This window comes from Amycolatopsis roodepoortensis (assembly GCF_014873915.1).
Classification (GTDB): domain Bacteria; phylum Actinomycetota; class Actinomycetes; order Mycobacteriales; family Pseudonocardiaceae; genus Amycolatopsis; species Amycolatopsis roodepoortensis.
The window spans coordinates 2,503,439-2,964,811 of the sequence record NZ_JADBEJ010000005.1; the positions used below are offsets into that span (position 1 = coordinate 2,503,439).

The window sequence follows — 461,373 nt, forward strand, 5'->3', positions numbered from 1 at the left end:
GCGCACCTTCTCCAGCAGGACGGCGAATCCCGCCTCGTCCCAGCGCGGGCCGCCATTGTCGGCGACGAGCTTGTCGACCGCGCAGTCCACACAGTCTTCGAGCAACGCCGCCACGGAGCCGTGCGGATTCCGGTTCAGCACGAGTTTCGACGAGTTGCCGAGGTTGCGGGTGATGAACTTCATCGGCGACGGGATGTTCAGCCGCAGCATCCGCCGCGTGCCCGCCCACATCGACTGTTCCTGCTGGCCCGGCGTGTCCAGCAGGCGCACCGCCACGGAACCGCCTTCGTCGACCAGCGCCGGATACGCCTTGACGTCGTGCCCGCGCTGCTTGCTCGCGAACACCTTCGGCAGCTCGCCGAACGCGGGCGTCGTCAGGCCCTCGCGCTCGATGCTGTCGGCGGCCTTGGAGATCGTCGCGCGCACCTGCCCGCTCAGATCCCGTTTGAGCGCCTCGACGTCCTTGCCTTCGGACACCTTCTTGCCGCGGACGTCGACCACGCGGAAGGTCATCTTCAGATGCTCGGGGACCGCCGACAGCTGCCAGGCGTCGTCGGGGATCACCACCCCGCGCAACGCTTCCAGCTCGTCGGCGACGACATGCAGCAGCGGCCCGTCGGCCGGGCCGACCCGCGACAACACGAGCTTCGCGTGATCGGGCGCCGGCACGAAGTTGCGCCGGATCGCCTTGGGCAGCGACTTGATCAGCTGCGTCACCAGCTCTTCGCGCAGGCCGGGCACCTGCCAGTCGAAACCGTCCGCGGTCACCTGGTTCAGCACCGGCAGCGGGATGTGCACGGTGACCCCGTCGGCGTCCGCGCCCGGCTCGAACTGGTACGTGAGCTTGAAGGTCTGGCCGCCGTGGGTCCAGAAGTCCGGGTAGTCGGCCTCGCGTACGCCGCCCGCGGTCTCGTTGATGAGCATCGTCTTCTCGAAGCTCAGCAGGTCGGGCTGGGTGTGACGCGCCTTCTTCCACCAGCTGTCAAAATGCCGCGCGGAGACGACGTCGGCCGGGACGCGCTGGTCGTAGAACTCGAAGAGCGTCTCGTCGTCGACCAGGATGTCGCGGCGGCGAGCCCGGTTCTCCAGGTCCTCGACCTCTTCGAGCAGCGCGCGGTTCTCACGGAAGAAGTGGTGCCTGGTCTCCCAGTCGCCTTCGACGAGCGCGTGCCGGATGAACAGCTCGCGGCTCACCTCCGGGTCGATCCGGCCGTAGTTGACGCGGCGGTCGGCGACGAGCGGGACGCCGTACAGCGTCACCTTCTCCTTCGCCATCACCGCGCCCTGCTTACGCTCCCAGTGCGGCTCGGAGTAGTTCCGCTTCACCACGTGTCCGGCGAGCGGCTCGACCCATTCCGGCTCGATCCGCGCGTTGACCCGGCCCCACAGGCGCGAGGTCTCGACGAGTTCGGCCGACATGACGAACCGCGGCTGCTTCTTGAACAGCGCCGACCCCGGGAACACCGAGAACCGCGCCCCGCGCGCGCCGAGATAGTCGCCCTTGGCGGGATCCTTGAGGCCCACGTGCGACAACAGCCCGGCGATCAGCGACGTGTGCACACGTTGCGGATCGACCGGGCCGGAGGTGTTGAGGGTGATCCCGAGCGGTTTGGCCAGCTGACGCAGCTGACTGAAGATGTCCTGCCATTCGCGGATGCGCAGGTAGTTCAGGTACTCGTTGCGGCACATCCGGCGGAACTGGTTGGTGGACAACGCCTTCTGCTGCTCGGTGACGTACTCCCACAGGTTCAGGTACGCGAGGAAGTCGGACGTCTTGTCCGCGAACCGCGCGTGCTGCTCGTCCGCCGCCTGCTGCTTCTCCGCCGGACGCTCACGCGGGTCCTGAATGGACAGTGCAGCCGCGATGATCATCACTTCGCGGACGCAGCCGTTGCGGGAGGCCTCCAGCACCATCCGCGCCATCCGCGGGTCGACCGGGAGCTGCGCGAGCTTGCGGCCGGTCTCGGTGAGCTTCTTGCCGTCCGACATCTCGAAGGCGCCGAGTTCCTGCAGCAGCTGGACACCGTCGGTCACCTGACGGCGGTCCGGCGGCTCCACGAACGGGAACGCCGCGATGTCGCCGAGGCCGAGCGAGGTCATCTGCAGGATGACCGAGGCGAGGTTGGTCCGCAGGATCTCCGGATCGGTGAACTCGGGCCGCGCGTCGAAGTCGTCCTCGGAGTACAGCCGGATGCAGATACCGTCTGACGTCCGGCCGCAGCGGCCCTTGCGCTGGTTCGCCGACGCCTGCGACACCGGCTCGATCGGCAGCCGCTGCACCTTGGTGCGGTGGCTGTAGCGCGAGATCCGGGCGGTGCCGGGGTCGATGACGTACTTGATACCGGGCACGGTCAGCGACGTCTCGGCGACGTTCGTCGCGAGCACGACGCGGCGCCCGGTATGGCGCTGGAACACGCGGTGCTGGTCCGACGACGAAAGCCGCGCGTACAGCGGCAGGATCTCGGTGTTCCGGAGGTCCTGTTTGGACAGGGCGTCCGCGGCGTCGCGGATCTCCCGCTCACCGGAGAGGAACACCAGGATGTCACCGGGTCCCTCGTGCTGCAGCTCGTCGACCGCGTCGCAGATGGCCTGCGTCTGGTCGCGATCCTGATCGGCGTCCGGGTCGTCGGGGTCGATGATCGGCCGGTAGCGGACCTCGACCGGATACGTCCGGCCGGAGACCTCCACGATCGGCGCGTCGTCGAAATGCTTGGAGAACCGCTCCGGGTCGATCGTCGCCGAGGTGATGATCACCTTGAGATCGGGGCGGCGCGGCAGCAGCTGCTTGACGTAGCCGAGGATGAAGTCGATGTTGAGGCTGCGCTCGTGCGCCTCGTCGATGATGAGCGTGTCGTACTGGCGCAGCATCCGGTCGGTCTGGATCTCGGCGAGCAGGATGCCGTCCGTCATGAGCTTGACCAGGGTGTCCTGGCCCGACTGGTCGGTGAACCGGACCTTGTAGCCGACGGCCTCGCCCAGCTCGGTGTTCAGCTCGGAGGCGATGCGATCGGCGACCGTGCGCGCGGCCAGCCGCCGCGGCTGCGTATGCCCGATCTGGCCCCGGATGCCACGGCCGAGTTCGAGACAGATCTTCGGCAGCTGGGTCGTCTTCCCGGACCCGGTCTCGCCCGCGACGATCACCACCTGGTGGTCGCGGATGGCCTCGGCGATCTCGTCCTTGCGCTGGCTGACGGGCAGCTCTTCGGGGAACGAGATCTTCGGGACGGCGTCACGCCTGCGGGTGACCCGCAGTTCGGCGGCCTCGATGTCGGCCTCGAGCTGGGCGGCGATCGACTCGGCGTTGCGCGCTTTCCGGGCACCGTCGAGCCGGCGCCGGAGGCGGTGCTCGTCGCGCGACATGAGTTCGGGCAGGCGAGCGCGCAGGGCGCCGAGCGGGGAAGGTTGAGAAGCCATGACCGGCACCAGGATAGCCGTGCGTGACGATCCGGGCCTCCGAATATGCCGGAGGCGACATCGCGCTGGTCAGGAGCGGGTGAGCGAGCCCGGGGTGAGGTCGGCCAGGGTCCGGTGCCCGGACAGGCCCATGGTCAGGTCGAGGTCGGCGAGCAGGCTCCGCAGCACGTGCCGGACGCCGTCCTCCCCCGCGTGCGCCAGGCCGTACACCCACGGCCGCCCCACCAGCACGGCCTTGGCCCCGAGCGCGAGCGCCTTGGCGATGTCGGCGCCGGTGCGGATACCGGAGTCGAACAGGATCTCCAGCCGGTCGCCGACCGCGGCCACGATCTCTGGGAGCGCGTCGAGCGACGCGACCGCGCCGTCGACCTGACGGCCGCCGTGGTTGGACACGACGATCCCGTCCATTCCGGCCTCGACGGCGCGGCGCGCGTCGTCGGGGTGCTGGATGCCCTTGAGCACGATCGGCCCGTCCCAGTGCTCACGCAGGAACGGCAACCGGTCCCAGGTGCTGTCGGTGCCGGTGATCATCGAGATCCACCGCAGGATCGCGGTGGGCGGATCCTCCTCCGGCGTCTTCTCCAGCAGGCCGCGGAACACCGGGTCGCTCAGCGGGACACCGAGCCCGACGCCCTTGATGAACGGCAGATACGCGTGGTCGAGGTCGTTCGGGCGCCACGCGAGGGTCCAGGTGTCGAGCGTGACCACGAGCGTGGTGAAGCCCGCGGCCTTCGCCCGCGCCAGGATGCTCGCGCACACCTCGTTGTCGGTCGGCCAGTACAGCTGGAACCAGCGCGGCCCCTCACCGCTGGCCTCGGCGACATCTTCGATGCTGGTGGACGACGCCGTCGACATGACGTACGGCAGGCCGACCGACGCCGCGGCCCGCGCGGCCGCCGGTTCGGCGCCCTCGTGCACGATCGACTGGACTCCGACCGGCGCCAGCAGCACCGGCGCCGGCACCGGCGTCCCCAGCACGGTCGTCGACAGATCGCGTTCGGTGGCGCCGGTGAGCATGCGGGGCACGAGACGCCAGCGGTCGAACGCCTCCCGGTTGGCCCGCGCGGTGGCGCCCGAGCCGGCCGAGCCCGCGACGTACCAGAACGGCCCGGGCTCGAGGATCTCCCGCGCGGACTCCTCCAGCTTCGTGGCGTCGGTGGAGCACGGCGGGAGGGTCCCGCCGAGCCCCTGCAGGTAGATCTCGTTCTGGTAGCCGCCGAACCGTTCGGTCACCCAGGCCTCCTCGTCACGTCGCCCTGGCCGGCTCGTCGCGGCGGGTCGAGCCCCGGACAATACCCGCCGGTAGCAACCAGGTGAGTTTCTCGGAGCGGATGACCGCGACTGGACCGATCACGGCCAGCAGGAGGACGTAGCCCGCGACGAACGGCGCGACCCGCGAGTCCAGCCCGGCCGCGGTCGCCATCGCGGCGAGCACGAGCGAGAACTCGCCGCGGGTGAGCACGGTGAGCCCGATGTTCACCCCGGCCTGGCGATCGAAACCGTTCACTCGCGCGGCCAGCGCGCCCGCGCCGAGGTTCAGCACGATCGTCAGCGCCACCGCGATCAGCACCGGCACGACCACCGAGCCGACCGCGTTCGGATCGATGCTGAGCCCGAAGATGAAGAAGAACAACGCGCCGAACGCGTCCCGCAGCGGGAGCACCAGCTTGTGGATCCGCGGCGCGACCTTCGAGCCGCCGAGCATCATGCCGACCATGAACGCGCCGATGGCGTCGGAGACCCCGACCTCTTCGGCGACGGCGGCACCCATCACCGCGACACCGACGAAGCAGACGGTGAGCAGTTCGTCGTCGGCCGAACCGAACAGCTTCGAGATCACCCGGCCACCCCAGCGGGCGAGCGCGGCCATCACGATCAGGAACGCGAAGGCCTTGCCGAAGTCGGCGAGCGCCGAACCGAAGCTCCCGGCGCCGGACAGCACCGGCTGCAGCAACGCCAGGTACAGCGCGAGGAACAGGTCCTCGATCACGATGATGCCCATGATCAGCCGGGATTCGGGGTTGTTCATCCGGCGGGCTTCGAGCAGGAGTTTGGTGACGATCGCCGACGACGAGATCCCGATGGCACCGGCGATGACCAGCGCTTCCCTGGTGCCCCAGCCCAGCAGGAAGCCGAACGCGAGACCGCCGCCGATGTTGAGGATCAGGTAGATCAGCCCGGACCAGACGAGTTTGCGCCCGCCCTTGGCCAGGTCGTCGAGGGAGAATTCGAGGCCGAGGTAGAACAGGAGGAAGACGAGACCGAGCCCGGCGAGCACACCGAGTTCGGCCGGATCGTCCACAAGGGACAGTCCGGGGGTGTTGGGGCCGAAGACGAAACCGGCCAGCATGAACAGGGGGATGGTCGGCAGCCCGATACGGGCGCCCGCTCTGGCGATGACACCGGCGGCGAGGAACGCCCCGCCGACGGCCAGCAGGGCATGACCGGAACTCATGGAGACCTCCGATGGATGGCTGATGCGGCTTGGGGACCGGGTCAGCGCGGAGGTGCCCGTGCGGGCGCCTGGGGCACCGCACGGGTGATGACGACGGGTTCGCCCTGCTCAGGGGCGTGGCCCGCGTCTGGGAGGTCGACGGTCTCCGCTTCGGCGGGAGCGTCGGCGAGGGGAACGGCCTGCCCGCCGTGGAAGGCGGGCAGCGGATGGGTCGCGAAGACGGCGACGGGATCTTCCTTCGCAGCGCGGCCGTGCCCGTGGGGAACGGTCGGCGTGACGAAGGCGAAGACGAGCAAGATCAGCAGAAAGAAGACGGAACGGTGCCGTGGGGCGGGGGCACGGTTCGTCGTCATCTGCCCACTACTTTACCAGTCCTTTATAGACAAATCGACGGCTCCCGCCACATGGGCAGCATCGGCGGCCCGCCCTCGACCGCGAAAGCCGGCCCGTGATCGCGGAAACCCAGCCGCCGGTACAGTTTCGCGCTCTCCGCGCTGCTCGCCTCCAGGTACGCGGGCACCGGGCCGTTCCGGTCGAGCCCGTACTTCAGCAACCGTGCGCCGATCCCTCGCCGCTGCGCGTTCTTGCGGACGCCGATGAACTGCGCGTGGTGGTACTCGCCGACGGGGGCGTGCTCCGTCATCAGCTCGAACACCATCATGAGCCTGCCGATCTCCTCCCCGGTGAGCCCGGCGAACGCTTCGTCGTCGATGTCCTCGTCGCCACCGGGCGCCCAGACCGCGGCGCCGGACAGGTCGCCGGTGACGTCGACGTGGCCGCCCGCGGCGAGCATCCCCTGTACGACCGCCCGATGGAAGATCGGCAGCGCCACCGCGCGGCGCTCGTCACCGGGAAAGACCCACATACTCACCGGGTCTTCATGGAAGGCCTCGGACAGCACATCGATCACAGTGTCCATTTCGGACTCTTCGGCGGCGCGGATGATCATCGTCCCACCTCCAGCTTGACGGGTTCGTCGTCTTCGAGCGGGCCGCCGATCGCGGCGTAGGTCTCGGGATCCTTGGTCCGCAACACTTCCGCGCGCAGGAAGCCCGCCAGTGCCGCGACGAGCACGAGCCCGGGCAGCCCCCAGCGCAACAGGAAAGTTCCGGCCGGGCCGAGCAGCAGATCGAAGTTCAGCAGGATCAGCGCGAGGACGGCCGACAGCGCGAGCATCGCCGCGCCCGGCGCGATCCAGCGGCGCCAGGCGTTTTCGGCGTCGCGGCGCCGTTTGAAGAAGCCGATCACCGAAAGGGAGACGGCGATCATGATCACCACGACCCCGGTGGACGCCGTCGTGCCGAGCCAGGTGAACAGTTCGGTCACCGGATCGCGGCCCGCGATCGCGAACAGCGACACGACCACCAGCGCGAGCGCGGTCTGCGTGAGTGAACCGGCCACCGGCGCGCCGGTGCGTTTGCTGGTCTTGGCCAGCGAGCGCGGCAGCAGCCCTTCCCTTCCCAGCGCGAAGAAGTACCGCGCGACGGCGTTGTGGAAGCTCAACAGCGCCGCACACTGCCCGGTCACGAACAACGCGTACGCCACATTGGAGAACGTCTCGCCGAGGTGCTCGCCGGCAAGGTTGAACAGCAGGTCCGGGCCCTGCGCGGCCGCGGTGGTGACGATGACGTCCGGCCCGGTCCCCACGGCCAGCGCGAGCGAGGAGACGACGTAGAGCACCGCGGTGAGCCCGATCGCCGCGTACGTCGCGCGCCCCACGGTGCGGCTGGGTTCCCGGGTCTCCTCGCCGTAGGTCGCCGCTCCTTCGAAACCGATGAACGCGGCGGCGGAGAACGCGAACACCGCGCCCACCCCGGTGGTGAACAGGCTCGACGGCTCCAGCGGAACCCAGGAAACGCCGCCACCGGCGGGATTCGCGAACAAGGCGATGTCGATGATCGCGACGACGGCGACTTCGAGGCACAGCGCCACGCCGAGCACCTTGGCGTTGAGGTCGACCCGCAGGACGCCGAGCGCTCCGATGATCAGCACCATCACCAGCGCGCACAGCCACCACGGTGGCGGGGATCCGGTGAGCGTGCCGAGCCAGGTCGACACCGACCAGCCGAACAGACCGTAGATGCTGATCTGGATGGCGTTGTAGGAGATCAGCGTGACGAACGCGATCCCGGCGCCGGTGGATTTGCCGATCCCGTTGGCGACGTAGGGATAGAACGCGCCCGCGTTGGTGATGTAGCGGCTCATCGCGGCGTATCCGACCGCGAACAGGCCCAGGATCGGGGCGAGCAGGAGGAACGACAGCGGCACGCCGATACTGCCGGTGACCGCGTAGTTGGTCGGGACGCCGCCAGCGATGGCGAACAGCGGACCGGCCGCCGCCACCACGAAGAACACGATCTGGGCGGCTCCGAGCCGTCGATGGCCGAGACCGCGCCGCGGTCTTTGCGTACCCATGAACCCGTCCCCCCGGACGTAGGTTTGGCGCTGGAGTTTCTTGATCTTGCGAGAGCCATCCCACCCTAGGGCCGGCCACCTCGGCGAGGTACGTCCGTTCAGGCTAAAAACGGACCTCGGGTCGCAGTGGTCCGCGCGCTACCGCTACTTTGGCCGTCCCGCACTACGACGCCGGGGGGCGTGCCATTCATGCGTCGGCTGACCTTGGTCGATTCCCTGTTCTTCCTCGCCCACGACGAGTTCACCGGAAAACCCGCGCTGCGCCGCACGGGACTCGGCATCGGAATGGCCGGTTCCGCGCTTTGCGATCTCCTCCTCGCCGAGCGGATCACCGTGGAACGCAAACGAATCCGGCCGTTGTCGCGACGGGGCCTCGCCCATCCTCCGCTGGACCGCGTGTTCTCGGAAATCCTCCGCGAACCCGAGCGGCACACCGTCCGGGAATGGGTCGGTCATCTCCGCCACGATCTCGGGGAAACGGTCGCGGAGAACCTGCTCGCCGCGGGTGTGATCGACCGCGAGACCGACCGGATGCTCCTGCGGAAGAATCACCGGTATCCGCCGCGGGATCTGCTGATGTCGACGGCCGCGCGCAGCAAGGTGCGGGCGGCCGTCCTCGGTACCGAACAGCCGGATCCCCATTCCGTCTGTCTCGCGTTGCTGGCCTGGACCATCGGTCTCGACGATTTCTGCGAACCGGAACTCGACCGCGCCGGCCTGCGGACCTGGGCAGCGTCCACGCACCGGGAACTCCCGAAGGCGCTCGCCGAACTGATCTCGGGGGTGGACGCGGTGAGCGCCGCCGTCGTCTACACCGGCGACCGGCGATGACCGGCGGTAGCCTGACGCCATGCCTGCCGATCGTGACCACGACGTAGTCCTGTTCGGCGCCACCGGGTTCACCGGTGGCCTGACGGCGGAATACCTCGCCCGCGTCGCGCCGCCCGGTCTGCGCCTCGCCTTGGCCGGACGGAACACCGGCAAGCTGGAGACGTTGCGGGAAAAGCTTTTCTCGATCAACCCGGAGCTTTCCGAACTGCCGCTGTTGCGGGCCGACGTCTCCGACGCGGACTCGCTGCGGAGGGTCGCCGAGTCCACGAAGGTCGTCGCCACCACGGTGGGTCCGTATGTCCACTTCGGAGAGCCGTTGGTCGCCGCGTGCGCCGAGGCGGGGACCGACTACGCGGACTTGTGCGGCGAGCCCGAGTTCGTCGACAAGATGTACCTCGCCCATCACGCCCGCGCCGTCGAGACCGGTGCGCGGCTCGTGCACGCGTGCGGGTTCGACTCGATCCCGCACGACCTCGGCGCCCTCTTCACGGTTTCCCAGCTGCCACAAGGGGAACCGATCCGGATCGACGGATACGTCCGCGCGGGCGCGGCCCCCTCGGGCGGCACCTTCCTCTCGGCACTGACTGCGTTCTCGCGGCTGCCGTCCAGTTTCCGCGCCGCCCGGGATCGCGCGGCGGCCGAACCGCGACCGGAGGGCCGTCGTGCGCGCGCCCCGCTGGGCACACCGCATCGCAGCCCGGACGGTTTCTGGGCGGTGCCGCTGCCGACCATCGACCCGATGATCGTCGAGCGGTCCGCCGCCGCGCTCCCGGCGTACGGCCCCGACTTCACGTACCGGCATTTCGCCGCGATCAAACGGCTTCCGGTGGTGGCCGCCGGTGCGGCCGGGATGGGTCTCGTCTTCGCCGCCGCCCAGATCCCGCCCGCGCGACGGGCGCTGTCGAAACTGCTGAAGCCCGGCGGCGGCCCGGACGAGCAGCGACGGGCGCGGTCGTGGTTCTCCGTGCGGTTCCACGCGGAAAGCGGCGGCGAACGCGTCGTGACGGAGGTGTCCGGCGGCGACCCAGGGTACGGCGAGACGGCGAAGATGCTCGGCGAGTCCGCGCTGTGCCTGGCGCTGGACGACCTGCCCGCGACGGCCGGGCAGGTCACCACGGCGACCGCGATGGGGCAGGCGCTGATCGACCGGCTGAGCGACGCGGGCCTGCGCTTCGCGACCCTCTCGTGAGTGGACGGTTCTGACCGAAGGGGGTCTGGAGCCGGTGTCGCGAAAGCCACTTTCGGGACACCAGACGTCTCGAAAGTGGCTTTCGCGACCTGATCACCGGGGGCCACTGCCGACGTTGCGAAAGCCACTTTCGCAACGTTGAAGGTTGCGAAAGTGGCTTTCGCAACCCCCGGCCGAGCCCAGCAGCCAGCCGAGCCGCGGTACCGAGTGGGTCCGGTCTCGTGAGTGGTGAGGACGGTTAGAACCGTCCTAGCCACTCACGAGGCCAGCAGGTCCTCCGCGGTCCGTGTGTTGATCACCCGGTCCGGCTCGATCCCCAGCTCGGTGGCCCGCTCGCAGCCGAAGACCAGCCATTCCAGCTGACCCGGCGCGTGCGCGTCGCTGTCGATGGCGAAGTCGCAGCCCAGGTCCACGGCCAGGTTCAGCAGGCGCGTCGGCGGGTCGCGGCGCTCGGGGCGCGAGTTGATCTCGACGGCGACCCCGTTGTCCCGGCACGCGGTGAACACCGCCTCCGCGTCGAACTCCGACTCCGGCCGCTTCCCGCGGCCCCCCATCACCAGCCGCCCGGTGCAGTGGCCGAGCACGCGGACCTGCGGATGCTGCACCGCGGCGATCATCCTCGGCGTCATCTCCTTCGCGGGCATCCGCAGTTTCGAGTGCACGCTCGCGACGACGAAGTCCAGCTGTTCCAGCAGTTCTTCCTCTTGGTCCAGCGTGCCGTCGAGGTGGATGTCGACCTCGATGCCGTGCAGGATCCGGAACGGCGCCATCGTCTCGTTCAGTTCCGCGACGACGTCCATCTGCCGACGCAGCCGTTCCGGTGACAGACCGTTGGCGACGGTGAGCCGCGGCGAGTGATCGGTCAGCACCATCCATTCGTGGCCGAGCGAGCGGGCGGCTTCCGCCATCTCCTCGATCGGGCTTCCCCCGTCGGACCAGTCCGAATGCGTGTGACAGTCGCCGCGCAACGCCGCCCGCATCGGGCCGCCATCGGGCAGCTTCGGCTCGCCGAGCTTCTCGAAGTACGCGGGACGACGGCCGGCGAGGACGTCTTCGACGACGGCCGCGGTCGCCTTGCCGATATTCGGCAACGCGGTCAGCGTGCCCGCCTCGGCGCGTTTGCGCAGGTCGTCGGGCTCGACCTTGGCGATCACCGAAGCCGCCTGCCGGAACGCCCGCACCCGGTAGGTCGGCTCGCCCGCGCGCTCCAGCCGGAACGCGATCTCCCTCAACGCCTGCGCCGGTTCCATGGCTACCTGTCTACCCGGTCAGCGGCGAAGCGGCAGCTCATGAAGAGCCACGTCGCGTAACTCGCCGTCGCGGATCTCGGCGGTCTGGTACGTGCAGAACGGCTGGCGACGCCGGTCGGTCGGCGAGCCGGGGTTCAGCAGCCGCAGCCCGTTCGGGGTGACCGTGTCCCAGGGGATGTGGCTGTGCCCGAACACGAGGACGTCGGTGTCCGGGAACCGCTCGTCGCAGCGACGCTCGCGCCCCTGCTTGCCGCCGGTTTCGTGGATGACCGCCAGCCGGACGCCGCCGAGGTCCGCCCGCGCGATCTCGGGGAGCCGCGCCCGCAGGTCCGCGCCGTCGTTGTTGCCGTAGACCCCGATGAGCCGCTTGCTCCGGGCTTCGAGTTCGTCGAGCAGGGCGACCTCGACCCAGTCACCGGCGTGGATGACGACGTCCGCCGCCTCGACCTCGCGCCACACCTGGGCCGGCAGCTTCCTCGCGCGCTGCGGCAGATGCGTGTCGGCGATGAGCAGCAGGCGCATCATTCGTCTCCGATGGTCTCGAGGATCCGGTCCAGGAAGTCGCCGATGTGGGCGCGCAGCAGCCCGGCCGCACCGTCGGCGTCCCCCTTCTTCGCCGCCGCCAGCACCGCCTTGTGCTCGGCCCATTCCCGGCGCCAGCTGGGGTTCGCTGCCCAGCCGACCACGCTGATCAGCGCCGCGCGGTCCTTGAGGTCGTCCAGGATGGAGACCATCAGCGGATTGCCGCAGCCGCTGTAGAGCGCGCGGTGGAACCGGCGGTTGAGCAGGCTGAGCGCCGCCTGGTCCTTGTCCGAGATCGCCGCCGAGGCCTCCTTCAACGCCTCCGCGGCGTCTTCGAACAGGTCCGGCGAGCGGCGCTCGACCGACCGGCGCACGGCTTCGGGCTCCAGCACCATGCGGACGTCGTAAACGGACTTCGCCAGCTCCGCGTCGACCACGCACACCGACGCGCCCTTGTACGGACTGAAAGTCACCAATCCGGTGTTCGAGAGCACCTTCAGCGCCTCGCGCACGGGCGTCTTCGACACCCCGAGCCGGGCCGCGAGTTCGGCTTCGACCAGCGGCTGACCGGGCTTCAGCTCCCTGGTGAGGATGCCGCGGCGGATCTCTTCGAGCACCACTTCGGTCCGGGAAGCGGGCAGGCTGAAGGTCGAAGACATGGGGCGATCATATATGAGATGCCATACTCGGCTTCATGAGGAACCCTGAGGAATTCCGCAGTCACCGCTGGTTCGGCGGCGACGAACTGCGCGTTTTCAGCCACCGGGCCCGGAGCAGGCAGCTCGGCTACAACCCGGAGGAGCACCTCGGCAAGCCCGTCATCGCGATCCTCAACACCTGGAGCGACATCAATCCCTGCCACATGCATCTGCGCGAGCGGGCGGAACAGGTCAAACGCGGAGTGTGGCAGGCAGGCGGATTCCCCCTGGAGTTCCCGGTCGCGACGCTGTCGGAGACCTTTCAGAAACCGACACCGATGCTCTACCGGAACCTGCTTTCGATGGAGACCGAAGAGATCCTGCGGTCCTACCCCGTCGACGGCGCGGTGCTCATGGGCGGCTGCGACAAGACGACACCGGCGTTGCTGATGGGCGCGGCGAGCGCGGGACTGCCCGCGATCTTCGTCCCCGCCGGCCCGATGCTGCGCGGGCACTGGCGGAACGAAGTGCTCGGCAGCGGCACCGACATGTGGAAGTACTGGGACGACAAGCGGGCCGGGCTGATCGGCGACGACGAACTGTCCGAATTGGAGCGTGGGCTGGCCCGTTCTCCCGGAACCTGTATGACGATGGGCACCGCGTCCACGATGATGTCGGTGGCCGAAGTGCTCGGGCTGACGTTGCCCGGCGCGGCGTCGATCCCCGCCGTCGACTCGGCGCACCACCGGATGGCCGCGGCGAGCGGCGCGCGGGTCGTCGAGATGGTCCGGGAGGACCTCACCATCACGAAGATCCTCGACGAGCGCGCGTACGCCGACGCGATCACCACCGTGCTGGCGCTGGGCGGCTCCACCAACGCCGTCATCCATCTGATCGCGATGGCCGGTCGTGCGCGGATCCCGTTGTCCGTGGACGATTTCGACGCGATCGCGCGCCGGGTCCCCGTGCTGGCGAACATCAGGCCGGGCGGCGACTGGCTGATGGAGGACTTCTATTACGCGGGCGGGCTGCCCGGCCTGCTCTCCCGGCTGACCGACCTGCTGCACACCGATCGGATCACCGTCACCGGCCGGACCCTCGGCGAGACCCTGAAAACCGCGCGGGTGCACAACGACGACGTCATCCGCACGCGTGACAACCCGGTCGCGGCCGAAGGCGGAGTCGCGGTGCTGCGGGGAAATCTCGCGCCGTCGGGAGCGGTGATCAAGCACATCGCCGCCGAACCCCGGCTGCTCGTCCACACTGGACCCGCGGTGGTCTTCGACGACTACAAAGACCTGAAGAACCGCATCAACGACCCCTCGCTCGGCATCACCGAGGACTCGGTCCTCGTACTGCGCGGATCCGGCCCGCTCGGCGGGCCCGGAATGCCCGAATACGGGATGCTGCCGCTGCCGGATCACCTGCTGGCCAAGGGCGTCCGGGACATGGTCCGGGTGTCCGACGCCAGGATGAGCGGGACCAGTTACGGCGCGTGCGTTCTGCACGTCGCGCCGGAATCCCATGTGGGCGGGCCGCTCGCGCTGGTCCGCGACGGTGATCCGATCACTTTGGACGTCCCTTCGCGACGGCTGAGCCTCGACGTCGATGATGCGGAATTGCAACGTCGCCGGGCGGAGTGGACCACGCCCGCTCCGCGGTACGAACGGGGTTACGGCGCGTTGTACGCCGAACACATCACGCAAGCCGATGAGGGCTGTGACTTCGACTTTCTCGCCAGAGTGGGCGAAAATCCGGAACCTGACGCCCAGTGACCACCCGACGGAGTGACCCGCTCACCCAACCGGGCGAGTTGCACGACCACAAAACGCGCCCCGTATCTTGAACCTACGTCCGGAACGTGTGGAAGGCCCGGATGTTCGATCACGACGCCCGGCCTCGCCGGACCGTGGAGGGTGGAGAGTTGCCGCAGGAACCGCGCTGGCCCGAGTCCCACGCTGAGCAGACGGACATTCTCCCGGTCGTCACGCCCGGGTTCGCGGAGTCTGCCACGCCGGAGGCCCCCGCGCCACCGAAGCGCCGTCGCAGCTACCGCAAGGCCGCCTTCATCGGCGGCGGAGTGTTCGGCCTGCTGGTCGTCGCGTACGCCCTCGACGTGCTGGTCTCCCAGGGCAGCGTCCCCCGCGGCGTCACCGTCGCCGGGGTCGACGTCGGCGGGATGGACCGCACGGCGGCCGAGAAGGAGCTCCGCGGCGGTATCGAGCCGCGGCTGACCCGGCCGGTGAAGGTCGTCGCTGGCGACGCCGAGGAGTCGCTGGCGCCGAACAACGCCGGCCTGCGCCTCGACTGGCCCGCCACCCTCGACCAGGCCGGTGACCAGCCGCTGAACCCGTTCACCCGGATCGCGTCGTTCTTCTCGACCACCGAGGTCGGCGTCGTCACCCAGACCGACGACGCCAAGCTCACCGCCGCGCTGGAGAACCTGCGCGACAAGGTCGATCGCGACCCGATCGAGGGCACCGTGCGCTTCGAGGAGGCCAAGCCGGTCGCCGTCGAGCCGAAGACCGGGCGGAAGCTCGACCTCGACGCCGCCAAGAAGACCATCCTGGAGCGCTGGGCCGGTGGCGAGCCGCTCACGCTCGCGGTCACCCAGACCCCGGTCAAGGTCTCGCCGGAGGCCGTCCACGCCGCTCTCGAGCAGGTCGCGAAGCCCGCCGTGGCGTCGCCGATGGTCATCAAGGGCGAGGGCAAGGACGCCGTCGTCAAACCCGCGCAGATCGCGGCCGCGCTGACCTTCGAGCCGGTCGACGGCGGGGTGCTGAACCCGAAGGTGGACAACAACAAGATCATCGAGGCCGCGGGCCCGCAGCTGAAGTCCACCGAGAAGGAGGGCAAGGACGCGCAGATCGTCTTCGAAGGCGGCAAGCCGACCGTGCAGCCCTCCGAGGACGCCAACGTCGTCGACTGGGAGCCGAGCCTCAAGCCGGTGCTCGACGTGCTCAAGCGCGCCGCGCCCCGCGAGCTGCCGGTGACCTACAAGAAGACCCCGGCCAAGGTGACCACCGAGCAGGCGAACCAGCTCGGCATCAAGGAGGTCGTCAGCGAGTTCAAGACCGGCGGGTTCGCGCCGGACTCGGGGACGAACATCCGGGTCGTGGCGCAGAAGGTCAACGGCGCCATCGTGAAACCGGGCGAGACGTTCAGCCTCAACGGGTTCACCGGGCCGCGCGGCACGGCGCAGGGTTACGTCGAGGCCGGTGTCATCAAGGACGGCGCGCCCGGCCGCGAGGTCGGCGGCGGGATCTCGCAGTTCGCGACCACGCTGTACAACGCCTCGTACTTCGCCGGTATGAAGGACACCGAGCACAAGGAACACAGCTACTACATCAGCCGTTACCCCGCCGCGCGCGAGGCGACCGTGTTCCAGAACCACAGTGGCGGCAGCGTAATCGACCTGAAGTTCACCAACGACACGGACACCGGTGTCGCGATCCAGACCATCTGGACGCCGTCGGACATCACGATCCGGCTGTGGGGCACCAAGAAGTACACCGTCGAGTCGATCCCGGGCGGCCGCACCAACCCGTCCGAGCCGCCGACGAAGCCCGGCCCCGCCGAGAACTGCAAGCCCAGCAACGGCGCGCCCGGTTTCACCACGTCGGACACCCGGGTCATCAAGGACGCCGCGACCGGCCGCGAGATCCGGCGGCACACCCGGAACGTGCACTACAACCCGCAGCCGAAGATCACCTGCGGCACGGAATAGCCCTTAGCGCGTGAAGGCCCCCTTCCCTCGGCTGAGCCGAGGGAAGGGGGCCTTCACGCGCTTTGAGGGTTCACCGCACGCGTGCGGGGCGGTACGGTGAGTGACTCACCCGATCGAGCGGGGGTGGTCACCTCGTGGAGTCCAAGGCGACCTTCCGGCAGATCCTCGCGGTCGGCGAACTGCGGGCGATCTGGTTCGCGGAACTCCAGTCGATCCTCGGTGATCAGGTGGCCAGGGTCGCCCTGTCGGTGCTGGTGTTCCAGCGGACCGGTTCGGCGACCTGGCCCGCGCTGACCTACGCGCTCACCTACCTGCCCGACCTGATCGGCGGGCCGCTGCTCGGCGGCCTGGCCGACCGGTTCCCGCGCCGCGCGGTGATGGTCTGCTCCGACGTCGTCCGCGCGCTCCTGGTCGCGGTGCTCGCCGTCCCCGGCATCCCGTTGCCCGTGCTCGCCGCCGTGCTGGTGGTGGTGCAGCTAGCCAACGCGCCGTTCACCGCCGCGCAGGCCGCGGTCCTCCCGTCGGTGCTCACCGGGGATTCCTACGTACTCGGTCAGTCGCTGCTGAAGATGACCAACCAGATCGGCCAGCTCGCCGGTTTCGCGTTGGGCGGCGTGGTGATCGCCGCGATCGGGCCGGGACGCGGGCTGGCGATCGACGCTGCGACATTCGCCGTCTCGGCGATCGTCCTGCGGCTCGGTGTCCGCGCCCGGCCCGCTTCGGGCGCGAGCGGACCGGCGACGTCGACCCTGCGGCGGCTTCGTGCGGGCGCCCGCACGATCTGGCACGACCGACGGCTGCGCGCGCTGGTCGGCCTGGCATGGCTGGCGGGTTTCGTGATCGTGCCGGAAGGGCTCGCCGTGCCCTACGCCGCGGAGATCGGCGGTGGCGCGGTGACGGCGGGGCTGCTGCTCGCGGCGCATCCCGCGGGGATCGTGCTCGGGGTGTTCGTACTGGGCCGTCTGGTGCGGCCGGAAGTCCGGTTGCGCCTGGTCGGCGTGCTGGCGCTCGGCGCGATCGTGCCGCTCGCGGGGTTCTGGTTCCGGCCGTCGCTCCCCTACGCCGCCGGACTGCTGGTGCTGTCCGGGATGTGCGCGGCCTACCAGGTCACCGCGAGCACCACGTTCATGCGGCTGGTACCCGACACCGAACGAGGCCAGGCGTTCGGCCTCGCCGGGTCGGGACTCATCGCCGTGCAGGGAATCGGGCTGATCGCCGGCGGCCTGCTCGTCGGCGTACTCGGTTCACCCGCGACGACGGTCTCGGTCATCGCACTCGCCGGTCTCGTAGTGGCTGTTCCGGCCACCCGGGCTTGGCGCCACGTGGCCCCGCTTCACCCCCTTTGACCGGAACCGGGTACTCACCAGTTCTGCCCGCGCATGGAGCTCACCCCCTCCACTTCCCCGATCCGGTCACGCGTGGTGCACCCACGCCTACCCATACAGCGTAGTGACACCTAGTATCCAACCGATTACGTTCGTCTCCGTGGCGCTAACGAATTGGGCGCTGTGGCGGCTACCCCACCGCGGTTTGATCGGCTTCGTCCTCCTGGTGGACGTCGCGGCGATCGCCGGATCCGCCTGGTCTCTGGTCCGCATCCCGTTCACTCAGGGCGACGCCCTCCCGTTCGCCATCCTGATCGTCAGCGCCGTGGCATACACGGAGTTGTCACGCCCGGTCGAGCGGGTGCGGGAGCGGTTCGCGGGCACGCCGCACATCTCGCTCGACAGCGTCTGGACCTTCGCCGCCGTGCTGCTGGTGCACCCGGCGCTCGCCGCGATGGTCATCGCCGTGTCGTTCTTCTACCGCTGGTTCCGCGGGCAGCCGAACCCGTTGTTCCGGCGGATGTTCTCCACCTCGGCGACCGTGCTCTCGGGTTTCGCGGCCGCCGCCTTCCTCTCCCGGTACGCGGCCCCGTTCGACGTACTCCCCCGCGACGTCGCCTCGTTCGGGTCGATCGTCGCGGCGGGCGGGGTGTTCCTGCTGGTCAACACCGTTCTCATGACCATCGCGGTGTACTACGGCACGCCGCACGAGCGGCTGCGCGACGCGCTGGCGAAGCCCTTCGAATACGCGCTCGAAGCGGCGACGATCGCGCTCGGCGTCATCGTCGCGTGGGCGTTGCGGGACTGGCCCGTGGTGCTGCTGCTGGTCGTCGGGATCACACTGGTGCTGCATCGCGGCGTCCTGCTGCGGCAACTGAAACGGCAGGCGCGCAGCGACGCCAAGACCGGGCTGCTCAACGCCAAGGCGTGGCGCGAAGCGGCGGCCGACGAACTCGACCGCGCGCGGCGCGCGGGGCGGCACACCAGCCTGCTGATGGTCGACGTCGACCGGTTCAAGCTGATCAACGACCGGCACGGGCATCTGGTCGGCGACCGGTACCTGGCGGCGATCGCGGAAACGCTCCGCACCGAGGTGCGCGGCACGGATCTGGTCGGGCGGTTCGGCGGCGAGGAGTTCGTCGTCCTGCTGCCCGGCACGCCCGCCGTCCACGCCCACGCGATCGCGGAACGGATCCGGTCGAGCGTGGCCACGCGTGCCGGTGACCTGCCCGAGCACGTCACCGTGTCGATCGGCCTCGCCGACCGGCCGGGCGTCAGCGATCTGGACGCGGTGATCGCCGTCGCGGACCGGGCGCTCTACGAGGCGAAGAACACCGGGCGGAACCGGACTTCGGGTTACCAGGTGACCGGCTGACCCTCGCGTTTCGTCCTCTGGATGCGGTCCTTGCGCGTGCAAGTACCTGACTATCCACAAGGGACACTTCCCGAGACTGCAGTGCCCGATTCGGGCATTCGATGGGTCGTTCTATTGAGAGGTAAGGCAAAGGTGGCGCAGGTTGGGGCGCGTGGAAATAGGGACGTTGAGTGTCCCTATTTCCACACACCCCTCCTGAACCGGTCGTGACAGGGACGGTCTCGCCGGACTGTGTGGATTTCGGGTCCTCCAACGCACCAAAATCCACACAGTGCGGCTGACCCCCTCCCGAATGTCAGGAACGACCCTTTCATGACATCCGCGCGAGGGGCTACGGAAGGCCGGCGAGGGACTTTTCGAGGGCCTCCTCGGGCAGCGCGTGGTCGGAGATCTCGCCCGCCAGGTACGCGCCGTACGCCGGGAGGTCGAGGTGCGCGTGCCCGCACAGCGCGGTCAGAATCACCTTCTCCTCGCCGGTTTCCTTACACCGCAACGCTTCCTGGATGCACGCGGCGAGCGCGTGAGTCGGCTCGGGCGCGGGGATGATGCCCTCCGCGCGGGCGAACCGCACGCCTGCCGCGAAACAGTCCTCTTGCCCGATGGCTACCGCGTCGATCAGGCCGAGCTCGTAGATATGCGAGATCAGCGGCGACATCCCGTGGTAGCGCAGGCCGCCGGCGTGGATCGGGTCGGGGATGAAGTCGTGACCGAGCGTGTGCATCTTCAGCAACGGCGTCAACCCGGCGGTGTCCCCGAAGTCGTACGCGTACTTCCCGCGGGTGAGCGTCGGGCAGGCGGCCGGTTCGACCGCGCGGATCACCGGGTCCATCCGGCCGGCGAGTTTCTCGCGCAGGAACGGGAAGGCGAGCCCGCCGAAGTTGGATCCGCCGCCGGTGCAGCCGACGAGGACGTCCGGGGTGTCCCCGGCCAGTTCGAACTGTTTGAGCGCCTCTTCGCCGATGATCGTCTGGTGCAGCAGCACGTGGTTGAGCACGCTGCCGAGCGCGTAACGCGTGTTCTCCGCCTGCGCCGCCTGCTCGACCGCCTCGCTGATCGCGATGCCGAGGCTCCCGGTCGAGGCCGGGTCCGCGGCCAGGATCGCGCGGCCGGATTCGGTCAGCTCGGACGGGCTCGGATGCACCGTCGCGCCGAAGGTCTCCATCATCAGCTTGCGATACGGCTTCTGGTCGAACGAAGCGCGGACCTGCCACACCTCGCATTCGAGCCCGAAGGTGGCGCACGCGAACGCGAGCGCGCTTCCCCACTGTCCGGCGCCGGTCTCCGTGGTCAGCCTGGTGACCCCCTCCGCCGCGTTGTAGAACGCCTGCGGGACGGCGGTGTTGGGCTTGTGCGAGCCGACCGGGCTGACGCCTTCGTACTTGTAGTAGATGCGGGCGGGGGTGCCGAGCGCCTTCTCCAGCCGCCTCGCACGGTACAGCGGGGACGGCCGCCAGAGGCGGTAGACGTCGAGGACCTCTTCCGGGATGTCGATGTACCGTTCGGTGCTGACTTCCTGTGCGATGAGCGCCTGCGGGAACAGGGGTGCGAGGTCGTCCGGGCCGACCGGCTCGCGGGTGCCCGGATGCAGTGGCGGCGGTGGCGGCTCCGGCAGATCCGGGACGATGTTGTACCACCGGGCCGGCATGTCCGCTTCGTCGAGGATGTACTTGGTCCGCTCCGCCATTGAGCCTCCTCTGTCCGTTCCTTCAACCTAAAGGGACGGACGGCGTGACACCAGGCGTCACTACTACGGTGGGGGCATGGGGAATTTCGTACTGCTCGACGCACCGTCCAATCTCGGACTGCGCCCGCCCGCCGAAGGTGTGGTCCCCGGCTGCTACAAGGCACCGGGCGCGCTGCGCGACCAGGGTCTGCTCACCCGTTTGGGCGCCAGGGACGGCGGCGTCGTCACCCCGCCGCGCTATCTGCCCGCTTGGTCGCCCGGCGGCGGGGTGCGCAACGCGGACGGGATCGCGACCTACACCGCGGCCCTCGCCGGCCGGCTGGCGAAGATCCGCGCGGACGGCGGCTTCCCGGTGGTGCTCGGCGGCGACTGTTCGATCGCGCTCGCCGCGATGCTGACTCTGCGTCGCGAAGGACGCTTCGGCATCGTCTACTTCGACGGCCACGACGACTTCCGGCATCTCGGCAATTCCGATCACGTCGCCAACGTGGGCGGTGAGGCCCTCGCCGTCGTCACCGGCCGCGGCCAAGCCGAACTGGCCGATGTGGACGGTCTGGGGCCGTACGTCCGTGACGAGGACGTCCTCGTGCTCGGCGTTCGCGCGGAGGAGTCCGCCGAGGCGCGGGACGCGGGGCTGCGCGTCGTGACCAGCCAGGAGATCATGGCGTCCGGCACCGGCGGCGCGCTCGCCGCCGCCCGCGAGATCTTCGCGCCGCTGGACGGTTTCTGGATCCACGTCGACATCGACACGCTCGACCCGGAGTTCGTGTCCGCTGTGGACAGTCCCGATCCCGGCGGGCTCAGCCCGGACAAGCTCGTCGAACTGCTCCGCGGCCTGCTCGCGATCCCCGGCGCCGCCGGGCTGGAGCTGACCATCTTCGATCCCGACCTCGACCCCGACGGCACACAGGCCGCCCTGGTGGCGGACTGCCTCGTGCGCGCACTGGAAGGAACCCGATGACCAAGGTGACCGTCGCCGACGGCTCGTTCGACGCCCCGCTCTGGCTGCCCGAATCCGGCTCCGGCCCGGGACTGGTGCTGATCCAGGAGATCTTCGGTCTCGACGACTACCTCAAGTCGGTCGCCGCCGACCTGGCCGCCCTCGGCTACGTCGTCGCCGTGCCCGAACTGTTCTGGCGGATCTCCCCCGGCTGGTCGGCCACGCACGACGAAGCCGGGGTCTCGGCCTCGATGGCCGTCGCCGGACAGCTCGACCCGGCGCGCGCCGTCACCGACGTGCTCGCGACCCTCGCGACGCTGCGCGAACTGCCCGAGACCGACGGCCGCGCCGGCCTCTTCGGTTTCTGCCTCGGCGGTTCGATGGCGTACGCGGCCGCCGCCGAAGGGGACCCGGATGTCGCGGTCTCGTACTACGGCTCGCGCGTTCCGGAGCAACTCCCGTTGCTGGACGAGATCACCTGCCCGATCCAGTTCCAGTTCGGCGGCGAGGATCCCTACATCCCCGTCGAAGGCGTGCGTCGCCTTGCCGACGCGGTCGCCTCGCACGACGGGGCGGAGATCCACATCCACGAGGGTGCGGGGCACGCGTTCCACAACCACGTGGCGCCGATGTTCCACCAGCCGGAGCCCGCCGCGGCGGCTTGGGCGCTGACGCTGGAGTTCCTGGGGCGGGTCTTTCCGGCGTGAGTGGGCGTTGGGCTCGTGAGTGGTAAGGACGGTTAGGGCCACGGGCGGCGTTTCGCGTGTCGTCCTGTAGTGCGGGGATCCTGTTGGGTGCTGGCTGGGCCGGGGGTTGCGAAAGCCACTTTCGCAACCTTCAGCGTTGCGAAAGTGGCTTTCGCAACGTCGGCCGTGGCCGGGCACGACACCGTCCTGGCGAGCATGTCGCGAAAGCCACTTTCGCGACGTCTGATGTCCCGAAAGTGGCTTTCGCGACACACCCCCGGGGGGCCTGGAGCCAGTAGGTACTCAAGACATCCTTGGTTAGAACACTCACGAGCTCTTCGCTGTGGGCGAAGCACCGGAATATGTCGGTGCCTCCCGGTAGTTTCCCCAGCATGGCCACATTGGTGAGTTTTCACGCCCACCCCGACGACGAGTGCATCGTCGCGGGCGGCGTCATGCGCAAGGCCTTCGAGGAAGGTCACCGTGTCGTGCTCGTCGTCGCGACCAGGGGGGAGGTCGGCGAGGTGCCGGACGGGTTCCTCGACGACGGAGAGGAGTTGTGGCAGCGCCGCGTGCAGGAGACGCACGCTTCCGCCGAGGTCCTGGGGGCCAAGCGGGTGGAGTTCCTGGGGTACACCGATTCCGGCATGATGGGCGAGCCGCGCAACGACGAGCCCGGCACGTTCTGGCAGGCCGACGTCGAGGAGGCCGCGCAGCGCCTGGCCGCGATCCTGCGCGAGGAGCAGGCCGACGTCCTGACCGTTTACGACGACAACGGCGGCTACGGGCATCCGGACCACATTCAGGTGCATCGCGTCGGCATGCGCGCGGCCGAGCTGGCGGGCACGCCGCGGGTCTACGAGGCGACGAGCAACAGTGACGAGATGCGCCGCGGCATGGAGGAGGCGGTGCGCACGGGGCAAATGAAGGCGGAGGATCTCCCCGATTTCGAAGACGGCTCCGAGTTCGGCAAACCGGAAGCGGTCCTGACGGCGAGGGTCGACGTCACCGCGTATCTGCCGGCCAAGCGGGCCGCGATGCGTGCGCACGCCAGCCAGATCAGTGAGGATTCGTTCTTCCTCGCGATGCCGGACGAGGCCTTCGCGCAGGCGTTCGGCGTCGAGTGGTTCATCCGCGCCGGGCAGGGGCCGGGTATCACCGAGACCGATCTGATGGCGGGTCTCTGACGACCGAGCCGGAGCCGGGGAGCCGGGCCGATATGCGAACTCGCGTGATCAGACGGCGTACACGTGAGTTCGCTGTCTGATCACGCGAGATACGCCTTCGGCCTGGCTACGGAATCCGGCGGAGACAGCCGAGCGCGGTCAGGCCGTGGCGGCGGTGACGTCGAGCTCGACGAGCTGCCCGGGATACCCGAGCTGCGCGACGCCGAGCAGGGTGCTCGCGGTGGTGAAGGCCTCGCCGATCTCCGACTCCACGAACCGGTCCCATACGGCCGAGAGCACGTCGGCGTCCGGGGTGACCACGTAGATCACCGTGCGCACGACGTCGGCGGGGGTCGCCTTGGCGAAGGCGAGCGCGGCGGCGGTGTTCGCGACGACCTGGTCGACCTGGGCGAGCACGTCGCCGTCGACGACCTTGCCGTCTTCGGCGAGCGGGCACTGGCCGGCGAGGTGGACGTCCCGCCGTCCTTCGACGATGGTCACGTGGTGGTAGGTGGGCGTGGGGTGCAGACCGGGCGGATGGTGGCGTTGAATGGTCACGGGCCGCATCCTCACCGAGGCGGTCGCGACGGGACAACCGGATTTCACGGGGGAGTCATGCGCAGGACGATCGACTGGACCGGTGACGCGGTCACGATCATCGACCAGACCGTCCTGCCCGCCGAGTATCGCCTGCTCGAACTGCGCACGGTCGGCGAGCTCGTCGACGCCATCCAGCGGCTGGCGGTGCGCGGCGCGCCGGCGCTCGGCGCGGCGGGGGCGCTCGGTGTCGTGCTCGCGACCCGCGCGGGAGGTGACGTCGAGGCCGAGGCGCATCGTGTCGCCCAGGCCCGGCCGACGGCGGTCAACCTGAGCTGGGGTGTCTCCCGCGCCCTCGCGAAGCTCCCGGAGGGGCCGGACGCCGTCCTCGCCGAAGCGCTGGCGATCCTCGACGAGGACGAGCGGATCAACCACGAAGCCTCCCGGCTGGCGGCCGCAGTGGTGCTCGAACACTGTGAGCGGCGGCCGTTGCGGCTGCTCAGTCACTGCAACGCGGGCCACCTCGCCACGGTCGCCTGGGGCAGCGCGCTCGGCGTCGTCTGGCATCTTCAGGCCCGCGGCCTGGTCGAGTCCGTGCTGGTCGACGAGACCAGGCCGCTGCTGCAGGGCGCCCGCCTGACCGCGTGGGAGCTGGCCGAAGCCGGTGTCCCGTACCGGATCCAGCCCGACGGCGCGGCCGCCGCCGCGATGAGCCGCGGCCTCGTCGACTGCGTGCTCGTCGGCGCCGACCGGATCGCCGCCAACGGCGACGTCGCCAACAAGATCGGCACCTACGGCCTGGCGATCGCGGCGAAGCACCACGGGATCCCGTTCGTGGTCGTCGCCCCTTCGTCCACTGTGGACACCGCGATGCCGGACGGCGCCGGGATCGTGATCGAGGAGCGCGATCCCGGCGAGGTCCTGGGTTTCGGTGGCACGAAGGTCGCTCCCGAAGGCGCGGAGGTGTTCAACCCGGCCTTCGACGTGACGCCGTTCGAACTGGTCACCGCGGTCGTCACCGAGCAGGGGGTGCTGCACCCGTGATCAGCTTGGTGAACAAGGCGGCCATTTCCGCGTCGTCGTAGCTCAGCGGAAGCGTGTCGAAGTAGTAGCGGAGAACGCCGGAGCCGGTGCCCACGACCATTCCGAAGTCGATCGTCCGCCCCTTCGCCCGCACGGTCCCGCGATACTCCCGGAACTCCCCCGCCACCTGATCGGGTGCCAGCCGGACGTCGGTCATCGCGCCCGAAAGCCTGCCGAGGTAAGCGAGATGGCACGCCGGGTCCGTAACCGGTGCGGTCAGCCCCGGCCCGGTGAAGGCCGGCCCCGGCCGCGGACAGTTGTCGCCGACACCGGCGAACAGTTCGCGAAGGCCGTCGTTCTCCAGCGGGCGGAACCATTCCGTCCGATCGTGGTAGCGGCGGCCTTGGGTGACCTCGCCGTTCTCGAGCACCACCCGGTAGACGGCCGGGTACCGCACCATCCGGCCGTGGATCACCGCTTCGTTGTCCGCTTCGTAGAAGACGGCGTCGCCGTTCACCGAGATCCTCACCGGCGTGAACCGGAACGTCGGGAACGCGCCCAGCAGGGTGCGCAGGCTGTTCTCGATGTTCGCCCTGCCTTGGACCGGCGCGGCGCTGCCCGATTCCGCGAGTGTCCCGTCCGCGGCGAAAATGGTGCCGTACAGCCGAACGCGGGCCTCCCGCGCTTCGGGCGTGTCCGAGCGCATGGCTCCGAATTCGGTCTGTTTGACGATGAAGGCGCAGGCGGACGGTGACACCGCGCCTTCGACCAGGTCTCCGAGCTGCTTCGGAAGTGCACAGCCTTCGGTCGTCTCAGCCACCGCCGTCCCGCTTCCCATCACCGTCGCACCGAGCAGAACCGCCGCCACACCAACGAATCTCTTGATTTTTCGCACCTGGTCACCTTGGCAAGAGCGACCACGCGAAGTCGATTACCCGGCAGGTAATGCTAGAAGGATTCGACGCAGGACGGCTCGCGGTCGGAGGCGAACGCGGCCGTCGCCCGGGCGACGGCGCCGGCGGTCCGCTCCCTGATCCGGCCCGCCGCGGCCAGCGTGCTGGGCCTGGTGCCACCGAGGAAGATCGCGCCGAGGTCGTCCACGCCCAGTTCGAGATCCGGCGCGTCCTCCACGCGCGTCACCTCGGCGTTCCCGCCGGCGTCGGTGACGAGCCGCCAGTTCCCGGTGTTCCACGGACAGAAGGCGTCACGCACGCCGAGCACGAGATCCACCGGAGCACCGTAGCGCCGGGTGACGAGGCCGCGGTCGACGTCGACGAGCCGGAGCCACAAGGAGTCACCGGCGGACCGGTTCATGGCACGGGGATTGGCGAGCAGATGGACGAGCGGCTCGTCGAGGGCGGCGAACCCCTCCACCGTGAACACCAGGTCGTAGTCGAGCAGGAAGCGATACAACGTCGCGTACGCCTCCGGAGTGGTCGCGACCAGTTCCTGCACCGTCAGAATTCCTCGCGGGCCTTCCTCGTTCCAGTCGTTCTTCAGCCGGTAGATCACGTAGCCGTCCGGGAGCACGGCGAACTTCAGCGCGGTCGCCCCATGGCGGCGGTACTCCGGGTCGTCGAGTACGAACTCCCAGGCCGACTCGGGCCGGTCGAGGGCGCCGACCCGTTGTGGCGCTTCCTTTTCGTAGATCGCCTTGATCAGCGGGATCGCCTGTTTCCGCGCGACTTCGCGTACTCGTTCGGCTTCGAGCTCGACGCCGGGCCGGAACGCGGACTTGGCGCGCACCTTCGTGCGGTGGAACTGCGCCGCGAGACCGTAACCGAATCGGGGGTAGATGACCGCTTCGGACGCCCACAACGCGGCGATCGGTTCGCCGCCGTCTTCGTGCAGGCCGTGCAATTGCGCCCGCATGACCCGGGTGAGCACGCCCCGCCTGCGGTGCCCCGGCGCGACGGCGACCGACGTCACCCCGGCGAACGGCGTCTGTCCGGCCCCCGGAACGGTGATCTTGCGGGTGAGCAGTTCCCCCACCCCGATGAGGTCGTCGCCGTCGAACACACCGTGCGTGCGGTCCGGCTCGAACACCAGCCTTTCGCGGTGTTTCAGGCCTTCCGTCGGATCGGTCAGGAAGGCGCTCGCGAGCAGTTCCGCGAACGCGGGCAGGTCGTCGGTGGTCAGAGTGCGGAGGGTCAAGCCGTCATCGCTCACCCTGTCGTCCTACGCCTGTTCACCGGCGACCGCCACGCATTAACGAGCGGTCATCAGGGCCGCGGCCCGATCACCTCACCCTTCTCCGTCACCTCGATGGCCATCGCGGGGCACGAATCCGCCGCGTCGAGCACCGTCTCGTCCGGCTCCACCTCGCCCGTGACCACCGTCGCCGTGGCACCTTCGAGCACGAAGACCTCCGGCTTCAGCGCGGCGCACATTCCCGAGCCGATGCACGTGTCGCCATCGACGTCGACTTTCCAGCTCATGCTCACCATCCGATCGGCATGGAGCGGGGCCCCCGCACCAGCATCTGCGTCTTCCACACGATATCGCCGTCGAGGCGCAGCCCGGGGAGATCGCGCAGCAATGCCCGCAGAGCCTCCTGCAGTTCCAGCCTCGCCAGCGGAGCGCCGAGGCAGTGGTGCACGCCGTGGCCGAAACCGAGGTGGGGGTTGGATTCCCGGTCGAATTCGAGGGTCTCCGCGGACGTGAACTGGAGCCCGTCCCGGTTCGCGGCGCCGATCGCGACCATCACCGGCTCGCCCTCCTTCACGAGCACGTCACCCACCTGGACGTCTTCGGTGGCGTACCGGGCGAACCCGGCTCCGGCACCCAGCGGGATGAACCGGAGCAGTTCCTCGACCGCGGCCGGGATCAGGTCCAGGTCCGCGCGGAGGCGGGCGAGCTGGTCCGGCTGTTCGAGCAGGGCGTAGACGAAGTTGGGGATCTGGCTGGCGGTGGTCTCGTGCCCGGCGACCAGGATGCCGATGCACAGGTCGACCAGTTCCAGCTCGGTCAGCCGGTCGCGGACGTCGCGCGCCTCGATCAGCGCGGTCATCAGGTCGTCCTGGGGTTCGGCGCGATGCTGCTCGACGAGAACGTGCATGTACGCCCGCAGCTCGTCCTGGTTGGCCATCATCTCTTCGGTGGTCAGCGGGCTGGTCGACAGCGCGGCGTCGCTCCATACGCGGAACTTCGGCCGGTCCTCGACCGGGACGCCGAGCAGCTCGCAGATCACCGCGACCGGGATCGGCAGCGCGTAGTCCTCGACCAGGTCGGCGGGCTGGCCCTTGGCCTTCATGTCCTGGATCAGGCCCGCCGCCAGCTCGGCGACGCGCGGCCGCAGGAGTTCGACGCGGCGCATGGTGAACGCCTTCGCGACCAGCGTGCGCAGCCGGGTGTGATCCGGCGGGTCCATGCTGAGGATCCCGCCGGGCCGCCTGCCCGGCGCCATCCGCGGCTCGTCCCGTTCCGCCGCCATCGCACGGGAGAAGCGGCGGTCGCCCAGAACCAGACGCGCGTCGGCGTACCGGGTGGCGAGCCACGCCGGCTCCCCGTGCGGAAGACGGACGCGGAGCATGCCCTTGGTCGCGCGGGCCGCCGCGTACGCCTCGTTGAGTTCGAGCCCGGCGTCTTCGTTGAAGGGATAGGCGACGAATTCGGTGTCAGTGGTGGTCATTTGTCCGGAAACCCCCCGGCTCGGCGGTTTGTAAGCAACTGCTTACAACGCTAACCATGATCACGCTGAGCGTCAATGCGCCTACCGTGCGACGTCCGGCTAGCCTTTGGCGATGACGGAAGAACCGCAGGTCCGCAAGCGCGACGCGGCCGCGACCAGGGCCGCCCTGCTCGATGCGGCGGCGGCTCTCTTCGCCGAACGCGGTTTCGACCGGACGACCGTCCGCGACATCGCGAAACTCGCCGGAGCCAACCAGGCCTTGCTGTTCCGCTACTTCGGTTCGAAGGACGCGCTGTTCGAGGAGGTCCTGGCGCGCGGCGGACGCGAGCAGATCGCCACCACCCCACCGGACGAACTGCTCGGGACGGCGTTGCGCAGCATGCTGGAGTCCGACACCGGCCGCGACCGCACCCTCGACGCGTACCTCCGCTCGACGGGTCACGACAGCGCCGCCGCCGCGGTCCGGCGGCAGCTCGGCGAGGAGTACGCGAAGGTGCTCGCCACGCTGACCGACGCCGACGACGCGGACCTGCGGGCCGACCTCGTCCTCGCCTGGCTGCTCGGGATCGGCCTGGTCCGCGACATCACCGGCAAGGAACCGCTGGCCAGCGCGGATCCCGACGACGTCTGCCGTCTGGTGCTCGGCGCGGCGCGGACGCTGCTGGAGCGCAGCGGGTAATTCCGTCGCCGTCCACGGCGCGCTGCTCTACGGTCGTGCGGTGATCACGTTCCCGCCCGCCAGCACCGAAGCCGAGTTCGACGCGCTGACCAGGCAAGACCTCCTTCCGGCGGTGGCGTCGCTGGGCTTCGGCGAAGCCGTCCCGTTCACCGAAGGCTCGCTGCCGGTCTACGCCGTCGGCGAAGATCTGGTGCTCAAGCTGTTCCCGCCGGTGCATCTCGGCGAACTCCCGACCGAGCGGACGATGCTCGAAGTCCTGCACGGGAAACTGCCGATCCCGACCCCGGCCGTGCGCGACGCCGGCGAACGGGACGGCTGGGGCTATGTGCTCATGGACCGCCTGCGCGGCGAAACGCTGAAGGACGCGTGGCCGAAACTGTCCACTGAGGACAAACACCGGCTTGCTCCCGAACTCGGCGAAGCGCTGGCCGCCCTGCATTCGCTGCACGACCCCCGCCTCGACGTCCTCGGTCCGCCGGACTGGGCCGCATTCGTCGCCGAGCAGCGCGCGAAAGTCGTCGAACACCACCGCCAGACCGGGCTCGACGAGTCTTGGATCGGCCGGATTCCGGCGTTCCTCGACTCGGTCGACCTGGGCAGCCCGCCCGTCGTCCCGCTGCACACCGAATTCATGCGCGACCATCTCATGGTCGTCCACGACGGCGAACGCCCGCGGCTGACCGGGCTCTTCGATTTCGAACCGGCGATGCGGGGTGCGGCCGAGTACGACTTCGTCGCCGTCGGGCTGTTCGTTTCGGGCGGAGACAAGGACTTCCTGCGACGGTTGCTGGCCGGATACGGCGTCGAGCCGGACGAAGGGTTCTCCCGGCGTTGCCTGGCGTACGCGCTGTTGCACGTCTACTCCAACTTCACCTGGTACTTCAAGGTTCTTCCGGCGCCGGAAGAACCGACGCTGGAGAGCCTCAGCCGCGCTTGGTGGTAGCCCACGTCACCGGCACAGCTTCCGGGCCGCGGATCGAAAGCGGCGGACGCCAGACGATGGCCGAAGCGGGCACCGCGAGATCCAGACCCGGCAAGCCGTCAAGCAGGGTGCGGAACGCGATCTCTCCTTCGAGCCGGGCGAGTGCCGCGCCGAGGCAGAAGTGGAGGCCGTGCCCGAAGCCGAGCTGCGGCGCGTTCCGGCGCCGGATGTCGAACCGCGACGCACCGGGGAAGGCGGCTTCGTCGCGGTTCGCCGCACCCGTGTGCGCCAGCACCGCCTCACCGCGCCGGACCACACCCGCGCTCAGCTCGACGTCCTCCAGCGCGAGCCGGAGCAGCGACGCGTCGGCGGGCCCGTCGAACCGCATGATCTCTTCGACGGCCCCTTCGGTCAGGCTGGGATCCGAACGCAGCGCGGCGAGCTGGTCCGGATGCCCCGCCAGCAGCACGATCCCGGTCGCGATGAGGCTGACCGTGGTCTCGTGCCCGGCGAGCAGGAGCTGGGTGGCCAGATCGATCAATTCGGCCTCGGTGAGCCGATCGCCGTCCTCGTCATGTGCGTGCACGAGGACGCTCAGCAGGTCCTCACCCGGCGTCACCCGCTTGACGGCGACGAGTGCCGCCATGTCGTCCGCCCCGTCACGCCGGGCCTGCGCCACTTCCGCCGGGGTGTACGCCGTCGGCGTGACGATCACGCGTGACCATTGGCGAAACCGTTCCCTGCCTTCGTAAGGGACGCCGAGGATCTCGCACATGACCGCGGTGGGCAGCGGGAAGGCGAACGTCTCCACCAGATCCACCGGCGGACCGTGCTCGATCATCGCCCGCAGCAGCGTGCCCGCGATCTCCTGGATCCGCGGCCGCAGCCCGGCGATCCGGCGGACGGTGAAGGCCTGCGCCGTCAGCTTCCGCAGCCGCGTGTGATCCGGCGGGTCCATGTTGAGGATGCTGTGCTCACCGGTGGAGAAATCGCCGGGTTCGATGAGGCACGGCGCGCCCGGTGCGAGCAGGTTCCGGGAGAACCGCGTGTCCGAGAAGATCAGGCGGACGTCTTCGTACCGGGTCACCAGCCAGCCTTCGCAGCCGCTGGGGAAGACGACCCGGGACATCGGCGGATATTTGGCGTAGATCGCGCCCATGGGGGTCGCGGGGTCGTCCTTCGCCGCGGGATACGTGGCTGTCATGGAGCATGATGATGAGCGGCGGCCGTCGTGGCCGGAAGGATCCGGCCGGTCACCCGCCCGAAGAGCCGAAGATCCTTATCACCGGGTGATAATCCCGCGCAGGAACTCCAGGTAGCCCGGCCGTTCCGGTGCGGGCAGGAGGGTGCCGCCGCTCGCCCGCTGCGCCTGGATCAAGCCGATGAAGGCCGTGTACGCCAGTAGGCCGCGATGCCGGGATTCGGTGTCCGGGAGGCCCATTTCCCGGAAACACCGGACGATGAAGTCGACGCGTCGCGCGGTGACCTCGGCCAGCGGCGGGCCGATCACCGGGTCACCGGCGTGGGCGAGCAGCGCCAGCTCGGCCCGTTCGTCGTCCGTGGATCCGAAGACGAGGGTGAAGAGTTCGCGCAGCCTCCGCTCCGGGTCCGAGATCCCGTCCAGCAGCGTGATCAACGCCTCGGTGTCCTGCTCGGCCCATCGGCGCACGGCGGCTTCGACCAGCGCGCCCCGATTCGCGAAATGCCAGTAGAAGCTGCCTTTCGTCGTCCCGAGTTTCGCCGCGATGGGCTCGACGGCGATCGCGGCGACCCCGCCCTCGCACAACGCTTCGAGCGCCGCGTCGGCCCAATCTTCCGGTGCGAGCTTCCGTTTCACGTCCCGTACGCTACCGTATGGAAAACCATACGGCACCGTACGGAGGCGGCCATGACCTTCGGCTCACCCGCGAACTGGGGCGCGACCCCGGAAGAACGCCGCCGCGCGCAGCCGGCGGACACCCTGCTGGACGGCCCTGTCGCGCGTTTCGACCGCGCCGTCACCGTGCACGCGCCCGCCGCGCTGGCCTACCGCTGGCTCTGCCAGATCTCGGTCGCGCCCTACAGCTATGACCTGCTCGACAACCTGGGGCGCCGCAGCCCGGACAGCCTCACTCCCGGCGCCGACGAACTCGCTCCCGGCGACACGCTGATCGTGTTCGAGCTGACCGAGGTCGACCGTGGGCACAGTCTCACCGGGCGGACCTTCGCCAAGTCCGAGAACCTGTTCGGCCCGGTGGCCGTCACGTACTCGGTCGAGCCGATCGACGAGAGGTCGTGCCGCATGCTGTGCCGCATCGTCGTGACCTCTCGGGGATTCCGGGGGCGCGTCAAGGAGTTCCTGCTCGGCTGGGGTGACCTGGTCATGATGCGGAAACAGCTGCTGACGTTGAAGAAGTACGCGGAACGGGACGCGCGCCTCGGTCACGTCTCGTGAGTGGTAAGGACGGTCGGCCAGGTGCAGGGTGTCGCGAAAGCCACTTTCGCGACGTCTGATGTCCCGAAAGTGGCTTTCGCGACATGCTCGCCGGTCTCCCTGACCTGGCCGCCGACCCCTGGCTCCACCGACGTTGCGAAAGCCACTTTCGCAACGTTGAAGGTTGCGAAAGTGGCTTTCGCAACGCCCATCGCGGCACCTAAGGCAGCGCGCGCCTCAACAGCTCCGCCAAGTGCACGGCCCGCCGCCCGTCGAGCTGCTCGATCTGCGTCCGGCAGCTGAAGCCGTCCGCGACCACCTCGGTGCCCTCGGCCGCGGCACGGATCGCGGGCAGCATGCGGTCTTCGGCGCAGGCGACGGAAACGTCGTAGTGCCCGCGTTCGAAACCGAAGTTCCCCGCCAGTCCACAGCAGCCCGAGTCCATTGTGGAATTGTGGACACCCGCGGCGCGCATCGCGGCCTCGTCGGCGTCGAAGCCGAGCACGGCGTGCTGGTGACAGTGCACCTGGCTGAGCGCTTCGACGTCCAGAGACCGGAATTCGAGCGGCGAGTCCTCGACGAGTTCGGCGAAGGTCCTGGTCCGTTCGGCGAGCAGCTCCGCGACCGGGTCGCCAGGCAGGAGCGCCGGGAGATCACCACGGAACAGCGCCGTGCAACTCGGCTCCAGACCCGCCACCCGATACCCCGCACGCAGGTACGGTTCGAGGACGGAAAGCGTGCGGCGCAACACGTTCTTCGCCACGTCCAGCTGCCCGGTGGACACCCACGTCAGCCCGCAGCAGACGCCGCGATCGGGCAGGACGACGTCGTACCCGGCGGCGGTGAGCACCTCGGCCGCGGCGTCGAGGACGTCCGGCGTGAGGTAGTTGTTGAACGAGTCGGGCCACAGCACCACGCGCCGCGAACCGGTCGCCCAGCGCTTGAGATCCGTACGGCGCCGCGTGAACGGAACCGTGGCGAAGGTCGGCAGCTCCCGTTCCGGCGCGATCCCGCCGAACTTCTTCAGCAGCCCGGAAAACCGGCGCGACATCGTGTTCGCCAGCCGGGGCGCGACCGATGCCGCGCGCAACCACAACGGCAGCCAGCCCATCGAGTAGTGCGACGCCGGACGGAGCCGTCCCTTGTGGTGCTGATGCAGGAATTCCGCCTTGTACGTCGCCATGTCGACGTCGACCGGGCAGTCGGACAGGCATCCCTTGCACGACAGGCAGAGATCCAGCGCCTCGGCGACCTCCTCGGAGCGCCAGCCGCCGGTGATCAGCTCGCCGTTCACCATTTCGGCGAGCAGATGCGCGCGTCCCCGCGTGGAGTGCTTCTCCTCGCGCGTGGCGCGGTAGCTCGGGCACATCACGCCGGCTCCGGTGGTGTTGCGGCATTTCCCGACGCCGACGCAGCGCCGCATCGCCTGCCCGAAACTCCCCCTGTCCTCCGGGTACGCGAGCGCGGTGACGTCTTCGAGGTCCAGCGGCGCGCGCCGGACGCGAAGATCGGCGTCGACCGGCCTGGGGTTCACCAGGATGCCGGGGTTCATCATGCCCGCCGGATCGAAGATCCCCTTGAACCGCGCGAAAAGCGCGAGGATTTCGGGACTGTACATCCGGGACAGCAGCTCCGAACGCGCCTGACCGTCACCGTGTTCCCCGGACAACGAGCCGCCGTGCGCGGCGACCAGGTCCGCCGCCTCTTCGAGGAACGACCGGAACCCGGCGATCCCCTGCGGCGACAGCAGGTCGAAGTCCAGCCGCAGGTGCAGGCAGCCTTCGCCGTAGTGGCCGTAGACGACGCTCTTGCGCCCGTGCTCGCGCATGAGCTGCTTGAACTCCCGCAAGTAGGCGCCCAGACGCTCGGGCGGGACGGCCGCGTCCTCCCAGCCCGGCCAGGCCTCTTCGCCCCCGGCGAGCCGGGTCGCGAGACCGGCGCCCTCCTCCCGGATCCGCCACAGCCGCTTCTGCGCGGCCGCGTCGTCCAGCAGTGTGGATCCGGTCAGCGCGCCGCGGAGCCCGTCGATCAGCCCGCGAGCCTTGTCCGGATCGGCCATCTCGACGAACAGCCACGCACCGCCCGGGGGAAGCCCGTCGGCGCGGCCGGGCTCGAGCAGGGCGACGAGGTCCGCGTCGACGCCCTCGACGGTCAACGGCGACCAGGGCAGGATCTCCGGGACCGCGTCGGCCGCGGCGATGTCGGATTCGAAGCCGAGCACCGCGAGCACCTTGCGTTTCGGCACCTCGGCGAGGGAGACCGTCGCCTCCAGCACGGTGACGCAGGTGCCCTCGCTGCCGACCAGCGCCTTGGCGACGTCGAAACCGTTCTCCGGCAACAGGTGCTCCAGCCCGTAGCCGGACACCCGCCTGCTGAACGACGACAGCTCCGTCCGCAGCAGCGCCAGGTTGTCGTGGACGAGCGCGCGCAGTTCCGTGAAGACCCGGCCTTCGGTGCCGGGCCTGGCCGCCCGCGCGTCCACTTCGGACGGCGACGTCGGCCCGACGGTGAGCCGGGTGCCGTCGTAGAGCAGCACGTCCAGCTCCCGGACGACGTCGACCGTGCGGCCCCAGGCCACCGAATGCGAGCCGCAGGCGTTGTTGCCGATCATCCCGCCGATCGTGCAGCGCGAATGCGTCGACGGATCGGGGCCGAACCGGAGGCCGTGCGGCGCGGCGAGCCGCTGGAGGTCGTCGAGGACGGTGCCCGGGGCGACGCGTGCCGTGCGGGCCCCCGGGTCGAGGGCGAGGACCCCGCCGAAGTGGCGTGACGTGTCGATCACGACGCCCGGCCCGCACGAGTTGCCCGCGACGCTGGTGCCGCCGCCACGGGCGATCACCGGCAGCCCGGCCTCGCGGCAGGCGGCGACGGCCGCGATCACCTCGTCGACGTCCCGCGGCAGCACCACGCCCTTCGGCACGTGCCGGTAGTTGGAGGCGTCGGTCGTGTACAGCGCCAGTGTCGCGGCGTCGGCCAGGATCTCCACGGGGTCCATTCAAGACAACCGCGGACGAGAACGCATCGGTGAACCTCTCCGGACGGGTGTGTCGGAAACCACGTCCGATATGCGATCGTGAGCGCGTGACGGCGAGACGGCACGCCGCTGAAGACCTCGCCGCCGAGCACAGCGCGGTGCTCGGCGGGCTTCTTCGCGAGCGCGAGGAGCTGCTGGCCACCCTCGACCGGGTCGCCGCGCTCAACGGCACCGCGCGACTGATCCGCGAGTCCATCGGCACGCATTCCGGCTTCGTCGCCGAGCTGACCGGGCCGGAACAGGCGGTGATCCGCTGGATGTCGGGCACCCGCACGGACGCGCTGCAGGACCTCGCCGTGCCCATCGGCCAGGGCATCGGCGGGCGGGTGCTCGCGCTGGGCAAGCCGGTGCGGGTCAACGACTACGTCAACTCGCCGAGCATCACCCACCAGTTCGACGCGCAGGTGCGCGGCGAGGGCCTCGCCGCGATGATCGCCGTCCCGATCGTGAGCGGGACGGAGACCGTCGCCATCGCGTACGCCGCCATGCGGGAGCGCCGCGACTTCGGTGACGACGCGGTCCAGTCCCTCGAAGACATCGCCACCGAGGCAGGCCGGGCGCTGAAACTGGCGTCGGTCGCCGAAGCCGACCGGGAGACCGCGCTGTCCTCCGAGCGGCTCCGCATGCAGAGCGCGCTGCACGATTCGGTCGGCGCGCTGCTGTTCTCCATCGGCGTCCAGGTCCGGAACCTGCACGAGGACATCAGCGACAACCCGGCGCTCGAATCACGGCTGCGGCGGCTGGAGGGTGACGTCTCGGCCGCGTCGAGGGCGCTGCGCGAGTCGTTGCTGGCGTTGTCGGAGTCGAGCCCGGAACGCGCGCTGCCGGTGGAGCTGGCCGAGCACTGCCGCTCGTTCCAGGCGCGCTGCGGCGTCCCGGCGCGCTTCGTCCAGCTCGCCCCGGTGCCCCGGCTGGACGCCGAACGCACCGGCCTGCTGGTGGCGGCCGTCCGGGAGGGCCTGCTCAACGTGGAGAAACACGCCGAAGCGCTGTCCGTCGTGGTCAGCCTGCTGCCCAGCGACGACGGCGTGCAGGTGGTCGTCGCCGACGACGGCACCGGGCATCGCTCCGGAGACGAAGAGCCCGAGCCGGGGACCGGGATGGGGCTGCGCGCGCTGGCCGAACGCGCCGCGCGGCTCGGCGGCCGGGTCAGTCTGGTGCGCGACGAGGACGACGGCTGCACGCTGCGCGCCTGGGTGCCGGAACCGTGCCGTCGCCGGTGACGGTGCTCGTCGTGGACGACCATCCGGTGGTCCGCGACGGGGTGAGCCTGCTGCTGCGCTACGACCCGGCGATGACCGTGGTCGGCTCGGCCGAGACCGGCCGGGCCGCGATCCGGCGGGCGGGTGAACTGAAACCGGCGCTGATCCTGCTGGACCTGCGGTTGCCGGACATGCTCGCGCCCGAGGTCATCGCCGAACTCAGGGGTGTCCACCCGGCCGGGCGGATCGTCGTGTTCACCGCGCACGGCGACCATCAGGGCGTCCGGGCCGCGCTGGACTCCGGGGCGCACGGTTGCCTGCTCAAGGACGTCGCCGGGACGGATCTCGTGGCGGCGTTGCGGCAGGTGCTCAAGGGTGAGCGCGTCGTCGATCCGCGGATCTTCCCCGACGACGGCCAGCGGTCCGACGCGCTGGCCCGCAGCGGACTGACGCGGCGCGAGTACGAGGTCCTCCGGCTGGCGGCGCAGGGTCAGACGAATCCGGAGATCGCGGAATCGACCGGCCTGGCGCGGAACACGGTGAAGACCTATCTGCAGTCCGCGCTGCACAAACTCGGCGCCCGGAACCGCGTCGAGGCCATCGGCAAGGCCTCCGAAGCCGGCCTCCTCTGACCCCCGCGACAACGGTCTCCCCAAGGGCGCCCCGCGCCCGACGGAGACTTCACCGTCGCGCGCCCTGCGGGGCGTTTCCGTCAGCGCGCGACCAGCAAACACTGTGTCCGTTTTGTAGCCGTGTGGGTCTCCAGGTGGGGGTAACGCGGCGGAGGGTGCCAACGCAGGATGACCGCCACCGATCGTGACTCGGGTCACACGGATGGAGGAGGCGGCTTGCTGAGTGTCCGTGATCTTCAAGTGCGGTACGGCCGATCGGTGGCCGCACTGCACGGGGTCGACCTCGACGTTTCACCCGATGGAGTGCTGGCCGTCCTCGGCAGCAACGGTGCCGGGAAGTCGACGCTGCTCCGCACCGTGTCGGGCACGCTGCGTATGCACCGCGGCTCGGTTTCCGCCGGCGAGGTGCGCTACGACGGCAAACCACTGACCAAACTGGACCCCGCCCGCATCGTCGGTCTCGGCGTCGTCGGCGTCCCCGAGGGCCGCCAGGTCTTCGCGCGGATGACGGTCGAGGAGAACCTGCGCGCGGGCGGGATCGGCGCCCGCTCCCCCGAACAGCGCGCCGCCGCCCGCAAACGCGTCGACGAGCTCTTCCCGGTCCTGTCCGAACGGGCCAAACAGCGCGCCGGCCTGCTTTCCGGCGGTGAGCAGCAGATGCTCGCGATCGGCCGCGCGCTGATGTCCGGCCCGCGGCTCCTGCTGCTCGACGAACCTTCGCTCGGGCTCGCGCCGAAGATCGTCGAGCGGATCGGCGACATCATCCGCGAGATCCACGAGCAGGGCACCGCCGTGGTGCTGGTCGAGCAGAACGCCGTGATGGCGTTGCGCGTCGCCGATCACGCGATCGTCCTAGAGGTGGGCCGGGTCGCGCTCGCCGGGACGACGGCCGAACTCGCGTCGAGCGAAGAGGTCCAGCGGCTCTACCTCGGCGGTCACGCCGAATCGCAGGCCACCGCCGAGGCCGAAGCCGCCGACGCCCGCAAGCAGCTCGCGGGCCGGAGCCTGTCGAGGTGGGCCGGATGACGCCTCCCGAACTGCACGTCGAGAACGTGACCCTGCGCTTCGGCGGGATCAGGGCGCTCGACGACGTCTCCTTCACCGTCGGCTCCGGTTCGCTGCACGCGCTCATCGGGCCGAACGGCGCCGGGAAGTCCAGCTGTTTCAACGTGATCAGCGGCCTGTACCGGGCGAACACCGGCCACGTCCGGCTCGGCGACGCCGTCCTTTCCGGACTCCCGCCGCACCGGCTGGCGGGCCTAGGCGTCGGCCGGTCGTTCCAGAACGCCGCCCTCTCCCCCGGCTCGACCGTGCTCGACAACGTCATGCTCGGACGGCACGCGCTCACCAAGGGCGGCTTCCTCGCCTGCGGGCTCCGGCTGCCGTGGACGGTCCGCGCCGAACGACGGCATTCCGCGCGGGTGCGGGAGATCTGCGATTTCCTCGGCATCGGCGCGCTGGTGGATCTCCCGGTCGGCGCGCTGCCCTACGGCGCCGTGAAACGCGTCGACCTCGCCCGCGCACTCGCCGTCGAACCGGTCCTGCTCCTGCTCGACGAACCCGCGGCGGGCATGAACGCGACCGAGACCGCCGAACTCGCCGGGACGATCCGCGACGTCCGCGACGAACTCGGCATCTCGATCCTGCTGGTGGAACACGACATGGGACTGGTGATGGGCATCGCGGACCGGGTCACCGTCCTCGACTTCGGCAGGCGGATCGCCGACGGCACCCCGGCCGAGGTCCAGTCGGATCCGGACGTGATCAAGGCATATCTCGGCACGGAGGCCACGGCGTGAACACTTTCCTGCAACTCGTGGTCAACGGACTCGGCAAGGGCGCGGTGTTCGCGTTGCTGGCGCTGGGTTTCGTGATCATCTTCAAGGCCACCGAAGTGGTCAACTTCGCGCACGGCTCGCTCGTGCTCTTCGGCGGCTATCTGGTCGTCGTGACGCGCGAATCGCTCGGCTGGGCGGGCGCCTCACTGGTCGGCATCGTCTCGGCCGGTCTGCTCGCGCTGCTGCTGGAACGGTTCCTGCTGTCCCGTTCGCGGCACGCGGACGCGAACAGCCTGGCGTTGCTGACGATCGGCGTCGACGTGATCATCACCGAGGAGATCGTGCGACGGCTCGGCGTCACGCTGCCGTTCCTCGGCGACGCTTGGGACGCGCAACCGTTCCAGCTCGGCGGGATCACGCTGTTCCGCACGCATCTGGTGGCGCTGGTCGTCGCCGCCGTGCTGATCACCGCGTTCACCTTGGCGTTCAAGTACTCCAACTGGGGCGTCGCGATGCGGGCGCAGGCCGAGAACCGCGAAGCCGCCGCGCTGATGGGCATCCGCAGTTCCCGGGTGACGGCGACGGCGTGGGTGGTCGCCGGCGTGCTCGCCGGGGTCGCGGTGCTCTTCATCGCCACGCAGGACTTCTCCGGCGCGGGACTGTCCCGCGGCACGCACTCCATCGCGCTCGCGGCGTTCCCCGCGGCCATCCTCGGCGGGCTGGACTCGACGGCGGGCGCGGTGGTGGGCGGCCTGGTCGTCGGGCTGGTCGAGGCGCTTTCAGCGCAGTACGTGTCGTTCGACTTCTCCAAGAGCGCGGTCTTCCTGGTGATGCTCGTGGTCCTGGTGGTGCGGCCGTCGGGGTTGTTCGGGACGAGGGAGAGCACACGTGTCTGACACCGCCGTGAAAGCCCCTCCCGCCGCCCCGACGGCGCCGCCCCCGAAACGCGATCGCGGACGTCTGCTCAAGGCGCTGGCCTGGATCGCGCTCCTCGTCGTCCTGCTCGCGATCCCGTTGTACCTCGACGCCGCCTGGCTGAAGGCCGGGCAGTACATGATGATCGGCGGGGTCGGCGCGATCGGGCTGACCATGCTGGTCGGGCAGGCCGGGCAGTTGTCCCTGGCGCACGCGTTCTTCCTGCTGGCGGGGGCGACCGGGTACACCGTCCTTTCCGGACCGGTCGACGACGAGCGCGTGTTCGGGCTCGGCCTCGATCCAGGTCTGTCGTTGGTCGGCGCGGTGGTCATCGCCGCGCTGCTGGGGCTGGCGTTCGCGCCGGTTTCCGGACGGCTGCGCGGGATCTACCTCGGTGTCGCGTCGCTTTCGCTGGTGTTCCTCGGGCTCTACTTCGGACAGTCGGCCGAGACGCTGACCGGCGGGACGTCGACCGGGCGCAGCCCCGAACCGTTCTCGCTGTTCGGTTTCCCGTTCACCAACGACGGCCCCGAAATCGAGCTGATGGGCGTGCCGATCCGGCAGGCGGAACGGCTCTGGTACCTGTTCCTGCTGCTGACCGTGCTCGCGTTCGTGGTCGCCAAGGCGGCGGTGCGCAGCCGGGTCGGCCGGTCGTGGCGCGCGGTGCGGGACAACGAGGCCGCCGCGTCCGTGATGGGCGTCAGCGTCACGCGCGCCAAGGCCGGCGCGTTCGCCGTCTCGTCGGCGTATGCGGGGCTCGCGGGCGCGATGACCGTGCTGTGGTTCGACATCCTCAAACCCGACGAGAGCGAATTCGGCACGTACGGCATCAACATCTCCATCGCCTTCCTGGCCATGGTGATCATCGGGGGACTCGGCTCGGTGCCCGGCGCACTCGTGGGCGCGCTGATCGTCAACGGGCTGCCGCAGGTGCTTTCGCTGTACTCCGCCGATCTCGGCTGGTTCTCCGGAACCGGCGACGGCGCACTGACCCCGATCCTGGTCAGCTCGTTCGTCTACGGCGCCGCGATCATCCTCGTGGTGCTCTTCGAACCGGGCGGGCTCGCCGCGATCGGCCGCCGGATCACGTCAGCAAGGAAACCTCATCTCCCGGAGGAGCAAGACAAATGAAGCGCACATATCCGGCCGTCGCGCTGGCGGCGGTCCTCGCCCTCTCGGCGTGCAGCACGAAGGCGGGCGACTCGGGGTCCTCGGGGGCGGACGGTTCGGGCGTCAAGACCGACAAAGGCGTGACGGCGTCGGAGATCACCCTCGGCGTGATGACCGACAAGACCGGGGTGTTCAAGAACCTCGGGCTCGGTATCACCCAGGGGAACGAGTTGTGGGCCAAGGACTTCAACGCCGCGGGCGGGGCCTGCGGCCGCCAGGTCAAGCTGGAGACCGTCGACCACGGCTACAAGGCGGACACGGCGAAGACGCTGTATCCGCAGATCGAGCCGAAGGTCCTCGGCTTCGTGCAGTTGCTCGGCTCGCCCGTGGTGGCCGCGCTGAAACAGAACATCGCGTCGGACAAGACCGTCGCCGCGCCCGCGTCGTGGTCTTCGGAACTACTCGACAACCAGTACGTGATGATCGTCGGGACGACGTACGACCTGGAGATCATCGACGGGCTGTCGTACTTCCAGGAACAGGGCCTGGTGAAGGACGGCGACACGATCGGGCACGTCTACATCGACGGCGAGTACGGCAAGAACGGCCTGCGCGGCTCGCAGTTCTACGCGAAGAAACACAATCTGACGGTCAAGGAGGTCAAGGTGACTTCCACGGACAACGACCTCACCAACATCGTCACCGGGCTCAAGGGTGACGGCGTCAAGGCCATCGTCCTGACCACCACGCCGGCGCAGACCGGTTCGGCCCTCGCGGCGAACAAGGCGCTCGGGCTGAACGTTCCGGTGCTCGGCAACAACCCCGTGTTCGATCCGGTGCTGCTGAAGAGCCCGGCGGCGAACGCGCTGGACAAGCTGACGATCGTCGCCAGCAGCGTGCCGTTCTCCGCCGACATCCCCAAGGCGAAGGACGTCGCGACGAAGTACAAGGCGGCGTACAAGGAGACCCCGAACGGCGGGATCCCCTACGGCTACGCGGTCGGCGAGGTGTGGGGGACGGTGCTCAAGAAGGCCTGCGAGAACAAGGACCTCACCCGGGACGGCATCGCCGCGGCGCTGAAGCAGACGACGTCGGCGAGCACGGGTGACCTGGTGGCGGCGCTGGACTTCTCGAAGGCGGGCACCCCGGCGACGCGCCAGGTGTACGCGGCGACGCCGGACGCGTCGGCCGAGGGCGGGGTCCGCTACGTCAAGCCGCTGTTCGAGGCTCCTGAGGCGAAGGAGTACGTGGCTCCGCACCAGAAGTGAGTCTCGCTTCGGCGAGCGCGTCCGCTTCGGCCAACGGCGTGGTGCCGTTGGCCGAAGCGGCGTCGAGGATCCTTCGCGTCGTGTTCTCCAGGTTTTCGACGCGGGCGAGCGCCTGTTCGTGCGTGAGGTCTTGGGCTTCCCTGCCGAGCGTGTAGACCACTCCCCCGGCGCTCGCGACGAAGTCCGGGATCCACAGGACTCCCTTCGCGGCGAGATCGGCCGCCACCGTGTCCCCGGTGAGCTGGTTGTTGGCCGGGCCGACGACCAGCGGCGCGTTGACCTCGGTGCCCGGGCCGAACACGCCGCCGACCGCGGCCGGGATCAGGACGTCGGCCTCGATGCCGAGCACCTCGTCCGGTCGGACCAGGGACAAGCCCTGTTCGCGGGCCGCGGCGAGGCGTCGTTCGTCCACATCGGACACGATGACCTCGGCACCCTGCCCGGCGAGGTCCGTGGCCAGGTGGGCACCGACCGAGCCGTATCCGCTGATGACCACTTTGCGGCCTGCCATGCCGTCGTCACCGAAGACGGCCCTCGCACCCGCTCGCAGGGCGGCGAGCACGCCGACGGCGGTCGGACCGCTCGACGAACCGGTCCCACCGTGTTCCTCGGGCAGACAGAAGACGTGAGAGGTCCGCTCACTCAGCACGAGCATGTCGTCCGGACCGGTCCCGACGTCCGGACCGGCGAGATACGCGCCGCCGAGCGACTCGATGAGGTCGGCGTGGTCGAGCAGGATCTCGCGCCGTTGCTCGGCGGTCGGCACGGCGTCGAGGGCGACGACACTCTTGCCGCCCCCGAAGTCCAGGCCCGCGACCGCGCATTTGCGCGTCATCGCCGCGGACAGCCGCAGCACGTCGTCGATAGCGTCGTGGACCCGCGGATAGACCTTGAACCGGCAGCCGCCGACGGCCGGCCCGAGCGTGCTCGAATGCACGGCCACCATCGTGGTCACTCCCGACCGGCGTCCCCTCCGGACGACCAACTCCTGTACGGACATCTCGCTTCCTCCCACGCATTCAGTCGACTAACTACGCTGAAGTTAGGCTGATGCACAGGGTCACAGTCGGTCTGCCGAATGATATTCGGCAGGTATGGCGAAGGAGTGGAAGTGGACGAACTTGATTCGGCGATCATCCGGGAACTCCAGGCGGATGCGCGGCAGTCGAACCGCGACATCGCCCGCAAGGTCGGCGTCGCGCCGTCGACCTGCCTGGAGCGGACCCGGCTGCTGCGGGAGCGCGGCGTCATCCGCGGGTATTACGCCGACATCGACCTGCGCAGCCTCAACCGCGGCGTGCAGGCGATGGTCTCGGCGCAGGTGCGGCCGCTGAGCCGGGAGGTAATCGACTCGTTCCAGCGTTCGGTCGCGGAATTGCCGGAGGTCCTCTCCGTTTTCGTCACGGCAGGCAGCGACGATTTCCTGATCCACGTCGCCGCCCAGGATGTCGATCAGCTCCACGCATTCCTGGTGGATCGATTGGCGAAGCGCAAAGAGATCATCGGATTCCGGAGTTCGATCATTTTCCGGCATCTGCGCAAGACCGAGCTGGAACCCCTTCCGCGTCGAATACCGGGTGACACCCCCTAGGTCGTCACCCCGGAATACCCGACACACCACCCCTAAGTACGCCCGAAATCCGAGACTTCGCATCGTAGGAGACGGAAACTGTCGGGGGTATGGGTTTGACTGTTCACAGCGGAAACGGAAAGGAGGCGCGCCATGGACGTTCGGACAGGCCTGAACCATCGTGAGCGGGCCACCCTGAGAGCCGTGGCCGAGGGCCACGCCGAGATCAGCTGCAGTTGCGAGCCGGACCTGTTCGTCGACGGTCTCGCCTGCTGCGACCAGCACACCGCGCATCGCCTCGCCCACCTCGGCCTGGTGATGCCCGCGCGGGGCGGCCGATGGGGCGAGCGCGTTCCCGCGCTGCTCACCGAGGCCGGGGCGATGGCGCTGGAAGGCGCGTTCCCTCCGCTGGCCGCCGCCTAAAAGCGTTTGCGGGGGCGCGCGGGGAGCGCCACGATCTCGTGATGCGTGTCTTCCTGGAGACCGAGCGGCTCCTGCTGCGGCAGTTCACCGGCGCCGACGTCGACGATCTGTTCGCGCTCTACGACGATCCCGAAGTCATGCGGTACCTCAATGGGGGCGAACCCGCCGACCGGGCGGAGATCGAAAACCAAGACCTTCCCGCTTTTCTCGGTTACTACGAGCGTTTCCCCGGTTACGGGTTCTGGGCGGCGATCGAGAAATCGAGCGGGGATTTCCTGGGGTGGTTTCATTTCCGCCCGCTGCGGGGGCACCACACGGACGACCCCGAGCTGGGTTACCGGCTGAACCGGTCGTCCTGGGGCAAGGGGTACGCGACCGAAGGTTCGCTCGCGCTCCTGGAGAAGGGGTTCACCGAATTGGGGGCCCGGCGGATCTGGGCGGCGACCATGGCGGTGAACCTGGGGTCCCGCCGGGTGATGGAGAAGATCGGGATGCGCCACGTCCGGACCTATCACGAGCACTTCGACAACCCGATCCCCGGCACGGAGGAGGGCGAGGTCGAGTACGCCATCACCCTGGAGGAGTGGCAGACCCGCGCCAACCCGTAACTCGCGTGATCAGAGGCGTCACTCGCGTGATTGAAGGCGTAACTCACGTGATCAGGCGAGTTACGCCTTCAATCACGCGAGTTACGCCTCCAAGCACGTGAGTGACGCGTCTGATCACGAGGTGGGCAGCCAGGTTTCGCCGATCTCTTCGGCCAGGGCCTCCCCGCCGGTGAGGTCGGCGAGCCAGGCGTGGAACGCGGGGCCCTGGTCCGGCGCGAGCCCGACGTCGAAGTGCGCGACGTCCTCGAAGCGGGTCGCGTGCAGGAGGTACGGCGACGAGCGGATGTCGTTTTCCAGGCGTCCGGCCCGGTCGTAGTCGACGACGACCTCCACCAGCCGCAGCCGCCGGTACTCCCGGACGCCGATGACGTCGACGGCCTCCGAAACGGCCTGCCCGTACGCGCGGATCAAGCCGCCGGCCCCGAGCAGGACCCCGCCGAAGTAGCGGGTCACCACCGCGACCGTGTCGGTCAGCTCCCGGCGGCGGAGCACTTCGAGCATCGGGGTACCCGCCGTGCCCGCGGGCTCTCCGTCGTCACTCGACCGTTGGGTGCGGCCGTCGGCGCCCAACACGAAAGCGTGACAGTGGTGCCGGGCCGCCGGTTCGGCCTTCCGACGGCCCGCGATCAGCGAGCGGGCGGCCTCTTCCGAGGTGACCGGCGCGAGCGCGCAGAGGAAGCGCGACCGCCGGATTTCGATCTCGTGGACCCCGGTGCCCGCCACGGTGAGATAACGATCCGCCATCGGCCAACCCTCTCAAACCAGGCACGCCGCTCTGCCGTTCGGGCGATTCGGCGGTCACCCGGGGTCACCGCAACACCGGCGAAACCCACTCTTCCGCGCGACCCAGGTCACACTTTCGGACCAGGTGAGCGATCGTTCACGCAGGTCAACGGGCCGATGCCCCACTCAGTGGACGTCTCATTCCAGTCAGTGGGCAGATGATGTTTGAAGTCAACGCCCGCGTGGCATTTCCCACCCCGACCAAGCGACGTATGTCGATAACAGCGATTTCACACTATCGTCATAAGACCGGCGAACCCGGGAGTAACACGTGTACCCGTCAGCCGCCCACCACAGTGGCCGGACGGCACCCACGTGCACAGCAGTACCGATATGCGCATCGGCCGCCCAGTGCAGTGCGGCTCTACGAGGCCTGCCCCCGTTTCCGCGGGCGGGATCGTTCCCTCTCGACTGACCATCGCGGTCCCGGACCACTCCGTTAACTGGTTCACGTCCGAACCACCCGAACGGAGTGGTACCGGTCGCGCCGACGCCTTGGGAGGCGGCCAGCCGTGACCCACCATGCCAGCTACAAGGGCAGCAAGGCCCCCGAAGGCCTGTACGACCCGGAGTTCGAGCACGACGCCTGCGGTGTCGCGTTCGTCGCCGATCTCTCCGGTAAACGCGATCACGGCATCGTCGCCAAAGCGCTGATCGCGCTGCGGAACCTGGAACATCGCGGGGCCCGCGGCGCCGACCCGGAGACCGGCGACGGCGCCGGGATCCTCATCCAGGTCCCCGACGAGTTCTACCGCGAGGTCGCCGGCTTCGAACTTCCCGCGCCCGGCGCGTACGCCGTCGGCACGGCTTTCCTTCCGCAGGACGAAAACGCCCGCGGCCAGGCGATGACGACCATCGAAAGCATCGCCGCCGAAGAGGGCATGCGCGTCCTCGGCTGGCGCGACCTTCCCGTCCACACGGAACACGTCGGCACCGGCGCGGCCGAGACCATGCCGTACTTCAGCCAGCTGTTCCTGGCGGGCAACGACGCGCTGGAGGGCCTGGCGCTGGAACGCGCCGCCTTCGTCGTGCGCAAACGCGCCGAGCACGCGCTCGTCGAGGACGACGTGTACTTCCCGAGCCTGTCCTCGCGCACGATCGTCTACAAAGGAATGCTCACCGAGCCGCAGGTCGAGAAGTTCTTCGCCGACCTCACCGACGAGCGCGTCACCAGCGCCATCGGCCTGGTGCACTCCCGCTTCTCCACCAACACCTTCCCGTCGTGGCCGCTGGCGCACCCGTACCGGTACGTCGCCCACAACGGCGAGATCAACACCCTGCGCGGCAACCGGAACTGGATGGACGCGCGTGAGGCGCTGCTCGAATCCGACCTGATCCCGGGTGACCTCAAGCGGATCTACCCGATCATCACCCGTGGCGCGAGCGACTCGGCGTCCTTCGACGAGGTGCTGGAGCTGCTCCATCTCGGCGGGCGGCCGCTGCCGCACGCCGTGCTGATGATGATCCCGGAGGCCTGGGAGAACCATCAGGAGATGGACCCCGCGCGCCGCGCGTTCTACGAATTCCACTCGACGCTGATGGAGCCGTGGGACGGCCCCGCGCTGGTCTCCTTCACCGACGGCACCCAGATCGGCGCGGTGCTCGACCGCAACGGCCTGCGCCCCGCCCGGTACTGGGTCACCGAAGACGGCCTCGTCGTCCTCGCCAGCGAGGTCGGCGTGCTGGAGCTGGAGCAGTCCACGATCGTCCGGAAAGGACGGTTGGAGCCCGGCCGGATGTTCCTCGTGGACACGGCCGCCGGCCGGATCGTCGAGGACGAGGAGATCAAGAACGACCTCGCCACCGAGCACCCGTACGACGAATGGGTCGAGGACGGGCTGCTCCCGCTCGACGGGCTTCCCGAGCGGGAGCGCGAGATCCCGCCGCACGCCGCGCTCGTGCGCCGCCAGCAGGCTTTCGGCTACACCGAAGAGGAACTCGACGTCCTGCTCGAACCGATGGCCCGCACCGGCGCGGAGCCGATCGGCTCGATGGGCAACGACTCCCCCATCGCGTCGCTGTCCAGCCGTCCGCGGCTGATCTTCGACTACTTCATCCAGCTCTTCGCCCAGGTGACCAACCCGCCGCTGGACGCGATCCGCGAGGAACTCGTCACCTCGCTGGGCACCCAGCTGGGCGCGGAGCCGAACCTCCTGCAGGCCGACGCCAAGTCGTGCCGCCGGATCGTGCTGCCGTTCCCGGTGCTGGACAACGACGAGTTCGCGAAGCTGGTGCACGTCAACGACGACGGCGATCTGCCCGAGTTCCAGGCGGTCACCGTGCACGGCACCTACGACGTCCACGGTGGCGGCGAGGCGCTCGTGCGGCGGCTCGACGAGATCCGCGCCGAGGTGTCCGCGGCCATCGCCGAGGGCGCGCGGCTGATCGTGCTCTCCGACCGCGGGATCGACGAAGACCACGCGGGGATCCCGTCGCTGCTGCTCACCGGCGCGGTGCACCACCACCTGGTGCGTGAGAAGACCCGCACGCAGGTCGGCCTCATCGTCGAGGCCGGCGACGCGCGCGAGGTACACCACATCGCGTTGCTGATCGGCTACGGCGTCGCGGCGGTGAACCCGTACCTGGCGATGGCGACCGTCGAGGAGATGGCCGATCAGGGCCTGATCCCCGGCGTCACCGCGAAGCAGGCGACCGCGAACCTGATCAAGGCGCTGGGCAAGGGCGTCCGCAAGACGATGTCGAAGATGGGAGTGTCCACAGTGGCCTCCTACACCGGCGCGCAGATCTTCGAGGCGGTCGGGCTCGGCGAAGAGGTCATCCAGAACTGCTTCACCGGCACCACTTCCCGGCTCGGCGGCGTCGGCTTCGACACGCTCGCGCTGGAGGTCGCCGAGCGGCACCGCCGGGCGTTCCCGCGCGACGGGTTCCGCGCGAACCACCGCGAGCTGGAGACCGGTTCGGACTACCAGTGGCGCCGCGAGGGCGAGCCGCATCTGTTCAACCCGCAGACTGTGTTCAAGCTGCAGCACTCCACCCGTGCCGGGAAGTACGAGGTCTTCAAGGAGTACACGAAGGCCGTCGACGACCAGGCGCAGAAGCTGTACACGCTGCGCGGGCTGTTCGACTTCAAGATCGGGCAGCGGCCCGCCGTGCCGATCGAGGAGGTCGAGCCGGTTTCCGAGATCGTCAAGCGGTTCGCCACCGGCGCGATCTCCTACGGCTCGATTTCGGCCGAGATGCACGAAACCCTGGCCATCGCGATGAACCGACTCGGCGGCAAGTCGAACACCGGTGAGGGCGGCGAGGATCCGGAACGGCTCTACGACCCCGAACGCCGCAGCGCGGTCAAGCAGGTCGCGAGCGGCCGGTTCGGCGTCACGAGCGAGTACCTGGTCAACGCCGACGACATCCAGATCAAGATGGCGCAGGGCGCGAAGCCCGGCGAGGGCGGCCAGCTGCCCGGCGCGAAGGTGTACCCGTGGATCGCGAAGACGCGGCACTCCACGGCGGGGGTCGGGCTGATCTCCCCGCCGCCGCACCACGACATCTACTCGATCGAGGATCTGGCACAGCTGATCCACGACCTCAAGAACGCCAACCCGGCCGCGCGGATCCACGTGAAGCTCGTGTCCGAGGTCGGCGTCGGCACGGTCGCGGCCGGTGTGTCCAAGGCGCACGCGGACGTCGTGCTCATCTCCGGGCACGACGGCGGTACGGGCGCTTCGCCGCTGTCGTCGATCAAGCACGCAGGTGGCCCGTGGGAACTCGGGCTCGCCGAGACGCAGCAGACGCTGCTGGCCAACCGGCTGCGTGACCGCATCGTCGTGCAGACCGACGGCCAGCTCAAGACCGGCCGCGACGTCGTCATCGCCGCGCTGCTCGGGGCCGAGGAGTTCGGCTTCGCGACCGCACCGCTGGTGGTGTCCGGCTGCATCATGATGCGGGTCTGTCACCTCGACACCTGCCCGGTCGGCGTCGCGACGCAGAACCCGAAGCTGCGCGAGAAGTTCAGTGGCAAGGCGGAGTACGTGGTGAACTTCTTCGAGTTCATCGCCCAGGAGGTCCGGGAATACCTGGCGGAGCTGGGTTTCCGGTCCATCGCCGAGGCCGTCGGCCACGCGGAGATGCTCGACAAGCGCAAGGCGATCGACCACTGGAAGGCCGCCGGACTCGACCTGTCGCCGATCTTCCACGTGCCCGACATGGCCCCGGCCGGGCTGCGGCACCAGCAGACCGTGCAGGACCACGGGCTGGAGAAGGCGCTCGACAACACGCTGATCCAGCTCGCCGAGGGTGCGCTGTCGTCCGGGGACAAGGTGCGGCTGGAACTGCCGGTCCGCAACGTGAACCGGACCGTCGGCACCATGCTCGGCCACGAGCTCACCAAGCGGTGGGGCGGCGAAGGCCTGCCGGACAACACGATCGACGTGACCTTCACCGGGACCGCCGGTCAGTCGTTCGGCGCGTTCGTGCCCAAGGGCATCACGCTGCGGCTCTACGGAGACGGAAACGACTACGTCGGCAAGGGCCTGTCCGGTGGACGGCTCATCGTGCGGCCGCCGAAGGTGGCGCGGTACAACGCCGAAGAGCACATCATCGCGGGCAACGTGATCGGGTACGGCGCGACCAGCGGCGAGATCTTCATCCGCGGCAAGGTCGGCGAGCGGTTCTGCGTGCGGAACTCGGGCGCGCTGGCCGTCGTCGAAGGTGTCGGCGACCACGGCTGCGAGTACATGACCGGTGGCCGTGTCGTCGTCCTGGGCGGCGTGGGCCGCAACTTCGCGGCCGGTATGTCGGGCGGCGTCGCCTACGTGCTGGACCTGTCGGCGCACCGGATCAACCCGGAGATGGTCGACGTCGACCCGCTGGATTCGTCCGATGTGGACTTCCTGCGCGAGGCGCTCGAAAAGCATTACGACGAAACGGAGTCCGCGGTCGCGCGTGCGCTGCTCGCCGATTGGGACGCCGCCGTCGACCGGTTCGGCAAGGTCATGCCGAAGGACTACAAGCGCGTGCTCGCGGCTCAGGCTGAGGCCGAGCGCGATGGGCGTGACGTGAACGAGGCGATCATGGAGGCCGCACATGGCTGACCCCAAGGGCTTTCTGACCACCACTCGCGAGACGCCCAAGAGCCGTCCCGTCGACCTGCGCCTGATGGACTGGCGCGAGGTGTACGAGGACTTCGCGACGTCGAAGCTGCAGAAGCAGGCCGGCCGCTGCATGGACTGCGGCATCCCGTTCTGCCACCAGGGCTGCCCGCTCGGGAACCTCATCCCGGAGTGGAACACGCTGACCTGGCGTGACGATTGGCGCGACGCGGCCGAGCGGCTGCACGCGACCAACAATTTCCCGGAGTTCACCGGGACCCTCTGCCCGGCGCCGTGCGAGACGGCGTGTGTGCTCGGGATCAACGACGATCCCGTCACCATCAAGCGGGTCGAGATCTCGATCATCGACCGGGCCTTCGAGGAAGGCTGGGTCACGCCGGAGATGCCGGTCGTCAAGACCGGCAAGAAGGTGGCGGTGGTCGGGTCCGGCCCGTCGGGACTCGCCGCGGCGCAGCAGCTCACGCGCGCGGGCCACAGCGTCGTGGTCTTCGAGCGGGCCGACAAGATCGGCGGGCTGCTGCGCTACGGCATCCCCGAATTCAAGATGGAGAAGCACCGCCTCGACCGGCGTCTCGACCAGATGCGGGCCGAGGGCACGGAGTTCCGGACCTCGGTGAACGTCGGCGTCGACCTCACCGTCGAGGAACTGAAGTCGTCCTACGACGCCGTGGTCCTCGCCGGCGGCGCGACCGCGTGGCGCGACCTGCCGATCCCCGGCCGCGAGCACGCCGGTATCCACCAGGCGATGGAGTTCCTGCCGCACGCCAACCGGGTCGCCGCGGGTGAGCTGGACGTGTCGCCGATCAGCGCCGAAGGCCTCGACGTCGTGGTCATCGGCGGCGGCGACACCGGCGCGGACTGCGTCGGGACGTCGCACCGCCAGGGCGCGAAGTCGGTGACGCAGCTGGAGATCATGCCGAAGCCGCCGCTTTCGCGGTCGGACGCGCACCCGTGGCCGACGTACCCGATGATCTACCGCGTCTCGTCCGCGCACGAAGAGGGTGGCGAGCGGCTGTACTCGGTCAACACCCAGGAGTTCCTGGCCGACGCCGACGGGCGCGTGCGCGCGCTGAAGCTGGTCGAGGTGCGCAACGAGGGCGGCAAGTTCGTCCCGGTTCCCGGCACCGAGCGCGAACTGCCCGCGCAGCTGGTCCTGCTCGCGATGGGCTTCGTCGGCCCGGAGCGGGAAGGCCTGTTGGAGTCGCTCGACGTCGAACTGGACCAGCGTGGCAACGTCGCCCGCGACAAGTCCTTCAAGACCAGCGTCGACAACGTGTTCGTGGCCGGCGACATGGGCCGCGGCCAGTCGCTCATCGTGTGGGCGATCGCCGAAGGCCGCTCCGCCGCGGCCGGGGTAGACGCGTTCCTGACCGGGCGGGACGTCCTGCCCGCACCGATCGCGCCGACCGACCGGCCCCTCACCTAGGCATCTCTTAGCGCGTGAAGGCCCCCTTCCCTCGGCTGAGCCGAGGGAAGGGGGCCTTCACGCGCGTTTGCCCGACTAAACGCGGGGAGTGAGCAGAACACTGGTCCTTTCGAGTGAAAGAACCGCCGGAAGAGTGTACTTGCGGGTGATGACGGCGAGCTTTCGGTATCGGTTGTATCAAGGAGTAAGACCTGTGCGGCGGCGGGGACCGTCGGACAGGGTTCCCAAGGAGGGGGTTCCTTGATATGTCCGTCGATCTGACCATGCCCTTGGAATGGAAGACCGCGACCGGCGACGCCGCGAAGATGCTCGAAGAACTACAGCCGAACATCCTCAAAGCCCACGCTCGCGACCATTTTTCCGCACTGTTCCTCCGTTTTTCGGAGGCCCCGGACGCGATGCGGTTCCTCGCGTCGCTCGTCCCGCTGATGAAGTCCGCGAAGACCCACCTCACCGAGGTGGAGCGGTTCAAAACCGAAGGGGTGAAAGGGTCGCCCTACGTCGGCACCGGGCTCACCGCCGCGGGTTACCGGTTCCTGCAAATCGAGGTGCCACAAGACGAATCGTTCCGTCTCGGCATGCGCGCGCAGGAGACCCGCGAGAAGCTGAACGACCCGCCGCGCTCCACGTTCGACAATGGATACCACGATGAGATCCATGCGGTCGTCATCGTCGGCGATGCCGAGGATGCTCCGATGACCGCGCGCCGGAACGAGGTTCTGGCACTGATTCCGTCGACGATTTCCGTCGTCGCCGAGGAAACCGGATTCGGGCGGGTCAACGCCAACGGTGACGGAATCGAGCATTTCGGTTACGTGGACGGCCGGAGCCAGCCGCTCTTCCTGGTCGAGGACCTCCACGCGGAAAGGACGGAATCGGACGGCATCAGCGTCTGGGATCCGGCCGCCCCGCTGAACCAGGTGCTCGTCCCGGATCACGCCGCCCCCGATCCCGGGGTGCATTTCGGCAGTTACTTCGTTTTCCGCAAACTGGAACAGAACGTCCGGCGATTCAAGCAGTCGGAGGAGGCGCTGGCGGATCAATTGGGCCTCGTCGGCGAAGACCGGGAACGGGCGGGCGCGATGATCGTCGGCCGTTTCGAAGACGGCACCCCGCTGACCGCGCAACGGGAAGAGGGTGCGGAAAGTCCGGTACCGAACAACTTCGACTACGGAAGTGACGCCGCCGGCGCCAAATGTCCTTTCCAGGCCCACATCCGGAAGACGAACCCGCGCGGCAGCGGAGGCGCGGAACCGCCGCCACAGGAACGCCTGCACCTGATGGCGCGGCGGGGCGTGCCCTACGGCGAACGCGCCGACGACCCGAACGCCGACCTCCCGCCGTCCGCCCGGCCAAGCGGCGGCGTCGGACTGCTGTTCATGGCGTTCAATTCGGTGCTGGGCAACCAGTTCGAGTTCACCCAGGCGACCTGGTCGAACAACCCCGGATTCCCGATCCCGCCCGTCGGGGTCAAACCGCCGGGACTCGACCCGGTGATCGGCCAGGGCCCGCGGCCGGAATCGGTCTACACCACGGAATGGGCGGGCTCGCAGACGGTGACCGCGGATCCGATCCCGCAGGCGGTGACGCTGAAGGGCGGCGACTACTTCTTCATGCCGTCGCTCGCCTTCCTGCGCGGACTCGGCGGAAAGGACTGATCGGGCGGCGAATATCCGCTGAACGTCACCGGAACGGGCGTAAATCCGATATCGATCCGGAGTCGGCGGGGATAGCCTGCGAAACGGGCCGGTCCTGGGCGTGCCGGCCACCGGGCGGACGCCGGTCACACTGGGGGTGACCGGCGCCCGCCCATTTCCGTTTCACCCCGGCGTCCCGGACCCGCCCCTTTCGCGACGCGTAGTACTTTGTCCGGTGCGGTAAGCGACATCGGGCTTCGGGGAGGGAGCTGGGGATGAATCGGCATGAGCGGCTCACGGCTTTATTGGACATGGTGGGAGAGCGGGAAAAAGTCGACGTCGAGGTTTCGGCTGGCGAACTCGGCGTCTCCCCCGCGACGATCCGCCGGGACCTCGATCACCTGGCGGGCCGCAATCTCGTGGTCCGCACCCGCGGCGGCGCGGTCGCGAGCAACGTCGCCTACGACCTTCCGTTGCGGCACAAGGCCGCGCGCAACGCGCCGGAGCAACAACGGATTTCCGCCGCCGCGGCCAGAATGGTCGACCCCGGCATGGTGGTCGGGCTCAACGGCGGCACCACGAGCACCGAAGTCGGCCGCGCGCTCGCGACCCGGCCGGACATGGGCGAGCCGACCGGCGGCCCGGCGCTCACCGTGGTGACGAACGCGCTCAACATCGCGCACGAACTCGCCGTGCGGCCCAATATCAAGATCGTGGTGACCGGCGGGGTCGCGCGGCAGCAGTCGTTCGACCTGTCCGGGCCGCTGTCACAGCTGTTCCTCGACCAGATCTCGCTGGATCTGGTGTTCCTCGGGGTGGACGCCTTCGACCCGGTGCACGGCGCGCAGGCGCATCACGAGGGCGACGCGAGCACGAACCGGCTGATGGCGGCCCGTGCCCGGCAGGTCGTCGTGCTCGCCGACAGCGGGAAGCTCGGCGGTCACGCCTTCGCGAAGATCTGCGCGACCACCGACGTCGACGTCCTCGTCACCGATGGCCGCGCGGATCCGGAGCGGGTGCACGCCTTCGAGGAGGAAGGCGTGCGGGTGGTCAAGGCTTGAACCCGCCCCGGGCCGAAGGCCCCGCTATCGCGGTGGCAGGACGCCCTGACCGCCATCGGCAGGTGGCTGACCAGGCAGCGTCCTGCCGACGTCGATCGCGGACGCGGGTTCACCATCAGACACTGAGCCGGTCCAACGCCAGCAGCGCGGCGCCGAGCCTGCCCGCCTCGTCGCCGAGCTGCGCGATCCGCAGTTCGGGCATCCGCTGGAACTGCAGGTTCGCCGCCAGCCACGCCCGCACCGGTTCGAGGACGTAGTCGCCCGCGGTGAACAGGCCGCCGCCGAGGACGACGACTTCGGGCGCCAGCAGCGTGACCAGGGTCTTGATGCCGTGGCCGAGCCCTTCGAGGGCGTCGTTGACCACGGAGATCGCGGCCTCGTCACCGTGCCGGGCGGCGTCGACCACCTGCTCGGCGCCGTCCGCTGGCCGTCCGGTGTGCTCGCTGTAGCGGCGGGCGATGGCCGACGCGGAGGAGATCGCCTCGAGACATCCCGTCGCGCCGCAACCGCACGGCAGCCGGTGGCCGACGTCGATATGCCCGATCTCGCCGCCCTGCCCGCCCGCGGCGTACAGCTTCCCGTCGAGCTGGAGCGCGGCCGCGATCCCGGTGCCGACCGGGATGAAGGCGGCGTCGGTGCAGCCCTTGCCCGCGCCGACGCGGAACTCCGCGAGCCCGCCGGCGCGGACGTCGTGCCCGAACGCGAACGGCAGCCCGAGCCTGCTGTCGAGCATTTCGCCGAACGGCACGTTCCGGAAGTCGAGGTTCGCCGAGAACCGGGCCACTCGCTCGACCTCGTCGACGATGCCGGGGATGACCACCCCGACCGCGTCCGGCGTCCCGGTCCCCGCCTGCTTGCCCAGCGTTTCCACGATCCGGGCGACCTGGTCCGCGAGCGCCCCGCCGTCCGCTCCGCGTGCCGTCGGCTCGCGCAGGCTGGCGAGGTCCTTCAGATCCGCGTCGTACAGGGCCGCCTTGATGGACGTGCCGCCGACATCGAGTGCCGCCACCGCTGGTGTCATAGCTGGATTTTGGCATGCGGACCGACGCCGGCGGCAGGGATCCGTCAGCGTCATCGGTCAGCCACGGGGTGTCAGGTATCCCTGGGCGAACGCGGTGGCCACGGCCGCCGCCCGGTCGTTGACGCCGAGCTTCGCGTACACGTGCAACAGGTGTGTCTTCACCGTCGCTTCGCTGATGAACAGCCTCTTCGCCGCCTCGCGGTTCGTCGAGCCCTGGGCGATCAGCCGGAGGACTTCCAGTTCACGCTGGGAAAGCGGCCCAGGGGCAGGCTGCCGCATCTGCCCCATCAACCGGGTCGCGACGGAGGGAGCGAGCATCGCCTTCCCCTGCGCGGCCGCCTCCACCGCGCGGAACAGCTCCTCCCTCGGCGCGTCCTTCAGCAGGTAGCCGGTGGCACCCGCCTGGATCGCGGGCAGCACGTCGCTGTCCGTGTCGTACGTGGTGAGCACGAGAATCCGCGAAGCCACCCCACGTTTCGCCAGCTCTTCGATGGCCGTGACGCCGTCGAGGCGGGGCATCCGCAAATCCATGAGGATCACGTCGGGCCGGAGCTTCACCGCGGCGGTGACGGCCTCCTCGCCATCCCCGGCCTCGCCGAGGACCTCGAAGCGCGGGTCGGCGCTGAACATGCCCCGCAGTCCGTCCCGGACCACCGGATGGTCGTCGACGATCAGCAGTGAGATCACCGCTCGGCTCCGGCCGGGATCGCCGGCACGGACGCCGATATCGCCGTGCCCCCACCCGGCTCCGACTCGACGTCGAGACGGCCGGCGAGGCGCTGCACGCGCTGCCGCATACCGGCCAGCCCGAACCCGCCGTCGGCGGAACCGCCGGCACGCTTGGCGGCGGGCTCGAAGCCCACTCCGTCGTCGCGGACGTCGAGCGTCACCAGATCCTCCATGTACGACAGGGTCAGGCCGACCCGGCCCGCCTTCGCGTGCTTGGCCACGTTGGCCAGGGCTTCCTGCGCGGCCCGCAGCAGCGTCACCTCGACATCGGCGTGCATCGGCCGCGGGTCGCCGGTGGTGGTCAGCACCGCCTCGATGCGATTCACCTCCGACCAGCGTCTGGCCACGTCGCCGATCACGTCCTGGAGCCTGCCCTCGGCGAGCGGCTCCGGCTGCACCGCGTGCACCGTCCGGCGTGCCTCGGTCAGGCTTTCCCTCGCGAGGTTCATCGCGTTCGTCACGTGCCGATGCAGGACCGGACGCTCGTCCAAGGTCTGCTCCGCGGCCTGCAGCTGGGTGAGGATGCCTGCCAGGCCTTGGGCCAAGGTGTCGTGGATGTCCCTGGCGATCCGCTGCCGCTCGTCGAGCACCCCGGCCTCGCGGGCCTGGACCAGCAACTGGGCGTGCAAGCCGGCGTTCTCCTCCAGCGCCGCTTCCAGCCGCGCGTTCGCCTCGTGCAGCTCGGCGAGCGCCCGCTTCTGCTTGAGGTTGCGCTGGTCGGCTTTCTCGGCGATATGGGAGAAGGCACCGGCCAGCACGGTGATGATCACGCTGAGCGCCGCGAACGCCGGCCACATGCCCTCCTCCTGGATGCCGCTCAGCCCACCCAGGTACGCCACCGCAGAGATCACGGACGTGGCCGCGACCCCCACGTATCGCCAGTGGCCTTTCAGATAATGGAAGGCTTGGGGGAAGCCGATGAACGCGAACAGGCCGAACCACGGCGCCATCGCGACCACACAAGCGGTCGACACCATCAGGCCCGCGTAGTACAGGCCCATCAACGGGCCGTTCCCGTGCCATTCCGGGTGGAGCGTGTGGAACCAGACGGACCAGGCCAGGATCCCGGCCGAAAGGGCCAGCACGGCGGGCAGGTGCACCGGCACCCGCCAGATCGTCAGCAGCACCGAGACGAGGACATCGATGGCCAGCAGGACGTACGGAAGGACCTTGAACACCGCCGTCTCGACGCGCTCCCAGCGGTCGAACTCCGCACGCAGCTCCGCTTCGATGCCCACGACTCACTCCCAGCGGAAGTACCGGGCGGCCAGCCCGCCCGCCACGATCGTCCACCCCAGCAGGACGGCCACCTGCAGCGGTTGCACCCAGTGACCGGCGGTGGCGTCCTGCAATGATTGCACGCCGGCGCCGAGCGGGGTGAAGTCGCTGATCGTCCGGAGGACGTCGTTCATCTGCGCGCGCGGCACCCAGAGACCGGCGAAGAACACGATCGGGAAGAACAACAGGGTCCCGATCGCGCCCGCGCTCTTGCCGGTCGGCGCCAGGGAGGCGACGAGCAGGCCGATCGCGAACATCGCGAGCGCTGTCAGCAGATAGGCGATCACGTACGCGAAGAACTGCCGGGGCAGGCCCACGTCGTACATGGCCCTGCCGATGGCCAGCACGACCAGCATCGTCGCCACGGACAGGATCGTGGACATCAGCAGCTGGGCCCCGAGCATGACGTGCGGCCTCACCGGGGTGGTCCGCATCCGCCGCAGCACACCTTTCTCCCGGTAGGTGGCGAGCAGCTGGGACACGCTGTTGAGCGCGAACATGGCGAGCCCCATCGCGACGATGATCGGCAGGTACAGGGTGATCGCCCTGACGCCGCCGAGGTCTTCGCTTGGCTCCCGGATCGCGGGGAACGCGCCGAGGACGACGAGCAGGAGCGGCGGGAACGCGAGCACGAAGAACACGAGCATCGGCTCGCGGAAGAACAGTTTGGTCTCGGCGACGGTGAGCCGGGCGAGGGCGGACATGGTGTTCTCCTCAGGAGTCGATGGTGCGGCCGGTGAGCGCGACGAACGCGTCGTCCAGGGACGTCTGCTCGACCCGCAGCCCTGCCGCGGTGACCTGGTTACGGGCGAGCACGGTGGTGACGGCGAGCAGGACGTTCCCGGTGCCGGTCACGACGAGCTGGTCGCCCGCGCGGTCGACCGAGGTGACCTCGGGCAGCGCGGTCAGCACGGAGTGGTCCAGCGGGGCGGACGGACGGAACCTGATGCGTTGCCTGTCGTCGACGCGGGAGACCAGCCCGGCCGGGGTGTCCAGCGCGACGACGCGGCCGGAATCGATCACCGCGAGCCGATCGCACAGCCGTTCCGCTTCCTCCATGAAGTGGGTGACCAGCAGGATCGTGACGCCGCGGTCGCGGACGCGCTCGATCAGGCCCCACGCGTCACGGCGGGCCTGCGGGTCCAGGCCGGTGGTGAGCTCGTCGAGCACCGCCACCCTCGGGTTGCCGATCAGCGCGAGCGCGATCGACAGCCGTTGCTTCTGCCCGCCGGACAACCGGCGGAACTGGGCGTCCGCCTTGTCGGTCAGGTCGAGGGTGGCGAGAAGTTCCCGCCAGTCGGCCGGATCCCGGTAGAAGGAGCCGTACAGCTCCATCGCCTCCCGGACCTTGAGCTTGTCCGGCAGCTCGCTTTCCTGCAGCTGCGCGCCGAGCAGCTGCCGCAGCTCACCGGATTCGCGGCGCGGGTCGAGCCCGCACACCCGGATGGTCCCGCCGTCCGGGACGCGGAGTCCCTCGACGCATTCGACCGTCGTCGTCTTGCCTGCCCCGTTGGGGCCCAGAATTCCGAAGATCTCGCCCTGCTCGACGGCGAAACCGACCCCGTCCACCGCGGTGTGGTCGCCGTAGCGCTTGACGAGGTCTTCCACCTCGATGATCGCCATACGAAGACCATGCCGCGCGGCGGGGGTCCGCCGAATCAACCACGTGGCCATGATCGCGATGGACCGTGGTGGAGCCGCCATCAACCGATCGGTGGATGCCCGTGACGTCACGAGCCTGCGCCGATCGGGTTCCGTCACATTGACCGGACGCTTCGTGGCGACCTACGCTCGACCGGCCAGACGACGGCACCCGGAACGCGGTGAGAATCCGCGCGGTCGCGCCACTGTGACCCCGAGCCATCGGGGAAGCCAGACCCGGAGCCGTCGTGACAACCCCTGAAGAGGCCGCGCTAGCCCGAGGAGGTCCACCGCCATGTCCGAAGCGGTAGCCGCAGTACCCGTCCCCGTCCGGATCCCCGTCCGCGAGATCCTGCCCTGGGCGGTGCTCGTCATCCTCCTTTCGCTGATCACGCTGTACTTCGTCAGCGCCGAGCAGGGCGCGGTGTCGGTGTTCGCGAACTCGTACGTCCACGAGTTCGTCCACGACGGCCGGCACCTGCTGGCCTTCCCGTGCCACTAGACGGCACGCGCCCCATGATGAGGACCTTGCTGGTCCGCGGCATGCTCGCGGGCCTGGTCGCCGGTGTCCTGGCGACCCTTTTCGCGTATTTCTTCGGTGAGCCTTCGGTCGATGCCGCCATCGGTCTCGAAGGCTCCGCCGCGCATTCGCACAGCGCTCCGGGCGCCCACGAGCACGCTCCGGCGGAAGCGGAGGAAGAGCTCGTCACGCGCGGTGTGCAGAGCACCGTCGGCCTGTTGACCGGCGTCGGCCTATACGGCGTCGCGGTCGGCGGGCTGTTCTCGCTCGCGTTCGCCTTCGTCTACGGGCGCCTCGGCACCCTGCGGCCGCGGGTGACCGCGGCGCTGCTCGCCGGCGGCGCCTTCGTGGTCGTGTTCCTGGTGCCGTTCCTGAAGTACCCGGGGAATCCGCCCGCGGTCGGGCAGGCGGGCACGATCGGGAGCCGGACTTCGCTGTACTTCGGGTTCGTCGCGCTTTCACTGCTGGTCGGCATCCTCGCCGCCGCGTTCGGGCGGAAGCTGGCCGACAAGCTCGGCGCCTGGCGTGGCGGCCTGATCGCCGCGGGCGGGTATGTCGTGCTGATCGGGGTGGCGGCGGCGCTGCTGCCGTCGATCGACGAAGTCCCCGACGGGTTCCCGGGTTCCACGCTGTGGTCCTTCCGGGTCGCTTCGGTCGGGACGCAGGTGGTGCTCTGGACCGCGCTCGGCCTGGCGTTCGGCGCTCTGGCCGAGAAGGCGCTGAAGCACAAGGCGGCAGTTCAGGCCGCTTAGTGAGGGCGGAGCGTCCACATGGGACACTTGATGGCAACCTCATGTCCGATTGATGTCGAGGCAAGGGCAAAGGTGGCGCCGGGTGCGGCGGTCTGGCCGTCGTGACCGGACCGGTCACGCGGGGACCGTGTGGATTTCCGGTCATCCAACGCCCCAAAATCCACACAGTGCCCGTCCTCAATAGCAATTCGCGTCAGGGGACGCCCGGCGGCACGAAAGGCAGGTCGCCGGGGGCGCCGTCCTCGATGAGGCGCAGCAGGCGTGCGGTGTCGACGTGCTCCTCGACGGCGTCGGCGAGCCGGTCCAGCATGCCTTCCCGCAGCGCGCCGAACCCCGGTGCCCCGGCGGCGGGCGACCAGTCCGCCACCTCGCCCAGCCAGGCGCGGCGGAAACCGTCGTTCTCGAAGGCCCCGTGCCACATCGTGCCCCATACCGCGCCCCGCCGGTATCCGTCCAAAAAGGACTCGGCGGGGCCGGTGGCGGCCACGGTGCCGTGGTGGATCTCGTACGCCTCCACGGATTGCCCGCGCCACTCACCCGTCGGGCGGGCCAGTACCTTGTCGGCGCTGAACGAGACGCGGGTCGGCAGCAGGCCGAGCCCAGGAACCGTTCCGGCGCCGGATTCGACGTCGTCCTCGATCTCGGCGGCCAGCATCTGATAGCCGCCGCAGATCCCCAGCACCGGGCGCCCCGCCTCGGCCCGCGCGCGCACGGCGTCCGCCAGACCACGCGCCCGCAGCCACGCCAGGTCGTCCACGGTCGCGCGGGAACCCGGCAGGATCACCACATCGGCGGACCGGACCGTGTCCGGATCGGCGGTCAGCGCGACCGAGACCCCGGGCTCGGCGGCGAGCGCGTCGACGTCGGTCGCGTTGGAGGCACGCGGAAAACGCACGACGGCGACCCGCAGCGACCCGCCCGAAGCGCCCCAGCCCGCGGCGGCGAGCGCGTCCTCCGAGTCGATCCACACCTGGTCGAGCCAGGGCAACACGCCGAAGACCTCGCGGCCGGTGAGCTTTTCCAGCGTCTCCAACCCCGGCCGCAGCAGGCCGACGTCACCGCGGAACTTGTTGACCAGCCAGCCCGAAACCAGCGCCTGGTCTTCGGCGGACAGCAGGGCGAGGGTGCCGAACATCGCGGCCATGACGCCGCCGCGGTCGATGTCGCCGACGACGACCACGGGCAGGCCGAAACGCCGCGCCAGCCCCATGTTGACGTAGTCGCCTTCACGCAGGTTGATCTCGGCCGGGCTGCCCGCGCCCTCGCACAGCACGACGTCGAAACGCTTCCGCAGCGACGAGAACGTGTCGAAGGCGATCTCCGCGAGCCCGGCCCGGCCCGTGGCGTACTCCCCCGCTTCCAGCGTGCCGAAGGGTTTCCCGAGCGCGACGACGTGGCTGCGGCGGTCGCTCCCGGGTTTCAGCAGTACCGGGTTCATCGCGGCTTCGGGTTTGACGCGGGCCGCCCGCGCCTGGAGCCATTGCGCGCGGCCGATCTCGGCGCCGTCCGCGCACACCATCGAGTTGTTCGACATGTTCTGGGACTTGAACGGCGCGACCCGCACGCCCCGGCGCGCGAGCCAGCGGCACAACGCGGCGGTGACCAGGCTCTTGCCCGCGTCCGACGTCGTCCCCGCGACGAGCAGCCCGCTCACCGCGTGACCGCCACCGCGACGGCGAGCGCGGCGAGTCCGACCGCCCTCGACAGCCGGACCGCGCGGCGCACGTCCACCGGTTCCGGCTCACGGCCGTCACCGAGGACGCCACGGCGTTCGGTGCGTCCGCCGTAGCTGTTCGTCCCGCCCAGCCTGATCCCGAGCGCGCCGGCGAAGGCGGCCTCGACCTGGCCCGCGTTGGGGCTCGGATGGTGTTTCCCGTCGCGGCACCAGATCCGGAACGCGGGTTTGGCGAAGCCGCCCGCCAGGGGCGCCGACGCGACCGTGAGCGCCGCGCCGACCCGGGACGGCACCAGATTCGCCAGGTCGTCGGTCCTCGCCGACGCCCAGCCGAAGTTGGCGTACTTCGGGGACCGGTAGCCGACCATCGCGTCGAGCGTGTTGAGCGCGCGGTAACCGAGCAGGCCGGGGATCCCGGCGACCGCACCCCACAGCAACGGCGCGACGACCGCGTCGGAGGTGTTCTCGGCGATGGACTCGGTGGTCGCCCGCGCGAGTTGTTCGGTGTCGAGCCCGGTTGCGTCACGGGCGCACAGATGCGAAAGCCGCTGCCGCGCGGCCGGCAGGTCGCCGTCGTCGAGCAACCGGGCCATGCGGGTGCCCTCCGCCGCGAGCCCCTTGCCGCCCAGAACCACCCAGGTGGACGCCGCGGTGAGCACGAACCGCGCGAACGGGCGCTTGCGGGTCCAGAACTGGGCCGCGACCCCCAATCCGGTGACCGTGCCCGCGCAGACCGCGGTGTACGCCGCGCCCCGCACCTTCGAATCCGCGTAAACCCGCTGTTCGAGGGCTTGCGCGGCGCGGCCGAAACCCGCGACCGGGTGCCTTCTGCGTGGATCTCCGAAGACGGCGTCGGCGACGTAACCGGTCACGAGTCCGGCTGCGGTGGCGGCTTGTCGGAGTGGCACGTGGCGAACCGTAGCGCGTGCACGAGAATGCGGGGTATGACCAAGCTGACGCACCGCCTCGCGAAGGTCCTGGAGACCCTCGCGCGCGCACTTCGCCGCTACTCGCGCGACGACGGCAAGGTGCTGATACTGGGCGGCGTCCGCTCTGGGAAGTCACACCACGCCGAGCGGCTCGCGTCCCGCCACCCGCACCTGACCTACGTCGCGCCCGGGCTGCCGCCGAGCGCCGAAGATCCCGAATGGGCCGCCAGGGTGGCCGCGCACCGCGCGCGGCGCCCTGCCAACTGGAAGACGGTGGAGACCACCGACCTGGCCACGGTGCTGCGCACGGCGACACATCCGTTGCTCATCGACTGTCTCGGCACGTGGATCAGCCGGGTGCTCGACGAGGTCGGCGCCTGGGAGCAGCGCACGGGCTGGGAGCGGCGGCTCGACGACCGCCTGGAGGACTTCCTGGCAGCGTGGGCGCAGGCCGACGTGCCGGTGATCGCGGTCAGCAACGAGGTCGGCAGCGGTGTGGTGCCCGCGACGGTGTCCGGACGCGTGTTCCGTGATGTGCTGGGCGCGCTGAACAACCGGGTGTCCGCGGTGTCCGACCGGACCGTGCTGGTCGTCGCCGGACGGATGCTCGACCTGCCATAGGGAGTCGCCATGCGTATCGCCACCCCGGACGCCGCCGCCGAAGCCGCCGCGCGCGCCAGACTGGACGGCCTCGTCAAACCGCTGGGTTCACTCGGACGGCTCGAAGACCTGGCCGCCTGGCTCAGCGCCGCGCACGGCGTCGTCCCGCCGCGGCCGCTCGACGACGTCCGTGTGGTCGTCTTCGCCGGGGACCACGGGGTTTCCGGGATGTCGGCGTATCCGCGCGAGATCACCGCGGCGATGGTGCGGGTGTTCCTGGCCGGGAAGAGCGGCGTCAGCGTGCTGGCCGGGCTGGCCGGGGCGAAGGTGCGGGTGCTCGACATCGCGGTGGACTGGGACGGCGCGGACGTGCCCGCCGAGGTCACCGCGCACAAGGTCCGGCGGGGTTCGGGTTCGATCGACGTCGAGGACGCGCTCGCCGAGGGCGAGGCGCGGACGGCGTTCGAGCACGGGCTGGCGATCGCGGACGAGGAGATCGACGGCGGTGCGGATCTGCTGATCCCCGGTGACATGGGGATCGGCAACACGACGATCTGCGCGGCCGTGGTCGCCTCGCTGCTCGGCCTCTTCCCGGAGGACGTCGTCGGCACGGGCACCGGGATCGACGAGGACACGCGGGCACGGAAGCTCGCGGTCGTCGAGGCCGCTTTGGTCAGGTCCGGTGCGGTGAAGGACCCCTTCACGTTGCTGACAGAGCTCGGCAGCGCTTGTCTCGCCGCGACGGCGGGCTTTCTCGTGCAGGCCGCGGTCCGCGGGGTTCCGGTGCTGCTCGACGGCGTCTTCTCCGGGGCCGCCGCGCTCGTCGCGCGTGAAATCGCGCCGGGGGCCGAACAGTGGTGGCTGGCCGGGCATCGGTCGACCGAGCCGTCGCAGGCCTTCGCGTTGAAGGCGCTCGGGCTGGAGCCGATCCTCGACCTCGGGCTGCGGCTCGGCGAGGGCAGCGGCGCCGTGCAGGCGGTGCCGACGCTGAGGGCGGCGCGGGCGATCCTCGCGGACATGGGCCTGCTGGCGGATCTGGCTTGATCGCCGACGCGCTGAAGATGGCCGTCGGCACCCTGACCACCGTCCGGGTGCCGGCGCCAGGGGTGATCGACCGGCAGGTGGCGGGCGGCGCGATGGTGCTCGCCCCGCTGGCCGTCGTGCCGCTCGCGGCCGTCGCCTCGCTGATCGTCTTCCTTGGTGAGTCGATCGGCCTGCCCGCGTTCGCGTCGGCGGCGCTCGCGCTGGGCGCGGTGGCCCTGGGCAGCCGCGGGCTCCATCTGGACGGACTCGCCGACACGGCGGACGGGCTCGGTGCTTCGTACGACCGCGCGCGGGCGCTGGAGGTCATGCGCCGAGGGGATTCCGGGCCGACCGGGATCGCGACCCTGGTGCTGGTGCTGCTGGTGCAGGCCGGCGCGCTGGCCGGGGCGATCTCGGCCGGGCACGGGATCGTGGCGGCCGCGGTGGCGGTCGTCGCCGGACGCGGGGTGCTCTCGCTGTGCTGCGCGCGTGGTGTCCCCTCGGCCCGGGGAGAAGGGCTGGGCGCGACCGTCGCCGGTTCGGTCCCGGTGTGGGCGGCGACGGTGGTGTTCGCCGTGCTCGCGGGCGCGGCGGCGCTGGTACTCCCGTGGTGGCAAGGGCTCGCCGCCGTGGCGCTGGGGTATCTGGCCGCGGCGGCGTTGCTGGCGCGGTGTGTTCAGCGGCTGGGCGGGGTCACCGGGGATGTGCTCGGAGGCTGCGTCGAGGTCGCCGTCGCGGGGGTCTTGCTGGCCTTGTCGTTCTGAGGCTTGGGGGCTTCACAGGACTGTGTGGATTTCGGGTCATCCAACGCACTAAAACCCACACAGCGAGGGACGCGGTCCAGCGGAACGAGGCCGTCCGACACCGCGCTCGAACACGACACCTTTGGGCTACCCGCCCCTAATCGCCCTTACCACTCACGATCCCCGCCGCCAGTTTCTCGTCGATTTCCGGCAGCCAGAAGCACAGTTCGAAGGTCTTCATCCCGGCCCAGAGTCCGAGCTTCCGGCCCTGCGAAACCAAAGTGAGCGACGAGAACAGCAGCAGCACCGCGACGACGGCGGCGACGAACGGGTGTTTGCCCGCGAAGATCTCGACGATCGCGGCGATGGCGCCGAACAACAGTGGCGGCGCGCAGTTGCGCACCATGAGCCCGGACGCGCGCAGCCGCGTGACGTCGGCCGCGACCTCCTTGTCGTGCAGTTGCAGCGCGCACAGCAGGAGATGCGGGTTCTCCTTCAGGAAGGGGCGGTCTTTCGCGGCGGGCATCCGGCGGACGAAATCCTGGGCCGCGTCCCGGTTCCGCCTTCGCGGCACGATCCGCTCCAGCGCTTCCCCGAGCGGATAGGCCAGATAGCCCAGCAGGAAGCTCAGCACCACGATCACGACCACCAGCACCACGGTGGGCACGCCACCGACGCTCGCCGCGGTCAGGATGTGGAGTTTCGCCCCGAGGTAGCCGAAGAACGCGACGTACAGCGCGCCGGGGATGGTGTAGGCGAAGAGATCGAAGACGCCGATCACGAAGTTCACCGGTCCATCCAACCATTTCGGGCGCCGGAATGGTCGTGAGCGAGGAAGCCGGTTCCAGTTGAGGGCGGGGTCGCCAGGGCCCGGCTGGTCGTGAGTGGCAAAGACGGTTCCAACCGTCCTTACCGCTCACGAGCCAGTGCTTCGGCCACCTCGTCGGCGTGCGGGACGGTCGCGGCGATGATGCCGTCCAGCACCTTCCGCGTCGCCGTCATCTCGTCGATCGCCGTAGTGATCCGGTCCCGCTCCCGGTACAGCTCGGGCAGCAGATCGACGCAGGCGGGCGCCAGGCCGTCCCCCAGATCGACCATGCACGGCAGCACCTCGGCGATGGTCGCGGTGCCCAGCCCCGCGGACAGCAGGGTGCGGATGTTGCGCACCCGCGCGACATCCGCTTCCGAATATTCGCGGTACCCACTCGGCCTTCGCACCGGGTGCAGAAGGCCCTGTTCCTCGTAGTAGCGGAGCAACCGCTCCCGCACGCCGGTCCGCCGCACCAGTTCGCCGATCCGCATGAGACAACCAATACACGATCAGGAGTTGACTCTCACATCGATGAGAGACTTTAGCCTTGCCCCATGACCGATCAGAACCTCCCGGTGACCGTCGTCGGACTCGGCCCGATGGGCGCCGCGCTCGCCGCCACCCTGCTCGACCGCGGTCACGACGTGACGGTGTGGAACCGTTCCCCCGGCAAGGACGGCCCGTTGGTGGCGAAAGGCGCCCGGCGGGCGGACGACATCGTGGACGCGGTGTCCGCGAGCCGTCTGGTCGTGGTCTGCCTCGCCGACTACGACGCGCTGTACTCCGCGCTCGGCCCCGCTCGGGAAGCGTTGCGAGGCCGCGTATTGGTGAATTTGAATTCCGGCACGCCGAAGGAGGCGAACGAGGCCCTCCGATGGGCCGAACAGCACGGAACGGGCTATCTCGACGGCGCCATCATGGTTCCCCCCGCGATGGTCGGCCACCCCGGCTCGGTCTTCCTCTACAGCGGTTCCGCCGAGGTTTTCGAGGAATACAAGGGAACCTTGGCCGATCTGGGCGATCCGGTCCATCTCGGCGCGGAACCCGGCCTGGCCGTGCTGTACAACACCGCGCTGCTGAGCATGATGTACTCGTCGATGAACGGATTCCTGCACGCCGCCGCGCTCGTCGGCAGTGCCGGGGTCCCGGCGGCCGAGTTCACGAAGCTCGCCGTCGGCTGGTTCCTGCCCTCGGTGATCGGAGAGATCATCAAGGCCGAGGCGCCCACCATCGACGATGGCGTGTACCCCGGTGAGGCCGGTTCGCTGGAAATGAACGTCACGACGCTGAAGCACATCATCGAGACCAGTCAGGAGAAGGGCGTCGACACCGAGATCCCGGTCCGGAACAAGGAACTTCTGGACCGGGCCGTCGCCGCCGGCTTCGGCAAGAGCGGCTATTGCTCGGTGATCGAGCTGTGGAGGTGAGCCAGGAACGCGTCCACCGTCTCCCGGTCCCGCACCGCGATCCGCAGGTACCGCGCGTCCAGTCCCGGGAAGGTGTCGCCACGCCGGACGGCGAATCCGCGCCCCCGCAGCCTCTCCCGGACACCGTCGGCGCCAGGCAGCCGCACGAGCACGAAAGGCCCCCGGGGCTCTCCCAGCACCTCGACACCCATAGCGGTCAGGCCCGACACCAGATACTCCCGATCCGCCTCCGCCGCCACCGCCAGCTTTTCGGCTTCCTCCAGCGCCGCCGGGCGGCAGCACGCCACCACGGCGACGGCGGCGAGCGACGACACCGACCACGGGGGCTGGACCGCGCGCAGACTGTCCACAACGGACTCGTCCGCCAGCACATACCCCGCACGCAGGCCGGCGATCCCCCAGGTCTTCGTCAGGCTGCGGAGCACGACGAAACCGGGTTGTCCCGCAACGCTTTCGGTCTCGCCGGGGACGGCGTCGAGGAAGGCCTCGTCGACGACCACCAACCTGCCGGGGCGCCCGAGCGCGAGCAGATCCGCGGCCGGGTGCAGCACGGACGTCGGGTTCGTGGGGTTCCCGACGAAGACCAGATCGGCTTCTTCCGGAACTTCGCCCAGCTGGAAGCCGTCGTCGGGAGACAACACCACCCGGTGCACGGCGTGGCCGGCTGCGCGCAGAGCGGCTTCCGGTTCGGTGAACTGCGGATGCACGACGACGGCGTGCGACGGCCGCAAAGCCGTGGCCAGCAACGTGAAGGCCTCGGCCGCGCCGGAAGTCACCAGGACTTGGGACTCCGGCAGCGAATGCCGGGAAGCGACCGCGGCCGTGGCGGCGGTGACGTCCGGATAGGCGGCCAGATCGTCGAGGGCCGCCACCAGTTCGGCGCGCAGCCAAGCGGGCGGCGCCGGAAGGCGGACGTTGACCGCCAGATCGACGAGACCTTCGCCGACCTCGCGATCACCGTGGTGCCAGAGGTCGTAGTCAGCCATGGGCGCGCACCGCGGCGGCGAACCGTTCGGCGAGTTCGGGGTAGCCCGCCCAGTGGACGTGCAGGTACGACGCGTGCAGCGACGCCGACGCGAAGCCGTCGGGAGTGCGATCCCAGCCCCAGGCCGGGGTCGCGCCGCTGCCGGGTTCGATGATCGTGCGGTGGAACTCGTGCCCGGTGACGCGTTGGCCCGCGACGGCGAGCACGCTGTCTGCGGGCGCGAAAGCCTTGCGATAGCCGAGTTTCCCGCGTTTCGTCATGGTGGCCGAGGCGTCGAGGACGCCGGTCATCGGTGTCCCGTCGATGTCCTGGCACAGGTACAGCAGCCCGGCGCATTCCGCCACGACGGGCATTCCGTCACCGACGGCCCGCGCCACCGCGGTCCGCAGCGGGACGTTCGCCGACAGTTCCTCGGCGTGCACCTCGGGAAAGCCGCCACCGAAGTAAAGTCCGGCACAGCTTTCGGGAAGTTCCTTGTCCTGCAACGGATCCACATCGACGACGTCGACACCCGCGGCGGCGAGCAGCTCGACGGCCTCGGTGTAGCGGAAGGTGAACGCGGGACCGGCCGCCGCGGCGACCACCGTACGGCGCCCGTCATACGAGAACGGAGGCCGCCAAGCCTCCCCCGAAAGCCTCGAAGCCGATCGCGCGACCTGCACGATCGCGCCGAGGTCCACGCCCTCGCTGATCCACGCGGCCAGCTCCGGCAACAGCCGCGCCGACTCGCTCGCCCGCTCCGCCGCCGGGACCAGGCCGAGGTGACGGCTGGGCGCGTGGATCTCTTCGTTGCGGTACAACGTTCCCAGCAGCGGGACGCCGGTCGCCTCCAGCGCGGTCACGATCTCGTCCGCGTGCCGCTGAGAGCCCAGCTTGTTCAGGATGACCCCGGCCAGCCGGACACGCGTGTCGTACTGCGCGAACCCCAGCACGGTCGCGGCGACACTGCGGGACGCGGCCGAGGCGTCCACGACCAGCACCACGGGCGCGTCCAGCAGCCGCGCGACATGCGCCGTCGACGCGTACCCCTCGGTGCCGAGCGCCCCGTCGAACAGGCCCATCACGCCTTCGATGACCGCGATGTCGGCACCGGCGGAACCGTGCCGCAGCAACGGGATCAGCCGATCCTCACCCTGGAGGAACGGGTCGAGGTTGCGCGGCGGCCGTCCGGTGGCGAGGGAGTGGTAGCTCGGGTCGATGAAGTCGGGCCCGACCTTGTGCCCGGACACCTTCAGCCCCCGCGCGCGCAACGCCGCCATCAGGCCCGCGGCGATCGTGGTCTTGCCGTGCCCGGAACCGGGCGCGGCGATGACCACACGGTTCACCATTCGATGCCTCGCTGGCCCTTTTGCCCGGCGTCCATCGGATGCTTGACCTTCGTCATCTCGGTGACCAGGTCCGCCGCCTCGATCAGCTCCGGCGGCGCGTACCGGCCGGTGATCACCACGTGCTGGTGACCGGGGCGCTCCGTCAGCGTCGAGACGACGTCGTCCACTTCGAGCCAGCCCCATTTGAGCAGGTAGCTGAACTCGTCGAGGACGTAGAAGTCGTGGGTCTCGGCGGCGAGACGGCGTTTGATCTCGGCCCAGCCCTCGCGGGCGTTCTCGGCGTGGTCCTCCTCGGAACCGGACTTGCGCGCCCAGCTCCAGCCTTCGCCCATCTTGTGCCACTCGACCGCGCCGCCCTGCCCGGTGTCGTCGTGCAGCTTGCCGAGGGCACGGAACGCGGCCTCCTCGCCGACGCGCCACTTCGCCGACTTGACGAACTGGAACACGCCGATCGACCAGCCCTGGTTCCACGCGCGCAGCGCCATCCCGAACGCGGCCGTGGACTTGCCCTTCATCTCGCCGGTGTGCACGGCGAGCAGCGGGCGATTGCGACGCTGACGGGTGGTGAGCCCGTCGTTCGGCACCGTCTCCGGTTTGCCCTGTGGCATTACGCCGCCCTTCCCGAAATACGCGTGCGGACGGTCCCCGCGAGGGTGTCGGCGGCGACCTCGGCGACCGGGACGTGTTCCGCGCCAAGGTGTTCCGCCAGTTCGGCGGCGAGCCCGAGCCGCATTTTCCCGCTCTCGCAGTCCATCACGATCGAGGTCACGTTCCCGGCCAGCAGCCCGGCCGCCTGCCGCGCGCGCTGGACGGCGTCGGCGCCGCTGGTCGCGCGGCCGTCGGTGACGACGACGAGCAGCGGGCGCCGCAATGGATCACGGACCGCCTCGATCCGCAGAACCCTTGCCGCTTCGAGAAGTCCTTCGGCCAGCGGCGTGCGGCCGCCGGTCGCGAGACCGTCCAAACGGGACGCCGCGGCGTCGACACTGATCGTCGGCGGGAGCGCTAGTTCGGCGCCGGAGGCGCGGAAGGTCACCAGGCCCACCTTGTCGCGACGCTGGTACGCGTCGAGCAGCAGCGACAGCACGGCGGTCTTGACCTCGCGCATCCGCTGCCGCGCGCCCATCGAGCCGGACGCGTCGACGCAGAACAGCACCAGGTTGCCCTCGCGCCCTTCCCGCCGCGCGAACCGCAGATCCTGGGGCCGCACCACGAGCCCGGCGCCACTACGGCCGCGGGACCGTTGGTGTGGCGCGGCCGCGCGCACGGTCGCGAGCAGATGCGGATGCCCGTCCTTGGTCCCGGCGGACTGGACGCCGATGGTCCGCCCGTTGTCGGTGATCGCCCTCGACCGGCGTCCGGCGGCGCCCTCACCGGTGCCCTTCACCTCGAAACGCCTGGCACGGAAGGCTTCCCCGGCGCCGACCGGCTTCTGGTCACCGCCGCTCTTGCCGCCGCTCGACGGCTCCTGGCTATCGCCCTCCGACGGCGGAGCCTCGCCACCCTCAGGAGGGGCACCGGAACCGGGGCCGTCGTCGTCGGGTCCCGGGCCTTCGGGCTCGGCGTCCTGCAACGCCTGCTCCAGCTGCTCCTCGGAGATCCCGGGCGCGTCGAAGGGATTGCGGCGACGACGGTGCGGCAGCGCGAGCCGGGCCGCGACCCGGACGTCGTCGGTGGTCACCTCGGTGCGCCCGGCCCAGGCGGCGTGCGCGACCGCGGTCCGCGCGGTCACGATATCCGCGCGCATCCCGTCGACCTCGAAGGACGCGCAGACCTCGGCGATCTGCCGCAGCGCGTCGTCCGGCAGTTTGACCGACGGCAGAAGTCGTTGTGCCGCCTCGATGTCCGCGGCGAGTTCGGCGTCGGCGGCGGCGTACTGGCCGGCGAAACCTTCGGGATCCGCCTCGTAGGCGAGCCGACGGCGGACGACCTCGACGCGCAGTTCGGGATCCCGGCTGGACGCGACCTCCACGGTGAGCCCGAAGCGGTCCAGCAGCTGCGGCCGCAGTTCACCTTCCTCGGGGTTCATCGTGCCGATCAAGACGAACCGGGCCGCGTGCGAGACCGAGACACCCTCGCGCTCGACGGTCGCGCGGCCCATGGCGGCGGCGTCGAGCAGCGTGTCGACCAGGTGGTCGTGCAGGAGGTTGACCTCGTCCACGTACAGCAGCCCGCGATGCGCGGCCGCGAGCAGACCGGGCTGGAAGTCGGTGACGCCGTCCGCGAGCGCGCGTTCCAGGTTCAGCGAACCGATCACGCGGTCTTCGGCCGCGCCGACCGGCAGCTCCACGAGCCGCGCGGGACGGCGATGCGCGGGCGAACCTTCGGCATGCGGCCCGTCCGGGCAGGCCGGGTCGGGTTCGACGGGGTCACAGGAGAAACGGCACGCGTCCACGACGTCGACGCCGGGAAGCAGACCGGCCAGCGCGCGCACCATCGTCGACTTCGCCGTGCCCTTCTCCCCGCGCACCAGCACCCCGCCGACGGCGGGCGAGATCGAGGAAAGCACCAGCGCCAGGCGCAGCTCCGGCATCCCCACAACGGCGGTGAACGGGTACGGCTTCACAGCTCTCCTGTCGTCGACGACCTCCGGCCGATCATCGCATAGGAATTCCGTCGTCTAGCGTGACCGAGGTGCGCGAAAAATCACCCCTGACGGTCGTCGGGATCGGGGCCGACGGCTGGCCCGGCCTGTCCTCGCAGGCCAGGGAAGCGGTGCTGAACGCCGACGTGGTGGTGGGCTCGCCGCGGCAGCTCGCGTACCTGCCCGCCGGGATGAAAAGCGAACCCTGGCCGAGCCCGCTGCTGCCCGGCCTGGACGCCTTCCTCGCCGAGCGGGAGGGCCGCGTCTGTGTGCTGGCCAGCGGCGATCCCCTGCTGTCCGGCATCGGCACGACGCTGATCCAGCGCGGCTACGACGTCGAGGTCCTGCCCGCGCTCTCCTCGGTGACGCTCGCTCGCGCGCGGCTCGGCTGGCCGGCGGAAGAGACCGAGGTCGTCACCGTCGTCGGCCGCGCGATCGGCCGGGTGAACCGTGTACTGGCGCCCGGCCGGAAGATCCTCGTCCTCGGCGCGAACGCCGAAGACCTGCTCGACCTGCTCAAAGCCCGCGGCTACGGCAAGAGCCGCGTCACCGCGCTGTCCGACCTCGGCGGCCCGGACGAGCGGGTCGGCCCCGGCACGCTGACCGTGTTCGCCATCGAGGCCGACGGACCCGCGCTGCCGCTGACCGGCCTCCCCGACGACGTCTTCGAGCACGACGGACAGCTCACCAAACGCGACCTTCGCGCGTCCGCGCTGGCCAGGCTCGCGCCGTCACCCGGCGAGCTGCTGTGGGACGTCGGCGGGGGTGCGGGCAGCGTCGGGATCGAGTGGTCCCGCGTGCATCCCCTGAACCGGGCGATCGCGATCGAGCGGTCGCCCGAGCGAGCCGCCAGGATCACCCGGAACGCCGACGCGCTCGGCGTCCCGGAACTCGAAGTGGTGATCGGCGCGGCGCCGGAAGCACTCGAAGGGCTGGCCGAACCGCAAGCCATCTTCATCGGCGGCGGGCTGACCGTGCCCGGTGTTCTCGACGCCTGCCTGGCGACCGGCGCGCGAATCGTGGCGCACGGCGTGACCCTCGAATCCGAACAGGCCCTGGCCCGCGCGTACGGCGAACACGGCGGGGAGCTGATCCGCGTCGCCGTCGAACAGGCCGCGCCCCTGGGCGGATTCACCGGCTGGACCCCGGCGCGAGCCGTGACCCAATGGAGCAAGTCGTGACAGTCCACTTCATCGGCGCGGGTCCGGGCGCGGCCGACCTCATCACCGTCCGGGGCCGTGACCTGCTCGGCCGCTGCGAGACCTGCCTGTACCCCGGGAGCATGACGCCCACGGACCTGCTCGCCTTTTGCCCGGACGACGCGGTGCTCGTCGACACCGCGAACCTCGACCTGCCCGCGATCGTCGAGCGCATGGTCGAGGCTCACGGGAAGGGCCACGAAATCGCGCGGCTCTGCTCCGGCGATCCGTCGATCTACAGCGCGGTCGCCGAGCAGATGCGCCGCCTCGACGCGGCCGGCGTTCCCTACGACGTCACGCCGGGCGTGCCCGCGTTCGCCGCCGCGGCCGCGCTGCTCAACCGCGAACTGACCGTGCCCGAGGTCGGGCAAAGCCTGGTCATCACGCGCGCGCAGGCCCGGTCGACCGCCATGCCACCAGGGGAAACGCTCGAGAACTTCGCGCGCACCGGCACCACCCTCGCGCTGCATCTGGCGATCAACCGCATCGAGCAGGTAGTCGACGAATTGCGGCCGTTCTACCCCGACGACTGCCCGGCGGCGGTGGTCGCGCTGGCGAGCCAGCCCGGTGAGCAGGTGCTGCGCGGCACACTCGGCACCATCGCGGCGCTGTCCCGCGAGGCCGGGATCAGCCGCGCGGCGATGATCTTCGTCGGGAAAGTCCTTGCCGCCGAAGGGTTTCCCGACAGTTTCCTGTACTCGGCCACCCGCGATCGCGCCAACCAACCGGAGTCGCTGTGAAACTGGGTCATCCTAAAAGCGTTCGCTGGGGCCTGCTGGCCGCCGGGACCATCGCCGCCGAGTTCGCGGCGGGCGTCGAAGAGAGCAAACACGGCGTCCTCGAAGCCGTCGCCGCGCGCTCCGGTGACCGGGCGGCCGAGTTCGCGAGCCGGTTCGAGATCCCGAAATGTTACGGCGCCTACGAAGACCTGCTCGCCGATCCCGACGTCGACGCGATCTACATCTCGACACCGCATCCCCTGCACGGCGAATGGGCGATCCGCGCGGCCGAAGCCGGCAAGCACATCCTGTGCGAGAAACCGCTGACGATGTCCGTCGCCGAAGCCGAGAAGGTCATCGACGCCGCCCGCGCCAACGACGTCTTCCTCATGGAGGCGTTCATGTACCGGCTGCATCCGCAGATCCGGCGGCTGGCCGAGCTGATCTCCTGCGGCGCCATCGGCGAGGTCCGCGCCGTGGACGTCACCTTCAGCTACAACTTCGCCGTCCCCCGGCTCACCGACCCCGCGCTGGGCGGCGGCGGGATCTTCGACGTCGGCTGTTACTGCACGTCGCTCGCGCGGCTGGTCTCGCAGGCGGCGACCGGGCAGGACGTCGTCGAGCCCGAAGAGGTGCTCGGGATGGCGAGACTCGACGAGAACGGCGTCGACGAGGTTTCGTTCGGGCTCCTGCGGCTGCCCGGCGGGGTCCTCGCGCAGCTGGCCTGCGGTTTCCAGCTGACGCAGGACGACCACATCCGCGTGTACGGCTCGGAAGGGCAGCTGTACGTGCCGAAACCGGCGTGGATCCACGAAATGCGCAAACCGAAGACCTCGCAGATCATCCTCACGCCCGAAGGCGGCGAGCCCGAGGTGATCGAGGTCGAAGCGACTCAAGGCCTCTTCGCTCGCGAAGCCGACCACGTCGCCACACACCTCGAAGACCGGCAGGCGCCGGAACTCACCTGGGCGGAGACGCTCGCGAACCTGCGCACGCTGGAGCGGTGGCGCGCGGCCGTGACCCGATGAACCTGCTGATCCTGGGCGGCACCGGCGAAGCACGCGAGCTCGCGAAGGAACTCGTGGCGCGTGGCGAGCACGTCGTGTCCTCGCTCGCGGGCCGCGTCGCGCGACCGAAGCTGCCTCACGGCGAGACCCGCGTCGGCGGCTTCGGCGGCCCGGAGGGTCTCGCACGCTGGCTGACCGAGAACGACGTCGACGCGGTGATCGACGCCACCCATCCCTTCGCCGAACGCATCGGCGCCAACGCGGCCATCGCGGCACGGGAAACCGGCACCCCGCTGCTCAGGCTCGCCCGGCCCGGCTGGACCGAACAGCCCGACGACACCTGGCACTGGGCCGACGACCTCGACCACGCCGCGCGGCTGCTCCCAGCGCTCGGCGACCGCGTGTTCCTCACCAGTGGACGGCAAGGGCTCGCCGCCTTCGCCGGGCTGGATCTCTGGTTCCTGATCCGCTGCGTCGACCCGCCCGAGGTGCCGCTCCCCCGGCGTCACGAGATCCTGCTGGACCGCGGGCCGTACACGGTGGAGAACGAACACGCGCTCATGGAGCGGCACGGGATCGAGGTCCTCGTCACCAAGGACAGCGGCGGCGAGATGACCGCGGCGAAGCTCACAGCCGCCCGCGGGCTCGGCCTTCCGGTGGTCGTCGTCCGACGGCCGTCGCGGCCGGAAACGGCCAGCGTGACGACAGTCCAGGACGCCCTAACCTGGTTGAGCGGCACGGCGAAGGGCAGCCCTGCGTAAGCCGTTCGGACCAGACCCGTTAGCGTTGCGCCGATGCGTCTGATCGCTGTCACGCTGGGGTTGCTGTCCGCCTTGTGCGCGTTGGCTTTCCCCTTCCTGCCGGTGGTGCAGGACACAGCGGAGGTCGTCTGGCCAACGGGCGGCGACACCCGCTCCGTCAACGCGCCCTTGACCGGGTACTGGGCACAGGACCTGCGCGTCGACCTGCCGTGCACGACCGTCCGGTCGCTGGACGCGCGTTCGCAGGGCCAGGCGCTGTTGTTCTCCACCGTGCCCGACGGCCGCACCGACCCGCGCGCGGGCAAGGGCGTCGGCCTGCAGCTGCGGATCGACAACGGCGTGCTGCTCGCCTCCAGCCAGGGTCAGCAGATCGTGCAGCAGCCGCTGCCGGAGAACAACTGCGACGTCAAACTGTCGGCCGACGCGAACCAGATGACGCTGACCGTCGCCCAGACCGTGGTGTTCCATGCCGAGGGCGACGTCCGGCCGCGGCTGGTCGGGATCTACTCGTCGATCAACGCGGGCAAGGACCCGATCGCCGGACTGCACGTCTCGGTCGTCCCGGACACCCGCTACCAGACCTCACCGACCGTGTGGAAGTGGATCGTCGGCGTCATCGCGGCGCTGTCGTTCATCGGCTGCCTGATCGCGGTGTGGCGGATGGACTCCGGGTTCGCCCGCCGCGCGCCGCGCTGGGCGCCGGTCGGCTGGTGGCGGCTGACCGCCCGCGACGCGACGGTGATCATCGCGCTCGGCGCGTGGGTGTTCATCGGGCCGGTCACCTCGGACGACGGCTACATCCTCACGATGTCGAGAGTGGCCGAAGAGACCGGCTACCTGACGAACTACCACCGCTGGTTCGGGGTCGCGGAGGCGCCGTTCGGCTGGTTCTACCACGTGTACCAGCTGATGGCGCACGTCAGCACGGTGCCGCCGTGGATCCGGCTCCCGTCGTTCCTGCTCGGCGTGCTGAGCTGGCTGCTGATCAGCCGCGAGGTCATGCCGCGCCTGGGTACGCAGGTCCGCACGAGCCGCGCCGCCGGCTGGGCCGCCGCCGCGGTCTTCCTGGTCTGGTGGATGCCGTTCAACAACGGTGTCCGGCCCGAACCGGTCGCCGCGCTCGGCTCGCTGCTGGCGATCTGCGCCGTGGAGCGCGCGCTGGTGACCCGCCGCCTGCTGCCGTTGTGCCTCGGCCTGACCGCCGCCGGATTCACCCTGGCCGCGACGCCGACCGGGCTGATCGCGGTCGCGCCGTTCCTGGTCGCCGCGCGCCCGCTGTACAAACTGGTCCGCCAGCGCGCCGAGAACGGCTGGCTGCCGGTGCTCGCGCCGGTGCTGGCCGCCGGGCTGCTGGTGCTGGTCGTGGTGTTCGCCGACCAGACCTTCGCCACCGTGCAGGAGGCGACCCGGATCCGCACCCTGGTCGGCCCGAACCTGTCGTGGTTCCAGGAACTCGCGCGCTACCAGCTGCTCTTCGAAAGCCTGCCGGACGGCTCCGTGCCGCGCCGGTTCCCCGTGCTGCTGGTGCTGCTGTGCACCGGGACCTGCCTGGTGGTGCTGCTGCGCCGCGGCCGGATCCCGGGCGCCGCGCTCGGCCCCAGCCGCCGCCTGATCGGCACGGTCGCGCTGTTCTTCCTGCTGCTGGCGCTGACCCCGACCAAGTGGACGCACCACTTCGGCGCGTTCGCCGCGGTCGGTGCGGCCATGGCGGCGTTGACCGCGCTGGCGACCAGTTCGACGGTGCTGAGGTCCAGGCGCAATCGCGCCGCGTTCCTCGCCGGGCTGCTCGTGGTCGGCGCGCTGGCCGCGACCGGGCCCAACTCGTACTGGTTCGTCTCGAAACTCGGCGTGCAGTGGACGGCGGTGGCGCCGTCGATCGGCGGGATCCAGCTGTCGACGATCCTGCTGGTCGCGGCCGCGATCTCCGGGGTGTACGCGTTCGTGGAGAACGTCCGCGCCCACCGGCCCGGCCTGCAGGCGGGACCGCAGGAAGGACGGAGCCGGTCGCTGCGGCTCGGTTCGCTCTCGCTGGTGGTCGTCTGCGGCCTGATGGCGACGGGCGAATTCGTCAGCATGGCGTGGGCGATCCACAACCAGTCGGGGTCCTACAGCCTCGGCGCCGCGAACTTCGGGCATCTGTTCGGCAAGAGCTGCAACCTCTCCGACCACGTGATGGTGGAACGCGACGCCGCGACCAGCATCCTGCGCACCCAGCCCGAACAGCGGACGGTGCCGGTGAAGAAGGAGGAGCCGCCGGCCGGGCAGACCCCGCCGCCGCTGCCCGATCCCGAACAGGACAACGGCCGCGTGCAGACCGGGTTCCACACCCGCGCGATCGACGACAAGGACCCCCTCGCCGAGCCGCCGCACGGGTTCAAACCCGACGAAGTCCCGATGTGGAGCAGCTTCCTCGACCCCGAGACGCGGGCAGGACGGCTGCGCAGCGACTGGTACGCCCTCTCCGAGAAGCCCGCCGACGGCCAGATCGTCGTCGCGACCGCGGGCGCGGCCCGGCGGCCGACGTCGGTCAGCCTCGACTACGGCGTGAACACCAGCGAAGGCGTGAAGGTCGTCCGCAGCCAGTTCGTGCTGCCGCCGGGCGCCGGGACGAACGGCTGGAACGACACCCGGATCAACCTGCGCGACCTCCCCGCCGAGACGACGTCCGTGCGGATCAACATCGTCGACAACGACCTCACCGAGGACGGCTGGATCGCCGCGTCCGCGCCGCGCGTGCCGACGTTCACCACGCTGACCGAGAAGATCGCGGGCAAGCAGGTGTACGTCGACTGGCCGGCGTCGTTCGTCTACCCGTGCGTGCAGCCGGTGACCTCGCACGACGGCATCTCGAAGATGCCCGACTACCGGATCACCCCCGGCACCGTCGCCGACGAGGCGAACTGGGCGTCCAGCACCAACGGTGGCCCGATCGGCTGGCTCGAAGAGGTCGCGGCCGAACCCGAGGTGCCCAGCTACCTGATCGGCCAGCCGAGCCAGTCCTGGGGCCAGCTGCTGCAGGTCGAGCCGTTCACCGAGGGGATCGCACCGACGATCGTCCACGGCGAGAAGGTCGTCCCCGGCTGGTGGTCTCCGGGGCCGGGCCCGCGGCAGCCGAACGGCAAGGACCCGACGCGCTAGGCGTCACTCGCGTGCTTGAACGCGTAACTCACGTGATTGGAGGCGTAACTCGTGAGTTACGCCTCCAATCACGCGAGTGCGGCCTCTGATCACGCGAGTTACGCGTTCAGGCCCGCCAGTGCGGGCGGCAGCGGAGCCTCGTGAAGGACGCCGAGGCGCTGCGTAGCGCGCGTGAGCGCGACGTAGAGCTCAGCGGCACCGCGTGGGCCGTGGGTGAGGATCCGCTCCGGGTCCACGACGAGGACGGCGTCGAACTCGAGCCCCTTCGTCTCCGACGCGGGCACCGTGCCTGGCACCCCGGGCGGACCGATCACGACGCTCGTGCCTTCACGCCCGGCTTCGTCTTTGACGAACTCCTCGATGGCGCCGGCGAGGGATTCCCCGGAGACCTGCCGCGCCCACGGCCGGACCCCGTTGGACCGGACCGACTCCGGCGCCCGGACGTCCGGCGCGAACTCGGCGAGCACCGACGCGGCGACGGCCATGATCTCCGCCGGGGTGCGGTAGTTCACCGTCAGCGACCGGTAGACCCAGCGGCCCGGCACGTACGGCTTCAGCATCGCGTCCCACGATCGCGCCCCGGCCTCGGACCGGCGCTGCGCCAGATCGCCGACGACGGTGAACGACCGGTTGGGACAGCGCCGCATCAGCACCCGCCAGTCCATTTCGGACAGTTCCTGCGCTTCGTCGACCACGACGTGCCGGTACGTCCAGTCCCGGTCGGCGGAGGCGCGTTCGACGAGGCTGCGCGTGTCGTGCTCCACGAACCGGTCGGCGAGTTCGTCGGCGAAGAGCAGGTTCTCCGCCGAGAGCATGACGTCCTCGTCCATCTCCTCACGGTCGAGCTTCATCGTGTCGAGCACACCTTCGGCGTACTCGGCTTCGGCCTTCTTCTCCCGCGCGAGCGCCTTCTCCGCCGCCGCGTCCGCCGTCTTGTCGCGGCCGAGCAGGTCGACGAGTTCGTCGAGCAGCGGCATGTCCGACACCGTCCAGGCTTCCCCTTCGGCCCGCAGCAACGCCTGGCCGGCGCCCGCCGCGCGAAGCCGCTCCGGGGACGAAAGCAGTGAGCCCAGCAGGCTTTCGGGCGTCAGGATCGGCCAGAGTTCGTCGAGCGCGGTGGTGAACGTCTCGCTCTCCGCCAGTTCCTTGAGCAGGTCCTTCCGCAGCCGCTCCCATTCGTCGCGGTCGTCCCGGCTGAGCCAGCCGCGCCCGATCCGCGCGATCGCCCGCTCGGTCAGGACGTAGGTGACGATGTCGGTGAACGTCCCGCGCGCCTCGTTGTGCGGCAGCCCGCTCTTGCGCGCCTCGTCCCTGGCCCATTCCGCGGTCTCGGCGTCGATCCGCACGGTGACGTCGGCGAGGTCGATCAGCACCGGCTCCACCGGCAGCCGCTGGCGATCGGCGACGGCGGCCTTGAGGACGTCCAGCATCTTCAGCGAACCCTTGAGCCGGGTGGCCTCGGGGCCGTCCTCGGCGGTGACGTGCTTGCCGGGGACGAAATCGCCGGTGGTCATGAACACCACGTCGGTCTCGCCCAGCGACGGCAGGACGCGGCCGATGTGGTGCAGGAACGCCGGATTCGGCCCGACCACGAGCACGCCGTGGCGTTCCATCCGCTCGCGCTGGGTGTAGAGCAGGTAGGCGACGCGGTGCAGCGCCACCACGGTCTTCCCGGTGCCCGGACCGCCCTCGATCACCAGCACCCCGGGATGCTCGTGCCGGATGATCTCGTCCTGTTCGGACTGGATCGTCGCGACGATGTCCCGCATCCCCTCGCCGCGCGGCGCGTTGACGGCCGCCAGCAGCGCCGCGTCACCCTCCGCGTCGCCGCCGGGACGGCCGAACACCTCGTCGGTGAAACCGAGCAGCTCACGCCCGTGCGTGTGGAACTGACGGCGACGGCGCATCTTCTCCGGCGTCGCGGCGGTCGCGGTGTAGAAGGGGCGCGCCGCCGGTGCCCGCCAGTCGAGCAGCACCGGTTCGTAGTCGTTCTCCTCGTCGAAGAGCCCGATGCGGCCGATGTACGAGGTCTCCCCCGCGAGACTGTCCAGCCTGCCGAAGCACAGACCGTTGTCGACGACGTCCAGCCGCCTCGACTCCCTGGCCAGCGCGCGCACCTCGACGTCGCGTTCCATGGCCGTCCCGCCGGTCCCGCCCAGCGCCGACTGGAACTCCCCCTTCACCCGCGCGCGTTCGGCGTCCAGCCGCGTGTAGAGCCCGGCGACGTATTCGCGTTCGGACCGGAGCTCTTCTTCATGACACTGAGTTGACACAGACTCCCATTTCGCCAGGTTTCGGCTACGGCGAGTGAGTCTGAGGCATCACCGGGGTCTTGTGGCAAGTCCCCCCATGCGCTATATGTTTATTACGGAGGGAGTTACTCCGTCTCTTTCTCGGCCCCGTCGGGCCATGGTCCACGTAAGTCGGCGGCGTTCCTTTGCCGAGACTCGGGACCCATCGCGTGTCGCGAAAGCCACTTTCGAGACACCTGACGTCCCGAAAGTGGCTTTCGCGACACGCGACGACCGGGCAGCCCCCTCACCCGCACGGCGGCGCGTACTCCAGCCCCGGGAAATACCGCTCCCACTCCTCCCGCGTGATCCTCGGTGTCGCCAGCGCGCAGATCTCCTCGCTCACGCGGTCCGTGTTCGTCTGCCACAGCTGGACGCCGCTGCTCCCGATCGCGAGCGTATGCCCGTCGTCCCGGTACACCAGCGAGTTGACCGTCGCCGCGAACCCGGTGAGCTGCGCCTTCTCCACCGGTTTCCGCGGATCGGCGACGTCCCAGACGCGCACCGTGCGAAACGCCGAAGCCGCCAGCTCCCGGCCGGACGGCCCGAACGCGATATGCCCGACCCCTTCGGGATTGCCGCCCAGTTTCGCCAGCCGCACGGGGTGCGCGCGATCCGCGATGTCCCACAGGTAGACGTTCCGATCGCTGCTGCCCGCGGCCACCGTGCGGCCGTCCGGGCTGACGGCCGCCTTGTACAAAGCCCCGGCGTCGGGCCGCAGGGTCGACGTCAGCCCCGGGCGCCGGGGATCGGTGACGTCCCACAGCGTCACCGCGGACGAATCCGGTCCCTGAGCCGCAACGAGTGTCCGCCCGTCCGGGGTGAACGCGAGCGACCACACGGTGCCGTCCCCGACCGGGAGGACCCGCGGCTCGGCGAACCGCCCGGGATCGCCGACGTCCCAGAGCTGGACCGGCCCGTCGTCGTGGCCGGAGGCGAAGGTCTTCCCGTCGGGGCTGAACGCGAGCGAGTACGTGGGTTTCACCTCGGTCGACGCCAGCAGCCGCGGCGCCGCCGGATCGGCGATGTCCCAGCGCTGGAGCAGGAACCGCCCGGACACCCCGCCACCGTCGTGTGTCGCGAGCGCGAGGCTTCGCCGGTCCGGGCTCAGCGCGACGGCGGTGACGGTGGCCGGGCCGGGGAGTTTCGAGAGCTGTCTCGGCGCACGGAGATCGTCCATCGCCCAGAGCCGCGCGTCGTCCCCCGCGGTGACGAGGATCCGCCCCTGTTCGGTGAACGTGCCGGCGTTCCAGCCCACGCTCGAAGCCAGCGCCAGTTCGCCGACGTCCTGCAGCCGCACGGTGCGGTCGGCGCTGGCGGAGACGATGGTCTTGCCGTCCGGGGAGAACGCGGTCCACCAGATCGCGTTCGTATGCCCCGAAAGGGGTGGCAGTTCCTTCGCCGGACCCGTGACGTCCCAGAGCCGCACGGACTGGTCGTCCCCCGCGGTCACCACCAGCCTGCCGCTCGGGCTGAACCCGGCCGCCCAGACCACGGCCGGGGTGGTCAGCGTCGACAGCGGCCGCGGCGCCGCCGGATCGGCGACGTCCCAGAGCTTCGCGGTGCGGTCCCAGCTGGTGGTGAGCAGCCGCCGCCCGTCCGGGCTCCACGCCGGGGTGAGCTGGAGGTCCTTGTGTCCGGAAAGGACGGAGCGCCGCCGTGGCGCGGACGGCGCCGTGACATCCCAGAGCTCCGCCGTCCAGTTCGTGCTCGTGACCGCGAGCATCGTGCCGTCGGGATTGAACACGGCGCGTTCGAGTTCGGGGGCCGGGATTCCGCCGAGTGGTTTCGGCGCGCCGAGGTCCCCGACGTCGGTGAGCCGGACGGTGCGGTCGACGGACCCCGTGGCGAGCCGGCGGCCGTCCGGGCTGAAATCGAGGGAGAGCAACGTGTTCCGGTGCCCGGTGACGTCCGCCTTCCGCAGCGGCTTCCGCGGATCGGTCAGCTCCCACAGCCGGACCCGGTGATCCCGGGTGGCGGTCGCCAGCGCCCGCCCGTCGCGGCTGAACGCCAGCGGCCCGCGGATCTCCTCCGAACCGGGCAGCGTCGCCAGGAGCGCCGGACGCCGTGTGTCGGCGATCGACCACACCTGCGTCGCCCGGTAGTTGTCCGCGGTGACCATGAGCTGCCCGCTCAGCGCGACGGTGACCTCGCCGGGGTCGAAGACCATCCGGGTGGGGAACGGCGCCGCCATGGCCGCGAGCAGACCGTCATGGGTCTCCTGGATCGGCGCGAGCCGGTACGCGGCGAGGCTGAGCTGCGTCGACAGCGCCGGGTTCGAGTCCCGCAACGCCTTCGCGTCGACGACGGCCTTGCGCGCGAGTGCCACGTTCCGCTGATCGGTGGCGGTCCGCCCGGCATCGACGGCGTATCCGACGGCGACCCCCGCGAGGAGCAGCAAGACGCCGAGGAGCGCGACGAGCCTTCGCAGCCTCCGCGTCCGTTTGCGGCCGACAGCGGTTTCCTCGGCTTCGGCGTCCAGCCCGGCCTGAAGGAACTGCCGCTCGCGTGCGCTCAGCGCGCCGGGCTCCCGTTCCGCCCATTCCGCCGCGCGCCCCAGCCGCGTGCCCCGGTACAGGCTGCCCTTGTCGCGATCCAGCGACTCCCACAGCTCGGTCGCTTCGGCGAGCCGGCGATGCAGCCGGTGCCCTTCGCGGTCCTCCGCCAGCCAGTCGCGCAGCCGGGGCCAGCCGCGGATCAACGCCTCGTGGGCGATCTCGACGCCGTCACGGTCGAGGACCAGCAGACGTGCCTCGGCGAGGCGTTCGAGGACCTCCGTGGTCGCCGGGTCGTCGTCGAGTTCGCGGCGGTTGAGACGGCGCTTCGTGTCTTCGGTGCCTTCGCCGAGCGCGGTCAGCCGAAGGAAGATCTGCCGCACGAGGCGCTGTCTGTCCGGCTCCAGATCCGTGTAGACGGCTTCGGCGGTCTGCGCGATCGCGTTGAGGATCCCGCCGGCCGCCTCGTAGGCCGCGCTGGTCAGCGTGATCCCCTGGCGCCGCCGCCAGGTCTCCAGCAGCGCGTGCGAGACCAGCGGAAGCATCGCGGGCTGGCCGGTGGCGTCGGCGACGAGCGTCGTGACCAGCGCCGCCTCGACCCGGCAGCCCGCGCGGACGGCGGGTTCGACGATCGCGGTCCGGAGCTCGTCGGCGGTCATCGGGCCGACCATCACCTGCGCGTCGGTGAGCGCCTCGACGAGACCGGCGTGGCGGCAGAGGTGACCGTAGAAATCCGCGCGGACACCGAGGACGACCCGCGTCCCGTGCTCGTCGCGGGAGAGCGCGAGCAGCGCGTCGACGAATTTCTCGCGTTCGGCCTGGTCCCGGCAGAGCGTGTAGACCTCCTCGAACTGGTCGACGATCAGCAGCCGGCCCTCGGCGTCGAGGTCCTCTTCGAGCGGGTGCGTCCCTGGTGTGCGGAGGACGACCGGACGTTCGCTCGACGCCGCCAGCCCGGCCCTCAGGACGGACGACTTCCCCGAACCCGAAGCGCCGAAGACGCCGACGAGCCGTCGTTCCGTGAGCTTGCCGGTCAGTTCGGCGACCAGGCGCTCGCGGCCGAAGAACCGGGCGGCGTCGGACGTCTGGAACGCGGCCAGCCCGAGGTACGGCAGTTCGGTTTCGTCGCGTTCGCCCGCGGCCGCGGCGAGCCCGGCGGCGACCGTGCGCCAGCGCTCCTCCCATGCCGGGACGTCGCCGCCGCACGCGGTGACGTACGCGGTCGTCACCGCGAGCCCCGGCAGCTTCCGTCCGCCGGCGGCTTCGGAGAGTGCGGCGGCCGAGTAACCCGCACGGGTCGAAAGCTCGCGGTACGTCGGCCCTCCGGCCTTCTCGCGAAGCAGCCGAAGGTCCGCCGCGAAGCTCACGACGACGTCGTCGCCCGGCCCCAGCGGACGCTCGCGTCTCGGCACCAGGCCCCCCTGATCGTCGAAGCGTTATCGAAGGGACATTGTTCACCGAAAACGGCCCGACACTGTACAAAAGTTCTGCGCTACAACCGATGGCGTGCCGATTCGAACCCAAGCGGTGAGCGTGGTCTTCGCGGGTGTCCCCGAACCGCCCGTGTCGCCCGAGCTCGAGGTGGTCGCCCACACCCCCGACGAACGCGAAGCGGTCTGGCACGCCACGGCCCTTCGCCCGGACGTCCTCGTCCTTCCGGTTCACCCGCCCGCGCTGGACGGGCTCGCCGTGACGCGCGAAGTGGCTTCGCGCGTGCCGGGGACCGCCGTCCTCGTCCTGACCCCACCGGGTGACGGCGAGCTCGTGGTCGCCGCGATGCTCGCGGGCGCGCGCGGCGTCCTGTCCCGGAGCGCGGGTCACGACGACCTGGTCCGGTTCATCCGCGGGGTGGCGGCGGGGGCGGTGGTGTTCGGCGAGCGCGCCGCGGACCGGCTTTACGGCCTGTTGGCCGCGTCGCAGCCGATGCGGGCGTTCCCGCGGCTGACCTCACGCGAGCACGAGGTGCTCGGCCTGCTGGCGGACGGGCTGGAGATCCCGGCCGTCGCGCGGCGGCTCGGGCTCGCGCCCAAGACGGTGCGCAACGTCGTCTCGGCGATCCACGCCAAGGCCGGCACGGACGACCGGGAGGTGCTGCTCGCCCAAGCCCGCAACGCGGGCCTCGGGCATCATTCGTAGGTGCGCGGCGTCCAGACCACGCCGTTTTCGGCGCGCGTCTTCGACGAGCCGATGATCAGCAGGCAGCGCATGTCGACACTGGCCGGATCGAGGGTGCCGAGAGTGACCACGCGGACGTCCTCCTCGGGCCCGCCGACGTCGCGGGCGACGACCACCGGGGTCTCCGGCGCGCGATGCCGGAGCAAGACGTCGCGGGCCTGCGCGAGCTGCGTGGTCCGCGTGCGGGACGCCGGGTTGTACAGCGCGAGCACGAGATCCGCCGCGCCCGCCGCGTCGAGCCGTCGTTCGATGATCTCCCACGGCTTGAGCCGGTCGGACAGCGAAAGCACGCAGTAGTCGTGGCCCAGCGGCGCGCCGACCCTGGACGCGGCCGCCTGCGCGGCCGTCACGCCGGGCACGATCCGCACCCGGGCGCCCGCGCCGTGCCCGGCCGCGACCTGCTCAAGCACCGCCGACGCCATCGCGAACACGCCCGGATCACCCGACGAGACGACGGCGACCTTGGCTCCGTTCGCGGCCAGTTCGAGCGCTTCGACGGCGCGTTCGGCCTCGACACGGTTACCCGACGCGTGCCGCTGCTGGCCCGCGCGCTGCGGCACTCGCGCGACGTACGGGCCGTAGCCGACGACGTGTTCCGCCGCGGCCAGTTCCTCGGTCGCTTCGGGGGTCAGCCAGCCGGGACCGGCCGGACCGAGGCCGACGACCACGACTTCGCCACCGGTGTGCGTTTCCTGCTTCCGGGTGACTTCGGGTTCGTCGGCGAGCCGGGACGCGTAGGCCGGGCTGGGCAGCAGTGCCAGTGAGAAGTACGGCACCGACTCCGGGTCGACGTCGGCGAACGGCTCGACGCGCTGCGCCTGCCAGGTCGCGCGTTCGACGTAGAAGGCCTCGTCCAGCTTCCCGGCTTCGGCCAGCGCCTCGCGGACGTTGCCGAACGTGCGCCCGAGTTTGAGCACCGCCGCGGCCTGTGTGTCGGCAAGGCGCCGCGCGAGTTCCGGCGCGGGCAGCGTGCCGGGCAGGATGGTGAGGACCTCGTCGCGCTGCACCAGCGGGCGGCCGAGCACCGAGGACGCCGCGCTGACCGAGGTCACGCCGGGCACCACGGTCGCCTCGTAGCGGTCGGCGAGCCGTTCGTGCATGTACATGTAGGAGCCGTAGAAGAACGGGTCGCCTTCGCAGAGCACGACCACGTCGCGGCCGGCGTCGAGGTGCTCGGCCAGCCGTTTCGCGCTCAGCTCGTAGAAGTCGGCGATGGCGCCTTCGTAGCCGCCGGGATGGTCGGTGGTCTCGGTGGTGACCGGGTAGACCAGCTTCTCCTCGATCTGGCCGTCCCGCAGGTACGGCTCGGCGACCGAACGCGCGATGCTCCGGCCGTGCCGCGCGCTGTGATAGGCGATGACGTCGGCCTCGCCGATGAGGCGGGCCGCCTTGACCGTCATCAGTTCCGGGTCACCGGGCCCGAGCCCGACACCCCAGAGTTTCCCGAGCCCGCTCATTCGACCTCACTCGCCATCGCGTTGATCGCGGCGACGGCCATCGCGCTGCCGCCGCGGCGTCCGTGCACCACCAGGTACGGGGCGGGTGCCCGCTTCGCGAGCTCCACTTTGGACTCGGCGGCGCCGATGAAGCCCACCGGGACCCCGATGATCGCCGCCGGCGCGCCGACGCCCTCTTCCAGCAGTTCCAGCAGGCGGAACAACGCGGTGGGCGCGTTGCCGATCGCCACCACGGAACCGGGCAGCTTGTCGCGCCACAGCTCCAGCGCGGCCGCGGACCGGGTGGTCCCCATCCGCTCGGCCAGGCCCGGCACCTTCGGGTCGGACAGCGTGCACAGCACCTCGTTGGCGGCAGGCAAACGTTTGCGGGTCACCCCGGAGGCGATCATGTTGGCGTCACACAGGATCGGCGCGCCCGCTTCGAGCGCGGCGCGGCCGGATTCCACCACGTCCAGGCTGTAGCGGAGGTCGTCGACCAGGTCGACCATCCCGCAGGCGTGGATCATCCGCACGGCCAGCACCGCGACGTCGTCGGGGAGGATCGCGAGATCCGCCTCCTCACGGATGGTGGCGAACGAATGCCGGTAGATCTCGGCCCCGTCCCGGATGTAGTCGATCACTGTGTCCCTTTCTCCGCCAACGTTCTCGCCAGCTCGCCGACCGGGACGTACACCCCGTCGACCAGATAACCGTCCTCCGTCGCGAGCACGTCGACGTGCTCGCGCGCGGGTTTGCCGCAGCGCCGTTCACAACCGGCGAAATGGACCCTCGGGGTCCGGCCGACCAGCGCCGCGTCGGCCCGCACGTCGGCGAGCGACTTGGCGCAGCCCGGCTGTCCGACGCAGGCGCTGATCCCGAGCGACGGCGCGTCCGGATCGGTGATCAGCCCGGGATCCGCTTCCAGGGGACCGAGCACCAGGATCGACCGCCACGGGGTGACCACCGCGTTCCCGGCCTTCGCGATCTTGCGCGCCTGAGCCGAGGTGAGCCTGCCGAACACCGGGGCGATCCCGGTCGCGTCCCCGATCGGCCCGATCGGGAGGCCTGGGTTCACTTCGAACCTCCGCGGCTCCGCCGTTTCGCCTGGGATGCGCTCGATCAACGGTGTGGTGTCGGCGAGTTCGCTGATCCGCCAGGCCGTTCCGCGCAGGCGCAGGAACGCTCGCGCGACCGAAAGCAGCGTCTCGACGGCGTGCTCGGCGGTGACCCGCAAGCCGGTGTCCTCCCCGGCGAGCAGCACGGCTCCGTCGCGCCAGCAGACGTCGGCGCCCTCGCCCGCGACGTCACCCCGGCCGCCGTCGAGGGCGAAGAGGAAGCGTCCCGGGAGTTCGGCCAGCTCGGGGACCGCGCACAGGGCGTCGTCGAGCGCCGAGGCGAGTTTTTGGGCGGTATCGCTGAGCGGCGACGCGAGGATGTTGCGGACGCGTTCGTGCGACGGCGAGGGCAGGAGCCCGGCCGCGGTGAGCCTGCCCGCGAGACCCGGCCGGGTGACGCCGCGCAGCTGCACGTTCCCGCGGGAGGTCAGGTGGAGGGCGCCGTCACCGAGGTCGTCCGCGGCGTCCGCGAGCGCCCTGAACTGGTCCGCCGTGATGGCGCCGCCGGGCAGCCGGATCCGGGCGAGCGGGCCGTCGGCGGCGTCGTGCGTGGCGAAAACACCAGGGCACGCGTCGGCTCGGACACGTGCGCTCGTGGACATGCGCTCACTGTAGATGGCCGATTCCGACGAGAGTATGTCTCAGATCATATGTAGTAGATGTGCTACATTCGATCGCAGCACTGAGATGGGGGTGACCAATGAGAGATCCACAGGACGTGATGATCTCCGTCAAAGATCTCCGCATGCGGTACGGGACGAACGACGTCCTCCACGGCGTCGACTTCACCGCGCATCGCGGCGAGGTGATCTGCCTGCTGGGTCCGAACGGCGCGGGCAAGACCACGACGATCGAGATCCTCGAAGGCTTCCGGATGCGTTCGGAGGGCGAGGTCAGCGTGCTGGGCACCGACCCGGCGCACGCGGACGAGAACTGGAGGGCGCGACTGGGGGTCGTCCTCCAGGCCTGGCGCGACCACGCGAAATGGCGGGTGCGCGAGCTGCTGGAGCACCTGGGCGGCTACTACGCGCCGTATTCCACGGACCGCATCAAGCGGCCGTGGGATCCGGACGAGCTGGTCGCCGCGGTCGGCCTGACCGCGCACGCGGACAAGAGGGTCCGGATGCTCTCGGGCGGGCAGCGGCGCCGTCTCGACGTCGCGATCGGCATCGTCGGCCGTCCGGAACTGCTGTTCCTCGACGAGCCGACCGCCGGGCTGGACCCGGAGGCGCGGCGCGAGTTCCACGAGCTCGTGCACCGGCTGACCGATGACGACGACACGACGATCCTGCTGACCACGCACGACCTCGACGAGGCCGAGAAACTGGCCGACCGGATCCTGATCCTGAACCACGGCCGCATCGTCGCCGACGGTTCGGCCGACGCGCTGAGCAGGCAGATCGCCGGCGAGGCCGAGGTGCGCTGGACGCTGGACGGCCAGCGCTTCGTGCACTCCACGACCGAATCGACGAAGTACGTCCACGAACTGTTCAAACAGCACGGGGACGCCATCGGCGATCTGGAGGTCCGGCGGGCCTCACTCGAAGACACGTACATGACCCTGGTCCGCAAGGCCGAATCCCTCGAGGCGGTGGCCGCGCGATGAACACGATTCAGCACAGTGTCCGGCTGGGCGTCCGGCGCGGCTGGCTCGAAGCCCGCCAGATGATGACCAACCGGGAAGACCTCTTCAACACCTTCCTCTTCCCCGCGATCTTCGTGATCGTCATGTTCTTCATGCGCGACTCGAAGCTGCCGGGCACGGAGTTTTCGCTCGGCGCCGCCACCGTGCCGAGCGTGCTGGGCGCGTCGATCGTGTTCAGCGGCATGCTCGGGATGGCGGGCGTCCTCGCCGTCGAACGCGAGGACGGCACATTGCTGCGTGCCAAGGCCACGCCGAACGGCATGATCGGCTACCTCGTCGGCAAGGTCGTCACGGTTTCCTTCAACACGGTCATCGGAATCCTGCTGGTACTGGTCCCCTGCCTGTTCCTGTTCGACGGCATCGCCCCTGGCGGGTGGACGTCCTGGCTCGGCCTGCTGTGGGTGCTGGTGCTCGGTCTGCTGGCCACCATGCCGATCGGCGCGATCTTCGGCTCGCTGACCACGAACGCGCGCAGCATCGGGCTGATCATGCTGCCGACGCTGGGTATCGGCGCGATCTCGGGGATCTTCTACCCGATCACCGCGCTGCCGGAGTGGCTGCAGTACCTCGGGCAGGTGTTCCCGATGTACTGGCTCGGCCTCGGTATGCGGTCGGCGCTGCTGCCGGACTCGACGGTGGTCATCGAGATCGGCCAGTCCTGGCGGCCATGGGAGACCCTCGGCGTGCTGTCGGTGTGGACCGTGATCGGATTGACGCTGGCCCCGGTCGTCCTGCGGCGCATGGCGCGGCGCGAGTCCGGGTCCTCGGTGGCGGCACGACGGGAAAAGGCGATGCAGCGAATTGGCTAGCTCATGAGCGAGGTCGTTTACAACCGGATCGCGATGTTGCGGGCGGAACGGGGCATCTCCCGCCGCGAACTCGCCGATGCGCTGGGTGTGCATTACCAGACCATCGGCTACCTCGAACGCGGCGAGTACAGCCCGAGCCTCTACCTCGCCCTGCGGATCGCGGCGTTCTTCGAGGTGGCGGTGGAGATCATCTTCTCCACCGCCCCTTTCCCGCGGATCGGCGACTCTTCGTCGGACCGGTCGGCGTGAGCCTGCGCGTTTCGCAATTAGCCGACTGATTGCGGCGCTTCGGGTGCCTTGCCCGGGGTGGATCGGCCTTGCCGCTTGGAGCGGACGGCCTCGCCCGCGGCGTTCCTCGTGGCCACCGAGGGATGGGGTTGCGAAAGCCACTTTCGCGACGTTGAGGGTTGCGAAAGTGGCTTTCGCAACCCTCGACGGCGGCAGGTCGAGCGGTCCCGGTGGCCGCCGACATGGCTTTCCGCGCCCCCGACGCACGCATTTAGTCGACTAATTGCGAAGCTTGCTCAGGGTGAAATCACCAAAGCGCCGGATTCACCCTTCAGTGTTGAACGCTCATTTCGCTGGTCGCTTAAAATTACGAACACCTGTTCGATGAAGTTCGGTATTATGGAGGTGTGTCCGAGACCTTTCTTCCCGAGTTGCCGCAGGAGTTGTGGCGTGCCGGCAAGCTGGAGCTTGCCCATGGCGTGCTGCAGTCTTTGCGGGTGATTCGGGTGGCGACCGCTGGTTTGGGACGGTTTCTGGCGGAGGTCGAGTCTCGGGGCGCGAAAGACTTGTTCGGGCATGGCAGTACGGCGAGCTGGCTCGCGGAGATGGCGGGGTTGTCGCGCGGTGAAGCGGGCGCGGTGGTGAAGCGGGCCATCGCGTTGAACCCGACGCGGAACCTGGATGGCACCGAAGCCCCGGCCGTGGCACCCGAGACGGCCGCGGTCGCCGCCGAGGGATTGGTCGGGGATGAACGGATCGACCAGATCCTGGAGATCTTGAAGAGACTCCCTGCCGACACCTCCGCCGAAGATAAGGCGGTCGCGGAGAAGATCCTCGCCGACCTCGCCCCGAACGCCGGTCCGCACCAGCTCGCCAAGGCTGAAGCGAACCTGCTGGGCTGGCTCGACCCTGACGGCAAGGAGCCGAAGGATCCGGAGCCGAAGGAACCACGCCGGGAACTCACGCTGGAGCGCCGCCGGGACGGGTTCTGGAAACTGACCGGCCTGCTGGACGACGAGACGGGTGCCCGGACGGCGGCCGCGCTGGAGGCGTATGCCCAGCCGCGACCGGTCGACGAATTCGGGCAAGCCGACCTGCGGATGAAATGCGAACGCCTGGGCGACGCCTGGGCCGAACTCCTCGACCTCGCCATCGCCTGCCCCGACCAACCCGGCACCAGCGGCTACCGCACCCTCGTCCACGTCACCATCGGACTCGACGAACTCAAATCCGGCCTCGGCACCGCCTGCCTCGACTTCGTCGGAACGATGACCGCCCGCGAAGCCCGACTCGCCGCCTGCGACTGCCTCATGCTGCCGATCGTGCTGAGCGCCGCCGGTGAACCCCTCGACGTGGGTCGGCTACGACGATTCGTCACGCCCGGGCAAAGACGGGCGTTGAACATTCGTGACGGTGGCTGCGCGTTCCCCGGCTGTCACCGGAAACCCAAGAATTGCCACGCCCACCACATTCATCACTGGGCAGATGGCGGACTGACAGATCTCCGGAATCTCGTGCTGTTGTGCGGGTTTCATCACCGGCTGATCCACCACGGCGACTGGGAAGTCCGAATGGCCGCCGACGGGTTACCGGAGTTCATCCCACCCCAATACCGAGATCCGCTCCGACAACCCCGCCGCAACACCCTCCACCACCGCTGAACCCGAGGAGCCCGCCAGCCACCCAGGCGACGGGCCCTTCGGCATGCCCACCGGGGCATCGTCAGCACGTCACCGATAGTCCACAAGGGACACCGACACCACGAACGCATGTGAGGATGTGCCGGTGTCACCCCACACTCGTGACGTCGATCCTGGACACCTCGCCCAGTGGTGCAGGGACCATCTGGGCAGCCCATCGGCCGACGAGCTCTTCAGATCCGGGTTCCTGTCCGCCGTCATCGGGCTGCGGCTGGCCGACGGCCGGGAGGTCGTGGTCAAGATACGTCCGGATTCGCCGAGGGTGGCGGCCTGCGTGGAAGTCCAGCGCCGCCTGTTCCTGGCCGGTTATCCGTGCCCCCGGCCGCTCACCGGCGCCGCGCCGTTGAGCGGCGACGTCGCCACCGCGGAGGCTTACGTGCCCGGCGGTGCCGCGCTCCCCAGCGCGGAGCACGCGGCCACTGCTTTCGCCGAGGCGTTCGCGTGGCTGATCCGGCTGGCTCCGGCGCCCGGCGAGATGCCCGCGCTCGATCCGGCACCCTCGTGGGCGAACTGGGATCACGGCGGGGACGGACTGTGGCCGGGGCCGGAGGATCTCGACGGAGTGCCCGGCGAGGTGTGGATCGATGACGCGGGACGCCGTGCCCGTGACCTGCTGCGCGACGGCGGGTCCGACGCCGTGATCGGCCACTGCGACTGGCTGGCAGGCAATCTGCGCTGGAGCGGCGACACGCTCCTGGTGGTGCACGACTGGGACAGTGTGATCGTGGCGGACGAAGCCGTTCTGGTCGGCTTCGCCGCCGCGCTGTATTCGACCGTCAGCGCGGACGAGTTGGCGACCGTGGAGGACACGCAGCGGTTCCTCGACGCGTATAGCCGTGCTCGCGGCCGGGAGTTCGACGCCGGCGAACTCCGCCGGTCGTGGGCGGCAGGCGTCTGGACCAGGGCCTACGACGCCAAGTTCCAGCACGCGGCCGGGCGACCCGTCACCTCACTGTCGGAGGACGAGGCCCGCGAGCGCCTCCGCCGGGCGGCGGAAGGGCCACGAAAGCGGTAGCCCGCCAACATGAAGACCTCCTCATCCGTCCTTAACGGACGATTCAGGAGCGCGCCACAGGCTGGTCACCGTGACCGCCTACACCTACACGACCCGAGCGACACAGCCCCAGAAACCCCAGGAACCCGAGAAGCGCAACAAGACGTGGCTGATCGCGGCCGCGGCCATCGCGGCGTCGGCCACCGCGCTCGTGCCCGGCGGACCGACCTGGCAAGGCGCACTGGTGCTGGCCGTCTTCGCCGCGGCCGTAGGCGCATGGGTGCTGACCAGCCTGGACGACACGTGGGTCGCGCTCGCGGCGGTGGCCGTCCTTGCCGTGACCGGGATCCTGGCGCCCGCCGATCTGTTCGCCACGCTCGGCGCGGATCTGGTGTGGCTGCTGATCGCGGCGTTCGTGCTGGCGGCCGGGCTGACCGGTTCGGGGCTGGTCGACCGGTTCGTGGCCGTGTTGCCCGCGCGGGCGCGCTCGGTGCGGGGGCTGGCGCATCTGTCGACGGTCGCGTTGGTGGTCTCGTCGCTGGTGGTCCCCTCGACGTCGGGGCGGGCGGCGCTCGCCGTGCCGGTGTTCACCGCCTTGGCGAGTGCGCTCCCGCGGATGGCCAAGGCGCTCTCGGTGCTGTTCCCGACCGTGGTGTTGCTGTCGGCGGTCTCGACGCTCATCGGCGCGGGCGCGCATCTGGTGGCCGACCAGCTCCTGCGTGAAGCGACCGGTGACGGCATCGGCTTCCTGCGCTGGCTGGTGCTGGGCCTGCCGCTCGCGATGGTCTCGTCGCATCTCGCGGCCGAGGTCGTCCTGCGGCTGTTCACCACGCGCGAGGACCGCCGTGCCCGGTTCGACCTGCGCGCACGGTTCCCGCCGCGAGGGCCGTGGACGCGGACCGAGCGGTTCGCGGCCGTGACCACCGGTGTGGTGCTGGTGCTGTGGTGCACCGAATCGTGGCACGGCCTGCCGCCCGCGCTGGTCGGGCTCATCGGCGCGCTGGCGATGTGCGTGCCACCCCATCAGGTCACCACCGGCGCGGTGCTGAAGACCGTGCCGTGGTCGCTGCTGCTGTTCACCGCCGCGACCGCCGCGCTGGGCAGCGCCCTGGTCGGGTCGGGTGCGGCGGCTTGGGTGGCGGACGTGGCCTTGAGTCCCGTCCGCGGCGCGCCGGCGTGGGTGGTGCTGCTCGCCGTGATCGTGGTGAGCACGGCCGCGCATCTGGCGGTGCAGTCCCGTTCGGCGCGGTCTTCGGTGCTGGTGCCGGTGGTGATCCCGCTCGCGGCGGCCACCGGGCTGGCCCCGGCCGCGGCGGTGTTCGCGTCCACCGCGGCGGCGGGGTTCTGCCACACCCTCACCTCGTCCGCCAAACCGGTCGCTCTGTTCTCCGACATCGACGGCGTGCCGACCTATTCGGCTCGCGACCTGCTCCGGCTTTCGGCCGTGCTCGCACCGCTGCACGTGGTCGTCGTCGCCGTCTTCGCCCTGCTCGTCTGGCCGTCCCTCGGCCTGTCACTCGTGCCATAACCCATCAGGAGGAAGTCATGCGGATCGTCGTCGCCCCCAGTGGGTTCAAGGAAAGTCTCGGCGCCGAAGCGGCCGCCGACGCCATCGCCGAGGGGGTGCTCCGGGTCGTCCCGTTCGCGGAGATCGACCGCGTCCCGCTGGTGGACGGCGGGGAGGGTTCGGCCGCCGCGCTCGCCGGGAGCACCGGCGGGAAGGTGGTCGACACCGTCGTCACCGGTCCGGTCGGGCTGCCGGTGCGCTCCCATTTCGCGATTCTGGGCGACGGGTCGACGGCGGTGGTCGAGATGGCGGCGGCCGCGGGCCTGCGCCTGGTGCCCGCCGACCGCCGCGATCCCGGGCGCACCACCAGCCGTGGCGTCGGCGAGCTGATGATCGCCGCGCTCGACTCGGGGTGTTCCTCGGTGCTCGTCGGCTGCGGAGACTCCGGCGTGTCCGACGGCGGGGCCGGAGCGCTCCAGGCGCTGGGCGCACGGGTGCTCGACCGCGCCGGTCAGGAGATCGGCCCAGGCGGGGCGGAGCTGGCGCGGGCCCGGCACATCGACGTCTCGGGGCTCGATCCCAGGCTCGCCGACACCGGGCTCCGGCTGGCGGTCAACCCGCACAACGTGCTGTGCGGCCCGCGCGGCGTGGCCAGGGTGTTCGGCCCGCAGAAGGGCGCCACCCCCGAGCAGGTGGAAAGACTCGCCGCCGCGCTGGACAACTGGGCCGACGTCCTGCGCCGCGACCTGGGCACCGACGTCGCGCTCGTCCCCGGATCGGGTGCTTCCGGCGGTCTCGGCGCGGGACTGTGCGCGGTGCTGGGCGCCCGGCTACTGCCAAGGTTCGAGGTGCTGCTGGACCACATCGACCTCGACGCCCGGCTCGCCGCGGCCGATCTCGTGGTCACCGCCGAGGGCACGATCGACGCCCAGACCCCGCACGGCAAGGTGCCCGCCGAGGTGGCCCGCCGGGCCAAGGCGCACGGGAAGCCGGTGGTCGCCCTCGCCGGCCGGATCGGCATGGACGCCGACACCACCTACGCCGTCGGCATCGACGCCTTCCAGGCCATCCAGCCGGGCCCGGTCGACCTGGACGAGGCGATCCTGCGTGGCGCCGAATTCCTGACCGACGCCGCCGAGCGGATGCTGCGGATAGTCCTGGTCGGCACCCGTCTGTCCACGCCCGTTATGTGAAGATTCCTTCATCTTGTCCTCATCTTCGCCACATCGACAACGAGGAGGGTGAAGCCATGGCCCGCTCGCGCATCGCCCTGCTCGTCGCCGCCGTGGCGCTCCCCCTCGGTGCCGCGGTGGTCACCTGGGCCTGGCCGGAACCGCCCGCGCCAAGGGCACCGATCGAGGTGAAACTGAGAGAGCACCCGGCACCGCCCCCGTCGCCGACCAGCAGCTCGACGCCGGTCGTCGTGCCACCGCCGCCGGTGGTCCCGCCGGGAGACGACCAGGACGACGACGGTGCCGACGACGACTGAACGCAGGACGCGGGCGATCCCCGCGCGAATCCGGATCATGGGCTGGCTCCTGCTGCTCGTCGCCGTGGTGACGGTGGCGACGACGCTGGTCACGTACAACCTGTTGCTGCGTGAGGCCGACAGCGACATCAACGCCGCGCTCGAACAGGAAGCCGCCGAACTCGGCCAGGTGCTGGAAGAAGGCGTGGACCGCGCCACCGGGCAGCCGTTCCCGGACGTGCGGTCCGCGCTGTCGGCGCATCTGCGGCGCCAGTACGTCGACGACGACGAAGTGGTGCTGGCCTGGACGCCGTCCTCCGGTCCGATCCTGCAGGACCGCGAGGAACCGTTCCGCCTGGGCGAGAGCCCAGGGCTGCTGAACCCGATCCTCGCCGACCCGGCGCGCAGCGGCAGCGTCGATACCCCCGCCGGGGAAATGCGCTGGATCCGCGTCGACGCGTCCGGCACCCGAGAGGGTGACCGGGGCTCCTTCGTCGTGGGCTACTTCGTGGATCGCGACCGTGCCGAGATCGCCACCACCGTGCGGACCCTGCTGTTCGTCGGCTTGCTCGGCCTGGTCCTGGCCGGAGCCGCGGCGTGGCTGGTCGCCGGACAGATCCTCGCCCCGGTGCGGCTGGTGCGCCGCGCCGCCGCCGAGATCACCGAACACGACCTGACCCGCCGCATCCCGGTGGACGGCCGTGACGACGTCGCCGCGCTCGCCGAACAGTTCAACGCCATGCTCGACCGGCTCGACCTCGCGTTCGCCACGCAACGGCGCTTCCTCGACGACGCCGGCCACGAGCTGCGGACCCCGATCACCATCGTGCTCGGCCATCTCGAACTGCTCGACGACGATCCCGTCGCGCGGGCCGAAGCGATCCGGCTGTGCGTCGACGAACTCGACCGGATGAACCGCATCGTCGGCGATCTCCTGCTGCTGGCCAAGGCCGAGCAACCCGACTTCGTCACCCTCGCGCCCACCGACGTCACCGAGCTGACCAGCGACCTCTACGCCAAGGTCCGCACCCTCGGCGACCGTCGCTGGCGGCTGGAGGCACTCGGTGAGGGCCAGGTGGCGCTCGACGAGCAACGGACGACCCAGGCCGTGGTGCAGCTGGCCCAGAACGCCGTCCAGCACACCGAAGACGGCGACGAGATCCTGATCGGCTCCGCCGTGACCGAGGACACCGTGTCGTTCTGGGTGGCCGACCACGGCCCCGGTGTGCCACAGGAGGACGCCGAGAAGATCTTCCAGCGGTTCAACCGGGGGCCGTCCGGCGGCCACCGGGGCGGGGCCGGGCTCGGACTGGCGATCGTGCGCGCCATCGCCGAAGCTCAGCACGGGCTGGTGCGCCTGGAGTCGGCACCGGGCCTCGGCGCCCGGTTCACCATCGAAATCCCTGTTCACGCCGTCGAAGGAGGCACGCCGTGGCCCGCATCCTGATCGCCGAGGACGAAGAGCGCATCGCCTCGTTCGTCCGCAAGGGGCTCGTCGCCAACGGTTTCACCACCACCGTGGTCGCCGACGGCGAGCAGGCCCTCCAGTACGCCCTCGGCGACGGCTACGACCTGCTGGTCCTCGACCTCGGCCTGCCGTCCCGCGATGGTCTGTCCGTGCTGCGGACCCTGCGCGAACACCACAACACGACGCCGGTGGTCATCCTCACCGCGCACGATTCGCCCCAGACCACCCTCGCCGGGCTGGAGGGCGGCGCGGACGACTACATGGCGAAACCGTTCCGCTTCGACGAGCTGCTGGCCCGGATCAGGCTTCGGCTGCGCCGCACCGAACTCGTGGCCGAGACCACCGTGCTGCACGCGGGCCCGCTGTCGCTGGACCTGCGCACGCGCCGCGCGGACGTCGACGGCACCGGCGTGGAGCTGACCTCACGCGAGTTCGCCCTCCTGGAGCTGTTCATCCGCCACCAGGGCCAGGTGCTCACCCGCGAGCAGATCCTCTCCCACGTGTGGGGCTACGACTTCGACCCCGGCTCCAACATCGTCGACGTCTACGTCCGCACCCTGCGCCGCAAGATCGGCGCCGGTCACATCCGCACCGCCCGCGGTATGGGGTACGCGTTCGACCCCGGCCGCACATCACCTTGACTCCCGCCGGACCGCACCGGAGAGTGAACCGGAGAAACCACGCGTCGGCAGGTGGAGGAACCCGGTGAGAGTCCGGGGCGGTCCCGCCACTGTCACCCCTCCCGGTGAAGAGGGGAAGCCAGGAACTCCGGCCGGCGCGACCGCACGACCCGGGGCGCGGACACCCCGAGTGAGGAACGCTGTGATCCTGCTTCTGTCCACTTCGGACACCGACCTGCTCAGCGCCCGTTCCAGCGAGGCCGATTACCGGCTGGCGAATCCGGCCCGGCTCGACCTGGCCGAGCTGCCCGCCCTGCTCGAGGGCGCCCCGATCGTCGTCGTCCGGATCCTCGGCTCCGAACGCAGCTGGCAGGAGGGACTCGACACGGTCCGCGCGAGCGGCGCGCACGTGGTCGTCCTCGGGGGTGAACAGACGCCGGACGCGCAGCTCATGAAGCTCTCGACGGTCCCGGCGGGCACGGCGGCGGAGGCGCACGCGTACCTCGCGCAGGGCGGGCCGGAGAACCTCACCCAGCTGCACCGCTTCCTGAGCGACACGCTCCTTCTGACGGGTGACGGCTTCGAGCCGCCCGCCGTGCAACCGCTGTGGGGTGTCCTGGAGCGCGAGCCGAAGTCCACCGAGGGTCCGGTCATCGCGATCCTCTACTACCGGGCGCATCACCTGTCCGGCAACACCGAGTTCGTCCACGCGCTGTCCGACGCCGTCGAGACCGCCGGGGGCCGCGCGCTCCCGATCCACTGCGCGTCCCTGCGCACCCGCGAGCCGGAGATGATGGCCGAGCTGGCCAAGGCAGACGCGCTCCTGGTCACCGTGCTGGCCGCCGGCGGCACGCGGCCGTCCGAGGTCGGCGCGGGCGGCGACGACGAGGCGTGGGACGTCGCCGAGATGGCCGCGCTCGACATCCCGATCCTCCAGGCGCTGTGTCTCACCAGCGACCGCGAGACCTGGTCGGCCAACGACGACGGCCTCTCCCCGCTCGACGCGGGCAACCAGATGGCCGTCCCCGAGTTCGACGGCCGGCTCATCACCGTCCCGTTCTCGTTCAAGGAGATCGACGACGACGGCCTCCCCAAATACGTGCCGGACGCCGAACGCGCGTCCCGCGTCGCGAAGATCGCGCTCGCGCACGCCCGGCTGCGCCACACTCCCCCGCCGGAACGCCGTATCGCGCTGATGCTGTCCGCGTACCCGACGAAGCACTCCCGCGTCGGCAACGCCGTGGGCCTCGACACGCCCGCGTCCGCGATCGAACTGCTGCGCCGCATGCGCGACCAGGGCTACGACCTGGGCGAGAACCCGTTCCCCGGCGTGGAGCCCACCGGTACCGACCAGCCCGACGGGGACGCGCTGATCCACGCGCTCATCGCCGCGGGCGGGCAGGACCCGGAGTGGCTCACCGAGGAACAGCTGTCCGGCAACCCGATCCGTGTGCCCGCCGACAAGTACCGCCAGTGGTTCGCCGAGCTGCCCGCGGAGCTGCGCGAGGGCATGGAGGAACACTGGGGCCCCGCGCCCGGCGAGCTCTACGTCGACAACGGCGACATCGTCCTGGCGTCCCTGCAATCGGGCAACGTCATCCTGATGATCCAGCCGCCGCGCGGCTTCGGCGAGAACCCGGTGGCGATCTACCACAACCCGGACCTCCCGCCGAGCCACCACTACCTGGCCGCGTACCGCTGGCTGGAGGAGGAGTTCGGCGCGCACGCCGTCGTCCACCTCGGCAAACACGGTTCGCTGGAATGGCTTCCCGGCAAGACCGCCGGTCTCTCCGACTCGTGCGCGCCGGACGCCGTCCTCGGCAACCTGCCGCTGATCTACCCGTTCCTGATCAACGACCCGGGTGAGGGCGCGCAGGCGAAACGGCGCGCGCACGCCACGATCGTCGACCACCTGATCCCGCCGATGGCCCGCGCCGAGAGCTACGGCGACATGGCCCGCCTGGAGCAGCTTCTCGACGAGCACGCCAACATCGCCGCGATGGACCCGGCGAAGCTGCCCGCGGTCCGCGCCCAGATCTGGACGCTCATCCAGGCCGCCAAACTGGACCACGACCTCGGTGTCGAGGAACGCCCGCACGACGCGGAGTTCGACGACTTCCTGCTGCACATCGACGGCTGGCTGTGCGAGGTCAAGGACGCCCAGATCCGCGACGGCCTGCACATCCTCGGCGCCGCGCCGGTGGGTGAGGCGCGGATCAACCTCGTGCTCGCCATGCTGCGCGCCCAGCAGATGTGGGGCGGCAAGCAGGGCGCGGTCCCCGGGCTGCGGTCCGCGTTGGGGCTCAAGGAGAACAGCGACGCCCCACTGTCCGAAGTGGACGCCATCGAGCAGACGGCCCGCTCGCTCGTCGAGGCGATGGAGGCCAGGGACTGGTCCCCCGACGCCGTCGCCGAGGTCGTCGCGGAGGTGCCGGAACACCAGGAGGTCGCCCGCGTGCTGACCTTCGCCGCCACCGAGATCGTGCCGCGGCTGGCGGGCACCGGCGCCGAGATCGACGCCGTGCTCCACGCGCTCGACGGCGGCTACATCCCGGCCGGGCCCAGCGGTTCCCCCTTGCGCGGCCTGATCAACGTGCTGCCGACCGGTCGTAACTTCTACACCGTCGACCCGAAGGCCATCCCGAGCCGTCTCGCCTGGGAGACCGGGCAGGCGCTCGCGGACTCGCTTCTCCGCCGCTACAAGGAGGACACGGGTGACTGGCCGCGTTCGGTCGGCCTCTCGGTCTGGGGCACGTCGGCGATGCGCACGTCGGGTGACGACGCGGCGGAAGTCCTCGCCCTGCTGGGTGTCCAGCCGATCTGGGACGAGGCGTCGCGGCGGGTCACCGGTATCGAGGCGATCCCGCTCGCCGAACTCGGCCGCCCCCGGATCGACGTCACCGTGCGGATCAGCGGGTTCTTCCGCGACGCCTTCCCGCACGTGATCACCCTTCTGGACGACGCCGTCCGCCTGGTGGCAAACCTCGACGAGCCGGACGAGCAGAACTTCGTGCGCGCCCACACCCGCGCGGATCTGGCCGCGCACGGCGACGAACGCCGGGCCACCACGAGGATCTTCGGCTCCAAGCCCGGCGCGTACGGCGCGGGGCTGCTGCCGCTGATGGATTCCGGGAACTGGCGCGACGACAAGGATCTCGCGGAGGTCTACGCGGTCTGGGGCGGGTTCGCCTACGGCCGCGACCTCGACGGCAGGCCGGCGCGCGAGGACATGGAGAACTCGTACAAGCGGATCGTGGTCGCGGCCAAGAACACCGACACCCGTGAACACGACATCGCCGACTCCGACGACTATTTCCAGTACCACGGCGGGATGATCGCGACGGTCCGCGCGCTGACTGGCACCGCGCCCGCGTCCTACGTCGGCGACAGCACCACCCCCGACGCGGTCCGCACGCGGACGCTCGGCGAGGAGACCGCGCGCGTCTTCCGCGCCCGCGTGGTCAACCCGCGCTGGCTGGCGGCGATGCGCAAGCACGGTTACAAGGGCGCTTTCGAGCTGGCGGCGACCGTCGACTACCTGTTCGGTTTCGACGCCACCGCGGGCGTGGTCGGCGACTGGATGTACGAGAAGCTCACCGAGTCCTACGTGCTCGACGAGGTCAACCAGGAGTTCCTGCGCCAGGCCAACCCGTGGGCGCTTCGCGGCATCATCGAACGGCTGAACGAGGCGGCCGACCGGGGGCTTTGGGCGGAGCCGGACGCCGATCTTTTGGCTCAGCTGCGCGAGGTCTACTTATCGCTGGAGGGGGATCTCGAATCCTGACATCACCCGCTGGAGCAGCCCCGTGGCACTCCCGGCGGTACCACTGTCATATGCGCAGAACTTAGCGTGACAAGGGCGGTGGGACGTCAATGATCGGGAGGACAGCGATGATCAAGCGTCTGTTGAAGGTCGTGCTTCGCCACGGTTGCTGCTCGGCGTGCACCGGTCTGGGCTGCGGCTGCTGCGACGCCTGCAAGTAGTTTCAGAGGTGGACACCCCGGATATGGGTGTTCGCGCGGCGGACGTCGGCGGCGAGGGCGGGTACCTCGACCACCCGGCGTCCGGCCGTCTCCAACGTCTCGGCGCCGACGCAGTCGACGAACACCGACGGCTCGCGCCAGGCGAAAACGACGCGCGGGATGCCGGCGTCGAGGATGAGCTGGGTGCAGCTTCGCGGATGTGACGTCCGCGAGCTGCACGGCTCCAGTGACGTGTACATCGTCGCCCCCGCCAGCCTCGGATCTCCGGGTGCGAGCTTGGCGAGGGCGGCTTCTTCGGCGTGGTTGGCGGGATCGCCGTCGCCCGAGAAACCGGTGGAGATCACTTCGCCGTCGGCGGCGACGATCACCGCTCCGACGCGGAAGGTGCGCGGCGGGCAGTTCTCGGCGAGCGCGATGGCCTCGCGCAGATGCCGAATGTCCACATCGGACGGTTCGGGAGTCGCGTGGTACTCCAGGACGGCGATGTCGCCCAGCCTCGTGCTTTCGACCAGGGTCAGCCCACGCGGGAAGGCGCCAGGGCCGACGAAGCGCGGCGCGCGCGGATCGCCGACGAAGAACGGCGCGACGGCCAGGTGCAGTTCGTCGACCAGACCCTCGGTGAGAAACTGGGTGTGGATCGCGCCGCCGCCTTCGACCATCAGCCGCCGGACGCCGCGCGCGTAGAGATCCGCCAGCATTTCGCTTAGGCCGGCCAGTTCGACGATGGTCGCCTTCACTCCCGTGACGACGCCGGGCGGCGCGTAGACCAGCTTCTCGGCTTCACCGACGGTGAAGAACTGTGCCGCCGGATCGAGTGACCCGCTCCGCGTGAGGGTGACCTTGACCGGTTGCTCCGGGCGTCCTTCCGCGACCCTTTTCGCGACGAGCTCCGGTGAGCGGACCAGCAACCGCGGATCGTCCGCGCGCACCGTGTTCGCGCCGACGAGGATCGCGTCCGACGCCGCGCGCAGCCCGTCCACCCTGGCCCAGTCCTCGTCGTTGGACAGCACCAGCCGGGTTTCGCTCGCGTCGTCGAGGTAGCCGTCGAGCGAGACCGCGGCGGAGAGCAGGACATGAGGGCGTTCGATCACGACTGTCAGTATGCCCCCGCCGGTCACGGGTCACCGAGGCTGCAGGGTGGGGCTTGTGGCTGGTCCTTCGTTGCCGGAAATCGGCAAGGGGTGGCGGGGCGTCCCGGTGTCGCGTCGGCGTGTCTGTGCCGGATTCGGCGACGGGGTCCGGGGCGTGGGCCGTTGTCAGGTGATCGGGGGCGACACCTGGGCTGTCGCCGGAAATCGGCGACGGTTGCCTACGGGTCCCGGGAACTACCCGAAGCTGCGCGGCCGAGACCGACACCGGTGCTGTTGCCGGAAATCGGCGACGCCGCCTACGGGTCCGGGGAGCGACCCGAAACCACGTGACCAAGACCGACACCGGTGCAGTTGCCGAAATCCGGCGACGGCCGCCCGCCGGTCCCGGGAACATCCCGAAGCCGCGAGGCCGAGACCGACACCTGTGCTGTTGCCGGAAATCGGCGACGCCGCCTACGGGTCCGGGGAGCGACCCGAAACCACGTGACCAAGACCCACACCTGGGCTGTCGCCGGAAATCGGCGACGGCCGCCCGCCGGTCCCGGGAACATCCCGAAGCCGCGAGGCCCAGACCGACACCCGTGCTGTTGCCGAAATCCGGCGACAGCCGCCCACCGGTCCCAGGGAACGACCCGAAGCCGCGCGGCCGAGACCGACACCGGTGCTGTCGCCGAAATCCGGCGACGCCGCCCACCGGTCCCAGGGAACGACCCGAAGCCACGTGACCCAGACCGACACCGGTGCAGTTGCTGGAATTCGACGACAGCCGCCCACCGGTCCCAGGGAACGACCCGAAACCACCTGACCAAGACCGACACCTAGGCAGTCGCCGAAATCCGGCAACAGCCGCCCGCGTATCCCGGGGAACGACCCCAAACCACGCGACCAAGACCGGACACCCGTACTGTTGCCGAAATCCGGCGACAGCCACCCACCAGTCCCAGGGAACCTCCCGAAGCCGCGTGACCGGCGCCTGTGCCATCGCCGAAATCCGGCAACCACCAGCCACGGAGCACCACCGGCAGCGCAACAACGGTCGACACACTGGCGACCATTACCGAAATCCGACAGTGCAGGGGCAGCGTTCAAGAAAACCTGTCTGCGCACTGCCAGGCGCCAAGCACACGGCCGCCATTGCCGAATATCGACGACCAGCTTCGCACAGCCGTCGCTTCGGCCTCCTCACCGACCCGCTGTCAGACCGGCACCGGTACCGTCCGACGGCCGGTCCTCCCGAGTTCGACCTGGCTCGCGAAAACCGCAGACCCCCCGAAAATCGATCGCCACGCGCCAACCCTCGGGCTACCCTGTCGCGGTGATCTTCTGAGACGAACCTGCGCCCTCATCCACCTCCTTCGCAGGGAGTCTCATGTCTTCTTCCTTGACGCTTTCCGACGTCACCTTCACCTGGCCCGACGGCTCCCCGGTGTTCGAGCGCCTTTCGCTCACCATCGGCGCCGGCCGCACCGGCCTGGTCGGCACCAACGGATCCGGCAAGTCCACGCTGCTCAGGCTGCTCGCCGGCGAGCTGCGGGCCACCACGGGTTCCATCACCGCACCGGGTGAGCTCGGCTACCTGCCGCAGAATCTCGTCCTGGACACCGGCCGCCGCGTCGACGACGTCCTCGGTGTCACCGCGATCCGCGCGGCGATCCGGGCCGTCGAGAGCGGTTACGCCACCGAAGAGCATTTCGCCACCATCGGCGACAACTGGGACGTCGAGGAACGCAGCCACGCGATCCTCGACCGGCTCGGCCTGGGCGCCATCCGGCTGGACCAGCGGGCGGGCGAGCTGTCCGGTGGCGAACTCACCCTGCTCGGGCTGGCCGCCCTGTTGCTGCGCCGTCCCGCCGCGCTGCTGCTCGACGAGCCCACGAACAACCTCGACCTGCGGGCCCGTGAGCTCGTGCACCGTGAGGTGGCGGGCTGGGGCGGGATCCTCGTGGTCGTCTCGCACGATCGCGAGCTGCTCGGGCTGGTCGACCGGATCGCCGAGGTCCGCGACCGCGAGGTCACGCTGTACGGCGGGAACCTCGCGGACTACGAACACGCCGTCGAGGTCGCGCAGGAGGCGGCACGGCGGCACCTACGGGCGGCCGAGTCGGACGTCAAACGGCAGAAACGGGAGCTGGTCGAGGCCGGGATCAAACTCGCCCGGCGGGCCCGCTACGGCCAGCAGATGTGGGACCGGAAACGCGAACCCAAGGTGCGGATGCGCAAACGTCAGGAGGACGCGCAGATCGCCGCGGGCAAGTACCGGAACCTCCACGCCGACCGGCTGGAAGACGCCGTTGAGGCGATGAAGGCCGCCGAGGAACTGGTGCGGGAGGACGCCGAGATCCGGGTCGAACTGCCGGAGACGACGGTCCCGCGCGGTACGGACGTGCTCCGGATCGACGCCGTGCCCCGCTTCGGCCCGGCGGTGGACCTGCACGTCATGGGCCCCGAGCGGATCGCGCTCGTCGGCCCGAACGGTTCGGGCAAGACCACCCTGCTCCGCACGATCACCGGCGAGATCCCGCCGGAGTCGGGCGAGGTGGGGTTGTTCGTGCCCGCCAGGCTGCTCCCCCAGCGGCTCGACGTTCTCGACGAGTCGCTGTCCATTGTGGACAACGTGCGGCTGGTCGCGCCGTCGCTCACGGACAACGAGATCCGCGCGAGGCTGGCGCGGTTCCTCTTCCGGGGCAAGGCGGCCGACCGCGAGGTGGCGTCGCTGTCCGGCGGGGAACGATTCCGCGCCACGCTGGCGACGTTGCTGCTGACCGAGCCCACACCCCGGCTATTGCTGCTCGACGAGCCGACGAACAACCTCGACCTGGCGAGCGTGCGACGGCTCACCGAAGCGTTGCTGGCCTACCGGGGAACGCTGATCGTGGCGAGCCACGATCGCCCGTTCCTCGCCGACATCGGCATCACAAGGCAATTAGTCCTCTGAATGCGGTACTTGCGCGTGCAAGTACCGCATTCAGAGGACGAAACGCGGGTGGTCAGGCGTCGAAGTCCACGGTGACGGCATCGGAGACGGGCACCGACTGGCAGGTGAGCACGAAACCGGCGTCGACCTCGGCCTTCTCCAGGGCGAAGTTGCGCCGCATGTCCACCTTGCCGTCGCAGATCTTCGCCCGGCAGGTGCCGCACACCCCGCCCTTGCAGGCGAACGGCAGATCCGGACGGTACTTCTGCGCGCCGTCGAGCAGCGACGAACCACGTGGCAGCGTCATCGTCGTCGACCGGCCGTCGAGCACCAGCGTGACCTCGCTGGACGCACCGACGACGGCCGGATCGACGTGACGCACCGGCTCCGGCGGAGTGTCCACATAGAACAGTTCCTGGTGGACACGCTCGTCGGGAACGTCCAGGGACCGCAGCAGTTCCTGCGCGCCGGTCACCATCTCGAACGGCCCGCACAGCCACCAATGCGCGACGTCCTCGACCGGGATCAGCACGGTGCACAGGCGCCGCAGCTTCTCGACATCGAGCCGTCCGGTGAACAGTTCGGCCTCGCGCGGCTCACGCGACAGGACGTGGACGAGTTCGAGCCGAGCGGGGTAACGGTCCTTGAGGTCCGCGAGGTCGTCGGCGAACATGACCGTGTCCGTGCGGCGGTTGCCGTAGAGCACGGTCACCGTCGCGTCCGAGTCGCTGAGCAGCGAAGACGCGATCGACAGCACCGGCGTGATCCCGGATCCGGCCGCGATCAGCACGTGATGCCCGGCGGCTTCGAGATCGGGGCTGAAGTTGCCGGTCGGCGGCGCGACCTCGATCTCGTCGCCGGGTTTCACGTCGCGCACGAGCCACGACGAGAACAGCCCGCCCGGCACTTCGCGGACGCCGACCCGCGGCGCCGCACCGGCGGGCGCGCAGATCGAGTATGAACGGCGCTCGTCGCGGCCGTCGATCTCCCGGCGAAGCGTCAACGACTGTCCCGGCTTGAACCGGAAGGTGTCCGCGAGGTCTTCGGGCACATCGAAGGTCACCGCGACGGCGTCGTCGCACAACCGCTGGACGTCGGACACCTTGAGGGTGTGGAAACCCGTGCGGCGCAGGGTCGCTGTCACTAGATCTCCTTGACGTGTTCGAACGGCTCGAGGCAGAACCGGCAGCGGCGCAGGGCCTTGCACGCCGTCGCGCTGAACCGGGACTGCTCCTCGGTGTCCGCGGAACCGCAGTGCGGGCAGCGGACCGACGACACCGGCGGGCTCAGCGTGAGCGGGATCGGGCCGGTCCGCCGCGGCGCGGCCCCCGGCGGCGCGATGCCGGCCTCGGCCAGTTTCCGTTTGCCGTCCTCGGTGATCCAGTCGGTGGACCACGCCGGCTGAAGCACCGTGCGGACCTCGACGTCGCCGTACCCCGCGCCGGTCAGCGCGTGCACGAGGTCGTCGCGCATGGTGTCCATCGCCGGACAACCGGTGTATGTCGGGGTGATCGCGACGACCACCCGGCCGTCCTCTTCGGACACTTCACGCAGCACGCCGAGATCGGCGAGGGTGAGCATCGGCAGTTCCGGATCGGTGACCGTGGCCGCCACGGCGTACGCGGTCACCATGTCGCGTCCGGATGTTCCCTGGCGACACTCTGCAGGGTCGCCAGCAGGAAGCCCATCCGCTCGGTGTGCACCCCGTCGCGGCCCATCCGGCCCGAAACCCCGGCGATGGCGCCGATTTCGGGACGCTTCAGCTTCGCGACGGCCAGCACCTGGTCCAGGATCGCGTCGAACTCCGGCCGCAGCGACGGCGACTCCACGAACTCCACCTCGTGCGCTGCGAAAAGCTCGTCCACGTACGGCCAGACCGCGTCGAGGCCTTCCTGCATCCGCAAGTGGGACAGCTCGGTGCCGTCGCCGAGGCGCACGGCCCACTGGGCGGCGTAGTCGCGGTGGTACGCGACCTCCTTGACACCCTTGTCCGCGATGGCCGCCAGCACGGGGTCCACAGAGGACTGCAGACGCTGCAACAAAGCGAGCCGCCAGATCGAGAACACCAGCAGCCGCGCGATCAGATGCCCGAAATGCCCGCCATCGAGTTCGGCGAGGCGGACGTTGCGGTACTCCTGCTCGCCGCGGAAGTAGGCGTACGAGTCCTCGGTGCGGTCGCTGCCGTCGGCCTTGCCCGCGCGGGCCAGCAGCAGCCGGGCCTGCCCGAGCAGGTCGAGCGCGATGTTCGCGATCGCCACCTCGTCCTCGAGTTCGGGCGCGTTCGTGCACCATTCCTGCAGCCGGTGCGAGAAGATCAGCGCGTCGTCGCCGAGCATCAGGCAGTAGGCCGCCAGCCGCGCACCGTCCACACCGGACGGAACCGTGGTGTCCACACCGGACAGCGGATCCTCGAACCCGGTGCCGAAGGCCCAGCGGGAGTCGTTCTCCTCGGTGATCGCCTCATAGGCGTTGTCGAAGCTCATGTCACATGTGGGGAACGTTGTCGGGGATTTCGTAGAACGTCGGGTGCCGGTACACCTTGTCGCCACTGGGCGCGAAGAACGGGTCCTTCTCGTCCGGTGAGGACGCGGTGATGTCCGAAGCCCGCACGACCCAGATCGACACGCCCTCGTTGCGGCGCGTGTACAGATCCCGCGCGTGGTGCAGCGCCATGTCGTCGTCCGCCGCGTGCAGCGAACCCACGTGCACATGGTTCAGCCCGCGCTTGCCCCGGACGAACACCTCGTACAACGGCCAGTCGTGTTTCATGCCGAGGCACCTTTCTTCGCGGCGTGCGCGGCGGCGGCTTCCCGCACCCACGCGCCGTCCTCCTGGGCCCGCCGCCGGTGCGCGATGCGCTGGGCGTTGCAGGGGCCGTTGCCCTTCAACACGTTCTTGAACTCGTCCCAGTCGACGGCGCCGAAGTCGTAGTGCCCGCGTTCGGCGTTCCACTTCAGCTCCGGGTCCGGAAAGGTGACGCCCAGCGCCTCGGCCTGCGGAATGGACATGTCGACAAAGCGCTGGCGCAGTTCGTCGTTGGTGTGCCGTTTGACCTTCCACGCCATCGACTGCGCGGTGTTCGGCGAATCCGCGTCCGGCGGGCCGAACATCATCAGCGACGGCCACCACCAGCGGTTCACCGCCTCCTGCACCATCTCGCGCTGCTTCTCGGTGCCGCGCATCATGGTCATCAGCAGCTCGTAACCCTGCCGCTGGTGGAAGGACTCTTCCTTGCAGATGCGGATCATGGCCCGCGCGTACGGCCCGTACGAGCTGCGGCACAAGGGAACCTGGTTGCAGATCGCCGCGCCGTCCACCAGCCAGCCGATCACGCCGACGTCGGCGAAGGTCAGCGTCGGGTAGTTGAAGATCGACGAGTACTTCTGCTTGCCGTTGATCAGCTTGTCGGTCAGATCCGCGCGGTCGGCGCCGAGCGTGGCGGCCGCGGAGTACAGGTACAGCCCGTGCCCGGCCTCGTCCTGCACCTTGGCGAGCAGGATCGCCTTACGACGCAAGGAAGGCGCGCGGGTGATCCAGTTGCCCTCGGGCTGCATGCCGATGATCTCCGAATGCGCGTGCTGCGCGATCTGGCGGATCATCGTCTTGCGGTAGCCCTCGGGCACCCAGTCGCGCGGCTCGATGCGCTGATCGCGCTCGATGGTGGCCTCGAAATGCCGTTCGAGGTCTTCCTCAGGCAGAGTTGCCGTCATGACTGCTCCTTGGCGACGAGGGTCAGCACGTCGTACTTGGCGACCGAGTCGCCGTCGGCGTTGGTGACGTCGGCGTCCCAGCGGACCTCGCCGTACTCCTGGTCGATCCGCGGGGTGATCTGCTTGGCGGTCAAGGTCACGGTCAGCGAGTCGCCGACCTTGACCGGGGTGAGGAACCGCAGGTTCTCCAGGCCGTAGTTGGCCAGCACCGGGCCGGGCTCCGGCGAGACGAACAGGCCCGCCGCGAAGGACACCACGAGATACCCGTGCGCCACGATCCCGCCGAACAGCGGGTTCGCCGCCGCGGCCTCAGGATCAGTGTGGGCGTAGAAGGTGTCGCCGGTGAACTCGGCGAAGTGGTCGACGTCCTCCTGAGTGACGGTGCGCGGACCGGCGACCACGGAGTCGCCGATCTTCAGCTCCGCCAAGGACTTGCGGAACGGGTGGACGTCGCCTTCGGTACGCGGCGCACCCGCGACCCAGCGGCCGGTGACCGTGCTCAGGGCGGCGGGCGAACCCTGGACCGCCGTGCGCTGCATGTGGTGCAGCACGCCGCGGACGCCGCCCATCTCCTCGCCGCCGCCGGCGCGGCCGGGCCCGCCGTGCACCAGCTGCGGCATCGGCGAACCGTGACCGGTGGACTCCTTGGCGTCTTCGGCGTCGAGCACCAGCAGACGGCCGTGGTACGGCGCGACGCCGAGGACGACCTCGCGCACGAACTCCTTGTCGGCGGAAACGACGGAACCCACGAGGCTGCCGCCGCCGCGCGCGGCGAGCTCGATGACCTGTTCGGCGGAGGTGTACGGCAGCAGCGTCGACACCGGGCCGAACGCCTCGACCTCGTGCGGCTCGGACCGCTCCGGGTCGGCCTTCAGCAGTACGGGTGAGATGAACGCGCCGCGTTCGGCGTCCGCGCCGACGACCTCGACCTGCTCCGGGTCGCCGAAGACGACCGTGCCGACGTCCAGGAGCGCCTTGAGCGACCGCCGGACCTCCTCACGCTGCTCCAGGCTGGCCAGGGCGCCCATGCGGACCCCTTCGGCGGTGGGGTTGCCGACGGTGGTCTTCGCCAGGCGCGCGCTCGCGGCCTCGGCGACGTCGTCCAGCAGGTCGGCGGGGACGAAGGCGCGGCGGATGGCGGTGCACTTCTGGCCGGCCTTGACCGTCATCTCGGTGGTCAGCTGCTTGACGAAGAGGTCGAACTCGGTGGTGCCGGGTTTGGCGTCCGGGCCGAGGATCGACAGGTTCAGGGAGTCGGCCTCGGCGTTGAACCGGACGGAGTTGCGCACGATCGCCGGGTGCGCGCGCAGCTTCTGCGCGGTCGACGCGGAACCGGTGAAGGAGACGAGGTCCTGCGCGGTGACGTGGTCGAGCAGGTCGCCGACGCTGCCCGCGACGAACTGGAGCGTGCCCTCGGGCAGGATGCCGGATTCGATGATGATCTCGACCAGCCGAGCGGTGAGGTACGCGGTCTGGCTGGCGGGCTTGATCAGGCTCGGCACGCCGGCGAGGAACGCGGGCGCGAACTTTTCCAGCGGACCCCAGACGGGGAAGTTGAACGCGTTGATCTGGACGGCGACCCCGCGCAGCGGGACGGCGATGTGCTGGGCGACGAAGGTGCCGCCCTTGCTCAGCGGCTCGACGTTGCCGTCGACGTAGACGGTGTCGTTCGGCAGTTCGCGCTTGCCCTTGCTGGAGTAGGCGAACAGGACGCCGATGCCGCCGTCGATGTCGACCATCGAGTCGGTCTTGGTGGCGCCGGTGCGCGCCGAGAGCGCGTACAGCTCCTCGCGGTGTTCGCGCAGGTGGGAGGCCAGCGCCTTGAGCAGCGCGGCGCGCTGGTGGAAGGTCAGCTCACGCAGCGCGGGGCCGCCGACGCGGCGCCCGTAATCCAGCGCGGCGGCGAAGTCGATGCCCTCGGACGAGACCCGGGCGACCTCTTCGCCGGTCGAGGCGTCGTGCAGCGGTACTCCGTCGTTTTCCGCCGTGTGCCATCCGCCGGAGACGTAGCTGCGCAGCAATGCCATGGGGCGACCCTTCATGGTGGGATTAACAGACCGTCCGTTCAGTAATTCACTGTAGCTCCTGACCGGGGTCTTGCAAACCCCCCGACGGCGGTGGACCCTTGACATCTGCCCGAACGCGCGCCTTTACTTGCGGCACCCTTTAGCAACCGTCCATTCGGTCAGTAACTAGGTGGTAAGGCTTGACTGGCAACGCCGCGCACACGATGTTCGCCGACGACCAGGCGTCGAAGGCGCTGGGCATCGAGCTGGTCGAGGCCGCCGAAGGGCACGCCGTCGCCACCATGCGGATCACCGAAACGATGGTCAACGGCCACGACATCGCCCACGGCGGCTACGTCTTCCTGCTGGCCGACACGACCTTCGCCTGCGCCTGCAACAGCCATGGGCCGGTGACGGTCGCGTCCGGCGCGGAGATCTCGTTCGTCGCGGCGGGCAAACTCGGCGACCACCTCATCGCCACCGCCACCGAGCGGACCCGCTACGGCCGCAACGGCATCTACGACGTCACCGTGCACCGGGAGACCCCCGACGGGCCGGAGGTCGTCGCCGAATTCCGCGGCCGCAGCCGCACCATCCAGAAAGCATCACGATGAGCGCCTTCAGTGACGAAGCCGAGAACCTGACCATCGACGAGCTCCAGGCGCTGCAACTGAAGCGCCTCCAGTGGACGCTGCGGCACGCGTACGACAACGTGCCGTTCTACAAGCGGAAGTTCGACGAGTCAGGCGTTCACCCGGACGACTGCAAGGCACTGGAAGATCTGGCGAAGTTCCCCTTCACCACCAAACAGGATCTGCGTGACAACTACCCGTTCGGCATGTTCGCCGTGCCGGAAGCGCAGGTCAGCCGCATCCACGCGTCCAGCGGGACCACCGGGAAACCGACCGTCGTCGGCTACACGTCCGAAGACATCGACACCTGGGCGACGGTGATGGCGCGCTCGATCCGCGCCGCGGGCGGGCGGCCGGGCGACAAGGTCCACGTCGCCTACGGCTACGGCCTGTTCACCGGCGGCCTCGGCGCGCACTACGGCGCCGAAAAGCTCGGCTGCACGGTGATCCCGGCGTCCGGCGGCATGACCGCGCGGCAGGTGCAGATCATCACCGATTTCAAGCCCGAGATCATCATGGTCACGCCGTCGTACATGCTCACGCTGCTCGACGAGTTCGAGCGGCAGGGCATCGACCCGCAGACCAGCTCGCTCAAGGTCGGCATCTTCGGCGCCGAACCGTGGACCGAGCAGATGCGCGCGGAGATCGAGGAGCGCGTCGGCATCGACGCGGTCGACATCTACGGCCTGTCCGAGGTGATGGGCCCCGGCGTCGCGCAGGAATGCGTCGAGACCAAGGACGGGCTGCACATCTGGGAGGACCACTTCTTCCCCGAGGTGATCGACCCGTTCACCGAGAAGCCCACCGACGCCGAGGGTGAGCTGCTGTTCACCTCGCTCACCAAACAGGCGCTGCCGATCATCCGGTACCGCACGCGCGACCTGACCCGCCTGCTGCCGGGCACCGCGCGGCCGGCGTACCGGCGGATGGAGAAGGTGACCGGGCGCAGCGATGACATGATCATCCTGCGTGGCGTCAACGTCTTCCCCACGCAGATCGAGGAAGTCGTGCTGGTGACCCCCGCGCTCGCGCCGCATTTCCAGCTGATCCGGTCGACGAAGGGCCGGATGGACCACCTGACGGTGCGGGTCGAAGCGCGTCCGGACGCGTCCACCGAGCAGCGCGCCGAGGCCGCCGCCCGGCTGATCGCCGGCGTCAAGGACGGGGTCGGCGTGAGCGTCGGCGTCGAGGTCGTCGACCCGGACACGCTGGAACGCTCGCTGGGCAAGATGCGCCGCGTCCTCGACGAACGGGACCGCGGTTGAGCACCCCCGCCCGCCGGGGACGCCCCGGCTACGACCTCGAGTCGCTGCTACAGGTCGCGGTCAAGCTGTTCAACGAACGCGGCTACGACGGCACCAGCATGGAGGACCTCTCCCGCAAGCTCGGCATCACGAAATCCGCGATCTACCACCACGTGCCGAGCAAGGAGGAGCTGCTGCGGCTCGCCGTCGACCGCGCGCTGAACGGCCTGTTCGCCGTCGCCGCCGAGACGGAATCCTTCGAGGGCAAGGCGATCGAGAAGCTGGAGCATCTGGTGCGGGGCAGTGTCCTCGTGCTGGTCGAGCAGCTGCCGTTCGTGACCCTGCTGCTGCGGGTGCGCGGCAACACCAAGATCGAACGGGCGGCGCTGGCGCGGCGGCGCGAATTCGACCGGCTCGTCACGGAACTGGTGAAACAGGCCGAAACCGAGGGCGACGTGCGGCCCGACATCGATCCCGCGGTCACCGCGCGGCTGCTGTACGGCATGGTGAACTCGCTGATCGAGTGGTACCGGCCGCGCCGTGGTTCGGCGGGGACGGAACTGGCGGACGCGGTGTGCAAGATCGCCTTCGACGGCCTGCGGACCCAGTAGCCCTAGCTCGGCTACTCCCCCGCGGCCTTGGGCGGCCGTCGCGCCTGCCAGATCAGCGCGTCGCGCAACTGCTGGATGAGCTGTTCGTCGTCGGCCTCCGACGGATCGACCCCGAGCGGGATCCAGCGTTCGCCGACCTCGGCGCCGTTCTCGAAGCTGGTGATCACGATCCCCGCGTACGAGACGCATTCGTCCTGGACGCGGACGTCACGATGCTGCAGCCGCACACTGACCCACCGTCCGGTACGGCGAACCGGATCGCGTTCGGCACTGGCCATTCGTCCCTACCCATGACACCCGGTCCCCCCGCCCCGAACGTCGCCGTGCGGGCCTCTGGGGTTACCGGCGGGTTGTTCCGAATGAGTAACGGCAGGCGGTCACGTGAAACGGTTACGCTCGGCCCATGAGCACCGATCCGGAGACCCGGCGGCGCCGCCTCGAACCGGCCGCCCGGCGCGCCGAGATCCTGACCGCGGCCCGGCGGCTGTTCGGCGCGGGCACCTACGCCTCGGTTTCGACCTCGGACATCGCGAAGGCCGCCGGGGTGGCCAGACCGCTGATCAACCACTACTTCGGCGGCAAACGCGAGCTGTACCTGGAAGTCGTCCGGCAGATGATGATCGTCCCGGCGCCGGTGATCGAGAACCTGCCCGACACGAGCGCCGAAGAGCGGCTCGCGATCAGCGTCCAGCACTGGATCGAGGTCGTCGAGCGCAACGAGCAGGCGTGGCTGACCGCGATCGGCTCCGAGGCGGTCGGTCGCGACCCCGAGATCGAGCGGATCATGCTGGAGGCCGACGAGATCGCCGCCGATCGGGTGCTCGCGGCCGCGTTGATGAGCGAGGTCACCGAGGGTCGCGAAGAGCTTCGCGCGATGATCCGTTCGTACGGCGGGATGCTGCGCGCGGCGTCACGCGAATGGCTGATCCGCGGCACGCTGGGCCGGGACGAGCTCCGGGTCTTCCTCACCGACTCGATCCTGCACCTGCTGCGCGTCACCTACCCGGCCGTGCTCGCAACGCGTTCCGCCGGGCGTAAGCCGCCGGCGTCATCCCCTTCCAGCGTTTGAAGGCGTAGATGAAGCTCGACGCTTCGGCGTATCCCAGCCGCAGCGCGACGTCCTCCACGCTGAGCGCGCCGGTGTCGAGCATTTCCTCCGCCAAGGCCTGACGGACCTCGTCGAGCAGCGTGCGGTAGCCGGTCCCGGCTTCGAACAGCCGCCGTCGCAGCGTGCGCGGGCTGAGCGCGAGCTGCCGCGCGACCTCGTCCATCCCGGCGTCGACGCCGCCGAGCCGCACCAGCCGTTCGCGGACCTGCTGCGCGATCCCGGAGCGCGCCCGTTTCCTCGAGACCAGCAGATCGCATTGCGCGGCGCAGACCGCGACCGTCTGATCGTTGGCCTGCGGCAACGGTTTGTCGAGGAAGAGCGGATCCAGGGTGGCGAGATGCGACGGCGCGGAAAACGACGGAGTCAGCCCGAAGGTCCGCGTGTATTCGTCCACTGTGGAGGGACACTCGTGCCGGAACGCCAGGGAACGCAAGGAGATGTCCGGCAGGATGTCACGCATCACGGTGTGGATGGCGCCAAGGTCGCGCAGCACCAGGAAGCGGGCGACGTCGCCCGGCACGCGGCTGTCGTCCATGGCCAGCGCGAGCCGCCCCGCCTCGACGGTCACGTGCGGGATGCAGAAGGTGAAACTCAGGTCGAGATAGCGCAGGGCGAAGCGCATCGCGTCCCCCAGCGTCGGGCTGCTGATGCACGCGAAGCCGAAGATGCCGAACGCGCTGACCCGGTACCGCCTGCTCAGCCGCAGCGCGACGTCGTCCCCGCCGCCGAGCCCGCGGACCAGCGCCCGGACCACCGCGAGCTCCTGCCGCGCGTCGACCTGACCGTCCACGGGGGCGTGCTCGTAGGACTCCAACCCGGTGACGCCGTTCTCGGCGGCGAAGCGGGCCATGAGCACGATGCTCGCCGTGCCGCGCGGGTAGTCCCAGTCCCGGATCACCGGCGGCGGTAGTTCCATGGCCGGGATTATGGATCCCGGCAACGTTCGGCGCATTGAGGACCGTAACTGTCCTTGATCCCGATTAGGGTGAGCGGCATGTCCGACACGTTGAGCAGGCGCGCGCTGAACCGCGCCATGCTGGACCGGCAGCTGCTGCTCCGGCGTTCGAAGATGACCGCGCTCGAAGCGGTCGAACATCTGGCCGGGTTGCAGGCGCAGGCGCCGAACCCGCCGTACTTCGCGCTGTGGACGCGGCTGCACGGGTTCCGCCAGGAAGAGCTGGCGAACCTCCTGCTCGACAAGAGTGTCGTGCGGATCGCGCTCATGCGCGGCACGGTGCACCTGGTCACGCCTTCGGACGCACTCGCGTGGCGCCCCATCGTCCAACCGCTCTACGACCGCTCGGTGCTCGGCAACACCCAGCACGGCCCGGACATCAAGGGCCTCGACCACCAGGAGATCGCCCGCACAGCCCGCAAACTGCTCGGCGAGCGGCCGCTTTCCTCGGCCAGCCTCGGCGCCGAACTCGCGAAGCACTGGGAGGGCGTGGCGCCGTCGTCGCTGGTGCACGTCGCGCGGGCGCTGCTGCCGCTCGTGCAAATCCCGCCGCGCGGCGTGTGGGGCAAGTCCGGGCAGCCGACGTATCAGACCACCGGGGACTGGCTGGGCGCCGAGCCGGACGCCGCGCCGTCGCCGGAAGCGATGTTCCTGCGCTATCTGGCCGCCTTCGGGCCCGCCAGTGTGCAGGACGCGCAGGCGTGGGCCGGCATCACGAAGCTCGGCGAGGTCGCCGAGCGGTTGCGGCCGCGACTGCGAACGTTCCGTGACGAGAACGGACGCGAACTCTTCGACCTGCCCGAAGCCCCGCGCCCCGATCCGGACACCCCCGCGCCCGCCCGGCTGCTGGGCCCGTTCGACCAGACCGTCCTGTCCTACGCCGACCGCACCCGGGTGATCAGCGACGAGTACCGCAAGGTCGTCATCACGCAGAACGGCCTGGTCAAGGGCACGATCCTGGTCAGCGGGTTCGTGAAGGGGTTCTGGGAGATCAAGGCCGCGAAGAAGGCGGCGTCGGTGGTGATCACGCCGTTCGAGCGAATCCCGAAACGGGATCTGGACACTCTGGAGAGTTCCGCGTACCGCCTGCTGGCCTGGGCGCACCCGTCGGCCGAAAGTCACTCGGTGGAGGTCGTGGCCGGAAATCTCGATTGAGTGGCCGGTCGTGTACTTCCACCAGGGCTGACCGCTGGGTAACTTCGATCGGCATGGGCGATACGAGCGTGCTGATCGTAGGGACGGGCTTCGGCGGGGTCGGGACGGCGATCGAGCTCAAACGCGCCGGGTTCGACGACTTCACCATCCTGGAGAGCGCCGACGAACCGGGCGGCGTCTGGCGGGAGAACACCTACCCCGGCGCGGGCTGCGACATCCCGTCGCCGCTGTACTCGTTCTCCTACGAGCCCAATCCCGACTGGCCGAAGCGGTTCTCGCTGCAACCGGACATCCACGATTACCTCAAGCGCGTGGTGCGCCGCTACGGGCTCGAACCGCATATCCGGTTCGGCACCCGCGTCACCGCCGCGGCCTTCGACGAGGAGCGCGGGCTCTGGCGAGTGGAGACCGCGGGCGGCGAGACGTTCGAGGCCACCGTCTTCGTGCCCGCCGTCGGCCAGCTTTCGCGCCCGGTCCAGCCGGACATCCCCGGCCAGGAGACCTTCGAGGGCGCCAGTTTCCACTCCGCGCACTGGGATCACGACGTCGACCTACGCGGCAAGAAGGTCGCCGTGATCGGCACCGGCGCGAGCGCCATCCAATTCGTGCCCGAGCTCCAGCGTCAAGCGGCCGAGCTGACGGTCTTCCAGCGCACCGCGCCCTACATCATGGCGAAACGGGACACGAGTTACCGGCGCTGGCAGCAGCGGCTGTTCCGGCATCTCCCGGCCACCCAGCTGCTCGGCAGGCTGCGGATCTTCCTCCTCGCCGAGTACGCGACCTACGCGATGACCAAACATCCGTTGCTCGCCAAGGTCTTCGAGCTGCGGACGGCCCAGCTGCGTCGCCGTCACATCAAGGACCGTGCGCTGCGCGAGAAACTCACCCCGGACTATCCGCTGGGCTGTAAGCGGATCCTGTTCACCAACGAGTACCTGCCCGCGCTGGCGCAGCACAACGTCGCGGTGGAAACCCGGCATATCAGCGCGATCACGCCGTCCGGCGTACTTACCGAAGACGGCGTCGAACACGAAGCCGACGTCATCGTCTACGGAACGGGCTTCGCGGCGACCGACTTCCTCGGTGAACTCAAGATCGAGGGACTCGGCGGGCGGGCGCTGTCCGACGCGTGGAAGGGCGGGGCGCGGGCGTACCTCGGCATGACCGTGCCGGGTTTCCCGAACCTGTTCTGCGTCTACGGGCCCAACACGAACCTCGGCGCGGGCTCCATCATCTACATGATCGAACGTCAGGCCCGCTACATCCGCCAAGCCGTCGAGCACCTCGCCAAACCCGAAGTGTCCTATATGGACGTCGTACCGGAGGTCGAGCAGGCCTATGACGAGGAGATCCAGCGACGCCTCGGACGCAGTGTCTGGACGTCCTGCGCCAGCTGGTACCGCCAGGAGAACGGCCGGGTGAGCACGAACTGGCCGGGCCTGGTCACCGAGTACGACCGGCGGACGAAGAAGCTCGACCTCGGCGACTACCGGACGGCGGGAGCGCGATGAACTACGACGTGCTGGTGATCGGCTCCGGTTTCGGCGGCAGCGTGACCGCGCTGCGGCTCACCGAGAAGGGGTACCGCGTCGGCGTGCTGGAGACCGGCCGCCGGTTCGCCGACGACGAGTTCGCGAAGACGTCGTGGCGGCTGCGGAAGTACCTGTGGGCGCCGAAACTGGGCTGCTACGGCATCCAGCGGCTCACGCTGCTGAAGAACACGTTCGTGCTGAGCGGCGCGGGTGTCGGCGGCGGGTCGCTCGTGTACGCGAACACGCTCTACGAACCTCCGGACACCTTCTATCAGGACCCGCAGTGGGCGCACATCACCGACTGGAAGGCCGAGCTCGCCCCGCATTACGACCAGGCGAAACGGATGCTGGGCGTGGTGGAGAATCCGCTGGTCACCCCGGCCGACACAGTGCTGCGCGAGGTCGCCGAGGACATGGGCATCGCGGACACCTACCGGCCGACACCGGTCGGCGTCCATTTCGGCAAGCGCGACGTCGACCCGTTCTTCGGCGGCGAGGGCCCGCTGCGCAAGCCGTGCACGCACTGCGGCGAGTGCATGACCGGCTGCCGGGTGGGCGCGAAGAACACGACCGTCAAGAACTACCTGTACCTGGCGGAGAAAGCGGGCGCGGAGGTCCATCCGCTGACCACCGCCGTGTCGGTCCGGCCGATCGACGGCGGCTACGCGGTCGACACCGTCCGAACAGGACGGTGGGTGCGCAAGCGCAAGCGGACCTTCACCGCCTCCGAAGTCGTGTTCGCCGCCGCTTCCCTCGGCACGCAACGGCTTCTGCATTCCTTGAAGGACTCGGGAACGCTGCCGAAGCTGTCGCCACGGTTGGGTTTGCTCGCCAGGACGAACTCCGAGGCCGTGCTCGCCGCGCGGTCCCTCCGCAAGGACACCGACTTCACCCGTGGCGTCGCGATCACGTCGTCGATCCATCCCGACGCCGTCACGCACGTCGAACCGGTGCGCTACGGCAAGGGCAGCAACTTCATGGGCCTGCTGACGACGGTGCTCGTCGACGCCGAGCCGGGCGAACGCCGGTGGGTGCTGGGCGCGCGCGAACTGTGGCGGAACCGGCGGCAGCTGGTGCGGCTGCACAACCCGCGACGGTGGTCGGAGCGGATGGTCGGGCTGCTGGTGATGCAGACGCTGAACAATTCCGTGACCACGTACACGAAACGCGGGCTCTTCGGCCGCCGGATGACCACGAAACAGGGCATCGGCGAACCGAACCCGGAGTGGATCCCGGCCGGGCACGAGGTCACGCGGCGGGTGGCGGACAAGATCGGCGGGCTGGCGCAGGGCGCGTGGACGGATCTGGCGAACATCCCGATCACCGGCCATTTCATCGGCGGCTGCGCGATCGGCGAGAGCGCCGAGACCGGCGTCGTCGATCCGTACCAGCGCGTGCACGGGTACCCCGGGCTGCACATCGCGGACGGTTCGGCGATCTCGGCGAACCTCGGGGTGAACCCGTCGCTGACCATCACCGCGCAGGCGGAACGCGCGATGTCGTTGTGGCCCAACAAGGGCGAGCCCGACCCTCGGCCGCCCCTCGGCTCCCCCTACCGGCGTCTGTCCCCCGTCGCCCCGCTGAAGCCCGTCGTCCCTCCGGACGCCCCGGCCGCCCTGCGCCTCCCCCTCACGCCCCTCTGACCCTTATGCATTTCGTCCTCTGGATGCGGTAGTTCGCCCTGCCAACTACCGCATCCAGAGGACGAAATGCATGGCGTGGAAGGGGCGGGGCACCGTCGCCCGCGCGACGGCGGTGCCCCGCCCCGGTCTACTGGTGCGTCACGGGAGGCCGGCCAGGCCCGCGCTCACCGTGTTCGACCACGCGTAGCCCTGCGAGGCGTCCCAGTTGATCGACCAGGTCATCGCGCCCCGGATCGTCGGGTACGTCGTCGACGGCTTGAACGAACCGCAGTTCGTGCCCTTCGCGAGGCAGTTCAGCGCGTTGACCGTGTTGCCGGGCGCCTGGTAGCCGCCACCGGCCGCCGAACCCGACGCGGGCAGGCCGAGCCCGACCTGGTCGGCCCGCAGGCCGCTCTGCAGCTGGATGCAGGCCAGCGCGGTGAGGAAATCGACCGTGCCCTGCGAGTAGACCTTCTGGTCGCAGCCGAGCATCGTGCCGCTGTTGTAGTACTGCATGTTGACGATCGTCAGGATGTCCTTGACGTTCAGCGCCAGCTTGAAGTACTCCGCCGCCGGGCTCTGCATGTCGATCGTCTGCGGCGCCATGGTGATGATCGAGCCGCCCGCCGCGTGGATGCTGCGCAGCGCCTGCGCCATGTAGGTCGCATTGACGCCGTTTTCGAGGTCGATGTCGACGCCGTCGAAGCCGTAGGTCGCGATGAGGGACTTCATGCTGTTGGAGAAGTTCGTCGCCGCGGCCGCGGAGTCGACGCGGATCGTGCCCTTCTCCCCGCCCACGGACAGGATGACCTTCTGCCCGCGCGCCTGCGCCGTCTTGATGTCGGCCTTGAACTGCGCGTCGGTGTAGCCGCCGAGCTGGCTCGACAGACCGGAGTCGAGGGTGAAGCTGACCGCGCCCGGCGTGGCCGTCGCGTCGGCGAAGGACACCGCGATGATGTTGTACTTCGTCGGGACGTCGGCGAGCTTGAGCGCCTTCGCGCCGTTGTAGAAGTTCTGCCAGTAGCCGGTGATCACGTGTTTCGGCAGGTTCCCGGTCGGCGGGGTGGTCGTCGTGGTCGTCGGCGGGTTGCTGGTCGTGGTGGTCGTCGTCGGCGTGGTGGGGGTCGTCGGCGTCGTGGTGGGCGATCCGCCGGGGCCGTCGAGGTTCACGTCGTCGGCGAAGTACGCGGGCTGGCCGTACCAGCCGTGCAGGTAGATCTCGACGCTCGTGGTGGACGCGCCGGTGGTGAAGCTCAGCGAGAGCTGCGACCAGCTGCCGCCACCCGGGGTCCAGGTGTTCTTGTCACCCATCCCGGTGCCGGTGACACCGAGGTAGGTGTAGCTGCCCTGCACCCACGCCGAAAGCGTGTACGCGGTGTTGGCCTTCACGGCCACGCTCTGCGAGCAGCGGGCGTTGTCCTGCCCCGCCGGGGTGGCGCTGAGCGCGCGGGTGCCCGAATGGACCGGCGTGGTGACCACCGCGTTCGCTCCGGTGCAGGTCCAGCCGCTCGTGGTCCCGAGTTCGAAGCCCGGGTTGGTCAGGATGTTGGCGGCCGAGGCGCTGCCCGAGACCGCGAAAGTCACCCCCAGGCACATGGCCAGCGACGACAGCAGGGCGAGGAACGCGTGTTTCGGCTTCACTTTCACGACTGGCCTCCACGAACGGGTGATGTCGGCCACATCAAAATGGTACAGACCAATACAACTGTCAAGGGTTCGGTTAGGGGAGGCCATACGAAAGTCGGCTCGGCGCGAGCGGCAGAATGCAGGGTCCGAGAGCACCCGAGGGCGGATTCAGGAGCGTGGGAGTGAGCGTGCAGGGCCTGCAGACAGTCGAGCAGAAGATCGCCGAAGAACTCGGTGTGCGCGAAGGGCAGGTCAAGGCGGCCGTCGACCTGCTGGACGGCGGATCGACCGTGCCGTTCATCGCCCGGTACCGCAAAGAGGTCACCGGGATGCTGGACGACACCCAGTTGCGCACCCTCGAAGAACGCCTCCGCTACCTGCGGGAACTCGGCGAGCGCAAGGTCGCGGTGCTGGAGTCGATCCGCAGCCAGGGCAAGCTGGACGAGGCGCTCGAAGCGTCGATCATGGCGGCGGACACCAAGTCCCGCCTCGAAGACATCTACCTGCCGTACAAGCCCAAGCGGCGGACGAAGGCGATGATCGCCCGCGAGGCCGGCCTGGAGCCGCTCGCCGACGGGCTGCTGAGCGACCCGAACACCGACCCGCAGGCCGCCGCCGCGGTGTTCGTCGACGCCGACAAGGGCGTCGCGGACGCGCAGGCCGCGCTCGACGGCGCCCGCGCGATCCTCGTCGAACGCTTCGCCGAGGACGCCGACCTGATCGGGGAACTGCGCGAGAAGATGTGGGCGGAAGGGCGTCTGGCCTCGAAGGTCCGTGACGGCAAGGCCGAGGAGGGCGCGAAGTTCTCCGACTACTTCGACTTCTCCGAGCCCTACACGAAGCTCCCCTCGCACCGCATCCTCGCGATGTTCCGCGGTGAGAAAGAGGAGATCCTCGACCTCACGATGGAGTCCGAAGAACCTTCGGAGGAACCGAAGACCGGGCCGACCGAGTACGAGAACCGCATCGCCCACAAGTTCGGCATCTCGAACGAAGGCCGCCCGGCCGACAAGTGGCTCGGCGACACCGTCCGCTGGGCGTGGCGCACGAAGATCCTGCTGCACCTGGGCATCGACCTGCGGATGCGGCTGCGCCAGTCGGCCGAGGACGACGCCGTCCGCGTGTTCGCCGCGAACCTGCGCGACCTGCTGCTCGCCGCCCCGGCCGGCACGCGCGCCACGATGGGCCTCGACCCGGGCTTCCGCACCGGCGTCAAGGTCGCCGTCGTCGACGCGACCGGCAAGGTCGTCGCCACCCACGTGATCTACCCGCACCAGCCCGCGAACAAATGGGACCAGTCCATCGCCGAACTCGCCGCGCTGTGCGCCCGGCACAAGGTGGACCTGATCTCGATCGGCAACGGCACCGCGTCGCGCGAGACCGACAAGCTGGCGGGCGAACTGATCAAGAAGCACCCGGAACTGAAGCTGACGAAGGCCGTCGTCTCCGAGGCCGGCGCGTCGGTCTACTCGGCGTCGGCGTTCGCTTCGCAGGAGCTGCCGGGCATGGACGTCTCGCTGCGCGGCGCGGTCTCCATCGCGCGCCGGCTGCAGGACCCGCTGGCGGAACTGGTGAAGATCGATCCGAAGTCGATCGGGGTCGGGCAGTACCAGCACGACCTGTCCGAGATCTCGCTGTCGCGTTCACTCGACGCGGTGGTCGAAGACTGTGTGAACGCCGTCGGCGTGGACGTCAACACCGCGTCGGCGCCGCTGCTGACCCGCGTCTCGGGTATCACGACGACCCTGGCGGAGAACATCGTCGCGCACCGCGACGAGAACGGGCCGTTCAAGACGCGCAGCGGGCTCAAGGAGGTCGCGCGGCTCGGTCCCAAGGCCTTCGAGCAGTGCGCGGGCTTCCTCCGGATCCCGGACGGCGACGACCCGCTCGACTCGTCCTCGGTGCACCCGGAGGCGTATCCGGTGGTGCGGCGGATCCTGTCCTCCACCGGTACCGACATCCGTTCGCTGATCGGCAACACGCGGACACTGCAAGCGCTGAAGCCCACGGAGTTCGTCGACGACACCTTCGGTCTCCCGACGGTGACCGACATCCTCGCCGAGCTTGAAAAGCCTGGCCGCGACCCGCGTCCGGCGTTCAAGACCGCGACCTTCGCCGACGGCGTCGAGAAGATCGGCGACCTCAAGCCGGGTATGCGGCTGGAAGGTGTCGTGACGAACGTGGCCGCGTTCGGCGCGTTCATCGACGTCGGCGTGCACCAGGACGGCCTCGCGCACGTCTCGGCGCTGTCGAAGAACTTCGTCAAGGACCCCCGCGAGGTCGTGAAGCCGGGCGACATCGTCAAGGTGAAGGTGCTGGAGGTCGACGTACCGCGCAAGCGGATCTCGCTGACCCTGCGGCTGGACGACGAGCCCGGCAAGCCCGCCCGCGAGCAGGGCGGCGGTCGGGACCGCGGCCAGGGCGGCCAGCGTCAGGGCGGCGGTCAGCGTGGCGGCCAGGGCGGCCGTGGTGGCGGCCGGGACCGCGGCGGCAACTCCGGTGGCGGCGGCGCCATGGCGGACGCGCTCCGGAAGGCCGGCTTCGGCAAGTAAGGTCACTTTGCGCGTGAAGGCCCCCTTCCCTCGGCTGAGCCGAGGGAAGGGGGCCTTCACGGGACTTTACGGATTCATCGCGTAGGCGCCCGAGAGATCGCGGACCAGGGACCACACGTGGTCGAAGCGCGCCGCGTCCACGACCGGCTTCCGAATCGAAGCCAGCGCGAGCGCCTGCTGCGCGTCCGTCGAGGACGCCTTCCCGTGCAGCTCGATCGCGGTGAGGCTGAAGTCCTGCACCAGGATGGCGAAGATCTGGTCGACGACCTCGGTCTCGATCCCGGTGATCTCGGCCTGCTCCAGCACCAGCTGCCCGTAGACGACCAGCGTGAACAGCTCGGTCAGCGCGAGGCCGAAGTCGATGTCCTGCTGCTGCGCCTCGTCCGGAGCCGCGTCGGTGAACAGCTTCACCAGCGCCTCGGCCTGCTCGGTGAACCGCGCGACGTTCGGGATCGCGGACGCCTTGGCGTACGCCTCGCGCCAGTCGTGGAACCGCACCTTGGACAGCCCACGCGCGGGGCCCTGGCGGAACAGGAACTCGTCGTCGGCCGCGTCGGACCGGGTCGGCACCGGCTCGTAGGCCTGCGGCGCGAACAGGTACGCGGGCACGAACTTCGCGATCAGCGCGAGGTTCACCGCCACCGTGCCTTCCAGCTTCGGCAGGCCGTCGATGTCGTTCTTGGACATCGCGAGGTACGTGTCCGCCTCGAATCCCTTGGCCGCCACCACATCCGCGACCAGGCCGATGACCTTCTGCGCCTCGGTGGTCACCTTCATCTTGGTGATCGGGTTGAACAGCAGGTACCGGCGGTCGTCCGCGTTCGCGCTACGGAAGTAGTCCACGGCACGGTCGGAGAACAGCTTCATCGCGACGAGCCGCGCGTACGCCTCGACGAATTCCCGGCGCACGTGCGGGAAATCGGTGACCTTCTTGCCGTAGAGCACCCGGTTGTGCGCGTGCGTGATCGCCTCGTACAGCGAGTGCGTCGACATCCCGATGCCGCCGAAGCACAGGTTGAACTTGCCGATGTTGACCGTGTTCAGCGCCGCGGAGAACGCGTCCGCGCCGACGTGCAGAATGTCCTCTTCGGACACCGGATAGTCGTTCAGCTCGAATTCGGCGACGTACATCTGCGACGGCACGACGTTCTTCACCACGCGGTAGTTCGGGTGTTCCGAGTCCGCGTAGAAGAACACGTACTGGTCCGGGCCTTCGACGCCGTCGATGCGGCCGAACACCGACACCGTCCGCGCGCAGTTGCCGTTGCCGATGTAGTACTTCGACCCGTTCGCGCGGTAGCCGCCCATGCCGTCCGGGGTGAGCACGAGGTCCGACGAGTAGATGTCGGCCCCGTGCTCCTTTTCGGACAGTCCGAACGCGGCGACGCCGCCGGCCGCGAGCGAGTCCGCCGCGCGTTTGCGGGCGGCCTCGTTCGCGCTCTGCCACACCGGGCCCAGGCCGAGGATGGTGACCTGCCACGGGTACCAGTAGTTCAAGCCGTAGAAACCGAGGATTTCCGACAGCGCCGCGACCCGCGCGGTGTCCCAGCGCTTGTCGGGGTTCCCCTCGGCGTTCGCGCCAGGAGTGAGGAACGTCGAGAACAGGCCTTCCTTGCCCGCGAACTCGATGAAGTCCGCGTAGAAGGTCCGGTCGTGGTAGTCCTCGACGAGCTTGCGCTTGCCACGCTGTTCGAACCACTCGATGGTGGCACGCAACAGGCGACGCGTCTCCGGGTCGAACTGCCGTGGGTCGTACCCACCCGGGTTCAGCAACAACGCGGTCGCCTTTTCGCTCATGGTCACTCCTGGTCAGCCGAAGTTACTACCCGGTAACCGTAGCGCCTCGCTTCGCCGTCCGGCCACCGAACTCGATCGAAGTCACCCGTCCACGCTCGTCGCGAAGGAAACGCGCGGTGGGTTTACGGGTATCGGCGGCGGGGGCGATCGCGTCGCCGCCCACGAAAACGGCCTCGAACGGCGGCGGTGAGGGGAAACCCTCGACGTCGGCGACCAGCTGGGCCCAGAGGGCGCCGTCGCGGCCCTCGACCACGAACGCCAGGTCACCGGTCTGGTAGCGGCCCAGGTACTCGGCGATGTCCGGCTGCCGCACCGGCGGCGGGGTCGCGAGCGGCGGCAGCCCGACCAGGTGTTCCAGGCACCAGGTGACGATCTTCGCGCCCAGCGCGGACCCGCCCGCGCTGTTGGTCAGCACCGTGACGGCGAAATCGTGTTCCGGCAGGGTGACGAAGTCCGACAGCTGCAGGTTGCTCACGTTGCCGCCGTGCCGGACCAGCCGGGCGGCGCCATGGGTCGTGTGCAGCCAGCTCAGCCCGACCTCCTCGAACCCCAGCGCGGCTTTGCGTTGCGGCGCGCGCATGAGGTCGCGGGTGGCTTCGCTGATCGGCGGCTCGCCCTCGGCTTCGCCGGTCAGGAAGAACTGGGCCCATTTCAGCTGGTCTCCCGCCGTCGACCACAGCCCGCCGCTCGCGCTGTCCGCACGGGTGAGTCCCACGGTGTGCTCGACCGCCGGTTCGCCGTCGCGCAGCACGTGTCCGACGGCGTGACGGCGCGTGAGCACTTCCCACGGCAGGTAATACGACTCGGTCATGCCGAGCGGTTCGAGCAGGCGGGCGCGGACCACGTCCTCGAAGGGTTCGCCCGCCACCACCTCGACGACTCGTCCGGCCAGCTGGAATCCGGCGTTGCAGTAGGAGAACACCTCACCGGGCGGGAAGTTCTGCGGCAGGTCGCCGAACTTCGCGACCGCGAGGGCCAGCGCGTCGTCACCCCACCCGGTGGTGAAGTCGACGTCGCCGAGGAAACCGGCGGAATGCGTGAGCAGATGACGCAGGGTCACCGTCTTGCGTGCCACCGGATCCGCCAGCGGGAGATCGGGAACGTAGTCGACGACCGGCCTGTCGAGATCGAGCACGCCGTCCTCGACCAGGGCCAGCACGGCGGCCGCGGCGAACGTCTTGCTGGTGGAGCCGATCATGAACAGGGTGCCGGAGTCGACCGGAAGCCCGGTGTCCACACTGGACACACCGGTGGCGAATACCGACTCCTCGCCCCGGTAAGTCACCCCCACCACCGCCCCGGGGACGTTCGCGCGACGCGCCTCCTCGTCGAGCACCCCTTGCAGTTCCTGAACGTTCGGCACCCGTGTCCCCTTTCGTCCGGTCGGGCCAGCGTTTCACCGCGACGCCGCCTCCGGCTCGTCCGAACCGACGAACATCACCGGGCCGGTGCGGGCGATATCACGTAGCCCGGGAGATCACGACCCAGTACACTGGACGACGCGGTCCGCTCAGTTCTGCCTCGGGCCGCGTTTCGTTGTCGAAGACCACGCGCCGCGGCCCCCCGAGGTCTGCGCCGGGCAGGACAACCGTTCCTATCCTTACGGAGATACCAGGGCGCGCTTCGCGCCCACACGCTTATGAGCACACCTACTTTCACCGAACTCGGCCTGCCCAAGACCATCGTCGACGCGCTCGCCGAACAGGGCGTCACCAGCCCGTTCCCGATCCAGGCCGCCACGCTGCCGCATTCGCTGGCGGGCCGCGACGTCCTCGGCCGCGGCCGCACCGGCTCCGGCAAGACGTACGGCTTCGTGCTGCCCGTCCTCGCCCGGCTCGCCGAAGGCCCGACCCGCCGCCGCCCCGGCCGCCCGCGTGCGCTGGTCCTGGCGCCGACGCGCGAGCTGGCGACCCAGATCGAGGCGTCGTTCCTGCCGCTGGCCAAACCGCTCGGCCTCAAGGTCACCACGATCTTCGGCGGCGTCAGCCCCAACCCGCAGATCACCCGGCTGCGTGACGGCGTCGACATCGTCGTCGCGTGCCCCGGCAGGCTCGCCGACCACATGCGTTCCGGCGAGGCGAAGCTCGACCACATCGAGATCACCGTGCTGGACGAGGCCGACCACATGGCCGACCTCGGCTTCCTGCCCGACGTCCGGCGCATCATGGCCGAGACGCCGGAGCGCGGGCAGCGGCTGCTGTTCTCCGCGACCCTCGACGCGGGTGTCGACGTGCTGGTCAAGCGCTTCATGCACGACCCGGTCACGCACAGCGTCGACTCGGCCCAGTCGCCGGTCTCGACCATGAAGCACCACGTGCTGCACCTGGAGGAGACCCACCGGCTGCCGGTGCTGATCGACCTCACCGCCGCGCCGGGCCGCACGCTGGTGTTCACCCGCACTAAGCACCGCGCCAAGCAGCTGACGCGCAAGCTCATGGCCTCCGGCGTGCCGGCGGTCGAACTGCACGGCAACCTCGGCCAGACCGCGCGCACGCGCAACCTGGAGGCGTTCGCCTCCGGCGCGGCGAAGACGCTGGTCGCCACCGACATCGCCGCGCGCGGGATCCACGTCGACGACGTCACGCTGGTCATCCACGCCGACCCGCCGGTCGAGCACAAGGCGTACCTGCACCGCTCCGGCCGGACCGCGCGGGCCGGAGCGTCCGGCACCGTCGTCACGCTGATGACCGACGCGCAGGTCGGCGACGTCCGCGACCTCGCCCGCAAGGCGGGTATCAAGCCGACGACGACGCAGCTCGGCCCCGGCCACCCGCTGCTGTCGGAGCTGGCGCCCGGTGAGCGTTCGTTCACCGCGTCGCCGCGGCGGCCGATCGTGGACACGCGGCCGAAGCGGGTCAGCGCCAGCGGTGAGGCCATCCCGGGCAAGGGTGAGGACGAAGACCGGCCGGCCGGCGGTGGCCGTGGCGCCCGCGGTGGACGTGGCCGAGGCCCGTCCGCCGGTGGACGCGGTGCTTCCGGTGGCGGCCGTGGTTCTTCTCGCGGCGGTCGCGACGCTTCCGGCCGCGCTTCCGACGGACGTTCGCGTCAGCCTCGCGCCGAGGGCGACCGCCGAGGTGCTCCCGCCGGCCAAGGCCGTCGCGCAGGCGAGCCCACTGGACGTCGGGAAGGCGCGCCCAAGGGCGGTGGCCAGGGCCGTCGCGCCGCCGACTCCCAGCCGCGCCGCGGCTCCGGTGCCGCCAAGTCCCAGTCCAGCCGGGCCCAGTCCTCGCGGACCCAGTCCGGCGGTGCTCCGGCCCGTCGCGGCGGTGCCGCCGCGTTCTCCTCCGGGACCCGCGCCGGCTCGCGCCGCTCGCGCTGACGCTCCTCCGCTCCCGTTACGCGAGTTACGCCTCCAAACACGCGAGTTACGCCTTCAATCACGTGAGTTACGCCCTCAAGCACGTGTGATCCGCTGGACGTCACGTGTGATCGGATGGACGACACTCGTGATCCGATGGACGACACGTGAGTCGTCCGCCTGATCACGCGTGTCGTCCGTTCAATCACGCGTGTCGTCCAGCAGATCACATGAGTCGGCCGCCGGATCACACGTGACGGCCGTCGGGACTCACGGGATTGAGGGCGGACACGCGTGATTGGGGGCGTAACTCACGTGACTGGGGGCGTAACTCGCGTGGTTGGGGGCGTGACTCGCGTGATTGGGGGCGTAACTCACGTGATTGGAGGCGGAACTCACGTGATTGGAGGCGGAACTCACGTGATTGAGGGCGTAACTCGCGTGGGTGGGGAAGTGACTCGCGTGGGTGGGAAGTGACTCGCGTGGAGGAGGGCGGGTCAGGCCTGGCGGGCGGCGGCGCGCGCTTCGGCGGCCGCCCGACGCTCCTCGAAGCGCGAAGCCTGCGTGTCGAGGGCCTTCAGGAACTGGTCGAGTTCGTCCCGCGCCTTCTCCCCCACCTCGCCGAGCCCTTCGAGCTCGAAGATCTTCCACTGCCGCAGCAACGGCCAGATCACCTCGTCGTGGTGGATCCGCAGGTCGTAGATGCCCGCCTTCGCGATCAGCGCGGCCTTCCGCACGAAGCTCGGGATCACCGCCCCCGGCATCTGGAACTGGACGACCTCGTCGGTGATGGCGCGCATCATCGCGTCGGGTGAAAGCTCCAGCGACGCCTGCACCAGGTTCCGGTAGAAGAGCATGTGCAGGTTCTCGTCCATCGCGACCCGCGCGAGCAGCTTCTCGCACAGCGGATCCTGCGTGTACTTCCCGGTGTTGCGGTGCGAAATCCGCGTCGCCAGCTCCTGGAAGGACACGTACGCGAAGACGTTCAGCAGCTCCTTGTCGCCACTGTCGTACCCGGCCTGCATGGTCTCCATGCGCATCCGCTCCAGCTCGACCGGGTCCACCGCGCGCGTGACCAGCAGGTAGTCGCGGATGCAGATCCCGTGGCGGCCCTCTTCGGCGGTCCAGCGGTGCACCCACGTGCCCCACGCGCCGTCGCGGCCGAAGGCGCGCTCGATCTCTCGGTGGTAGCTCGGCAGGTTGTCCTCGGTGAGGAGGTTGACCTCCAACGACGTCCGCGCGATCGGCGACACCCGCGACTGCTCGGGATCCCAAGCCTCGCCGCCGAGATCGGCGAAGTTGCGGCCCTCGTCCCAGGGCACGTACTCGTGCGGCATCCATTCCTTGGCGACCGTGAGATGCCGGTTGAGGTTCTCCTCCACCGTCCCCTCGAGCTCGAGCATCAGCCGGGTGGTTTCGGGGACCGCCATGCGTCTCGTCCTTCCAGGGTACGGAAAACGCCTACCTACGACACCGTAACTTACGGTGTCGTAGGTTTGCCACCCACAGAAGATGAACGCTCAGGAGCCCGCCAGCTTCGGCACCAGCTGCTCGATCGCGTACGGGATGCTCAGCACGGTGTTGAACGAGATCGCGGCCCCGACCGGCGGGTTCTCGTAGGTGATGAACAGATCCCGCTTCTTCGCCGACACCTTCAGCCGCTGATACACCGGATCCGCCCGGATCCGAGCCTCCGCGCCAAGATCTGAGTTCAGCCACACCAGGCGATCCGCGTCGAAGAGGTCGAACCGTTCCGACGAGACCTCGACGACGTTGTTCTCCGGTTTGCTCAGCGCCTTGACCGGCTCGAACGGCCGGAAACCCAGCTCGGTCATGAAGATCATCTTCGGGTCGGTCGTGGTGAACGCGGAGAACTTGCCCGCCTCGAAGGTGTCGGCGACGACCATCGTCAGCTTCGCGAACCCGGGGTGCTCGGCCCGCGCCTTCGCGAACCGCCGGTCGATGTCGGCGATCAGGTCTTCGGCCTTCTGCGGGAGCCCCAGCGCGCGGCCGACCATCCGGGTCATCTCCTGCCACGGCGCCGCGTAGTCCTCGTACTTCGGCGGCTGCGCGACCACCGGCGCGAGCTGCGAGAGCTTGTCGTACTGCTCCTTCTTCATCCCGCTGTACTGGGCGAGGATCAGGTCCGGCTTCAGCGCGGCGATCTTCTCGAAGTTGAAGTCGTCCCGTTCGCCGACGACCTCCGGCTGCTTGTCACCCCAGCGAGCCTGGGTCCACGGCCACTTCCCGTACGGACGCTCCTTGAACCAGTCGACGGCGCCGACCGGCCGGATCCCGAGCGCCAGCACGGCGTCGTGGTCGGACAGGCCCAGCGTGACGATCCTCGAAGGCTGCTTCTCGACCGTCGCCGACCCGTATTTGTGCTCGACGGTCACCGGGAAGGTGCCCCGGGACTCCGGCGGCACCAGGCTCTCGTCGGCCGATCGCGAAGAACCACAACCGGCCACCAGCAACGACATCATCAGCGCGGTCAGGGTCGCCTTGACCCGCACCCCAGTAACGGACATGCGGGTAAGGCTAGCCTGACCAAAGTCCTAAAGGGACGCGGTGAGACCACGCGCACGCAGGACCGAACGTTCCAGCGGACGGAACACCACCAGCTCGATACCGACGCCGACGAGCAGGATCAGGAAGATGGCCGACATCACGGCCTCCATGCTGTTGAACGACGAGCCTTCGTGCAGGTACGCACCGAGTCCCTTGCCGAGCGCCGGCGACAGCGCGATCAGCTCGGCCGCCATCAGCGAACGCCACGAGAACGCCCATCCCTGCTTGAGCCCGGCGAGGAATCCGGGCAGCGCGGCGGGCAGCAGGATATGCCGCGCCGACGACAGCCTGCTCGCGCCCATCACCTGGCCCACCCGCGGCAGTATCGGCGGGATCTGGTCGATTCCGGCGACCAGGCCGTTCGCGATCGAAGGAACCGAGCCCAGCAGGACCACGAAGTAGATCGACGCGTCGTTCAGCCCGAACCACAGGATCGCCGCAGGTACCCAGGCCACCGAGGGAAGGCTCTGCAGCCCGGTCAGGAACGGCCCGACCGCGGCCCGGACGACCCGGACCTTCGCCACGAGCAGCCCGAGCGGGGTGCCGATGACCACGCCGATCAGGAAGCCCAGCGCCGCGCGGTGCACCGACGTCCACACGAACTCGAAGATCTCACCGTCGACGGTGATGCCGACGAGTTCGTCCCACACCGCGAGCGGGGCAGGCAGCATGGCTTCCGGCCAGAACGCGGCGGCCCACAACGCCTGCCACAGCGCGACCAGCAACGCCAGGAAGACCACCGGCGGCACGAAGCCGCGCAGGAACCGCTTGCCCCGGCTTTCCCGGCGCTCCCCGGTGGGGGTGTCGAGCGAGTCGAGCCCCGCGCCGACGGCCTCGTCGGCGTCTGCCGCCGCGGTTTCAGGGCGGTCAAGCCGCGGCATGGGTACTGATCACCTCCCGGAGGTGACCGGTGATCTCCAGCGTCAGCTCCTCGGCGTCGGATGCCTGGACGTCGCGCCATTCCCGCACGACCCGGCCCGGCCGCGACGAAAGCAGCACGACCCGCTGGCCGAGCCGGACGGCCTCGCGGACGTCGTGGGTCACGAACAGCACCGACGTGCCGGTGCTGCGGTAGACGCGCAGCAGTTCACCCTGAAGGACGTCGCGGGTGATGGCGTCGAGCGCGGCGAACGGCTCGTCCATCAGCAGCAGCGACTGCTCCGGGTCGCCGCCGACGCGCAGGGTCGCGGCCAGCGCCCTGGCGAGCGCGACGCGCTGCCGCATCCCGCCGGACAGCTCGTGCGGCCGCTTGTCGCCCGCGCCGCCGAGGCGGACGAGTTCGAGCAGTTCGGCCGCCTTCGCCCGGCGCTCGGCCCGGCCGAAACCGGCGAGGCGCAGCGGCAGTTCGACGTTGCGGGCAGCGGTCAGCCACGGCATCAGTGCGGCCTCCTGGAACATGACCGCCGGCCGGGAGGTCTCCAGGGTGATCGAGCCCGACGTCGGCCGGTCGAGACCGGCGACCAGGTTCAGCAGGGTGCTCTTGCCGCAGCCCGAGGCGCCGAGGAGACAGACGAACTCGCCGGGGGCGACCGTCAGGTCCATCCCGTCGAGGGCCACGACGGCGCGGCCGGTCGGCCCGAAAGCCTTCCGCACCCCGTCGAGGCGCACGGCGACACCGGTGGACAGGCCGGGCTCCAAGGTGGTCGTCATCGCTGATCCCCTCCGGTCACTTCGTCAGCCCGGGCGCGTCCACGCCGGGCTTGCCCTGCTCTTTGAGCACGGCGTTGAGCGGGCCGAAATCGGCGAACCCCTTGAGGTCCACCGCGGACTTCACCACGCCCGCGGTCACCGAGTCCTGCGCGAGCTGGCTGAAGGTCGAAGCCACCGGGTCGATGCCGAGTTCGATACCGGAGAACGCGCGATCGAGAACGGCCTCGCTGATCGTGCTGCCCGCGAGCGCCTTGAGCTCGCCATTGACGACCTTCTTCGCCTCGGCGGGGTTGGCCTTCGCCCACTCGATGGCGGCGAGTTCACCCTTGAGGATGGCGGTGACGGTCTCCGGGTGCTGCTGCAGGAACTCGCTGCGGACGATCACGACCGTGGTCGGGAACTTGCCTTCCGGCCACAGCGTCTTCTCGTCCAGCAGGACCTTCGCGCCCGCGTCCAGCACGAGCCGCGAGGACCACGGCTCCGGCAGCCAGCCGCCGTCGAGCTCGCCCTTCTTGAAGGCGTCGAAGGTCTTCGGGTTGTCGAGGTTGGTGATCTTGACGTCGGGCAGCTTCTTTTCGGCGATGAACTTCTTGAGCGCGACGTCCTGGGTGTTCGCCAGCGACGGCGTCGCGATGTTCTTGCCGGTGAGCTGCTCGGGCGCGGTGATCTCGGGCTTCACGACCAGTTGCGCGCCGCCGGTGACCGCGCCGGAGACCAGCTGGATGGCGCCCTTGGACTTGGTGAAGGCGTTGATGGCCGGGCCGGAGCCGATGAACGCGATGTCGAGAGAGTTGCCGAGCAGCGCGTTGACCTCTTCGGGGCCGGCGTTGAAGGTCTGGGTGGTGAGCTTCGTCGAGCCGAGCTCCTTGGCGAAGAAGCCGTTCTTGGCCCCGATCAGCGCGGGCGCGTGCGTCACGTTCGGGAAGTACCCGACGCGCACCTCGGCCGCGGCTCCCTGGCTCTTCTGCTCCACTTCGGTGCCCCGATCGGCACGCGAACACCCCGTGATCCCGCCGGCCAAGGTCAAGGCGGCGAAAGCCGCGGCCAGCAAGCGGGTTCTGTGGTGGGTGCGCACGGAAGGTCGCCTTTCGGAGGGTACGACTCGGCTCGGGTGGTGGCGCGAGAGTCGCATGTCCACCCACATGCCTGCATCGCCATCCGAATGACGGGAAAGATGCTGAGAATCCTTGACACCAGGCGGAACTCCTGGTCCACATTTCAGGACCGGTGTAACGGATCGGGCCGAACGGGCGAATCACGCTTAGTGGTGACGCACCCTCGTACCGTCGCGATGGCGGGCGTGCTGACCGCCGGGATCGGGATGGGCGTCGTCGCGTCGACGCTCAAGATCGCCGACGGCACGCACACCGTGCTCGACACCACCCTGTCCACGACGACGGGGTTCCTCTTCCTCCTCGCCGGCGCCGTCGCGCACGTGCGCCGCGCCTCGAACCCCATCGGCCTGCTCATCGCGCTGGCCGGGCTCGCGTTGTTCACCGAGGACCTGCAATTCGCCGACGAACCGCTGGTCCACACGGCCGGCCTCGCCCTGTCGGCCGCGTCCAGCCCGGTGATCGCGCATCTCGTGCTCGCCTTCCCGCACGGGAGACTCCGGTCGCGCTGGGAACGGGTGCTCGCCCTCTCCGCGTACGCCGTGGTGTTCGGGTCGGCCGTCCTCGGCCTGCTGGTCAACGACGATCCGCAGAACCTCGCTGCCGTCGCCGCCTCGCCGGAGGCCGAACAGCTGGTCAAACGGCTGCTGGAACTGGTCGGCGCGCTGATCGGTGGCGGGGTCGTGGTGGTGCTGCTCTACCGTTGGCTCACCGGGCGGATTCCGCAGCGGCGGCTGCTCTCCCCCGTCCTCGCGATCGCCGTGGCCGGCGCGGTGAGCACCACGATCGGCAGCGCGCTCGGTTCCGGGCACCCGCTCGCCGAACCCCTGCTGGACGTCTACCGGATCTCGTTCTGCCTGTGGCCGCTGACGTTCCTGATCGGGGTGCTGCGGGCGCGGGTCGGCAACGCGGAGATGATCCGGCTCCTGCTGGAACGCGACGGCACCGGGCTGGCCGCGCTCGTGCAGGACGACGAGGTGTGGAAGGACAGCCGGTCGATCGACGCGCTCAACGCGGCCGCCGGGCTGGTGCTGGACAACCAGCGGCTCGCCGCGGAACTGGAGGAGCGCCTCGTCGAGGTCCAGGCCTCCCGCGCCCGCATCGTGGCCGCCGCCGACGACGAACGGCGGCGGGTCGAGCGGGACCTGCACGACGGCGCGCAGCAACGCCTGGTCAGCGTCGTCCTGCTGCTGCGGATGGCGGAGCGCCGGCTCGGGGACGAACTCACCCCCGCCGTCGCGACACTGCTGCGGAGCACCATCGACGAACTGCAGGCCACGGTCACCGAACTGCGTGAACTCGCGCGCGGGCTCCGCCCCGCGATCCTCACCGAGGCGGGTCTGATCCCCGCGGTCCGGTCGCTGCTGGACCGGGTCCCGCTCGCGGTCGACCTCGCGGGCGCGGACGTGCCGCGGCTCAGCGGTGCCGTCGAGGCGACGGCGTATTTCGTCGTCTCGGAGGCGGTCACCAACGCCTTGAAACACGCGCGGGCGGGGGAGGTCCGCGTGTGCATCCGCGTCGAGGACGACGGCCTGCGGGTGGACGTCCACGACGACGGCACCGGCACGGCCGACCTCGGCGGCGGCTCGGGGCTGCACGGCCTCCGTGACCGGGTCCGCGCGCTCGGCGGCGAACTGACCGTCGCGAGCGAGCCCGGTTCGGGCACCACGGTTTCGGCCGTCATCCCCTTGGACGGCTAGGCCAGCCCGCGGATGGCGCGTGACGGCGGCCGCGTCCCCTGGATGGACGCGACCATCTCCAGTACCTGACGGGTGCGCCGCACCTCGTGCACCCGGAACACCTTGGCCCCCTCGGCCACCGCCCAGGCCGTCGCGGCGAGGGTGCCGTCGACCCGTTCCGCGAGCTCGACGCCGAGGGTCTCGCCGACGAAGTCCTTATTGGACAGTGCCATCAGCACCGGCCAGCCGGTGTCGGCCAGTTCTCGCGCGTGCCGCAGCAGCGCCAGGCTGTGCCACGTGTTCTTGCCGAAGTCGTGCGTCGGATCGATCAGCACCCCTTCACGCGGGACGCCGAGCGCGACGACGGCTTCGGCGTGCGCCGTGGTCTCCGCGACGACGTCCGCGACGACGTCCGGATAGCGCACCCGGAACGGGCGGGTCCGCGGGACGGCGTTCCCGGTGTGCGAGCAGACGTAGCCGGTGCCGAACTCGGCGGCGACCTCGGCCAGTTTCGGATCGGCTCCCGCCCAGGTGTCGTTGATCAGGTCCGCGCCCGCCTCCGCCGCGCGCCTGCCCACCTCGTGGCGCCACGTGTCGACGCTGATCACCAGGCCGGGGTGCAGTTCGCGGATCCGTTCGACGAACGGCACCACCCGTCGGATCTCTTCCTCGACGTCGACCTCCGCGCCGGGGCCCGCCTTGACCCCGCCGATGTCGACGATGTCCGCGCCGTCGGCCACCGCCCGGTCGACGGCGGCGAGCGCGTCCGGATCCGAGAAAGTCGCCCCCCTGTCGTAGAAGGAGTCGGGGGTGCGGTTGACGATCGCCATGACCAGGGCGCGGTCCCGGGCGACGCGGCGCCCGCGGAAGGTCAGCTCGTTCACGCACCGATCGTAGGCGAGCGGACGCTCGCCCGGTGAGTACCGCCCATCGGGACCGTCCCGGCGACCGGGAGCGCCCATTCGAGTGGCGTATCTGATATATGACGTAAGAGATCGGATCTCTCTTGACTCGCCGTCGAAGCCGCGGGTAGACGTTGTTCAGCCGGGATGGCGACGGACGGCGGATCGGCATCCCGGCCACTCACTCCCCCGGTTCCCCGGCGCAGGAAGGGCCTCGAATGTCCCCAGATCCTCTTCGCGCGGCACGGCTTTCCCGGCGCACGGTACTGGCGGGAACCGCGGGCGCCGTCGGCGCGCTCGCCCTGCCCGGCGTGGCCGGCGCGGCGCCGGTGGATTGGTCGCGCGCCGTCGTCGACTCGACGATGAAGCGGCACACCCCGGCCACCCTCGGCGGCTGGGGCTACACCCGCGGGCTCTACCTCTACGGCCAGTACCTGGTGTACAAACGCACCGGCGAGAAGTCCTACCTCGATTTCATCCTCGCCTGGTACGACAGATTCGTCACCGAAAGCGGGATTTCCAACAACTTCACCAATCTGGACGCGATGCGCTCCGGGCAGATGTTCCCCTTGCTGTACACCGAAACCGGACAGGCGAAGTACAAGACCGCCGCGGACCAGTTGCGCGCCAGGTTCCCGTCCTATCCCCGGACGTCCGACGGCGGGATGTTCCACGCCACGAGCCGGGTCGGACAGCTTTGGGCGGACGGCGTGTACATGGCGCAGCCGTTCCTCGCCCTGTACGGCAAGACGTTCGGTGATGCCGCCTACTGCTACGAAGAGGCCGCGAAGAACGTCAGTGTCTACTTCGACCGGCTCAAGGAGCCCGCGAAGGGCCTGCTCTACCACGCCTACGACGAAGACGGCTCGGAACCGTGGGCGTCGGGTCCCGGACGGCATTCGAAATTCCACTGGGGCCGCGCGATCGGCTGGCTCGGGATGACGGCGATCGACCTACTCGAAATCCTCCCCCGCGACCATCCGCGACGCCGTCGTCTCGTCGACGTCGTGAAATTCCTCGCCGCGGGGTACGCCCGCTGGCAGGACCGGGCTTCGGGCCGCTGGTTCCAGGTCGTCGACCGGGGCGGCGACAAGGACAACTGGCTGGAGACCTCGGCTTCGGCGATGTACACCTTCCTGCTCTCCCGCGCGGTGGAACGCGGCTACGTCGGCCCCGAGTACCGGCCCGTGGCCGCGAAGGGGTATCGCGGCGTGTTGTCCCAGGTTTCGACCGGACCCGACGGAACGACCGACATCTCGAACATCTCCGAAGGCACGAACGTCGGGGACACGGCGTATTACTACGCGCGTAAACGCAACACCAACGATTTCCACGGTCTCGGCGCGTTCCTCATCATGAATGAGCAACTCGCCCGCTGAGGACGCCGCAACGGCCGAAGGGCGCTTTTCCCGCTTCCGACCTGGGGAAAGCGCCCTTCGGTCGTTTTGCGGGCGGATTCCGGGTATTGACCCGAGGCGCTAACATCGCGTGCTGCGACGCCCACTCCCAGGAGGGACGACCGGATGCGCGAGACGCCGCCCCCGGCTTCTTATACCCGGCTCGAACTCGGTGACACCAGCACGATCCCGGTCGGTGTGACGGTTTCCCCGCACATCTCACTGGTTTCGATGCTCGTCGAGGTCGTCGGCGGGTACGACCGCGGCCTGCCCACCGCCTGGCGTCGTCAGGTGGGTTCGGCGATCCCCGAGCAGGGCTACCGCGCGGCGAGCTCACTCGCCCGCCGCGGCACCTCGGTGCAGCCGGACTTCATCGTCCCGATCAGTCCCGGTGAGGACTCCTCCGCCGCGGCTCAGGCGGAAATGCTGCGGGAGCTGACGGAATCGGACGTCCTGAAAGGCCTGGAAGAGGTCTTCGGCGACCGGGTGCCCGCGCAGTGGCGGCAGGCCGCCGACCATCCGAGACGCTGGGCCGCCTCGCTCGCGGACGCCTTCACCGCGACCAGGCTGGCGACCGAAAACCTCTGGGCCAAGGCCCGTCCCCTGCTCGACCGCGAAATCGAACGGATCGGCGTCGCCTCCGTCCGTGGCGGGACCGACGCGGTGCTCGGTCTGCTGCGGCCGCATTTCCGGTTCAGCAACGGCTGTCTGCTGCTGCCCGACGCCGAGCCGGCGAAGTACGCCGTCCGCGGCCGCAAACTGATCCTGGTCCCGATGCTCGCGGGCAGCCGCTCGGTGGTGTCCAACTTCGACGAAGAGGACGCCGTCTGGATCGGCTACCCGCTGCCGGGGCTCGACGGCCTGCTCGACAGTGGCAAGGCCGAACCGGCCCCCGGCGTCGACGGGCTCGACCTGGTCGTCGGCGCCCACCGCGCGAAACTGTTGCGGCACCTGGGAAAGCCCGCGCGGATGGGCGAGATCGCGAATCTGCTGTCCTGCGCCGCGAGCACGGCGACCTACCACTGCGAACAGCTCGTCTCGGCGGGGTTGATCCAGCGGCACCGCGAGGGCCAGGTGGTGCTCGTTGCCCGGACTCCTCGCGGTGACGCGCTGGTGGATCTGCTGTCCTGACTCAGGTCACCCGGCACGTTGCGAAAGTGGCTTTCGCAACGCAGCTCTCGCCGTCCTCGTGCCGCCGCCCCCCGGGGTGTCGCGAAAGCCAGGCGGATTCATGCGGTGGTCGCAACGTGCTCTGTTTAGGACAGTAGCGTGGTGAGTTTTTCGAGTGGGGTGTGCCAGTCCAGTGTTTTGCGGGGGCGGCTGTTGAGTCGTGCGGCGACTGCGGTGAGGTGTTCTGCGGTGTGCTGGTGCAGGTTGGTCCCTTTGGGGAAGTACTGGCGAAGCAGGCCGTTGGTGTTCTCGTTCGTCCCGCGTTGCCATGGGGAGTGCGGGTCGCAGAAGTAGATGGCCAGGTCGGTGGCGAGGGTGATGTCGGCGTGACGGGCCATCTCGTTGCCCCGGTCCCAGGTCAGTGACCGCCGCAACTGGTGCGGGAGGGTCTGGATCGCGTCGATCATCGCGTCCCGGACCTGGATCGCGTCGTGGCCGTGGGGCAGGTGCAGCAGTATGACGAACCGAGTGGAGCGTTCCACGAGGGTGCCGATCGCGGACTTGTTACCGGCACCGGTGATCAGGTCGCCTTCCCAATGCCCCGGGACTGCCCGGTCCTCGGCTTCGGCCGGCCGTTCGCTGATCTCGACGAGATCAGGGATCCGCGACCGTCGTGCCTGTGCTTGCTTGCGCGGGCGGCGCAGTGCCCGTCCTGTCCGCAAACACGCGGTGAGCTCGCGGCGCAGCGCTCCCCGGCTCTGCACATACAAGGACTGGTAGATCGTCTCGTGTGACACTCGCATCTCCGGCCGGTCGGGGAACTCCATCGCCAGCCTGGCTGTGATCTGCCCCGGAGACCACTCCTGCAGCAACCGCGCCTGCACATGATCCCGCAACTCGCGATTACCGGCCTCGGCCAGCTTCGCGGTCTTCGGCCGCCGGGCCCGATCCCGCGCCGCCGACTCCGCCCGATGCGCTCGATACCCGCCCCGGCCACCATTGTTCGTCACCTCCCGGCTGATCGTCGACGGGGCCCTGCCCAGCTGCCGAGCGATCTCCCGATACGACAGACCCCCGGACAGACCACGAGAAATCTCCTCCCGCTCAGCCACACTCAGATAGCGCTCACCCAACGAGCCAGGTGCGTTCCCGATCACCCCGCCAGCCTGCGCGAACCACCGCCGCCCGGTCTCGTGCGACACATCCACCAAACGGGCGGCAGGCTTAGGCAGACACCCCGCCCGCACCGCATCCCAGAACCGCACCCGCACCACACGCGGCAACACCAACCCACCAGCCACCACAACTCCCAGCTCACGAAGGATGTTGCAACGACCCCATGAATCCGCCCCACTTTCGGGACACCTGACGTCCCGAAAGTGGCTTTCGCGACCCTCCCCAGTCACTAGACCCGCTGCAGCCCCGGCTTCCCCGCTTCGACGACGTACGAACGGTCCGCGGCAAGGACCACCTTCGAGAAGTCGTACTCGCTGGTGTCCGAAACGGTCATGAAGTCCGCCCGCATCTGCGTTTGCGACGCCGTCACCCGGACATAACCGCGCTTTCCCCGGCAGTACTTGATATGCGGGTTGTGCGACAGCCACGTCGACGACGGATCGGTCGCGGTGTCGCTGTTGCTCGTGACCGAGGTCGTCACCAGTTCCGAACCGAACACCGGGTCGCTGTGGTTGAAGTAGTCGCGGCGCAGGTCGGCCGCCCAGTGCCGGTGGACGTCGCCGGTCAGCACGATCGGGTTCGGCACCTTGCGGTCCACGATGCCCTTCGCGATCCGGTCGCGCGAAGCCTCGTAACCCTGCCAGGAATCGGGGCTCTCACAGGTCGCCTTGTTGCCGTCGCCGTCACGAGTGGCGAAGAAGACCTGCTGGCCCAGGAAATCCCACTTCGCCGGATGCGTCTCCAGCGCCTTCAGCAGCCAAGCCTCCTGCGTCGTGCCGAGGATGCTGCGCGACGTCGAGCGCATGTCGGTGCACGACGGGCCCGTCGTACCGGACGGATCGGTCACCTGCGCGTTGCGGTACTGGCGCGTGTCGAGCATGTGGAACCGGGCGAGGTTGCCCCAGCCGAACTGCCGGTACAGGCGGATCGACGCGCCGCTCGGCTTCGCGGTGGACCGGATCGGCATGTTCTCGTAGAACGCCTGGAAACCGGCGGCCTTGCGCTCCGCGGTGGCCGGGCTGGTGGTGCCGTTCCAGTTGTTCATCACCTCGTGGTCGTCGAAGACCACGACCCACGGCGCCATCGCGTGCGCGTTCTGGAGGTCGGCGTCGGTCTTGTGCTGGGCGTGCCGCGCGCGGTACTGGGCGAGCGTCGTCACGTCCTCGGTGAAGGCCAGCCGGCGCGGATTCCGGTCGGCGGCGGCACGGCCGGACTTCCGCTCGTACATGTAGTCGCCGAGGAACAGCACCAGATCCGGGTTGTCGGCGAGCATGCCCTTGTACGAGTGGTACCAGCCTTCCTCCCAGTGCTGGCAGGAGGAGAAGCAGTACTTCAGCTGGTTCACCGCGGCACCGGCGGCGGGCGCCGTCCGCGTCCGGCCGACGGGCGAGATGTAGCCGCTGGTCTTGAACCGGTAGAAGTATTCCCGTCCCGGCTCCAGTCCGACCGGTTCGATGTGGACGCTGTGCCCGGAAGCGCGGGCCGCGGTCACGGTCCCCTTCTGTACGACCGAGGCGAACGCCTGGTCGTTGGCGATCTCCCAGTCCACTGTGTACGAAGCGTCCGGCATACCGCCGAAACCGTCGGGGTTCAGCGGGGCGGGAGCGAGCCGCGTCCACAGCACGACGCTGTCCGGCAACGGATCACCCGACGCGACCCCGAGCTGGAACGGGTCGTGGATGGCGGGCGCCGCCGCCAGCGTTCTCGCGTTCGCCCACGAAGGCACCGTCGACGACAGCGCCGCCGCCGAAACCGCCGCGGCCCCACCGAGGAGTACCGCCCGCCGATTCACCTGGCCCATGAAAATTCAACCTTTCGAAGTGGGGAAAGAACGGGGAGGGATTTCACGCGGCGTAATCGGTGATGCCGCCACTACAGGCTTCGAGCGCCGGATTGGCGGCGGCGTCGGCGACGCAGACCTTGTAATAGACCCACGATCCCTTCGCGACCGGCACGGCCTTGTCGACGTGGGTGCCGTTGCCGCCGGAGGCCCAGACGTAGAACGGGCCGGCGCCGCCCTTCAGCCAGTACGCGACCACGGCGGACTTGCCGTCGGCGTTCCGGTCGTAGACCAGGAAATGCGCGTCCGACGAGCGGAACTGCCCCTCCCCCGCGCAGACGCCGGTGGAGCATTCGGCGCTGCCGGAACCGACCCCGCAGTCGGGTGCGATCCGCTGGTCGGAGCCGGTGTAGACGTAGCTGTCCGAGATGTAGCCGCCGAGCGCGGGGACGTAGTCCCACAACGTCGTGGTCCCCAGCGGACCGGTGACCGAGGTCCCGATCGTCTGGCAGTCGATGGTCACCGTGGCGCCGTTGGCCACCGTGCGCACCGCGGTCGCGGAGGTGCTCGGGGCGCGGCGGACGTTCAGCGGATCACCCGCCGTCTTCACGGTCCCGGTGGCCGCGGCCAGCGCGGGAGTGGCTCCGGCGAGGCCCAAGGCGCCCGCCGTCACCAGCACGAGAAAGAAACCGGCGAGCCGCCGGACACTTGAACGCTTCATGACCGCAGCGTCGACCGGCGTCGTACACATCACGTACAAACGCGGGCCGCTGTCTGCACATGCATGCGAATGGATCTAGCCAACCATGGCGGGACGGCAATATTATCGGCGGATATGGGGCTCCTGCCGTATTGGCGGTTTAGGTGACTATTCTCGGGTTTCGCGTTCTCGGTCCGCTCGAAGTGGCGGTGGACGGGCAGGTGGTGCCGCTCGGCGGGCCCAAACCCCGGCTGCTGCTGGCCGCTCTCCTGCTCCAGCCCAACGTCGTCGTCTCCACCGAACTGCTGATCGAGGTCCTGTGGCCTTCGTCGGCGCCCCGTTCGGCGGCGGCGAACATCCGCACCTACGTCCATTCGCTCCGCAAACGCCTCGCCGACCACGACCCGGAACTCGGGGAGCGCATCGGAAGCCGGGCGTCCGGCTACATCCTCAAGGCCGCCCCCGACGAGATCGACCACATCCGCTTCGGCGAATTGGCCGCCCGCGCGCAGGACGCGCTCGGCCACGGGGAAGCCGAATCCGCCCTCGACCTGCTGGATCAAGCGGAAGCGCTGTGGCGCGGGGAAGTTCTCGAAGGCCTCCCCCACGACCACGGCTGGGGCGCGACCGTCGCCCGGCTGACGGAATTGCGGCTCGCGGTCCAGGAACAGCGGCTGCGCGCGAGGATCGAACTCGGCCGGACCGCCGAGGCCGTCGCCGAGCTGCGTGGCCTGGTCACCGAACACCCCCTGCGCGAAGAGCTCTGGCAGCAGCTGATCGTCGCGCTGCGGGCCGACGGCCGCACGGCCGACGCGATCGAGGCCTACGAAACGGCCGAAAAGGTGCTCGCGGAGGAGCTCGGCACCGAGCCGGGCCCGCGGCTGCGGGAACTGCGGGCCTCACTGGTCCTCACCCCCTCCGCGACCCAGGACGCGGTGGCCGCCGCCCTCACCGTGCCGATGACACCGGTCTGCCAGCTGCCGCTGGACCTGCCGGACTTCACCGGCCGCGACGAGGTGGTCAGCGCACTCGTCGGCCTCTTCCACGAGCGTCGTACCCAGGGAAAGCCCGCGATCGCGGTGCTCTCGGGGGCGCCGGGGATCGGCAAATCCTCCGTCGCGATCCGGGTGGCGCACGCGGTCCGTGACGACTTCCCGGACGGTCAGCTGCACGTCGACCTGGCCGGGACGTCGTCCTCGCCCCGTCCCCCGATGACCGTGCTCGCCGAGTTGCTCCGCGCGCTGGGCGTGCCCGACGCGGGGCTGCCGCGTGATCTCCCCGAGCGCGCGGCATTGCTGCGGTCCCGGCTCGCGACCCTGCGGATGTGCGTCGTCCTCGACGACGCCGGCAGCGCGGCGCAGGTCCGCCCGCTGCTGCCCGGCGCGGGTTCCTGCGCGATGCTGATCACCAGCCGGGTCCGGATGCCGGATCTGGCCGGCGCCACCCCGGTCGACGTCGACCTGCTGCCCGAAGCCGAGGCCGCGACGCTGCTCGAAGGCATCGTCGGCACCGAAAGGGTCGCGGCGGAGCCGGAGTGCGCGACCGCGATCCTGCGCCACTGCGGATATCTGCCGCTGGCGATCCGGGTCGCCGGGGCGAAGCTGACCCACCGGCCGGGCTGGACGTTGCGCGTACTGGCCGACCGGCTGCGCGACGAAAGACGAAGATTGGACGAACTCCGCGTCGGCGATCTCGCCGTGCGGGCCAGTGTCACGCTCAGCTACGACCTCCTGCCGATGTCGGCGGCGACCGCGTTCCGCGGCCTCGGCGGGCTGGGTTCGGTCCAGTTCCCCGGCTGGGTGGTCGCGGCCCTGCTCGGCCGCACGCACGGTGAAGACGTCCTCGACGTGCTGGTGGACGCTCATCTGGTCGAGCTCAGCGGCTCGGACGCCACCGGCGAGCCGCGCTACCGCCTGCACGACCTGTTGCGGTGTTACGCCCTCGAACTCCGGGCGCAGGACGTCCCGCTGAAGGCGCGCGACGCCACGAAACGGGTACTGGAGGGCTATCTCGCGCTCGCGGTCGAAGCCGCGGACCGGATGCCCATCCATTTCTTCGGGCTCTACCGGGACGACACGGCCGTCCAGCCCGCGCTGCCGCCGGGCACCGCGCATCTGATCGAGGATCCGGCCGCGTGGTTCGCCGCCGAGCGGCACACCTGTGTCGCCGCCGTCTCGCTCGCCGCCGATCTGGGCTTCGACTCGCTGGCCTGGCGTCTCGCCGCCGCGCTGGCGCCGTACTTCGACCAGCGCGGTCACCAGGACGACTGGATGCACACGCACGCCGTCGCGCTGGCCGCCGCCCGCCGGTCCGGCGAGGTCCGCGGCGAGGCGATCATCCAGCGCAACCTCGGGCAGATCCAGCTGTACCAGGACAGCTACGCCGAGGCCTTGGTCGCGTTCGAGCAGTCGCAACTGCTGTTCGACAAGATCGGCGACACGCGGGGCGCGGCGATCGCGCTGGCCGGTCTCGGCACCGTGCTGCGGATCAAGGGCGAGGACACCGTCGCGCTGGAGCACTGTCACGCGGCGCTCGACCAGTTCTCGGCGGCCGGTGACCCGCACGGCGAGGCCGTCGCGCGGATCGCGATCGGCGCGGTGTGGCTGGCGCGGCGCCGGTTCGACGACGCGGAACGCTGGTTCACCGAGGCGCTGGAGCAGTCCGCCCGGATCGGCGACCGGCACCGCGAGGCGCACGCGCTGAAACGGCTCGCCATGCTGCGTCAGCACCAGGGCAATCTCGCGGGCGCGCGGGAGCGGGTCGACCGGGCCATCGCGATCTTCAACGAACTCGGTGACGACCACTGCGTCGGCTACGCGAACCAGAATCTCGGCGAGCTGTATCTGCACAGCGGAGACCTGGCCCACGCGCAGCTGCTGCTGGTCAATTCGCTGAGCGTGCACCGGCGCAACGGGGACCGCCGGTCCGAGGCCGAGGTGTCGCAGTTGCTCGGGGAACTGCACGAGGCGCTGAGCCAGCCCGAGCGGTCGCGGACGTATTCCGAGCGCGCACTGGCGTTGTGGCGGGAACTCTCCGCGCGCCCACAGGAATCCGCGCTCGCCTCGCGCCTGCAGGAGGCTGCCGAAGCGTCGTACGACGACTCAGCGAGCGCCTGAGGGTTCACCCAGCGCGATCAGGCGCCGACTCGCTTTTGTATCGATCGTGTACAGGCCCCGGCGAAGCTCCCTTCGTAGCAACCGAGAGTGCTCGAAGGGAGACCGGAATGGTCCGGACCGTTAAGGCCCGCCGGGTGATGGCGGCCGTGCTGGCCGTGGGGGCGGTCACCGCCTTGGCCGCCAGCCCCGCGAACGCGGCGCCCGAAGGCAGCTGGCGCGCCGATCTGTCCACTGTGGACGGTGACGACGTCAACGTCCGCAGCGACGGCGGCGTGCTCAGCCTGGAAAACGCCGCCTGGCACAGAAAACCCGACTCCGTCGGCAGCCAGGGCTACCTGCTGCTCGCCGAGCAGAAGCTCGGGAAGCCGGTCAACCGCGTCACCGCCCAGGTGACCGCCGACGCGCCGAAGGGCACCGAGGTCGAGGTCGACGTCCGGGGCAAGCTCAACTCCCAGGACTGGACGGAGTGGACGCCCACCGAGGGCGGCGCCGCCCAGCTGTCCGCTTCGGTCTCCACGGTCCAGGTCCGCATCGGACTGCGCACGGTGACCGACGGCGTGACCGCGAAGGTCAGCGACGTCACCCTCCAGGGTGAGCTCGGCCCGCAGACCAACGCGATCGGCGCGGCCGCCGCCGCGCTGACGTACAAGGTCTACGGCACCCGCGAAGGCCTCGTCGGCGGCACCACCGCCAACGGCCACGTGATCAAGTCCCGCGACCACTTCGTCGCCCTCCCCTCGGGCCGCGGCCTCGCGCCGAAGAACACCGGCAACTACACCGTCCGCGTCTGCCGCACCGACAACAGCCGGTGCGAGTACGCGCCGGTGTGGGACGTCGGCCCGTGGAACACCAAGGACGACTACTGGAACCCGTCGGCCACCCGCCAGATGTGGAAGAACCTGCCGCAGGGCAAGCCCGAGGCGCAGGCGGCGTACCAGGACGGCTACAACGGCGGCAAGGACGAGTTCGGTCGCCGGGTGGCCAACCCGGCCGGCATCGACCTCGCGGACGGCACCTTCTGGGACGGCCTCAAGATGACCGACAACGGCTGGGTCAACGTCTCCTACCTGTGGACCGGCTCCGGTCCGACCGGCGTCATCAGCACCGCGGGCGACCCGATGAACGTCCGGGCCTCGGCCAGCACCACCGCGGCGATCAAGGGCCTCGCGGCGAACTACGCGAAGGTCAACATCGAGTGCTACGTCGAGGGCGAGACCGTCACCGGCAAGTTCGGCACCAGCAACGTCTGGGACCGGATCGGCCCGGGGCACTACGTCTCCGACACCTACGTGCAGACCGGCTCGGACCTGCCGGTGGCGCCCAAGTGCGCGTGACGCACTCCTGATCGCGAAGGCCCGGCGTACCCCATAACGCCGGGCCTTCGCCCTTTCGTCCGCCCTTTCGCCCACGCGGACGGACCTTGGGCGTTGCCTGCCGCTCAGAGACCGTGCGGTAGCCAAGACCTGAGGGGGTCCGCATGAATCCGCCCGAAACGACCACGCTGCGCGAAAAACTGTCCGGCACGGTGGTCACCGCCGCCGATCCCGGTTACGACGCCGCCCGCGCCGTGTGGAACGGCGACATCGACCGGCGCCCGGCGGTGGTCGCCGAATGCGCCACGCGCGAGGACGTCGTCACCGCGCTGGCCTTCGGCCGCGACAAGGGACTCGAGATCACCGTGCGCGGCGGCGGGCACAGCTTCAGCGGTTCCGCCGTCGCCGACGACGGTCTGGTGATCGACCTCGGCGGGCTGCGCCGGATCACCGTCGATCCGGGCACCCGCACCGCGCTGGTCGGTGGCGGGGCGCTCTGGGCCGACGTCGACGAGGCGACGCAGCGGCACGGGCTCGCGACGGTCGGCGGCACGGTGAGCGACACCGGCGTCGGCGGCCTCACCCTCGGCGGTGGTTTCGGCTGGCTGACCGCGAAACACGGGCTCACTATCGACAATCTGCTCTCGGCGGAGGTCGTGACGGCCGACGGCCGGATCCTGCGGGCTTCCGAGGCGGAGCACCCGGATCTCTTCTGGGCGCTGCGCGGCGGGGGCGGGAACTTCGGCGTGGTCACGGAATTCGAGTTCCGGCTGCACCGCGTCGGCCTCGCCGAAGTCGGGCTCTTCTTCTGGACGCTGGCCGACGCGCCCGAGGCGATGCGTTTCGCGAAGGACGTGATCGCGTCCCTGCCGTCGGGCACCGGTTCCATGCTCGTCGGGCTCAACGCGCCACCCGCGCCCTTCGTCCCGCCGGAGCTTCACCTCGCGCCGGGTCTCGCGCTCGTCGTCGCCGGCTTCGACGGTCCCGAACGGCACGCCCGGCTGGTCGAGCGGATCCGCGGCGGCCTGCCCCCGGCCTTCGAACTCGTCACGCCGATGCCGTACGCGCAGCTGCAGAAGCTGCTCGACCCGACCGCGCCACGGGGAATCCTCGCCTACGAGAAGTCGCTGTACGTCGCCTCGCTGTCCGAAAAGGTCATCGACGTGATCGCCGCGCGCCTGCCGGACAAGGCGTCGCCGACGACCGTGCTGCCGATCGTGCCGCTGCAGGACACGTTCTCGACGGTGCGCGAAGACGCGACCGCGTTCGGCGGGCCGCGGACGCCCGGGTTCGTCGTCGGGATGGCGGCCACGGCCCCGACGCCGGAACTCCTGGCCGCCGACCGCGTCTGGGCACGGACACTGTGGGAGGAACTCCTGCCGCATTCCAACAACTACGGCGGCTATCTGAACTTCATGAACGAATACGACGAAGACCGGGTGCGCACGGCGTTCGGCGCGGAGAAGTACGCACGGCTGGCCGCCATCAAGGCAAGGTACGACCCGGACAACGTGTTCCGGCACAACGCGAACATCCGTCCCGCTGAGTGAGCCCTTTATTCACAACCATGAACGGCCTTCACAATCCCGTCATCGTCATGCGAAACTCCCGTGACGCATTTCCCACTGACGAATGGCGGGCATTGTGAGCGTTTCCCGGCGAACCCTGTTGACCACCGCGGCCGGTGCCGCCGTCGCGGCGACGTCGATCACCCCGGCCGCCGCAGCGGCCGGGGAAACCACCGACAGCCTAAGGACTTTCCGCCGAACGGCCGATTACGCGGTGACGAAATTGCGGGCGGTCGCACCCGGCGTGACGGCCTTTCCGGAGATCACCCGGTTCGAGAAATGGACCTATTCGCAGAACGGCGGGTGGATCGGCGGATTCTGGCCGGGAACCTTGTGGCTCGCCTCCCTCCACAGCGGCGATCCGCAATTCCGCACTCTCGCCATGGCGTCGGCGGAAAAGCTCGCGCCGCGCCAGCACGAGACACGGGACCACGACCTCGGATTCCTGTTCTATCCGTCGTGGGTGACCGGCTGGCGGCTCACCGGCGACGAGAAATGGCGCACCGGCGCGCTCAACGCCGCCGCGTCGCTCATCCAGCGCTACAACGAAAAGGGGAGGTTCATCCGGGCGTGGGGCGCGCTCGGCACGCCGGGCAACGCCGGCCGGGTCATCATCGACACGATGATGAACCTGGATCTGCTGACCTTCGCGAGCAAGCAGACCGGTGACCGGAAGTACCTCGACATCGCCATCTCCCACGCGAAGACCACCGAACGGGTCTTCCTGCGCCCGGACGGCTCGACGCCGCACGTATTCGACTTCGATCCCGAAACGGGCGCCGAAATCGGGCCGAACACCGTGCAGGGTTACAGCCCGACGTCCTGCTGGTCGCGTGGACAGGCCTGGGGGATCTACGGGTTCACCACGATGTACCGGCGTTCCGGCGACCCGCTGTTCCTGCGGACGGCTCAACGCCTGGCCGACTTCGCGCTGCGCGCCCTCACCCCGGACAACGTTCCGGTGTGGGATTACCTCGCCCCGCAGGCGCCTCACGACGTCAAGGATTCCTCGGCCGGTGCGGTGATGGCGTGCGGCCTGCTCGACCTGGCGAAGGCCGCGAACCGGCCGCACTACCGCGAGGCGGCGATCCGGATCCTGACCGCGTTGTGCGACACCTGCCTGACCACGAAGTCGACCCGCGCCGAGGCGATCGTGGCGCGCGGGACGCGCAACCGCCGGGCCGAGGACGGGGTCGAGGTCTCGTTGCCCTACGCCGATTACTACCTGCTGGAGGGTCTTCTGCGGGTGCTGATGCCGAAGGAGATCGACAAGGCGATCGACCTGTCGAGCGTCTGAGCCGGCCTTCGTGGCGTTGCGAAAGCCACTTTCGCAACCTTCAACGTTGTGAAAGTGGCTTTCGCAACCCACCTGGTGGCAGCGCTCAGTGCGCGTGGTGGCCTTCGTGGCCTTCGTGACCACTGTGGTCACCATGACCACCGTGCCCGCCGTGGTGCGCGTGGACCTTCGCGTGCCCCAGCCCGCGCCCGATCATCCACTTGTTCACCGGCACCGTCAGCACGAACGCGACGGCCAGCGCGAACGCCAGCGCGCCCCAGAACAGCAGGCTCGCGAGCCCGGCCTCCATCGCACCGGGCACCACCAGCATGATCCCGTTGTCGACGATCTCCATGACCGCGATCGACACGGTGTCGGCCGCCAGCGCCACCTTGAGCGCGGCGCCGAACGGCAGGCCCGACTTCAGCACGCCGCGCATGGTCAGCGCGTAACCGAAGACGAAGGCGAGCGCCACCGCGAGGATGATCGTCGCCACGTTGCCGAGGCCGAGCGCCGTGCCGATCACCATGCCGAGGACCTCACCGATCGCACAGCCGGTGAGGCAGTGCAGGGTCGCCGACGCCGCCATCGACCAGCTTGCTCCAGGACGTGTCTCGTTCATGCGGGAAACCATACCCCCCACCCGTATAAACGGCGCAGTGATCCCCGTCTCGTGATCGCTCAGCGTCAACCCCGTAGGCCGACCCGGTAATCAGCCCAGGTCGATGAACTCACTTCCGTAACCCTTTGCGCTCATCCGGTTGACCGGGGTAACCGGGGACCCCTAGTTTCGCCGGAGGTCTCCACCGCGCGTAGACCGATCGGCTGGTTCAGGTAGTTCCGTGACTATGGGGTGGAGATGCGAGGGCCGACGAAGACGCTCGTCGTTGCCACTGTGCTCGCTTGGGGCATGGTGTTCGGGCTGACCGGCTGCGGTGGTGGAGAACCCGCGGAGACGGCGGCGAAGCCGATCCGGATCGTGTTCGTGCCGAAGGTCGCGGGCATCCCGTACTTCGAGGCGATGAACACCGGCGGACAGGCCGCGGCCAAACAGCTCGGGGTCGAATGGGCCTCGACCGGTCCGGCCACGGTGGACCCCGCGGCGCAGGTCTCCATCGTGCGCGGCCTCGTCGAACAGCAGGTGGACGTCATCGCGATCGCGCCGAACGATCCGAGGACGATCGCCCCCGCGATCACCGAGGCGCGGGCCAAGGGCGTCCATGTGATCACTTCGGACACCGACGCGCCCGGCACCGATCGCGAGCTCTTCGTCAACCAGGCGACCCCGGAGGGTATCGGCAAGGCGCTCACCGACGCACTGATGAAGAAGATGGGGAACGCGGGCAAGTACGCGATCGTCTCCTGCGGCGAGACCGCCGAGAACCTCAACGCGTGGATCGCCGTCCAGCGGACCTATACGGCTACGGAGTACCCCCATGCGCAGCTCGTCGAGACGGTCTACGCCGGCGAGGACAAGGACAACGCCACCGCCCTGGCCAAGGGGCTGATGGCCAAGTACCCGGACCTCACCGGTCTGGTCGGCGAGTGCACGACGTCCGCGCCCGGGGTCGCCGAGGCGGTGCGGTCGCAGCAGAAGATCGGCCGGGTCTTCACCGTCGGCGTCGGGACGCCGCAGGCGATCAAGCCGTACCTGCTGGACGGTTCCGCGTCGCTGTCGGTGCTGTGGAACGTCGAATCGCTCGGCTACCTCACCGCGTGGGCGGGCAAGCAGATCGCCGAGGGCAAACGGCTCAGCCCGTCGAACAAGGTCAACCTCGAACTCCCCGCGATCAAGTACGAGGAGGACACGAAGACCGTGCTCCTCGGCGACCCGCTGCTCATCACCCGCGAGAACGTGGACCAGTTCAAGTACTGACTCACCGGCCCCGCCGGACGGCACCCGCCGCCGCGCCGCCGCCGAGGATCAGCACCAGCGCGGTCAATCCCCACCGCCGCTTCTCCTTCGTGCGGGCGTGGGAATCGGTCTCCGCCGCCTCCTTCCGTTCCCGGGGCGCGGCCGAACGAGACGGCTTCGGCGCGGGTGCGGGCGGCGGGACCACCTGAGGCGCGGGCGCCGGGCTCGACGACGGCGTCGGCGAAGGACTCGGTGACGAAGACGGACTGGGCGAAGGCGTCGAGGACGGGCTCTGGGACGGCGTCGGAGTCCGAGTGGAGGAAGGCGTCGGACTCGGCGTGGGTGTCGGAGATGGCGTGGGCGTCGGCTTGGGTGGCTCGGGCTTAGGCGGCTCAGGCTTGGGCGGTTCGGGCGCGGTGAGGCAGCCTGCGGCGTCCGAACCCGCCAGCGGCGCACCCGAACGCACCACGGTCACCTGCCCGCTTCGGTCGAGACGGTAGAGAACGCTGCGCCCGCCGATCCGGTTCGCCATGGCGTACAGGGCACCGTCGCGGCCGAGGACGACGGAGCCGTAGACGTCGGCGGGCGGGAAACGCGCGTCTTCGGCTTCGCGGACCTTGCCGGACACCGGATCGATGGTGATCACGGCGCCCTTTCCGCGCCAGGTGGTGGACACGCCATAGAGCAATCCGTTGTGGTAAGCGAAATCGTTGACGTCGTGGGCGAGCGTGATCGGCCGCAGGAACACCGTCCTGACGATCCGCAGGTACCGGTCTCCCGGCGACAGGTCCACTGTGTACAGTGTGCCGTTCCTGAGCAGGTACCAGGAATTCCCGCCGATCGCGCCGGCGGTCACCCCGGCTACGGGGCTCCACACCGGCAGCCGGTTCCCCGCACGGGTGATCGGGCCGAGATCCTGGGTCTTGCCCGCACGGTCGATCGTCACCGCGTGCGCGCCCCTGCCGAGCCCCTCCGCGACACCGAAGACGAAGTTCCGCGTCGCGGAGTAACCGAGCGCGTTGAGCCGGTAGTCCGGCTCGGTCACCCGCGAAGTGGTCCCCGATCCGGCGTCGAGCCAGCGCAGCTTCGACTTCCCGTGCGAGCCGGTCTCCGCCTGCACCACCAGGCAGGATTCGGCGGCGCGCGCGACCATCGGGGTCAGCAGTGCCGACGCGCCCACCAGACCGGCGACGGCCACCGTCGCCGCCGCCCGCGTCAGCCGGTCCACTGTGCTCACCGGCTCAAGAGATCCTCGCCAGCGCGGCGGTGAACGCGTCCGGCGGGATCCGCACCCCGCCGCCGAACGGGTTCTGCAGCTGGTAGATCGCGAACAGCAGCAAGGTGACCGTGCCTGCCAGCGTGGACACGATCACGAGATGCGCGGCCAGCCGGGTACCGCCGAACAGGTTGGGCAGCAGCGCCGAGATCAGGCTGCCGAGAATGAGGGCGAACCACACGACGCCGCCGACCCGGCCGCCCACGACCGCGTTGAGCCGCTCCTGCCGGGCCTCGTAGACCTGCCAGAGCTGCGTGTTCGCCTCGGTCTTGCGTTCACGGAGCCAGTCGTCGTCCGACGGGGCCTTGTCCACCGCCTTGCGCAACATGTCGAGCTGTGTCCAGCCGAGATCGGGGAGGCTCGTCTCGCCCCCGGCCATCAGCGGCCACTCCTTCTTTTCGACCGTGGTGATGTACTCCGCGCTCAGCTTCCGCACCTCGTCCTTGACCTCGGTCCCCAGCGAATCGGCGGCCCAGACGGCGGCGACCAGGCTGTCCGCCTCGTGGTACGAGCCCTCGCGAGCCGCGGTCGCGGAGTCGAAGAGCGAGATCAGGATGAACGCGACCAGGACGGCGTGCAGCCCGCCGACGATGGTGAACACCTGGCCGGCGGCGTCGTTGTTGTCGGGGCGTCCCTCGTCCCAGCCGAACCTGCGGACGAGGTAGCCGACGAAGCCCGCGAGGGCGGCCGCGCCGACGACCCAGGCGATGCCGGTCAGGTAAATACCCATTCGAGTCCTTCCAGGCGGAGACTGCCGAAACTAGTTCACGCTTCCACGAGCGGAAAAGACCGGTTGAATCAATTCATACCAGCGGCGGACGACGCTCGGCCGATCATCACCGGCTCGGCCCAATTTCTCAGCACTCGAAACAATTTCCGCCACGCGCCGGAAAGGCGCGTCACCGGTCGGAGAGCACGGCTTCACGACCGAGTGAGCGGCCACCACGAGAAGTCACCGACCTTGCCGCATTCCGGCATTTCCCGTGGCTCCGGCACCCGAACGGCCGCTCCGGCCACGCGTCCGAGGGGCGGTCCGGCAAACAGGTGAACCTCTCCGTAGACCCGATCGAGTTGTTTGTCCGGGCATTACGCCTTGCTATGTTGACTTTGCACCCGCCCCGCTCGAATGGGTATCCGAGAATTGCGGAAAACAGCGGTTCACCGGGTCGACCGAAAGGGAGTCCGTTGACGACAACCGAGACCCGTACCGGAGCACGTCCCGCCGGCGAAGTGCTGACCTGGAGCCGGAATCTGCTCGACCCGGCACTGCGCGAGGCCGTCGACGGCCTGCCCGAATCGATGCGGCTCATCGCCGGCTACCACTTCGGCTGGTGGGACGAACACGGCCGTCCGTCCACTTCGGACAGCGGGAAGGTCTTGCGGCCGGCGCTCGCGCTGTTGTCGGCACAGGCGGTCGGCGGACACGCCGAGATCGCCGTCCCGGTGGGTGTCGCGGTGGAACTGGTGCACAACTTCTCCCTGCTGCACGACGACGTGATGGACTCCGACACCACCCGGCGGCACCGGCCGACGGCGTGGACCGTTTTCGGCACCGGCGCGGCGATCCTCGCCGGGGACGCCCTGCTGTGCCGGGCCTTCGAGGTGCTGGCCCCGTTCGGGCAGGACGCGCTGCGGGTGCTCAGCACCGCCGTGATCGATCTGCTGGAGGGGCAGAGCGCCGATCTGAAGTTCGAGGAACGCGGTGACGTCGACACCGCCGAATGCGTGCGGATGGCCGAGGGGAAGACCGGCGCGTTGCTCGGGGCGTCGTGCACGCTCGGGGCGCTGGCCGGGGAAGGGAGGCAGGATCAGGTGGACCGGCTGACCGAGTACGGGAGGGCACTCGGGCTGGCGTTCCAGCACATCGACGATCTGCTCGGGATCTGGGGCGATCCGGCGGTGACCGGGAAACCGGTCCACTCGGATCTGTCCAACCGGAAGAAGTCCCTGCCGGTGGTGGCCGCGCTCCACTCGGGGACGGACGCCGGTCGAGAACTGGATGCCTTGTACCGCAAGGAAAACCTCGACGCCGCGGAATTGCCCCACGCGGCGGTACTGGTGGAACGCGCGGGCGGCCGGGCGTGGAGTCAGGAGCAGGCCGACGCGCTCCTGACCGGCGCGCTGCACCATCTCGCCGTCTCGAACCCGGTGCCCCGCCCAGGCGCCGAGCTCGCGGCCCTCGCGAAACTGGTGGTGCGGCGACGGTATTGAAGGCGGGCGCGGTAAGGCAGGGGTGGGCGGGGAAGAGCCCACCCCTGTCCCCTCAGGTCAGCGACCGGGCCGGGTCAGCCCCTGGTCGCCCGCGCCACGGCTGAGGACGACCTCGTCGGTGGCCTTGAGCGCTTCGGCGCCGGCGTTCCCGGCCTGGCCCGCGGTGAGATCGAGCAGGCGGATCGGCGGGCCGAGCTGGACCAGCGTCGGGACGTATTCGGCCTTGTCGACCTTCCAGCGTTCACCGTCCCGCACGAACCGGAACCGCGCGGCCGCGCCCTGTTCGGTCGACCCCCTCGGCTCCGAATGCCGGGCGACGCTGTTGCCGAGGCCGTAGGCGACCCATTTGCCGCCGATCTGTTCGAAGGGCTGCACGACGTGCGCGTGGTGGCCGATGATCAGATCGATCGAGTCGTCGGCGAGCAGTTTCTTAGCCAGCGAGCGCTGTTCGGCGGTCGGATCGTGCTGGTATTCGGTGCCCCAGTGCAGGCTCGCGAGGACGACCTGCGCGCCCGCCTTCCGCGCGGCCTTGGCCTCGGCGATCACGTCTTCGGGGTCGATCTGGTTGACCAGCCAGGGTTTGCCCGCGGGCACCTTGATCCCGTTGAAACCGTAGGAGAAGGAGATCTGCGCGACCTTGACGCCGTTGACGTCGACGATCAGCGGCTTCTTCGCCTCTTCGGCCGAACGCGCCGAACCGGTGTGCTTGATCCCGGCCTCGTCGAGTTTGTCCAGCGTCCTGGTCGCGCCGTCCACACCCTGGTCGATCGTGTGGTTGGACGCCGTCGAACAGGTGTCGTACCCGGTGTCCTTGAGCGCGTCGACGATCTCGGGCGGCGCGCTGAACGAGGGGTAGCCGCTGTACGGCCCGCCCTTCGGCGCGATCGGGGTTTCGAGATGGCAGATGCCGAGGTCGGCCCCGGAGATCAGCGGTTTGATCCCGGCCAGCAGGGGCCGGTAGTCGATCTTGCCGCCGCCGTCCTCCTTCGCCTGGTCGGTCAGCGCGGGGTGGATCAGCACGTCACCGGTCGCGACCACGGTGAACGCCCCGTCCGGCGCCCGGCTCGCCGCCGGCGCCTCGGACGTGGCGGGCCGCGGCTGCTGCTCCGGAGCGCTGCTGCACCCTGCGAGCAGGAGGGCGGCGCCGAGGAGGGCGGTGGTCTGGCGGGCACGAGAGCTGAACATCTATTCCCTCGATCGAGTGAAGGTCTCCCCATCCTGCCTTACGGCCGGTCACTGGACAGCGTCACGCCCGATCGCGGACCATCGCTGCCATGACCGCGTACTCCCGGTTGGGCCTGATCGGTTTCGTCGTCGTCGCGTTCTGGGTCACCGCCGCGTGCGGTTCGTCACCCGACCGGACGACGGCGGACGGCGCCGCCGGGGCGATCGCGAACGCGATGACCGAGGGCGACAATCCCGCGTTACTGGCGCTGACCTGTCCGCGCACGCCGGACAAGCCCGCCGCTCCGGACGAGCTGGTCTCCGGCGAAACGCCGGTCACCGTCGGCAGTGTCGACCAGAAGGGGCAGGCCGCCATGGCGGTCCTGAACGACCAGCGGAACGAGAAACGCGCGTACGGCGCGTTGCTGATCGAAGGCGACGACGGGAACTGGTGCATCTTCGGCTTCCGCAACTGCCCGCGCGACGTGAAGGTGACCACCGCGAACTTCGTGACGGTCTGCCGCTTCTGAGCCAGAGCGACCTCACGTGTTCGCCCTCCAATCACGCGAGATACGTCTCTGATCACGCGAGTTACGCGTTCGAGCACACGCCCCTCAGGCCAGGCAGTCGCCGGGCTCGCCCCGGCGCAGTGCCGGATCCTCCTGCGGAAAGGTCCGCGCCACCCCCGGGCCGCTGGTGCGCGTCTCGAACCGGACGGTCACCCGCCCGTGCCCGGCGCCCTGCACCCATCCGGTTCCGTACGCGTCGTGCACGACGTCGTCCCCGGGCCGCCAGCTCGACGACGACACCGGGGCCGCCGGCGCGGGCGCTCGCTCGACCACGGGGGTCTCGGCGGCCGGAACGGAAAGCGTGAACAGCGGATCCTGATGCGGCACCGAAAGCCCCGAGAACGCGACCCCGGCCAGCCGCACCCCGCCGAACTCGGTCGGATCGATCAGCAGCCGTTCCGCCATCGCGGCGAGCTGGTCGAATTCGTCGGTGGGCGAGGCCATCGTCTCCGAACGCGTCACGGTGCTGAAGTCGGTGTGCCGCAGCTTCACCACCACCGTCCGCGCGACGCGTTCGGCGTTGACGAGGCGCCGGTGCGCGTGCACGGCGAGGTCGCGGACCTCGCGCCGCAGGCTCGCCAGGTCGATCAGGTCCCGGTCGAACGTCGTTTCGGCGCTGACCTGCTTGAGTTCCGCGCGGTCGGACACCGGCCGGTCGTCGACACCGGTGGCCAGCCGCCGCAGGTCCCGTCCGACCACACTGCCCAATGTGGACACCGCGTCGGCGTCGGAGAGCGCGGTCAGCTGGCCGAGTGTCCGGACGCCGATCGCCCGCAGTTTCCCTTCCGCCACCGGGCCGATCCCCCACAGCACCCTGGTCGGCAGCGGCGCGAGGAAGTCGCGTTCGGTGCCCTGGTCGACGACGAGCAGCCCGTCCGGTTTCGCCAGATCGGACGCGACCTTCGCGACCTGCTTTCCCGACGCCGCCCCGATCGACGCCACCAGGCCGATTTCCGACCGGATGTGCTCCCGCAGGCGCGCGCCGAACTCCCGCACCTCGTCCGAGGAGGCGCCGGCCAGTGAAGGCGGTTCCGCGAAGGCCTCGTCGAGGGAGATCCGTTCCAGCACGGGCGCGTACGTGGCGACGAGGTCGAACACCTGGGTGCTCAGCAATTCGTAGAGTTTGAACCGCGGCGGCAGGATCACCCCGTTGGGCGGCAGCAGCCGCCGGGCCTGCGACATCGGCATCGCCGATTTGATCCCGTGTTCGCGTGCCTGGTAACTCGCCCCGGCGACCACGCCACGCGGCCCCGCTCCGCCGACCAGCACCGGACGCCGCGCCAGGGTCGGCCGGGTCAGCTGTTCACAGGAGGCGTAGAACGCGTCCATGTCGAGGTGGATGACCCACCGGTCATGCGCGCCCATCGCCCGGCACCTCGAGAAGACGGTGCAGGGCCTTCGTGTACTCCTCGAACGCGGCCCGGCCACGGGTGGTCAGCTCGACGAGCGTCACCGGCGTGCGGTGCTCGAACGCCTTCGTGATCTCGACGTAGCCGGCGTCCTCGAGTTTGCGCAGATGGGTCGACAGGTTGCCCGGCGTCATGTCCAGCAGTTGCTGCAGCCGCGGGAAAGTGATGCTGTCCCCCGGCCCCAGGCTCGACAGCGCCACGGTGACCCGCAATCGCGCTTGCGCGTGGATCACCGGGTCGAGCTGGGGCAACCCGTCTTCGCTCATCGCGCCCGCACCAGGAACACCAGCGACGCCACCAGGAAGCCACCGCCGCCCGCGAGGCTCAGCACGAGGAAGTTGTACGGGCCTCCGGCCAGCACGCTCGCCGCGCCGCTCGCGATGATCCACACGCCGAGGCCGTACTGCAGCCTGCTCTGCCACAGCATCCCGCCGGCGAGGTACATCAGGCCGGTCAGCATGAGCGAGGTGCCGGACCACAGCAACGGGATCAGCTCGGTGCCGAGGCCGAGGCGGATCAGCGCGGTGTTCACCACCGTCAGCCCGCCGAACGCGATCAACCAGCTCCACCCGTACATCGCCCCGACGAGCCGGGACGGCCCGTGCACCCCCCGGCTCGTCCGGATGCCGTAGATCGCCGCATACACCATCGCACCGGCGAACCCGGCGACGGTGATCGCCCCGGCGGCCCACAGCGGCATCAGCGCGGTCGGCGGGGCGGAGAGGTAGATCAGCCCGAAACCGAACAGCCACACCAGTCCCCAGACGGCGAGCAGCACCGCCGGATTCGGCCCGATCTCGCGGCGGGTCTTCTCCGCCTGCGTGGCGATGAGCGCCAGCGACTCCTCGGGCGTCATCGGCCGCTCGTCGCCGTCCCGTTCATCCTCCACCACCTCGGAAAACTAACACGGGTTCACAGTCTCGCCGTGTCTAGCCGGAACCTCGCCATCACCACGAGCGCGGGGATCACCAGCCACGCCGCGAGCACTCCCACGGCGGTCAGCGTGCCCGCACCGCCGAGCACCGGCGCGCGCCCGATCTCACCGAGCCAGTACGTCGGCATGAGGTGCCCGGCCGTGTTCATCCAGGCGGGCAGGACCTGCAGCGGGATCCACAGCCCGCCGAACATGCCCAGCGGCAGCATCAGCGCGCCGGTCACGGCCTGGACGGTGTCGCCCTTGCCGAACAGGCCGATCATCAGGCCCAGCACCGCGAAGGGCAGCGTCCCGAGCCAGAGGGTGCCGAAGATCGTCAGCCACTGGCCGGTTTCGAGCCGGATGCCGCGGATCATCCCGGCCGCGAAGATCACCAGCAGCACGGGCAACGCGACGAACAAGCCCGCCGACACCTTGACCATCAGGTAGCCCGGCGCCCGCATCGGGGTCAGCCGCAGGGTGCGTTGCCAGCCGTCGGTGCGCTCGGTGGCGACGCGGGTGCCGGTGAACAACGCGGCGGTCATGGCGCCGTACGCGGCCATGTTCACCATGGTCACCGTCGCGGTCGAGACCCCGGGAGCGATGTCGCGCGCGCCGAAGATCCCGCCGAACAACAGGAACATCGCCAAGGGCATGCCGATGGTGAACAACGCGAACTGCGGGCTGCGGACGATGCGCTTGATCTCCAGCGCCAGGTAGTTCAGGTTCATCTCACGGCTCCTTCGGCCTCGTCGGCGGTCAGCGCGATGAAGGCTTCTTCCAGTCCCACAGCGGTGATTTCGATGTCCGCCGCGAGCGGGAACTCGCGCAGCAGGCCGCGGATGGCGGCGTCGGAATCGGCACAGCTCAGTTCCGCGTGCCCGGCGCGCAGCACCGCGCGCGACACCCCGGGCAGCGCGGCGAGCGTGGCCTCGGTGGCTTGCGGGACGACGGCACGCAGCACGCGCCCGGCGACCGCGGCCCGGACCTCACCGACCGGGCCGTCCGCGACCACCCGGCCGTGCCTCATCAGCACGACACGGTCCGCGTAGTCCTCGGCCTCGGCGAGGTAATGCGTCGCGAAGAGGACCGTGCGGCCCGTCTCGGTGTACTCGCGCATCGACGCCCAGAACCGGCGGCGCCCGTCGACGTCCATGGCCGCGGTCGGCTCGTCGAGCACCAGCAGGTCCGGGTCGCCGACCAGCGCGAGCGCGAACCGCACCCGCTGCTGCTCGCCGCCGGAAAGCTTCCCGCAGCGGCGGTTCGCGTATTCGGTGACGCCGGCGCGCTTGAGCACCTCGCCGACCGGCAGCGCGTTCCGGTGCAGGGACGCGAACAGGCCGACGAGTTCGGCGACCGTCGCGTCCCGCAGCAGCGTCCCGTTCTGCGCCATCGCGCCGACCATCCCCCGGTCCATCGCCTCGCTCGCGCCGAGCCCGGCGACGCGGACCTGGCCGGCGTCCGGCCTGCTCAGGCCCAGCAGCATGTCGATGGTGGTCGATTTGCCCGCACCGTTCGGCCCGAGTAGCGCCACCACCTCCCCCGGTGCGGCCCGCACACTGACGTCGTCGACGGCCAGGACGTCGCCGAAGCGCTTGACCAGCCCTTCGAGACTGAACGCGTCCGCCATGACTTTCCCCCTTCGAGCACTCTGAACCACAAAGCTCACCCGCACTTTGTAACACAAAGTCCCCTGTCGCGGAAACCCCCTGAAGCGCGTGAAGGCCCCCTTCCCTCGGCTGAGCCGAGGGAAGGGGGCCTTCACGCGCATTGCTTAGGCGGGCACCCGGGAGGTGGCCGAGTCAGGAACCGAAGCGGGTGCCGGAGGCGGCACCGGGAGCGGCAGCGGCGCGCATTCGACGTCCGCCGTGCGCCCGGGCTTGCGGTCGGGCAGCGCCCCGGTCGCCAGGTAGTCCGCGATCCGGTTGTCGACGCAAGCGTTGCCGCGCGGGGTGATGGCGTGGCTCGTGCCGCCCGGCTGACCGATCAGGCGAGCACCCGGGAACCGGCTACGCACCTCGAGGCTGCCTTCGTACGGCGTCGCCGCGTCGAGGGTCTCGCCGATCATCAGCACACTCGGCACCTTCGAGCCGTCGACCTTCACCGGCTTGGCGGGCTTCGCGGGCCAGTACAGGCAAGGCCCGTTGAACCAGGCGTTCTGCCACGTGAAGTACGGCGCCTTCTCGTACGTGCGCCAGTTGTCGCGCTTCCACTGCTGCCAGCTCGGCGGCCACTTCACGTCGGTGCACTGGACGGCGAGGTAGACGGCGTACCCGTTGTCGTCACCGCGGCCGCCGAAGGCCTCGAACAGCCCCTTCATCGTCTGCCAGTCGCCCTGGTTGACGAACTTCGCGAGCGCGTCGCCGAGCAGCGTCCAGCGCAGCTGGTAGTACGACGCCTGCTGGAAGACGTCGAGGAACTCGTCCGGCCCGATGTAGCCCCCTGCCGGAACCGCTGCCAGCTTCTTCAACTGCTCGTCGAAGACCTGCTTCACCGCGGCCTGGGTCTTGCCGAGGTGGTACACGTTGTCGTGCGACGCGACCCAGCCGAACCAGATGTTGAGGTTGACGTCGAAGGCGACGTCCTGGTTCAGGTTGGCCTGGTACCAGACGTTGCGGGGGTCCACAGTGGAATCGAGGACCATCCGGCGGACGTGCTGCGGGAACAGCGTCCCGTACACCTGACCGAGATAGGTTCCGTAGGAGTACCCGTAGAAGTTCAGCTGCTCCACGCGGAGCGCCTTGCGGATACTTTCCATGTCCTTGACCGTGTCGGTCGTCTTGATGTTCTCCAGCAGCGCGCGGCTGTTCTTCTCCGCGCACGCGTCGGCGTAGGACTTCGAACGTTGCAGCCAGGTCTTCTCCAGCTGCCGCGTGGTCGGCACGTAGTTCGGCCGGTTGTAGTCCATGTAGTCCGGGATGCACGAAAGCGCCGGCTTGCTGGAGCCGACACCGCGCGGGTCGAAACCGACCCAGTCGTAGGCGTCGCCGGCGCGGTTCGGCACACGCGTCCCGCGGGTGGCGAGCAGCAGCCCGGAGCCGCCGGGCCCACCGGGGTTGGTGAGCATGACGCCTTGGTACTGCGCGTCGGGCGTCTTGTGCTTGACGCGGCTGAGCGCGAGCTGGATCTTCTCGCCGCGCGGCCGCGAATAGTCCAGCGGAACGGGCAGGTAACCGCATTCGGCACCCGCGTTGATCAACGTCTGATCGGTACAGGCGCCCCAGGTGATCGTCTCGGCGGGTTGCGTCTCTTCCGCGGCGACGGCGGGCGTGGTCACCGCGACCGACGCGAGCGTGGCGACGGCCAGCGCGGTGATGAGCACACGTCTCAAGGTTTCTCCCTTTCCCTCCAAAGGTGAAAGCCCCGAAACCCTATCCACGTCCATGACCTGCGGAAGCCTTCCGGCGAAGGTCCCTACCAACGGCGGGTCCCGATCGCGGCAAACCGGGCAACCGGTTAATCGGTTGGGCGGCTTCGCCGGGATCGCTAGGCTGTCGATCATGATCTACTTCATCCGCATGCGCACCGCCTGAGACGGCGTGACCGCAGGGCCTCCCGCGATCGGGAGGCCCCCTTTCTGCGCGCCGTCTGACATTCCTTCACGAATTCAGACAGGACATCATGCAGAACAAACACATCGCCATGATCGGCAGCACCGCGCCGAGCCACATCTATCCGTCGCTGGCGATCATCCGTGAGCTGGTCGCTCGCGGTCACCGGGTCAGCTACGCCGTTGGCGAGCCGCTCACCGGGTTGATCGAGCCGACCGGGGCCGAGGTGGTCGCGCATCCGTCGATCCTCCCGCTCGGTGATCAGGCGGCGTGGCCGGAGGATCCGGCGTCGCAGATGCGGGTCTTCCTCGACGAGGGCATCCAGGCGATGCCGGTGCTCACCGATTTCTACGACGACAACCGCCCGGACCTGCTGCTGTACGACATCGGCGGGCTCCCGGCTCCGCTGCTGGCCAGGCGGTACGACGTTCCCGCGGTCCAGCTTTCCCCGACGTATGTCGCCTGGGAAGGCTACGAAGAGGACATGGGCGAGATGCTGACCGCGATCCGGACCTCACCGTCCGGAAAGGACTATTTCGCCACGTTCACCCGCTGGCTGAACGAGAACGGCATCGAGGCCGACGCCTGGGACTGGATCTCCCATCCGCCCCAGGTGCTCGCGCTGCTGCCGAAGGCGATGCAGCCGAACGTCGAACGCGTGCCGTCGTCGGTCCGGTTCGTCGGCCCGGCGCTGGACCCGGAACGTCTCGCCGACCGGAGCTGGACCCCGCCGTCCAGCGGCAGGAAGGTCCTGCTGATGTCGCTCGGCACGGCGTTCACCGACCAGCTCGACCTGTTCCGCGCCTGCGTGGACGGGTTCCGCGACTCAGACTGGCACGTCGTCATCTCGATCGGCCAGACCGATCCGGCCGAGCTCGGGCCGCTGCCCGAGCACATCGAGGTCCATCGGTTCGTGCCGCAACTCGCGGTGCTGGAGGCCGCGTCGACGTTCATCACGCACGCCGGCATGGGCGGCAGCACGGAATCGCTGTGGTACGGCGTGCCGACCGTCGCGATCCCGCTGGCCACCGACGGTTTCGGCAACGCCGCGAAACTGGCGGAACTCGGTGTCGGTGAGCAGCTTCCTGCCGACGAGGTGACGGCCTCGACGCTGCGCGCCGCGGTCGAGCGGGTGGCCGGTTCGCCCGAGGTGGCCGCGCGGCTCGCCGAGGTCCAGGCCGAGACGCGCGGGAACGGCGGCATCGACAAGGCCGCCGACGCCGTGGAGTCCTTCCTGAGCTAGGCCCCTTCGCGTAACTCGCGTGATTGGAGGCAGAACTCGCGTGATTGGAGGCAGAACACCGTGTTACGCCTCCAATCACGCGAGATCGCCTTCTGATCACGCGAGTTACGCGTTTCCGCCCGCCCGGATCTCGTTCAGGTAGTTGTAGATCGTGTAGCGCGTGACGTCGAGTTCTCCGGCGAGGTGGTCCACCGAGTCCTTGATGAGGAAGAACCCCGCCTCGTCCAGTTCGCGGACCACGGCCGCCTTGTGCCGTTTCTTCATCAGGTCCACCGGGATCCCGGCCTTCGCCACGGCGCGCCCGACCAGGAACCGCTGCAGGCTGTCGACATCCGGCGGGAACGTCTCCGGTTCGTGCCCGTCGGCCTTCGGCGCGCCGTCGGACAGCCGGTTGACGCACAGGCAGCCGATCGCGACCCCGTCGGCGTCCCGCAGGAACAGCGTCGAAGACCGGATCGCCCGGCCGTCGGGGCCGTGGGTCTCGTAGTTCGTCAGGTCCTGCGTGGTGCCGCGGCGGACCAGGCCCAGCAGCAGATCCGTCATCGGCCCGCCGACCGTCCGGCCGGTGAGGTCACCCGCGATGGCGACGATCGAGTCCGGCAGCCTGCTCAGGTCGTGCAGCAGGACCTCGTTGCCCGGCCCCAGCATCGCCGCGAGCGCGTGCACCGCCGGGACGAGCGCGGTGAGCAGCTCACTCGACGCCGCTCCGGCCGCGGGAACACTGGAGAACACCGTGACCGGCTTCTTCAGCCGCTCCAACGCCGAACGCACCTGTTCCGCCGCGCTCGCCGGAGTCGACGCGTGCGGCGACAGCCGGACGTGTTCCGGCCGCACGGTCGCGGCGATCCCGGCGTTCGCCAGCGCGGAGCCCACTTGTTCGGCCGCGTGCCCCGGCAGGGTGAAGGCGAGAATGCCCGCCCGCCGGTCGACGGCCGAAACCACTTCCCCGCCGACGGATTTCACGACCTCTTCGAGTTCGCCGACCCGTTCGGCGATCCGGCCGGCGATGGCTCCGACGCCCGCCTCCTCGACCAGCTCCAGCGCGGCCGCGAACGCGCCCGACGTGATCGGGCTCAGGTTGGAGATCGACCACGAGGCCGCGGTCTCGTCGGCCGGATGGATCTCGTCGTCGAACAGTCCCGGATCGCGGGCACCGGTCCAGCCGGACAGGATCGGCTCCATCCGCTCCAGCGCGCGGTCGGACAGCACGGCGAAACCGGTGCCCCAGCCCGCCCGCAGCCATTTCTGCCCGCCGACGACGAGCACGTCCGCGACCTCCCACGGCGCCTCGGTCACCCCGAAGCCCTGGATCCCGTCGACCACGAGCAGCCGGTCTCCCACCGCTTCACGGATCGCCGCCAGATCGGCGCGGTACCCGGTCCGGAAGTCGACCGCGCTGACGCTGACCAGCGACGTCTCCGGCGTCAGCGCCGCCTTGACCGCGTCCGCGGTGACGTTCCCGAGCGGCAGCCGCCGCACGGTCAGCCGCCCCGCCTGTTCGGCGCGCGCCCACGGGTAGGTGTTGGCCGGGAACTCCGCCGCCGACACCAGCGCCTCGCCGCCGGGCGCGTTGAACGCCGCCTGGAACAACCCCAGGCTGGTGTGCGGCAACAGCACCGTGTGGTCGGTGTCGCTGCCCGAAAGCCGCGCCGCGGCGGCCTTGGCCCTGGTCTCCTGCCGCATCAGGTCGTCCACAGTGGACGGACCGGCCTTGGTCGAGGCGTCGAGCAGGCTCGCCGTCGTGTCGAGCACGGCGTGCGACGGCGGGCCGAACCGCGCGAAGTCGAGGTACCCGGCCGGTTCGTCGAACTGCAGCAGGTACCGCGGGGAGATCCGCGTCATGCGAGGACCCTGGCCAGGAACTGCTTGGTCCGCTCGTGCTTCGGGGCACTCAGGATCTCCCCCGGCGGCCCGGTCTCGACGACCATGCCGTCGGCCATGAACACCACCTCGTCCGCGGCCTCGGCCGCGAACCCCATCTCGTGCGTCACCACGACCATCGTCATCCCCTCCGCGGCCAACGTACCCATCACCGCCAGCACCTCGCCCACGAGTTCCGGGTCGAGCGCCGACGTCGGCTCGTCGAACAGCATCAGCTTCGGTTTCATCGCCAGTGACCGGGCGATCGCCACCCGCTGCTGCTGCCCGCCCGACAGCTGCGCCGGGTAGGCGTCGGCGCGGTGCGCGAGGCCGACCCTGTCGAGCAGTTCGAGCGCCTGCTGCCGGGCCTCTTCCATGGGGACACCGAGCACCCGCACCGGCCCTTCGACGACGTTCTGCAGCGCCGTCCGGTGGCCGAACAGGTTGAATCGCTGGAACACCATACCGATGTCACGCCGCTGCCGGGCGACCTCGCGTTCCTTCAGTTCGTACAGTTTGCCGTTGCGGAGCCGGAAGCCGATCGGCTCGCCGTCCACCCAGACCTGACCGGCGTCGATCGTCTCCAGATGGTTGACACAGCGCAGGAAGGTGCTCTTTCCCGCGCCCGACGGGCCGAGCAGGCAGACCACCTGTCCTTTGTGGACTTCGAGGTCGATCCCGCCGAGCACCTCGGTGTGGCCGTAGCTCTTGCGGACGCCGACGGCCTTGAGCAGTGGCTCAGACACGTTCACTCCTCACCAGCGGGGCGGTGCGCAACGCCTTGGCGGCACGCGAGAACGGGCTCCTCGACCGGTCTTCGGCGTCGAAGGCGCGTTCCAGATAGTGCTGACCGACCCCGGCGACGGTCACCACGACCATGTACCAGACGGCGGCGGCCAGCAGGGTCTCCATCACCAGCAGGTTGTTGGACGAGATGTTGTTGGCGGCGTGGATCAGTTCGGTCACGCCGATCACCGACGCCATCGACGTCCCCTTGAGCATGTTGATGAAGTCGTTGCCCGTCGGCGGGATGATCACCCGCATCGCCTGCGGCAGCACCACGCGGCGCAGTGTCGCGCCCGGCGACATCCCGATCGACTTCGCCGCCTCGGTCTGTCCACTGTCGACACTGTTCAGCCCGGCGCGGACGATCTCCGCCATGTACGCGCTTTCGTTCAGCGCCAAGCCGAGCAGCGCCGCGGTGAACGCGGTGATCAGCACGTTGGTCTGCTCGTGCAGCAGGTAACCGCCGAACGGGAGCGGGATCGAGATGAATTCGAAGACCAGCGCCAGGTTGTACCAGATCAGGATCTGCAGCAGCACCGGAAGCCCGCGGAACAGCCAGATGTAACCCGCCGCGAACCAGCGCGCCACCGGATTCGCCGAGCGGCGCATCAGGGCGATCACGATCCCGATGACGATCGCCGAACCCTGCGCGATCACCGCGAGCAGCACGGTGTTCAGCAGGCCGACCGCCATCACCCGGTACCACAGGAACTCCGGGACGGAGTCCCACTGGATCTGCGCGTTCGCGAGCGCGATCCCGAGCAGCACCAGCAGCGCGAGGATGACGACTGCGCTGACCCAGCGGCCCCAGTGCCTCAGCCGGACGATCGGCAGCGGCTCAGCTTCCGCCATTGAGCTTCGCCTCCTTGACCGCGCCCTGCTCGACGCCCCAGGCCTGGAGGATCTTGCCGTAGCCACCGTCGGCGATCAGGGACTGCAGCGCGTTGCGGATCGACTCCGCGAGCGGCTTGTTCTCCTTGTTGACGCCGATCCCGTACGGTCCGCCGTTGATCGGCTCACCGGGGACGACCTCGAAGAACTTGCCCTCGCCCGCGGTCCGCGAGATGTAGACCGCGCTGGGCAGGTCGTTGAGGATGGCGGCGACCCGGCCGGTGCGGAGCTGGTTCTGGTTCTGCGTGTCGGAATCGGTGGCGGTCACGGTCAGCGCGGGCTTGCCGGCCTGCGTGCACTTGCCGTTCTGCTCTTCGGCGAACTTCTGGTGGCTCGTCCCCTGCACGACGGCGACGTTCTTGCCGCACAACGTGTCCGCGCCGGAGATCTGGTCGGGATTGCCCTTGCGGACCATGATCGTGATACCGGAGGAGAAGTAGTCGACGAAGTCGATCTGCGCCTGGCGGGTCTTGGTGTCGTTCATCGCGGCCATCGTGAGATCGACGCGGCCGGACTGGAGGCTGGTGATCAGCGAACCGAACGCCATGTCCTGGTGGTGCACGGTGACGCCCAGCTTCTTGCCGATGGCCTTGGCGAGGTCGACCTCGTAGCCGATCGGGGTCTTGCCGTCGGCGGCGTAGAAGTTGTTGGGCGCGGACTGCAGGTTCGAGGCCAGGTGCAGCATCCCGGCCTGCGCGTACTTCGCGGGCAGGGTGCCCGCGACGGCGGCGTCCTTCTGAACGGACTCGATCAGCGCGGCCGTGTCCGGGATCGCGGCGGGGGCGCCGGGGGCGGCGGACTCCTGGCCGCCGGCCCCGTCGGGCCCGCCTCCGCAGGCCGCGGTGACGAGCGCGGCCAGGCCGGTGAGCACGGCCAGGCGCCAGGTTCGGGTCAGGGTGAGCGGCGTCGACGGCATGACGGACCTCCACGGGGGCTTCAGGTGGTCGCCGACGCTACAACTGGCTGTTGAAGTGGTCAACTGACAGTTGAAATCTTGTCCGGTGGATGTCCGTTTCGTGCGGCTTCCACGACCACCCGCACGTTGCCCACCTGAAGTACATGAAGGGGCCCTTCATGTACTTCGGGAAGGTGTGAAGGTCGAGTTTCCTCGGCTGAGCCGAGGGAAGGGGGCCTTCACGCGCAGCCGTTGTGACTGTTGATGCAGGCGGGGCGCATGTGGCGATCAGCGAGGTTCGCGCGTGAAGGCCCCCTTCACGCGGCTGAGCCGAGGGAAGGGGGCCTTCACGCGAGTTACGTCAGACCGCGATGTAGTTCCCCGAGAGGATGAGCAGGACCTGCAGGGTGATGCCGGTGCCGTAGTAGTCCTTGGCGTTCGGCGTCCAGGTCGTGATCGAGGTCCACAGCTTGTCGAGCCAGGCCTGGCTGCCCGGGTCGTTCATCGCCGCGATGGCGAACGACGCGGTGAAGCAGGGGTGCTGACCCGTCTGCCCCGGGATCTTGGCACCCGACAGCAGGTAGCCGGTGGTGATCTTGGCCGGGTCGCCGCCGGTGTTCTGCTGGATCCAGGTGTTCATCTTCCGCACCTGCCCCTGCGCCGGGCTTCCCGACACGGTGATGCCGTCGACGCCGAGGCGCCACGGGTCACGGCAGGCGTTGTAGCTGTACTTGTCGTCCTTGCCCTCGAGGAAGTCGTACGGGGCGGGCTTCGGCGTGGAGTTCGTGTTGACCACGAAATCCGGGATCAGGCCGGTCTTCGGCGCGTACTGCTGCTGCAGCTGCGTGACCGCCTGCTCCTGCCGGGTCCGGACCTGACCCCAGAACGAGTCCCCGGTGGCCTTCTCGAACGCGCGAAGGTGACCGGGCATCCAGTCCGAGGAACGCGAGCTGTTGATGTACTTGCCGCTGTCGGCCCAGTCCGCCAGCCGCATGAACTTGGTGGTGGGGTGCACCTCGCTGCGCTTGATCGCCTTGATGATCCGCAGCGCCTCGGCCTTGTAGTTCACCGAACCGCCGCTGCCCCAGACCTTGTCGGCGAGAAGCAGGCCGTAGGCGATTTCGAGGTCGCCGTCGGTCGCCGAATCGACACCGTTGACGCTCGTGCAGCTCTCGTTCTGCTCGGCGGCGTGCAGGTCCTTGTCGATCGACGAAGGGTGCGCCTTCACGAACTTCAGGATGCCGTCGAAGACGGTGCGCGCCTGCGAGTCCTTGCCCGCCATCATCGCCGCGATGGTCATCCCGTAGCCCTGGCCCTCGGCCACGAAGGCGTGGTCGGCGTCCGGCGCCTTGACCGCGTACGTGCCCGCCCCGCACTTGGTGGTCAGGAAGTTCTTCTTCCAGTAGTCGTAGTACTTGGCGAGCGCCGCGTCCTGCGCCGACTGGGACACCGACGGACGCAGAACACCCGGCAGGTAAGGGGTTCCTTGAGTGGTCGCCGCGGTGGCGGGGGCGGTCGTGGCGACCAGCCCGGCGGTCAGCGCGGCCGCGGCCAGCACTGTCCGAACGGTCTTTCTCATCGGCTCCTCCGGAAACGTCGTTGATGGCGGCGGCGCGTTTCGAGAGTGACATCAGGGCCGGTCAAAAACAAGAGAGTTAAGAAAGTTTCCTTACTATTACCTCAAAAGACGTCTTCGTGAACGGTGGCCTAGCGTAGGCCGCATGACGATCGACCTGAGCGCGCGCGGCGAGTCCTTCCGGGACTTCTGGACCGAACGGCACCTCGCCACCCTGACCACGGTCCGCCCCGACGGGACCCCGCACGTCGTCGCGGTGGGGGTCACGGTGGACTTCGAGGCCGGGATCGCCAGGGTGATCACGTTCCGTTCGTCCAAGAAGGCCCGCCTGGTCAAGGAAGCGGGCGAACAGGGCATTCCGGTCGCCGCCTGCCAGATCGACGGACCCCGGTGGTCCACTTTGGAGGGACGCGCCGTGCTGCGCGAAGACCCGGAGTCGGTGCGCGACGCCGAAAATCGCTACGCCGCGCGTTACCGGCAGCCCAAGCCGAACCCGGAGCGCGTGGTCGTCGAGATCATCGTGACCCGGGTGCTCGGCAACGCCTAACCCGCCAGCACCAGCCGGGTGTACTCGTCGAGGATGTCGCCGAGGTCGGTGAAACCGCCCGCCGAGGACACCTGCTGATACCCGACCAGCATCGCCAGCCCGAGCGAGGTCACGACCTCGGCGCGGCGCCGGTCGGGGATCAGCTCGGCCACCACCTTCCCGACCGTCTTCACCCGGGCGTCGTCGACGCGTTTCTGCGCCACGCGAACGGTTTCGTCGTTCGCCGCCCAGGCGCGGATGGCCGCCTCCGCGCGATGCCGGAGGCCACGCGTCAGGCTCATCAGCGCGGCGAAATCCGCCTCGGGGCCGCCGGAACCGAAGTCCAGCTCCCGCAGGATCCGCACCTGCCGCTGCGCCCAGAATTCGAGCAGCGCGCCGACGAAACCCGGCCAGCCGCCGAAATGGTGGTAGAAGGATCCGCTGGTGACGCCGAGGCGTTTGCCGAGCGTGCCGACATTGAGCCCGGCGAACCCCGACTCGGCGAGGATGTCCAGCGCCGCGTCGAAGTACTTCTCGCGGCTGACGATCGACGGCATCAGACGGCCCGTTCCCGCCCTTCCCAGTACGGCCGCCGCAGGGTGCGTTTGAGGATCTTGCCGGTCGCGTTGCGCGGCAACGCCTCCACGATCTCGACCGTACGCGGGCATTTGTAGTGCGCCAGGCGTTCCCGGCAGTACTCGATGAGTTCGGTGGCGTCGACCTCCTGCCCGGGCGCGGGCGCGACGACCGCCTTGATCTGCTCACCCCAGCGCTCGTCCGGGATACCGATGACGGCGACCTCGCCGACCGCGGGATGTTCGGCGATGACCCGTTCCACCTCGGGCGAGTAGACGTTCTCGCCGCCGGTGATGATCATGTCCTTGACGCGGTCCTCGATGAAGACGAACCCGCCGTCGTCGACCCTGCCGACGTCGCCGCTGCGGACCCAGCCGTCGACGATCGTTTCGGCGGTCGCCTCGGGTTTGCCCAGATAGCCCGCCATCGCCTGGTCGGTCCGGAACCACAGCTCCCCGGGGGTCCCCGGTTCGGTGTCTTCGAGGGTCGCCGGGTCGACGACGCGCATCCCCACCGCGGGTAGCACCGTGCCCGCCGACGCCAGCCGTTCCGGCCGGGCGGCGTCGCGATGTGCCTCCGGATCGAGCGCCGTCACCACACCCGACAGTTCGGTCATGCCGTAGACCTGCACAAACCTGGTGTCCGGCCAGGCCGCGAGCGACTTCCGCAACAAGGGAAGCGGCATCGGCGAAGCACCGTAACCGAGGTACTTCAACCGCGAGAACGCGGCGACGGCCTGCTCCCCCGCCTGCATGATCCCGGCGACCACGGCGGGCACCAGGAACGCGTGCGTGACCCCTTCGGCCAGCGCGCCCAGCAGCGACTTGCCGTCGGGTTCGCGGGTCATCGTCGTCGGCTTCCCGTAATGGAAACCGATGATGGCGTAACAACTCCCGCCGACGTGGAACAGCGGCATCGCGACCAGATTGCGGTCGCCGTCGCCCATCGGGAACTGCGACCCGGCGTTCCGGCTGTGCGCCAACAGGTTCCGGTGCGTGAGCACGGCGCCCTTGGGGAAACCGGTGGTACCGCTGGTGTAGATGATCAGCGCGCCGTCGTGTTCGTCGACCTCGGGTGACAACCCGGCGGGAGCCGCGCCGACCAGGAAGTCCTCGTACTGGTCGCTTTCCCCTCCGACGACGATCACGCGCTCGACCGACGGCAGCCGATCGCGCAGTGCCTCGACGGCGGCAACCGATTCCGGGCCGGCGAAAACGATCCTCGCGCCGCTGTCGCCGAGGACGTACGCCAGTTCCTCCTGGGCGAGACGCCAGTTGACGACCGCGTTCGCCGCCCCGAGCGAGGACGCGCCGAAGGTCACCTCCAGGCAGGCGGGCGTGTTCTTGTCGACGAAGGCGACCCTGTCGCCCCTGCCGATCCCGGCGGCCGCCAGCGCACCGGTGACCCGCCTCGCCCGCTCGTCGAACTGGGCCCAGGTGAGCCGCCGCCCCTGGAACGAGAGGGCTTCCCGTTCGGGGATCGCCTTCGCCCAATGCGCGAAAAGTTCACCGAGAAGCCGAACATCCGGACGCGCGTCGTCGGGCATGCCGGACCCCTTTCGCCTGGTCAGAGCCACCATAGAGAGGTCTATGGTGACTCGGTGACCGGCAGGCGTCAAGCCACGAACAGGCTGAGCAGTCCTTCGATCGAGCGCACGATCACGCGGGCGGCCGCGCGTTCGGCGTGCGCGGCGTCGGCCCGTTCCGCCTCGTGTCGCCATCGGACGAGCGCACTTTCGGCGCCCGCGTGGATCTCGGCCGGATCCGCGTCGGGCGCGAGGCCGAGCCGCTCGGTGGGCGACAGTCCCTGCGCGCCGAGCAACCGGACGGCCTCCTCGGCGAGCTCTCCGGACAACGCCGTGCGGCCGCCGCGGATACCGGCGATGAGCCGTAGCTCCCGGAAGTCGTGGGCCGCCGCGGCGAAACGCTCCACGCGCGCGGCGAGCCGGTCACCGTGCGGAAGCGGCTCCGCGGCGAGAAGACCTTCCAGCCGCACCACCGCCGTACGCGCCTTCAGCGCCTCGGCACGCGCGACGAAGGACCCCGCGAGCGTGTCCCTCAGGTCGCCGAGACCGCTGCGGTGCACGAGTTCCGCCGACAATTTCAACCTGCTGTCGCAACCGGTGCGGATCAGGGTGATCGCCAGCCGGACGCCGTAGAGCCCGAACCGCGACACCAGGTGCTTCCTCGATTCCGGCGGGACCCCCACCGGGAATGGATCGTCCACAAAGGAATCGACGGACAGGAGGTACCGTTCCAGCTCCGGCCGGGAGACCGACGCCAGCGCGCGCAGCACCTCGAATTCGTCGTCCCGCAGCGCTCGCCCCGCGTACCCGAGTTGCCCGGCGACCGCGATGACGCCCTGGAACCCCGCGCAATCCGGGTTCTCGCGCCAGGCCCGCCGCGCCAGCTGTTTCGCGGTGAGCAAGGCGTCGATCCGGCCCGCGCCGACCTCGTCCGCGTGGGCGAGCACCAGCACGGAGTTCACCGCGGTCTGCCGCGCGAACGCCGAACCGCCCACCTGCCGGGTGCCCGCGAGTTCGTCGGGTTCGAGATAGCGCACCAGGCGCACCGTCGCGTCGACGTGTTCGGCGGGTGCCGGGGTGTCGAACAGCTCGATCTCACGCAGGGCCCGCGTCGGCCATTCCGCCAGCGCGGAGACCAAAGTGGACTTTCCGGTTCCCGGCGTGCCGGTGAAGCCGACGCGCAGTGGTTCGTCCAGTCGCTCCAGGCACTCCCGCAGCATCGACACCGCGTGCGGGCGATCCCGGTAGTGCGCCGCGGCTTCATTCAGGAGTTCCCGGACGTCCAGGGGGGTCACGCCGAAAGCTCCCGGCGCGGCGTGGCGCCGGTGCCGAGCGCCCCCGCCTTCCGGTGCAGGGCGGCCAGCCGGTCGATCTCCTTCTTGACCCGCTGGGTGCGCCGGTCCCGTTCGGCGGAGCCGGCGATGATCAGTTCCCGTTGCCGCGTCAGCTCTTCGGACAGCTGGTCGGACACCGCGGCGAAATGATCGCGCAGGCGCCGCTGCACCTGGCGGACCTCGTCCTTGATCTCCTTGCTGAACCGGATGAACACGTCGTCGACATGGCGCTGCGCGGCGGCCTTCGCCAGCGCTTGACGTCGCTGCAACCGGGTCCCGCCTTCGTCGCGCACGCTCTTGGTCGCGAACGCGACACCGGCGCCGAGCGACACCGGGTTGATCAGCGGCAGCCCGGCGAGACTGGTGACCAGGCCGAACATCAGCACGCCGCCGTAGGAACCGCGCAATCCGGTGAAGAGTTTCTGCCCGATCTTGAACCGCTCGATCTTGGGCGTGCCGACCTCGGGGATCGAGTCCACGCCGGATCCGGTCAGCGGCAGGTCGGGCGCGTGGCCGTAGTGCGGGCCGAAGGTCGAGGCGACGGCTTGCGCGATCCACTCCGACCGGTCGGACACCCAGTTGTAGTTCGTCTCGACGGCCTCGGCGAGGTTCTCTTCCAGCCAGGTCTGGAAATCCGGCCAGATCTGCACGGGATCGCCTTCGTCGAAGGTGCGGTCGATATGCCGCACGATCATCCGCGTCCGCTCGCGCAGGTCGTATTCGGCGTCGGAGATCAGGTCGGTGATCTCGTCCGACAACATGTTCTGCCAGCGGACGTTCTGCCGCCGCAGTTCCTCGGCGCGCCGTTGTGCCTGGTGCAGCAGGGTGACCTGGTCGACCCCGTTGTCCTGCGAGACCGCGTTGAGCCGCGTCTGGAGCGTCTCCACCAGCTCGACCGCCGCCGCGCGCACGCTCACCGCGGCGGCGAGCGCACGGGTGCGTTCGATGGGGCGCGCGGCCTGCTCCCCCACCCAGTTCAGCAGTTCCGGGAAACCGGACCGTCCGTTGAGGACGGCGTCACCGGCCTTCGCGGCGGCCTGGCGCACCGTCGCGGACACCGGGAAGACGTCGGCGACGACACCGGTCTCGGAGAGTGCCGCGCGATTACGGGCGGCGAGTTCCCGCCAGTCCGGGCTCACGTCGATCTTGGTCAGCGCCAGCACCAGCGCCGGGCACCAGGTGCGGATATGCCTTGCCAGCGCGAGTTCCGCGGGCTGGAGCTCCTGTGTCGCGTCGGAGACGAGGATCACCGCGTGCGCGTCGGCGAGGACGTCGAGGGTGGCCGCCGTGCGCGGGGACCGGGGATCCCCGATCGCCGGGGTGTCCACCAGCACCAGTCCCGTACCGAGCAGTTCGCGCGGCAGGCCGACTTCGACCCGGCGCAGCGAACCGGGCGGCCGGACTTCGAGTTCCTTGGCAAGGTCACCGACCGGCACACTCTCCCTGGCATGCCCGACCAGGGTCGCGGCGGGATCGGCGGCGTAGCCGATCTCCGTGGGAACGGCGGGCGTACTCGCGTCCCCGACCGCGCAGACCGGCGCGTTCAACAGCGCGTTGAGCAGGTAACCCTTGCCCTGCTTGGGAAAACCGACCACCGCGATCCGGGTGCCCGGCGCCCGCTGGTCGCGTCTGCGCCGGAGGCGTTCGGCCAGGTCGGCGCGACCGTGGGCGGCACAGGCGTCCAAGGTCTCGTTGAGCACGTCGAGCCAGGCGGGGGCTGTCACGGGGATGCAGTGTTCCCTTAACCAAGCGCGGAATCAATGTGGCATGGGCCAACAATGCCGTGCGGGCCCCGCGACCTGGTGCGGTCGCGGGGCCCTGGCACAAAGCTGAAAGATGTTCGTATCAGCCGATGTGGATGTCGTTGTTCGACGCGATGTCGCCGGTGCCGATGTTGACGTCACCGATGTTGCCGATGGTGCCGGTGACGTCGGAAACCGTGTCGTGGACCTCGGTGACGCCCGCGTGGTTCGCGACGTTGGCGACCTCGTTGGCCACGTTGCCCGTGACCGCGCCGGTCACGTCGCCGTGGTTGTTGGCGACGTCACCGTAGTTGTTCGCGATGTCGTGCACCTTGGTGGTGACGTCGGCGACATCGACGTGACCGATCGTGCTGGTCAGGTCGCCCACCTCGGACAGGAAGTTCGGGGCGTCGCCCGCGACACCGTCGGTGCGCGGCAGGTCACCGGTCAGGTCGCCGACGGCCGGGACCGAGTCGACGGCCGGAACCTGGACGGCGTCCACGGCGGGGACCTCGGGGGCCAGGCCGGTCGCGGTGTCGACGGCGGCGTTGGCGAGGTCGCCGGCCTGGCCGACGGACGCGGCGTCGAGGCCGCGCGAAAGGTCGTCGTTCAGGCCGAAGCCGCCGACGGTGTTGTGCGCGAGGGCGGTCACGCCGGCGGCGGCGTTCGACACGTCGGTCACGTCGGAGACGGCCGGGACGGTGGGCAGGCCCGGGACGTCGACCGGCAGGTCGCCCACGGCCGGGACGGCGGGCAGGCCCAGCTCCGGCAGGCCCGGCACGGCCGGGACACCCGGGAGGCCGGTCTCGGGCAGGGCCGGGAGGGTGTCGACACCGGGGACGGCGACCGGCAGGCCGGCGGTCAGCGCGGTGAGCTGGTCGATCGCGCCCTGGACGCCGTCGGCGCACTCGCCGTCGGTGCCGTCGACGGCGTTCGTGACGCCGAAGCCCGCCAGGTTGTCGGCGGTGGCCGCGGTGTTCCCGGTGAGGTCGGTGACGGTGCCGACCGGCACGAAGTCGAGCACCAGCGGGACGACCTCGTGCACGTCGGCGGCGTTGATGTCACCGAGGCCGGCGTCGGCCAGCACCTGCTGCGGGTTGGTGGCGAACGCCGCACGGGCCGCGGTGTCGTTCAGCAGGTTGAGGGTGAAGTCGTGCAGGGTCTGGACGGAACCCATGAAAGGACTCTCCTGGAGGTCTAGTCGGTGGGGAAGGCACAGCGGCCGGAGGGCACGGCTGAGCGCAGGTCACCGAAGTTAGTGAGCCGGTGTCTCCGGGCACATCGGGGATCACTCCCGGTCGTCGCTCACTCAGCCAATAGGGGATCGGTATGACATCGTTAGGGCGTTAGGGGCTTAACCGAGACGCACTCGGTTGGGTTTAATGCCAACCCTCACCCGGATGGGTCAAGCCGTTCAGGTGAGTGGCCCTATTTGGTCCTTAGGGGCTGGTCAAGCGAAGGAGGATGCTCGTTGCCCTACGTCCTCGGCATCGATATCGCCTCGACCCGCACCACCGCCGCCACCTGCGTGGACTCCGGCGACGGCTGGGGCGTGCCCGAGCCGTCGTGGCTCGGCGCGCGCGGCCCGGCGGCGGCGTCCGCGGTGTTCCTCGACGACGACGGCTACCTGCTCACCGGCGACGCCGCGGTCGAGGCGGGCCGGTCCGCGCCCGCCCGTCTGCTCACCGGATTCCACGAACGGGTCGGCGACGACGTCCCCGTGATCGTCGGCGGTGAACGGTTCCCGCCCGAATCCCTCAGCGCGGTCCTCGTGGACGCCGCCGTGGACCAGGCGGCCGAACGCTTCGGCGAGAAGCCGCGCCACATCGTGCTCACGCACCCCGTCGGATGGGGTTCGTTCCGCCGGGACCTGCTGCGCCGGGCGCTGGCCGAGGCCGGATTCCCCCGTGCCGCACTGGTCGCGGCGCCCGTCGCCGCCCTGCACGCGTACCTCGCCCCGCACGGCGACGTCACCGCCGGGGTCTGCGAGTTCGGCCCGGACGGCGCGGTGGTCACGCTCGCCGCCGCCGGGGTCAACGGCTGGCAGACGGTCAAAGCGGTGGAAGGCATCGAGCCCACCGAGGCCGTCGGCAAGGTCTTCGAGCTCGCGCACGGCGCCGGGATCCCGCCAAACTCCCTGGCAGGCATCGTGCTCTGCGGCGAGGCCCCGCCGGTTCCCGGCCGGACCCCGTGTCCCGTCTTCGCGTCGAGCGACCCGGCGCTGACGGTGGCGATCGGGGCGGCCAACATCGCCGCGCGACGTGACCTTCCTCAACCCGCCGTGGCGGGATCGGCCGTCGAAACCACCCTGCTCCCCCGGGTCGACGTGCCGGAAGAGCTCACCGAGCGGCCCGAACGGCCGCCGGTCGACATCACCCCCTTCCCCTTGCCAGAACGCACCGGGGCGGCGAAACTGCTCAGCCGGCGCAAGCCCCTCGTCGCCGGAGCCGCGGTCGTGGTGCTGGCCGCGACCACCCTGCTGCTCACCCTGACCACCCGAGAAGCCACCGCGGACAAGGGTCCCGAAGCCACTCCCACCACTTCGAGCTCGTGCGCGCCGGCCACCCCCGGTGCCACGCCGTCCACCCCCGAAGGTCGCTGTTGAACGCACTGCTCGACAAGCCCGGCATCATCCATCCGGGTGCCCGCAGCCTGCTCGACGAGGTGACCACCGCCCCGGAACTCCCGGTGCGGGTCACCGTCGTCGCCCCCGGCGGGCACGGCAAGACCCATCTGCTCGGCCGGCTCGAACGTCACTACGCGGCGGCGGGGGTCGAAGCGCTGCTGGTCGACGACGCCGACCAGCTCGACGACGACGAGATCGCGAAGATCAAGGCGCAGGCCGAAGAAACCACGGCGCCCGTGGTGCTGGCCTTCCGGCCGGCGGCGCGGACGACGACCCTGCGCGTACTGGCCGATTCCTTCGGCCGGTCGGTGACCTTGGGCGCGTTCGGCGTCGACGACGTCCGGCGGCTCGTCGAACACGCCGGCGGTGACGCGGCCACGGCGGAGGACGTCCACGCCAGGACCGGCGGTGTCCCGGGATTCGTGCTCCGCGCGGTCACCGGCAGGCTCGCGGACTTCCGCGGTGAGCTGGAGCAGCTGGACGACGACGTGCACCGGTACCTGATCGCGGCGGAGGCGGGCGCGGGCCGGAATCTCGATCTGCTGGCGGCGTTGCTGAACCGCGATCGCGAAGGACTGCCCGAGATCTTCGACAGCGCCAGGGCGACCGGCCTGCTCGGCGAGGACGACGCGCTGCTGCCGATCGCCGCCGAAGCCATCCGGACCTGGGGTTCCCCGGGGCGGCGGCTGACGGTGCTGCAGCGGCTGGTGGAACTCCAGCTGCGGGACGGGCTCCCGGTGCTGGAGCTCGCTCGTTCCCTGCTGGGCACGGGGAGTTCGGGCGCGAGCGCGGCCGCGGCCTTCGAGGCGGCCGCCCGTGAGGCGATGTCCGACGACACGAAACTCGCGGCGCGGTTCTACGAAGCCGCGTCCGAGGCCGGTGGGCGCGGCGCGGCGCTCACCGTCGGCTGGGCGCACGCCGCGGCGCTGGCCGGGGACCTCGACACGGCGCTGCGGCTCGGCGACGGCATGCTCGGCAGCACGTCGGACACGGACGCCCGGGCCGCGGGCGCCGAAGTGGCGGCGACCGTGCTGGCGCATCGCGGCGAACTCGCGCACAGCGCCGAGCTGTACCAATGGTCCGGCCGGGCGGGCTCGAAGGCGTTCGCCGCGATCGCGTTGCTGGGCACCGGAAAACTCGAAGCCGCTCGCGGCGTGCTGGAGACTCCCGAAGTCCCGACCCTGTTCGCCGGCGCCGCTTCACGGATGGCGCGGGCGATCACCGATTCGGTGTCCGGCTGCGGCGCGGAAACGTTGTCGGCTCTGCTGGGCGCGGCCTCGATGCTGGAATCGGCGGGCGCTCCGGCGCCGCTCCCGGACAGCCCGGCGGCCCTCGCGGCGCTGGTGGGCCTGCATTCCGGCGAACTCGCGCTGGCCGAGTCGGTGCTGAGACGCGCGGTGGACGGCCGGATCGGCGGTGACCTGCTCGCGAAACGGCATCGGCTGCTGCTCGGCTGGGTCGCGATGACCGCGGGCGATCTCAAGACGGCCGCCGAAGCCTTGATGCCGCCGGACGGCCTCGAAGCGCGCGACGAACTTTTCGCCGCCACCCTGCAGCTAGGGCTGGCGCGGCGATCGAGCGACCTTCCAGGCCTGCAACGGTCCTGGGACCGGGCGTACCAGGCTTCGATGCGTCAGCAGCCGGACCTGTATTCGTTGCTGCCACTGGGCGAACTCGCGATCGCGGCCGCACGGGGCGGCGCTGGCGCCAAACTGGCAGGCCAACTGGAGCGAGCCCACTCCGTGCTCGACGCGCTCGGCAACCCTCCACTGTGGACAGCCACCCTCCGCTGGCACGAGCTGCACGCCGCCATCACCGTCGAAGACCACGCGTCGGCGGGCGAACATCTGGCCGCGCTCAACGACTTCGCCTCCTGCGGCCGCTATCCGGCCGCACTCGCCGCCGCCGCGACCGGCTGGCTCGCCGTCCTGACTGGAACCGTCGATCCCGAGGCGATCACCGCGGCCTCTTCGGAGCTGCACGACCTCGGGCTCTGCTGGGACGCCTCCCGGCTGGCCGGGCAGGCGGCGATCCGGACCTCGGACCGCAAGGCGATGGTCCAGCTGCTGGAAGCGGCGCGGCAGTTCCAAGGGCGGGCACCGGAACCCACCGCGGCCACCGGGCTGAGCGCGCTGAGCGAACGGGAACTGGAGGTCGCCCGGCTGGTCGTCGACGGGCTGACCTACAAGCAGGCCGGGAGCAAACTGTTCATCTCGGGGAAGACCGTGGAGCACCACATGGCGCGGATCCGGGGGAAACTCGGCGCCGGGGACCGGCGGGAGCTGCTGGCCATGCTGCGGGAGTTGCTCCCCGCGGGCGAGAGCTGACGCCGGGTGAACGCCTTCTACCACCTGTGCTTCGTCGTTCGAGATATCGGGCAGGCGACCGAAGACCTCACCCGCACTCTCGGCGTGACCTGGAGTCCGGTCCGTGCGGGTACCCTCGGGGACTGGGACTACGAGATCGTGTTCTCGACCGGCGGGCCACCGTTCTTCGAGGTGATCCAAGGACCCGCCGGCAGCCCGTGGGATGCCACTGACGGGTCTCGCTTCGACCACATCGGCTACTGGTCCGAGGACGTCACGACCGACAAGCAGCGCCTGGCGGATCGGGGCGCGCCGATCGAGTTCGACTCCTGCCCCTACGGCCGTTCCTTCACCTACCACCGGCTCGACAGCATCGGGGCCAGGATCGAACTGGTCGATCTCGCGGTCCAGCCGGGATTTCGCGACGCCTGGGCCCCGGGCGCAGGGGCGATGCCGCCGCTCGAGTTCGACGACCCGGCCGCCGGTCCATGAAACCGCCGGACGAGGTCGACGATCCGCGCGCGCGTTTCGAGGCAGGGCTGAGCGGACTCCGGGGTCGCCGGATCTTGGCGGTGGACTACTGGGATGTCCATAATTTCGCCTCCGAACCCGCGGAGTGGGACTACGGAAACTGGCATCAGGCTGTCATGGGCGTCGGGCTCGACACCGATGCGGGGCCGGCGACGATCACCTGGACCGACACCTTCTACAGCTACGGTGTCGAGGTTCTCGACGGCCGGATCGAAGACCACCTCAGCACAGGCGACGAGGGTCCGGAACGCGTCGGGCCCGACGTCGGGTCCGCGGGCCCGTGGGACCGATACCTGCGGACGCCGATTCGTGGGACCGCCGCTCATTGGGAGCGAGTGGAACTGGGCCCGAGCCGACGAGCCGACGGCACTGTCGTCGAGCCCGCGAGCGCCGTGGACGTGCCGCTGGCACTGCGCCTCGACTTCGCCGCCGGATCGGTGTGGTTCGTCGCCGCCATGCCGCAGCCGCCGGACTGGCAGCGCGTGTTCGTCGGAGGCGACGAGATCATGGTCGTCTTCTCGCCCGAGCGAATGCGCGACATGGGCTTCGGAGACGCCACATTCCGGCAATAGTTCAGGTGGACCTGGACAGCAGGTCCTTCCGGCCGAACGACTCGTCACGAGTGGTCGCGAAGATGCATCCTTGTCACGTGTCCGATGATCGATCCGAAGGGACCGGCATGCCAAGCCGGCCCAGGCACTCCGGCGACTGGTTCCAGGCGTACACGAGACACAGGAACGTCTTCGCCTCACCCGACGGAGGGCCATACACCTGTCCCTGCTGCGGCCACGCGACCCTCGGTGAGCGAGGCGGATACGAAATCTGCGAAGAATGCGGCTGGGAAGACGACGGGCAGGACGACCACGACAGCGCCACCGTCCGCGGCGGGCCGAACGGGCGGCTCAGCCTCGACGCCGCACGAACCCGATACGTCGCCGACGGCGGCATGAGGCGACCTCACGTGCCGCCTCACCAACCCACCTGACCTCATGCCGCTGTGCTTTCCACTTCGAGATGTCGGACAGCGACTGCCCACTTGTTCCCAACCGGCCACCCCCGTGTCGTTGCCGCTCTGCTCGCCCCGGGCCCGGCCGGTACTGTCGGCTGCATGGACACCTCGGCCTTCGAACTGATCTTCGGTGATGGAGGCATCAGGGCGCGGCTGGACTGGCGACGGGTCCATGACGAGTGCGTCGTCGAAGAGCGGTACAGCCGCTCGCGTAAGGAACTCGGCGAGCTGTGCACCGTGTGGTACGCGGACGAGTCCGGACGCGACACCGGCTACGCCCACCAAGGCGCCCGCCCCTTGCGGGTGTCGGAAGTCGCGATCACCGAAGCGTCATGGCCGCGCGCCCGTGCGTCCATGATCGCCACCCTACGACGGGAGTTCGGCCGCGCGGGCAGGCCCGTGCAGCTGGCACTTCCGGGTTACCGGGCCGGCGACGAGGTGGTGCTCCTCGATGGCAACCATCGCGCGGCGGCGGCGTACCTTGCCGACGTCGATACCCGGCTGCTGCTCTATATTCTTTGTGGCCCAACGGATTCAGGCATGCTACCCGATCTCAGGCACTACTCGCGCTAGGCCGCTTCCTCTTCATCACGCCGTTCCACGTCGGGGTACTTGGCCTCCGCCTCGCGCATGGCGAAGTCGAACGCCAGGTTGCGCAGCGCCTCGGCCTGCTCGGTCTTGCGCAGGCGCCGCACGGCGTTCATGATCACGAGACTGATGAGCACCGCTCCCGGTACGGCGATGATCTTGATCGCGATCGGCGTTCCCGACAGCACGGTCGCGTCGACGGCGAGAAGAAGCACGGGCATGATGGTCGACACCAGGATGTTGATCTCGGCCTCGGTGTTGTCGACGCTCAGCGCGGGCGCGCGCCCGCGCAGCCACAGCTTGCTGTAGGTGAACAGGTGCAAGGACGCGTTCGCCTGATGTCCGCCGCCCGCGGGCAGACTGCGATCGAGGGAGTCGTTCCGGCCCTGCTCGCCGGAATCGAGATGCCGCAGGATCGGGTGCAGCCCGGTGAGACGCTCGGTGAAGTCGTCACCGAAGGTGTCGCGAATCCTGGTCCACGATGCCGCGAGCGGAGGCGCCCCCTTGCGTCGGGTGAACCGCTCCGACAGGGCGGTGAGCTTGAAGCCGACCTCCCTGGCGAGATAGCCGACCACGAAGCTGGCCGCGATCGCCACCAGGATCAGCACCACGATGCCGGCACCCTTGACCTTGGCCAGCGAGTCCAAGATGAACGCGATGTCGGACTGGCCGCGCCTGACGAGGTGCACACAGAACACGAGCAGCTCGGTCACCAGCACGGCCCCTGGAAGAAGCACGCTGGTCAGGTAGATGGCTGTGTAGAAGCTCATTCTGCTTGGCGCGGACTTGGCGACGAGTCCGCTGACAGGCTCCATGCGGCCCGACTCTAGACCGGCCGGGGTCGCCGGGACAGCACTTTTCGGGTTTCCACCGGGTTGTCGTACTCGCATCCGCGACACCATGATGCGACGGTGAACCAGACACGGATCGGCTCCGGCCACGAATATCTGCGACTGACGGCCGAGGCCGCCGACGGCGGGCCGCCACAGTCCCTGCTGGCCGAGCTGCGGCTCCGCGACCTCTCCGCGTCGGTCGAGGTCTCGCACCACTATGCGACAGGGTTCGCCGACCTCGCGGAGTTCTTCCGCCGGCATGCGGACGACTGGCGTGGCTGGGACGGAGTCCGAACCTGGGAGTCCCTCGAAGGGGAGCTGAAGATCGATGCGTCCCACCGATACGGCCACGTGCGGCTGCGGGTCACGCTCCAGAGCTTTCGGCACGACTGGGGGAACGACGGCTGGACCGCGACCGGCGACTTGACGATCGAGCCTGGAGAGGAATTGTCGCGAGCCGCCGAAGAGATCAAGACCCTGACGGGTTAGGCGGCGCGTCTGGTTCCGTAAGCTCTGACTTCACAGGGATTATGACTGTCCATAAAGGACCAAAGTTCGGGCTTCGGCACGCTTTGCCGGGTGCCGGCCCAGACCGGGGTTGCGAAAGCCACTTTCGCAACCTTCAACGTTGTGAAAGTGGCTTTCGCAACGTCGGCCGCGGCCGGGCACAGTACCGCCCTGGCGATCATGTCGCGAAAGCCACTTTCGAGACGTCTGACGTCCCGAAAGTGGCTTTCGCGACACCACTCCTCAGACCAGAGATCGGCGAAGTGTCCTTTATGGACAAAGAGCTCATCAGATCACCCTTTTGCAGGTAGACGCCCGCACACGAGGCGCGTAGGAACAGGAGAATGGCTGAGGAAAGGTCCAGACGAGTTTTCCTGTCCACCACGGCGGCGCTCTCGGCGGCCGCCCTCACCGGTGTCCCGGCCGGCGCCGAAGAACCAGACGTTCGAGGCCCGGGCGAACGCCTCTCCCCGCAACGCCCCGACGCCGAACTCCGGGCGATCCTCCGGGAGATCGACGAACATCGCATCGAAGCCACCGTACGCAGGCTCGCCGGATTCGGGACGCGGCACACGTTGTCCTCGCAGACCGATCCCGTCCGCGGGATCGGTGCCGCCCGCGACTGGATCTTCGCGGAGCTGACGAAATCCGCCGAGCGGTCGGGCGGCCGGATGACGGTCGAACTGCAGTCGTATCTCCAGCAGCCCGCCCCGCCCCGGATCCCGGTCGCCACCACGATCACCAACGTCGTCGCCACGTTGCGCGGCGCCACCACTCCCGAGCGGGTCTACGTCGTGTCGGGCCATTACGACTCCCGGTGTTCGGATCCGGTCGATGCGACGAAGGACGCTCCGGGTGCCGACGACGACGCTTCCGGTGTGGCCGTCGCGATGGAACTCGCCCGGGTGCTCGCCACCCGCCGCCCGGCGGCGACCATCGTGTTCGCGGCGGTCGCGGGCGAGGAGCAAGGCCTGTTCGGCGCGCGGCACATGGCCACGCTGTACAAGGCGGCGGGCACGAACGTGCAGGCGATGTTCACCAACGACATCGTCGGTTCGAGCAAGGCGGACGACGGCACGCGGGACCCGCGCACGATCCGCTTGTTCGCCGAAGGGGTGCCGACGTCGGAAACCCCGGCGCAGGCGGACATCCGGCGCGCGGTCGGCGGCGAGAACGATTCGCCGTCCCGTCAGCTTGCCCGGTTCGTGCGGTCGGTGGCGGAGAACGACGCGACCGGGATGACCGTCCGGGTGATCTACCGGCGCGACCGCTACCTCCGGGGCGGCGACCACATCCCGTTCCTCGAACAGGGCTATCCGGCCGCGCGGTTCACCGAACCGCACGAGGACTACGCGCACCAGCACCAGGACGTCCGGGTGGAGAACGGCAAGCGGTTCGGCGATCTGCCCGAATTCTGCGACTTCCCGTTCATCGCCAGGGTCGCGCGGGTCAACGCCGCCACGGTCTGGTCACTGGCGACCGCGCCCGGCACCCCCGAGGACGTCCGGATCCGGACGAACCAGCTGACGAACGACACGGATCTGGTGTGGCGGCGCGGGAGCGACCCGGATCTCGCCGGTTACGAGGTCGTGTGGCGGGAGACGACGGCGGACGACTGGACGCACGCGATCAAGGTCGGCGACCGGACCGAAGCTAAAGTGGATCTGTCGAAGGACAACGTGTTCTTCGGTGTGCGCGCGGTCGGGAAGAACGGCCGCCGCGGTCCGGTCGCGTTCCCGACACCCTTGAGTTGATGCCACGATGACAGTCACCCCCGGCGACCTCGACGCGGCGATCGCGAGCGTGACGGCCTGCCTGCGCGATGCGTCGGGCCGTGACTGGTCGGCGGCGCCGGGCACCGGCGAACTGAACGCCTGGCGCACCGCCGAGCATCTCGGCGACTGCCTCATCTCCTACGCCGGTCTGCTGATCGCACGGCCGTCGACACCGCGGTTCGTCTGCTTCGAAGCCGTCGCCGACCAAGCCGCGACCCCATCGGAGATGCTGGAGTTCGTCACGGTGGGCGGCGGCATCCTGAGCGCCACCCTCCGCACGGCGGCCCCGGACGTCCGCGCGTATCACCCGAGCGGCCGCGCCGACCTCGAAGGATTCGCCGGAATGGGCTGTGTCGAGGCCCTGGTCCACGGCGAGGACATGGCCCGCGGACTCGGCGTCACCCTCGATCCGCCGCGCGACGTGTGCTCGCGGGTCCTCGCGCGGATGTTCCCGGAGGTGGACGTCACCGGCGTCGATCCCTGGACGGCGTTGCTATGGGCGACCGACCGGACGGAGCTACCAGGCCGTCCGTCACGGGCCGGCTGGCAGTGGCGCGGCGCGCCGCTCAGCGAGGCCTGAAAGCCACCACGGCGGCCTGGACACCGTCCCGCCAGACCACGGCGGGCTCCTCGACCGGGCCGGCACCCAGGGCACGCAGATGCCACGCGGCAGGCGGATGCCATTCGGCCGACGGCGCATCGCCGAACAACCGGGCCCGTTCCACCACCGCCGGGCCGAGCACCGGATCCGCCGCGGCCTGCTCCCACCAAGCACTCCAAGGAGTTCCGCCGTCGTCACTCGTGGACACCACCGCGCCGGCGTCCGGCATGTCGTCCACGTTGGCCACGAATCCGCCCGCCCGCACGAGCCCGGCGAGTTCGGCGTACAGCTCGGTCAACCGGCCGGGCGGCAGGTAGTGCAACGCCATGACCGCCAGAACGGCGTCGTAGCCGCCATCCGGCAGCCGTGTGACCCAATCCGGGTTACGCAGGTCGGCCCGGACCACCTCCACCGAGGACGGCAGGGACTCACCGGCGATCGCCAGCATCACCGGGTCCAGATCGACGAGCGTGACCTCCGCCCCGGGAAGGCGCTCGAGCAGACGGGAACAGAGCGTGCCCGTGCCGCCACCCACGTCCAGCACCCGCGGCGTCGCGCCGTCAGCTCGCGACGCGACCAGGTCGATCATCCGCTCGATCGCCCGCTCCCGCCCTGGCTGGTACCTCGCCATGAGGCGCTCCCAGCGGTCGTTCCAGTCCGCAAGTGTCATAACGGCAATGATAATCGATATCACCAAAGCAGCGTTCCGTCACCGGTCGCCTCCAAGCAGTGGGCGAGGTACGGCCAATCGGCGCAACTTGCCTGCTGAAGCGTTTGCCACAGCGGAATCCGGGAACTTTTCCGGCATGTCCAGATGGCGAACCACCAGCAGGAGCAACACCGCCGTGCGGGTCATCACCGGTATCGGCGCGCTGTTCGCTTTCATCGAGTTGCTGTACATGGTGATGGTGCTCGCGGGAGCCAACGCGGGCAACGGATTCTTCATCTTCATCCAGACACTGGCCAAACCGCTGGCGTTGTTCTGGCCGGGACTCTTCCCGGTGAGTGACCCGAATCTCGCGGTCATCCTCGACTACGGTCTGGCCGCGGCGTTCTGGGTGATCCTGGCGGGTGTGATCGCCCGTTTCGCGGCCCGCTGACCCCCTGCGGCGGCGATCGGCGTCCCGTTCGGCGACACTGGACGGATGAGCGACGGCAGATGGTTCGACCTGAACCCGCTTCCCGAGCTGTTCGGCCTGGCCGCCGCCGGGCGGGCGCTGCTGCCCAGCGTGCCCGTGACGCCGGCCGCGATCCTGAAGACCGTCACCGAACAGCTGGTCGGGCGGCGGCTGACGGCCAAGGTGGACGGGCACGACGTCGGGCTCACCCTGACGGGGCTCGACTACCAGGCCGACAGCCTCAGCCTGGCCGCGACCGGCAAGGTCGGCGACGTCCGCATCGTCGTCGAGGACGTCGACTGGCCGGAGACGCCGCTCGAACGCATCACCGTGCTGGCGTCGAACGTCCGGCTCCGCTCGCTCCCGTCCCCCGCCGCCATCCCCGAGCAGGTGAAGATGGCGATCCGGGTGGCACCGGAAGCCCTCCAGGCGCGCGTCGCCGAGGTCCGGCCGGGCATCATCGTGACCCCCGGCGACGACGGGCATTTCCACGTCCGCTGGGAAAAGCGGCCCCGCTGGGGACATCTGGCCCTTGAGTCCACTGTGGAGGAAGACGTCGTCGTCCTCCGGCCGATGGCCGTCCACATCGGACGCCGGCGGTTCGGGCCGCCGACCCGCCTCAAGCCGATCGTCCTGCCACTTCCCGAACTCCCGCAAGGCATCCGGCTCGTCGCGGTCGAGGCGCACGACGGCCACCTGGTCCTGCACACGGTGGCGGAGGAATGGCCCGAGAAGCTGTCCACCATCCCGCTCGGCGACCTGCTGGGCTGGGTGACGACGGCCGTGACCACGTTGACCCTGCCGAGACTCGGCGGCCGCTGATCGCTCGCGGCCGCCGAGCCGGATCATCGAGCTAGCTGTGCAACGGGCCCTGTGCGACGCGCACCGCGGGCGCGACGGGTTTCGCGACGGCGGTTTCCGCCTCCGCGACGGCGGAGGACCGCACGAGACCGGTCTGCTTGCCGCACACCCTCTTCTTCTCGTCCGTGGTCATCTTCTTGCCCACGGTCCTGGTCTGGCCCACGACACCGGGCGCCGGGCCCTCACCGCTGAAGTTCCAGACGTACCACTGGTGGTGGCCCCATCGGCGCTTGTCGTACCACATGTCGTACGAGCCGTAGCCCACGCGCATCACCGGGGAGCGGTCCAGACCCGCCCAATAGCCCGGATTCACCTCGATCCGGGTCTCGACGTTCTCACTGGTCTCCCAGCCCCACTCCTGGCCCCACGTGCGCTTGTAGGCGACCGTCCACTGCACGAGGAACTCGAAGCCCGCGCTCACGCTGATCTCGTTCGACACCGTGTTCTTCCCGCTGCGGGTGTCCCGCTTGCCGATCACCTGGGTGATCTTGTTGGCGCTGCAGTTGAAGACCGTGTCCACCCGGTTCCAGTCGCCGTAGAAGTCCTGGCCGCGCTGGTCGACGTGGGCGTTGCAGGTCTTGGTGGCGCGGCCGCAGTCCTTGAGCAGTTCGGCGCGGGACGGCCCGCGCGAATACACCACGGAGCTGCCCTTGTCGTTCATGTCCGACCCGTAGTTGGCGCTGTCGTTGGCGTACCACTCCTGGGTGGCGCCCTGGTATTCGGCGTGCTCGTACATCGTGATGTAGCAGTTGTGGAAGGTCTTGAACGAGGAGACCTTGTCGTTCATGGAGCCGAGGAAGCCGATGGTCTGGTTCGTTCCCTCGACGCACGGCGCCCCGGTGACGGCGACACTCGCGCCGCCGAAGTTCGCGTGTTCGTAGAGCACGCTGATCACTGTCGCGGACGCGCCGACCTCGCCGGCCGACGCCGCGGCGAGGGACTCGCCCACGCTGTCGAAGCACCGGAAAGCTCCGGTGATCGTGTCGGCGACGCAGTGCTCGTCACGTTCCGCGGCGTTCGCCGGGACGACGACGGCGAGACACATCGCCACAGCGGCCAGGAAGGCCGCCCCGAGTCTGTACTTGTGCACGTCTGAACTCCCTGGGGAAGACGGATCACCGACCATGATCGAATCGGTGTCCTGAGTTCACCACGGGAAAACCGGTTTGCCCATGCAGAATGACCGGCAGACTGTTTTCGCTTACCACTGAACGGGACTGCTAGGCCGATTCGCCGCGCTCGCGCAGATATCGCGTGTGGTCGGCCTGCTGATGGACGTCGCCCGCGTAGAACCGCTCCGCGATTCGATGCGCTTCGTTCTCCAGCAGCTCAAGTTGCGTGAGGAGTTCGTCGGAGGCGCTCGGCTCGCCACTGGCCCGGCGTTTGGCGGCGAACCACCACGGCAGATTCAGATAAGTCTCCACCGACAGCGGCAGATCGGTGCGCGCCAACCGGGTGACGGCATGCTGGACGTCCGGGTTGGCCGCCCATCGCTCCGGCCGGGAAAGCAGGTCGTCGAGCACCTCGGCGATCCGCCGTACACCGTCCACAGAGGACTCCGGCATCCGCTGCGCCCGCGCGGTCACCTTGCTCACCAACGAGTCGAGATCGGCGCGCAGCTGGCCTGCCTCGGCGACGGCGTCCACCGAGACCAGCCGGACCCGTTCGGGCGGCGCGAGCAGGGCGAACACCGCGTACAGCCCCGCGACGACGAGCGGCCACAATCCGCCGACGACACCGGTCAGGTACAGCGCGAGCCCGATCAGCCCGCCGACGCAGCCGGCGAGATTCTTCGTGGAGCCGAGATACCGGATCACTGGTACCCGCGGATTTCCTGGAACACCTTGGGCAGCACGTCGCCGCGCGCGTCGAACACGTTGCCGCCGGTGCGTTTCGCGACCTCGCCGAGTTCGGCGGAGTCGCCTTCGCCGAAGATCACGGTGAACACCGGGATCTGCCGCACCGCTTCCGGCAACGACGGGAACCTCAGCTGGAAGTCCGAGAACTTGGAGCCGTTCGCGTTCTGCCCGTCGGTCATCAGCACGATGGAGGTGAACCGATCGGGGTCGCGCGCGACCAAGGGACCCATGATGTCGTACGCGCGCTGAAGGCTGTCGTAGATCGCCGTGCCGCCGTTCGCGTCGAGGCCTTCGGCGAACCGTTTGATCTTGTCCAGGGCGGGTTGCGGATCGCCTTCCGGCACGGTGAACGTCTCCGGGGTGCCGGGAACGGTATCGAACGGCAGCATCGTGACCTCTTCGCGGCTGCGGAACCGGCGGTACCGGCCGGTCAGCGAGCCGTCGGCGCCGGTCAGCCCGATCAGCGCGGTGCGCAGCGACTCGATGCGGTCGCCCGACATGGAACCGGAGGTGTCGAGCACGTACAGCGTCCGCGACGGCCGCCGGATCTTGTCGAAGTAGGCGCCCAGCAACGCGTCGACCGCCTGCTGCGTCGCCGGGAACGGCAGCTCGACGAGGTCCTTCTGCGCGAACTGCTGTCCCAGCTGGACACCCGGGACGACCGGACGGCGCTGCGTGGTCTCCATGATGTTGCGCTGGGTGTCGGGTGTCCGCAGCCGCTCGGCGAGCTTGCGGTGCGCGTCCCGCGCGTCGGAGTTCGAGCTCTGCAACAACGTCAGCGGGTAGTCCGCGGTGACGACACCGTCGGACGGGTACACGAGCGTCAGCGGCTCCGGGAGTTTCCCGCTCGCGTTCATCGACAGCAGGACGGACTCGTAGTTGATCAGGCCGTCGACCTTCTTACCGGGATCCTGGCCGGTCGCGCGTCGTTGGTAGGCCTCGGAAAGCCAGCCGGACGAGCCCGCGGACATCGCCTGCGCGCTGAAGAATTCGGTCAGTTTCGGGGTGACGGAAGCGATCTGCTGCGCGTCGATCGCGTTGCCCGCCCCCGCGAGCGCCGACGCCACCCCGACCAGTGCCGAGAAACCGGAGTTCGACGCCGACGGATCGGTCATGCCGTAGGTGAAGGCCTTCTTCCCGGCCTGCTCGGCGATCTCGCCCCAGCCCACCGGCCTGCCGGTCCAGCCGAGCCGCTGCGCCGAGGACGCGGACAGGCCGAGCACCACCGGCGAGCTCATGATCTTCACCTGCTCGCCCAGCCGTTTCGCGGCCTCCGGAACCGCCGCCGGATAGCGGTTCGACGAGAACCAGACGGCGTCGTACTGGCCGTCGACCTTGCCGTTCGCCAGCGACTCGGTGCCCTCCAGCGTGCCGGTGAACTGGAACTTGACCTTGACCCCGGTCGCGGCCGCCTCTTGTTCCAGCAGCGGCTGCAGATCGGCGAGTTCGCTGCCCGCGAGCACTCGCAACGTGCCGGCTTCGGCCGCCCCCAGGTTCTGGGTCCCGCCTTCGCTCGAATCGCAGGAAACCAGTGACAGCGCGCAAACCGCGCTCACCGCCAAGACCGCCCAGCGTTTCACGATGCCCCCTCGGCCGTCGCCGTCTCGTGAGACCGGCGCAGATGGTCTTCGGCCCGCCGGATCTCCCCCGACAGCGCCTCCACGGTCGCCGCCATCGTCGAGACGGCCCCCGCCTTGAACTCGTCGATCGCGTCGATGCTCCGGTAGATCCGCTCGAACGACTCGCGGATCGTCTCCACCGCCACCGCGGGATCACTGCCCGCGCGCTGGATCTCGGCGCTGCGCAGTTCCAGCATTTCCGCGTTGGCCCTGATCAGCCCGTCGGTGGTGGCCTGCACGGCCTGCACCTCGTCGAGGACGTCGCGCTGACCGGCGAGCGCCCCGCTGACCAGCAGCGCGACCCGCAGCGCCGCGACCGTGGTCGACACCGCCCGCTCGATCCCGCGGATCAGCTCGTCGTTGTTGCGCCGCACCAGATCCAGCGCCAGGTAGCCCTGCGCGCTCACCGCGAGCTGGGTGAGCAGATCCTGATGCCGTTGCCGGATCGGATGCAGCGCGTCGGCGCGCAGCGACTTGGCGCGCGCCGGGTCGGTGAAGTCGAAGATCCCGGCCTGGCGTTCGACCGCGGTGTCGACGGCTTCGGCGAACGCGGCCGCTTCCGAAAGCTTGCCGAGTGTCGTCCACAGCCGCTCTCGTTCGCCCTTGAGCGCGGCGTTGTCCCGTCGTAGGACGTCCTGCCGCGCACGCAGCTCCAGTACGAGCGCGTTCACCGGCTCGTTGGCCGCGCGGTAGCGGTCCAGCGCCTTCTTCGCACTGCCCGCGACCGGGATCAGCCCCATCAGTTTGCGGCCGGTGATCGGCAGTTTCGCCGGGTCGATCTCCGCCACGGTCCGCCGCAGCCCGGCCAAGCTCACCGCCGCCTGTTGTTGCGGTGACCCGATTTCCGCCAGAGCCCGCGCCGAGCGATCCAGGAGCGCGCCCGCGACGGTCGCAGCGGCCCGCATGTCGGACTCTCCGACTGCGAGCAGTTCGTCCAGGACGCGGGTGAACTCCGGCGACCGGACGTCGAGCGCTTCGAGGCGGCGGGCGAAATCCTCCGCGCGCTTCGCGACCTCGGCGTGGACCTCCGGCGCGAGGGTGACCAGGCCGGCGGCCCGCTCGGCCGGGATCGCCTCCACCGGTTCGGGTGGAGTGAGCGTGAAATCGTCCATCAGTACTGCTTCTTCACGGCGTCGAGCAGACGCTCCAGCGTTTCGAACGACGGCGGCTCGACGGCGTCCACCAGATCCGCGGGCACCGGCGCCTTGGCCGCGGCGACCACGTCGGCGAACAAGCGCGGGTCCCCGGTGCGGAAGCCGAAGGTGGCGGCGAGTTTCCCCAGCTCCGGATCGGTCGCCAGCAGCCTGCCCACCTGGTCGCCGTTCGGTTTCAGGGGCACGAGCGTGTGCTTCGAGTACACCGTCGGCGCCGTGTAGAGCAGGCGCATGTCCGGCCGGATCGAACCGTCGGCGCGGACCAGCCGGTCGACGAACTGCGATTCGTAGATCAGCGCCATCGGCGTCTTGCCCATACCCGCGGCGAGGTAGTCCTCGAACGGGCCTTCGGTGCTGTTCTGCGTGTAGCCCTGGTCGATGAACAGCTTCGACACTGCGGGCAGCACCTTCGTCTCGGCCTCCGGCGTGCTGACCACGTTGTTGCCGTTGGCGACGAAGGACACGATCGACAGGTACATCGCCGCCGAGTTCGATTCGCGCGGGTCCGTGGTCGTGACCAGCACGTTCTTGCGGGCGGGGAACGCGGTGTTGCCGGGAAGCTGGTCCCAGCGCGTTCCCTTCTGCGCGAGTTCGAGGTACTTCGCGATGTCGAGTACCTGGTAGTCGCCGGCGCCCTTGCGCACGATCCCGTTGGCGCTCAGGAGGTTCACGATCGGCTCGAAGGTCGCGACCGCCATCGGCGACTGGAACGGCGTGTGCACGCCGGTCACCTTGTGGTCGCGCTGGATCCGCTGCGCCGCCGGCGACGAGGAGGGGAACGCGAACTCGTATTTCCCGAGGTCCATACTCGCGATCTGCCGCGAACCGGCGGTGTCGGCCTCGACCTTCAGCCCGTGCTTGGCGAACGCGTCCGCCACCCGCTTGTCGGAGAAGAAGGCCAGCTTCTCCGAACCGATGACGCCGCGCACCGTGGTCAGATCCGTACCCTGCGCGGTGCTCTCGTCACCGTCCGGGCCCCAGACGATCACCGCGACCACGGCCAGCAGCAGCACCACGGCCAAGCCGATCGACAGACGGCGTTTCACCGGCCCACCCCCTCGTTCACGGGCTCGATCTTTCAGCCCGTTCGACTCTTTTGACGCGCGGGCGAGCCATTTCGAAGTGAACGATCGATGAACGGAAGAAGTCGTCAGTTTCTGGCGAAACGTTGGGGTAGAAGGAAAATCAGATCACGGACTGCTCCGAGACCGGAAGGCACACGGTGAACCGCGTGGCACCGGGCGCCGAGTCGACCCGGAGGTCGCCCTGATGCCGTTCGACGACGATGCGCCAGGAGATGTCCAGGCCGAGCCCGGTCCCCTGCCCCACCGGCTTCGTGGTGAAGAACGGTTCGAAGATCCGCTGCCGCACCTCCGCCGGGATACCGGGCCCGGTGTCGCCGATCTCGACGTGCACGTGATCGTCCACTCTGGACGTCCGCAGGGTCAGCGTGCCCTCGGCCCCCATGGCGCCGAGCGCGTTGTCGATGATGTTCGTCCACACCTGGTTCAGCTCGCCCGCGTACGCCGGGATCCTCGGCACCGCGTGGTCGTATTCCTTCACGACCTGGATCCCCGGCCCGATCTTCCCGGCGAGCATGACGAGGGTGGAGTCGAGTCCTTCGTGGACGTCGATCCACTGGTGCGGCGCGCGGTCCATCTGGGAGTACTGCTTGGCCTTGCCGACCAGCACCGAGATCCGGGTCGTCGAATCCTCGATCTCGCCCATCAGCATCTCGGTCTCGAGCGCGTACGCCAGCCAGCGGACGGCGCCGTCGAGGAAGGTCTCGCCGACCGAGTCGAGCAGCCGGTCCAGATCGGGCACGGTCAGGCCCGCGCGGACGTAGATGTCGGCGAGGTCCCAGCCCTGGTCGATCCCGTGGCCGTCGAACCAGTCGCCGATCTCGTCCTCGCGGTCGGCCTGCTGCATCGCGGTCAGCTTCGGGGCCGAGGCGACCTGTTTGACCAGCTGCTCTTGGATGTCCAGCAGCTGCTCCAGCAATGTCGGGTCGACGTTCTTCTTCGCCAGCATCGCGAGCTTGTGCCGCATCCCGGCGACCCGCTCCCGCAGCGCCGCCGTCGCGCGGACGGCGGCGGCCGCCGGGTTGTTGAGTTCGTGCGTGAGCCCGGCGGAAAGCTCGCCGAGCGCCAGGAGCCGGCGCCGCGAACCGATCACGGTGTCGCTGTTGCGCCAGCCGAGGTACATGCCCTCCAGCAGATGCGTCGCCATCGGGAACCAGCGGCGGAACTCGGTGGCGAACTCGGCCGCGGGCAGGGTCAGGAAGGTGAGGTCGCTGACCGCGTGCACCGAAGCGCCGTAGGTGTGTTCGGTCTCCTGGTGCACGAAGAACTGCGTCGCCCCGCAGTAGGCGCCGCGCTGATCGGACCGGATCGTCTCGACCTCGGTGCCGCCGACGAGCCGCGTCATCCGCAGCGCGCCCGACAGCAGGAGATAGAAGCAGGTGGCCGGTTCACCTTCGCGGATGACCGTCTCGCCGCCGGTGTAGTGCTCCAGCACGGCGTGCTCGTCGATCCAGTCGAGCTGTTCCTCGCTGAGGTGCTCGAAGAGGAAGAGCCCGCGCAGTTCCTCCCTGGGCAGAACGCTCATTGCTCCTCCAAGTACCGGTGGACCAGGGTGACCGCCATGGCGCCTTCGCCGACGGCCGACGCGACACGCTTCACCGACGCCGCACGGACGTCACCGGCCACGAACACGCCCGGAATGGACGACTCCAGGTAGTGCGGGTCGCGGTCCAGCGGCCAGCCGGGCGGCGGGCTGCCTTCGGTGAGCAGATCGGGGCCGGTCCGCACGAAACCGTGGTCGTCACGCTGGATCTCCGTGCCGAGCCAGTCGGTGCGCGGGGCGGCGCCGATGAAGATGAAGAGGTGCCCGGTGGGCACGGTCTCGGTCGCGCCGTTTTCGCACAGGGTCAGCCGCTCGAGATGATCGTCGCCGTGCGCCTCGACCACCGTGGTCCGGGTGCGGACGTGGATGTTCGGTATCCCCGCGATCTGCTCGATCAGGTAATGCGACATCGACGCTTCGAGCGACTGGCCGCGGACGAGGATGGTGACGTCGGCGGCGTGCTTGGAGAAGAACACCGCCGCCTGGCCCGCCGAATTCGCGCCGCCGACGATGTAGACGTGCTCGCCCTTGCACTCGGGCGCTTCCGTCGCGGCCGAGCCGTAGTACACGCCGCGGCCGGCGAGCTCGGCGACGCCCGGAGCCTCCAGCGCCCGGTAGGTGACGCCGCTGGCCAGCACCACCGAATGCGCCGAGATCTCGGTCCCGTCGCCGAACATGACCACGCGCGCGGAGCCGCGAGCCTCCAGGCCGACGACGTCGCGGGCGGTGAGCACCTCGGCGCCGAACTTGAGCGCCTGACGCCGCGCGCGGTCAGTGAGCTGCGCGCCGGAAACGCCGTCCGGGAAACCGAGGTAGTTCTCGATGCGGGAGCTCGTACCCGCCTGTCCACCGGTCGCCTTGCGCTCGACGATGACGGTGCGCAGGCCCTCCGACGCGCCGTACACGGCCGCCCCGAGCCCGGCGGGGCCGCCGCCGATCACGATCAGGTCGTAGAACTCCTGCGCCGGGCGCGTGGACAGGCCGACGGCGTCGGCGAGCTCCGGCCCCGACGGCTGGCGCAGCACCGTGCCGTCCGGGGTGACCAGCACCGGGATGTCCTGCGGCGCCGCGTCCGCCGCCTCGAGGATCCGGCGGCCCTCGTCGTCGTCGACGGAGTACCAGCGGTACGGCACGGCGTTGCGCGCCAGGAAGTCGCGCAGGTGGAACGACGGCGAGGAGTACCGGTGGCCGATGAGCTTGATCTCGTCGACCGGCCGCTCCCCCACCGCGCGCCAGGTCTCCACCAGCGCGTCGACGACCGGATAGAGCTTCTCCTCCGGCGGGTCCCACGGCTTGAGGAGGTAGTGGTCGACGTCGACGACGTTGATCGCCTGGATCGCGGCGTCGGTGTCGGCGTAGGCGGTCAGCAGCGCGCGACGGGCGTTCGGGAACAGGTCCATCGCCTTCTCGAGGAAGACGATGCCGTCCATCTGCGGCATCCGGTAGTCGGCGAGGATCGCGGCCACGGCGTCGCCGCGCAGCTTGATCTCGCGCAGCGCTTCGAGCGCGTCGGCACCGGAATCGGCCCGGATGATCCGGTAGTCCTTTCCGTACCGTCTGCGCAGGTCGCGGGCGACCGAACGGGATACGGCGGGATCGTCGTCGACGGTCAACAGGATGGGCTGGCTCACCGGATCAGCCTATTACGTTGGGAGCGTGCTGACCGAAGCCGAAGAAGTGATCCACGCCCGTGCCGCTCTGGCGTGCGAGGCGGCCACGGCGGCGGGGCTGCCCGGCCGTTTCGAAGCCTGGCGCGAGGACGGTCTGCTCGTCGTCCTGGCCACTGCGCCGGAGTTGCGGTTCCTGCGCACGATCACCGGCGCCGACCTGCCCCGCGCCCTCCGGCTGGCGAAAGCGTCGTGCTGGGACGGCGACCCGCCGACCCTGGTGCTGCCGCCGGGCTCGATCCCCCAGGGCACCGGTCTCGTACCCGCCGGTGTCCGTCCGATCGCGACTCTTCCGCTCACCTTCGCGGCGTCGGACGCGGATATCGACGACTCACCCGACCTCGACGTCTTCCTCCGCGTCCTGCTCGATGGGTACGAAAGCGACGACGTCGTGACGGCGTTCATCGCCGCCGAACACGCCGACCCGCGGGTCCGCCGGTCGCTGCTGTTCGAAGACGGGGTGCCGATCTCCGCCGCGGCCCTGAGTTCGCACGGGCCCGGGGTCCTCCTCGGCGGCTCGGCCACGCCACGGGAGCATCGCGGCAAAGGCGCGCAGGCGCGGCTGCTCCTGCACGGCCTGGGCGCGGCCACCCGAGAAGGCCGTCGCTTCGCCGTCGCGACCGCGGTGGAAGGCTCGCCGAGCCTGTCGAACCTGCGCCGTGCCGGAGCGCGGGTCCATCTCCGGCAAGCTTTCAGGCTTGGGTGAGCTTCCTCAGCCGGAAGGCCAGCACGAGCAGCATCACGCCGTACAGCAGGGCGTAGATCCCGACCAGCAGCGCGATCCCGTACGCGCCGGCGATCGGGTTGAACACGATCACGATTCCCGCGATCAGCGAAAGCGCGCCCGCCGCGATGAGGAACGCCTCACCCTCGATCTGTTTGCGCAGCCGGATCGCCGCGACGATCTCCATGATGCCGGTGAAGATCGCCCAGAAACCGACCAGCAGCGCCAGCACGAGCACCGTGATCCCCGGCCAGATCAGGACCAGGACACCGGCGATGATGCCGAACGCGCCGAGGACTCCGTAGGCGGCGCGATGGGCGGCGTCACCAGGCCGGAAGGCCTGCATCAGGCCGCCGATACCGTCGATGATCGCGTAGATGCCGTAAATGATCGCGAGGGCGAGGACGGTGGCGCCCGGCCAGATCAGCGCGAGAATTCCGAACAGGATGGCGAAGACCCCGCGCACGGCGGCGAGCGGCCAGGCCAGGCGGGGTTCGACGACGGTGAGACCGACGAGAGGCATTCTGCGAGTATCGGAGCGCCGGTGCGGGAGCGCGCGGCACGCCACCCGTTGGGGTGAGGCCTTTCCCGCCCGCCGGCAGGGTGTTGCGAAAGCCACTTTCGCAACGTTGATGGTTGCGAAAGTGGCTTTCGCAACCTCCTCGCGCGCACGGCCTGGTCCTGTGCCCGTCGAGGGAGACGGCGACCATGCCGCGGAACCGGGATCGCCCGCCTCGTGGCTTCGCGCCCTCCCGACGCGGAAGAAGACGTCGCGCAGCGAGGCCGGGCTGGTCGCGTAATCCTGCGCCGGCCGACCTCCCTGGGCGTGGCCGGGTTCGCGGTGCTGCCGTCATCCGCGTTCAGTGTCGCCAGGCCGTAACCGTCCGAAGTCGGCGGGGACTGCCACTGTCGGGAAGGTCTGGTCGCAGGCGTAGTGCGGCCCGTGCGTCGCCTACTCCCCCGCCCGGAACCACCATCATTAGCGCCCCGACCAGCGAAAACAGGGTCACCAAGGCTGCGCTGACCCTCATCGCGGCCTTCTCCGCGTCGTTCGGGCAGGCCGAGCCGGGGCAGGCTTCGTACCCGTCCGAAAATAGAGTTCAAAGATGCAGGTCAGCGCGATTCAAGGCCGCCAGGGGTGCATAGAGTGACCCCCGCGTGAACGGCCCACACGGGCGGTGTAATGTATGGACACACGAGATGCGGAGAACAAAGCCGCTCCGGGGCTATGGCGCAGCTGGTAGCGCACCTCACTGGCAGTGAGGGGGTCAGGGGTTCGAGTCCCCTTAGCTCCACCCTAGGGGTCTTACTAGAACAAGTGCCTGAATGAAGGCCACGAAGTAGGACCGCGACGCCTGAAGGCGAGCAAGGACCACCCGCATTGCGGGTGGTCCTTTTGATTGTGCCCTCCGCGCTGGTTGCTGCGGTCCGCTGACCTTGGATGGCGTGGAGCTCGGCGAAGGGCTCACGGAGCTCACCCTCTGTGATCTTGTCGTCCTCGATGTAGAGGGTGTGGAAGATAGCTTGGTTGAGTAGGCGGCGCTGTTGGTCGTTGCAGCGTCGGTACAGCTGGTCGGGCTGTTCGAGGAGAGCAAGGCCGGCGTTGACGAGCTGGGCGCTGTCGGTGAGGTCGGCGTTGGCTGTGTGCAGGCGATCCTCCAGCCGGCGGCGCTCGCGGGCGATGTCGCGCAGCTTCTCCTTGACTTTGGTCTGCGGCAGCGTGCTGTCGGCTGCGAGGTCGATCAAGTTCTCCTCCTTGGTGTCGAGTTCCTTGAGTTGTGCGGTGATCTGCTTGCGTAGCAGGCGTGCGGACTTTTCCTGCTCGCCGAGCACGGCATCGATCTGGTCGCGCATGTCAGTGATGAACGGCTGGCTGAAGCGAATCGCGGAGTAGTGGCGCTCGACAGCGTCCTCGACGAGCGTGACGTTGACGTGGGGTGCTTGGCACAGCCCCTTTTGCCGGCCGCGGCAGAAGAAGTACAGGTACTCGGCGCCCTTCGAGTTGATGGTCCGTTGGATGATCATCCGCCGCTTGATGCCGTCGCATTGGCAGCGTCCACAGAAGAGCGATCCTTTGAGGTAGTGGTGGTGGACGCGACGGCGTTCTTGTGCCGTCATTCGCGATTCAAGGATCTCCTGAACTGTCTCGAAGAGGTCCTCGTCGATGAGCGGTTCGTGCCGCCCTTGGATTTCTTCGCCGTCGTACTCGACGTATCCGAGGTAGTAGCGATCACGCAGCATTTGCGAAATCTTGTTCTCGGACACCTTCTTGGCGGGGTGTCGCCGGGTGGCCCTGGTGCGTAGGCCGCGGTCGTAGAGCTCGTCAGCCAGCTCTTCTTGCGTGTAGTCGCCGCTGGCGAAGAGCTCAAAACCCAGCTGAACAAAGGGCGCCCGTTCGGGATCGACGATGATCGTGCGGATGACGCGGCCGTCGGAGTGGTCGATGTGGTTGAGGTAGCCGAGCTTCGCGCGTCCGAGCGTGCCGCCGTTGCGGGCTTTCTGGCCCATCTTGTAGGCGATGTCGGCACCGGACTGGCGGGATTGGTACTCGTTGAACGTGGCCAGGATGCCGTGCATCAGCTGGCCGACCGGGGTGTCGTCGATGGCCTCGGTGGCCGAGACCAGGGTGACGCCGCGCTTGCGCAGGTCTGCCATGACGATCGCGTCGTCGTAGCGGTTCCGCGCCATGCGCGAGAGTTGGTAGATGATGATGACGTCAACGTCGCCCTGGCTGCGCACCCGCGCGAGCATCTGTTGGAATGCTTCGCGTTTGGTCATCTCCATGGCTGAGCGTCCGGGCTCGACGTACTCGTCGATGACCGTGACGCCCAGGTCCCGCGCCTTGCGCAAGCACGCTTCCCGTTGGGCCGGAATGGAGATGCCTTCCGGGTTGTAGTCGGTCCGGACTTGCCCGGTCGAGGACACGCGCAGATAGATCACTGCGCGAGTGCCGTGGGCAAGGTCGTCCATTGGCGGCTGGATAGGGATGGTGACGTCCTGCTGCAGTTCATCGATGAAGTCGGCATAAGCGCTGGTCATGACACCTCCTTCTGAGGGCGGCCTGGACGGAGGACCGTGCAGCCGGCGAGTGGGTCCGGGCGGCTGGATCGCGCGCTCCCGGCGAGCGGCGAATTCGTGGCCGGGTTGCTGTTTCTCAACGGCTGCGGAACCGCGCGAGCATGCGTCGGAACAGCTGGCGTTTCGGCCGTCGCCAGAGTCGAGCGTTTGGGTCGACGTACTCGTCGATGAGCGAGAAACCCAGTTCCCGCGCCTTGCGCAGACATGCCTCACGCTGGGCCGTGACGCTGTGGTCGGTCTCGGCCCGTCCGGGCGAGGCCACGCGCGTGTAGATCACCGCGCGGGTGGTGGGCGCAGGGGCATCCGACGGCTGGAGTTCGTTGTCCGAGTTGGCGTAGGCGGTGGTCATGACACCTCGTTATGAGTCGGTCTGGATGGGGATGTTTTGGTCGGCGCAGTGGGCTCCGGCGGGATTTGCAGTTAGCCGGCGAGCGGCGATTCGTCGGCGGATTGCTGGTCGTGGCGACGCCGGTCGCGACGATCTGCGAGTGCGCCGGTCTGCTCGATCTCCGCGACGGCACTCAACACGCGTACGTGGAAGAGGCCGTGCGCGGTCTCCGTGTCGAGGGCGGGATCAGTGGCCGAGACGACCCGCACGCCTCGGGACGTTAACTCGTCGAGCACGAAGGCGAGGTGCTGTGTCTTGCGGGAAAGGCTGTACAGGTGGTTGACGACGAGCACGTCGATGACTCCGGATCGGGCTGCCGCCAATACCCGTTGCAGCCCAGGACGCTTCAGCGTGCCGCCTGATGCGTAGTCGCTGCTGCGGAGAGCGATGTGCCAACCGGGTTGGGACGCGACGTAGGTCTGCAGGTGGTCGCTTTCGCGGAGGGTGGGCCACCGCTGGTAGAGGCCGACGCGTACCGGCCGTCGAGCCCGTGGGTGTGCGGCTCGGCGGCTGCGGGGATCGCAAGTGGCAGGCGGCATTGTGGTGAACCTTCCTTTCGAGTCATTGGCGAGCGGCTTCGATCCGCTGGGTTCGTTGCGCAAGCGCGAACGCGCGACGTCATGCCGCGTCGCGGCAGTGATCGGGGTGGCTGGCGTCCGCGGTGCCTGGCTCGGCGGGCAGCGTTTGCTCGCTGGCTTCGGTCTGCGCCAGGTCTGCCGCGAGGCTGGCGACCACCCGCGCGAGCTTGCGCATGTCGGGGGGATCGCGGCGAACGCCGCGCACCACCACGTTGCGCACAGCTCTGCTCGCGCCAACGCGCCGTCGGGGTTGCCTGCTCGGCGCGCTGACGGGGCTTCCCTGCTGCTCTTGGTCGGCCGGAGCAGGAACGTCGGCGCAGTTGTTGTCGGCCTGATCGGGGTTGCGAGGTTGAGCGCACATGAGCGCCCCCTTCGTGCCCGTGAGGCCCGCGGCTGGCGGAGGTTCACGGGGCTGCTGGTCGGCGACAGGAACCGTCGACACAGCGGGCACTCCCAGCTGCCGACACCTGCGGTCGCCGATCCGCGCGAAGCGGGTTTCGCGGCGATGCGGGCACGCACCATGACGTGCGTTAAATGAGCTGGGACCGCCAAAGCTGTCACGACCAACGGGCCTCTGCTCCCCGCATGCGTCCGTGTGGGGCCGGCGCTCGTGGCCGTGCTGGACTCTTGCCGTTCGGTAGGACTGTGTGCCTTGCCGAACTGGTGCTGGGTCACCTCGTCAGCTCGGGGTGGGCGGTCGACGCGAGTCCAGAAGAGCGCTACCGGCGCTGACCGCGAACCGCGGCGCGTCGGCATGGCGATGAACGTGATGGGTGCCGAAGCACCTCCTCTCTGTTGAACCGGGGACAGATGCGCCATTCAATTAAGGTAACACCTGAATAGATCTAGTACAGCCTGTGTATCTCAAGTTCTATCTGTTCGTGGGTGTGTGTCTGCTAAACACGCCGAACGTGCGGCGGCCAGCTTCGGTCGCCGTCGGGGACACTGAGAGTCGGTTGGCGACGGCGCGAAGCGCCTCGGAGCGACGAACACGGGACGGCAGCGGGTGCAGATCGAGTGGCGGCTGCGGAAGGTCATGGCCTCCCGCGACGTCTGGACCGCGACCCAGTTGCGCGAAATCCTCATCCAGCGCGCCGGGTTCGAACTGTCTCTCCAGTCGGTTGACGTGCTGATCAAGAAGCAGCCGGTCCAGGTGAAAGTGGCGACCTTGCAGGCGCTGTGCACGACGCTGCGGTGCACGCCCAACGAGCTGTTCGGAATCGACACTCCACGCGATGTCTCGCTCGTCGAACCGGACACCACGGAGTCCCGCGGCGAGCAGTGAGCCCGCGGCGGCGAACGCGGCGACGGCCATCACGCGGCCCTCCCCAATACCTGCGGGGACACGGTGTCCGCAGACAGCCCTGCCGAACCCAGCGTGGTTCGGATCTGCCGATACCAGCTGAGCGCGAAGCGCAGACAGTTCGACTCGGTGCGATGGCTCGGACCGCATCCGGATACGTATCGACCGCGCATGCTCCAGGACATCGAGTCCGAACTGGCGAGAGCTTCGGCGTACCGGTTGAGGCCGGTGATCTTGATGCCGAAACCGTGGAGGTTCAACTCGCGCGTGGCGAAGGCGCGCATGATGCGCTCCACGTCGGCGCTGCTCTGGCGCCGGCACACCGTGCCGATCCCGACGAGCGGCTCGGCGGCCAGATCGATCCCGGCCTGCTCGTAGAAGTCGGCGCAGCGTTCGTAGTCCGACAGAGTCCAGCCTTGCAGCGTCGGCACCCAAGGGAGCTCAGGCGCGAGTTCCCGCAGGCGGACGAGGTTGCGCACGGTCCGCCGTTGATGCTCGCGGATCGTCAAGCCGGTGCGTTTCAGGATGCGCTGTTCGCACATCCAGTCCTGCGGCGCCGCCCAGGCGAGGTTGCCGATCTCGTCGGCGTAGCGCCGGACCGTCTGGACGTAATCCTTCTCGTCGATCTGCCAGCGTCCGTGAAGCTGCAGCTCTGTGAAGCCGCCGGAGTCGAGCGCCCATTCCGTGATGGCGCGGGGCAGGGTGCGGCGGTGGCCGAGCCGCCGGTGCGACACCAGCAGCGGGATGTCGGGCACGCGGGTCAGCCAGATGGGTTGGTGGACGCCGAGGTAGAACCTCACGCTGGCATCGCCCTCCGGCGAGCGCGGACACCAGCAAGCACAGCGACCGCCAGGGCCGTGGTGGTGGTCTTCCCGACGAGTTGGCCGGTGAGGTAGGTCAGCGAGCCGAAGGCCAGCGGCAGGAACAGCAGGCTGTCGACGAGCAGTCCAACCGTGTTCGACGCACTCACGGCGGCGAGGTGACTCCAGTCGCGCAGCGGGGTGTAGATGGCGAGGTCGACAAGTTCGGAGACGGCGAAGGCCGCCGCGCTGGCGAGCGCGATGCGCGGCTCGGCGACCAGTCCGGACAACGCCGCGCCGAGGGCGATCGCGAGCAGCGTTGTCCGGGTGCCGACAGCGTCCTGCAAGAGGTCCCGGACGGTGAATGCGAGCCCGGCGAAGAACGCGCCTGCGGGAACGTGCAGGCCCGCGATAGCGACCGCTGGCCAGAGTGAGGTGGCCCAGTTCGCGCCGGCGATCGTCGCCGCGTACCCGGCGAACAGGACCACGGCGGCGACGGTCCACCGGCGGATGTTCATGCCGCGCTCGGCGGGGAGTCGGCCGGGTCTGTCGCACTGGGCGGGAGTTCAGTGGGGCCGGGCTGGGCGCGGTGGAAGGTGCGCTCGTCGACGAGTGGCTCGTGCACCTTTGGCGCCGAGGTGACCCACTGCTCGATGGGTGCCGGGCGGCCGGCGATGGTGCGGGCCCAGACCTGGCGGCCGGTGTACTTGACGTTGGTGACGATCCGCCGGACGGCCTTGGGGGTCCACCGCCCGTTGGGCACCGGGGCTGCGTACTGGCTCGGGTCGCTGTTGAGTCGTGCGGCGATGACGGCGAACGTCAGGCCGTGGTCGGCCCGCCAGATGAAGATCTGCTTGACGGCGGCGGCGGTCTGCCAGTCTGGGACGAGGACCGCCCGCAGTTTGCTGTGTCCGCTGGGGTCGGTGACCCGGATGCGCAGGGCGCGGTAGCCGTAGGGCGGGGGCCCGATCTGGTAGCCGGCGCGGACGAGTTCGACCATCGCCTGGCGGGCGCGTCGGGTGGTCTCGGCGTGGTGCGCGGCGGGCGCGGCCCACTGGATGTGGTTGCCGCGGGCGTCGACCAATTCGCTGTTACTGGTCGGGTCGTCCGCACCTGCTTCGGTGTCGACGGCGGAGGTATCCGACTGCCTTGTCCACAGGTTTGTCCACAGGTGGGACCACCAGGGTGGACGCGTCTCGGGCACAGGTGTGCCGGTGCACTGGTGGCGGGCGGCGGCGCGAAGTGCAGCGCGCTTGCCGCGGAACTCGGGATGCCAGCCGCATTCACGGCAGTACAGGCGCGTCGTCATGCTGCTCGTCCCCAGCCGGGGTAGGTGACGCGGTTGACGGCGGGCCGGATCACCTCGTCCTCGGTCGGCCACGGGATGCCGACTGCCGCGGCGGCGGCGAGTTCGGCGTCGTGGGCGAGCTGGAAGACAAGCACTTCGTGGTGCGCGGAGAGCGCGGTCGGCGCGCCGGCAGCGAGTGCTCGGGCGGCAGCGCGGCGTTCGGCAAGCGAAGCGCGGGTGACCAGCCGGCTGCCGCGCAGTCCGGCGGTCAGTGCGATGCACCGCTCGACCGGTGCCAGCCCGGCCGAAGTTCCGGCGGCGAGCACCGGTGTGGCCAGGTCGACCAGCGAGCCGTCCGGACACCGGAGGGGCCGCGCGACGACGGCGACGTGTCCGCCGGATCGCAGCAGCGGCTCGCAGTAGAGCAGTGTTGTGGCAAGGTCGGCGAGGGCGGACTCGACCGGGTCGCGGCCCGGACCGGTCGCGCGGTCAGGCGCGGTGCGCAAGCTGGTCAGGATGAGTCCGACTCGTCCGATCAACCCTGCGGCCCGGATGGTCGCGAGCACCTTGGGGCGGGCGTCGAGGACCGAGCCGTCGCGCCACGCGCCTGTGGTCTTGGCGGCGGTGACGTTGGCGCGAGCGAGCGTCCACCACTGGGTGCGGGCGGTCAGTCCGAGCGCGCGACGGTCGGCGCGCAGCGCCTCGGTCAGCACGGTGCCGGCCCCGCAATCCGGGTCGAGAACGAGGTCGCCGGGACGGGTGTAGGTGGCGATCGCATGGGCGGCGACGGCGGGTGGAATCCGCTCGGTGTCGGTCTCGGTGCCGGGCACACAGCCGGTGTCGCGCAGCTGCGCGAGAGTGTCGCGCTGCCCGGTCGGCCAGACCGATAGGGACGGCATTGAGGGCTCCTCCCCCGGTGGCAGGGGGAGTGGCCAGGGCGACGTGGGACGGTCAGCCATTGGAGGTCTCCTCCCCGTCGGCGGTGTCGGTCGGGGCCGGCTGGCGGGTGAACACGAAGAGGTCGTCGTGCACCTGGATGTGCCGAGCGGGCGTCGCGAGCGGTCGTGCCGGAGCCTGGGAACGGGAGTGCGTGGCCGGGGTCGCGACGGCGAGTGCGCCGTCGCGGACGGGCACGCGCAGCAGGGCGATGCGATCGATATAGCGCAGTCCGGCATGGTGCGCGGCGCGCACGAGCGAGCTTGCGGGGTCGGTGAGCCGACCACGGGCTCGCTCACCGTGTGTGATGACGGCAAGGGTGCCGGTCGGGGTGAGCAGACCGGCCCAGTCGGCCGGACGGACCCCGTCGAGGGTGCGCGGTTCGGCCGTGGTGATGACGAGGTCGTAGCGGTCCGGACCGACGCCGGTCGCGGTCGAGTGCGGTCCGGGACGACGGTGTGCCCACGGCTCGGCGGGCTGGTCGGTGGTCGGACTGGCGGTGCGGGGTCGGGGTCCGGACTCGGCCTCGGCCGACGCGTCGCCGGAGTGTTCGCCGGCCAGGTTGGGGTGCGCGACGGCCGTCTGAGTCCGGATGCTGCGGCCGAGTCGTACCACGGTCCAGCCCGCTTCGTGTAGTCCGGCGTACGGGCCGGGCCGGGACTGGTTACGGCCCGCCGTTGGTGACCACGATGCGGGCGGCGCGAGGTAGGGCGCGGGGGCAAGCAGGAGCATTCGCTGGCCGGGCTGGGTGTAGGTGGTGACGATCTTGATGACCGCAGTCAGCAACCAGTTGGCGAGCAGCCCGGTGCCCTCACGGAGTTCGTCTTGAGCGCACGGCCAGACGGTGCTCGGCTGGGCGGGACGAGGATGGTGCAGCGTGAGGCGCAGGGTGCGTAGGCGTGGTGTTCGCCGCCTCTGCGGTAGCGGGATCGGGACGGTCGGGGGGTCGGTCGGGCCGTGCTCCTGGGAGCCGTCTCCTGGGGAGCCGTTGCCGTGTGTCGGGGTCATCGCGGGTCTCCTCCGACGAGGTGGGGCTGTGCGTTCTGACGCCCCTTAACTCTGTATTTCGACCCCGTTTTGGACACGCCTCGCCAAACTTATTTGAGATGGCAAAGGTGCATGTTAATGGCGACTTGGCGTGATTCGAACAGTTCTGCCAAAGCCTCGACGCTGAGCCGCTCGTTCCGTCGACCCAGGTCGGCGCCCACCGTCTTCTGGGCCACTCTGTGGTCAGATTTTTCAAGATTTTTCGGCGGTGCCAGGTTGAGCTTGAGTGCCGACTGTATCCGGGCGCAGTTCGGCTACTAGCGTCGTACTAGTGACCAACTATAACTGCAGTTCGTCGGCTACTAGCGTCGATCGGGTTACGCGGGCCACGAGGGCGCTTTGTTGATCTTGCTTCATGGTGTTCGTGGGATGAAATAGTAGTTCGCTAGTAGCCTCGGCGCGGTTCGCTAGTTGGCGCCTAGTAATGATGTGGTATTTCCGTGGTATCGGTCGTGGCTTCCTGACGTCGTTGTTGTTCACATCGACGCCGTGGGAGTCACGACATGGCAGCACAATCCGTTTTCCGTCGCGCTGGCGACGAGGCCGTCCCGAACTCATTGGATATCGCGCGGGACACGTTTACCTGGCTAGTGACCGGGCCGCACCCGATATCGCTGAACGGCCGGCTCTTTCCCGGTCTGCCGGACCGGCACATTGCGCTGGACGAGGTCCGCGACCGACTGCTGGCGCGCCGGTGCCCGCAGGCGACGCGGGACGCGGTGTGGGCGCATCTGGTGCTGCGCTCCCGTACTGAAGGAGCGACCTGGACGATCGCCGCGGTCGGGGTCGCACTGCCCGCGCTGACTTCTGTCGCGGCGACCTTGACCAACCGGTTCGCCAACGATCCGGCCGACGTGCACGCCGAGGTTCTGCGCGGCTTCCTGACCGCGTTGTCGACCATCGATCTGCGTCCGCCGCGAATCATGCTGCGGCTGCGGTGGGCCGCCTACCGGTCCGGCTACTACGCGCTCGCCGAGGCGCTGGCGGGTCCGACTCCGGTCGCGCCAGGGTTCCGATCCACCCCGCCGCACGCGCCGTGGGGTCACCCGGATCTGGTCCTTGCCCGCGCGGTCGCGGACGGAGTCCTGACTCAGACCGAGGCCGCGCTGATTGGTGCGACTCGGTTGGAAGAGGTGCCCGTCGCGGACTGGGCTGCGCGGCACCAGACCGGCGAGTGGGCGGTCTACAAGGCGCGCAAACGCGCCGAGCTCCGGCTCGCCGCGTACCTGCGCGAGGGCGTCGCCGAGACCGATCCGACCGACCCGTTGACCGACCAGGTAGCCACCGCAGTGGCCCTGGCGCGACCGGTCGCACCGGCCCGCGACTTGCCGCGGTCGTCACTGTCCGTGTCGGTTAGTGAGGTCGAGTCGGGGCAGAAAATTCAGGGTCGCGTGTCCAAAACGGATGCGAAATCCGGAGTTCAGGGCTGCGGGACATCCCCGCGCTCAGCCCGACCTTCGGAGGTGCCCCAATGCGCCTGATCGATCGATTCTTCCCCGCCGCGAGCGGACCGCGCAGCGCCCGCCTCGATGGCACTCCGCAGCCGCCGGCCGAGGCCCCAGCGTCGAGCACGCCGGCCGAGATCACCGGCAGCGAGCCGACCAGTGCTCCGGTCACTAGGCCGGAGGCCTGGGTTCCGGTCCGTCCCCGCCGCTGGTCGCACGTGGCGTTGATTGTCGAGCTGGCGGTCCTCGCGCTGCTGGCGTCGGCGTCGGCGGCGCACGCCGACACGATGGTCGTCGCTCTGGCAGATTCGGTGACCACGGTCCTGAACAACGTCCGCAACTGGATCATGGGCATCTTGGCCGGCTTGGCCACGGTGTTCCTGTCCATCGGCGGTGTCCGATACGTGATGGGCGGTGGCGACCCCGGCGAGGTCGAGAAGGCCAAGACCGCCTTCAAGTCCGCCGGGTGGGGCTACGGCCTGGCAGCGCTCGCGCCGCTGGTCGTGGAGATCCTCAAAGGGATCGTGGGGGCCTGACCGATGGCCGGCACCCCGCCCACGGTTCGCCCGTACCGCCGGTCCGGCGGACCGGTCGCGACCGCTGCCGCCGGACGAATCGACGGGGACCGAGCGATGCTCTCCCCGGTCTCCGACGCCAGCGCCGACCGGCCGCCGGCTGGTCGGCACTGGCGCTGGTACGCGGGCTGGATGCTGGCGCTGAGCGTCGTCGTGCTCCTGGTCGGGGTCCTCGCGGTCAGCGCCTCGGCGCAGCCGACCACACCGAACCCGGATCCTTGCTTGGGGCCTGAGCCGCGGCCGATCCCCTGTGCCCCGCCTCCCACACCGACACAGCCCACACTCCCAATGCCGAGCGCGCCCAGCCCATCGACGGCGCCGCCAAGCACGCCGTGCACGGGTGAGGACTGCATCCCGCAGCCGACCACGCCGCCACCGACAAGTGGCCCGCAGCAGCCCGGCAGCGGCAACGGTGTCAGCGACTCGGACTGCGGGATCACCGACATCGGTGCCTGCATCACCGAGGCCATCAACTCGGCGTTCCGCAGCATCGTCGAAGCTGCGCTCTCGCCGATCCTGGAACTGATCGGGCACACCGCGCTGTCCACACCGACGATCAGCGACCTACCCGGCATCGGCGAACTCTGGAACAACTCGTGGGAGCTCGTGGTCGCTGCCTACGGCCTGCTCATCCTCCTCGGCGGCATCGTCGTGATGGGCCACGAGAGCGTCCAGGCGCGCTACTCGATCAAGGAGATCGGGCCCCGGATCCCGATCGCGTTCATGGCCTCGGCATTGAGCTTGTTTTTCGCCGACAAGCTCATCCGACTGGCCAACGGCCTGACCCTGGGCATCCTCGGCGACGGGGTCAACGCGCCCTCGCTGGGCAACACCCTCAAGGACGCCGTCGCCGGCATCCAGACCGGCGGACTGTTCATCATCCTGGTCGGCCTGGTGCTCGTCGTGGTGGGCCTGGGCCTGCTGGTCGTCTACGTGGTCCGGATCGTCATCACCCTCGTCTTGATCATCTCGGGCCCCTTGTTCCTGATGTTCCACGCCCTGCCGCACACCGACCCGCTGGCCCGCTGGTGGTGGAAGGCGATCACCGCGACGCTGGCGATCCAGGTCGCTCAAGCGCTGGTGCTGATCACCGCAGTGCGCACGTTCCTGTCCGGCGGCGTGCATCTGTTCGGCTCGACGCTGTCCGCGCTCGGCACGCTGGTCGCCGCGATCGCCTTGTTCTTCATCCTGTTCAAGATCCCGTTCTGGTTGTTATCGGCCGCCAAAGTCAGCTCTGGCCGGTCGTTCCTCGGAGGGCTGGCGAAGGCCTACATCGCGGCGAAGACCTTCGGCATGGTCGCCGGGAAGACCGGCGCACTGGGCAAGGTCGGCGGCGCGGTCGGGGCGAAGAGCGGCGGCGGAGGTGGTGGGGGTCGCGGTGGCGGGTCGGCAAATTCGCCGTGGCCTGCTCAGGCGCGCCTTGCGCCCACCCCGGAGATGGTCAACAAGCGGCTCAAGGCGGCCCAGGACGCCGAGCGCGTCCGCGCGGCCCGCCGGTCGCGGCTGCCCTCGCAGACGCCGCAGTTCCTGCAGCCCTCACCCCAAGACACCACCCACGACCCCGCCGTCACCCCGGCAAACCAGGGACCAGCCATGCCTCCTGAGTTCAGTTCCGCACCCAGGCCCGCCACGCCGATCTCACCGCCGCGGCGAGGGCAGCGGCCGGGATCGGCGCCCCAGTTCCAAGCAGCCGGTGGGCCGCGTCGACGCGGCGCCACCCCGCCGCCGGCCCGCCCGATCCGCACCGCGTCTGTGCCCCCGCAGTTGCAGTTCCGACCCGCCACGCCGCCGGCACCGCAGCCGTCGTCGCCACCCACGTCGGCGTCCGCGCCTGCCGCGCCGGTGTTCCGGCAGGCACAGCCCGAGCCGCGCATCGGCGACGCCTACCGGCGCACCCAGTCCGTTCCGCCGGCGCTGTTCCGCACGCCGAAACCCGCTCCAAGAGGTGAAGGGAAATGAGTCAGCCCGTCCGGATTCCTGCCGACGTCGATCGCGAGGACCGGGTGATCGGTCCGCTGACGGCGCGGCAGCTGCTCATCCTCGCCATCACTGGGATTGTGCTGTACGGGACGTACACGATCACCCGCGAGTTCGTGCCGCTGGTGGCGTTCCTCATCGTCGCCATCCCGATCGGGGTGACCGCCGCGTTCCTCGCGCTCGGCCAGCGCGACGGCATCACCCTCGACCGGTTGGTGCTGGCGGCGCTGCGGCAGCGGATGAGCCCGCAGCACCGAGTGGCCGCGCCGGAAGGCATCCGCCCGGCCCCCGAGTGGCTGGGCAGACAGGTCACGAATACCAGCAGCAAGAGCCGCGCCCAGGGGAAGGACGGCGGGGACGCCGCGGCGTCGACGGTCTCGCCGGCCGCGCTGCGGCTGCCCGCCGAAGCGGTCACCGATACCGGCGTCATCGACCTCTGCAAGGACGGGGTCGCCGTCGTCGCGGTCTGCTCGACGATCAACTTCGGGCTGCGCACCCCGGGCGAGCAGGAGTCCCTCGTCGCCTCCTTCGGGCGGTATCTGCACTCGCTGACCGCACCCGTGCAGGTGCTCATCCGCGCGGAACGACTGGACCTGTCCGGGCAGATCGCCGAGCTCCGCGAACAGGCCGGCGGCCTGCCGCACCCGGCGCTGGAACAGGCGGCGCGCGAGCACGCCGAGTACCTCGACCAACTCGGCCGCGCCACCGACCTGCTGCGCCGCCAAGTGCTGCTGATCCTGCGCGAACCGCTGCTCACCACGGGCCCGACCGACGGACTCGGCAGCGCCTCGCCACTGGCCGCGTTGACCGCGAAACGCAGGGCCGCCAAGCAGGCCGCCCTGGTCGACGACGCCACCCGGCGGGCCGCCGAAGCCCGGCTGGTCCGCCGGCTCAGCGAGGCGGTCGAGCTGCTGTCCCCCTCGGGGATCGTGGTCACCCCGCTGGACGCCGGACAGGCCACCGCGGTGCTCGCCGCGGCCTGCAACCCCGACAGCGTGATCCCGCCGAACTCCGGTCTCGCCGCCTCGGACGAGGTCATCACCACCGCCCCGGACGACGGCTGGGACGCAGGCGCGTTCGGCCGCGCCGCGTTCCCCACCGACGACGAGTTCGGCGAGGCCGAGGACGCCTGGGATGACGGCTTCGACGACACCGCCGAGGACCCCGACGACTACGTCAACTCCGCGGGGAGGTACCGCTGATGAAGACCAAGGACAAGCGCCGCGGCCGGAAGGCCCAGAGCGTGCAGCCGCCGCTCGGGCGGGCCAGCGCGTTCACTCCGGACGCCATCTCCGTCCGTCCTCGTGCGCTGGAAGTCGGTGGCGAATGGGTCGCGAGCTTCGCCGTCGTCGGCTACCCGCGCGAAGTGCACAACGGGTGGCTTCAGCCGCTGCTGACTTACCCCGGACGGGTCGACGTCTCGCTGCACATCGAGCCGATCGACCCGGTCACCGCGGCCAACCGTCTCAAGAAGCAGCTGTCGAAGCTCGAAAGCGGTCGCCGGCACACCAGTGAGAAGGGCCGGCTGGTCGACCCGCACGTCGAAGCCGCCACCGAGGATGCCTACGACTTGTCCGCACGGGTCGCCCGTGGCGAGGGCAAGCTTTACCGGCTCGGGCTGTACCTGACCGTGCACGCTCCCACCGAGGAGGCCCTCAGCGACGAGGTCGCCGCGATCCGGTCGTTGGCGGCGTCGCTGCTGCTGGACTGCAAACCGACCACGTACCGCAGCATGCAGGGCTGGATCACCAGCCTGCCCATGGGTCTGGACCTCGTCGGCATGCGCCGCACGTTCGACACCAGCGCGCTGTCTGCGGCGTTCCCGTTCACCTCACCGGACCTGCCACCGCCCGACCCGACCTCGGTCGGCGCACCGAGCGGCGTGCTCTACGGCTTCAACGTCGGAAGCCAGGGGTTGGTCCACCATGACCGGTTCGCCCTGGACAACCACAACTCGGTGATCCTCGGCCGCTCCGGCGCGGGCAAGAGCTACCTGGTGAAGCTGGAGTTGTTGCGGTCGTTGTATCGCGGGATCGAGATCCACGTCATCGACCCGGAGGACGAGTACGCCCGGCTGGCCGCCGCGGTCGGCGGAACGTATGTGCACCTCGGTGCCGAGCAGGTCCGGTTGAACCCGATGGACTTGCCGATCCACACCCGCCCGGACGGGCGCCGCACTGCACCGCGCAACGCGCTGATCCGCCGGTCGTTGTTCCTGCACACGGTGATCTCGGTGCTGCTGGGCAGTGAGCTCGAAGCGACCGAACGTGCGGCACTGGACCGGGCTATCACCGCGACCTACCAGCGCGTGGGGATCACCTCGGATCCGCGGACCTGGACCCGCCCGGCGCCGCTGCTGGCCGACCTCGCCGAGGTCCTCGCCGGGACCGGTGACCCCGCCGGGGTGGAACTCGCGGCGCGGCTGCACCCGTATGTCACCGGCGCGTTCTCGGGGCTGTTCTCCGGCCCGACGTCGACCCGTCCGGAGGGACACCTGGTGGTGTTCTCGCTGCGGGATCTCGCCGACGAGCTCAAGCCGATCGGCACGTTGCTGACGCTCGACGCGGTGTGGCGGCAGGTCTCTAACCCGGCCATCCGCAAGCCCAGGCTGGTCGTGGTCGACGAGGCGTGGCTGTTGATGAAGGAGCCCGCGGGCGCGGAGTTCTTGTTCCGGATGGCTAAGGCGTCCCGGAAACAGTGGGCCGGTCTCACGGTGGCCACCCAGGACACCGCGGACGTCCTGGGCTCGGATCTGGGTAAGGCAGTGGTGGCCAACGCCGCGACGCAGATCCTGCTGCGGCAAGCCTCCCAGGCGATCGACGAGATCACCCGCACCTTCGACCTGTCTATGGGTGAGCGCCAGTTCCTGCTCTCCGCGGACCGTGGCCAGGGCCTCCTGTCGACCGGGACGCAGCGCGTGGCATTCCAGTCCATCGCCTCACCGGTCGAGCATCAATTGGTCACGACTGACCCCGCCGAAATCGCCGGGTATTCCGACACCTCGTCGGGAATCGAGAACTCCTTCGTCGAACTCGGCGCGGACGACACCGCGGGAATCGCGGACTCGTTCGACGATGGCAACGCGTCGCAGATCGAACTCGACGCCGCCTAATCGCAGGAATCAATCCGTATACACCGAATCGCACCCAGGGGATACCCATGTCTACGTCATTGCCCATTTCCGCCACCGTTAACCGGCCCACGCGGCTGCTCACGCAAAACAGCGAGATGCGCCAGATTGGCGTGTGGAACTGGTCGCTGCCGGCCTGGGCCGGCCGCTTGGCTGACGGTCGCACTTACAACACCTGTCCGTCGGCCGGAATCTGCGCGCAGGCGTGCTACGCCCGGCACGGCACCTACACCTGGCCGGTCGTCCGCGCCAAGCACCAGGCGAACCTGATGTACGTCCTGGACGACCTGGCCGGCTGGCAGGCCGCCATGGTCGCGGAACTCGGCGCGGCCAAGTTCCGGGGCGCCTGGATCAGAATTCACGACAGCGGCGATTTCTTCTCCGACGCCTACCTTCAGGCATGGCTGGATATTTGCCGGACTCGACCCGACACGAATTTCTACGCCTACACCAAAGAGGTGTCCCGATTCCGGACGCTCGTCGAGCCTGGCCCGCCGCCGAATTTTCTGTGGGTCTACTCGTATGGCGGGACACAGGATGCCGCGTTGAATCCCGCCGTCGACCGGATCGCAGATGTGTTTCCCGACGAGCCTGCGATCGCCGAGGCGGGCTGGGCCTCGCAGGAAGCCAGCGACCTGCTCGCGGTCCTGGGCCCGCGGCTGGTCGGGGTGCCGGCCAACCGCATTCCCGCCTACCTCAAGCGGCTGGCCGGGCGCCGGTTCTCCGCGTGGCAAGCCGAGGTCGACGCCGACCGCGCCGCCCGCCGAGGCCGCCGGCACCTGCGGCTCGTCGTCGACAACACCCGCCCCGACCACAGCCAGCAGCCCACGGCCGAGCCGGCTGACCAGCCGTGGGCGGCTTGACCGCAGCTCGCATCCGTCCCGTCGACCGCTTTGCGTGGGGAGGTCCCCGATGTCCTGGCCAATCACCGCCACACCCCTGTCCGCCCTCATCCCACCGCATATTGAGCAGACCGCGGACGTGCTCGCCTCACCGGTCGGCGACTACCTGCGTGACCCGCTCGGCGCGTTCCAGAACGTGCTGGCGCACCTGCGCGACCTCGCCCTGACCTGGGGCCCGATCGTCGGGCCGGTGCTCGCGGTCGCTGTCACCGCCGCGGTCGTCGCGCGCCGTCGGTGGCGCCGCCGCTACCACCAGCGCCTGATGATCGATGCTCGCCTGATCACCGTGCTCGCGCCGCCGACGGTCGACCCGTCCGGGGCGATCACGGTGTGGTCCAACCTCGTCGGATTGCTGCGGCCGGGGTGGCGGCGTCGCTTCGGCGGGCAGCCGCACCTGAGCTTCGAGCTGACATTCACCGACGACGGCGTGCAGATCCGGCTGTGGGTGCCGGGCCTGGTGCCGCCCGGCATGGTCGAGCGCGCGATCGAGGCCGCCTGGCCCGGCGCGCACACCCGCACCACCCCCGCCAAGCCCCCGATCCCGACCACGACGGCAGCGGGTCGGCGGGTCGAGGCGGTCGGTGGCGAGCTGCGGCTGGCGCGCTCGGAAGCACTGCCGATCCGCACCGAGCACCCGGCCGACCCGATTCGCGCGATGCTCGGCGCACCGGTCGGGCTCGGCCCGCACGACCGGGCATGCGTGCAGATCCTCGCCCGCCCGGTCGCCGGCCACCGAGTGACCAAAGCCCGCCGCGCCGCCCGGCGGGTGCACGCGGGCGGGTCGGTTCATCTGGTCGGCCGGCTGCTCGACGTCATCACGCCGGGCAAGACCCCGAAGTCGTCGACCAGCACGCGGACGCCGGGCCTGGATCGGCAGACCAGCCTGGAGTACGCCGCCCAGGACCGTGCTGTGGTCGAGAAGCTGCGGGCGAACCAATTCGAGACCCGTATTTGCTACGCCGTGGCCACCACCGTGCCCGAGGACGCCACGTCGGGCGAGGTTCAGGCGGTGCGGGAGGTGCTGCGGGGTCGCGGGCACGCGATCGCCTCGGCGTTCGCCGCCTACTCCGAGCACAACTACTACCGCCGGGTTCGGATCCGTCGAGATCCGGTCGCCGTGCTGGCCGAACGCCGCCTGGGCAAGGGCGACCTGCTCTCGATCCTCGAGCTGGCCGCAATCGCGCACCTGCCGATCGACGAGTCCACCCCCGGCCTGCAGCGGGCCGGCGCGAAGGCCGTGCCGCCCCCGCCGGGTATCGCCACGGCCGGGGAGCAGATCAAGCCCCTGGGGCTGTCGGACTCCGGGCACTCCCGCCCGGTCGGCCTGCACGTCGCCGACGCCCGCCACCACCTGCACATCCTCGGCGCCACCGGTAGCGGCAAGTCGGAGCTGATGGCCCGGATGATCCTGGCCGACGCCGAGGCCGGCCGAGGTGTCGTCGTGGTCGATCCGAAGGGCGACCTCGTGTCGGACATCCTGATGCGCCTGCCCGAGGAGCTCGGCGAGAAGGTCGTGCTGTTCGACGCCGACTCCCGCGCCCGCCCGCCGGTGCTCAACCCGTTGGAGGGAGCGGATAAGGCCCGCGCGGTCGACAACCTGGTCTCGATCTTCTCCCGGATCTACGCCTCGTCGTGGGGGCCGCGCACCGACGACATCCTGCGCGCCGGGCTGCTCACCCTGACCGCGATGCCCGGTACCCCGACGCTGGTCGACCTGCCCAAGCTGTTGACCGTGCCGGCGTTCCGGCAACGGGCCTGCGACCAGATCGATGACGAGGTCCTCAAGGGCTTCTGGTCCTGGTACGACGACCTGTCCGAAGCCAGCCGCGCACAAGTGATCGCGCCGCTGATGAACAAAATCCGCGGCTTCCTGCTGCGCCCGTTCGTCCGCGCCGCCATCGCCGGTGGAACGTCCACTATGGACATGGATGAGGTGCTCAACACCGGTGGGATCTGCCTGGTGCGCATCGCTCGCGACGCGCTAGGGATGGAAACCGCGCGGCTGGTCGGTTCCATCGTCGTGGCCCGCACCTGGCAGGCCGCGACTCGCCGAGCTCGCGTCCCGCAGCGCCAACGCCGCGACTGCGGGCTGTACGTGGACGAGTGCCACAACTTCCTGAACCTGGCCTATCCATTGGAGGACATGCTCGCCGAGGCCCGCGGCTACCGACTCTCCATGGCGTTGGCACACCAGTACCTCGGACAGCTACCGAAGGAGCTCGAAGAGGGCGTCAGCACCAACGCGCGCAGCAAGATCTTCTTCAACGCCTCGCCCGAGGACGCCAAGCGGCTGGCCCGGCACACCATGCCGCGGCTGAGCGATCACGACCTGTCCAATCTCGGCGTGTACCACGTCGCCGCTCGGCTAGTCCTGGGCGGCGAGGAAGCGCCGCCGTTCACCGCGGTTACCGAGAAGCTCCCGCCCGCGATTCCCGGACGCGCCAAGGCAATCCGCAAAGCAGCCAGGGTCAATACCCGCCCGCCCGTCACCAACGCCGACAACGCAACGGGCCGCCCCGGTCAGCCCACTGTAGACCCCCGCCGCGCGGTCTGACCTGTCGGGCCTTGTTCTCCCGCAACGCATGTGGGCTCACCTATCGCGCCCGTTCCGCTCCGGTGATCCCGCATGCGTTGCCTTCACCTTCCCCCATTCCGGCCCAACGACTGGGAGGTGCCGACCCATGATTTCGAATCCCACGCCTCAGAGGGCATTGCGCGGGCACATGCCCCAACGCCCCACGCCACGGGCGGCCACCACCGGGGAGCACCACGCCCAGCTCGCCGGACGGCTCACCCTCCGGGACCGCTGGCTTGCTCGGATGCTGCACGAGCACAAGGTCTTCACCACCCAGCAGATCGTCGAACTCTGCTACCCGACCATGCGCGCGGCCAACCACCGCCTGCTCAACCTGTTCAAGTGGCGCGTCGTCGACCGCTTTCAGCCGTTCGTCAGCTCCGGCACCGCACCGATGCACTACGTGCTCGACATCGCCGGCTCGGTCGCCCTCGCCTACGAGGATGGTCTCGACCCCAAGCAACTGGGCTACCGCCACGAAGACGCCATCGGCATCGCCCACTCCCTGCGCCTCGCACACACCGTGGGCGTCAACGGCGTTTTCACCAGCCTCGTTGCACTCAGCCGACGGCCAGGTGCCCGCGGCCGCCTGACCGCGTGGTGGTCCGAGCTTCGCTGCGGCCGGCTCTTCGGCGACATGGTCCGCCCCGACGCCTACGGCCGTTGGCGCGAAGACGGCCACCAGATCGAGTTCTTCCTCGAATTCGACTTCGGCACCGAGGACCTCGGCAAGCTCGCCCGCAAGCTCCACGGTTACGAAAAGCTCGCCATCGCAACAGGAATCACCACACCCGTCCTGGTGTGGCTGCCCACCAACCGCCGCGAGACCAACGTGCTCACGGCGCTCGCCGACGCCCTGTCCCAGTTGGACCGGCCAGCGCTCGTGCCCGTAGCCACCAGCGCCGCAGATGTCGCTGGCGTGGCTGGCGAGGACAACCCCGCCGTCGCGCGGTGGTTGCCGATCTCCGGTCCGGCGTCGCGACGGCCGGGTCGACTGCGGCTCGTCGAGCTCGCGCGGTTCTGGCCCCACGTCGCACCGCCCACCGCTGTCCAGTCCTCGACATCGGCTCAAGCGCAGCAGGCGCCCGCGGACCTGGCCGCGCCGGACCCGCACCCACCACCCCTACCCACCAGCCACTTCCGGAAGGTGACTCCATGAAGATCGCCGTTGCCGCTGTCGCGGCCATCATCGCTATCCCCATCCTCATCGGGGGTGTCGGCAAAGCCATCGTCAGTGCGCTGTTCGGTACCGGTGGCACCGAGCCGAGCCAGGCCGCGGTCGCCGAGATCCCCAACGACTACCTGTCGCTCTACCGAGCCGCAGCCTCCGTGTGCCCAGGGCTGGACTGGACGATCCTCGCCGCGATCGGCGACGCCGAATCCAAGCACGGCCGCGGATCCGGCGACGGCATCACGGAAGGCGAGAACTACATGGGGGCCGGCGGCCCCATGCAGTTCCTCAAGCCCACCTTCGACGGTGTGATTGCACGCCACACGATCCCGCCCGGTGGCTCGAACCCGCCCTCCCGCTACAACCCGCACGACGCCATCTACGCCGCCGCGTTTTACCTGTGCGATTCCGGCGCACAGAAAGACATCCGCAAGGCGCTCTTCGCCTACAACCATGACGAGGAGTACGTCAACGGCGTTCTGGCTCAGGCAAAACGGTACGGCACCGCCACCGTCGGAACCGGCGACTGCAACAAGATCCAGGCACCCAACCCCGCCGCGATCATGGCAATCAACTTCGCCTGCGGCCAACTCGGCCTGCCCTACGTATGGGGTGGCAACGGACCAGCCGGCGGCCATGCCGGCTTCGACTGCTCTGGCCTCACCAAAGCTGCCTACAACGCCGCCGGCATCAACCTGCCTCGTACCGCGCAGACTCAGTACAACGCGGGTCCACTGGTGCCCGCCGGCCAACCGCTGCTTCCCGGCGACCTGGTCTTCTACGGCACAACCGGCAACGTCCACCACGTCGGCCTGTACATCGGTGCAGGGAAGATGGTGCACGCCCCGACGTTCGGCGAGCCGGTCCAGGTCAGCAACTACCGCTGGAACGGGGATGACTATCTGGCGGCCTCGCGGCCCACGGTCGATTCGCGCTTGTAGCAGAAGAATCGGTGCTCGTCAGCAGCGGACGACTTTCTTTGCAGCACGGGTTAGAGCAACGTACAGGACGCGATCGTCAAAACGTTCCTGTTTCAGCCCTGCCGTCAGCCTGGCCACCTCGACATCAGCGAGTCGCAGGCCGACAACTGGCCATTCACGTCCCTTTGCTTGGTGCACTGTCATTCCGGCGACCACATGTGGCTGGTTCATGCGGCGTGCCAAGGCGAGTAGCCGGTCTAGTTGGACAGCCTCCCCGGCTTCTGGCATGCGACGGAGTTGGCGAGGGCTTCCAAGTAGGCGAAGTACCGCCCTGAGTGCTGTGATCGCTGCCGTAGCCGCTTGCGTGGTTGCCGGTCGGAGTGTTTCAAGTACTGCTCCAAGGAGGGCTCCTTCAGCGCGGACTATGTCTGGCTCAAGACCGAGCAGCGCTGCTGCTTCGTCGGCGTAGATTGCAGCGTGTCCGAAGTGTCCCTGCACGAGCCGGTCCAGCAGAAGCGCGATCGCGGCATCAGTTTGGTTGTCCAATCGGCCGAATGACAAAGGCAGGATGCAGTCGGGGCCTGTCCAGAGGTTGTCCCACCTGTGCGCGAGAACTACGTTGCATTCGGTGGCGTCGTTGGTCACGTCGAGAGCGATCGGTCGGTGTGCTCGCGCCAACTCGGCGATGCCGATCATCGCCGGTGTCTCGAAGCGGAAAGACGCCGAGACGGGGAAAGATTCGAACCCCTCGTGTTCCACAAGTTGGGGAACGAGCTCTGGACGGGCACCACGGAAGTCGTACAGCGCCTGCCAAGGATCACCGATCACAGTGGTACTGATTCTGGCGGACGCCGCGAGACGAACGAGTTCGAGATCGAGCTCGTTTGCATCGAACACCTCGTCGACGATGATCGCTTTCGTGGTAGCGGTAAGGTACTTGGCTACCTCCATGCGCAGTTCGGCGCGTCGAAGAACAGCGGCGATGATCTGACGCACTTCGGTGTGCGTACATCGTCCAGCCGCCAGGTGCTCCTCGAAGTGTCTCTTGGCGCCGATGTTGTAGTCGGGCCTCGTGATCTTGACGCCATGCGATCCGACCGTGGTCCCGTGCAGCACGGCGATCCGCCGGTAGTCCATCTCTTTCGACATCCAGCGGGCCCCGGTCTGCCCTCTCCACGTGTCCAGAACGGTTAGTTCCGTATGGTCGCCCATCCAGGAGATGACCTGCCGTCGCAGGAGAAACGCCAGGATTTCGCAGTGCAGTGTGTCGAGCGTGAGGGCTTGGTGGGGCCAGGAGAGCGCTCCGCTACCCCAGCGGCGACGGATTCGAGCAGCGAGTTCACCGCGCGCCGATCTGGTGAAGCTGAGCGCCAGGATCCTGCGAAGATCGGTGGGAGTGTCGTACCGGATCACGCCAAATCGCTCTGCGGCAACGGTGGTTTTCCCTGATCCTGGTGCTGCCACGATGAACGCGCGGTTCGCCGTGGTCGTCGCGGCGGCGCGCTGTTCAGAGGTCAGCGGCGATCGGGTCGGCATCGTCGTCCTTTGCGGCGGCGTAGAGGAAATCGAACATCTTTGCCACGTGTTCAGGCACCGTGACATGTTCGCCGTCTTCGCTGCGGCGCATGAGTTCGTCTGCGAAGGCGAGCGCGAACTCGGCCTTGCGCTTCTTGCCTGTGGTGGCGAAAAGGGTGTCGATGGCGTCGGGAGTGAAGGGTTCAGGTGGCGTGACGCTGATCTGTGTCAGGGCTTCGCGCACGGCTTCCTCGTTGCCGGGGGTGAAGGCTGGTTCGAGCGTCGGCTGGTTGTAGAAGCCCTGCACGTTCTGGGGATCGCTTTTGCTGAGCCATTGGGGTTGGGTGAAGGTCTCGGGAGGCCGCTTATCGGTGTCGGTGAATATGGCGATGCGGCTGGCAATCTCGTGCCCAGGTGCCGCCAGAAGGTCGACTGGCCAGCGGCCTGGCTTGCAGCCCATCACGGTGATCGTGAGCGCCTCGATGAACCGGCGCTTGAGGTCGTCGGGTCCGGCCCAGAAGCGGCCGAACTGCCGTAGTACCGCCCCCTCGGTGACGCCTTCGGTGATGATCATGCGCTCCGCGAAGAGCGCGGACGACCGGGTCGTGTCAAGGTGCAGCCGTGCCATCCGCAAGGTTCGCTTCTTGTCGTGAATGGGCATGGTGGCCATGACGCGCGAGGCGCGTCGTCCGTCCTGCAGCCGCCGCAGCACGACCAGTTCATCCGGCTTGCACGCCGAGATGATGTCGCCTGCGTGACTGCTGATGATCGTCTGAAGCTCCGGCCGTGCGGAGGTGATTTGCCGCAGGTACCGGGTCAGGCCGTGTTGCAGTTGCGGGTGCAGGTGCGCCTCGGGCTCCTCGATAACGACCGTGACGTGAAACCGATCAGGGAAGAACGCGTCTTCTCGCGATTCCGCCTCAGCTTCGCGTTGGGCGTCCCGTTCTGCTTCAGTGAGTTCATCTGCTCCTTCCTGAGCGCCCGCATCGGCTCCGTCCTCGTCAGCTCCCGCGTCCCCTCCCTCTGGAGCCTCGGCGGACTTGGTCATGTCCGGAATGGCGGCGAGGGTGACGGCGATGTGCAGCAGGTTGACATATCCCAGGCCAGATACTTCGAGTCGCTGGGCGAAAGCTCGGTCGTCGATAGCGCCCAGGAGCAACTCCAGCACCCTGGCGAGGTACGCGTCGTCGACAACCTGCCCCCCGACGAATGCGAACTGGTGGCTGACTCCGGACGACAGCGCGGTGAGGTGACCGCGGACGCGCTGCTCGACGGCCTCGATGAGGCCGGTCTTAGTGAGGGCATCGAGCAGTCTCCTCGCGCGGGAGCGGAGGTCAGCCAAGTTTCGATGGCCGCTGCGGGCTTGTTGCTCCGCGCGGAACAACTCGATCAGGACCTGCGCCTCCCGGCGGGCCAACTCGTCGAGCGGGTTGCGGTACGCCGGCAGGTAGATGAGCCGCAGCGCGTCGAACTCTTCAGGTTCCGAACCAACGGTCTTCGCGCGGACGCGGCCAAGGTTCCGTTCGAGCTGACGGGTCCAAGTCGGTGCCGGCATCGCGAGGTTCTGCAACATCTGCCCGACCGGGCCCTCGTCCGCCTCGGCGCTGAATGCGTACGAGATGTCGATCTGGCGGGGCGGGGCGGTGGCGAGGGTGGCGACAGTGGGTCGAGAGATCTGCGGGAAGCTGTGCGGGTGCGCCAGGTACAACGCGTCCGCCACCGTGCTCTTGCCAGCGTTATTCGCCCCGACCAACAGCGAGAAGCGTCCGGGAAACTCGCAGACGATCTCCTCGTCGCCGGCAGCTCGGAACCCGCGCACAGCCACCCGCTGTAGATACACCCATCCTCCATGCGTTGGGGCCGGCGCCTGAGCGTGGTCGCCAGCGGTTCGGCGATAGCGCGGACGTCAGCCGGCCGTGGTGTCTTGTTCGGTTTCCTTGCCTTCGAGCAGCTTGTACAGGTTGGTCCGGTCCATGCCCAGGGCGCGGGCGACCTGCGCTTTCGGGACCTTGTCCTCGATGGCCGCGGTCATGCGATCGAACCGCACGTCACGGGCCTTCTTGAGCTCGTCGAGTGTCGTGACCCGCTGGGCCTGAAGCGCTGCTTCTTGATCACGGACGCTCTGGAGCCGATCCTGGAGTTCCTTGACCTCGGCAGCACTTTCCCGAAGCAGCTCGAAGTGCTGTTCCTTGTCCACTTCCTGCCTCCTTCCAGGTCGCTCGTGGTGCAGATCGTGTCGACCCGCACTCCATGTTGTATCACGCTGTAGAGGACAACACTCCAGTTCGACATCTGGTGGGTTTCGCGCCGGACCTGGCTGTTCGCACTGCGTCCGGCGCGGGACCCACCAGATTGTGCCAATGCGCCCCTCTTGCCCTGCGGTTTCAATCGCCGAGCCAAGCGTGACGGCCGACCTCGGCGAGTTCCGTTCGGCGCTGCTGCCAGTCCGGCATCCAGAGGTACATCCGCCGTTGTCATGCGCGGCCGTGGGCGCGCGTCCGTTTGGCTGGGTGGCGTGCGCCTGTTCGTGGACGAGCACGTACTCGATGAGCCGCATCGGCAGGCCGAACACGGCCCAGTGCAGCGTCGTCGTTTGCTTCGGCGGCCCCTCGTAGATGCCCTAACGGGCGCCGTCCGAGGTCGCGCACGGCGTAGCTCAGGCCGGCGATGTGGCCGTCCAGTTCGTAGTGGCGCCCTTCGCGGCGCAACCAAGCGAGCCCGACCTGCTGGTACAGCCCGATCACTGCCCGGCGGACCAGCTCTGGCCGCTGCCTCCGCGCGGACAAGACGCCGTCGGACGTGGTCAGAGGCAGCTGTGCGGTGCCCGCGGGCGAGGCGTCGACGAGCTGGAGCCGGTAACGCTGGCCGAGCAGGTCGAACTCCTCGCCGTCGACGAGCTCCTTTACCGCGTGATCCGGGGCCAACCGCGTGGCTCTCTCGACCTTCTCGGCGGATCCATCGACGATGGCTGCCGACAAACCGCGCAACCTGCTCCGGGGTGGCCGTCGGTGGGATCAGCACGGCGCCGCCTCCGGATTGACCTGAATGCCGGTCTTGCGCCGTCGTGGACGGATGGCCACCTCGACCTGCCACTCGGGCGGCAGGTCGAGGGCGGTCAGTGCGGTCAGGAAGGCGTCCGGGCCGGTCATCGCACTCCCTCCTGGTAGTTGATGTGCTCGACCGAACTGGCCACGGTGGCGGCGCCGGTGCGCAGCAACTCGTTCACGCCCTTCGACGTCACGAAGTGGATCGAGCCCGGCACGCCGTAGACCCGGCGGCCGAGTTCTCCAGCGGCACGGGCCACGGCGAGGGCACCGCTGCGCTGTCCTGCCTCGACGATGACGGTCGCCGCGGCGAGAGCAGCCAACAGCCGGCACCGCGCGTGGAACCGGATGCGGGTCGGTCGTGTGCCGATCGGGTACTCGCTGACCAGCAACCCGCCCTGCTCGATCACCGCCTGGTAGAGCCGGGCGTGCTGGTGCGGATGGGTCCGGTCAACCCCGTTGGCGAGCACGACGACCGTCCTGCCGTCTGCGGCCAGTGCGCCGCGGTGCGCTGCTTCGTCAACGCCGAGGCTGCCGCCGCTGAGGACGGTCACCCCGGCACGGGCGAGTTTGTAACTGACGTCCCCCGCGACTGTGTTTCCGCACTCCGTCGACGCGCGGGCGCCCGTGATGGTGACGGCGAGGCTGGTGAGCTCGGCCAACGAACCGCTGCCGCGCACCCAAAGCGCGAGCGGAACGCCGAGGCCGGCTAGGCCGATCCGCCTTCCGAGCGGCCAGTCGCCGTCTTCGGGCTTGAGCAGGCGGGCCGTGCAGTTGTCGAGTGCCCGCAGGTCGTCGTCGATCCGAGCGTCAGGCCGGGTGACCTCGCTGAGCACGGCGGCGGGGGCGGTGCCGCGCCGAATCTGCGCGACGGCGTCGACCGGCCCGTGGACGGCGACGTAGTGGTGAAGGGCGGGCGCGGGTGGTTCGGCCGCGCGCAGAAGGAACAGCCGGGCGTGCAGTTCGTCGTGTGAAGGCATGGTTCAACTCCTCGATGGGCAGGGCTTGCTCGGGTCGGTGGACTCCACAGCTGCGGTTGGCGCTGGTCCGGCTAGGGCTCGGTGCGGTCGTGCAGCGGGATGGGCAGTCAGTGCCCGATCAGCTCGCGCCAGCGCCCATCACCCGTGTGGAGGTGAGCGCCGGAGGCCATGAACCACTTGCCGGGCGGAGCGTCTGCCGGGCGCACGACGTAGCGGCCGTACTGGAACAACAGGTAGACGCTCGGCGCGTCGTCGGAGGGTTCGGAGATCGGGGCGAAGGCTGGCAGCGTCCGGTCTTCCCCAACACCGAGGATGGTGACGTGGCGGACGCGGTAGGACAGGCCCTTGTTGGGGCAGTGGATCGGGCCGGTCAGGACCTCCGCGCGCAGTCCTTTCTGGATCACCGGGACCTCGATGACGCCGTCGCCGACTTCGGGGATCTGGTCGAGTTCCGCGATGCCCCAGGGTGTCTCGGTGTAGGCAGCTAGAAGCCGGTAGGCCGGGACATAGTCGGTGCCATGGCGTACGGTCGCTTTGGCCTCGGCGGGCAGCCGGGTCAGCACCGTCTCGCGTAAGCGACGTGTCCAATCGTGCGCCTCGCTTGGTGCCCGACGATCGTGCCGCTGGCCTGGTACTCGTAGCATTCCAGCAGGCACAGCACGGCGATCGGATGCAGCGTGCGGTCGGTCACCGTTGCGACGTAGTCTGGCGGCTCGCCGTCCTCCTGCTCGACGTCGCGATGGGGTCGGTGCTACTGAAGTGGCTCTGGTCCGCCGCCTCTTGCACGAGAACAGCGTCGCCGTGCAAGATCGCTTCGGGCCTGGCCTGCTTCTGCTTCTGTTCGGGCAGCCATTGTCCAAACTAGCCCGACTGAGACGTGACCAGATCGTCCATGAGGATGGCGAAACTCGGATCGTGCTGGGCGCCGAGCCAGTGGACTTGCCCAGTCCGCTGGACGGTCTCGTGTGCCAATTCGCCGACGACCGGCGCGGGCACGCCGTCCTCGGCCACACCGACCAACCATCCGTTGGCTGTTTCCCGGAGGCGCTCCGGGACGGCCGATCAGCGCCGCCCGCCTCATGACCAGACTTCACCCACTGGGTATCCGGGGCCCGGCTCCGCACGCAGCACTGTCCTCATGGACCTCGCCAGCCAGCTGCCACCAGTCGTGCTCAGCAAGCTGCTCGGCATCCACATCAACACCGCCACATACTGGGCCCACCAGGCCAATAGGTCTGGCGCCGCCTACGCCGCCGACCTAGCCCGCCGCACAACCCGTCAGGGTCCGTAACGCGAACGGAATTTCCGGCGTGGCCGGCTCGCCCGCACCGGGGGTGAGCGCTGGTCCACCTCCTACTTGTCAACGTGCAGCAGGTCGTCGAGCTCTGCCACCCGACCATGCGTGCGGCCAACCACCGCCTGCTCGACCTGTTCAAGGGGCGCGTCGTCGACCGCTTCCAGCGGTTCGTCGCACTCAGCCGACAGCCCGGCGCCGCCCGCGGACGACTGACCGCGTGGTGGTCCGAGCTGCGCTGCGGCCGGCTCTTCGGCGGCATGGTCCGCCCCGATGCTTACGGCGCGTCGGCACGAAGACGGCTACCCGATCGCGTTCTTGCTCGAACTCGAACTCGACCTCGGCATCGAAGATGAATTGTTGCGGTTGACCCGGCCCCGCCGATGGCTTCGAGATGCAACGGGAGTTGTCGCGCGACAGGTCGATCTACCGGACGTGGCGCATCTGATGCTGGATTCGGGCATGAACTTCGTGGTCCGACCCGCAAGTGTTCGAAGACCATGCTGGGGAACTGGCCCGACAGCAGGAGAGCCGGTTTCTGGTAAGGCGATCGCGATCGCACCGCAGGCGGTCCAACCTCTCCTTGGATGTCTCGGTGCACAGCAGCAGGCGGGTCACATGGGGCGCATTCCGCAATCCCGCATGAGCTGCGCCATACCGGGAGAGTTCATCATTTGCCGCATCGCCTGCGCCAAGGCAGGGTTGTCCTTGGCATTCTGCATGAGCTGCTGCATGGCTGAGCTGTCCATCATCTCCTGCATTGCCTGGGCCAATCCCGGTGGGCAGCGGTCAGCACCTGCACCACGGTTCTCCGACGCAGCGGCTGCTGGGGAGACACTCCCTATGGTGAGAGCGGCAGCGAGGGCGGTGGCGCCGATCGACAGAGCAGCTGAGCGCAGCGTGCGGGGCATCATGACGTCTCCTCTATCGCCTACTGATTGCTGGTCCACCGGGTTTCCCTTCGCAGGCCTGCTCAAACCATTGCCGTACTCGGCTTGCTCGAACGAGGGATGGCACGAGTAGGCGCCTCACTGCTGGGGCGTTCCGACCATCAATCGTAGCGCGAGCTGACGGGGGAGGTCCCGGTCCGAGACACCGGCCGCCGTAATTCGTGGACATCAGCGTCGTCTGCAAGACACGGCGTGCGAGCCAATGTAATTCAGCCCGGGGTTTTGGCTACGGTGACGCCGGGTTAACAAGCACAGGGTGCCTGGGTTTCGGTACCGCTACTGCGCCAGATCGGGCAAGCGGATTTCGAGAGCGCGAAGCCTCCGAAGTACTAGCACGTTGGGGACGACGAGGGCAGCAATCATCCCCATGGGCAGTAGTGGCATCAACGGAAATCTGGGAGGTTTCATGGTCATACTCCACGTTCCGGCTGTCCTTGACGGCAGCACAATGGCTGGTGTCGGTTGATTGATTGGCTCAGTTCAGGTCGGTTCGTCGGCTGCGGTACTCCTGCTCGTCGATCTCGCCGCGGGCATATCGCTCGTCGAGGATCCGGTGCGCGGAGGAGGTGCCCTCTTGGGCACCGCCGTGTCGGTCCTGCATGAGCCGGTAGATCAGGTAGGCCAGCAGGGCTAGTCCGATCAGCAGGAGTACTGGCCAGAGCCAGAACCAGCCCATCATGGAACCGTCCATCATGGTCGTCACACTCCAGTCGCCCGTGCTTGCGTCGCCTCTGCGGGTTTCACGGTCCGAGGCACCGCTAAACGCTGCGGTGGGTCAGAGCGTCGAGGGCGGTGTTGATGCGTTGTCCGGCTTCGTCGGCGATGGGCTGAAGTTGGTCGAGTTCGGGCACGGTGACCATGACCTGGGGATCGAGGGCCTGGACCACGGTCTGGTTGTCCCCGTCGGCGCGGACCACGACGTTGCAGGGCAGCAGCAGTCCGATTTGCCGGTCGATGTCGAGGGCGCGGTGCGCGAGTTGGGGATTGCACGCGCCGAGGATGACGTACGGCTCCATATCGGCGTCGAGCTTGGTCTTCAGCGTGGCCTGCACATCGATCTCGGTGAGCATACCGAACCCCTGCTCCTGAAACGCCTCCTTCACCGTCGGCACGGCCTGTTCATACGGTAGATCGAGCGTGATCGTCCGGGCGTAATCCATGATGATCTTCCTTGACGTGTGGGTTGCTTTAACGGTGTCATGCTGTACTCGGTCGCGCTGGTCACGGCCAATGCCAGTGGCTAACGCCGTTAGCGCGTCACCGCACTGTGCTGGGCAGCGGCACGGAAAGGGGCGCCGGTTGCGGCAGCCTGGTCAATGTCGTCGTCAATCACGACGACATGGCGGCCGGCGGCGGCCAGGATGGAGGCGGCGATGGAGGCACGGTAGCCGGAGCGGCAGTGCACCCATACCTCGCCGGGGGGGACGTCGGTAAGCCGGTCGAGTAGGTCGTGCAGCGGGATGTGGACGGCGCCGTCCAGGTGACCGGTGGCCCATTCCTGGTTGCGGCGCACGTCGAGGACCACGACCGGACGGTGGTGGAGCACTGTGGCCAGGTCGGCGAAGTCCGCGACAGCCAACGACTCCAGGGGCGTGTCGCCGGACCACTCGTGCGGGTCGCCGGTGGCCGCGGCTTCGATGCGGTCGAGGCCGATGCGCACCAGTTCACGCTGCGCCTCGGCGACCTGCTCGGCGGTGTCGCCCAACAGTGTCAACGGGGTGCCCCAGGGGATCAGCCAGCCGAGGTAGGTGACGAAGTTGCCGTCGGCGCCGAAGTTGAGGGTGCCGGGAACGTGGCCGGCCGCGAACGCGGTCCGGGTGCGCAGGTCCACCACCCATTCACCGGACTCGAGGCGTCGGCGCAACTCGGGGGCGTCGGCCTGCTCCGGCGGGGACAGATCCGGCGCCTGTGGCCCAGCAGTGTTGAGCGGCATCATGTGGGTGTAGTAGGCCGGGTAGTCGTCCAGGCCCTGCAGCAGGGAGTGGACGTAGTCCTGCTCGTCCTGTGTCAGGGCGGGGTTGGTCTGCTTTTCCTGGCCGATGGTGGATTGCTCGCCCTGTGCCTGAGTGGCCGAGCAGAAGCTGCCGAACCCGTGGGTGGGGTAGATTTCCGCATCGTCGGGGAGTTCGGTGGCCAACCTCCGTGCCGAGCCGTACTGCGCGTGCGCGAGTTCTTCGGTGTGCACGGTCCCCAGCAGATCCGGCCGCCCGGTCGAGCCGTAGAGCAGCGAGCCGCCGGTGAACACCGCCGGTGGGCGGCCGGGGGTTTCCAGCACATAGGACAGATGCGTGAAGGTATGGCCTGGGGTGGTCAAGGCGCGTACCCGCATCGCCGGGCCGATCTGTACCTCGTCGCCGTCACTGATCGGCTGGCGATCGAAGGACACGGTGTCAGCCGCGTTGACGTGGTAGGCCGCTCCGGTGGCCTGCGCCAGTGCCAACCCTCCGGTCACGTAGTCGTTGTGAATGTGCGTTTCGAACACGTCGGTGACACACACACCCCGCTGCTGGGCGAGCGTGAGGAATCGGTCGATGTCGCGCTGCGGGTCCACCACGAACGCCACGTCGCCATCGGTGACTAGGTAGCTACGGTCGCCCAGCGTGGGCGTGTCGAGTGCGATGATGTCTACCATCTTGCTTCTCCTCGTCTCACAATCTTCAGCTCAGACGTTGTCTGGTCGCAGGCCCCGCTCCACGGGATTCGGGTACTCGGCGTCCGCGCTGACGATCGCGATCGGATCATCACGGTCACTGTTCGGCGAGTTCTTGCCGAACCTGGCCCATATCGACCTCGCGGGCCTTCCCGATCAGGTCCTCGAGCGCACTCTCCGGCAGCGCACCGGGCTGCGCATACAGCACCACGCCATCACGCGCGACTATCAAGGTGGGAATCGAGGAGATACCGAACCGCGCCGCCAGTTCCGGCTGCGCCTCAGTGTCCACTTTGCCGAACCGGACATCCTCGTGACGCTCGGATGCGCGCTCGAACACCGGCGCGAACTGTCGGCACGGCCCGCACCACGCCGCCCAGAAATCCACCAGCACCATGCCATCCGCGCTGATGACCTCGTCAAAAGTGTCATTAGCCAGCTCGATTGTTGCCATCATGCACCTCCTTCTCATACCCCCCTGGGTATTATAACAGTCTCGCAGTGGCTGGCATTCCACGTATCGACCGCGCGGTCGTTCAGCTGGCGGCGACATACCCCCGGGCGTACAACGGTGGTATGGGACAGGATGCGCAAGCAAGAAGCAGGGAAGAGCAGGCCCGTGACCTGCTCGACGCGGCAGACACCGTGCTCGCGGTGGTCGCGCACCCGGACGACGAATCGTTCGGACTTGGCGCGGTGCTCGACCACTTGGCCACTGCGGGAACGTCGGTGACGGTGCTGTGTTTCACCCACGGTGAGGCCTCCACCCTGGGCGGAGAGCACGCCGATCTGGGCGCATTACGGGCCGACGAGCTGGACGCGGCGGCCACAGTACTCGGTGTCAAGCGCAGCGTCCTGCTGGACTACCCCGACGGAGGCCTGACCGACGTGTCCGTGGACGAACTCGCCGGTCACGTCGAGTCGCTGGCCGCCGAGGTGAGACCGACCTACCTGCTGGCGTTCGACACCACCGGCGTGACGTCCCACCCCGACCACGTCCGTGCCACCGAAGCTGCCCTGGCCACCGCCGACCATCTGGGTCTGCCCGTCCTCGGCTGGACGTTACCGGCCCAGGTCGCCGACCAGCTCAACCCGGAGTTCGGCAGCCCCCTGGTTGGCTCACCGCCTGACTTGGTCGACCTCACCCTGCCCGTCTCCCGGACACGCCACCATCAAGCCATCGCCTGCCACCGTAGCCAGTCCACCGACAATCCACTCCTGCACCGGCGCCTGGACCTGCTCGGTGACACCGAACACCTCCGCCTGCTCCGCCCACACCGGCCGGCCCCGCGCGCTCGCGCGGACGACCACTGAGGCCACGACTCAGGCTGGTGACCAAGCGGCCTGGGCCTGTCCGCGGTGGGGCGGGGTGCCGTTCGGGGCGCCAGGTGGCGACGAGGGCAGCGGCGAGGAGGAGTTCGGCGATGTCGCCGCCGTAGTACATGATCTCGGCGCCTCCCCGGACCTCGACGATCGGGGCGTGAATGTTGATCCAGAAGCCCCCGTACATCAACTGCGAGATCACGGCGTGCAGCGCGATGGCGCAGCCGAGGTAGACCAGCCGGGTGCGGACACCGGGCCGCGCGGGCGCGGGGTCGGGGCCGGCGATGGCGTAGGCGAACAGGTAGCCAGCGAAGAGGAAGTGGGCGTGCAGCAGCCAGTGACCGGTCGGCTGACTCGTCATCGCGGTGTAGAGCGGCGTGAAGTACAGCACCGCGAGGCTGCCGGTGGACAACATCAGGGCGGTTGCCGGGTGGGCCAGGAGATGGGCCGGGCGGCTGTGCAGGATGGCGGTCAGTTGGCGTCCGCGGAGCGTGGGCAGGGCCCGCAGCAGCACGGTGACAGGTGCACCAAGCACCAGGGCGAGTGGGGCATACATTCCAATGAGCAGGTGCTGCGCCATGTGGCCACGGAAGTCAGTGTGGGCCCATGCCGCGACCGGCGGCAGCAGCGCCACGGCCAGCAGGAAGAGCCCGGTGAGGAAACTGGCCGTGCGCCACCGGCTCCAGCCCTGCACCGGGTTGCTCACGCGGGCACGCCGTGCCAGGTAAAGATAGACCCCGGCACAGACGAGGAGCGTGAGCGTGACCAGCAGCAGCTGGATGGCACTGCTGGTTGCGCCATAATCAGGTGGATGCGGGTCGTGGCCCATCAGTCATGTCGTCCTGCCTGCCCACCGCTGACAGCGTGGGGGTCGACGGGTCGGCCACTGCGCTGGAGCAGGTAGCCGCCGACGAGCAGGAACGCGCCCATGACGAGGAAGCCGAGGTCCCACCACAGCTGATGAGGGCCGCCGTGAACGTGATGGATCCCCAGGATGTGGTGGTCCAGGACACCTTCGACGAGATTGAAGATGCCCCAGCCCGCCAGGATCCAGCCCCACAGCACGCGGGAAGTCCACACCTGGCGGCGGTTGTGGGTGACCCGGGAGTACAGGATAGCCAAGCCCAGCAGGACGGCGAGCCAGCACACGGTGTGGAAGACGCCATCCCAGACGGTGTTCATCTCCAGGCCCGACACCGTTTCGGGATCGTAGTACTCTACTCCGATATTGTCGGTGTTCGTGCTGGTCAGCATATGATGCCATTGCAGCAGCTGGTGCAACAGGATGCCGTCGACGAACCCGCCGAGCCCCACGCCCAGCACGATGCCCGGCAGTTGGAGGCCTGCCGGCGCCGCGCCTACGGGAGCCTGCCTCTCCGCACTCGTCATCGTGTTCCCTCTCTTGTGGACAACTGTCGCGTCCTTCCCGGCGCCCCTGCGCTACGGTCAGGCAGCGAGTGCCTGCAGGGCGGCGTGGATGCGTTGTCCGGCGTCGTCGGCGATGGACTGGAGCTCGTCGAGTTCGGGCACGGTGACCATGACCTGAGGGTCGAGGGCCTGCACCAGGGTCTGGTTGTCGCCAGCGGCGCGGACCACGACGTTGCAGGGCAGCAGCAGTCCGATTTGCCGGTCGATGTCGAGGGCGCGGTGCGCGAGCTGGGGATTGCACGCACCGAGGATGACGTACTGCTCCATGTCCGCGTCGAGCTTGTTCTTCAGGGTGGCCTGCACGTCGATCTCGGTGAGCGTGCCGAACCCCTGCTCCTGAAAGGCTTCCTTCACCGTCGGCACGGCCTGCTCATACGGCAGGTCAAGGGTAATAGTACGGGCGTAATCCATCGCAGTCCTCCATGAGAGAGCGCTTGTGTCAGGTTGTGGTCGGGTAGCTCGCACGCTGCCACGCGGTCATACCGCCGGCGACGTTGATCACCGGGATGTCGCGTTCTCGCGCGAGCAGGCTGGCGGCGACCGACGAGCGGTAGCCGCTGCCGCACGTGACGGCGACAGGTTTGTCCGCGGGGACCTCGTCGAGCCGGTCGGGTAGTTCGGCGCCGGTGATGAACGTGGCGCCGGTGACGTGGCCGGCGGCCCACTCGGCGGGCTGACGCACGTCGAGCAGGGTGATCGCGTCCTCGTCAAGCCTGCGTTTCAGCTCGTCCACCGTGATCTGCGGGGTGCGGTCGAGCGACCGTGCCGAGGTGCGCCAAGCGCTCATGCCCCCGGCCAGCCACCCGACGGGCATGCGGTAGCCGATCCGAAGTAGCTGCCAGACCGTCTCCCACAGATCCCCAGGGCGGTCGAGCACGAGCAGGATCTCCGCGTCGGCGGGGAGCACGGTGCCGGCCCAGGTGGCGAAGGACGAGCCGAGGCCCACGTTGACGGCGCCGGGGATGTGGCCACCGCCGAAGGCTTCCGACGAGCGGGTGTCGAGCACGACGGCGCCACCGTCGAGGGCAGCGGCGACGTCATCGGGTGGTAACGGCGGCGGCTCGGTGAGTACGCCGAGGGGGTCGACGCCGGCCATGTTCTGGGTGCGCATACGCCGCCAGTACGGGGGCACGGCGGGGAGGTTGTCCAGCCGGATGCATTGCCGCACGAATTCGTCTTTCTCGGCGACCTCGGCCAGGGTCGCGTTCGTGCGTTTCTCGTATCCGAGTGTGGTCGACAGGCGGGACCCGATGTTGCCGCCGCACAGTGATCCGGCCACGTGTGTGGGGAACACTTCGACGTGGTCGGGCAGCGTGAGCAGCTTGGTCTGGATCGTGTCGCAGTAGACCTCGGCGTGGCGGCGGGCCTGCTCCTGGCCACCGAGCAGGTCGGGGCGGGCGAGGTCACCGACAAGCAGCGCCCCGCCGGAGAGCAACAATGCCGGGGTATCGGCGCTGGCGGAGCGATCGTAGACGAGCAGGCTGATGTGCTCGGGGGTGTGCCCGGGCGTGTGCATCACTTCGATGCCGACGTCGCCGAATTCGATCTGCTCGCCGTCGGCGATCGGCCGGTGTGCGTAACTCAGCTCGCCGGCGGCTGAACCCCATACCTGCGGCGGGTGCGCGGATCCGGCCAGTTCGCCTAACCCGGACAGGTAGTCGTTGTGCCCGTGGGAGTCACACGCGTAGGTGATTCGAAACCCCCGGTCGCGAGCCGTCTGTCGATAGACCTCCACATCGCGGCGGGGGTCGAACACCAGCGCCTGACCGGTCTTCTCGTCCCCGATCAGGTAGGAGGCGTGTCCGAGACTGTTGAGGTAGAACTGCTGGAACCACATGGTTCACGCCACCCTTCCCGGCTTGCCGTCAGGGGTGGTGAAGGGGAGTGCGGCCTCCTGCCATGCCTGCATCCCACCGTCGGTGTTCTCCGCGGAATAACCCTGTTGCCGCAGGAATTCGGCTGCCTGTCCACTGCGGTGACCGCTGCGGCACACGGTCACCACGGGCCGCGTGGTGTCGAGCTCGGTGAGCCGGGTGGGCACCTCGGCCATCGGAATGTGCCGGGCGCTCTCGATGCGGCCGGCCTGCCATTCCTCGGGCTCGCGCACGTCCACCAGCTGTACCTCGTTTCGTCGCCGGTAGAGCTCCTCGACCTGCATCATCCACTCCTTTCTTTCCGTCTGATTTCTCATGTCAGCGCGCTGGTGTTGATCAGGGCCTGAACCGCGACGAACACCGCGACCGCGATCACCAGGTAGGCGAACCAGCGGCGCAAACGGTCGGCGTCCACGCGGCCGGCAAGCCTGCCCGAGGCCACCGACGCCGCGAGGGCGGCGATCGTGAAGGCCGCGACCACGGGATAGTCCAGTTCGGTCACCGCGTCCCAGTGAGCCGCCAGTCCGGCGATCGAGTTGATCGTCACGATGAGCAGGGAGGTGGCAACCGCGGCCGGCATGTCCAGCCCGAGCATCAGGACCAGGGCGGGCACTACGAGGAAGCCGCCGCCGACGCCGAACAGGCCGGTCAAGAATCCGACGGCCGCACCCACACCCAGTGCCCGGGGCAGACACGAGCGCCAGTTCACCCTCCCACCAGAGACGGTGCACGCCCCGCGCGGTTCGGTCGGCCCGAGCAGCATCCGCACCGCCGCGGCCACCATCACGACGGCAAACGCCAGCAGCAGCACCTGCGCGGACACCAGCCGGCCCACGGCTGCTCCACCGAAGGCCGCTCCCGCGCCTGCCGCACCGAACACCCCCGCAATCGGCCACCGCACAATGCCCTGACGTAACCGGGGGACGACCCCACCCATCGCCGAAAGCCCCACCATCACCAACGACGCCGGGATCGCCTGGCGCACCGGCTCGCCCATCCCGTAGACCAGGGCGGGCACCGCCAAAATGGACCCACCCGCGCCGAGCAGACCCAGCGTCACGCCGATCACAAGCCCGAAACCCGCCGCGAGGATCACCCGAGCCCACCAGCGACCGGAACACGTGCTCCAGCTGTTCCGACGGGCGGCTGCATCCACGTCCTCCCTTCATCCTGCCCGACTACCCGTGGGGGTATCCGGCGAAACACCGCTCACCTACTGCTGCAACGCGCCCCTGCCACTACTGGCGAACCGCAGCTCGGGCAGCGGTCTGACACGCAAGCGCAGGCCCTCCCCTTCACCCACGCCCGCACGACGATACCCCATGGGGTATTTTTTGGTAGTGTCGTTCGAGGAGATACCCACATGCGGAAGATCCGGCGGCTCGGGGATCCGCTTCCTCGACGGCGCCGACGTTGTTGCGACGGCGCAGCAGAACCTGGCACTCCAGGCGCCACCTGATCGAGCGTCCCCGGCACGGGGCCGCGGTGGCACATGCCCGACGACATACCCCTAGTCCATATCTGGAGGAAACCGGATGACCGCGTCAACCCGTACCGACAGCCACCCGCCGGACACCGCGGCGTTGTCCCTGCAGCGAAGCGGCCCGTTGGGCAGACTCGGCACGCGGATGGCCGCCCGGGCGTGGTGGGTGGTCGCGGCGTGGGTGCTCGTCGTCGGCGCGCTGGGTTCCCTCGCTCCGACAGTGTTCACCTCCCTGGCCGGCGCCGGGTGGCAGGCCAACGGATCCGAGTCGGTGCAGGTCCGTGAACTCGCCCAGCAGCACTTCGGCGGGAACGCATCCTCGGCCATCCAGGTCGTCGTGCAGTCCGACGACGCGCCGATCAGTGATCCAGCCGTGCAACAAATCCTCGGCCAGGCGGCGGATGTGCTCGCCCAGGACAACCGCATTGGGCAGCTCGTGCCGCCGAAACCGGGGATGACGATCAGCCCGGACGGCCGCACCGGCATTCTGCTCGCCGGAGCCAACGCGAACACCGATGACATGGTCCGCGCGGTCGATGATCTCAAGGCCGACTTGACTGGGCTGTCCACGTCGTCGGTGCACGTCTACCCGACCGGGGCCTCGGCACTGTGGAGCGACTTCAACGAAGCCAACCACGACGCGATGATTCAGGCCGAAATGGTGTCGTGGCCGGTCACCCTGGCGATCATGGTGCTCGCGTTCGGCTCGCTCGTGGCCGCAGGGCTGCCGTTGCTGCTGACCCTGGCCGGGCTCGGCGCCTCCGCCGGTGCGCTGGTGCTGCTCAACGAGATCACCCCGATCTCGGTGTGGGCGATGAACTTCGCCATGATGTTCGCCCTCGCCCTGGGCATCGACTACGCGCTCTTCCTCGTCGTTCGCTTCCGCGACGCTCTGCGCAAGCTGGCGGACGCGCGGGCCGCGGTGGCCGAAACCATGGACACCGCCGGCAAGGCCGTCCTGTTGTCCGGCATCACCGTGCTGGTCAGCCTCTCCGCCGTGCTGCTCGTCCCCGCACCGGCGGTGCGGACCATGGCCGTGGGCATCATGCTCGCCGTCGTCTTCGTCCTCGCCGCCACCCTCACCCTGCTCCCGGCCGTGCTGGGCAAGCTCGGCGGCCGGGTCAACTCCCTCGCCCTGCCCTGGGCCAAGCGCACCGAGGCCCACTCGCCACGGTTCTCCCGCTGGGGGCAGTTGCTGAGCCGTAAACCCTGGCCCTTCGCCCTCGGCGCGCTGCTGGTGTTGATCGCCCTGTCCCTGCCGGTGTTCGGGCTCAAGGTCGCGATGCCCTCCATCCAGGTCGTCCCGAACGATGCCCCGGTCCGGCAGGGCTACGAAGCCGTTCAAGACAGCTTCGGCGACGGCGCCCCCGGCATGCTGCAGATCATCACCCCCGCCGCCGACGCCCAGGCCACCGCCGCCCAGGCCGAGGACACCGACGGCATCGCGCTGGTCACCCCGCCGCAACCCGCCTCCGACGGCTCCGACTACGCCCTGGTCCAAGCCATGCCGACCGTCGATCCGTCCTCGCCCCAACTGGGCGACACACTCGACCGGCTGCGCGACACCCTGCCCGACGGCGCACTCGTCGGTGGCGCGCCGGCGGAGAACCTGGACCTGCAGACCGCACTGAACGACTACCTGCCGTTGGTCGTCGGGGTGATCCTGGCCCTCGGGTTCGTCCTACTCCTGGTCGCCCTGCAAGCCCCGGTCATCGCGCTGCTGGGTACCGTCGTCAGCCTGCTCTCCACCGGCGCCGCGTTCGGCGTGGCGAAGCTGATCTTCCAGGACGGTCACCTCGCCGGGCTCCTCGGCTTCACTCCACAGGGGTTCCTCGACGGCTGGGGGCCGGTGTTCTTCTTCGCGATGATCTTCGCCATCGCCATGGACTACACCGTGTTCCTGCTCGCCAGCGCCAAAGAACACTACGAACTCACCGGCAGCCCGCGGCGCGCCCTGATCGATGGCCTGGCCCACTCCGGACGCGTGATCTTCGCCGCCGCCGCCGTGATGGTCGCCGTGTTCTTCACCTTCGCCCTCGCCGACCCGCTACCCCCGAAGGAAATGGGCATCATCCTCGGCGTCGCGGTCCTGCTCGACGCCGCCCTCATCCGGCTCGTGCTCCTGCCGGTCCTGCTTCGCATCACCGGCCACTCCGCCTGGTGGTCACCGCGCTGGCTCCGTAAAGCACTGCCGACCATCACGTTCTCCCACTGACACGTCCCGAGGGGTGGTCGTGACCACTGCTGTCGCGACCACCCCTCGGACCCGAAACACATCACCCGTGGGACTCGGTGAGATGGCTCCGCGCGTGTGGCGCTGGTGTGGGTCACAGGCCGCATCGTCGACGACGAGAGGAGAAGATCAAGCCATGACCACACCCCCGCCAGCCCGGGCAGCCGCAATCCCGACGTCACAGGCACGACGCTCGATCGCCGGGATGGCCGGTTTCATCCTGGCCCTCAACGCGCTCGGCTGGGGAATGCTCCTTTTCGTTGTCATACCACAGCACCACACCCTCAACAGCTCACAGGTGTTCGGCATCGGGCTGGGTATCACCGCGTTTACACTCGGCGTCCGTCACGCCTTCGACGCCGACCACATCGCCGCCATCGACAACACCACGCGCAACCTGCTCGCTCAGGGACAACGCCCACTCTCCGTGGGATTCTGGTTCTCCCTCGGCCACTCCACAGTTGTGTTCGCGCTCTCCATAGCGTTAGCGATGGGCGTGCGGGCACTGGCCGGTGCAGTCCGGGACGAGGAATCGGCACTGCGTCACACGGCTAGTGCCCTCGGCTCGGCGGTATCAGGCACCTTCCTCTACGCCATCGCGATCATGAACCTTGTCGCGCTGGCCGGGATCATCAAGGTGTATCGGCAGATGCGCCACCGGGCGGCCACAGAAGCAGATCTGGACAACCAACTCAACAACCGCGGGTTCCTCAACCGACTCCTCAAAAGCACCACCAAGGCAGTCCGCAAACCCTGGCACATCTACCCAGTCGGAGTGCTCTTCGGCCTCGGATTCGACACCGCTACTGAAATCGGTCTACTCATACTCGCCGGCGGAGCCGCACTGTCCCTGCCCTGGTACGCCATCCTGGTACTACCCGCCCTCTTTACAGCAGGCATGACCATGTTCGACACAGCCGAGGGTGTCCTCATGAACGTCGCCTACAACTGGGCCCTCACCAAACCCCTTCGCCGAATGTTCTACAACATCATCGTCACGACACTGTCCGTCGGCAGCGCGTTCCTCATCGGCACGGTGCAACTGGCATCACTACTCACCGACACACTCCACCCCGATTCCGGCCCCATCACCACCATCGCCGAATTCGACCTCAACTACGTCGGATTCGCACTTGTTGGACTGTTCATCCTCGTCTTCGCCCTCGCACTGCTGACCTGGCACCTCGGCAACTTCGACACGAAACCGCCGAAACACGACATAGAGCCGACACACGACATAGACCAGAAAGCCACGATTCGCAAAGACACGACATGACACCGCCCGCGCTCTACGCGGACAGCCGACTCCTCCAGTACCCCCGCGCTCAGGGCTCCATGACAGCCGTTCTTTGACCCATGGGCCGGGGGACATTCACTTTACCGTGTTGCGGCAATGACTATTCCGTTTCAACCATCACGGACACACATAGGCTCAAGGAATGCGCCCCTCTCACGCTTTCCGGTCCATTGGAGTCAGGGCGAGTGAAGGGCAGGATCAGCGTCGACGCAGATCCTGACAGGGTGTCGCGGGTCCTTAAACATCGGTGACGAACGTGCAACTCGTACCGTTCGAGGGTCCTGTTCGACAGCGAGCCGAGCACCTCGGTGTGGCGCCCGGCTCCCTGTGGCCGCAGTGATCAACGGCGGCCGAACATTTTCCACCACTTCCGCTCGGATCCGCCCTGCTCTGGTTGACACTGACACCGCCGTGACGCGGGCACACCGGCGAGCACCTGCTCGACATGGCGCCCACACCCGGTGTAGGTGGCCTTCCCGCAGGTCGAACACACAGCACGTTGACACATCGTTGAACCTCCTATGGCGACCAGGTTTACTATAATACCCCAGGGGGTATCAGCCAATCAAAAATGGGGCCGTCATCGTCTCTCCCCCGGCCACTGTCGCTCGTTATCCCGCCCGCCGACGGGTGCCAAGGAAGGTTCAGAAGTCGCGCGAGGTGTGTGGGGGCGAGTCAGCTGTCAGCGGTGGTCGCCGCTGGCGGCGCTGGAGTCGGGCGTGGGCGCGACCGGTGGCGAGGTACCACTGGACAGCGAGGACGGCCGCGAGAGCGATCTCCACCAGGTCGCCGCCGTAGTACATCAGCTGCGCACCCGTGTGCAGGTCGACCGCACTGTAGGTGGTGGCGGGCGGGCGGGCGACGTACAGGGTCTTGGCAAGGATGGCGTGGCCGGCACCGGCGGCCAGCAGGGTGAGGCCCCGCCAGGCGAGGTTCCAGCGGTGGCGTAGCGGGTCGAGCTGGCAGATGGCGAAGGTGAACAGCAATCCGGCCAGCACGACGTGGACCTGGACTGCGGCGTGTATCAGCGGCTGGTGATGTGTCGCGGCCAGCAATGGGGTGCGGTAGAGCAGCCACAGGCCGCCGATGTCCAGCAGTGCGGCCAGGGGCGGGAAGACAAGCCACGTGACGGGCCGGGAGTGCGCCAGGGCCAGCAACACTCGCCGCGCACTCTGAGGAGGCAGGGCGCGCTGGGCCAGAGTGAGGGGACGGGCGAGGACCAGCAGCAACGGGGCGATCATGGCGACGACGAGGTGCTGGGCCATGTGGGCGGTGAACGGCCCGCCGGACAGCGGGAACAGCACCGCGGACGCTGTGCGTCTGCGCGAACGGCCAGGGCCGCGCCGACGGTCAGCAGGACGAGTCCGGCGCCGTTCCAGGCGAGGTCGTAGGGCAGGATGTCGACGCCGTAGCGGACCTGATGGATGCGCAGCAGCTTGTGGTCGACGATGCCGTCGAAGAGCTGGAACGCGCCTAACCCGAGGAACAGCCCGGCCCAGGCCTGCGGCGGGGCCAGAGTGTGGTGGCGCCGCAAATCCGCATACAACACGAAGCCGGCGACCAGCCCAAGCAGTTCGGCGGTATGCAACAGACCGTCCGAGAGCAACCCGACGGCACGCGTGGAGCGGTCGTAGAAGTGGTGCCAGGCCAGGATCTGGTGAAAGACGATCTCATCGAGCGCGGCCATCACCGCCACACCCAACAGCGCACACCGGCAGAGACCGCCGCGGCCGCTGGCGCCCAAGGATGCAGCAGGTCGAGTCGCACCGGCCGGGCCCCGGGCAACGACACGCCGCGATCCTGCCCGGCCGCCACTCCGACGTCGGACCACCGCCCCGCGAGGACACCTACAGCCGCTAGGCAGAGCGCGACAAGTCAAGGCACCGCTCTCACGCGGGCCCTACGCCCACCAGCCTTCTTCACCTCGGACTGTGCACGCTTTCGGGCGCGTCATCGAATGATCGACGCCCAACCTGTCGATCACGAGTTCGGCCTGCTGCCCATAGCCGAAACTGTTGACCAACAAGTGCAGGTTGCTGGATTTTCGTACGAGTTGGCCCGGTGGTGCGGTACGCACGTCTCACAGGTCTCGTTGCGGGCCAGCCTCGGCCACACTGGTCCACGCACACGATCGACAGTACGAATCGCCGAATTTCGTCCACCAGGCAGCCGCCGCCTGTCGCCTCAGCCCGAGACTCCACCGGCGCCGTCAGGAAGCGAAGCGAACTCCCCCCACTGGCGATACCTCACGGGGTATACTGGTGCCAGGTCGGGATTACTTTAGGAGGGTTCGTATGACTGGGGACGAAGAAACCATCACGCAGGTACTCAATCGGCTCCGCCGTGCGCAAGGGCAACTCGCGGGTGTAATTACCATGATCGAAGCTGGCCGAGGCTGCAAAGACGTCGTCACTCAGCTCGCCGCCGTCTCACGCGCCCTCGACCGTGCCGGATTCAAGATCGTAGCCACCGGCATGCGCCAATGCCTCACCGGCAACGATGACAACAACCAGGAACCCCTGACCGAGGCCGAACTCGAGAAGTTGTTCCTCGCCCTCGCCTGAACCCCTGATACGCCGGTGGACACGAGCTTGGGAGCGTGGCGGTTAACTACCACGGCCCCGACTCCCGACCGCGCCGCATCTGGCCGTGACGTCTATATCCGGACAGAATGGGGCAGGTGGGCGATGAACGATCATCCCGGCAGGCTGCCAACAGTGAGGCGCTGGGGCAGGTAGCGCACGCTCTCAGCGAGGTGGCCCGGTCACTGACCGCGGAACCGGATCTGCACCAGACCATGAAAGGGATCGTGACTGCCGCGGTGGCAACGATCCCTGGCGCGGAGTACGCCGGGGTGTCGCTGCTGGAGGCCGGGCAGCTGCGCACCGTCGCGCCGTCTGACGATCTCGTGGCCCGCTTGGACGAGTTGCAGCATGAGCTGGGCGAAGGCCCATGCGTGGATGCCATCGCCGAGCACCACACCTACCGCACCGGCAACCTCGCCGACGACTCCCGCTGGCCCAAGTTCGCCGACACCGCGGCCAGCCTCGGTGTGGCGTCCGTGCTGGGGTTCCGATTGTTCGCCACCAGCACCACCCTGGGCGCGCTGAACCTGTACTCCTCACAGCGCGACGCGTTCGATGCCGATGCCGAGCACATCGGTGAACTGTTCGCCGCTCACGCCGCCGTCGCCCTGATCGGCTCCCAGGAACAGGCCCAGCTACGCACCGCGCTCGGGACCCGCGACGTGATCGCCACGGCCAAGGGCATCCTCATGCACCGCCACCGCCGCACGGACGCGCAAGCGTCCACGATGCTTCCGACGGCTGGCAACTGAGAACATTGCGCCTCACTCACCAGCAGGGGTGGCCATGGGTCGCGCAACTTCTGCACGTGTCGGCCTACGTGGCGCGCCACCTCGGAGCGCATTGCACGCGCCGAACCGGACGTCCAGGACGGGGGAAAGTTGCGGCAGAGGCGGGCGATTAGGCCTGCTGGCCATCTACTTCAGCTCAGGCATTCGGCAAGTCGTGATTCCGGTGATTACCAGTAAGGTCCGGCATTTCGGTGGTTTACGAGTTCATGAATAACCTCTTCATCAACGTGACGCGATGAGTGTCCTGATTGGACGAGCAGTGGAATCGTTCGACGATGCGCGAATGGCGCGAGCGCGGGCCGACGCTCGCGCGATCGGTTTGTCAGCCCCCGAACGTGACGTCGCCCTGGACGCAGATGCGCAGTGGAACCGTGCTGTCCCTGTCGTTGCGCAGCAGCCACGACTCGGTATCGTCGAGATCGATCGAAACTCGGACCTGCCGGCTGGCCGGATCGACGTAGAGCGCGACGACAAATCGGTGTTGCCGGTGCTGTTCATGATGATCTCCTCGGACGGCGGGCTGCCGTCATCACGGCCCGCGCGGACGCGGGCGGTGCCGTGCGGGTGGGGTGGTCCGGCCGTGTGGCCGGAGGCAAGCGCGGTGCCTGGTACTAGTACTGCAACGGCAGTTAAGGAAGTGGGTAGCCGCGGCGTTTGTAGTGGCTGAGGCGGGCTTGGTGTTGTCGTCGGCGGCGGAAGCGTGACCAGGACCAGATGTGTTCGGCGGCGTCGGCGACACGCAGGACCAGCTTGGTGAGCAGGCGCCGGATCTCCGGTAGTGTAAAGCTGATCATGTCTGGTTCGGCGATACCGATTCCCCTTTTATGGCAAGGGATTTGGCGACGGCGAGCCAGGCGTGGGCGAGCATCGACAGGGTGATGTGGGCGTACCACGCCCGCCAGGACCGGACCTGGTAGTGATCCAGTCCGGCTTCGTTCTTGGCCTGCTGGAAACACTCTTCGATCCGCCAGCGCGCCCCGGCGATCCAGGCCAGGTTCAGCAGGGTGGACCGGCGGGGCCCGTAGCAGATGTAGTAGGCGATCTCGGTCGGATCAGAGATCGAACGCCGGGCGAGCAGCCAGTGCCCGCGCCCGGCCTGCCAGCCAATCCGGACCGGCACCCGTGCCCAGTCGTACTCGCGCGGCCCGTGCGCGCCGGCACCGACCGACAACCGCCGCCACGCCCGGGCGGGCAGGTCCGCGATCAGCTCATCGGCCCGCTGTTCGGTGCCCTCGGCGGTGATCAGGGTGTCGTTGACCTTGGTGGCCAGCACGTACGCGGCGTCGTGTTCCTCCAGCCAGGCTCGCAGGTACTTGACCTGCCCGTAGGCCTCATCGGCGGTGACCCACGCGAACGGCACACCCGCCTCGAACGCCCGCGCCAGCATGCCCATCGCCTGCCGCGGCTTCGTGGCGAACTCGACCTCATCCGGAATCCCCGCCCGTTGGCACCGGTCCCGGTCGGCGATCCACGGCTCCGGCAGATACAGCGCCCGATCGATCAGCGCATGCCCATGATCACCGGCATAGGCGAGAAAGGTCCCGATCTGACAGTTCTCGATCCGCCCCGCCGTCCCGGAATACTGCCGCTGCACCCCGGCCGAGCGCACACCTTTCTTCAGGAACCCGGTGTCGTCCACGATCAGCACGCCGCCCGGCTCGCCGAGATGCTCGACCACGTAGTCCCGCACGTCGTCACGCACCCCGTCGATGTCCCAGTCCGCCCAGCGCAACAACCGCTGCATCCCATCCGGAGACACCTCACCGGACTGCTCCGCCAGTGTCCAGCCGTTCTTCCGCTCCAACCCCGCGACCAGCCCGGACACATACTCCCGAGCCCGGCCCCGCGGCTCCGACCGCCTGAACCGTCCCGCGATCCGATCATGAACCCGATCCAGCTGCCCCATCACCACATCGACCACCACAACGATGATCTACCACACGACGACCAACTGCCGTTGCAGTACTAGCGGTCGGCGTCTGGGTTGCGCTGTGCCTTGGTGATGTCGCGGTAGTCGGTGCTGCGGTAGCCGGTGTCGCGGTCGGTCGTGGGCGTCCAGCCCAGAGCGGCGAGCAGCGGCCGGATGCCGGCCCACCAGCCACCGGGGAACCGTCGGAAGACCCATTCCTCGGCGGTGTAGCGGTCTTCGTCGTCAGTGGGGCCGCGGGATCACAATCGAGATGGGACGCGAGGTGAACAGGTCGATCGTGATCACCAGCGCGCGGAAGGTGCCGCCGGGCGCGGTACCGACCATGCTGGCGCTGGGTGCTGCGTTGATCAGCGTGGCGTGGTAGCGGGTGGCGTCACCGGGGGCCCACCATGCCCAGCGCGGGCGTTCCGTGGGGATGTTGATCTCGGCGATGAGTTGCCGGGCGTCGTGAATGTCGTTGGTAGTCATGGCGATTCGAGCTACTGCGGATGTGTATCAGCCCACGCAGCGCGATGCCCTCCCCGTGGCGAGTTGGTGCTGGGGAGGGCATCGCGCCGATGTGGCGTAGCTGGTAGCCGGAGTGGTCAGGTGTGGCGGTGTCGCCGGAGGGCGTGCTCGACAGCTTTGGTGATCGTGTCGCCGTTGGTCTGCGCGCTCGCGTGCTGGTAGAGCGGCCAGGACCAGACGCAGTCGCGGCCGTCGCAGTAGATGCGGACGTGCCCGTCGTCGTTTTCCTGAAGTACCAAGGGAAGGCGGTGCCGCTCGGGCTCCGGCCGCCGGGGCGTGCTGCCTGATGTGGTGAGGCGCGAGCCGTCCTGAAAAGCCACGTCGACCCCGCGCTCGGCGAGGTGCTGCACGACGCGGCTGACCAGGTCTTGCGCGTTGACCTTGCCGACGGCCGAACCGGGCCGGGCCGGGCGGGATCTTCGAGGTAGTTGTAAACCAGGTCTTCCAGCGTTTCGACCAGAATCATCGGTAGGGGTCCTCTCGTGGGAAGCGGATAGGTGCGTAGGCAGGGGACGCGTTCCAAGCCAGACACAGGCGACAGAGGGCGCCGCTACTTGTATTCGCGCTTCCACCTGGCTTCGACCTTGGGAGCCAGTTCGGCGCGCAAGTCGTCCTCGGTGCGGCCATGTTTCGCGGCCAGCGCGGCCAGGATGAGCTGCGCGTCCTCGCGGTACTCGGCGATGGTGTCTCGGTGGTGGGCGATGCTTGCCCTGGTCAGATACCGGGCGTAGGCCAAGGCGTCTAAGTAGGAGCGACGGGCCGTGAACTCGGTGTCGATCTGCCCGTACCCCTTAGTGCGCAAGGGTGTTCCGTCCGGCGCGGTGATCGCTTTCGCGGCCTTGGCTTTCGCGCGTTCGGCTTTCTCGGCTTCCCGCGCGAGTTGCTCGGGGGTCTTGATCCGTCTGGGCTGGTTGCGAATGTCGACCGGCGCGCTGGGGTAGCACTCGGTGCATGCGGCCTTGCCGGCCTGCTCGACGATCTCGGTCTCGTCGTGCCCGGAGAGCTGGGTGAGCCAGGCGAACCGGGTGGAGGGGAAGCAGGTGCGGCACTCCATGGTGCGGTGGACGTGGCCGCCGGTGTTGAGGACCAGCCAGGCGCGGGTCCAGCCGCCCCGACGCTCGAACTCCGCATCGAGGGGGCGCGCGGCGGCCTCGCACTCGGCGATGGTCTGGCGGGCCTGCTCGATCCGGGGCTGCAACTCGGTCGCGTACTCGGCCATGCCGTCGTTCACCAGACGGTGGACGCGGGCGGTGAGCCCGTTGACGGTGTCGGTGGCCTTGGCATGCTCGATGCCGAGCCGGGCGAGCTCTTCGTCGATCTCGGACGGGGTTGCGGTCGTGGGGTCGTCGATAGGCATGGTGTTCACCTCGGAACGGGTTCGGGCCAGGCCGTGTCGGCCAGGCGGGGGCGTGGGAAGGCGTCGCCGGTGCGCCAGGCGCGGATGGCGGGGGCGAATTCGCTGGTAACGGCGCGGTCGAGGTCGCGGATGTCGATCGTGGTCCGGCCGTTGCGGCGGGCGTCGGCCCACAGGTCGAGGACCTTGGTGAGGCTGTCGGCCAGCAGCGCGGTCAGGGCGGTGGGCGGGTAGTCCTCGGCGACCGCGGCCAGCAGGCCGGCCATCTCGGTCAGCGGCCGGGGGTGGTGCAGTGGCCGAGCTGGCGGACCGGCAGCGTGACCACGTTCTCGGGTCCGGGCTGGGCGCCGGCCAGGGTGACCGTGCCGAGATGGACGTCGGCGCCGAGTTGGAAGACGTAGACCCATAAGCCCATGCGGGTGAGCGACTGGCGCGGAAGGTGGCGGTCCCGCGCCACGTCGAGCGCCTTGGCGCGGTTGGCGGGCACGGTGTGCACGTCGTCCAGACGCAGCCGTGACAGGTCGAGGCGGTCGTAGAACTTCATGAACACGAAGGGCTCCTTTCTTTGTGGTGGCGCGATTCACGCGCGGGTCTGGGCGAGTTCGCGGGGTGGCAGGGCGGTGGTGGTCCAGCCGTAGAGGTCGAAGACCTGGCGGGCGTGGGTGCGGTAGTAGAGGTCGAAGGCGCCGCCCTGGCCGGCGTGGGTGGCGCGGCGGTGGCAGTAGCGCGGCGCGCCGCCGTTGCCGAACTCGGTTTGCCAGGTGCACACGCGCAGCCGGTGGACGCGGATGACGAGGCCAGGGCCGCCGTTGACGCCTGCCCAGCGGCCTCCGTCGACGTCGGTGGCGTGCCAGACGTAGCGGGTCCACATCCCGCCGGACGGGGTGTAGGTGCGCCGGCCGACCTGGTGGGCGTCGGTGGGGTCGATCGTGGCCAGGTGCCCGCCGGGCGCGGTAATCAGCGCGTCGCCGGCCGAGGACACGTAGGCGACGAAGGTGTTCGCGCGGGTCATCGCGTGGCGTTCGCGTTCGTTCGAGCACGGGTAGCAGCTCGTGGCGCCGGTGGTCGGGTCGATCGCGCGGCCGGTGCCGATCCCGCTGGGGTCCGGGGTGGGTGGGTGGCCGCAGTCGAGAACGTCCGCCACGGGGGCGGTGGAGGAGGTGGTGGTCATGGCGGTATCGGTCCCTTCGGGCCGGAAGTGAGCGGAATCGGCAAGGGCACAGGCCGGCCGTTCGGCCACCGGAGGGGTGGACCGAACGGCCGGAGGTGATCAAGGAAGGTGTCCGAACGTGGCCAGCAGCCGGGCGAACTCGGTCACCCGGTCGTGCGGGACGCGGACGGTGAACACCGAGTCGGACGCGCCGGGCCGCACGCAGACTCGGCCGTGGACGCCTGCGTCGACCGTGCCGAAGTGGAAGTCGGTCGCCTGGTCTTGGCGCTGCACGCCCAGGCGGGCCGCGACGGTCGCCGCGAGTTGCTCACGGGCGGCGGCGATGCCGTCGCTGGCGTGCTTCTCGTCCCAGGCCGCGTGCAGCGCGGTCTCATAATTCGGCAGCAGCCGGCGCCGGGTCTCGTGGGCGATCACGTCGGGCGGTTTGCACCGGCCCACGGTGATCTTGTGGTCCTGCTCGTGGTCCTGCGGGACATGGTTGCGCAGGAAGCCGAGGTGACCGATAATGATCAATCGGTCCCGGTCGGTCTTGCGGCCGGTAGTGGTGCCGTCGACCAGGTCGAGGACCTGATCGTTCGGTCCGGCGAGATGGGCTTCCGAGCCGTCGTCGGCCTTGCCGGTGTAGGCGCGCCATCCGGTCCCGAGGTGCTCGGCGACAGTGTGCGCGAGGTCGAGGGTTGTCATTGGGGTTCTCCGTGGGGTTGCTGGTCGACGAGCCAGTCCGAGCCGAGCCGGCCGACTTGGTGGTGAGGTGTGGCGGTAACCGGCGCACGACGAGGCGCCGGCCGACCGTCGACGGACGGTCGGTCGGCGGGTGCGGAAAGGGGCTGAGGTCAGCGGCAGTGGCCGGTGATCTGGACCAGGTGGGCCATGTCGACCACGGGCCCGGCCCAGTAGCGGACGTGGGCCGGTTGGTTGCCGATTCCCCAGACGTAGAGCCGGAAATCGGGGTCGCTCGGGCAGGCCCACACGGAGCGCTTACCGGGCCCCTCGGGCGCGGGGGCGCCGTGTTCGTCGCACCGATCATCGACGACCAGGCCCCCACCCCAGGACGACCGCAGGTGCGCGAACACCCGGACGTACGGGGCATCGAACGGCACCGTGTGCGCCTGCTGCCGGGCCGCGACCCATTCGGCCAGTGCGTCCGCGGACAACGGCCGGCGGGAGGTGATCACGGCACGTACGCCGTCGACGTCGGTGAGCCGGCCGTGGTCGCTGCTGTCCGCGTAGGCCAGTGCGCACGGCCCGGTGAACCACAACGTGATCCATTGCGGGCCGCGATGCCAGCCGCGCGCATAGCCGCGCCGGTCGCCCAGCTCGGTGATCGGGATCGGTGGCAACACGCCGTCCAGGCCCCGGTCCGGTCGGGGCGTCCACCCGTGTGCGCGGAGGTCGTCGTCCACGGTCGGGTAGATCATGTCCGTGGTCCGGGCGCCGGAGTAGCCGCGTGCCGCGCGGCTCAAGGTCGTCGCCAAGCCGTCCATGCGGCCGGTGACGTTGCGCAGGCCCTGTACAGGCATCGGGTTCGAGCTCAGCGCGTCGTCGTGCAGGTCGGCAACCTGGCAGCGGAGTTCCTCCGCGAGCCTGGCCAGGCTGGTGAGGCTGCCGGCCTGCACACGGTTCACCGTCTCCAAGGAGTCGGCCCGTGCGCGTTCCCGGTCGAGCTCCGCGCGCAGAGCGTCCAGGGTGGTCGAGTGGCCTGTGGTCAGCGTGGGTGCTCGCTTTCGTCGGTCGAATTGCGTGAATGTGCGGAGGTGATGGGAAAAGGGCGTCACTGTTCTGCGAGCACGCGGTCGAGCTGATCAAGGAAGTAGTCGACGTCCGTGTTCGGGCGCATCGCGTCGCCGGACGGCATCCAGTAGGAGTCGTCGACGTAACCGGTGCCGGCGACCTGGTCGAAGGTGTCGACGTAACCGGTGTGATCGCATTCGCAGCAGTCCGGCGCGGTCACCGGGTACAACTGGCTTCCGACATTCAGGCAGGCGGTGGCCAACGCGCGTTCCCGGAACGTGGGCGCGGTATAGGTGGCGATCGCGGTCACCACGCGGGCGGCCGGGAATCGGGCGAACAACTCAGCCAGCACGTCGTAGTGGGCGTGCCAGCACGCGGAAATGGTGCTGCGCCTGCCGTTCGGGCCGGTGCCCTTGCCGAACGCGGACGCGCTTCCCTTGGCGCCGGAACCCGCTGTGTCGGTGGTGCGAAGGGTGAACGTGGCGCGGGGTCCGGCGCGGTTGCTGCGATCCTCACCCGTGTGCGTGGTTATGTTTCCGTCGTAGAGCGCGCTGGACACGTCGCGTACGACGCTGTGAATATCGGTGATGGACACGCCGTACACGAACATGGTTGAACTCCTTTACTGATTCGGGAAACGGTGGTGATGACGTGCGCGCGGATGAGTCGAACAATCCGCAACGGAAAGCAGAGCCGTTGCAACCATTGCGTGCGGGTGAGAGCTGCGCGGCGCCCGTATGAACGGGCGCCGAGACACGCGGCTGACTATCAGTGAAATTTCGGGATGCGCTGGACGATTGCGCTAGATCCAGGAATCGACTCGGCGGACCGTGGCGCCGCACTTCTTGGCGACGTACTCCGCAGCGTCCGCCAGGTCCGAAAGTCGGTACCGATAGGCGGACAGCGGCACCGGACCGGCTTCGCCGTCGGTGGACTCGATACGCCAACGTCCGCGCGGTGCCCGCTCGCAGGCGACGAACGCACACCCGTCACGAGTGAACGCGACCGCGCTATCGGCGTCCTGTTCGCCGTACGTGTCGTCTGTCATGACGTAGCCGTTTTGGGCGTACTGAAAGTGGAGCTTAACGACGTTGGCCGTGTCCGTGTCGGTGGACATGTCGCCTCCCTTGGCGTTGACCGGTAGGACGAGGGAAGGTGCGCGGGTTTCAGGCCCAGCGCGGTTGGAATTCGTCGCGCAGCCCGCCAAAGGTCCACGCACCGAAGATGCGGAACTGTCCGCAACGCACGCGCACGTGTGCGCGCGGAACACAACCGCTCGGGGTGAATGTGGTGTGTTCGCCACGGCGGTAGGCGCCGCGCGTGGCGGTCACCAACACGGCGATTTCGCCGCGCGGGGTGTACCCGCTCACCTTGGCCGGTACGAGTCCGGAGAAACTGTCCAGGAATATGAGATCACCGATCCGAATCACGGTTGTCGGAATCGAACGGTGTTGTGTGTCAGTCATCGTGACCTCACTCGGGATGCTTTAGGCGGCTGACTGGTAGCCCGTACCGGGGCACGTGGCTAGGTCGGGCAGGAACACGGTGCGGAATTCGTTCCATGCGCGTTCGGAATTCGCGCGAGCCTGGTTGCGTCCCTTGTCCAGCCGGTTGGGGCCGCGCCGTTGTTCGGCTTCCTGGTTGAGCCGTTGACGGACCAACCAGGTCACGGCCTGGACCTGGTGCGCCGAGATCCGCTCTCCCGTGCGTGTGGAGATCAGGTCCGCGGCACGGCGGTACAGGCTGACCACGTGGTCGTACTGCCGACGGGAAATCGATCCGTCCTTGCGGCGGAACCCGTTGACCGGCGCGGAGTCGTACTCCTCGGAGGTGAGCGCGCGACCGTGCGCCACCGAGAGCGCGTGTCGATCGATCACCACATGCGGGTCATCCGAGTCTTGATCTCCGCCGAACTCGATCAGGTGGGCAAAGTCGCGGATTTTCGGACCGTTGAGGATGTCCTCATACCGTTCGCCCTTGAGTAGCCGATCCGCGGCGCGTTTCTGGCCGGTCGTGGCGAACATTCCGGAACCGGGCCCGCCGATTCCCTTACGCTCGCGCAGTACGCGAGCGGCATTAAGGACGTTGCCGATCCATCCCTGTTGCGGTGAGTAAATCGCGAGCATTCCGGCGCCGAGATGAGCGTCATCGTTCCCGATGGCGGTTGCCACGTGGTGAGCATCGGCATACCAGCGCATTCCTTGCGCGATTTCGTCGGATGTGGCCTGTTCCCAGTGCCACACGATGTTTTCGTGGCTCACGGGGTGCGCCCGGAACCATGGGTGATCACTGGGGGCAGGCATGACAATTCAGTCCTCTTAGGTGTGATTCACGCTTACCGGCGAGTCGTCCCACAAGCGGGACCATCCCGATTGCACGGGACGCGCGCCGGCCGTTCGTACGTATTTGTCCAATGCGAGCAATTCGCGTCGCACTTCTCCGACGTCCAGTTTCCACAGCTCACGGGAGATCTCATCCCGCACGCGGTCAAGGTCAATCGCGCCCGATGACGCGAGGGAATACAGAGCGGACGACATACCGCTATGCCACTCGAAAGCGATGCGTCGCGCTTGTCCGTCACTGATCATGACGATGACTGCACTCATCGGTTTCACTCCTTGACTCATGCCGCGACCGTGACCGGAATGGATTCCATAGCGGAAAAATCGAAAATGGCGAGCTGGGCGGTTTCCTGCGCGAGGGTCACTGCCTCGGACAGGTCCGCGGTCACGACGGAAACGTCCAGGTAGACGCGACCGGTCGCAGGGTCGCGCCATCCGCCGAGAACGCGACCGCGCAGCGAAAGAGCGTCTTTCGCTCGCGCGATGTACTCGTTTAGGTCGTTGCTGGTCACGGTACCGTCGAAAACGCGTTCGTGTTCCGGATGAACGGCAACCGCATAGCCGGTACGGACGTCCGAACCGTCGTCAGGTTTGACAGAAAAACCGCCGTCCGGAACGGACAGAGCGTCCGCCATCGCGCTAATACGGGCGGACCAATCGATCAGAGACATAGTCATGGCGGTACTCCATTTCGTATACGAAAGTGGTTGACTGGCAGCGATTCAGGCCAGTTGTGAACTGGCATCGAGGCGCGCAACCCTCGCCCTTGTGAGATCTCCGCAAAAGGGACACATCCTGGTATCCGGGCAATACGGCACTGCTCACGGGTGAGGGTTGCGCGTTTCGATGGCACATTCCCTGAATCTCTAAAACACTGTTGGGATAAGCCGTTATGTCTAGCGCACAATGCCAGGAACCATGCCCGTAAGGGTTTGGCGTGCTATGGGCAGGCGAGAGCGACGCTCTCAAGCCAGAGAAACCCAATGTCGGCAACCGCCTAAAACAACCCCGAACGCCTACACATTGCGACGTTTTTCGGTGCTAGACCACCATTGACTTATCTTGGGGACATACCTGTGGCAGGCATGCCATTTATGCGCGCTTCTCCGCTCTATAGCAAGAGCTTTACGTCGCGAAGCTGCAAGCGCAGTTACTACGCACTCCAGATTAGAAATGCGCGTTTGGCTACGCGTCGTTCTTCACGCTGCTCTGCACGGTTTCGCTGCTGTCCGCACGGCCCAAGCCGTTGCCCGCGCTTTACGGGACTACTGTCATCTCGACACCCGGAAGGAGGTACTGACCGAATCGGAGAGCTCGCAGGGACGCCGTGCCCTGGTCCTCACCCTCTCGATTCGTTCCGTTGACTTCTTGGCGTGGAGTCGACATGTAGAAGTACACACCCTGAGTCCACACTTTGCAAGCCCAAGAGGACTCGTCGTTACCGTTCCGTTACCTCGTGGCGCAAAGTCGCTGGGTCAGAGCTGCGCAGAGTCAGCCGCGCCCCCTCGGGGTGACTGTCCAAACCGGGCATAGAAGAGCCGACAGCGGCAAGGCACGGCGACGCCCAGCGGAGCGGACAGCTCATCTCTTGCTTTTCTGGGTTTATGAATGGCGAAATGCCGAGAAATGGTAATCGCGAGCGCGTCTAGTCCTCATTTCAGCTCATGCGATTCAACCCGAGAGAACTCAAACCAAGTTTGAGTATTGACATGCGGTCGAAATTGTGATTGTCAAGCGCAAGCGACAATCGGCCGCGAATTGATACAAAGTGTCAGATTCGGACGGAGTTGATCAGCGGCGAATGCGCGACAGGGGATGCGACCGAGCAGCGGAGCAGCGAGAGTCGGGCCAATGCATGGCCATCAAACAGCGGGAAGTGGGGTACGGACCGGGTGGTGAGCAACGCAGCCAGGGTGACCACGGGGTCACGAGTAACGGCAGGTGACCCCCCACCCAAATCGACTGTTCATGTGCCTGCCGGCCACCGAGTCGGGCGTTACATCGGTAGCCCCCGCGGACTGCGTAACCAGGCACTTCGCAGGGTTGGAGGGCTACCGCTCTAGCAGGCAGCTGAATCGGACCGTCGCCGGGTAGGTGGCCAGGACGCTACAAGAGGATCACTGACCGTGCTGTTGATCTACTAGTTGGTCACTCGATGTGGTGACGCCTGTTCGTCCTAAGTAGAAATACCCTGCACGGGGTACCCCGTTTGACGTAGCGTTGACAACCTTGACACTGATCAACCGAGGTGGCCGATGGCGGAGACGATTATACGCCTTCTGGCCAGAAAGGAGGCGATTCTCATTTTTGAATATCAGGGTCGCCTGTGCCGCGGGGGCGGGGTGTAGGCGGGCCGTCACGAACGATTATGGGGGGTGTACATGGTAACGGGGGACGCTAGGTACCTGGCGCGGTCGCGGGATCTCCGCCACGTGCTGAACGGGGAATGGATCACGCACATTTTGGTGGCGTTGAGTGCAGGTCCGCTGCATTACAGCGAGCTCCATACCGCCATTCAGGAAATGACGACGTTCGATCCGTGGACCGGGACGGTTCGCAGGATTCAGAGCCGGGCGTTGGGCCGGACGTTGCGGCGGATGGAGACCGCCGGTCTGGTGGATCGGGTCGAGGAGCGGACGTTTCCGCGGTCGGTGGTGTACTCGCTGACTCCTGCCGCCGCGGATTTACTGGTCCGGGCGCGGCCTCTGATCGACTGGGCGGAAGAGAACCTCGATCTGATCGAGCGCTTGCAGAAGGCGCCGGACGATGGCGAGTCGTCGCAGGATGACGACGATCAGCCCGACTGAGGCATCGCTGCGCTGTCGGATGCGGTTCAGCTGGCCGCGGCGTTGTCGGTGGAGATCGGCTTCCGGGTGCTGCCGCGGCGTTGGAGGAAGTCGGCGAGGTTGAGCGTGTCGGGGCTGGGGCGTTGGCCGATCTCGTCCAGTGTGGTGGTCAGCAGCGCGAGGGTACGTGGGATGGCGGCGTACTGGTCGAGACGGGCTTGGGTGCGGATGATGTCGCGGTAGACGCCCTCGTTGTAGCGGTCGAGCTTCCGGGTGCGTTCCAGCAGTGTGAGCATGGTTTCTGGATCGCTGTCGCCGTGAGCGCGGATCAGGGCGCCGAGCGCGTCCAGGACGTCGCGTCGGGTGGCCTCGCGGAACGGTTCGATCCAGGGCACGAGTAGGTCCTCGGCGAGGTCGCTCTGGTAGAGCTCGACGGCGTCGTGCAGCTGAGCCTGGGCCTCGGTGTCGGTGGGGCGTGGTGCCTGTAGGGCGTGCTGGAGTTGCCAGTAGTCGACGACGAGTTCGTCGTTGAGCTGGTAGCGGCCATCGTTGTTGAGGACGAGGTTGTTGATCCTGCCGTCGGTGGCGTCTGTGAGCGCGCGGCGCAACATGGACAGGGTGTTGTGGAACGAGTTGTACGGCCGTGGCGGACGGCTGTCGGGCCAGACGGCCTCGTTGAGGACTTCGCGGCGGACGCCGTGGGGGTGCAGCGCGAGGTAGACGAGCACTTCCCGTTGCTTCGGCGTCAGCACGCCGCTGAGCACACGGTCTCCCTCGTCGTCGTGCAGCGTCAGGTGCAGGCGTCCCAGCACGCGCACGACCAGCGGGCGCTGTGATGCTGCGCCGTGACCGTTCTTCGGCTGCAGAGATTCCTCGGCGGCCGGTGCCTGATCGGCGGCTGGCTTGACGTCCTCGGCGGCCGTGCGGCGGTCCTCGGTGTCATCCCGGCTGGCTGAGGTCGGGCTCGTCGGCTGGACATCCACGGGGATGGGCTGGACGTCCAGCAGCTGCAGGCTCGGGCTCGGTGGGGGCTGCTCGCCGGCTTCTTGTTCTAGCGGGCGGGTGGATTCGAGCTGGGTCATCTCGTCGACCGAGCGTTGCTCGGGGACGGGTGGGGTGGGTACGACGTCGTGATCGTCCGCAGGCGGTGTGTGCTCGTCGCCGGTGAGGCCACTGGTTGCGTAGTCGTGTGTTGTCAGGTCGGCGGGGCCTTCGGCGTCCCGGAGCACAGCAAGCAACTCGGTGGTGTCGGTGGCGGGCAGGCTGAACAGGCGTGTGTCGGCGAGGGCGTCGCCGAAACCGGGGCTGGTCGCGCTGACGGTGCCGTCGTGGCGGACGCGCACGGTCGCACCGGGGCGCCACTGGCCGAGGAGCACACCAGCCAGGCCGAGGGGCGAGCCGTTGTCGAGCACGGCTTGCAGGCGCCGTTCGGCGTGAGGTGCAGGACTGGCGAGCAGCACGAGCGAGGCCGGCGTGGGCTGGGAATCGGTCTCCTCGATGGCATGGCGCGTGCGGGTGAGCAGGGCCGCTTCCATCTCGTCGAGAGCGGCGTCGAGCGTGGCGACGACGTGGACGGTGGACGGCAGGCTCTCGACGTCGGCGCCATCGAAGACGAGGTGCAGGTCGTCGGCGGGCACGAGCACGTGGATGCCCTCGCCGGGCTGATGTTCGGTGAGCAGGTGCAGCAGTAGCGCGCGAGCAGCGGCGGGCGCGCCGGGGCCGGCGAGGCCAAGACCGCGGGTGCTGGCGAGGTTCAAGGCGAGTTCGCGACCGCCCCGCACGCCGACCCTCGCCGGGACTGGGACTGGTTTGTCGTCGGGTTCCAGGGCCCCGGCCGCGGTGATGTGGATCCGCGGTGGGGCTGGCGCGAGGTCGACGAACTCCACGTCCTCACCGGGCCTGCGGTCACTGTCGTCTTCCTGGTCGTACGCGGCCCGAAGTGCGCGGACCACGGGCGCGATCGGGCGCTGCAGGTCGGCGCGGTCGCCGCTGCCGATGCGGTAGTGTCGTCGGCGCCACATCCGGGCCGACACCATGGCCGCAGTGATGGCTCCGGCGAGGCCGAGGCTGACAAACACGTCGGTCAGCAGGTCCAGCCCTGGTTCGGCCTGGTCTTCGCGGTGCTCGCCGGCCTCGTCCGGCGGGGCCGGCGCCGGGGTCGTGTCCGGTGCGGGCTGTGTTGACGGTGGAGTGGTCGGCGCGGTGCTCGTCGGAGGTGGTGGTTGCTGGGGCGGCACCTGCGGCTGCTGCTCGCCGGGGGGATGCTGTTCGGGTGGGGCAGGGACGTAGGCGGTGATCTTCCAGCCGGGGCGCACGAGGTTGGGCTTGGTCAGCGCGCGGCCGTCGGGCTGCTCCACACCACGGTTGAGCTGGAACAAATCGGGCCAGCGGCTGCCGCCGCCGGGACCGTAGATGCGTTCGGCGACCCGCCACAGGCTGTCGTAGATCCCGTCGTGCGGGAGCCGGACCTCCTCGGTGACCTGGACCATGCCCGGCGGGGCCGGCGCTGCCCGATCGACCACCAACGTGGTCGCCGGGACGACGGCCGCCTGCGGAGCCGCGGCCTGGGTGGCTGGTCTTGGGGTCAGCGGTGCGACGACCGCGACCGGCGTGATATCGGCGGTCAGGTCCGCGGTGGTCGGGGTGGGAGCCGTGTACGGGGTCCGGTTGGCGAGCAAGGTCAGCACGATGGTGCCGATCAGGGCCGCGGCCAGCCCGTGCAGCGGGCCGGGTGGGCGGACCTGCGGCCAGGTGATCCCGCGCGCCGCGTCGATGGTGCCGCGCAGGACGTCAAGCGCGAAGAAGAACCAGACGATCCAGCACAGCACCGCCAAGGTGTTGAGAAGGAATTGCGCGCTCATCGGGTTGAGCAGCGTCGCCTGGATCTCGTCCCAGGTCGGCACGTGGTCGGGCAGCGGCCAACTCACGAAGTGCACCAAGGCCCAAGGCAGACCCGCCACGAGGGCGAGCAGGACGACGAACGCGAGCAGACCGCGCACGAACCGCAGGCTGGCGGCCAGCGCCCACCCGGCATGGCGTCCTGTGCTCGGCCGTATCGGCTTCCGGCGAGAGAAGTGCGAGTGTGCGGTCACGACGTGCTCAATTCCTTGGAACGTGCAGGTTTACGACTCCGCGGTCGCCACCCGAGACAGCGGCGGACGGTGAACGAGCCGGAGCGGCGATGTCACGTCACCGCCGCGGGAACCCGGCTGGACGTGTCCGTCGCGCCGCTGCGAGGCCCGCCGACTTCGGGTGATGCGGACGTCTGGCTGGCCGGCGGTGTCTTCGCTGTGGTCTGTGGCCCGCTCGCGTCGCTCTTGGTGGTTGGCGCGCTGGCGGTGGACCGTTTGCGCTTGGGGCGAGTTGCTTTCCGGCCGTTGAGCCACTGGGTGAGGTCGGCGGCCGGTACGTCGGTGAACTTGGCCAGCTCGTCGACGCCGATGACGTCACTGGACTCGGCGAGAACGTCACCGAGCTCTCGCTCGATGTCGCCGAGTTTCTCGGCCACTTCTGCCCGCAGCTGTGCGAGCTCACCGACGCGCTTGGCCGCAGCGGCCCTCTTCGCGCTGCGGGCCGCGTCCGCTTCCTCGACGCGGCGTTCGATCTCTTCAGTCGTCGCCATCCTGGTCTCCTTCCCCGTTGTGGCACTGAGTTGGGTACGAGCGTGTGAGGGTGGTCATGGGAGTACTGCCTGAACTGCCGTGGGTTCGTTGGGGACCATTAGCGCCAGGTCGGGCGCTTGTCCTGGTGGGAGTGGGTTCACTCGTTGGTGTGGAGAATCCGATTGATGGTCGAGATTCTCGACGAGATGCCGATGTTGTTGACACATTCGTTCTCCGATTGAACAGGGGTGTCCGTGGCGTTGGCTGAGGTGCGGTCGTTGGGGGCCGCGCGGCGATTGCGCACTGCCGCAGAGTTCGAGGACTTTGAGCAGGAGTTGGTGGATCAGTTCGCTCTGGCGCAGGTCGGCGCCGGTGTGACGGACGGTGTGGTGGGGTCGTATCGGTCGGTGGTGTTCGAGTTCGTGCGCTTCACTGGCCGACCGGTGTGGACGACTCGCGCTGAGGATGTTGATCGGTTCTTGGCTGACCAGCGCAGGCGTGGCCGGGCGGCGTCCACGGTGTACAGCAAGGCGGGGACGCTGACGGCGTTCTTCGAGTTCCTCGTGGCGCGCTACCAGGGAGACATCCACGCGCTGACCGGTCATGTTCTCGAGCAGCCGGTGGATGAGTTCAACCGTCCGTCCAAGCCGGACTACGTCGCTGTGCGGGTGCCACCTGGGCAGCAGGAGGTCGAGGTACTGTTTGGCGCGTGGCGTGAGGCGTTGCCGCATGCCCGGAAGTTCTTGCCGGCGGCACGTGACTACATGGCGGCCTCGTTGTGGCGTCGGGCGGGTTTGCGGATCACGGAGTCGCTGATGCTTGACATTCGCGACTGGCGGCCCGATCTGGGTGAACGGGGCAAGTTGCATGTCCGGTTCGGCAAGGGCAGCCGAGGGCGTGGGCACAAACCTCGTCTGGTACCCGCGATCGAAGAGGTCGACGCTTTGATGGAGTGGTGGCTGACCGATGTGCGCCACCAGTTCGGTCCGGATTGGTCTGATCCGGATGCCCCACTGCTGCCGAGTGAGCGCCGCGACCGCGACACCGGGCGATGTGTGCGGATCGGCGATGACGCATTGCGTTCCAGCCTGGCGGATGCTGTCGACCGGTGGCTTCCAGTATGGGTGGGTCGGTTGACACCGCACGGTTTGCGGCACTTCTGCGCCTCGTCGCTGTACGAGCGAGGCATGGATCTCAAAGCGATACAAGAGATTCTGGGTCACGAATGGTTGTCGACGACGACGCGCTACATCCATGTCCACGCCAACCACATCGAACATGCTTGGGAGACGGCCAACCAGCGGGTGGCCTCCCGGCTCATGCAGTAGCGGAGGTGTGCTGATGCGGTGGAATCTGCGGATGAAAGCAGCTGAGGCGGGTATCTGGAAGTCCACGGAGATGCGCCGCCGGTTGGCCGAGGCTGGGTTGGAGATCAGTGCGGGCAAGATGTCAGCCTTGTGGACCGGCACGCCGACCACGATCCGGCTGGATGACCTCGATGTGATCTGCGCGGTGCTGGAGTGTGAACCGACCGAGCTACTGATCCGGGAACCGGACAAGGTGGCCGCCCGCAGGCCGCAGAAGACGGCCGAGGCCACGGGAGGGGCAGTGGTCACGCCCCGGTTCGGTCGGCACCGGTCTGTGCCGCCGGCGTGAGTGGCCGGCCATGGCCGCGCTTGTGCAGCGTATGCCGGACTCGCCCGGTCAAGCACCGCCATGTCGACTACTGCTGCACCTGCCAGCCCGGCGGGCCGGTGACGCCCCCGCCGTGTCAGCGCTGCGGAGCGACCGAGAATTACTACAGCGCGGGCCTGTGCGCCCGCTGCCACCGGTTCTCCCCGCTGACCATCGACTCGTGCGAGGACTGCTACGCCTGGGGCGCGACCCGCACTCGTAAATGGCTGTGCCAGGGCTGCCACGCGTGGCGACAGCGCCGCCCGCTCGGTGACTGTGTCGCCTGCGGGCGGCGCGTGGCCCTCGACCCGAATTGGGGCGCGTGTCGACTGTGCTGGCGACAAGCCGACCTGGTCGGCACCGACGATCTCGCCGCCGCGATCTGCCATGGGCACCAGCTGTTCTTCGCCGATCTGTTCCGCAGCCGGGCGGGACGGGCGACTCGGCCTGGCCCGCCGGGGCTGCGGCCCGGGCCGACCGCGCGGTTCGCCGCCACCGGCGCACCGCCACGGAAAGTGCTGCAGTGGACCATCTTCGACGCGATGCGCACGAACACCACGACCACGCCACGGCCGTGCACTCGCTGCGGGCAACGCCCGGTCAAGACGGCCCAGTCGGACTTCTGCTACCCCTGCCAGCCCGGCGGCCCGGGGATTGCGCCACCGTGCCTGAAGTGCGGCTCGACCAGCGACTACTACACCGCCGGGTTGTGTGTGCGCTGTCACCGGTTCTCGCCGTTGACGGTGGATTCGTGCCCGGACTGCCACGCGTGGGGCACCCGACGCGGCAACGCCTGGCTGTGCGAAGGATGCCGCGGCTGGCGACGCCACCACCCCGACCGTGCCGACTGCGTCATCTGCGCACGGATGAGCCATGTCAACGCCAACGGCCTGTGCCGGCTGTGCCGTAAACAGGCACTCTGGCTGCCGAGCAGCACCCATGCCGACCAGGCCGAGCACATTTGGCGCTGGGGGCACCAGCTGTACTTCGCCGACATGTTCACCGGGCTCGGTGTCCGCGCCGCTCGCGCCGCTGCGGCCGACCAACGCCGGCGGCAGAGACCATGGCCGCTGCCCGCCCGTTGTCCGATACGCCATCAGCAACTGGTTGCCTTCACCCTGCCCCGCGACCTGCATGCCGGGAATGCACGCGGCTTTCCGGCCCCGTCCGATCCAGGACTTGCGGCCTACCTCGACGAGTGCGTCACCGAACACGCCGCCCGGCATGGCTGGGACTCCAAGGTCGCCACCCGCACCCGGACGGGCCTGCACATCCTGCTGGGGCTGCAGGACACTCCCGGCGCGGCCACCAACGCCAGCGATGTCGCCACCCTGTCCGTCATCGATGGTCCGGTCCGCCCCATCCTCGACGTCCTGGCCGCCCACGGATTCCTCCACGACGACCGCGTCCCGACCATCGAACGCTGGTTCACCGCCAAAACCACCGGCCTGCCCGACGAGATGGTGACCGACCTGCGGTGGTGGTTCGACGTGATGCGCCACGGCCACACCAGCCCACCCCGCAGCATTCCCCGCGCGGCCCGCACGATCCAGGCCAAACTGCGATGGGCCCTGCCCGCACTGCAAACCTGGGCGGTGCGCGGGCACGAACATCTCCGAGAGATCACCCGCGATGACGTTCTCGCGATCCTGCCCACCTCCGGCACACCCCGCCACACCATGCTCCAAGGGCTGCGCTCGATCTTCCGGCTGCTCAAAGCCCACAAGCGCGTGTTCGTCAACCCGACCGCGCGTATCCCGCTCGGTCGAGGACCAGGCCGCATCCCCCTGCCCACCCCGGTCGACGACATCCGCGAGGCGCTGTGCAGCGAGGACACCACCCGGGCGGCGATCGCCGCGCTGGTGGCCTTCCACGCCCTGTCTTCCCAGCAACTGCGCAACCTGCAGCTCACCGACGTCCACGACGGCCACCTGCAGGCCGGAGATCGCACCATCCCGCTCGCCGGCCCGGTACGCCAGCGGCTGGGCGCCTACCTCGACTACCGCTCTGCCCGCTGGCCCGCCACCGCCAACCCGCACCTGTTCATCCACTACCGCAGCGCCAACCACACCCGCCCCGTCCAGATCGAGTGGCTGGCCCACCGCCTGGGCTTGTCCACCCAGGCCCTGCGCGAAGACCGCATCCTGCACGAAGTTCACGCCACCAGAGGCGATATCCGCCGCCTGTGCGACCTGTTCGGCCTGTCCGTCGGTGGCGCCGAGCGCTACACGGTCGTCCTCGACCCTCCCGATCTGCCGACCAGCGATCGACACGCCTAGCTCGACGGCCTGTGTGCTCAGCGGCAACAGCTTGACCTTCGAGTCGACTCGAAGGTTTACCGTCGGAGTGTGACGACCTATCGGATCTCTCAACTGGCCGAGCGGGCCGGGGTGCGCCCGACCACGCTGCGGTTCTACGAACAAGCCGGACTGCTGCCCGCCCAGCGGTCCGAGTCGGGCTACCGACTCTACGGCGACGACGCCATCGAACGGCTGGGCTTCATCAGCTCCGGCAAACGACTCGGCCTGCCCCTGGAGGAGATCCGCGACCTGCTGCAGGTCTGGGAAGACGGCCTGTGCACCGACGTCCGACACCGGCTGCGCCCCATGCTCGCGGCCCGCATTGCCGAGGCCGAACAACGCGCCACCGAACTCGACGCCTTCACCGAGCGGCTGCGCCAGGCCCTGACCGAGATCGACGGTCCGCCCCGACCCGGCCGCTGCGACCCCGGCTGCGGGTTCCTGCACCACCAACACGACCCACAACCCACGCCCATCAAACTGAGCCCACCGCGCCCCGCTACCGACAACACCGGCGACAACGGGGCCACGCCCGCACCGATTGCCTGCACGCTCAACGGCAGCGATCAAGCCGAACGAGCCCAGCAGTGGCACGAACTGCTGGACCACGCCCACCGCCGAGACCCCATCGACGGCGGCTTGCGCTTCCACCTGCCCGCGCACACCGCAGGCGAAGTCGCCGCCCTCGCTGCAGCCGAACAGCAATGCTGCGCCTTCTTCACCTTCACGCTGCACCTGTCCGCAGGCGAGCTGCAGTTTGACGTGCACGCCCCCGACGACGCCGCCCCCCTGCTTGCCGACCTCTTCGGCGCTCCCGGCTGAACCGCCACCCTGCCACGCCGCGCCACCACGCAACATTCGGAAAGGTTGCTCGTGCTCGTCCTGAAGTCGATTGCACTGTTCGTGCTGGCCGCGCTCGCCGAAATCGGCGGCGCCTGGCTCGTCTGGCAAGGCGTCCGCGAACACCGCGGCTGGATCTGGATCGGTGCCGGCGTTATCGCCCTCGGCCTCTACGGCTTCGTCGCCACCCTGCAACCCGACGCACACTTCGGCCGCATCCTCGCCGCCTACGGCGGCATCTTCGTCGCGGGCTCGCTGGCCTGGGGCATGGCCCTCGACGGCTACCGCCCCGACCGCTACGACATCACCGGCGCCCTGCTCTGCCTCATCGGTGTCGCCGTCATCATGTACGCACCCCGAGGCTGACACCACGGCAAACAGGCCGCAACGCCGACAACACGCTCCTGAGTACCAGAACCGACCAACGCTCCCGCCATCGGTTCGTGAACCCAAGCATCCCAGTACCCTCATTACCGGCCACCACCACTTGAGTTCCCATCACTGTCCACTTCAGAATTCGCGAACCCCAGGGAAACGTCGGAGATTCCGCGCTGTGGTTGGGCTTGCCCGGTTGCGGTGACCGTGATCGAGCCGATGTTGACCAGTCCGAGCAGCTGGGTGGGCTGGTTGATGCTGACGGTCACGTTCACCGTGTTGCCGGCGACCGACACGGTGCCGGTGTGGCCCGCGGCGGAGAGGTAGCTGTGAGTGGCTGCGGTGGCTTGGTGCGGGACCAGGCGCAGGGTGCCGTCGGCGCGGTAGGCGGTCAGGTCGATTTCCTGGGCGCCGGCCCGCGCAGCTTCTTGTGCCTCGCCCATCGCGCGGACCTTGGCGGCCAGCGCGAGTCCGCCGTCGAGCACGAGCCCGGCGAACAGCAGCGCGGCGAGCGCGATGATGACGACGAACGCGGTCACCCGACCGTCCTCGTCCTTGCGTAGCCGGCGCGTTCGGCGGCGCAGCGATGCGGTCAACCTCATGGCACACCTCCCGTTTGAGCGTTCGGGGAGGTGCCGCGCCACACATCGACTGGGGAGGAGAAGCTGGATTGGAACGTCCGACTGCCGGGCACACCGAGCGAGGTCAGGTCACCGAGGCCGACGCTGCAGGAGACGGTGACGGTCACCGTGGAACCCGGCTTGAGTCCCTGGGTGTCGGTGGATACCGACAGCGACTGGCAGCTGATCCCGGCGGACGCCAGTGCTGCGCTGGCTGTGGCTTGGGCGTTGGCAGTGGCTTGCGATGGGGTTCGGGCCAGGGTGGCGGCACGGGCGGCTTGGTGCGCGACGTCGTTGATCCGCAACTTGGTGTCGGCGAGCCGGCCGCAGAACACGACGAACAACAGCAGCAGGATCAGCAGCGGAGTCAGTAGAGTGAGCTCGGCGGCGGTGGAACCCCGTTCGTCACGGCGCAGCGCGCGGATTCGCCCGCACGCCGAAGGTGCGAACGTGGGGAACCGGTGGGCCGCGGTCATGGTGACACCGTCCCGGTGCCGGTCGGCGGGGTGAATTTCTCAACGGGCCCAACGGCTTCGGCGTGAACCGTGAAGGTCGCGAACGGGATCACGTTGATCACTGTCCCGGTCACCGTCACGGATGCCTGGGTCGGTCCCCGCTGGACGTTGACCGATGTTCCTTGCAACGGACCACTTCCCAGTTGCGTGAGGATTCGTTGCCCCTCGGTGTTGCCCGCGGCGGAGCTGCCGCCGTACACCCGTGCCGCGGACAGTGCTTCGGACGCTGCGGCTTGGGCGATGTGGGTGGCGTGCATGTACAGGGCGAACTGCGCGATCAGCAGGATCAGCAGCAACAGCAGCGGCGTGGCGATGACGAGTTCGACCGTGCCGGCGCCACGTTGATCCGTCCGCAGTCGGCGCAACGCCGCCTGCGCGCATGTCCGGTGTGGACGCTCGCGCATGTTCGGCGTGCGGGGTCGGCTGGGGCGTCGAGGCATCGTGGTCACCGGCCTACAGGGTGATCCCGTTGGCTTTCTGGGTGACCTTGATGACGATGATCGCGATGACCGCGATGGCCAGCGCCGCCAGCAAAGCGGTGACCACGACCGCTTCGGTCGAGTAACCACCTTCGTCGTGGCGCAGCCGCTCCAGCTGGGCCCGGATGCGGGCGATGAGCATCTGAACTTCGGTGAACATCAGCTTCTCCCCTATGGTTCGGGGTCCGGTATGGACAGTTCTTGTGGAACTCAGAGACCTCCCAGCACGCTCGCGAGTGCAGGGAACCCGATGAAAATCAGGAATCCGCCGAACAGCATCACCACGGGAAGGCTCATTCGTTCGGTGGCTGCCTGGGCTTCGCCTTCGGCGTCGGTGAGCTCGCGCGTGCGCAGCGCCGCGGCCTTGGCCGCGAGGCTGGCGCGCACGCGGGCACCTTCGGTGCCGGCGAGGCTGACCGAGGCGGCCAGCTCGGACAGCTGGTGCACGTCGAGTTCGGTGCCGAGCTGACCGAGGGTGGACCACGGCGTGGTGCGGGTCAGTTTGGCGGTGACCAGCGCACGGCGCAGCTGTTGGAACGCCCACCCCTTGCCGATGTTCACCGCGTCCGACAGCGCGCCGTCGACTCCGGCGCCGCCGGCCAGCAGGACCCGGATCAGGTTCAGATAGGCCGACAGCGCATGCCGGAAGGTCGAGCGGCGCCGTTCGGCTTCCTGCCGGACGCTGATGTCCGGCAGCAGGAACCCCCCGAGCGCGAACAGCAGACTGGCGACCGCGGGAATTTCCCAGCCGAGACCGACATCGGCCACGACGAGCAGGAGGTGCATCAGGATCGGCAGCAGCAGCCCGGTCAGCGCCAACGTGGCCTTCTCTGCCAGGTGGTGTTCGATGCTCTTGCCGGTGACCGCGAGGTCGTTGCGCAGCGTGCGGTGGGGCAACCCGAGCGCGGCCAACGGTTTGATGAATGGGCGGCCCACGCGCAGGGCCCAGCCGTCGGAGTCCGCGGTGAGGATCGGCGGTGGCGCCGGGGTCGCGTGCAGCCGGTCGACCAGAGCGCGCAGCGGCGGCCTCGGCGGGAACACGTAGACCACGAGCGCCCACAAGCCGACACCGATCCCGGCGCCCCACAGCAACGCGCTGATCATGACGACGCTCCCTGCCCGGTGAGCAGATCATCGACGTGCACATCGGCATCGTGTGGCCGGATCGTGGCCAGTTCCGTGAGGAAGCGCTCCGGCTCCCGCAGCCGCGCAATCCTTGCCAGCCAGGCAAAAGAGGCAGCGAACAACGCGCCGACGAACAGCAGCATGATCTGGCCGAACGCGGAGTCGTACGGGGCGAGGTAGCCGCGGTTGAGCAGCACCAGACCACTCGCGAAAGACAGCGTGGTAATCACGATAACGCGCACACTGGTTCGAGTGCGAGCGCGGCCGGCTTCGACCCGCATCCGCATCGACGCCTGCTCGCGCGCCTCGCTGGCGAGCTCGCCGAGCAGGTCGGCCAGCTGGCGGGCCTGGTGCTCGGCGGCCAGCACGAGCGCGGAGATCACCAGGTCCGCAGTCGGGTCGCGGAGCTGGTCGGCGAGGTGGCGCAGCGACGGCGCGAGGCGTTCGCCGCGTTCCAGCCGGACGGCCAGCTCGGTGATCTCCTCGCGGATCGCCTCGGGGCAGGCCGGGGCGGTGGCGAGGATGGCCTGTTCCAGACCTGCCGCGGCGACCAGGGTGTCGCGCAGCATCTCCGTCCAGCCGGCGATCGCCTCGATGCGTTCGAGGTGGCGCTTGTGGTCGACGTTGGAGCCGAGAATCCGCGGCAGGCCGACGACCGCGAGGACGGTCAGGATGGCGGCGACCACCCAGCCGGTGACCGCGCCGACGGCCAGGCCGGCGAGCACGGCCACGACGAGCCACCCGACCTGGGTGCGGTCGTGCCGTGCGGCCAGCCAGGAGCTCAGCCGCGACGGCGACGCCTCGCGGGCGGGTCGACTGCGCAGTCCGGCGACGATGAGCAGGACCCCGACGGCCACACCCGCGCCGAGCAGGCCGAATAGAGCGGCAGTCGCGGTCATGGCGTCCACCACCCTTCGCGCCGCTCGAACAGGTCCGGGTCGTAGCCCGCCTCGACGAGCACGTCGACGGTGTCGGTACGCAGCGGCGCACCAGGGACAGCGCGCAGGTCCGGGCCGGGGCGCCAGACCTCGTTGCTGATGATCTGGGCGCCGTCGGCACCGACGACCTCGCGGATGGAGGACACCACGCGCTTGCTGGGATCGTCGCGGGGCTTCTCCAGGTGCACCACGAAGTGCAGCGCCGCGGCCACCAGCAGATTGGTCGCTTCCATCGGCAGCCGCTCGGGGCCCTGCACGGCGTACGCGGCCAGCTTGGTAAACGCGCCCTGGCTGGAGCTGCTGTGCAGGGTGCCCATGCTGCCGTCGTTGCCCATGGACATGGCGTTGGTCAGCGGAATGACCTCCGGGCCGCGGACCTCGCCGACGATGACCCGGTCCGGCGACATGCGCAGGGACTGCCACACCAGGTCCGACAGGGAGATCTCGCCCTGGCCCTCGATGTTCGGTTCACGAGCCTGCAGCGCCACCACGTCCGGATGGGCGTCGGCGTCCTCGCCGAGGCCGAGCTCGAAAACATCCTCGATCGTGATCAGTCGCTCCCACAGCGGGATGGCCGAGGCCAGGCCGCGCAACAGCGTGGTCTTGCCGATCGCCGTGCCGCCGGTGACCAGGATGTTGCGCTTGGCCCGCACCAGGGCTTTCAGGAAGCTCTCCAGAGCAACGTCTATGGTGCCGTTCTCGCGCAGCTCGGCGAGGGTGACCTTGGCGAACCGGTGCCGGCGGATCGACACCGACGGCCGCGCGGTGACCGCCATGACCGCAGAGACACGCTCGCCACCAGGCAGCTGGAAGTTCACGATCGGACTGCCGCGGTCGAAGCGGCGCTCCTCCACCCCGGACCGGGTGGCCAGGTCCCGGATCAGGTCGATCAACTCGGTGTCCGAGCCGACGACCGGTGGCAAACGGTTGCGTCGGCCGTCGGCGTACTTGACGAAAATGCGGTCACCGTTGATGTTGATGTTCTCGATGTCGCTGTCGGCCAGCAGCGGTTCCAGACCGGCCAGACCGAAGACCTCGTCGAGGACCTGACGGATCAGCCGCTGCTCGACCTCGGGCGCCACCAGCATCCCCCCGGTGGCGGAGTTGCGAAGTTCAGCCCGCGCGTGCGCCTCGGCCGCGTCGGTCAGGATCGCCTCGGCCAACCGGCGTCGTTGCTGGGCGTCCATCGGCGGGCGGCCCGCTGTCTCGTCGGCCCGGATGCGCTGACTGAGCTGGATGGACAACTCGTCGCGCAGGTGCTGCCGCAGCCGCTCCACCGCGGCTGCCTCACCCGGGGGCCGGTGAGGCAGCTCCGCCGGTCCAGGCAGAGGCTGGGCAGCGACCGGGTTCGAGCCAGTGCCGTTGTTTGAAATGGTAAGGCGCGGGTCGCCGAGGGCAGGCCGCGTCATGACGTCGCTCCGTTACCGGTCTGCGGCCCAAGCGGTTGCAGTGCCGCACTCGAGACCGGCTCACCCGGAACAGCCACCCGCAGGTGCGGTGCACGAGTGCCGTTACTCCCGGCCGGCACACGCCAGTGCGCGTGAATGTTGAGCGCGATCTTGGCGGCGGCGCGGCCGAGCGCGGACTTGTCCGGCCCACGTCGACCGGTGCCCTGGCCGCACAGCGCGGCGGCGCCCCTGTTATCCCGCGGCACGCGCCCCATCACCGGGATGCGCAGGGCCTGGGAGACCTCCGCAGTCGGGTAGCCGTCGCCGACCAGGACGAAGCACGGGCGGCGCGACCACTGCTGGGCGGCCTGCAGCTTGAGCGCGACGTGCGCGAGCTCGTCGTCATGAGGGCGGGCGACCAGCAGCATCGCATCCGCGCTGCGGATGATCGGGAACACGGGCGAGTCCGGATCGACCCGCCCACAGTCGGCGATGACCGTGGTCTCCGGCTGGTCGGCGGTCTGCCGTAGCGGCGAGGGCAGCCCCGAGGCCAGCACCGCCAGGGCGGCGCGAGCTTGTTCGGCACCTACCGGGCCGACCACCACCCGCAGGCCACCGGGGAGAAGCTGGGTGTGCTGGGCGAGCAGAGTCGAGGCCGCTGCGCCACGGCCTCGTGCCGCGGCGGCCAAGCTCACCAGGCCCGGTGTGTCTGGCAGCCGGAAGCGGGCCATCAGGTCACCGCCAGCTGGGTCGGCTTCGACCACGATCGGGTTTTCCTGCCCCGGCCACCAAGCGCCGAGCGCGGTCGCCAAGGTGGTCGCGCCGGGCGATCCTTTGAGCGAACAGACGGCAATGAGCATCAGCGGTCCCCTCCCGCGATCGCGACCAGACTCAGTTGCCCCGCAGGAGCCGAAGCCAACGCACGAGCATCAGATTCGGACAATTGCAGGGACACCACTGTGGTCTGCTCGGCCTCACGCGTGGCTATACCTGTCACCACCGCGTTCCACGACGACGTCTGCCCGGACTCGGTCGACGTTCCCGTCGTCGTGCCCTGCTCTGGTGTGGTGAGCACCGCGACGGTGGTACCGGGCGACAGATCCGGCGGGAACTGGCCCGGCTTGAGCCCGACAGCGGCAATTGCCCTACCCTGCGCGGGAATCTGCGGTGCACCGAGGACAGATTGAGTCACGAGCGAACCGGCAGGCAGACTGAACGCGACCGGCTGTCCCACCACTGTGGACGCAGACGATGCGGACATCACGTCCATACCGGAGTCCGCCGCCATGCTGATCTGCTTGAGATCCTGCGGGGTCAGGATCTGGCCTACAGCGACGGGACGGGCCAAGGCGAGAACGCTTTCCCGGTTGCCCAACTGCATTCCAGCGAACACACCTCCGGCGGCGCACACCAGAACCAGCAGGACGCCGAGCAACAGGTAGGGCACGCTGCGGCGCCGACCGCTACCGCTCAAGCGCGAAGGAGTCTTGCCATCACGGCCAGCCCACGCGTTCGGCGTCGCCTGTTTCTGCGCCGTCGTGTCCGTGCCGGTCGAACCTGCGGTAGTGGTCACCACCGACCTCCTTCAGGCATAACGCCATCGCGACGCGTCAATCGGGTGTTCGACGTGCCTTGCTCTTAACAGGGTTGTTTCGTTGTGCACGCCCGCCCTCGTGAGGCGGGAGGCTTCGGTTCAGCCGGTCGCGATTCCCTGGCTCTCCGCTACGCGGAACGTCACCGACGCCGAGGTCGTCATGTTCGGGAACGTGCCGCCCTGGCCCGCGCCCGACCAGGTCACAGTCCAGTTCGCCGTGGCGGCCACCGGGAACGCGTCGGCGCGCTGCCCGGCCGAGGACGTCTTGTACGTGTAGCCGCAATCCGGTGAGGCGCTCTTCGGATCACCAGCAGCGGGGAAAGGCGAGCCAGGGCCGCTACAGGTCACCGAGCCGCCGTCACCCATCGACCACGTCACCGAGGTCGGCCTCGCGACCGCGGTCACCGACACGCCCGGCACGGACGCGGTGGCCGAGACATCGTCCCAGCTGCTGCGGTCCAGCCACAACCAGGTCGGCAGGTTGACGAGTTGGTCGCCGGCCGGGTTCGCCTTGATCTTCGGGGCCGGCAACCGCAGCTGGTTCCGCGCCTGTGCAGCGAGTTCGGCAGGTGATGGCAGCGGCGCCGAGCCGCCTGGCTGGCCGTCGGCGATCCAGACCGGCGGCCGGTACAGCGCATCTTGGAAACCGGGCCCGGTGCACTTGTAGACGTACCAGGCACCCGACGGCGGCTGGGCTTGCGCAAACCGCGGCTGCGCGACCGCGAACTGCGCGGTGATGAGCTCACCCTGCGGCGGCCGGTAGGCAGCGGGCACCGCGGTGACCGCGCGGGATTTGGGCGGCACATGGAAGGCTGCCGGCTGCGCGCTTCCTGGAGGTGGGTCCTGGTAGCTGGTGCGTTCGTAGCCGCATTGGGCCAGGTTGGTAATGCCGCCAATGATCGTGTCCCCGTTAGCGTTGGCCTGTCCGGTGCCAGGGTTGGTCTGTTCAGGGTTGCTGGGCTTGTTGTTTCCGTTGCCCTGGTTGCCGGTTCCAGGTCGGGGATTCTTGCCTGCGCCGAGTTCGCAACCAGGGTTGGGGTACTGGGTGCAGTCGGTGAACCCGTACCCGTCGTCTCCGAGCGCGGGCAGTGCGCTCGCTACCAGCACGGCCGCGGACAGACCGATCACAACTCCTGAACGTTTCAACACGAGCCCACCCCCTCCACGGCGAAGCGGGTGACCCTCCACGTGCCGTCCTGCTGCTTCTTGACTTCCGCGGTGATCGAGCGCTGTCCGCCCGGTGTGTCGTTGACCAACTGGCCGTCCTTGTACTTCAGCCAGTTCGAGCTGTCACTGCAGTCCGAGATCATGACTGTGGTCGGATTCGCAGTGGGTTCCACGCTGGATACTTGAGGGTTGTTCGTCGGCGCTCCCTTGGACACCACACCGTTGAGGTGATCGGTGTACAGGCTCCGGTTGATCACCCCGAGCGCGTCACCGGTCGCATATTTCGCAAGCTTGGACGACTGCCAATCCGCGGTCTCGCCCGCCTTGGCCATCTGCCGCCACATACCCGTGTAGGCAGCCGTCGCCTCCTGACGCGCGGCGTCCGCAGGAGAAACCGACGACGGCGGAGCGCTGGTCGTTGACGGCGGCATTACCGCCCCAGCCGTGCCCTCAGGCGCCGAAGACGAGTTCGAATTACAGGCCGCCAACGTCAGCGCAACGAGTCCAACAAGAGCCAGTCCCACCCTGCGCCGACCGTTGCGGCCGTCTACATTGCCCCCGACCACATGTACCCCCTCAGATCCGCGAAAAGTTCTTTCGACCTACTGTGGTACACACCACATCTACTGGCGCCCCCTAGGAGACTGCAATGTCCCTATGAAGGGACACAGGTGTCGGAACAGGGACAATCGAGCAAGATCCACCCAAACGGGCTAATGACGGCCTGTCCAACTGTCGTTGACTAGTAGTTTCGCGACATCGGACAGCCGTATTCAGGGGGGCCTACGGGGGCTACACCATGTCGAGTTCTGTCACTCCCGCGAACCGCCAGCGAACGACACGAGCTCCACGGTGACCGCGGCCAGCATCGCTGCTTGGGGCCTCGTTGGACTCATCGTTGCCAGCGCCCTACGTATCGGCGTTCAGCGGGGCTCGATCCTCCCGTCAGAGAGCGAGCGGCTGGCGCCGCCGGCCCTGCTGGAGGTGGTCACCGCGCTGATGTTCTCAGGACTGGCCTGGCGCATAGGCGCGAAACCTGACCTGTTCGCATACTCGTGGCTTGCCGGTATCGGTGTCCTGCTCGCCGCGGTGGACTGGAATTTCCGCCAGTTGCCCACCAAGCTGATCTGGCCCAGCGGACTCGTCCTGGCCGCACTCTTCGGCCTGGCCGCCGTAATCAACCGCGACGCGTACCCGCTCATCCGCTCCGCAGCCGGCATGCTCACGCTCCTCGCGTTCTACGGAACGCTCTACTTCCTTCGACCCGGCCAACTTGGCGGCGGCGATCTCCGGCTCGGTGGTCTACTGGGCCTCGCACTGGGCTGGAGTGGGTGGTCGACCGTTCTTTCGGGGACGCTGCTCGGCTGGCTCGCTGCGGCCTTAGCACTTGTCGCGCTCCGCGCCACTCGACGACAAGTGAAACCGAGCAACGACGTCGCCCTCGGCCCGTTCCTTGTTGTCGGGGCGATCACTGCGCTCCTCATCCAGCCGCTGATGTGACGCCCTCCAGGGCACGACCAGAATGTCGCTCTTGGTGCACCGAGGTGCGGGCGCACACCTCGACACCTGCCGCGAGCTTGATCCTGGCCGCCGGTCGCGGTGCCGCCAGTCTGTAGTCTCTGAACGGTCCTCCGCGCAACCTCCCACGAGGAGATGTTCGTAACGTCCCGTGATCTTGCTGATCTCTACAGTGGAGGTCCAGCGGATGCCAGTCCGTGTCTGGGAGAGCGCAAGAGTGCGCTTCTTCTCCCTCGTGGTCAGCCAAGGCTTGCTATGCCGGGCAATGCCGGCCTGCTCAACTGTGTTCTCCACGGCCGTACGGGTACGGCCGACTTGCCGGGCGATGGCGGTGTTCATCGGCTACCGGCCGCCGACCTTTGATCAGGTGCAGCTCGATGATCATCTGTTTCTCGTCGGGAGTCAGCCGCGGCGCACGAGCTGACACCTCGTTCCTCTGCTGCCCCCAGTACCGTTCCTGCTCAATACGTCTAGCTCGCTAGCTTTGCGGTAGTCGAACTGCACGAGACTTGCCTTGACAATGGCATCTGCCCGCTTCTGGACTGTCGGATCGCCCCAGCGGGCCGGGAATGGGAGGTTGACGCTACAGCTCGACTGCGAAAGGCAGTATTTATCTCGGAGAGCTCGACCGACTGCTGGCAGCAGGAGCCGCACCTTGCGAGGTGCTCACGAACCTGCTGAGTCTCCCGCTTTGACAGGCCGTTCCGAGTCCAGGCACCAAGCCGTCTGACCGTGGGATGGCAGCTGAGGAGCGTGGGCTCTGCCAGGTGTGCTTGTAGATAAGCCTGGCGAAGCCCTTCACGTGCCCGATATGCCAATGCCGAAACACCGTTGGCTGTCAGGCCAAGGCGGGAAGCCACTTCAGCTGGTGTCTTACCCTCAATCTCGGTTAACCAGAGCACTGTCTGCCATCGTTCTGGTAGCCGATTGAACGCATCCGCTGCAAGATCCTTTTCGAACCCGGCCATTACCCGGTTGCTGTCCGGCACGCTGAGTTGTACTGGGCCCACCGTCATCTCTACATCCTCGGTCAGCTCCACCTTCCGGGCCTTGCGCGTCTTGTCGTATGCCGTGTGGCGCAACGCCGTGAACAGGTAGGCACGGAAAGCTGAATCCGGCCCTCGGCCCCCGAGAAGCGTGTAGAGGACCTTGCTGAATGCCTCTGAAACCAGATCGTCGCGCTCGGGCATCGACTGGGCAAGCTGGCGAGCCAGGTTGCGAGCCGCGCCGACATGAAGCTTGTACAGTTCGCCGTAAGCCGCAACGTTTCCTCCCCGGACAGCATCAAGCAACTGTGGGTCCCGATGGTCGTCACCGTTGCCGAGCTGCGTAGTAGCGGATGCTTCGCCGTCCTTCCTATTCGTATCGGGAAGGAGATCAACCTCTGTTTGCGGCGGCAAGCAATCCAAAACACGCAAGTTAACGACCTGGGGTCCCGCTTGCCGAGCACCCTGGTCACCCGAGTGAACGCTCGGTGTATGTCGAAGACGGTAACGCCAACCATCCGGCTCGCTATGACGATCGATCAGACAAGTAACCACCTGTGCACCTCGATTCGCATACAGGGAGAGGGTTGGGAACCGGTGGCCCGATCCACGTCGGGGGTCTGGGCCGGACCACCGGAATTCTTGGTTGCTGCAGGACAAGCAGATCAGTCACTGCACGGTCGAAGTCGCCATCGCTCTCGTGGTAGCGATCACGGCAGACTGCGGCGGGACGCCACCTGATGCCTGCGGGACGCACTCCCAGCGCCACAGTCCGATTCTTTCGTCCTCGGGGGTCGGCAGAACGAGGTTGTCTCCTTGCGCAGCAACCGATGCTCCGAGCCGGAGCAGATCAGCGGAGACGACTTCGTCAAGGTCGTGGCCGGGGCCGGTGATGAAGGTCCAACGCTGGATGTGGGGCCGTTCGACGACCGGGCCTGCCAGCATCCGGATCCGCAGGCCGGCGAGCACACGCCGACCAAGGTGTAGCGGCATCGTGATCGCGCCAACGAGTCCGCCGACAGGCAAAAGGATGCGCTGCGTCGCGGGATCGACAACGGCTGGAAGCCGACACTTGTTGCGATAGAAGGTGCACCGTTCCTCGGGAGTCGAATCCGAGCGTGTAGCTGGACCACCAGTGGTCGACGTTGTCACGGCGAGCCACCTCCTCTGAATTGGGCAGGAGGTCAGGCAACGCGGGTTGCACTGCGTCCTAGGACTGCTTGGCGTGTGAGCGTTGGTGGGCGGTAAGCCGTCGAGTCAGAAAGTCACTCGGCGTGCCGGGGGGCTGCGTGGCCGGGCAACGCGAAGGTCGACGCCCTGGGAGGCGAGGGCGGCTTGCGTCGTCTGCGGTGCCTCGGGGCTCGGCTCGGTGGGACTTGTTCGCAGCACTGCCGGATCCGACGTTGCTCGCCGAAGTACCACCAGCCGGCACCGCTCCGGCCACGCAGCCCACCATGAGAAGGAGTGCCGCTGCGATCGCCAACCCAGACCCCCACGACATCGTGGGGGCTTCTACGGCACTGGGGGCAACCGCGGCCGTCGCAGCGGCGATGTTAGCTTGTGTACTCATCGCTCCGCACCCCTTCGCTACCTGGTAACCTGGCTAGGTTGCATCTAGATATTAACTTGTGTACTCCGATTATCCAGCTGGCCGAATGGGTGAATTGTGGATACGCTCCGCAACCGGACATTCTGTGGAGGTGAAGGAATCCGTGACGCAGCACTTGCAGTTGCCGCCGGCGGTTATGAAGGTCGTCCTCGGCAATCAGCTGGCCCGGCTGCGGGAACTCGCCGAGGTCACGCAGGAGGATGCGGCGGCCGTCCTCGGATGCACCCAGCAGAAGATCGCGCACATCGAGGGTGGGAGCGGGATCAAGCTGATCGAGCTGAATGCGTTGCTCGACCGCTATGCCGCCAACGAGGCTGACCGGGCCTACACGCGAGATCTTCAGTCCGAGAGCAACCGACGTACGAAGCGCGGGGCCTTCAGCACGAGGTTCCGGCAGTACCTGCGGTTGCTGGTCGACATGGAGCCGAGTTGCAACCGGTACTTCTCCTACCAAGCTCTGGTGATCCCAGGACTGCTGCAGACTGAGGACTACATGCGCAGGAACGCCCGAGCATGGCGGCCCTCGCTGACAGCCGACGAGATCGACAAGTACGCCGCCAACCGACTGGCTCGGCAGCGTGTACTTGAGAACGCCGACCAGCAGTTCTGGTTCATCATCGACGAGGCGGCGCTGCGTAGGACTGAGGGTGGTCCGGTCATGAAGGCCCAGATTAAGCGGCTTGTGGAGACCATCGACCGGCCGAACGTCGAGCTGCAAGTCGTGCCGTTCGGCGTTGGCTACTACATGGGCCAAGGACACGACTACACGATCTTCGGCTATGACACGAAGCCCGCGGTTGACATCATCTACCTTGAGCAGCATGACGGTGGCGAGTACGTCGACAACAGCAAGCGGACGGCGCGGTATCTGACTCTCTGGGACCACCAGAAGGCGGCAGCGAGCGGGCCCGAGCAGACGCGGCGGGCATTGCTCGGCATCGCCTCGTCGTTGTAGCTGGAATATGGCTTGAGATCGGAAGGGTACGAGGGAGCAGATGAACATCCAAGATGCCCACAAGCGTCACCTCGACACCAACTTTGCCGTATGGCACAAGTCGCCCCTGAGTAACCCGCCAGACAACCAGTGTGTCGAGGTGTCCTTCAGCAGCAACGCGGTCGGTTTGCGGGACAGCCAGAACCCAGAGGGGTACGTCCTGGTCTTCGACCAGGGCGAATGGGAGGCGTTCATCGGCGGAGTCGAGGCCGGGAAGTTCAGGCTGCCGAAATCCCAGTAGGGCGGCCGGGCGGCGATCCGCAAACCAGCGCCTGCTGCTCTTCGGTTTTTCCGGTTAGTTGTGACCCGCCGGTCCGGTGTATGTCCTCGCGGCCCGCGGTGACCTTCCCAATTGGCAGCCACCAGTGTCACCGGTATCGGATCGTCTGCGGGTACTACGAGTGCGGTCACGGCCATGTGGTGCCGACCGATGTCGGGAGCGGACGCCACGATGACCAACGACGGGTAGGCCCGACGGCGAAGCAGACGGGTTCGAGGATTCCTGTCTGCGGTTACCGGGGAACTGGTCCGGCTTGGCGTGGTTGGCGTTGGGGTGCGTGTTCGTCCGGGTGCTGGGGACTTAGGTTGGGCACGGTGATCGCCAGGAGGGCGATGTCGTCGGTGGGTGGGGGGTCGAAGTCGGTGATGAGGTGGGTGAGGTCGCGGATCAGCTGCTCGGCGAGGGTGCGGGGGCGGGTGGTGAGGAACGCGGTGAGTCCGTCCTCGCCGAAGAAGGCGCCGTCGGGGCGGGCTTCGGTGAGTCCGTCGGTGTAGAGCAGCAGGGTCTGCCCGGGCTCCAGGTGCAGGTAGCAGGTGGTGAACCGGCATCGGGCAGCGCACCGACCAGCATCCCGCCCTTCGGTCGGATCTCCTCCACCTCCCCGTCATGCAACCGCAGCGCGGGTGGGTGCCCGCCGCCGGCGAGGGTGACCTCGAACCCGCCGCCGGGAGCCGGGGTGAGGATGCCGAACAGCACGGTGCGCTGGCGATTCTCACCCTCGTGGTGCTCGACCGCGTCGCCGACATGCTGAAGTCCCGCTCCACGGCGTTCAGCAGGCTGGCCGAAGGCGCCCCGCTGGTACTGGTCGAGCACGGCAAGCCACTGCAGGAGCGGTTGCGCAAGGAACACATCAGCACCGACGACATCCTCGCGTCAGCCAGGAAGAGCCAAGGCCTGTTGCGGCTGGACCAGATCGAGTACGCCGTGCTGGAGAGCTCGGGCGGCATCAGCATCATCCCGAAGAAGAGCCAGCAAGAACGGGAGAAGGACCTGGAGGAGAGCCGCCGCATCGGGGGCGAGTGATCGGCGACCGCTAGCCCGCCGCTGGGTGACCCGGTGGTTGTGCGACCTCGTCCAGCACATACGACTGCCCCGCCAGGGCCGCCGCCTCCGTGCGGGTGGTGACCCTGAGCCTGCACAGCAGCGTGGCCGTCAGCCGCCTGACCGTCCACTGGAGACGTGCAGCTCGAACGTATTAACACTGCCACCAAGACAGAACTAGCCGGAGCAAGAAAAATGTTCCCTCGAAGCCGGAACGTGAAACTCGCGCCTACCGTCACGAGTCGCGGCCGGTGCTGCACAATCGAGTTAACGTTGGCGGTGAACGATCCGGGGAACGAAAACGCTCTTGTCCTCAACGCCGGCGTCTACGGCGACAACTACCTGCTGGTACTTCTGAACCAGAAGGCGAAGAACTTCAAGGAGGGCGGCATCGTCACTGCGACCGGAACCGTTGAAAATATTTCAGCTACGAGCAGTTCAGCGAAAAATACGGGCCTCGTCCAGGCAGCCATCTACGACGCCTACACACACGAGCAGTTCCTCCACAACGCCAACGTCAGGGCCGCGGACGACACAGTTCCCAGGTAAACACGGCCGAGAGCTGGTGACCGTGTCCGGACGATCCGGCTCCGGCATCAGAGCACCTCGAGGGAGTGCCAACCAGAACGCGACCAACCGATGTCGAGCCCGGTTCCCTCGTTCATCCCACTGTCAGGGTGTTCGGGTGCGTGGGCTCGCTGGCCTTGCTTGCCCCTTATGGTTGCCCACAGTGTTATGGGTCAGTATGAAGGCGTCGTCATTCGCGGCGCTGTGTGTCACCGCTGCTGAGTTCGTTGTCTTTCTCGGCGTCACGCTGTAGTTGTACCGCCTCCTCGCGGAGCTGCTGCGACCGTTGTTCGTCTTGAGTCGTGGTTGCTGCGTGTTCAAGAAGCGTTGCCAGCGCGCGGGCTGTCTGGTCCGCGCGGTCGTCGCTCGCTTTGCTCACCCGGTGCTGGTTATTGTGCAGTAGAACCAGCAGTAGCAGTTGCAGTGGGTTGGTGATGGAGTCGACGACGAGGTCGGACGCCCCGGTCTCCATCAGCCACAATGTCGGCACCCACGCCACCAGCGCGAGCACCACGAAGCCGAAAAACAGCGGATGCGCCAGCCACGAACTCGCCTTGTTCGAGAGCCGGTTGAACCCATGAGTGCTCTGGCTGCCCATTACTGCCTCCGATCACGTTTCCGTGCAGGGTTCCCGGAGCAGGAGCAGGCAAACTGATCATCGAGGTGGGCGGAAGTTGGCTGGCTTCCCCTTGTGCCAGCAGGCCGACATCGGTCGAAATCAAACACTCGGGTGTCGAACTCATCTGAGTGGACGAACAGACGCGTCCTTGCGCCCGGCTGTACCCCTATTCCACTAGGGATGTCGCCGAGAACGTCGTGCATCTCCTCATAGACGTCGCGGACGTATTCGCCGCCATCGTCGAGCAGGTCGTTCCATGGTGGCAGGCCGTCATTGTTCTCCACGAGCAACTGCGCATGTGGACGTCCGCCTCATGACGCAGCTATCAACATCGTAGGACAGATGCATGACGTCTCCGTTGCCGAAATCGCGGCCAGCTTCGCGATCCTCTCCCTTCTGTGTTAGAAGCCCGGGGAGGGAGAGACTATCGACGAGTCCAGCAAGCTCTGCCGCTGCGCGTCGGGGCTCAACGGAAGCGACACGGCGCCTTGGACAGTCGCGCCGCATCTGTCGATGTCTGGCTGGTGGTCGCGGTCAGGGCGCTCGGCGGGCGCTGAACGACACGGATCGACAGCCTAGTGGCACGTTACGAGTTCCGTTGGTCGACCATTGACGCACCGATAGGCAAGACCGATGACGGGCAACGTGACGAGTCAGCGTGCCCGTGAGAGGCGGAGATTGTCGGTGATTAGCGGATGGACCGGGGTACTTGTACCTTGGTGCGACTAAGAAGGAGGTCGCTGTGTCGGCTGCGGGACGGAAGTTGCGGAGTCTCCGGGCTCTTCGTCACGACCCACCGGGGTATGCGAAGCAGGGTGCGCGGCGAACGACGTTCCAGTCAGCGTTGGAGCAATGTGAGCAATTCCTGGACGCAGCCAGTGACACTGGTTACGCCACTCGGCCAGTCCAGTTGTTCTATGCCCTGTCGCAGGCAGGTCGGGCAATTGTTGCTGCATCACCGCGGATCGGTAACCAGGTGTCGAAGGTCAGTGGACATGGCTTGACCGCCAACACCAATACCGCAACTGCGGCAGAGGTCCTTGTTACCGCCACCAAGTCTGGTCTGTTCCCGGCCGTCGCTTCCGCCATCGATGTAGAGGCACTCGTCCCCAATGAGCCGGTTGCTCTACGAGAGTTGTGGCCGCTTCTGCCGGAGACAGTGGACGTCCCGCTCACTGACGACGTCATGGTGCCTGTTCTGTTGTTCTTCCAGGACGGGTGGCCTGAGATCGGCACTTTCGCCCACGCCGAGGTCAACTGGCTTCCGCGGCGAGTGCATGACCTCTTCGGTCAAGACCCAGTGCGGGTCAAGGAGCATCTCGATCGCTACCCGGCGTTGCGAGACAGCGTGCTGCACGTATCGCAACCGATGGGTGGCCTGGGCTGGCGCAATGCGGGTCCTGGGATGGGGCTGAGCGTTGAGTGGCGCAGCGGCTCGCCGCCGTTGATGCTCGCTGACAACAAGACGTTCAGCGACCTCGGGGTCGCGTGCTACCGGTCCGCCGACGACTCTCTCGTCACTCCCGCGATCGGATCTATGGCGACCGGTCTTCACCCATTCTTAGCGTTGTGGGCCGTACTGCTAGCGCTGTCGTCGTTGGCGCGGTACCAGCCGGCGACTTGGTCGAAGATGATCGATGTTGACAGATCACCGGAAGCCAACGCGATCGAGCACCTTCTTGAGGAAGCGACCACGTCCGTCCCCGCCACAGCGCTTCATCTGCTTACCACCTTCAGGTGACAGGGTCGGCGAAACCGGGAGACAGCAGGCACGAAGGTTGGCAGCAGATGTCCCTCACCATGGCCGAAGCGACGCATACCGCGGTATCGGTAGCGACCCTGGTTACAGATAACCCTCATCTCGTGACGGATACCTTACACAACAACAACTGATGGTCTGGTGAGAGCCAGGGGCATGCTCACGGATATGCTCACAGGCACACTCACCGTGCGTTCGCACTTGATCGCGGTACGTAACCAGCATGCCAGCTGGACCGGCCTGACGTCACCGATGTTTTCTGCGCCGGGTGCGGTTCGTGTCCGGATGCTCGAAGAGCTGATCGATAACCAGCGTGATCAACCCCTCCAGGGTCTGAGGGCCAGTCGCCGCGATACTGGCCCTGGCGGTGACTGGTTCGTCGGAGCGCTCGGTGGGCGCGAACAGGGACGGCAGCGGCGGCCACCTCAGCGTGGCCAGCAGCATGGTGACGTCGGGGGCACTGGAGGATCCGGGCTCGATGGTTTCGCACCGTTGCAGAATCGCGTTCAGCTCGGTGACGACTGGCGCCAAGGCCATTCGGTCATGGCCTGCAAGCACCTCCCCGGTATCAGCATCGATCGCACGAAACGGGGCTGCCCGTTGCGTGAGCTCCTCGTCCGCCAGGTCTGTCCACGCCTGCGGGATGCGCTGGTCGCGGACAAGGTCGTCGATGCGTTCGTCGAAATGATCAGCGGAGTCCCGGACCTTCCTGTCCCGCAGGGCCGAGGTGTCGCTGACCATCAACTCGGTCCGCAGTCGATCTGCGCGAAAGCGACGCCAACGGGACTTGCGGTCGGCTCTCTCGGCTCTGACGGGCCACAACAACTTGCTGATGATGGCAGTCGCAGTGAGGAACGATTGGACTGCCGGCCACGCCTCGGAACGCCCCTGTGGATCCCGGCTGAGTTGAAGCGCCTGTTGCACCGCCGCCAAGGCGTAACTCGCCTGCCGCACGATCTCGGCGATGTAGAACGTCCGGGCTCCCGATGCCCAGCGCTGCTCCCAGTCATCGCTCACTCGATTATTGTGTCCGTCAAGGCGTAGTGGTGGCCATCCAGGCCAGGCAGGAGTCCCTTGTCATGTTGCTCTGTCGCTCCCTGAGCGTAGGTCGCGGTAGCGGGTGACGGCGTGTGCGCCCGGAGTCCGTACCCACAATGGAGCGCCGATGAGGATGCGCTCGACGTCTGGGCTGATGCCGCCGTCGCTGGGAAAGGTCCACCGGTCTTTGTCGAGCACGACGTCGCTGTAGATCTGTGCGAACCACTCGGATTCGGTCGTGTGGCCGAGTGTGAACCCCCGCGTCCAGGGCTTGTTCTCGTGTTCGTCCCAGTTTCCGGTCACGCCCTGCTCTGTTGCGATCTTCAGGGCTTCGACTGCGAGGGACTCCGGGTCGTCCCACTGCGAGTTGTTGATCGTTCCTCGGCTCTGGATGTAGAGAGCAATTGTCCGAGCTGCGGAGGACGACCATCCTGGCGGTGGTTGGTCGGAGCCGCCGATGTAGTCGGCGGTGTTCTCCAGGCTGCCGAACAGGCACACGTCGACGCGACTCCCAGTGCTGCTGCGGGTGTTGGTGTAGATCACGACGACCTGTCGCTTCTCGATGCCACCCGTGAACTGGGCGAACTCGACCCGGCCGACGCCCTTCGCGAACATCACCGGTGGCGGGGTGACGAAGTCCTGAACTGCAAGGTCGCCGATCGCCGTCTCGATCCTGGGCGCCACTTCGGCACGGTCTAGCGTGCGTGCCTCCGGAGCAACTTCGAGCCCACCGATCAACGGAAAAGCCGTCTTGGCCTTCCAACTCACGCGTCGTTCGAGGGGGATGCCGTTGTCTGACGCGATGTCCCGGATACGGCGATCCGACCAGTAGGCGTAATTGCGGATCACACCTAGCTCGCCCATGAGCAGGCACCCTCCCAACGCCAAGTTCGTCGAAGCAGTCCCGTCGGGGACGGAACGGTTGAAGCCTACATATCACTCGTCCTTACCGACGGCTCCAACGCCGGCCCTCCCGCACTGCGTAGCTCAAGTCAGCATCGAGGGACGGCGCTGGCTCTGATCACAGTTCTCTTAGGCCCTGTAGGACTCGAGCGAGGAGGTCAAGGCTGGGGTGGGGCTGAGGTCGTGCAGCGATGGCAGCTGCCGCCTGCTCATCCTCGACACTCTTGGCGTTGGCCGTCACATCACACCTGGGGGCGTCGAGCTCACCCACACATGGCAAGTATTCGGTCAGTGCCTCGTACTCGGGTGTCTGGCGCGGGGAACGGCAACCTGCCGAGGTCGAGGCACTGAACAGCGGGCTGGGCGGCAAGCGCGGGATTGGCAGGGCGTTCACGGCACTGGCCCGTCGGGATAGCGCACATGAGGCGACACTGAAGCCAGGTGTGTCACAGGAAGCTGCTGTTCATCAGCTCACGGACCCACTTGACCTGAAACTCGACATCATCGGCTCGCTTGTCTCCACGCTTCCACAGCAAGCTGAGCGCAACGGTTCGCTGTGCGGCCAGAAAACGGCGACGTGCCGTGTCGTCGACGATTCCGTGGTCCGGCAGTAGCGCGACTCGCCACTCATCGTCGATGACGCGGGCGCTGAGGTGTTCGACCAACTCGGCGGCGTCATAGACGGTGTCGCTGTGACCGATGAACTCCCAGTCGACGACGTGGACGTTCGGCTCGCCCCAGAGCCAGTTGAACAGGTTAGAGTCGCCGCGAGAAACGATCCTCGGCGCCGATCGGCGAGCACCGCGGTGTCGCCTCGTTCGTACCAGGGGCCGAGCATCAATTGCATGTCAGCGGTAAGCGGCTCGTCCTCGCACTCGTCGAGCTGGCCCGGCCAGACCTCGGTGACCCGATTCTTGTAATTTGCGGGTGAATCGACGCGCGGCGTGTCAGCGAACGGTCCGAGTGGGCTCTCCCGGAGTTGGTCGAGAATCGCGACCATGGCCCAAAGTGCGGTGGTGGACTCGGCGAGGTCGGGCACCGGCCGACCGGCGAAAATGGTCATCGCGACTGCAGGCAGTTCGGGGTCGGGGTTGTGTCACAGCGGCTGTGGAGCAGCGGTGACTCCGCAGGCCGCGACATGTGCGAGGGCCTGTTACTCGCAAGCCGCGCGGTCGCGTTTGTCGGTGCGGTACAGCTTGAGGCAGACCTCGCAGTCCGGGCCGTCCCAGGCGAAGACACGATTGTTCCGACCCCGGTCAAAGGAGCCGCAGGCCCGGAAGGTCGTCGGCGAGCAGGCTCGGTTCACGCCGATAGAAATTGCGCAGCTCGTCGAGCAGACCGGTCGGTACGGTGGAGGTGTGTGGCAAGGCAAGCCCTCGATCTAGACCGTGTTCAGGTTCAGTCACGGATCGGCCCCAGTCGGCTGGCTGTGACGCCGAGATTCGCGATCAGGACGGTTTCGGCAGTGTGTACGGATGACATGAGGTCGTCCATCACCACCGCGGGGACCTGCCCCGAGTCAAAACCTGCTCGCTCGACGAGCAGGCCCAAGGTTTCGCTCTGCTTGGGTGTAGCCAGCGTTTGGCATTCTGGGTGTGCCAGCACCTCGCGCGCCATGAATGCATCTGCCGATCGTTCAGCCTTCTCGATCAGCTCGGCGCAGAGAAGCCCTGCATCTCCTTGTGCCGCAACAGCAAGGTCTGCCGCGGTCAACCCGAGCCGGATCCGGAATAACCCCGTGGGTCGGTGCGATGCCCCGCAGACATGCCGAACATCGTTAAGCATGCCTATCACGTCACCTGCACCGATGCTGCGCTCCTGAAGAAGCAGGTAGCTGCGCAGGCACGCTGCCCCGGCGTACTCCCAAGCATCGCTTTTGGCGGTGTTGTCGATAAGTTTGAGCGCCAAGTTGGCTTTCCCGTTAAGGGCAAGAGCGATGGCGCGTGTCTGGCGGGCTTCGCGGAACTGATTTCTGGTTTCGTCGTACTTCTCGGCATGCGCTGCGGCGTTCGTCCACTGGCCGGCTGCGACAAGCGCGCGGGTTCCATCCTCACGCATAACCTGCCGAAGCCAGTTGTCTACTTCGGACGAGCGGTCCGCGATTAGGCCGTCGAAGTCGACCAAGTCACCGTGGATCACGGCCGCACCACCATTACGGACGGCGTGGTTGATCGCTTCGAGCTCGCGGTAGGCGCCTTGGTTGTCACCTGCCCGCCTGGTCAGTCGGGCGAGGTTCACCACTGGCTGGAGCGAAGCGATGGCAGAACCGGCCGACAGTGGTGACGCTGCTCGGAAAATTCGGAACTGTCGTCGACATAGGCTGATGGCGACGTCGGGCATACCGCATTCGGCCGCGATGCGCGCGGACAGATTCCAGACGGTGCAGGCGCGGTTCATCCGCTCTTCGACAGTGGTTGACTCCTGGCAGGAGTTTGCGCACTCGCGCACGTTGCGCACCTGGGTTTCCAGATCAGGACAGGGAAAGCGGCGCTGCGACACAAGCGGAAATCGGGCCAGTGCTCGTTCGGCTACGCCTTCGTTCGCTCGGGCCGCCAATGGCGGTGCTGTTGTCCCAGAGGTAGGTCCACCACTCAATGTCGGGTTGGGCGGCACATGTCCGGGCAGACCAAGGATGACGGTGCGCGTCGCCCACGCGAGAATGCTCTGTGTTCGAGCTGGCAACCCAAGGCGGTTCCAGTGGAAGATGATCAGGTAGCTCAGAACCTCACGAAGGCCGCGCTGCAGCGTCCCCGTACGGGCCGCGGACCCCAGGGTCCGGCCGGCCTGTCGGAAGGCGCTGGCCCAGTCTGCGGATGAGGCCAGGGGACCTTCTGCGCGTAGCAGCGGCCCGCCAGGAGCTGTGTTCGCGAGCAACAACTGTTTGAGATCGCTGGCCATGGCGGTCAGATTCGCGGCAGAGACATCCTCTGGCAGTGGGCGTTCCTGAGCGATCCGGTGCCAGACGTCGCCCTGCTCGTACCACTCCAGTCCCGCCGCGCGCATCAGGGTGTTGCACAGCAGCAGCGACAGTTCGCGTCGGCCCAGCCCGCCGCCGCCGTTGTGAGCAAGGTGCATGACGGCGCGGCTGTCCTCATAGAATAGATCGTGGGCAGCCTCCATGCCCGTCCAGTTACCAAAAGCTTGCATCTCGGCCTCATAGGTGCCGGGCCACCATTGGGCAATGCGGTCGTCGGCTGCGAGTTCATCGAGTGCGGCCCCGAGATGGTCCCGCATCGCGTGTCCGTCCCGCCCTGGGTGAATCCGTAGTCGCCAGCAGGGGTGTTTCCTCATGAACCACCACTTCGTGACGAGGCCGTCCTCTCCAGCTCGGTGCAACAGCGGCGCGATGGTGTCGGCTGCTGACTGTTCGGCCGTGCTCCAATCGATGAACTCGATGTAGATCTGCCACCAGTCCGAAGCTGCCTGCCGTTCGAGGGCGTGTCGTCCAGCTTTCCGATAGACCTCGACGGCCTCGGCCAGGTCCGCGGGTTCGACGTGAATGGCTGCTGCGGCTTCATTCAAGGAAGCCCCGGCCAGTACCAGAAGAACCCCGTACTCCGCGCCCTGCGCAACCGCGGACTCGTCGGCATCACTGCTTCGCAGTTCTACCTCTCGCGGTGTCAGTCGATGAGTAGACATGCGTCCCATCCCGAAGTCGGCGTGGTGTTGTACACGGCGGTATGCAGGGCAAGAGCTGTTCCTGCTGTGCCTTCGAGGAAGCCGCGCTTCGCCACTGGCCCGTGGCGAGTGTGTTGACCCAGGTGCGCGGCCAGAGGCGGAAGGTATTCGTCAAACGCGGATGTTCCAGCGTCCTGGGCCGATCGCCAGACGGTTTGGTACAGCCCGGCCCAACCGTGGCACAGGCCGCCGTCGGTGATCCGAGCTAGCTGCTCAGGGTCGTCGAGGCAGCGAATCAGCGCCTGTTCGTACATCCGCTGCCGGTGGGCGTCACCGGTGGCGATGCCAGCGAGTTGGCCGGCACGGGCGATTCCAGGCGTGCCGTAGCACCAACTGGGGCGCGCCGGCCCCGACTGGTGAGGCTGGCCGGTACGCAGCTCTGCCAGGGTGATCCATTCAGGCCACCAGGGACCGGCCGCGCCCTCCTGCTGCCACGAATCGAGCCATTCGCAGATGGTGATGATCGCCTCGTGCTGACCGTCAACGATGATCCCTCGCCGCATAGCCTGGCTAAGCAAGGCCAGAGGGCCGGTGATGCCGTGGGCAAGACCGAAATTGCCGTGGCCCTCCTGATAGGAGGCGGAGATTCGACGGTGGGGATCGTGGCCGACCCACCAGCCAGGCAGTACATCGCCATCGACCTGACGTGGCCTGGCCAGGGCAACGAGGTAGTCCAGGACGCGCTCCATCGCGCTGCTATCGGAGGCGCGACGCAGGAGCAATGCGCCGAGGCCGCTCAAACCAAAGAACACGTCGTACTCGCGGAATCCAGGGAACTCGCCCGCCTTGATGCGTGCTAGCGCAGCTTCGGCGCGCCGGTGAGAGAGCGCGACCACGTGACCGTCGACATCCGCGAGAGCCTCTTGGTAGCGACCGCTGGCACCAGTCGCCGCAGCGTCCAGCATGAACGCGACTGCCGGAGCCCCGAGATAAAGGCCGGAAGTATCCGTGGCGCTGACTCGACCGGCGACAGCCTTGGTGACCCAAAGGTGTGCCTCGCGCCAGGTTCCGCGACCGATGAGAGCACGTTCGATGTGCAGCAGCGCCATTCCGGCGGTGCCCTTGGAGAGAGATTGATCGGCCCAGGGTTTGTCCTCTGGGCATGGTCCCGGCAGTGCCAAATTGTTGGCATGCCGCTGGGCGAGATCGGCCAGCGCGATCGCCGTGGTAGCCAACCTAAATCTCCCCGCGGCGAGCAGCGGCGCGGCGCGCGGAAGCCCGAGCCAAACGGCCTGTGACGCGTTCAAGCGCCGGATCGACTCCGACTGCACGAATGTGGTGCAGGTGCAGGAGAGACGGCAGCACCGTCAGTGGATCACGCTGCTCGGCCAGGGCTACTCGATAGGCCGCGAGTGCAACGGCGCGCCGCTGCCAGGCAGTCACGACTTTCTCCCCGCCCGACACGGAACGCAACGACGTCCATACGGCCTCCGGGTCAGTCAGCTCCAGCGCTCGGTCGCGGAGCGCCGGCTGCAGCCGCCCGTGCTGTTGACGAAGTTCACGGAGCAGCCAATCCAACCCGCTCTGGACCGACCCGGCGAAGTTCACGGCGACGTCGACGAAACTGGCAGCTGCCACCGCCTGTCGGTGCGTCCCGGTTCGGATAGTCAAGGCGATCTGTGCGAGAGCAGCCGCGGAGTCGGCCGCAAACAGGTCGTACGCGCGCTCCAATGCGGAACCGTGACCGTAGCGCCCTGTCTGGGGCTCGTGTGTGGTCAGCGCGACATGCGACAGCAAGCGTTCGCTGCGCAGCGTGCTCGCCCACTCGACAAGGCGTTCGGCAGCCGAGCCATAGGCGGATGACTGAGGCAGGCGCAGGTAAAGGACCAGGTACTGATCGTCATCGGGACGGCTCATCTGGCGATGGCGGCGGAACCACCAGTTCAGTGCGACATCGCCGAAGGCTCCGAGCAAGCTGGGAAGTCGCTCCGTGAGAACTTCATCGAAGCGGTCTGGGTGTCCGTAGATCTGCGCGCACAGAATGGGCGAATCTCCTGGCAGGTGGCTGGCGTCGCTGGCCACAACCTGCTGTGGAACTGCGATCGATGATGACCGGCTTGCAGCGGCAGCGGAATCCAGGACCAGGGGGATGAGAAGCTCGTGAGCTCGGCCAAGCCAGGCAATGTCCGCCGGTCCCGAGGTTTCGCGCAGTTCGAGTCGGCCTCCGCGGTCCAGGCGCGTCCGCAGCAGGAGTCGGTGCAACGGGTGGTTCAGGTCCACTGGCTGTCTCCGGTCCAGTTCGACCAGGGCGACACAGGCGGGGACACGCGATTGCTGTCGCCATGCGTCCAGCCCGGCCTCCCATACAGCGAACGAGGCACGGCGGCCAGGTAGGTCGCCGGCCGCCAGCAGCCAGCGCGCCGGGGACAGTATGGTTCGTCGGTATCGAACTCGGGGAAGATACGGGAGCCTGGCGGCGGCCCCGAAGTGAAACGCCTTGTACACCGAAGCTCGGGCGGTGGTGATCTCGGCGAGGAATCGGGCCAGAGGTGGAGTGTGGACGCCGGCCTCCAGAGCGTGGGTCACGCGCGGCTCGACGCGCTGGCCGGTGGATATCTGGACAAGGTAGAACCGACGGTCGTCCGCCGTGACGGCGAGGTCTGTCAGGTTGATCAGGTGCTCGTCCCGCTCATGGTGCTCGGCAACGGGAATGACGTGGGGCAGCAACTGCTCGGTCCGTGCGACGTTCTCGTTGCGGCGCTTCCGTGGTGTAAACGACAACTGGGCGGCAACGGTGCCGGGCTCGGCTGCGGTGAAGGAGGCGGCGACCGCGTCGCGGCCGTCGTCGGGCAGCAAGTGTGCATGGCGGCCAGCCATGCTGCTGCCTGGCCTTGGCGTTCCAGTCACCGCCAACGTGAACCGGCCGCGAGACAACGCTTCTACACCATTGGAGTGGATCTCGACCGCCACCTCGACACGAGCGGGCAGGTGCAGGTCAGCGGGATCGCTGGCCGTGAGGTCCTCAATCGCCTGATCGGTCAGGACGATTTCGCCAGTGCCGTCCACTGTCGCTCGCTGGATCATCGCGAGGAGCTTTTCGTCGCGTTCGCTCATCTGATGAGCGGTGCGCCCGCGCGAGGAGCCAAGGAAGCCAGCCGGGAGGCCGAGTCCGCTGTCGGCGACCAACTCCAGGACTTGCACGAGCGCACCGATTCCGTAGCGTGCGCGGAATCGCGAGTGGTAGTCGCGCCAGGCCGGATACCCCAACGGATATGGGGAAAGGCGATACAGGACTCGGACGGCGTCGCGCGCCTCCTGAGCCACCTGCTCTGGTATTTCGACGTCACAATCCAAGATCGTGTCGGCAAGGAGAGGCATGTCCGCGACGGCGCTCAACGCCTGCATCCGTCTTGTGACTTCGGTTTCAGTCACGGCGACGGCTTCTCCGGCCAGTTGCTCGCGGATAGTCGTGAGTTCGCGCACGGTATGCGTGACCTCGGGGATTGTCTTGGCCTCGACGGCCTCCAGCTTTGTGCAGACGTGGTCTAGCGGGTCCTGGCACGTCATCGGCGCGGACAAGCTGCTGATCAGGATCCCTTCGTCGAGCAGCCCCGTCAGCATGGTGTCGACCGACTGTCTAGTCGCCGCTGGAAATCGGGCCATGATCTGTTCGCGGAGAGCACCGAATCGCACAGGTTTCTGGGCTGCTTCGACTGCGGCTCGGACTGGTCGGCCCAGACCTATGGACACCTCGATCGGCGCCAACTCTTGGCCCGCTCCGTCCGGAGGTGACCCTGGTGCAACGAACCGATCACCGCGAACACTGCCCGCGTTGTTGACGACCACGGATATCCGCTCCAATAGCGGCACACATTGATGCAGACGTGTGATGACATCACCGAGCCAGGCCGCGTCCGCACGAACGGCAACTCGATGCTCGAAGCCCCAACGCACCTTGGCCGCAGCACCGATCCGAGCCAAGCCGACCCCGGCAAAGAGCCCGAACGGGGTGGGGCGCTGCTGCCAGCGAAGGAGGTAGGACGCCAGGGAGATGACCACTCGACGAACCGCTCGGAGATCACGACTACCGGCGGCCACCATCTCGTCGATCTGGCGGGATAGGGCCGGACTCGCGTAACCCACGGCGGTCCGAACATCCGCCCGCTGCCACTGCATCGTCAACCACGCTATGCCGCGCTCGATCCCACCATCGCCGTACAAATCCAGGGCACTAGGCAGATCCAACCCGCTGGGGTCGGTGCTGGCGCGGAGCACGGCCGCACCGCCAGGCACGTATACCGCGGATGATCTTGATGGCACTGTCTCGCCTCCTGTGACGATGCGACCGCAGGGGTGCTGCTGGTGCGCCGTAGCGCACCGGCAGCACCCCGTGGGTCAGGACGGATCGTCTGCGAACGAGTTGCAGGCGCTGTCGTTGCCCGCGCAGGTGTTGCCGCACCCGTCGTCCGTCGGGCAGTCCCCCATGACAGGGGCATAGGCCACGACGACCCGTACATCCAGCGCGAACTCGTCATCATCCGCAACGGGCCGTTCTGCCAACGCGGTGGCGCCACCCGAAAACAGGACCTCGGACATGTGGGTCACTCTCCTTACTTGGTGTTTTCTTGCAGGGCACTCCGACCGGCCGCAGCGTTAGCCGCATGTGGCCAGGAGATCGTGATCCGGCTGTGCTTCTTGTCGACGACACGCCCTGCAGGCATCAGGTCGTCAGCGGTGCCCGCCGGGTAGACGCGGAACTGGGGGCCGGGTCCATTGCGGTGATCCCGCTCCCAGATGCGGAGCTGCTCAGCCACGTCCTCGGCGAGCCGTTCCGCGTCGGGTCCGAAGGCGTGGACGCCGAACTCGACGGCAGACTCATTGACCGTGCTGCTGCGCGTCGTGACGTAGGCAAGATTGCCGCCGTCGACAACAGCCATCGCGGCTGAGTGGCTTCCGGGCGGGGAAATCAGGCCGCTGTCCAGCTTCTTGTCCAAGATCACGCGACAGAAACCGGACAGCGCCGTAGCGAGCCACATCTGGGTGCCGGCCCACGGCTCGAACCGGCCGATGCTGGCACCGCTCCAGACCTCCACCCGCGGCGTGTCCAGAACGCCCTCCAGCTCGGTGGGATCAACGGGGAAGTCATCGTCGAGGCGCAGGGTGACCTCGCCCCCGCGCATGACCAGCAGCTTGCTCTGGTGCGCCCCGGCACCGCGCATCGACACGAAACCGAACAGGCGCGCAGATCGGCTGACCAGGCACTCGTCTGCTTTCTCGAACGCGATCGTCCGCGACAGCCCCCTGACCTGCAAGGGAACCACGAGTAGTCCGGTCGGTGCGAGCTGTTCCACCCAGGCCGGCGGCACGTCCCACGTGTTGACGGTGACCAGGATCCGGTCGTACGGGGCCTGTTCAGTGACGCCAGCCTCGGCATCGGAGAATACGACGTTCACCTGCGAATACCCCGTCTCCCCGAGGAAGCGGCTGGCTCGATCGGTGATGTCCTGGTCAATATCGACCGTGGTGACGCGCCCCGCGGGACCGACGAGCTCGGCGATCAGTGCGGCGTTGTACCCGCCGGACCCAATCTCCAGGACCCGCATGCCTTCGGTTATCTCCGCCTGTTGCAGCATGTGTGCTTGCACCTGCGGCGCGGACACCGAGCTGACTGAGTTCCCGGACTCGTCGCGCTTGGTAACCACGCCGTTGTACAGCTGGTAGACCTCCTCCAGGTCCACACCAGGCGCGAACCGTTCGCGTGGAACCTTGCGCATCGCGGCCTCGACTTGCGCGGACACGATCGTGCCCTCGGCGATCAGGTCATCGACCATCTTTGTGCGCAGGTGGGCGACGCGCTCGGAACTGTCGGCCTCGTTGTTTCCCTCTACGGGCTTGACCATGTCGTTCAACTGACTTCCTTGTCGTGTGGCACTGCGGGTGGGTGGAGAAGGCGTCCTCGATCGTGTCGCCCCTGGTCGAACCAGTCGCCCGGACCCCGAGCTGATGGTCTGGGCAGTGGTTGGCGGGTCAAATGCCGGAGACGTTCGTGCAGGTCTGGCGGTACAAAGTCGTCGAGTCGTAGCCCAGCAGCCTGCACGCGGTGAGCTGCGTCGTCGAACCGAGCGCAGGGCCAGGACTGGACCGAGCAGAGCGGGCACGTGCGCTGCTCTTCCGGTGGCGGTAAGTGTCCGGCCAGGTCGTCGATCGCTCGGACGGCGCCGCCGAGCCGACTGTCGGCTGCGACGATCACGGCAACCACTTCGCGTATCCCGCCCACGTGTCACACCACCCCGTCTGGAGCGCCACTTGGGAGGACGAAGCCTCCTTGCCCAGACCAGAGAGGGCCTTCCTCGCGCGTCAGCAGGCCAGCCGCTTCCATGCTGGCGAGGTCACTCGCGAGCGCGCTTTCCAAGCGCTGTACGCGGTTCTGGACCTTCCACGAATCGGGTGCCTTGAATGTCATCGGTCGCTGTAGGTGAGCGGGCACGATCATGAGGCGTGGCGGCTCGTGTGGGCAGGTCGGATGATCCGGGTGGTCAGGATGTGTAAGGTTCAACAGTGCTCGAAGGGTGGGTTCAGCCTCGTTGCCGTAGGCCCACACCACCTTGCGGGGACCGAAGACGTCGAAGCCCGGTTCGCGCACGGCCCGCGCCGCGGTCACTCGGTCCGGCTCGGTGATGGTGAGCAGGTCGACGTAGCTCTTCCAGTAGTAGGCCGCAACCAAGACCACCGGATCGCGTCGCTCGCCGCAGACGTAGAAAGCGAATCCTTCGTCGACAACCTGTCGGAGCATGTCGTCAATCGCACTCGACCACTTTTTCTTCGTCGTCAGGCGGTTCATCGTGGATAGCAGGCTCATGGTCGCGGTCACCGTGGTCGTCGTTGGGCAGGCAACCGGCTGCGACGCGGTCGGGGGAGCCTCGTCGCAGCCGGTGCGTTCATGAGATCGTGACTAGGTACGACGGGGGCAGATGACATTCGATGACATCCGCGAAGGAGCGCGCGAGCGTGCCTCGACACGTCACGATCACCGGCACACGCTCGATCACTGCCCAGGCCGAGACGCAGTTGACCGGCCTGTTCGACGACTACCTCCGGCCGTTTGCCGACCCGAACGCCACCTTCTACCTCGGAGGTGCCGCCGGAATCGACACCTCCGCATTGGACTGGTTGGCCGAACACACACAGGCCGCCCTGACCGTCGTCGTACCGTGCACTGTGGCCGACCAACCAGCTGTCGCGGGCGAGGCCATCCATCGATGGCAACGAGGCGGCCGGCTTGCAGGCGTCGTCGAGCTGCGCGCTGAAAAGCTCGGCTCCTCGGCCTATCATGCCCGCAACCGCTGGATGGTCGACCGCAGCGGCTTCGTAATCGGTTTTCCGCAGGGCTCGGATTCGACGAGCGGCACTTGGTACACCGTGAACTACGCCGCCGACCAGGGTAAACCCCGGCTGGTCGTGCCAGTCTGACTTTCGAGAGATGGTGTACTGGGCGGCGTGACCACTGATCGGGATACCGGGGTGCGCCTGCTGCGGCAGCTGCGCGAGAGACGCGGCTGGTCCTGGACCGATCTCGCCCGAGGCTTGCGCGATACTGCGCGCCAACTCGCCGTCACCTCGCTGATGAACAGGCAGGTCGCGAGCATCCAGCGCACCGTCGCCAGGTGGGAGAGTCTCACTAGCCGAACCAGTCCCGGCGATCGCTACCAGTTTCTCCTGGCCCACCTCTATGCGCGAACCCCATCCGGAGACCTGGCGCTGGGTACCGGATCGGATTTCGCTGCGCTGCTCGACGCACTCCGCCATTTCGGAGCGCCACCCCAACGCATCCGACAGCTCGTTGAGCTGATCACTCAGAGCGCGGGAGGTGAGGGCCGAGACCTGTTGGCCGTGCTCTCGCCTACCACCCATTCGAGCGTCGCCGCTGTTGAGCGCGATCCATCTCGGCTCGATCCTGACCTGCTCAGCCAACTGCAGGATGCTGTTGCGGCCATCAATGGACAGGTCGGATCGACCCCGTTCGTCCGTCTTCAGCTCCAGCTTGCGCCGATCGTCGAGTCCTGCGGTCGGCTCCTGCAGTTCGACCACGTTGGTCCGTACGACGAACTGATGCTGCTGGCTACCGACACCTATGCTCTTGCCGCGCGACTGGCCTTCGAGACCCGCGACGACGAGATCGCCATGGCCCTGTACGCGGACGCCACTGAGGTCGCGGGACGGCTCAAGGACCGTAGCCACCGGGCGGCGGTACAGACGAGTCACACGATGGTGGCCTTGCATGCAACCAATAACGTGGACGCGGCGCTGAAGATTGCCCGTGCCGCGACCGCCGATGCGCACCGGGGCACCAGTTACGCCATTCGAGCCCGCGCACACGCCGTTCACGCCGAGATCTGTGCTCGGAGCGGCCAGGCCAGGGAAGCGACCGAGGCACTCGACCGAGCGTGGAAGACCGTCGATCAGCTGACCGTCGACGACCCTCACGGCGGATTCAACGTCGACCGCCTGAACGGCTTCGACGGACTCTGCGCTCTCCACATAGGCGACGCGGGCCGTGCCCACCAAAGCCTCGACCGCTCGCTCAGCGCGTTGAGGTTGTCGGGGGACTTGGTGCAACGAGGCATCGTGAACGCCGACCTGGCCCTCGCGCGACTGCGTCTCGGTGATCCCTTCGCCTGTGTCGATCTCTTGCACGAAGCCGTGGACATCACAGCGGCGACGGGCGGCCGGGTGCCCGCACAGCGGATCCGTCTGGCACGACGAGATCTGCGTCCATGGCGAGCCGAGAACTTCCTGGCCGAACTCGATGACCACATTCACGACACACTGATCGGGCGATGAACCGGAAGGGTTGGGTTCCTGGTCGGCGCGGTCTCGGAGCACGGACTTCACTGCGCAGATCCAGTCCCGGCTCACGAGTGGCAGCGCAGCATGCCGTTCGGGCGTGGAGATGATCTCGTTGGTCATCGTGTCGTCCGCTCCCGGCCATGGATCGGCACCACATGACCGTGAACGCACTCGTAGTACCCGCAGACGATCCAGTACCGGTGGCACTGGTGGCCGCCAACTGGGAAGGTCACCCTGGCCCGCGGGAGAACACCGGCGAGCCCAATAGTCGGACCTGCCGTGCTGGCCGGTCGGGGCACGGCCAGCACGGCAGGAGCTTGATTGGCTGCCGAACGAGCAATTGAACGCCGGCAGGGATGGTTGCGCTGTGTCTGCGTGTCCCTGATCGCGGTCACTATCACTCCCGGTTCGCTCGTTGGCGGAACGATCGACGTTCGCGGCCCTGTGTCGCGTGTTGTCGCTGGACGAGGACGCTAGGTGTGTTGGCGGGGTGGGACCGGGAGGATTTCTCTGGGGTCGTGGGCGACGGGGGTGGGAGGATGTACTCCATGCGAGGCATGACCGATGACCTGACGATCGGGGAACGCGTGGCGTTCTATCGGCAGCGGCGCGGGCTCACCCAGGCGGTTCTGGCAGGGCTGGTCGGCCGCAGCGAGGACTGGCTGCGCAAGGTGGAGCACGACGTGCTCCCGCTGGATCGGCTGTCGGTGTTGCGGCGTCTCGCGCATGCCTTGGACGTCGCGCTCGGCGATGTGATCGGCGAGCCGGTGCTGATGGCGGGGGCCGACGAATCGGGCCGACGGACGATACCGGCGCTGCGCGTGGCGCTGATGGACCATCGCCAGTTCCTCGCTGGCCCGCAGCCCGGTGAGCCACCTCGCCTGGACGCCCTTGCCGCGGAGCTCGCGACGCAGTGGGGCGACTACCAGAACTCCCGCTACGCCCGGCTCATCCAGCGGCTACCCCTGTTGATCACCGAGACCCAGACCGCGTGCCAGCACTACGGACACACCAGCGACGACGGGGTGCGCGCCCACACGTTGGCCGCCAGCGCCCACCAACTGGCTACGGCGTTCCTGACGAAACTCGGCGAGGCTGATCTCGCGTCGATCTCGGCCAGCCGCGGGCTGGCCGCAGCGCACGTCAGTGGCAGTGACCTGATGATCGGGTCGCTGTACCGGTCGGTGGCGCATGCCCTGCTGTCCATCGGCGAGTTCGAGCAAGCGGTCGCGCTCAGCCGCGCCGCCGCCGACCGGCTCGAACCCGGCCTCGGCACCGCCACACCGGAGTACCTGTCGGTGTACGGGATGCTGCACCTGGTTGGGGCGGTGGCTTCCTCCCGGCGCGACAACCGGGCGGACACCACGGCCTTCCTCGCCGAGGCCGACCAAGCGGCCACGCGGGTGGGGCACGACGCGAACCACCTGTGGACGGCGTTCGGGCCCACCAACGTCACGATCCACCGGATGACCACGGCGATGGAACTCGGCGACGTCCAGGTGGCCGTCCATCTCGGCCCCCGCGTGAACACCCACGGGCTGCCGGTGGAGCGCCAAGCCCGGCACGCCATCGAAACCGCCCGCGCCTACGTCCGATGGAACCGCACCGACGACGCGCTCGACGTGCTGCTAGCGGCCGAACAGGACGCGCCCGAACAGGTTCGCTACCACCGACTGTCGCGCATCCTCGTGCGAGAGATGATCAGACTGCCCCGACCAGCCACCCGCGCGGTCGAACTCGCCTACCGAATGGGCGTGCACGCCGCCGACTCACACCGCCCGTAAGGTCCACCGACATGCCGACCAACCAGCTTCCGCCCGACCTTCAAGCTGACGTCGAGACCCTGTGGGCCTATCACGACATGGGCCACCAACCGCGCCGCTGCGACGTCGGCATCGGGCTCGGCTCCCACGACCTCGGCGTCGCGATCCACACCGCCGATCTGTACCAGCAGGGCCTGGTCGACCGCATCGTGTTCACCGGCGCCAACGCGCCGACCACGATCGAGCGTTTCCCCCGCGGCGAAGCCGTCCACTACCGCGAACACGCCGTCAGCCTCGGCGTCCCCACCGAGGCGATCATGATCGAGACCGAGGCGACCAACACCAGCCAGAACATCACCCACAGCCGCCAGGTCCTCACCGACGCGGGCATACACCCCGCCTCGATCATGCTCATCTCCCGGCCCTACCAGCAGCGCCGCGCGTACGCGACCTGCCGCAAAGTGTGGCCCGAGGTCGAGGTGATCTGCTCATCACGGCCACTGCCACTCGACGAGTACATCGCCAGCATCGGCGACATCGACCGGGTCATCAACATGCTGGTCGGTGACACCCAACGCATCACTGAGTACGCCCGCCGGGGTTTCGCCATCCAGCAGGACGTACCCGATGAGGTGAACGCCGCCTACCAGCGACTCGTCGACGCCGGTTACACCAGCAGACTGATCTAGAGGCGGGTGCCATCCTCGGTGCGGCCCAACGCGGCGAGCCCCGCCTTCACCACGTCGACCGGGGCGACAGCCACCACGTCATCATCACCCGGCCCGGTCAGGTACACAACATGCCCGGCACGGGCCTGCCTGGTCAGCTCACCCACGACCTGCCCGACCGTCGCTTCGGCAGCCCCCTCAGGAGCCGGACCATCAATGTCAGAGAACAGCGGCATCCTGCCAGCGTAGTACCTCCGCGCGGGCTTCCTCATACAACGAGCCGCTCCGAGCGTTGTTCCCACGTGCGAGCAGACGGTAGAAGCCCCGCGTGAATCGCTCAGATTGATGGTTCAGGTGACCCGCCGTGCGGGCTGTGCTGGGCCGGAGGCGCTAGCGCCGAGTCAGCCGCCGCTACATCAAGCTCGCCGATCGAGGACGCGGTGCGGGGGCCTGTGGCTCGCCCCGGTTTCGTCAACATCAGGAACGTTACGACGAAGGACGGGTCCCCTTGCCGCCGTATGGGGGCAAGGGAACCCGTCCTTGTCTTGGCGTTCGCCCATATTCCGTTAACGGTGACAAAGACGGGTTTACCTTTTATCTATTGTCGCTGGTTCTTTAGATAGCTCCTCACAGCGGTAGCCGCTAAGGCGACAGCAAAGAAGGATATTAATCCGTATATGTAACTGTGGTGTGTCACCGCTTCGTAAGCAAAGTAGGCAGCCGCGACAGTGATTAACGTTGCAACAATGATTAATGCGTTTTTGCTTATCATTATGCCGTCCCTCGCGACAGCGGTGATCTCGTCGAGCCAGGCCTCGAGCTCGGGGCCTGTCCGTCACGCACGCTCACGATCTCGTCGAGGGCCGGATCGAGGGAGAGGTCAAGCCCATGCGCTCCACGGTAGGGCTCGACGGTCGTCCCGATGCCCATCGGAGTGAACAGCTCCGTCGAGCCCAGGCAGCAGCGGCGGAACCACGAGTCGTGGGCGAAGACCAGGTGGCGCATCGTCTGCACCGCCGACCACTCGTCGTTCACGCTGCGGCGCTCGATACCTGGCGTTCGCTCGATCGTGGCGGCCAGGCGGCATGGAGCTGACGTGATGCCTCGCGCAGATCGGCGGGGTCCTCGGAGCGGATCAGCACTCGCACCGGATGATCCCGGTCAAGCACTGCCTCGACGTACTCGGTGACTTCGACGCCGTTCACCACGAGGTTGGTGATGAGCCCGTCGGTCACGGCATCCTGCATGACGACGCCGATCAGGCGTGCCCCGGTCAGGTCGCACTCGCGGAACTCCGCACCGTACAGATCCTTGTCGATGTACCGCGTCATGCTCTGCATACTAGGTCCGAGCACCGACATTTCTGGCTGGCATCGCCGTTGCGTCTCGCTCCTGCCGGTCGTCGCCCGCTTTCCGGCTCGCGCACACCCGCGCCCAGCCCCCGTCGACCAGACCAACGGACAAGATCAACAAGTGGGGCCAAAACTCGTTCACCGAATCAACTGGCCGGAGTGCGAAGTGCGGCCAAAACTCGTTCCGAACTGGGGCGGAAACTCACCCCTGAAATCACCCGGGGGCATGACGGAGAAGAAGTTGTACAAGGTCTACGACGAGTCTGATGTCGAGGTGGTCTACCGCCGCGGTGACTGGCAGGACAGGGGCCAGATGCGCCGGTGGGTCGAACGCGAGGGCGAGCGGGACAACGAGCTCACCCTCGGGGGAGGTCCACCACCTCGGTGAAGACCTCTTGTGCCTGGAGGACGACGGTGTGGGCTTCGCCGACGAACCACGGCAGGCCTGTGGTCTGCTGCGCGAGCACAGCCGCCACGAACTCGCCACCTCGTAGCAACACGGGGTCGCCAGCTATGCCTCCACTGGTGTGATAGGGCCACGATCCCCTCTAGCGAGGTCGGCGCACCCATTGGGGGGTAGCCCGGACCTGGCGCCCTGTGAAATACCGGGTGTTGGGATGTTAAGGCCTCCGGGTTTCAGCCCCGTGTGACCCGAGCGGCCTCCATTCTTTGGTCGTGGCCTGCGGCGGTGTTGTTGGCTTCGGCGACGACCCAGGCAGCGACGTCGTGCAGCTTTATGTTGGCGTGCTGGGACGCCTCGACCAGCATCGTGGACGCTTGCGCGTCCGTGCGGTGGTGGCGGTGCATGAGGATGCCCTTGGCCGTGGCGATCACGTCGCGGGTCCCGAGCGCGGTGCGTAGCTGGGCCTGTTCCTGGGAGCCGATCAGGGCGACGGCGGCGTGAGCGGCGAACAGTTCACCGATGTGCTCGGCATCGGCATCGAACGCGTCGCGCTGTGAGGAGTACAGGTTCAGCGCGCCCAGGGTGGTGCTGGTGGCGAACAATCGGAACCCCAGCACGGACGCCACACCGAGGCTGGCCGCGGTGTCGGCGAACTTGGGCCAGCGGGAGTCGTCGGCGAGGTTGCCGGTGCGGTAGGTGTGGTGCTCGGCGATGGCGTCCACGCATGGGCCTTCGCCCAGCTCATGCTGCAGCTCGTCCAAGCGGGCCACGAGATCGTCAGACGGCGCGACGGTGCGCAGCTGCCCGGCCTCCAGCAGCGACACCCCGGCGTACTCCGCGCCAGGGATCGTTGCCACCGCGGCAGTCACGATCCCTTTCATGGTCTGGTGCAGATCCGGTTCCGCGGTCAGTGACCGGGCCACCTCGCTGAGAGCGTGCGCTACCTGCCCCAGCGCCTCACTGTTGGCAGCCTGCCGGGATGATCGTTCATCGCCCACCTGCCCCATTCTGTCCGGATATAGACGTCACGGCCAGATGCGGTATTCGACAGCGGTGGCGGCAGACCCGAATGCATCGCACTGGTCGGCCGTCGCGCGGTACCTCGCCGATGTCGGCTCGTCTCCCCGATGGCGTTGTGGATGACGTCGGCGAGGGGTGCAGGTGCAGAGCTTGCTGGGAAGCCTTGACCAGGTCCGGGACGGTGGCGTTGTCATTGATTGGCAGCCCTCGTTCGTGCAGGACGACCTTCGCGGTCGCTTCGACAAGTTGCTTCGCTGTGCCGATCGCCCCGGCGGGGTCCTCGTGCAAGGCGCGGTGAGTCCATTCACTTTTTGGCAGTCCTGCCGAAGTATCTGTTCGGCCAGAAAGGTCAGCGGTTCGGAGCATAGGCGAGCACGCAAGGGGAACTCTTCTCGAATGCGTCGCGGCCGAAAGTGACGTGTGCAATCGAAGCCGTGAGAAGGAGTGCAATGTTCTATCATGTTCAGACCTTGCAGTTCGAGGCCAAACCGGATGGCCCTGACCCTGCCTTCGCGAAACGTCTGCAGGAGATCCTCGGGGGAAAATGGGGTGAGCTGACCGTCGCGCTGCAGTATCTGCAGCAGGGCTGGAACTGCCGGATGCCGGGCAAGTACAAGGACATGCTGCTGGGCATCGGTACCGAGGAGCTGGCCCACGTCGAGATGATCTGCACAATGATCGCGCGGCTGAACGAGGGTGCGCCGATGTCGGTGCAGGAGGCGGCCGTGTCGGACAATCCGATGACCGCGGCCATCTACGGCGGGTCCAACCCGCAGCATCTCATCAACAACGGCGGCGGGGGCTACTACCAGGACAGCAGCGGGGTGCCGTGGCTGGGCGCGTACACCACGTCCTCCGGCAACCTGATGGCCGATTTCCACCTCAATGCGACGGCGGAGATGCAGGGCAGGTTGCAGGTGTCACGGCTGTACAACATGACCGACGATCCCGGCGTCAAGGCGATGCTGCGGTTCAACCTCGCCCGCGACCACATGCACCAGCAGCAGTGGCTGGCGGCGATCGAGGAACTCAAGGCGGACGGATTGGAGGGCCTGCCGGTGCCCGAGGCGTTCCCGAACGAGTCCGAGCAGAACCTCGACTTCGTCAGCCAGTACATGAACTGCAGCGATGGCGCCGAAGCCGGTGCGGGCAGGTGGGCTTCGGGGGAGATGCCCGATGGCAGCGGGCGCAACTTCAGCTACACGGACAATCCGGAGCCGCACGGCGACCGGCCGGTGCTGCCTCCCGGTGACCCGCGGCTGTACGGCACCCCGCCGCCGTCGGCCGCCTCGATGAACCCTGCCACCGGGACTACCGACACTCAGGAGTGATTGTCGTCGGGGGATGCCTGGTTCCTACCAGGCTTCCCCCACGGGGGTCGGAGCCGAATACGCCGGAAAGGGGGGCGGCGGGCGAGCGTGGGTGTTCGTCAGGAGGCCGCAGCCGGTTGGCGCCGGCGTCGAGTGTGGGCGCGGCCGGTCGTGGTGTACCAGGTGATGGCGACGGTGGCGGCGAGGGCGATCTCGACCAGGTCGCCGCCGTAATACATCAGTTGGGCGGCGGTGTGCAGGTCGTCGGTGGTGACGGCGGTTGCGGGCGGGGGTGTGGCGTAGAGGGTTTTGGCGAGGATGGCATGGGCTGCTCCGGCGGCCAGCAGCGTGGTCGCGCGCCAGGCGAGGTTCCAGCGGTGGCGCAGCGGGTCGAGTTGGCAGACGGCGAAGGTGAATAGCAGCCCGGCGATCAGGACGTGGGCGTGGACCGCCGCGTGTACGAGCGGCTGGTGTTGGGTTGCGGCGTACAGCGGGGTGCGGTAGAGCAGCCACAGGACGCCGATGTCCAGCAGCGCGGCCAGTGGCGGGAAGACCAGCCAGGCCGCGGGCCGGGAGTGCGCCATCGTCAGCAGGGCGCGCCGCGCTCGGCCGGGGGGAAGGACGCGCAGGGTGAGGGTGAGCGGGCGGGACAGGACCAGCAGCAGTGGCGCAATCATCGCGGTGATCAGGTGCTGGGTCATGTGCCCGGTGAACGGTTCACCCGGAAGCGGGATCAGCACGGCGCAGACCAGCGCGCTACCGCCCGCGAGGAAGAAGACGTCCCGTCGCCTGGGCCACATATCGCCGCGACGGCGCAGGCGGGTGGCAGCCAGCAGGTAGCCGAGCACCGCCGCGCAGGCGGTCGCGGCGATGACCAGTTCAATCGCTGCGATGCCGAGATGAGCTGGCGCGTGCTGAATGTGTGTGGCAGTCACGCGCCCGCCGCATCGGCTGGAGTGCGTCGGCGGGCGCGCACGGCCAAGGCGACGCCGATGGCCAGCAGCACCAGCCCGGCGGCGTTCCAGGCCAGGTCGTAGGGCAGGATGGTGTCGACGCCGTAGCGGACCTGGTGGATGCGCAGCACCTTGTGATCGACGATGCCGTCGAAGAGTTGGAAGCCGCCCAGGCCGAGAAACAACCCCGCCCAGGCGTGGGTCGGCGCCAGAGCGCGGCGGCGGCGCAGGTCGGCGTACAGGACGAAGCCGGCCACCAGGCCCAGCAACTCGGCGGTGTGCAGCAGGCCGTCCGAAAGCAGGCCGACCGCCGGAGTGGAGCGGTCGAAGAAGTGGTGCCAGGCCAGGATTTGGTGAAAGACGATCTCGTCGACCGCGGCCATCACCGCCGCACCGAGCAGCGCACACACCGCCATCGACCGCCCGGGCATGGAGTGGGTTTCGGAGGGGCCGGGTCGAACTGGTCCGGTCATGGTCAGTGTCAACCCTCGGTTGTGTCGGTATCTCGTGTCGGCAGGGTCCGCCGGTGCAGCGACGCTGTCGTGCGTCGCCTTGTGCGGCTATCGACTGTAGGCGTGGTCGCGGGGCAGCGGGTCCACATCGGACCGGCGGCCGGGGCGCATTGAGGCGTGACTCTGACCGGGGCCGGGTCCGGAACGAGCGGCCAGGACATCGGCCACGATGCCGGTGGCGAAGGCATATACGGTCTTGTGCACTAGGTCCACCACCAGTTCCTGCCGGGGCCACGAGGGTGGTGGGGCACCGACGCCGGTGGCGTTCTCCAGAATCTGGTCATTGGTCAGCCGGACCACAGCGAACTTCGCCGAGGACCACGGACCGCGCAGCCCGGCATGCGCCATGACCGAACGTAGTACGCCGAGCAGTACACCCTGGCCGACGTGCATCGCCCAGTTCACCGGCACAGGTTGTCGTCGCGGTCGTTCCCTCATCCCGGTCAGGCGTTGCAGAACTCGTGCCGGAACGTGGGAATCGGGGCGTCCGGTCAGGCGTTGCTCCACCTTCTCGCCCAGCGTCATCACCACCACCCCGGCCGCGCCGGCAACCAGGCCCTGCCACAGCGCTCGTTTCATCACACCCGAGTACCCCGGCCCACCGGTCCCAATCGTGTGGGCCCAGCAGGAGCGGGTCAGCGTGAACCGCGGATAGGTCGTGCGACCGAATCGATGTCAACCCGACACGAACCGCTGTCCCCGCTGCAAACCCGCGCCGATCAGCCCCAGTGTGGTCCCTTCCCGACGTATTCGGTTCCCACCCGCTGCGCACGGGTGCTCCAACTCGGTGACCAGGTACTGATCGCTCCGCCGACGTTTACTCGTGCTGGGGTAAGCCGGTTTGGCGTGTGCTGGCGCGGGTACGGATATTGCATGACAGCCACCATTGCGCCGCCCAGCATCATCACGTATCTCATCGGCCAGCAGCGGCAGGTTTCCCTGTTGTTCAGCCAACTCGAGAAGCTGCGCAACGCTCCGAGTGAGCAGGCCCGGGGCCTGGTGCAGCAGGCTGTGATTGGGCTGATGAAGAACTCCGTCGTCGAGGAGATCCACCTCTTTCCCTTCGTCCGTGACCGGTTGCCCGGCGGCGACGAGATCGCGGACCGGGAGATCGCGGCGCTGGCAGAAGCGGAGCAGACGATGAAGGAGCTCGAAGGCCTGGATCCGGACGACCCTCACTTCTGGCCCACAATCCATACTCTGATGGGGCAGGTGAAGGCCGTGGTACACGAGCAAGAGTTCATGCTGTTCCCACTGATGCAGAAAACGTGCTCGAACGACGAGCTGGTCACCCTTGGCGTTCGCGCTCAGGAATCGGCGCAGATGTCGCCTACCCGGCCCCACCCGAACAGTCCGAAGGAGGGTGCTGCGCTGCAAATGCTGGCCCCCGGTGTCGGCCTGGTGGATCGTATCCGCGATGTGATCACTGGCCGTGGACATTGACCACGACATCAAGGGTCTCGACACAGCAGAGCAGGCGTGAGCGCGCGCTCTCGGGATTCGGCTTGTTCGTCGTCAACGATGAAATCGCCGGCCCACTGCTTCGCGTCACTGGACCAGCGAAAGCCTACCCCTGGCAAACCCACGCGCGCGGTCTCGTTGGGCACGTCGTACTCGGCGTCGCGATCCATCTCGTGCTGGACGCCCTGTCATCGACCGACACGGGTGCTATCAATTCAACTGATGCGGCATGACGCGAAGCCCGCGGCGTCGTTAGCGACGATGACGGCTATCGCAGGCATATGCCTCCCTGGCACCGGTGCTCAGGACCCACTGCAGGATCCACTCGAGTGACTGGGAGTTCGGGCTGTGGACGCGTGCAGACCGAGCCGCGGAAGCGTAGCCACGATTGCTCTGACCCTCGGACTGACGCGTAGGCACCACTGCGATCTCGCTCCCGGCTTTCCGCATGAGATCAGCGCTTGCTATATCGCCGCTTGTCACATTGACGACGCCGTTTGCCCTACCCGGGCGGGGGTAGCCGTTCAGGCCAGACGGCATGGAGACCGACGAGCATCACCACTGGCGATCCAAGAGCTGCGGTCTGCTATCGCAATCGTCAATTACGGAGCGAACCTGACACAGGCGAGTTGCCAACGCCAACGGTCAGCAACGCTGACCGCTCCGAGCCCCCGGAATCGGTATGGTCAGTGTCCCGATACCGGGGAGCGGCATGGGCCACGTCCCCTCCAGAGCGGCTCTGGAAGGACGTGGCCCATGTTGTTGTCTGTGTTGACAGTGGTCCACCCGGCGCTCCTCGTTCCCCTGAGTGCTGCCGCTTCGATCGGGGCCACGGTGCTTCTCGTGCAAGGCGGGCGCGTACACGGAGCGGGTGAAGCCGAGACCTGGGTACTGCGGGTGTAAGAGCAGCGGCGCCGGGTACTCCTGTGCCGCCATTAGTGGATGTGAGTTGCCAGTGACGCGAGCGAGGGCAGTTGAACCCGTGACGCAGACATCGAGGAGCACCTACTCACCGGCGCCGATGCCGCATGCGCCGCGTCGTGCCGAGCCGCCTGGGCAGGTGCTGTTGCGGTTGATCAGGACGACCGATCACAAGCAGATCGGCATCCTCTACCTGGTGACCTCGTTCGGGTTCTTCCTGATCGGCGGTCTCATGGCTCTGCTGATGCGTACCGAACTGGGTTACCCAGGGCTGCAGTTCCTCTCTCCAGAGCAGTACAACCAGCTGTTCACCATGCACGGCACCATCATGATGCTGTTGTACGCGACGCCGAACGTGTTCGGCTTCGCCAACTTCCTTGTGCCGTTGCAGATCGGCTCGCCGGACGTCGCGTTCCCGAGACTGAACGCACTCTCCTACTGGCTGTACCTGTTCGGAGCGCTCATCACCATCGGCGGCTTCCTCACGCCTGGTGGTGCCGCCGACTTCGGCTGGTTCGCCTACACACCCCTGTCCACTGCGGCGTACAGCCCGGGAGTGGGCGGGGATCTGTGGGCGGTGGGTCTGATCATCACCGGCCTCGGCACGATCCTGGGTGCGGTCAACATGATCACCACGATCGCCTGTCTGCGCGCGCCCGGCATGTTGATGTGGCGGATGCCGATCTTCACCTGGAACATCCTGTTCACCAGCGTGCTGGTACTCGCGGCGTTCCCGATCCTTACGGCGGCGCTGTTCGGGCTGCTGGCAGACCGTCACCTCGGCGCACACGTGTTCGACCCGGCCAACGGTGGCGCGATCCTGTGGCAGCACCTGTTCTGGTTCTTCGGTCACCCCGAGGTCTACATCGTGGCCCTGCCGTACTTCGGCATCATCAGCGAGATCGTGCCGGTGTTCAGCCGAAAACCACTGTTCGGCTACAAGTTGATGGTCTGGGCGACGGTCGCCATCACCGGCCTGTCACTCGCCGTATGGGCGCATCATATGTACGCGACAGGCGCTGTGCTGCTGCCGTTCTTTGCGTTCCTGTCATTCCTGATCGCGGTGCCGACCGGGATCAAGTTCTTCAACTGGATCGGCACTATGTGGAAGGGGCAGCTGACTTTCGAGTCACCGATGCTGTGGTCGATCGGGTTCATGGTGACGTTCCTGTTCGGCGGGCTCTCCGGCGTGCTGCTCGCGGCGCCGGGAGTCGACTTCCACGTCACCGACAGCTACTTCGTGGTCGCGCACTTCCACTACGTCCTGTTCGGCACCATCGTGTTCGCGACGTTCGCCGGGATCTACTTCTGGTTTCCCAAGATCACCGGTCGGATGATGGACGAGCCACTGGCCAGGCTGCACTTCTGGACCACGTTCATCGGCTTTCACACGACGTTTCTCGTGCAGCACTGGCTCGGGGCGGAGGGAATGCCCCGCCGTTACGCCGAGTACCTTGCGAGCGACGGCTTCACCGGGTTGCACATGGTGTCCACCATCGGGTCCTACATCTTGGGTGCCTCCGTGCTGCCGTTCATCTGGAACGTCGTCCGCAGCTGGCGCTTCGGCGAACCCACCGACCTGGACGACCCCTGGGGGTACGGCAACTCGCTCGAATGGGCGACGACGTCTCCACCCCCGCGGCACAACTTCTACGACCTGCCCCGAATCCGCTCCGAACGACCAGCCTTCGAACTGCACTACCCCCACTTCGTCGAAAAGTTCCGAAACGAAAGCCACCGCACCCCCGTCAAACAGCGCCCCCAGCCCGCCGCACCCGAAGAACTCGGGGCCGCGCTCACCCAGCCTGACGAACAGGGACCAAGCAGCGACCCGCGCGGCAAGTAGCGGATATGCGCCCTGTCAACGCCGGTCGAAATCTGACCCCCTGGTTCGGCTTGGGTTCCAGTACTTGTCGCAACACTCCTGGTAGAAGAGGGCGTACTGATGACGAGGCGTGGAGCGAAGCGGCGGTTGGATCTTGAGTCGCGGTACTGGCAGTTGGTTCTGGCGGGTGTAGGGACGGTGGAGGCGTGCCAGATCGCGGGATTGGCCGTAAAACCGGCTACCGCTGGCGGGCGGAGAACGGCGAGCTTCCACCCGCATTGGTTGCCGAGGAGACCCGGTCGAGCCGGTATCTGTCTCGGGTGGAGCGGCAGCGGATCGCCACTCTTCGACGAACCGGTCAATGGCGCGGGGTGCTAACCGAGTGTTAGGGAAGCCCCGAGGGAAGAGCTGAATCGCGATGACCACTGGACCTGAGCACGACTCCTCTCGACCAGACAGGCCGGACCCGATCAGGAAAAGCCCATCCGGCGAGCACAACGATGACGAGCAGCCCGAGCCTGAGGCCGATCACGACCAGAGTAATGAGTTGGATACGCGCGTCGCCTCAAGTGGTATGCGCCCCTACGGCGGCGATCCAGATCCCGAGAGGGAGAAAGGCACCTTGCCGGGGAAGTGGCACGACCACCAGATCAACAAGCAGAAAGATCGGTAGTCTGCTGCCCAGTGAATGCCCCATGCTGAGTGAGCATCAACCGCATGTGGAGTTACGGGTGACGAGGCAACTGGAGCAGCGACGCGATCGTTCCGACTGTTCGGCATCGTGGCTACCATTTTATGGCCTCAGATCAACAACTACTTACCGCCATCAGCGAACGACGGTCGCGACGCAGACCCGGTTCAGGCTGAATTTCAAGCGACGGAATACCCACGAAGTGCCCTGGCGATACCACGTCAAGGACAAGACCAAAAAGACCAGTATCTATTCCCTGGAGATGCGAGTCAGCTACCGCTGATCGCACCGAGGCCAGCAGGGACGAAGAGTCCAGCCCGGCCGCTGCGACAGATGCACGACGCCATCATCCACGCCACGTGGCGAGCCGGGAGGATATGTCGGCGTCGGCGAGCTTCCCCTTCCGCATAGCAGGATGTGAATGATTCGCAGCAGGACACGTCAGCCGCTCGGTTGCTCAGTTGGAGCGGGGGCACTCGGCCAGGGTGAGGAAGTGGTGAGTGAACTCTTGATTGCTCTGCTCCGAGATGTGTTGCTGTTTCGTCATACCATCGACCAGTCAGGCGGCGAGTTCACGCACTTTCACGTTGTGTTCCTGCGATTGCCAGCGCAACAGTGACCACGCCACAGCATTATCAATGCTGTAGGTCAGCATCAACGTTTTTTTGGCCTGTTCAATCACTGCTCGAGTGCTGAGCGCGGCGTCCAGTTGGTGGTCCACCTCGGTCTGGACGTCCAGGTCGGGCTCTCCGTGAGGTCCACAATGTATCCGGATACCCGTTGCACCTGGCCCTGTTCGTCATGGTGGCCCTCGCCGAGCACGACCACGTGTCGTACCTGCTGATGTGTATCGATGATGCGGTGGTAGTAGGAGAATGGCTCGCCGGTTGCCAGCGCCTTGTCGAGTACCTCGTTGGCGCGAGGCCGTTCCTCCGGGTGTTTGTGCTCTAGCAGCAACTGCGTACTTGGCTCGATCTCGCCCGGTTCGTAGCCGTGAATCAGGTACACCCCCGTCGTCCACTCTCAGGAATCGCGAGCCCGTTCGTAGGTGTAGCGGCCGATCCGATGGACACTGTCCGCGCCCAGCGGATTGGACAGGTGCCGCTTCTCTGCATCATCGGTCATGTCATCACCCCCTTCCACTCAGGAGTGATGGTGGCGGCCATGACGATGACCCGCTGACTCAACCGACAGCAGCAACGCCAGCGGCGGGCATGCCGAGCAGGAAGCCGCCCAGGTTGGTGTAGAGGAACGAGGCCAGAGCCGTCAGGACGAGCGCGACGCCGAGCGGTGCGTGGTGTTGGGGCTGGGTCCAGAGCAACACACCGAGGGCGATCATTCCGCCCCCGAGTAGGAATCCGAATCACAGCCTCAAAGATCATGGCTGCAGACCACGATCTCTGCCCAGATTCAACAAGTTGGTTCCCTCTCTGACACCAGCCGCTTGACACAGAGAGGTGCAGCTCGCGTTACGGTCCCGTCAGGAGCGGGGCCTCGGGGTCGGAGAGGGTCGTGGGTGCGGCGGTGTTGGTCGTTTCGTCGCGCTGGGGGTCCAGGCGAACCCGAGGCTGCCGCCGATAATGCTCAGCAGCATGCCGATCAGGAAGCCGCCGAGGTTGGAATAGACGAATGAGGCGAGGGCGAGCAGGACGATTGCGATGCCGAGCATGACTCGCTGCTCGGGGAGAAACCACAGCAGCGGGCCCATGGCCGCGATCAGCCCACCGAGCAGGAACCCGGCCAGCCCCGCGACACCGGGCAGCGCCAGCACGGTGAACTGGTTGGCGGGTAACAGCAGGATGATCAGCCCACCGGCCAGAGTGACCACGCCACCCCAGAACGGTCGGCCCCGCCGCCACCGAACCGAGGCCGCCCACCAACGACCCCAGGACAGCTCCACTAGAAGCACTCCTTGACGTCGGTCCCGGCGGTCAGGTCGACCGCGGACAGTTTCAGCCCGCTGGTGGTGACCCAGCGGACGTCGGCGTGCAGGTCCAGCAGCACCGACCGCGCGGTGATCGGGAGCGTTCCCTCGTGCCCGGAGTCCACCGGCGTGCCGTCAGGCGCGGTGTCGTGGCGGTTCAACGTGAGGGTGCCCCCGGCCAGGTCAGCGCCGTCGATGTTCTCGATAGCGAACTTGACGTCATCGGCCTGCAGTCGCTGATCGCCTCTGGTCTCGACCCGCAGCACATAGTCTCCGAAGGGGGTTCGCGCCTTGCCCGAGCCGCACAGCCCGGTCGCGCGGACACCGGAGAGCCCGACGACCACGACGGTGTGCTTGCGGCCGTCCTGGGTTTCGAAGAACTGAGGAAAAGTCCCGTAGCCGGTCGCCGACATCTCATCGATTTCGATCTTGATACGGCGTTGACCCTCCGCCGCGATGGAGATCGGCAGCACACCGTTGATCATCCCGCCGACCATCAGCACCACCACGATCAATGCCGGCGTCAGCAGTCCCACGAAGCGGCGCCACCGGGTCCGTCCGCCCCCAACGCTCGCACCCGAGTCGGCTGCATGCCTCGACACCGTTGCCATGACCGACCACCTTCTTTGCGGCGTGCTCACCGGCCGGAGCCTTCGATGCGGCACGCGACTCAATAAGACTAGGAGTCCTGTACCGAGACTAGCAGTCTTGCGCCGGAGACAATAACGCACAGTCCCGGCTCGCACGGTTCGGTCAGCTCACCGTGTGGGCGGCGAGGAAGTCGTCGATGATCCGGGCACAGAACGTCGCGCCGCTGGCTCGTCCGGTGACCAGCCGGTTGAAGATGAGCGGGCCGACCAGCTGCGCTAGCGCCTGATCGGTGTCGATGACCTCGCGCAGGCCGGCACCGGACAGGACGGCGTCGAACGGCTCGCGGTACTGGGCGATGAGTCGGCGCTTCAACGTATGCAGTCGCGGCCGGTCGCTCTCGGGCTCACCGTTGTCGACGTTGTCGACGGGTCCGGCCGTGGACATGCTCAAGCCCAGCCACGACAGCAGCGTCAGGTGCAGCGGAGCGTGCTCGATCAGCGCGGCCTGCTTGGCCAGCAGCGCGAGCAGCCGCTCGCGCAGTGTCCCGCTCTCCGGGGCGGGCGGCACCGGCGGTAGGAGCTGCTCGAACGCGGCCGCCAACAACTCGGTGCCGGTGCCGAAGTGCCGGTAGAGGGTTGCGCGAGAAACGCTGGCGACGCGCGTCACTGCGTCGATGGTGACCGCGTCGATACCGCCCTCGGTCAGTAACCGGGTGGCCGCGTCGATCAGCAGCGCGCGAGAACGCGCGGGCCGGGGATCCTGGCCAGCATTCCCGGGCTCCGACTGGGCGGGCATCGCGGCGTTGGGCGACATCGAGTCCCCTCTCTCTCCTACAGCCAGCAGCCGTTGAGTTCGTGTAATTGATCGTCACACAGTCCCCACATCTGGCCTGTTAACTAATAGTCTAGGACCGATACTGTCAGTCTTAAACCGCGTGGTCTGCCGCGCCGCACAGCCCGAGCGGTCGACAGTTCGCGCGAGACAACACCCAGAAGAGGTTCAGCCCGTGACCACTGGCCCCACCACCGTCCACTACCAGTGCAAAGGCATCACTCTCGCCGGCGACCACTGGACACCGGACACGAGCACCCACCCGCGCGGCACTGCCATCCTGCTCCACGGCGTCGGACAGACCCGCAAATCCTGGCAGCGCACCGCCGCCCGCCTCGCCGCCGACGGCTGGTCCGCGCTGACCCTCGACGCCCGAGGCCATGGCGACAGCGACTGGGCCTGCCCCGACGGCTACACCCTCGAGCACCTCGTCGACGACCTCACCCACATCGGCCGAACGTGCGAGGACAGGCCCGTGCTCGTCGGAGCCTCCATGGGCGGCCTCACCGCCCTGGTCGCCCAAGCGCACCACGACCTCGGCCGCGCCCTGGTCATGGTCGACATCGCCCCGCAGATGAACACCACCGGCGCCGAACGCATCCTCAGATTCATGGGTCAACACCGCGAGGGATTCGCCACCCTCGACGACGCCGCCGCCGCGCTCGCGGACTACAACCCGCATCGAACCACGCCCGGCAGCACCCGCGGGCTGCGCAAGAACCTCCGCAAACATCGCGACGGGCGCTGGTACTGGCACTGGGATCCCCAACTTCTCCAGTTCATGGCCGATCCCGCTGCGTTCACCGACACCCTGCGCCAAATCGATGACGCGGCGCACCAGATCACCGCACCCACCCTGCTCATCCGCGGCGAACTGTCCGACGTCATCGACCAAGGCTCCGTCGAGCACCTCCTCGATCGCATCCCCACCGCCAGCAGCATGACCATCGCCAACACCGGCCACATGATCGTCGGCGACGACAACGACTTCTTTACCACTGCCCTGCTCGACTACCTCAACCACCTCCCAGCCACTCCCGACACGTGACACGACCGATCGTCGCCCACCCGAGCCGCCCACCAAGGCGAGCAGGACATCGTCAACCCGCCGAGTAGCGACCCCGCCAGCACCTGTTTGAACCAGCCGCGCCCAACGTCCGCTCAGCTCGCCATAGGGCTCCTACCACGTCTTTCGGCAGCGACCTGGAGATAACACGCGGGCCGATGAAGTTCTCCAATCGCCGCTTGACTCCGTGGTGCCACTGCACCTTCGATCCCGCCCGCCGGGTTCAATTCGCCGTCCCGGTACACCCCGCACCAGCCATCTACGCGGCTGCGGCTTTGATTGCGGTAATCAGTGAGCTTGCCCCAGTTTCACGGACACACCGGGTGTGCGGTCAGGCCGCGTCGGCCGCCGATGAGAACTCGCCCGTCGGGTCGCCCGCAGTTCCGACGTACGTGACCGCAAGGCAGGTGGGTCAGCGGGCCGTCGATGAGATCGGCGAAGGCGTGTAGGTGGTCTCGGCAGACCTCGGCATCAAAGATCTGACCCTGGGTGTCGCGGGATTGGCTACGGCGCCGGAGGGCGCCGCACCGGGTTCCACCGTGTTCGCTGACGCCCGACGATGGCAGCCTGGACCACGGCATTTGCCACCACAGTAACCGAGAACAAACGTCCCCGTGCGGGCGGAGACGACGGTACCGACGCAGTAGACGTTCCATGGCCCCAGACCTGCGGTCCTCTCCCGCGACGATGGCCGCCCAAGCTGGCCAGCTTGGGCGCCGCCTCCGTCCGGAACGCGCCTGGATTCACATCCATTGGAACGCGGCGGTCGTCGTGCTGCAGAGGTGTCTCAGTTCAGTAGGTTCGCCCGGGACCTGCGCGACGATGGCGGGTACTTTTACACAATCTCCAATCTTGTCAAGAGCGCTGTACGTGTTGTACGGTTTTGTCAACTAGCTGAGGAGGGTGAGATGAGCGGTAAGAAGGCAACGGTGCCCGCTGGCTCGACGCAGCAGTGGACTGACCGCAAGCGCTACCTGTGGCTGATCGGCCTGGTGGTGCCGTCACTGGCGTTCCTGGCGATCGCGATGCACGCGGTGACCGGCTGGGGCGTGTGGTTCTGGATCGGTCCGATCGTGATCCTGCTCGTGGTCCCGGCGATCGACTTGGTCGCCGGCCTGGACCGCAGCAATCCGCCCGACGATGTTATCGAGCAACTCGAGAACGACCGCTACTACCGCTGGATCACCTACTTGTTCCTGCCTATCCAGTACGCGGCGTTCATTTTCGCGTTCTGGCTGATCGCGCGGGGAGAGCTGTCTGTCGTGGACAAGATCGGCCTGGCCGCCACGATCGGGTGTATCGGCGGGATCGGTATCAACACCGCGCACGAGCTCGGGCACAAGAAGGAGAGCCATGAGCGGTGGTTGTCGAAGATCGCGCTGGCGCAGAGTTTCTATGGGCACTTTTACATCGAGCACAACCGCGGCCACCACGTGCGCGTGGCGACTCCGGAGGACCCGGCGAGCAGCCGCGTGGGGGAAAGCTTCTACCGATTCTGGCCGCGTACCGTCTTCGGTTCGTTGAAGTCGGCCTGGGAGCTGGAGCGTAACCGCTACGCACGTCGTGGGCAGCACCCGTTCCGGATCGGCAACGACGTGCTCAACGCGTGGCTGATGTCGGCCGTGCTGTGGACCGCGATGATCGCGTGGCTGGGCGTCGGCATTGTTCCCTACCTGCTGATCCAGGCGGTGATCGGGTTCTCGCTGCTGGAGATCGTGAATTACATGGAGCACTACGGGATGCTGCGCCAGCAGGTGGGCACGCCTAAGCGGCGCCGCTACGAGCGGGTCGATCCCAGTCACAGCTGGAACTCCAACAACATCGCCACGAACGTCCTGCTCTACCACCTGCAGCGGCACAGCGACCACCACGCCAACCCCACCCGCCGATACCAGACACTGCGCGACTTCGCCGAGTCGCCGGTATTGCCCACCGGGTACGCCGGGATGATCGTGTTGGCGCTCATCCCGCCGCTGTGGCGCCGGGTGATGGACCCGCGCGTGGTCGCCCACTTCGACGGCGACATCAGCCGCGCCAACATCCAGCCGGGCAAGCGGGCGAAGGTACTCGTCCGGTATGGCGCCACCGACGCGCCCGAAGTCGTCGCCGCCGACGCCGGAGGTGACGCGACGGACGGCGGGATGTGCCCCGGCTGCGGCTATGTCTACGACGAGAAGCTCGGCGACCCGCGCGAAGGGTTCCCTGCGGGCACGCCGTGGTCGGCGATCCCGGACTCCTGGTGCTGCCCGGATTGCGGCGTCCGGGAGAAGGTCGACTTCGTGGCCCCGGGGCGGGTGAGCGCGTGATGCGGATTGAAGCCGACCGGGACAGGTGCGAGGGCCTCGGTATGTGCGAGGCGATGGCGCCCGACTTCTTCGAGGTGGGCGATGACGGCAGGGTCGTCGTGCACGAGGAACACCCAGACGAGGAACACCGGCAGGACCTCACCGCTGCGGTCGACGCCTGTCCGGTGCTCGCGTTGAAGCTGAGGGACTGACCGTGACACTCGTGGTGGTCGGCGCTTCGCTGGCTGGGCTGCGCGCGGTGGAGTCCGCGCGCCGCGTCGGCTACGACGGCCGGATTGTGCTGATCGGCGCGGAGGAACAGCTGCCCTACGACCGGCCACCGCTGTCGAAGGCGTTCCTCGACCCGGACGGCCCCGCCAGTGTGGAGCCCTTCCGCAGCGAGACTGAGTTGCGCGAGGACCTCGGTGTCGAGCTGATGCTGGGAGCACCTGCGGACGGGCTCGACACCGAGGTTCGGGAAGTGTCGGTGTCCGGCACGATGGTGCGCTACGAGGCGTTGGTGCTCGCGACCGGCGCCACGGCACGGCGGTTCCCCGGCTCCGATGGCTGCGCCGGAGTCCACACCTTGCGGACGGCGCAGGACGCCGCCGCGGTACGCGCCGGGTTGGATCGGGGCGCGCGCACCGTCGTGATCGGCGCCGGCTTCATCGGTTCGGAGGTCGCCTCCGCGGCACGCAAGCGGGGCTTGCCGGTCACGGTCGTCGAGACGCTGGACCTGCCACTCGTCCGCTCGGTCGGGCGGCAGGTTGGCTCCGTCTGCGCCGACCTGCACCGCGCGGCGGGCACTGACCTGCGGTTGTCCACCCAGGTCATGCGGCTGGAGGCGGCGGATGGCGTGGTGACCGGGGTGCGGTTGTCCACCGGGGAGGTCCTGCCCGCGGACCTCGTCGTGGCCGGTACCGGGGTCTACCCGGCCACCCGCTGGCTCGAGGGCAGCGGCGTGCCGTTGCACGAGCGTGACCGCGGCGTGGTCTGCGACGCCACCCTGTCAACCGGCCTATCGGGTGTGTACGCGGCGGGCGACGTGGCCCATGTGGTCAACCCGCTGTTCGACGACGAGTCGATGCGACTAGAGCACTGGACGAACGCCGCCGAGCAGGGAGCGGCCGCCGCCCGACACGCCCTCGACCCGGCCGCCGCGCGCCCACTGGCGGCAGTGCCTTACTTCTGGTCCGACTGGTACGGCCACCGCATCCAGTTCGTCGGCACTTCACGCGCCGAGGAGGTGGTGGTCGCCGTGCCGGCCGAGGCCGGGTTCACGGCGCTGTACCGGCGCGGCGACCGGATCGTCGGCGCGCTCACCGTGGACCGGCCGCGCGAGATCATGAAGTACCGGCGGCGCATCGCCGCCCGGGGGTCGTGGGCGGAAGCGGTCGCGTTCGCGGCCACCACCGGGGCGGTCGCCTAGGATGGCGGCCATGGGCGGGACTCTCTCAGCCGCGTCCGCCGTGGGCGGCCAGTACCGGCAGCCGATCATCGCCGCGGCGATCGAGTTGACAGCTCGCACCGGCTGGTCGGCGGTCACCATGGCGCGGCTGGCCGAACACGTCGGCGTCAGCCGCCAGACCGTCTACAACGAGATTGGGTCCAAGGCCGCGCTGGCCGACGCCATGGTCGCCCACGAGCTGGACCGGTTCCTCACCGTCGTCGGCGACGCCTTCGACCGCCACCCAACCGACCTCGTCGAGGCGATCTATGCCGCGGTGCGTAACGTGCTGGAACTCGCCGCCGACAATCTCCTGCTCCGCGCGATCGCCTCCGCCACCCATGGCACGGACACCGAACTACTCCCACTGCTGACCACACAGGCGGGCACCCTGATCACCCGGACCAAAGCAATGCTCACACACCGCGTGGCGTCCTACCGGCCAGGGCTCACAGTTGAGCAGATCGGTGTGGTGGTCGACGCGATCGTCCGGACAGTCCTCAGCCACGTCATGCAACCCTCGCAGACCCCAGCGCACACCGCGGACGGTCTCGCCTGGCTGGCCTCCCGCGTGCTTGACCAGCCCTCCCGGAAGCCCCTGCGCTACGGCTGACGCGGGCGGGGCTGACGCGGTGGACCGGCCGTTTCGCCGAGTACGCTCTCTCGCGCGCTCCCCGGCTAGCCAGGGTCCGCGCCGTTGGTGTCTCCCGCGGTGAGGTCGCGGGCGAGGATCTGGAGGTCGTCCGCGGCGCGTTGCTCCAGTGCGGGCAAGTGGCGGGCGGCGGCGTGGATGGTGTGGATGCGGGTGAGCGCGTCGGTTTTGCTGGTGGCGATGGCGGCGAGGTCGCTCCACAGGCGGGCGAGTCGGGTGTAGGTGTCGGCGGCTTGCCGAGCGGTCGACAGCTGTGTGCGGCGGGCCAGGTAGCTGAGGTAGTCGGCTTGCAGTCGGCGGAACAGGCCTCCGCCGGTCCCGGCTTTCTCGATGAAGGCGGCCAGGGCGAACAGCGTGGTGTCGAGCTGGTCGGAGGAGAACAGTTCGGGCCAGCGGCTGAGGTCGTCGACGAAGGTAGCTACGCCGTCCACACCGTGTCCCTCCACCAGACCTGGAGTGCCGTGGGTAATGCTGTCAAACATTGGTTCGGGGTCGCGCAGAGCTCGGGCGGCCGCGTGGCAGGCGTCAGCGGTGACGTCGGCGAGGGGCGGCAGCTGGGTGGGGTAGCGCAGCCGGTAGGTGGTGTGCCGGGTAGGGGTGGGAAAGCCGGTGGACGCCCGAGCGCGGGCGAGCGCATCGTAGGGGACGTGTTGCGGGTCGGGGCGGTCATTGTCGACGACGGTGGCGGTGTGGCTGTCGTCGTTGTAGCCGACGATGACGATGTCGTGGCGGCTCATGCTCAGCCGGACCCGCAGGTAGGGGAGTTCGGCGATGTCGGCCCAGCACAACACGGGGTAGCCCTGGTCAAGTTCGTCGCGGACCCAGGCCCAGCCTTCGTCGGGGTCGTCGGTGGTGTCGTGGGTGGCGGTGATTCCGAGACGGCGGGTGAAGTCGACGGTGAGGTCGGGGCCGCGGCCGACCAGGTAGATCGGTGGGGTCATAGCCGGATGGCGCAGGTAGGTGAAGCCGAGCGCGCCGCCGAGACCGAAGATGGTGCCCTCGTCGAGGGGTGTGGACTCGTAAGACAAACCGGCCCAGTGCAGCAGGTCGCGCAGCGCCCCGGAGCCGCAGTGCCCGGCCAACTCGTGCGGGTAGTCAGTGATGTGCTGCTGGTCAGTCACGGGTGGCTCCTGTACTAATCGCGGGCGGTCTATGCGATGTGTGAGTGGTATGCGGGTGCCCACAGGGTCAGCGGGATCGTGGCGATGACGGTGCGGTGCACTGCCTTGGACAGGGAGTCGGTGGCACCGCCGCGCACCTGGGTCGGCAGCGTGGCGGTGGTGGCACCGAGGTGGGTGCGGTAGCTGCTGGCGAGCAGACTGCCGGCGATCGCGATTGCGGCCCCGATTCCCTGGGCGGCGTCGTTGACCGGACGTAGATGTCGCCAACGCCCTGCCCCACCTCGACGTCTCCGGCACCGCGACGTGGTGCGACAGCCGGATGGCATGGTGACGGGTCCTTCGAGCTACAGGGTGCGGGCGATGATTTCCTTCATGATCTCGTTGGTGCCGCCGTAGATCTTCTGTACGCGCTGGTCGGTCCAGGCGCGGGCGATGCGGTACTCGCTCATGTAGCCGTAGCCGCCGTGGAGTTGGAGACAGTTGTCGATCACGTGCATGGCTCGGTCGCTGCACCACCACTTGAGCATGGCGGCGGTGGCCACGTCGAGGCCGCCGTCGAGGTGGCGGCTGATGCAGTCGTCGAGGAACACGCGGCAGACCCGGGCCTCGGTTGCGGCCTCGGCAAGGGTGAACCTGGTGTTCTGAAAGGAGAAGATCTCCCTGCCGAAGGCCTGGCGGTTCCTGGTGTAGGTGAGTGTGTCGAGCAGAGCCGCTTCCAGGGCGGCGACCGAGGTGATGCCGATGAGCAGCCGCTCCTGCGGGAGTTGCTGCATCAGCTGGCCGAAACCCTGGCCCTCGGCGGTGCCGAGGAGGTTGGAGGCCGGGACGCGGACGTCGTCGAAGAACAACTCGGCGGTGTCCTGCCCGTGCAGGCCGATCTTGTCCAGCACACGGCCGCGACGGAACCCCGCGCGGCCGGATTCCACCACGACCAGCGAAATGCCGTCGGCGCCCCGGGACGGATCGGTCTTGGTCACCACGATCGCCAGGTCGGCCTGGCCGCCGTTGGTGATGAAGGTCTTCGCGCCGTTGATCACGTAGCTGTCGCCGTCACGGATCGCCTTCGTCGTCACATTCTGCAGGTCCGAGCCGGTCCCCGGCTCGGTCATGGCGATGGCACCCACCCATTCGCCGGAGGCGAGTTTGGGCAGCCATGCCTGCTTCTGGTCCTCGGTGCCGTAGGCGAGGATGTAGTGCGCCACGATCGCGTTGTGCAGCCCCACGCCCCAGCAGCTGTCGCCACTGGCGGCCTGCTCTTCCAGCAGTACGGCCTCGTGCGCGAACGAACCGCCGCCTCCACCGTAGTCCTCCGGGATGGACAAGCACAGCAACCCCACCTGCCCGGCGGTGGTCCAGAGGTCCCGGTCGACACTTTTCTGCTCGGCCCAGCGCTGCTGGTTCGGGGCCAGTTCTTTCCGGCAGAACTGACGGGCCAGATCACGGAACTCTTCAACATCATCGGTGTTCCACCGGCTGCGGTACTCAGCCATAGCGTGTCTCCCTCCGAGTCGTGGTGGTTTCCGGGCTTGGGCATATCTCGAACCCGGCGCCGACGTGCGGGACGACAGAGGTTCGCCCTCAGCGGTCCTTGCGGTCGTGTGGTTGGTGCCGGGTGAACATGGCCTGGACGTCGGCTTCAAGGCCGTGCGGGGCGAAGTGGTTGTGGTCGACGACGACGAACAGGGCCTCGGCGGTGAACCGGGTGATGCCGTCGTGGCCGGTGCCGGTGGCCTCCAGGTGGAGTCGCCGGCCGTGCCGCCGCTGCAGGCCTGCGGTGATGCGGTGCGGCTGGCCCAGCGGCACCGGCGCGAGATAGTCGACGGTCAACCTCCGCGTGACGGCCATCTCTTCCACGACGTAGAGGACGAACCCGAACAGGTCGTCGCAGGCCGCCGAGATCGCGCCACCGTGTGCCAGGCCCGGGGCGCCGCGATGCCGCGCGTCGAAGGTGACGTCGGTGACCACGCTGTCCCCGTCGCGGGAGACGGCCAGGTGCAGACCCGCCGGGTTGTCCGGCCCGCACCCCAGGCACCGTGGATGGTGCGGCGGCAGCGAAGTGAGCGTCGAGTCGGCCATCGCGGTGCCCCCCTCCTTTGCGCCATCGGTGAATGCGAGACTAGTAGTCTCGCTGTGATACTGGGGGTTTAAGAAACGGGTTGTGGCCACCGTCACGCCGCTGGTCTAGTGCCGCTGTGTCGTCGCGGCGAAATGGGCTGCGCCGATGTCGATGATGTCCTGGCGGCTGGCGGGGAGTTCCCCGGTCAGCCAGGCCATGAGTAGTTCGGCGAGGCCGCCGGTGAGCAGCAGACCGGCGATCTGGTCGTGGGGTGGCGGGAGCGCATCGTCGCCGTAGAGGGTGCGGGCTTGGGTGGCGATCAGCTGGGCGAACTCGCGCAGCAGTTCGTGCCGCCGCGCGCGCAGCGGCTCGGCGGCGGATTCCAGCATGGCCACGCGCCCGATGCGCGGGTCGCCGGTGAGCAGGTCGACGAACGCGCCGATCGCCGCTTTGGCTTTCATCTGGGGGTCGCCCTCCGTCTCGGCCAGAGCGCGCAGCCCCACGTCCCGGATCTGCGACGCGATCCGGTCCAGCACCGCCAGCAGCAGCTCATCCCGGTGGGCAAAGCTCTCGTAGAAGTAGCGCTCGGTCAGCCCGGCTCGCGTGCAGACCGCGGTCATCGTGGTCTGCCGCCACCCGTGGGTGCCCAGCAAATCCAACCCGGCCGCCAACAGTTGCTCGCGCCGCTGGTCGCGGCGCTGCTGGGCGCTGATACCCCGATAGCTTCGCTTCGGCACCGACATGCCCCCATCTTGACATACTCTCCTGTCAGAATCATTCTGACCGTGGTTCCTGTCAGAAGTCGGAGCGATCGGCAGCGGAGGCGATACCAGTGGCACAGCAGGTCAACGGGGCTCGAGGGCGCCGGGAGCGGACCGCGCGGCCGCTGCGCGGTGTGGTCGTGGCCATCACCGGGGGATCGCGAGGCATCGGGGCCGCGACCGCGCACACGCTCGCCACAGCCGGGGCGACGGTGGCCGTCGCAGACCTCGATCTCCCCACAGGACAGTGGCTGAGTCAGCACCCGACGGTGCGCGGGTGGCAGGTGGATGTCACCGATGGGGAGGCCTTCACGGCGTTCCTTGACCAGGTCGAGTCGACGTGCGGCCCGCTGGATGTACTGATCAACAATGCCGGGATCATGCCGCTGGGGCCGCTGGGTGAGGAGCCGGGATCGGTGACGGCCCGGCAGGTGGAGCTCAATCTGCACGCGGTGATCCATGGCAGCCAGCAGGCCGTGCGCCGGATGCGGCCGCGCGGGCGGGGGCACATCGTCAATGTGGCCTCGCAGGCGGGCAAGGTGGGCTTCGCTGGGGCGGCCACGTATTGCGCCACCAAACACGGTGTCGTGGGCTTGTCGGAGGCGTTGCGCGCGGAACTGCGGGGCACCGGGGTGGCGGTGTCGTGTGTGATGCCCACGGTGGTGCGGACCGAACTGGCCACCGGTCTGGGTGGGTCCCCGCTGGTGCGGCCGGTGACCGCGCAGCAGGTGGCCGACGCGATCGTGGGCGCGGTGCGCCGGCCGCGGTTCGCTGTGTACGTGCCCCGGTGGCTGGGGGCGGTCAACCGGCTGCTGGAGCTGGTGCCGCGCGCGCTGGCCGATGTCCTGATGCGGGTCTCCGGAGCGGATCGGGTCCTGGCCGGTGCTGACCCGGCTGCCCGGGCCGGTTACGAGGCCCGCGCTGTGCCCGAGCGCGGGCACGACGCACTGGCCAGCCCGGACGCGCTGGCCAATCAGCAGGCGGCGGGAGCGCAACCCTCATGACGAGCGACCCGAGCACCACGGCGACGCAGCGAGGGGTGTCGCTGGTGTGCGCCGGCCACGACGTCCACGAGGTGGCGGCCCTGGCCGCCCACGCGGAACAGGCCGGGTTCGAGTCGGCCTGGGCGGCGGAGTTCTACGACCGTTCGGCCGTGGTGGCCGCGGCGGCGATGGCCGCGGTGACCGAGACGATCACGGTGGGCACCGGGATCGCCTACGGGTTGGGCCGGACCCCGCTGGTGCTGGCCGCCGAGGCGCGGGATCTGGACGCGGTCTGCGGCGGGCGGCTGATCCTGGGGCTGGGGACGGGAACACGGCGCATGCAGCAGGACTGGCACGGCTTGTCCGGTGAGCATCCCGCGCCCCGGATGGAGGAGCTGGTGCCGCTGTTGCGCCGGCTGTGGCGGCTGGATGAAGCTCCGGTGCGGCACGAGGGCCGGTTCTACCGCACCCACGTGGTCCCGACCGCGCCCGTCGCGGCCCCCACGCGGCGGGCGATCCCGGTGTATCTGGCCGGGGTGAACGCGCGCATGGTGCGCGCCGCCGGGGCGGTGGCCGACGGGCTGGTGGGCCATCCCTTGTTTACCCCCGAGTACCTGCGCCACACGGTGCGGCCCGCGCTGCAGGCCGGTGCCGACCGCGCCGGCCGCACCGGGGCGGTGCCGGTCGCCGGCTATGTGATCTGCGCGGTGGATCCCGACGAAAACCACGCCCGCCGACTCGCCGCGGCCCAGATCGCGTTCTATGCCTCGGTGAAAACCTACGACGCCATCCTCGCCCTGCACGACTTCACCGACGAGGCCGCGGCCATCCGCGCCGCCCGCCGCGCCGGTGACCTGGAGGCGATGGTGGCCGCAGTGTCGGACCGGATGATCGACACCATCGCCGTGGCCGGCACGCCTGAGCAGGTCCGCACCCAGTTCACCACGCGGTGGGCGGGCCTGTACGAGCAGACCCTGCTGTATCCACCCTCCTTCGCCGGCCGGTCGGCCACCACCGCCGTCCTGGATGCCTTCGCCCCACTGACCTGCACACCCACCAAATAAGGAGAGCCGCCATGGTCCCCATCGTTGAACGCACCACCCAGGCCGCCCGACAGCGCCTATCGTCGGTACTGGTGGCCCCCGCACCCCAGGCGGTCGACGAGGCGTGGCGCCGGTTCAGCCGCCGCTGGCCCGCCACCGACCTGGCCACCCCGCCCGCAGGCAGCGGCCTGCGACCGGTCCGCGGCGACTTCGGCACACCTGTGGTGGGGCATCTGCTCGACTACATCCGATTCGGCACCGACTTCGGCCGCGAACGCTACGAACGCTACGGCCCGGTCACCTGGATGGGCGCGTTCGGCACCCGCATCGCCACCGTGGCCGGCCCGGAGGCGACGCAGCTGGTGCTGACCAACAAAGACAAGGCCTTTTCCCAGGCCGGGTGGGCATTTCTGATCGACCAGTTCTTCCACCGCGGGCTGATGCTGCTCGACTTCGACGAGCACAAGATGCACCGCCGCATCATGCAGCAGGCCTTCACCCGTGACCGCCTGGCCGGCTACACCCAGCAGGTCGCGCCCTGCGTGCGCGCTAGCGTGCCCACCTGGCCCACCGACCGTCCGGTGCGGTTGTACTGGCTACTCAAACACCTCACTCTAGACATCGCGACCCAGGTGTTCATGGGCGGCCGCGGCGGCTCGACCGACACCGAGCAGATCAACCAGGCCTTCGTGGCCACCGTGCGCGCCGCCAGCGCGCTCGTGCGCGCCCCGCTGCCCGGCACTCGCTGGCGCGCCGGCGTGCGCGGCCGCCGGGTACTGGAAGACTACTTCGCCCAGCACCTACCCGCCGCCCGCGCCAGCACGAGCGAGGACCTCTTCGCCGCGCTGTGCCACGCCACCACTCCGGAGGGCGAGCGGTTCAGCGACGACGACGTCATCAACCACATGATCTTTCTGATGATGGCCGCACACGACACCTCCACCATCACCACCACCGCGGCCGCCTACTACCTCGCCACCCATCCCGAATGGCAAGACCGCGCCCGGCAGGAATCCCTCGCCCTCGGCGACGCCCCGCCCGACATCGACGCCCTGGAAAGCCTGGACACCCTCGACCGGATCATCAAGGAAGCCCTCCGGCTGCTCGCCCCCGTGCCCCTGGTGATGCGCAAGACCGTCACCGACACCGACCTCCTGGGCCACTACCTGCCCGCCGACACCCTCGTCGCCCTCGCCCCAGCCATCAACCACTTCGTACCCGAATGCTGGACCGAGCCCGACACCTTCGACCCCGACCGCTTCGCCGCGGACCGCCGCGAAGACCACACCCACCGCTTCGCCTGGATCCCCTTCGGCGGCGGCGTGCACAAATGCATCGGCATGCACTTCGGCACTCTGGAGGTCAAAGCCATCCTGCACGAGATGTTGCGCAGCTACCGCTGGAGCGTCCCCGATGGCTACCGCATTCGGTGGGATAACACCTCCCTCCCTGTGCCCGCCGACGGACTGCCCGTGCACCTCACCCCCCGTTGACCCACGCACCGCGCCAGCCGAACCGCAAGGACACCGATGATCCCCGAGGCCGGGCCCGCGACCACGGAGGCACACAGCGATGAACGCACCATGAGCCGAGCACCGCGCCAGCGTGCCCTCCCCCGACTCCTGCAGCAGCCGCATCCGGTGGCGATACTTCATCGGCCTGCTCGCCCCCGCCACCCCTCGTGATGGCACTGATGATGCTGGGAGTGCTGCCGGTGTCTGCAGTCGTGCGGGGCCAGCAACGCATCAAGATCGCCCTGGACGAGGTGTTCCGCACACGGGTATGGAACCTACCCACAGTTCTTCCGCCCCGCGACGGACACACCCGGCCCGTGGTCGTGGTCGGCCTGCAGCAGTTGCGCGCCAAAGGCGTCTGCGCTTCCCAGTAAAGTAGACAACCCCGTGGGTCCGTTTATCTTGCGGATAGCTACCAAGCCAGGAGCCCCGACCTGCGCACCGAGGATCTACAGTGGCCATCGAAGAGATCAACGGCCCGGACGCTGCCGGGCACAGTCTCGCCCTGAACCGCGGCGCCACATGCTTGCCAACCTGCGATGGGTCACCGCCAGCTGTCTCCTTCGGCACAGTACGGGCATGCGCAACGCCGGGGGCCTGGTGGCGGCAATGGCGCCGTCGGCGCCCGTCTTCGCAGGACTGCTGGCCATCGTGGCGGGTACCACGATCATGCTGCTACCCCCAACCAGTACACCGTCTTCGCACTGCCCGGCACCGCGGGCTTGACCGGATTCCTACTCGGGGGCGGAATGATCGTCCTCGGTGTGTTGCTCTGGACCCAGCCCCAACACCACGCACCGCTCGGCGTCGCGCTCGTCCTGACGCCTCTGGCCTCGTTCCTCTACACCAACCTGTGCGGCCTCCTGCTCGGCATCCCGCGGGAGGGTCCGTAACGCGAACGGTGTTTCCGGCGGTGTCGATTAGTAGGTCTCGGTCACCGGCCAGCGGTCACCGAAGGTGATGGAGAACGCGTTGATCACTGGCTTCCAACGCATCATCCATCGTGCCGCCCCGGTCCCTGTGGGGTCGAGGCTGCGGGTCACAAGATACAAGCACTTCATCGCCGCTTGCTCGGTGGTGAAGTGCCCACGTGCCCGGATCGCGCGCCGGTAGCGTGCGTTCAACGACTCGATCGCGTTCGTCGAGCAGATCATCCTCCTGATCTCGATATCGTAGTCCAGAAAAGGAACGAATTCGGTCCAGGCGTTACGCCAGAGTCGAACCATGGCTGGGTATTTCTTCGACCATTTCTCGTCCAGTTCGTCCAGTGCCGTTGCGGCGGCGTCGGCGTTGGGTGCCGTGTAGATTTCTTTCAGGTCGCGTTTCAACGCGTCCGTGTATTTCCGGGAAGTCAGCCGAAACGAATTACGAATTAAATGCAGAACGCACGTCTGGACGATCGTTTGTGGCCACACCTGCTCCACCACCTCCGGTAACCCCTTGAGGCCGTCACAAACCAGGAAGAACACGTCCTTAACGCCGCGGTTCTTGAGATCCACCAGCACACTCATCCAGAACTTGGCGCCCTCGCCGCCGGTACCGGCCCACAATCCGAGCACGTCCTTGCGGCCGTCGGTGGTGACGCCGATCGCGGCGTAGAACGGCCGGTTGGCGACCTGGCCGTCCCGCACCTTGACCACGATCGCGTCCACGAACACCGCGGCGTAGACCGGCTCCAGTGGACGGCTTGCCCAGTCCTGCATCTCCTCGATCACCTTGTCGGTAATCCGAGACACCGTCTCCTTCGACACCGACGCGCCGTAAATCTCGGCGAAATGCGCCGAAATTTCGCCCGTGGTCAACCCCTTCGCATACAACGACAACACGATCTCGTCCACGTCAGTCAGTCGACGCTGACGTTTCTTCACGATCTTCGGCTCGAAAGTCGATTCCCGATCCCGGGGAACCACGATGTTCACCTCTCCAGCCGCGTCCGAAACCACCGTCTTCCCCCGGGCCCCATTCCGCACATTCGACGAATCACGATTCGAATCGGCACGATTCTTCGCGTGCCCGAGATGCTCGGTCATCTCCTCGTTCAGCGCCGCTTCCAGAACGTTCTTGGTGAACAGCTTCAACAGCCCGTCCGGTCCAGTGAGCGACAGGCCACGTTCCCGCGCCTGCGCCACCATCGCCGCCGCGGCAGCCTGCTCGGCCGACCGCTCCCGCTCCGACTTCCTCATCTTCCTCTGATCCGCGCTCACAGCATCGGATGCCATCACTGTCCGTACCCATCCCGCCGGATTTCACCCCGGCGTGTCGGGCCAGAAACACCGCTCACGACACAGTCCCCCATCGTGCAACCGCAGGGTTACTACCGCACGTTCGAGTGCAGCGTCGGTACGTGGAACGAACCTGCTCGGACGGCCTAATACTGCAACGGCAGTTAAGGAAGTGGGTAGCCGCGGCGTTTGTAGTGGCTGAGGCGGGCTTGGTGTTGTCGTCGGCGGCGGAAGCGTGACCAGGACCAGATGTGTTCGGCGGCGTCGGCGACACGCAGGACCAGCTTGGTGAGCAGGCGCCGGATCTCCGGTAGTGTAAAGCTGATCATGTCTGGTTCGGCGATACCGATTCCCCTTTTATGGCAAGGGATTTGGCGACGGCGAGCCAGGCGTGGGCGAGCATCGACAGGGTGATGTGGGCGTACCACGCCCGCCAGGACCGGACCTGGTAGTGATCCAGTCCGGCTTCGTTCTTGGCCTGCTGGAAACACTCTTCGATCCGCCAGCGCGCCCCGGCGATCCAGGCCAGGTTCAGCAGGGTGGACCGGCGGGGCCCGTAGCAGATGTAGTAGGCGATCTCGGTCGGATCAGAGATCGAACGCCGGGCGAGCAGCCAGTGCCCGCGCCCGGCCTGCCAGCCAATCCGGACCGGCACCCGTGCCCAGTCGTACTCGCGCGGCCCGTGCGCGCCGGCACCGACCGACAACCGCCGCCACGCCCGGGCGGGCAGGTCCGCGATCAGCTCATCGGCCCGCTGTTCGGTGCCCTCGGCGGTGATCAGGGTGTCGTTGACCTTGGTGGCCAGCACGTACGCGGCGTCGTGTTCCTCCAGCCAGGCTCGCAGGTACTTGACCTGCCCGTAGGCCTCATCGGCGGTGACCCACGCGAACGGCACACCCGCCTCGAACGCCCGCGCCAGCATGCCCATCGCCTGCCGCGGCTTCGTGGCGAACTCGACCTCATCCGGAATCCCCGCCCGTTGGCACCGGTCCCGGTCGGCGATCCACGGCTCCGGCAGATACAGCGCCCGATCGATCAGCGCATGCCCATGATCACCGGCATAGGCGAGAAAGGTCCCGATCTGACAGTTCTCGATCCGCCCCGCCGTCCCGGAATACTGCCGCTGCACCCCGGCCGAGCGCACACCTTTCTTCAGGAACCCGGTGTCGTCCACGATCAGCACGCCGCCCGGCTCGCCGAGATGCTCGACCACGTAGTCCCGCACGTCGTCACGCACCCCGTCGATGTCCCAGTCCGCCCAGCGCAACAACCGCTGCATCCCATCCGGAGACACCTCACCGGACTGCTCCGCCAGTGTCCAGCCGTTCTTCCGCTCCAACCCCGCGACCAGCCCGGACACATACTCCCGAGCCCGGCCCCGCGGCTCCGACCGCCTGAACCGTCCCGCGATCCGATCATGAACCCGATCCAGCTGCCCCATCACCACATCGACCACCACAACGATGATCTACCACACGACGACCAACTGCCGTTGCAGTATTAGGAGACGTCATGGAAACTCGGACTGAACGGACTCGGTTCGACCCGGTCGATCTGCGTCGTCGTTGGGTCCAGGTTCCGGCCGGTGATCCGCAGGTGGCTGCCGAGCGGATCGAGGGACTGGGGGTGGATTTCGCGGCGGCCAACGGTCGGGTGTGGGAGACCGACGACTTCGTTTATCTGCCCGTGGTCGTCAACCTGCGCACCGGGGACACGATCAGCCGCGAGGCGGTCGTGTTCGCGCTCGGCCACGACGTGCTCGTCACCTTGCAACCAGAAGTCAGGTTCGCGCCGTTCGACAAGGCCGTTGCGCGGATGCGGCGCACGCCGCACCTGGCCGGGTCGCCGCACGGGGTGATGTATGCGCTGCTGTACGCGCTGAACGAGGCCGCCGAGCGGGTGATCGACTACGCCAGCGACGCCCTGGAGGCGATGACCGACGAGATCGACATGGCCACGAAGGGGGTGGACGAGAACGGGCGGGACATCGGGGTGATGGACATGCAGGACACCATCGCTCGAATGAACGAGGCCGAGGAGATCGTGTCCCGCTCCCAGGAGTCGCAATTGCTGCTGGCCCGTGCCGCCCGGTACCTGCGTGCCGAGACCGCGGCGAGCGAGGTGGAGCTGGGCAAGCTGATCGACATCCTGATCGCCGACATCGACGGGGTGAAGGAACACGCGAGTTTCGAGCACGACAAGGTGCGTTATCTGCAGCAGTCCATTATGACGTCGCTGGATGTGAAGCAGAACCAGATCGTCAAGGTGTTCACCATCATCACCGCGGTGTTCCTGCCTCCGACGCTGATCGCGACGTTCTACGGCATGAACTTCACCTGGATGCCGGAACTGGAATGGGAGCACGGCTTCCTGGTGACCACGCTGTTAACCCTCGTGGCGGCGTTGATTCCGCTGGCCTACATCAAGCGGAAGGGCTGGCTCCGGTGATCACGACGCCTCAGTCGCCTGGAGATGGGTTGTGAACCGGGTGGCGAACGGCGTGGTGTCCTGGGTTGACCCGGAGCTGCGGGAGCTGGCGACAGCGGCCCCGATCACGCTGTTTCAGCGGTTGTCCAGCTCCCCGAAAGGGCTGACCGAGCAGGAGGCAACCCACCGGTCGGCCGTGTGCGCCGACAATCGGCTGCAGCGGCACGAAGGGTCGGTGTGGGTGGGGCGGGCGCGGTCCGCGGTGGCTAGCCCGTTCGTGGCCTTGCTGACCGGGCTGGGCGTGGTGTTCACCGTTCTCGGGGATCTGCGTGGTGCGGTCACCGTGAGCGTGATGGTGCTGCTCAGTGTGGTGCTGCGGTGGTGGCAGCAGGTTCGGTCCGATCAGGCGTTACGCGGCCTGCGGGCGCTGGTGACCACGACGACTACGGTGCGCAGGCGGCCCGGTGACGGGCTCGCCCCGACCGAGCGGGAGGTGCCGCCAGAGGACCTGGTACCGGGTGACGTGATCGTGTTGGCGACGGGGGATCTGGTGCCGGCCGATGCGCGGGTGGTGGCGGCCAACGCGCTGCTGGTCGACCAGTCCGCGCTGTCCGGGGAGACCCTGCCGGTGCGCAAGGGGCCACCATCGCCTGTGCCCGATCGGCAACCCCGCGGCCGGACCGGTGGCGAGATCGCGGACCTGTCGTCGGTGTGCTTCGCCGGCACGTCGATCCTGAGCGGCACCGCGACCGCGGTGGTGATCACCACGGGGCCGCGCACCTACTTGGGGACGATGGCCGAGCAGGCCCGGCACGCCCGCCCTGAGAGCAGCTTCGACCGCGGCGTGCGCGCCGTGGGCTGGACGCTGGTGCGGTTCATGCTGGTGATGGCGCCGATCGTGCTGGCGGTCAACGGCACCGTCACCGGCGACTGGGCGCAGGCCGCGCTGTTCGCGGTCGCGGTCGCGGTCGGCTTGACCCCGGAAATGCTGCCCGTGATCGTCGCCGCCAACCTGGCCCGCGGCGCGGTGCACCTTTCCCGCCAGCAGGTGGTCATCACCCGGCTCAACGCCATCCAAGACCTGGCGGGCATGGACGTGCTGTGCGTGGACAAGACCGGCACACTCACCCAGGACCGGGTGGCCTACGCGCACAGTATCGACCCGGCCGGACGGCCGGACGGCGAGGCCGCCGAGTACGCCTACCTGGCCGTGCATTTCCAGACCTGCCCGCACAACCGGCTCGACGAAGCCATCATCGACCAGCTCGCCACCGACGACGCGCCGCTGGTCACCGACGCGGCGTTCACCAAGATCGACGAGATCCCCTTCGACCACACCCGGCGGCGCGCCACGGTGGTGGTGCGACAGCAGCCCGGCGAGCACATCCTGATCACCAAGGGCGACCCCGACCAGATCCTGCCCCGCTGCACCCACGCACGGCGGGCCGGCGAGGTAGTCGAGCTCAGCGAAGCAGATCGCCGCGAGGCTGGCGAGGTCGTGCGCGCTTACGCTGATCACGGCATGCGGATCTTGGCCGTCGCCGCCTGCGAGTATCCCGCCCGGCTGAGCGGCTACGACGAGGGTGACGAGCACGACCTTGTCCTTGTCGGGTTTGTCGGGTTCGTCGACCCGGTGCGCGACAGCGCGGCCGACGCGGCGCGGACCCTGGCCGACCACGGAGTCACGGTCAAGATCCTCACCGGTGACAACCGGCACGTCGCAGCGCAGGTGGCAGCCCAGGTCGGCATCCCCGTGGGCGAGATCGTGCTGGGGACGCAGGTTGAGGATGCCGACGACGCGCAGCTGCGTCGGCTCGTGGCGCGCACGACGGTCTTCGCCCAGGTCAATCCGGTACACAAGGCGCGGATCGTGACCGCGCTGCGGGACGCCGGGCACGCGGTTGGGTTCGTCGGGGACGGGGTCAACGACACAGTGGCGTTGCGGACGGCGGATGTGGGGATCGCTGCGGACACCGCCACCGATGTCGCCAAGGACGCCGCCGATCTGATCCTGCTGGACAAGGACCTCACGGTGCTGGCCCGCGCGATGGTGGAGGGTCGCCGCACGCTGGGCAACACCATGAAGTACGTCAAGATCACCGCGAGTTCGAACCTGGGCAACGTGCTCAGTGTCCTGGTGGCCAGCGCGACGCTACCGTTCCTGCCGATGCTGCCCATCCAGCTCATGGTGCAGAACCTGCTCTACGACGCGGCGCAACTGGCGCTGCCCTGGGACCGCGTCGACCAGGACTATCTGCGCCGGCCACGGCGGTGGGACACCGGCGGCCTGACCCGATTCATGCTCACCTTCGGCCCGCTGAGTTCGCTGTTCGACCTGGCCACGTTCGCCGTGCTGTGGTGGCTGCTGGACATCGACAGCCCCGCCGAGCAGGCGATGTTCCAGGCAGGTTGGTTCATCGAGGGACTGCTCTCGCAGGTCCTGATCGTGCTCGTGCTGCGCACCCGCCAGACCGGGATGCAGGTCTGGACGCCGTGCGGCGCACCGTCTCGGCCGGTGCTGGCCGCCGCAGTAGCGGTGGTACTCGTTGGCCTGCTGCTGCCGTGGTCGCAGCTTGCGGGCGCGCTGCGGATGGCGGCGCTGCCGCTGGGCTACTTCCCCTGGCTGCTGGCGATCTTGTTCAGCTATGTCGTGGCGGCCCAGGTCGTCAAGGCGAGGTACCTGCGTGGCGGGCGAGCGTGGTTGTGAGCCGCATCGGCTGCGGTGGCGGCGTTCGGGCGGGGCGGCCAGGGGCTGATCATGACGACGCGAGCGGAAGATGACTCGGGCACCGTCGAGATGGCGCTGCGTGTCGGCGCTGGCGTCGGGTTGGGCGCGCTGATCGGTTTCGAGCGGCAGTATCGGGCCCGGATGGTGGGGCTGCGGACCAATGCCCTGGTTGCTGTGGGGTGCCACGCTGTTCGTGCTGCTGTCCGCCTACGGCTTCGGGGATGTCAGCGGCGCCAGCTCTGCCGATCCCACGCGGGGTGCCGCCCAGATCGTCTCCGGCATCGGGGGTTCCTGGGTGCTGGGGTGATCCTGCGGGACGGGCTGAGCGTGCGTGGGCTTGGACACCGCCGCCACGCTGTGGTGCTCAGCCTCGGCGGGGGCGCTGAACTGGGGCGGCATCCTGCTCATGTCGCTGGGCGCCCAGTGGTACATCCTGTTCAACGTCATCGCCGAGGCCAGCGCGATCCCCAGCGACCTACGCGAAGCCGCCGCTGTGGTGGCGGAAACTCATCCTGCGGGGAATCTTCCCCGGCTATTCACCGGCGGTATCCCGCCGCCCCTTCTCCGCTGAAAACGCCCAGCAGCAACTCGACACCCCGCCATCGCCTGGGGCCGCTACGCCGAACTGTTCGACTACGACACCGACACCGACCAGATCACCGCCGATCCCGCCGCTGGCCTCCACCCATCGATCTCCTCATGAGCAAGGACACGAAGCTCAGCGACTTCACCCGGTGACGCGACGTGGACACATAGTGGACACACATGGCGCCACGGTTACTCGGGTGCGACGCTTCGTTGTCCCTGGCGAAGGCGGCTGGCGACGTAGCTGGCGCGGTCGCCGCCGTTCTCCCGGTGCCAGGCGCTGGCGGTGGTGTCGGCCACACCGAGCAGGTCGGCGAGCATCTTCCAGTGGACGGAACCAACCAGTGACATCCAGGCGCCGTTGCGGGCGGTGCGGGCGCTGGGGACGCCCAGCTTGCGCAGCCGGGCCTGGAGGGTGGCCGACGTCATCGGCCGGTCGGGGCGCAGCCCTGGGAACAGGTAGGGAGTCGGGCGGTGCCGCAGCGCGCCCGCGAGCGGGCGGCGGTTGTTGACGAGCTGCTGCAGGAGTACGGACAGCCGGGGGCGTAGCCACAAGGGGTCGCGGCCGAGTTGCAGGCCGAGGACGCCGGGCTCGTCCGGGTGGGCGAGGACGTCGTCGGTGGTGAGGTTGACCAGTCGCCAGCAGCTTTGCCCGTATTGCAGGACCAGGCAGCCGGCGGCACGATCGGTCAGCGCCTGGGTGTCGTCGGTCTCCAGCTTGACGGCGAGCAGGACTCGGTCGGTGTCGCTCATGATCTCCCGGTTGCCGGTGTGGGCCGAGGTGCCGATCGCGACGTGGGCGGGGGCGAGGCCGTTGGTTGCGGCCCACAGCAGGAACGGGCGCGCGTAACGCTGGCGGGGCCGGTTGCGGATCAGCCAGCGGTCCATCACGGGTTGGGTGAGGGCGGCCAGGCTGATGCCGCGGGCGCGGAGGTAGCTCAGCAACAGGCGGGCGGCGTCGAGCTTCCGCCGGAGGTGTTCGCGCTGGTAGCGCGTGAAGCCGGAATCCCGCTCGGCGCGCTGGTGGGCCAGGGGCATCAGGTGCCACCGGACGTAGCGAGCCAGGATGGTCTTGTCCTGCTGGACGGTTACTCGGGCCAGCAGGGTCTGGACGTCGCGGGTGAGCTGGGCGAGTTCTTCCTCGCGGGGTTCGAGGATCTCGGCGAGTACCGCGCAGGTGCTGGACCGCGGTGGTCTGCCGGAGCTCGTCGAGTGCCTCGTGCGAGCAAGCCAGTTCGCCGGTGACCATGCGGCGGATGAGTTGTCCGCCGGGCCGGCGCAGATACAGGCACAGCGAGTACGGGTTGTCGTAGCTCTCCAGCAGCTCGGCCAGCGGCGCCAACCAGGCGGCCGGTTGCCCGTCGGGCTGGGTGAACAGCTCGACCAAGTCCCGACGCGCGATGCAGGATACGCAGTGCCCGCGCAGCAGACGGCCCATGGCCCCACAGGTCGGGCAGCGGTAGGAGGGGGACCGCCGGGATACGGGAGAAACCTGCCAAGTAGTCGGGTAGTGCCTGGTCAGGCGTCGTTGTCGGCGAGGGCGCGGTAGAGCGAGGCAACTGAGGGGTGCCGGCCGGCGTTCTTGCCGGTCTTGATGGTCAGCTTCTTGACGATGTCGGGCATCGGGGTGCCCTTGTCGCGCAGGGCGCGGGCGAAGAGCACGTCGTCTTCGTCGATCACCTTGGGTCGGCCGCCGTGGTTGCCGCGTGCGGCGGCGGCCTGCTGGCCTTCGAGGGTCTTTTCGCGGATGTAGTCGCGGTCGAGCTGGGCGGCGACGGCGAGCACGGCGAAGAGCATCGATCCCATACCGTGTGGGTCGTAGATGCCGGTCAGCGGCCCACTCAGCAGCTCCAGCTGCACCCCGCCACCTTGCAGCTGGGCGGACAGCGTCATCAGCTCGGCGGCGTTGCGGGCAAGGCGTTTCATCTCGTGCACGGTCAGGATCACCGGCTGGTCCGGTGCCGCGATCTTGATCTCGTGGGCGAGGGTGAGTGCCTTCTCCAGCTCGGGGCGGATCTTGATGCGGGTGCTGATCTTCTCGGAGAACACCCGCGTGCAGTGCGCGGCCGCGAGCGCGTCGAGCTGGCTTTGCAACTCCTGGGTGGCCGTCGAGCAGCGAGCGTAGCCGATCCGGATCGGCGCCCCGTTCGTCTCAGGCGCCGGCGCGGCGACCTCGGGGCACTGCGTCCACTTCTTGCCGGGCCCGCGATCGGCCGGGACGGGTACGGTGAGTTCGTCGCGTAGCGCGGGCACGAGGATGAAGCGCGCGGTGTGGTACTTCGCGGCGGTCTTCCCGGCGCGGGTGCGGCAGGCGCTGCCGGCGGGGACGTCGCATTGCGGGCAGGGGTGGCGTTCGACCGCGGCCGCTGCGTCGTCGGGTCCGAGTTGCATACCTCCAGTCTCTCAGAACTCTGTCAAAACCGGGGGGTGTCCCTATGTGGTTGTCAAGCCGCAGCCGGGGCAGGAGTGGTCTCGGGGTGCCGGTAGTAGGTCTTGTTGCGGAGCATGGCGAACAGGACGTCGCAGCGGCGCCGCGCCAGGCAGATCAGCGCGGCGTTGTGCTTCTTCCCTTCATCGCGTTTTCGCTGGTAATAGGCCCTGCTGGTGGGGTCGGACAAGGCTGCGAACGCGGCGAGGAAGAACGCCCGCTTGAGTTTGCGGTTGCCGGTGCGGGCCGGGTGCTCGCCCTTGATGGAGGAGCCCGAGCTGCGGGTGACCGGGGCGATGCCGGCGTAGGCGGCCAGGTGGCCGGAGGACTTGAACGCCGTGGCGTCGCCGATCTCCAGCAGGATGCGGGCTGCGGTCCTGACCCCGACGCCGGGCATGGAGGTCAGGACCCCGGCAAGAGGGTGCGCATCGAGTATCCCTTCGACCTCGGTGGCGACCTGTTTGCGTTGCTGGAGAACGGTTTTCAGGCTGTCGGCCAGACGGGGCAGGACGGTGTCGGCCGCCGTTGTGCCCGGGACGACGACGGTCTGCTCGTCCAGCGCGGCCAGGATCGCGGTGACGAGTTTGTCGCCCATGCGGGGCGCGTGCGCGGTGGCGATCGCGGTGAGCTTGCGGCGGCCGGCGGCGCGGATGCCGGTCGGGCCGCCGCAGCGGGACAGGATCTCCAGCACCGCCGGGTGACTGATCCTCGGGCCGATCGCGCGTTCCAGGGCGGGGTGGACGCCGGTGAGCAGGCCGCGGATGCGGTTGCCGATCCGGGTGGCCTCACCGGCCAGGTCGTCGTCGAACCCGACCAGCACGTCCAGCTCGGCCAGGGCGTCGTCGCCGACGTCGACCGGGCGCAGCGTGTGCGGCAGCGAGCGGGCGGCGTCGGCGATGACGAACGCGTCCCGGGCGTCGGTTTTCGCGCGGCCGGGGTAGAGGTCGGCGATGCGTCGCATGGCCAGGCCGGGCAGGTAGGCCACCCGGTGGCCGGCCGCGCGGGCCACCGCGACCGGCAGCGCGCCGATCGTCGCCGGTTGATCGACCACCACCAGCAACGGCCCGTGCGCGGCGAGCTTGTCGAACAGCGCCCGCAGCTTCGGTTCGCTGTTGGGCAGCGGCGCGTCGTGAAGCCGCTTGCCCGCCGGGTCCAGGCCGACGGCGTGGTGTTCGCCCTTGCCGACGTCCAGGCCGAGGAACACCTGGTAACCGCTGGTCATCCGTCCTGCCGTTCGTTCGTCGCGGGTGGTCGCCGGTCGGGCATCGACGGCCGGCACCCACGTTACGACGAGACCTGCCCGGCGGGCGGCCGTGTCCCTATCAGCGGTCCCTCGATGCCACCAGGTCCGGTGACACCACCCCCCGGATCATGCGCTCGACTGGGGGCGTCAGTCATGCCGGACCTGGCGACCACGACTCCTTGATCAGGAGCTACGAAAAAGGTAACGGGGGGGGTTCTGAGAGGTTTTGTGCGAATCGCGACCTGCGGATCTTCGGGGCGGATCGGGCTGTTCGCAGAACTGTCACAACTGTTCATTTATGAGAGAAACTACAGGTCCCTTGCCGCGCGAAGCCTGACACCGGTGCCCTTCCAGGTATCCGATCGGATCCGTTAGGACATTTGCCGGTGGACATGGCTAGGCCGGGGAGAAGAGGTGGCTACGATCGCTTCATCAGGTGTCGCCAAGGTGTCATCCGTCTTCGGCGCCGGTGGACAGTGAAGAAACTCGTCGAAGGAGCAGTTATGCCGGTGTCCGCACCCGATTTCGAATGGCTGTTCGCCCCAGGAACGCATCACACACTGTCCCGCGGCGATGTCGCCACCGTCCGGCTGCGGCAGGACGCCTCGCTGTGGCTGCCGTCCGGGCGGGTCGTCGCCGGCGAGCCGGCCATGTTCTTGTCGATGTCCGGCTCCGAGGACAGGTTTGTCCAACAGGTGCCACCGGGCCGGTATCCGGTGGTGCTGGTGCTCGCCGTGTTCGGCGAACCGGACGAGCAGGATGCGCAGGAGTGGGTCGCGGCGGCCCGGCTGATGATCCGGGACGAGCCAGCCGCCTCCTGGGAGATGGCGACGTGCGCGGGCCAGGATGCCGCCGAACTGGGCGACGACGAGTACTTCGGCTATCCGGTCGTCGGCGGCGCCGGCGGCTTCGTGGACGCGGCGAACATCGCGGCGCTGCGCGAGAACGACGACTACAGCAACCAGCTGCTATCTAACCTGGACATCCACATCCTCGGCGAGACCGACCGCACCGCGCCCGCCACACTGGCCGACGACGGGGACCGGCCCCTTGCGGTGGCGTTTCCCTCTGGTAGCGGAGACGGGCACTATCCAACCTGGGTTGGGCGCACCGCCGACGGCGAGGTCGCTTGCTTCCTCACCGACTTTTGCATCCTGACCGGGGATGGCGATAGCGAGAATGACGAGCCACCCTCAGGCAACGGTCCGATAAGCGTCCCGGAGGACTCGACCACGCCACCACGCCCGCCATATGCGGCCAGGCCACAGCCACTGTCTCCAGTGCAACGGTCTCCAGTGCGGCCCCCCACCGGGATCGCCAGTCCGGCGACTCCGAACATCCGGGCACGCCGCTCCCCGAGCAGCGATGAAACGTGAAACCTCGTCGTGCGGGGTTGGGGCGTCGGATCGCGCCCTAAGTGGCGAGACGCATGCGCGTCGCGCGCGAGGCAGTTTCCCCCAGGGGGCGCTTCCCGGCGATTGGGGTTGCGCGCAGCCCGCGATGGAGTCGTTGTCGCAGTCGATCTCGACCATGACCGGAACGACGTAGCGGACCCAACGGGTGGTCATCAGGATCCCTTACTTCGCGGTGACGCGCGCCCTTGTCCGGCGCGGCGCGGTGGCGTCGCCGGGGAACAGCGCCCCCGGCACCAGGTCCAGCGTAGTGACCGGCACCGCGTCAGGCGGCGACAGATCGAGCACCCAGTCCCCGAAGCGGCGGATGGTGTGGGTGATGTACGGGGAGATCGTGGCCAGATCGTCGGTGTCGATCGGGTGCCCGTCGGAGGCCAGCGCGTTCGCCGCGGCGGTGATGTCGCAGGCGTTGGAGTAGATCACGCAGTTCGCGAGCAGCTCGTTGAACTTGATGATCTTTTCCTGGTAGTCCGGGTCGTTACGCCCGACCGCCTCCCCGCCGAAACGCAGCCACGCGGAGAACCCGTGGAACGCCTCGGCCTTGTTGGTGATCGCGGTGATCTGCTCCCGCAACTGCGCGTCCGCGAGGAACCGCAGCAGCGTGATCGTGCGGATGACCCGGCCCAGCTCCCGGAACGCCCGGTACAGGCGGTTCTTCCGCGAGTTGTTGCCCAGCCGGCGCAGCAGCGTCATCGACGACAACCGGCCCTCGCTGATCGAGATCGCGGTGCGCAGCAGGTCCGTCCAATGCGTCTCGATCAGGCCCCAGTCGATCACGTTGTCGCCGAACAGCGAGTCGATGTGCGCGAACCCGGTGTCCGCGCTGGGCCGGTAGAAGTTCAGATCCGCCCAGTTGCGGATGCGCGGGAGCAGGTCGAAGCCGAGCAGCGCGGCGAGCCCGAAAACAGGCAGGGACTGGCCTTGGGTGTCGGCGTGGATCGTGTCGGGCTGGATCTCCGAGTCGTTGCGCAGCAACCCTTCGATGATATAGACGGCCGCCCACACCCCGCACGGGATGAAGTGGGAGAACAGGGCGATGTAGGTGTCGGAGATGTGCCGGTAGGCGATCCCGCCGTAGCCGCCGTAGCGGATGTGGGACTCGGCGAGGATGTTGTTCTCCCACGTGTCCACCTGCGTGCCGTCCACCGCGACCACCCGGCCGTCGCCCCACATCCCGGCGACGTCGAGCTTCGCGAACTCGTTGATCACGTCGGTGGACGCGGCGTCGATCTTGGCGCAAGTGGTGTGCTTGTTCGCCGCGATCGACAGCTCGTGCGCGCTGACCTGGTCACGCATGTGCCGCGCGACCTGCGCGGGGCCGAGAAGCGTGCCGTTGGCGAACACGGTCAGGACGTAGCGGGCCATCGCGTCGCGGATCTTCGGGTCCGATCCCGACGCCGGCCCGAAGTGCCGCGGCCAGCCGACCAGGTGCGCGGTGCGGGCCAGGATGTCCAGCAGCCCGCGTTCGGGCAGCCGCTGGTGAATCGACTCCTCCAGCGCCAGCGCGGACGGGCGCCGGTCGGCACCCTTGCGGCGCCGCAGGACCGGGCGGCCGTCCTCGAAGGACAGGTCGGTGTTGTGCGGGAACCCGGCGTCCACCACCGCGGCGATATCGGTCAGCGCCGCCCGGTAGTGCGCCGTGAGCTCCTTCGGGTCCGAGGGAATCCCGGCCTGGCCGCAGAACTGCTCGGCCAGCGGGACGCACTCATCCCAGGACATCAGCTGCGCGTGCAGGTTGGCGTAGGAGTCGGCGCCGACCACCGCGATGTCCCCGGAGCGCAGCTCGGAGGCGAGGTAGGAGAACACGCACACCTCCAGGTGACGGCGCACCAGCTTGCCCGGCCGGTCCTTCACCACCAGGATCTTGCGCCACGCCTCAGTGACGAAGTCGATGTCGATCGCCACCGTCACCGCGTCCGCCCCACGCCCGACGGTCACCTTCTCCGGGACGTACTCGCCGGTGCGGCCCCGGATCGCGCGCAGGAACTCCACCGCGTCGGCCACGCTGTGATCCGCGCTGGTCGGCTCCAGGTCGAGGGTGTCGAGCAGGGTGAACAGCGCCGAGCGGTGGCTCTTGTAGAACTTCTCCAGCAACGGCAGGTAGTTGTTGCCGTGGTGCGCCGACACCACCTCATGCGCTGCCGAGAGCTGCTCCACCCCGCCCGCGTCGGCCAGCGTCTTGAGCAGCAGCCGCCCGGCCCGCTCGGCCACCGCGGCCGCGGGTTCCGGCGCGGTCGCGCCGTCGTTGTCTGGTGCGGTGGCCTCCCGGGCGCCGGCCAGGACATCACCGAACACGTCCAGCAGCCGCTCGGACTCGGCGCGGTGCTGCTCATGCAGCTCGACCAGCCGCTCCTTGCCCTTCTTGTGGATCACCGCCATCCGCTTGCAGAACATCGTCGCGACCTCGTCCCGGGCCGTGGTCCGGCACTCGTGGATCAGGCTCGCCAGCAACGTCCACCGCTTCGCCTCGCCGATATCCCGCATGTCGCCGACGTCGGTCACCCGCGCCTCCCCGGCGAAATGCGCGATCTTCGTCGCCGGGATGCCGTCGAGCCACTGCTCGGTCGCGCCGAGCTCGTCCAGCGCTTGCAGGTGGGCCAGGCGAAGCTTGAACTTTCCCACCGACGCCGCCTTCGCCGGCGTCTTCAGCCGGTCAAACTCGCTGCGCCGCGATGTCGGGTCCAGCCACAGCAGCCGCGCGAGCCGCCGCCGGTCCGCCGCGTCCAGCCGGGTCGCGACCAGCCCGAACAACGCGGTGTTCGTCTCGGTGCGGCTCGCGGAGACCATCTTGTCCAGCGTGGTGAACCCCGGCAGCTCGCGCCGTGCCCGGACCAGCTCCTCCAGCGCGACGTTGATCAGGTCGGCCGGGTTGTCCTTCGTGGTGACCGCCTTGCGGATCGCTTTCTCGGCGATCGCGCGTGCCTCGGCGGGCTTGTAGACCACATTCAGTCGGTCACGGACGTAGTCACGGTGGCGACACAACGTCCGATCCGACTCGTGCACCGCCAGGACGTCCTCGGCCAGGCCCAGCGCGGCCCGGACATGGTTGATCACCACCACCGGCACGTCAGCCAGCTTCGGGAAATGCCCCAGCCGCTGGTAGCACTTCAGCAGCACCACCAACGCCAGGAAGTTCGGCTCGCCCTGACTCCGCCCCCGAGCCCACTCAATCTCGCCGGCGACCGGCGTGAACGCCTCCGCCAGCTCACGGACCGACACCACCCGCTTGAACCGAGGATAGGCGGTCCGATCGATCGAAGCCACCCAGCACCCCAGGCCCAGCCAGCGGACGTAACCCAGCGCACCCTAACCAACACCCGCCGCACCCACGTCACACGGGCTCTCTAACGATCTCTAGCGCCCTCTACCAGGCACTACCCGACCACTTGGCAGGTTTCTCCCGTATCCCGGCGGTCCCCCTAGGAGAAGGTGACGCCCGCGCAGTCCGGGCACAACGGCCCGGCGGGCTCGCGGCGGAACACCGCGGCTAGTTGGCCGCAGCAGTGGCAGTGCTCGTGTGTGAGCCGTACCGCGTCCACACAGGACAGGCAGACCGGGCCCTCCGGCCAATGTCGTTCGGCGCGGGCGGTGGTTCCGCATCGGGTGCAGGGGACCTGGGCGGCCAGGTAGCACGGCACGCACCTGGCCACACCGTCCGTAGCTGGCACGGACATCGACGGTCGTTGCCCGCAGTCGGTACACGGCGGACCGGGCCGCACCACTTCCCAGCACGCTTTGCACCACGGTCCATTATGGTCACGCGCGCACACCACCTTGTGGACGCCGCAGCCCGAGCACGGTTCGGCCAGCGTCTGGCGGCGGCAGCCGTCGCACCACGGTTCGCCGTCGGCGTCGCGGTAGGCCACCAACCTGGTCCGGCCGCAGTTGTGGCACGGCTGGCGTGGCCCAGCTTGCTGGGCGCAGGCCCGGCAAACCCCCGTGCTCAGAATCCCGACCTTGCGGGTCTTCCCGCAGCGCGGGCACAGCACCTCCGGCGCACGCCGGTTGTCGCACTTCTCGCACAGTGGCCCGTCCTCGATGAGCCGAGCCGCAGGCTTGTCCTCGCCGCAGTCGATGCACCGGCGCAGCGGCCGTTGATGCCCGCGCTGCCAACACCGCCGGCACACCGGCCGTTTCTCGTCGTCGCGGACGGTGACCGGCGCCGTCTGGCCGCATCGTGAGCAGGGCTCGGCCAGATGCGTCCGGCGGCATCGTTCGCACCACGCTCCTTCCTCGGTGTGGGCGGCGGCCAGCACGACCTTGCCGCACATCCAGCAGGGCTCGCGGGGAACGGTCTTGCGGTGGCAGGTGTAGCAGACCCGGCCCTGCGGGCTGTTCTTCGTGGCCTTCATCGTCCGCCCGCATACCGAGCAGGGCAGCGGGACGCGCCGCTCGCGCTGCCAACACCGCGAACACACCGGCTGCCCGTAGCGCCGCGCGGCCACCCGCCCCGACCGACCGCACAGCGAGCACGGTTCGGCCCGGCGCTTTCCGTTGCAGTTCTGGCACCACGCCCCCTCCGCCGTACGTCCAATCGGAACGGTCAGACGGCCACACCCGACACAGCTCTCCTTGTCCCGGCGGGCGTGGTAGCAGGTATGGCACAGCCCGCTAGCGACCAGAGATCGGTCGCATCCACAGCTGGCGCAGACACCTCGCCCTTTCCCCACGTGCGTGACCCGGTGTCCGGTCAGCTCTCGGCGTCGAAGAAGTCCGCGGACAACAACGGCATGTCCGGCACGGCCGGCCGCGGACCCCGGCGAGCCGGCTCCTCGGTGGCCGATTGCGGCTCGACCTCCACCGCCAGGTCCTCGAAGCGGCAGTCGAGGATCTTGCACAAGGCCAGGATCAACTCGATCGGCATCTTCGGCGGACGTTCGGTGCTGACGAGCCGGTAGATCGAGCTGCGGTCGAACTCGAAGCCGTACTTGCGCAACTCCGGGATCAGCTTCGTGGTGGTGTACCAGTTCTTGCGGACCGCCATCAGCTCACGCAGCCGCCACTCGTAGCGCGGCTGCCGGACCTGCACGTCGTCGTTCTGCTCGTCCGGTCCTTGCCGGGACACCGCGTTCATCGCACCCTCCTCCGGCGGCCAGCAGGCTCACCTGACGTGTGATCGCTGAAGTCGTCGTCCATCTCCGCCTCCGTCTCGGCCATCGCGAAGGCGCGTTGCAGCACGGCTTCCTCGGCACCGCGTCCAGGTGCTCGCGGACCTTTAGGTTCTTGAAGTCGCTGCTGACCGCCGTGTAGATCGCCGTGGTCGCCGCGTGGGAATGACCGACCTGGTCAGTGACGAACTGCCCGTCATAGCCGGACTCGATCAGCCTGGTCACGTACGTTCTCCTTCTTCCCGCACTCGGCGTGTGCGGTGGGGTTCGTGTGGCGATTGAGCAGGGACGGCCTTTGTGACTTTGTTCGCCGCGCCAGCGACGGCTCTCAGGCTGCGCGTGGCCTGGTGTCGTGTGCGCGCTTGTTGGTGTGGCTGCTGATGCGGAGTTCGAGCCGCACGGTTTGGTTGTGGCAGCGGTACAAGGCGCGTGGGTCGAGCCAGTCGGCGTCCCGGTTGTCGTCCGGCGCGAGGCCGACGGCGGTGGGTATGCCGAGATCGGCATCGGTGTCGGTGAACAACGTGCCGGCGCCGAGCGTGATCTCCTCGCCGACCGTCGGCGTGACGGGTGCCAGGGACCGCGCTATGTCGCCACAGTGCTCGGAGCGACGTGTCTCGACCACGATGGCGACGAGTCGTCCCGGTTGGCCGACGGGTGCGTTCTCGAACGAGACGTAGTCCTCGGCATCCGGACCGGTGAGCAGGAACACGGTGCCGTAGCGGTCGGACTGGCGTTCGAACCTCGGCCACCACAGTTGGCCCTGGCCGAGCTCGATCGTGGCTGTCTCCTCGGTGTGTCCCGCGGTTGCGGCTTGCTCGGCGGCGGTGATGATCTCGGCCATGGACAGGTCGTTGCGGAACCGGTGCCCGATCTCGGCTTCCAGCTCCGCGTACTCGGCGGCCAGTTCCGGGCGTAGTTGTGCGGCGCGAACCAGATCCGCGCGGCTGGCGAGCACACAGAGGGAGCACGACAGGCGGGTCATGCCCTGGTCGTAGGCCGGGTGGTACGGCACACCTGACGCATGGATGCGTTGCCATACCTGGGTTTCGGTCCAGTCGTGGATCGGAAGCCAGGTGTCGACAGTGCGCCGGCCGCTGCTGGCAGCCTCGCCACGACTCAGGCGAGCCTGCTGGCGCAGAGCAATACCGTTCCGCGTCGAGTTCTCACCTCTCGCGATCACTCATGGTGACTGTCGCTGCCGGGTGAAACTGACCCGGTCTGACCAACCGCTCGGGTCCAGGACGTGGGTAAGCGGGTCAGTGACCGAGGGGCGTGGTCAGGGATTGCGTGCCGAGGGGGGCTCGCCGCTGATGGCGCGCCAGGCCGCGTCGGAATCAACGGTGTCGGCGAGGTCGTGGTTGGTGAGTACGGCGAGCGCGTCGATGGCTGTCAGCCAGTCGCGGCTACGCCGGTGCACCTCGTCGCTGGGGTCGTATCGGTTCAGGACGACTAGCACCTCGTGTCCGGTGAGGGCTCGCGCGGCGAGGCGCACCTGGGACACAACTCCTAGGACAGGCTCGGTGACCAGTAGCACGAGGTCCGGTCTCACCCGCTGCGCCAGTGAGAGGGTGTCGCCGTCATGGGCGATTGGTGAGCACAGCCCGCCTGCGCCCTCGACGAAGCCGATGGCGACGTCTGAGGGCCAGTCGAGTTCGGCGACGAGGTCGTCGAGCAGGATCGGAGCCAGTTGTAGGGTGTCGGCGGCCATCGGTGGCGCGAGGGGTACCGGGTACCACCGGTGTGGCGGGCACACCGTGTCGGCGGGCGTGTCAGTTGCCTCGCCGAGCACGGCGGCGTCGGTCGCGGTATCACCGGGTGTGAACGACTGCGCCGGTTTGCGGGCCGCGACCTCGATGCCAAATGCTCGCAATCGTCGCGACAAGGCGGCGGTCACCCAGGTCTTGCCGACCTCGGTGCCGGTGCCGGTGACCAGGATGAGTCGGCTAGGTCGGGTCATGGAGCGCCCACCGGGTCAACCAGCCGAGATCTTGCCCAGTCTGCGCCAGGGCACCTGCCCTGATCAGTGTGGAGGTGTTGGATGTCCTCGTGGCCCATCATGATCCCTGTTGGCGCAGGGGCGCGGCCATGGCGTGGTAGCCGCCGTCGACGTGGAGGATCTCGCCGGTGATAGCGCGGGCGAGGTCGGAGAACAGGAAGCAGACGGCGTCGGCCACCGGGGTCGAGTCGGCTGGGTCCCACCGCAAGGGCGAACGGGTTGCCCAGGCGTCGAGCAGGGCTTCGAAGCCGGGGATGCCGGTGGCCGCCCGGGTATGGATCGGCCCGGCCGCGACGAGGTTGACCCGGATTCCGGCAGGCCCGAGGTCGCGTGCGAGGTACCGGTTGAGCGACTCCAGTCCGGCTTTGCAGACGCCCATCCAGTTGTAGACCGGCCACGCGGCGCTGGCGTCGAAGTCGAGCCCGACCAGGCTGGCGCCGGAGGGTGGGGCGAGCCGGTTCACCGCCGCGGCGAGCGCGGCGAGGGATACGGTGCTGGTCTGGAACGCCAGTCCGATCCCTTCGGGGCGGGCGTTGAGTAGGGGGCCTTCCAGGGCGTCGGCGGGTGCGAAGGCGATGGCGTGCAGGGCGCCGTCGAGTCTCTCCCACCGCTCAGCGATCGTTGCGGTGAGCCGGGCGGTGTCGTGGGAGGCAGTGGCGTCGAAGGGGATGACGTCGATGTCGCCGGTGAGCTGCGCTGCCGCCGCACGGGCCCGATCGAGATCGCGGGGGAGCCCGGTGAGCAGCACCTCGGCGCCGAGTTGTTGGGCGCGGCGGGCGACGGCGAAGGCGATGCTGTCGGTGGTGACGACCCCGGTCACCAGGATGTGCTTGCCGTCCAACACAGTGCGGCTCCTTCGCGGGGGTTGGTGTGTGCGGCCCGGCAGGCGTGGGTCGTGACCGCTTGGTGGACGTCGATGGCCCGGCGGATGCAGGGTCCGGTCGTGGCGGTGATTCCTTCGACAGGGCGGTCGGCGCTGGCGGCACCGCCGATGCGCCCCGCAGGCCGTGCCGCCGGCACGGCGATGGGAGAAAAGCCGGATCGCTCGCGTGACATGATGGTGTTTGCGTCGGGTGGGGCTGCTCATCGTGGGGTGGCGCCGACGAGCGCCCCCTGCGAGGCGCAGCCGACGAGGCGGCTGTACTTGGCTAGGAAGCCGTTGCCGGTCGGGGCAGGGGGTGGGTGCCAGCGGTGACGGCGTCGTTCGAGTTCGGCAGGGTTGACGTCGAGATCGATGGTGCGTGCCGGGATGTCGATCATGATCGGGTCGCCGTCGGCGACCAGCGCCAGCGGCCCGCCGGCAGCGGCCTCGGGGGCGACGTGGCCGACGCAGAGGCCGGTGGTGGCGCCGGAGAAGCGGCCGTCAGTGACCAGCGCCACCTGGTCACCCAGGCCGGTGCCGCGGACAGCGGCGGTGACGGCGAGCATCTCCGGCATTCCCGGTCCGCCGCGTGGGCCTTCGTACCGGATCACGATCACCTCGCCTGCGGTGAGGCGACCGCCTGAGACGTAGCCCATGGCGGCGTCTTCGTTGTCGAAGACCCGGGCTGTGCCGTGGAAGCGGTCGACGGTCAGGCCGGCCATCTTGACCACCGCGCCGCTGGGGGCGAGTGCCCCGCGGAGGATGGCCAGGCCGCCGTCGGGGCGGAGCGGGTCATCTGGCGTTCGGAGGACCGTACCGTCGGGTTTCGGGGCTGCGAGTTCGGCGAGGTTCTCGGCCAGGGTGGCTCCGGTCACGGTCAGGCAGTCGCCGTGGAGCAGTCCGGCGTCCAGCAGCGCGGCGAGCACTGCGGGCACGCCACCGACCTGGTGCAGGTCGGCCATGACGTGGCGCCCACCGGGACGGAGATCGGCGATGTGGGGGGTGTGTCGGCTGATCCGGTCGAAGTCGTCGAGGGTCAGGCGGACGCCGGCTTCGTGGGCGATGGCGGGTAGGTGCAGCGCGGCGTTGGTCGACCCGCCCAGGGCCATGACCACGGTGATGGCGTTCTCGAAGGCTTCGCGGGTGAGGATGTCGCGTGGGCGGATCCCGGCGCGCAGGGCGGCGACGGCGGCCGCTCCGGTGTCGTGGGCGATGCCGGGGCGTGTGGGGTCGATGGCGGGGGCGGATGCCGAGCCGGGCAGTGCGATACCGAGGGCTTCGGCTTCGGCGGCGATCGTGTTGGCGGTGTACATGCCGGCGCACGATCCGGCTCCTGGGCACGCGGCGCGCTCCAGCTCGTCGAGGTCGTCGGTGCTGAGCAGGCCGCTTGCCTGCGCGCCGACGGCCTCGAACACGTCCTGGATCGTCACCGGCCGACCCTGCCAGCTCCCGGGGAGGGAGGAGCCGCCGTACAAGAACGCCGTGGGTACGTTGAGGCGTGCGGCGGCCATGAGCATCCCGGGAAGGCTCTTGTCGCAGCCGGCGATGGTGACCATCGCGTCGAGTTGTTCGGCCTCCATGACACACTCGACCGAGTCTGCGATGAGGTCCCGGCTGGGAAGGGACGCGCGCATGCCGCGGTGCCCCATGGCGATCCCATCGGACATGGCGATGGTCGAGAACCGCATCGCCACCCCGCCCGCCTTCCTGACCCCGTCGGCCGTCGCGCCTGCCAGGCGGTCCAGGGCGATGTTGCAGGGTGTGAGGTCGTTGGCGGCCGCGGCCACACCGATCTGCGGCCGGGTGAAGTCCTCGTCGGCGAACCCGACTGCCCGCAGCATCGCCCGGGCCGGTGCTCGGGTGACGCCGTCGGTGACGATTCGGCTACGGTGACGCGGGTCCATGTCTTCTCCCGGCTTCGCTTGGTCAGCTCGGCCCTTCATTGGCCCTGGCCTCGGGTGAATGCGGGTTCGCCGTCGAAGGCGTAGAGTCCTTCGGTCTTGATCGGTTCGATGCCGTGCTCGACCATGCGGGCCTGGAGGGCGACGACCTCGGCGGCGGTGGTGGTCCCGCGCGGGTCGAGGAAGCGGCATCGCCAGTGGTCGGTGAGCAGGGTCTCGGGCGCGCCGCCTGGCCAGACCTTCTGTCCCCGGTTGGAGATCATGTCAAGGTGCAGGGGTGCGGCGAACGGACGAAGCTTGGCGGCGAGTTCGTCTGGGGTGGTGTCTGGGCTGTGGACGAACACGTCGACGCCGAGCTGGGTCTTGGCGGCAGCGGATCGGCCCGCGAGCTTGACGGTGATCGGCCTGTGCTGGGCGTAGTGCGTTGCCGGCAGCCGGGTGGGTTCTTGGCCGAGACGGTCGATGACCGATGCCGCGAACGCCGTGGTGCCGACCTTGGAGGTGCTGGTATCGGGCTCGTAGATGTCGTAGGTGTGGATGCCGTCTTCGATGGTCCGCAGCCAGGCGTTGTGGACTCGGCTCGCGACGTCGGCTTGTCCGATGTGGACCAGCATCTGTACCGCGGCCAGCAGCAGCCCTGAAGGATTCGCAACGTCTTGGCCGGCTCGCCGGGGGGCGGATCCGTGGATGGCTTCGAACATGGCGACTCGCTCGCCGATGTTCGCGCTTCCGGCGAGGCCGACAGATCCGGCGATCTGGGCGGCGACGTCGGAGAGGATGTCGCCGTAGAGGTTCGGCAGGACGACGACGTCGAACGCCTCGGGGGTGTCGGCGAGCTTGGCCGCACCGATGTCGACGATCCAATGCTCTGCCTGGATATCGGGGTAGTCGGCGGCGACCTCGTCGAACACCCGGTGGAACAGGCCGTCGGTCATCTTCATGATGTTGTCCTTGGTGAACGCTGTCACCTTGGTTCGCCGATAGGCTGTGGCGTACTCGAAGGCGTAGCGAATTACCCGCTCGCATCCCTGCCGGGAGATGAGCTTGAGGCACTGCACGACCTCGTCGGTCTGGCGGTGCTCGATGCCGGCGTAGAGGTCCTCTTCGTTCTCCCGAACGATGACGACGTCCATGCCAGGGTGCTTGGTGGCGACGAACGGTGCGTAGGCGACGCATGGCCGGACGTTGGCATAGAGACCGAACGTCTTGCGCACGGTGACGTTGAGGCTCTTGAACCCTCCGCCTTGCGGGGTGGTGATGGGCGCCTTGAGGAACACACCCGTGCGGCGGATCGACTCGAGCGCCTCGGGAGTGACGCCGGCGGGGTTGCCAGCCTGATAGACCGACTCTCCGATGGTGATCGTGTCGATGTCAAGGGCCGCGCCTGCGGCGTTGAGCACCGAAAGGGTGGCTTCCATGATTTCCGGACCGATTCCGTCTCCGTGGGCGACGGTGATCGGTGCGGATGTGGAATGCGTGGTCATGCTGCTCCTGAGACCGAGGACGTGACGGGACGGGACGCTGGATGGGCTAGGGGCGAGTCGTGGCGGTGCCGCGTGCGAGCCGGCATCCGGCGCTGGTCGTGCCGCACGGTCCACTGATGCCCTGCTCTGGGTCATCGATGTACCAGTGGGTCGCGACCAGGCGCGGGTAGCGGCTGCCGAGTTCGGTCAGGGTGGCGTGGACGGTGTCGCGGGAGTCGGTGTGCGCGAAGACCGGAAAGAACGCTCCCGGCAGGCTCGCTGCGGGCGCCGCGCCTTGCACCAGGACATCGAGGATCAGGCGCCGTCGCTGGTGGGGGTTGTGTGCCTCGCGCAGGGCGGAACCGTCCAGCCAGCACAGCGACCACAGCCCGGACACCGAGGAGGAGGTCCGGATCCCCACCGGCACTGCTGGCGGGCGCCCTTCCGTGGGGTCCCCGACGGCGCATCCGCAGGTCTGCACATGCTCGCCGCACGGGAACAACGTGGGCAGGTCCGCGTCAAGCTCGCGGCGGATCCAAATCCCGAGCAGGGCGTCCCGCTGAGCTGGATCGCCGCCGTAGCGCCGGTGGTGGACCAGGTAGTCGCTCGCCTGCTCGACGGCGACCTCGGCGTGGTCCACACTTGAGATCAGTAGAAGCGCGCTCATCGGGTACCTCTCTTTCCAAGCGGCTCTGTTACGTGGGGAGTTAGGACAGGTCGTTCCGGGTGGGACGCCGCCATCGGGTGGTGTGGAGCGGTCACGGGAGCGCCTGCCGGGATGTCGGTGCTGGCGTGTCGGTGCTGGGGTGCCAGGGCTGCCACCCGGTGGGGGTGTAGCGGTGCCACGGGTCGTCGGGCTGTTCCCGTGCGGCGAGTCCAATCCAGTCGTGGCTGAACATGTGGTGCAGCATTGTGTGGCGGGCGATGAGGGTGTCCAGCCTGGGCAGGGGTGCCTGCACGATGGCGAGCAGGCGTTGCGGTTCATGTCGGGCGTGGTGGCCGTCGGTGAGGGACTGCCAGGGCAGGCCGGGCTGGAGGTCACTGGTGTGGCCGGTCATGACGCCCAGGCCCCCACCGGTGACGTTGTGCAGGGTTTTGCTGCCGGCGCCGAAGGACTGCGGGTCGACGGTGGCGAAGTAGTACTGGCTGTTGATCCAGTGTGCGACGACGAGCGGCGCGGTGAGGATTGTTTCCAGGACGGTGCCGGTCGGGTCGAGGTCGGGATCGTAGTCGTGGAGGAACACGCGGCTGTGCAGGTCGATGCCGCGGGTGAGGGCGCGGGGCGCGATGAGGAAGGCGGCGTTGTCGGCGAGACCCCATTCCGGGAAGACCTGGGCCCAGTCACGGGCCCGGGCGCGGGTGTGGCGCGCCGCGTGCCGCGGGCGGGGCCGGGTGGGTGCGCCCGGCAGGATGGCGCAGCGTTCGGCGGCCAGCCGGGTGCCGGCCGTGCGGAGGTCGGCGGTGAGCCTGTCAGCGTCGCGGCGGTGGGTGGCGGGCAGGAGGTGGGTGTCCAGCAGGCGTACGGTGTCGGTGGTGGTGTCGTGTTCGGCCGGGACGAACCAGGTGTCGTCGGGAACGGTGATGCCGCGGTCGGCCAGGTGAAGGCGGACCTGCGGATCGTTGAGCAGGGCGGCGGCCGTGCGGGCGTTGGGACCTCCGGGATGTCCCCCGCAGGCGCCGCAGTCCAGCGCGGCCTGGTAGGGGTTGTTGTCGGTGTGGGCGCGGTGCCCGCAGAACACGACCAGCCGCGCGAACCCGCGGGTCAGGCCCATCAACGTCAGGATGGTTTCGGCGGTCGCGGCACGCTCCTCGGGGGTGAGCGCCTCGGCGATGGAGATCTCGGTCTGCGGCTCGGGCGTGATGCGGCGGGCCCACCACGCGCCTGTGGCGCCGGCGGCACGGGGAGTGAAGGTCTTGGCCGCGGCCAGCGGCCCGGCCAGCCAGCCGGCGGCTTCGGCGAGGGCGAACGGCGCCAGCAGGTCGTCCTTGGCGGCGTGCAGGGAGTGCTCGGCGGCGGCGAGCACCCTGCGGCCGGCCAGTGACCGCTCGGCCGCGCGCCGCCGACCAGGGGCGGGGTGCTCGGTGAGGGTGTGGCGAGGCGTGATCGGGCCGGGACACTGGGTGCGAGCGGCACCCCCGGCGAGGTCGCGGTAGCGCATGGCGACGGCGAAGAAACCGGCGAAGCCCAGGGTCTGGTAGCTGCCGAGGACCTCCAGGTGGCGGCGCAGTCCTTCGGAGCGGGGATCGATGCAGCACACCACCTGCGCCCGCGGTGGGGCTTCGGGCAGTTCGGGCTGGGGCCGGCCGAGGATGCGCAGCAGCAGCCGGCTCCGGTAGTGGTCCTCGTAGGCGTCCAGCCAGACCAGCGCCCGCTGCTGGATCGGCAGCTGGTCGAGCAGCTCCACCAGCTCGCTCCGTTGGGCGGCATCGGTGTCGGTGACTTCCAGCGCTCCCAACAGGTGGTAGGCCCGGTCGTGCGGGTCGACGGTGGCCTGCCGGGTGTCGAACCGGCTCGCGGAGGCCCAGGACCACGCTGTGCCGGGAGCGTGGGAGCCGGCGAGCGCGGCGGCTTCGACGGCCAACCGCAACGCGAGGTAGTCGACGAGGTCGATGCCGCTGTCGGGCCGCTCGCCGCGCCACCGGACGTGGGCGGCGAAGCCGGGCAAGCAGGCCAGGTGGGCCTGCAGGTAGCGGGTCCGCTGGTCGTCCGGGACACCGAGCGCGGCCAGCGCGTCCAGGATGGTGTGCTCGGCGCGTTCGGGCAGGTGCCGCAGCCGCGCCCGCACCGGCCGCGGCAAGGTTCCGTCATGGGCGGCCAGCGCCCGCCACGCCGAGTAGAAGCCGCGGTCACGACCCGGCATCCGCCAGGTGGACTGGCCTTCGTCCAGGTAGGCCGCGCACCACTGGATCGTGTGGGTGTTGAGCAGGGCGGCCACCTCCGGGGCCAGTGCTTCGGCCGCGGTGCGTGCCTGACGGCGCGGCGGTGGACACGCGATGCCCTGGTGCAGATCGGCCACCAGCAGGTCGACCGGGTCGTAGGCGCGGTTGCCGAGAGTGAGCGGGCCCCGCTGTAGCGCCGTGGGGTGGCGGCGGGCCAGCGCGGCGCGCAGGTCGTCGTCGGTGATCCGGCCGCGCTGCCAGGCGGCACGTAGCCAGGTCTCGTCTGGGGTGACTCGTGCTCCGAGCAGATCCGCGGCGGTGGTGGCCGCGTCGGCGAACGGGCGGTCCAGCAGGCCGGACAACGGGTTGACCGCGATGAAGTCCGCCAATGGCCAGGTCGGAGCCAGGAATCCGGCCGCGTCGGCGATCTCGGCGCGCACTGCCGCCTGCTGTGTGGCGACGTCAGAGACGGCATCGGGGGCGAGGTTGGTGGCGGGGCCGGTGGTCATGAGTGTGAACCCTCCTGCGCGAGCACGACGCGACAAGTGGCGGAACGTGCGACCGTGGAGAACAGGGGAAGCCACGCGTGCGGGACAGCCGGTGACTCACCTGTCATGGCGGCGACCCGCTTGCGCGGGATGCCGTCGAGCGCGTGGGGGCGAGTCACGCCCGAGCTCCTTCCAGTTGGGGAACCGGCCGCGGACGCGGTGTCGGTACCAGCCATGGCGGGTGACCCCAGGCGGCGGTGTACGTGCGCTGCTGCCCGGCGGACAACGCCGCCACGTACAGCCGGTCGCGCCACCGGCCCAGACCGACCGCGGGTGCCAGGTGGAGCAGCAGCGCACCGGCCGCCAGCACCGCCACCACGGTCGCGAGAACCCAGGCCGAGACAGCGGCGGGCCCGCTTGCGGGCAGGCTCGGGGCCAGGAGCTCGGTGACCGCGCCCACCAGGGCCAGGTACCCGATCGCCACGCCCGGCAGCACGATCACCACCGTGACCAGCGCGCCGCCGGTCGGGTGACGACGCAGCCAGCCCCACGCCAGCCGCGCGGCGGTGGCCACGGCGAAGAGCGACAACGCGACGCCACCGGCATGAAGGGGTAGCAACCAGGCCGCCACCCCGACCGCCGCGACGGCGGCGACCCCGGCGAGGACAGCGACCTGCGCTGCGCGGGCAGGAGCCAACCGAGGCGCGGGAGGAGCCGCAGTGTGGCCAGCGTGCCGCTGCACGGCCGACCCCGAGCCGAGGAACAGGGTGGCTTTGAACAGCCCGTGCGCCACCAGGTGCACCACCGTCGCGGCGTAGAGGCCGAGCCCGCAGGTCATGAGCATGAACCCCATCTGCCCGATCGTGGAGTGCACCAGCGCCCCTTTGATGTCGGGGCGGGTCAGCATGATCGCGGTGGCGGCCACGACGCTGGCGGCTCCGATGGCGAACGCCAGGTGTGTCGCCACCGGCGCGGCACCGACGATCGGCGACAGCTTCACCAGCAGCACCCCGCCGGCGTTGACCACGCCGGCGTGCAGCAGAGCCGAAACCGGGGTCGGTGCCGCCAGGGTCGCCGGCAGCCATCGGTGCCAGGGCAGCTGCGCGCACCGCACGGCCGCGGCGACCACCAGCGAACAGGCCACCACCGTGCCCACCGCACCGCCGAGGGCCGCGTCGCCCTGGTGGCGCAGGTCGAGATCCCCCCAGACCGTGACCGCGAGGACAACCCCAGTCCACAACGCGGCGTCCCCGGCGACGACGGCACGGGTGGTGCGCCGTGCGGCATCGACGGCCGAGGGCGCCGGCCGATACATCCCCACCAGACGGCACAAGATCACCCCGGTCAGCGTCCACGCCACCGCCAGGGTGACGAGAGTCGCCGCGGTCACCATCACCGTGGTCGCGGCGGTCAGCGCCCCCGCCGCGACAGCGAAGCGGGCCGCGGCCGGATCGCCGTGCAGGTAGCGGCGGGCGAACGCCTGGACCACGGCGCTGACCGTGCACACCAGCAGCAGAACGATCGCCCCGACGTGGTCGACCACCAGCCCGGTCCAGGCTCGCCCGTCCGGGTTGGCCAGCACCATCGCCACCGGCCCGCCGACTACCACCGTCACGGCCAGCGTCCCCGCCAGCGCGGTGGCCACCAGCGCCGCACCCGCACCCAACGCGGGCGCCAAGCTTCGTAGCCGCCGGATCGACCCGGCCATGGCCGCAACAGCGGGAAGGGCCACCAAAACGAGCAGCGTCACCCCTGTCACGCCGTCGTACCTTCCTGACCCGCGCGCGCCGCCGCGCCGCGCGTCGCCGGGGCTCCGGCGAGGTCGGTGGCGCGCGGCTCAGCACCGGTGCCCGCAGCGGGCTCGGGCGGCGAACCGAGGTGTTCCAGGCAATGCGGAGGCAACGCACGCCCGTCGAAACCCCCGATCCGCACCCGGACGAACTCGTCGTGGACCACGCAGTACAGCGACCGCCCCCGTTCCAGCTCCCGGGCGATGTAGGCACCCACGCTCTGCGCGGCCCCCCGCCGCACGCCCGGCGGGCTGGTGTCGATCACCACGTCCGGCGGCGGCGAGGCCCACCGGTGCGCCCAGCGCCGCGCCACCTCATCGGCCGCGCGCTCGCCGGTCAGTACGCCCGCCATCTCGGCGTCGACCACCGCGCCCACCTCCCGCAGCAGGTTCTCCCACGGGAGCGCCATCTCCTCGTCGCCCATGACACCCACCTCCCAAGCACGCTACCAATGACCTGTGTTCTAATACGCGATATGAATCATACGACATTGATGACGTGCTTTGGCAAGCGTGACATGCGTTACCCCCGACGAGGTACAGTTGCGGCCATGCAGGAGTGGACGTTCTTGACCAATCACGCCCACGTACTGCTGTGCGTGGTGCGGGATCCACAAGTTCGGTTGCGGGATGTGGCCGAGGTGGTGGGCATCACCGAGCGGGCGGCGCAGCGCATCGTGGCCGACCTCGTCGAGGCGGGCTACCTGGAACGCACCAGGGAGGGGCGGCGCAACCGGTACCGGTTGCATCCGGATTTGCCGCTGCGGCACCCGATGGACCGTGACACCGCCATCGGGCAGCTCGTGGCCCTGCTCACCGGCATCGACGCCCGATCCGGCAACCTCGTGTAATGCTCGCCGTGCACCCCTACGCGGGCGCACCGGTCGCGATGGCCACCCGACACGGCAAGCAGCGAGCCCTCGCTGCCGCCCTGGCGCGGATCCCCGGCATGCGGCTTGTGCTCGCCCACGATGTGGACACCGATCAGCTCGGCACCTTCACCGGTGAGATCCCCCGCGCCGGGTCGGCGGCCGAGACCGCGGTCCGCAAGGCGCGCCTCGCGATCGAGTCGACCGGCCTCGGACTCGCCGTGGCCAGCGAAGGCTCCTTCGGCCCGCACCCGGTCGCGCCAATGCTGAGCGCCGGCCAGGAGATCCTCGCCTTCCTCGACACGGTGCGGGACGTCTGCATCCTGGAGCGCCGAACCACACCGACGAACTTCAGCCACACCACGACCCGCCGCCTCGACGAGGAAACCGACGCCTACCTGGCGCGCGTCGGTTTCGGTGCCCACGCGGTCATCGTCCGTCCCCACAGCCCCGCCGACGTGCGGGCTCCAGGCCCCATCTGCAAGGGCATCCAGACCCGTGCCGACCTCGATGCGGCGATCAGCCGGTGCACCGCGCACTCCACCGATGGCCTGGCGCGACTGGAGACCGACATGCGCGCGCACGTCAACCCCACCCGCATGCGGGAGATCAGCGTGCTCGCCCACCAACTCGCCTCGCGTCTGGCCACCCTGTGCCCGGCCTGCGGCACCCCCGGATTCGGCCCGGTGGACCGCGAACCTGGTCTGCCCTGCGGCACGTGTGGCGAGCCCACCCGCCTGACCCTGGCAACGATCCACGGGTGTGCCCGCTGCCCGCACCGCGGCCGCCACCCTCGCGATGACGGCCAACGACGTGCCGATCCCACGTTCTGCGAATGCTGCAACCCGTAACCCCCGGACACCACCCCCGCAGACCCACCCGGCCGGCCCCAGCCACTGCACGTCCGAAGGAGCGTCACCACGATGATCCCCCTGACCGCCGCCGCGATCGCCGCGGCCACCGACGGTCACCTCGTCCCGGGGACCGACCCGTCGCTGCTGGTGACCGCACCCGCCAGCATCGACTCCCGCCAGGTCCACCCCGGCGGCGTGTTCGCCGCCCTCCCCGGCCGGCGCACCGACGGGCACTACCACGCATCAGCGGCCCTCGCCGCGGGAGCCGCCCTGGTGCTGGCCGCACGCCCGGTGCCCGCCCCTGCCGTCCAGGTCACCGACGTGACCCGCGCGCTCGGCGACCTGGCTCGCCACGTGGCAGACCGACTGCCGGCCACCGTGATCGGCATCACCGGGTCGAACGGCAAGACCACGACCAAAGATCTCGCCACCCAGGTCCTGGCACACCACGGCCCGGTCGCCGCCACAGACCGCTCCTTCAACAACGAGCTCGGTTTTCCCCTCACTGTCCTGCGCGCCACCCCCGACACCCGCTACCTCATCCTGGAAATGGGCGCCCGGGGCCGTGGACACCTCAGCTACCTGTGCGGCCTGGTCACCCCCCACGTCGGGGTCGTGCTCAACGTCGGCACCGCCCACCTCGGTCAATACCCCGACGGGCAAACCGGGATCGCCGCGGCCAAAAGCGAACTACTGACCGGGCTCCCCTCTGCAGACCACGGTGGGCTGGCCATCCTCAACGCCGACGATCCGCTCGTCGCCGCGATGGCCCCGCTCACCCCCGCCCGCACCCGCTGGTGGAGCCAGCGCCCCCACCCCAACGGCGTATACGCCCGAGATGTGCACGTCACGCCGCGCGGCCGGGCGTGCTTCACCCTGCACACTCCCGAGGGCACGGCACCCGTCACGCTCCGCCTGACCGGCCGGCACCACGTCGGCAACGCCCTCGCCGTCGCCGCCCTCGCCCTCGGCCTCGGCCTTGACCACCACACCATCGCCGATGCCCTGAGCGCCGCTGAACCCGCCAGCGGCGGGCGCATGCAAACCATCGTGCGGGGCGACGGGGTCACGCTCCTCCACGACGCCTACAACGCCAACCCCGACTCCATGGCCGCCGCGCTGACCACCCTGAGCACCATGTCCGCCCGCCGCCGGATCGCCGTCCTCGGCGAGATGGCCGACCTCGGCGACCACGCCGCTGGCGCCCACCACCACCTCGGCGTGCTCGCCGCACGCGCCGGCCTCGACGTCCTGATCACCATCGGCACCCGGACCGCGCCTCTGATCGCCGACGCGGCCGACACCGAGCACAGCACCCTCGACATCATCGCCGTTCCCGACAGCCAGGCCGCCCACGACGTGCTAAGTCGAATCCTTCGTCCCGACGATCTCGTCCTGATCAAAGCATCCCGCGCCGCCCACCTCGAACACCTCGTCGCCGCGCTCAGCAACCGCTGAGCAGCCCGGAGTCGCGGCCGTCTGGCTGCGCGACCCGGCCGCTCGGCGGAGCCGATCCGCGATCGCCAATCCGAGCCCGTCCGGGGTAGGAACCGAGGCCACCACGACCTCGCACTCATGCCGGTCGAAGTCACGGAGGAACTCGAAAAGCCGCCGCGCGTACCGCGCACCCGAGTCCGGCACCGCGATAACGCGCTGCCCGGCACACGCACCGGCACCGCCCGCGAACTCGGGCGGCAGCAGGACGCCGACGCGCCGGCCCTGCGCTGCCAGGTACTCGGCGTGGCCGATCACCTGGCCCGGCTCGACCAGGACAACCCGTGCCCTCGGCGCGTAGTGCGACGGATGCTGGCCCGGAACGCGTACGGCACTCCTCGCCCGCACCGGCACGGAGCAACCCAGTGCGCGCTCAAGATCCTCTCGTGTCACGCCGCCTGGGCGCAGTATCGCAGGTGCGCCGGTGAGGTCGACGATCGTGGACTCGACACCCACCGCACAGGGGCCGCCGTCCAGCACGTAGTCGACGTCGGCGCCCAACCCGTCGCCAACATGAGCAGCCGCCGTGGGACTGACCGAGCCGAAACGGTTGGCCGATGGCGCCGCCACACCGCCACCGAACGCCGTGAGCAGCGCGCGGGCGACCGGATGGTCGGGCACCCGCAGCGCGACCGTCTCCAGACCGCCGGTGACCGCGCGGGGAACACGGCGGCCCCGACGAAGAACCAGGGTCACCGGGCCAGGCCAGAAACGGTCAGCGACGCGGCGCGCCGCGTCGGGCACCTCCGCGACCCAGTCGGGGAGCTGACGCGCCCCGCTGAGGTGCACGATCAGCGGGTGCGTCGAGGGCCGCCCCTTCACGGCGAAGACACGCTCCACCGCGTCGACGTTCTCCGCGTCCGCGCCGAGCCCGTACACGGTCTCGGTCGGGAACGCGACCAGCCCACCCGCGCGCAGGGTGCCAGCAGCGCGTTCCACATCGAGTCCCACGCGCTCAGGCGCGATGCCTGGTTGATCCGACATCACCCGTTCACCCCTCACCACTGCAGTCTGACACACCACCGGCTCGCGCGATCACCGTTGCCCCCGCGCCGCCGGACCCATTTCGAGACCGGATCTCGTACCCTCTCTTCCCGATCAGCACGCGCGGCGCTCAGCCCGGGCAGCACGGGTGGTCACGTCACCAGCGCTCGCACGACGGGCAGCGCCTCGCCGATCACATAGAGCGACCCGGTAACTACCGTGAGCGTGCTATCATTCGCCGCCGCCGCGCGGCGCACCGCATCACCCACATCCGCCTCGACCGCGACCGATCCTGCGCCCACCGCCCGCGCGGCGGCGGCGAGCCTGGCGAGCGGCACCGCTCGCGGTGTCCGGGGCGAGGTGCAGATCACCCAGTCACCAGCCCCGACCCCCAGGGCACTCAGAAACGCCTCCGGCGCGCGGGTCCCGGTCATACCGACCACCACGGTGCGGGAGACGCCGTCGAACCGCTCCCGCAGCGCCCGTGCCAGCGCGGTGGCCGCTTCCTCGTTGTGGGCGCCGTCCATCAGCACAGGGCCGGGGGTGTGGACAAGCTCAAAGCGGCCCGAAGCCCGCAGCGCCCCGCAGACCGCCCGCACCACCTGGTCGGCCACCGGCCGGGCCAGCCACACCTCGGCGGCGGCCAACGCCGTCGCCGCGTTCGCCGCCTGCCACGGTGCCAGCAGACGCAGGAAAACGTCGTCATAAGTCGCCCCGGGCGTGAACAGCGACACCGTCCGGCCATCCGCGACCGGCGCGTCGGCGGCCACGCCGAAGTCACGATCCACGGTCACCACGCGCGAGGGGCGGCGGCCCAGGAACGGCGGGTGCATGGCCGGGTCCGCTTCGGCTAGCACCACGGTCGCGCCCTCAGGAACCGCGCCAGCCTCAGCCACGGCGTTGTCCCACCGCGTGTCACCGAAGTACTCGACGTGGTCGACGCCCACCGACGTGACCACCACCAGGCCGGCGCCGAGCGCGGCGGTCGCGTCGCCGCTGCCACCCAGACCGGTCTCGACCACCGCGACATCAACACGTTGGTCGGCGAACCAGCCCACCGCGGCCGCGGTCATCAATTCGAACCAACTGGGCCGCCCCAGCTCTGACGCGGTGCGCTCGTCCGCCACCAGCGGGTCGAGCACCGCCGCCAACTCGTCGTCGGTGATCGTGACACCATCGATGGTGATCCGCTCCTGCGGCCGGTGCAGATGAGGACTGGTGTACAACCCGACCCGCAGTCCACTGCCCGCCAGCACCGCGGCCAGGATCCGGGCGGTCGTGCTCTTGCCGTTGGTGCCGGCCACCAGGATCACCGGCACCCGCTGCTCGGGCCGGCCGAGCGTGCGCAGCAGCCGCTCGATGACCACGGTCGTCGGGGCCTGCGACACCACCCCACCAGCAGCGACCCCCACCCCCCGCTCATGGTCGACGTGACCGTCCAGCCACTGCCATACCCCGGCGCGCCTCACGCCACCGATCCTAGATCCACCCCCGATCAACCTTGACAGCCACATTCCGGCCAGTGACACTGCGTGCAGAGGGGAGTACTTCCCTAAGTGTCTGCCTGGTCAATACGGACACCCCATGGTGTCCCCGGGCGACCGCCCTCACCAGGGTGAAGGAGACCTCGAACGTCGTCCGTGCGCGGAGGTCTTCGTGCCCTTTCATCCCGTGGTGTCGTCTCTGTCCGTGGCCGCGCCCGCCGACTCGGTGGGGTCCTCGTCGATCGGGTCGCCCTGGTTGTGGGTCGCCAGCATCGCCGTAATACTCGGCCTCCTCGTCACCGATTTCGCCGTCACCCGCCGTCCCCACGAGGTGTCGATACGGGAAGCGATTGGCTGGTCGGTGTTCTATCTCACGCTGCCCGTCCTGTTCGGGATCTGGCTGTGGGCGGTGTTCGACAGCGGGCCGGCACTGGAGTTCATCACCGGCTTCGTGGTGGAGAAGTCACTGTCGGTGGACAACCTGTTCGTGTTCATGCTGATCCTGGCCGGGTTCGCGGTCCCGTCCCCCATTCAGCAACGGGTGCTGCTGTACGGCATCGCCGGTGCCCTGGTCCTGCGGGGCATCTTCATCGCGGCGGGCGCGGCGCTGCTGCAGGCAGGCACCTGGGCGTTCCTCCTCTTCGGCCTGATCCTGCTCGTGTCCGCGGGCAAGATCCTGCACGAGGTGCACACCGGTTCGGCCTTCGCGGGCCGCGACGTATCCCAGATGCGTATCGTGCGACTGCTCCGCAGGTTCATGCCCGTCACCGACGACTACCGAGGCACCCGGCTGACCGTACGGGAGCACGGACGACGCGCGCTCACGCCGCTTGCGGTGGTGGTCGCCGCGGTGTTCGTGACCGACGTGGTGTTCGCCGTGGACTCGGTCCCCGCGGTCTACGGCATCACCGCGGACCCCTACCTGGTATTCGCCACCAACGCCTTCGCGCTGCTCGGCCTGCGCGCGCTCTACTTCGTGCTCCACGCCACGCTGGCCAAGCTCGTCTATCTCAACCACGGCCTGGCGGTCATTCTCGCGTTCATCGGTCTGAAACTGGTGTTGCACTGGGCCCACGGAATCTGGCCGGCCACCCCGCAGATCCCCACGCCGGTCTCCCTCGCTGTCATCGTGGCCATCCTCGCCGTCGTCATCGCGGCGAGCCTGCGCACCCGCCGCCGAGCCGAGCAGCACGTGATTGAGAAGGACTGACCATGTTCACCATGCTCACCGGATTCCTCATCGACATCGCTGTCACGGCACTCATTCTGCTGGCGTTGGTCATCACCTGCGCAGCGTTGGTGCCGCCCCGCCCGCCACGATGAACACACGCCGTCCCGGGTGGCGTGTCAGTGTGGGGTGCGAAGCGAGAGGGGCGCTGGTCGTCGCGAGGTCCTGTCCGCACACCGCCCGGCCACGCCACGTAGCCCTTGCCAGGGCGTGCTTGGTGGTGCTGGCGTCGGTGGCGTGAGGTTTCCTGGACCCGCGCGGTGGGGCGGCGGGTGCCTGCGCCGGATCCGGGTCGGCCAGATCGTGTTGACGACGCGGGGCTTGGTCGTTGAGGTACTCCCCCTCAACGTCGAGAATGACGAACTGTGGTTCGTTTACCAAGGGTGGCGAGTTATCCGGTGCGGCGACGACGCGGAGGAGTCGAGGCGCCGTCAGCCGAAGCATCACGAGCATCGTCAGGGGTGGCGGGACCGACGGCGGTGATGAGGTCGGCGATGCGGTGGTGGGCTTCCAGCGGGTGGCGCAGATGGCCGTCGGGGTTGATGCGGTAGTGGTTGCGGCGGCCGACTTTGGTGCGCTCGATGTAGCCGCCCTGGATGAGGTCGGTGAGGATGAGCTGGACGGCGCGGGTGGTGATGCCGACCTTCTGGGCGATGACGGGCAGGGTCTGGTGCGGGTCGGCGGCCAGGCAGAGCAGCACGTGGGCGTGGTTGCTCAGGAACATCCACGACCCTGGCGTCTGCGACGCGGCGGCGTCGGCCGGTTCCGCACCAGCATCCACCACGCCAGAATCCACCGTGCCGGAGTCGGTGGGATCCGAGCCCGCTGGGGTGGGGAGGGCGTGGTCGGGTGGGGGTTCGGCAGGCCGCATGGGGCCGACCATAAGGCATTCCTTCCACTCTCGATGCCGCTGTCGGCGCGGGGTCCGGATCGGCGGGGAGCTGCTCGACCGGGTGTGATCAGACCAGCATCGCGTCGGGCAGGGTGTGCTCGTCTGCGCGGCGGATCCGCAGCCGAGGTTGAGTGAGGCCGAGCAGGTACTGGCAGGTCGCAGGCGTGAGGAGCTCGGCGCGAGGATGGGCGGGCAACACGAGCACGTCGGCGTCGTGCACTCGGCACAGTCGCAGCAGGGCGGCGGCCACGCGCCGATGCCGGCCGCCCGGCCCGCGACGGTGATGCCACGCGGTGGTGTGGATCCGCACGCCCCGCTCGGCCAGCCCGGATGACGGGAGCCGTGACAGCGCGGGAGCGAGCGCCGCGGCGGTGACCTGCTCCCGGCGGACCTGCTGCCAGGCGATCAGCCGCGCGTTGAGCGTGAGCCCCGGCGGCGGGTGCAGCACGGCGAGCACGAGGTGGCCGTGGTCGGCGATCAGTTCGACCGCCGCGGGCAGCTCGGCGGCCGGCGCGGGATCGGTGGCGTCGACGACGCAGACGAGGGTTGTGCACTGGGCGGGCATCAGCGGACCTGCTTTCCACGGCACGGATCGAGGAGGCCGCGCGCTGGCCTCATTTCCAGATTGACGAAGTACGGTTCGCCAGTCAAGCCTTGACAGGCGAACCGTATTTCGTCATTCTGGTGGTGCGGAGGGGAGTACCCACCACGTCCGGGATCGTCATTACGGCAGTTCGATGGCTGCCCGGTCCCGGCGCCACCGGACCCAGCGCACGTGCTCTGGCGGTTGGGGAGACCTCCGGTTTCACTCGACGTGACCGGAGGTGCTTGACTGTGGTTGTTCCGTTGTGGGCGTGGGCCGCGGTGCTCGGCGTGATCCTGGTGATGCTCGCGATCGACCTGTTCGCCCACCGCCGCGCACACGTGGTCGGGGTCCGCGAGGCCGCCGCCTGGTCGGCGGTGTGGGTCGCGCTCGGCCTCGGGTTCGGCGCGATCGTGTGGTGGGCGTGGGGCAGCGAGTTCGCCGCCCAGTACTTCGCGGGCTACGTGATCGAGAAGTCCCTCGCGGTGGACAACGTGTTCGTCTTCGCGATCATCTTCGGCTACTTCGCCGTTCCCCGCGAGTACCAGCACCGCGTGCTGTTCTACGGCGTGCTCGGCGCACTGGTGTTCCGGGCGGTGTTCATCGCCGCGGGCTCGGTGCTCATCGCGTCCTTCGCCTGGATCCTGTACGTGTTCGGCGCCTTCCTGGTCGCCACCGGTGTCCGGATGGCCGTGCACCGCAACGAGACCATCGACCCCGACCGCAGCGTCGTGCTGCGCCTGTTCCGCAAGGTCATCCCCACCACCGAGGAGTACCACGGGCAGAAGTTCCTGGTGCGCCAGGCCGGGCGCTGGGTGGCCACCCCTCTGTTGGCGGTGCTGGTGCTGGTCGAGGTCACCGACATCGTCTTCGCCGTCGACTCCATCCCGGCGATCTTCGCCATCACCCAGCAGCCGTTCCTGGTGTTCACCTCCAACGCCTTCGCCATCCTGGGCCTGCGCGCCATGTACTTCCTGCTCGCCGACCTGATGCACCGCTTCATCTACCTCAAGCTAGGCCTCGCCCTGGTGCTGGTGTGGGTCGGCATCAAGATGCTGCTGCTCGACCTCTACAAGATCCCCACCTGGTTCTCGCTGGCCGTGGTCGCCCTCCTGCTCGCCGTCGCCGTCACGGCCAGCTGGATCCGCACCCGCACCACCCCGGCCACCCCAGCGGCTGCCTCTGCCGATTCGCTGGCCGGTGCGGAGCCCGACACGGTCACGACCGAGCCAGCCCAAACCGGGGCGGCCGCAGCCGAGACGGCCCCGTCCTCGCCCACTGGCCTGTCGACGCGCGACTGACGCGCGTCGACCGCCCCGGTGCCGCCCACCGCTCACTCCCCCCACCAGCGGTGGGCGGCACCACCCCACAGACCCAGCCCATCCGGAAAGGAACCCGCTCATGCGCATCTCGACTCGATGGACCTCTGTGCTGCTCGGCGTGGGCGTCGTGGCGGCGATCAGCGGCTGCGGCGCTGTCCAGCAGGCCGGCGACACCGCCGGTTCGGCCGCGGACACCGTGACCGGCGCGGTCGCCGCCGCCGAGGTGTGTAGCGACGCGCTGGCACTGGTCGCCAACCCGCCCGACCTCAGCGCACCGCAGGCCGCACTGGACCAGGCGCACACCACCGCCACCGAGCTCACCGACCTGGCCGCGACCACCAGCGACACCGACATCGGCCGCGCCATCACCGACCTGGCCGCCACCCTGCAGACGGCCACCCTGGACACCCTCACCAGTGCTCCAGCCGCCTGGCTGCAGACCAGGGCCGATCAGGCCGCCGCGCTCACCACCGCCTGCGCGCCCTGACCAAGTAGGGTCACGGGCACGACAGGAAGCAGCCCGTGATGAGCACCGTCGGCGACCCCGCTGAACGTTCGTCGGTCGTCCCTCCCTTCCAGGTGAGCGGCCCACTCGCAGGCGAGGTCAGGTTGTCGAGAGCTCCACCCCAAGCTCCTGGGCGAGGGTTTCCTGGGTGAAGCCGAGAGCCTCGCGCCGTGCTGCGAGAGCATCTCGTCGTATCGCCATAATCACTCCCAGATTCGCTAGCGCACCCACGCTACCCGGCGTTGATCGGACCTGATCAGCGGCCATGTCAACGACGAAACGGCGGACGTTCACGTCCGGACGTGCGACCCAGACCGCCCATGAAAACGCCAGAGCGGGATGGTGCTTGGGACGATCTGTGCTTGTCCGCAGGGGCCGCCACCAACTAAAGCTGTCGACGGCGCGTGAAAACTGACCCCGGCGTGGCGCCTAACCCAGGTGCCGCCAGGGGGTCAAGATTCGCCCGCCGTTGACACTAAAGCCCCGCCCGACAGGATCAGCGCGCCTCGACCGCGTGCTCTGCCGCGAGCCTGCGCACATACGCGCGGATTCGGTCGCGATCCTCGGGGAACACGCTCTCCCACGATTCGTCCAGGTCGACCCACTTCGGCGGCTGTCCCTTCTCCCCGCCGAGTGGCGCGTCGCGGTTGATGACGGCTCCGTAGGACAGGCTCAGCGTTGGCGTCCAGTCGGCGCGGAAAGAGCGGACAGCGACGGCCGCCGGCACTGACAGCAGCTCGCCCAGCAGGCCGGTCTCCTCCAAGAGTTCACGGGCTGCTGCGGCTCGAGGCGTCTCGCCTGGCTCGACGGTTCCGCCGGGCGTTAGGAACAGTTGGCGGTCTCACTCTTCTGCTGTCTCAACTGGCGCGCACGTCGAGGGCTAGGGCGTGTCGTGCGTCACGAACGCGGAGGGGAGTCTGATGTAGGTAGGGCTTCTTGATGCGGTGCTGCACGGGAGATGAAGGTTGTGGCCCTTCGGGATCGCTCTGCGGAGGGAGGTCTCAAACCGCCTCATGCTGCGTTGGCTGAAGACCGTCGTGGTGAGCGATGAGGAAAAGGCGCACGTGATGTGCCAGGTGGGGGCCAGGAAGACGATCGCTGTTGAAGCGTCGAAACCTAGACAGATGGCATCGAAACCGGGGAGTGACACGGTTCCCGGGATGAGCCTGGCGGGTGTCCGCTGACTGGTCAGGCGGTGTCCGGCGTGAAGGTGACGTGAGCCTGGTCTGCGGCTTCCGTGTGGAACGTGAGAAGGCGCGCCGTGATACTGCCGGTCCCAGCCAGGGGTGGGTGAGAGGGAGTGCTCCAAGCGGCCGAAACCGTGAGGAGTCGAGTACCGATGCGCGGCGCGCTGGCGGACCCGCTCGTAGTAGCTGTGAGGCCCTTGTAATGGGGGCGGAGCCAAGGGGCGGGGTCGTCTGTGACTGGGTTCGTTCGATCAACCAGGCCATGGGTCTGGGAGGAGTCGCGTGGACGAGTTGAAGTCGTCTGGCAAGTCGTTCGAGATTTCGAAGTGGGAGGTCTGGGAGGCCTATCAGCAGGTGAAGGGCAATCAGGGCGCCGCGGGGGTGGACGGGGTGTCCATCGCGGAGTTCGAGACCAACCTGAAGAACAACCTGTATCGGGTCTGGAATCGGATGTCGTCGGGGACCTGGTTCCCGCCGGCGGTGCGTGCGGTGGAGATCCCCAAACCGCATGGCGGCGGGACGAGGATGCTGGGCATACCTTGTGTCGCTGACCGGGTGGCGCAGACGGTGGTGGCTCGGCGTCTGGAAGCGGTCGTGGAGCCGGTGTTCCACGAGGACTCTTTCGGATACCGGCCCGGTCGCTCTGCGTTGGAGGCGGTCCAGCGGTGCCGGGAACGCTGTTGGAGACGCGGCTGGGTCGTGGACTTGGATGTCGCGAAGTTCTTCGACAGCGTGCCCTGGGACCTGATCGTCAAAGCGGTGGAAGCACACACCGACGTTCCGTGGGTGGTTCTGTATGTGAAGCGGTGGCTTGCCGCGCCCGTGCGGATGCCCGACGGGACGGTTGCTGAACGGGATCGGGGAACCCCGCAGGGATCACCGATCTCGCCCGTGCTCGCGAACCTGTTCATGCACTACGCGTTCGACGTCTGGTTGGAGCGGGAGTTTCCGGCCGTGCAGTTCGAACGCTACGCGGACGACGCGGTGCTGCACTGCGTCTCCGAACGGCAGGCCCACCGGGTCTTGTCCGCGCTGCGTGAACGGATGGCCGAGGTCGGGTTGCGGCTGCATCCCGACAAGACCCGGATCGTGTACTGCAAGGACGGCGCGAGACGTGGCTCGTACGAACACACCTCGTTCACCTTCCTGGGGTTCACGTTCCGGGCGCGGGACGCGCGGGCGAAGGATGGCAGGCGCTTCCTGTCGTTCCTGCCCGCGATCAGCAAAGACGCTCTGAAGAAGATCAGTGGTGTGGTCCGCTCCTGGCGGCTGCACCGCAGGGTCAACCTCACCTTCGCCGAACTCGCCACAATGATCAACCCGATCGTGGCGGGTTGGATGCAGTACTACGGGCGTTTCCGCCGGTCAGCGCTGTATCCACTCCTAGCGCGCATCAACGCCTACCTGGTGCGATGGATCCGCAAGAAGTACCGACGACTCCAGGCACTCCGCACAGCCCAACGCAAACTCGTGGAGATCACCCACCGGTATCCCCGCATGTTCGCGCACTGGCGCTGGGTGCCCTGGACCGCCAGATGATCAAGACGACAAGAGCCGGATGAATCGAGAGGTTCACGTCCGGATCTGTGGGGGCCGGGAGGGGCAGTTCCTCCCGGCTACCCGACTGACAATGGTGTTGGCGGGTGGTTGAGATGCTGTTCGGGTGTCGCGGTTCCAGTTGCTTTCAGATGATCAGTGGGCGTTGATCGAGGACCTGCTTCCGGTGCGTACCGGCAAGCAGGGCCGACCGTTCTCGGATGCGAGGTCGATGGTCGAAGGGATCATTTACCGGTATCGGTGCGGGATCGCGTGGCGGGATGTGCCTGCGGTATTCGGCCCGTGGCAGACGATCTGGACCTGGCACCGCCGGATGGCCGGTGACGGCACCTGGGACACCGTGTTGCAACGTCTGCTGACTGCTGCGGACTCGGCCGGCCTGGTGGAGTGGTCGGTGTCGGTGGATTCCACGATCGCGCGTGCGCATCAGCACGCCACCAACATCACCCGCCCCACAGGGGGCTGGGTCGAACTACACGGATCTGCACAACGAGCCGCCTGATCACGCGATCGGCCGCTCTCGTGGCGGCTGGAGCACCAAAGTGCACCATCTCGTCGACGGGAACGGCCGCCCGCTGGTGACGTTAGTCGGGCCCGGCCAGGCCGGGGACGCGCCGATGTTTCCGCATCTGATGCGGCAACTGCGTGTCGCTCGCCTCGGACGTGGTCGAGCTCGGACCCGGCCCGACCGTGTCCGCGGCGACAAGGCTTATTCCTCGAGAGCGATCCGGGGGCATTTGCGCGATCGCGGCATCACGGCGGTGATCCCCGAGCCGGCCGACCAGGCCGGGCACCGCACCCGCCGCGGTTCCCGCGGCGGCCGTCCGCCCACCCTCGACGCGGTCGATTATCGCGGCCGCAACGTTGTCGAACGGCGCATCGCCCTGCTCAAACAATGGCGTGGCCTGGCAACTCGCTACGACAAACTCGCCATCGTCTATCGCTGCGCGGTCGTTCTCCACGCCGTCATCACTTGGACCAAGACATTGTCAGTCGGGTAGCCGGGAGGAACTGCCCCTCCCGGCCCCCACAGATCCGGACGTGAACCTCTCGATTCATCCGGCTCTTGTCGTCTTGATCATCTGGCGGTCCAGGGCACCCAGCGCCAGTGCGCGAACATGCGGGGATACCGGTGGGTGATCTCCACGAGTTTGCGTTGGGCTGTGCGGAGTGCCTGGAGTCGTCGGTACTTCTTGCGGATCCATCGCACCAGGTAGGCGTTGATGCGCGCTAGGAGTGGATACAGCGCTGACCGGCGGAAACGCCCGTAGTACTGCATCCAACCCGCCACGATCGGGTTGATCATTGTGGCGAGTTCGGCGAAGGTGAGGTTGACCCTGCGGTGCAGCCGCCAGGAGCGGACCACACCACTGATCTTCTTCAGAGCGTCTTTGCTGATCGCGGGCAGGAACGACAGGAAGCGCCTGCCATCCTTCGCCCGCGCGTCCCGCGCCCGGAACGTGAACCCCAGGAAGGTGAACGAGGTGTGTTCGTACGAGCCACGTCTCGCGCCGTCCTTGCAGTACACGATCCGGGTCTTGTCGGGATGCAGCCGCAACCCGACCTCGGCCATCCGTTCACGCAGCGCGGACAAGACCCGGTGGGCCTGCCGTTCGGAGACGCAGTGCAGCACCGCGTCGTCCGCGTAGCGTTCGAACTGCACGGCCGGAAACTCCCGCTCCAACCAGACGTCGAACGCGTAGTGCATGAACAGGTTCGCGAGCACGGGCGAGATCGGTGATCCCTGCGGGGTTCCCCGATCCCGTTCAGCAACCGTCCCGTCGGGCATCCGCACGGGCGCGGCAAGCCACCGCTTCACATACAGAACCACCCACGGAACGTCGGTGTGTGCTTCCACCGCTTTGACGATCAGGTCCCAGGGCACGCTGTCGAAGAACTTCGCGACATCCAAGTCCACGACCCAGCCGCGTCTCCAACAGCGTTCCCGGCACCGCTGGACCGCCTCCAACGCAGAGCGACCGGGCCGGTATCCGAAAGAGTCCTCGTGGAACACCGGCTCCACGACCGCTTCCAGACGCCGAGCCACCACCGTCTGCGCCACCCGGTCAGCGACACAAGGTATGCCCAGCATCCTCGTCCCGCCGCCATGCGGTTTGGGGATCTCCACCGCACGCACCGCCGGCGGGAACCAGGTCCCCGACGACATCCGATTCCAGACCCGATACAGGTTGTTCTTCAGGTTGGTCTCGAACTCCGCGATGGACACCCCGTCCACCCCCGCGGCGCCCTGATTGCCCTTCACCTGCTGATAGGCCTCCCAGACCTCCCACTTCGAAATCTCGAACGACTTGCCAGACGACTTCAACTCGTCCACGCGACTCCTCCCAGACCCATGGCCTGGTTGATCGAACGAACCCAGTCACAGACGACCCCGCCCCTTGGCTCCGCCCCCATTACAAGGGCCTCACAGCTACTACGAGCGGGTCCGCCAGCGCGCCGCGCATCGGTACTCGACTCCTCACGGTTTCGGCCGCTTGGAGCACTCCCTCTCACCCACCCCTGGCTGGGACCGGCAGTATCACGGCGCGCCTTCTCACGTTCCACACGGAAGCCGCAGACCAGGCTCACGTCACCTTCACGCCGGACACCGCCTGACCAGTCAGCGGACACCCGCCAGGCTCATCCCGGGAACCGTGTCACTCCCCGGTTTCGATGCCATCTGTCTAGGTTTCGACGCTTCAACAGCGATCGTCTTCCTGGCCCCCACCTGGCACATCACGTGCGCCTTTTCCTCATCGCTCACCACGACGGTCTTCAGCCAACGCAGCATGAGGCGGTTTGAGACCTCCCTCCGCAGAGCGATCCCGAAGGGCCACAACCTTCATCTCCCGTGCAGCACCGCATCAAGAAGCCCTACCTACATCAGACTCCCCTCCGCGTTCGTGACGCACGACACGCCCTAGCTGCGGCGTCGACATCATCTCTTCGGTCCGTGCAGGACGCGTTTGGTCTTGGGCAATTCGATGTGCGGGCTGACGCTGCTTCGTTCAGCGCGTGAATTTCGCTGGCGCCGTTGGTCATGAGCGGGCGCCGCTCGCGCAGGCGGCCCATCCAGACGTCGCCTTACTATGGATGCCCGAGGAAACATCCGTCGCCAGCCGCCATCGGCTTGCCGATGCATTGGCCCGGTTCGACTTCGGTCGTGGGCGCCGGACGGTCGGAGGGGGCATTATTCGCAGGGAGGGAGTGTGATGTCGATGGCCGCCGCACCAGTCCGCCGGGTGCTGGTCGCCACCGATTTGTCTGAGCAGGCGGGCTTGGCTGTGCGGAGGGCCGCGCAGCTGGCCGCCGAACGCGACGCCCGGCTGAGCGCCGTCAATGTGCAGCCGGCCGGGTTGAACGAGGAGCTGAGCGAGTTCGCCCACGCCCGCCTGCGCTCACACCTCGACCGGTTCATCACCTCCACGGTCACGGAGGCCGTCGTCCGCCACGGTCACGTGGCTTACGAGATCCTCGCTGAGGTCACTGATCGCGACGCGGACCTGCTGGTCGTCGGCGCGCATGGCGGCCACCGGCTGACCAGCCCGGTCCTGGGCAGCACTCCCGGCAACCTGGTGCGGGCGAGCCCGGTTCCGGTTCTGGTGGTCAAGAGTCCACCCGATGGGGAGTACCGCACGGTCGTGCTCGCCGTCGATAGCACAGCTGTCTCGGCAACGGCGGCGCACACGGCGGGCGCGCTCACGCCGTACGCGGACCACATCGTCGTGCACTTTGCCGTAGTTGTCGGCGAGACGTTGATGCGCATGCACGGCGCCAGCGAGCAACACTTGGCCGAGTTGCGCGAGGTGAGCACCGAGCAGGTTCGCGTCGATATCGAGCGCGTGGCCGCCGAGCTGACGCCCGCTGCGTCGCGGGTGGTGATCGCGTCCGGGCGTCCGCAGACGCGTTTGCCAGAGCTGAGCCGCCACCACGCCGCCGATCTGGTCGCCGTCGGTACCGGCGCCCGCTCGTCGCTGGGCTACACCCTGCTCGGCAGCGTTGCCCAGCACGTGTTGCGGGACGCGTCATCGGATGTGCTCGTCGTGCCGGCCCGGAAGGACTGACCTGGAGCTGTACGTGTTCCCGCGATATTGCGATCATCCTGGCCATCGCCGCCTGTGTGGGCGTTGCCTGATCGCCGCTTATTCTCCGCGGGCCCAGGTAGTGACGAGTTTGGAGGCGTCGGGTTGGCGGGGGATCGCGACGATGACGAGGTCGCCGTCTCGGAGCCGGGTGCGTGGGGTGGGGATCAGTGTTCGTTTGCCGCGCATGATGGCGGTGATGAGTCCGTGGGGTGGGGTGATGTCTTTGAGTTGTTTGCCGGCGATGTGTAGGTCGGGGGTGACGCGGACTTCGATGAGTTCGGTGTTGATGTCGCCGATGGGGACATCCTCGGCCACCGAGGTTGTTGTAGGGGACTCGCCACGCAGCCCGAGCCAGCCCGCGACGGTGCTGATGCTGACGCCCTGTACGGCCGCGGAGACCAGGACCACGAAGAAGACCATGTTGAAGATGAACTGGCCATCGGGGTGGCCGGCGACGAAGGGGAACGTGGCGAGCACGATCGGCACCGCGCCGCGGAGTCCGACCCAACTGGTGAACAGCAGTTCCTGCCATCGGTACCGCAGCCAACCCAGGGTAAGCAGGACCGCGATCGGGCGGGCCACGAACACAAGCACGAAAACCACGGCCAGTCCGGGAACCACGACCGACGGCAGTTGTGAGGGGAAGACCAGCACGCCGAGCATGAGGAACAGCCCGACTTCGGCGGTGCTGGACAGTCCTTGGTGGAAGGTGCGGATCCCGCGGCGGTGCAGCGGGACCCGGGCGCCCACCACCAGTCCCGTGACGTAGACGGCGAGGAAGCCGGAGGCGCCTACCGCCGCGGCGGCGCCGTAGGACAGTCCGGCGACGCCGAGCGCGAGGACCGGATAGGCGCCTTCGGGGCCGAGGTTGGGGCGCATGAGCATCCAGGTGCCGGCGAGGCCGGCCAGTGCGCCGACACCGAGGCCACCGCCCAGTTGCAGCAGCGCGAACGTGACCCAGTCGCCAATTCCGGGATCGGCACGCCAGGTCTCGATCAATCCGATCGTGAGCATGATCGCGATCGGGTCGTTCGCGCCGGATTCGACCTCCAGTAGCGAGGCCAGTTTGCGCGGCAGCGGGGCCCTGCGCAACATCGCGAAGACCGCAGCGGCGTCGGTCGAGGCCACCACCGCGCCGATCAGGAACGCGGTCAACGGTTCCACGTCGAGCAGGAGATACGCACCGCCGCCCACCACGCCCGCGGTGATGAGCACTCCGACGGTGGCCAGCAGTGAGCCGGGCAGAGCGGCCTGGCGTAGATCACCGGGTTTGGTGGTCAGCCCACCCTCATACAGGATCAGCAGCAGCGCTATGGTGCCCCCGATCTGGGCGACACGCGGGTCGGACAGACTGACCAACGCGAGCCCGTCGTCACCGATGACCATGCCCAGCACGAGGAACAGCAACAGACCGGGTAACCGCAGCCGGTTGGCGAATCCGGCCGCGAGAACGCCACCCACCAACAGCACCGCAACCAGCAGGATCCACCAGTCGGCAGGTAATTGAATGCTCATAGCTCCACGGTTTCCGGTTTCCACATACGGTCACGACCTTACCCAACACATCAGGTCGAATCGGGCAAATGGTGCAGGTCGGAGGCTGTGATGCCGGACGATACGCAAGCCGTCTCCCGTGTGCTGGTGCCATTGGACGGCTCCGACGAGGCACAGCGGGCACTCCTGCCCGCACTGCGGGTTGCCCAGACGCTGGATTGCCCCATAGAGCTGGTCACGGTCTACGACCCGGTCAACGGACGCTGGGCCCGTGACCTCGACGACATCGCCGAGCAGCTGCCCTACGACCAGGTCGAGGTCGCTGTCGTCGGCGCCGGATGGCCGGGCGAGGTGATCGCCGACATGGCCGGTGAAGAACCCGGAACTCTGGTCTGCATGTCGGCGCAACACCGCGACGAGGTTGACCGCCTCGTCCTCGGCAGCGTCTCGGCGCATCTGCTGCGCACCAGCCGCGCGCCGACCCTGGTGGTCGGTCCCGGCTACGAGCTTTCGCGACTGCCCCGGCGTTATGAACGTCTCGTGGTCTGTCTCGATGGCTCCGGCCGTGCCGAAACAGCCCTCGCGGTCGCCACCACGTGGGCCTGCCTCTTCGCTACCGAGGTCGAGCTCGTGCACGTCGCGTTTCCGAGAGAAACCCCGGGAAACCTGGAAGCTCTCGGAGCGGGCCTGTCCCGAGCTGCCGACGCACTGGCCGATGACGGTGTTCAGGCCAGTGCCACCCTGCTCACCGGCGACAATCCCGCCGCCAGTATCGCCGAGCTGCTCCAGTCCCGCCCGGCCACACTCGCGATCACCGCCACACACGGGAGTACCGGGCTCACCCGACTCCTGCTGGGCAGTGTCACCACAGAACTGCTCACGCGCAGTCCCACCCCCGTCCTGGTCGCTCCCGTCACCTGAACGCATCTCCCCAGGGCAGCGGTGATCAACATGTCCGATGCCCGTGTCAGTCGTACCCTGAAAGGTGGCTTCAACCGGCGATCGGGACCGGAGGAGGTCGCCCGGCATGCCCGATACCTCCATGTACCTGTTGCGGCTCGCCCGGCGTCTCCGCCCGGGGCGAAGCCCTGTGGCGCGAGGCTCCGACCGAATCGAGGCCGCTGCTCTCGTGATCGTTGTGCTGCTGTCGCTGCTGACCATCCCCGTTGTCGTTACTCACGGGCAGCGCAGCTACGCACACAACCGCCAGATCGCCGAGGAAGCGATGGCCAGCCGGTACGAAACCACGGCCACCCTGCTCGCCGACGCCCCATCGAGACCCCGAGCTGGGCGCGGGCCAGTCAGTGAGAACGGCACGCGCGCGCAGGCCCGGTGGACCACATCCGAGGGCATCGAGCTCACGGGGGCTGTCCCGGCCAGTTCCGGGATGTCCGCGGGCAGCGAGGTACCGATCTGGATTGACACTGCTGGCGAGGTGACGTCGTCACCCGCCACGCCGCAGGACGCCGCCGGTCATGCCGCAGCCACCGCCATCGCTACCTGGCTGATTGTGGTCGGCGCGTTGTCGGCCGCCTTCTGGCTCCTGCGGGCAGGACTTGACCAGCATCGCTACGCCCACTGGGCACACGAGTGGGCACGCCTGAACACCGGCCACGGCCCGCCCTGAACGCCCCAACCGCGACGACGGCGCGCGGGCCGCGTCTAACCCCAGGACAAGGTCGTGTACCAGAACGTCAGCACCGCACCCGGCCCGAGCAACACACAGAGACCAATACCGCCGTAAAACGGCTTGTCCTTCACGAGCATCGCCACCATCAGCACGGCCGCGGCCACGAGCGAAATGATCAACAGTGCCAGCACGACAACAGACATGTTTCGGTCCTCCAGGAACCAGGGGTAGAGCCGGATAACGCCGCCATCCGCCCAGCACATGGCGGGCTGAACGCACCCAGGACAGTGGTTAAGAGAATTACGGGATCACCGGCCCGCTCTCGATGGGGCCAGGCAGCACAGTCACGTCGCAGAATGCGCGCAGCAGCGACGTGAACAGCGTCAGGCTTGGATCGTTCCGTTCACGCGGACCGGGGGCGCCCGACACGATTGCCGTGTCGACGCCGCAGCCGCTATCCCTCCAGCGCCGACCTTGCCGGCCGAGCATCGCTGCAGGGAGCATCCACGGTTCGTGCCCGGGCCCACAGCCCAGCAGGTCTCCGGTAGCGCCGTGGCCAGCACATGTCGCGCCGCCTCCGACAGGTGCGGCCGGTCATGAAGACCTTTGTCCGGCGACGGCACAGGCGACGCGGATTCGCCAATCACCGACACCGGGTGCTGCCCGGCAAACCCGCCGTCGGTGCTGTGCGCTGGAGCCGCACTCATCCCGAGCAGCATCACCAGCAGAGCAAGCACGAGCCCGAATCGGCCCATCCTCGCCCGTGCCTGCACCCGACCGGCTCCTCAACAACGAAACATCCTTGGCCGACACACCCTACGGGCAACGTCAGAAAAGTCGAGGCGCACCCTCACAGGCTGGTCCAGAAACATCCGGCGGAGCCTCACAGCTCAGCCTAGCGCCGCGCCACAGACACAGACCGGCCCGCGGCCCAGCGTGCGTAGACCGACATCGTGACGGTCAGCGTCACCGCCGACAGCAACGGCACCAGAACCGGCGCCAGCGGCAGGACATCATAGAGCCCGACCACACCGCCTGAAACCACCGCCGCGGCGAGAATGGCGACAAGTGCCGCCGACCACCGGTACCGTGCGACCGCGAAGGCCACGACCCCCGCCATCGGGACAGTCAGAACAACAACCGCGGACAGCACCCACGACGCCCACACCACCCAGACCACAGTGAGCCCGCTGCTCACGAGGATCGCCACCGACACCAGAAGCAGGGCTGTGTGCGGCAGGACTGTATCGCGGGCACGTCGGAGCCGCGGCACCGTCACCAGCACAACAAGGTGCGCGACGACCCACCCCCCAATCGGCAGCAGCAACGCAACCGATGATGAAGGCCTGCAAGACCACAGGATCGACCCAGAGGTGTCGGTGCATTCAGCTGTCGCGGACGACAGAATGACCATCGTCGTCACCGCCACGGTCAGCGCCCCCATCACCGCGGCTCCGGCCACCACCGTCAGCCCACCGCGGCCATCTGGCAGCTGCGACGCGCCCTTCTCGCTCTGGCCGTCCTCCATGTCGTCATCGTCGCATCTCACCGTCATGCACGCCGCGGACAACCTCGGCACCGCCGCCACCGACAACCCGAGTTGGGCAGCGCCCGCGGCGACCAGCACGTACGGTGCGCCTCGTCTCGATGCTCGACAAGATTGAAAGGCCGCCGACCACCAGGACGAGCCGATGGTCTATCGCCCCGGCGGCATCCCACGAGTGCCCGACTACTGCGCTGATGCCCCTGCCTGGGCGTAGCGTCGGATTCTTGTGATGTCCTCGGGAAAGGCGCCTGTCCAGTCCTGCGCTAATGGGTTCCATGCTGCGGATTGATGACGTTCGCCGTTCAGGGGAAGCGAGGGGTCGACAACGGCGGCATAGGTCAGCCCGAGCGTGGGTGTCCAATCCGAGCGGTAGGAACGGACGGTCACCGCAGCAGGGAGTTCGAGGAGGTCGGCGGCCATCCCCGTTTCCTCCTCCAGCTCACGGCGCGCTGCCTGTCGAGGTGTCTCTCCTCGTTCGACCATTCCTCCAGGGACAACCCAGCCCCGCCACCGGTGGCGGACAAGAAGGATGTGCTGGAAGGTGCTGTCAAAGGCCCAGACGTCGGCGGCAAAAGGGGCCATGGGGCCGTGGCACGCGTTCTTCAGCCACATTCGTGCGTCGTCGAACTCGAACTCCGCGAGACCGGCGTCGACGATGGCCGCGTGCAGTGTGTCCGGACCAGGGGCGTGAGGGGTCACCGATCCAGGCTAGAGCGGGCGGGTTTGCCGATGACCTCGTGCACGCTCGATGCCACGAACAGGTGAAGATTCGGACCTGGCTGCTCTGGTATCCATTGAGGTCACTGGAGGTTGTTTGTCAAGCCTCTTCCTCAGCGTCAGGTTCTCGTGGTAGAGGTCGGCGGTCACGCTAGCGAGCGCATCGAGCTTCCCCTGCAGTTCGGTGACGGCCCGCTTTTCGGCGCGTAGCGCGGCTGTGAGTGCCTCGATCTTCTCGTCCCGACGAACCTCACCGGTGGAGCGCAGGACCGGCCGGGCAACTCGGGTGTCCCACTCGGCCAGAATCTCGCCAGCACGGTGAACGGTGGCATGGCTGACGCCCGCTTCGCGGGCCAGATTTTCTTTGGTCAGTGCGCCGTCTGTGTGGATCGGAACTCCGTCGAGCAGTCGTTGTATCGCTGCTCGGAGCTTGGTCTCGGTCGGGGGCGAGACGGCCATCAGGGGCGCTCCTTGGTCAGCCAGGTACCGGTGATCAGCCGGACTTCGGACAGGCGGTTCTCGAGGGCTGCGCGGCGGGGTGTGGCCAGCCGCGGGTCGCGGAGCATGCGCGTCAGATCGGCGTCCTCGGCGAGCCAGACTGGGCCGTGCTTGTCCTGGTCTACTGCCGAGTTTCGACACCGTGCGGGCTGGCAGGCTCCCAGGACGGGCGTTTTCCCTCGCTGCCCTTCGGGTAGCGAGTTCTGGCATTCCGCCTGAGCGGGGTCCCAGAGACAGTGGTTGACCGTGCCGAAATGCAGGTCAGCAAACTCATCCCGTAACAGCAGGACCTCGATTTGCTCGTCAGCGAGTTGAGCTCGCAGAGCTGGGGCTCTGTTCATCGTCGCAATCACGTTGTCGAGGCCGGAGTGGAGCTTGGCCGCTGCGGGACCGACTGCGACGTCGGTGCCGGACCGGCGGGATTTGAGGAGTTCGACGAGTCGCCCAGCGGCGGCGAGTTCGAGCTGGTTGTCGAACTCCTTGGCCCAGTGGGTATCCATGCGGGAGTAGCCCTGGGTGATTCGGTTGGCCAAGGTACGACGGGCCAGGTGCTTGAGTTGATGGCCGAGGGCGATCTCGGAGTCGGGCTCTTGACTGCAGATGATCGACATGGTTCTTCGGAACATATGCGGACGGATGCGGCCGGCCGGGATCTCTTCCAAACCCGTTCGTTCGAGGGAAGCGTTGACTCCCGCGACGAAGAAGTCGATCTCGCCGGCGGCATCGATTCCGCGCACCGTGTCCTCGTTGTGAGCGGTCACCCTGGGCGGATCGAGAGCGACGAACAGGTGAGTGTGATGCCAGGACAACCGGTCAAGAACTGCCAGAGTTTCGACGACCGGCGCGCTGATCCACCAGTTGAGTTCCGGTTGCGCCGGGTCGTGCTTGAGCTTTCGGGACTTGACTGCGGGCGCTCCGTAATAGGCAGTGAGGGATCCGCGCTCGATTTCCTGGATCTCTGAGTCCCGCATCATCGTCAGTCCTGCCATGAACACATAACATGCCGCCCTGACCATGCGGATTTCGTCCGCGAGTTCCTCGACGCTGATCTGGCCGCGCCACGGCCGCGTGGTTCCGTCCTGACGGGTGACTGAGGTGAAGTCCTTGCAGGGCATCGGAAGTGAGCGGGTCGTCATGGTTCCGGCGAGCTTCTGTACCCGCCCGGCCGCGGCAGCGTCCTCGACCTTCTGTCTGCGCGCGGCGCTAGTCACGGAGCGCTGTGTAAAGGGTGCTGTGCCCGCGGTGCCGTAGATCAGTGCTTCCAGTGCAGTCCAAATGATCGTTCCAGGTTCGAGGTCGGAGCGCGGCGCACGTGGCTGCTTGGTGCGGATTGGGATCAGGTTGTCGGGATTGGTAAGCCAGTCGTCGAGAACCTGATCGAGTGCAGCTGTGCTTCGGCCGAGGTAAATGGCGGGATGGTTGACCACGTCGGTCCGGGCCCGCATCTCTGACCAGGAGTAGGCCTGTACCTGCCCCCGTTCCACGGCTCGAAGGACGGCGTCTCGCCGGCGCTGCGCCGCTCCCTTCCTTGTGGTCTGGAAGAGCCCCGTGTTGGTGCCGCCTGTGATCGTCAGCGCGAGATGATGCCAGATCGGCTCCCCAGCCGACTTCGTCTGGTGGTCGTACTTGTGGACTGGAACGAGGTTGTCGGGGTTCGCGAGCCAGTTGTCCACCAGCTCGTCGTTTCCCGCCGGAGTGCGGAAGGCCGGTCGACGTTCAGGGCTGTCGCCAGGATCTGGTTGCTGCGCCAGCTGATCGCGTAGGTCGAGGATGTGCGGCGAGAACTCGTGGATGTAGGCCCATGCGGCCCGCAGAAGCGGCCACCACGTTGATGGCGGTATGGATGCCGTCGACGGAGTATCGCTGCGGTGCCTGATCTCCCGGAAAGTATCGGTGTTCCACAGCCCTTGAGCCATGCCGCCGTGAGTGAGTACCGGCGCGAGCGTCGAGAGCCAGCTCAGCGCCGTCGCGTCGGGTTTGAGCGCGTTCGCCCTGGCGGTGATGTGTTCCACGAATCCGGCCCAGTCTTCTTCGCGCCAGGCCGCGATGTCGGCGGGCATGTCGTTGGCCAACGCCCAGGCAGCGAGTTTGCCCAGTGTGTAGGCGCATTGCCGGACCGTGCTGTGCGCCGCCGGCTCGGCGACAAGAGCGATCCCCGCGTCCCGAATGACTTTGTGCGTGGGGTTGAGCATGCTGAAGCAGATTTCCCGGATCCGCAGGTTCCAGACGGAATCGATCACCGTGAAGTTGACCTTCCACGCCGCCGGGCGGACGTTGCTCGGACGGCGAATACACCCGAAACTCCAGGACCTGCTCTCGCCGAACTCGGGAATAGGGACGCCTTCCACGAGCGGGTGGCCGGATCCGAAGACCGCCTCATCAGCGGAAACAAGGGTGGAAGTCACTGCCGTCGGCTGGGGCGTCGTGCTCACCGGTCATACTCCGTCCTCATACCCAGCGGCAGGTCCAGCCGCAGCCCCTGGTCGCCTATCGCTTCGTGGGCGTCGTGGAGCTGCTGTGCTGTGCATTCCGCGAACACCTCGGCCAGGGCTGTGGCCTGGGTCCCCCAGATTGCCGTCCAGCGGATCGGGTCCAGGGCGTCGCGCATCCGCTCGATGTGGGCTGCCAGCAGCAGCAGCCTCGGCAGCTGCGAGATGAATACGACGGCGTTGCGGCAGATCATGCACATCGCCGGGGCGACGTGGCAGGGCTTCCCGCCAGGGGTGAATGGCGAATCGTAGGGATCACGGCAGTGAGTCAGGCCCATGTCGTACTCCCCGGCGCGCATCGCGGCGGCGTGTTCCACAGTCATCCCCGCGGCCTCGGCGACCTCGGGTTCGGCCAATCGATGCTCTGCTTGAGTGTCGAGGAGCATCGGCTTGGTCGTGATCGTGTGGAAGACGCGTTCTTGTGCGCGGTTGATGGATCGTCCGGCGAGTGTTAGCGCCGTCGTTCCGTGGGCGTAATGGTGACGGAAGACCTCGATGTGATGGTCGTCCGCCGCCACATCGGTGAGGGTTCCGCCGAGGGCGGCCACACGGGCGGTTTTCACGGTCTTGCGGAGCCTTCGGGCGTAGTGCGGCTGAGAGATCGCCATAGCGGGTGTGCCGTCGTCGTTGCGATGCCAGCTGATCCACGCGCTGAACCCGTTGTGGTCCTCAGTCCATGTGGCGACTCTGGCCCGCATAGTGGTCCTGGGACGGCCCGCTTCGACCGCGAGGAACAGCACGTCCTCGGAGTCGAACGATTCGCGTGCCTGCCAGGTGACCTCCATCAACCGCCGTAGGAGCCCACCGACATCCCACCTGCCGACGGCAAGATACACCTCGCTTCCGGTGTCCCCATCCAGATCCGCGACATCGCCTGTGCTGGCCTTGCTATCAGGAAGGTCCGGGTGGAAATCAGCCCGGATGCGATTCGCGCGGAGTTTGGTCTGCCGCACTCGCACGCCCGCGTCAGAGAACTCCAGGTCCGCCATACGCAGGTCGAGGAGTTCCTCGGGGGTGCAGTCGGCCATGCCCAGCAGCAGGAGTACCCGGAAGGGCTGCAGGTCCTGCTCGGACGGGAACAGCAACCGGTTGATCGCTTTCAAGCAGGCATAGACTCCACGTTCCCTGCCAGGCGGGTTCGCTTCGATAACGTCCTTGATCGGCTGCGACCACGATGACGAATTCATGGGCAGGTGCTCGAGGAGATCTGTGGTCGTCAGAAGGCGATGCTTGGCGGCCCAGACCAGGTTGGCGAGGTCATGCCAGCCTTCGCGGCGGGGGTCAGCTCCGGATCTCAGCAGATGCTGCCCCCGAGTGAGGCGTTTCTCCAGTGCCCGGACGTCGGCCCTTGCGGCCTCCTGCAGTGCCAACCGTTCCTCGTTGGAGTATTCGTCAAGGACCGCGTTGGGGCGGCGCTTGTATGTCGGAGGCCCCGCCGCGCGACGACGAAGGGTCTCCGGAACATTCGGGTCGCGCTCCGCACGCATATCGATCAGCGCCAGCACAGCCGCGGCCTTGCGGTAGGGCTCCGCTGATCGCAGCCCGTGCCGCCTCCGCAGATCTGCCTCCCAGCAGAAGAGGGCTTCGATCAGATCGATTTTCATCCCGGCCAAACGCGCCTCTGCAGGCTCGCACCCGACGGTCGGCAAGTGTTCATCGAGGAACGTTCCCAGCTCCCGCACGGCCGTGAAATAGCAATCGGGCTTGCGCAGCGAGACCCGATGGGCGTACGCCACAGCCTCGTCCGCCAGCTCCGCGACCAGGACGGAACATCGGAACAGGGAGGGGGCGATACTCAACCGCACCGTTCGCCCTCGCCGTTCCCGGACTATAACCCGGTCCCCGATCCTATCGGAGTTGGCGGGTTTCACTTCTGGCACCACCATCGTACGTGGGCGCGAAGCACGTTCGCCTCTGCGGGCCATCACAGGACCGCGCGTTCCGCGGCAAGAGCCGCGTACTCCGCGTAGGTCTTGTCTGATTCATTCCACTCGGCAATAGCTTGGGCCACAAGAACGTTGGTGTTCCGGACGTAACGCAAATACTTCATCGTCGACCCAGGATTCAGATGTCCGAGTAGCCGCTGCAAGATCAACTGCGGATTGCGGCAGATGTGGTCGGCCAGGTAAGCATTGTGCCCACCGTTGAGTCTGCGGTCCGTCTCCTGTGCAATCACCAACTGGGTGAGCTGCTCCAACATGTAAACCGAGAACGTGTGCCGTAGATCGTGGATTCTGAACCTGCGCGGCATCACCATATCGACACCGTTTTCAGCTGCAATCCGAAGAGATCTGGCGTGCGCATCATCGAAGATCTGTTCCCACCGTTGCTTACTGAGCATCCGGCCACCACGGCCGACGAACAACGCCATCGGCTCCAGACCGCAAGGCCCTTCGGTCACCGCGATTCTCCGCAGCTCCGCGGTCATCTTCTCGATCGAGAACGTCCGGCGTCTCCCATGCAGCCGCCCGCTGACCTTCATCTGCCGCTCGTCGATATCGGTGACGACGAACAGCTCGGCTCTGCGCCTGGTCAACGCCGGTGCCGCCCTGCGAATCGTGGCGGCCCGCTCGGTGCGCCGGTAAAGGTCGAGCTCTTTCATCACGGAATGCTGGATCGTCACATCGCGGGGCAGGCTGTACTTCGCGATCATCTCCAGCCGTACGTCGACCGGCAGGCAGTCACGACGCGGGAGTCCGACCTCGATGTCCAGTAGCGAGGTGAATTCCCTCAAGCGCATCCCTGTCGTCACCGCGAGCTCCGCTGCCGCCGCGTTCCTGAGCGGAGCCGAACCTCGGAACGACAGGTCGACCCGGTCTGCTGGAAGCATTCCCCGCAAGCCGACCTGCTTGAGGAATCGCCACTGCCGGTGGGTCAGATGGCGAATGTCCAGATCCGATACCGCACCCCAGGCCAGGACGTCCCGGCCGTTGCGCAGCCGGCGATAAGGCTTGCGGTCCAGCCACTGGGCCTCGACCGCCCACTCATAGAAGTTGTTGATCAGCGCTCGTCGGCGCTTCCAGGTCGCCGGCGCGTTCGGCTTGTCCTGTAGCTCGGTCCGCTCAGCGCGGTAGGCGATCAGGTTTTCCTCAGTCGCCGACAGGACGTCAGTCGACGGTTCCAGCTGAGCCAGGAAGTCGACGAGGTCGAGCAGGTCGTAGGTGTAATCGGACAACGTCTTAGGTTGGTGAGTCTTGGCCATTTCGAACATGAACGAACACAGTGGCTCGACCGGCCGCATATCCCGTCCGAGGAAGAACGGAGTCCCATCCTGCGGCGAACCCTTCCGCCGCAGGACAGTGAGACCGTCAACGCCAAGACCAGGCACGGGCTCAAAATATCGACGGACCTTGTCCCTCGACACGAAGAAGTGATCCATCGTTCGCCCCTCAGTGAGAGCTATACGGCTCCCAGAACCTAGCGGGCACGAATCAAAGGCGACAGAGCGGTACGAACGCCACGGAACGGTGAGACAGGCTCAAATACTTGCCATAACAGGCGGTACCCAGCCTCGCACCCGGTGCCGCACGAGCAGCACGTGGCGGTGCTCCGGGTCGGTGACCCAGACCTCGGCTGCGAGCGGCTCCAACGCGGTCGAACGTGCGTGTAGCCACGCCTGAGCGTCGTCGTACTCGGTCTCGGCAAGGCGAGCATCGACGGCCGCAGCGTCGATCGTCGCCTGGTCAGGCATCGCGTTCGATGCGCTCGAAGATGTCGATATCCGTCGCCTTCTGCCAGTCCGGCAAATCGTTCCAGTCCGCGACGTACGACGGCTTCGGCTCGGGGAAGTGCTTGAAGATCTGGCCGATCCAGCACAACGCCACAAAGCGGCCTTTCTGGTCTGGGGTCAGTTTGGTGGTGGCGCCGTCGGTGGCCTTGATGAAGGCGACGACCTGGTCGTACACGGCGGTCGCGGCGTCGCGTTCCCAGTCGGGGGTCTGGTCCCACGGGGTGATGTAGCCAGGCTTCGGCTCACCGGGGTAGTGCTTGGTGACTCCGGCGATCCACGCCTCGCGGAACACGCGGCCACGGTCGTTGTGCATTCGGTCGTCCTCCATCACGCGGCGCGGTTGCCGACGAGTTTGGTGATCTCGGCATCGAGTCGCTGGATTTGTTGGTCGTTGAGCAAGGAAGCAAGGTGTGGCTGAAGGACCCGCAGCTTCTGTGCGATGACCCCCGAGCGGGTCTGGCGGGCGGTAGTCAGGACGGTGTCGGCGTAGGTGACGACCTGGTCCGGGTCGCGACGGTGCACGCCGATCATCGCCAGGTCGGTCAGGACGCCTGCTTTCCGGCGGGCGGTCAAGGTGCCCTGCAGGGCGTCGACCAGAGCCGCTTCAGCTAGGTCGTGGCGGCCCAGCGTGACGTAGCAGGTTCCGCGTTCTTCAGCCAAGCGGGAGCCATCAAACCGGAGCCAGCCGCCGTTGTGCACCTGGCCCCGTAGGCGCTGGACCTCAGCAGCGGTGTCGAGGGCATGTTGGCAGGAGTCAAAGTCGCCGAGGCCGGCGAAGGTCTCGGCCTGCACCACGGCGACCCAGTGTCGGGTCGACAGGCTGGGGTCGCCTCGACGTGCGATGGTGGCGGCCACGTCGAGCATCGGCGCGGCATCCGCGAATCGGCGCTCGTACACGGCGACGAAAGCATGCCTGGTCAACGCGCAGGCCCACAGGTCGGAAGCGACGGCCTCCTTGCTCGCTGTTGCCGCAAGCGTGTAGCAGTGAGCGGCGTCGGTGTATCGGTTGCCGTCGAAGAAGATTTCCCCCGCCAACTGGAAGAGGTCGGCGGTCAGCTCGCAGAGCCGTTGTCGGATGGTCGGTGTCTGCGGTCGTCGCAAGGAGTCGCTGAGTACACCGAGTTGGGCTCGGACCAGCGGCAGCACCTGGGCCTTGGTCGGCGACAGTGCGTACACGCGCCACAGGTGGGAGTTGAGCTGGGCGAACTCCGCTGCTCCCGCCGTGTCCACCGTGCCCGCGTGAGCTGTGGCGGCGAGCCGGTCGACGTCGCCGAGTACTGTCTCGCCAGCAGGCAGCGCGAGCAACGCGCCGGTCATGCTGAACAAGCGCAGCAGGTCACGACGGTTCATGTCGTCGGCCTCCGCAGGGTCGGCTGGTTCAGTGGCAACGGTAGAAGCTTGCCGGTTCGGCGTGAGCAACGCATCCAACTGGTCGAGGCTCACATCGAGGGTCTTAGCCAAACACGGTCGACGGTACGGCTGCGGGGTCAGGGTGCCGCGTTCCCAGCGTCCGACCGTGGAGAACTCCACGCCCACCGCCGCGCCGAAGCTCTCCTGGGTGTAGCCCATCTGCTCACGCCGCGCGGCGAAGGCATCTCGTCGGTCACTCATGAACACCACCTCACCCCGTCGGTCACCTGCCACGATAGCCAGCTACGGGTCAAGGCTGATCACCCGCTCGGCGAGCTGTACCCGTTCGGACTACCGCCTCTGAAAAGGCGTTTATGCAGGTCAGAGGTGATGACGCCTCATTGCCGCCTCATCGACGCCGCGTCGGCGCTCTGGCTATCGTTGATCACCAGGGGTTTGACTGATATCGCTGCGGTCCGGGCGAGCTTCCGCTTCGGCGCAGCCCGAGTATCCGGAAGCGTCTTTCACCGGGACGTGCCGTCGAGGGGTGTGTGGTGGTAGGACTGCCCTCCACTTCGATGGAATTCCGCTCGCGGGTGTGCTGGCGGGAGCGCTCGGTACCTCGGTCGAGTTCCGGGCTGGTCCGCCTGGCGGGCGAAGTCACGGCCGACTCGCCGGGACTCGGAGCGTAAAACCCACGAAGGAGGATCTGTGACGGTTCAGATGGAGTGGTCGCCGACCACGGTGGCCACGCCCGCCGCGGAGGTCGAGATGGGCTCGGAGTTCGACCTCGACATCACGCTGGTCGAGGTGGTGGACCCGGCGCATCTGATCAACATGACGGATGACGGCTGCGGGACGACGTGCGAGAAGTCGACCTGCATCAGCGCCGCCTGATTGTCACGAGCGACCGGACGCCCGCCAGGGGCTTCTTGGGCGGGCGTCCGGTTTCCATCCGTCGCTTTGGAGAGGTGTCCCGTGTCCACGGCCTTGCCCGACCGCGTCGGCTTTCGAGCCGCGGGTGGCCTGTTGGTCCGGGCTGTTGCAGAGGGCGAGCTGAAACTTCCGCCGTGGCCGACGCTGACCGCGACCGGGGCCGACGCCGTCACCGCGTGGGTGGACTGGCTGCGCGAAGTGTGGGAGGTCGAAGCCGTCCGTGACGCCATCGGCCTGGCCAGCCCTGTCCTTGCTGACCGCGTCCACAACCTGTGTGGCGCTCAGGTTGCCAGCGAGCGCGAATCCCGGCGCGTGGTGCTGTCCGTTCTGCGGTACCTGGCACGGTTGACCGGCCGTCCGACTCCCAACGGCTTGTTCGCCGGGGTCACCGCCGCGCGGTTCGACGCGGATCCCTCTCAGCGTTGGGGTGATGATCATCGCGCGGACGCTGCGGCCGACGCCGGGTGGCTGGCCGAGGTCATCCGACGGTTGGAAGGTCAGGCCGAGATCCTGGAGCGCTTGGTCCTCGTCGCGAACTCCACGTTGATGGTGCGCGGTGAGCGGCTTGTGGTTCCGTACCAGCCGACCGTCAACCATCGAGGCACCGGCGCAGTCGAAGTCGAACTTCGCTACACCGGCCCGGTGCGCGCGGCCGTGCGAGCTGCGCGGACACCGATTCCTTTCGATGACATGCGCGAGCAGGTACAGGCCGAGTTCCCGAGCACCGCCGGGAGCACGGTGACCGGCTTGCTGGCCACGTTGGTCGCTCGTCGCGTGCTCGTCACCAACCTCCATGCGCCGAGCACGGAGCCCGACGCACTTGGCCACTTGGTGCGCGAGCTGGCCACGGTCGGCGAGGCTGCCACCGAGCGGTGCATGACGCTGAACGACATCCACGACATGTTGCGGCGACATCGGAACAGCCCAGCGGAAGCGCGGCGCAGGCTACGGACCGACGCCGCCGCGTCCATGAGCCGCCTGGCTCCGTCACGGCGGAGCCCAGTCACGGTCGACCTGCGGCTGGACCTGGACGTCGTGCTCCCCAGCGCAGTCGCCCGCGAAGCGGAACGTGCCGCGCTGGTCCTGGCGCGCCTGACCTCCCGCGCCAGCGGTACGGCAGCCTGGGCGGACTTCCACCGACGCTTCTACCAGCGGTTCGGCACCGGCGCACAGGTGCCACTGCTCGAGGTCATTGCCGACAGCGGGATCGGCTGGCCTGACGGCTACCCCGGCACCAGCGGAGTGGTCACACGACCCCAGCAGACGCCTCGGGACGAACGGCTGCTGGCGTTGGCCCAGGCCGCCGCGTTGGACGGTCAGCAAGAGGTCGTCCTCGGCGAGAGGTTGATCGCCGAGCTGGAGCTGGCGCCTGTGCACTCGATGCGGCTGCCCTCGCACCTCGAGTTGTGCGCCCGTGTCGACTCCCCGAGCCTGCAAGCCCTGAAGCAGGGCAACTTCCAGCTCGTCGTTACCTCAGTCTCGCGATCGGCCGGCGTCGTCAGCGGCCGTTTCCTGCACCTGTTCGACGAACACGACCGCCGAATGCTGATCACGCCGCTCGCCCCGCCCGCGTCTGACGGGGTAATCCAGGCCCAGTTGTCATTCCCGCCTCTGGACCCCGCCACCGCACACGTCGCCCGCAGCGCCCAGGTCCTGCCAACCATCGTCAGCCTCGCCGAACACCGCGACACCGCCGCGTCAACGGCGGTCCTCACGGCGGCGGACTTGGCGGTCAGTTGCGACAGCGACCGCCTGTATCTGACCGCACCCGCCCTCGGCGCGAGGGTCGAAGCGTGGGGCTTGCACGCACTCAACCTACGCAAACACACTCCGCCGCTGGCCCGCCTCCTGGTCGAACTGACCCGCGCACACTGCGCGGAGGTCACCGACTTCGACTGGGGCACGGCGGCCACGTTGCCGTTTCTTCCTCGGCTGCGCTTCGGCCGCATCGTGCTGTCCCCGGCCCGGTGGCGGTTGGCCGCAGCCGACCTTCCCGACCGGACCTCCAGCTGGGCGACCTGGGACAGCGCCCTGGCCGAGTGGCGCACCCGCCGCCGCCTCCCGCAGGCGGTGTTCCTGGTCGACGGGGACTGGCGGTTGCCGCTCGATCTCGTCGAGGACGCACACCGGGTCCTGCTGCGCGAGCACCTCGGTACCCACCCCCACGCGGTGCTGGAGGAAGGACCCGCTGAGGACGCCGCCGGATGGCTCGATGGCCGTGCTCACGACGTCGTCGTGCCCATGGCCAGCTGTCAGCCGCAGGCCACGACGCGGCCACCGCGCCCGACGCCCCAGCGGATCGTCCGGCCAGGTGAGCACGGGCTGTCGCCGGGTGGTTCCCCCATGCTGTTCGCCAAGCTCTACGGCGACCCGCAACGTCACAACACCGTGCTCGCCAAGCACCTGCCCGCACTGCTGGCGGAGTGGGGCGATGCCCAACCGCGGTGGTGGTTTCTGCGATTCCGCGAGGGCAACGAGCACTACCTGCGCTTGCGGATCAGTCTCCTCAGCACTGAGCCAGTGGTGTTCGGCGAGGCGGCCGGCCGGGTCAGCGCCTGGGCCGACCGGCTCCGCCGCCTCGGCCTGCTGCGCGACATCGCTTTCGCGACCTCCTACCCGGAGACCGGCCGCTGGGGCTCAGGTGCGGCACTATCAGCCGTCGAGGCGTTCTTCACGGCTGACTCCCGCGCCGTGCTCGCCGAGCTCGCCTGGCCCGCGCGACCGCACGACCATGCTCTGGCCGCGGCGAACTTCGCCGCCATCGCCGTCGCCTTCATGGGAGGGACCGAGGCCGGGATGCGGTGGCTGGTCGACCATGTCCCGGCCAAACCTCCTACCGTCGTGCCCCGGCCGGTGTTCACCGAGGCACAATGCCTCGCCGACCCCTCCGAGAATTTCCGCGCCTTGCGCAGCACGCCGGGTGCGGCTTCGGTCGTCGCGACATGGGCCGAGCGCGCCCAGACCGTAGCTGCCTACCGAGCGCACCTGTCCGGGGCTGAGGCCGAGGGCGTCGACCCGGACGCCGCCTTGGGCTCGTTGCTGCACACGCACTTCCTGCGGGCCTACGGCATCGAGCCCGACGACAAGGCGGTGTGCCTTTACCTGGCCCGGACCGCGGCCCTGACCTTCGCCGCCCGCACCGGAGGACCGCGATGAACGCCGACCTCGCCTCGGATGCCGCGGTCGAGTACGCGACGGGGATCGCCGATCGCCTCGCCCGGCCGGACGCCCCCCACCTGCCCACGGACGAGCCGTGGTGGCACCAATCCCTCGCCCACGGCGCTCCTGGTGTGGCACTGCTGCACATCGAGCTGGCAGCCGCCGGGATACGGCCGTTCGACCGCGCCCATGACTGGCTGACCGCCGTCACCAGCAAGCCGATCACCGCCGGAGCGAGCACCGGCTTGTTCTACGGCGCGCCGGCAGTCGCGCGCGCCCTCGCGGGAGCCGCCACAGTCCGTCCCGGCACGTACCAGTCCGCCCTCACGCCCTTGACCCGGCAGATCGCCGCCGACGCCCACAACCGCGTCGACAAGGCCCACGAGCGCATGGACGTCGTCGGGATGTTGCCGCAGATGGCCGAGTTCGACACGATTCGGGGCCTCGCTGGTCTCGGTGCCCATCTGCTGCACCACGACCCCGACGGCACCGCCCTGCCGGCCGTTCTGGGCGCCCTCGTGCGGCTCACCCAACCGGTGATGGTCGAAGGAGAGGCCCTGCCGGGGTGGTGGACCCTCACCGGTCCCACCGGCCACGAGGACGACGAGTTCCCCGGAGGCCACGGCAACTTCGGCGTAGCACACGGCATCGGCGGCCCGCTGGCACTGCTGGCCCAGGCCCTGCGCCGGGGCATCGCCGTGGACGGGCAGCGCCAGGCCGTCGCGACGATCTGCGCGTGGCTGGACTCCTGGCGCATAAGCACTCCGAGCGGGCACCGGTGGCCCTACATGGTCACCCGAGACGAGGCGCGTTCGACGCCGATGTACGTGCGGCACAGCGGGGCCAGCCGACGCCCGAGCTGGTGCTACGGAACAGCGGGCATCGCCCGCACCCTGCACCTCGCCGCCCTGGCCCTCGACGACGCCGATCGCCGCCAGATCGCCGAGGAAGCCGTGATCAGTGCGGTGACCGACCCGGAACAGGATGCGTTGATCAGCGACGCTTCGCTGTGCCACGGCTACGCCGGACTCGCCCGGATCACCGCTCATACCGCCATCGACACACCGGAGCCGGCCGCTTCCCGACTCCGCGCGCTGGCCACCGAGATGCTGCACCGCGCCTGCGCCCAGGCCGTTCCCGAAGGCCCCGGCTTCCTCGAAGGCGCTGCCGGGGTCGGCCTAGCTGCCCTCGCCGCTGAGATCGAGCCCGCGACAGGCTGGGGCACCGGCCTGCTCATCACCTGATCCGTCCGAACGCGATCCGTCCGACCGAGAGGAGATTCCGCGCTGATGCTGCCGGACAGCTGGCACCACTACCTGGTCGAGTTCGCCGACCCGACCACGGCCGAGCACACCGCCGCGACCCTGCTCGTACCCGCTCTCGACCAGGCCCAACAGGACGGCGAACTCGACACGTGGTGGCACCTGCGCAAGACACCCGCCTGGCGGCTGCGTTACCAACCGGTCAACCCCGAGACGAAAGCGGTCGACACGCTGCTGTCCGACCTGGAGGCCGATGGGCATCTCGCGCGCTGGACTCGCGGCATCTACGAACCCGAAACCCTTGCCTTCGGTGGACCCGCCGCGATGGACATCGCGCACTCGCTGTTTCACCACGACAGTCGCCACTGCCTCGCCCGTGCCACGAAACCCGCTGCCTTGGGTCAGAGAGAGACCACCGTCCTGCTGTTCAGCTCGATGCTGCGCGCCGCCGGGCTGGACTGGTTCGAGCAGGGCGACGTCTGGGACAAGGTGGCTGCGCTCCGGCCCACCGCCCAACCCCACTCCAACAACTCTCCGCACACCGAGCGGTTGAGCCAAGCCGTGCGCCGACTGATGACCACCAACACGCACAAGGTCGCCGACGTCGCCCCCGACGTGGTTCCCGAGACCTGGTGGACAGCGTTCGACACGGCCGGTCGCCAACTCGCCGAACTCGCTCGCGCCGGACACCTCGAGCGGGGCCTGCGCGCCGTCCTGGCGCACCACTTCATCTTCCACGCCAACCGCGCCGGTCTCTCCGGCACCGACCAGGCCACCCTCGCCGCGCTGGCCGTCGACACCGTTTTTTACAGCACGCCTACCCGGCAGGCACCAGCCGGGACCACCTCCAACACCGTTAGGGTTCCCGCAATGACAACCACCGTCAGTGACGCTTCCACCGGCTCCGCCGACGAGCTGCGTACCAAGCTCGCCGACCGCCTCGTCAAGGACGGCACCGTCCGCACCGACGCTGTGGAGGCCGCGTTCCGGCAGGTGCCCCGACACCTGTTCCTGCCCGACGTCCCCCTGGTCGAGGCGTACGCCGACGAGCCCGTCTACACCAAACACGAGGGCGACGGCACCCGAATCAGCGCCGCGTCCCAGCCCAAGATCGTCGCCATGATGCTCGAACAGCTCGGCATCCAGCCCGGCGAACGGCTGCTCGAACTCGGCGCGGCCACCGGCTACAACGCCGCCCTGATGGCCACCCTCACCGGCGCCGACGGGCATGTCACCACGATCGACATCGACGAGGACCTCGTCGCCGGAGCACGCGAGCACCTGGCCGCAGCCAGCATCGACAACGTCGAGGCGGTCGCCGCCGACGGCGCACTCGGCCACCCAGAAACTGCGCCTTTCGACCGCGTCATCGCTACCGTCGGTGCCCACGAGGTCCCGGCTGCCTGGCTCGACCAGCTCACACCCGGCGGACGTCTGGTAGCTCCGGTGCGCCTGCGTGGTTGTGCCTCTCGCAGCATCGTCTTCGAACGCGACCAGGACGGCTGGCGCAGCCTGGGCAGCGAGATGGCGATCTTCATGCCGCTGCGTGGCCTTGGCGACGACGCTCGCCGCGTTCTGGACCTCACCGGCACCGGGGAGGTGACGCTGCAAATCCATAAGGACAACAACCACGCCACCGACCCGGACACCCTGACCGGCGTCTTCGACAGCCCTGCCTGCGAAGTGTGGACCGGCGTGCACTTCGTCCCGATGGAATCCTTCGAATGGCTGGATCTCTGGCTGGCTTGCCACCTGCCCAACCCGCTGATGCGCATGGAGGTCGCTCCCGCTGCGAAGGAAAGCGGCCTTGTGCGGCCGATGTTCCCCTCGGTGGCGATGGCCACCACCGCCGCCGACGGCAGCCTCGCCTACCTCACCATCCGCGCCGCGGACCCCGATCCGGACGGCGGCCGACGCTACGAGGTCGGCGTCATCGGCCACGGCCCCAACGCGCAGGAACTCGCCGAGCAGGTCTCGGTCGAGATCTCGACTTGGGACCAGGGCTTCCGCGCCAGCACCGTCCGATTCGCCATTCCCGACACCGCGCCCCAGCCGGACACCAACCCCGGCTTCGTGGTCCTGGACCGCCCCACCAAGCCCATGACCGTCACCTGGGAGTGACGCCCGTGGACCCCGCCGGCCAGTTCGCCCGCCGCTTCCCCCTCGTTGCCCGAACCCGCCCGGCCTGCCTCCCGCTGGCCCGGCGGGTGGCCGAGCTGTGCGACCGAGCACGCCAAGTCGAGCACAGCGGCGAGCTCGCCGAAGCCGCCGCCGTGCACAACAACGCGGCGCTCATCGCCTCCGACTGCGGCCTGCCCGAACTGGCCCGGCGGTGGTGCCACCAGCAGGTGAACATCTACCTGCGCGCCCGCCCCTTGGGCGCGCAGGTAGCCCGCCTCGCTCTCGAACCGATCACCAACCTCGCCCGCCTCTACATCCGCGAGGGTCAGGGCGAGCGCGCCTTCGCGCTGATCGACACCCTGTTCACCGCGGTCTCCGCCCGAACTGACGCCATCGTCGACGGCATCGAGATCCCGGCCGACCTCACCGACTCCGCCGAGACGCACCAGCACATCCGCAGCTGGCTGTGGGCAGTCCTGCTGGCCACCGGTGGCCGCGCTCTGGCCGCAGCCGGCCGCTGGGCGGAGGCACGCGCCCGGCTCGACGCGTACAAGGGCGTCGGGCGACGGATGCTTGACGGTCGCCAGATCGCGGTCATCGCCCACGCCGTATCCGGGGACACCGACAGCGCCCTCACCCTCTTGGCCGACACAACACCAGGAGACCCTTGGGAGAACGCCGTGACCGCCTGCCTGACCATCCAGTGCCACGGCGCCTCGGGCGTCGCCGATCTGCCCACGCTCCTGAACCAGTACCACCGACTCGACACCTCCGCGCCCGGCTTGGCGGTCTTCCACACACGGCTCGGGTTGTCCTTCATCGACGCCATCGGCACCGTTGACGATCCACCCGTGCACCAGATCGCCGTTGATCTGATCGACTACGCCGCCGCGACACGAGACGGATACGTCGCTCGCGATGTACTCGCCCACAATGGTTGCCGCGAGCTGCTCACCGACTCCCAAGCGCGCGAGTTGTCCGATTCGGTCGAAGCGTGCGCGCTCGGCAGCGGCACGCTCCCGGCCACACTGCTGGCAGACCTCACGACAGCACTAGCCTGCGCCGAAGAGGCCATGGCACGCAGCGTGAAGACGATGTCCTGCAACGTCAACGCTCCAGCGAACCCGTAGGGCGGGTCCTAGTGAAGCCGTTGCACCACAACGGGTTTGCTTCCTCGGCCCGAGAAACAGCCCGTGTCGATCACTAACGATGCCCGCCAACCCGACGATCGTTGATACGAAGGAACGATGCACACCACCACTACTTCGCCGGAAGCGCTACGTGCGGCAATGGTCGAGAGGATCCAGAAGGCCGGGCACGCAAAGCACAGCGACGTCGAGCGGGTTTTGCGCGACACACCGCGGCACGAGTTCGTGCCGGACGCCGACCTGGCGGTCGCTTACGACCCGTGGCAGGCGGTGGTCACCCACCGGTTCGAGGACGGCCGGTCGTTGTCCTGCGCGTCGGCACCTTGGCTAGTAGCCGCGATGCTCGACCAACTCGACGTCCAGCCGGGCAACCGCATCCTGGAGATCGGAGTGGGGACCGGTTACAACGCCAGCCTGCTCGCCCAGTTGACCGGCCGCGCGGACCTGGTGACCACCATCGACGTCGACCCGGACGTGACCGCGAAAGCCTCACAAGCGCTGGCCGCCGCCGGCTACGGCGACGTGCACGTGATCACTGGCGACGGCGGGCTCGGCTACCCCGACCACGCCCCGTACGACCGCATGATCGCCACGGTCTCACCGTGGGACATCCCCGCCCAGTGGTGGAAGCAGCTCGCACCTGGAGAACGGCTGGTCGCCCCGTTGCGGTTCCCTGTCAAGTCAGCTTGTTGAGCTTCTCACGGCCAGGCTGGCGGTGAGTCGATGGCTCTGGTGTTGTTGGAATCTGACACCGCATTGGCTTTCGCGCTGGTAGGCCAGGACTACGGGAGCTATGCCGACCGAATGTCTCGTGACTGCGGTTGTCGTCATGTCCGGTCTGGCCGCTGCGCACGTGATGCGCGGACGCGTCGACGGTGACGAATGGTGAGGAGGGTTAGTCCTGCCAGGAGGCTGAGTGCGATCGTGGCGGCCAGCGGCGTGGTGATCGTGGACTGGTTGGTGGCTGGTGGCGCTGTCGGCGGTACTGAGTGGGGGGTGGTGGCTGGTGTGGTGGCAGTGTTTTCGGGGGTCGTGGTGACGCCGGGGGTGATGGTGAAGCTGTGTGATCCGCTGGCCTGGTGGCCGTCGAGGTCGATGACCTGCCAGGTGACGCGGTAGGTGCCCGGCTGGGTGAGTGTGTGCAGTGGCTGGGAGATCATGTCGTGCTTGACGATGGCGTTGTCGCGGGCGACGTCGTGGCCGTTGGGGCCGGTGACCCGGATGCTGAACGTGTTGATCAGTCGGTCGAAGGTCAGGTACACCCAGTCGACCGGTTCGGTGAGGACGGCATTCGCTGGTGGGGTGGCTTCTTCCAGCAAGGGCACCGCTGATGAGGGGGTCGCTGTCGCGGGGTGATCGGTGCCGAGCAGGCTTGCACAGAGCAGGGCGGCCAGGATGCCGAGGGTGGCGCGGCGGATGTTCCCTGCGGTCATGCGGGTTCGCGGCCGAGCATCTGGGCGCGGTGGTAGTACTCGTAGAGGCCGTCGAAGATGGGTTTGGTGATGGTGAGGGTGTGCTGGTCGTCGCCGATCATGGATAGGCCGCGGAGGATGGCGTCGAGGCCGGGGGCTTCGGGGGCGTCGTAGCGTTCGTCGTCGAGGTCGGCTTCGTGGATGATTTCGGCGATGCGCCAGAGCACGGGGTCGGTGAGGTCGTGGCGGCGCAGGATGGTTTCGAAGCTGCAGTCGTCGCCGTGGTGGCCGAGGTCGACGCCGCGCATGTCGAACGGGGTGGCGTCTGGGGGGACGTCGGCGGGGTCGGTGACGAACACGAAGGCGGCGTCCGGGTCGATGCAGCGGCGGATGAGCCAGGCGCAGGCGGCGCGGTCGATGTGGATGTGTTCGCGGGTGGCCCACTTCATGCGGTCTCCTCGGTGTGGTGGTCGGGGTGCAGGGCGTCCACAGCGGCCTGCGCGGTGTCGCGTTCGGGTGGGGGGAAGTAGTCGCGGCGGTGGATACGCCGCAGCTCGGCGCGCAGGGTGCGCAGGGCGCGTCGTCGCTCGGCCTCGCCGAGTGAGCGCGCTTGTTCGGCTTCGGTGAGCACGGCGCGGTACTCGGCGGCGCGGGCGGCGGCCATGGTCTGTGCCAGGCGGCGTTCCTGTGCCAGGCTGGTTGGTTGGGCCAGCCACACGCCGGCGGTGCCGCCGGCGGCGAGGATCTCGTCGGCGATCCAGTCGAGGTGTTCGCGGGTGCGGGCGTCGGCGGGCAGCGCGACCAGCCCGTCGCCGAGTTGGGCGACGCCGAGGCGTTTGAGTTTGCGCCAGACCGTGATCCGCGGGGTGGACGGCTCGCGGGGCATGCGGTAGGACAGCAACACCCACTGCCCTGCCCGCTGCCCTGCCTGCCGCGGCGCTGCCGATCCCGTCGATGGTCGCTCGTGCGCTGGATCGGTGGAGTTGCTCACTGATGTGTTCGGTCTCCGACGACGACGCGGCCGATCCAGTACAGGCCCGCGAGTCCGATCAGCACGAACACGATGTCGTCGAGCGGATCGGCGATGGGTTCCAGTGCCCGATCCAGCACGTTGATGTCGGTGACGAACGCCGCCCAGGCGAACGCGCCGATCAGCAGTAGCACGAAAGCGATCCAGTCCAAAACGGTGCGTGGCCGCATCCTGCGCTCCTTCCCGTTGTCATGCTCGTTGTCATGGTGCTTGTCCGGCCCCGCCGATCGTCACGACGGGGCCGGAAACGCTGTCGGCGTGAGTGGTATCAGCCTGGGGGTTGCAGGTTGGTGGCGTCCAGCGCGGGGCGGAGGGCTTTGGCGAGGGTGACGCCGTCGTCGACGGCCCAGAAGTGCATGTAGAACAGGCGGGGTTGCTCGGTGAGGCTGTGGTTGTGCACTTCGACCAGGTCGATCCCGCCTGTACGCAGCGCCTGGATCACCTTCTGGACCTCGGGTGCGGTCATCACGAAGTCACCGTTGATCGCGGCCCGCCCGCCGCCGAGTGGCTGGAAGTTGATCGCGGTGGTCACCCCGAACGTGGGCGGAAGGACATGCCCGTCGTCGGTGATGGTCTCCTTGCGGGCGATGCTGAACTTGTAGATGCCGCCGTCGGCGGTGCCCTTGCGGCCCAGGGCCTGGTCGATGCCGGCGGTGTCCAGGTCGATCGGCGGCTGCTGACCTGGTGGCGCCGGGGCTGGGATGGCGGTGGCGTCCAGTGCGGCTTGCACGCCTTGGGCGAGCGCTGCGGGGTCGTCGCTCATGGCGTGGATGTGGGTCCACCACACCGGCGGTGTTTGCTGCAGCAGGTGTTTGTGCAGCGCGGTCTGCGCGATGCCGTGGGCTTGGAGTGCGTCGGTGACCTTGGGCAGTTCGGCCTCGGTGACCACCAGGTCGCCCATGAGCATGACGCCGTCGCGGTACTTCGCGAAGGCGGCGTAGCCGCCCAGCGACAGCCCTGGTTTGATCTCGACGCCGCCGGAGGTGACCTGCAGGTCGGTGCGGGGCAGGCCGATGCGGTAGACGGTGTTGTTGTCGCCGAACTTCCCGGTGCGGCCCAGGGTGTCGGTGACCGGCTTCCAGTCCGCCTCGGTGGTGGGGATCGGCTGGTGGCGCCGATGCTCGGCGTCGGCAGCGGTGTCGCTGGCGGGGGTGGTGTCGGTGCCACAGCCGGCGAGCGGGACCAGCAGCAGCGCGGCCAGCGGCAACACCACGCGGGCCGCGCGGGCGGGGGTGAACGGCATGTCCTTGCCCTCCTCGAACTCGATCGTGGTCGGTGTAGATCGTGGTCGGTGGTACGCGGTCAGCCCTCGTCACCGTCGGCGTCGTGGTCCTGGCCGGGAGCCTCGGTGCCCACGACGTGGAAGGTGCTGTCGAGGTGGACCTCGACGGTGGAGCCGTCGGGCTTGGTGACGGTGACGCCGTAGGCGGCGGCGCCCTCGTCGGTCTCGGTCTCGACAGCGCCGGCCTTCCCGCCGGGCACGGACTGCACGGCCGCGGCTCGTGCCTGGTCGGCCGCGGGGCCGCTGACCTCGTCGCCGTCGCCGGACATCGCGGAGGCCAGGCCCACGCCCCCACCAGTGAGGACGAGCACTCCGGCGGCGATCCCGATCCCGATCTTCGTCTTGCGGTTCATGCCTTCTCCATTCTCCACGCTCCTGTAACCGTGGTTGCATGAGGTGGTTGCATGGGTATGGGTAGTCGGTGGAGATGAAGCCGTGATGAAGACACGACGGCGGTCACCCGGATGTGGTGGCACCGTGCCCGTGAAGGGGCGCCTGTGCAGGGTGCTCGGGGGTGGCGCCTGAAGAGAGGTGATGGATGGTGCGGGTACTGGTGGTGGAGGATGAGCCGAAGATGGCGGGCCTGCTGCGCCGTGGCCTGGTCGAGGAGGGCTACGCCGTCGATGTCGCCACAGACGGGGCCGACGGGTTCGGGGCGGCGGTCAGCCGCGACTACGACGCGGTGGTGCTGGACGTGATGCTGCCCCGGCTGTCGGGGTTCGAGATGTGCCGGCGACTGCGCCGCCAGCAGGTGTGGGTGCCGGTGCTGATGCTCACCGCCCGTGACGCGGTGACCGATCGGATCAGCGGCCTGGACGGCGGCGCGGACGACTATCTGACCAAGCCGTTCCACCTGGAGGAGCTGTTCGCTCGGTTGCGGGCATTGACCCGCCGCGGCCCGGTCGCCCGCCCCACCGTGCTCACCGCGGGCGATCTGCGGATCGACCCGGCCAGCCGGCGGTGCTGGCGCGGCGAGACCGAGATCGCGGTGACGGCCAAGGAGTACGCGCTGCTGGAGATGTTCCTGCGCCAGCCCGGCGTGGTGCTCACCCGCGAGCTGCTGCTGGAGCACTGCTGGGACTTCGCCTACGAATCCCGCTCCAACGTCGTCGAGGTGCACATCCGCGCGCTGCGGGACAAGATCGACCGGCCATTCGCGGTGGTCTCGCTGGAGACCGTGCGCGGCGCCGGGTACCGGCTCCGGCCGGATGGTGGACGGCCGCGGGTGGGGGCGCGATGATCCGGCGGTGGCCGCTCCGGATCCGGCTCACCGCCGCGTTCACGGTGATGATGGCGCTGGTCCTGCTCGGAGTCGGGATCGTCACCGTGACGCACACACGCGAATCGCTCGACGCCTCGATCAGCGAATCGTTGGAGCACCGGCTGCGCGACCTCCAACCGATCGCCACCACCGCCGCACCAGTGCTGTCCAGCGGCGGCCGGGACACCGGCGAGCAGGTCCTCGACGACGCAGGCCAGATCATCGCCAGCTCCCCGGACGTGGCCGACCAGCCCCTGCTGACTCCAGCGGAGCTGGCGACCGCGCGGCGCGGCGAGCTCGTGGTCGATCACGCCACCGCCGGACAGCTGGACGGGCCGGTGCGTATCGCCGCCGCCCCCACCGGTGCGGACGGCCGGATCGCCGTGGCCGCGGTGACCCTCGCCGACCGCGACGCCGCGGTGGCCGACCTACGCCAAGAACTGGCGGTCGGCCTGCCGCTGGCGCTGCTCGCCGCCGCGGTCGGGGCCTACCTGCTGGCCGCCGCCGCACTGCGACCGGTGGAACGGATGCGCGCCCGCGCCGCCACCATCACCGCCGCACACCCCACGCAGCGTCTACCCGTGCCGTCGGCTCGCGACGAAATCTCCCGGCTGGGCACCACGTTCAACGATCTACTCGACCGCCTGCACGCCGCTGTCGAGCGGGAACGGCAGTTCGTCGCCGACGCCAGCCACGAGCTCCGCACCCCGCTCAGCCTGCTGACCACCGAACTCGAACTCGCGGCGCGCCGACCCCGCACCACACGGGAACTGACCGCCGCGCTGGGCTCGGCATTGGAGGAAACCGAACGACTATCCCGCCTGGCCCAGGACCTCCTCCTGCTCGCCCGCACCGACCAGGCCGGTCCGCCGGCCCGGCCCGGCGAGCCCACCCCGGTGCGTCCCGTGCTGGAGTCAGTGATCGCCCGCTACCGCAGCACCCTCGACGAGCACCAAGTGATCCTGGACTGCTCACCGGAGCTCACGGTGCGCGCCGATCCCGGCGATCTCGACCGGGCGGTGAGCAACCTGATCGACAACGCCGCCCGGCACGGGCAGCCACCCATCATCATCACGGCCAGCCCGCCCGACACCGAGCTTGGGGTGAGCATCCGGGTGCGTGACCACGGCTCCGGCATCGCCCCCGAGTTCCTGCCGCACGCGTTCGACCGCTTCACCCGCGCCGACGACGCCCGCACCGGCGGCGGCACCGGACTGGGCCTGGCCCTGGTCGCCGCGCTGGCCCGCCGCAACGGCGGTGCCGCGACTGCCGCCAACCATCCCGACGGCGGCACCACCGTCATCCTCACCCTCCCCGCCGCCAACCATCCCGACGCCACCATTCCGGACGCCCCGGCCGCCGCACCCGGATGAGCACCGTGCCCGGTTTTCTTCTGGACCGGGTCACGGTGACCCGCGGCCCAACCCGACTGCTCGACGGAGTCTGCGCCCGTCTCCCGGCCGGAGCGTGCACGGCGGTGGTCGGTCCCAGCGGCGCCGGCAAGTCCACCCTGCTGCGCCTGCTCAACCGGCTGGAGGACCCCAGTACCGGCCAGATCCTGCTCAACAGCACCCCGCTCGCCGAGCTCGAAGTGCTGGCACTGCGGCGCCGGGTCGGCCTGGTCGCGCAACAGCCGGTGCTGCTCACCAACCACGTGGCCGAGGAGCTGCGTGTCGGACGCGCGGAGCTGACCGAGCACCGCATCCAGCACCTGCTCGATCTCGTGGGCCTGCCCGCACGCTTCGCGCAACGCCGCACCAGCGGCCTGTCCGGCGGCGAAGCGCAGCGGGTGTGCCTGGCCCGGACGCTGGCCGTCGAACCCGAGGTCCTGCTGCTGGACGAGCCCACCGCCGCGCTGGACGCCGTGACCACAGCGGTGATCACCGAGGCCGCCCGCAACCACACCGCCGCGGGCGGGACCGTGATCCTGGTCAGCCACGACCTCCCCCTCGTTCGCGGCATCGCCGAGCACGTGCTGGTCCTGCACCACGGGCGCCTGGTCGCCCACGGGCACCCCGACCACATCGACTACCTGGAGGCCGGGTGATGACCGGACTGTCCGTGCCCAGCTGGGGCGGCGTCGCCGCCTCCCTGCTGTTGATCGCCCTCACCGCCGCGGTGGCCTACCGGCAGCGGCTGCACCTGACCCGCGAGCTGATCACCGCATCGCTGCGCGCCGGGGCACAGCTGGCCGCGGTCGGCGTCCTGCTGCTGGTGATCTTCGCCCACACCGGCCTTCCCGGCGCGTTCGGCTGGGTGACGATCATGATCCTCCTCGCCGGACAGGTCGCCGGCCGCCGCGGCACCGGCCTGCCCCGAGCCCGGTGGGCAGCCACCCTCGGGGTCGCCGTCGGCAGCCTCGTCACCCTCGCCACGCTGCTGGGCCTCGGGATCATCTCCACCCAAGCGCGGGTCGTCGTCCCGATCGGCGGCATGATCGTCTCCGGAGCCATGCAGGCCGCCGGGGTCGCCCTGCGCCGCCTGCGCGAAGACGCCCAGCAGGCCCGCCCAGCCATCGAAGCCCGGCTCTGCCTCGGGCTCCCCGCCCGCGACGCGTTCCTGCCCCACCAACGCTCCGCGCTGCGCACCGCGCTGCTGCCCGCGATCGACTCCACCAAGGTCGTCGGCCTGATCAGCCTGCCCGGAGCCATGACCGGACTCATCCTCGCCGGCGTCGACCCCCTCACCGCCATCCGCTACCAGATCGTGGTCATGTACATGCTGCTCGCCGCCACCGCACTCGCCGCTCTCACCGCAGCCCGGCTCGTCGAACACGCCCTGTTCGACCACGCCCACCGCCTCATCCCACTCCCCGAACCCCACTAACCGACCACTCCCACCGCCTCGGCCAGCCCGCATCCCGCCACCTGGACACCCCTCCACCGCACTAGTGCAACCATGGTTACATTGCGCGTGGAGTTGAACGAGGAGGGACGCTCACCCATGTCCGAAACCGCGAACCGGGACGTCATCCCACTGCGTACCGCGACCTGGGCGTGGTTTCTGATCTCGCTGCAGACGTTCGGAGGCCCGGCCGGGCAGATCGCGGTCATGCAACGCACCCTGGTCGAGGAGAAACGCTGGATCGGCCAACAACGCTTCCTGCACGCGCTGAACTACTGCATGCTGCTGCCCGGCCCCGAAGCCCAGCAGCTGGCCATCTACGTGGGATGGCTACTCAACGGCCGCCGCGGCGGGATCATCGCCGGGACCCTGTTCGTGCTGCCCGGCATGGTTGCCCTGCTCGCGCTGTCGGCCATCTACGTGACGTTCGGCGACACCACCCTGGTGACCGCGATCTTCGCCGGGCTCGCACCCGCGGTGGTCGCGATCATCGCCCAAGCCGTACCCAGGGTCGGCAAACGCGTCCTGCACCACCCCGCGCTCATCGGGATCGCCGCCGCCGGCTTTGTGGCGCTGGCGGTGTTCGCGGTCCCGTTCCCGATCGTCATCGCCGCAGCAGCGGCCATCGGCTGGGCACTCGGCCGGTTCGCACCCCGCACGATCAAACCCCCGCCCACCAACGGCGCCGCCGACGGACCAGCACCGTTGATCCCCGACGACGCCCTGCACCACGAAGCCCCCTCTACACGGCGGAGCCTGACCGTGCTCGGTGTCGGTCTGCTGCTCTGGGCCGCCCCGATCGCCGCGGTGGCGGTGTTCACCGGCGTGGGCAGCACGCTCACCACGCAGGGGCTGTTCTTCTCCGGCACCGCCGTGGTCACCTTCGGCGGCGCCTACGCCGTGCTCGCCTTCGTCGCCCAGCGCGCCGTCGAGGTCTACGGCTGGCTCTCCGCCCAAGACATGGTGCGGGGCCTCGCTCTGGCCGAGTCCACCCCCGGCCCGCTGATCATGGTCGTGCAGTTCGTGGCCTTCCTCGGCGCCTACCACCACCCCGGTAGCCTCGACCCATGGGTCGCCGGGGTGCTCGGGGCGCTGCTGACCACCTGGGTCACCTTCGTGCCCTGCTTCCTGTTCATCCTGCTCGGCGCCCCCTACGTCGAACGCCTCCGCCACAACCGCGGCATCTCCACCGCACTGACCGGCATCACCGCCGCTGTCGTCGGTGTGATCGCCAACCTCGCCCTGTACTTCGCCCTGCACACCCTCTTCACCACCAGCGATGTCCACCGATTCGGGCCGGTGCAGGTGAACCTGCCCGAACTAGCCAGCTTCCGACCCGTGGCCGCCGCGATCACCGCCATCGCCCTCGTCCTGGTGTTCGCGCTGCGCTGGCCGATGCTGCGCACCCTGGCCGTCTGCGCCGGTCTCGGCGCCACCGCCGCACTTTTCGGGCTTCCCCTCACCTGATCGAGCCCACATGCCCCATCGATCGTCGAAGCGCTCAAGGTCCGCGCCGACGTCCACCCAGGTATGCAACCCGGCACCGGACTGGTGGCGTATGGCGCTGGCCGAGGGCAACACGCTGGTCTCCCTCACCGCCCGCAGACTGGAATCCGGCGACGAGGTGCACTGGGAGTTGGGCGCGATCGGTCACGGGCCAGCCGCCGCCGAGCTGACCCAGTACCTCTGCGACGAGATCCGATCCTGGGCGCCCGAGCGGAACCAGCACACGCCATCGCTCATCGTCTATCCGGCTGATACCCCGGACAGCGAACTGGCGGGCCCGCCATCGACAAGACACACAGCAGGTTTGTCCTAACCTACGGCGACCTGACTAGGTGACCTAGCCGCTAGTCTCCTTGCCGCTGTGCTGCTGCGGACGTCAGGCCGAGGCTCGGGCTGACCGTTTGTTCGAACTGCGTCGACCAAGGCTGCCGGGAAGCGGACGCCGGGCGGGTGCCAGGACCCGAATCTCAGTGGGTTGGGCGGCCGAAGGGCCTCGCTGTCGCGCGGTGGCTGTACGTGACGTAGGAGTAAGAGCATGGTGACCGCGGTGGTGTTCGACGTGGGCGAGACGTTGCTGGACGACTCGCGGGAGTGGGGTGCGTGGGCCGACTGGATCGGCGTTTCCCGCCATACCTTCTCGACGGTGCTGGGTGCGGTCACCGCCGCTGGCCGGGACAATGCCGAGACGTTCCAGTACTTCAAGCCGGGCTTCGACGTCGCACGGGAACGGCGGCTGCGCGAGGAGGCTGGCCTGGGTGAGCGCATCGAGGACAGCGACCTCTACAGCGATGTGCGGCCCGGCCTGGCTGCGCTGCGAGAACGCGGCTTGTGGGTCGGGGTAGCTGGGAACCAGACCGCTCGCGCGGCCGAGCTGTTGCGTGCGCTGGAGCTGCCGGTGGACCGGATCGCGACCTCGGGGGAATGGGGTGCCGCCAAGCCGTCGTCCGAGTTCTTCGCCCGCGTGGCAGAGATGGTCCCCGACGGGCCGGGCGAGACGGTGTACGTGGGTGACCACCGGGACAACGACGTGGTTGCCGCGAAGGCAGCGGGCTTCTGCACGGCGTTGATCCGGCGGGGCCCGTGGGGCTACCTGTGGGCTGACGACCCACTGGTCCGTCGCGACGCGGATTGGGTAATCGACTCCCTTTACGACCTGCCGGATCTGTTGTCCCTGCGCTGAGCGGCTGGTGGCGGCTCAGCGAGCGCGGGCCCAAGCGGCGAGGTCGAGCAAGCCGGCGCTGGGCGTGCTGTGGGTGCGCAGCAGGGACGAGAGGGACTGGCGGACCTGCGGGTGGGTGCGGGTGTGCTCGGGCGCGGCACGGCGTGCAGCCTGAAGGCACAGGTAAGCGTCTTCGTGGCGACCGAGGGTGAGCTGGGCGCGGGCCAGATCGATGAAGTAGTGGGAGCGACGCTCGGCGGGAAGTTCGTCGGGCGGGTGCCAGGACGCCGCGCGTTCGATACCCAGTGGATCTCGAAGTTCGACGGCGACTGCGAGTTCGTGGATGCGTAGGGAGGCCGGGCCGAACGCGGTGCCGACGTAGATTCCCTCGGGCGCCCTGCCCGCAGCGCGGCGGGCCTCGCGCAGGTGATCAGCTGCGACGTCGGCTTTGCCCGCCCGGCCGGCCACGACTGCGGCGCGCATGTGCAAGGCACCGAACGCGGCTGAGGAGGAAGTCGTATCGAGATCGGGCACGTGGTCAACAGCAAGTTCGAGAGCGCGGGCGGCGGTGTCCAGGTCGCCGGTGGCAAAGAAGGTTTCGGTGCGCACGTACGCCACAGCGGCCAGTAGCAGCGGGTCCTCGGCGATCTGGGCGGCCGAGCGCATCAAGTCGATCAGTCTGGCGGACAAATCCAGGTAGCCGAACTTGAACGCCACGCCGTCAGCAGCCCGCAACGCCAAGGTCAGCAGGGCGGCGGCGTGGCGCTGGCCTGCCGCGTCGCCGAGCTGACCGGCGCGGGCGAGTTCGGCGATGAGGTCGGGCAAGCGGCGGGCGAGGTTGCCGTAGCGCGACTGCAGCCGGTCGTCGCTGGCTCGGATGATCTCGCCGTGCAGGTCGTCCAGAGACCTGGTTGGTCCGTCGTCGGGCAGGTCCAGCCGGTCAAGCGCGCGGCGCAGGCGCGGGATAGCGGCATGGATGACGTCGGCCTCGGGCGCCGGTCCGTCCTCGTGAACGGTCCGCTCGACGGGGGCCGTCACCAGGCTCGACGAAGGTGAGACCAGGACCGTCGTGATGTTGGCAGCAGGTCGCCGAAGGGTACGTCGCAGCAGGTCGTCGAGTACGTCGAGCGAGACCTGCAGGGCGGTGGCGAGGCCGCGCCGCTGCCAAGGCTGAGGTGACTGGACCCCACGTTCCCAACGCCCGATGGTGGTCCGTTCGACCTTCAGGGTGACGGCGAGGGCTTCCTGGGTATAACCAGCGGCCTCGCGGGCAACGGCGAGCGGGGTGAGAGGCCGTGCTGCCATCGCGTTGTCCCTCCTTCCAGACCCTCCATAGCGCACAGTACTCGCCGGTTTTCGCAGCGTAGGGAGGGTGTCGCCTCATCGCTGCCTCATGGCCGCTCCGTTCTCGACCACGGCTGACGACCCGACTGATCGCCAATCGCAGTTGCATGCCCATCTGGGTGAAGCCCCTCGCTCCAGCAGACCAACAGCGCGCTGGTCAGCGCCTGGGTCGCCCCGTTGACGCCTCGTTCTCGCCGCACGGCCGCTCTGGTGATCGGCAAGGGCGGCGTCGTTGACTGGGATTCGGCCTGCGGTGGGCGACCCCCGACCGCCCACCGCAGGCCATACCGGTCTCAGCCACCCTCTCGCTACGGAAAGTGAGCTTGCTTCAGTGGATATGCGCGAGGTGCAACCAGCACGCTCACCCGCGCCGGTCGACAACCAGTCGAGCCTGGTGGCCCCGGTAGTGCGATGAGGACCACCACGTTGGCCTCTTCGAGGCGTCACCTCGGTTATCGTCCTGTCCATCGATCGTGAGAGCACCATGATGACCTCCACCACCACTCCAGCTCTCGGTCCTCTTGTCGGGGCATACGGCCTCGTTGGGCACGAGGAGCGCCTCCTGCTCGTCCGAGACCGGGACGCCAGTGCCTTCCGGCTACCCGGTGGTCGAGTACAACCCGGTGAATCCGTTGAGGACGCCCTGCGGCGCTCCCTGCGGGAACAGACCGACGTCGACCTCGCCTACCTCGACTTCTGCGCCACCGTCGAACTGCGTGACCACACCTCACCAAACGGGCCTGCCCTCTACGAACTGGCCCTGCTGTTCGACGTGACTCTCGCCGACCCCGAAGCCGCCCGGTCCAGCGAACACGAACTGCGGTGGTTCACCGAAGCGGACCTCCACCAAATCGAGCTGCGCCCCGCAGTCATCGCGGAACGACTGCGAAGCGACGCGCTGACCGTCGAACACCCGTGGTGGCCGCACCACTCCTGACCTTCACCGTCCACGGCCCGGTCCATTCGGCGCTGCTATGCGAGCCGGGTATGCCCGAAGAACCGAAGGAACCATGCTGTCGGCACCCGACCTCACCACTGCCCTGCCCGCGGCACAGGCCGCGATCGATCTTGCGGTCGAGCATGTCCTCAGCCACCGTCCTCGCTCGATCCGGTACAAGGGCGACCGCGACCCTGTATCCGAAGTGGACGAGGGCGTCGAACACGTTGTCCGCCAACGGTTGATTGCCGACGGGCACACCGAGATCGGGTTCCTCGGAGAGGAAACCGGCGCGGTTGGTAGCCAGAAGACCTACTGGGTTCTCGATCCCATCGACGGCACGATCAACCACCACCACGGCAGTCCCTTGTGTGCGATCGCCCTCGGGCTCGTGCACAACCACCGGCCCATCCTCGGCGTCACCGCGCTTCCTTTTCTCGGGCACCGCTACTGGGCGACCGACGGGCAAGGCGCCTACCGCGACGGAGAACTCATCGCCGTCTCGGCCACCGAGTCGCTCGATCGAGCCCTGATCGGGTTCAGCGACTATGGCAGCGGCCAGGACACTGCCCTGCGAGACGTGCTCTGCTCTACTGTGGACCGGGAACTCACCGCACGGGCACAAGGGCTTCGTCGCTACGGCTCTTCCGCACTTGACCTCGTCTGGGTCGCCGACGGCACCCTTGACGCCTGCGTCCTGCTCGGCAACCGGACCTGGGATACCGCGGCCGGGGCAGTCATCGCCCGCGAGGCGGGAGCCCTCGTCTTGGATGCCGACGCCAGCCCTCACACCACCCGTTCCCGGTGCGCGATCGCCACCACGCCGGGACTTCGCGACGAGTTGCTGCCCTTCCTGCGGGTCTTGCGTGGCACCCGTTTTTGGCCCGATGACGACCGACCCGAACCCGTCATGAGTCCGACCGGCTTGCCGCAGAGCGGTGAACCGTAGTGAGGAGCCGGACACGAAGGCGGACGCGATGGTGATCCTGCCGAGTCCTCGCTGGTCGCCGGAAACCCCCGGACTGTCGTTCGATGCTGTCCACGGTAAGGCCGCGCGCCGCCATGCCGACAACGGACCACTCACCGAGTACCTCCCCAGCCTTGGACAACTGCCCGCCACGGGGCCGTCCGCGCTTCCGCTGGACCTCGACGAGGAACGGGCCGCCGCGCGTCGGGCCGCGCTGGAGGGACCGCGGCCCGACGACGAGCACCTGGCGCTTCTCGACCGCGTGCTGCACGCACTGCGCCGCCTGTGACCAGCGCCGCCGCGACCTTGGCTGGAGTCCGTTTCATGCACCCGGCAACCGATGGCCTCACGATTCCCGACCCGATCCCGGACGCTTCGATCTTCCAACCCGCGCCGTGGGTCGCTCCGTCTTCCGAGCAGCTTCCCTTCCTCCGCCGGCGGCTTCACGAGCACTACACCACCATCGCGGCCGAGGGCGCCCAGCAAGGACGAACAGGCCAGGTCGCGCGAGCCGCCGCGGTGGAGAGCGAGGATCGGGAAGTACGCCGATACGCCCGCGATGAAGCCGGCCGCCTCAAGAACGCGAGCCTGACGTGGGTCGACCACGAGGCGATCGAGATGGCCGTGACCTACTCGTCCACCCCGTCCACCGAACCCGCCAGCCCGGACCGAATGCCCAGCATGACCGGCTTCATGCTGTTCGAGAGCTGCATCGGCGGCGCCCTCTATGACGCCGCGCGTGCGCAAGACCTGCCAGGCTCAGGATGGACACCAGCCCCCTGGCTCTACGACGTCTCCGGTTACGTCGAGGCCCCAATCGTCGCCATCAGCTGGTCACGCCTGCCACCGCCGCACGAGGACCGGGTCCAACTGTCGTTCTACACCCCAAATCGGCCGCCCCAATGGGACGGCCTGCCCCCGGACACGTTCGTCGCCCAGTGGGCAGCGACAAAGACCTGCTACAGCGCGGGCTACTTCGCCGACCATGTCCGCACTGTCTCGGCCCGGATGAGCCCGATGCCGGTACTCGCTACCTTCACCGCGACCCTCCAGTTCGGTGAACTGCTCCCCGAACCCGACGCGAACCACTGCGCCGGGTGGGTCCAGACCGTCTACGGCCTATGGCAATTGCTCGACCACAAAGTCAAGAAACCGCTGACCCAGACCGATGTGATCGCAGCTCCGCGATCAGTGACCCGAGGCGACGGGTCTATCCCGTGATCGGTTTGCGCCGTGAGGCGCTGTGTGAATTCGAGCGGAGGTGTGAGACCACCGCCTGTGGCCTGTCGTAGCAGGTCGCTGGAGCTGAGGGCAGCCTGATCCGGGTGGTGCCGGGGAGGGTGGGAGCAGCCCTGACAAAGCCGGGACGTGGCCAGTACTGCCAGATGGTGCGGGTCCGGCGAGCGTGACGAAGAGGAGTACGCGAGGAACCGGCGTTTTACGTCCCTCCGTTGGGACACCGGCTCGAATCTGGCGGATCTGGGCCGGGCGCGGTGCGCACCTGTCGGCGGTGCTGATGGGGAACTCCTGGGTCGGTTTACCGTTGCCGGTCGGGAGGCCACGAGGAAGGTCTGCGGCGTACTCGTGGCGATACCGCAGGGACACAGTCGGGCTCCTCCTTCGTCGAGCGAATCACAGTGAACACGGGAACCAACCGGTCGCGGTTCCCGGCGGCGGGCGTCCAGCTCGTTGTCCGGGATAGGCGCATCGACCGCTGAACGGGCCGGTTGGGGCGGAGCCGCCGTAGTAGTCCGAGTCCGGGAAAGCCGGTCACATGGCGAAGGGCGGCAGCGGATTCGAGAAGGGACGGAGGCTGCAATGCCGAAAGATGCGCCGCCGAACGGCGGCGCTCTCGACCACATCCCGCAGGGGCCGCGGTCGCGGGTATCGGAGATGCAGGCCAAACTTCACCGTTGGGCGGTGGCCGATCCGGGTCGCCGGTTCGATGACCTGTTCAATTTCGTGCACGATCCGGCGACGCTGATGATGGCGTTTGACCGGGTCGCGGGAAACCGCGGAGCGCGTGCTCCTGGCGTCGATGGCCTGACGGTCGCCGACGTTGAGGAGCGTATCGGCGTTCCGGGGTTCCTGGACGACCTGCGGAACTCGTTGAAGGACGGTTCGTTCCGTCCGTTACCGGTGCGGGAACGCAAGATCCCCAAGCCGGGTGGGTCCGGGAAGGTCAGACGCCTCGGGATTCCGACGGTGGCTGACCGGGTCGTGCAGGCCGCGTTGAAACTCGTGCTGGAACCGATTTTCGAGGCCGACTTCGTGCCGGTCTCTTATGGGTTTCGGCCCAACAGGCGGGCGCAGGACGCGATCGCTGAGATCCATCACTTCGGCACCCGTGGCTATCGGTGGGTGCTCGATGCTGACATCGAGGCGTGTTTCGACCGGATCGACCACACGGCCCTGATGGACCGGGTGCGTCACCGGGTGAAAGACAAACGCGTGCTGACGTTGGTCAAGGCGTTCCTCAAAGCCGGGATACTGACTGAGCTCGGCGAGAATAGGGAGACCGTGACCGGCACTCCGCAAGGGGGCATCCTGTCTCCGCTGCTGGCCAACATCGCCCTCTCGGTGCTCGATGAGCATCTGATGGCGACATGGAAGCCGGGCGGGACGATGTCCACCGAGGGCAAGCGTGGTTACCGCCGCCGCAAGGGTTTGCCGACATGGCGGCTGGTCCGCTATGCCGACGACTTCGTCGTCCTGGTCCATGGGACCGAACACGACACGCAGGTGGTGCACGAGGACGTCGCCAAGGTGCTCGCTCCGATGGGGTTGCGGCTGTCACCGGCCAAAACCCAGATCGTGCATCTGGCAGACGGGTTCAACTTCTTGGGCTTCCGCATCCAGTGGCGCCGCAAGAGGGGAACGGACAAGTGGCACGTCTATACCTTCATTGCCGACCGGCCCATCCGGTCTGTGAAGGACAAGATCCGTGCCCTGACCCACAGGCAGTCGCAACAAGACCTGGGATCCTTGCTGATCAGGCTCAACCAGATCATGCGTGGCTGGGCCAACTACTTCAAGCACGCCGTGGCCAAAGACCGGTTCGCCGCGCTCGCCAACTTCGTGTGGTGGCGGCTGATCCGGATGCTCAAGGCCCGGCATCGTTGGAGCTGGAAGGACGTCCGACGCCGCTTCACCATCCCCAACGGGCGATGGCTACCCATCACGGCGACGGACGGGACCGTGTTGTTCAACATGGCCAAGGTAACGGTCACCCGCTACCGATGGCGCGGCAACAGAATCCCCAACCGATGGACCCCAGCACCAACCTGATACGGCAGAAACCGTGGAGAGCCCGTTGCGTCGAGAGACGCACGGCGGGTTCGGCGAGAGGTCCGGAGAAACGGACCGGGAGCAATCCCGGCACCGCGCTCCGGGCCTACTCAGCGTTTCCGGCGTTGTTGATCAGTAGGTTTCGGCTCCCGGCCAGCGGTCACCGAACGTGATGGCGAACGCGTTGATCACGGGTTTCCAGCGCATCGTCCATCGGGCGCGGCCTGACCCGGTCGGGTCCAGGCTGCGGGTCACAAGATACAGGCACTTCATCGCGGCCTGCTCGGTCGGGAAATGCCCGCGTGCGCGGATCGCCCGCCGGTAGCGGGCGTTCAGTGATTCGATCGCGTTCGTGGAGCAGATCATCGCCCTGATCTCGACGTCGTAGTCGAGAAACGGCGTGAACTCGTTCCAGGCGTTGCGCCATAGACGTATCACCGCTGCGTGCTTCGCGCCCCATTTCTCTTCGAATTCGTCGAGAGCGGCCAGCGCGGCGTCCGGGCTCGGTGCTGTGTAGATGGGTTTGATGTCGCGTTTGACCGCGTCCCAGTCCCGGCGGGACACGAGCCGGAAGGTGTTGCGGATGAGGTGGACGATGCAGGTTTGCACAATGGTTTGCGGCCATACATTGGTCACCACATCCGGTAGGCCTTTGAGTCCGTCGCAGACGAGGAAGAACACGTCCCGCACGCCGCGGTTCTTCAGGTCGATCAGGACACTCATCCAGAACTTCGCGCCCTCGCCACCAGTGCCATCCACAGGCCCAGGACGTCCTTGCGGCCGTCCACGGTGACCCCGATGGCGGCATAGACGGGCCGGTTGGCAACCTGACCGTCGCGAACCTTGACATGGATCGCGTCGATGAACACGGCGACGTACACCGCATCCAGCGGGCGGGTAGCCCAGTCGTTCATGTCGCCGACGACCTTGTCGGTGATCCGCGAGATCGTTTCCTTGCTGACCGAGGATCCATAGATCTCGGCGAAATGCGCCGAGATATCCCCGGTCGTCAATCCCTTCGCATACAACGACAATACGATCTCGTCCACTTCGGTGAGCCGACGCTGCCGCTTCTTCACGATCTGCGGCTCGAACGTGCTCTCCCGATCCCGCGGTACATTGACTTCGACCTCGCCCGCGGCGTCTGAGATCACCGTTTTCGCCCGGGTGCCGTTGCGCACGTTCGCTGACTCGCGATCCGGGTCGGCCTGGTTCTTCTCGTGCCCGAGATGCTCGGTCATTTCCTCGTTGAGTGCGGTTTCCAGCACGTTCTTGGTGAACAGCTTCAGCAACCCGTCCGGCCCGGTCAGCGCCAGCCCGCGGGCTTTCGCTTCGGCCACCATCGCCGCCGCGGCGGCCTGCTCCGGCGACAGCTCCCGCGCCGGCTTGGGCTCACGCTTGCGTGGACTCACAACCTCAGATGTCATCACTCACAGTGCCCATCCCGCCGGACCTCAGTCCGGCGTGTCGGGCCGGAAACACCGATCTTGGAACAGTCCCGAGGCGACGTCCTGTCAACGCTCTCTCAAAACTGACCCCCGGTGGGTTCGGGAAAATTGACCCCTTGGGTTGGTCAGTTTTGGTTGGTGCGGTTGTCTTTGGCGAGGAGTTCGCGGCGTTGGCGGGTGCGGTAGGAGTCGCCGGTGAGGGTGAGGACTTCGGCGTGGTGGACGAGGCGGTCGATCATGGCGGCGCTTATCTCGACTTCGATTTCCGAATCTTGCCGTTGACCTGGTATTTCGTGTCGTGGACAGGTGTCTTTGACTAGTGATCATCGGTGTTGAGGCGGGCTGTGCGGAGTTGGCCGTGGGCGTGGGCGAGCGCGTCGCGGAGTTGCTGGTTCTCGGTGCGAAGCTGGTTGATTCGCTCGTGCGCCAGGGCCAGACGTTGACGTAGCGAGTCGTCGGTGGCCTGGGTGACGGTGTTGCGGACGAAGTCGGCGCTGGAGCGGTGCTGCTGGAGCTGCTGGATCCGGTCGAGCAGTGCGGGTTGGGTGTAGATCCACGACCGCGAGACGCCGGCCTGGTTGGCGAGCCGTGCGACGGTCACGTGTTCTCCGGCGTCGGTCAGCTCGGTAAGCGTCTGCTGGGCGCGTCGCAGAGTTTGATCGTGGCGCTGGCGGGCGTGCTCGGCGAGATGGTGCGTATGGTCAGCAGGCATCGGAACCGTCCTTTCCGTTGCAGGCGCAGGACTTTCCGCCGCCGCTGCAGCCGCCCGATGTAGTCAGGCTGTCGATGATGGTCAGCAGGTTCTTCTCGACGGTCCGGTTCATCTCGGCCAGACGCTGATGGCCGTTGGTGTCGGCTTGGCTGATCAGAGCCTGGGTCTGCTCAAGCTGACGACGATGCTGGGGCAGGAACTCAGGCGTCGTGACGAAGACCGGACAGGTCAAACAGGCGTTGGCGAACTCGCACTTCTGCTGCAGCGGCAAGGCGCAGTAACCGTTGGGTAGCGCCATCTTCGCCCTGGCGAGGTTGTTCTTCATCCAGACCGCGTCGGCCAGCGGACCGGTGTCGGTGGCCAGCCGCTCACCGGCGATGTTGACCTTGCGGGCGCGTTCCCACTGCTCCCGGATGGTCTTGTCCGACAGCCGCGCGTAATGGGAGGTCATCGCGTGCGAGTCGTGGTCGAGCAGTCGGCGGACGGTCTCCTGCGGGACCTCGTTGTTGATCAGACGGGTGCCGAAGGTGTGGCGCCACTGGTGCGGCGTCACATGGACCTCACGGCCGAGCTCGTCGCGGACATCGCAGACACGCAACCACTCCCGCAGTTCTCCCCGGAAGGTTCCGGTGCTGAATGCCACCTTGCCCTCGGGGTTGCGAGTTGGCCGCGGCAGCAGGAACGCCGGGTCTTCGAACTCGTCGAGAACGGCCTTCTGCTGGTTGGTGATGGCCTCGGCCAGATCGGTGTCGATGGGGACGAACGCATCGCGGCGCATCTTGTGGTTGGTGTAGCGCAGATAGGGCGCGCCCTGACCGTCGCGGACAACGCAGTCCAGCCGCAGGCGAGCTCCGTCACCGACGCGCAGCCCGGTGCTCATCAGGATCCGCGCCAGCAGACGACCACGGGAGTCGGCGAAGCGGACGAGGTTGTCGAGGTGCTCAAGCTGGACCATCACCGCTTCCGACAACGCCCGTGGTGGCCCCTTGACCAGGCGCGGGTAGTCCTCGGGGAACAGGTCGACCTGAGCAGACAGGCGAGATTCCCAGCCGTGCTGACGGGCCGAGCGCAGTAGACCGGCGAGGCTGCTGAGCTGACCGGTCCGGCTCTTCGGGTTGGGAAACCGTTCGACCAGGTGCGCCAGATGGACCTCGACCAGCTCCCGGGTCAACGCCTCGGGCCCACGCTGCAGAGCCGGAAACGACTGCGCGAACAGGGTGATCGCGCGGATGTCAGCGCCGACGGTCGCGACCGCGATCCCGGTCGAGAGCCGCCAGCGGGCCCACCGTTTGGTCAACTGCCGCAGCCAGATCGGCTCGATCCCGGTGAACCGGAACCGGGTGTCGCGTCCGGGGAACCCGAGCCTGCGCAGCAGCCAGACATCGCGCGGGAACTCCGCGTCCCAGCCCACACCCTCGACAAGGTCACGCAGATAGCCGATCGCGTCCAGCAGGAACCGGCGCTCGATATGGCCGCGCTCGCTGGAGAACCCGAGATAGGTGATCCAGGAATCGGGGCTGCGGTCCAGCAGCGAGGTGACGCCGCCGCCCGGCAGGGCTCGCAGCAGTCGCCGGATCGAGTGCGGCCTGGTGATCGTGCGGCGCTCGTCGACGCGGCATTGGATCGCGTAGGCGATCTCCAGCCGCATCGGCATCGGCAACCGGCGCAGATCGAACCGGTCCCGCCCGAACGTCGCGCAACCGAGCAGCCAGGACTCGATCGGCGGCCGGTGGGCGCGGATCCACCGATTCCGGTGATGGACACACAATCCCGCGTCGCCCTCGGCCTCCAGACCGCAGCCGGGGAATCGGCAGTCGGCCCCGGCCGGCAGCGGCCGGCCGCCGCCATCGGCGATCCACCGCGTCAGATCGACGCGGCCCTGCTGGTGCCAGCGATGCGCGTGGGAGTGGCAGAGGCCGTGCTCGCGGCGGCTGCGACGACATGTCGTGATCGCGCATTTCGGTGGTTGCTGTAGCCAGCGCCGGTTCGCCGGCGCCGCCTTGGCCCAGGCCTCAAGGTCGTCGGGACGGCCCTCGTCGATCCAGCGCTGATGATGCGCCGAGCACTTACCGAAGATCACCACGAGCCGCTCGCAGACCGGCACCAGGCACCGGGGTCCGCCAATCACCGGGTCATCGGGGTCGACCACGATCACCGGCTGCGCGAACTGCGGCCGCAGCCGGGCCGCCAGGTCGGTGCCGGAGTCGTTGTCGCTGTTCGGAATCGGGTGCAGCTGCCTCATGCGGTCGGCCCCGTCGCCGCTGGCTCGTCGAGGAACCCGGCCGCGGCCAGGGCGCGACGAGCGTCCTCGACGCCCAGATGGGAGTAGGTGTCGACGGTGGTGCTGATGCTGGCGTGACCGAGCAAATGCTGCACGATCTCGGCGGCGACCCCGCGACGCAGCAACCCGGTGGCGTAGCTGTGGCGGAACAGGTGGGGCGAGAACGTGATCGCGGTGCGGTCCCGCAACCGGCGCACCAGGCGGTCGACAGTGGCGTAGCTCATCGGCTCGCCGACCGGTTTTCCCCAGAGGTTGACGAACACGTAGTCGCAGTCCAACAGCCCATACTCCTCGTGCAGGTAGTCGCTGTAGAGGCGGAACAGGTCGGCGTCGGCGGGAACTTCCCGTGACCACGTCTTTGCCCGCGCTCGGTTCACGTTCGTCCGGGGCCGGACCGCGACCAACCGGCGGCGGGCGTCGAGATCCTCGTGCCGCAACCCGAGTGCCTCACCGATCCGCAATCCCGTGCCCTTCAGCAGGCTCAGCAGGAACCTGTCCCGCAACCGGTCGCAGGAGTCGATCAGCGTCGTCATCTCCGCCTGACTCAGCTCCCGTGGCGGCCGCCGCTCTGCCCGCAGCGAGATCGCCCGGTGCCGCTCCGGCCGTGCGCCCAGGTGCGCCAGGAACGGCTGCCACGACCCGCCGCGGCGGCCCGGCCGCCACCGCGTCAGCAACTCGCCGAGCGCGACACCGTGCCGCTGATGGAACTCGTAGAACGACGCCAACGCCGACAACTTCCGATTCACCGTCGCCGCGGCGAGATTCGCCTCCACCCAGGGCAGCATCGCCACCCGTCCATCGCGGGCCTCGACCGGCAACCGCAGCCACGTCACGAACCGGCCCAGATCCTCCAGCACAACTCGATCCCACTGCAGGCCACGGCAGTGCAGGAAGTCGAAGTAGTCCCGCAGATCGTGGGCATAGGCGCGGACGGTGTTCGGGGAGCGATCGATCGCGGTCAGATGCGCCAGGAACCGGTCCGCCGGAACCAGTACCAGGCCGTCGGCCAGAACGGTCGCCGACTCCGTGCCCGAAGGCATCACGACCCGCTGCACCCTCAACGCTGATCCCGTCATAGACACGGCAAGGTAATCCGTCCACAACGAACGCCAGGGAGGCGCACCAACCCCATCGTGTACATCGTGGACGCTCAACCCGAGCGGTTAGATAACTGCGGCGACGACGTCGTCGGAGAAGGTCTCGCCCCAGCGTCCGAAGGGCAGGTTCGAGGTGACCATGACCGAGCCTTGCTCGTAGCGGGAGGCGATGAGCTGGAAGAACAGGTTGGCCGCGTCCTGGTCGAACGGGATGTAACCGACCTCGTCGATGATGATCAGCTTGTAGCGGCGGATCTTCTTCAGTTCGGCCTCGAGCCGGTTGGCGTGGTGGGCGTCGGAGAGGCGGGCGATCCAGTTGCTAGCGGTGTCGAACAGCACTGAGTAGCCGGCCTGGGTGGCCTTGACTCCCAAGCCGATGGCGAGGTGGGTTTTCCCGATTCCGGGCGGCCCGAGCAGGATCACGTTCTCGGCTTTGGCGACGAATGTGCCGGTTGCTAGATGCGCGAGCAGGTCGCGGCGCAGGGAGGGCAGGTGGTCGAGGTTGAAGTCTTCGAGGGTCTTGACCGCCGGGAAGTGTGCGGTGCGGATGCGCATCACGGTGCCTTTGGACTCGCGGTCGGCGACCTGGCGTTGCAGCAGCGCGGCCAGGTATTCCTCGTGCGACCAGTTCTCGTCCCGGGCTTGGTCGGCCAGTTGTTCCCAGAACGCCCCGATCGTCGGGGTTTTCAGCACTCTGGTCAGATAGGCGATCATTGATGGCGTGCCGTCTTTCGGCGCCAGGGCCTCGGTTTTCGGCTTGCTGGTAGTACTCACGTGTTGCTCACTTTCTCGGTGGGGTTGGTGAAATCGACGCCGAAGAGGGCGTCGTAGTCCGGCAGCGCCCGCAGCCCGACGGCATGCCCGTCGGCGTGATGACGGGTGGCTGCTTGACGTTTCTGCCGTTGGGCGCTGAGAGCCCGGCGCATCTGCGCAGCCGTGGCGGCATGGGCGGAATCGGTGATCACGCCGTGCTTGGCCCAGGACCGGTGATGGCGGGCAACGACCTGGCCCTCGCAGAACACGGTCACCTTGTCCGGCGACGCGGTCACATCGACGAACCTGCCGATGACCCGCGGATCAACGGAGTAGTCGACGGCGTCGACACGCACGTAGTAGTCGCGGCCGAGCCGGATGCGGTGGTTCAGCCCGATCTGCGGCGCGACCGGCGGCAACGGAAGCATCGACAGGTAGTCGGTCTCCAGAAGGTCGACCGGGCGGCCCTGGATCGAGCGGACGGTGCGCGCGTTGGCCCGCTCCAGCCACTCCCCGAGCTGGGTGTTGAAGTCCGCCGGGGAGGTGAACAGCCGGCCGGGCAGAAACGAGGTCTCCAGGAACCGGTTGTTGCGCTCGACCAAGCCCTTGAACTCCGGATCCCGAGGCGGAGCGAGCGTGATCTTCGTGGCCAGCGTTCCGGCGAAGGCCGCCGCCGGGGCGCTGACCCGTCCGGTCCCGCCGATCGCGGATTCCCGGTCCCACACAAGGGTCTTGGTCACCCGGCCGATCCCACCGATCAACTCCCACATGCCCGACAAGATGTCCCCGGCCTGCCGCGACGGGATCATCGTCGCGGTCAGAAACCGGGAGAACCCCAGCGTCAGCACCAACACCGGTAACACCCGCTCCTGCCCGGCCGCGACCGGAACCCTGGGCTCCGGGAACCACAAGTCGCACTGCGTGACCTGCCCGGGTTCGTAGACCACCCGGTCGACCGGGTCGATGCCTACGTACTCCGGCCGGATCGCCGCCAGCCGCTTCTTCAACGGCGACATCGAGTACGGCCAGCCGATCTTCTGCGCAACCACCGGTGCAGGCATCTTCGGCCATTCCTGCAACAAAGCCCGGATCTGCGGCTCGAACGCATCCGCCACCGAACCCCGCGGCGCCCGCTGATACTTCGGCGGCCGGTCCGACGACAACGCCGCCCGAACCGTGTTCCGCGCCACACCCAACCGTCTAGCGATCTCCTTGATAGGCACACCCTCCGCACGATGCAAACGGCGGATCTCAGCCCAGTCCTCCACGTTCAACACCTCATGATCATCAAGAGGGGTCAATTTTCGGAGAACCACAGGGGGTCAGTCTTCAGGAATCGTTAACACGTCCGAGCCGGCATCATCGCGACGATCGACGTGAACATCGTCCGGGTACACCCGCGGTTCAGGACCGAAGACCTGCCTCCCGACGACGGAGAGGACAACGCCGACCACGACACGTCGGACAACAGCCGCCGCTCGCCTCACTATCGCCACCGGTACTGGCGCGGCCCGTATCGAGCAAACATGTGTATGAACACCTGGGGGCATAGCGAAGGAAACTGTGAACACAAAGAGGTGCCCGTGGGTCGGCATTTGCGCGGGCCGGTCGGCGCACCATTCCGCGAGCGCGTCACGGAACTGCGCGGCTCACCGGCTCGTAACTCCGGCACCGGCCAGCCCAAGCCGTAGACCGCGACCTGCACGTCGATGATGAGGCGAGGCGCCCTCGGGCTCGATACCTCGCATGCTCCGAGGTAGTCGGCTCGAAAACATCAGAGCCAGCCTGCCTGTTACGCCTTCTCGGGCCGGCGGTCATGGCTCGAACCGGAAACCGTAGGTTCGGTCGCCGATGGGCACGCGACCGTAAGGTGATCGGCGCTGCAGGAGGATGCCCGCCAGCGCCTGGTCGACGAGGACTTCAAGATCGGCGATGCTGCGTCGTTCCAAGAGCATGACGTAGTGCGTGCGTGGAGGCTTTCCCTTGGGCGGTTGCCAGGCGGAGTCTTCATTGATGCGGAGGCAATGTTCGACGCCGTGTCGTGGGCATCTCCAGACGGCGGGTATCTCGGCGTCTGTCGAGAATGGCACGGTGAACTCGTGTCCTCTTCGGCACGCGAAGCGGACTTGAATCCGCGGCGCCGGCCGCGCATCGCAATCCGGTTCGCCAGTGTGCGTTCCCAGGCGGTAGCCCCGCAAGACCCGTCTGGGCATCATGATCTCCGCTCGCGTATCGGATGGGCTGGTGTCGCGAGCCGTTCTCGTGCCCGCTGTCGCTGGGCTATGAGGCTTTGGGCTTGGTCCGGGTAGCGCCGCCGCGTCCACGCAGCACCACACCGAACTCCGACAGGATTCGGTGCACGAAGCCGTACGAGCGGTCGGTGGCCTCGGCCAGCGCACGGATGCTGGCGCCCTTTTCGTACTTCTTCTTCAGGTCAGCGGCCATCTTGGTGCGGGCCTCGCCGGTGATCCGGCGTCCCTTGGCCGTGGTGTGTGCTGCCATGCCGTTCGCTCCTCTTCGCGTTCAGGCGGTCGGTTGGTCGGAGTCGAGGGCGTCGCGCCGGGCGATGACGGTGGCCTTGCTCTTGTCGGCGCCGGGGCCGGCGGCGGTGTAGTAGTCGATGGCCTGGCCGTAGCGGCGGTGGGCCTCGGCGGTGTCGCCGAGCGCGGCGTGGACCTCGCCGAGCACGGTGCATAGGTCGGCCAAGTAGCCGACCGAGCCGTAGTCGCGCACGGCCTGCTCGATCGCGGCGAGCTCCGACACTGCCTCGGCGGCTTGCCCGTTCAGGGTCAGGGCCCGTGCCAGGTGCAGGACGGTGCGGGCGTGGCCGATGTCATCGCCGATGCCGGTGAACATGCTCGCCGCCAGCCGCAGGTGGTGGAGTGCGAGCGGGGCGTCGGCGACCTTGGGGTGCAGGGCAGTTTCGCCGAGGCGGCGGTGCCGCAGCGCGATGCTGCGGGCGTCGCTCATCCCCTCGGCGATTTCGAGGGCATGTTCGAGGTCAGGGAGGGCGGCGTGCGGGTCGTCGGCCTTGAGGTGGGCGCGGGCGCGGGTGGACAGCGCGCCGGAGTGCAGCCACGGGTCGCCGACTTCGGCGGCGCGCTCTACGGCAATCGTGCAGATGGCGACGGCGGCCTCGTGGTGGCCGAGGTTGGTCTCGCCGAAGCCCTGGCGGGTGCGGCAGACGACCTCCAGGATGTGCCCGGCGTCGGCCGCGGCATTGGCCCCGAGGAACTGCGAGCTCACCAACTCACCGGCGGTGTAGTTGGGGCGCAGCGGGTTCCACAGGACCTCGCCGAACTGATACACCAGCTCCGTCCAGCCCTGGTCGGCGGCGACCTGTTGAGCGGCGAGAAGGTTGGCGCGTTCGGTCTCGGCCCATTCCAGGGCGGCCTTCGCTGCGAACACGCCGGTGTCCAGACCGGTGTAGACGGGGCTGAACCGGCGAGGGAAAGGATTGATGATCTTGTCGGCCGCCGCCGCGCGCCGCAGGTACCACTCGATCATCCGGCGGCGCACCGCAAGCCGCTTGGCCTGGTCATCCTGGCCTGCCAGGGTTTGCACGTGCTCTCGCAGGACGTCGTGCAGCCGGTAGCGCTCGTCTCCAGTCTCGGTGACGAGGTTCGCCTCCACCAGCCGCCCGAGCCCGCGGCCGACCTCGGCGACCGGCACGTCGAGCCCGGCCGCGAGCGGCTCGGCGGTGAACTCGACGCCGGGATGCTCGGCCAGGCCGCGGTAGAGCCGGGCGGTGGTGGCGTCGAGGTCCTCGTAGCTCATCTGCAGCACTCCTTCAACGGACAGCTCGTGCGGGTCCAAAGCGCCAGTGGACGCCTCGGCGAGGTGGGTCAGGCGGGTGATCAGGCGCGCCGGGTCGCGCCGGGGGTAGGCGGCGAGATGGGCCCCGGCGATGGTTAAGACCAACGGGTGCCCGTGACAGCGGGTGGCCAGCGCATGCAGCAGCTCCTCGCCGATGGGCTGTCGGTCCTCGTCGAGGAGGCCGGTCAGGAGCGCGGCGCCGGTGGCGGCCGGGAAGCAGTCGAGGTCGAGGTGGCGGAAGCCCGCGATGGCCAGCTCGGCGAGCCGATTGCGGCTGGTGACCAGGATCGTGCCGCGCGCCGTGGCAGGTACCAGGGCCTGCACCTGCTCGGCGGAGCGGGCGTTGTCGACCAGCATGGCCACCGCCTTGTCCGAGGTGACCGTCCGGTACAGCGCGACCAGCTCGGCCACCTCGCCCGGCAGGTCGTCGGCGGCGACGCCGAGCGTGCGGAGCCATCCGGCGAGGACCTGCGCGGTGGCCGGTGGCGGGTGGCCGCTCCAGCCGTTGAGGTCGACGTGCAGCACGCCGTCGGGGTGGCGCTCGTGGTGTCCGTCGAGCCAGCGCACCGCCAAGCCGGTCTTGCCGACCCCACCCAGGCCGGTCACCACCACGCGGGTCGGGCCCGCCGTGGTGAGCAGACGGTCCAGCCACTCCAATTCATCTGCGCGGTCGACCCAGGTGTGCGCGGGCGGCGGAAGCTGCCGGGGCACCGGCACTCGGTGCTCGGGAGCGTGCAGGACGATGGTTTCGGCGGTTACCGTGCGGGCTTGCAGCACCTGGCCGTGGACCGATCCGGACACGGTGTTGATGTGCTCGGCCTCGTTCATGCTCGCTCCGCGGGCTCGGAACGGCGGTCGGCGAGCACGGCGTTGCCCCACAGGCACTCGCGTACGGGCAGGGTGAGCCCGTCCGGTCGCCACAAGCCGATCGGCGCCACGCCGTCCGGGTGTGGTTGCCACGGTCCCAGCAGGTCGGCGAACTGCCGCCGGCTTCGGTGGACGAGCGTGATCCCGGCCCTGGCGAGACAGTCCTCGACCGCAGCGGCCGACTCCAGCCCGAGGACGATGCCGTCGGCGTGTGAGGCGGCCAACAGCGAGCCGGGTGCCAGCCGCTCGTGGTACCTGGCCAATGCGGCGGCCGGATCCTCGGCGCCGGGCAGGCAATGCAACACCGACCCGGCCACCACGCCCACCGGGCGAGTCAGATCGAGCAGCCGAGTGGTCACGGCATGGTCGAGCACCTCGTCAACGTGCCGCAGGTCGGCCTCGATCACCCCGGTGCTCGGATCGTCCGCATGGACGATCAGACCGAGACCGGCGATGGCGATGGGGTCGCGATCGACGTAGACGACGCGGACGTCAGGACGTTCAGCCTGGGCGAGATGGTGCACGGGGTGCGCGCTGAACATGCCCGCACCCAGGTCGAGGAACTGCTCGATTCCGGCCGTGAGCATGTGAAGGACTGCGCGGCGGACGAAGGTGCGGCTCTCGCGGACGAATACGTCATACCCAGGCACCAGCGTGGTGATCTTGTCGGCCACGGCGCGGTCGGCCGCGAAGTTGTGCCCACCGCCGAGCAGGTAGTCGTAGATCCGGAACAGCGACGGCGCGTCGGGGTCTACCTGTTGCACAAGACCTGGCGCGTCCCCATGCGTCGCCATCACCGTGAAGTTCTCCCCACCCCGCCTCGTCACCACGAGCCGACTCGCGCCATGCGCCTGGTCGACCCGGTAGCCGTGACCTGCGGTTCATCCGCACCAGCCGCACCGGCCGGGTCGATTCGTGTGGGCGATTAGACCGGCGATATCAAGATCTGAACCAGAGCGGCAAGGAGGCGCTGGTGAGGCGTCCGTGAGGCGGCACCACGTGTGAGCACGACTTCAGCGGCGGCACGGTTCACCCGGCCGAGTGGCATCCCATCACCAGCCGATACGTGACTCGCCGGATCCCACCACAGTCGAACATATGTGCGAGCGCGGTGGTAGTTTTCTCGACATGAGTTCGTCGCCTCCACCCGCCTCACCGGACGGCGCGCTGCGCTACCGGGTCGACCACACCGGCACGACGATCGCCGTCCTTCCAGCCACCTGCAAAGGTGGCCGGCACCTCGTCATCCCAGGCGTCAGCAGGGCGATAGCGGTCGAGGACGAAGTCCGCATCGACTGCCCTGTTTGTGCGGCGACACCCGGAGCCGACGCGACCTGGCGCCTGTCCAGCAGCGGCCCCAGCCCGGACCGCGCCGAGCTGGACGACGAGCCGTATGGCGATCTGATTCTGCGCCGCGTGCGAACGGTGGCCGGCACGAGGTAGGCCGATGATGCCGTGATCAACAGCCCGTTCACTCAGTGGGAAGGCGACGACCTCCACGGACGCAGACCAGTGCTCACCTCGGTATGGGTCAACCTGGACATCCTCTTCCCCCGGCCAGCCGACGCACCGCGGCACGTCATCGAGACCGGCCTGGACTTGACGGGCGTGGTCCCCGGACGGCTTCACGGCCGTTTCCCCAGTATCGAGGGCGACTGGTACGGGATCGTCAACTACGAGATCGGCTACGCCGACGGCCGTCGCGACAAGCTGCACCTGGTCGACCAATTCGTGCCCTTCAACGTGTTGCGAAAGCGCGAGTGAAGTTCCCAGCTGGCAGAACGCAGGGCGGTCGACGACGAGCACGCGGGTACCGCGGTGATCGAGTCGATCTGGGCGTGCGGGTGGAGGACGGCCGCGCGGCGGAGGAGGAGGCGGCCGCGTCGCTCGGTGGCTGTGAACGCGCGTCGGACACTGCGCTGCTCAGAGATCTACCGCCGACCCACCGCGCTACCGTGATGTGATGGTCAACCAGCGAACCCGACGTGCTCAGGTGGGCGCGACCAGGTTTGACGCACGCGGTGGAGCGGCATGACCGTCACGCCGATGAGGCTGCGCTCGGCCATCGCCGAAACGCTCTGGGAGTGCGTCAAGGCCCACCACCTGGAAGGGGCCTGTGACGCGCTCGGCATGAAACCCGCCCGCGAGGGCAGCCCCGAGCCGTTCAACAGCAAGCGCAGCTACGTCGAGGGCCGGCTACAGGGCATGTCTTTGACGGACTTGACCAACCTCGCCCACCGCGTCGCGGCCGAGTACGACGCCGAGCACCTACAGCCGTTGCTCGACGCATCCGGTACGCACGGCGTAGCCGGCGAACTGAAGAACCTGATCTTCGCGGCCGACGGCCCCAAGCCGGAGATCGTGTTCAGCGACGCCCTGAACAACGACGTCCTCGTAGTCAAGAACGAGCAGTTCTGTCTCGTTTACGACCGGCCGCTGGGCGCACATGGCCTCACCTGGGCCGAACTGACCAGCTGGTGGGCCGACCGCGCGGGACTGACCGAAGCACCGGCCCGTGAGATCTCGCTCGACTTGTACCGACGGCTGGACCGCTCGCTTGGTGACAACCACGCGGAGCGACGAATACTGCGCACGTACGCCGACCGGTACGTCCGGCTCGGCGACGGCATCCCGGCGCTGATCCCGCAGGTGTACCTGCATTACGACCCGTACACCCGAGCGCACCACGCCCCTGGCACACCACCTCTGGCCCGTCAGCGCATGGACTTCCTCCTGCTGCTGCCACAGCGGATCCGTATCGTCGTCGAGTGCGACGGTAAGCAGCACTACGCCGACGAGAACGGGCACGCGGACCCCCGTCGGTACGCCGAGATGGTGGCCGAGGACCGTGAACTACGACTGCACGGCTACGAGGTCTACCGCTTCGGCGGTGCCGAGCTCACCGATACTCCAGCCACTGGGCAGCGGCTTGCAGCGTTCTTCGACCGGCTCGCCGAGCGTTACTCCACCTGACTCTCCGTTGGCCCAAACCCGTGAAGCCGGTCGCCCGAGTGGGGGTTGGCAGTCAGCGTCGCCGTGGAGGACGAGAAGGCCAAGGGCAGCGACGGCCACCAGGGCGCAGGCGACGCGAGCGCTTCGCCCGGAACCGGTGGGAGCGCCTGGAAGAAGGAACCGCGGACAGAACAAGCAAGTCGGCGTGGAGCGTGAGCGCGGCTCCAACACAAGCATGGCCGGCGCCGGAACGCTGTTGATGTCCTCACGCCACGCTGCCAACAAAACCGCGAGCTCGTCCTCCTCGCCACCCACGCCATCACCTCCGCCGTTCAGCTACCAACAGGCGTCGTACCCGCTCGACCTGGCGTTACGCGCGACACCGCTAGGCTTCGAACGTGCTGGCCCCGACGGGACCGCTTCGACGAATTGGCGCTAGGAGGGGCCTGCTCATGGGCGAGCTAGGTGTGATCCGGAGTTACGCGTACTGGTCGGATCGCCGTATCCGGGACATCGCGTCGGCAAACGGCATCGCCCTCGAACGGCGCGTGAGTTGGAAGGCCAAGACGGCGTCGATTCCCTTGATCGGTGGGCTCGAATTCGCGCAGGAGGCGCGCACGCTAGACCGTGCTGAAATGGCGCGCCGAATCGAAACGGCGATCGGCGACCTCGCAGTCGAGGACTTCGTCACTCCGCCGCCGGCGACGTTCGCCAAGGGCGTCGGCCGTGTCGACTTCGCCCAGTTCACGGGCGGTGTCGAGAAGCGACAAGGCGTTGTGATGCACACCAGCACTCGCAGCAGTACCGGCGCCCGCGTCGACGTGTGCCTGTTCGGCAGCCTGGAGAACACCGCCGACTACGTCGGCGGCTCCGACCAACCGCCGGAAGGATGGTCGTCCTCCGCGGCTCGGACGATTGCTCTCTACATCCAGAGCCGAGGAACGATCAACAATTCACAGTGGGACGACCCGGAGTCCCTCGCGGTCGAAGCCCTGAAGATCGCGACCGAGCAGGGCGTGACCGGAACCTGGGACGAACACGAGGACAAGCCCTGGACGCGAGGCTTCACGCTCGGCCACGCGACTGAATCCGAGTGGTTCGCACAGATCTACAGCGACGTCGTACTCGACAAAGACCGGTGGACCTTTGACCGCGACGGCGGCATCAGCCCAGACGTCGAACGTATCCTCATCGGCGCTCCACTGTGGGTACGGACTCCGGGCGCACACGCCGTCACCCGCTACCGGGACCTACGCCGAGGGAGCGACGGGCAACATGACGGGCCGCTCCCGCCTGGCCCGGATGGCCAACGCCTACGTCGTCGACGGGACACAATGATCGAGTGAGCGATGACTGGGAGTTGCGCTGGGCATCGGGAGCCCGGCGGTTCTACGTCGCCGAGATCGTGCGGCAGGCGAGTTATGCCCTGGCCGCGGTGCAACAGGCTCTCAGTCTCAGCCGGGATCCGCAGCGGCGTGCCGAGGCGTGGCCGGCGGTCCAGTCGTTCCTCACCGCGACCGCCATCATCAGCAAGCTGTTGTGGCCCGTCAGGGCCGAGGGAGCCGATCTCAAGTCCCGTTGGCGTCGCTTCCGCGCCGATCGACTGCGGACAGAGTTGATGGTCAGCGAAACCTCGGCCCTCCGGGACAGGAAGGTCCGGGACTCCGCCGATCACTTCGACGAACGCATCGACGACCTTGTCCGCGACCAGCGCATCCCGCAGTCGTGGGCAGACCTGGCCGAGGAGGAGTTCACGCAACAGCCGGCCCCGTTCCGCGCGATCGACTCTGACACGGGTGAGGTGCTCGCAGGTCATGACCGGATGGCACTGACGCCCATCGTTACGGAGTTGAACGCGGTTTTGCGTCGGTGCGAAACCGTCGAGCCCGGATCAACCAGCGACCCCGACATCGTCATGCTGCTGGCCACGTTGAGATGGCCGCCGCTGCCGTCCCTGTTCGCGCCCACCGAGCGCCCGGACGAACCGGTCACCGCCAGAGCCAGTATCGCGGCAACCGGCCCTCAGAGCCTGGAAGAGCTGATCACGCTGGTTGTCGATCAGCTCTCCGAGCACCCGGACTCGAACCGATCACCCGATGCCGAGGGATAGGTGATGTCGAGCCGCATCAATAGGCAGTCTGGCAACGTGCCGCGATCGAGCGCGAACGCGCGGTGAGGCAGTTGCTGGACAGTCCACTGTGTGTTCAGCCGGTCTGAGCAGCTTGGATCACGCCCTGGATGGCCTGCCCGATGCGATTGGCGGCGTGGTCAGGGTCGGGTTGGCCGGTGTCGAGCCAGGCGATCACGGCTTCGAGGGTGAGGGTGGGGATCAGTCGTGCTGCCCAGTTCTGCCAGGGGCCGTCCGGGATCGCGTCGGCGAGGTGGCGGTGGGCGATCTCGGTCGAGGCCGACCGGATCCTGTCGATCACGTCGCGGAACTCCGGCTCCCTGACCGCATGGCGGAACAGCAGCCGGAACCCGTCAGGGTCGGCTGCGGCGGCGCGCAGCAGCGCGGGAATGCTGCCCTCGTCGTAGGTCTCGATCCCAACGGAGGTCCCGAGCCGGGTACAGGCGCGGTCTAGCACCGCTCGGTACAGGTCGTTCTTCGACGCGAAGTGTCGGTAGAGGATCACGTGCGTGACGCCGGCCTCCGCTGCGATGTCGTCGAGGCCGGTGGCGGTGAACCCGGTGCGGGCGAACGCGCGGGTGGCCGCGTCGAGGATCTGCTCGCGCCGCTGCGCGCGGGGCATACGCCGGACACGCTCGGGCTGGCTTTCCGACGTGGACTGCGCGGATTGTCGGGCGGCTGCCATCGCATCAACCTCCTCTTGTTAAAGGCAGACTATACAAGTAAGTTGTTGAAGTTGTCTTGTACAAGTGGTGTGTAATGATGGAGGTCGCGATGAGCGCCCCGGTTCAGTTGCCGTTCGAGCAGGTAGATCCGTTGCGGGTGGCGCCCCGGCTGCGTGAGTTGCAGTCCCAGGGCCCGGTCCACCGGGTTCGCACCGCGGTGGGTGATGAGGCATGGCTGGTCACCGGCCATGCGCAGGTGCGGCGGCTGCTGGACGACGACCGGCTGGGCCGCGCCCATCCGGCGCCGGAGACCGCCGCGCGGACCGGGGAGTCGGCGTTGTTCGGCGGACCGCTGGGCAACTTCGCCACCGAGAAGAGCGACCACGCCCGGATGCGGTCGCTGTTGCAGCCGCACTTCTCGCCCAAGCACCTGCGTGCCCTGCGCCCCAGGGTCGAGGCCCTGACCGCGCTACTGCTGGACGAGTTGGCCGAGCAGGGGCCTGTCGCGGATCTGCACGCCGCGGTGGCGGTGCCGCTGCCGATCCTGGTGATCTGCGAGTTGCTCGGCGTGCCTTACGAGGACCGTGATCAGTTCCGCGCCTGGACCGCCGACGCTGCCAACATCCGTGATCGCGCCCGTTCGGAACAGGGGTTGGGTGCGCTGTTCGCGTACGGCCAGAAGCTGGTCGCCCGCAAGCGGGCCGAGCCTGGTGACGATGTGATCTCCCGGCTGTGCGTGACCGAGGGTGTGTCCGACGTCGAGGCCGCGGGAATGTCCATGGCGTTGCTGTTCGCCGGGCACGAGACCACGGTGGTCCAGATCGGTCTGGGCGCACTGGCGTTGCTGACCAACCCCGACCAGTGGCAGAGCTTAGTGAACGACCCGACCCTGGTGCCGAACGCCGTCGAGGAGATGTTGCGGGCGCCCGGCAAGGGTGGCGGTGGGATTCCCCGCTACGCCAGGACCGACCTGGAGGTCGACGGCGTGATCATCCGGGCGGGCGAGTTGGTGCTGCTGGACAACGGGGCGGCCAACCACGACCCGGCCGTCTTTGCTGATCCGGACCGTGTGGACATCACCCGTGCGTCCGCTGCGCACCTCACCTTCGGGCACGGCGCCCGATACTGCATCGGCGCACCGCTGGCCCGCATCGAGCTCCAGGTGGTGTTCTCCCAACTCGCTGCACGATTCCCGACCTTGCGGCTGGCCGTCGGCGTGGAGGAGTTGACCATGCGGCGCGACGTGCTGACCGGCGGCCTGGCCGCACTCCCGGTGCAGTGGTAACCGATTCTAGTCTTGACTGACCGGGTCGGTCAGTTATTGTTGCGAGATGCCCAGGGTTCGGTCGGCGGAGTTCTTCCCGCGCCTGGTTTCGGCGGCGGCCGAGACGTTCATCGCGCAGGGTTTCCAACGCACGCAGATGCAGGATGTCGCGGACCGGTTGGGGGTGGCGAAGGGCACGGTGTACGGGTACGTGGAGAGCAAGGCCGCGTTGCTGGCCGCCGCGATGCGCTACGCCGACGATGTAGAACCACTGCCCGAGTTGGCCGAGTTGCCGGTGCCGACGCCGGTGGCGGGTGAGCTGGCGGCGCTGGTGGCCGATCGGCTCCGCGGCGAGGTTGCCGAGCTGCGGCTGGTGAAGGCGGTGTCCGGGCGTCGGCGGGTGCCGATCGCCGACGAGCTCACCGAGATCATCGTCGATCTGTATCGGCGGCTGGCGCGGCATCGGGTGAGTATCAAGCTGGTCGACCGGTGCGCGCCGGAGTTGCCGGATCTCGGTGAGGTGTGGTTCGGGGTTGGCCGGGCGGGACAGGTCGCCGTGCTGACCGACTATCTGACGCGTCGCGCGGCCAGCCGGGCAGTGCGTCTGCCGGGGCCGGCGCCTGTTGTGGCGCGGACGATCTTGGAGACCTGCGTGTTGTGGGCGGTGCACCTGCACTGGGATCCCGCCCGTGTTGATTCCGATGATCGCGAGCTACCGCCGCCGGAGGTCGTGGCCGCCACGCTGGCCGGGCTGCTCACCCACGGACTGGTATCGACGAAGGGACAAGGCGATGAGTAAGGCACTGAGCGGTGACCTGTTGCGGGCGAAGTGGGACAAGTACGCGCTGCGGTATGACCGCGATATCGGGTTCTTCGAGCGGGTGCAGTTCGGCGGCGGCCGGGAGTGGGTGTGCTCGCAGGCCCACGGCGAGGTGCTGGATGTGGCGGTGGGCACCGGGCTAAACCTGGCGTTCTATCCGGACGAGGTGCGGTTGACCGGGATCGACTTCAGCCCCGCCATGCTGGCGATCGCCCGCACTCGCGCGGCCGAGCTGGGTCGCGAGATCGACCTGCGCGAGGGTGACGCGCAGGCGTTGCCGTTCCCGGACGCCTCGTTCGACACCGTGGTGTGCACCCTCGGGTTGTGCGGCTTTCCCGACGAGCGGGCAGCGATCATCGAGATGCACCGGGTCCTACGTCCCGACGGGACGCTCTTGCTGCTCGACCACGTCGGCAGCCACCACCGGCTGATCCGGGCTGGGCAATGGTTGCTGGAGAAGCTGACCGTGCGGATGCTGGGCGACTACCAAACCCGTCGTCCACTGCCACTGGTCGAGGAGGCCGGGTTCGTCATTCAACGACAGGAACGACTCAAAGCCGGCATGGTGGAGCGGGTCGCGGCCGTCAAACCAGCGACGGCGGGTAGCTAGCTGTCGAGAATGCGTTGCCGCAACAGGGTTTGCTCGGTCGGGTGGGGCGGTCAGCTCCAGCGCGCGGCGGCCTGGGCCTCGGAGTCGCCGAGCTCGCGCAGCGACTCGGCGCGGGGCCTGATAGCGGTAGCAATGGACCAGTGAACTATCCAATGTGGACAGCTCGGGTGCGGCCTCAGAGTCGGCCACGTGGCGTGTAGGGCGATGGCGCGATGTAGCCGGCTCAACACCTCCTTGCTCAGGAGACCACTGACAACACGCCCGATTCGACACCGCCCCAGAAAATCTTGGTCAAGTTGCCACCGGTAGGTCGGCCAAGCGCCATTCGAGCATGCCGTCGGCCAACCGGCGAGCCGGGCGACCGGCGGCGATGAGCAGGCGGACCGCGTCGTAGGCGAACACGCAGTAGGCGCCGCGGCAGTAGGCGACGATCTCCTGATCGAGGGGGAGTTCAGCCAAGCGCTCGGCGAGATCCTCCAGCGGAATCGACACCGCGCCGGGGATGTGCCCGGCGGTGTATTCCTCGTGCGGACGCACGTCGATCACGGTGGCGCCGCCGGAACGGACCCGTCGCAGCAACTCCTCGCGGGTGACCTCCTCGGTCTCTGGCCCGAGATAGGTAGCGCGTGCGGCCTCCACGTCGGCGAGGTGCTCGCCGGCCACGGCCTGGACGAGCGCGTACAGCGCGGCGACGTCATCCCCGGCGAGCCGGTAGTAGATCTTGGTGCCGTCACGGCGGGTCGTCACCAAGTTGGCCTGCTTGAGGGTCTGCAGGTGCGCCGAGGCAGTGGTCAGCCCGAGTTCGGCGGCCCGTGCCAGCGACTCGACCGTGCGCTCGCCCTGTGCCAGCAGGTCCAGCAACTCCAGCCGTTTGCCGCTGCCCAGGGCCTTCCCCACGCGGGCGAACTGCTCGAACAACGCCGTCTTCGCGTCCCGATCACCCATGGTTCTCCAATCATCCTTGGAATAGTGTAGAACAGAACTCGTGCGGGAACCCAACCCGCCCGCAAAGCCACGGAGGTGCCAGGTGAGCACGGTCGACATCGTCCCGCTCGTCGACGAGGGACTGGGCAATTCCGCCTACCTGCTCGACCTCGGCGATGGCCGGGCGATGGTGGTCGACGTAAGCCTCGACCTGCGGGAGTCCTCGCGCCTCGCCCGACGTCGCGGGCTGACAGTGGCGTTCGCCGCCGACACCCATCTGCACGCGGACTTCCTCTCCGGCGCCCGCCAGCTGTCCGCGACCGAGGGCACGCAGGTACTCGCCTCGGCCGCCGGACACCGCGAGTTCACCCACAGCGGGCTGCGCGACGGTGACGAGGTCGACCTCGGCGGGCTGCGGCTGCGGGCACTGGGCACACCGGGCCACACCCACGAGCACCTGTCGTTCCTGCTGCTCGATGGTGACAAGCCGGTTGGAGTGTTCACCGGTGGCTCGCTGCTGGCGGGCGCGGCGGCCCGCACCGACCTCGTCTCCCCGGAGCAGACCGAGGCGCTGGCCCGCGCCCAGTACGCCTCACTGCGGCGGCTTGCCGAGTTGCCGGACGACGTAGCGGTGTGGCCCACCCACGGCGCCGGCTCGTTCTGCTCCGCCCCGCCCGGCACCGAACGCACCAGCACCATCGGCCAGGAGAAGGCCACCAACCCACTGCTGCGTGCGGCCGACGAGGACACCTTCGTCACCACGCTGCTCGGCTCGCTGGGCAGCTTCCCGCCGTACTTCCTGCGCTTGGGCGAGATCAACCGCCGCGGCCCCGCCGTGCTCGACCAGCCACCGGCCCTCGCGCCGCTCAGCGTCGCCGAGGTGCGGGCGCTGCTGGCGCAGGGCGCGGTGGCGGTCGACGTGCGGCCGGTCGCCGACTTCGCCGCCGCCCACATACCGGGCGCGGTGTCCATCCCGCTGCGGCCGGTGTTCGCGTCCTGGCTGGGATGGCTGGCCCCACACGACCAGCCGCTGATCATCGTGCGCCGACCTGATCAGGACCCGGCGGAGATCGCGTGGCAGGCCACCAAGATCGGCTACAGCAACCTCGCCGGAGACCTCACCGGCGGCGTGGACGCCTGGACCGCCGCCGAACACCCCACCACCAGCACCAGGCTCGTGCGACCCGACCAGGTCGACGCGCCGGTCCTCGACATCCGCCAGGAACCGGAGTTCGCCGCCGGACACCTGCCCGGCGCCCAGCACCTCGAACTGGGCGAGCTCGCCGGCCGCGCCCAGGACGTGCCCGGCGAGCCGCTGGTGGTGATGTGCGGACACGGCGAACGCGCGATGGGCGCGGCCAGCCTGCTCGAACGCGCCGGCCACCGCGACCTCGCCGTGCTCACCGGCGGCCCCGACGACTGGGCCACCGTCACCGGCCACCAGCTGGAGACCGGCACATGAGCCGCGCCATCGGAAAACCGCGGCTGGGGATCCGCGCCAACCTCGCCCAGTTCAGCCTGCTCGTCGCCGTCAACGCATTGGTCGGTGGTGTGCTCGGGCAGGAACGCACCGTGCTGTCCCCGCTGGCCGAGCAGACCTTTCACCTGACCGGCTACACGTTCCTGCTGACCTACGTGCTGGCCTTCGGCGCCACCAAAGCCGCCACCAACTACTTCGCGGGCACGTGGTCGGACCGGTTCGGCCGTAAACCCGTGCTCGTAGCCGGATGGCTGATCGCGATCCCGGTGCCGCTGATGCTGATCTGGGCGCCGTCGTGGGGCTGGGTCGTGGCCGCCAACATCCTGCTCGGGATCAACCAGGGCCTTACCTGGTCCACCACCGTGATCATGAAGATCGACCTTGCGGGCCCATCCCGCCGCGGCCTGGCGATGGGCCTGAACGAGGCCGCCGGCTACCTCGCGGTCGCGGTCACCGCCGTGGCCACCGGCTACCTCGCCGCACGCTACGGGCTGCGGCCCGCGCCGTTCCTACTCGGCCTGTCCTACGTTGCGCTCGGCCTCGGGCTGTCCGTGCTAGTGGTCCGCGAGACCCGCGAGCACGCCCGCGTGGAAGCCGCCCAGCACACCACCCGCGCCGACGGCCGCCACGACCACCTGCACTCCGAATTGACCAACAGGCAGGTCTTCGCCCACACCAGCGTGCGCGAACCCGCCCTGTCCGCAGCCAGCCAGGCCGGGATGGTCAACAACCTTAACGACGGCCTCGCATGGGGACTGTTCCCGATCCTGTTCACCGCGGCCGGGCTGTCGGTCGCCCGGATCGGGATCCTCGCCGCGCTCTACCCGGCCGTGTGGGGCCTGGGACAACTTGTCACCGGTCCGCTGTCGGACCGGTGGGGCCGCAAACACCTCATCACCACCGGAATGCTCGTCCAAGCCGCCGCACTCGTCCTCATCGCACTGGCCGACACGTTCACCCTCTGGGCGGTGGCCGCGGTGCTGCTGGGCGCGGGAACCGCGATGGTCTACCCGACGCTGCTGGCCACCATCGGTGACGTGGCCCACCCCGCGTGGCGGGCCCGCGCGGTCGGGGTCTACCGGCTCTGGCGCGACGGCGGGTTCGCCGTCGGCGCCCTGCTCTCCGGGATCGTCGCTGACCTCTGGGGCATCCGCGCCGCCGTGTGGGTGGTCGCCGCGATCACCGCCGCCTCCGGTCTGATCGTCGCGGCACGCATGTACGAGACACACCCGCGCGACCAGCGCGCCGAATCCGTTCCACTACAGGAGAAAGACGCGCCGTGACCATCCCTAGTGAACTCGCCGAGGGCCCGATCTACCTCGACTACAACGCCACCACGCCCGTCGATCCCGCAGTCGTCGAGGCGGTGCTGCCGTACCTGACCGGCGGATTCGGCAACCCCTCCAGCGACCACCACTACGGCACCGCGCCCCGCGCGGCACTGGAGCACGCCCGCGAGCAGGTCGCCGTCCTGATCGGCGCGCCAGGCGGACGAATCGTGTTCACCGGCTCCGGCTCCGAGGCCGACAATCTCGCCCTGCGCGGCGTGGTCCTGGCCGCCGGATCCGACCGGCCGCACGTGATCACCCAAACCACCGAACACCCCGCCGTCCTGCAAGCGTGCCAAGCGCTGCAACGCTGGCACGGCGCCGAGGTGACCTACCTGCCCGTCGACACCGACGGGCGCGTCGACCCGGCCGCGCTGGCCGCCGCGTTCACTGACCGCACCGTCCTGGTGTCCATCATGGCCGCCAACAACGAAACCGGTGCCCTGCAACCGATCGACGAACTGGCCCGCATCACCCACGATCACGGCGCGGTGTTCCACTGCGACGCCGCCCAAACCGTCGGCAAGGTACCGCTCGACGTGACCGCCCTCGATGTTGACCTGCTCACCGTGGTCGGGCACAAAATGTATGCCCCCAAAGGCATCGCCGCCCTCTACATGCGACCCGGCCTGGCACTGGAACCCTTGGTGTACGGCGGCGGACAGGAACACGGCCTGCGCGCGGGCACCGAGAACGTCGCACTCGCCGTCGCGCTGGGCGCCGCCGCCGACCTGGCCGCCGCCGACCTCGCGGCAGGAGGCCACGAGCGCATCCAGACCCTGCGCGACCGGCTCCACGACCAGCTCGCCGCGCAACTGCCCGGCCGGGTGCAGCTCAACGGACCCGTGGCAGCGCGGCTACCGAACACGCTCAACATCAGCATCTGCGGGGTGACCGGGCACAGCCTGCTCGCCGCGACACAGGGGATCGCCGCGTCGACCGGCTCCGCGTGCCACGCCGGTAACCACCAGCCCTCACCTGTATTGACCGCGATGGGCCTGGACGCCGAACGGAGCCTGTCCGCGTTGCGGCTGTCCCTCGGTCGCTGGAGCACCTCCGCCGACATCGACCGAGCCATCGACCTGATCACAACCACGACAGGAAGCAGGGATTGATGAGCGACCCGAAGGTGAACACCACGCCCGAACAGCGACCCGGCTTGTCCACCCGGTGCGTGCACGCCGGAGACGTCCGCGACCCGCAAGGCGCCATCCACCCACCGCTCTACGGGCACTCCACGTTCGCTTTCGACTCCACCGCCGACCTGCTCGACGTCGTTGAGGGCCGACGCGAGGGCAACCTCTACACCCGCTACGGCCTCAACCCCACCATCCGCTCCCTGGAACGCAAACTCGCCGACCTCGAAGACGCCGAGACCGCGCTCGCGTTCGGATCCGGCATGGCCGCCGAAGCCGCGACCTTCCTGTCCCACATCAAGACCGGCGAGCACATCGTGTGCCTGGGCGACGTCTACGGCGGCACTTTCGAACTACTCGGCGAGAACCTGCCCCGGCTCGGAATCGAGACCACCTTCCTCACCGCCGGTGAAGCCGACCAGTTGCCGGACGTGCTCACCGACCGCACCCGGATCGTGTTCTTCGAAACCCCGTCCAACCCCAACCTCGACATCTTCGACATCGCCGCGATCACCGCCCAGGCACACAAAGTCGGTGCCCTGGTCGTGGTGGACAACACCTTCGCCACCCCGGTCAACCAGAACCCGCTGCACCACGGCGCCGACCTGGTCCTCCACTCCGCGACCAAATACCTCGGCGGGCACAGCGACCTCACCGCCGGAGCCGTCGCCGGCCCCGCCGAACTGCTCGCCCCGATCGCCGCGTGGCGCAAGAACCTCGGCCAAGTCATCGCCCCCGAGATCGCATCCCTGCTCGCCCGCAGCATCCGCACCCTCGTCGTTCGGGTCCGTGCCCAGAACACCGCCGCCACCGCCGTCGCCGAATACCTGGCCGAGCATCCCCGCGTGACCAAGGTCAACTACCCCGGCTTGGCCACCGGCGATCAAGCCACCATCGTCAAAACCCAGATGCGCGGCCACGGCGGCATGCTCAGCTTCCTCGTCGACGGCGACGCCAACGCCACCGCGGCCGTGGTCGACCGGCTCCGTGTGTTCAGCATCGCCGCCAGCCTCGGCGGCGCGGAAAGCCTTGTTACGCAACCCATTACCACCACCCACCACGGCCTCGATCCCGCCGATCGAGCCCGCCGCGGCATCGCCGACAGCATGGTCCGCCTCTCCATCGGGCTCGAAGACGCCGACGACCTCATCGCGGACCTGGACCAAGCTCTGACGCTCTCGACCGGAACCGTCTGATCGCCCGAGTTCAGCAGAGATGACCGCCACCGGCACAAGCCCTGTGGCCATCATGCGTCCTGTTATCGGCCCATCACCTGAGATGCCACCGGGGAGGGTCCGTAACGCGAACGGTGTTTCCGGCGGTGTCGATTAGTAGGTCTCGGTCACCGGCCAGCGGTCACCGAAGGTGATGGAGAACGCGTTGATCACTGGCTTCCAACGCATCATCCATCGTGCCGCCCCGGTCCCTGTGGGGTCGAGGCTGCGGGTCACAAGATACAAGCACTTCATCGCCGCTTGCTCGGTGGTGAAGTGCCCACGTGCCCGGATCGCGCGCCGGTAGCGTGCGTTCAACGACTCGATCGCGTTCGTCGAGCAGATCATCCTCCTGATCTCGATATCGTAGTCCAGAAAAGGAACGAATTCGGTCCAGGCGTTACGCCAGAGTCGAACCATGGCTGGGTATTTCTTCGACCATTTCTCGTCCAGTTCGTCCAGTGCCGTTGCGGCGGCGTCGGCGTTGGGTGCCGTGTAGATTTCTTTCAGGTCGCGTTTCAACGCGTCCGTGTATTTCCGGGAAGTCAGCCGAAACGAATTACGAATTAAATGCAGAACGCACGTCTGGACGATCGTTTGTGGCCACACCTGCTCCACCACCTCCGGTAACCCCTTGAGGCCGTCACAAACCAGGAAGAACACGTCCTTAACGCCGCGGTTCTTGAGATCCACCAGCACACTCATCCAGAACTTGGCGCCCTCGCCGCCGGTACCGGCCCACAATCCGAGCACGTCCTTGCGGCCGTCGGTGGTGACGCCGATCGCGGCGTAGAACGGCCGGTTGGCGACCTGGCCGTCCCGCACCTTGACCACGATCGCGTCCACGAACACCGCGGCGTAGACCGGCTCCAGTGGACGGCTTGCCCAGTCCTGCATCTCCTCGATCACCTTGTCGGTAATCCGAGACACCGTCTCCTTCGACACCGACGCGCCGTAAATCTCGGCGAAATGCGCCGAAATTTCGCCCGTGGTCAACCCCTTCGCATACAACGACAACACGATCTCGTCCACGTCAGTCAGTCGACGCTGACGTTTCTTCACGATCTTCGGCTCGAAAGTCGATTCCCGATCCCGGGGAACCACGATGTTCACCTCTCCAGCCGCGTCCGAAACCACCGTCTTCCCCCGGGCCCCATTCCGCACATTCGACGAATCACGATTCGAATCGGCACGATTCTTCGCGTGCCCGAGATGCTCGGTCATCTCCTCGTTCAGCGCCGCTTCCAGAACGTTCTTGGTGAACAGCTTCAACAGCCCGTCCGGTCCAGTGAGCGACAGGCCACGTTCCCGCGCCTGCGCCACCATCGCCGCCGCGGCAGCCTGCTCGGCCGACCGCTCCCGCTCCGACTTCCTCATCTTCCTCTGATCCGCGCTCACAGCATCGGATGCCATCACTGTCCGTACCCATCCCGCCGGATTTCACCCCGGCGTGTCGGGCCAGAAACACCGCTCACGACACAGTCCCACCGGGGAGGACTGTCAGCTTGCCGACTGGCTCCGGTGCGGCTGTTGGTCATGTGGTGTGGGCTGTGGTCCGGTCGATGCGGGCTGCGAGTGTGGATTGGCCAGGGCCGGTGAGTTCCGGTGTCACGCCGCGGCGGCCTGCCATGGCCATGAGCAGTGCTTCGCCGGTACCGATAACTTCGGGACCTTGTCCGGTGGACCAGTCGAGGTCGGTGGCCCGCAGCCGCAAGCCGCGGATGCGTCGGCGGGCGCCGAGTCGGGGATTGGTCGGTACAGAGTCGAGGACTCGTTGTAGGCGTTCGGGTGGGATGTCGCGGGGTATGCCGAGTGGGCGGCGGATGTCCTGGTGGTGGATGGTCCCGTCGACCAGTGCGATCAGGCCGCCGAAGCCCGCGGTCAGGCCACGGGGCCGCAGGTGGTGGTTCAACAGGTCGAGGAGCTGTTCGGGGCCCAGAGGGCGGTATTCGTCGAGGCCGATTTCGTTGGCTCGGAAGAATCGGCCCTTGGCGAACCGCTTGATCAACCCGAACGTGGTGAGCTCTTCATAGCTGAGCATGTGCGCGACCACGTCCTTGACGGACCATCCCGTGCACAGCGTGGGCGCTTGCCATTGCTCGGGTGTCAGCGTCGCCAGAAACGTGGCGAGGTCCCGGCGTTCAGCTTGGGCCATGTCCATAAGGTTCATGCGGTCAGGCTTCGCTCTTCAGGAGTTCGGCGTAGCGCTGCAGGTACAGCGGCCAGCCGCCCTCGCTGTCGACACCGGCGTGGATGCCCTGCCAGCCGTCGCCGTGGCGTTCGATGTCACGGTGTTCGAGTTCGACCCTGGTGCGGTCGGCGCTTTCGGCGATGAACCGCACGTCGACCACGCTGGTCTTGTCATGATCGGTTTCCACCTGCCACTGGGTGTTGAGGTCCCAGCTGAACATGACCCGATGCGGGGGTTCGTAGGCCAGTACGCGGGCCCAACGGCATTCCGTGCCATCAATCGCGCGGTCGATGATGTGGCCACCGACGCGTGGTTCGAACACCGTCTCGGCGAGCTCGGCGGCGAGGATGTTGTGCTCGGCCGGTTTGAAGTCGCCGAAGCGCTCGGTGAACACCGTGAAAGCACGTTCGATCGGCGCCGATACGACGATCTGCTTACGCACCCTCGCTTGTTCCGATGTCGTGCTCACGGGATCTCCTGCCTTGTCGAGTTCGACGGACTGTTGGAAGGCCGCCAGCGTGTTCGTCCAGAAACTGTCCAGTTGGGCGCGCAGGGCGGCCACACCAGCCGGGTCGACCTGGTAGATGCGCCGGTTTCCTGCCGTTCGGTCCACCACCAGCCCGGCGTCCTTGAGCACTTTGAGGTGCTGGGACACCGCCGGGCGGCTGACCGAGAACCCCGCAGCGAGCTCACCCACCGACTGCGGACGGTCGGCGAGGCGCTCGAAGATCGTGCGACGTGTGCGATCACCGAGGACAGCCCAACCATCGAGTTCGTAAGTTTCCACTAACGGTCAGTTTCTACTTACCGAGATTGGGTGTCAAGCCCTGGAGTCCTAGCCGGATTCATTGAGAGCCCGCTCCCGTGAGCCCTGAGCACGCAAGGTGCTCCGAGACCGCCGCCGCTGCTGACCGACTTGGGAGACTTCTCGGCGTTCGGCGGACGCGCTGATGGCCAGTTCGCCAGCATGGCCGTGACGATCTCGGCGCCACCGCTGCTTCCGCGGCACTCCGTCGGACCCTGACTCGCCAAGCGCTCGCATACATGGGTCAGGCGTTCGGCTTCACTGATGCGCCTCTACAGGTCCGTCTAGGCCGTTTGGGGGTGCTGTCGGCGAGCTTCTCCAGGTCAGAGGTGCCATCGGCGTAGGGTCCACCGGGTGAAGAGCGTCGTCGGGAGCGCGTCCGAGGAGGACGGTTCAGAAGGTGACCACCCCGACATGACCGTCGCGCCGTTGACGAGCCCGGCCGAGGCTGCTCGACTGGCAGCTCAGCACGACAACCAGGTCAGCCGTCTCTTGGCAAGTGAGTCAAGAGGTCAGCATGCACCCGGAAGATGCGCATGGGATCTCGTGGCGATGGTCGGCTTCTCAGCCGACCGCCGCAGCGCAGTCGCGTGGATCATCGCAGAGGCGATCATGAAGTTTCGATGCGGAAACTCACGAGCGTTCGCTTGTTGGCGCGCAGCTGCCTTGTCCGCGAATGCTGTTACTGAAGACGATCGAGAGCTTGTCCTATCGTTTGTCATCTCCGTCTTTGGTCGACCTGGCGCTGTTGAATCCGACGACGCTAAGGCTAAGCAGGGCAAAAGCAATCATCTAGAGGGATTCGTCGCCGAGTGGCTGTGGCATCTCATCATGAAAGAACAGAAAGCCGCACATCGCGAGCGTAAATACCTCAGCGAACCGAGCTACTCCGTGACAGAGCAAGGCGAGGATGGGTTCGCAGTCTATGCACCACCAGGCGCGAATGTCTCACTCTTTTTCAGGCTGTGGGAAATAAAGAAGCACAACACAGAAAACTCGGTAGTCACCACGACTGTGCAACGTGCTTCTGACCAACTCAACACCAGGGGCCTGCAGTATCTGGCCAAGCTCACCAGTGCTCATCGCCAGACAGACGGTGATCTCGGAATTCTCTTTGCCGAGCTGGGTGATCTATGGATCAACGCAGACCCGCGAGCAGGAGCCGGGGTCGGAGTTGCCACCAGCACTGTCAGCCCTCCCGAGGCGTGCTTCTCCCCACTGGAAAGCACCCTCGGCCAGTTCACCAACGCAGGGCAACTGGAAGGGCTGCTCTGCGTTATCGAAAACTTCACTGAGTTCGCCGTCGAAGTCAGGAGGATGGTATGGAGCGCGCTCTGAACCTGCCAGACCTCGTCGAGGCGCTTGGTGTCCACGAACCGGGCGTCCTGCCCTCACCACAAGAGTTGGCGAGCCTGATCGCTGACGTCGAAATACGGGCCTTCCGCGGAGACTTCGCCGTTGACGAAACCCTCGAACGTGCCGCGTGGTACCTCCACGCCGTCGCATCGGCCTCCGAAGCCGCAGAGTTGTACACACCAGCACGACAGCGTCGGGCTTTCGCGGTAAGCGCTCACGTCTTCGACTTGACCTTGGCGGACCCCCGCCATGATGCACGCCAACGCCTGAACCTCGCTTTCGGTGCGCAAGTCGGCTACCGGCGGGCTGATCTTGATCCGAACGCGACAGCCGTATATCGCCGTGTCTCGGATCTATTGGTCGACAACACCCCACTTGTCGACCACGCTGAAACCTTGGCAGTCGAGGCTGGCGTCGCCTTCCTCGGTCTCGACACGAGGTTCCTGTTCCCTCTACTTCGCAGTTGGCGACGCCAGCTCACCGAACTTGCCGCGACGGTCGAACTCGATGATCTCCAGTCGACGATGTTCGGTCCAGCACAACAGATAGTACGCGCCGTGTGGTCGCTGCTTCGCTTCTTGGCGTTCGGTACCGGCCGCCAGCTGCCAGTAGCGCGAGCCGCTTTGCTGTCCGTTCTGGACGGTACCGCGGGAACTGGAGACCTCGACGCTCGCTGGGTAGCCGCGCACTTGTTGGCGATCGCCGATGGCCTCGAATCCGGCAGCCTCTACTCGATCCTTCCCCCTGGAACTCCGAATGCCGTGGCACAGGCGTTCTGTCTGGCTGACCCGCCAGTCCTAACCCTGTGGCCACCCCAAAGAGAACTGCTTGCGCGGCCAGGAATGAACCCTTTGGATCCAGCGACGCGCCGCTTGCTCTTGTCAGTACCCACCAGCGCCGGGAAAACGTTGCTCGCGCAGCTGATCATCTGCACGCACGTCGCGACACAGCCAGGTGGAGTCTGTTACGTCACCCCCTTGCGCAGTCTTGGGCGAGAGATGCGGAAGGCGCTGTCGGGGCGACTCCGAGTGCTCAACCGTGAGTTGAGTGAAGACAGCGACCTCTTCGACATACTGTCCTTCTCGCAAGACTCCACTGACGTTGAGGTCACGACACCCGAACGACTGATGCACCTGCTGCGTCACGACGCCGACGCTGTGATGCAACGCTTCTCCTTGTTCGTCATCGACGAAGCACACCTACTGGCGCAACCGGGCAGAGGATTCACCGTCGAAGGACTGCTTGCCTACCTCATGGCGGAGGCCGACAACCCGCGGATCGTGCTTCTCTCCGGTGTACTCGGGAATGCTGCCTCGCTCGCGTCCTGGCTCGACGCGGAGCGCCCGGAAGTACTGTTCACGTCCGCATGGCGGGGGCCGCGCCGTCTCCATGCCCTACTCAACACTCAGCCGGTCTGGGAAGCCGCAGTGCGGAGTCCTCGCAAGTCGGCGCAGTGGCCAACGCGAGTTACCGTGCCGCAGGTGGCACAGTTGCGACTACGTCCCGCCGAGGCGGGGCCAGTTACAAAACTGACGACGCGTCCTGAAGAGCCACTCGGAAATTTGGTCCTTAAGGAAGATTCCGGCGGCAAGCTCACCAAGGACAGCGGAGGCACGCCGGCTTACAAGATCTTCGCCGCCGCAGCGTCGATACTGACGCATGCGGGCAGTCTGTTGATGATCGTCTCGTCGCGGACTATGGCCCGTGACGCCGCCAAAGCATTGGCAGGCTACCTACCGCCACGTGAACCCACGCGCGAGCTTGTCGAGTTCCTTCGCGAGCGGCTGGGTGACCAGCATCCGCTCATTGCCTGCGCCGAGCACGGCGTCGCGTACCACCATGCCGGCCTGCCTGTAGACGTCCTTGACGCGATCGAGGAAGCAGTCCGGACTGAGATCGTGCTGGCGATCGTTTCTACAAGCACGCTGACCGACGGGGTAAACCTGCCGGTTCGAACGGTCGTGATCGCCGAAACCCGATTCGAAGGTCAGTACCCTGGAGCCCAACTCGGAGCCGCACGGCTCATGAACGCCATCGGGCGAGCTGGACGAGCCGGCCGTGAGTCCGAAGGCTGGATCGTGCTTGCGCTGCAAAAGCAGTCCGAGCTCAAGGACTTCGACGAGCTCCGCCCGAATGACGAGGCGCTCGAAGCCCGCTCCACTCTCTTGGCAGAGGAGTCGCTGACAGCTCTGGCTGACGCCGAAGAGCTCATCGCCACTACGGCTGACGCCGTCTTTCAGCTTGCGCCGGACACGGTCGTGTCTGACTTCGTGTCGTATACGTGGTTTGTCCTGACGACGCTGCAGCCATTGTGGACGCTCTTCGACGACCCCATACAGATGGACATCGTCCTCGGTAAACTACTTGCATTTCAGCAGATGGACCCGGCGCTTCGGCAACGTTGGCTGCGGCTGGCCGAGCAGGTTCGAGCCACCTATGAACGTACAAGCCCGGCACAGCGGCGGCGTTGGACAGCTGCCGGGACTTCGCTCGGTACAGCGGCACGGCTAGATGCGATTGCCGGTCAGGTAGTTGATGCCGTTGCCACGCGGGAAGGCGAGCTTCGCCAACTAGGTGCGGCTATCCCTGATGAAGCTTGGTACTGGCCGCTCAACGACACCATTCTTCTTCTAGCGGAACAACAAGTACTCGCGCGACTGCTGGCGCAACCGGAGGCCGACAACTGCTGGAAGTTCTGGTCGACGAGAGCTAAGGGAGACAAGAACCTAATCGACGTGTCCATTGTGGATGGATTGACAGGGTGGATAAACGGCCTTGACGTTCCCGCTCTTGCCGAACGGATTCTTCCCGGCCTGGCCGTCGAGTGGCAGTTGGAGCAGACTGTTGACGCCATCAGCTCAACATTTGAACATTACCTGGCTTGGACTGTCGGGGTGCTCATTGAGCAGGCCAACGCTGGCCTTGAGGAGGCTGGCCTCGTAAGCCGCCTTCGACCAGACACTGCGTGGTGTATCCGACACGGCGTCAACACGCCGCATGCCCTGGCGTTGCTCAATGAAGGAGTCCGTTCTCGTCGACTGGCACATGTCATTGGGAGCGAGGCGCAGCGCCAAGGTGTCGAGGTAGAAGATGTCCGGTCCTGGCTCGCAGGCATGCACATCCGAGGCTGGCGGAGCACATTTGACGCCGTGGCGCGCGAGGTGCTCGATCTCTTGCAGTTCATCCGAGCTCGCCGGAACAATGTGCTGCGATCTCTGCTGGAGACAGGACGCGCCCAGGTCACGCTTCGCAGTGAGCTTACAATTTCCCACCAGACGCCAGAGATCGTCTACATTTCGACAACGACTGACGCGCCCTCCGAACTACAGATCGTCAGCGAGTCTGGCCTAGCTGTCGCAGTTGTCGATGTCGATCTACATGCAGATGTCGACGCTGTCCTGGCAAGCGGGCTCGACATCGTCATAACCATGCAAGGCCACGACCTAAACTTTACGGCTCCTGAGATCGTCGCACCCGACTAGCGGGTGAGGAGGCCGATCGTTGACTCTCGCGTCGAACATCATCCCTGGCGGGGGACATCCGGCGTGTCACCCGCAAATTGGCTTGGGACGCTGGTCCGTTCGTGGCATCCTGACCGGCTCGCGTCTGACAGGTCCTCGGCGGGCAGGACGTGACGGGTTGGGATCAGGTTGATGCAGTCATGTCAGAGGCCGCCGGTTCGAGCGGCTGTGGCCTCAGTGCTTGTGGCCGCGCTCGGCGACCTCGCGGAACGCGACGGTGCCCCGAAGGTCGACAAGATGCCCGATCTTCGGAACTGGTGGCGCTACGGCCAAGAGTCCTTTGTCGCGTTACGACCCACTGCCTGGTACATGCCCGAGCGCGTCACCAAGGTCAACTGGTTGGACACGTTCGCTGAGATGGTCGCCGTCCGCGAAGCGATCGACGCTGACCCGATCCTGGGCACCCGCGTCGACACGATGGTCGGGGTTGAGTTCTCGCTCCAACAGCGCAGACTGGACTGGCTACTGATCGAGCACCTGCTCGAACCGATGATCGTCACCACTCGTACCTACGAGTTCGACGAGGCGGCATTCGATCTGCACTACAACCGGCTCGAAGCCGGCCTGCTGGCCGACACTGTCCGACTCGTCGAGTTCATCCCGCTCAACGGCTTTGTGTCGAGCATGGACGAAATCGCCCTGCCCGGCGGCGTGGTCCTGCGCCCGATGACTGACCGGCAGATGAGCCGGGCCATCCAGGTGCTCGCAGCGCCGGCCGAGTTCAGCGGCGGCCCCAACAGCGTGCAGGTCTCACGTTTCCACCAGTGGGCCGTGACCAGGGAACAGAGCTACCCGGTCACGTCGTACAAACAGGGGATGCCCGAACATCCGCGGCCCCCTGCCTTTCCCAGCCTGGAGGAGCCTGTTCAGAGGCTGGTCACCGCGCTGCATGTGGTGTGTGGAGGATCGGTGGTGGCCACGCGTCCGATCCTCCTGCAGCACGACGACGACTTCCCTCGGGACATCGAGGGCAGCGCTACTCTCCCCGCAGTCGGTCTCGCCGACGTCAACCGGCCGACCTTGCTCCTGACCGAGGAACACGTCGACGCTGTGCGCAGGGTGTACGAGGCGCTCGCAGCCCCAGCGGTCGCGCGGGATCGCTCGTTGCAGGTCTCCCTCCGGCGGTTCGTCTTCGCCGGCTCGAAGTCCCTGCCCGAGGATCGACTCATCGACCTCAACATCTGCTCCGAGGCACTGTTCATCAAGCGCGGCAAGATCAAAGGAGGACAGAAGGGAGCACCCGCGGCGGAGGCGGCCGGACAGCTGCTGGCCGGTGACCCGGTGCTCGGGGTCGAGCGAACGGAGATCGAGAGGTTCTTCAAGGAGGCGTACCGGTTGCGGAATGCGGAGATCCACGGTGACCACCCTGTCCAGAAGAGGATGACGCTCCTCGGCGGAGCGAAGAGCGAAGACCTCGCCCGCTTCATTGAGGACCTTGCTCGCCTGCTGGGCCGTGCGATTCAGCTCGTGCTCGCCGAGCTCACTCGGCCACAGCCAGACCGCAACATGCTGATCACGCCTCGGTAACTGACGGTAACAGTACGTGGTCTGCGGCGACACGTCTGTCAAATGACCATCGACGCTGATCGCCGATCTATCCTCGATGTTCGCCTTCGGTCAGCGGCCACCGAGGAGCGGATGCCTCAAGTTGCCGCGTCGGACGGAGCGGGCGATGTGGGCGGACAACGAAACCGAGGTTGATCTTCTCGGCTTCGACTTCCTGGTGGACACCCTGTTCGTGGCGCTCACCGAGCCGCGGCTGCTCCCACTGACGGTGGGCCTGCTCGGGGACTGGGGCTCCGGGAAGAGCAGCCTGATGCGGATCACCCGGCAGGAGCTGCTGAAGATCCGGGACGACGACGAGTCACCGTCACGGTACGTGTGCGTCGAGTTCAGCCCTTGGCAGTACGAGGACTACGACGACGTCAAGGTCGCGCTGATGACGACCGTGCTCGACGCGATCGGCGCACGAGCCGGTCGTGATCAGCAGGAACAGGTGACCAGGCTCCGCAGGTTCGCCCAGGGCCTCGGCCGATGGGGGCGCAGGGGCGGACGGGTCGCAGTGTCTACCGCCCAGGCCGCGGCACCTCTCGCGCTTCTGGCGATAGATCCGAGCATGGCTCCGCAGGTCCTGGACGTGACGAAGGCGGGGGTGAATGCGGCTGCGAGCGAGGCGAACAAGCTGCTGGAAGACCCCAAGGCCAAGCAGGCCGTCTCGGGCAACGGCACGGCTGAGGCAATCACGGACGCTGGGCGGTTCCGGGCGGAGTTCGCGAAGGTCGTCTCGACGTTGGAAGCCGTAGACGCCGTGGTGGTGTTCATCGACGACCTCGACCGGTGCCTGCCCGAGACCGTGGTGGACACCTTCGAGGCGATCCGGCTGTTCCTCAACACGCCCAAGACCGCCTACGTCCTGGCAGCCAACCAGGCGGTCGTGGAGTCCGCGATCGACTCGCGCTACCCGCAGCTGCGGCGCCCCGACGGCGCCGGGATCGGTGCCGACTACCTGGAGAAGATGCTGCAGCTCAAGGTAGCCATCCCGCCGCTGTCCGCGCCGGAGGCCGACACCTACGTCAACCTGCTGCTGGCTGAACTGCGCCTCGACGACGAGCAGTTCGCCAAGGTCCTCGCCGAGACCCGCCGTCGCCGCGAAGCGGGCAATCTGCAGGTGGCGTTCAACGTCGGTATGGCCGGAGCGGTCCTCGGCAACGTGCCGCCCGACCTGGTGCGCGACCTGAACTGGGCGGCGAGCATCGCCGAGGTACTCGGGGGCGGACTGCCCGGGAACCCGAGGCAGCTCAAGCGGTTCCTCAACAACCTGCTGCTCAAGCACCGCAGCGCGCTGCGCCGGAAGATCACCCTCGACCTGCCTGTGCTGGCCAAACTCATGGTCCTGGAGGAACAACACTTCAGCGACTTCCAGCGCCTGTTCGACTGGCAACTCACCGCGCCTGGCCCCATCTCGGAACTCGCGGCTGCGGAGTCTATCGCGCGGGGTGGATCGACCACCGCCGAACCGGACGGCGATGGGGACATATCGCGGCCAGATGAGGGCGAGACCGCCGACGAGTCTTCGGGTGCTCGCCGTTCACCCGCCTCCAAGCGGGGGCGGACGGCTGCCCAACAGCCGCAGGTAACCGAAGAGGTGCGGGCGTGGGTGGACAAACCGCACGTGCGTGCGTGGCTGCGGTTGGAGCCTCCGCTCGGCGAGGTAGACCTGGGGCCGTACTTCACCTACTCCCGTGACAAGCTCGCCTTCGGCGTCGCGGTCACGCGGCTGCCTCCGCACCTGCAGGAGCTGTTCACCAGGGCGCAGGCTGAGGTCGCTGGTGTGCGGCGGCTTGCGTGTGACGAGATCGGAAAGCTGCCTGGCGACGAGCGTGTCCAGCTCGTGGAGGCGTTGGTGGAAGTGCTGACGCGTCGACCGGGCGGCCCGGCCTTCCTCGCAGCGCTCGAACTCGCCGAACGAGCGCCCGACACCCTGTCAGCCATCTGCGACGCCTTGATGCGGATCCCACCCGAGGCCATCCCGCGGGGGCAGGCCGGGAACGCCGTCCGTCGCCTCCCTGCCGACAACCCGACGGTCTCCGCCCTGCTCGACCGGTGGGAAAACAGCGACGCCCCCGGCCTGAAGAGTGTGATCAACACCGCGCGTCAAGCTCAACGACGCAGCGGCCGGCACTGATGGGTACCTCGGCTGATCGAACCGCGGGCAGCGGCGGAGCGTGGACTCCGCTTAAACACGCGACCGCGTCCTATGTGCGCGGGCTTACCTCCGGATCTCCGAGCACCCGCACGTATGCCCAGCGGGTGCTCGCTCGCCACGTTCCCGTGTTGGGTGGAGCTGGCGGCGCTGCGGCCGGTGCCCGTGCCGGACGTAGCGGCGTCCAGCGCCTCGGCGCCTTGCTCGCTGGAGTCGGCGGAACCGGGCTTGAAAACACGCTGACCTCGCTGGGACTGGCTACTCTCGTCGGCCGGACCCGGTTCGACGTGCTCGACGAACTGATCACCTTCATCGCCGGAGACGGCGATGACCTGGACTCCCAAGCCGCCCGCGACGCCGCGTGCGACGTGCTGGACGAGGTCTTCGGCGACGCCGATACGTGGACCGAGTTGACCGACACCGCCGAGATGGCCGTCTCGCGGGAGAACCTGCCCACCCTGCTGGAAACGTTCCTCGCCCAGTACGTCTACAACAGGGTTCCCGTCATCGCCGAACGTCTCAGCCGCATCACCGACCCGCACGCCGTGCGCCAAGCCGACGAGGAAATGCGCCAAATCATCCAGGTCCTGGTCTCACTACGCATCCCCGACGACCCCTTCACGGTCGACTGGGCCGGCCCGGAGGGACGCCAGATCGCCGAGGACACCGTCCGCATGACCTACGAGGCCCTGCAGGGGCTGGACGGAGACGCACAGTGACCACCTACCTGGTGCGCACGGATCTCACCGCCCCGGTGACCGAACCCGACGACGTCCGGCTGCTGGATTGGGCTCCTGGGCGGATTGCGGCCACCATCCAAACTGGCGACGCTGGCCCCGAGTTCTTCACGGGCTGGCGACCACCGCGTGCCGCCGCCGACCTCCTGCTGCTGGGCGCGGCCGTGTACTGCGCCGACAAAACCACCCGACGACGCGGCACGCCGGACTCCTGGACCAGGGACATCACCCTCCGGCTCCCCGTCGAGGCCACCGCTGTCTGGCGAAACGCCGATTTCGACGCCGCCCTGCGGTTTCTGACCGGCGATCACTGGGAGACCCAGCCCTACAACTCCAGCCGGCATCCCCTCGCCGGTGTGGCCAGCGTCCCCCTCGCCGAGCGGCCGATCGGACTCGGCGTCGACGGCGTGTGCCTGTTCTCCGGCGGCCTCGACTCACTGTGCGGCGTCATCGATCTCCTCGAAGAGGACCCCGAACGACGGCTGTGCCTGCTGTCCCACCACGAAGGCGGACAAGCATCCACCGCGCAACAACTTCTGCTCGACGAACTCGGCGAACACTACGGCGCCGAACGCATCCGCTCCCGGCGCCTCTACCTACGTCCCGCACCCCCGAACAACCACCAGGCCCGACCTCTGCCCCGGCCACGCGAGAACACCACCCGGTCCCGATCCCTGCTCTTCCTGTCCGCTGCCTTGGCCCTCGCCGCCGCCGAAGGACCGGCCGTGCCGGTATATGTGCCCGAAAACGGCTTCATCGGGATCAACGTGCCGCTCACCCGAGCTCGTGTCGGCAGCGCGAGCACCCGCACGACACACCCACACTTCATGCACCTACTCGCCACGGCCAGCGCCGCAATCGGCGTATCGAACCGCGTGATCAACCCGTACCGCCTGCGCACCAAGGGCGAGATGCTCGCCGAATCCCGCAACGCCGCTCTCCTGCGGCGCCTAGCCCCGCTGAGCGTCTCCTGCTCCCACCCCGAGACCGCCCGCTACGTCGGCCGCAAGCAAGGCAACTGCGGATACTGCTTCCCCTGCCTGATCCGCCGCGCTTCGCTGGCACACGTCGGATGGGACGACGACGAGTACGCCTACAACGTGTTCGCCGAGGACGACTCCACGATCCTCCTCAACCGCCGCAGCCGCCGCGGAGCCGATCTGCGCGCCGTAATCGCCGGAGCGTTCGCGGATCGACCGGATCGCGACGTCCTACGCAACGGCCCGCTTCCACAAGGCGAACGCGCCGCCTTCACCGGGGTCTGGCGACGTGGACTCGCCGAGCTCCGTACCTGGCTCGCCAGCGGAGCCCGCGGCCCACTGGCCGAGCTGGTGGAGTCTCGATCGTGACCACCGCGGTGCTGACCGACACCCACTGCCATATCGACGCCTACGACAACCCGCTCGCCGTACTGGATGACGCCCGCGCCGCAGGCGTGCACGTGATCGCGGTGACCGAGGACCCCGGCAAGTACCGCCTGCTGCGCACCCGTCTCGGCCGACGCGACGGCGTCGATGTCGCACTGGGCTTCCACCCTCTTCGCGCAGGAGCAGCATCCCCTCACGATCTAGCCCGATTTCTCCGGCTCCTGCCGCAGGCCACGTGGATCGGCGAGATCGGACTCGACTTCTCTCGCGCCGGAGTCGCAACCCGCAAGCAACAGCTTCGCGTGTTCGAGGCCATCTTGGCGGACCCACAGGTGCGAACTCGACCTGTCACCGTCCACAGCCGGGGCGCCGAGCGGGAGACCATCGCCCGACTCGCGCAAGCGCACGTGCCAGCAATCCTGCACTGGTACACCGGACCACTGGCCGCCGTCGACGATGCACTCAATGCAGGGCTCTGGTTCTCGATCAACCCGGCGATGGTCCGGTCGAAGAAAGCCGTGCCGCTGCTCCAACGGCTTCCGCCGGAACGCGTACTGCTGGAAACCGACGGCCCCTTCGCCCGCTCCGGAAGCCGCCCAGCCGTTCCTTCCGATCTGCTCGGAACGCTCGATCACCTGGCACAGCTTTGGGCCATGACGACCGGTGAGGCGCGGAAGGCGGTCGCGAACAACGAACAGCGACTTCGCTGCACCGCCAGCGAGCCGCCGCCAGCCTGACTGACGACCTACTCACCGCCTGCAGCCGACGCCCAGGAGGCACCATCGCCATGACGAGCCGCATCACCGACGTCACCCGGCGACGCCTCATCGAGGGTCTCGCCACCACGGCCTGGTACGGCGTGCTCAACGAAGTCGAGTTCCTCGGGCGCCTCTACGACCTCGACACGCTGCCCACCACAGATTCCCGGTCCACGCAGTTCCCCACGGCGCGCGAGGACATCATCCAGCACTGCATCGCCAACCTGGACTGGCCCGACGACTGGATCTTTTACGACGAGCGGTTCGGCTTAGCGGACAACGACGATGCGCTCCTGCGATTCCTGGCCGAAATGCTGCACCCAGCGGTCCGGACGAACCTGACCGAAGTCGAGCAGCTACACGACTTCCTCAACCAGACACTGGTTCACGACGGCTACGAGATCGTCCAGATCGACGCCATCAGCGGTGCACCCGTCTTCGCCGGCCGCAGGATCGGCGCTGGTGTGCCCGGCTCGATGAAGAACCTGATCTTCGCCGCCGACGGTCCCAAACCGGAGATCGTGTTCACCGATGCGCTCAACAACGACGTCCTGGTGATCAAGAACGAACAGTTCTGCCTCATCTACGACCGGCCGCTGGCGGCGCATGGCCTCACCTGGGCCGACCTGACCAGCTGGTGGGCTGAGCACGAAGGGCTGACAGCGGAACCTGTACGGGAAGTCTCGCGCAGCCTGTACCGGCGGCTCGACCGCTCACTTGGCGACAACGACGCGGAGCGGCGGATCCTGCGCACGTACGCTGAGCGCTACGTCCGGCTTGGCGATGACATCCCGGCCCTGCTCCCACAGGTGTACCTCCACTACGACCCGTACACCCGAGCACACCACGTTCCAGGTGCGGCGCCCTTGCCCCGCCAGCGCATGGACTTCCTGCTGCTCCTGCCGCATCGAATCCGCATCGTGATCGAGTGCGACGGGCGGCAGCACTACGCCGACGAGGCTGGGCGCGCTGACTCCCAGCGGTACGCTGAGATGGTCGCCGAGGACCGTGAGCTACGACTGCGCGGCTACGAGGTCTACCGCTTCGGCGGCGCCGAGCTCATTGATGGCTCGGCCACGGACAAACGGCTTGCCGCGTTCTTCGACCGGCTCGCCGAGCGTTACTCCACCTGACACGTCCCTTTTGGCCGGGATGACAACCTCGCCGCACCGCCACGCGAGCCTCGGATGATGCCGTACAAGCCGTACGGCTTGTAGTCGCAATCCTTCGATCTTAGTCATCGCTCGCACAAGGTGGGGGCCCTGACTGAGTCGTGTCGTACGGGACGTGCATCCTGCCGTACGTGGGCATTCTGCTGCTGATCCTCACCTTGTCTGGAAGAGCCACCGGTCTAGCTCTTCCCGCAGCAGCTCCTTCAGGGCAGCGGGCTCGTCTGTGTGATGAGCACCGATTCGGATGGTATGCACGCCACAGCGATCCCAGTGCCTGTCACGGTCGGCGTCGTCGGCCTTCCGCGTGGTGCCGTAGTGGTGCGGTCCATCGACCTCGATCACTACAGCGCGGCCGTTGCCTAGAACGATGAAGTCCGGGGTGCGCACGCCGGCGTCGCGCAGCTTGGCCGCTGGCAGCGGCATCATGGCGATGGCTCGGTGCCGGGAGCACGCCCGTTGAAGTTCGACGAGCAACTCATAGACCACGATCTCGGCTCGACTACCGAACGTTAACCCGTCAGACACCGGGTAGCCGCCATTCGCTCGCTCCCGCCGGGCCTGGTTGCCTGGCAGCGCAACCGGTGGCTGCTCGGCTTGTGCCCGCCAATCAGCGGCCACCTCCGGCAGCGGCGGTACCGTCGGTTCAACGACGACTCCGAACACATCCTGTCGGCCGTGTTGTCGCAGCACTGGCTCCAGTTTGCTCCAGATACGGTCGACAATCTCGCTGGTGAACTCCGGAACCAACGACGGTGCCACTTCGAACACGGCCTCGTAGGTATCCGACCGCCAGTTGTCGCCGGGCGTCGGGTGGAAGTACCCGCCGTCACGACGCAGAGTCAGCTTGGCCCCCTGCACGAGGCGCTGTGCCAACTCGTCACCAGCCTCACCAAGTAGGTGATGCGTCTGCCCGAGCACCAGGTCGAGTTCCTCAACCGCGTCGTCATCAAGACTCACGCTCTTCAGCCTTTCACTCAGGCACGTCGACCGGAGACAGCAGGTCAGGATTGGCAGCCGCACCCGCAGCGCCGCAGCAGGCGTTGACGCCGCAGCGCACACGTCGGCCGCGTCGCTGTCCGCGGCAGCCGCGAGCCATTTCGGCACCGCCCTGACCTCGTTCAACGCCGCGACCGCTCACGATGTCGTAAACGTGTACGTCAGGCGGCAACAGGCTCCCCCGCTCTGCGTCTTGCGGAACGCTGCTCAGGCGCTGATCGCCCTCGATCCGCGCCTGAAACTCGGAACGCACGGCCTTGACCAGCCGCCGCGCCTGAGTCGCACCTATGCCCAACTGAACACGAAGCGTGTCCGCCGAAATTGGCTTCTGGTGCGCGGCACGATGCGCAGCGTCTGCTTCCCGAGCCAACGACAAGAGCTTCTCCGGCGAACGCTTCTGCCGCGTCAGGCCGGGCCCATCCCGGTCAGCTACCTCGTCCTCGTTGCTATCGCTGCCAGCCGGGCTGGCTCCAGGTTTCTCCCGCACGAGTACCTCCGGCTGCTCTTCAGCAACCGCACCGCGTGTGGCCGTCGAAGCACTGCATTCACCGATTGCCTGTAGGAAGCTCGGGCCTACTTCAGCCCAGCCGATCAAGAGGAGCGGCCCGACGGCGTCGAAGGCTGCTTTTCCGTACTCACCTGCCACTACTGGGTCGGCCACGTTCAACGCCAACGTGACCACGCTCGCGAAGATCAGGAGTCGACGAGCCGGCCGCAGTACCTCCGCCGACGCGCCAGCGAGTGCCAGATGCCGGGTACCCAGCAGCAGACCAAGGATCGACAGATCGACCGCGGGTGCGACGAGCGGCGCGACCCAGACTGGGACTCCGAGCCGGAGGGCGAGGTTGAGGACGTTGCCGAAGCCGAAGAGGAAGGTGAGACCGACGACGACGCCCATGATCACGGTGACGGCCTTCACGACGGTGGCCGCGTCCGAACCTGATCGAACTGACATAGCTGCGGGCCGGGTCATCGAAGATCACCTGCTTCGACGCGCGGACGTCCATGGCTGTCTCTCGTGGGGATGCCGCGTTCACGCAGCTTGTTCAGCACGGTGGTGTGGTTGACGCCCAGGTGTTCGCCGACTCGTGCCAGGGACCAGCCGAGGTTGTAGAGGTGGATGGCGTGGTCGACCTGGTCGGGGGACAGTCCGCGGCGGCGCATCGGTACGCCGTGCCGGTGGAGGATGTTGCTGACCGTTCGTCGTTCGATGCCGAACCGGTCACCGAGTTCGTACACTGTCGCGCCGGACTGATAGCCCGCGATCAACTCCACGACTTGATCGGCACCGAGTTGTCGGGCACGCCGGGGCCGATCGCGCTCGATCGACGGCGGCTCGGGCGTATCGAGGCTGGGAAGCTTCTCACGGAGCTCTTCCAGGGCTCTGACCTGGTCTTTTATGTTCGAGTAAGGTCCCCTAACCTCCACAGTACGAAACACCGCCCACCTGGCAGACTTGCCGAGGTAGGGCGGTTTTTTCGTTGCGGTCACATCGCGGCGGCGACGGTGTTCGCTCACGGCATCGGATAGGTCTTAGTGGTGTGCATGGTCAGGGTCATGACGTAGCGATGGCGGGTCAACTGGTCGGCGATCAGGGCATGCTGGACCGGCCCGCTGGTGTGGGTGAAAAGGTCCGACGACGGCTCAGGGCGCTCCAGTACCGGCTGTCCCGTTCGGTCCAGGACTCGCCGAGTCCGATGCGAGTGGCGTCGTCCAGGTGCCGGGAGTAACCGACGCCGGGAAGGTTACTCGCGTCGTAGACCCGGTTCGGGCCCTCCGGGCGACCCCGGAACTGGCGGTAATAGTCGATGGGCTGAGCGATCGAGTCTGCATGTCCGAACCACTCGTGCGCCCTGACGATGTCGTCGAAGGAACGGATCCGGTCAGGCAGCTCGCCATCGAAGCCTGCCTGCCGCACCCAGCTCGAAGCACAGCTCACGGTGTTCGGATCGGCCTGACCGAAGGACGAAGCACGGTCGACCTCGCAGGTTATGACGGTTCTCGCCGGGCCCCATTCTGCCCACGGGGTGCTTTTTTCCACTTCGGCGAATCGATCCGCGACCCAGCGGTCGTGCAGCTCGCGGTCAGCCATGGTGCCGTTCGTCGCCGCGGCCTTGTAGTCCTCCCACGACGGGCCACCACATGCTGCCAACGCCAGCGCGAGCAGCACCACCACACACGTACGTTTCCCCCACATGCCGCGATTATCACGGCATGTGAAGCGTCGGGCAACGCCCTCCCTATCGTCGCGCCGATCGTCCGGCCATCGGCATGAGCGCGTGGCACGTCAGCACGGAGTCCGGTGGCGAATTGTGTGGTCGGTTGCCGACCGCGACCGTACGGTGAGCCCATGTATGCCGGGCTCACGGAGCGCATCGAGGCGAACGTTGCCGAACATGCCTGTCACCTGCATCGACGTACCGACGGTATGACCGTTACGGAAACCGGCGATCTGGTGATCGCCGACAGCGGTATCGAAGGCGATGTCGGTACCGGTGCCGAAATCTTCAACATCGTCGCGAATGCTCGTTTCGCGCCGGATGAGTTGAAGAACCGTCTCTTCCTCACGGCGTTCAAGCTGCGTTTGACCGGCCGCGCCTTCTCGTGGTCGGCCGGTCCGAATTCCGCGGATATGCCGTTCGGCTCCGTCGAACTGACGGCAGGGAAGACGGAAGCCGTGATGTGCGGCCGCACAGCGGACATCTTGCGTGCGGGCCCGTACCCGGATCTGGAGGTCCGCCGCGTCCGCACCCCGGAGGAACTCGCCGACTACGCCCGAATCCTTGCCGCCGGCTGGAATCCACCAGCCGTCGCCGTTGGAGAATTCTACGATCGTGTGGGTCCGTCCGCCCTCGCCGAGGACTGTCCGGCGCACTATCTGATCGGTTACCACCATGGCGAGCCGGTGAGCGCAGGCGAGATTTTCCCGCACGCCGAGGTCGCCGGTATCTACAACATCTCCACGCTGCCCGCCTCCCGGCGCCGGGCATTCGGCGGTGCCATGACCTTGGCCGCTGTGGAGCGTGCTCGCGCCGCCGGTTACGACACCGTGGCGATCCGAGCGTCCGCCGAGGACGAGCCGGTGTACCGCGGGCTCGGTTTCCGTGCCGCCGGCTGGTACACCGAGTACCCCGTCCCGATCGTTCCGTTGGAAGACCGCGGCCACACCACGCGGGAGCAGCTGATCTCCATCGGCTTCGAACACGTCCATGTGGAAAACGAGCGCTACAGCGGCCCGCAAGCCGGTGTCGCCGACATCTCCGGCATTCCCCACTACTTCGTCAGGCTGAACAGCTTGTTCGAGGACGGTGATCAGTTCTCCGTCTGGCCGATCGACGACGAGAGTTTCGCCCTCGAACAGGAAGCCTGGCGTCTCTACGTGAGAGCGTGGGATGCGGGGGACCATAAACCCGCGCGCCTCACTGAGCTCGACGCGCTGCTGGAGGCTCGCCGTACCACGCCGCCCGCCGTCGCACGAACGATGTTCGCGCAATGGCGTTTCGACGAACGCGACGCGCGCCACGACGACAGCGGACCTACCTACATGATGCGCTGGCGCTAGTTTTCCATCGGTGAGGAGGTGCTCAGCCGGCGCCTCGACACCACCTGGCCCGGAACCGATCCCACCTGGCGACAACTCACCACCCGCAACGCCCGCCGGTTCCTCGGCGCCTCCCCGGACCAACGAACGACGCCACCCCAGGGCTGACCATCAGTGTGCGGTGAGCCCGCCGTCGACGACGAGTTCGGTTCCGGTGATGAACGAGGATTCGTCGCAGGCCAGGAACAGCATCGCGGGAGCGATCTCGGCGGGGCCGCCTGCGCGCCGCATGGGGGTGCGCATGATGTCGGGTTGCCGGTCGCCCTGCTCATCGAGCACGGCTTGGATCATCGGGGTGGCGATGACCCCGGGGTGCACCGAGTTGACCCGGACGCCGCGGGTGGCGTATTCGACGGCGGCGGTCTTGGTCAGCAGCCGCACGGCTCCCTTGGTCGCCTGGTACGCGGCGGCGGCTCCACTGCCGACCAGGCCGAGCACTGAGGAGGTATTGATGATGGAGGCGTTGCCGGAGGCGCGCAGCAGGGGCATGGCCGTCTTCATCCCGAGCCAGGTGCCGGTCTGGTTGACCGCGACCACCTGGTCCCAGCCGTCCTTCGTGGTCTCCTCGATGCCGGGCCAGTCCAGGACACCGGCGATGTTGACCAAGATGTCAAGACGGCCGAAGCGCCGCCGGGTCAGCTCGATCGCCGTGCTCCAGTTCTCCGGTGAGGAGACGTCCAACCGGACGGCCAGCGCATCGGTGCCCTCGGCTTTCAGCCGCGCGGCGAGCTCGTCCGTGGTGTCCTGGGAGACGTCGGTGACGACCAGGCCGGCTCCTTCGCGGGCGAACAGTTCCGCGGTGGCTTGTCCGATGCCGCCGGTCGCGCCCGTGATCAACGCGACCTTGCCGGCGAGCCGTCCAGGCATTATCCGTTCCTTTCTCGTTGTGTCTGCTGGTGTAGCCGCCGTCGGCGGCGATGACCGCGCCGGTGACGAAGCTGGAGCGGGGTGACGCCAGGAAGCCGATCACCTCGGGCTGTCGGCCCGGAAGTCGTCGAGCAGGTCGGTCTCGATCACACCGGGGGGCCGCCGAACCGGTCGATCGCCGCGGCCACCGACCGCACCGCGGTGTCCTCTCTGGACACATCGCCGACCAAAGTGGACACCCGGTCGAACCGGGCGGCGAGGTCGTCCACTTCCGGGCGGAGGTCAGTGGCCAGCACTCGCGCGCCGCGGGCGTGCAGCCAGGCGACCGTGGCCGCGCCGAACCCGCGGGCAGCACCGGCGACCAACGCGACCTTGCCCTCCAAGTCGCCAGAGGCCGGTGGCAGGCTCATCGCCGCGCCTGCCCTCGATGATCGGCGGCGGACTCGCGATACAGGACGAGATGCTCGTGGTGGAGCACGCCGTCGCGGATGTCGCCCGTCGCGGTGAAGCCGGTGTCGTCCACGTAGTCGAGGTGGTTCC

At 68.3% G+C, this 461,373-nt stretch carries 421 protein-coding genes, 1 tRNA gene, 9 pseudogenes and 1 riboswitch (2 of these 432 only partly in view); of the genes and pseudogenes, 193 read left to right on the plus strand and 238 right to left on the minus strand.

Annotated features, from left to right (window positions below):
• From hrpA to H4W30_RS31180, 6 genes are all read right to left on the minus strand, one after another.
• A protein-coding gene (gene hrpA / locus H4W30_RS31155) for an ATP-dependent RNA helicase HrpA (RefSeq protein WP_192746041.1) crosses the window boundary here: on the minus strand, positions 1–3,414 show its 5' portion. 474 nt of this gene lie to the left of the window's left edge; the window shows 3,414 of its 3,888 coding nt (coding positions 1–3,414); the start codon lies at positions 3,412–3,414; its stop codon lies off the left edge, out of view.
• Between the two features lie 69 nt (positions 3,415–3,483).
• Positions 3,484–4,647, minus strand: a complete 1,164-nt coding sequence (locus tag H4W30_RS31160; protein ID WP_192746042.1) for a lactate 2-monooxygenase — start codon at positions 4,645–4,647, stop codon at positions 3,484–3,486.
• Positions 4,648–4,660: 13 nt separating this feature from the next.
• Complete coding sequence (locus tag H4W30_RS31165) at positions 4,661–5,869, minus strand: cation:proton antiporter (RefSeq protein ID WP_192746043.1); 1,209 nt, start codon at positions 5,867–5,869, stop codon at positions 4,661–4,663.
• A 41-nt stretch (positions 5,870–5,910) separates the two neighbouring features.
• A complete protein-coding gene (locus H4W30_RS31170) occupies positions 5,911–6,222 on the minus strand; it encodes a hypothetical protein (protein ID WP_192746044.1) in 312 nt (103 codons plus the stop codon).
• Between the two features lie 23 nt (positions 6,223–6,245).
• Positions 6,246–6,818, minus strand: a complete 573-nt coding sequence (locus H4W30_RS31175; RefSeq protein ID WP_192746045.1) for a GNAT family N-acetyltransferase — start codon at positions 6,816–6,818, stop codon at positions 6,246–6,248.
• The gene (locus H4W30_RS31180; protein ID WP_192746046.1) at positions 6,815–8,284 is read right to left on the minus strand and encodes an APC family permease; all 1,470 of its coding nucleotides are present in this window, start codon (positions 8,282–8,284) and stop codon (positions 6,815–6,817) included. The genes H4W30_RS31175 and H4W30_RS31180 overlap by 4 nt, the downstream gene beginning before the upstream one ends.
• 189 nt (positions 8,285–8,473) lie before the next feature.
• On the opposite strand from H4W30_RS31180, the gene H4W30_RS31185 reads away from it, so the two are divergent.
• Both H4W30_RS31185 and H4W30_RS31190 read left to right on the plus strand, forming a co-directional pair.
• Positions 8,474–9,115, plus strand: coding sequence for a GOLPH3/VPS74 family protein (locus H4W30_RS31185; RefSeq protein ID WP_192746047.1), 642 nt, complete (start codon positions 8,474–8,476; stop codon positions 9,113–9,115).
• Positions 9,116–9,134: 19 nt separating this feature from the next.
• Positions 9,135–10,304, plus strand: coding sequence for a saccharopine dehydrogenase family protein (locus H4W30_RS31190; RefSeq protein WP_192746048.1), 1,170 nt, complete (start codon positions 9,135–9,137; stop codon positions 10,302–10,304).
• 257 nt (positions 10,305–10,561) lie between these two features.
• On the opposite strand, the gene H4W30_RS31195 is transcribed toward H4W30_RS31190, so the two are convergent.
• From H4W30_RS31195 to H4W30_RS31205, 3 genes are read right to left on the minus strand one after another with little or no spacing between them, the layout of a single operon-like run.
• Positions 10,562–11,554 carry a PHP domain-containing protein gene (locus H4W30_RS31195; RefSeq protein WP_192746049.1) on the minus strand — a complete coding sequence of 331 codons (993 nt, stop codon included), beginning with the start codon at positions 11,552–11,554 and terminating at the stop codon, positions 10,562–10,564.
• Between the two features lie 18 nt (positions 11,555–11,572).
• Positions 11,573–12,076 (minus strand): metallophosphoesterase family protein, encoded by a 504-nt coding sequence (locus H4W30_RS31200; protein ID WP_192746050.1) that lies wholly within the window; start codon positions 12,074–12,076, stop codon positions 11,573–11,575.
• Positions 12,076–12,735 (minus strand): GntR family transcriptional regulator, encoded by a 660-nt coding sequence (locus H4W30_RS31205; protein ID WP_192746051.1) that lies wholly within the window; start codon positions 12,733–12,735, stop codon positions 12,076–12,078. The genes H4W30_RS31200 and H4W30_RS31205 overlap by 1 nt, the downstream gene beginning before the upstream one ends.
• Positions 12,736–12,770: 35 nt before the next feature.
• Between H4W30_RS31205 and araD the strand changes: the two genes are divergently transcribed.
• From araD to H4W30_RS31225, 4 genes are all read left to right on the plus strand, one after another.
• Entirely contained in the window at positions 12,771–14,489 is a 1,719-nt protein-coding gene (gene araD / locus H4W30_RS31210; RefSeq protein WP_192746052.1) for an L-arabinonate dehydratase, read from the plus strand.
• Between the two features lie 149 nt (positions 14,490–14,638).
• A complete protein-coding gene (locus H4W30_RS31215) occupies positions 14,639–16,441 on the plus strand; it encodes a VanW family protein (RefSeq protein ID WP_192746053.1) in 1,803 nt (600 codons plus the stop codon).
• A 134-nt stretch (positions 16,442–16,575) separates the two neighbouring features.
• The gene (locus H4W30_RS31220) at positions 16,576–17,787 is read left to right on the plus strand and encodes an MFS transporter (RefSeq protein WP_192746054.1); all 1,212 of its coding nucleotides are present in this window, start codon (positions 16,576–16,578) and stop codon (positions 17,785–17,787) included.
• A gap of 139 nt (positions 17,788–17,926) precedes the next feature.
• Positions 17,927–19,141 carry a GGDEF domain-containing protein gene (locus H4W30_RS31225; protein WP_318780695.1) on the plus strand — a complete coding sequence of 405 codons (1,215 nt, stop codon included), beginning with the start codon at positions 17,927–17,929 and terminating at the stop codon, positions 19,139–19,141.
• A gap of 331 nt (positions 19,142–19,472) precedes the next feature.
• Here H4W30_RS31225 and H4W30_RS31230 read toward each other — a convergent pair whose 3' ends face one another.
• Positions 19,473–20,825 (minus strand): TrpB-like pyridoxal phosphate-dependent enzyme, encoded by a 1,353-nt coding sequence (locus H4W30_RS31230; protein WP_192746055.1) that lies wholly within the window; start codon positions 20,823–20,825, stop codon positions 19,473–19,475.
• A 76-nt stretch (positions 20,826–20,901) separates the two neighbouring features.
• Between H4W30_RS31230 and H4W30_RS31235 the strand changes: the two genes are divergently transcribed.
• The 3 genes from H4W30_RS31235 (at position 20,902) to H4W30_RS31245 (ending at position 23,638) form a co-directional block, all read left to right on the plus strand.
• Positions 20,902–21,786 carry an arginase family protein gene (locus H4W30_RS31235; RefSeq protein WP_192746056.1) on the plus strand — a complete coding sequence of 295 codons (885 nt, stop codon included), beginning with the start codon at positions 20,902–20,904 and terminating at the stop codon, positions 21,784–21,786.
• Positions 21,783–22,472 (plus strand): dienelactone hydrolase family protein, encoded by a 690-nt coding sequence (locus tag H4W30_RS31240; RefSeq protein ID WP_192746057.1) that lies wholly within the window; start codon positions 21,783–21,785, stop codon positions 22,470–22,472. Before H4W30_RS31235 ends, H4W30_RS31240 begins: the two co-directional genes overlap by 4 nt.
• A gap of 371 nt (positions 22,473–22,843) precedes the next feature.
• On the plus strand, positions 22,844–23,638 hold the full coding sequence (locus H4W30_RS31245; protein WP_126735470.1) for a PIG-L family deacetylase: 795 nt from the start codon (positions 22,844–22,846) through the stop codon (positions 23,636–23,638).
• A gap of 138 nt (positions 23,639–23,776) precedes the next feature.
• Here H4W30_RS31245 and H4W30_RS31250 read toward each other — a convergent pair whose 3' ends face one another.
• Positions 23,777–24,175, minus strand: coding sequence for a RidA family protein (locus tag H4W30_RS31250; RefSeq protein WP_192746058.1), 399 nt, complete (start codon positions 24,173–24,175; stop codon positions 23,777–23,779).
• 57 nt (positions 24,176–24,232) lie between these two features.
• Between H4W30_RS31250 and mtnA the strand changes: the two genes are divergently transcribed.
• The gene (mtnA, locus tag H4W30_RS31255) at positions 24,233–25,198 is read left to right on the plus strand and encodes an S-methyl-5-thioribose-1-phosphate isomerase (RefSeq protein WP_192746059.1); all 966 of its coding nucleotides are present in this window, start codon (positions 24,233–24,235) and stop codon (positions 25,196–25,198) included.
• On the opposite strand, the gene H4W30_RS43890 is transcribed toward mtnA, so the two are convergent.
• From H4W30_RS43890 to H4W30_RS31280, 4 genes are all read right to left on the minus strand, one after another.
• The gene (locus H4W30_RS43890; protein ID WP_318780696.1) at positions 25,170–26,045 is read right to left on the minus strand and encodes a nuclear transport factor 2 family protein; all 876 of its coding nucleotides are present in this window, start codon (positions 26,043–26,045) and stop codon (positions 25,170–25,172) included. The genes mtnA and H4W30_RS43890 overlap by 29 nt on opposite strands.
• 80 nt (positions 26,046–26,125) lie before the next feature.
• On the minus strand, positions 26,126–27,346 hold the full coding sequence (locus tag H4W30_RS31270) for a GNAT family N-acetyltransferase (RefSeq protein ID WP_192746060.1): 1,221 nt from the start codon (positions 27,344–27,346) through the stop codon (positions 26,126–26,128).
• Between the two features lie 53 nt (positions 27,347–27,399).
• Entirely contained in the window at positions 27,400–27,615 is a 216-nt protein-coding gene (locus tag H4W30_RS31275; RefSeq protein WP_126735463.1) for a ferredoxin, read from the minus strand.
• Between the two features lie 2 nt (positions 27,616–27,617).
• Positions 27,618–28,808: a cytochrome P450 gene (locus tag H4W30_RS31280; RefSeq protein ID WP_192746061.1), complete on the minus strand. Its 1,191-nt coding sequence runs from the start codon at positions 28,806–28,808 to the stop codon at positions 27,618–27,620.
• Between the two features lie 112 nt (positions 28,809–28,920).
• Here H4W30_RS31280 and H4W30_RS31285 point away from each other — a divergent pair, with 112 nt between their 5' ends.
• Positions 28,921–29,487, plus strand: a complete 567-nt coding sequence (locus tag H4W30_RS31285; RefSeq protein WP_192746062.1) for a TetR/AcrR family transcriptional regulator — start codon at positions 28,921–28,923, stop codon at positions 29,485–29,487.
• A gap of 40 nt (positions 29,488–29,527) precedes the next feature.
• The gene (locus H4W30_RS31290) at positions 29,528–30,430 is read left to right on the plus strand and encodes a phosphotransferase family protein (RefSeq protein WP_192746063.1); all 903 of its coding nucleotides are present in this window, start codon (positions 29,528–29,530) and stop codon (positions 30,428–30,430) included.
• Here H4W30_RS31290 and H4W30_RS31295 read toward each other — a convergent pair.
• The gene (locus tag H4W30_RS31295) at positions 30,411–31,613 is read right to left on the minus strand and encodes a cytochrome P450 (RefSeq protein WP_192746064.1); all 1,203 of its coding nucleotides are present in this window, start codon (positions 31,611–31,613) and stop codon (positions 30,411–30,413) included. The two genes, H4W30_RS31290 and H4W30_RS31295, sit on opposite strands and share 20 nt — an antisense overlap.
• A gap of 78 nt (positions 31,614–31,691) precedes the next feature.
• Positions 31,692–32,246, minus strand: coding sequence for a TetR/AcrR family transcriptional regulator (locus tag H4W30_RS31300; protein WP_318780697.1), 555 nt, complete (start codon positions 32,244–32,246; stop codon positions 31,692–31,694).
• Positions 32,247–32,297: 51 nt separating this feature from the next.
• Here H4W30_RS31300 and H4W30_RS31305 point away from each other — a divergent pair, with 51 nt between their 5' ends.
• Positions 32,298–32,843 (plus strand): SRPBCC family protein, encoded by a 546-nt coding sequence (locus tag H4W30_RS31305; protein WP_192746066.1) that lies wholly within the window; start codon positions 32,298–32,300, stop codon positions 32,841–32,843.
• A gap of 199 nt (positions 32,844–33,042) precedes the next feature.
• Here H4W30_RS31305 and H4W30_RS31310 read toward each other — a convergent pair whose 3' ends face one another.
• Entirely contained in the window at positions 33,043–35,817 is a 2,775-nt protein-coding gene (locus tag H4W30_RS31310) for an FAD-binding and (Fe-S)-binding domain-containing protein (RefSeq protein ID WP_225949933.1), read from the minus strand.
• A gap of 86 nt (positions 35,818–35,903) precedes the next feature.
• On the opposite strand from H4W30_RS31310, the gene H4W30_RS31315 reads away from it, so the two are divergent.
• The 7 genes from H4W30_RS31315 (at position 35,904) to H4W30_RS31345 (ending at position 42,761) form a co-directional block, all read left to right on the plus strand.
• On the plus strand, positions 35,904–37,079 hold the full coding sequence (locus H4W30_RS31315; protein WP_192746067.1) for a GAF domain-containing sensor histidine kinase: 1,176 nt from the start codon (positions 35,904–35,906) through the stop codon (positions 37,077–37,079).
• Entirely contained in the window at positions 37,064–37,690 is a 627-nt protein-coding gene (locus H4W30_RS31320) for a response regulator transcription factor (protein WP_318780698.1), read from the plus strand. Before H4W30_RS31315 ends, H4W30_RS31320 begins: the two co-directional genes overlap by 16 nt.
• A gap of 216 nt (positions 37,691–37,906) precedes the next feature.
• On the plus strand, positions 37,907–38,716 hold the full coding sequence (locus tag H4W30_RS31325; protein WP_192746068.1) for an ABC transporter ATP-binding protein: 810 nt from the start codon (positions 37,907–37,909) through the stop codon (positions 38,714–38,716).
• Entirely contained in the window at positions 38,713–39,489 is a 777-nt protein-coding gene (locus H4W30_RS31330) for an ABC transporter ATP-binding protein (RefSeq protein ID WP_192746069.1), read from the plus strand. Before H4W30_RS31325 ends, H4W30_RS31330 begins: the two co-directional genes overlap by 4 nt.
• Positions 39,486–40,364, plus strand: coding sequence for a branched-chain amino acid ABC transporter permease (locus H4W30_RS31335; protein WP_126735435.1), 879 nt, complete (start codon positions 39,486–39,488; stop codon positions 40,362–40,364). Before H4W30_RS31330 ends, H4W30_RS31335 begins: the two co-directional genes overlap by 4 nt.
• Entirely contained in the window at positions 40,357–41,514 is a 1,158-nt protein-coding gene (locus tag H4W30_RS31340) for a branched-chain amino acid ABC transporter permease (RefSeq protein WP_192746070.1), read from the plus strand. The genes H4W30_RS31335 and H4W30_RS31340 overlap by 8 nt, the downstream gene beginning before the upstream one ends.
• Complete coding sequence (locus H4W30_RS31345; protein ID WP_192746071.1) at positions 41,511–42,761, plus strand: ABC transporter substrate-binding protein; 1,251 nt, start codon at positions 41,511–41,513, stop codon at positions 42,759–42,761. Before H4W30_RS31340 ends, H4W30_RS31345 begins: the two co-directional genes overlap by 4 nt.
• Here H4W30_RS31345 and H4W30_RS31350 read toward each other — a convergent pair.
• Positions 42,703–43,761, minus strand: a complete 1,059-nt coding sequence (locus tag H4W30_RS31350; RefSeq protein WP_192746072.1) for a Glu/Leu/Phe/Val dehydrogenase — start codon at positions 43,759–43,761, stop codon at positions 42,703–42,705. The genes H4W30_RS31345 and H4W30_RS31350 overlap by 59 nt on opposite strands.
• Positions 43,762–43,872: 111 nt before the next feature.
• Between H4W30_RS31350 and H4W30_RS31355 the strand changes: the two genes are divergently transcribed.
• From H4W30_RS31355 to H4W30_RS31365, 3 genes are all read left to right on the plus strand, one after another.
• Complete coding sequence (locus tag H4W30_RS31355; RefSeq protein WP_192746882.1) at positions 43,873–44,352, plus strand: Lrp/AsnC family transcriptional regulator; 480 nt, start codon at positions 43,873–43,875, stop codon at positions 44,350–44,352.
• A 132-nt stretch (positions 44,353–44,484) separates the two neighbouring features.
• Positions 44,485–44,754 (plus strand): hypothetical protein, encoded by a 270-nt coding sequence (locus tag H4W30_RS31360; protein ID WP_063271359.1) that lies wholly within the window; start codon positions 44,485–44,487, stop codon positions 44,752–44,754.
• Positions 44,755–44,795: 41 nt separating this feature from the next.
• The gene (locus H4W30_RS31365) at positions 44,796–45,362 is read left to right on the plus strand and encodes a GNAT family N-acetyltransferase (protein ID WP_192746073.1); all 567 of its coding nucleotides are present in this window, start codon (positions 44,796–44,798) and stop codon (positions 45,360–45,362) included.
• Between the two features lie 114 nt (positions 45,363–45,476).
• Here the strand turns inward: H4W30_RS31365 and H4W30_RS31370 are convergent, their stop codons facing one another.
• A complete protein-coding gene (locus H4W30_RS31370) occupies positions 45,477–46,106 on the minus strand; it encodes a YigZ family protein (RefSeq protein WP_192746074.1) in 630 nt (209 codons plus the stop codon).
• Positions 46,107–46,657: 551 nt separating this feature from the next.
• Here H4W30_RS31370 and gltB point away from each other — a divergent pair.
• The 4 genes from gltB (at position 46,658) to H4W30_RS31390 (ending at position 55,338) form a co-directional block, all read left to right on the plus strand.
• Positions 46,658–51,196 (plus strand): glutamate synthase large subunit, encoded by a 4,539-nt coding sequence (gene gltB, locus H4W30_RS31375; protein ID WP_192746075.1) that lies wholly within the window; start codon positions 46,658–46,660, stop codon positions 51,194–51,196.
• The gene (locus H4W30_RS31380) at positions 51,189–52,640 is read left to right on the plus strand and encodes a glutamate synthase subunit beta (protein WP_192746076.1); all 1,452 of its coding nucleotides are present in this window, start codon (positions 51,189–51,191) and stop codon (positions 52,638–52,640) included. The genes gltB and H4W30_RS31380 overlap by 8 nt, the downstream gene beginning before the upstream one ends.
• 245 nt (positions 52,641–52,885) lie before the next feature.
• Complete coding sequence (locus H4W30_RS31385) at positions 52,886–54,298, plus strand: Dyp-type peroxidase (RefSeq protein ID WP_192746077.1); 1,413 nt, start codon at positions 52,886–52,888, stop codon at positions 54,296–54,298.
• Positions 54,299–54,552: 254 nt separating this feature from the next.
• Positions 54,553–55,338 (plus strand): DeoR/GlpR family DNA-binding transcription regulator, encoded by a 786-nt coding sequence (locus H4W30_RS31390; RefSeq protein ID WP_192746078.1) that lies wholly within the window; start codon positions 54,553–54,555, stop codon positions 55,336–55,338.
• Between the two features lie 115 nt (positions 55,339–55,453).
• Here the strand turns inward: H4W30_RS31390 and H4W30_RS31395 are convergent, their stop codons facing one another.
• From H4W30_RS31395 to H4W30_RS31415, 5 genes are all read right to left on the minus strand, one after another.
• Positions 55,454–56,347: an ROK family protein gene (locus H4W30_RS31395; RefSeq protein WP_192746883.1), complete on the minus strand. Its 894-nt coding sequence runs from the start codon at positions 56,345–56,347 to the stop codon at positions 55,454–55,456.
• Between the two features lie 69 nt (positions 56,348–56,416).
• Positions 56,417–57,046, minus strand: a complete 630-nt coding sequence (locus tag H4W30_RS31400; RefSeq protein WP_192746079.1) for a response regulator — start codon at positions 57,044–57,046, stop codon at positions 56,417–56,419.
• Positions 57,043–58,326, minus strand: coding sequence for a sensor histidine kinase (locus tag H4W30_RS31405; protein WP_192746080.1), 1,284 nt, complete (start codon positions 58,324–58,326; stop codon positions 57,043–57,045). The genes H4W30_RS31400 and H4W30_RS31405 overlap by 4 nt, the downstream gene beginning before the upstream one ends.
• 3 nt (positions 58,327–58,329) lie before the next feature.
• Entirely contained in the window at positions 58,330–59,070 is a 741-nt protein-coding gene (locus H4W30_RS31410; RefSeq protein WP_192746081.1) for an ABC transporter permease, read from the minus strand.
• Positions 59,071–59,080: 10 nt separating this feature from the next.
• Complete coding sequence (locus H4W30_RS31415; RefSeq protein ID WP_192746082.1) at positions 59,081–59,989, minus strand: ABC transporter ATP-binding protein; 909 nt, start codon at positions 59,987–59,989, stop codon at positions 59,081–59,083.
• A 313-nt stretch (positions 59,990–60,302) separates the two neighbouring features.
• Between H4W30_RS31415 and H4W30_RS31420 the strand changes: the two genes are divergently transcribed.
• The gene (locus H4W30_RS31420) at positions 60,303–60,509 is read left to right on the plus strand and encodes a CbtB domain-containing protein (RefSeq protein ID WP_034312940.1); all 207 of its coding nucleotides are present in this window, start codon (positions 60,303–60,305) and stop codon (positions 60,507–60,509) included.
• 14 nt (positions 60,510–60,523) lie between these two features.
• Positions 60,524–61,279, plus strand: coding sequence for a CbtA family protein (locus H4W30_RS31425; RefSeq protein WP_192746083.1), 756 nt, complete (start codon positions 60,524–60,526; stop codon positions 61,277–61,279).
• Between the two features lie 193 nt (positions 61,280–61,472).
• On the opposite strand, the gene H4W30_RS31430 is transcribed toward H4W30_RS31425, so the two are convergent.
• A complete protein-coding gene (locus H4W30_RS31430) occupies positions 61,473–62,933 on the minus strand; it encodes a cobyric acid synthase (RefSeq protein WP_192746084.1) in 1,461 nt (486 codons plus the stop codon).
• Positions 62,930–63,862, minus strand: coding sequence for a cobalamin biosynthesis protein (locus H4W30_RS31435; RefSeq protein WP_192746085.1), 933 nt, complete (start codon positions 63,860–63,862; stop codon positions 62,930–62,932). Before H4W30_RS31435 ends, H4W30_RS31430 begins: the two co-directional genes overlap by 4 nt.
• A 36-nt stretch (positions 63,863–63,898) precedes the next feature.
• On the opposite strand from H4W30_RS31435, the gene H4W30_RS31440 reads away from it, so the two are divergent.
• From H4W30_RS31440 to H4W30_RS31450, 3 genes are read left to right on the plus strand one after another with little or no spacing between them, the layout of a single operon-like run.
• Entirely contained in the window at positions 63,899–64,504 is a 606-nt protein-coding gene (locus H4W30_RS31440) for a bifunctional adenosylcobinamide kinase/adenosylcobinamide-phosphate guanylyltransferase (RefSeq protein WP_192746086.1), read from the plus strand.
• Between the two features lie 9 nt (positions 64,505–64,513).
• Positions 64,514–65,527 carry a nicotinate-nucleotide--dimethylbenzimidazole phosphoribosyltransferase gene (cobT, locus tag H4W30_RS31445; protein WP_192746087.1) on the plus strand — a complete coding sequence of 338 codons (1,014 nt, stop codon included), beginning with the start codon at positions 64,514–64,516 and terminating at the stop codon, positions 65,525–65,527.
• Entirely contained in the window at positions 65,524–66,270 is a 747-nt protein-coding gene (locus H4W30_RS31450; RefSeq protein ID WP_192746088.1) for an adenosylcobinamide-GDP ribazoletransferase, read from the plus strand. Before cobT ends, H4W30_RS31450 begins: the two co-directional genes overlap by 4 nt.
• A gap of 136 nt (positions 66,271–66,406) precedes the next feature.
• Here H4W30_RS31450 and H4W30_RS31455 read toward each other — a convergent pair whose 3' ends face one another.
• A complete protein-coding gene (locus H4W30_RS31455) occupies positions 66,407–67,039 on the minus strand; it encodes a hypothetical protein (protein WP_192746089.1) in 633 nt (210 codons plus the stop codon).
• A gap of 119 nt (positions 67,040–67,158) precedes the next feature.
• Complete coding sequence (locus tag H4W30_RS31460; RefSeq protein WP_192746090.1) at positions 67,159–67,551, minus strand: MerR family transcriptional regulator; 393 nt, start codon at positions 67,549–67,551, stop codon at positions 67,159–67,161.
• Between the two features lie 63 nt (positions 67,552–67,614).
• Here H4W30_RS31460 and H4W30_RS31465 point away from each other — a divergent pair, with 63 nt between their 5' ends.
• Positions 67,615–68,487, plus strand: a complete 873-nt coding sequence (locus H4W30_RS31465; protein WP_192746091.1) for an NAD(P)-dependent oxidoreductase — start codon at positions 67,615–67,617, stop codon at positions 68,485–68,487.
• On the opposite strand, the gene cobC is transcribed toward H4W30_RS31465, so the two are convergent.
• The 4 genes from cobC to H4W30_RS31485 are packed head-to-tail and all read right to left on the minus strand — an operon-like array spanning position 68,457 to position 73,366.
• Entirely contained in the window at positions 68,457–69,473 is a 1,017-nt protein-coding gene (gene cobC / locus H4W30_RS31470; RefSeq protein ID WP_192746092.1) for an Rv2231c family pyridoxal phosphate-dependent protein CobC, read from the minus strand. The genes H4W30_RS31465 and cobC overlap by 31 nt on opposite strands.
• Positions 69,466–70,800, minus strand: a complete 1,335-nt coding sequence (locus H4W30_RS31475) for a cobyrinate a,c-diamide synthase (RefSeq protein WP_192746093.1) — start codon at positions 70,798–70,800, stop codon at positions 69,466–69,468. Before H4W30_RS31475 ends, cobC begins: the two co-directional genes overlap by 8 nt.
• Positions 70,794–71,408, minus strand: a complete 615-nt coding sequence (cobO, locus tag H4W30_RS31480; protein ID WP_192746094.1) for a cob(I)yrinic acid a,c-diamide adenosyltransferase — start codon at positions 71,406–71,408, stop codon at positions 70,794–70,796. The genes H4W30_RS31475 and cobO overlap by 7 nt, the downstream gene beginning before the upstream one ends.
• Positions 71,408–73,366, minus strand: a complete 1,959-nt coding sequence (locus H4W30_RS31485) for a putative cobaltochelatase (RefSeq protein WP_192746095.1) — start codon at positions 73,364–73,366, stop codon at positions 71,408–71,410. The genes cobO and H4W30_RS31485 overlap by 1 nt, the downstream gene beginning before the upstream one ends.
• Before the next feature lie 59 nt (positions 73,367–73,425).
• Here H4W30_RS31485 and cbiE point away from each other — a divergent pair, with 59 nt between their 5' ends.
• From cbiE to H4W30_RS31510, 5 genes are read left to right on the plus strand one after another with little or no spacing between them, the layout of a single operon-like run.
• Positions 73,426–74,565, plus strand: a complete 1,140-nt coding sequence (gene cbiE / locus H4W30_RS31490) for a precorrin-6y C5,15-methyltransferase (decarboxylating) subunit CbiE (RefSeq protein WP_192746096.1) — start codon at positions 73,426–73,428, stop codon at positions 74,563–74,565.
• Entirely contained in the window at positions 74,562–75,323 is a 762-nt protein-coding gene (gene cobM / locus H4W30_RS31495; protein ID WP_192746097.1) for a precorrin-4 C(11)-methyltransferase, read from the plus strand. Before cbiE ends, cobM begins: the two co-directional genes overlap by 4 nt.
• Positions 75,320–76,330 (plus strand): Gfo/Idh/MocA family protein, encoded by a 1,011-nt coding sequence (locus tag H4W30_RS31500; protein WP_318780699.1) that lies wholly within the window; start codon positions 75,320–75,322, stop codon positions 76,328–76,330. Before cobM ends, H4W30_RS31500 begins: the two co-directional genes overlap by 4 nt.
• Complete coding sequence (locus H4W30_RS31505) at positions 76,327–77,070, plus strand: cobalt-precorrin-6A reductase (protein WP_192746884.1); 744 nt, start codon at positions 76,327–76,329, stop codon at positions 77,068–77,070. The genes H4W30_RS31500 and H4W30_RS31505 overlap by 4 nt, the downstream gene beginning before the upstream one ends.
• Before the next feature lie 33 nt (positions 77,071–77,103).
• The gene (locus H4W30_RS31510; protein ID WP_192746098.1) at positions 77,104–80,208 is read left to right on the plus strand and encodes an arabinosyltransferase domain-containing protein; all 3,105 of its coding nucleotides are present in this window, start codon (positions 77,104–77,106) and stop codon (positions 80,206–80,208) included.
• A gap of 98 nt (positions 80,209–80,306) precedes the next feature.
• Here the strand turns inward: H4W30_RS31510 and helR are convergent, their stop codons facing one another.
• Complete coding sequence (gene helR, locus H4W30_RS31515) at positions 80,307–82,481, minus strand: RNA polymerase recycling motor ATPase HelR (RefSeq protein WP_192746099.1); 2,175 nt, start codon at positions 82,479–82,481, stop codon at positions 80,307–80,309.
• 265 nt (positions 82,482–82,746) lie between these two features.
• Entirely contained in the window at positions 82,747–86,406 is a 3,660-nt protein-coding gene (locus H4W30_RS31520) for an nSTAND1 domain-containing NTPase (RefSeq protein WP_192746100.1), read from the minus strand.
• 94 nt (positions 86,407–86,500) lie between these two features.
• Between H4W30_RS31520 and H4W30_RS44595 the strand changes: the two genes are divergently transcribed.
• Complete coding sequence (locus H4W30_RS44595; RefSeq protein ID WP_257488630.1) at positions 86,501–87,130, plus strand: response regulator; 630 nt, start codon at positions 86,501–86,503, stop codon at positions 87,128–87,130.
• Here H4W30_RS44595 and H4W30_RS31530 read toward each other — a convergent pair.
• The 3 genes from H4W30_RS31530 to H4W30_RS31540 are packed head-to-tail and all read right to left on the minus strand — an operon-like array spanning position 87,121 to position 90,322.
• Positions 87,121–88,626 carry a precorrin-2 C(20)-methyltransferase gene (locus tag H4W30_RS31530; protein ID WP_192746101.1) on the minus strand — a complete coding sequence of 502 codons (1,506 nt, stop codon included), beginning with the start codon at positions 88,624–88,626 and terminating at the stop codon, positions 87,121–87,123. The genes H4W30_RS44595 and H4W30_RS31530 overlap by 10 nt on opposite strands.
• The gene (locus H4W30_RS31535; protein ID WP_016332061.1) at positions 88,623–89,246 is read right to left on the minus strand and encodes a precorrin-8X methylmutase; all 624 of its coding nucleotides are present in this window, start codon (positions 89,244–89,246) and stop codon (positions 88,623–88,625) included. Before H4W30_RS31535 ends, H4W30_RS31530 begins: the two co-directional genes overlap by 4 nt.
• Positions 89,243–90,322, minus strand: a complete 1,080-nt coding sequence (locus tag H4W30_RS31540) for a precorrin-3B synthase (RefSeq protein WP_192746102.1) — start codon at positions 90,320–90,322, stop codon at positions 89,243–89,245. Before H4W30_RS31540 ends, H4W30_RS31535 begins: the two co-directional genes overlap by 4 nt.
• 98 nt (positions 90,323–90,420) lie before the next feature.
• Here H4W30_RS31540 and H4W30_RS31545 point away from each other — a divergent pair, with 98 nt between their 5' ends.
• From H4W30_RS31545 to cobN, 11 genes are all read left to right on the plus strand, one after another.
• Positions 90,421–91,326 (plus strand): ABC transporter ATP-binding protein, encoded by a 906-nt coding sequence (locus H4W30_RS31545; protein WP_192746103.1) that lies wholly within the window; start codon positions 90,421–90,423, stop codon positions 91,324–91,326.
• Positions 91,323–92,174 (plus strand): ABC transporter permease, encoded by an 852-nt coding sequence (locus H4W30_RS31550; protein WP_192746104.1) that lies wholly within the window; start codon positions 91,323–91,325, stop codon positions 92,172–92,174. The genes H4W30_RS31545 and H4W30_RS31550 overlap by 4 nt, the downstream gene beginning before the upstream one ends.
• 3 nt (positions 92,175–92,177) lie before the next feature.
• Positions 92,178–92,423: a helix-turn-helix transcriptional regulator gene (locus H4W30_RS31555; protein WP_192746105.1), complete on the plus strand. Its 246-nt coding sequence runs from the start codon at positions 92,178–92,180 to the stop codon at positions 92,421–92,423.
• Positions 92,424–92,809: 386 nt separating this feature from the next.
• The gene (locus H4W30_RS31560) at positions 92,810–94,063 is read left to right on the plus strand and encodes an HNH endonuclease signature motif containing protein (RefSeq protein ID WP_192746106.1); all 1,254 of its coding nucleotides are present in this window, start codon (positions 92,810–92,812) and stop codon (positions 94,061–94,063) included.
• Between the two features lie 124 nt (positions 94,064–94,187).
• Positions 94,188–95,117, plus strand: a complete 930-nt coding sequence (locus H4W30_RS31565) for a phosphotransferase family protein (RefSeq protein ID WP_318780700.1) — start codon at positions 94,188–94,190, stop codon at positions 95,115–95,117.
• A 70-nt stretch (positions 95,118–95,187) separates the two neighbouring features.
• On the plus strand, positions 95,188–96,624 hold the full coding sequence (locus H4W30_RS31570; protein WP_192746107.1) for an SLC13 family permease: 1,437 nt from the start codon (positions 95,188–95,190) through the stop codon (positions 96,622–96,624).
• Positions 96,625–96,641: 17 nt separating this feature from the next.
• Entirely contained in the window at positions 96,642–97,796 is a 1,155-nt protein-coding gene (locus H4W30_RS31575; RefSeq protein WP_192746108.1) for a glycerate kinase family protein, read from the plus strand.
• A 56-nt stretch (positions 97,797–97,852) separates the two neighbouring features.
• On the plus strand, positions 97,853–98,092 hold the full coding sequence (locus H4W30_RS31580; RefSeq protein WP_192746109.1) for a small hydrophilic protein: 240 nt from the start codon (positions 97,853–97,855) through the stop codon (positions 98,090–98,092).
• Positions 98,076–99,518 carry a sensor histidine kinase gene (locus tag H4W30_RS31585; protein ID WP_318780701.1) on the plus strand — a complete coding sequence of 481 codons (1,443 nt, stop codon included), beginning with the start codon at positions 98,076–98,078 and terminating at the stop codon, positions 99,516–99,518. The genes H4W30_RS31580 and H4W30_RS31585 overlap by 17 nt, the downstream gene beginning before the upstream one ends.
• Positions 99,503–100,180 carry a response regulator transcription factor gene (locus H4W30_RS31590; RefSeq protein ID WP_192746110.1) on the plus strand — a complete coding sequence of 226 codons (678 nt, stop codon included), beginning with the start codon at positions 99,503–99,505 and terminating at the stop codon, positions 100,178–100,180. The genes H4W30_RS31585 and H4W30_RS31590 overlap by 16 nt, the downstream gene beginning before the upstream one ends.
• A gap of 32 nt (positions 100,181–100,212) precedes the next feature.
• A riboswitch (cobalamin riboswitch) is annotated at positions 100,213–100,326 on the plus strand.
• A 35-nt stretch (positions 100,327–100,361) separates the two neighbouring features.
• A complete protein-coding gene (gene cobN, locus H4W30_RS31595) occupies positions 100,362–103,943 on the plus strand; it encodes a cobaltochelatase subunit CobN (protein WP_192746111.1) in 3,582 nt (1,193 codons plus the stop codon).
• A 202-nt stretch (positions 103,944–104,145) separates the two neighbouring features.
• Here the strand turns inward: cobN and H4W30_RS31600 are convergent, their stop codons facing one another.
• Positions 104,146–105,234 (minus strand): dihydrofolate reductase family protein, encoded by a 1,089-nt coding sequence (locus H4W30_RS31600; RefSeq protein ID WP_192746112.1) that lies wholly within the window; start codon positions 105,232–105,234, stop codon positions 104,146–104,148.
• A 1,369-nt stretch (positions 105,235–106,603) separates the two neighbouring features.
• Here H4W30_RS31600 and H4W30_RS44850 point away from each other — a divergent pair.
• Both H4W30_RS44850 and H4W30_RS44855 read left to right on the plus strand, forming a co-directional pair.
• Positions 106,604–107,101 (plus strand): annotated as a pseudogene (locus H4W30_RS44850) (ATP-binding cassette domain-containing protein); the annotation flags it as partial.
• A gap of 570 nt (positions 107,102–107,671) precedes the next feature.
• On the plus strand, positions 107,672–108,169 hold the full coding sequence (locus tag H4W30_RS44855) for an ATP-binding cassette domain-containing protein (RefSeq protein ID WP_455423577.1): 498 nt from the start codon (positions 107,672–107,674) through the stop codon (positions 108,167–108,169).
• A gap of 52 nt (positions 108,170–108,221) precedes the next feature.
• On the opposite strand, the gene paaE is transcribed toward H4W30_RS44855, so the two are convergent.
• The 6 genes from paaE to paaZ are packed head-to-tail and all read right to left on the minus strand — an operon-like array spanning position 108,222 to position 113,885.
• Positions 108,222–109,292, minus strand: a complete 1,071-nt coding sequence (gene paaE / locus H4W30_RS31610) for a 1,2-phenylacetyl-CoA epoxidase subunit PaaE (protein ID WP_192746114.1) — start codon at positions 109,290–109,292, stop codon at positions 108,222–108,224.
• Entirely contained in the window at positions 109,292–109,780 is a 489-nt protein-coding gene (paaD, locus tag H4W30_RS31615; RefSeq protein WP_005168083.1) for a 1,2-phenylacetyl-CoA epoxidase subunit PaaD, read from the minus strand. The genes paaE and paaD overlap by 1 nt, the downstream gene beginning before the upstream one ends.
• Positions 109,774–110,631, minus strand: a complete 858-nt coding sequence (gene paaC / locus H4W30_RS31620) for a 1,2-phenylacetyl-CoA epoxidase subunit PaaC (RefSeq protein WP_192746115.1) — start codon at positions 110,629–110,631, stop codon at positions 109,774–109,776. Before paaC ends, paaD begins: the two co-directional genes overlap by 7 nt.
• 1 nt (position 110,632) lies before the next feature.
• A complete protein-coding gene (gene paaB / locus H4W30_RS31625) occupies positions 110,633–110,917 on the minus strand; it encodes a 1,2-phenylacetyl-CoA epoxidase subunit PaaB (protein ID WP_007034026.1) in 285 nt (94 codons plus the stop codon).
• Complete coding sequence (gene paaA / locus H4W30_RS31630) at positions 110,914–111,858, minus strand: 1,2-phenylacetyl-CoA epoxidase subunit PaaA (RefSeq protein ID WP_192746116.1); 945 nt, start codon at positions 111,856–111,858, stop codon at positions 110,914–110,916. Before paaA ends, paaB begins: the two co-directional genes overlap by 4 nt.
• Positions 111,855–113,885: a phenylacetic acid degradation bifunctional protein PaaZ gene (paaZ, locus tag H4W30_RS31635; protein WP_192746117.1), complete on the minus strand. Its 2,031-nt coding sequence runs from the start codon at positions 113,883–113,885 to the stop codon at positions 111,855–111,857. Before paaZ ends, paaA begins: the two co-directional genes overlap by 4 nt.
• A gap of 203 nt (positions 113,886–114,088) precedes the next feature.
• Between paaZ and paaI the strand changes: the two genes are divergently transcribed.
• From paaI to H4W30_RS31650, 3 genes are read left to right on the plus strand one after another with little or no spacing between them, the layout of a single operon-like run.
• Positions 114,089–114,478 (plus strand): hydroxyphenylacetyl-CoA thioesterase PaaI, encoded by a 390-nt coding sequence (gene paaI, locus H4W30_RS31640; RefSeq protein ID WP_185927413.1) that lies wholly within the window; start codon positions 114,089–114,091, stop codon positions 114,476–114,478.
• Positions 114,475–115,761, plus strand: a complete 1,287-nt coding sequence (gene paaK / locus H4W30_RS31645) for a phenylacetate--CoA ligase PaaK (RefSeq protein WP_192746118.1) — start codon at positions 114,475–114,477, stop codon at positions 115,759–115,761. Before paaI ends, paaK begins: the two co-directional genes overlap by 4 nt.
• Positions 115,758–116,351 carry a TetR/AcrR family transcriptional regulator gene (locus H4W30_RS31650; RefSeq protein WP_126737382.1) on the plus strand — a complete coding sequence of 198 codons (594 nt, stop codon included), beginning with the start codon at positions 115,758–115,760 and terminating at the stop codon, positions 116,349–116,351. Before paaK ends, H4W30_RS31650 begins: the two co-directional genes overlap by 4 nt.
• A gap of 11 nt (positions 116,352–116,362) precedes the next feature.
• Here the strand turns inward: H4W30_RS31650 and H4W30_RS31655 are convergent, their stop codons facing one another.
• Positions 116,363–116,629: a hypothetical protein gene (locus H4W30_RS31655; protein ID WP_126737381.1), complete on the minus strand. Its 267-nt coding sequence runs from the start codon at positions 116,627–116,629 to the stop codon at positions 116,363–116,365.
• 125 nt (positions 116,630–116,754) lie between these two features.
• Here H4W30_RS31655 and H4W30_RS31660 point away from each other — a divergent pair, with 125 nt between their 5' ends.
• Positions 116,755–117,420 carry a TetR/AcrR family transcriptional regulator gene (locus H4W30_RS31660; RefSeq protein WP_192746119.1) on the plus strand — a complete coding sequence of 222 codons (666 nt, stop codon included), beginning with the start codon at positions 116,755–116,757 and terminating at the stop codon, positions 117,418–117,420.
• Here H4W30_RS31660 and H4W30_RS31665 read toward each other — a convergent pair.
• On the minus strand, positions 117,347–118,375 hold the full coding sequence (locus H4W30_RS31665) for an AraC family transcriptional regulator (protein ID WP_192746120.1): 1,029 nt from the start codon (positions 118,373–118,375) through the stop codon (positions 117,347–117,349). The two genes, H4W30_RS31660 and H4W30_RS31665, sit on opposite strands and share 74 nt — an antisense overlap.
• Positions 118,376–118,453: 78 nt before the next feature.
• Here H4W30_RS31665 and H4W30_RS31670 point away from each other — a divergent pair, with 78 nt between their 5' ends.
• Genes H4W30_RS31670 through H4W30_RS31680 form a run of 3 tightly spaced genes read left to right on the plus strand, consistent with a single transcriptional unit; the run spans position 118,454 to position 122,744 of the window.
• Positions 118,454–119,569 carry a winged helix DNA-binding domain-containing protein gene (locus tag H4W30_RS31670; protein ID WP_192746121.1) on the plus strand — a complete coding sequence of 372 codons (1,116 nt, stop codon included), beginning with the start codon at positions 118,454–118,456 and terminating at the stop codon, positions 119,567–119,569.
• A gap of 53 nt (positions 119,570–119,622) precedes the next feature.
• Positions 119,623–121,080: a flavin-containing monooxygenase gene (locus tag H4W30_RS31675; protein WP_192746122.1), complete on the plus strand. Its 1,458-nt coding sequence runs from the start codon at positions 119,623–119,625 to the stop codon at positions 121,078–121,080.
• On the plus strand, positions 121,077–122,744 hold the full coding sequence (locus tag H4W30_RS31680) for a GMC oxidoreductase (protein WP_192746123.1): 1,668 nt from the start codon (positions 121,077–121,079) through the stop codon (positions 122,742–122,744). The genes H4W30_RS31675 and H4W30_RS31680 overlap by 4 nt, the downstream gene beginning before the upstream one ends.
• Positions 122,745–122,882: 138 nt before the next feature.
• Here the strand turns inward: H4W30_RS31680 and H4W30_RS31685 are convergent, their stop codons facing one another.
• Entirely contained in the window at positions 122,883–124,370 is a 1,488-nt protein-coding gene (locus tag H4W30_RS31685; RefSeq protein WP_192746124.1) for a chitinase, read from the minus strand.
• A gap of 161 nt (positions 124,371–124,531) precedes the next feature.
• Here H4W30_RS31685 and H4W30_RS31690 point away from each other — a divergent pair, with 161 nt between their 5' ends.
• The gene (locus H4W30_RS31690; protein ID WP_192746125.1) at positions 124,532–126,901 is read left to right on the plus strand and encodes a Tex family protein; all 2,370 of its coding nucleotides are present in this window, start codon (positions 124,532–124,534) and stop codon (positions 126,899–126,901) included.
• Positions 126,902–126,967: 66 nt separating this feature from the next.
• Here H4W30_RS31690 and H4W30_RS31695 read toward each other — a convergent pair whose 3' ends face one another.
• Complete coding sequence (locus H4W30_RS31695; RefSeq protein ID WP_192746126.1) at positions 126,968–128,698, minus strand: acyl-CoA dehydrogenase; 1,731 nt, start codon at positions 128,696–128,698, stop codon at positions 126,968–126,970.
• Between the two features lie 25 nt (positions 128,699–128,723).
• Positions 128,724–130,061: a serine hydrolase domain-containing protein gene (locus tag H4W30_RS31700; RefSeq protein ID WP_192746127.1), complete on the minus strand. Its 1,338-nt coding sequence runs from the start codon at positions 130,059–130,061 to the stop codon at positions 128,724–128,726.
• Positions 130,062–130,337: 276 nt separating this feature from the next.
• On the opposite strand from H4W30_RS31700, the gene H4W30_RS31705 reads away from it, so the two are divergent.
• Positions 130,338–132,017 (plus strand): DEAD/DEAH box helicase, encoded by a 1,680-nt coding sequence (locus H4W30_RS31705; protein ID WP_192746128.1) that lies wholly within the window; start codon positions 130,338–130,340, stop codon positions 132,015–132,017.
• A 476-nt stretch (positions 132,018–132,493) separates the two neighbouring features.
• Here the strand turns inward: H4W30_RS31705 and H4W30_RS31710 are convergent, their stop codons facing one another.
• From H4W30_RS31710 to H4W30_RS31730, 5 genes are all read right to left on the minus strand, one after another.
• Positions 132,494–133,426: an acyl-ACP desaturase gene (locus H4W30_RS31710; protein WP_192746129.1), complete on the minus strand. Its 933-nt coding sequence runs from the start codon at positions 133,424–133,426 to the stop codon at positions 132,494–132,496.
• Positions 133,427–133,516: 90 nt separating this feature from the next.
• Positions 133,517–134,524 carry an iron-siderophore ABC transporter substrate-binding protein gene (locus tag H4W30_RS31715; RefSeq protein ID WP_192746130.1) on the minus strand — a complete coding sequence of 336 codons (1,008 nt, stop codon included), beginning with the start codon at positions 134,522–134,524 and terminating at the stop codon, positions 133,517–133,519.
• A 27-nt stretch (positions 134,525–134,551) separates the two neighbouring features.
• On the minus strand, positions 134,552–135,445 hold the full coding sequence (locus H4W30_RS31720) for an ABC transporter permease (protein ID WP_192746131.1): 894 nt from the start codon (positions 135,443–135,445) through the stop codon (positions 134,552–134,554).
• Positions 135,432–136,214 carry an ABC transporter ATP-binding protein gene (locus tag H4W30_RS31725; protein ID WP_192746132.1) on the minus strand — a complete coding sequence of 261 codons (783 nt, stop codon included), beginning with the start codon at positions 136,212–136,214 and terminating at the stop codon, positions 135,432–135,434. Before H4W30_RS31725 ends, H4W30_RS31720 begins: the two co-directional genes overlap by 14 nt.
• A gap of 16 nt (positions 136,215–136,230) precedes the next feature.
• Positions 136,231–137,289: an ABC transporter substrate-binding protein gene (locus H4W30_RS31730; protein ID WP_192746133.1), complete on the minus strand. Its 1,059-nt coding sequence runs from the start codon at positions 137,287–137,289 to the stop codon at positions 136,231–136,233.
• Between the two features lie 216 nt (positions 137,290–137,505).
• Here H4W30_RS31730 and H4W30_RS31735 point away from each other — a divergent pair, with 216 nt between their 5' ends.
• Positions 137,506–139,026: a sensor histidine kinase gene (locus H4W30_RS31735; RefSeq protein ID WP_192746889.1), complete on the plus strand. Its 1,521-nt coding sequence runs from the start codon at positions 137,506–137,508 to the stop codon at positions 139,024–139,026.
• On the opposite strand, the gene folP is transcribed toward H4W30_RS31735, so the two are convergent.
• On the minus strand, positions 139,023–139,889 hold the full coding sequence (gene folP, locus H4W30_RS31740; RefSeq protein WP_126737369.1) for a dihydropteroate synthase: 867 nt from the start codon (positions 139,887–139,889) through the stop codon (positions 139,023–139,025). The two genes, H4W30_RS31735 and folP, sit on opposite strands and share 4 nt — an antisense overlap.
• A 236-nt stretch (positions 139,890–140,125) precedes the next feature.
• Here folP and H4W30_RS31745 point away from each other — a divergent pair, with 236 nt between their 5' ends.
• Both H4W30_RS31745 and H4W30_RS31750 read left to right on the plus strand, forming a co-directional pair.
• Positions 140,126–141,286: a glycoside hydrolase family 88/105 protein gene (locus tag H4W30_RS31745; RefSeq protein ID WP_192746134.1), complete on the plus strand. Its 1,161-nt coding sequence runs from the start codon at positions 140,126–140,128 to the stop codon at positions 141,284–141,286.
• Between the two features lie 144 nt (positions 141,287–141,430).
• Complete coding sequence (locus H4W30_RS31750) at positions 141,431–142,435, plus strand: winged helix-turn-helix domain-containing protein (protein WP_192746135.1); 1,005 nt, start codon at positions 141,431–141,433, stop codon at positions 142,433–142,435.
• A 125-nt stretch (positions 142,436–142,560) separates the two neighbouring features.
• Here H4W30_RS31750 and H4W30_RS31755 read toward each other — a convergent pair whose 3' ends face one another.
• The 3 genes from H4W30_RS31755 to H4W30_RS31765 all read right to left on the minus strand — a co-directional run bounded on the left by H4W30_RS31755 (position 142,561) and on the right by H4W30_RS31765 (position 146,091).
• Entirely contained in the window at positions 142,561–143,718 is a 1,158-nt protein-coding gene (locus H4W30_RS31755) for an IS30 family transposase (RefSeq protein ID WP_404799861.1), read from the minus strand.
• Between the two features lie 101 nt (positions 143,719–143,819).
• Positions 143,820–145,391: an alkaline phosphatase D family protein gene (locus H4W30_RS31760; protein WP_192746136.1), complete on the minus strand. Its 1,572-nt coding sequence runs from the start codon at positions 145,389–145,391 to the stop codon at positions 143,820–143,822.
• Between the two features lie 43 nt (positions 145,392–145,434).
• On the minus strand, positions 145,435–146,091 hold the full coding sequence (locus tag H4W30_RS31765) for a hypothetical protein (RefSeq protein ID WP_192746137.1): 657 nt from the start codon (positions 146,089–146,091) through the stop codon (positions 145,435–145,437).
• A gap of 143 nt (positions 146,092–146,234) precedes the next feature.
• On the opposite strand from H4W30_RS31765, the gene H4W30_RS31770 reads away from it, so the two are divergent.
• The 4 genes from H4W30_RS31770 to H4W30_RS31785 all read left to right on the plus strand — a co-directional run bounded on the left by H4W30_RS31770 (position 146,235) and on the right by H4W30_RS31785 (position 153,364).
• Complete coding sequence (locus H4W30_RS31770) at positions 146,235–149,186, plus strand: AfsR/SARP family transcriptional regulator (RefSeq protein ID WP_318780702.1); 2,952 nt, start codon at positions 146,235–146,237, stop codon at positions 149,184–149,186.
• 107 nt (positions 149,187–149,293) lie between these two features.
• Positions 149,294–150,520 (plus strand): hypothetical protein, encoded by a 1,227-nt coding sequence (locus H4W30_RS31775; protein ID WP_192746138.1) that lies wholly within the window; start codon positions 149,294–149,296, stop codon positions 150,518–150,520.
• Positions 150,521–150,663: 143 nt separating this feature from the next.
• A complete protein-coding gene (locus H4W30_RS31780) occupies positions 150,664–152,049 on the plus strand; it encodes an FAD-binding oxidoreductase (protein ID WP_192746139.1) in 1,386 nt (461 codons plus the stop codon).
• A 94-nt stretch (positions 152,050–152,143) separates the two neighbouring features.
• Positions 152,144–153,364, plus strand: a complete 1,221-nt coding sequence (locus H4W30_RS31785; RefSeq protein ID WP_192746891.1) for a glycoside hydrolase family 88 protein — start codon at positions 152,144–152,146, stop codon at positions 153,362–153,364.
• A gap of 85 nt (positions 153,365–153,449) precedes the next feature.
• Here H4W30_RS31785 and H4W30_RS31790 read toward each other — a convergent pair whose 3' ends face one another.
• Entirely contained in the window at positions 153,450–153,932 is a 483-nt protein-coding gene (locus tag H4W30_RS31790; RefSeq protein WP_192746892.1) for a DUF4396 domain-containing protein, read from the minus strand.
• Between the two features lie 270 nt (positions 153,933–154,202).
• On the opposite strand from H4W30_RS31790, the gene H4W30_RS31795 reads away from it, so the two are divergent.
• The gene (locus tag H4W30_RS31795) at positions 154,203–155,219 is read left to right on the plus strand and encodes an autoinducer 2 ABC transporter substrate-binding protein (protein ID WP_225949940.1); all 1,017 of its coding nucleotides are present in this window, start codon (positions 154,203–154,205) and stop codon (positions 155,217–155,219) included.
• Between the two features lies 1 nt (position 155,220).
• Here the strand turns inward: H4W30_RS31795 and H4W30_RS31800 are convergent, their stop codons facing one another.
• Together H4W30_RS31800 and H4W30_RS31805 are read right to left on the minus strand one after the other, a co-directional pair.
• Complete coding sequence (locus H4W30_RS31800; RefSeq protein ID WP_192746141.1) at positions 155,221–156,435, minus strand: DUF6923 family protein; 1,215 nt, start codon at positions 156,433–156,435, stop codon at positions 155,221–155,223.
• Between the two features lie 4 nt (positions 156,436–156,439).
• Positions 156,440–157,204, minus strand: coding sequence for a bestrophin-like domain (locus tag H4W30_RS31805; RefSeq protein ID WP_192746142.1), 765 nt, complete (start codon positions 157,202–157,204; stop codon positions 156,440–156,442).
• A gap of 455 nt (positions 157,205–157,659) precedes the next feature.
• On the opposite strand from H4W30_RS31805, the gene H4W30_RS31810 reads away from it, so the two are divergent.
• Positions 157,660–158,685, plus strand: a complete 1,026-nt coding sequence (locus tag H4W30_RS31810) for a family 2 encapsulin nanocompartment cargo protein polyprenyl transferase (RefSeq protein ID WP_192746143.1) — start codon at positions 157,660–157,662, stop codon at positions 158,683–158,685.
• A 57-nt stretch (positions 158,686–158,742) separates the two neighbouring features.
• Here the strand turns inward: H4W30_RS31810 and H4W30_RS31815 are convergent, their stop codons facing one another.
• Positions 158,743–159,870 (minus strand): CapA family protein, encoded by a 1,128-nt coding sequence (locus tag H4W30_RS31815; RefSeq protein WP_192746144.1) that lies wholly within the window; start codon positions 159,868–159,870, stop codon positions 158,743–158,745.
• 89 nt (positions 159,871–159,959) lie between these two features.
• Between H4W30_RS31815 and H4W30_RS31820 the strand changes: the two genes are divergently transcribed.
• Positions 159,960–160,379 carry a hypothetical protein gene (locus H4W30_RS31820; RefSeq protein ID WP_192746145.1) on the plus strand — a complete coding sequence of 140 codons (420 nt, stop codon included), beginning with the start codon at positions 159,960–159,962 and terminating at the stop codon, positions 160,377–160,379.
• Positions 160,380–160,463: 84 nt separating this feature from the next.
• On the opposite strand, the gene H4W30_RS31825 is transcribed toward H4W30_RS31820, so the two are convergent.
• The 6 genes from H4W30_RS31825 to H4W30_RS31850 form a co-directional block, all read right to left on the minus strand.
• A complete protein-coding gene (locus H4W30_RS31825) occupies positions 160,464–161,783 on the minus strand; it encodes a DNA polymerase IV (RefSeq protein WP_192746146.1) in 1,320 nt (439 codons plus the stop codon).
• Complete coding sequence (locus H4W30_RS31830) at positions 161,770–162,093, minus strand: transcriptional regulator (RefSeq protein WP_034320046.1); 324 nt, start codon at positions 162,091–162,093, stop codon at positions 161,770–161,772. Before H4W30_RS31830 ends, H4W30_RS31825 begins: the two co-directional genes overlap by 14 nt.
• Positions 162,090–162,719 carry a hypothetical protein gene (locus H4W30_RS31835; RefSeq protein WP_192746147.1) on the minus strand — a complete coding sequence of 210 codons (630 nt, stop codon included), beginning with the start codon at positions 162,717–162,719 and terminating at the stop codon, positions 162,090–162,092. Before H4W30_RS31835 ends, H4W30_RS31830 begins: the two co-directional genes overlap by 4 nt.
• Before the next feature lie 20 nt (positions 162,720–162,739).
• Positions 162,740–163,471 carry an ABC transporter permease gene (locus tag H4W30_RS31840; protein ID WP_192746148.1) on the minus strand — a complete coding sequence of 244 codons (732 nt, stop codon included), beginning with the start codon at positions 163,469–163,471 and terminating at the stop codon, positions 162,740–162,742.
• Positions 163,468–164,370 carry an ABC transporter ATP-binding protein gene (locus H4W30_RS31845; protein WP_192746149.1) on the minus strand — a complete coding sequence of 301 codons (903 nt, stop codon included), beginning with the start codon at positions 164,368–164,370 and terminating at the stop codon, positions 163,468–163,470. The genes H4W30_RS31840 and H4W30_RS31845 overlap by 4 nt, the downstream gene beginning before the upstream one ends.
• Positions 164,371–164,514: 144 nt before the next feature.
• Complete coding sequence (locus H4W30_RS31850) at positions 164,515–166,071, minus strand: alpha/beta fold hydrolase (protein WP_192746150.1); 1,557 nt, start codon at positions 166,069–166,071, stop codon at positions 164,515–164,517.
• Positions 166,072–166,361: 290 nt separating this feature from the next.
• Between H4W30_RS31850 and H4W30_RS31855 the strand changes: the two genes are divergently transcribed.
• Complete coding sequence (locus tag H4W30_RS31855; protein ID WP_192746151.1) at positions 166,362–167,534, plus strand: macrolide family glycosyltransferase; 1,173 nt, start codon at positions 166,362–166,364, stop codon at positions 167,532–167,534.
• Positions 167,535–167,639: 105 nt separating this feature from the next.
• On the opposite strand, the gene H4W30_RS31860 is transcribed toward H4W30_RS31855, so the two are convergent.
• From H4W30_RS31860 to H4W30_RS31880, 5 genes are all read right to left on the minus strand, one after another.
• The gene (locus H4W30_RS31860; protein WP_192746152.1) at positions 167,640–169,376 is read right to left on the minus strand and encodes an aminotransferase class V-fold PLP-dependent enzyme; all 1,737 of its coding nucleotides are present in this window, start codon (positions 169,374–169,376) and stop codon (positions 167,640–167,642) included.
• Positions 169,373–170,140, minus strand: coding sequence for an amino acid ABC transporter ATP-binding protein (locus H4W30_RS31865; protein ID WP_318780703.1), 768 nt, complete (start codon positions 170,138–170,140; stop codon positions 169,373–169,375). Before H4W30_RS31865 ends, H4W30_RS31860 begins: the two co-directional genes overlap by 4 nt.
• The gene (locus H4W30_RS31870) at positions 170,133–171,032 is read right to left on the minus strand and encodes an amino acid ABC transporter permease (protein WP_192746153.1); all 900 of its coding nucleotides are present in this window, start codon (positions 171,030–171,032) and stop codon (positions 170,133–170,135) included. Before H4W30_RS31870 ends, H4W30_RS31865 begins: the two co-directional genes overlap by 8 nt.
• Positions 171,019–171,987: an ABC transporter substrate-binding protein gene (locus H4W30_RS31875; protein ID WP_192746154.1), complete on the minus strand. Its 969-nt coding sequence runs from the start codon at positions 171,985–171,987 to the stop codon at positions 171,019–171,021. Before H4W30_RS31875 ends, H4W30_RS31870 begins: the two co-directional genes overlap by 14 nt.
• Positions 171,988–172,327: 340 nt before the next feature.
• Positions 172,328–173,545 (minus strand): glycosyl hydrolase family 8, encoded by a 1,218-nt coding sequence (locus H4W30_RS31880; protein ID WP_192746155.1) that lies wholly within the window; start codon positions 173,543–173,545, stop codon positions 172,328–172,330.
• Between the two features lie 142 nt (positions 173,546–173,687).
• Here H4W30_RS31880 and H4W30_RS31885 point away from each other — a divergent pair, with 142 nt between their 5' ends.
• Positions 173,688–174,089 (plus strand): TIGR03618 family F420-dependent PPOX class oxidoreductase, encoded by a 402-nt coding sequence (locus tag H4W30_RS31885; protein WP_192746156.1) that lies wholly within the window; start codon positions 173,688–173,690, stop codon positions 174,087–174,089.
• On the opposite strand, the gene H4W30_RS31890 is transcribed toward H4W30_RS31885, so the two are convergent.
• The 5 genes from H4W30_RS31890 to H4W30_RS31910 form a co-directional block, all read right to left on the minus strand.
• On the minus strand, positions 174,086–174,625 hold the full coding sequence (locus tag H4W30_RS31890; RefSeq protein ID WP_192746157.1) for a TetR/AcrR family transcriptional regulator: 540 nt from the start codon (positions 174,623–174,625) through the stop codon (positions 174,086–174,088). The two genes, H4W30_RS31885 and H4W30_RS31890, sit on opposite strands and share 4 nt — an antisense overlap.
• Entirely contained in the window at positions 174,625–176,190 is a 1,566-nt protein-coding gene (locus tag H4W30_RS31895) for a long-chain-fatty-acid--CoA ligase (protein ID WP_192746158.1), read from the minus strand. Before H4W30_RS31895 ends, H4W30_RS31890 begins: the two co-directional genes overlap by 1 nt.
• 68 nt (positions 176,191–176,258) lie before the next feature.
• Positions 176,259–177,464, minus strand: a complete 1,206-nt coding sequence (locus H4W30_RS31900; RefSeq protein ID WP_192746159.1) for a GTPase — start codon at positions 177,462–177,464, stop codon at positions 176,259–176,261.
• The gene (locus H4W30_RS31905) at positions 177,461–179,227 is read right to left on the minus strand and encodes a dynamin family protein (RefSeq protein WP_192746160.1); all 1,767 of its coding nucleotides are present in this window, start codon (positions 179,225–179,227) and stop codon (positions 177,461–177,463) included. The genes H4W30_RS31900 and H4W30_RS31905 overlap by 4 nt, the downstream gene beginning before the upstream one ends.
• Before the next feature lie 121 nt (positions 179,228–179,348).
• On the minus strand, positions 179,349–180,422 hold the full coding sequence (locus tag H4W30_RS31910) for an IniB N-terminal domain-containing protein (protein ID WP_192746161.1): 1,074 nt from the start codon (positions 180,420–180,422) through the stop codon (positions 179,349–179,351).
• Between the two features lie 294 nt (positions 180,423–180,716).
• Here H4W30_RS31910 and H4W30_RS31915 point away from each other — a divergent pair, with 294 nt between their 5' ends.
• The 6 genes from H4W30_RS31915 (at position 180,717) to H4W30_RS31940 (ending at position 186,290) form a co-directional block, all read left to right on the plus strand.
• Positions 180,717–181,850 carry an Hsp70 family protein gene (locus tag H4W30_RS31915; RefSeq protein WP_192746162.1) on the plus strand — a complete coding sequence of 378 codons (1,134 nt, stop codon included), beginning with the start codon at positions 180,717–180,719 and terminating at the stop codon, positions 181,848–181,850.
• Entirely contained in the window at positions 181,847–184,198 is a 2,352-nt protein-coding gene (locus tag H4W30_RS31920; protein ID WP_192746163.1) for a helix-turn-helix transcriptional regulator, read from the plus strand. Before H4W30_RS31915 ends, H4W30_RS31920 begins: the two co-directional genes overlap by 4 nt.
• Before the next feature lie 6 nt (positions 184,199–184,204).
• Positions 184,205–184,669 carry a VOC family protein gene (locus H4W30_RS31925; protein WP_192746164.1) on the plus strand — a complete coding sequence of 155 codons (465 nt, stop codon included), beginning with the start codon at positions 184,205–184,207 and terminating at the stop codon, positions 184,667–184,669.
• Entirely contained in the window at positions 184,666–185,280 is a 615-nt protein-coding gene (locus H4W30_RS31930; RefSeq protein ID WP_192746165.1) for a hypothetical protein, read from the plus strand. The genes H4W30_RS31925 and H4W30_RS31930 overlap by 4 nt, the downstream gene beginning before the upstream one ends.
• A gap of 107 nt (positions 185,281–185,387) precedes the next feature.
• Positions 185,388–185,693 carry a CPCC family cysteine-rich protein gene (locus tag H4W30_RS44790; protein WP_192746166.1) on the plus strand — a complete coding sequence of 102 codons (306 nt, stop codon included), beginning with the start codon at positions 185,388–185,390 and terminating at the stop codon, positions 185,691–185,693.
• 123 nt (positions 185,694–185,816) lie between these two features.
• A complete protein-coding gene (locus tag H4W30_RS31940) occupies positions 185,817–186,290 on the plus strand; it encodes a hypothetical protein (RefSeq protein ID WP_192746167.1) in 474 nt (157 codons plus the stop codon).
• Here H4W30_RS31940 and H4W30_RS31945 read toward each other — a convergent pair.
• On the minus strand, positions 186,287–187,120 hold the full coding sequence (locus tag H4W30_RS31945; RefSeq protein WP_192746168.1) for a hypothetical protein: 834 nt from the start codon (positions 187,118–187,120) through the stop codon (positions 186,287–186,289). The genes H4W30_RS31940 and H4W30_RS31945 overlap by 4 nt on opposite strands.
• Positions 187,121–187,216: 96 nt before the next feature.
• Here H4W30_RS31945 and H4W30_RS31950 point away from each other — a divergent pair, with 96 nt between their 5' ends.
• The 3 genes from H4W30_RS31950 to H4W30_RS31960 all read left to right on the plus strand — a co-directional run bounded on the left by H4W30_RS31950 (position 187,217) and on the right by H4W30_RS31960 (position 190,000).
• Positions 187,217–187,627 (plus strand): DUF6228 family protein, encoded by a 411-nt coding sequence (locus H4W30_RS31950; protein WP_192746169.1) that lies wholly within the window; start codon positions 187,217–187,219, stop codon positions 187,625–187,627.
• 362 nt (positions 187,628–187,989) lie between these two features.
• Complete coding sequence (locus H4W30_RS31955; protein WP_192746170.1) at positions 187,990–189,399, plus strand: M20/M25/M40 family metallo-hydrolase; 1,410 nt, start codon at positions 187,990–187,992, stop codon at positions 189,397–189,399.
• A 7-nt stretch (positions 189,400–189,406) separates the two neighbouring features.
• Positions 189,407–190,000 (plus strand): maleylpyruvate isomerase mycothiol-dependent enzyme family protein, encoded by a 594-nt coding sequence (locus H4W30_RS31960; RefSeq protein ID WP_192746171.1) that lies wholly within the window; start codon positions 189,407–189,409, stop codon positions 189,998–190,000.
• Here the strand turns inward: H4W30_RS31960 and H4W30_RS31965 are convergent.
• A complete protein-coding gene (locus H4W30_RS31965) occupies positions 189,987–190,691 on the minus strand; it encodes a class I SAM-dependent methyltransferase (protein ID WP_192746172.1) in 705 nt (234 codons plus the stop codon). The genes H4W30_RS31960 and H4W30_RS31965 overlap by 14 nt on opposite strands.
• Positions 190,692–190,866: 175 nt before the next feature.
• Between H4W30_RS31965 and H4W30_RS31970 the strand changes: the two genes are divergently transcribed.
• Together H4W30_RS31970 and H4W30_RS31975 are read left to right on the plus strand one after the other, a co-directional pair.
• Complete coding sequence (locus H4W30_RS31970) at positions 190,867–191,121, plus strand: hypothetical protein (RefSeq protein ID WP_192746894.1); 255 nt, start codon at positions 190,867–190,869, stop codon at positions 191,119–191,121.
• A gap of 45 nt (positions 191,122–191,166) precedes the next feature.
• Entirely contained in the window at positions 191,167–191,961 is a 795-nt protein-coding gene (locus H4W30_RS31975) for a hypothetical protein (protein WP_192746173.1), read from the plus strand.
• 31 nt (positions 191,962–191,992) lie between these two features.
• Here the strand turns inward: H4W30_RS31975 and H4W30_RS31980 are convergent, their stop codons facing one another.
• The 7 genes from H4W30_RS31980 to H4W30_RS32010 form a co-directional block, all read right to left on the minus strand.
• Entirely contained in the window at positions 191,993–193,090 is a 1,098-nt protein-coding gene (locus H4W30_RS31980; RefSeq protein WP_192746174.1) for a peptidase inhibitor family I36 protein, read from the minus strand.
• Positions 193,091–193,220: 130 nt separating this feature from the next.
• A complete protein-coding gene (locus tag H4W30_RS31985; RefSeq protein WP_192746175.1) occupies positions 193,221–193,817 on the minus strand; it encodes a hypothetical protein in 597 nt (198 codons plus the stop codon).
• A complete protein-coding gene (locus H4W30_RS31990) occupies positions 193,814–195,439 on the minus strand; it encodes a VWA domain-containing protein (protein ID WP_192746176.1) in 1,626 nt (541 codons plus the stop codon). Before H4W30_RS31990 ends, H4W30_RS31985 begins: the two co-directional genes overlap by 4 nt.
• Positions 195,436–196,590: a toxic anion resistance protein gene (locus H4W30_RS31995; protein WP_192746177.1), complete on the minus strand. Its 1,155-nt coding sequence runs from the start codon at positions 196,588–196,590 to the stop codon at positions 195,436–195,438. Before H4W30_RS31995 ends, H4W30_RS31990 begins: the two co-directional genes overlap by 4 nt.
• Positions 196,590–197,678 (minus strand): hypothetical protein, encoded by a 1,089-nt coding sequence (locus tag H4W30_RS32000; RefSeq protein ID WP_192746178.1) that lies wholly within the window; start codon positions 197,676–197,678, stop codon positions 196,590–196,592. Before H4W30_RS32000 ends, H4W30_RS31995 begins: the two co-directional genes overlap by 1 nt.
• A gap of 139 nt (positions 197,679–197,817) precedes the next feature.
• Positions 197,818–199,239, minus strand: coding sequence for an ATP-binding protein (locus H4W30_RS32005; protein ID WP_192746179.1), 1,422 nt, complete (start codon positions 199,237–199,239; stop codon positions 197,818–197,820).
• Entirely contained in the window at positions 199,236–200,888 is a 1,653-nt protein-coding gene (locus tag H4W30_RS32010; RefSeq protein ID WP_192746180.1) for an FAD-dependent oxidoreductase, read from the minus strand. The genes H4W30_RS32005 and H4W30_RS32010 overlap by 4 nt, the downstream gene beginning before the upstream one ends.
• Before the next feature lie 25 nt (positions 200,889–200,913).
• On the opposite strand from H4W30_RS32010, the gene H4W30_RS32015 reads away from it, so the two are divergent.
• Positions 200,914–201,630, plus strand: coding sequence for a hypothetical protein (locus tag H4W30_RS32015; protein WP_192746181.1), 717 nt, complete (start codon positions 200,914–200,916; stop codon positions 201,628–201,630).
• On the opposite strand, the gene H4W30_RS32020 is transcribed toward H4W30_RS32015, so the two are convergent.
• On the minus strand, positions 201,617–202,171 hold the full coding sequence (locus H4W30_RS32020) for an HdeD family acid-resistance protein (RefSeq protein ID WP_192746182.1): 555 nt from the start codon (positions 202,169–202,171) through the stop codon (positions 201,617–201,619). The two genes, H4W30_RS32015 and H4W30_RS32020, sit on opposite strands and share 14 nt — an antisense overlap.
• Before the next feature lie 699 nt (positions 202,172–202,870).
• On the opposite strand from H4W30_RS32020, the gene H4W30_RS32025 reads away from it, so the two are divergent.
• A tRNA-Ala gene (locus H4W30_RS32025) sits at positions 202,871–202,943 on the plus strand.
• A gap of 250 nt (positions 202,944–203,193) precedes the next feature.
• A complete protein-coding gene (locus tag H4W30_RS43905) occupies positions 203,194–203,448 on the plus strand; it encodes a hypothetical protein (protein WP_051171979.1) in 255 nt (84 codons plus the stop codon).
• A gap of 378 nt (positions 203,449–203,826) precedes the next feature.
• On the opposite strand, the pseudogene H4W30_RS43910 reads toward H4W30_RS43905, so the two are convergent.
• The 4 genes and pseudogenes from H4W30_RS43910 to H4W30_RS32045 all read right to left on the minus strand — a co-directional run.
• A pseudogene (locus tag H4W30_RS43910) lies at positions 203,827–204,687 on the minus strand (recombinase family protein); the annotation flags it as partial.
• Between the two features lie 115 nt (positions 204,688–204,802).
• Entirely contained in the window at positions 204,803–205,075 is a 273-nt protein-coding gene (locus tag H4W30_RS32035; RefSeq protein ID WP_043830785.1) for a recombinase family protein, read from the minus strand.
• A 71-nt stretch (positions 205,076–205,146) separates the two neighbouring features.
• Complete coding sequence (locus H4W30_RS32040; RefSeq protein ID WP_076153521.1) at positions 205,147–205,653, minus strand: recombinase family protein; 507 nt, start codon at positions 205,651–205,653, stop codon at positions 205,147–205,149.
• 79 nt (positions 205,654–205,732) lie between these two features.
• Positions 205,733–205,912, minus strand: coding sequence for a hypothetical protein (locus H4W30_RS32045; protein ID WP_043830790.1), 180 nt, complete (start codon positions 205,910–205,912; stop codon positions 205,733–205,735).
• A gap of 786 nt (positions 205,913–206,698) precedes the next feature.
• On the opposite strand from H4W30_RS32045, the gene H4W30_RS32050 reads away from it, so the two are divergent.
• Complete coding sequence (locus H4W30_RS32050; protein ID WP_043830792.1) at positions 206,699–206,977, plus strand: helix-turn-helix domain-containing protein; 279 nt, start codon at positions 206,699–206,701, stop codon at positions 206,975–206,977.
• 29 nt (positions 206,978–207,006) lie between these two features.
• Here H4W30_RS32050 and H4W30_RS32055 read toward each other — a convergent pair whose 3' ends face one another.
• From H4W30_RS32055 to H4W30_RS32075, 5 genes are read right to left on the minus strand one after another with little or no spacing between them, the layout of a single operon-like run.
• The gene (locus H4W30_RS32055) at positions 207,007–207,795 is read right to left on the minus strand and encodes a deazapurine DNA modification protein DpdA family protein (protein ID WP_043830795.1); all 789 of its coding nucleotides are present in this window, start codon (positions 207,793–207,795) and stop codon (positions 207,007–207,009) included.
• Complete coding sequence (locus H4W30_RS32060) at positions 207,792–208,313, minus strand: VUT family protein (protein WP_043830797.1); 522 nt, start codon at positions 208,311–208,313, stop codon at positions 207,792–207,794. The genes H4W30_RS32055 and H4W30_RS32060 overlap by 4 nt, the downstream gene beginning before the upstream one ends.
• Complete coding sequence (locus H4W30_RS32065; protein ID WP_081684792.1) at positions 208,310–209,104, minus strand: recombinase family protein; 795 nt, start codon at positions 209,102–209,104, stop codon at positions 208,310–208,312. The genes H4W30_RS32060 and H4W30_RS32065 overlap by 4 nt, the downstream gene beginning before the upstream one ends.
• The gene (locus H4W30_RS32070; RefSeq protein ID WP_051171987.1) at positions 209,101–209,982 is read right to left on the minus strand and encodes a DNA methyltransferase; all 882 of its coding nucleotides are present in this window, start codon (positions 209,980–209,982) and stop codon (positions 209,101–209,103) included. Before H4W30_RS32070 ends, H4W30_RS32065 begins: the two co-directional genes overlap by 4 nt.
• A gap of 52 nt (positions 209,983–210,034) precedes the next feature.
• A complete protein-coding gene (locus H4W30_RS32075; protein ID WP_072029967.1) occupies positions 210,035–211,027 on the minus strand; it encodes a hypothetical protein in 993 nt (330 codons plus the stop codon).
• Positions 211,028–211,569: 542 nt separating this feature from the next.
• Between H4W30_RS32075 and H4W30_RS32080 the strand changes: the two genes are divergently transcribed.
• From H4W30_RS32080 to H4W30_RS32120, 9 genes are all read left to right on the plus strand, one after another.
• Positions 211,570–212,547, plus strand: coding sequence for a hypothetical protein (locus H4W30_RS32080; RefSeq protein WP_043830802.1), 978 nt, complete (start codon positions 211,570–211,572; stop codon positions 212,545–212,547).
• A 251-nt stretch (positions 212,548–212,798) separates the two neighbouring features.
• Positions 212,799–213,047, plus strand: coding sequence for a pilin (locus H4W30_RS32085; protein ID WP_225950548.1), 249 nt, complete (start codon positions 212,799–212,801; stop codon positions 213,045–213,047).
• A gap of 3 nt (positions 213,048–213,050) precedes the next feature.
• Complete coding sequence (locus tag H4W30_RS32090; RefSeq protein WP_043830804.1) at positions 213,051–215,045, plus strand: hypothetical protein; 1,995 nt, start codon at positions 213,051–213,053, stop codon at positions 215,043–215,045.
• A complete protein-coding gene (locus tag H4W30_RS32095) occupies positions 215,042–216,265 on the plus strand; it encodes a PrgI family protein (RefSeq protein ID WP_043830806.1) in 1,224 nt (407 codons plus the stop codon). The genes H4W30_RS32090 and H4W30_RS32095 overlap by 4 nt, the downstream gene beginning before the upstream one ends.
• Positions 216,265–218,175 (plus strand): VirB4 family type IV secretion system protein, encoded by a 1,911-nt coding sequence (locus tag H4W30_RS32100; protein WP_043830809.1) that lies wholly within the window; start codon positions 216,265–216,267, stop codon positions 218,173–218,175. Before H4W30_RS32095 ends, H4W30_RS32100 begins: the two co-directional genes overlap by 1 nt.
• 47 nt (positions 218,176–218,222) lie before the next feature.
• Positions 218,223–219,056: a GP88 family protein gene (locus H4W30_RS32105; RefSeq protein ID WP_043830811.1), complete on the plus strand. Its 834-nt coding sequence runs from the start codon at positions 218,223–218,225 to the stop codon at positions 219,054–219,056.
• Positions 219,057–219,105: 49 nt separating this feature from the next.
• Positions 219,106–221,649, plus strand: coding sequence for a helicase HerA domain-containing protein (locus H4W30_RS32110; protein WP_106961254.1), 2,544 nt, complete (start codon positions 219,106–219,108; stop codon positions 221,647–221,649).
• Between the two features lie 127 nt (positions 221,650–221,776).
• Positions 221,777–222,829, plus strand: coding sequence for a replication-relaxation family protein (locus tag H4W30_RS32115; protein ID WP_043830813.1), 1,053 nt, complete (start codon positions 221,777–221,779; stop codon positions 222,827–222,829).
• Complete coding sequence (locus H4W30_RS32120; RefSeq protein WP_043830815.1) at positions 222,826–223,782, plus strand: C40 family peptidase; 957 nt, start codon at positions 222,826–222,828, stop codon at positions 223,780–223,782. The genes H4W30_RS32115 and H4W30_RS32120 overlap by 4 nt, the downstream gene beginning before the upstream one ends.
• An 18-nt stretch (positions 223,783–223,800) precedes the next feature.
• Here H4W30_RS32120 and H4W30_RS32125 read toward each other — a convergent pair whose 3' ends face one another.
• The 8 genes from H4W30_RS32125 to H4W30_RS32155 all read right to left on the minus strand — a co-directional run bounded on the left by H4W30_RS32125 (position 223,801) and on the right by H4W30_RS32155 (position 230,311).
• Positions 223,801–225,297, minus strand: a complete 1,497-nt coding sequence (locus H4W30_RS32125; protein WP_076153523.1) for a UvrD-helicase domain-containing protein — start codon at positions 225,295–225,297, stop codon at positions 223,801–223,803.
• On the minus strand, positions 225,269–227,116 hold the full coding sequence (locus H4W30_RS44600) for an ATP-dependent nuclease (protein ID WP_076153525.1): 1,848 nt from the start codon (positions 227,114–227,116) through the stop codon (positions 225,269–225,271). The genes H4W30_RS32125 and H4W30_RS44600 overlap by 29 nt, the downstream gene beginning before the upstream one ends.
• A 66-nt stretch (positions 227,117–227,182) precedes the next feature.
• Positions 227,183–227,473: a hypothetical protein gene (locus H4W30_RS44330; protein WP_043830820.1), complete on the minus strand. Its 291-nt coding sequence runs from the start codon at positions 227,471–227,473 to the stop codon at positions 227,183–227,185.
• A 277-nt stretch (positions 227,474–227,750) separates the two neighbouring features.
• Entirely contained in the window at positions 227,751–228,254 is a 504-nt protein-coding gene (locus H4W30_RS32140) for a SprT family zinc-dependent metalloprotease (protein WP_072029960.1), read from the minus strand.
• A 36-nt stretch (positions 228,255–228,290) separates the two neighbouring features.
• Positions 228,291–228,425 carry a hypothetical protein gene (locus tag H4W30_RS44335; RefSeq protein WP_264082894.1) on the minus strand — a complete coding sequence of 45 codons (135 nt, stop codon included), beginning with the start codon at positions 228,423–228,425 and terminating at the stop codon, positions 228,291–228,293.
• On the minus strand, positions 228,422–229,300 hold the full coding sequence (locus tag H4W30_RS32145) for a DNA-processing protein DprA (protein WP_051171989.1): 879 nt from the start codon (positions 229,298–229,300) through the stop codon (positions 228,422–228,424). Before H4W30_RS32145 ends, H4W30_RS44335 begins: the two co-directional genes overlap by 4 nt.
• A gap of 107 nt (positions 229,301–229,407) precedes the next feature.
• Positions 229,408–229,863, minus strand: coding sequence for a hypothetical protein (locus tag H4W30_RS32150; RefSeq protein WP_043830822.1), 456 nt, complete (start codon positions 229,861–229,863; stop codon positions 229,408–229,410).
• Between the two features lie 298 nt (positions 229,864–230,161).
• Positions 230,162–230,311 carry a hypothetical protein gene (locus tag H4W30_RS32155; RefSeq protein ID WP_157376277.1) on the minus strand — a complete coding sequence of 50 codons (150 nt, stop codon included), beginning with the start codon at positions 230,309–230,311 and terminating at the stop codon, positions 230,162–230,164.
• A gap of 354 nt (positions 230,312–230,665) precedes the next feature.
• Between H4W30_RS32155 and H4W30_RS32160 the strand changes: the two genes are divergently transcribed.
• The gene (locus H4W30_RS32160) at positions 230,666–230,950 is read left to right on the plus strand and encodes a hypothetical protein (protein ID WP_143101991.1); all 285 of its coding nucleotides are present in this window, start codon (positions 230,666–230,668) and stop codon (positions 230,948–230,950) included.
• A 258-nt stretch (positions 230,951–231,208) separates the two neighbouring features.
• Here H4W30_RS32160 and H4W30_RS32165 read toward each other — a convergent pair whose 3' ends face one another.
• The 5 genes from H4W30_RS32165 to trxA form a co-directional block, all read right to left on the minus strand.
• Positions 231,209–231,508, minus strand: coding sequence for a hypothetical protein (locus tag H4W30_RS32165; protein WP_137095937.1), 300 nt, complete (start codon positions 231,506–231,508; stop codon positions 231,209–231,211).
• Between the two features lie 511 nt (positions 231,509–232,019).
• Positions 232,020–232,238, minus strand: coding sequence for an SHOCT domain-containing protein (locus H4W30_RS32170; protein WP_043830825.1), 219 nt, complete (start codon positions 232,236–232,238; stop codon positions 232,020–232,022).
• Between the two features lie 64 nt (positions 232,239–232,302).
• Positions 232,303–232,704 (minus strand): DUF302 domain-containing protein, encoded by a 402-nt coding sequence (locus H4W30_RS32175; protein WP_043830827.1) that lies wholly within the window; start codon positions 232,702–232,704, stop codon positions 232,303–232,305.
• A gap of 89 nt (positions 232,705–232,793) precedes the next feature.
• On the minus strand, positions 232,794–234,176 hold the full coding sequence (locus H4W30_RS32180) for an MBL fold metallo-hydrolase (RefSeq protein ID WP_043830829.1): 1,383 nt from the start codon (positions 234,174–234,176) through the stop codon (positions 232,794–232,796).
• Between the two features lie 115 nt (positions 234,177–234,291).
• A complete protein-coding gene (trxA, locus tag H4W30_RS32185; RefSeq protein WP_043830913.1) occupies positions 234,292–234,648 on the minus strand; it encodes a thioredoxin in 357 nt (118 codons plus the stop codon).
• A gap of 122 nt (positions 234,649–234,770) precedes the next feature.
• Here trxA and H4W30_RS32190 point away from each other — a divergent pair, with 122 nt between their 5' ends.
• Positions 234,771–235,508 (plus strand): PIG-L deacetylase family protein, encoded by a 738-nt coding sequence (locus tag H4W30_RS32190; RefSeq protein ID WP_051171991.1) that lies wholly within the window; start codon positions 234,771–234,773, stop codon positions 235,506–235,508.
• A 79-nt stretch (positions 235,509–235,587) separates the two neighbouring features.
• Here H4W30_RS32190 and H4W30_RS32195 read toward each other — a convergent pair.
• The 6 genes and pseudogenes from H4W30_RS32195 to H4W30_RS32220 form a co-directional block, all read right to left on the minus strand.
• Positions 235,588–236,346: pseudogene (locus H4W30_RS32195) on the minus strand (cytochrome c oxidase assembly protein); the annotation flags it as partial.
• A complete protein-coding gene (locus tag H4W30_RS32200) occupies positions 236,346–236,906 on the minus strand; it encodes a DUF2243 domain-containing protein (RefSeq protein WP_043830831.1) in 561 nt (186 codons plus the stop codon). The gene H4W30_RS32200 and the pseudogene H4W30_RS32195, both read right to left, overlap by 1 nt.
• 57 nt (positions 236,907–236,963) lie before the next feature.
• Positions 236,964–237,356 (minus strand): DUF302 domain-containing protein, encoded by a 393-nt coding sequence (locus H4W30_RS32205; RefSeq protein WP_043830833.1) that lies wholly within the window; start codon positions 237,354–237,356, stop codon positions 236,964–236,966.
• A gap of 28 nt (positions 237,357–237,384) precedes the next feature.
• On the minus strand, positions 237,385–238,782 hold the full coding sequence (locus H4W30_RS32210; RefSeq protein ID WP_043830835.1) for an MBL fold metallo-hydrolase: 1,398 nt from the start codon (positions 238,780–238,782) through the stop codon (positions 237,385–237,387).
• A gap of 3 nt (positions 238,783–238,785) precedes the next feature.
• Positions 238,786–239,106: a rhodanese-like domain-containing protein gene (locus tag H4W30_RS32215; protein WP_200864274.1), complete on the minus strand. Its 321-nt coding sequence runs from the start codon at positions 239,104–239,106 to the stop codon at positions 238,786–238,788.
• Between the two features lie 26 nt (positions 239,107–239,132).
• Positions 239,133–239,915 carry a sulfite exporter TauE/SafE family protein gene (locus H4W30_RS32220; RefSeq protein WP_043830836.1) on the minus strand — a complete coding sequence of 261 codons (783 nt, stop codon included), beginning with the start codon at positions 239,913–239,915 and terminating at the stop codon, positions 239,133–239,135.
• A gap of 439 nt (positions 239,916–240,354) precedes the next feature.
• Between H4W30_RS32220 and H4W30_RS32225 the strand changes: the two genes are divergently transcribed.
• Positions 240,355–242,517, plus strand: a complete 2,163-nt coding sequence (locus tag H4W30_RS32225; RefSeq protein WP_043830838.1) for an MMPL family transporter — start codon at positions 240,355–240,357, stop codon at positions 242,515–242,517.
• A 154-nt stretch (positions 242,518–242,671) separates the two neighbouring features.
• A complete protein-coding gene (nicT, locus tag H4W30_RS32230; protein WP_081684794.1) occupies positions 242,672–243,811 on the plus strand; it encodes a Nickel transporter NicT in 1,140 nt (379 codons plus the stop codon).
• Positions 243,812–244,476: 665 nt separating this feature from the next.
• Here the strand turns inward: nicT and H4W30_RS32235 are convergent.
• Positions 244,477–245,097, minus strand: a complete 621-nt coding sequence (locus H4W30_RS32235) for a cytochrome c oxidase assembly protein (RefSeq protein ID WP_081684795.1) — start codon at positions 245,095–245,097, stop codon at positions 244,477–244,479.
• A complete protein-coding gene (locus H4W30_RS32240) occupies positions 245,070–245,528 on the minus strand; it encodes a DUF2243 domain-containing protein (protein WP_228708117.1) in 459 nt (152 codons plus the stop codon). The genes H4W30_RS32235 and H4W30_RS32240 overlap by 28 nt, the downstream gene beginning before the upstream one ends.
• A gap of 598 nt (positions 245,529–246,126) precedes the next feature.
• Here H4W30_RS32240 and H4W30_RS32245 point away from each other — a divergent pair.
• From H4W30_RS32245 to H4W30_RS32255, 3 genes are all read left to right on the plus strand, one after another.
• Positions 246,127–246,396, plus strand: coding sequence for a metal-sensitive transcriptional regulator (locus tag H4W30_RS32245; protein WP_043830840.1), 270 nt, complete (start codon positions 246,127–246,129; stop codon positions 246,394–246,396).
• Positions 246,397–246,512: 116 nt separating this feature from the next.
• Positions 246,513–247,169: a GAF and ANTAR domain-containing protein gene (locus H4W30_RS32250; protein WP_245976527.1), complete on the plus strand. Its 657-nt coding sequence runs from the start codon at positions 246,513–246,515 to the stop codon at positions 247,167–247,169.
• 274 nt (positions 247,170–247,443) lie between these two features.
• Complete coding sequence (locus H4W30_RS32255; protein WP_137095936.1) at positions 247,444–247,875, plus strand: hypothetical protein; 432 nt, start codon at positions 247,444–247,446, stop codon at positions 247,873–247,875.
• 123 nt (positions 247,876–247,998) lie between these two features.
• Here H4W30_RS32255 and H4W30_RS32260 read toward each other — a convergent pair whose 3' ends face one another.
• From H4W30_RS32260 to H4W30_RS32330, 15 genes are all read right to left on the minus strand, one after another.
• The gene (locus H4W30_RS32260; RefSeq protein WP_043829840.1) at positions 247,999–249,132 is read right to left on the minus strand and encodes an IS701 family transposase; all 1,134 of its coding nucleotides are present in this window, start codon (positions 249,130–249,132) and stop codon (positions 247,999–248,001) included.
• A 228-nt stretch (positions 249,133–249,360) separates the two neighbouring features.
• A complete protein-coding gene (locus H4W30_RS32265) occupies positions 249,361–249,606 on the minus strand; it encodes a hypothetical protein (RefSeq protein ID WP_043829842.1) in 246 nt (81 codons plus the stop codon).
• A gap of 116 nt (positions 249,607–249,722) precedes the next feature.
• The gene (locus tag H4W30_RS32270; RefSeq protein ID WP_143102009.1) at positions 249,723–249,965 is read right to left on the minus strand and encodes a hypothetical protein; all 243 of its coding nucleotides are present in this window, start codon (positions 249,963–249,965) and stop codon (positions 249,723–249,725) included.
• Positions 249,966–250,195: 230 nt separating this feature from the next.
• The gene (locus H4W30_RS32275) at positions 250,196–251,002 is read right to left on the minus strand and encodes a hypothetical protein (protein ID WP_143102010.1); all 807 of its coding nucleotides are present in this window, start codon (positions 251,000–251,002) and stop codon (positions 250,196–250,198) included.
• 5 nt (positions 251,003–251,007) lie between these two features.
• Positions 251,008–251,265, minus strand: a complete 258-nt coding sequence (locus tag H4W30_RS32280; RefSeq protein WP_043829846.1) for a hypothetical protein — start codon at positions 251,263–251,265, stop codon at positions 251,008–251,010.
• Positions 251,266–251,270: 5 nt separating this feature from the next.
• On the minus strand, positions 251,271–251,549 hold the full coding sequence (locus tag H4W30_RS32285; RefSeq protein ID WP_043829848.1) for a hypothetical protein: 279 nt from the start codon (positions 251,547–251,549) through the stop codon (positions 251,271–251,273).
• Between the two features lie 30 nt (positions 251,550–251,579).
• Positions 251,580–252,170, minus strand: coding sequence for a hypothetical protein (locus H4W30_RS32290; RefSeq protein WP_043829849.1), 591 nt, complete (start codon positions 252,168–252,170; stop codon positions 251,580–251,582).
• 99 nt (positions 252,171–252,269) lie between these two features.
• Complete coding sequence (locus H4W30_RS32295; protein WP_043829851.1) at positions 252,270–252,854, minus strand: hypothetical protein; 585 nt, start codon at positions 252,852–252,854, stop codon at positions 252,270–252,272.
• A gap of 149 nt (positions 252,855–253,003) precedes the next feature.
• Positions 253,004–253,795: a hypothetical protein gene (locus tag H4W30_RS32300; protein WP_043829853.1), complete on the minus strand. Its 792-nt coding sequence runs from the start codon at positions 253,793–253,795 to the stop codon at positions 253,004–253,006.
• 146 nt (positions 253,796–253,941) lie between these two features.
• Entirely contained in the window at positions 253,942–254,511 is a 570-nt protein-coding gene (locus H4W30_RS32305) for a hypothetical protein (RefSeq protein ID WP_043829855.1), read from the minus strand.
• Positions 254,512–254,703: 192 nt separating this feature from the next.
• Positions 254,704–255,018: a hypothetical protein gene (locus tag H4W30_RS32310; protein WP_043829857.1), complete on the minus strand. Its 315-nt coding sequence runs from the start codon at positions 255,016–255,018 to the stop codon at positions 254,704–254,706.
• 49 nt (positions 255,019–255,067) lie between these two features.
• On the minus strand, positions 255,068–255,367 hold the full coding sequence (locus H4W30_RS32315) for a hypothetical protein (protein WP_091680093.1): 300 nt from the start codon (positions 255,365–255,367) through the stop codon (positions 255,068–255,070).
• Positions 255,368–255,388: 21 nt separating this feature from the next.
• Positions 255,389–256,162 (minus strand): DUF7178 family protein, encoded by a 774-nt coding sequence (locus H4W30_RS32320; RefSeq protein ID WP_144024176.1) that lies wholly within the window; start codon positions 256,160–256,162, stop codon positions 255,389–255,391.
• A 57-nt stretch (positions 256,163–256,219) separates the two neighbouring features.
• A complete protein-coding gene (locus tag H4W30_RS32325; RefSeq protein WP_043829862.1) occupies positions 256,220–256,507 on the minus strand; it encodes a hypothetical protein in 288 nt (95 codons plus the stop codon).
• Between the two features lie 17 nt (positions 256,508–256,524).
• Positions 256,525–256,920 carry a hypothetical protein gene (locus H4W30_RS32330; protein WP_112285680.1) on the minus strand — a complete coding sequence of 132 codons (396 nt, stop codon included), beginning with the start codon at positions 256,918–256,920 and terminating at the stop codon, positions 256,525–256,527.
• A gap of 1,755 nt (positions 256,921–258,675) precedes the next feature.
• On the opposite strand from H4W30_RS32330, the gene H4W30_RS32335 reads away from it, so the two are divergent.
• Complete coding sequence (locus H4W30_RS32335) at positions 258,676–259,050, plus strand: winged helix-turn-helix transcriptional regulator (RefSeq protein ID WP_158077475.1); 375 nt, start codon at positions 258,676–258,678, stop codon at positions 259,048–259,050.
• A 26-nt stretch (positions 259,051–259,076) separates the two neighbouring features.
• On the opposite strand, the gene H4W30_RS32340 is transcribed toward H4W30_RS32335, so the two are convergent.
• Both H4W30_RS32340 and H4W30_RS32345 read right to left on the minus strand, forming a co-directional pair.
• Positions 259,077–262,121, minus strand: a complete 3,045-nt coding sequence (locus H4W30_RS32340; RefSeq protein WP_043829866.1) for a helix-turn-helix domain-containing protein — start codon at positions 262,119–262,121, stop codon at positions 259,077–259,079.
• A 92-nt stretch (positions 262,122–262,213) separates the two neighbouring features.
• The gene (locus tag H4W30_RS32345) at positions 262,214–262,651 is read right to left on the minus strand and encodes a hypothetical protein (protein ID WP_043829868.1); all 438 of its coding nucleotides are present in this window, start codon (positions 262,649–262,651) and stop codon (positions 262,214–262,216) included.
• Positions 262,652–262,885: 234 nt separating this feature from the next.
• Between H4W30_RS32345 and H4W30_RS32350 the strand changes: the two genes are divergently transcribed.
• From H4W30_RS32350 to H4W30_RS32370, 5 genes are all read left to right on the plus strand, one after another.
• Positions 262,886–263,959 carry a tyrosine-type recombinase/integrase gene (locus tag H4W30_RS32350; RefSeq protein ID WP_043829899.1) on the plus strand — a complete coding sequence of 358 codons (1,074 nt, stop codon included), beginning with the start codon at positions 262,886–262,888 and terminating at the stop codon, positions 263,957–263,959.
• Between the two features lie 13 nt (positions 263,960–263,972).
• Positions 263,973–264,287 carry a helix-turn-helix domain-containing protein gene (locus H4W30_RS32355; RefSeq protein WP_043829901.1) on the plus strand — a complete coding sequence of 105 codons (315 nt, stop codon included), beginning with the start codon at positions 263,973–263,975 and terminating at the stop codon, positions 264,285–264,287.
• A gap of 98 nt (positions 264,288–264,385) precedes the next feature.
• Positions 264,386–266,584, plus strand: a complete 2,199-nt coding sequence (locus H4W30_RS32360) for a hypothetical protein (RefSeq protein ID WP_144024175.1) — start codon at positions 264,386–264,388, stop codon at positions 266,582–266,584.
• A 69-nt stretch (positions 266,585–266,653) separates the two neighbouring features.
• Complete coding sequence (locus H4W30_RS32365) at positions 266,654–267,427, plus strand: MerR family transcriptional regulator (protein WP_043829870.1); 774 nt, start codon at positions 266,654–266,656, stop codon at positions 267,425–267,427.
• Between the two features lie 51 nt (positions 267,428–267,478).
• On the plus strand, positions 267,479–267,811 hold the full coding sequence (locus H4W30_RS32370) for a YnfA family protein (RefSeq protein WP_043829872.1): 333 nt from the start codon (positions 267,479–267,481) through the stop codon (positions 267,809–267,811).
• Positions 267,812–267,915: 104 nt separating this feature from the next.
• On the opposite strand, the gene H4W30_RS32375 is transcribed toward H4W30_RS32370, so the two are convergent.
• From H4W30_RS32375 to H4W30_RS32425, 11 genes are all read right to left on the minus strand, one after another.
• Positions 267,916–268,422, minus strand: coding sequence for a pilus assembly protein TadG-related protein (locus H4W30_RS32375; RefSeq protein ID WP_106961219.1), 507 nt, complete (start codon positions 268,420–268,422; stop codon positions 267,916–267,918).
• Entirely contained in the window at positions 268,419–268,916 is a 498-nt protein-coding gene (locus tag H4W30_RS32380) for a TadE/TadG family type IV pilus assembly protein (RefSeq protein WP_063697548.1), read from the minus strand. The genes H4W30_RS32375 and H4W30_RS32380 overlap by 4 nt, the downstream gene beginning before the upstream one ends.
• Positions 268,913–269,395: a TadE/TadG family type IV pilus assembly protein gene (locus H4W30_RS32385; RefSeq protein ID WP_225950557.1), complete on the minus strand. Its 483-nt coding sequence runs from the start codon at positions 269,393–269,395 to the stop codon at positions 268,913–268,915. The genes H4W30_RS32380 and H4W30_RS32385 overlap by 4 nt, the downstream gene beginning before the upstream one ends.
• Before the next feature lie 13 nt (positions 269,396–269,408).
• Positions 269,409–269,594 carry a hypothetical protein gene (locus H4W30_RS32390; RefSeq protein ID WP_043829874.1) on the minus strand — a complete coding sequence of 62 codons (186 nt, stop codon included), beginning with the start codon at positions 269,592–269,594 and terminating at the stop codon, positions 269,409–269,411.
• Positions 269,595–269,644: 50 nt separating this feature from the next.
• Positions 269,645–270,538, minus strand: coding sequence for a type II secretion system F family protein (locus tag H4W30_RS32395; protein WP_043829877.1), 894 nt, complete (start codon positions 270,536–270,538; stop codon positions 269,645–269,647).
• Positions 270,535–271,458 carry a type II secretion system F family protein gene (locus H4W30_RS32400; protein WP_081684766.1) on the minus strand — a complete coding sequence of 308 codons (924 nt, stop codon included), beginning with the start codon at positions 271,456–271,458 and terminating at the stop codon, positions 270,535–270,537. The genes H4W30_RS32395 and H4W30_RS32400 overlap by 4 nt, the downstream gene beginning before the upstream one ends.
• Positions 271,455–272,774, minus strand: a complete 1,320-nt coding sequence (locus H4W30_RS32405; RefSeq protein ID WP_318780705.1) for a CpaF family protein — start codon at positions 272,772–272,774, stop codon at positions 271,455–271,457. Before H4W30_RS32405 ends, H4W30_RS32400 begins: the two co-directional genes overlap by 4 nt.
• 128 nt (positions 272,775–272,902) lie before the next feature.
• Entirely contained in the window at positions 272,903–273,745 is an 843-nt protein-coding gene (locus tag H4W30_RS32410; RefSeq protein WP_051171899.1) for a hypothetical protein, read from the minus strand.
• Positions 273,745–274,458, minus strand: a complete 714-nt coding sequence (locus H4W30_RS32415; RefSeq protein WP_063697560.1) for an SAF domain-containing protein — start codon at positions 274,456–274,458, stop codon at positions 273,745–273,747. The genes H4W30_RS32410 and H4W30_RS32415 overlap by 1 nt, the downstream gene beginning before the upstream one ends.
• 120 nt (positions 274,459–274,578) lie before the next feature.
• Positions 274,579–275,607 (minus strand): hypothetical protein, encoded by a 1,029-nt coding sequence (locus H4W30_RS32420; RefSeq protein WP_043829882.1) that lies wholly within the window; start codon positions 275,605–275,607, stop codon positions 274,579–274,581.
• 14 nt (positions 275,608–275,621) lie between these two features.
• Positions 275,622–275,978, minus strand: coding sequence for a hypothetical protein (locus H4W30_RS32425; RefSeq protein ID WP_225949945.1), 357 nt, complete (start codon positions 275,976–275,978; stop codon positions 275,622–275,624).
• A gap of 520 nt (positions 275,979–276,498) precedes the next feature.
• On the opposite strand from H4W30_RS32425, the gene H4W30_RS32430 reads away from it, so the two are divergent.
• Both H4W30_RS32430 and H4W30_RS32435 read left to right on the plus strand, forming a co-directional pair.
• Complete coding sequence (locus H4W30_RS32430) at positions 276,499–277,146, plus strand: prepilin peptidase (RefSeq protein WP_043829884.1); 648 nt, start codon at positions 276,499–276,501, stop codon at positions 277,144–277,146.
• A 169-nt stretch (positions 277,147–277,315) separates the two neighbouring features.
• A complete protein-coding gene (locus H4W30_RS32435) occupies positions 277,316–277,588 on the plus strand; it encodes a hypothetical protein (RefSeq protein ID WP_043829885.1) in 273 nt (90 codons plus the stop codon).
• A 46-nt stretch (positions 277,589–277,634) separates the two neighbouring features.
• Here the strand turns inward: H4W30_RS32435 and H4W30_RS32440 are convergent, their stop codons facing one another.
• Positions 277,635–278,705 carry a sigma-70 family RNA polymerase sigma factor gene (locus tag H4W30_RS32440; protein WP_228708112.1) on the minus strand — a complete coding sequence of 357 codons (1,071 nt, stop codon included), beginning with the start codon at positions 278,703–278,705 and terminating at the stop codon, positions 277,635–277,637.
• 261 nt (positions 278,706–278,966) lie between these two features.
• Here H4W30_RS32440 and H4W30_RS32445 point away from each other — a divergent pair, with 261 nt between their 5' ends.
• From H4W30_RS32445 to H4W30_RS32455, 3 genes are all read left to right on the plus strand, one after another.
• The gene (locus H4W30_RS32445) at positions 278,967–279,137 is read left to right on the plus strand and encodes a hypothetical protein (protein ID WP_157376276.1); all 171 of its coding nucleotides are present in this window, start codon (positions 278,967–278,969) and stop codon (positions 279,135–279,137) included.
• A gap of 713 nt (positions 279,138–279,850) precedes the next feature.
• Positions 279,851–280,714 carry a helix-turn-helix domain-containing protein gene (locus H4W30_RS32450; RefSeq protein WP_228708111.1) on the plus strand — a complete coding sequence of 288 codons (864 nt, stop codon included), beginning with the start codon at positions 279,851–279,853 and terminating at the stop codon, positions 280,712–280,714.
• Between the two features lie 40 nt (positions 280,715–280,754).
• Positions 280,755–280,994, plus strand: a complete 240-nt coding sequence (locus H4W30_RS32455; protein WP_043829889.1) for a DUF397 domain-containing protein — start codon at positions 280,755–280,757, stop codon at positions 280,992–280,994.
• A gap of 271 nt (positions 280,995–281,265) precedes the next feature.
• On the opposite strand, the pseudogene H4W30_RS32460 reads toward H4W30_RS32455, so the two are convergent.
• Positions 281,266–281,729, minus strand: a pseudogene (locus tag H4W30_RS32460) (PP2C family protein-serine/threonine phosphatase).
• Between H4W30_RS32460 and H4W30_RS32465 the strand changes: the two are divergent.
• Complete coding sequence (locus H4W30_RS32465; protein ID WP_197684733.1) at positions 281,640–282,056, plus strand: DUF421 domain-containing protein; 417 nt, start codon at positions 281,640–281,642, stop codon at positions 282,054–282,056. The pseudogene H4W30_RS32460 and the gene H4W30_RS32465 overlap by 90 nt on opposite strands.
• 156 nt (positions 282,057–282,212) lie before the next feature.
• Positions 282,213–282,623: a hypothetical protein gene (locus tag H4W30_RS32470; protein ID WP_144024174.1), complete on the plus strand. Its 411-nt coding sequence runs from the start codon at positions 282,213–282,215 to the stop codon at positions 282,621–282,623.
• A gap of 208 nt (positions 282,624–282,831) precedes the next feature.
• Here H4W30_RS32470 and H4W30_RS32475 read toward each other — a convergent pair whose 3' ends face one another.
• Positions 282,832–283,239: a hypothetical protein gene (locus H4W30_RS32475; protein ID WP_043829893.1), complete on the minus strand. Its 408-nt coding sequence runs from the start codon at positions 283,237–283,239 to the stop codon at positions 282,832–282,834.
• A 149-nt stretch (positions 283,240–283,388) separates the two neighbouring features.
• On the opposite strand from H4W30_RS32475, the gene H4W30_RS32480 reads away from it, so the two are divergent.
• Together H4W30_RS32480 and H4W30_RS32485 are read left to right on the plus strand one after the other, a co-directional pair.
• Positions 283,389–283,577 (plus strand): hypothetical protein, encoded by a 189-nt coding sequence (locus H4W30_RS32480; RefSeq protein ID WP_072029935.1) that lies wholly within the window; start codon positions 283,389–283,391, stop codon positions 283,575–283,577.
• Positions 283,578–284,002: 425 nt separating this feature from the next.
• Positions 284,003–285,001: a YaaC family protein gene (locus tag H4W30_RS32485; protein WP_228708110.1), complete on the plus strand. Its 999-nt coding sequence runs from the start codon at positions 284,003–284,005 to the stop codon at positions 284,999–285,001.
• 264 nt (positions 285,002–285,265) lie between these two features.
• On the opposite strand, the gene H4W30_RS32490 is transcribed toward H4W30_RS32485, so the two are convergent.
• From H4W30_RS32490 to H4W30_RS32530, 9 genes are all read right to left on the minus strand, one after another.
• Positions 285,266–286,036 carry a hypothetical protein gene (locus H4W30_RS32490; protein ID WP_043839741.1) on the minus strand — a complete coding sequence of 257 codons (771 nt, stop codon included), beginning with the start codon at positions 286,034–286,036 and terminating at the stop codon, positions 285,266–285,268.
• 60 nt (positions 286,037–286,096) lie between these two features.
• Entirely contained in the window at positions 286,097–286,921 is an 825-nt protein-coding gene (locus tag H4W30_RS32495) for a hypothetical protein (RefSeq protein WP_043839739.1), read from the minus strand.
• A 485-nt stretch (positions 286,922–287,406) separates the two neighbouring features.
• Positions 287,407–287,802 carry a phosphotransferase gene (locus H4W30_RS32500; protein ID WP_106961562.1) on the minus strand — a complete coding sequence of 132 codons (396 nt, stop codon included), beginning with the start codon at positions 287,800–287,802 and terminating at the stop codon, positions 287,407–287,409.
• A 556-nt stretch (positions 287,803–288,358) separates the two neighbouring features.
• Positions 288,359–290,599 (minus strand): thiopeptide-type bacteriocin biosynthesis protein, encoded by a 2,241-nt coding sequence (locus H4W30_RS32505; protein ID WP_081685170.1) that lies wholly within the window; start codon positions 290,597–290,599, stop codon positions 288,359–288,361.
• Positions 290,581–291,813, minus strand: a complete 1,233-nt coding sequence (locus H4W30_RS32510; RefSeq protein WP_081685171.1) for a lanthionine synthetase C family protein — start codon at positions 291,811–291,813, stop codon at positions 290,581–290,583. The genes H4W30_RS32505 and H4W30_RS32510 overlap by 19 nt, the downstream gene beginning before the upstream one ends.
• Position 291,814: 1 nt before the next feature.
• Complete coding sequence (locus H4W30_RS32515) at positions 291,815–294,853, minus strand: lantibiotic dehydratase (protein ID WP_197684732.1); 3,039 nt, start codon at positions 294,851–294,853, stop codon at positions 291,815–291,817.
• A 120-nt stretch (positions 294,854–294,973) separates the two neighbouring features.
• Entirely contained in the window at positions 294,974–295,174 is a 201-nt protein-coding gene (locus H4W30_RS32520; protein WP_043828845.1) for an FxLD family lanthipeptide, read from the minus strand.
• A 14-nt stretch (positions 295,175–295,188) separates the two neighbouring features.
• The gene (fxlM, locus tag H4W30_RS32525; RefSeq protein ID WP_043828846.1) at positions 295,189–296,478 is read right to left on the minus strand and encodes a methyltransferase, FxLD system; all 1,290 of its coding nucleotides are present in this window, start codon (positions 296,476–296,478) and stop codon (positions 295,189–295,191) included.
• A 380-nt stretch (positions 296,479–296,858) separates the two neighbouring features.
• Positions 296,859–297,449 (minus strand): hypothetical protein, encoded by a 591-nt coding sequence (locus H4W30_RS32530; protein ID WP_112285791.1) that lies wholly within the window; start codon positions 297,447–297,449, stop codon positions 296,859–296,861.
• Positions 297,450–297,559: 110 nt separating this feature from the next.
• Here H4W30_RS32530 and H4W30_RS32535 point away from each other — a divergent pair, with 110 nt between their 5' ends.
• From H4W30_RS32535 to H4W30_RS32550, 4 genes are all read left to right on the plus strand, one after another.
• Positions 297,560–298,048 carry an LOG family protein gene (locus H4W30_RS32535; protein ID WP_051171775.1) on the plus strand — a complete coding sequence of 163 codons (489 nt, stop codon included), beginning with the start codon at positions 297,560–297,562 and terminating at the stop codon, positions 298,046–298,048.
• A gap of 27 nt (positions 298,049–298,075) precedes the next feature.
• Positions 298,076–299,419: a hypothetical protein gene (locus H4W30_RS32540; RefSeq protein ID WP_081684720.1), complete on the plus strand. Its 1,344-nt coding sequence runs from the start codon at positions 298,076–298,078 to the stop codon at positions 299,417–299,419.
• Positions 299,420–299,982: 563 nt separating this feature from the next.
• Entirely contained in the window at positions 299,983–301,209 is a 1,227-nt protein-coding gene (locus H4W30_RS32545) for a helix-turn-helix domain-containing protein (RefSeq protein WP_043828849.1), read from the plus strand.
• 11 nt (positions 301,210–301,220) lie between these two features.
• Positions 301,221–301,877 (plus strand): YdcF family protein, encoded by a 657-nt coding sequence (locus H4W30_RS32550; RefSeq protein WP_043828850.1) that lies wholly within the window; start codon positions 301,221–301,223, stop codon positions 301,875–301,877.
• On the opposite strand, the gene H4W30_RS32555 is transcribed toward H4W30_RS32550, so the two are convergent.
• From H4W30_RS32555 to H4W30_RS32565, 3 genes are all read right to left on the minus strand, one after another.
• Positions 301,874–302,092, minus strand: coding sequence for a hypothetical protein (locus H4W30_RS32555; protein WP_072029921.1), 219 nt, complete (start codon positions 302,090–302,092; stop codon positions 301,874–301,876). The two genes, H4W30_RS32550 and H4W30_RS32555, sit on opposite strands and share 4 nt — an antisense overlap.
• A 795-nt stretch (positions 302,093–302,887) precedes the next feature.
• Complete coding sequence (locus H4W30_RS43920) at positions 302,888–303,187, minus strand: pentapeptide repeat-containing protein (protein ID WP_197684729.1); 300 nt, start codon at positions 303,185–303,187, stop codon at positions 302,888–302,890.
• Between the two features lie 657 nt (positions 303,188–303,844).
• Positions 303,845–304,609 carry a GAF and ANTAR domain-containing protein gene (locus H4W30_RS32565; RefSeq protein ID WP_318780706.1) on the minus strand — a complete coding sequence of 255 codons (765 nt, stop codon included), beginning with the start codon at positions 304,607–304,609 and terminating at the stop codon, positions 303,845–303,847.
• A 471-nt stretch (positions 304,610–305,080) separates the two neighbouring features.
• Between H4W30_RS32565 and H4W30_RS32570 the strand changes: the two genes are divergently transcribed.
• On the plus strand, positions 305,081–305,962 hold the full coding sequence (locus H4W30_RS32570) for a manganese catalase family protein (RefSeq protein ID WP_051172177.1): 882 nt from the start codon (positions 305,081–305,083) through the stop codon (positions 305,960–305,962).
• 98 nt (positions 305,963–306,060) lie between these two features.
• Here H4W30_RS32570 and H4W30_RS32575 read toward each other — a convergent pair whose 3' ends face one another.
• The 3 genes from H4W30_RS32575 to H4W30_RS32585 all read right to left on the minus strand — a co-directional run bounded on the left by H4W30_RS32575 (position 306,061) and on the right by H4W30_RS32585 (position 307,985).
• Positions 306,061–306,876 carry a cytochrome c oxidase assembly protein gene (locus H4W30_RS32575; RefSeq protein ID WP_197684728.1) on the minus strand — a complete coding sequence of 272 codons (816 nt, stop codon included), beginning with the start codon at positions 306,874–306,876 and terminating at the stop codon, positions 306,061–306,063.
• Positions 306,873–307,367: a DUF2243 domain-containing protein gene (locus H4W30_RS32580; protein ID WP_043832417.1), complete on the minus strand. Its 495-nt coding sequence runs from the start codon at positions 307,365–307,367 to the stop codon at positions 306,873–306,875. Before H4W30_RS32580 ends, H4W30_RS32575 begins: the two co-directional genes overlap by 4 nt.
• Before the next feature lie 87 nt (positions 307,368–307,454).
• Entirely contained in the window at positions 307,455–307,985 is a 531-nt protein-coding gene (locus H4W30_RS32585; protein WP_197684727.1) for a hypothetical protein, read from the minus strand.
• A 294-nt stretch (positions 307,986–308,279) separates the two neighbouring features.
• Here H4W30_RS32585 and H4W30_RS32590 point away from each other — a divergent pair, with 294 nt between their 5' ends.
• From H4W30_RS32590 to H4W30_RS44860, 3 genes and pseudogenes are all read left to right on the plus strand, one after another.
• Positions 308,280–308,849: a hypothetical protein gene (locus tag H4W30_RS32590; RefSeq protein WP_043832421.1), complete on the plus strand. Its 570-nt coding sequence runs from the start codon at positions 308,280–308,282 to the stop codon at positions 308,847–308,849.
• 1,039 nt (positions 308,850–309,888) lie between these two features.
• The gene (gene ctaD / locus H4W30_RS32595; RefSeq protein WP_043832423.1) at positions 309,889–311,634 is read left to right on the plus strand and encodes an aa3-type cytochrome oxidase subunit I; all 1,746 of its coding nucleotides are present in this window, start codon (positions 309,889–309,891) and stop codon (positions 311,632–311,634) included.
• A gap of 99 nt (positions 311,635–311,733) precedes the next feature.
• Positions 311,734–311,963, plus strand: a pseudogene (locus H4W30_RS44860) (IS30 family transposase); the annotation flags it as partial.
• Between the two features lie 900 nt (positions 311,964–312,863).
• On the opposite strand, the gene H4W30_RS32600 reads toward H4W30_RS44860, so the two are convergent.
• From H4W30_RS32600 to H4W30_RS32625, 6 genes and pseudogenes are all read right to left on the minus strand, one after another.
• Positions 312,864–312,986: an ANTAR domain-containing protein gene (locus tag H4W30_RS32600; RefSeq protein ID WP_158077458.1), complete on the minus strand. Its 123-nt coding sequence runs from the start codon at positions 312,984–312,986 to the stop codon at positions 312,864–312,866.
• Positions 312,983–313,312, minus strand: a complete 330-nt coding sequence (locus tag H4W30_RS32605; protein WP_076153553.1) for a PAS domain-containing protein — start codon at positions 313,310–313,312, stop codon at positions 312,983–312,985. Before H4W30_RS32605 ends, H4W30_RS32600 begins: the two co-directional genes overlap by 4 nt.
• A 175-nt stretch (positions 313,313–313,487) precedes the next feature.
• A pseudogene (locus H4W30_RS32610) lies at positions 313,488–313,652 on the minus strand (DUF6114 domain-containing protein); the annotation flags it as partial.
• Between the two features lie 132 nt (positions 313,653–313,784).
• Positions 313,785–314,213, minus strand: a complete 429-nt coding sequence (locus tag H4W30_RS32615; protein ID WP_318780707.1) for a DUF6114 domain-containing protein — start codon at positions 314,211–314,213, stop codon at positions 313,785–313,787.
• The gene (locus H4W30_RS32620) at positions 314,204–314,764 is read right to left on the minus strand and encodes a DUF6230 family protein (RefSeq protein WP_043832425.1); all 561 of its coding nucleotides are present in this window, start codon (positions 314,762–314,764) and stop codon (positions 314,204–314,206) included. The genes H4W30_RS32615 and H4W30_RS32620 overlap by 10 nt, the downstream gene beginning before the upstream one ends.
• 217 nt (positions 314,765–314,981) lie before the next feature.
• On the minus strand, positions 314,982–315,632 hold the full coding sequence (locus tag H4W30_RS32625; RefSeq protein WP_162836042.1) for a TetR/AcrR family transcriptional regulator: 651 nt from the start codon (positions 315,630–315,632) through the stop codon (positions 314,982–314,984).
• 193 nt (positions 315,633–315,825) lie between these two features.
• Here H4W30_RS32625 and H4W30_RS32630 point away from each other — a divergent pair, with 193 nt between their 5' ends.
• The 5 genes from H4W30_RS32630 (at position 315,826) to H4W30_RS32650 (ending at position 321,061) form a co-directional block, all read left to right on the plus strand.
• Positions 315,826–316,698: an alpha/beta fold hydrolase gene (locus H4W30_RS32630; RefSeq protein WP_043832427.1), complete on the plus strand. Its 873-nt coding sequence runs from the start codon at positions 315,826–315,828 to the stop codon at positions 316,696–316,698.
• 926 nt (positions 316,699–317,624) lie between these two features.
• Positions 317,625–319,022: a fatty acid desaturase gene (locus tag H4W30_RS44605; protein ID WP_043832429.1), complete on the plus strand. Its 1,398-nt coding sequence runs from the start codon at positions 317,625–317,627 to the stop codon at positions 319,020–319,022.
• The gene (locus tag H4W30_RS32640; protein WP_043832431.1) at positions 319,022–319,213 is read left to right on the plus strand and encodes a ferredoxin; all 192 of its coding nucleotides are present in this window, start codon (positions 319,022–319,024) and stop codon (positions 319,211–319,213) included. Before H4W30_RS44605 ends, H4W30_RS32640 begins: the two co-directional genes overlap by 1 nt.
• Positions 319,214–319,215: 2 nt before the next feature.
• Positions 319,216–320,430: an NAD(P)/FAD-dependent oxidoreductase gene (locus H4W30_RS32645; RefSeq protein ID WP_043832433.1), complete on the plus strand. Its 1,215-nt coding sequence runs from the start codon at positions 319,216–319,218 to the stop codon at positions 320,428–320,430.
• Position 320,431: 1 nt separating this feature from the next.
• Positions 320,432–321,061, plus strand: coding sequence for a TetR/AcrR family transcriptional regulator (locus tag H4W30_RS32650; RefSeq protein WP_043832435.1), 630 nt, complete (start codon positions 320,432–320,434; stop codon positions 321,059–321,061).
• 65 nt (positions 321,062–321,126) lie between these two features.
• Here the strand turns inward: H4W30_RS32650 and H4W30_RS32655 are convergent, their stop codons facing one another.
• The 4 genes from H4W30_RS32655 to H4W30_RS32670 form a co-directional block, all read right to left on the minus strand.
• Positions 321,127–322,221, minus strand: coding sequence for a BtrH N-terminal domain-containing protein (locus H4W30_RS32655; RefSeq protein ID WP_043832437.1), 1,095 nt, complete (start codon positions 322,219–322,221; stop codon positions 321,127–321,129).
• Positions 322,222–322,565: 344 nt separating this feature from the next.
• Positions 322,566–323,711 (minus strand): acyl-CoA dehydrogenase family protein, encoded by a 1,146-nt coding sequence (locus H4W30_RS32660; protein WP_043832439.1) that lies wholly within the window; start codon positions 323,709–323,711, stop codon positions 322,566–322,568.
• Positions 323,712–323,799: 88 nt separating this feature from the next.
• Positions 323,800–324,297: a PaaI family thioesterase gene (locus tag H4W30_RS32665; protein ID WP_043832442.1), complete on the minus strand. Its 498-nt coding sequence runs from the start codon at positions 324,295–324,297 to the stop codon at positions 323,800–323,802.
• A gap of 105 nt (positions 324,298–324,402) precedes the next feature.
• Positions 324,403–325,020: a TetR/AcrR family transcriptional regulator gene (locus H4W30_RS32670; protein WP_043832444.1), complete on the minus strand. Its 618-nt coding sequence runs from the start codon at positions 325,018–325,020 to the stop codon at positions 324,403–324,405.
• 89 nt (positions 325,021–325,109) lie between these two features.
• On the opposite strand from H4W30_RS32670, the gene H4W30_RS32675 reads away from it, so the two are divergent.
• The 5 genes from H4W30_RS32675 (at position 325,110) to H4W30_RS43925 (ending at position 329,471) form a co-directional block, all read left to right on the plus strand.
• The gene (locus H4W30_RS32675) at positions 325,110–326,042 is read left to right on the plus strand and encodes an SDR family oxidoreductase (RefSeq protein WP_063697638.1); all 933 of its coding nucleotides are present in this window, start codon (positions 325,110–325,112) and stop codon (positions 326,040–326,042) included.
• Complete coding sequence (locus H4W30_RS32680; RefSeq protein ID WP_051172181.1) at positions 326,039–327,085, plus strand: LLM class flavin-dependent oxidoreductase; 1,047 nt, start codon at positions 326,039–326,041, stop codon at positions 327,083–327,085. The genes H4W30_RS32675 and H4W30_RS32680 overlap by 4 nt, the downstream gene beginning before the upstream one ends.
• A gap of 11 nt (positions 327,086–327,096) precedes the next feature.
• A complete protein-coding gene (locus H4W30_RS32685; protein ID WP_051172182.1) occupies positions 327,097–328,557 on the plus strand; it encodes a cytochrome P450 in 1,461 nt (486 codons plus the stop codon).
• Positions 328,558–328,778: 221 nt separating this feature from the next.
• The gene (locus tag H4W30_RS32690) at positions 328,779–328,952 is read left to right on the plus strand and encodes a hypothetical protein (RefSeq protein ID WP_157376274.1); all 174 of its coding nucleotides are present in this window, start codon (positions 328,779–328,781) and stop codon (positions 328,950–328,952) included.
• Positions 328,953–329,117: 165 nt separating this feature from the next.
• Positions 329,118–329,471 (plus strand): DUF6114 domain-containing protein, encoded by a 354-nt coding sequence (locus H4W30_RS43925; RefSeq protein WP_218160488.1) that lies wholly within the window; start codon positions 329,118–329,120, stop codon positions 329,469–329,471.
• A gap of 27 nt (positions 329,472–329,498) precedes the next feature.
• On the opposite strand, the gene H4W30_RS32695 is transcribed toward H4W30_RS43925, so the two are convergent.
• Both H4W30_RS32695 and H4W30_RS32700 read right to left on the minus strand, forming a co-directional pair.
• Positions 329,499–330,761 (minus strand): IS256 family transposase, encoded by a 1,263-nt coding sequence (locus tag H4W30_RS32695; protein ID WP_043832448.1) that lies wholly within the window; start codon positions 330,759–330,761, stop codon positions 329,499–329,501.
• Between the two features lie 364 nt (positions 330,762–331,125).
• Positions 331,126–332,259 carry an IS701 family transposase gene (locus H4W30_RS32700; RefSeq protein WP_043829840.1) on the minus strand — a complete coding sequence of 378 codons (1,134 nt, stop codon included), beginning with the start codon at positions 332,257–332,259 and terminating at the stop codon, positions 331,126–331,128.
• A 137-nt stretch (positions 332,260–332,396) separates the two neighbouring features.
• Here H4W30_RS32700 and H4W30_RS32705 point away from each other — a divergent pair, with 137 nt between their 5' ends.
• The 4 genes and pseudogenes from H4W30_RS32705 (at position 332,397) to H4W30_RS44800 (ending at position 336,526) form a co-directional block, all read left to right on the plus strand.
• Positions 332,397–333,248, plus strand: coding sequence for a CorA family divalent cation transporter (locus tag H4W30_RS32705; protein WP_158303258.1), 852 nt, complete (start codon positions 332,397–332,399; stop codon positions 333,246–333,248).
• A 31-nt stretch (positions 333,249–333,279) separates the two neighbouring features.
• Entirely contained in the window at positions 333,280–335,934 is a 2,655-nt protein-coding gene (gene mgtA, locus H4W30_RS32710) for a magnesium-translocating P-type ATPase (RefSeq protein WP_245788968.1), read from the plus strand.
• Between the two features lie 162 nt (positions 335,935–336,096).
• Positions 336,097–336,237 (plus strand): annotated as a pseudogene (locus H4W30_RS44795) (hypothetical protein); the annotation flags it as partial.
• 49 nt (positions 336,238–336,286) lie between these two features.
• A complete protein-coding gene (locus H4W30_RS44800) occupies positions 336,287–336,526 on the plus strand; it encodes a hypothetical protein (protein WP_091679421.1) in 240 nt (79 codons plus the stop codon).
• Between the two features lie 206 nt (positions 336,527–336,732).
• Here H4W30_RS44800 and H4W30_RS32725 read toward each other — a convergent pair whose 3' ends face one another.
• The 3 genes from H4W30_RS32725 to H4W30_RS32735 all read right to left on the minus strand — a co-directional run bounded on the left by H4W30_RS32725 (position 336,733) and on the right by H4W30_RS32735 (position 340,190).
• Complete coding sequence (locus H4W30_RS32725; protein ID WP_091679423.1) at positions 336,733–337,578, minus strand: hypothetical protein; 846 nt, start codon at positions 337,576–337,578, stop codon at positions 336,733–336,735.
• 480 nt (positions 337,579–338,058) lie between these two features.
• Positions 338,059–338,931 (minus strand): recombinase family protein, encoded by an 873-nt coding sequence (locus H4W30_RS32730; RefSeq protein WP_091679426.1) that lies wholly within the window; start codon positions 338,929–338,931, stop codon positions 338,059–338,061.
• Positions 338,932–338,984: 53 nt separating this feature from the next.
• Positions 338,985–340,190, minus strand: a complete 1,206-nt coding sequence (locus H4W30_RS32735; protein ID WP_091679428.1) for an IS110 family RNA-guided transposase — start codon at positions 340,188–340,190, stop codon at positions 338,985–338,987.
• A gap of 524 nt (positions 340,191–340,714) precedes the next feature.
• Here H4W30_RS32735 and H4W30_RS32740 point away from each other — a divergent pair.
• Positions 340,715–341,587, plus strand: coding sequence for a DUF4241 domain-containing protein (locus tag H4W30_RS32740; protein ID WP_091679431.1), 873 nt, complete (start codon positions 340,715–340,717; stop codon positions 341,585–341,587).
• Positions 341,588–341,788: 201 nt separating this feature from the next.
• Here the strand turns inward: H4W30_RS32740 and H4W30_RS32745 are convergent, their stop codons facing one another.
• From H4W30_RS32745 to H4W30_RS32800, 12 genes are all read right to left on the minus strand, one after another.
• A complete protein-coding gene (locus H4W30_RS32745) occupies positions 341,789–344,887 on the minus strand; it encodes a Tn3 family transposase (RefSeq protein WP_091679433.1) in 3,099 nt (1,032 codons plus the stop codon).
• 155 nt (positions 344,888–345,042) lie between these two features.
• On the minus strand, positions 345,043–345,975 hold the full coding sequence (locus tag H4W30_RS32750; RefSeq protein WP_143101978.1) for a hypothetical protein: 933 nt from the start codon (positions 345,973–345,975) through the stop codon (positions 345,043–345,045).
• A 338-nt stretch (positions 345,976–346,313) separates the two neighbouring features.
• Entirely contained in the window at positions 346,314–346,697 is a 384-nt protein-coding gene (locus H4W30_RS32755; protein WP_005456801.1) for a helix-turn-helix domain-containing protein, read from the minus strand.
• Between the two features lie 362 nt (positions 346,698–347,059).
• On the minus strand, positions 347,060–347,911 hold the full coding sequence (locus tag H4W30_RS44620; RefSeq protein WP_083844754.1) for a phosphoadenosine phosphosulfate reductase domain-containing protein: 852 nt from the start codon (positions 347,909–347,911) through the stop codon (positions 347,060–347,062).
• 96 nt (positions 347,912–348,007) lie between these two features.
• Positions 348,008–348,688, minus strand: coding sequence for an ATP-dependent dethiobiotin synthetase BioD (gene bioD, locus H4W30_RS32765; RefSeq protein ID WP_005456800.1), 681 nt, complete (start codon positions 348,686–348,688; stop codon positions 348,008–348,010).
• 97 nt (positions 348,689–348,785) lie between these two features.
• Positions 348,786–349,571 (minus strand): enoyl-ACP reductase FabI, encoded by a 786-nt coding sequence (gene fabI / locus H4W30_RS32770; RefSeq protein WP_005456799.1) that lies wholly within the window; start codon positions 349,569–349,571, stop codon positions 348,786–348,788.
• A 239-nt stretch (positions 349,572–349,810) separates the two neighbouring features.
• Complete coding sequence (gene ilvD, locus H4W30_RS32775) at positions 349,811–351,493, minus strand: dihydroxy-acid dehydratase (protein WP_005456798.1); 1,683 nt, start codon at positions 351,491–351,493, stop codon at positions 349,811–349,813.
• Between the two features lie 35 nt (positions 351,494–351,528).
• On the minus strand, positions 351,529–352,974 hold the full coding sequence (locus H4W30_RS32780) for an NADP-dependent isocitrate dehydrogenase (protein ID WP_005456797.1): 1,446 nt from the start codon (positions 352,972–352,974) through the stop codon (positions 351,529–351,531).
• A 46-nt stretch (positions 352,975–353,020) separates the two neighbouring features.
• Positions 353,021–353,620 (minus strand): hypothetical protein, encoded by a 600-nt coding sequence (locus H4W30_RS32785; RefSeq protein WP_005456790.1) that lies wholly within the window; start codon positions 353,618–353,620, stop codon positions 353,021–353,023.
• Between the two features lie 91 nt (positions 353,621–353,711).
• On the minus strand, positions 353,712–356,342 hold the full coding sequence (locus tag H4W30_RS32790; protein ID WP_005456785.1) for a DUF2309 domain-containing protein: 2,631 nt from the start codon (positions 356,340–356,342) through the stop codon (positions 353,712–353,714).
• 154 nt (positions 356,343–356,496) lie between these two features.
• A complete protein-coding gene (locus H4W30_RS32795) occupies positions 356,497–358,080 on the minus strand; it encodes a proton-conducting transporter transmembrane domain-containing protein (RefSeq protein ID WP_091679436.1) in 1,584 nt (527 codons plus the stop codon).
• The gene (locus H4W30_RS32800; RefSeq protein WP_005456782.1) at positions 358,077–358,535 is read right to left on the minus strand and encodes a hypothetical protein; all 459 of its coding nucleotides are present in this window, start codon (positions 358,533–358,535) and stop codon (positions 358,077–358,079) included. The genes H4W30_RS32795 and H4W30_RS32800 overlap by 4 nt, the downstream gene beginning before the upstream one ends.
• 126 nt (positions 358,536–358,661) lie before the next feature.
• Between H4W30_RS32800 and H4W30_RS32805 the strand changes: the two genes are divergently transcribed.
• The 3 genes from H4W30_RS32805 to H4W30_RS32815 all read left to right on the plus strand — a co-directional run bounded on the left by H4W30_RS32805 (position 358,662) and on the right by H4W30_RS32815 (position 361,291).
• Positions 358,662–358,961 (plus strand): helix-turn-helix transcriptional regulator, encoded by a 300-nt coding sequence (locus H4W30_RS32805; RefSeq protein ID WP_005456781.1) that lies wholly within the window; start codon positions 358,662–358,664, stop codon positions 358,959–358,961.
• Positions 358,961–359,830, plus strand: a complete 870-nt coding sequence (locus H4W30_RS32810; RefSeq protein WP_005456780.1) for a DUF6671 family protein — start codon at positions 358,961–358,963, stop codon at positions 359,828–359,830. Before H4W30_RS32805 ends, H4W30_RS32810 begins: the two co-directional genes overlap by 1 nt.
• A gap of 72 nt (positions 359,831–359,902) precedes the next feature.
• A complete protein-coding gene (locus H4W30_RS32815) occupies positions 359,903–361,291 on the plus strand; it encodes a UDP-N-acetylmuramoyl-tripeptide--D-alanyl-D-alanine ligase (protein WP_005456779.1) in 1,389 nt (462 codons plus the stop codon).
• Here H4W30_RS32815 and H4W30_RS32820 read toward each other — a convergent pair.
• Positions 361,196–362,311 carry an L-threonylcarbamoyladenylate synthase gene (locus tag H4W30_RS32820; RefSeq protein ID WP_005456778.1) on the minus strand — a complete coding sequence of 372 codons (1,116 nt, stop codon included), beginning with the start codon at positions 362,309–362,311 and terminating at the stop codon, positions 361,196–361,198. The two genes, H4W30_RS32815 and H4W30_RS32820, sit on opposite strands and share 96 nt — an antisense overlap.
• Before the next feature lie 152 nt (positions 362,312–362,463).
• The gene (locus tag H4W30_RS32825; protein WP_005456777.1) at positions 362,464–363,780 is read right to left on the minus strand and encodes a bifunctional folylpolyglutamate synthase/dihydrofolate synthase; all 1,317 of its coding nucleotides are present in this window, start codon (positions 363,778–363,780) and stop codon (positions 362,464–362,466) included.
• A 214-nt stretch (positions 363,781–363,994) separates the two neighbouring features.
• Here H4W30_RS32825 and H4W30_RS32830 point away from each other — a divergent pair, with 214 nt between their 5' ends.
• Entirely contained in the window at positions 363,995–365,005 is a 1,011-nt protein-coding gene (locus tag H4W30_RS32830; RefSeq protein WP_225950578.1) for a TerC/Alx family metal homeostasis membrane protein, read from the plus strand.
• A 409-nt stretch (positions 365,006–365,414) separates the two neighbouring features.
• On the opposite strand, the gene H4W30_RS32835 is transcribed toward H4W30_RS32830, so the two are convergent.
• Together H4W30_RS32835 and H4W30_RS32840 are read right to left on the minus strand one after the other, a co-directional pair.
• Positions 365,415–365,807: a helix-turn-helix transcriptional regulator gene (locus tag H4W30_RS32835; protein WP_246106882.1), complete on the minus strand. Its 393-nt coding sequence runs from the start codon at positions 365,805–365,807 to the stop codon at positions 365,415–365,417.
• A 175-nt stretch (positions 365,808–365,982) separates the two neighbouring features.
• On the minus strand, positions 365,983–366,480 hold the full coding sequence (locus H4W30_RS32840) for a hypothetical protein (RefSeq protein ID WP_005456773.1): 498 nt from the start codon (positions 366,478–366,480) through the stop codon (positions 365,983–365,985).
• Positions 366,481–366,749: 269 nt separating this feature from the next.
• Between H4W30_RS32840 and H4W30_RS32845 the strand changes: the two genes are divergently transcribed.
• Together H4W30_RS32845 and H4W30_RS32850 are read left to right on the plus strand one after the other, a co-directional pair.
• Entirely contained in the window at positions 366,750–367,799 is a 1,050-nt protein-coding gene (locus H4W30_RS32845; protein WP_005456772.1) for a TerC family protein, read from the plus strand.
• Positions 367,800–367,899: 100 nt separating this feature from the next.
• Entirely contained in the window at positions 367,900–368,307 is a 408-nt protein-coding gene (locus tag H4W30_RS32850) for a bacteriophage spanin2 family protein (RefSeq protein ID WP_005456771.1), read from the plus strand.
• Positions 368,308–368,821: 514 nt separating this feature from the next.
• Here the strand turns inward: H4W30_RS32850 and H4W30_RS32855 are convergent.
• Entirely contained in the window at positions 368,822–369,157 is a 336-nt protein-coding gene (locus tag H4W30_RS32855) for an NUDIX hydrolase (protein ID WP_281245774.1), read from the minus strand.
• Positions 369,158–369,794: 637 nt separating this feature from the next.
• On the opposite strand from H4W30_RS32855, the gene ltrA (H4W30_RS32860) reads away from it, so the two are divergent.
• The 3 genes from ltrA (H4W30_RS32860) to H4W30_RS43940 all read left to right on the plus strand — a co-directional run bounded on the left by ltrA (H4W30_RS32860) (position 369,795) and on the right by H4W30_RS43940 (position 372,070).
• Entirely contained in the window at positions 369,795–371,051 is a 1,257-nt protein-coding gene (gene ltrA, locus H4W30_RS32860) for a group II intron reverse transcriptase/maturase (RefSeq protein ID WP_112276271.1), read from the plus strand.
• 124 nt (positions 371,052–371,175) lie between these two features.
• Positions 371,176–371,571: a transposase gene (locus H4W30_RS43935; protein ID WP_228714306.1), complete on the plus strand. Its 396-nt coding sequence runs from the start codon at positions 371,176–371,178 to the stop codon at positions 371,569–371,571.
• 40 nt (positions 371,572–371,611) lie between these two features.
• Complete coding sequence (locus H4W30_RS43940; protein WP_245976500.1) at positions 371,612–372,070, plus strand: transposase; 459 nt, start codon at positions 371,612–371,614, stop codon at positions 372,068–372,070.
• Positions 372,071–372,147: 77 nt separating this feature from the next.
• Here H4W30_RS43940 and ltrA (H4W30_RS32870) read toward each other — a convergent pair whose 3' ends face one another.
• Entirely contained in the window at positions 372,148–373,404 is a 1,257-nt protein-coding gene (gene ltrA / locus H4W30_RS32870) for a group II intron reverse transcriptase/maturase (protein ID WP_112276271.1), read from the minus strand.
• A gap of 877 nt (positions 373,405–374,281) precedes the next feature.
• Here ltrA (H4W30_RS32870) and H4W30_RS32875 point away from each other — a divergent pair.
• Positions 374,282–375,133 carry a universal stress protein gene (locus tag H4W30_RS32875; protein ID WP_225949947.1) on the plus strand — a complete coding sequence of 284 codons (852 nt, stop codon included), beginning with the start codon at positions 374,282–374,284 and terminating at the stop codon, positions 375,131–375,133.
• A 78-nt stretch (positions 375,134–375,211) separates the two neighbouring features.
• Here the strand turns inward: H4W30_RS32875 and H4W30_RS32880 are convergent, their stop codons facing one another.
• The gene (locus tag H4W30_RS32880; protein ID WP_192746184.1) at positions 375,212–376,669 is read right to left on the minus strand and encodes a potassium/proton antiporter; all 1,458 of its coding nucleotides are present in this window, start codon (positions 376,667–376,669) and stop codon (positions 375,212–375,214) included.
• 90 nt (positions 376,670–376,759) lie between these two features.
• Between H4W30_RS32880 and H4W30_RS32885 the strand changes: the two genes are divergently transcribed.
• Together H4W30_RS32885 and H4W30_RS32890 are read left to right on the plus strand one after the other, a co-directional pair.
• Positions 376,760–377,569 carry a universal stress protein gene (locus tag H4W30_RS32885; protein ID WP_112276275.1) on the plus strand — a complete coding sequence of 270 codons (810 nt, stop codon included), beginning with the start codon at positions 376,760–376,762 and terminating at the stop codon, positions 377,567–377,569.
• 106 nt (positions 377,570–377,675) lie between these two features.
• Positions 377,676–378,275, plus strand: coding sequence for an Rv1733c family protein (locus tag H4W30_RS32890; RefSeq protein WP_112276278.1), 600 nt, complete (start codon positions 377,676–377,678; stop codon positions 378,273–378,275).
• A gap of 35 nt (positions 378,276–378,310) precedes the next feature.
• On the opposite strand, the gene H4W30_RS32895 is transcribed toward H4W30_RS32890, so the two are convergent.
• From H4W30_RS32895 to H4W30_RS32935, 9 genes are all read right to left on the minus strand, one after another.
• Entirely contained in the window at positions 378,311–378,481 is a 171-nt protein-coding gene (locus H4W30_RS32895) for a hypothetical protein (RefSeq protein WP_009151804.1), read from the minus strand.
• 692 nt (positions 378,482–379,173) lie between these two features.
• Entirely contained in the window at positions 379,174–379,905 is a 732-nt protein-coding gene (locus H4W30_RS32900) for a hypothetical protein (RefSeq protein WP_091679577.1), read from the minus strand.
• 102 nt (positions 379,906–380,007) lie between these two features.
• Entirely contained in the window at positions 380,008–380,523 is a 516-nt protein-coding gene (locus H4W30_RS32905; protein ID WP_091679574.1) for an NUDIX hydrolase, read from the minus strand.
• A gap of 9 nt (positions 380,524–380,532) precedes the next feature.
• On the minus strand, positions 380,533–381,000 hold the full coding sequence (locus H4W30_RS32910) for a hypothetical protein (protein ID WP_112276282.1): 468 nt from the start codon (positions 380,998–381,000) through the stop codon (positions 380,533–380,535).
• Positions 381,000–383,471, minus strand: coding sequence for a hypothetical protein (locus tag H4W30_RS32915; protein ID WP_091679569.1), 2,472 nt, complete (start codon positions 383,469–383,471; stop codon positions 381,000–381,002). The genes H4W30_RS32910 and H4W30_RS32915 overlap by 1 nt, the downstream gene beginning before the upstream one ends.
• Positions 383,468–385,333, minus strand: a complete 1,866-nt coding sequence (locus H4W30_RS32920; RefSeq protein ID WP_091679566.1) for a hypothetical protein — start codon at positions 385,331–385,333, stop codon at positions 383,468–383,470. Before H4W30_RS32920 ends, H4W30_RS32915 begins: the two co-directional genes overlap by 4 nt.
• Positions 385,334–385,452: 119 nt before the next feature.
• Positions 385,453–386,907, minus strand: coding sequence for a tyrosine-type recombinase/integrase (locus H4W30_RS32925; RefSeq protein ID WP_091679564.1), 1,455 nt, complete (start codon positions 386,905–386,907; stop codon positions 385,453–385,455).
• Positions 386,908–387,211: 304 nt separating this feature from the next.
• On the minus strand, positions 387,212–387,571 hold the full coding sequence (locus H4W30_RS32930) for a hypothetical protein (RefSeq protein ID WP_073575400.1): 360 nt from the start codon (positions 387,569–387,571) through the stop codon (positions 387,212–387,214).
• A gap of 14 nt (positions 387,572–387,585) precedes the next feature.
• Positions 387,586–388,869, minus strand: coding sequence for a helix-turn-helix domain-containing protein (locus H4W30_RS32935; RefSeq protein WP_112276300.1), 1,284 nt, complete (start codon positions 388,867–388,869; stop codon positions 387,586–387,588).
• Positions 388,870–389,319: 450 nt separating this feature from the next.
• Between H4W30_RS32935 and H4W30_RS32940 the strand changes: the two genes are divergently transcribed.
• The 6 genes from H4W30_RS32940 (at position 389,320) to H4W30_RS32965 (ending at position 397,927) form a co-directional block, all read left to right on the plus strand.
• Positions 389,320–389,505 (plus strand): FxLD family lanthipeptide, encoded by a 186-nt coding sequence (locus H4W30_RS32940; RefSeq protein ID WP_009151814.1) that lies wholly within the window; start codon positions 389,320–389,322, stop codon positions 389,503–389,505.
• Positions 389,506–389,586: 81 nt separating this feature from the next.
• Positions 389,587–392,700, plus strand: coding sequence for a lantibiotic dehydratase (locus H4W30_RS32945; protein WP_186361385.1), 3,114 nt, complete (start codon positions 389,587–389,589; stop codon positions 392,698–392,700).
• Positions 392,697–393,947 carry a lanthionine synthetase C family protein gene (locus tag H4W30_RS32950; RefSeq protein ID WP_091679561.1) on the plus strand — a complete coding sequence of 417 codons (1,251 nt, stop codon included), beginning with the start codon at positions 392,697–392,699 and terminating at the stop codon, positions 393,945–393,947. The genes H4W30_RS32945 and H4W30_RS32950 overlap by 4 nt, the downstream gene beginning before the upstream one ends.
• 45 nt (positions 393,948–393,992) lie before the next feature.
• Positions 393,993–396,086, plus strand: coding sequence for a methyltransferase, FxLD system (gene fxlM / locus H4W30_RS32955; protein ID WP_091679559.1), 2,094 nt, complete (start codon positions 393,993–393,995; stop codon positions 396,084–396,086).
• Between the two features lie 5 nt (positions 396,087–396,091).
• Positions 396,092–397,216: a hypothetical protein gene (locus H4W30_RS32960; RefSeq protein ID WP_075849513.1), complete on the plus strand. Its 1,125-nt coding sequence runs from the start codon at positions 396,092–396,094 to the stop codon at positions 397,214–397,216.
• 159 nt (positions 397,217–397,375) lie between these two features.
• Positions 397,376–397,927 (plus strand): methyltransferase domain-containing protein, encoded by a 552-nt coding sequence (locus tag H4W30_RS32965; RefSeq protein WP_205215079.1) that lies wholly within the window; start codon positions 397,376–397,378, stop codon positions 397,925–397,927.
• Positions 397,928–398,061: 134 nt separating this feature from the next.
• Here the strand turns inward: H4W30_RS32965 and H4W30_RS32970 are convergent, their stop codons facing one another.
• The 6 genes from H4W30_RS32970 to H4W30_RS32995 form a co-directional block, all read right to left on the minus strand.
• Entirely contained in the window at positions 398,062–398,667 is a 606-nt protein-coding gene (locus tag H4W30_RS32970; protein WP_075849313.1) for a copper resistance CopC family protein, read from the minus strand.
• The gene (locus H4W30_RS32975; RefSeq protein ID WP_112276286.1) at positions 398,664–399,095 is read right to left on the minus strand and encodes a chromate resistance protein ChrB domain-containing protein; all 432 of its coding nucleotides are present in this window, start codon (positions 399,093–399,095) and stop codon (positions 398,664–398,666) included. Before H4W30_RS32975 ends, H4W30_RS32970 begins: the two co-directional genes overlap by 4 nt.
• The gene (locus tag H4W30_RS32980) at positions 399,092–399,637 is read right to left on the minus strand and encodes a Chromate resistance protein ChrB (RefSeq protein ID WP_245788976.1); all 546 of its coding nucleotides are present in this window, start codon (positions 399,635–399,637) and stop codon (positions 399,092–399,094) included. The genes H4W30_RS32975 and H4W30_RS32980 overlap by 4 nt, the downstream gene beginning before the upstream one ends.
• Positions 399,634–399,846, minus strand: a complete 213-nt coding sequence (locus H4W30_RS32985) for a DUF378 domain-containing protein (protein WP_091679556.1) — start codon at positions 399,844–399,846, stop codon at positions 399,634–399,636. The genes H4W30_RS32980 and H4W30_RS32985 overlap by 4 nt, the downstream gene beginning before the upstream one ends.
• Positions 399,847–399,944: 98 nt before the next feature.
• The gene (locus H4W30_RS32990; protein WP_083666521.1) at positions 399,945–400,919 is read right to left on the minus strand and encodes a DUF1259 domain-containing protein; all 975 of its coding nucleotides are present in this window, start codon (positions 400,917–400,919) and stop codon (positions 399,945–399,947) included.
• Between the two features lie 59 nt (positions 400,920–400,978).
• Positions 400,979–401,311, minus strand: a complete 333-nt coding sequence (locus H4W30_RS32995; protein ID WP_075849307.1) for a PepSY domain-containing protein — start codon at positions 401,309–401,311, stop codon at positions 400,979–400,981.
• A gap of 188 nt (positions 401,312–401,499) precedes the next feature.
• On the opposite strand from H4W30_RS32995, the gene H4W30_RS33000 reads away from it, so the two are divergent.
• From H4W30_RS33000 to H4W30_RS33030, 7 genes are all read left to right on the plus strand, one after another.
• Positions 401,500–402,198, plus strand: a complete 699-nt coding sequence (locus H4W30_RS33000; protein WP_205215529.1) for a response regulator transcription factor — start codon at positions 401,500–401,502, stop codon at positions 402,196–402,198.
• Positions 402,195–403,592, plus strand: coding sequence for a sensor histidine kinase (locus H4W30_RS33005; protein ID WP_075849303.1), 1,398 nt, complete (start codon positions 402,195–402,197; stop codon positions 403,590–403,592). The genes H4W30_RS33000 and H4W30_RS33005 overlap by 4 nt, the downstream gene beginning before the upstream one ends.
• A 5-nt stretch (positions 403,593–403,597) precedes the next feature.
• Positions 403,598–404,266: an ABC transporter ATP-binding protein gene (locus tag H4W30_RS33010; protein WP_211323390.1), complete on the plus strand. Its 669-nt coding sequence runs from the start codon at positions 403,598–403,600 to the stop codon at positions 404,264–404,266.
• Complete coding sequence (locus H4W30_RS33015; RefSeq protein WP_112276288.1) at positions 404,266–405,045, plus strand: ABC transporter permease; 780 nt, start codon at positions 404,266–404,268, stop codon at positions 405,043–405,045. Before H4W30_RS33010 ends, H4W30_RS33015 begins: the two co-directional genes overlap by 1 nt.
• Positions 405,046–405,162: 117 nt before the next feature.
• A complete protein-coding gene (gene chrA, locus H4W30_RS33020) occupies positions 405,163–406,530 on the plus strand; it encodes a chromate efflux transporter (RefSeq protein ID WP_075849299.1) in 1,368 nt (455 codons plus the stop codon).
• A gap of 10 nt (positions 406,531–406,540) precedes the next feature.
• Positions 406,541–406,882 carry a hypothetical protein gene (locus tag H4W30_RS33025; protein WP_158056997.1) on the plus strand — a complete coding sequence of 114 codons (342 nt, stop codon included), beginning with the start codon at positions 406,541–406,543 and terminating at the stop codon, positions 406,880–406,882.
• Positions 406,883–407,104: 222 nt separating this feature from the next.
• Positions 407,105–407,749: an HAD family hydrolase gene (locus tag H4W30_RS33030; RefSeq protein WP_075849295.1), complete on the plus strand. Its 645-nt coding sequence runs from the start codon at positions 407,105–407,107 to the stop codon at positions 407,747–407,749.
• Between the two features lie 15 nt (positions 407,750–407,764).
• On the opposite strand, the gene H4W30_RS33035 is transcribed toward H4W30_RS33030, so the two are convergent.
• A complete protein-coding gene (locus H4W30_RS33035) occupies positions 407,765–409,033 on the minus strand; it encodes a helix-turn-helix domain-containing protein (RefSeq protein ID WP_075849293.1) in 1,269 nt (422 codons plus the stop codon).
• Between the two features lie 523 nt (positions 409,034–409,556).
• Between H4W30_RS33035 and H4W30_RS33040 the strand changes: the two genes are divergently transcribed.
• The 5 genes from H4W30_RS33040 to ltrA (H4W30_RS33060) all read left to right on the plus strand — a co-directional run bounded on the left by H4W30_RS33040 (position 409,557) and on the right by ltrA (H4W30_RS33060) (position 414,264).
• Positions 409,557–410,009, plus strand: coding sequence for an NUDIX domain-containing protein (locus H4W30_RS33040; protein ID WP_075849287.1), 453 nt, complete (start codon positions 409,557–409,559; stop codon positions 410,007–410,009).
• 73 nt (positions 410,010–410,082) lie between these two features.
• Positions 410,083–410,958 carry an inositol monophosphatase family protein gene (locus tag H4W30_RS33045; RefSeq protein WP_112276290.1) on the plus strand — a complete coding sequence of 292 codons (876 nt, stop codon included), beginning with the start codon at positions 410,083–410,085 and terminating at the stop codon, positions 410,956–410,958.
• The gene (locus H4W30_RS33050) at positions 410,948–411,265 is read left to right on the plus strand and encodes a hypothetical protein (protein ID WP_112276292.1); all 318 of its coding nucleotides are present in this window, start codon (positions 410,948–410,950) and stop codon (positions 411,263–411,265) included. The genes H4W30_RS33045 and H4W30_RS33050 overlap by 11 nt, the downstream gene beginning before the upstream one ends.
• Positions 411,262–412,197, plus strand: coding sequence for a hypothetical protein (locus H4W30_RS33055; protein WP_146770613.1), 936 nt, complete (start codon positions 411,262–411,264; stop codon positions 412,195–412,197). The genes H4W30_RS33050 and H4W30_RS33055 overlap by 4 nt, the downstream gene beginning before the upstream one ends.
• 597 nt (positions 412,198–412,794) lie before the next feature.
• Complete coding sequence (gene ltrA, locus H4W30_RS33060; protein ID WP_112276294.1) at positions 412,795–414,264, plus strand: group II intron reverse transcriptase/maturase; 1,470 nt, start codon at positions 412,795–412,797, stop codon at positions 414,262–414,264.
• Between the two features lie 132 nt (positions 414,265–414,396).
• On the opposite strand, the pseudogene H4W30_RS33065 reads toward ltrA (H4W30_RS33060), so the two are convergent.
• From H4W30_RS33065 to H4W30_RS33115, 11 genes and pseudogenes are all read right to left on the minus strand, one after another.
• Positions 414,397–415,691, minus strand: a pseudogene (locus H4W30_RS33065) (IS256 family transposase).
• Positions 415,692–415,837: 146 nt separating this feature from the next.
• Complete coding sequence (locus H4W30_RS43945; RefSeq protein WP_281270746.1) at positions 415,838–415,951, minus strand: ATP-binding protein; 114 nt, start codon at positions 415,949–415,951, stop codon at positions 415,838–415,840.
• 77 nt (positions 415,952–416,028) lie between these two features.
• Positions 416,029–416,424, minus strand: a complete 396-nt coding sequence (locus tag H4W30_RS33075; protein ID WP_072029026.1) for a DUF6262 family protein — start codon at positions 416,422–416,424, stop codon at positions 416,029–416,031.
• The gene (locus H4W30_RS33080) at positions 416,414–418,666 is read right to left on the minus strand and encodes a tyrosine-type recombinase/integrase (protein ID WP_072029025.1); all 2,253 of its coding nucleotides are present in this window, start codon (positions 418,664–418,666) and stop codon (positions 416,414–416,416) included. Before H4W30_RS33080 ends, H4W30_RS33075 begins: the two co-directional genes overlap by 11 nt.
• Complete coding sequence (locus tag H4W30_RS33085) at positions 418,663–419,781, minus strand: site-specific integrase (protein ID WP_076153477.1); 1,119 nt, start codon at positions 419,779–419,781, stop codon at positions 418,663–418,665. Before H4W30_RS33085 ends, H4W30_RS33080 begins: the two co-directional genes overlap by 4 nt.
• Positions 419,782–419,868: 87 nt before the next feature.
• Positions 419,869–420,516 carry an IS21-like element helper ATPase IstB gene (gene istB / locus H4W30_RS33090; protein WP_425455448.1) on the minus strand — a complete coding sequence of 216 codons (648 nt, stop codon included), beginning with the start codon at positions 420,514–420,516 and terminating at the stop codon, positions 419,869–419,871.
• A 56-nt stretch (positions 420,517–420,572) separates the two neighbouring features.
• Positions 420,573–421,832, minus strand: a complete 1,260-nt coding sequence (gene istA, locus H4W30_RS33095) for an IS21 family transposase (RefSeq protein WP_112271358.1) — start codon at positions 421,830–421,832, stop codon at positions 420,573–420,575.
• 537 nt (positions 421,833–422,369) lie between these two features.
• The gene (locus H4W30_RS33100) at positions 422,370–422,768 is read right to left on the minus strand and encodes an RNA polymerase-binding protein RbpA (RefSeq protein ID WP_075848243.1); all 399 of its coding nucleotides are present in this window, start codon (positions 422,766–422,768) and stop codon (positions 422,370–422,372) included.
• A gap of 67 nt (positions 422,769–422,835) precedes the next feature.
• Positions 422,836–423,057, minus strand: a complete 222-nt coding sequence (locus tag H4W30_RS33105; protein ID WP_075848219.1) for a helix-turn-helix domain-containing protein — start codon at positions 423,055–423,057, stop codon at positions 422,836–422,838.
• A gap of 21 nt (positions 423,058–423,078) precedes the next feature.
• Positions 423,079–425,199 carry a hypothetical protein gene (locus H4W30_RS33110; protein WP_112285788.1) on the minus strand — a complete coding sequence of 707 codons (2,121 nt, stop codon included), beginning with the start codon at positions 425,197–425,199 and terminating at the stop codon, positions 423,079–423,081.
• A complete protein-coding gene (locus tag H4W30_RS33115; protein ID WP_112285789.1) occupies positions 425,196–426,032 on the minus strand; it encodes an SAM-dependent methyltransferase in 837 nt (278 codons plus the stop codon). The genes H4W30_RS33110 and H4W30_RS33115 overlap by 4 nt, the downstream gene beginning before the upstream one ends.
• Positions 426,033–426,366: 334 nt before the next feature.
• Between H4W30_RS33115 and H4W30_RS33120 the strand changes: the two genes are divergently transcribed.
• From H4W30_RS33120 to H4W30_RS33140, 5 genes are all read left to right on the plus strand, one after another.
• Positions 426,367–426,681 carry a hypothetical protein gene (locus H4W30_RS33120; RefSeq protein WP_112271366.1) on the plus strand — a complete coding sequence of 105 codons (315 nt, stop codon included), beginning with the start codon at positions 426,367–426,369 and terminating at the stop codon, positions 426,679–426,681.
• Between the two features lie 12 nt (positions 426,682–426,693).
• Positions 426,694–427,002 (plus strand): hypothetical protein, encoded by a 309-nt coding sequence (locus H4W30_RS33125; protein ID WP_075848209.1) that lies wholly within the window; start codon positions 426,694–426,696, stop codon positions 427,000–427,002.
• A gap of 267 nt (positions 427,003–427,269) precedes the next feature.
• Positions 427,270–428,211, plus strand: a complete 942-nt coding sequence (locus H4W30_RS33130; RefSeq protein ID WP_137097494.1) for a hypothetical protein — start codon at positions 427,270–427,272, stop codon at positions 428,209–428,211.
• A 431-nt stretch (positions 428,212–428,642) separates the two neighbouring features.
• Positions 428,643–429,536, plus strand: coding sequence for a hypothetical protein (locus H4W30_RS33135; RefSeq protein ID WP_112271370.1), 894 nt, complete (start codon positions 428,643–428,645; stop codon positions 429,534–429,536).
• Complete coding sequence (locus H4W30_RS33140; protein ID WP_112271372.1) at positions 429,533–430,300, plus strand: hypothetical protein; 768 nt, start codon at positions 429,533–429,535, stop codon at positions 430,298–430,300. The genes H4W30_RS33135 and H4W30_RS33140 overlap by 4 nt, the downstream gene beginning before the upstream one ends.
• Before the next feature lie 94 nt (positions 430,301–430,394).
• Here the strand turns inward: H4W30_RS33140 and H4W30_RS33145 are convergent, their stop codons facing one another.
• Positions 430,395–431,003, minus strand: a complete 609-nt coding sequence (locus H4W30_RS33145; protein ID WP_112271374.1) for a TetR/AcrR family transcriptional regulator — start codon at positions 431,001–431,003, stop codon at positions 430,395–430,397.
• Between the two features lie 89 nt (positions 431,004–431,092).
• Here H4W30_RS33145 and H4W30_RS33150 point away from each other — a divergent pair, with 89 nt between their 5' ends.
• The 3 genes from H4W30_RS33150 to H4W30_RS33160 are packed head-to-tail and all read left to right on the plus strand — an operon-like array spanning position 431,093 to position 433,677.
• A complete protein-coding gene (locus tag H4W30_RS33150; protein ID WP_112272040.1) occupies positions 431,093–432,268 on the plus strand; it encodes a cytochrome P450 in 1,176 nt (391 codons plus the stop codon).
• Positions 432,269–432,314: 46 nt separating this feature from the next.
• On the plus strand, positions 432,315–433,046 hold the full coding sequence (locus H4W30_RS33155; RefSeq protein ID WP_112271376.1) for a TetR/AcrR family transcriptional regulator: 732 nt from the start codon (positions 432,315–432,317) through the stop codon (positions 433,044–433,046).
• A complete protein-coding gene (locus H4W30_RS33160; RefSeq protein ID WP_112271378.1) occupies positions 433,039–433,677 on the plus strand; it encodes a class I SAM-dependent methyltransferase in 639 nt (212 codons plus the stop codon). Before H4W30_RS33155 ends, H4W30_RS33160 begins: the two co-directional genes overlap by 8 nt.
• A gap of 291 nt (positions 433,678–433,968) precedes the next feature.
• Here H4W30_RS33160 and H4W30_RS33165 read toward each other — a convergent pair whose 3' ends face one another.
• A complete protein-coding gene (locus H4W30_RS33165; RefSeq protein WP_112271380.1) occupies positions 433,969–434,622 on the minus strand; it encodes an ArsR/SmtB family transcription factor in 654 nt (217 codons plus the stop codon).
• Positions 434,623–434,704: 82 nt separating this feature from the next.
• Between H4W30_RS33165 and H4W30_RS33170 the strand changes: the two genes are divergently transcribed.
• Genes H4W30_RS33170 through H4W30_RS33185 form a run of 4 tightly spaced genes read left to right on the plus strand, consistent with a single transcriptional unit; the run spans position 434,705 to position 439,741 of the window.
• The gene (locus H4W30_RS33170; protein WP_192746186.1) at positions 434,705–436,063 is read left to right on the plus strand and encodes an MBL fold metallo-hydrolase; all 1,359 of its coding nucleotides are present in this window, start codon (positions 434,705–434,707) and stop codon (positions 436,061–436,063) included.
• Entirely contained in the window at positions 436,060–437,364 is a 1,305-nt protein-coding gene (locus tag H4W30_RS33175; protein WP_112271384.1) for an MFS transporter, read from the plus strand. The genes H4W30_RS33170 and H4W30_RS33175 overlap by 4 nt, the downstream gene beginning before the upstream one ends.
• On the plus strand, positions 437,361–438,524 hold the full coding sequence (locus tag H4W30_RS33180; RefSeq protein WP_112271387.1) for a cysteine desulfurase family protein: 1,164 nt from the start codon (positions 437,361–437,363) through the stop codon (positions 438,522–438,524). Before H4W30_RS33175 ends, H4W30_RS33180 begins: the two co-directional genes overlap by 4 nt.
• Positions 438,524–439,741, plus strand: a complete 1,218-nt coding sequence (locus H4W30_RS33185; protein WP_206078093.1) for a trans-sulfuration enzyme family protein — start codon at positions 438,524–438,526, stop codon at positions 439,739–439,741. The genes H4W30_RS33180 and H4W30_RS33185 overlap by 1 nt, the downstream gene beginning before the upstream one ends.
• A 132-nt stretch (positions 439,742–439,873) precedes the next feature.
• Here H4W30_RS33185 and H4W30_RS33190 read toward each other — a convergent pair whose 3' ends face one another.
• From H4W30_RS33190 to H4W30_RS33200, 3 genes are all read right to left on the minus strand, one after another.
• Entirely contained in the window at positions 439,874–441,136 is a 1,263-nt protein-coding gene (locus tag H4W30_RS33190; RefSeq protein WP_043832448.1) for an IS256 family transposase, read from the minus strand.
• A gap of 157 nt (positions 441,137–441,293) precedes the next feature.
• Positions 441,294–441,929, minus strand: coding sequence for a maleylpyruvate isomerase family mycothiol-dependent enzyme (locus tag H4W30_RS33195; protein ID WP_043832450.1), 636 nt, complete (start codon positions 441,927–441,929; stop codon positions 441,294–441,296).
• Positions 441,930–441,933: 4 nt separating this feature from the next.
• Entirely contained in the window at positions 441,934–442,737 is an 804-nt protein-coding gene (locus H4W30_RS33200) for a metalloregulator ArsR/SmtB family transcription factor (protein WP_076153557.1), read from the minus strand.
• Positions 442,738–443,109: 372 nt separating this feature from the next.
• On the opposite strand from H4W30_RS33200, the gene H4W30_RS33210 reads away from it, so the two are divergent.
• The 8 genes from H4W30_RS33210 to H4W30_RS33245 all read left to right on the plus strand — a co-directional run bounded on the left by H4W30_RS33210 (position 443,110) and on the right by H4W30_RS33245 (position 455,330).
• Positions 443,110–444,093 (plus strand): hypothetical protein, encoded by a 984-nt coding sequence (locus H4W30_RS33210; protein ID WP_137097222.1) that lies wholly within the window; start codon positions 443,110–443,112, stop codon positions 444,091–444,093.
• A complete protein-coding gene (locus H4W30_RS33215; protein ID WP_063697641.1) occupies positions 444,078–447,593 on the plus strand; it encodes a DEAD/DEAH box helicase in 3,516 nt (1,171 codons plus the stop codon). The genes H4W30_RS33210 and H4W30_RS33215 overlap by 16 nt, the downstream gene beginning before the upstream one ends.
• 222 nt (positions 447,594–447,815) lie before the next feature.
• A complete protein-coding gene (locus H4W30_RS33220) occupies positions 447,816–449,159 on the plus strand; it encodes a hypothetical protein (RefSeq protein WP_051172183.1) in 1,344 nt (447 codons plus the stop codon).
• 121 nt (positions 449,160–449,280) lie between these two features.
• Positions 449,281–451,317, plus strand: a complete 2,037-nt coding sequence (locus H4W30_RS33225; protein WP_192746187.1) for a KAP family P-loop NTPase fold protein — start codon at positions 449,281–449,283, stop codon at positions 451,315–451,317.
• 149 nt (positions 451,318–451,466) lie between these two features.
• Entirely contained in the window at positions 451,467–452,054 is a 588-nt protein-coding gene (locus H4W30_RS33230; protein ID WP_197684726.1) for a hypothetical protein, read from the plus strand.
• Positions 452,051–453,421, plus strand: coding sequence for a Qat anti-phage system QueC-like protein QatC (gene qatC / locus H4W30_RS44625; RefSeq protein ID WP_043832456.1), 1,371 nt, complete (start codon positions 452,051–452,053; stop codon positions 453,419–453,421). The genes H4W30_RS33230 and qatC overlap by 4 nt, the downstream gene beginning before the upstream one ends.
• On the plus strand, positions 453,418–454,176 hold the full coding sequence (locus H4W30_RS33240) for a TatD family hydrolase (protein ID WP_043832458.1): 759 nt from the start codon (positions 453,418–453,420) through the stop codon (positions 454,174–454,176). Before qatC ends, H4W30_RS33240 begins: the two co-directional genes overlap by 4 nt.
• 50 nt (positions 454,177–454,226) lie before the next feature.
• Complete coding sequence (locus tag H4W30_RS33245) at positions 454,227–455,330, plus strand: AbiJ-related protein (protein WP_043832460.1); 1,104 nt, start codon at positions 454,227–454,229, stop codon at positions 455,328–455,330.
• Between the two features lie 192 nt (positions 455,331–455,522).
• Here H4W30_RS33245 and H4W30_RS33250 read toward each other — a convergent pair whose 3' ends face one another.
• From H4W30_RS33250 to H4W30_RS33265, 4 genes and pseudogenes are all read right to left on the minus strand, one after another.
• The gene (locus tag H4W30_RS33250; RefSeq protein ID WP_081684852.1) at positions 455,523–456,326 is read right to left on the minus strand and encodes a PDDEXK family nuclease; all 804 of its coding nucleotides are present in this window, start codon (positions 456,324–456,326) and stop codon (positions 455,523–455,525) included.
• 280 nt (positions 456,327–456,606) lie between these two features.
• A pseudogene (locus H4W30_RS33255) lies at positions 456,607–457,320 on the minus strand (hypothetical protein); the annotation flags it as partial.
• 14 nt (positions 457,321–457,334) lie between these two features.
• Positions 457,335–457,883: a hypothetical protein gene (locus tag H4W30_RS33260; protein WP_318780709.1), complete on the minus strand. Its 549-nt coding sequence runs from the start codon at positions 457,881–457,883 to the stop codon at positions 457,335–457,337.
• A 73-nt stretch (positions 457,884–457,956) separates the two neighbouring features.
• Positions 457,957–458,541, minus strand: a complete 585-nt coding sequence (locus H4W30_RS33265; RefSeq protein ID WP_192746188.1) for a hypothetical protein — start codon at positions 458,539–458,541, stop codon at positions 457,957–457,959.
• A 174-nt stretch (positions 458,542–458,715) separates the two neighbouring features.
• Here H4W30_RS33265 and H4W30_RS43950 point away from each other — a divergent pair, with 174 nt between their 5' ends.
• Complete coding sequence (locus H4W30_RS43950) at positions 458,716–459,927, plus strand: GNAT family N-acetyltransferase (RefSeq protein ID WP_225949950.1); 1,212 nt, start codon at positions 458,716–458,718, stop codon at positions 459,925–459,927.
• A 150-nt stretch (positions 459,928–460,077) separates the two neighbouring features.
• On the opposite strand, the gene H4W30_RS33275 is transcribed toward H4W30_RS43950, so the two are convergent.
• The 3 genes from H4W30_RS33275 to H4W30_RS33285 all read right to left on the minus strand — a co-directional run.
• The gene (locus H4W30_RS33275; protein WP_192746189.1) at positions 460,078–460,833 is read right to left on the minus strand and encodes an SDR family NAD(P)-dependent oxidoreductase; all 756 of its coding nucleotides are present in this window, start codon (positions 460,831–460,833) and stop codon (positions 460,078–460,080) included.
• Between the two features lie 146 nt (positions 460,834–460,979).
• A complete protein-coding gene (locus tag H4W30_RS33280) occupies positions 460,980–461,243 on the minus strand; it encodes an SDR family NAD(P)-dependent oxidoreductase (RefSeq protein WP_225949951.1) in 264 nt (87 codons plus the stop codon).
• Positions 461,240–461,373, minus strand: partial view of an Atu4866 domain-containing protein gene (locus H4W30_RS33285; protein WP_192746190.1) — the 3' end only. Its footprint extends 139 nt past the window's final position; 134 of the gene's 273 nt are visible here — the last part of the coding sequence; the start codon falls outside the window, past its right edge — the gene reads right to left on this strand; the stop codon is at positions 461,240–461,242. The genes H4W30_RS33280 and H4W30_RS33285 overlap by 4 nt, the downstream gene beginning before the upstream one ends.

Coding starts and splice junctions, on each gene's coding strand:
- H4W30_RS31165 (WP_192746043.1), bottom strand. CDS start 5,869: ATGAGTTCCGGTCATGCCCTGCTGGCCGTCGGCGGGGCGTTCCTCGCC.
- H4W30_RS31170 (WP_192746044.1), bottom strand. CDS start 6,222: ATGACGACGAACCGTGCCCCCGCCCCACGGCACCGTTCCGTCTTCTTT.
- H4W30_RS31175 (WP_192746045.1), bottom strand. CDS start 6,818: ATGATCATCCGCGCCGCCGAAGAGTCCGAAATGGACACTGTGATCGAT.
- H4W30_RS31180 (WP_192746046.1), bottom strand. CDS start 8,284: ATGGGTACGCAAAGACCGCGGCGCGGTCTCGGCCATCGACGGCTCGGA.
- H4W30_RS31185 (WP_192746047.1), top strand. CDS start 8,474: ATGCGTCGGCTGACCTTGGTCGATTCCCTGTTCTTCCTCGCCCACGAC.
- H4W30_RS31190 (WP_192746048.1), top strand. CDS start 9,135: ATGCCTGCCGATCGTGACCACGACGTAGTCCTGTTCGGCGCCACCGGG.
- H4W30_RS31195 (WP_192746049.1), bottom strand. CDS start 11,554: ATGGAACCGGCGCAGGCGTTGAGGGAGATCGCGTTCCGGCTGGAGCGC.
- H4W30_RS31200 (WP_192746050.1), bottom strand. CDS start 12,076: ATGCGCCTGCTGCTCATCGCCGACACGCATCTGCCGCAGCGCGCGAGG.
- H4W30_RS31205 (WP_192746051.1), bottom strand. CDS start 12,735: ATGTCTTCGACCTTCAGCCTGCCCGCTTCCCGGACCGAAGTGGTGCTC.
- araD (WP_192746052.1), top strand. CDS start 12,771: ATGAGGAACCCTGAGGAATTCCGCAGTCACCGCTGGTTCGGCGGCGAC.
- H4W30_RS31230 (WP_192746055.1), bottom strand. CDS start 20,825: ATGGCGGAGCGGACCAAGTACATCCTCGACGAAGCGGACATGCCGGCC.
- H4W30_RS31235 (WP_192746056.1), top strand. CDS start 20,902: ATGGGGAATTTCGTACTGCTCGACGCACCGTCCAATCTCGGACTGCGC.
- H4W30_RS31240 (WP_192746057.1), top strand. CDS start 21,783: ATGACCAAGGTGACCGTCGCCGACGGCTCGTTCGACGCCCCGCTCTGG.
- H4W30_RS31245 (WP_126735470.1), top strand. CDS start 22,844: ATGGCCACATTGGTGAGTTTTCACGCCCACCCCGACGACGAGTGCATC.
- mtnA (WP_192746059.1), top strand. CDS start 24,233: ATGCGCAGGACGATCGACTGGACCGGTGACGCGGTCACGATCATCGAC.
- H4W30_RS31275 (WP_126735463.1), bottom strand. CDS start 27,615: ATGAGCTGGAAAGTCGACGTCGATGGCGACACGTGCATCGGCTCGGGA.
- H4W30_RS31280 (WP_192746061.1), bottom strand. CDS start 28,808: ATGACCACCACTGACACCGAATTCGTCGCCTATCCCTTCAACGAAGAC.
- H4W30_RS31285 (WP_192746062.1), top strand. CDS start 28,921: ATGACGGAAGAACCGCAGGTCCGCAAGCGCGACGCGGCCGCGACCAGG.
- H4W30_RS31295 (WP_192746064.1), bottom strand. CDS start 31,613: ATGACAGCCACGTATCCCGCGGCGAAGGACGACCCCGCGACCCCCATG.
- H4W30_RS31305 (WP_192746066.1), top strand. CDS start 32,298: ATGACCTTCGGCTCACCCGCGAACTGGGGCGCGACCCCGGAAGAACGC.
- H4W30_RS31310 (WP_225949933.1), bottom strand. CDS start 35,817: ATGGACCCCGTGGAGATCCTGGCCGACGCCGCGACACTGGCGCTGTAC.
- H4W30_RS31330 (WP_192746069.1), top strand. CDS start 38,713: ATGACGCCTCCCGAACTGCACGTCGAGAACGTGACCCTGCGCTTCGGC.
- H4W30_RS31345 (WP_192746071.1), top strand. CDS start 41,511: ATGAAGCGCACATATCCGGCCGTCGCGCTGGCGGCGGTCCTCGCCCTC.
- H4W30_RS31350 (WP_192746072.1), bottom strand. CDS start 43,761: ATGTCCGTACAGGAGTTGGTCGTCCGGAGGGGACGCCGGTCGGGAGTG.
- H4W30_RS31360 (WP_063271359.1), top strand. CDS start 44,485: ATGGACGTTCGGACAGGCCTGAACCATCGTGAGCGGGCCACCCTGAGA.
- H4W30_RS31365 (WP_192746073.1), top strand. CDS start 44,796: ATGCGTGTCTTCCTGGAGACCGAGCGGCTCCTGCTGCGGCAGTTCACC.
- H4W30_RS31370 (WP_192746074.1), bottom strand. CDS start 46,106: ATGGCGGATCGTTATCTCACCGTGGCGGGCACCGGGGTCCACGAGATC.
- H4W30_RS31380 (WP_192746076.1), top strand. CDS start 51,189: ATGGCTGACCCCAAGGGCTTTCTGACCACCACTCGCGAGACGCCCAAG.
- H4W30_RS31385 (WP_192746077.1), top strand. CDS start 52,886: ATGTCCGTCGATCTGACCATGCCCTTGGAATGGAAGACCGCGACCGGC.
- H4W30_RS31390 (WP_192746078.1), top strand. CDS start 54,553: ATGAATCGGCATGAGCGGCTCACGGCTTTATTGGACATGGTGGGAGAG.
- H4W30_RS31410 (WP_192746081.1), bottom strand. CDS start 59,070: ATGTCCGCCCTCGCCCGGCTCACCGTCGCCGAGACCAAACTGTTCTTC.
- H4W30_RS31415 (WP_192746082.1), bottom strand. CDS start 59,989: ATGGCGATCATCGAGGTGGAAGACCTCGTCAAGCGCTACGGCGACCAC.
- H4W30_RS31420 (WP_034312940.1), top strand. CDS start 60,303: ATGTCCGAAGCGGTAGCCGCAGTACCCGTCCCCGTCCGGATCCCCGTC.
- H4W30_RS31425 (WP_192746083.1), top strand. CDS start 60,524: ATGATGAGGACCTTGCTGGTCCGCGGCATGCTCGCGGGCCTGGTCGCC.
- H4W30_RS31440 (WP_192746086.1), top strand. CDS start 63,899: ATGACCAAGCTGACGCACCGCCTCGCGAAGGTCCTGGAGACCCTCGCG.
- cobT (WP_192746087.1), top strand. CDS start 64,514: ATGCGTATCGCCACCCCGGACGCCGCCGCCGAAGCCGCCGCGCGCGCC.
- H4W30_RS31460 (WP_192746090.1), bottom strand. CDS start 67,551: ATGCGGATCGGCGAACTGGTGCGGCGGACCGGCGTGCGGGAGCGGTTG.
- H4W30_RS31465 (WP_192746091.1), top strand. CDS start 67,615: ATGACCGATCAGAACCTCCCGGTGACCGTCGTCGGACTCGGCCCGATG.
- cobC (WP_192746092.1), bottom strand. CDS start 69,473: ATGGCTGACTACGACCTCTGGCACCACGGTGATCGCGAGGTCGGCGAA.
- H4W30_RS31475 (WP_192746093.1), bottom strand. CDS start 70,800: ATGGTGAACCGTGTGGTCATCGCCGCGCCCGGTTCCGGGCACGGCAAG.
- cobO (WP_192746094.1), bottom strand. CDS start 71,408: ATGCCACAGGGCAAACCGGAGACGGTGCCGAACGACGGGCTCACCACC.
- H4W30_RS31505 (WP_192746884.1), top strand. CDS start 76,327: ATGAACCTGCTGATCCTGGGCGGCACCGGCGAAGCACGCGAGCTCGCG.
- H4W30_RS31510 (WP_192746098.1), top strand. CDS start 77,104: ATGCGTCTGATCGCTGTCACGCTGGGGTTGCTGTCCGCCTTGTGCGCG.
- H4W30_RS31530 (WP_192746101.1), bottom strand. CDS start 88,626: ATGAGCGGGCTCGGGAAACTCTGGGGTGTCGGGCTCGGGCCCGGTGAC.
- H4W30_RS31540 (WP_192746102.1), bottom strand. CDS start 90,322: ATGTCCACGAGCGCACGTGTCCGAGCCGACGCGTGCCCTGGTGTTTTC.
- H4W30_RS31545 (WP_192746103.1), top strand. CDS start 90,421: ATGAGAGATCCACAGGACGTGATGATCTCCGTCAAAGATCTCCGCATG.
- H4W30_RS31550 (WP_192746104.1), top strand. CDS start 91,323: ATGAACACGATTCAGCACAGTGTCCGGCTGGGCGTCCGGCGCGGCTGG.
- H4W30_RS31555 (WP_192746105.1), top strand. CDS start 92,178: ATGAGCGAGGTCGTTTACAACCGGATCGCGATGTTGCGGGCGGAACGG.
- H4W30_RS31575 (WP_192746108.1), top strand. CDS start 96,642: ATGCGGATCGTCGTCGCCCCCAGTGGGTTCAAGGAAAGTCTCGGCGCC.
- H4W30_RS31580 (WP_192746109.1), top strand. CDS start 97,853: ATGGCCCGCTCGCGCATCGCCCTGCTCGTCGCCGCCGTGGCGCTCCCC.
- H4W30_RS44855 (WP_455423577.1), top strand. CDS start 107,672: ATGGGCCCCGAGCGGATCGCGCTCGTCGGCCCGAACGGTTCGGGCAAG.
- paaD (WP_005168083.1), bottom strand. CDS start 109,780: ATGGTGACCGCGTACGCCGTGGCGGCCACGGTCACCGATCCGGAACTG.
- paaC (WP_192746115.1), bottom strand. CDS start 110,631: ATGAGCTTCGACAACGCCTATGAGGCGATCACCGAGGAGAACGACTCC.
- paaB (WP_007034026.1), bottom strand. CDS start 110,917: ATGAAACACGACTGGCCGTTGTACGAGGTGTTCGTCCGGGGCAAGCGC.
- paaA (WP_192746116.1), bottom strand. CDS start 111,858: ATGACGGCAACTCTGCCTGAGGAAGACCTCGAACGGCATTTCGAGGCC.
- paaZ (WP_192746117.1), bottom strand. CDS start 113,885: ATGGCATTGCTGCGCAGCTACGTCTCCGGCGGATGGCACACGGCGGAA.
- paaI (WP_185927413.1), top strand. CDS start 114,089: ATGTTCGCCGACGACCAGGCGTCGAAGGCGCTGGGCATCGAGCTGGTC.
- paaK (WP_192746118.1), top strand. CDS start 114,475: ATGAGCGCCTTCAGTGACGAAGCCGAGAACCTGACCATCGACGAGCTC.
- H4W30_RS31655 (WP_126737381.1), bottom strand. CDS start 116,629: ATGGCCAGTGCCGAACGCGATCCGGTTCGCCGTACCGGACGGTGGGTC.
- H4W30_RS31660 (WP_192746119.1), top strand. CDS start 116,755: ATGAGCACCGATCCGGAGACCCGGCGGCGCCGCCTCGAACCGGCCGCC.
- H4W30_RS31665 (WP_192746120.1), bottom strand. CDS start 118,375: ATGGAACTACCGCCGCCGGTGATCCGGGACTGGGACTACCCGCGCGGC.
- H4W30_RS31670 (WP_192746121.1), top strand. CDS start 118,454: ATGTCCGACACGTTGAGCAGGCGCGCGCTGAACCGCGCCATGCTGGAC.
- H4W30_RS31675 (WP_192746122.1), top strand. CDS start 119,623: ATGGGCGATACGAGCGTGCTGATCGTAGGGACGGGCTTCGGCGGGGTC.
- H4W30_RS31680 (WP_192746123.1), top strand. CDS start 121,077: ATGAACTACGACGTGCTGGTGATCGGCTCCGGTTTCGGCGGCAGCGTG.
- H4W30_RS31695 (WP_192746126.1), bottom strand. CDS start 128,698: ATGAGCGAAAAGGCGACCGCGTTGTTGCTGAACCCGGGTGGGTACGAC.
- H4W30_RS31705 (WP_192746128.1), top strand. CDS start 130,338: ATGAGCACACCTACTTTCACCGAACTCGGCCTGCCCAAGACCATCGTC.
- H4W30_RS31710 (WP_192746129.1), bottom strand. CDS start 133,426: ATGGCGGTCCCCGAAACCACCCGGCTGATGCTCGAGCTCGAGGGGACG.
- H4W30_RS31715 (WP_192746130.1), bottom strand. CDS start 134,524: ATGTCCGTTACTGGGGTGCGGGTCAAGGCGACCCTGACCGCGCTGATG.
- H4W30_RS31720 (WP_192746131.1), bottom strand. CDS start 135,445: ATGCCGCGGCTTGACCGCCCTGAAACCGCGGCGGCAGACGCCGACGAG.
- H4W30_RS31725 (WP_192746132.1), bottom strand. CDS start 136,214: ATGACGACCACCTTGGAGCCCGGCCTGTCCACCGGTGTCGCCGTGCGC.
- H4W30_RS31735 (WP_192746889.1), top strand. CDS start 137,506: ATGGCGGGCGTGCTGACCGCCGGGATCGGGATGGGCGTCGTCGCGTCG.
- H4W30_RS31745 (WP_192746134.1), top strand. CDS start 140,126: ATGTCCCCAGATCCTCTTCGCGCGGCACGGCTTTCCCGGCGCACGGTA.
- H4W30_RS31750 (WP_192746135.1), top strand. CDS start 141,431: ATGCGCGAGACGCCGCCCCCGGCTTCTTATACCCGGCTCGAACTCGGT.
- H4W30_RS31760 (WP_192746136.1), bottom strand. CDS start 145,391: ATGGGCCAGGTGAATCGGCGGGCGGTACTCCTCGGTGGGGCCGCGGCG.
- H4W30_RS31765 (WP_192746137.1), bottom strand. CDS start 146,091: ATGAAGCGTTCAAGTGTCCGGCGGCTCGCCGGTTTCTTTCTCGTGCTG.
- H4W30_RS31775 (WP_192746138.1), top strand. CDS start 149,294: ATGGTCCGGACCGTTAAGGCCCGCCGGGTGATGGCGGCCGTGCTGGCC.
- H4W30_RS31780 (WP_192746139.1), top strand. CDS start 150,664: ATGAATCCGCCCGAAACGACCACGCTGCGCGAAAAACTGTCCGGCACG.
- H4W30_RS31790 (WP_192746892.1), bottom strand. CDS start 153,932: ATGGCGGCGTCGGCGACCCTGCACTGCCTCACCGGCTGTGCGATCGGT.
- H4W30_RS31795 (WP_225949940.1), top strand. CDS start 154,203: ATGCGAGGGCCGACGAAGACGCTCGTCGTTGCCACTGTGCTCGCTTGG.
- H4W30_RS31805 (WP_192746142.1), bottom strand. CDS start 157,204: ATGGGTATTTACCTGACCGGCATCGCCTGGGTCGTCGGCGCGGCCGCC.
- H4W30_RS31815 (WP_192746144.1), bottom strand. CDS start 159,870: ATGTTCAGCTCTCGTGCCCGCCAGACCACCGCCCTCCTCGGCGCCGCC.
- H4W30_RS31820 (WP_192746145.1), top strand. CDS start 159,960: ATGACCGCGTACTCCCGGTTGGGCCTGATCGGTTTCGTCGTCGTCGCG.
- H4W30_RS31825 (WP_192746146.1), bottom strand. CDS start 161,783: ATGGGCGCGCATGACCGGTGGGTCATCCACCTCGACATGGACGCGTTC.
- H4W30_RS31830 (WP_034320046.1), bottom strand. CDS start 162,093: ATGAGCGAAGACGGGTTGCCCCAGCTCGACCCGGTGATCCACGCGCAA.
- H4W30_RS31840 (WP_192746148.1), bottom strand. CDS start 163,471: ATGAACCTGAACTACCTGGCGCTGGAGATCAAGCGCATCGTCCGCAGC.
- H4W30_RS31845 (WP_192746149.1), bottom strand. CDS start 164,370: ATGGCGGACGCGTTCAGTCTCGAAGGGCTGGTCAAGCGCTTCGGCGAC.
- H4W30_RS31855 (WP_192746151.1), top strand. CDS start 166,362: ATGCAGAACAAACACATCGCCATGATCGGCAGCACCGCGCCGAGCCAC.
- H4W30_RS31860 (WP_192746152.1), bottom strand. CDS start 169,376: ATGACGCGGATCTCCCCGCGGTACCTGCTGCAGTTCGACGAACCGGCC.
- H4W30_RS31870 (WP_192746153.1), bottom strand. CDS start 171,032: ATGGCGGAAGCTGAGCCGCTGCCGATCGTCCGGCTGAGGCACTGGGGC.
- H4W30_RS31875 (WP_192746154.1), bottom strand. CDS start 171,987: ATGCCGTCGACGCCGCTCACCCTGACCCGAACCTGGCGCCTGGCCGTG.
- H4W30_RS31880 (WP_192746155.1), bottom strand. CDS start 173,545: ATGAGAAAGACCGTTCGGACAGTGCTGGCCGCGGCCGCGCTGACCGCC.
- H4W30_RS31885 (WP_192746156.1), top strand. CDS start 173,688: ATGACGATCGACCTGAGCGCGCGCGGCGAGTCCTTCCGGGACTTCTGG.
- H4W30_RS31890 (WP_192746157.1), bottom strand. CDS start 174,625: ATGCCGTCGATCGTCAGCCGCGAGAAGTACTTCGACGCGGCGCTGGAC.
- H4W30_RS31895 (WP_192746158.1), bottom strand. CDS start 176,190: ATGCCCGACGACGCGCGTCCGGATGTTCGGCTTCTCGGTGAACTTTTC.
- H4W30_RS31910 (WP_192746161.1), bottom strand. CDS start 180,422: ATGGGTTCCGTCCAGACCCTGCACGACTTCACCCTCAACCTGCTGAAC.
- H4W30_RS31930 (WP_192746165.1), top strand. CDS start 184,666: ATGAAACCGCCGGACGAGGTCGACGATCCGCGCGCGCGTTTCGAGGCA.
- H4W30_RS44790 (WP_192746166.1), top strand. CDS start 185,388: ATGCCAAGCCGGCCCAGGCACTCCGGCGACTGGTTCCAGGCGTACACG.
- H4W30_RS31940 (WP_192746167.1), top strand. CDS start 185,817: ATGGACACCTCGGCCTTCGAACTGATCTTCGGTGATGGAGGCATCAGG.
- H4W30_RS31945 (WP_192746168.1), bottom strand. CDS start 187,120: ATGGAGCCTGTCAGCGGACTCGTCGCCAAGTCCGCGCCAAGCAGAATG.
- H4W30_RS31955 (WP_192746170.1), top strand. CDS start 187,990: ATGGCTGAGGAAAGGTCCAGACGAGTTTTCCTGTCCACCACGGCGGCG.
- H4W30_RS31960 (WP_192746171.1), top strand. CDS start 189,407: ATGACAGTCACCCCCGGCGACCTCGACGCGGCGATCGCGAGCGTGACG.
- H4W30_RS31965 (WP_192746172.1), bottom strand. CDS start 190,691: ATGACACTTGCGGACTGGAACGACCGCTGGGAGCGCCTCATGGCGAGG.
- H4W30_RS31975 (WP_192746173.1), top strand. CDS start 191,167: ATGAGCGACGGCAGATGGTTCGACCTGAACCCGCTTCCCGAGCTGTTC.
- H4W30_RS31995 (WP_192746177.1), bottom strand. CDS start 196,590: ATGGACGATTTCACGCTCACTCCACCCGAACCGGTGGAGGCGATCCCG.
- H4W30_RS32005 (WP_192746179.1), bottom strand. CDS start 199,239: ATGAGCGTTCTGCCCAGGGAGGAACTGCGCGGGCTCTTCCTCTTCGAG.
- H4W30_RS32020 (WP_192746182.1), bottom strand. CDS start 202,171: ATGCCTCTCGTCGGTCTCACCGTCGTCGAACCCCGCCTGGCCTGGCCG.
- H4W30_RS32035 (WP_043830785.1), bottom strand. CDS start 205,075: ATGACCACCGCCTACGCCAACTCGGACAACGAACTCCAGCCGTCGGAT.
- H4W30_RS32040 (WP_076153521.1), bottom strand. CDS start 205,653: ATGCCGCCTGCCACTTGCGATCCCCGCAGCCGCCGAGCCGCACACCCA.
- H4W30_RS32060 (WP_043830797.1), bottom strand. CDS start 208,313: ATGAACATCCGCCGGTGGACCGTCGCCGCCGTGGTCCTGTTCGCCGGG.
- H4W30_RS32065 (WP_081684792.1), bottom strand. CDS start 209,104: ATGACGACGCGCCTGTACTGCCGTGAATGCGGCTGGCATCCCGAGTTC.
- H4W30_RS32070 (WP_051171987.1), bottom strand. CDS start 209,982: ATGCCGTCCCTATCGGTCTGGCCGACCGGGCAGCGCGACACTCTCGCG.
- H4W30_RS32075 (WP_072029967.1), bottom strand. CDS start 211,027: ATGACCCCGACACACGGCAACGGCTCCCCAGGAGACGGCTCCCAGGAG.
- H4W30_RS32080 (WP_043830802.1), top strand. CDS start 211,570: ATGGCAGCACAATCCGTTTTCCGTCGCGCTGGCGACGAGGCCGTCCCG.
- H4W30_RS32085 (WP_225950548.1), top strand. CDS start 212,799: ATGGTCGTCGCTCTGGCAGATTCGGTGACCACGGTCCTGAACAACGTC.
- H4W30_RS32090 (WP_043830804.1), top strand. CDS start 213,051: ATGGCCGGCACCCCGCCCACGGTTCGCCCGTACCGCCGGTCCGGCGGA.
- H4W30_RS32095 (WP_043830806.1), top strand. CDS start 215,042: ATGAGTCAGCCCGTCCGGATTCCTGCCGACGTCGATCGCGAGGACCGG.
- H4W30_RS32100 (WP_043830809.1), top strand. CDS start 216,265: ATGAAGACCAAGGACAAGCGCCGCGGCCGGAAGGCCCAGAGCGTGCAG.
- H4W30_RS32105 (WP_043830811.1), top strand. CDS start 218,223: ATGTCTACGTCATTGCCCATTTCCGCCACCGTTAACCGGCCCACGCGG.
- H4W30_RS32110 (WP_106961254.1), top strand. CDS start 219,106: ATGTCCTGGCCAATCACCGCCACACCCCTGTCCGCCCTCATCCCACCG.
- H4W30_RS32115 (WP_043830813.1), top strand. CDS start 221,777: ATGATTTCGAATCCCACGCCTCAGAGGGCATTGCGCGGGCACATGCCC.
- H4W30_RS32120 (WP_043830815.1), top strand. CDS start 222,826: ATGAAGATCGCCGTTGCCGCTGTCGCGGCCATCATCGCTATCCCCATC.
- H4W30_RS32125 (WP_076153523.1), bottom strand. CDS start 225,297: ATGCCGACCCGATCGCCGCTGACCTCTGAACAGCGCGCCGCCGCGACG.
- H4W30_RS44335 (WP_264082894.1), bottom strand. CDS start 228,425: ATGACCGGCCCGGACGCCTTCCTGACCGCACTGACCGCCCTCGACCTG.
- H4W30_RS32145 (WP_051171989.1), bottom strand. CDS start 229,300: ATGCCTTCACACGACGAACTGCACGCCCGGCTGTTCCTTCTGCGCGCG.
- H4W30_RS32165 (WP_137095937.1), bottom strand. CDS start 231,508: ATGATGCCCCGCACGCTGCGCTCAGCTGCTCTGTCGATCGGCGCCACC.
- H4W30_RS32170 (WP_043830825.1), bottom strand. CDS start 232,238: ATGATGGACGGTTCCATGATGGGCTGGTTCTGGCTCTGGCCAGTACTC.
- H4W30_RS32175 (WP_043830827.1), bottom strand. CDS start 232,704: ATGGATTACGCCCGGACGATCACGCTCGATCTACCGTATGAACAGGCC.
- H4W30_RS32180 (WP_043830829.1), bottom strand. CDS start 234,176: ATGGTAGACATCATCGCACTCGACACGCCCACGCTGGGCGACCGTAGC.
- trxA (WP_043830913.1), bottom strand. CDS start 234,648: ATGGCAACAATCGAGCTGGCTAATGACACTTTTGACGAGGTCATCAGC.
- H4W30_RS32190 (WP_051171991.1), top strand. CDS start 234,771: ATGGGACAGGATGCGCAAGCAAGAAGCAGGGAAGAGCAGGCCCGTGAC.
- H4W30_RS32200 (WP_043830831.1), bottom strand. CDS start 236,906: ATGACGAGTGCGGAGAGGCAGGCTCCCGTAGGCGCGGCGCCGGCAGGC.
- H4W30_RS32205 (WP_043830833.1), bottom strand. CDS start 237,356: ATGGATTACGCCCGTACTATTACCCTTGACCTGCCGTATGAGCAGGCC.
- H4W30_RS32210 (WP_043830835.1), bottom strand. CDS start 238,782: ATGTGGTTCCAGCAGTTCTACCTCAACAGTCTCGGACACGCCTCCTAC.
- H4W30_RS32215 (WP_200864274.1), bottom strand. CDS start 239,106: ATGATGCAGGTCGAGGAGCTCTACCGGCGACGAAACGAGGTACAGCTG.
- H4W30_RS32225 (WP_043830838.1), top strand. CDS start 240,355: ATGACCGCGTCAACCCGTACCGACAGCCACCCGCCGGACACCGCGGCG.
- nicT (WP_081684794.1), top strand. CDS start 242,672: ATGACCACACCCCCGCCAGCCCGGGCAGCCGCAATCCCGACGTCACAG.
- H4W30_RS32235 (WP_081684795.1), bottom strand. CDS start 245,097: ATGGCCCAGCACCTCGTCGTCGCCATGATCGCCCCGTTGCTGCTGGTC.
- H4W30_RS32245 (WP_043830840.1), top strand. CDS start 246,127: ATGACTGGGGACGAAGAAACCATCACGCAGGTACTCAATCGGCTCCGC.
- H4W30_RS32255 (WP_137095936.1), top strand. CDS start 247,444: ATGAGTGTCCTGATTGGACGAGCAGTGGAATCGTTCGACGATGCGCGA.
- H4W30_RS32265 (WP_043829842.1), bottom strand. CDS start 249,606: ATGACTACCAACGACATTCACGACGCCCGGCAACTCATCGCCGAGATC.
- H4W30_RS32275 (WP_143102010.1), bottom strand. CDS start 251,002: ATGCCTATCGACGACCCCACGACCGCAACCCCGTCCGAGATCGACGAA.
- H4W30_RS32280 (WP_043829846.1), bottom strand. CDS start 251,265: ATGGCCGGCCTGCTGGCCGCGGTCGCCGAGGACTACCCGCCCACCGCC.
- H4W30_RS32290 (WP_043829849.1), bottom strand. CDS start 252,170: ATGACCACCACCTCCTCCACCGCCCCCGTGGCGGACGTTCTCGACTGC.
- H4W30_RS32295 (WP_043829851.1), bottom strand. CDS start 252,854: ATGACAACCCTCGACCTCGCGCACACTGTCGCCGAGCACCTCGGGACC.
- H4W30_RS32305 (WP_043829855.1), bottom strand. CDS start 254,511: ATGTTCGTGTACGGCGTGTCCATCACCGATATTCACAGCGTCGTACGC.
- H4W30_RS32310 (WP_043829857.1), bottom strand. CDS start 255,018: ATGTCCACCGACACGGACACGGCCAACGTCGTTAAGCTCCACTTTCAG.
- H4W30_RS32315 (WP_091680093.1), bottom strand. CDS start 255,367: ATGACTGACACACAACACCGTTCGATTCCGACAACCGTGATTCGGATC.
- H4W30_RS32325 (WP_043829862.1), bottom strand. CDS start 256,507: ATGAGTGCAGTCATCGTCATGATCAGTGACGGACAAGCGCGACGCATC.
- H4W30_RS32330 (WP_112285680.1), bottom strand. CDS start 256,920: ATGACTATGTCTCTGATCGATTGGTCCGCCCGTATTAGCGCGATGGCG.
- H4W30_RS32345 (WP_043829868.1), bottom strand. CDS start 262,651: ATGGCGACGACTGAAGAGATCGAACGCCGCGTCGAGGAAGCGGACGCG.
- H4W30_RS32355 (WP_043829901.1), top strand. CDS start 263,973: ATGCGGTGGAATCTGCGGATGAAAGCAGCTGAGGCGGGTATCTGGAAG.
- H4W30_RS32375 (WP_106961219.1), bottom strand. CDS start 268,422: ATGAGGTTGACCGCATCGCTGCGCCGCCGAACGCGCCGGCTACGCAAG.
- H4W30_RS32380 (WP_063697548.1), bottom strand. CDS start 268,916: ATGACCGCGGCCCACCGGTTCCCCACGTTCGCACCTTCGGCGTGCGGG.
- H4W30_RS32385 (WP_225950557.1), bottom strand. CDS start 269,395: ATGCCTCGACGCCCCAGCCGACCCCGCACGCCGAACATGCGCGAGCGT.
- H4W30_RS32390 (WP_043829874.1), bottom strand. CDS start 269,594: ATGTTCACCGAAGTTCAGATGCTCATCGCCCGCATCCGGGCCCAGCTG.
- H4W30_RS32395 (WP_043829877.1), bottom strand. CDS start 270,538: ATGATCAGCGCGTTGCTGTGGGGCGCCGGGATCGGTGTCGGCTTGTGG.
- H4W30_RS32400 (WP_081684766.1), bottom strand. CDS start 271,458: ATGACCGCGACTGCCGCTCTATTCGGCCTGCTCGGCGCGGGTGTGGCC.
- H4W30_RS32410 (WP_051171899.1), bottom strand. CDS start 273,745: ATGCTCATTGCCGTCTGTTCGCTCAAAGGATCGCCCGGCGCGACCACC.
- H4W30_RS32425 (WP_225949945.1), bottom strand. CDS start 275,978: ATGGCCAAGGCGGGCGAGACCGCGGATTGGCAGTCGTCCAAGCTTGCG.
- H4W30_RS32455 (WP_043829889.1), top strand. CDS start 280,755: ATGAACATCCAAGATGCCCACAAGCGTCACCTCGACACCAACTTTGCC.
- H4W30_RS32465 (WP_197684733.1), top strand. CDS start 281,640: ATGCAACCGCAGCGCGGGTGGGTGCCCGCCGCCGGCGAGGGTGACCTC.
- H4W30_RS32475 (WP_043829893.1), bottom strand. CDS start 283,239: ATGGGCAGCCAGAGCACTCATGGGTTCAACCGGCTCTCGAACAAGGCG.
- H4W30_RS32495 (WP_043839739.1), bottom strand. CDS start 286,921: ATGGGCGAGCTAGGTGTGATCCGCAATTACGCCTACTGGTCGGATCGC.
- H4W30_RS32505 (WP_081685170.1), bottom strand. CDS start 290,599: ATGTCTACTCATCGACTGACACCGCGAGAGGTAGAACTGCGAAGCAGT.
- H4W30_RS32520 (WP_043828845.1), bottom strand. CDS start 295,174: ATGTCCGAGGTCCTGTTTTCGGGTGGCGCCACCGCGTTGGCAGAACGG.
- fxlM (WP_043828846.1), bottom strand. CDS start 296,478: ATGGTCAAGCCCGTAGAGGGAAACAACGAGGCCGACAGTTCCGAGCGC.
- H4W30_RS32535 (WP_051171775.1), top strand. CDS start 297,560: ATGACATCCGCGAAGGAGCGCGCGAGCGTGCCTCGACACGTCACGATC.
- H4W30_RS32545 (WP_043828849.1), top strand. CDS start 299,983: ATGACCGATGACCTGACGATCGGGGAACGCGTGGCGTTCTATCGGCAG.
- H4W30_RS32550 (WP_043828850.1), top strand. CDS start 301,221: ATGCCGACCAACCAGCTTCCGCCCGACCTTCAAGCTGACGTCGAGACC.
- H4W30_RS32555 (WP_072029921.1), bottom strand. CDS start 302,092: ATGCCGCTGTTCTCTGACATTGATGGTCCGGCTCCTGAGGGGGCTGCC.
- H4W30_RS43920 (WP_197684729.1), bottom strand. CDS start 303,187: ATGACGCGGTACATCGACAAGGATCTGTACGGTGCGGAGTTCCGCGAG.
- H4W30_RS32570 (WP_051172177.1), top strand. CDS start 305,081: ATGTTCTATCATGTTCAGACCTTGCAGTTCGAGGCCAAACCGGATGGC.
- H4W30_RS32580 (WP_043832417.1), bottom strand. CDS start 307,367: ATGACCGGACCAGTTCGACCCGGCCCCTCCGAAACCCACTCCATGCCC.
- H4W30_RS32585 (WP_197684727.1), bottom strand. CDS start 307,985: ATGAAACGAGCGCTGTGGCAGGGCCTGGTTGCCGGCGCGGCCGGGGTG.
- H4W30_RS32590 (WP_043832421.1), top strand. CDS start 308,280: ATGACAGCCACCATTGCGCCGCCCAGCATCATCACGTATCTCATCGGC.
- ctaD (WP_043832423.1), top strand. CDS start 309,889: ATGCCGCATGCGCCGCGTCGTGCCGAGCCGCCTGGGCAGGTGCTGTTG.
- H4W30_RS32625 (WP_162836042.1), bottom strand. CDS start 315,632: ATGTCGCCCAACGCCGCGATGCCCGCCCAGTCGGAGCCCGGGAATGCT.
- H4W30_RS44605 (WP_043832429.1), top strand. CDS start 317,625: ATGAGCGGTAAGAAGGCAACGGTGCCCGCTGGCTCGACGCAGCAGTGG.
- H4W30_RS32640 (WP_043832431.1), top strand. CDS start 319,022: ATGCGGATTGAAGCCGACCGGGACAGGTGCGAGGGCCTCGGTATGTGC.
- H4W30_RS32650 (WP_043832435.1), top strand. CDS start 320,432: ATGGCGGCCATGGGCGGGACTCTCTCAGCCGCGTCCGCCGTGGGCGGC.
- H4W30_RS32660 (WP_043832439.1), bottom strand. CDS start 323,711: ATGGCTGAGTACCGCAGCCGGTGGAACACCGATGATGTTGAAGAGTTC.
- H4W30_RS32665 (WP_043832442.1), bottom strand. CDS start 324,297: ATGGCCGACTCGACGCTCACTTCGCTGCCGCCGCACCATCCACGGTGC.
- H4W30_RS32670 (WP_043832444.1), bottom strand. CDS start 325,020: ATGTCGGTGCCGAAGCGAAGCTATCGGGGTATCAGCGCCCAGCAGCGC.
- H4W30_RS32680 (WP_051172181.1), top strand. CDS start 326,039: ATGACGAGCGACCCGAGCACCACGGCGACGCAGCGAGGGGTGTCGCTG.
- H4W30_RS32685 (WP_051172182.1), top strand. CDS start 327,097: ATGGTCCCCATCGTTGAACGCACCACCCAGGCCGCCCGACAGCGCCTA.
- H4W30_RS43925 (WP_218160488.1), top strand. CDS start 329,118: ATGGGTCACCGCCAGCTGTCTCCTTCGGCACAGTACGGGCATGCGCAA.
- H4W30_RS32695 (WP_043832448.1), bottom strand. CDS start 330,761: ATGAGGAAGTCGGAGCGGGAGCGGTCGGCCGAGCAGGCTGCCGCGGCG.
- H4W30_RS32725 (WP_091679423.1), bottom strand. CDS start 337,578: ATGCCCCTGGCCCACCAGCGCGCCGAGCGGGATTCCGGCTTCACGCGC.
- H4W30_RS32730 (WP_091679426.1), bottom strand. CDS start 338,931: ATGCAACTCGGACCCGACGACGCAGCGGCCGCGGTCGAACGCCACCCC.
- H4W30_RS32735 (WP_091679428.1), bottom strand. CDS start 340,190: ATGACCAGCGGTTACCAGGTGTTCCTCGGCCTGGACGTCGGCAAGGGC.
- H4W30_RS32740 (WP_091679431.1), top strand. CDS start 340,715: ATGCCGGTGTCCGCACCCGATTTCGAATGGCTGTTCGCCCCAGGAACG.
- H4W30_RS32750 (WP_143101978.1), bottom strand. CDS start 345,975: ATGAAGGCCACGAAGAACAGCCCGCAGGGCCGGGTCTGCTACACCTGC.
- H4W30_RS32755 (WP_005456801.1), bottom strand. CDS start 346,697: ATGAACGCGGTGTCCCGGCAAGGACCGGACGAGCAGAACGACGACGTG.
- bioD (WP_005456800.1), bottom strand. CDS start 348,688: ATGACCCGACCTAGCCGACTCATCCTGGTCACCGGCACCGGCACCGAG.
- ilvD (WP_005456798.1), bottom strand. CDS start 351,493: ATGGACCCGCGTCACCGTAGCCGAATCGTCACCGACGGCGTCACCCGA.
- H4W30_RS32780 (WP_005456797.1), bottom strand. CDS start 352,974: ATGACCACGCATTCCACATCCGCACCGATCACCGTCGCCCACGGAGAC.
- H4W30_RS32785 (WP_005456790.1), bottom strand. CDS start 353,620: ATGAGCGCGCTTCTACTGATCTCAAGTGTGGACCACGCCGAGGTCGCC.
- H4W30_RS32790 (WP_005456785.1), bottom strand. CDS start 356,342: ATGACCACCGGCCCCGCCACCAACCTCGCCCCCGATGCCGTCTCTGAC.
- H4W30_RS32800 (WP_005456782.1), bottom strand. CDS start 358,535: ATGGGCGACGAGGAGATGGCGCTCCCGTGGGAGAACCTGCTGCGGGAG.
- H4W30_RS32805 (WP_005456781.1), top strand. CDS start 358,662: ATGCAGGAGTGGACGTTCTTGACCAATCACGCCCACGTACTGCTGTGC.
- H4W30_RS32810 (WP_005456780.1), top strand. CDS start 358,961: ATGCTCGCCGTGCACCCCTACGCGGGCGCACCGGTCGCGATGGCCACC.
- H4W30_RS32815 (WP_005456779.1), top strand. CDS start 359,903: ATGATCCCCCTGACCGCCGCCGCGATCGCCGCGGCCACCGACGGTCAC.
- H4W30_RS32820 (WP_005456778.1), bottom strand. CDS start 362,311: ATGTCGGATCAACCAGGCATCGCGCCTGAGCGCGTGGGACTCGATGTG.
- H4W30_RS32840 (WP_005456773.1), bottom strand. CDS start 366,480: ATGCCCGCCCAGTGCACAACCCTCGTCTGCGTCGTCGACGCCACCGAT.
- H4W30_RS32850 (WP_005456771.1), top strand. CDS start 367,900: ATGCGCATCTCGACTCGATGGACCTCTGTGCTGCTCGGCGTGGGCGTC.
- H4W30_RS32875 (WP_225949947.1), top strand. CDS start 374,282: ATGTCGATGGCCGCCGCACCAGTCCGCCGGGTGCTGGTCGCCACCGAT.
- H4W30_RS32880 (WP_192746184.1), bottom strand. CDS start 376,669: ATGAGCATTCAATTACCTGCCGACTGGTGGATCCTGCTGGTTGCGGTG.
- H4W30_RS32885 (WP_112276275.1), top strand. CDS start 376,760: ATGCCGGACGATACGCAAGCCGTCTCCCGTGTGCTGGTGCCATTGGAC.
- H4W30_RS32890 (WP_112276278.1), top strand. CDS start 377,676: ATGCCCGATACCTCCATGTACCTGTTGCGGCTCGCCCGGCGTCTCCGC.
- H4W30_RS32895 (WP_009151804.1), bottom strand. CDS start 378,481: ATGTCTGTTGTCGTGCTGGCACTGTTGATCATTTCGCTCGTGGCCGCG.
- H4W30_RS32910 (WP_112276282.1), bottom strand. CDS start 381,000: ATGGCCGTCTCGCCCCCGACCGAGACCAAGCTCCGAGCAGCGATACAA.
- H4W30_RS32925 (WP_091679564.1), bottom strand. CDS start 386,907: ATGGATCACTTCTTCGTGTCGAGGGACAAGGTCCGTCGATATTTTGAG.
- H4W30_RS32930 (WP_073575400.1), bottom strand. CDS start 387,571: ATGCACAACGACCGTGGCCGCGTGTTCCGCGAGGCGTGGATCGCCGGA.
- H4W30_RS32935 (WP_112276300.1), bottom strand. CDS start 388,869: ATGAGTGACCGACGAGATGCCTTCGCCGCGCGGCGTGAGCAGATGGGC.
- H4W30_RS32950 (WP_091679561.1), top strand. CDS start 392,697: ATGAACGCCGACCTCGCCTCGGATGCCGCGGTCGAGTACGCGACGGGG.
- fxlM (WP_091679559.1), top strand. CDS start 393,993: ATGCTGCCGGACAGCTGGCACCACTACCTGGTCGAGTTCGCCGACCCG.
- H4W30_RS32965 (WP_205215079.1), top strand. CDS start 397,376: ATGGTCGAGAGGATCCAGAAGGCCGGGCACGCAAAGCACAGCGACGTC.
- H4W30_RS32970 (WP_075849313.1), bottom strand. CDS start 398,667: ATGACCGCAGGGAACATCCGCCGCGCCACCCTCGGCATCCTGGCCGCC.
- H4W30_RS32975 (WP_112276286.1), bottom strand. CDS start 399,095: ATGAAGTGGGCCACCCGCGAACACATCCACATCGACCGCGCCGCCTGC.
- H4W30_RS32985 (WP_091679556.1), bottom strand. CDS start 399,846: ATGCGGCCACGCACCGTTTTGGACTGGATCGCTTTCGTGCTACTGCTG.
- H4W30_RS32990 (WP_083666521.1), bottom strand. CDS start 400,919: ATGCCGTTCACCCCCGCCCGCGCGGCCCGCGTGGTGTTGCCGCTGGCC.
- H4W30_RS32995 (WP_075849307.1), bottom strand. CDS start 401,311: ATGAACCGCAAGACGAAGATCGGGATCGGGATCGCCGCCGGAGTGCTC.
- H4W30_RS33005 (WP_075849303.1), top strand. CDS start 402,195: ATGATCCGGCGGTGGCCGCTCCGGATCCGGCTCACCGCCGCGTTCACG.
- H4W30_RS33015 (WP_112276288.1), top strand. CDS start 404,266: ATGACCGGACTGTCCGTGCCCAGCTGGGGCGGCGTCGCCGCCTCCCTG.
- chrA (WP_075849299.1), top strand. CDS start 405,163: ATGTCCGAAACCGCGAACCGGGACGTCATCCCACTGCGTACCGCGACC.
- H4W30_RS33025 (WP_158056997.1), top strand. CDS start 406,541: ATGCCCCATCGATCGTCGAAGCGCTCAAGGTCCGCGCCGACGTCCACC.
- H4W30_RS33030 (WP_075849295.1), top strand. CDS start 407,105: ATGGTGACCGCGGTGGTGTTCGACGTGGGCGAGACGTTGCTGGACGAC.
- H4W30_RS33035 (WP_075849293.1), bottom strand. CDS start 409,033: ATGGCAGCACGGCCTCTCACCCCGCTCGCCGTTGCCCGCGAGGCCGCT.
- H4W30_RS33040 (WP_075849287.1), top strand. CDS start 409,557: ATGATGACCTCCACCACCACTCCAGCTCTCGGTCCTCTTGTCGGGGCA.
- H4W30_RS33045 (WP_112276290.1), top strand. CDS start 410,083: ATGCTGTCGGCACCCGACCTCACCACTGCCCTGCCCGCGGCACAGGCC.
- ltrA (WP_112276294.1), top strand. CDS start 412,795: ATGCCGAAAGATGCGCCGCCGAACGGCGGCGCTCTCGACCACATCCCG.
- H4W30_RS43945 (WP_281270746.1), bottom strand. CDS start 415,951: ATGATCGACCGCCTCGTCCACCACGCCGAAGTCCTCACCCTCACCGGC.
- H4W30_RS33075 (WP_072029026.1), bottom strand. CDS start 416,424: ATGCCTGCTGACCATACGCACCATCTCGCCGAGCACGCCCGCCAGCGC.
- H4W30_RS33080 (WP_072029025.1), bottom strand. CDS start 418,666: ATGAGGCAGCTGCACCCGATTCCGAACAGCGACAACGACTCCGGCACC.
- H4W30_RS33085 (WP_076153477.1), bottom strand. CDS start 419,781: ATGACGGGATCAGCGTTGAGGGTGCAGCGGGTCGTGATGCCTTCGGGC.
- istB (WP_425455448.1), bottom strand. CDS start 420,516: ATGATCGCCTATCTGACCAGAGTGCTGAAAACCCCGACGATCGGGGCG.
- H4W30_RS33100 (WP_075848243.1), bottom strand. CDS start 422,768: ATGCCCAGACGGGTCTTGCGGGGCTACCGCCTGGGAACGCACACTGGC.
- H4W30_RS33105 (WP_075848219.1), bottom strand. CDS start 423,057: ATGGCAGCACACACCACGGCCAAGGGACGCCGGATCACCGGCGAGGCC.
- H4W30_RS33110 (WP_112285788.1), bottom strand. CDS start 425,199: ATGAACGAGGCCGAGCACATCAACACCGTGTCCGGATCGGTCCACGGC.
- H4W30_RS33115 (WP_112285789.1), bottom strand. CDS start 426,032: ATGGCGACGCATGGGGACGCGCCAGGTCTTGTGCAACAGGTAGACCCC.
- H4W30_RS33120 (WP_112271366.1), top strand. CDS start 426,367: ATGAGTTCGTCGCCTCCACCCGCCTCACCGGACGGCGCGCTGCGCTAC.
- H4W30_RS33130 (WP_137097494.1), top strand. CDS start 427,270: ATGACCGTCACGCCGATGAGGCTGCGCTCGGCCATCGCCGAAACGCTC.
- H4W30_RS33135 (WP_112271370.1), top strand. CDS start 428,643: ATGGGCGAGCTAGGTGTGATCCGGAGTTACGCGTACTGGTCGGATCGC.
- H4W30_RS33145 (WP_112271374.1), bottom strand. CDS start 431,003: ATGGCAGCCGCCCGACAATCCGCGCAGTCCACGTCGGAAAGCCAGCCC.
- H4W30_RS33150 (WP_112272040.1), top strand. CDS start 431,093: ATGAGCGCCCCGGTTCAGTTGCCGTTCGAGCAGGTAGATCCGTTGCGG.
- H4W30_RS33155 (WP_112271376.1), top strand. CDS start 432,315: ATGCCCAGGGTTCGGTCGGCGGAGTTCTTCCCGCGCCTGGTTTCGGCG.
- H4W30_RS33160 (WP_112271378.1), top strand. CDS start 433,039: ATGAGTAAGGCACTGAGCGGTGACCTGTTGCGGGCGAAGTGGGACAAG.
- H4W30_RS33165 (WP_112271380.1), bottom strand. CDS start 434,622: ATGGGTGATCGGGACGCGAAGACGGCGTTGTTCGAGCAGTTCGCCCGC.
- H4W30_RS33175 (WP_112271384.1), top strand. CDS start 436,060: ATGAGCCGCGCCATCGGAAAACCGCGGCTGGGGATCCGCGCCAACCTC.
- H4W30_RS33185 (WP_206078093.1), top strand. CDS start 438,524: ATGAGCGACCCGAAGGTGAACACCACGCCCGAACAGCGACCCGGCTTG.
- H4W30_RS33190 (WP_043832448.1), bottom strand. CDS start 441,136: ATGAGGAAGTCGGAGCGGGAGCGGTCGGCCGAGCAGGCTGCCGCGGCG.
- H4W30_RS33195 (WP_043832450.1), bottom strand. CDS start 441,929: ATGAACCTTATGGACATGGCCCAAGCTGAACGCCGGGACCTCGCCACG.
- H4W30_RS33215 (WP_063697641.1), top strand. CDS start 444,078: ATGGAGCGCGCTCTGAACCTGCCAGACCTCGTCGAGGCGCTTGGTGTC.
- H4W30_RS33245 (WP_043832460.1), top strand. CDS start 454,227: ATGACGAGCCGCATCACCGACGTCACCCGGCGACGCCTCATCGAGGGT.
- H4W30_RS43950 (WP_225949950.1), top strand. CDS start 458,716: ATGTATGCCGGGCTCACGGAGCGCATCGAGGCGAACGTTGCCGAACAT.
- H4W30_RS33275 (WP_192746189.1), bottom strand. CDS start 460,833: ATGCCTGGACGGCTCGCCGGCAAGGTCGCGTTGATCACGGGCGCGACC.
- H4W30_RS33280 (WP_225949951.1), bottom strand. CDS start 461,243: ATGAGCCTGCCACCGGCCTCTGGCGACTTGGAGGGCAAGGTCGCGTTG.